The sequence below is a fragment of the Cupriavidus laharis genome (genome assembly GCF_914271435.1).
GTDB classification, from domain to species: domain Bacteria; phylum Pseudomonadota; class Gammaproteobacteria; order Burkholderiales; family Burkholderiaceae; genus Cupriavidus; species Cupriavidus laharis.
Genome location: NZ_CAJZAI010000002.1, coordinates 166432 through 622714, shown reverse-complemented (window position 1 = coordinate 622714; position 456283 = coordinate 166432). Strand labels below are relative to the sequence as shown.

Below are 456283 nucleotides of genomic sequence, written 5' to 3'. Positions count from 1 at the left end.
TGATTTTACGATAACGATGGCGCTTTCTACACTGCTCCGGATAACTTCGACATCCCCCGGAGAGAGACACCCATGAATGCCCCGCTGCCACAAGCTCTGCGTGAGGCCCTGGCCAACGCCAGCCTGGACGACAAGTACACCCTCGACAAAGGCCGTGTCTACCTGAGCGGCACGCAGGCGCTGGTCCGCCTGCCGATGCTGCAGAAGGCGCGCGACCGCGCCGCCGGCCTGAATACGGCGGGCTTCATTTCGGGCTACCGGGGCTCGCCGCTGGGTGGCGTCGACCAGGCGCTGTGGAAGGCCAAGCAGCACTTGGCCGCCAGCGACGTGGTGTTCCAGCCTGGTGTCAACGAGGATCTTGCCGCCACTGCCGTGTGGGGCAGCCAGCAGGTCAACCTGTTCCCCGGCGCCACGCGCGATGGCGTGTTCTCGATGTGGTATGGCAAGGGACCGGGCGTGGACCGCTCCATGGACGTGCTCAAGCACGCCAACTCGGCCGGTTCATCGCGCCATGGCGGCGTGCTGCTGCTGGCCGGCGACGACCATGCGGCCAAGTCTTCGACCGTGGCGCACCAGTCCGAGCACGTGCTTCTGTCCGCCGGCATTCCGGTGCTGTACCCGTCCAACGTGCAAGAATACCTGGACTACGGATTGCATGGCTGGGCCATGAGCCGTTATTCGGGCCTGTGGGTGTCGATGAAGTGCGTGACTGACGTGGTGGAATCGACGGCTTCGGTCGATATCGACCCGGAACGCGTGCAGATCGTCCTGCCGGACGATTTTGCGATGCCCGAAGGCGGTCTCAATATCCGCTGGCCCGATACGCCGCTGCAGCAGGAAGCCCGCCTGCTCGACCACAAGTGGTATGCCGCGCTCGCCTATGTGCGGGCCAATCGGCTCAACCGCGTCGTGCTCGACTCGCCGAACGCGCGCTTCGGGATCATGACCGCCGGCAAGGCCTACCTGGACGTGCGCCAGGCGCTGGCCGACCTCGGTCTCGATGACGATACCTGCCAGCGCATCGGCATCCGCGTCTACAAGGTCGGCTGCGTGTGGCCGCTGGAAGCGCACGGCGCGCGCGAGTTCGCGACCGGCCTGGAAGAGATCCTGGTCGTCGAAGAGAAGCGCCAGATCCTCGAATACGCGCTCAAGGAAGAGCTGTACAACTGGCGCGAGGACGTGCGGCCAAAGGTCTACGGCAAGTTCGACCAGCGCGGCAACGACGGCGGCGAGTGGTCGGTACCGCGCGGCAACTGGCTGCTGCCGGCGCACTACGAGCTGTCGCCGGCGCTGATCGCCAAAGCCATCGCCAGGCGCCTCGAACATTTTGACTTGCCCGAAGACGTCCGCGCGCGCATCGCCGCACGCGTGGCACTGATCGAAGCCAAGGAGCGCGAGGCGGCGCAACCGCGCATCGCGGTGGAACGCAAGCCGTGGTTCTGCTCCGGCTGTCCGCACAACACCTCCACGCGCGTGCCAGAAGGCTCGCGCGCGCTGGCCGGCATCGGCTGCCACTACATGACGTTGTGGATGGACCGCAATACCGACACCTTCAGCCAGATGGGCGGCGAAGGCGTGTCGTGGACGGGCCAGATGCACTTCACGAACGACAAGCATGTGTTCGCCAACCTGGGCGACGGCACGTATTTCCATTCGGGCCTGCTTGCCATTCGCGCGTCGATTGCCGCCAGCGCCAATATCACCTACAAGATCCTGTTCAATGACGCCGTGGCGATGACCGGCGGGCAGCCCATCGACGGCGTGCTGACTGTGCCGCAGATCGCCCATCAGGTCCTGGCCGAGGGCGCGAAGAAGCTCGTGGTCGTCACCGATGAGCCCGAGAAGTATGGCGATGGCGTGATGCTGCCGAGCGGCGTTACGGTGTTCCATCGCGACCAGCTCGACCAGGTCCAGATCGACCTGCGCGCTACGCCGGGCGTGACCATCCTGATCTACGACCAGACCTGCGCCACGGAAAAGCGCCGCCGCCGCAAGCGCGGCACCTATCCGGACCCGGCCCGGCGCGCGTTCATCAACGACGCGGTCTGCGAAGGCTGCGGCGATTGCTCGGCCAAGTCGAACTGCCTGTCGGTGGAGCCGCTGGAGACCGAACTGGGCACCAAGCGCAAGATCAACCAGTCGTCCTGCAACAAGGACTTCTCGTGCGTCAACGGCTTCTGCCCGAGCTTCGTCACCGCCGAGGGCGCGCAGGTGCGCAAGCCGGCCGCTGCGGGCGGCAAGGGCGTGGGCGCTGATTTCGACACGCTGCCGCTGCCCGGACTGCCGGCGCTGGAGCGTCCCTATGGCGTGCTGGTGACCGGCGTGGGCGGTACCGGCGTGGTGACCATCGGCGGCCTGCTCGGCATGGCTGCGCATCTCGAGCGCAAGGGCGTGACGGTGCTGGACATGGCAGGCCTGGCGCAGAAGGGCGGGGCGGTGATCAGCCACGTGCAGATCGCCCCGAGCCCGGCCGGGCTCCATGCGACCCGTATCGCTACCGGCGACGCGCGGCTCGTAATCGGCGGCGACGCGATCGTCTCGGCATCGGCCGAGGTGCTGTCCAAGGTCCGGCACGGCGTGACTGCGGCTGTCGTCAACAGTGCCAACACGCCGACCGCAGACTTCATCAAGAACCCGAAGTGGAAGTTCCCGGGCGCGAGCGCGGAACAGGACCTGCGCGCCAGCGCGGGCGACGCCTGCGCCTTCATCGACGCCAGCGCGTGGGCGGTTACGCTGCTGGCCGATGCCATCTACTCCAACCCGCTGCTGCTGGGCTTTGCGTGGCAGAAGGGCTGGATTCCGCTGCTGCGCGACAGCCTGCTGCGTGCCATCGAACTCAACGGCGTGTCGGTGGAAAAGAACCGCCTCGCCTTCGAGTGGGGGCGTTATCTCGCCCATCATGGCGAGGCGGCGGTCAGGGCGATGCTGCCGGCCGCGCCGCGCGAGCAGGTGGTCGCCATGCCGCAGACGCTCGACAACCTGATCCGGCAGCGTGAAGCCATGCTGACGGCTTACCAGAACGCCGCCTACGCGGGCCGCTACCGCGACGCGGTCGAGCGTATCCGCGCGGCTGAGCAGAAGCTCGGCGCCGGCCGCAAGCTGGCGCTGACCGAGGCCGTCGCGCGCAACCTCGCCAAGCTCATGGCGTACAAGGATGAGTACGAGGTTGCCCGTCTCTACACCGATCCTGCGTTCCTCGACAAGCTGCGCGGGCAGTTCGAAGGCGAGCCGGGGCGTGACTACCAGCTTAATTTCTGGCTGGCGCCGCCGCTGCTGGCGAAGAGCGATGACCAGGGGCGCCTGCTCAAGCGCCGCTTCGGTCCACGCACCATGACGGCGTTCCGCCTGTTGGCCCGGCTGAAGGGTTTGCGCGGCACTGCGCTTGACGTGTTCGGCAAGACCGCCGAGCGTCGCGCCGAGCGGCAACTGATTGCCGACTATCTGGCGATGGTCGACGAGTTTGCGCAATCGCTGAGTGTTGATCGGCTTGAGGCGGCCATTGCGCTGGCAACTTTGCCGGATGACATCCGAGGCTTTGGGCATGTGAAGGAGAGCAGCATGCATGCTGCGGCCGGCCGGCGCGATGCGTTGCTCGCGCGGTATCGGGAGGGGGCGCGGTTGGTTGCGTGATGGTGGCTTGTGGTGCTGGCGGGGTGGTGGCGATTGCGTTGTTGTGCTTGGCAGGCGTGGCTGTTTCGCCGGCGTAGCCGGCGAGTCACTTTTCCCCGAGCGGGAAAAGTAACCAAAAGCGCGTTACGTGGCTGACGAAGGGCCGACGTGCTGACGGTCCAGTGGCATAACCAGACTGCCTGCCGCGTAGATGATTAGGATGGGACAGGGCGTACGAGCGAACCCGGATTACGGAGTGGACCCTGCTAACAGCGATATCGCGTGGACGCCTACGGCTGCGCTGCGCGCGGTCAGTAGTCTGGGCGCGAAGGTCTAGCCCGAACCACGCCGTAGTAGCGAAGCCCTTGGCGCATGTGCCATGCGCGAAGTGAAAGAATGAGGAAGGGGGAAGCGCGAGCACCAGCGACGTTGATGATGCCCTCGCTCTGCCCAGGACGCCGCGCGCAGCGCAGCCGAAGGCGTCCACGCGATACCGGTGGTAGCAGGGGCCACGGACAGTTTCGGGGCTCGTTCAATCATTGCTTGAAAGCCTACCCACCCTCGTGCACCACGCGGCAGGCAGCCAGGCACACTCTGAAGCCCATCCCCGTACAACACCCTCAGCACACTACGATCAATATTCGCCCGTTAGGGCAAGCGACGCGCTTCTTGCCTACTTCTTGTCGCTCGGACAAGAAGTAGGTCGCCGGCTACGCCGGCGAAACAGCAGCACCTGCCAAGGGCGAGGACCCAATCATTCACCGCAGAACCCCGCCGGCTACGCCGGCGAAACAGCCACGCCTGCCAAGCACGACAACCCAATCATCCACCGCAAAACCCCGCCGGCCACACCGGCAAAACAGCAGCGCCCGCCAAGCGCACCGAGCCAGCTCAATCAAAAAATCTGAATCCGGAAAACCATACCAACCAAGCATGGGAATGCGATTTCCCAGTCACGGTGGACTAGAATTCCAAGCAGGCCCTTGCCGGCATTCCCCTCCTGTGTGAGGCCGAATCTTCTGACCGGATGCCAAATGGAAGACGACTCGATCCCCTTGCCGAGCACGCTGTCCCCGCTGGCTGATCGTGACACGCTGCAGGCGCCGGAAACGTCGTCCGCATCACCGAACGGCAACGCGTTGTTCGTCAATCGCGAGCTGAGCCAGCTCGAGTTCAACCGGCGCGTGCTGCTGCAGGCAGCCGATCCTGGCACGCCGTTGCTGGAGCGCTTGCGTTTCCTGTGCATCTTCAGCAGCAACCTGGACGAGTTCTATGAAATCAGGGTGGCCGGGCTGAAGGAGCAGTGCCTGGTCCAGTCGCCCGTGACCGGCCCCGATGGCCTTTCCCCGCAGGCGCTCTACGAGCTGGTGAATGCCAGGGTGCGCGAGCTGGTGACCTTGCAGTACCAGATGTTCAACGACGTACTGATCCCGGCCCTCGCCGCCGAGCAGGTCTGTTTCCTGCGGCGGCCGTCCTGGAGTCCGGCGCAGGCGGAGTGGATCCGCGAGTATTTCTTCAATGAACTGATGCCCGTGCTGACCCCGATCGGGCTGGATCCGGCACACCCGTTTCCGCGCGTGCTGAACAAGAGCCTGAACTTCGCGGTGGAGCTCGAAGGCAAGGATGCGTTCGGTCGCCGCTCGGGAAACGCCATTGTGCAGGCGCCGCGCGCGTTGCCGCGCGTCATTGCCTTGCCGCCGGAGGTGGCGGGTTGCCGGCACGGCTTTGTCTTCCTCTCATCCATCCTGCACGCGCATGTCTGCGAGTTGTTCAATGGCATGACGGTGCGTGGCTGTTACCAGTTCCGCGTGACGCGCAACAGCGAGCTCTTCGTGGATGAGGAAGAAATCAAGAACCTGCGCGACGCCCTGCAGGGCGAGCTCCCGCAGCGGCATTTCGGCGATGCTTTGCGGCTGGAGGTGGCCGACAACTGCCCGCCTGCCGTGACCCTCTTCCTGCAGCAGCAGTTCGGCTTGTCCGCAACGGAGGTGTTCTCGGTCAACGGGCCCGTCAACCTGGTGCGCCTGCTGCAGGTGCCGGAACAGGTCGACCGGCCTGATCTCAAGTACCCACCTTTCCGCCCCGGCTTGCCCAAGAGCCTTCAGCAGCAATCCGACATGTTCCGCGCTATCCGCGACGGCGACATCCTGTTGCATCACCCGTTCCAGTCGTTTGCCCCGGTGGTGGACTTTGTTCGCCAGGCTGCGCAGGATCCGGATGTGGTGGCCATCCGCCAGACCGTCTACCGGGCGGGGCATGATTCGGTGCTGCTGTCGGCGCTGACCGAAGCGGCGCGAAAGGGCAAGGAGGTCACGGCAGTCGTGGAACTGCTGGCGCGCTTTGATGAAGAAGCCAATATTGGCTGGGCGGCGCAGCTCGAAGAGGCCGGGGCACACGTTGTCTACGGTGTGGTCGGCTACAAGGCGCATGCCAAGATGGTGCTGGTCGTCAGGCGGGAAAGCGGCCGCCTGCGGCACTATGTGCACCTCGGCACCGGCAACTATCACAGCCAGACGACACGCTTCTATACCGATTTCGGGTTGATGACCTGCAATCCGGAGATTACCCAGGACATCGCGAATGTCTTCGGGCAACTGACCGGCCTGGGGCAGATCAGCAAGACGGCCCATGTCTGGCAGTCGCCGTTCACGCTGCACAAGTCGCTGCTGCAGGCCATCCGGCGCGAGGCCGAGCATGCCAGGGCGGGCCGCAAGGGCTGGATCATTGCCAAGATGAATGCGCTGCTCGAACCAGGCCTGATCCAGGCGCTCTATGACGCTTCGCGCGAAGGCGTGCGCGTCGACCTGATCGTGCGGGGGGCCTGTGCCTTGCGGCCGGGCGTGCCGGGACTGTCCGACAACATCACCGTGCGTTCCGTCATCGGTCGTTTCCTCGAGCATTCGCGGATCTTCTACTTCTACAACGACAAGGCCGAGGATGTGATGCTCTCCAGTGCGGACTGGATGGATCGCAACCTGTTCCGGCGTATAGAAGTCTGCTTTCCCGTCCTGGATCCGCGCCTGAAAAAGCGCGTGATCGGCGAAGGCCTGAAGCCCTACCTGCGCGACAAGCGCGATGCCTGGGAGATGGAGCCGAACGGAAGCTACCGGCGCAGGCGGTCCCGTCAGGGGGAATCCGCGCAGAGCATGTTGCTGGCAAGCCTGACCTGAGCTGGCGGGCGGGAACCGTCATGGATGGCGCGCTGCCTGCGCGGCATTGACATGCAGCTGTCACATCCAGCCCCGATACTTCGCGCCATGGTTGGATGGCGCGATCAGAGGGTGTGAATAATGCGCCGCATTTCCGATGCTGCCCCCGCCGGCAGTTGCTTCACGTGGGCCCCCAGAGACTACGGAAGCCGGTGCGGGGCTTTCAATCAAGTCGCGGGGGTAAGAGGCTGTCCTTGGGGACGGCCTCTATTTCTTTGCGGGCACGGTTGCTGACAGGTGACCCTCGGCTACGACCGAGAACCGTGCCATGCCGACCTTGGGCCGTCTACGCTCGGAACGGGAACGGCGACCACATCCTTCGGGGTTATTGGTGCATCACTCCCGCCGCAATGGTCCTGCACAGAATGCTGACACACCGCAAGGTGTCCCTAAGCGCCGATCCTAGAATGGCTGCCGGTCGTTGCCCCAACCTGGTGGATGACAGAACGCCGGACAGATTCCACGCGCTCGTCTCCGATTCCCTCGACGGCATGGTCCTACGCCAAGGCATCATGAGGCGGTCTTATCCCATCTTCGTCGCCTGAACGTGGTCGAGCCTGACGGGCTCTGGCCTTTCGGACGTCCTTCCTCTTCCAGAGCGAGCGGCTGCGGGTGTTCGCCCGGACTGCACCAGAATTGTCTGAAGAATCGAATTCCTTCTATAGCCGGCCGCGACGCGCCCGGCCTAGACTTTTCCTCACGTTGCCAAAACTCGTGCCGGCAGCAATATCTGCCGGCGCGTAAGAAAGGGACCCATACGGCCAGCGCCGAGTTCGCATAGAGACGATCCGGGAGGCATGCAGACGGCGCGTTGACACAACGCGGCCGGTGTATCGGCCGTCCCCAGGGCGAGGCGTGGCGCTGCCATCAGCGTGACACACGACGAATCGAGCAGGCCCTCTGCCCAATGCGGATTTTTGCCACCACGGACCATAAGAAAAGAAAGCCATGGAGACAGAGTGGAACCGATTGGGGTCGCATATCAGCCGCGCGCTGTTCGCCGGCGCGTTGTTCTTGTTCCTTGCCGGAGCGGCACAGGATATCGCTGTGCAGGGTGGCATGCCCATGCACGCGGTCCTCGCCGGGCACGGGCCGTGGCTGGCCGCGCTCCACGCTGCATGGCCGATCCTCTTGCCTGTCATGGCTGTCAGCCTGGCCCTGGCCATCGGCTATGTGCGCATGCGCAGGCTGATCGCTCAGCGCGTGAAGGCCGAGGCGAAGCTTGGCCACGAACTGGTGCTCAAGGAAGCGCTGCTGGCCTGCTTGCCGGAGCCCGTGGCGGCAAAGGGTCCGGACCTCCGGTACATGGAGCTCAATCCGGCGTTCGAGCGCTTCTTCGGCATCCGGAAGGCGGATGCCATCGGCAGGCATGCACTGGAAGTCGAGCACCTGAGGGAGCGGATGACCGGCGATCTCCTTGCGTTGCAGGACGAGGCAATCCGGACCATGGAACCGCGCCAGGCGCAGCTTTATATGAGCAATGCAGCGGGCCAGCCGCGGCGGGTGAACTTCTGGGCCCTGCCGTTCCGCAACCCGGATGGCACGCCGGGGGGCATCGTGACCGTGCATTTCGATGTCACCGATCTCCATCGCCACGCCGCTGCGCTGAATGAGGCAAAGGACGCAGCAGAATCGGCCCTGCGTGCCAAGGAGGGCTTCCTTGCCATGATGAGCCATGAGATCCGCACGCCGATGAACGGCATTCTCGGTCTTGTCGAACTGCTGCAGAACACGGCGCTGACGCCAGAGCAGCAACGCATGCTGGCCCTGGCGCGCGAGTCCGGCCAGGCGCTTGCGCAGGTCCTGGACGATATCCTGGACTACGCGAGGATAGAGGCCGGCCGCCTGGCGATCGTGCCGGCGCCGCTGGACCTGCGCGAGCTGTTCGACAGCGTCTCGTCATTGCTGTTGCCGCAGGCGCACGAGAAAGGCCTGCAGCTCCGCCTGCATGTCAGCCCGGACGTGCCTGCCACGGTACGGGCCGACGGCATCCGCGTGCGCCAGATCCTGTTCAATCTGCTCGGCAATGCCATCAAGTTCACCGACCGGGGCAGTGTGACGCTGCGCGCCACGGTCGAAGCTTGCGTGTCGGGTACGGCTACGGTACGCGTGGAAGTGCAGGATGCCGGTGTCGGCATATCCCGCGCGGATATGCACCGGCTCTTTACGCCGTTCGTGCAGAGCGAACGCAGTTCGACGCGCCGGTTCGGCGGTACAGGACTGGGTCTTGCCATCTCGCGGAACCTGGCGGCAATGATGGGAGGCAGCCTGACGCTGGCCAGCGAGGAGGGCGCCGGCACCACGGCGGCATTGCTGGTGCCGTGCTCGGTCCTGTGCCAGCGATATGACCTGCCGTTGCTGAAGCACCGGAAAGTGGCCATTGATGTTCGCGATCCGGAGGTCGAGCGATCGCTGCTGGCCCATGTGCAGACGGCCGGCATGCTGGCGGTGACGGGAGCGGAGGATGCACATCAAGCCGCCATCGTGTTCTCGGATAAGGAGCCACAGCCAGCGAACGGCGAGGACGAGCGCGTGGTCCGCGTGACAACGAAATGGAAGCCGCTCGGCTTCACGGCCGATGACGATGGCAGTGTGCGGCTGAGCGTCAATCCGCTGCGCTGGGTAGCGTTCATCGGCGCCGCGGAACGGGCGCTTGAACGGCAGTCGGCGACGCCAGGCGCCGGCAGCATGGCTTGCGCGTCGCAAGCGCCCGCAGCGCTGCAAGCGCCAGCGCGATGGCGGATCCTCGTGGCCGAGGACCACCGCATCAACCAGGAAGTCATCCGGCTGCAGCTGGTGCTGCTGGGCCATGTGCCTACGGTGGTCGACAACGGCAAGGCAGCGCTGGACGCGCTGTCCGCTGGTGCGTTCGACCTGGTGTTGACGGACTTCCACCTGCCCGTCATGGACGGCTTTGCGCTGACGTGTGCCATCCGCGCCAGCCAGGACCCCGCGATACGGAGGCTGCCTGTGGTGGGCATTACCGCGACCACGGTGCGGCAGGAGCATCAGCGCGGCTTCGCGGCCGGCATGCGCGCGTGCGTACTGAAGCCGACCACGCTGGCATCGTTGCAACAAGGGCTGGCGACAGCGATGCACGGGAGTGACAGCGATCCCGTACCGATAGGGTTCGGCCCGCCTCATGCCGGCGGAACGGGTGTGCCCGGCTTCGATGCCACGCTTGTCAGGCGCGAGGCCCTGTTGTCGGTGCTCGACCCGGGCTCCGGCGTAGCGGGGCTGCAAGCATGCTGCACGGCGCTTGCCAGGGACCGCGAGGCCCTGGTCGATTGCCTGGACAGGGAAGCCATGGATGAACTGAAGGCGTGGTGCCATCGCATGCGTGGCGCGCTTTCCGTATTCGGCCAGCCTCATGTGGACGACATCCTGGGCCGCTTCCAGCGGATCGTACAGGCGGGCGACCGCGACGAGATCCGCGACGCCAGTCTGCCGGTGCTGGATGTGATCGCCCACCTGATGCAGGTGCTCGGGCATGGACGGTAATCGTGGTGAAGACCTTCAATCCGGAGATGTGGAATAGCGATGGCAATCAGGGTAATTCTGGCGGATGACCATCCGCTGATCATCTTCGGGGTGCGGCAGACGCTTGCGGCGGCCACAGGTATCCGGGTGGTGGCGGACGCGCCCAATCCCAGGGCGCTGACCGAGTTGTTGCGCAACGTGCCGTGCGATGTGCTGGTCACCGATTTCTCCATGCCGTGCGCCGACGCGCCCGATGGCCTTGCGATGCTCACCGCCATCCGGTCCAGGTTCCCGCAGGTCCGCGTGGTGGTGCTGACCATGCTGGAGAACCCCGGCCTGATGGCCAGCATGCAGGATGTCGGCGTCCTGGGCATTGTGAACAAGCGCGATGACCTGTCGGAACTGCCGGCAGTGATTGCGGCGGCGTACCGGCGCGGGAAGCTGCTCGGTACCTCGGTACGGGAGGAAATGAAGCGCTGGGAGCACCAGATGTCGCGCAAGCATGCCTGCCGCAACCTGAGCCCGCGCGAAATGGAGGTGGTGCGCATGTATGTCAACGGCATGACGACAACCGAGATGGCGCGATACCTGCATCGCAGCGTCAATACGGTGAGCACGCAGAAGACCAATGCCATGCGCAAGCTGGGCGTTTCCAACGATGCCGAACTGTTCGACTATGCACTCGAACATGGGCTGAAGTCCTGACGCGCTCATTTCGGGACAGCGCGGTGGCGGGACAACGAGCCTACAGCAACCCGCGGCCGCGACGCGCAATGGGCACGTGGTGGCCGGCAGGCGCCGGAGCGGGGCCGCCCGGCCCCGCTCAGCATCATCAACGCTGGCTCGCCCGCCGCTTACCAGTGGAAGCCCGCCCCGACGGTGGCCCCCACATTGCCGCGGGTGTTGGTCGTCATGCCTCCCTTGAAGACCCACTTGCCGGAGTCCGAGAGCTTCGACACGCCCAGGGCGAGCGCGGACTGGCCGCTGTAGGTGCTGCCGGCCAGCGCGACCATGCCCTTGCCCGGCAGTACCGCCTGCGGCAGCCCCGCCAGGGCCATGGCCGATGCGGTGCCCGCGTTGGCGTCGCGCTGCACACCGTCAATCCGGTTGCTCAGGTTGTTGATGGCCTGGGTGTTGCCGCCGACCTGCTGGTTGAGGCTCGTAATGTCCTGCGTGTTCTCGTCCACCTTCTGGTTGGTGGCATACAGCTGCGAGCCGTTGACCGCGTCGGTGCTGTCGGCGCTGATGCGGCCGGCGGCCACGTTGGTCACGGTGCGCTCATTGCCGGCCGAGCCAACGCTGACCGTACTGGCCGGGCTGCCGCCGGCGAACTGATAGGTGGTGCCGCCTACCACGCCGCTGGCCGTGGCGACTGCGGCCGCTGTCACCGAACCGGAGCCCAGCGCCACGCTGTTGGCGTCCGATGCCACGGCGTTGCGGCCAAGCGCCAGCGCGCTGTCGCCGCTTGCCGTGGCGTCATAGCCCACCGCCGTGGCACCCTGGCCCTGCGCGTAGGCATCGGCCTGCGCCAGGCCCGCGTCGTTGGTGCGCACGTAGCGGATGCCACGGCCATTCTGGTCGGTGTACGTGGCTGACTGGTCGCCGGCAAAGTTATTGATGACGGCGTTGGTCTCGTTGAGCTGCGACATGTTCACTGCATCGCTGTCATCGACACCGCGCGCGACGTTGGTGATCCTTGTCCCGCCGGTCTTGGTGATCGAACTGTACGTGTCGCCGCCCATCGTCACGCTGTTGTAGTTGACCGTGCCGTCGGCATTCGTGTCGTACTTCACCGAGCCCTGGTCGAGGGTGGTGATATTCGAGGCAATCTGCTCGATGGCCTGGTTGGTCGCATAGAGCTGCGAGCCGTTGATGGCATCGGTGCTGTCGGCACTGATGCGGCCGGCGGCCACGTTGGTGATGGTGCGCTCGGCGCCAACGTCGCCGACGCTGACCGTGCTGGTCGGCGCGGTGCCCGCAAACGTGTAGTCCTTCCCGGCGATCGTCACGCCTGTCGTGGCCACCGCGGCGGCGGTCACAGAGCCCGACCCGAGCGCGACATCGCCCGCATTGGTCGCGACGCTGTTGTGGCCGATCGCCACGGCGTCCGTGCCTGATGCACTGCTGTCACGGCCCATGGCCACGGCACTGTCACCGGTCGCCTGCGCGTTGTAGCCGACAGCAGTCGATGCCTGCCCCCTGGCGTAGGCGTCGGCTTGCGGCAGGCCGGTGTCGTTGGTCCGGACGTAGCGGATGCCGCGGCCGTTCTCCTCCGTATAGGTTGTCGACTGGTCGCCGGCGAAGTTGTCGACCGTATTGGCGATGTTGGTCACGTCGTCCCTGACCTCATTCAGCTGCGAGACGTTCACCGCATCGCTGTCCGCCACGCCGCGCGCCACGTTGGTGATTCTCGTGCCGCCCGACCTGGTCACGGCGTTGTACGTATCGCCGCCCATCGTCACGCTGTTGTAGTTGACCGTGCCGTCCGCATTCCTGTCGTACTTGACCGCACCCTGATCCAGGACTTCGATGGCCTGGTTCGTCGCATAGAGCTGCGAGCCGTTGATGGCGTCCGTGCTGGTGGCACCGATACGGCCGGCGGCCACGTTGGTGATGGTGCGTTCGGCGCCCGCATCGCCCACGCTGACCGTGCTGGCCGGCGCAGTGCCCGCGAACGTGTAGTTCGTGCCGGCAATCGTCGTACCCGTCGTGGCAACGGCAGCTTGCGTCACCGAACCTGCGCCGAGTGCCACGTCGTTGTCGTTGCCCGCCACGGCATTGCGCCCAAGCGCCAGAGCGTTTGCGCCGGCGGCCACGGCGTTGTAGCCCAGCGCCGTGGCGCCGACGGCCTGCGCATAGGCGTCGTCCAGCGGCAGCCCGTTGTCATTGGTGCGCACATAGCGGATACCGCGCCCGTTCTGGTCGATATACGTGTCCGACTGGTCGCCCGCGAAGTTGTTGATGACGGCATTGGTCTCGTTGAGCTGCGACATGTTCACCGCGTCGCTGTCGTCGACGCCGCGCGCGACGTTGACGATCCTCGTGCCGCCGGTCTTCGTGACCGAGTTATAGGTGTCGCCACCCATCGTCACGCTGTTATGGGTGCTGTCGTCATACATGACCGCATTGGCCGTCGAAGCCTGGAGCTGGCTCACGTTGACGGCGTCGGTCGCGGCGGTGCCCGCGGTCACGCCGGTGATTTTGCCGGTGCCGCTGTCGTTGATGGTGACATTGCCGAATTTCGGCGCGTCGGCCATCTCGAGGTTGATCGCGCCCGATGCAGGGTCGGTCACCGTTCTCAGGTTGGCGCCCGAGTAGGTCCCCGTGGTGGTGGCGGTGCCCGTGATGGCCAGCGTGTCGCCGAGGTGCCGGTCGACGTTGCTGCCACTGTTGCCGCTGAAGCTGACCGGCTTGTCCAGTTCCTGGGACACCGCATACAGTTGCGAACCGTTGACGGCGTCGGTGCTCGTGGCACTGACCTGGCCGGCCGCAACGTTCTGGATCTGGCGAGGAGCCGCTGCGGAACCTACGCTCACCACGTCGCCTGCCGCAGGCGAACCGCCGGCGAAGGTGTGGGCGATGCCATTCACCGTCATGCCCGGCGTGGGCGTGGCAGCCGACACCGTCGAATTGTTGCCCAGCACCACGGCGCCATTCAGGCCGGCCGGCACGGACACGTTGTTGCCCACGACGAAGGCATTGTCGGCGTCGATGGTGTTGTCGTTGCCCAGCGCGTAGCTGCCAGTACCGGTGATGTTATTCGGATCGCCGAATGCGCCAGAGTGATCGCCCGTCACGACGTTGCGGGCGCCGACGCTGATGGATTGCACGCCAAGCGCCTGAGCTCCCTTGCCGATGGCAATGGCTTCGGTATTGCTTGACTTGGCCCCGTCACCGACGGCGACAGACGACGTGCCATCGGCGAAGGCGTAGTCGCCCAACGCAAGCGAGTCGTCACCGGCTGCTGTCGACAGTACGCCCACGGCGACAGACGAGGTATGCGAGGCGACTGCTCCACGACCGATCGCGACGCTGTAATCGCCAATGGCGAAAGCCGCGGTGCCAACGGCAGTACCGTCAAACGCTGCCGACGCATCTGCCCCAACGGCTACCGCGCCGTTACCAGAGGCACTCGTGTTGCTGCCGAACAAGGTCACACCGGCATTCTGATTGGCGTTGGCATTATTCCCGACAATGGCCGAGCCTGCTCCAGGCAGTGGATTTCCCCACGGATCCGTTGTCATGGTTGGGTAGAAATAGGAAGGAACGGTGATGCCTGCCGCGTTGTCGCCGATGACGAGATCGCTGGCGCTGCCGGTTGCATTGTTACCAATCGGCTTGAACGCAAGAGCGCTCTGCGTGGCAATGCCTGTCACGATGGCAACGATTGCGACCATTGTGCGGCGCGATGATTTTGCGCGTCCCTTGGCTGTCTCGGGCGCGGCTACCCATGTGCCGGTGGAAGCGTTGTAGACGCTGCGGTATGTCTTGTTCATGATGAGACTCCTGATTCCTTGAGACGGCGCGGCATGGGTTCGATGCCAGCCGCCTGGTCCGGGGCAGCTCACGGAAATCGGGCGTGAGTGCGCCCCTGCCGCATGCGCGGCATGTTCAAAAAAGCTACGTGAATGGAAGGGATCAGCCGGACGCGATCACGCCGGCATGGCGAAGCGCTACTTCACGCCGGCGGAGCGGATCTCCACGCGCCGGTCCGGCGCCAGGCATGCGATCAGGCGCCCGCGTGGCATGGCGCCGCAATGGCTGACCGGATCAGCCTTGCCACGGCCTTGCGCGGTCACCACGCGGCTGTCCACGCCCTGCGCGACCAGCAGGTTCTTCACGGTTTCAGCGCGCCGCTGCGACAGGCGCTGGTTGTAGGCGGCGGAGCCGAGGCGGTCGGTGTACGCGTACACATCGACATGCCTGAGCGATTTCATGGCGGCCAGCTCCCTGCCCAGTGCATCGACCTGTTGGCGGCCGTCCGGCAGCAGGTCGGCCGGCCCGGATCCGTTGAATGCGAAGAGGGCATCGGCACCGAGCGTCGTGGTTCGTTCGGTGACCGCGGGCATCACGACGGGCGCTGCCGGCGCGGGCGTATCGGGGTACTTCAGGAACGCTGCGCACGATTCGGGCGACCAGTAGTACGAGCGGGACCGCATGTCCGTGTCGAACAGCACCTTCATCTGGCACTGCACGACATCGTTGGGCGCGGGCCTGCCGGTGCGGAAGTTGAAGAGATAGTCCCACTCGCGCACATCGAACATGCCTTCTTTGAAGTGCGGGCGGCCGATCAGCGCATAGTGCTGGTCCTTGGTCATGCCCGGCCGCAGCAGCCGCAGGTTGTCGAGGTTCGCGAACGTGCCCTGCGCGGGCCAGGCGCTTGCCTTGTCGGGGAACACGACGTTGCCGGACGTGCCCTGGTCAGTCGGGTAGCTGGACGTCGTGGAACATCCGGCAAGAACGGCGGCGGCCATTGCCGCGGCAGCCGCGAGTGAAGAAGTAGTCAATCTCATAGTGATGCCTCGGTGTGATCGAAGAACTCCGATCCGCGGCAAACACCTGCCCTCGGCCAGGCGGGCTGTCCGGGAGATTGGCTTCAGTCGGGAATGTGGCCCGGGTCTCGTGCCACACCGATCACTCAGGTGAGCGGCGTGGCGTTGATGGAGGCCAGTGCTGAATGCTGCGGATCTTCGAGTCGTAGACTAGGGTCCCGAGGCAACGGAAACTATAGAAGGACTTCGAATCCGTGCAGATTTCTTGCGGCAGTGGCTGCCGCGTCTGCTGACGCGCTGTCCGTTCAGATGGCGCCTTGCGCCCGCAGTGCATCCACCTGCACGTCGCTGAATCCCAGCGCGCCAAGAATGTCGGCCGAATGTTCGCCGAGCGCCGGCACGCTGCCCATGCACGCCGGTGTGCGGGACAGCGTGGCAGGCGGCAGCAGGGCCTGCACCGGCCCGGCCGGCGTGGCGACCTCGCGCCAGCGGTTTCGCGCGGCAAACTGCGGATGCGCCCAGACCTCGTGCATGTCGTTCAACGGCGCATTGGCGATGCCGCCGCGGTCAAGGCGCTCGATCAGTTCAGGACGCGTCATGTGCGCCAGGCATGCACCGATTTCCGCATCGAGCGCCGCGCGGTTGGCCACGCGCTGCAGATTGGTCGCGAAGCGTTCGTCCGCGGCGAGTGCCGCGGCGCCGAGCACTTCGTGGCAGAAGCATTGCCACTCGCGGTCGTTCTGCAGGCCGAAGATCACGCTGCCGCCATCGCCGGCGCGATACTGGCCGTAGGGCGCGATGGCCGGGTGGGCAAGGCCGGTGCGCGCCGGCGGTGTGCCGCCGTAGTGCGCGAAGTTCAGCGGGTATGACATCCACTCGCTCAGTGCTTCGAGCATGGTGACCTCTACGCGCTGTCCCTTGCCGGTGCGCGCGCGGGCGAGCAGCGCGGACAGGATGCCCGAGTATGCATACATGCCGGCCGCGATATCGGCAATGGAAATGCCGGCGCGCGACGGCTCGGCTTCCGTGCCGGTCACGGAGATCAGGCCGGCCGCTGCCTGGATCAGCAAGTCGTAGGCCTTTTTTTCGCGGTATGGGCCCTGGTCGCCGTAGCCCGAGATGTCGCACACGATCAGGCTGGGGAAGTCGGCGTGCAGCGCGTCGTAATCCAGTCCCATGCGCTGCGCTGCGCCCGGCGCGAGGTTCTGGATCAGGACATCGGCCTGCGCCAGCAGTTGCCGCACGATTTCCCCCGCGCGCGGATGCTTCAGGTCCAGTGTCAGGCTCTCCTTGCCACGGTTGGCCCAAACGAAGAAGGACGACATGCCGTGCACGGTCTTGTCATATCCGCGCGCAAAGTCGCCAACGCCGGGGCGTTCGATCTTGATGACGCGGGCGCCGAGGTCGGCAAGCTGGCGGCTCGCGAACGGTGCGGCAACCGCGTGTTCCAGTGCGAGAACGGTGATGCCGTCGAGCGGCGGAGCGGTGGGGGACATGGCGGGTTCCTGGGATTCGAGTCGGCCGAGTATAGGAACCGCGCGGGTGCCGCGGCCAGTCGAGATTTCCTAAGCGGGGTTCGAGGGTGTCTAACGGTCGGCTTCTCCCCTTTCCCACTGGCGTGGGAGAGGGGAACGCAGTCGGCAATCTGATCAGGCCGTCAGCCAGTTTCCCCCGACTCCGCCACAAACCGGATGAACGCCCGCGCATAGCCCGGCAGATCCTCCTGGCTGCGCACGACAATGCGCTGCTCGCGCCGGGCCCACGGCTCATCCAGCGCCACGCCTTCCACCACCCCTTGCGCGATCGCCGGATCGGCAACCGAGCGCGGCACCAGCGAAATGCCCGCGCCTTCCTGCACGCAGCGGATGACCGCCGGGAAATTCGCCGCATGCACCCTGACGCGGGGCTCCATGCCCGCGCGCGTCGCCATCTCCTTCAGGAACAGGAAGTTGCTGCTGCGGCTGCCGATCGACACCAGGTCATACTGCAGCGCCTGCGTCAGCGACACGCGTTCGTGCATGCCAAGCGGATGCCGGGGTGGGGCCACGAACAGCAGCTCGTCTTCGCCGTAGCGGATCGATTCGAGTCCGCGCATGTCGATGGCGCCGGCCACCAGGCCGATATCGGCGCGCTGTTCCAGCACCGCGCGCACGCTTTCCTCGCTCAGGTGTTCCTCGAGATCGACGTTGACGTTAGGGTAGGCGGCCAGGAAGCGGCTGAGCGCAGCGGGCAGGCTGCTCATGGTGCTGCTGTTCGCATGCACGCGCACGTGGCCTTCGATGCCGTCGGTATGGCGCTTCATGTCGGCCTGCAGCCGTTCGACGTTGTCGAGGATGGTCCGCGCATGGCGCAACATGGTCTCGCCGGCAGCGGTGAGGGCCATGCCCTTCTGCGTGCGCCGGAACAAGGGCACGCCCACGGCCTGTTCGAGGTTTTTCAGGCGATAGCTCGCCGAGGGTGCGGTCAGGTGCACATCCGACGCGCCGGCGGTCAGGCTCTTGGCCTCTGCGATCGCCAGGAACACGCGCAGGTCTGTCAGTTCGAATCGCAAATCTGTCTCCGGTCAGTGGCGACTTTGCGGGCCAGGCGGCCCGCAAAGCCTTGCCGCACAGCGCATTTAGAATTCTTCTAAGGGACCCCCAGTACCTTTCGACTGGCCTGTCCGATGCTCCCGATTCTATATTTTCCGCTCGCACCGCCCGGGGATGCCCTTGCACACCTGCCATGCGAACGCCAGACAACAAGACGGAGACATCGACATGATTCCTTCCCTTTCCAGGTTCGCCACAGTGCTCGGCCTGGCCCTGCTGGGCGCGGTGGCGCCCGCAGCCGCGCAATCCGACTATCCTGCACGCCCGATCCGGCTGGTGGTGCCGTACGCTGCCGGGGGCCCCACCGACACATTCGCGCGGTCACTGGCGGCAAGCTGGAGCCGCCAGCTCAAGGCCCAGGTGGTGGTCGAGAACCGCACCGGCGCCGGCACCATCGTCGGCACCGAGTATGTGTCCAAGGCCGCGCCGGATGGCTACACGCTGTTGCTGACCACGGTGGCCCACGCGGTCAATCCGAGCATCCATGCCTCGCTGCCGTATCGCACGATCGAGGACTTCGCCCCGGTGGGCCTGGCCGCGCGCGCGCCGCTGGTGCTGGTGGTCAACAAGTCCGTTCCCGCGCAGACGCTGGGCGAGTTCATCGCCTACCTGAAGGCGCATCCGGGCAAGGTCAACTACAGTTCCGCCGGCGTTGGCAGTGCACCGCACCTGGGCGCGGAACTGCTGAACTACAAGGCCGGCACCAAGGCCGTCCATGTGCCGTACCGCGGCAGCGCGCCGGCCATGGCGGACCTGATCGGCGGCCATGTGGAATTCATGCTCGACAGCGCGCCGACGGGCCTCGCGCAGGTTCGCTCCGGCACGGTGCGGCTGCTGGCCACATCCATGTCAAAGCGCCTGCCGCAGACCGTCGACAGCCCGGCGATTGCCGAGGCGGTGCCCGGCTACGAGGCCTATACGTGGAACGCCGTGTTCGCCCCCGCGAAGATCTCGCCGGAGATCGTCCGGAAGCTGTCCGAGACGCTTGGCCAGACCTTGCATGAGCCCGCGCTGCAGGCGAAGGCCAATGAACTGGGGCTGATCCTCGAACCGAAGCCGACGCCGGAAGCCCTTGGACAGTTCCTCCGTGCGGAGATCGCCAAGTGGACGCCGGTCGCCACCGCGGCCAACATGAAGGCGGACTGAAGCCGACCAACAGACATCACGACAGACCGGAGCCATCACCAATGAACAAATACCAGCTATGCCCGCAGCGCTACTTCGAAGACTTCGAGGTCGGCGAGCGCATGAACCTGCCGTCCCGCACCATGACCGACGCGCTGTTCGCCGCGTTCCAGCTTGCCAGCGGCGACAACCATCCGGTGCACTATGACGTGGAGTACTGCCGTGCCCGCGGCATGCCGCACATGCTCGCACATGGCTACCAGGTGCTGATCCAGACGGCGGCAGGCGCTGGCCTGTTCCCGCACATGGTGGAAGAATCGCTGAAGGCCTTCATTGAACAGGGCAGCCGCTTCCTGGCGCCGGTCTACGTTGGCGATACGCTTTACAGCAGCCTGACCGTCAGCGAGCTGATCCCGGGACGTACCACCGGCGTGCTGGTGATGCGCACCGAAGTGCGCAACCAGAACGATGTCTGCGTGATGGAGGGCTGGCAGAAGTACCTGCTGCGCAAGCGCATGCCGGCGCAAGGCTGATCGTCCGCCGCGGCCATCGCCTTACCTGGCGTGGGCAGCCGGCTCCGCCGTCGACCCGCGCACGATCAGTTCCGGCGTCAGCTCGACCGTCACCGCATCGGCGTCCGGTTGGCTGATTTTCCTGAGCAGCAGCTTCGCCGCTTCCTCGCCCATCTCATGGACGGCAATGCGCACCGTGGTCAGCGGCGGCGTCAGCGCATCGACGAACGGCATGTCGTTGTGGCCGATCACCGAGATGTCCTCGGGGCAGCGCAGGCCGCTGGCGCGCAGGCAGTCATAGCAGCCCATGGCGATCAGGTCATTGCCGGCGGCGATGGCGGTCATGCCGGGGAAGTCGGCCAGCAGCTGCGCGCAGGCCTCCCGGCCGGCTTCGCGTGAATAGCTGGCGGCTTCGATCACCTGCCATTGCTCGCGCCGCAGGCGATGGCGCCGCACGGCCTGGACGAAGCCCTCGCGGCGCAGGAAGCCGGTCGACAGCGTGGACGGCCCCGCAATATGGCCGATGTGGCGGTGCCCGAGCCCGACCAGGTGGTCCACGGTCAGGCGCATGGCCAGCAGGCTGTCACTGACCACGCATGATGCGCGTCCGGTGTCTTCGCCGCGGTTCACCATGACCACGGGAATGCGCTGGGCGACGCAGTAGTCGAGGATGGGGTCGTCGCGCTCTGCGGTAGCCAGCACCAGGCCTTCGACCTGGCGCCCGAGCATCTGGTCGATGACGAAGCGCTGGCGCGCCTTGTCGGTGCCGGCATTGACCACGAGCGGGACGTAGCCCTGCTGGGCCAGTACCGCTTCAATGCCGGCGAGGATGGGCGGGAACACCGGGTTGGCGATATCGGGCAGCACCACGCCGACCAGGCCCGAGCGCTGCGTGCGCAAGCCTGCGGCGATGCGGTTGGGCCGGAAGCCGCGCTCGTCGGCCAGCGCAAGCACGCGTGCCGCCACGTCGTCCGCCACCAGGTGCCGCGTGGCCGGGTTCATCACGCGCGACACCGTCGAGTAATGCACATTGATCTCGGCGGCCAGGTCTTTGAGGGTCAGGCGTTTGCGCTCGGGCATGTCGGCGGAAAGCGGGGCGGCGGCGCCTGGGGCGCTGGGCGGATTGGGAATACGCCATTCTAAGGCACGGGGCCGCCGCCGCCCGCCGTGGCGCGCTACTGGCCGCCCTTGACGCCCGACTGCCTGACGATCGGTGCAAGCTTGCCGATCTCCGCCTGGATATAGCTGGCAAACTCCTGCGGCGTCGAGGTCCTGGGTTCGGCGCCCTGTACCGCCAGCTTTTCCCTGACGTCGGGCGCGGCCAGCGCCTTGCCGATCTCGGCATTGAGCGTGTCGACGATCTCCTTAGGCGTGCCGGCTGGCGCCAGGATGCCGAACCACGAATCGAAGGCATACCCCGGCAGCCCGGACTCCGCCACGGTGGGAATGTCGGGCAGCGAGCCGGTCCGCTTCGCCGTGGTCACGGCCAGGGCCCTGAGCTTGCCCTGCCGCACGAACGGCATGGCCGATACCGTCGGCGCGAACATCATGTCGCCGCGGCCGGCCATCACGTCGGTGAGCGCTTCGCCCGTGCCTTTGTACGGAATGTGGACGACGTCGATGCCGGCCTGCATCTTGAACATCTCGCCGCTCAGGTGCGTAGAGCTGCCCGAGCCGGCCGAGTCGAAGTTCATGGCGCCCGGGTTTGCCTTGGCCGCGGCGACGATGCCGCGCACGGAGTTGTATTTGCTGGCGGCATTCACCACCAGCACGTTCGGCACGCTCGCCACCAGCGACACCGGCGCAAAGTCCTTGACCGTGTCATAGGCAAGCTTCGGGTACAGCGTGGCGTTGATGGCATGCCCGACCGAGACCAGGATCAGCGTGTAGCCGTCTGGCGTGGCCTTGGCCACGCCGGTGGCGCCCACCGTGCCGCCGGCGCCGGGACGATTGTCGACGATGATCTGGTAGCCGGCGTTTTGTCCCATCTTTGTCCCGATGATGCGGGCCAGGATGTCGGTGGCGCTGCCGGCCGAGAACGGCACCACGAGGCGGATCGGCTTGGCCGGGTATTGCGGTTGCGCCATGGCAGGCGGGGCCGCGGCCAGCACGGCCAGTGCGGCGGCGGGCAGCGTGAACAGGGCGCGCAGGGTCTTGCGACGAAGGGGGCGGTGCATCGTAGGTCTCCTCACAGCCAGGGATTCAGAAGGAATGGCGCATGCCGAGCGCAAAGGTCTGCGGGTCGGCACCGGCGCTCACGCCGAGTTCGTTGATGGCGAAGTCGTAGATCGCGTTCTTCTTGTTGTTGATGCGGCTGTAGTAGGCGTACAGCGCGGTGCGCTTGGACAGCGGGTAGTCGTAGCCGACTGTGATCTGCGTGGCGCCGGTCTCGGAGCCGCTGCGGAAGAAGCCGACGGTCTCGGTGGCGCTGCCGGCGCCGTTGCTGGCCAGCGCGAAGCCCACCTTCACGCTGCCTGGCCCCAGCTTCTGCACGAGCGACGCGTAGTAGCCGTTGCGGGTCAGGTCGCCGGTCGCGGTGCGGTAGTGCAGGCGCTCGTACAGCAGCGCGACGGTGGTGCTCGGGAACCGGTACGAGAGGCCCGCCTTCATCGCGTCGTCGTTGCGGCCCGCGGTCTGGTAGTGCTGGTGGATCTCATAAGCCAGCGCGACATTGAGCGGGCCGTTGTCGTATGCAGCCGAGAACGAGTACAGGCCGGGATTGCGCGGCACCGTGAGCTTTTCTTCGTTGATGCCCCAGGCCGCGGCGCCGCTGAAGCCGGCCAGCGACGGCGTCTGGTAGACGATGAGGTTCTTCTGCCGCCGGTCGAACGAACTGGTGTCCTGGACGTTGTCGCTGCTGGAGGCGGAGCCGTTGCCGATCAGCGCCATGTAGCCGGCGGTGGTCGGGTAGTAGGGATCGTAGCCCTTCGTCGCTTCGGTGTACGGCGTTTGCCAGTGTCCCATGAAGAAGGTACCGGCCTTGCCCTGCAGTCCGATGCGATCGTTGCGTCCGGCGATCTGCCCCTGGCCCGTATCGAGCGAGACATTGCTTTCGATCTGCCAGATGGCCTTGAGCGTGCCGCCGAGCCCTTCTTCACCCCGCAGTCCGAACACCGAGCGGTTGTTGGTCAGCCTGCCGGCGCCGCCAAGGTGCGTGCCGTCGGTGGCGGTGGTGGCGTTGGAATACTCGAGCGCCGTGTTGATGCGGCCATAGACCGTGACCGACGACTGCGCCGCGGCCTCGCCGGCCAGGCAGCATGTGGCCACGACCAGGGCTGCACTGCGCATGGGAACGCGTTTCATGGGTTTGTCTCCCCTACCTGTGATGTTTGTTATGGAAGAGAATCCCCGCGATGCGCGGGGACGGCGCCATGCCATGGCGCCGGATACTGCGTACTGCCTGGTATGGCTGCCGGCTCAGGCCTTCGGGTAAGGCATGGCCAGCAGCAGCATTGCGGGGCGGTTGCCCGGGTTTGACACCTGCCGCGCTTCACACGGTGCAAGCCGCACCGAGTCGAACTGCTGCAGCGTCACGGACTCATCCGGCGTGCGGATGCAGACTTCGCCTTCAAGCACGACGTAGTACTTCTCGACGGCGGATGCATCCATGCTGGTATGTCCGCCGGGCAGCAGCACCGACACCCCCAGCCACAACGACTCGGACGGCCCGGCCTCATGGCCCTGCAGGCGCAGGCAATGCATGCCGTCGTGGTTGGGAGGAAAGTACGCCGGCGCCTGGGCGAAGCGGGTCGTATTCATGGCTTGAGCACCACGCGCTCGGTCGCGCCCTGCAGCACCGCGCGGTAGGCGTCGGCGGCATCGGCCAGCGCATAGGTGTACTCGGGCAGCACCGGGAAGGGCTTCAGCGCGCCGGAGGTGAACATCGGCGCAAGCTGGTCGAGGATGCCCGCGCACGCGCTGCTGTCCAGTGCCAGTGTGTCCACGCCCACGTAGGTGTGCTGGCCGCGGTAGAACGTGAAGATGTCGAACGGCACCGGGCGCTCGATGGTGGAGATGAAGATCTGGGCGGCACCGATCGCCATGGCCTGGTTGGCCTGCTCGAAGTACGGGCTGCCGACGGTGTTGTAGACGATGTCGGCGCCATGGCCGTCGGTCTCGTCGCGCACCACTGCGGCAATGGATTCGCTGCTGGCGTCGATCATGCGCACCGGTGCGCTGGCGTGGCCGCGGTAGGCCTCCGCGGTACGCTCCACGGCGAGCACGCGCGCGCCCAGCGCCGTGGCGATCTGGATGGTCGCCTGGCCGACCTTGCCGTTGCCGCCGCAGACCAGCACGATGCTGCCCGGCTTCGGCATGCCCGCACGGCGCAGGCCTTCATAGGCGGTGATGAACGGCACACCGACCGCGCCCGCTTCGAGCAGCGACAGCGTGGACGGCTTTTCGCGCACCGACTGCGCAGCCACCCGCAGGTACTTGCCGTGCGTGCCGTCGCGGCGGATGCCCAGCTCGCCGCCGCTGCCCCATACCTGCAGGCCGACCAGGCCGTTCGGGCCGTCGACCACCGTGCCCGCGTAGTCGCGACCGGGCGTGCGCGGCCACACCGCATGCGGCATCAGGCCGAGGGTGGCCTTGACATCGCTGGGGTTGACGCCGGCGCTGGCCACTTCGATCACGCACTGGCCGTCGACGGCTTCCGGGCGCGGTGCGCCCACCAGTTCCAGTTGCAGGCTGTCGATGCCTGCGGCCTTCTCGCTGACGCGAATCATGTTCATGGTGTCTTCCTTCTCAGTGTCTTGTGTTGTGCATGGTCGGTTTCAGGCCTCGCGCAGGCCGAGCACGCGGCGCGCTTCCTGCGGAGAGGCAATCTCGCCGCCGAGCGACCGGACGATGTCGCGTGCCTTGGCCACCAGCGCCGCATTGCTCGGGGCCAGCACGCCTTTTTCCAGGTAGATGTTGTCTTCCAGCCCCACGCGGACATGCCCGCCCGCGAGCCACGCCTGCGCGACGATCGGGAACTCCGCGCGGCCGATGCCGAAGGCCGACCAGTGCGCGCCGGGCGGCAGCATGTTGCGCGCATAGAAGATGGTTTCCGGCGTCGGAGCGAAGCCGTACTTCACGCCGAGCACGAAGGTCCACAGGCCGGGGCCGTCGAGCACGCCTTCGCGGATGAAGTCCAGCGCCATGTTGAGGTCGCCCGAGTCGAAGATCTCCAGTTCCGGCATGACCCCGGACGCGCGGATCACGGCCGCCATCTTGCGGACGTTGGCCGGCGTGTTGATGACCACGTCGCCGCCCGAGTTCATGGTGTTCAGGTCGAGCGAGCACACATCGGGACGCAGCGCGGCGATGTGCTCGACGCGCTTGGCCGGGTGCAGCAGCGTGGTGCCCGGCGCAGCCACGCGCGGCTCGTCTTCGCTTGGCACGAAGCGCCCGCCGGGGCCGGTGGTCAGGTTGATGATCAGCGTGCGGTTGCGCTTGCGGATGCGGTCGATGACATCGGCGTAGTAGTCGAGCAACATCGACGGGCGGCCGGTCTCGGGATCGCGCACATGGATGTGCGCCGCGGCAGCGCCGGCTTCGGCGGCTTCCAGCGCGGCATCGGCGATCTGCGCGGGCGTGACCGGCAGGTTGGGGTACTGCTCGGGCGTGACGATATTGCCGGTCACGGCGCAGGTGATGATGGTCTTGCGTGCGTGCATGGTTGCGTTGGCGAGAGAGTGGAAAGCAATCAGCCGAGCTGGCGTCCGCCGTCGACGACGATGGTGGTGCCCGTGGCAAAGCGCAGCGACGTAGCGCAGGCGACGATGGCATCGGCCACGTCTTCTGCCTGCCCGATGCGGCGCAGCGGCGTGGTCCTGGCCGCGCGCTCGTTGAAGGTGTCGTCGCGGCCGGGCACGAAGCCCGTATCCACCACGCCCGGCGAGACGTTCAGCACGCGGATGGCCGGCGCCAGCGCGCGGCCCAGCGACACGGCCATGACGTCCAGCCCGGCCTTGGCCGCGCAGTACGCCACGTTGCTGCCCTGGCCCGTGCGCGCCGCGATGGAGCCGACATTCACTACCAGCCCGTCGCCATTGGCGCGCAGGTGCGGCGCAAACGCGCGGATCGCCGCGAACTGGCCGCGCCAGTTGATGGCGAACAGTTCGTCGATCAGGTCATCGCTTAGCGCATCGAGGTCAGCGTGCGGAATCGCCCGGGTAAAGCCGGCGGTATTGACCAGGATGTCGACACGCCCGTAGTGGTGGCTGACTTCGGCGGCCAGCGCGTTCAGCGACGCGGTGTCGCCGATCTCGGCGACCACGCCCAGATGATTGCCGGACGGCAGCGATGCGGCCGCGCTGTCCACGCTGCCGCGGTTGCGCCCGGTCAGGACAACGCTGGTGCCAAGCTGTGCCAGCGCGTTGCCTGTTGCCAGGCCGATGCCGCCGGTGCCGCCTAGGATCACGGCAACCTTGCCGGAGAGGGATGAGAGGCTCATGGTGTTCAGTCGTGCTGCGTGGAAAACGTGAAAAACGTGAAAAACGTGAAAAACGTGGAAAGCGGTGCCGTCAGTCGATCGGCGGCTTCGGGAAGCACTGTTCGCCGGGTTCGAGCGTGAAGTCGAAGTCCAGCGTGTAGAACGGCGCGGGCAGGTTGCCCCACGGGCTGTGGCCGTGGTCGACCAGCTCGAGTTGCCCCACGAGCTGCTGGTGCACGCCGAACGTGACATCCGATTCCAGCGCCTGCGCCTCGTCCACGAACACCTGTGTCACCAGCGTGCGGTAGCCCGGGGCAGCCACGATGAAATGGATATGCGCAGGCCGGTACGGATGGCGTTGCTGGGCGTCCAGCAGCGTGCCGATCGGGCCGTTGGTCGGCACCGGATAGCCGGCCGGGCGCACGGTGCGGAAGTGGTAGGCACCCTGTCCATCGGTATGGAAGCAGCCGCGCAGGTTGCGGTCGGGCTGGCGCGGGTCCTGGTTGTCGTACAGGCCGACCGGCGATGCCTGCCAGATCTCCACGAGCGCGCCGGGCAGCGGCGTGCCATCGGTCGCGCGCACGGTGCCGCGCACGAACAGCGGCAGGCCCGGCGCGTCGTCCTGCACCACGCAGTCGCCGCAGGTGTAGCGCGGAGCCCTGGCGCGGTAGAACGGGCCCAGCAGCGCGCCGGGCGTGCGGCCGTCCTTCGTGTTGTTGTTCATCACCGTCACCAGCGTGGACAGGCCCAGCACGTCGGCGGCCAGCACCACCTCATTGTTGGTCGCATGGGTCGCGTGGCCCAGCGCGGCGATGAATTCCAGCGCCTGTTCGAACTCCTCGTCCGTGGGGCGGACCTCACGCAGGAAATCGTGCAAGTGCTGGACCAGCAGGCCCATGGCAAAGCGCAACCGCGGGCTGGCGGTCTGCGCCATGGCGGCCTGGACGATCTGGGTGACGGAATTCTCGTCCTCGATCAGGCGCGGGGGGTGGCCGGATTCGGCCTGTTCTTTGTATTGCGTGGTCTCCATCTTCTTGCTCCTTGCAAACGTTTGCAGCAAACGTTTGCAATTATGCGCGGAGAATGAATTTGGTCAAGGAAGTTTTTTGTGGATTGGAGGGGATGGTTAGATAAAGAGGAAGAAAACATAGTGAAAACAGGGGGATAGCTAGGGTTATTGGGCAAAACCCTAGGGCACGCAATAGCGTCCCCCAACTATCACCAGATCAACCAGACCTGCCCCCTTCCCCACCTCCTGCCCCAAGTGCACGCAGCGCTATACTGGCAAGCCAATGCCCCGCACTGGCGATCCCTTGCAGGAGACGACCCGCTTGCCCGACCCCGACCTCTCCAGGCTGAAAATCGACCGCGGCCCGCACGCCGCACCCCCGCGGCGCCGCCGGTGGCTTCCCTACATCGCCATCGCTGTCGTGCTGGCCGTGGCGGCCGCCATCATCTTCAAGCTGGCCGGCCCCACGGCAGTGGAAACCGTGACGGTCTCATCGGCCTATCCGTCCCAGAACTACACCCTCCTCAATGCCACCGGCTACGTCGTGCCCCAGCGCAAGGCGGCCGTCGCCTCCAAGGCACAGGGCCGGCTCGAATGGCTGGGCGTGCTGGAGGGATCGCGGGTGAAGAAGGACGAGATCATCGCCCGCATCGAAAGCCGCGACGTGGGCGCCACGCTGGCGCAGGCGACAGCACAGGTGAACGTTGCCCAAGCCAATCTGGCGCTGCAGCTCGCCGAACTCCGCGACGCGGAAGTGAACCTGCGCCGCTCCGAACAGCTGCTGGGCCCGAAGGCGATCTCGGTGCAGCAGTACGACGCCGATCTCGCTCGCTTCAGGAAAGCGCAAGCGTCGGTCGCCAATTCGCGCGCGGCGATCGTGTCGGCGCAGGCCAATGCCCAGGCCGCCCAGGTGGCGGTCGACCAGACCGTCATTCGCGCGCCGTTCGACGGCGTGGTGCTGGTCAAGCATGCCAATGTGGGCGACAACATCACGCCGTTTTCGTCGGCGTCCGACACCAAGGGCGCGGTGGTGACCATTGCCGACATGGACACGCTGGAAGTCGAAGCGGACGTCGCCGAATCCAATATCGCAAAGATCCGCGCGGACCAGCCGTGCCTGATGCAGCTCGATGCGCTGCCAGACGTCCGCTTCGCGGGCCAGGTGTCGCGCATCGTGCCAACGGTCGATCGCTCCAAGGCTACGGTGCTGGTCAAGGTGCGCTTTGTCGACCGCGACGCGCGCGTGCTGCCGGACATGAGCGCCAAGATCGCGTTCCTGTCCCGGCCGCTGGCCGAGCAGGACCGCAAGCCTGTGGTGGCGGTGCAGCCTGCCGCCATTGCCACGCGCGACGGGCGCAAGGTGGTGTTCGTGGTCCGCGACGGCAAGGCGCATGAAGCGGCGGTGACCACCGGCGAGCGCATCGGCGAACTGGTGGCGGTCAGCGGCGTGGCCGCCGGCGACACACTGGTGCTGGCTCCGGGCGACAAGCTGCGCGACGGCGCCAGTGTCACCGTGGCAAAGAAATAACGTGGAAGCCGCCCCGCTCGTACGCATCCGCCACGTCGCCAAGTCGTACCGGCGCGGCATGCAGACCGTGCCGGTGCTGACCGACATCACGCTCGATATCGCCGAGGGCGATTTCATCGCGCTGATGGGGCCGTCCGGTTCCGGCAAGAGCACGCTGCTCAACCTGATTGCAGGCATCGACCGGCCGGACAGCGGCGAACTGCTGGTGGCCGGGCAGGACATTACCCGGCTGGCGGAATCCGAACTGGCCGCCTGGCGTGCGGCCAACGTCGGCTTCATCTTCCAGTTCTACAACCTGATGCCCGTGCTCACGGCGTTCGAGAACGTAGAGCTGCCGCTGATGCTGACGCGCCTGTCGCGCGCGGAGCGCCGCGCGCGCGTGGAGATGGTGCTCGGCATGGTGAACCTGGCCGACCGCATGAGCCACTATCCGTCGGAGCTGTCCGGCGGGCAGCAGCAGCGGGTGGCCATTGCTCGCGCGCTGATCACCGACCCCATGCTGATCGTGGCCGACGAGCCCACCGGCGACCTCGACCGCAACGCCGCTGCGGATATCCTGGCGATGCTGCAGCGGCTCAACCGCGAGGCCGGCAAGACCATCATCATGGTCACGCATGACGCGCATGCCGCCAATGCGGCCCGATCGATGGTGCACCTGGAGAAGGGAGAGCTGACCCATGGCAACGGCCCCTGAACCGCACTGACCGCGCGCGCCATGTTCGTGCTGAAGCTGATCGCCCGCAACGCGCTGCGCCACAAGCTGCGCACCGTGCTGACCGTGACCGGGCTGGTGGTTGCGGTGCTGGCCTATGGCCTGCTGCAGACCGTGGTCGACGCCTGGTATGCGGGCGCGGCTGCGGCTTCCAGCGGGCGGCTGGTGACGCGCAACGCGATCTCGCTGGTGTTTCCGCTGCCGCTCAGCTATGAAAGCCGCATCCGCGGCGTGGACGGCGTGACGGTGGTGGCCCGCTCAAACTGGTTCGGCGGCGTTTACCGCGACCCGAAGAACTTCTTCGCGCAGTTTGCCGTCTCGGACAACTACCTCGACCTGTACCCCGAGTTCGTCGTCACGGCGCAGCAGCGCGCCGACTACCAGCGCGACCGCAAGGGCTGCCTGATCGGGCGGCAGCTCGCGGACCAGTACGGCTTCAAGGTGGGCGACGTCATTCCCATCAAGGGCACGATCTATCCGGGTACGTGGGATTTCATCGTGCGCGGCATCATGGAAGGGCGCGATGAAAGCACCATCACGCGCCACATGGTGTTCCACTGGGAGTACCTGAACGAGACCGTGCGCAAGCGCACGGCGCGGCAGGCCGACCAGGTCGGCGTGTACATCCTCGGCATCGACAACCCGGACAATGCCGCCGCCATTTCCCGCAGTGTGGATGGCGTGTTCCGCAATTCGCTGGCCGAGACGCTGACCGAAACCGAGCAGGCCTTCCAGCTTGGCTTCGTGGCCATGTCGAACCAGATCATCGCGGCCATCCGCGTGGTGTCGTACGTGGTGATCCTGATCATCATGGCCGTGATGGCCAACGCCATGGCCATGAGTGCGCGCGAACGCACCGTGGAGTACGCCACGCTCAAGGCACTCGGCTTCGGGCCGGGCTTCCTGGCACTGCTGATGTTCGGCGAATCGATGTTCATCTGCCTGGTGGGTGGCAGCATCGGCATGCTGGCGACGCCGCCCATGGCTGCCATGTTCAAGCAGGCCGTGGGCGGTGTATTCCCCGTGTTTTCCGTCTCGCACGAAACGATGTGGATGCAGGCGGCCTGCGCATTGGCCGTGGGGCTGGCCGCCGCCGTGGTGCCGGCGGTGCAGGCGGCGCGCGTGCGCATCGTGGAAGGCCTGCGGGCCATCGGTTAGGCGCTCGCATGGCGATCCCGCTCAGCTATATCGCGCGCAACCTCTGGGCCCGGCGCCTGACCACCGCGCTGACGGCAGGCGGACTCGCGCTGGTGGTATTCGTGTTCGCCACCATGCTGATGCTCGATGCGGGGCTCAAGCGCACGCTCGTCACCACCGGCGAGCAGGACAACGTGGTCTTGATCCGCAAGGGCGCGGAGACCGAGGTGCAGAGCGCCGTCAGCCGCGACCAGGCCAGCATCATGGAGATGCACCCGTCGGTGGCGATGGACGGCAACGGCCGGCCCATGGCGTCGAAGGAGGCGGTGGTGCTGATCTCGCTGACCAAGCGCGGTTCGGACACGCCTTCCAATGTCGTGATCCGGGGCGTGTCGCCGAAGGGTCTCGCGTTGCGGCCGCAGATCCGGCTGGTGGCGGGGCGCACGTTCCGGCCGGGCTCGTCGGAGATCATCGTCGGCAGCAGCGTGGCGCGGGGCTTCACGGGCGCGCAGCTCGGCGGGCGCCTGCGCTTCGCCCAGCGCGACTGGACCATCGTCGGCGTGTTCGACGCGGGCGGCAGCGGCTTTGATTCGGAGATCTGGGGCGATGCCGACCAGCTCATGCAGTCGTTTCGGCGCACAAGCTATTCGTCGATGGTGGTGCGCCTGTCGCGGCCGGAAGGGTTTGCACGCCTGCGCGCCGACATCGACGTCGACCCGCGCCTGACAGCGGAGGCAAAGCGTGAGCAGACTTTCTACAGCGACCAGTCCAAGGCGCTGTCGTCGTTCATCAATATCCTGGGCCTGACGCTGTCCACGATCTTCTCGATCGCGGCGATGATCGGCGCGATGATCACCATGTATGCGTCGGTGGCCAACCGGGTCGCGGAGATCGGCACGCTGCGCGCGCTGGGCTTCCGGCGCACCAACGTGCTCGCCGCGTTCCTGGTCGAGGCGCTGCTGCTCGGGCTGGCCGGCGGTGTGGCCGGACTTTGCTGTGCCGCGTTGATGCAGTTTGCATCGTTCTCCACGACCAATTTCCAGACCTTTGCGGACCTGTCGTTCCGCTTCATCCTGACGCCGGTCATCGTGGCAGAGACGCTGGGGTTTTCGATGGCGATGGGCCTGGTCGGTGGCTTCCTGCCGGCGCTGCGCGCGGCCCGCATGAACATCGTCGATGCGCTGCGGGCGCGCTGACGCAGGCGCCTGTCAGCTCGCGGCGAGTTCCTGCCGCGCATGGGCGCGCCGCGACAGCCCGAGTGTCAGCATGGTGCAGCCGGCCAGCACCGCGGGCACGCCGATCAGCGCGAACAACGAAGGCATGCCCAGTCCCATCGACAGCATGGTGGCACCGCCGACGGAGCCCACCACCGAACCGAGCCGGCCCACGCCGTTGGCCCAGCTTACGCCAGTGGCGCGGCAGTCGGTCGGATAGAAGCCTGCCGACAGCGCGTTGGCGCCGACCTGCGAACCGGAAATGCAGAAGCCTGCGAAGAACACCGCCGCACCGGCCAGCACGGGTGCATCCGCCAGGCTTCCGATCGCCGCGACGAACACGCCCGCCAGCGCGTAGCTGATGGCCAGCACGTAGTGCGGGTTGAAGCGGTCCATCAGCCAGCCCAGCGCGATGGCACCGAGCGTGCCGCCGACCTGGAACATGGTGGTGACCAGCGCCGCGGTGCGCAGCGACAGGCCGGTGCTGCGCAGCAGCGTCGGCAGCCAGCTCGAGAGCAGGTAGATCACCAGCAGGCTCATGAAGAACGTCAGCCAGAACAGCAGCGTGCCGCGCACCAGTTCGGGCTTGAACAGGTGGCGCACCGGCGAGCTGGTGCTGCGCGCCTCGGCCACGGTGAAGGTGGCGCCGCGCAGGTCAGCCTGTGGGGCGATGCGTTGCAGCGTGGCGGCGATACGTTCCGGTGCGCGGCCGGCCATCACGAGGTAGCGCACCGACTCCGGTAACAGGAGCGCCAGCAGCACTGCGAGCACGAGCGGCAGCACGCCGCCGACGACCAGCACCGAACGCCAGCCGTAGACTTCGATCAGCCCGGCCGAGGCCAGCCCGCCCAGCGCGGAGCCGAGCGTGAAGCCGCAGAACATGGTCGTGACCAGGAAGGAGCGGCGCTTCTCGGGACAGAACTCGGATGTCAGCGTGATGGTATTGGGCATGGCACCGCCCAGGCCAAGGCCGGTCAGGAAGCGCAGCGCGATCAGCGCCCACAGCTCGCCCGACCACGCCGAAGCCAGGCTGGCCACGCCGAAGAACAGCACCGAGAACACCAGCACGCTCTTGCGGCCGAAGCGGTCGGCCAGCGGGCCGAACAGGAAGGCGCCGGCCATCAGGCCGGCCAGGCCCGCGCCGAACAGCGGGGCGAGGTGCGCCGGTGTCAGTTGCCATTCGGCGCGGATGGCCGGGGCGATGAAACCGATGGCGGCGGTGTCGAAACCGTCGATGGCGACGATCAGGAAGCACAGCACCACGATCATGACCTGAAAGGGCGATAGCGGCTGGCGGTCGATGAACGCGGATACGTTGATGGTCTGGCTGGCAGGCATGGGTTGTCTCCTCCTCGTTGCCTGTTTCGGGACGAAATCGGGCCGGCGGCCGGGTCGGCCGCCAGTCACCGTAGTGGTCACTGCATGGTTTTCCTGAAGTTCAGAGCCAGGGCGTCGGGCTCAGGCAGCGTTCGGCGCGCCAGCCGTGCAGCCACTGCAGCGCGTCGTAGTACTGCGCCTGCGTGCGGCCGGTCCACAGCGTGTTGCGCACCATGCGGTCGACGCCCTTGGCGTGGTACACGCGGCCCATGTCGCGCGCGGCGTAAAGCACGCGTGCGGTGCGCGGGATGCGCGCCTGTTCGTACAGCTTGAACGCGGCTTCGAAGTCATGGCCGGCCGCTTCCACAGCGACGCCCAGCGTGACGGCATCTTCGAGCGCCTGGCAGGCGCCCTGCGCGACGTATTGCGTCATCGGGTGCGCGGCATCGCCGAGGATGGTGGCGCGGCCGAAGCTCCAGCGCTCCACCGGGTCGCGGTCGGCCGTGGCCCAGCGCTTCCATGAGGTGGGGCGGTCCAGCATCTGGTGCGGCAGCGCGTGGATGCCGTCGAAATACGACAGCACTTCCTCCTTGCTGCCTTCGCGCACGCCCCAGGTTTCCTGCTCGCGGCTGTGGAAGGTGACGACGAGGTTGTACTGCTGGCCGCCGCGCAGCGGGTAGTGCACGAGATGGCAGTTCGGGCCGGCCCATACCACGGGCGCGTTGACCTGCAGGTCCTTCGGCATGTTGTCGACCTCGACGACCGCGCGGTACACCACGTGGCCGGTCACGCGCGGCACGTCGCCAATCAGCGACTCGCGGATGGCGGACTTGACGCCGTCGCAGCCGACCACGGCATCGGCATGGTGGCGCTCGCCGCGCTGGTCGATGACGGTGACGCCGCGCTCGTCCTGCTCCAGCTTCTCGACGCGCGTCGCGGTGCGGAAGCTGATCAGCGGGTGGTCCTGCACCGCTTCCAGGATCGAAAGGTGGATGTCCGCGCGGTGGATCACCGCATATGGGTTGCCGAAGCGCTCGCGGTAGGGCGTGCCGACATCCACGCGCGCGATCTCGTGCGTGTCGATCGCGTCGCGCAGGCTGAGGTAGTCAGTGAAGACCGCGCGGCCGCGTGCGGCCTCGCCCACGCCCAGCGCGTCCATGGCCGCGAAGGCGTTGGCCGCGAGCTGGATGCCGGCGCCGATCTCGCCGATCTGGTCGGCCTGCTCCAGCAGTTCGATGCGGATGCCCTGTCGCGCCAGCGCCAGCGCCGCCGCCAGGCCGCCGATGCCGCCGCCGATGATCAGGACCTTGCGCCCCGTGTCTTGTGGTGTGTTCATGCTTGTCTCCTGGCCTGGGTCTGTCGATCAGGCCGTGTAGTCCGGTTGCTGCTTGGGCGCAGCCTTGGCGAAAGCGGGGTGCACACTGGCGTGCGCATAGACTGCCAGCGCGCGCGGGTAGGGCGACAGGTCGCAGCCCATGCGCTGGGCGTTGGCGATCTGCGGCACCAGCGTGACGTCGGCGAGAGTCGGGCTGTCGCCGAAGCACCACAGGCCCTTGCGGTGCAGCGCAAGCAGGCGTTCCACGCCGGCCATGCCTTCGTCGATCCAGTGGCGGTACCAGGCGTCCTTCTGTTCCGGCGTCACCTTCAGCACATCCTGCAGGTAGCGCAGCACGCGCAGGTTGTTGACCGGGTGGATGTCGCAGGCGATGAGACTGGTCAGTTCCAGTACGCGCGCGCGCCGTTCGGGCTCCTGCGGCAGCAGGCGCGGTTCGGGGTAGTGCGCATCGAGGTAGTCCATGATCGCGAGCGACTGTCCGAGCGTGAATTCGCCGTCCACCAGCGCGGGCACCGAAGCGGACGGGTTGATGCCCTGCACGTACTCCGCCTCGCGGTGCTGGCCGGTGCGGATGTTGACCGGCAGGTACTCGAAGGGCAGGCCCTTGAGCGCCAGCGCAATGCGCACGCGATAGGACGTGGAGCTGTTGAAGAAACTATAGAGCTGCATGATGGGCTTGCTGGTTGCTGCTTGCGGCATCCGGGTGTCAGACCACGCGGACCTTGAGTTCGCCCAGGCCTTCGACGCCAGTCACCATGGTGTCGCCGGCCTTGACCGCGCCCACGCCTTCCGGGGTGCCGGTGAAGATCACGTCGCCCGGTTCCAGGCGGAAGAACTGCGACAGGTAGGCCACCGTCTCCGCGACCGACCAGATCAGGTGCGTGACGTTGCTGCGCTGCTTGTCCTGGCCGTTGACGGTCAGCCAGATGGCGGCCTGCTGCGGGTGGCCGATATCGGCAGCGCGGTGGATCGGCGCAACCGGCGCGGACGCGTCGAAGGCCTTGCCGATTTCCCACGGGCGGCCCATCTCGCGCATCTTCATCTGCAGGTCGCGGCGGGTCATGTCCAGGCCCACGGCGTAGCCCCACACGTGCTCCAGCGCCTGCTCCACCGGAATGTCGGCGCCAGCCTTGCCGATCACGGCCACCAGTTCGGCTTCGTAGTGGTAGTTCTGCGTCTGCACGGGGTAGGGCAGCTCCAGCGTCTGGCCGTCGGCTACGGGCACGATGGCGTCGGCCGGCTTGCAGAAGAAGAAGGGCGGCTCGCGGTCGGGGTCGAAGCCCATTTCGCGCGCATGGGCGGCGTAGTTGCGGCCGACGCAGTAGACGCGGCGCACGGCGAACTGGTCGTCGGTGCCGGCAACGGGAATGGCGACGGTGGCGGGAGGCGTGAAGACGTAGGACATGGTCGGTTCGGTCAGTCAGAGGGTGTGCGGGGCCGGGGTGCCGCGCCATGCGCGCACCCGGGCATCGGGAAATCGGAATTCGTTAAGAGTTGAGCGGACCGCTCAGGTACGCGCTTCGCGCAGCAGGTTCAGCGCCGACAGCACCGGGCGGTCGGAGTAGCTGAACAGCACCGCGTCTTCCACCGCGCCAAGCTGCACCGGCGCCCAGGACGGCGCCACGAACACGTCGCGCGGCTCGAACTGGAACTGCGCGTCGCCGATGCGCACGGTGCCGCGGCCTTCCACCACGCTGTAGACGGTGGCGTCGGTGCTGCGGTAGGTCTTGCCCTGGAAGCCGGCCGGCAGGTACTGCATGAAGGTGGCGATGGTGGGCATCGGCCAGCCGCCGGTGGCCGGGTTGACGTAGCGCAGCTTCACGCCGTCCCAGGCATCGAGCTCGCCGTTGCGGTAGAGCTTGTCGAGCGCTTCGCGCGAACGTTCGTACGGATAGCTGAAGATCGGCGAGGTCGGGTCGGTGACCTTGTGGCGCACCGGCACCATGTTGTGGCCGAAGCGCGCAAAACTGTCGCCCTCGGCACGCGTGACGGGCTGCTGCGACTCGGGGTAGTTCTCGGCAAAGCCGGCGTCGAACTGCTGCACCAGCGGGATGTCCAGGCCGTCCAGCCACACCACCGGCTCGCCGCCGTCTTCGACGCTGGGGTTGCCGTGGTCGTGCCAGGTCCACGACGGCGTGATGATGAAGTCGCCCGGGTGCATGGTGGTGCGCTCGCCGTTGACGGCGGTCCAGGCACCCTTGCCTTCGACGATGAAGCGCAATGCGGACTGCGTATGGCGGTGGCTGGGTGCAATCTCGCCCGGCAGGATCAGCTGCAGGCCGGCGTAGAGCGTGGACGTAATGCTCGACTTGCCCGGCAGGCCCGGGTTCTCCAGGATCAGCACGCGGCGCACGGCCTCTTCGGCGCTGATGACCTCGCCGGCCTGCATGACCAGCGGGCGGATGGCGTCGTACTTCCAGATGGCCGGGACGATCTGCGGGCGCGGCTGCGGCGGCACCAGGCTGTGCAGCGACTCCCACAGCGGCGTCATGTGGCTGCAGCCGATGTGCTCGTAATAGGCGATGCGTGCGGGATCAGGCGTATGGTCTGACATGCTGTCTCCGTGGCTTTTGATGCGCTCCGGCTTGGATGCCGGTCTGTTGCTTGGAGTTATACGCGCCACGATATAAGATTTGAAATGAAAAAAACCTCTTATATATACGATCAATCGTATAGGTAAACCGGGCAATCAGACATGGACTGGACCCAGCGACTGCGCCTGCGCAACCTGCAGATGCTCCTCAGCCTGGCCGAGACCGGCAACATGAGCCAGTCGGCCGCGCTGCTCAATACCACCCAGCCGGGGCTTTCCAAGTGGCTCAAGGACCTGGAAGACGACATCGGCCTGCCGCTGTTCGAGCGCCAGGCGCGCGGGCTGCGGCCTACACCGTATGGCGAGTCACTGATCGAGCACGCGCGCCGCATTGCCGCGCAGCTCGACACCGCGCGCGACGACCTGGCGGCCATGCGCGAGGGCGGCAGCGGCCTGGTGGTGGTTGGCACGTCGGGGGCCTCGGCGGCCGATACGGTGCCGCTGGCGGTCCTGCGGCTGCTGCAGCGCATGCCGCGTGCGCAGGTGCGGTTGGTCGAAACGACCATGGACCGGCTCATGAACCAGCTTGCGCACAATGAACTCGATATCGTGGTCGGGCGGTCCGCGCCCGAACTTCAGGATGCGCAGACGCTTGGGGAATCGCTTTACCTGGAGCCGATCCACTTCGTGGCGCGGCCGCGCCACCCGCTGGCCACGCAGGACGCGGTGACGTGGGAGGCGCTGCAGGGCTACCGCTGGGTGGTGTGGCCACGCGGCACACCCATTCGCAATGCGCTGGAGGCCGCGCTGGCCACCGCCGGCCGGCCGTTGCCGTCGGACTGCGTGGAATCGAATTCCACGGTGCTCAACCTCACGCTGCTGAACAACAGCGACATGATCGGCCTGGCCTCGCACCGGACCGCGCGGCGGCTGGAAGAACTGGGCGCGCTGCGCATCGTGCCGCTGCGGCTGGCGGGGTTCGGCTCGGTGTCGATGTACTGGCGCGAGGACGCCATCAAGCGGTCGGCCGTGGCGGTCATGCTCGATTGCCTGCGGCGCGCGGCTGACCGCGAGGTGCCGGACGCGGTTGTCCCGGCACCCTGACCGGGCGCCTTGAGGGTCCGCGCTTTGGCGCCTACATTGGATGCTCCACGCCGGCGCCCCGGCGCGCCGCGTCTCGACCATGGAGGGCAACATGGAATTCCTGAATTCCGACAAGGTCCTGCCCGCAGGGCTGCCATTTTCCGAAGCGGTCCGCGTTGGGAACGTCTTGTACCTGTCCGGCCAGATGGGCATTGTGCCCGGCAGCACGCGGCTGGTCGGGGGCGGCATTCGCGAAGAAGCGAAGCAGGCGCTGATGAATATTCGCACGACGCTGGAGGCACATGGGCTGACGCTGCGCGATGTGGCCAAATGCACGATCATGCTGGCGGATATCAGTGAGTGGCAGGTGTTCAATGATGTCTACAAGGGTTTTTTTGAACCTCCCTATCCGGTGCGGACTGCTTTGGGGGCCAATGGGCTGGCGCTTGGGGCAAGGGTTGAGATTGAGTGTGTGGCGGTGGTGGGGGGGTAGTTTGGTCAATGAACAAATCCCCCCTTCACAAACCTAACCGGCTCCCCATCCATCCGCAGCAGCAAGGCCGTGAGCGCATCGGTGACCGGCGCTCCACGGCGCGCCTCAATAGGGGCCCCTGAGTTGCAGACCATATCCGCATCCGACCACCCCTTCCGCCCCGGCGTACCTCGCGCGCGCAGCCACCCGCCGCGGTCGGCCAGCAATTCCGTCCCACCCAGCCCGTCGGCGGGCACGCCGGCAATCTGCGCATACACCGCCCACGCATGCGAAGAGGCCGCAACGCAGTTGGCACGGAAGCGCGGCACGCCAGCAGGCACGGACCCATCACGCGTGACCAGCAAGGTCTGGAACCGCGGATCCCCGTCAAACGCCACCACGCGCACCCGCTGCCCACCACGCCACTGCGCAAGCGAACGCGGTGACGCATCATCACCGCATTGCACCAGCGTATCCGGCACCGGCAGCGGCACCGGCCAGCTTCCGTTGGCGACGGCCCCGCTGCCCGCGGCCAGCGTCTTCATGTAATCAAGCACAGCCCATGTGTCTGCGTCGCTCAACGCAGCACCGAACGCAGGCATGGTGACCTGGCCGCGAGAATCCCGCATCCCATCCACGACGTGCCAGAACAACTCACCATCCGCACGCCGCGCAGTGCTGCGCATAGACGGCTGCGCCGTGCGCGACAGCATCGATCGAGAATCGCGTTGGGCTGGTGTGGAAGCTCGTCGGTGCTGCAGCGCCGAGCAGTAGCGATGGCGATGGCCAGGGCACAAGCACGAGCGCCACGACGGCCACAGCAAGCAACGTGCCGCGGCGCCGGCGTCATGCCATCGCAATGGCCGCCAGCACCAGCGCAAACACCATCGCGCCTAGCGACCAGGCGAGCTGGCGTGCCAGACCAAGATCGATCAGCAGGGTTTCGCCGGCGATGCGCCGCGCCCACGGCCAGGCGGGCTGGCCGTGGGCATCACCGGTCAGCCCCAGCGCATGCCAGAGCCGCAGCAGCGTGAGCTGGGCATCCTGGAGCAGGACAAGCAGGGTATTGAGCCAGGCCTGCGCGGGCGGGCCGTTCATGGGCGCTCCGGCCCGTCAAGCCAGGCCATCATCACCAACTGGCATCCAGTCCCAGGTGGCGCAGCGCTTCGTGGCGCAGTTCGGTCAGGCGCGGGTCGCCGCGGTGGCGCGGGTAGGGCAGGTCCACGGTCAGCTCGGCACGGATCTTCGCCGGCCGGTCGCTGAAGATGATCACGCGCTGGGCCAGGAACAGCGCCTCTTCCACGTCATGCGTGACGAGCAGCGCCGAGAAGCCGGAGCGTTGCCACAGTTCGACGAGGTCGCTCTGCATGGCCAGGCGCGTGAGCGAATCTAGCTTGCCGAGCGGTTCATCGAGCACCAGCAGGCGCGGGTCGTTGACGAGCGCGCGTGCCAGGGCCACGCGCTGCGCCATGCCGCCGGAAAGCTGGTGCGGAAAGGCGCGGTCGAACGATTCGAGGCCTTGCGCGGGAACGTGCACCCGGCAGCCTTGGCGCGCCGCTGGCGACGCTGCCGCGCGTGCAGGAGGCGATCGGCGAGATCGCGGCGCTGCTGCATGCCAACCAGGCGCTACTCGACGATGCCGCCGCGCGTACCGACGCCGGTAAGCCGCCGACACCGACCGACAGCGGACTGTTAAAGTTTATGGTCACGGGCAATGCGATCCGTGCGGTGGAACTGGCGCTGCAGCTTTCGGGCAACCACGGCCTGAGCCGTAACAACCCACTGGAGCGCCACTACCGCGATGTGCTGTGCAGCCGCATCCATACGCCGCAGAACGATTCGGTCCTGGTCGCGGCTGGCCGTGTGGCGCTCGGACAATGACATATCAGGAGACATGGGATGAGTGAATCCCCCACCGCCGGCCGCGCTTCGCTCGCGCCGCTGCGCGAGTTCATCACCGGCCTGACGGCGCTGCTGGACGAGCAGCCCGACGAGCCGTGCATCCTGCGTGAGGGCGGTGCGTTGCTGGCCAGGCTGGTCGCGCGCGATGACTGGCTGCCCGATGCCTTCGCACAGCCGCACCCCGAGTACTACCAGCAGATGCTGCTGCACTGCGATTCGGCCGAGCGCTTTTCCGTCGTCAGCTTTGTCTGGGGGCCGGGCCAGCGCACGCCCATCCACGACCACACGGTGTGGGGTCTGATCGGCATGCTGCGCGGCGCCGAGTATTCGCAGCCATTCGTGCTTGATGCCTCGGGACGCCCCGTGGCGCACGGCGAACCGACGCGTCTGGAGCCGGGGCACGTGGAAGCGGTGTCGCCGACAGTGGGCGATATCCACCGGGTGCACAATGCGTACGACGACCGCGTCTCCATCAGTATCCACGTGTACGGTGCCAACATCGGCGGCGTGCGCCGCAGCGTCTATACCGAGGCTGGCGAACGCAAGCCGTTCATCTCCGGCTACTCCAACCCCTACCTGCCCAACCCGTGGGACCGCTCGAAGGATTCCGCCGCATCATGACCGCTTCCGCTGAACCGTTTCCCCTGATCACCAGCCAGGCCGTGCGCCAGGCACTGCTCGACCGCAAGGAGATCGCGCTGATCGACGTGCGCGAGGAAGATCCGTTCGCCCAGTCGCATCCGCTGTGGGCCGCCAATTTCCCATTGTCCAGGCTGGAGCTGGAAGCGTGGCCGCGCATTCCGCGCCGCGATACGCATATCGTGGTTTATGGCGAGCACGCCGGCGCTGACCTCGCGCCGCGCGCGGCGAGCGTGCTGCGCAAGCTTGGCTATACCGATGTGAACCTGCTCGACGGCGGGCTCGATGCGTGGATCGCCGCAGGCGGCGAAGTGTTCCGCGATGTCAACGTGCCGAGCAAGTCGTTCGGGGAAGTGGTGGAAGCCAGGCGGCACACGCCGTCGCTGTCCGCGCCGGAGGTCAAGGCGCTGATCGACAGCGGCGCAGACGTGGTTGTGGTGGACGCGCGGCGGTTCGACGAATACCAGACCATGAGCATTCCCACGGCCACCAGTGTGCCGGGGGGCGAACTGGTGTTGCGCGTGCGCGAACTCGCGCCGAACCCGTCGACGCAGGTCATCGTCAACTGTGCGGGACGCACGCGCAGCATCATCGGCACGCAGTCGCTGATCAACGCCGGTATTCCCAATCCGGTGGCGGCGCTGCGCAACGGCACCATCGGCTGGACACTGGCCGGGCAAACGCTGGACCACGGTGCGAGCCGCCGCGCTCCGCTGGAGATCGGCCAGGCGAACCGCGAACGGGCACGCCGGGGCGCACGCGATATCGCCGCGCGCGCGGGCGTTCAGCACATTGCCCATGACGCACTGGCGACGCTGGAAGCGCCGGGGCGCACGCTTTACCGTTTCGATGTGAGGACACCCGAGGAATACGCCGACGGCCACCTGCCCGGCTTCGTCAACGCACAGGGCGGACAACTCGTGCAGGAGACCGACCACAACGCCCCCGTGCGAGGCGCGCGCATCGTGCTGGCCGATGACGATGGCGTGCGCGCGGACATGAGCGCGTCATGGCTGGCGCAGATGGGCTGGGACGTATGGGTGGTGGATGCCGTCGATGCGGCGCTGCGCAGCGAAACCGGCGTGCCGCGCGCACCGGCGCCCGACGCGGCGCCCGTGGAGGCGGTGTCGCCCGCCACGCTGGCGGCATGGCTGGAAGCGCAGGACGGGCAGACGGTCGTGCTGGACTTCACAGCAAGTGCCAATTACGTGAAGCGCCACATTCCCGGCGCGTGGTTTGTCATTCGCGCGCAGCTTGCCCAGGCGCTGAAGGGCATTCCGGCCGCGCTCCGCTATGTACTGACGTGCGGCACGAGCCAGCTCGCGCGCTTCGCCGCTGCGGATTTGCGCGCGCTGACGCAGGCGGAGACCTACGTGCTGGAAGGCGGCACGCTGGCATGGCTCGCCGCCGGCTTGCCAGTGGAGAGCGGCGAGACGCACCTGGCCGTGCCGCGCACGGACCGCTATCGTCGTCCGTACGAAGGCACCGACAACGCGGCCGCCGCGATGCAGGCCTACCTGGACTGGGAGTTCGGCCTGATCGCCCAGCTCGACCGCGATGGCACGCATTTCTTCAACGTCGCCTGACACTGTCGTCAATGCCCGCGCTACCAGCCGTTGTACGGTTGCGCGGGCGCCGTGGCGAAGCGTTCGGCCAGGAAGTCGATAAACGCGCGCACCCTGGCGGACAGGTGGTCACGGCTCAGGTAGACCGCGAAGATATCAGCCGGTGCCGCGCTCCATTCCGGCAGCACCGGCTTGAGCCGGCCCGTGCGCAGCAGCGGCGCAACGTCCCACTCCGATCGCAGCAGGATGCCAAGCCCTTCCAGCGCCCACCCGACTGCGGTTTCGCCATCGTTGGTCGTGGCCGGGCCGCGTACCTTGACGGTCTCCTGCCGGACGCCCGCGTACAGCTGCCACGTACCGTAGGTGTCGTCGCTTTCGCGGATCACGATGCAGCGGTGCTGCGCCAGCTCGCGCGGCGACGCCGGCGTTCCGTGCGCGGACAGGTAGTGCGGCGACGCGCATAGCAGCCGGCGGTTGCCGGCCAGGCGCCGTGCGCTCAGCCGCGCATCGGGCAGCCCGCCGACGCGGACCCCCACATCGAAGCCTTGTTCGGCCAGGTTGAGTGCCCGGTCGGACAGTTCAAGCTGCACCTCCACCTGCGGATACGCGCGCAGGAATGCCGCCACCGCTGGCGCCAGGTGGCGCCGCCCGAAGCCCAGCGTGGCATTGACCCGCAGCAGCCCGCGCGGCGTGGCCCGGCTGCCTGCCAGCCCCTGCTCCAGCTCCTCCAGCTCGGCCAGGATGCGGCCACCCTGCGCCAGGTAGGCCTCGCCTTCCTGCGTCACGCTCAGCCGCCGCGTGGTGCGGTGGAGAAGACGCACACCCAGGCGGGCCTCCAGCGCGGCCAGCCGCTTGCTGGCCGCCGACGGCGTGACACCCATCTGCTGGGCCGCGCCGGCCAGGCTGCCGCGCTTGACCAGCAGCACGAAGAAGGCGAGGTCGGAAAATGCGTCCATTCGTGAATGGCGGGAACTAATGAAGGTCGTTGCTGGAAATTATAGCTATCGACTTCCTGATTACACTGCCGTCACCTTCAACGATCCGCTTTCGCAGGCAAATCCCATGGCTGGCCGCGCCCCTCGCACCCTTTACCGCAAGCTGGTCGATTCGCACACCGTGGCCGCGCTCGACGCCGACCACGTGCTGCTGTACGCCGACCTGCACATCATGAACGAGTACACGAGCCCGCAGGCCTTCGCGGGACTGTCCGCGCAAGGGCGCAGCGTGGCGGCGCCTGCGCAGAACCTCGCCGTGGTGGACCACATCATCCCGACCCACGCCGAGTCGCCGCGCGTGATCCGCGACCCGGCTTCAGCGCGGCAGGCGCGTAAGCTCGGGCGCAACTGCGAGCAGCACGGGATTCCGCTGTTCGACACCAACAATCCGCTGCAGGGCATCGAGCACGTGATCGCGCCCGAGCACGGCATGATCCGGCCCGGCATGGTGGTGCTCTGCGGCGACAGCCATACCACGACCTATGGCGCATTCGGCGCGCTCGGCTTCGGCATCGGCACCTCCGAGGTCGAGCATGTGCTTGCCACCCAGACGCTGGTCTACCGCGTGGCAGGAGAGATGCGCATCCGCGTGGACGGCACGCTGCCGGCGGGTACATCGGCCAAGGACCTGATCCTCCATATCATCGGCCGTATCAGTGCGCAGGGCGCGCGCGGGTATGTGGTCGAGTTCACCGGTGCGGCGATTGCCGCGCTGTCGATGGAGGCGCGCATGACCTTGTGCAACATGACAGTCGAAGCGGGCGCGCGCGGCGCGCTGATCGCGCCGGATGTCGCCGCCATCGACTATGTGCTGCAGCGCGCGGCGGATATCGACAATGCCATGGCGCAGCAGGCACGCGTGGCCTGGCAATTGCTGCATTCGGATGCCGATGCGCTGTTCACGCGGGATCTCGTATTCGATGCGAGCGCCGTTGCGCCCTACGTCACCTGGGGCACCAGCCCGGACCAGGCCGTGCCGATCGACGCGCGCGTGCCGCATCCGGACGAACTCGGCGACCTGCTCGCACGCGCCGCGGCGCAACGCGCGCTCGACTATATCGGCATCGAAGCCGGTGCTTCGCTGGCGGGCCTGCCGGTGCAGCGCGTGTTCATCGGGTCGTGCACCAACGGACGTATCGAGGACTTGCGCGCGGTGGCGGATGTGGTGCGCGGGCGCCGCGTCGCGCCCGGTGTCCGGGCCATGGTGGTGCCCGGGTCAGGCGCCGTGCGCCAGCAGGCGGAGGCGGAAGGGCTGGCCCGCGTGCTGATCGAAGCCGGCTTCGAATGGCGCCAGCCCGGCTGTTCGATGTGCCTGGCCATGAATGACGACATGCTCGCGCCCGGCGAGCGCTGCGCCTCCACCACCAACCGCAATTTCGAAGGCCGCCAGGGCCGTGCCGGCCGCACGCACCTGATGAGCCCTGCCATGGCCGCGGCCGCCGCACTGACCGGCTGCATCACCGACGTACGCCAACTGGAGCCGACCCATGCCTGACACCACGCTCGCGCGCATCGAGGCGACCGGCGCGCCGCTGCCGATGCCCAACCTCGACACCGACCAGATCATGCCCAAGCAGTTCCTGCGCATCATCGACAAGGCCGGGCTCGACCGGGGGCTGTTCCACGACCTGCGCTTCGACGAAGCCGGCCGGCCCCGACCTGACTTCGTGCTCAACCAGCCTGAGTACCGGGAAGCCGGTATCCTCGTGGCAGGACCGAACTTCGGCTGTGGCTCCAGCCGCGAGCACGCGGTCTGGGGTCTGCAGCAGTACGGCATCCGCGCGGTGATCGCAGCGAGCTTCGGCGAGATCTTCTATTCGAATGCGATCAACAACCGCCTGCTGCTGGTGATGCTGCCGCAGGCGGACGTGGACCGTCTGATGGCGGAGGTGTCATCCCGGGAACCGGCTCGCATCGTCATTGACGTGCAGGCCATGACTGTCAGTGCCGGCGCTGTCCGGACGGGCTTCGCCTTGGGCGAGCGGCATCGCCGCATGTTCCTGCAGGGCCTAGACGTGATCGGCCTCACGCTGACACAGCAGGCGCAGATTGACGCCTTCGCGCGCCGCCACCACAGCGCGCAGCCGTGGCTGCAGGATGTGGCGGGAAAGACCATGGCCCGGCTTGTGGCGCAACCATAGCCAACAAGCGTTTCACTGAAACCCGCGCTGCAGGAGAAACATGATGCTGGAAGGATTCAAGGGATTCGAACATCGCCACGTGCCATGCGCGGACGTCGGCATCCACGCCGTCGTGGGCGGCCAGGGCCCCGCGCTACTGCTGTTGCACGGCCATCCGCAGACATACGTGATCTGGCACAAGGTGGCCGCCGTCCTGGCACGCCACTTCACCGTGGTGGCAACCGACCTGCGCGGCTACGGCGACAGCGACAAGCCCGCCGGCATGCCCGACCACGCCAACTACAGCAAGCGCACGATGGCGCGCGACCAGGTCGAGCTGATGGCCGCGCTCGGCTTCGAACGCTTCCGCGTCATGGCGCACGACCGCGGCGCGCGCGTGGCGCATCGCATGGCGCTGGACCATGGCGAGCGCGTCGAGCGCCTGGTCACGCTGGACATCGCGCCAACGCTGGCGATGTACGAGCAGACCAGCCTGGCCTTTGCCCAGGCGTACTGGCACTGGTTCTTCCTGATCCGGCCCGCGCCGTTTCCCGAGACCCTGATCGAGGCCGACCCCGCGCTCTACCTGCGCGGCACCATGGGCGCACGCAGCGCCGGGCTGGCCCCGTTTACCGAGGCCGCGATGGCCGAGTACCTGCGCTGCCTGCAAAGCCCCGGCGCTGCGCACGGCCTGTGCGAGGACTATCGTGCGAGCGCAGGCATCGACCTGGAACACGACCGCGCCGACCTGGCCGCCGGGCGCATGGTCGAGTGCGAGATGCTGGCGCTGTGGGGAGAGCAGGGCGCGGTGGGCCAGTGTTTCCGGCCTCTGGAGGAATGGCGCAAGGTGGCGCGCCGGGTCAGCGGCCATGGCCTGCCGTGCGGCCACTACATTGCCGAGGAGGCGCCGGAGTTGCTGCTGGAGACGGTGTTGCCGTTTCTGCTGGAGTGAGGGATTTCCGGCAGGGTCGTTGGTCTGCCATCACTGCAGCAGTAGCGCCACGCCGCACAACGCCAGCGCTGCACTCCACACCAGGTCCAGATTGACCCATCCCGTGCGCAGGAACGCCACGCCAACGCGGTCATAGACCAGCAGCGCCACCGCGCAGATCGCCAGCAGCATCGCCCCGGTATGCAACCCGAGCGCCAGCACGGCGGGTGCCACCGCGCTGCCCCCACTGATCTGGCCCGACAGCGGCGACGCGCACAGCGGCATCAGCACCGGCACCAGCATCAGCCCGGCGCCGTGCACGCCCGCCATCAGGAACGACCAGCATGCGAGACCGGCCATGCCCGCCTGCATGCCCACGCGCGGCCGGCCGCGATGGCCGCGCAGCACGTGCCAGGCTGCCCAGCCGATCAGGACGAGCCCGCCGACGCGCGCGAACAGGCGCGCATCCACCACGCTGCCAAGCGTGAGCGCGGCCACCACGAACACCGCCACCGCCAGCGCATGGCCCAGCGCGATCGGCAGCAGCGACAGCACCACCACGCTGCGCTTGTGGCGGTGCAGGCCCAGAGCCACGGCGAACAGCCACCCCATGGCGGGGTTGATGCCGTGGAACAGGCCCAGCGCGGCAATGGCGACCCAGGGCCACCACGTCGCCCACTGTGCAGACGCGGTGGCGAGCGTGGCGGACGAGTCCATTACGGATAGCAATAAGAATCGGAAGAGCAATCTCCGCCCTGCAGCCTTACCTGGTGCGGGCGATGGCCCTTCGGCCATGCGATGAAGAACTTCGGGTCGACGGACAGGCCGCCTTCCGGCGCGGCATCGAGCTTTACCATCCAGCCGTCGATGCCCTCGGGATAGAACTGCGGATCCACGGCGCCGTAGAGCGAATTGGTGAAGTAGATGCGGCGTCCGTCGCGGCTGATCTCGACCATCTGCGGCCCGCCATTGAGCGCACCGTTCTTCGCACCCGGATGCGCGGCGCGCGAGACGATGCCGCCGAGGCGCACCTTGCCCGTCAGCTTCGGCGCGAACGGGTCCGACACATCGTATTGCAGCAGATCGCCCGTGCCCCAGCAGGACACGTAGAGGAAGCGGTCATCCATCGACAGGTCGATGTCGGTCACCAGCGGCGGTACCGCCTTGAAGCCCTTGAGCATGGGCGGCAACTGGTCGGGGTCGGCGGCCTCGGCTGGGATCTCGATGACCTTGCGCACGGCCCACCTGTCCTTGTCGCGGTACCAGGTCCAGATCGATGAGGACAGGTCCTTCAGGCTGATCACGCAGTTGACGAAGCCATAGGCCCTGGTCGGGTCGTGGGCCGGGCGCAGCTCGAAGACCAGCTGGTACTCCTCGCCGAAATCGATTTCCTGCAGGTGCCTGCGCCGCGTGAAGTCCCAGAAATGCAGGCGGCGCCCATAGCGCGCGCCGAGCAGGATGTCGGGCACCAGGCCGTCCTCGACCATGTCCGGCGTGCCCCATTCGCTGGTGACCAGCGTGTCGTAGCCCAGGTGCCACCAGCCGTCATAGGCGAAATACTGCGGGCCGCGCTCCACCTCCCAGCGGCCGAGCGGGTCGAAGCTCTGCGCATCGAGCATGGCGATGCCGCCGGGGCCCTTGCCCTCGGCATCGCCGAGCGCCGTCACATAGATGCCGCCCGGCCCGCAGTGCACGGTGTGTGGGCGGCTGTAGCCGGTGCGCTCGGCCAGCGTCTCGGGCTCGATCACCTTGGCCAGGAAAGGCTTGAGCGGATCAGGCTTGGTGTCGAGGATGTAGATGCGCGAAGAGCGCAGCCCCGGCACTACCAGGTAGCGCCGCTCCATGTGCGGATGCGGCGCGTTCGGGCACAGGCACGAGGAACAGGCGTTCCAGCCGAAGTGGTGCAGCTCGTCGCCGGCATGCGGCATGGCGACCTGGCCGACGATGCTGGCATAGTGCGGTGACGCCGGGTCCACGTCGACCACGGCGATGGCGTCGGGCTGCTTGCGCTCGGGGTCGAACATTGCCACGTAGGCAATGTTCTCCGGCGGGGCCTTGGCTGCCAGGCGGGGGGATGGGTAAAAGCTCGGATCCGGCTTCCAGGTGGCCATGGCGCGTCTCCTCGGGTCTGTTCCCACATACCGCAGGCTTACCAATATAGGACACAACGCCGGCCGCAGCATGGGGCCCCGGTCCTGGGAAACGGCCGCGCGTGCAGGCCACCGCCAGGCAGATTCGTCGCTTTGGACGAGTTGCCGGCAGGAGCCGCTTCGCGATACTCGTCGGCACCCTTTACTTCCACCGCGCCCCCACATGACGCCTGCCGCCCTGACGCCGTTTGAAGGCACCGATATCCGCAACCTCATCGATGAACAGGCCGCCCGGCGGGGCAGCCATCCATTCCTGGTCTGGGAGCCCTTTGAAGGCGAAGGCGCGACGTGGACCTACGCGCAGTTTGGCAACGCGGTCCGGCGCTTTGCCGCCGGCCTGCAGGCGCGCGGCGTGCGGCCCGGCGAGCGCGTGCTCGTGCACCTGGACAACTGCCCGGAATCTGTGATCGCGTGGCTTGGCTGCGCCTATGCAGGCGCCGTGCCTGTGACTACCAATACGCGTTCCAGCGCGGAAGAACTCGCTTACTTCGCAAGCCACAGCGGCGCCGTTGCGGGCATCACGCAGCCGCGCTTTGCGTCGATGGTGCGAAAGGCCGGGCCCGCGCTGGCGTGGGTGGCGGTCACGGCGACCGACAACGGCGCACCGCCGGAAGCGGACGTGGCCGGCTTCACGCCGTTTGCGGCCATTGACACCGATCCTGCCACGCTGGCCCCGAGGCCGCACGACCCGATGGCGCCGTTCGGCATCCAGTACACCTCAGGCACCACTTCGCGGCCGAAGGCCGTGCTGTGGAGCCATGCCAATGCGCTGTGGGGCGCGCAACTGTGCGCCCGGCATGAGGATTTGCGCGCGGACGATGTCCATCTCGTGCACCTGCCGTTGTTCCACACGAATGCGCAGGTCTACTCCGTGGCGGCGTCGTTGTGGGTGGGTGCCACCGTGGTGCTGCTGCCGAAGTTCTCGGTATCGCGCTTCTGGCCGGTGTCGCTGCGGCACGGTTGCACCTGGACCTCGATGGTGCCGTTCTGCGTCCGGGCGCTGATGGGCCAGCCCCGGCCCGAGCGGCACAGCTACCGCCACTGGGGCAGTGGCGTGTGCGAGCCGCCCACCGATGCCCACTTCGGCGTGAAGACCATCGGCTGGTGGGGCATGACCGAAACCATCTCGCACGGCACCGTGGGTTCCCCGCATCGCGCCAATGCGCCGATGTCGATGGGGCGGCCGTCGCCGGGCTATGAAATCCACGTGCTTGATGCGGCCGGCCGTCCCGTGGCGCCGGGCGAGACCGGGGACCTCCATGTACGCGGACAGCGCGGGGTGTCGCTGTTCCTGGAGTACTTCAACGATCCCGCCGCCACGGCCGCGGCCTTCCGCGAGGATGGTCTCTTCATCACCGGCGACCGCGTGCGGCTCGGGGACGATGGCGCGCTCTACTTCGCCGACCGGGCCAAGGACATGCTGAAGGTCGGCGGCGAAAACGTGGCGGCGTCGGAGATCGAGCGGGTCATCGCGCTGGTGCCCGGTGTGGCCGAAGCCGCCGTGGTGGCAAAGAAACACCCGATGCTCGATGAAGTGCCGGTGGCCTTCGTCATTCCCGGGCAGGGAGCCGGCGAAGACCTGGCGGCGCGGATTCTTGCCGCCTGCACGGCACAGCTTGCCGACTTCAAGCGCCCGCATGAGGTGCGGCTGGTGGACAGCCTGCCGCGGGCGACGCTCGAGAAAGTCGCCAAGGCCCGGTTGCGGGACATGCTGGCGCAGGCGTAGTGCTGCGCACACGGCCAGTGCCTCTGCGAACACAGGCGGTGCTGGCCGTGGGGCCTCCATTATTCCCTTCTAGCGCCAGCTTGCCCGTCTCGGGGCTTCCGCGCCGGACCGCAGGCACGTCCGCATCACTGGCGAGGGTCTCCAGTTTCTGACTGCGATTGGCAAGCCTCGTTGATCCGGACTCAGTAACACCGCACAAGGCATGCGGGCCGGTCTGGTCGGCGGACGGCACCGGTTGCCGGAGCAGGCCAGCGCCGACAGCAGTCATGTACGCAGCCACGCTGTCTGGCCGCCTGCATCCAGGCGCGAGCTGGGGTCCTATGGTAACGTTGGTAAGATGAATTCACGGACTTCAACTAATCGTGCATGGGCGGCACTTTTGTGCGGTTGGAGTGACGCAGCGTGAGCGATGCAGAACAAGACACCCGGCGTACGCTGCGGACCGAGAAAGTTTCGATCAGCAGGGCTTTGCGCCTGAGCGTGCCGCCTGAGGCCAGGCCCGCACCGGTCAACAGGAAAGACTGGCTGCGGCAGAGGAAAGAGCAATTGCAGGCTGCCCGTGCCGCTGCCAGGCAACGGCGTGATCTGCTGAAGGCCGAAATCTTGTCGGCCGCGCAAGATGTTGCCCGAGAGGAACGCATTGCTGCGCGGCTGGAAGCTGAACGCCTGAAGGCGGAAGCCAGGACCGCACAGGCCTACGCGAAGGAGGATGCACGCGCTGCCGCCAAGTTCGAGCGCGGCCAGCCAACCCACCCGGCGTCTAAACGAAAGACGCTTGCCAGCGAGAAACGCAAGCTGGTCTCCTACGCTGATCTGTTGCGGATGCGTGGGTGATCTAGTCCCCTGAGCCTTATATTGCTCTTTTAGGGCTAAGCTCGCATTGATGGCTCTTTAGCGCATCCTAAGCAATACGTCACGGCATGGAAAATAACATTTGACGTTATTTCCATGAAATTTACGCATGTATCGTCTGCGCAGCCAAGAGGTAGCGGTGAAAGATTGCGCGATTTTGCCAATCTGCTATGCCTGCCTGAGCATTGCCTTCAAATCCCGCAAGTTTTCCGCCGAACCAACCTGCGTACTGGCGTAATCCACCTTCTCCGGACCCACTCGCGACGATCCGGTGCGACGGGTTAACCCGGATTATTGCCCGCAATCTCCCGCACCTAAGATCGGTTCCTATAGAGAACCATGGTTCGCTATACGAACAAATGGCGGTTTTGCCTGCCCGGCAATCCACGCCGATTTCCAAAGTCAAACGGAGACAACCGTGCCCCAGTCCAACCCTTCGAAGGGCGGCGTCATTGACGTCCAGGCCCTGATCGACGAGCGGCCGTTTACCGGCTACCAGTGGCTGATCCTGATCCTCTGTTTCCTGATCGTCGCGATCGACGGTTTTGATACGGCAGCCATTGGGTATATCGCGCCGGCCCTGGTGCAGGACTGGGGAATCCAGAAATCCGAACTTGGCCCGGTCATGAGCGCGGCGCTGTTCGGCCTGGCCTTCGGTGCCATCTTCGCCGGGCCCATGGCTGATCGTGTCGGCCGCAAGCGTGTGCTGGTGCTTTCCGTCTTCTTCTTCGGTGTGTGCAGCCTGGCCACGGCCTTTGCGCCGAGCCTGGGCTGGCTGACGACGCTGCGCTTCCTGACCGGTCTTGGCCTGGGCGCTGCCATGCCGAACGCGGTGACGCTGACTTCCGAATTCGCGCCGCAGCGCCGCCGAGCGGTGCTGGTCAACACCATGTTCTGCGGCTTTCCGCTGGGCTCGGCCGTGGGCGGCTTCGTGGCGGCAGCGATGATCCCGCACTACGGCTGGCACAGCGTGCTGCTGCTCGGCGGCGTGCTGCCGGTCGTGCTGGCCGTGCTGCTGGTGCTCCTGCTGCCGGAATCGGTGCGCTACATGGTGCTGCGCAACTACCCCGCCGAACAGATCGGCAAGGTGCTGCAGCGGGTGACCGGCGGCGGAGCCTCGGCCGCAAGCTATGTCATTGGCGAGCAGGCGCCGGCCACCCGGTCGGCCATCGGCACGGTGCTGTCGCCGGGCTATCGGCTGGGCTCGGCCATGCTGTGGGGTACGTACTTCATGGGCCTGGTCATCTTCTACCTGCTGACAAGCTGGATGCCCACGCTGATGAAGGACGCGGGCTTCTCGATCCAGCGTGCCTCGTTCCTGACCGCGCTGTTCCCGCTCGGCGGAGGTATCGGCACCATCGCCGCCGGCTGGTTCATGGATCGCTTCAACCCGAACAAGGTTATCGCGTTGACCTATGCCGCTACCGGCGTGCTGATTTACGCGGTCGGGCAGGGCACTGGCAGCCAGGTGCTGCTGGGTGTGCTGATCTTCCTGGCGGGCACGGCGATGAACGGTGCCCAGTCCTCCATGCCTTCTCTGGCGGCGGCCTTCTACCCGACGCAGGGCCGTGCGACCGGCGTGGCATGGATGCTCGGCATCGGCCGCTTCGGGGGCATCACCGGCGCGCTGCTTGGCGCGGAACTGCTGCGCCTGCAGCTGGGCTTTGACACGATCTTCACGCTGCTCGCCGCGCCGGCCTTCCTGGCTGCCATTGCACTGATGGTGAAGCACTTCGGCGGCAGCCCGGCGCCGACAGCCGAGCCGGGCGCGCAGGCCGGCCGGCCCGTGGCGACTCACTGAGCCGGCTGGCCGCGACGCGGAGCATCGGGATGCGCCGCCGCCCGGATGCAGTCGGCCAGCGCCTCCGCCATCGGCGTCAGGGTGCGGTCCTTGTGCCGCAGCAGGCCAACAGGTTCCTCGGTGCCGAGGGTATCGATGGGCAGGGCCACCAGGCCGCCTTCGTCCATGGCGCGCCGCGTGGCCGACATCGGCGCGGCCCAGACGCAGTCGCTCTGTTGCGCCAGCAGGCGCCCGAGATAGGCGTCCGAGGTCTCCACGCAGCCATCCGGCAGGCGCAGGCCGTGGCGCGCCAGCAGGCTCTCGGTGTTGTGGCGTGGAATGGAACCCGCGGCGGCGATCACCAGCGGCCAGGCCAGGCAATCGAGCAGCGTGGGGCGGGAGGCCTTCGCCAGTGCATGGCCGGGGCGCACTGCCAGCACCAGCGAATCCGGCCCCAGCGACTCGAACCACAGGCTTTCCATGGCGACCGGATCGTCCATGCGGCCGATCACCAGGTCCAGCACATCGGCCTTGAGCTGGTCGATCAGGTTGCGGTTCATGCCGGTCCGGACGTCCAGGCCGACCTCGGGATAGGTGGCGCGAAAGCGCAGCACCGCATCGGTCAGCACGGCCGGCACCACGCTCGGCAGCGCACCGAGGCGGATACGTTCATGCGTCTGGGCCGCCTCGCCGGTGACGCTGCCGGCGGCGGCGTCGATATCGGCCAGGATGCGCAGCGCATGCTGCAGGAAGCGCGTGCCCGCCGTGGTCAGCTCGGTGCCGGCGCGCTGCCGCACCAGCAGCCGCGTGCCGGCCAGTTCCTCCAGCTCGCTCAGCGTCTTGGAAACGGCCGGCTGGGTCAGGCCGAGCCGGTCCGCGGCGCGCCCGAGGTGCTGGGTTTGCGACACCGCCACGAAGCAATAGAGATGCCGCAGCCGCACGCGGTTGCGGAACATGTCCTGGGCGGCCTGATCTTGCCGTTCCATATCAAAAATTCATCGTAATCGGTCAATAACTCAATTTACATGACTTTGGGTGTGTCTTAAAGTCATTCCACCCCCTACAACACGGAGACGAAGCATGCCCCGCCTCGCCCAGTACCGTCGCCCCTATTGGGACACCCAGCCCGAATACCGATTCGACCCCTATGCCTCCACCGTGCTGCGCTCGCCCGCGCAGCCGCTGGTGCGGATTCCGCAGTCGCTGTCCGAAGTGACAGGCCCCACTTTCGGCGCCGAGTTCGTGCGTGCCGGCGACAATGACCTGACCGTCGGCAATGGCGGCGAGCCGATCGGCGAGCGCATCCTGGTCACGGGCCGCGTGCTGGACGAGAACGGCCGCCCGGTGCCGAACGCGCTGATCGAGGTCTGGCAGGCCAACGCAGCAGGCCGCTATACGCACAAGCGCGACCAGCATGACGCGCCGCTCGACCCGCACTTCTCCGGCGAAGGCCGCATGGTGACCGACGCCAACGGCCGCTACCAGTTCAAGACCATCAAGCCCGGTGCCTACCCCTGGCGCAACCACCACAACGCCTGGCGGCCGCAGCATATCCACTTCTCGCTGTTCGGCAACGCGTATGCGACGCGCCTGGTCACGCAGATGTACTTCCCGGGCGACCCGCTGCTGCCGTACGACCCGATCTTCAATTGCGTGCCCGACGAGAAGGCCCGCAACCGGCTGATCTCAACCTTTGACTGGGAAACCACGCAGCCCGAATACGCGCTCGGTTACCGTTTCGATATCGTTCTGCGTGGCCGCGATGCCACGCCGATGGAGTAAGAGCATGCTGTACGCCACCGCTTCGCAGACTGTCGGCCCCTACCTGCATATCGGCCTGACCGGCCTGAACTGCGCCGACCTCACCGCTGACGCGCCGGAACTGGCCGGCGAGCGCATCATCATCGAAGGCCGCGTCATCGACGGTACCGGCGCGCCCGTGCCCGACGGCATGGTCGAGATCTGGCAGGCCAACCCGGCCGGCCGCTACCGCCATGCCGAAGACACGCGCGAGCTGCCGCTGGTGCCGGGCTTCACCGGCTTCGGCCGCGTGCCGACCGCCGAGGACGGGTCCTTCCGCTTCGTCACCGTGAAGCCGGGCGTGGTGCCCGGCGCGGACGGCAAGCCGCAGGCGCCGCACATCATGGTGTCGGTGTTCATGCGCGGGCTGGTCAAGCATGTGGCCACGCGTGTGTACTTCCCGGACGAGGCTGCTGCCAATGCCGCTGACGGCGTGCTGGCACTGGTGCCGGCCGAGCGGCGCGGCACGCTGATTGCGACTGCACAGGGCAACGGCGCGCTGCGCTGGGATGTGGTGCTGCAGGGGCCGGGTGAGACGGTGTTTTTTGATATCTGACGCTTCGCGCATAATCGTGCCGTCACCAATGTCGTGACGGCACACCTACTACGCCCCCAATGCCAAGCTCGTCCCGCCTCACCGATCCCATGTTCGGCAGCCCGGCCGTGCTGGAGATCTTTTCCGATACCGGCACCGTGCGCTGCATGCTCGCCGTCGAAGCCGCGCTGGCTCGTGCCGAGTCGCGTTGCGGCGTCATTCCCGTCGCAGCGGCGACGGCTATCTCCGAAGTCTGTGCGGACACGGCTGTCATCGACCTCGATGCGCTCGCGCAAGCTGCCGTTGCAGCCGGCAACCTGGCCATTCCCTTCGTCAGGCAACTCACCGCCGCCGTAGCCGCGCGCGATGCCGAGGCTGCGCGCTTCGTCCACTGGGGCGCCACCAGCCAGGACATCATCGATACCGCGCTGGTGCTGCAGCTGGGAGAGGCCTTGCCGAACCTGCAGGCAGACCTGCTGGCGCTCGGCAACGCGTGCGCCGGACTGGCGACGTCGCACCGCGACACGCCCATGGTCGGCCGCACCTGGCTGCAGCATGCCTTGCCAGCCACGTTCGGCCTGAAAGCCGCGGGCTGGCTCGATGCGCTGCGCCGTGACCTGTGCCGCGTCGATGCTACACGCACCCATGCCAATGCGCTGCAATTCGGCGGCGCGGCGGGCACGCTGGCGAGCCTCGGCACGTCCGCGCCAGCGGTGGCCCGCGAACTGGCCCGCGAACTGAAGCTGGAGTTGCCCGCGCTGCCCTGGCACGCGCATCGCGACCGGTTCGTCGAAGTGGCCGCCGCGCTTGGCATGCTTGCCGGCACGCTCGGCAAGATGGCGCGCGATATCTCGCTGATGATGCAGACCGAGGTGGCCGAAGTGGCCGAGCCGTCAGGCCCCGGCCGTGGCGGCTCCAGCACCATGCCGCACAAGCGCAACCCGGTCGGCTGCGCCGCCGTGCTGACTGCGGCCGTGCGCGTGCCGCCGCTGGTGGCGACGATGCTGTCGGGCATGGTGCAGGAACACGAGCGCGCGCTGGGCGGCTGGCAGGCCGAGTGGGACACGCTGCCGCAGATCGTCACGCTGGCCGCCGGCGCGCTGCGCCAGATGGGCGAGGTGGTGTCGGGCCTGCAGGTGGACGCCGCGCGCATGCGCGACAATCTTGACATCACGCATGGCCTGATCCTCGGCGAGGCGGCCATGCTCGAACTCGGCGGCCGTATCGGCCGGCTCGAAGCGCACCACGTGGTGGAGCACGCGTCGCGCCGCGCGGTGGCGCAAGGCACCACGCTGCGTGAAGCGCTGGCGCAGACGCTCGGCGAGAATCCCGCGCATGCAGGCCTGCTCGACGATGCCGCGCTCGACCGCCTGGCCGACCCGGCCAACTACGCCGGCCAGTCCACCGCCTTCGCGGATGCCGCCGTGCAGGCCTGGCACGCGGCGCTCGCGCAGCGCAAGGCCGGCTGACCGCAACACCACCCCGTACAAGTTTCCTGGAGACTGCATTGCCTTATCTCGACCACGCCGGCGCCCGGCTCTTCTACACCGTGGATGGCCCGGACAATGCGCCGGCCATCGTCTTCTCCAACTCGCTCGGCGCCGATCACACCATGTGGCAGCCGCAGGCCGATGCGCTGGCCGGACGCTTCCGCGTGGTGCGCTATGACACACGCGGCCAAGGACGTTCGACTGCGCCGGGCGATGCCTTCACCATCGACCAGCTGGGCGGCGACGTACTCGCCATCCTGGACGCGCTGGGCATCGCGCAGGCCGTGTTCTGCGGCGTGTCGATGGGCGGACTGACCGGCATGTGGCTGGGCGTGCATGCGCCGGAGCGCTTCGCGAAGATCGTGCTCGCCAACACTGCCGCGAAGATCGGCAATGCCGAGGGCTGGAACACGCGCATCGACAGCGTGCTGCGCGACGGCATGGGCATCATGGTCGAGCCGTCGATCCAGCGCTGGTTCACGCCGGGGTTTGCCGCCACGGCAGGCCGCGCGCTGGATCCGCTGCGCGCCGTGCTGGCCGCGCTCGATCCGCGTGGCTATGCAGCCAACTGTGCTGCGGTGCGCGATGCAGATTTCCGCGAGGCCGTGCGCACGATCCGCGTCCCGGTACTGGTGATCGCCGGCAGCAACGACCCGTCCACCACGGTGCAGGAGGGCCGCGACCTGGCCGCCGCCATTCCGGATGCACGCTTCGTCGAACTGCCTGCGGCGCACATCTCCAACTTCGAACAGCCGGGGCGCTTTACTGCCGCGCTGCTCGACTTCATCCTGGGCCGTCTTCCCGTTACCGATGATCACGCCCGTTACGATGCCGGCCTGTCGGTGCGGCGCGAAGTGCTGGGCAGCGCCCACGTGGACCGCTCGCTCGCGCACCTGACGCCGCTGAACGAGGAATTCCAGAACCTGATCACGCGCTACGCGTGGGGCGAGATCTGGACCCGTGAAGGCCTGCCGCGGCACACGCGCAGCCTGTTGACCATTGCGATGATGGTGGCGCTGAACCGATCGGACGAGCTGAAGCTGCACCTGCGCGCGGCCGCCAACAACGGCGTGACGCGTGACGAGATCAAGGAAGTGCTGCTGCAGACGGCCATCTACTGCGGTGTGCCGGCGGCCAACTCTGCATTCCACATGGCCGAGGAAGTCTTCGCCGCCATCGACGAGGCCAACCGCCGGCCGCAGGCCTGAGCCGTCCTATCGCGTCGCGAACGCCGGCAGCCGGGCACGCCCCGACTGCCGGAATTCGGTCGGCGTCTGCCCGACCTGCTTCGCGAAGAAGCGCGAGAAGTAGGCCGCATCGGCAAAGCCCAGCGACAGCGCGATGTGCTTGATCTCGAGGTCGCTGAACAACAGGTCGCGCTGTGCCTGCGCCAGCACCCTGGCGTGGATCATCTGCAGCGCTGACTGCCCCGCCATCTGCCTGCAGATGCGGTTGAGCTGCGTGGGCGTGATGCCTATCTCTCCGGCGTAGTCGCCGATCTCCCTTTGCTCGCGATAGCCCGATTCCAGCAATTGCTGGAACTGCTGGAAATGCCGGGCGGGCCGGCTATTGCTGCGCGCCGCGGCCGGCGCGGAGGCATCGGCCAGCCGCGCAATGCCGATCAGTACCACGGTCAGCAGCGCTGACAGCGCGGCGCCGCGCCAGGCGGACACGCTCTCCATCTCACCCCGGAACAACACCAGCGCATCGGCCAATGCATCATCGCGCTGCATGCGGTCGTGGCGCGGGCGCTCGAACAGCGCCATCGTGTCCGGCACGCCCGCCAGCAGCGTGCGCAGGTGGCTGTCCGTCATGGTCACGACGATGCCGTCCGTATCGGGCCGGAACAGGAAGCCGTGAATGTGCTGCGGCGGCACCATGACGAGCGAGCCGCTGCGCAGCGCTTCACGCCGTTCCTCCAGCAAGGCTTCGCCCCCTCCGGCGTGGATGTACAGAATTTGCAGGAAGCGCTCATGCCGGTGCGGCTGGATCTCCCAGCCATGCAGTTTGCTGCGCTGCGCAATCGATTCAAAATGCAGCTGGTCCAGCAGCGGCTCTGATGAACTCGTGCCGTACAGCGAATAGGTAGGAACGGGCTTCACGACGGATCGGTGTTTACCAGCAATGTTCGGATTGTCCTGTTCTTGGTTCGATCTGTCCATTCCGGAAAGCCCACCCGGCCGCTATCTTTCCTCCCATCAGAACAACGCATATGGAGACAAGCCATGCGCACCCAGGTTGCCATCATCGGTGCCGGCCCCGCCGGTCTTCTGCTCGGCCAGTTGCTCTCGCGCTCGGGCATCGACAACATCATCGTGGAACAGCGCAGTCCGGAATACGTGCTTGGCCGCATCCGCGCCGGCATCCTGGAAAGCGTGACGGTCGACGCGCTCGAGCGGGCGGGCGTCGCCGCGCGGCTGCATGACGAAGGCCTGCCGCACGACGGCATCGAACTGTCGTTCGACGGCCAGCGCCATCGCATCGACCTGCACGCGCTGACCGGCCGCAGGGTGACCGTGTACGGGCAGACCGAGGTCACGCGCGATCTCATGGCCGCGCGCCAGGCGGAGGGCACCACGACCATCTATGAGGCTTCGGACGTGAGCCTGCATGGCTTCGACGGCACGCGACCGCTCGTGCGCTACCGCAAGGACGGCGTCACACATGAAATCGAATGCGACTACATCGCGGGCTGCGACGGCTTCCACGGCGTCAGCCGTCAGAGCGTGCCGGCGGCATCGACGAAGCTGTTCGAGCGTGTCTATCCGTTCGGCTGGCTTGGCATTCTCTCTGACACGCCGCCGGTCGCCGACGAGCTGATCTATGCCAGCCACGAGCGCGGCTTCGCGCTGTGCAGCATGCGCTCGAAAACGCGCAGCCGCTACTATGTGCAGGTGCCGTCGAGCGAGCGCGTGGAGGACTGGTCGGACGAGCGCTTCTGGGATGCGTTGCGCAGCCGGCTGGATCCACAGGCTGCGGAGTCGCTGGTGACCGGACCATCCATCGAGAAGAGCATTGCGCCGCTGCGCAGCTTTGTGTGCGAGCCGCTGCGCTTCGGGCGCCTGTTCCTGGCCGGTGACGCCGCGCACATCGTCCCGCCGACCGGCGCCAAGGGCCTGAACCTGGCTGCGAGCGATGTGCTGTACCTGGCCGATGCGCTCGCCGCGCGCTATCAGCAGGACGATCCGCGCGAGCTCGACGGCTATTCCGAGAAATGCCTGCGCCGCATCTGGAAGGCCGAGCGCTTTTCGTGGTGGATGACGTCATTGCTGCACCGGTTCCCCGATGCCGATGCGTTCTCGTCGCGCATCCAGCAGGCGGAACTCGACTTTCTGGTCAGCTCGGAGGCCGCCTGCAAGGCACTGGCCGAGAACTATGTCGGGTTGCCGTACTGAGGCGCTTCAGCTTCCGGCAGCGGTGACGGGGCCGTTGCATCGGACAGTACCGCGCCGATCATGATCACTGCGGGGCTGGCCAGTCCCGCATCGAGCGCCTCGCCCAGCGTGGCGAGCGTGCCGGTCCAGTACCGCTGGCCGTCGCCGCCCGCATGCATGACCACTGCCGCGGGCATGCCGGGGCGCATGCCCGCCGCCAGCAGGGCATCGCGAATCGCCGCGAGCCGGCTCATGCCCATGTAGATCACCAGCGTCGTGCCACTGCTGGCCAATGCGCGCCAGTCGGGGCAACCGTGGTCGCTCGTATGCGCGGTCACGAAGCTCACGCCATGGCAGTGCGCGCGGTGCGTCAGCGCCACGCCAAGCGCCTGTGCAGCGGCCTGTCCGCTGCTGATGCCGTTGACGACCTCGACCGGCACGCCATGCGCACGCAGGAAGGCCGATTCCTCGCCGCCGCGCCCGAACAGCAGCGGGTCGCCGCCCTTGACGCGCGCCACTTCCTTGCCTGCCAGCGCATGCATCAGCGTGAGCTGCTGGATGCGGTCCTGGCTGACCGAGCAGCGCCCGCCGCGCTTGCCGACCCATTCGACATGCGTGCCCGGACTGGCGTGGCAGGCCATGTCCGGGGATACCAGGTCATCCACCAGCCATACCTGCGCCTGCGCGAGCACGCGTGCCGCGCGCACGGTGATCAGGTCCGGGCTGCCGGGGCCGACGCCGACCAGCCATACCTTGCCGGGCTTGAGGGGTGGGTTCATGACGAGTCCTTTCGTTGCGTGGGGCATCAACATCAATGGCTGGTGCCGGACGAGCGCGTGGTCTTGTTGAACACGTTGTACTTGCCGATGGGCTTGTCCATGGGGATGCGCCTGACCTCGCGCAGCGTGCGCGCGTCGTATACGACGATGGCGCCATCGCGCTCCATCAGGCTGACCAGCGCGTAGCGGCCGTCGCGGGTGAACTCCACATGTGCCGCCGTGCGGCCCGGGCTCGGCGTGACGCTGCCGACCACGGCCAACGTTTGCTTGTCGATGAGCTGCAGCGTGTCGCGCTTCGGGCTCATCATCGCGTCGGCCCACGCGTAAGGCGTGTTCTCGTGGCTGCGCAGGAAGAAGCCGGGGCCGTTGGTCGGCACCGTGGCGATGGTCTGCCAGCCCTGCATGTCGATCACGCTGATGCGGCCCTGCTTGAGGTTGGGCGAGGCCATGACCTCATGGCCGTTGCGCATCCATGTGATGCCGCTGCCCAGATGCGGCATGCCGGACAGCGCCAGGTCCGCCACCTTTCGTCCCTGCGCGAGATCAACCACCTGTCCGCCGCCATCGCGCGAGGCGCCCAGGATGTGCTGGTACGACTGGTCGAAGTAGAAATCGTCGAGTACGTCTTCCAGCACGATCTTCGTGGGCTCGGGAATGGTGCCGGACTTGAGGCCGGCGTACGGGATCTCCCAGACTTCAGGAATATCCTTGAGCGCCACGATGAAGCTGTGCCGCGGCGCCGCGTCATAGACGGCCGATACGCGCGAACCCTGACCATCGTGGCCTCTGACATCGAGCACCTTTGCCAGCGACAGGTCGTCGGCGCGCAGCAGCACCAGTGTCCGCGGCAAGGTGTTGCCGGCCAGCACCCACTTGCCGTCGTCGCTGACGGCCACATTGCGCGTGTTCAGGCCGACGCGGATCTCGGCCGTGAACGTGAGGTTCCAGAGGTCGTACTTGCTGACCCAGCCGTCGCGGCTGGCCATGAAGACGTAGCGGCCATCCTGGCTGAACTTGGGACCCCCGTGTAGCGCGAAGCGCGTGCGGAAGCGGTGGATTGGCTGCAGGAGGTCACCATCGAGCACGCTGATATGGTGGCTGCCGGCTTCGACGACCAGGAACAGGTTGGCCGGATCGGCATGGAACACAGGCCTGGCCGGGAGGCTACCCGAGGCGTGATACACGACATGGCTGCCGCGAATGTCGGCGTCGGTCCACTGCGGCGAGGTAGCGGGACCGGTACGCAGCCAATTCGCCAGGCCGGCCAGTTGTGCGTCATCCAGTTCGCCGGCGAAGCCTTGCATCTGCGTGGCCGCGCGACCCTCGCGCAGCACCGCGGCCAGCTCGGGCGGGTGCAGGCGTTCAAGGCTCTCGGGCAACAACGCGGGACCCATCGCACCAAGCCGGTCAGCACCGTGGCAAGCGGCACAATGCTGGCGATACAGCGCGGCCGCGCCGGCCACGTCTTCCGCGCCGAAGGCCAGCGTCTGGCACAGGCCGGCGAGCAGGCACGCGGCGAGCCATGGCAGCAGCCTGTTCATGCAACCACCTCCATGCCAAGCGGAAAGGCAAGCTCCTCATCCGTCAGATAGCACCCCGGGTCCGCCGCCCACGGGTTGCCGGTGATTGCCGCGGCGCGCACACGCGTATTGCCGTTGCAGATGCCGACCTGCGCGCAGGCCGCGCAACGGCCTTGCAGCGGGCGCGGCGATGCCGCCAGGCCGGCCATGAGCGGATCGCTGCGGTCGGCCCATATATCGCCGAACGCGCGTTCGCGCACATTGCCAAGCGTGAGGTGCCACCACATCGTGTCGGGGTGGACGTTGCCGAGGTTGTCGATGTTGGCGACACCGACTCCCGTCGCATTGCCGCCCCAGTTGACCAGCCGCTGGCGCATGTCGGCCAGCCGGTGCGGCTGGCGCTGCGCGATCCAATGCAGCAGGTAGACGCCGTCGGCATCGTTGTTGCCGGTGACGAAATCACCGGCGTGGCCTTGCCGCGCGCGTTCCCAGACGTGGTCGAACAGCCAGTCGAGCGCGGCGCGCGTGGCGGCGTGCCGCGCATCGTCGGCACGGTGGCTGCGCCCGCGCCCCGCATAGTTGAAGTGGGACAGGTAGAACTTGTCGATGCCTTCGCTTTCGGCCAGCGCTGCCAGGGCCGGCAGTTCGCGCGCATTCTGCTCCGTCAGGGTCATGCGCACACCCACGCGCAGCCCTGCGTTGCGCGCCGTGCGCAGGCCCCCGAGCGCCTGCTGGAAGGCATCGTCGCTGCGGCGGAAGCGGTCATGCGTGGCCGGCAGCCCGTCGAGGCTCACGCCGACATAGTCGAAGCCGCAGGCTGCGAGCCGCGCGGCGTGGCCGGCATTGAGCAGCGTGCCGTTCGATGACAGGGACAGGTGGAAGCCAAGCTCGCGCGCCCGGGCCGCGATGGTGTACAGGTCCGCGCGCAGCAGCGGCTCGCCGCCGGACAGGATCAGGGCAGGTACGTGCGCGGCCTTGAGCTGGCCAAGCACGTCCAGCGCTTCGGCCGTGCTCAGCTCGCCCTTGAAATCCGTGTCGGCGGAGGTCGAATAGCAGTGCTTGCAGTTGAGGTTGCAGCGCCGGATCAGGTTCCAGATGACGACCGGACCGGCGGGCTTGCGCGGCGCGGGAACGGGGCCGCCATCGCGCAGCGCTTCCATGAATCGGGACAGGCGGAACATGCTGACTCCCTATGACTCTGTATCGGCCGGCGGCAACCGCAGGCCAGTCTTCTTGAGGATGCGCGTGGACCACAGCACGTCCTGCGCGCGGCAGGCATCGCCCAGCACAGCGGCGATCCGGGCCACCAGCGGCTGTGCTTCCTCGCGCGTGTGGGCATGCACCATCGCGAACAGGTTGTACGGCCACAGCGGCAGGCGGCGCGGGCGCCGGTAGCAGTGGCTCACGAACGGCAGGGCGCCGACCTGCTCGCCGAGCGCGTCGACATACGCGTCGTCCACGTTCCAGACCGTCATGCCGTTGGCGCGCCAGCCCAGCGCATAGTGGTTGGGCACGGCGGCGATGCGGCGCAGCGTGCCGTTGGCCTGCATGGCGGCCAGACGGGCAATGACTTCGTCTTCGCCTATGCCCAGCAGCGCGCCCACTACCGCATAGGGCGCGCTGACGAGCGGCAGGCCGCCCTGCGTGGCGCGGATCAGCGCGAGATCGACAGCGTCGTGGGCAGACGGGTCCATGGCAGTTCAGGCCGGCAGGTAGAGGTTGACGAAGTATTCGCGCTCCTTCGGGAACGGCAGGATCTCCGCGCCCGCGTCGTGGCTGATGCGTTGCAAGGCGGGACCCACGTCTTCCGGACGTCGAACTGCCAGCACGAACCACAGGTTCAGGTGATGCGTGCGCGCGTAGTGGTGTGCGACTTCGGGATGGGCGTTGATGGCGGCGATCACGGCTTCCAGCCTGTCATCCGGTGCGTGGCACGCACACAGCACGAAGCGGCCGCCCGCACGTTCGATCTGGAACAGCGGGCCGAAGCGCGTCAGGATGCCGGCATCCAGCAAAGCTTGCAGGCGTGCAAGCAGGGTGGCCTCGTCAATGCCAAGCGCCAGGGCTGCATCGGCATAGGGCCGTGGTGTCAGCGTCACCCCGCGTTGCAGCGTGTTGATGATGCGGCGGTCGAGCGCATCGGGGACGAAGGTCATGCCGGCTCCTGCTGCAGCGCGTAGCGCGTGTTGCGCTGCTTGTAGCAGCGCGTGCCGACCAGCACCGCACCCGGCACCTGACCCAGCCCGACCTGCTCGTTGATGCGCCCCAATGCGTCGCGCAATGCCTGCGCGTCGCGCGCGTGGATCATGGCGAAAAGGTTGTATGGCCAGTCGGGAAGGCTGCGTGCGCGGCGGTAGCACAGTGTCACGCCGGGGATGCGCGCAAGCCGGACGCCAAGCGCGTCGGCGCGCGCCTGGGGCACGTCCCAGACGCACATGGCGTTGTGCCGGTAGCCGAAGTGTCCATGGTGCAGGACCACGCCCAGCCTGCGGATCACGCCGCTGTCGCACCACTGCGCCAGGCGCTCGAGGATGCGGTCCAGCGGAATGCGCGAACGCAGCGCAAGCGCGTGGAACGGCTGCGGCGCCAGCGGCAGGCCGGCTTCGAGCGCCGCAATCAGGCGCCAGTCGTCGGCGTCCGGCTGGACCGGCGCAGGTGCCTTCACCGTGCGGCGCAACCGGCGGACACCGCCGTCGCGCAGCGGGAAGCCGAGGTCGATGTGGTACTCGCGCTCCATGGGCAAGTCCAGTGGCTTCAGGCCGGTCCGCGCCGCGATGTCCGCGAGCACGACATCCAGGGCGTGTCGGTCCCGTGCGCCCGCTACAAACCAAAGGTTGTGCCGATGTCCTCGTCGCGCATAGTTGTGGCTCACCGCACTGCAGGTGCTGACGCATGCGGCGACACGGTCAAGCTGCCCGGGTTCGACCGCCAGCGCGCCAAGCGTGCTGACGCCGATCACATTGGGCGCGAATACCGCGCCGATGCGACTGATGCGCCCGGCGCCAAGATCGCGTGCGAGCAGGCTCAGCAGGTCGTGCTCGCACAGGCCCAGTTCGCCCGCCACCTGGCGGTAGGGGCGCGGGTGCAGCGGCAGGTCTCGCTGGAGCCGGTCATAGAGCAGGGTTTCGTCGTACATGGCGGTGGCGGGTTACATGCCGAAGCGCTGTGCGCGCACGGTGAAGAAGATGCCGCTCGGGTTGTCGGCCGGCAGCGTGGCCAGGCGCGAGAAGGTGGCGGTGTCGTAGACCTCCACGCGGTTGTCGTCACGGCACGAGAGCCACAGGGCTTCTCCCTTGGGCGTGAATTCCATGTGCAGCACGCCGCGGCATGGATGCATGGTGCGCACCACCTGCCGTGTCGCGGTGTCGATGACCTGCACGGTGTCGTTGTTCGGGAAGGCGAAGTTGACCCAGACCTGGCGGCCATCCGGGCGCGCCATGACGAAGACGGGCTGGCCGGCCAGCGCGACACGCGCGTTTTCGTTCCAGCCGCGCGCCGGGTCGGCGACGAGTACCTCGTGCCGCCCGATCGCCGGCAGCCATGCCATGCCCTGCGCCATGGCCCAGCCGCGCAGGTGCGGCATCTTGTAGACGGGCAGCGGCGCGGTGCCACGGCCATAGCCGGAGAGGATGCGCTGCGACGCGGGCGGCGATTGCCACAGGTCCACGAGCGCCAGTCCGTCCTCGCCGAACAGGCCGGCCAGGTACCAGCGGCCATCCGGCGTGACCAGGCCGTCGTACGGCTCGCGGCCCGCGCGCAGGCGCGTGACCTGCGGCTGGCGCGGGTCGTTGACGTCGATGATCCAGATCTCGCCCGACTCGAACAGGCTGGCTGCCAGCCGCTGGCCCGGCAGGTCGGCCAGGCCGACGACCTTCGACCGCTTGCCGTCTGCGCCGACGGCCGGGATATCCGCGAGCGGCTCCAGCGTCGCCGCATCGAACAGCCGGATGCCGCCCGGCGCATAGTTCTGCGCGGCGACTACGCGGCCGTCCTGCGTAATGGCGCCGCCGATGCTGTTGCCGGCCTGCATCAAGCGGTGTGTCACGCGTGCCTGCAACAGGTCCACACGCGACAGCCCGCCGTCGCGCCCGAAGATGTAAGCGAAGCGGCCGTCGCGCGAGAACACCACGCTGGCGTGCGACAGGTCGCCCAGGCCATCCACGGTCGCCAGCCGCGTCATGCCGGTGGTTTCCACGACCTGCATGCGGCCAGCGGCGCGTTCGATGACCACGCCGAGATCGCCGGTACCGCGCACCGGCGCGGCACAGCCCGCGAGCACGCCCGCAGTCAGCGCAAGCGGTGCGAGCCACTTCAGCGCCTGCCGTGCGGTGCGGGCTACCTGCCCGAAACGGCCGGTGCCTGTCCGGCCTGCAATCGATCGATCAGCCATAAGGCTTCGTCCTGCGTCATGAAGGGTTGCCAGGGCGGCATGGCGGTGCCGGGCCGGCCCTGCAGTACGGTGGCCACCAGGCCCTCGCGCGGCTTGCCCGCGAGCGCATCGGCGGTCAGCGGCGAGCCGAGCCCGCCCTGCAGCGTCATGCCGTGGCACGCGCCGCAGTCGTCGCGCAGCAGCCGCGCGAGTTCCGCCTGCCGCGCCGGCGCCGGCTCTGCCGCGACCACCGCCGTGGCGGCGAGCAGCATGCCGAGCGCGATGCCGGTTACAGCGTCAGCACCCATTTGGCGAGCGTGTCCGCTTCGGCGTCGGTGACACGGTTGGCCGGCATGGGGACGGGCCCCCACTTGCCGCTGCTGCCCTTGAGGATCGAACTGGCAAGCTGGGCGGCTGCGTCCTTGCTGCCCTTGTACTTCGCGGCGACGTCCTTGAAGGCTGGCCCGACGAGCTTCTTGTCGACGCTGTGGCAGGCCATGCAGGCCTTGCTGGCGGCGAGGTCGGGACTGGCATATGCCGCAGCAGGCAGCAGCGCACAAGCGGCTGCTGCGATGAGGATTCGGATGGATTGCATCTCTTGGCTCCGGTAGCGTGGCGGCGCGCAAGGCATGCCCTGCGCGCCGCACGCGCGATCAGTAGATGTCGTGCTGCGTGTTGTACGCGTTGAACTTGCCGGTAGGCGTGATCAGGCGCGGGTCCTTGATGACGGTCTTGAGCTTGCGCGTCTTGTCGTCGACCACCACCAGCGCCGACTCGCCGTCCTTGGTGCCCCATATGGAGAACCAGACTTCGTCGCCGGCCTTGTTGTATTCGGCCTGCACCACGCGCTTGGCGCCGTCGCCCTTCAGGTTGGCCCACTCGGCAACCGGCAGCACCTGGAAGCCCGCGTCGAGGTTGCGCGTATCGAACACGGCCACCGACTGGTTGAGCTTGGCGTCGGGGTTCAGCGGCGTATCGACCCACAGGTTGGACGACTTCGGGTGCGTCTTGATGAAGAGTGAACCACCACCCTGGCCCTTGACCGTCTGCACGACTTTCCATGCCTGCGCCTTGTGGCCCACGGGGTCGGTGCCAATCAGGCTGATGGTCTCGTCGCCGAGGTGGCTCGTGGCCCAGACCGGCCCGAACTTCGGATGCACGAAGTTGGCGCCGCGGCCCGGGTGAGGCGTCTTGCCCACGTCGATCAGCGCGGCGAGCTTGTCCTCTTTCGTGTCGACCACCGCGATCTTGTTCGACGCATTGGCAGCCACCAGGAAGTACCGCCCCGTCGCGTCGAAGCCACCGTCATGCAGGAACTTGGCGGAGTCGATCGTGGTGGTCTTGAGGTTGCCGAGGTCGGCGTAGTTGACCATCATGATCTTGCCGGTTTCCTTGGCGTTGATCACGAACTCGGGATGGAAGTGGCTTGCGACGATGGACGCCACGCGCGGCTCGGGGTGGTACTCGTTGTCCACCGTCATGCCGCGCGTCGACACGACCTTGAGCGGCTTGAGCGTGTCGCCTTCCATGATCACGTACTGCGGCGGCCAGTAGGAGCCCGCCACGGCGTACTTGTCCTCGTAGCCCTTGTACTTCGAGGTTTCCACCGAACGGGCTTCAAGGCCGATCTTCACCTCGGCGACGATGTCGGGCTTGGGCAGCCACAGGTCGATCAGGTCAAGGCGCGCATCGCGGCCGATCACGTACAGGTAGCGGCCCGAAGCGGACATGCGCGAGATGTGCACCGCGTAGCCCGTCTTCACGATGTTGATGATCTTTTTGCTGTCGCCGTCGATCAGCGCCACCTCGCCGGCATCGCGCAGCGTGACGGAGAACAGGTTGTCCAGGTTGTACTGGTTCATCTTGCGCGTGGGGCGCTTGGCCACGGGCACGATGTCCTTGCGGCTCTTCTCGATGTCCGCCAGGGAGAACTCCGGCGGCGTCGGCGGATCGAGCTGGATATAGCGGGCCATCAGGTCGACCTCGCTGTCGGACAGGTCGCCCGACGTGCCCCAGTTCGGCATGCCGGCGGGGCTGCCGTACTTGATGAAGGTCTTCAGGTATTCGCTGCCACGGGCCCGCGTGATGTCCGGCGTGAGCGGCTTGCCGGTTGCGCCCTTGCGCAGCACGCCGTGGCAGCCGGCGCAGCGCTCGAAGTAGATCTGCCGGGCATGGTCGAATTCAGCGGGTGTCAGGGTGGGTGCCGACGCTGTCGGCGGTGTGGCAGGCGCTGCTGCCGTTGTGTCCGCGCTGGCCTGGCTCAGCCAGAGGGAAAGCGGCAAGGCCGCAAGCGCAGTGAACCTCCAGGATTTCGCTTTCATAGTGCTGCTCTTCAGCGGTTGGGGAAAGCTGTTGTGCCGGCATTTGTCGTGCAGGTTGCTGCACCGGCTATCAGGGAGATCATCGTGAAGATTGCGTGGTGCCGGGTTGACTGCCGTCAACGAGGCGGACCGCTGCGGGAGATAGCCATACTGCCGTCGTGGTTGCTGTCGTGACTGTGGTCGCTATCGTTGCGTCGTGCAGCAACCTGTTCACTATTTCGCGGCAGAAATTTCCGCGAGCGCTTGCTGGACAATCTCCCACGTGGCGGCCTCTTCGGCTTCGGTGCAATCGCCATGCTGCCGCTTGGTTGCGCCAAGCCGGTTCAGTACGAGATGCCGGTCGGGCACGACATCAACGCCGGCAAGGCAAGCCTTCACGCACGCAAGCGGGCAGCCGTCCAAGGCGAGGATCGGCCGGCCGGAGCGCGCCACGCGTGTCAGCGCGGGCACGCCGCCCCCCACGCCGCTGATACAGGACATCTCCGCACGGCCGCTGCGGTCCAGGTGGATGGCGAAGGTATTGGCGAGCTGCGCGACACTGGAGCAACCCGAGCAGGCATAGACCAGCGGCAGGCTGGCCGGTGTGGAGTCGGACATGGTGAAGTCGGAAGGGTAGCGGCGTCAGGCGGTGGCGCTGGCAAGCTGCGCCGCCCGGCGCGGCTCCCGGCGGACGCCGCGGCTTGCGCGCAGCGCCAGGATGAACAGCACTACCGCCGTTGGATCATTCAGCGGCAGGCAAGGCAGCGTGGAATCCGCGCGAGCATCGGTGGCGAGCGCAATGATGGATGGATCGCGGGGATAGTAGGGCTCGCGGCCATGCGCGGGACGGAAGACCTCGATACGCGGTATCGCATCGCCGCGGAAGCCTTCCACCAGCGTCAGGTCGGCTGGCGACAGGCGCGCAAGCTGCTCCGCCAGCGTTGGTTCCTGCTCGCCATGCAGCTCGCGCACGATGGCATAGCGGTAAGGAGAAGCCACCATGACCTCGTTGGCGCCGGCCGCCCGAAAGCGCGCGCTGTCCTTGGTGGGTGGCTCCAGTTCGAGCGGGTGGTGGCTGTGCTTGACCACGTTGACGCTCAGGCCATGTGAACGGAACCAGGGCAGCATGGCGGTGATGAGCGTGGTCTTGCCGCTGCCCGATGAGCCGGCAATGCCGATGACGAATCCTTGCATGATCCTCAGTTCTTCGCGGATGAGTTTTCGCGCCCGAGCGGGCATACGAGTGGCAGGAAGCCGTCAGCCCGCTGCGAGTACGCGAGCAGGGCGCCGGCCTCCAGGTCAAAGTACCAGCCATGCAGCGTGAGCTGGCCGCGTTCCAGCTCGCGCCGCACGAAGGGAAATGTTTCGAGGTTGCGCAATGACACCAGGATGGCCGCCTGCTCGCACGCGCGCTGGCGTTGTGCGGCGCTGGCGCCAGCCAGGGTCTCGTCGACGTGCCTGCGCGCCGGGCTGGCAATACGCACCCACGGGCCGATGAAGTCCTTGCCGGCCGGCGCGTCGTCGTGCCCGGCATCGGCCGGCTGCGCCAGCAAGGCGCGGATGCCGCCGCATCCGGCATGGCCCATCACGATGATGCGTGCCACGCGCAGCTGTTCGACTGCAAACTGGATCGCAGCGGAGACCCCATGCAGGCTGCCTTCCTGGCTGCCCGTGCACGGCGGCACCAGGTTGCCGATATTGCGCACGGTGAACAGCTCGCCGGGGTCGCACCCAAGCAGCAGGGCCGGGTCGACGCGTGAATCGCTGCAGCCGATCAGCAGTGTCGGCGGACGTTGCCCGTCGCGCAGCGTGTCGAACAGCTCGGGCTTGTCCTCGAAGTAATACTGCTGGAAGCGTTCGAAGCCTTTCAGCAGCCGTTCGATCTCGTGCATGCCAGCGGGCTCCCGGGAATGGCGGCGCTACTGGACCAGCGGGCTGTCGGCGCCTTCGAGCTCGATGCCGGTAATGCTGGCCCGGCCGATCAGCAGGCTGGCGTACTGCTTCCACGCGCGGTCGCGCGCTGCGTCCGACAGCGCACGCGCGATGTCCGCGCGCACGACATCGAAAGGCAGGCGGGTGCCGTCGCAGCGGTCGAGCACGCGGACGATATGCAGCCCGAAGCGCGTCTCGACGAGTTGCGGCAGTACGCCTTGCACCTGCGTGGAGAAGACCGCACGCTCGAATTCCGGCGCGGTCTCGCCGCGGAACACGCGGCCAAGGCGGCCGCCGCCGGCGCCGCTCGGGCAGTTGGACAAGGCGCGCGCGTGGTCGGCAAAGGTCGACGGATCTCCCTTGATCAGCGCGAGGGTCTGTTGCGCGATCTCGCGCAGCGCGTCGAGCGGCACGCGCGGCGTGACCTGGAACAGGATGTGTTCGACCTCGACCCATTCGCCTTCGCGGAAGCGGTCGGGGCGGCTGTCGTAGTGGCGGCGGCAGCTGCTTTCGTCGGGGTCGGGCACCGGCGCTTCCTGCATGAGCAGGGCTTGCGCCAGGGCTTCGTCGTCCATGTCGCCGCGGGCGATGCCGAGGCGCTCGGCCTCGGTGCGCATCAGGCGGCGCAGGATGGCGGATACCGTCGCCATCTGCGCGGGGTTGCGCGCGTCGCGGTGGTGGTCCATTTCGCGTTCGATATCGTCGTCGGTGAGCTCTACGCCATTGACGGTGACGGGCATGGTGTTCTCCGGTTTCGATGCGCGCGGCTCAGCGGCTGCGCACAAGTTGCCAGGCGCGGCCGATGTAGCCCACCGAGGCGAAGCCGCTCCACACGTGGACCAGCCGCGTGAACGGGAAGATCACGAACAGCGACATTCCCATGAACAGGTGCGCCTTGAACAGCAGCGGGGCATCGGCCACGAAGCTCGCGGCATCGCCGCGCAGCGTGACGATGTGCTGCGCCCACGTCATCAGCAGCACCATCATGTGGCCGTCCATATGGCCGGCGGATTCGAAGATGGTGGACAGCCCGAGCAGCAGGGTGGCGAGCAGCCACAGCAGCAGCACCTTGTCGCCGGTGCGGGTCACGGCCGAGACGCGTGCGTTGGTCAGGCGGCGGTGCAGCAGGATCAGCAGGCCGGCCAGGCACATGCTGCCCATCACGCCGCCGGCGGTCATCGCCACGGCCTGCTTGAGGCCGTGCGACACACCCAGCGTGTCCCATACCGCCACCGGCGTGAGCAGACCGACCAGGTGGCCGAAGAACAAGCCCAGGACGCCGACGTGGAACAGGATGTTGCCGGTGCGCAGGTTGCCGCGGTATAGCACCTGGGAGCTGTCGGTCTTCCAGGTGTATTGTTCGCGCTCGAAGCGGGCCAGGCTGCCGAACAGGAAGATGGCCAGCGCGATATACGGGTAGATGCCGAAGAGGAATTGATGGATCAGGTTCATGGTCGTCACCTTGGCGTTCTCAGCAGACGGATGCCACCGGCGCGCGCTGCGCGGTGCCACGCGGGTAGAACTTCACGGCGTGTGCGCCGGTAGCGGGCCCGAGCAGCGGCTCGACGCCGTCCGCGCCGGGGCCGAAGGTTTCCAGCGCTTCGTCCATGTCGCGTACAGGCGGCTCCTGCTGGGGTTCGGGCTGCACGTCGGTCAGCGTGCGCAGCACCGAGAAGATGCCGGCATACGGGCTCTCGTTGCGCGCGAGCCGGTCGCCGACGGCGGCCAGCACATGGATGGCATCGCCAAGCAGCTGCTCGGCGCGTGCGTCCTTGTCGTCGGCGACGAGCGCGCCCAGGTATTCGAGGAACAGGGGCACGTAATCAGGCAGCTCGGCCGCCGTCGGCTCGAAGCCGTCGCGCCGGTATTCCTCGATCAGGTCGACCATGGCCTGGCCGCGGTCGCGGCTTTCGCCGTGGACGTGCTCGAACAGGTGCAGCGAATGCGCCGGGTTGCGGTCGAACGTGGCGACGTAGTTTTCCTGCAGCGCGATCAGTGTTTCGTCGCGCAGCAGGTGCATCAGCGGCGCGAGCATGACGCGCGCCTGCGGCCATTCGGCCAGGGCCGTGTCGATCTCGGGCAGGCTTTCGAGCAGGGCCTCGTCCGGGTAGCAGAGCAGGGCACTGAGGACTGGGTAGAGGGGCATTGGGGTTCTCCTGTCTGGTCAGCCGGCAAATGCCTTGCGCGAACGCGGCAGGGCGGCGTAGGCAATGGCCGGCTTCGGCTTCTTGCCGAACAGCGTGCCTTCGGACGTGCCGCCGGAGCAGCCATTGCCGAAGGTGAAGCCGCAGCTGGCCTTGTCGCTGAAGCTGTCCTCGACCATTTCCTTATGCGACGACGGGATGACGAAGCGGTCTTCATAGTTGGCGATGGCCATGGTCTGGTACATGTCTTCCACTTGCGCCGGCGTCAGCCCGACCTGCTCCAGCACGGCCAGGTCCTGCATGCCGTCCACGACCTGTGAGCGCTTGTACGCGCGCATTGCCAGCATGCGGTCGAGCGCGGAGAGCACCGGCATCACGTCGCCCGCGGTCAGCAGGTTGGCCAGGTACTTCACGGGGATGCGCAGGCTCTTCACGTCGGGGATCACGCCGTTCATGCCCATGTGGCCCGCCTCGGCGGCGGACTGGATCGGCGACAGCGGCGGGATGTACCAGACCATCGGCAGCGTGCGGTACTCGGGGTGCAGCGGGAAGGCGACCTTCCATTCGCACGCCATCTTGTAGACCGGCGACTTGCGCGCGGCATCGAGCCAGCTCTGTGGAATGCCCTGGCGGCGTGCCTCGGCCTGCACGGCCGGGTCGTGCGGGTCCAGGAACACGTCGAGCTGCGACTGGTACAGGTCGCGCTCGTCGGCTACCGATGCCGCCGCCTCGATGCGGTCGGCGTCATAGAGCATCACGCCCAGATAGCGGATGCGGCCGACGCAGGTTTCCGAGCACACCGTGGGCTGGCCGGCCTCGATGCGCGGATAGCAGAACAGGCACTTCTCCGCCTTGCCGCTCTGCCAGTTGAAGTAGATCTTCTTGTACGGGCAGCCCGAGATGCACATGCGCCAGCCGCGGCACTTGTCCTGGTCGACCAGCACGATGCCGTCGTCCTCGCGCTTGTAGATCGAGCCGGACGGGCACGACGCCACGCAGGCCGGGTTCAGGCAGTGCTCGCACAGGCGCGGCAGGTACATCATGAAGGTGTTCTCGAAGGTCGAGTACATCTCCTTCTGCACGTCGTCGAACAGCTTGTCGCGGCCACGCGAGCTGAATTCGCCGCCGAGGTCGTCTTCCCAGTTCGGACCCCATTCGATCTTTTCCATCTTGCGGCCGGTCAGCACGGACACCGGACGCGCGGTCGGCGGGGTCTGCACGAGCGGCGCCTTCTGCAGGTGTTCGTAGTCGTAGGTGAACGGCTCGTAGTAGTCGTCGATTTGCGGCAGGTTCGGGTTGGCGAACAGGTTCGCCAGGATCTTCAGCTTGCCGCCCTGGCGCGGTTCCAGGCTGCCGTCGGCATTGCGCTTCCAGCCGCCTTGCCACTTGTCCTGGTTCTCCCATTCCTTGGGGTAGCCGATGCCGGGCTTGGTTTCGACATTGTTGAACCAGGCGTATTCGATGCCATCACGGCTGGTCCACACGTTCTTGCAGGTGACGGAGCAGGTATGGCAGCCGATGCACTTGTCGAGGTTCAGCACCATGGCCACCTGGGCGCGGATCTTCATTCTCAGGCTCCTTCCTTCTCACTCAAATTCGCAGTCTTTTCCACGAGCGGCCCTTCCAGCCAGTCGACCTTTTTCATCTTGCGCAGGATCACGAACTCGTCGCGGTTGCTGCCCACGGTGCCGTAGTAGTTGAAGCCGTAGGCCAGCTGCGCGTAGCCGCCGATCATGTGCGTGGGCTTGGTCACCGCACGCGTGACCGAGTTATGGATGCCGCCGCGCATGCGGCTGGTCTCGGCACCCGGCACGTTCACGATCTTTTCCTGGGCGTGGTACATCAGGCACATACCCTGCGGAACGCGCTGCGACACCACCACGCGGGCGGTCAGCGTGCCGTTGACGTTGAACACTTCCACCCAGTCGTTGTCGCGGATGCCGTTGGCCTTGGCCTCGACCTCCGAGATCCACACGTGCGGCCCGCCGCGCGACAGCGTCAGCATGCGCAGGTTGTCCGAGTACGTGGAGTGGATGCCCCACTTCTGGTGCGGCGTGATCCAGTTCAGCACCAGCTCGGGGTTGCCGTTCGGCTTCTTGCCGAGCATCGGGCTGACCGTCTTGGTGTCGATGGCCGGCTTGTACACGCATGAGCCTTCGCCGAAGTCCAGCATCCAGCGGTGGTCCTGCCAGAACTGCTGGCGGCCGGTGAGCGTGCGCCATGGAATCAGCTCGTGCACGTTGGTGTAGCCGGCGTTGTAGCTGACTTCTTCCGACTCCAGCCCCGACCACGTCGGCGCGGAGATGATCTTGCGTGGCTGCGCCTGCACGTCGCGGAAGCGGATCTTGTCGTGCTCGCGGCCTTCGGCCAGGTGCGTGTGGTCGCGGCCGGTGATCTTCGACAGCGCGTCCCAGGCCTTCACGGCGACATGGCCGTTGGTCTCGGGCGCGAAGGTCAGGATCATCTCTGCGGCGTCGATCGCGGTTTCGAGCTTCGGCCGGCCGTGGCTCACGCCATGCTCGGTCACGGTCTTGCTCAGGTTGCCGATTTCCTTGACCTCGTGCTTCGTGTCCCAGTTGATGCCCTTGCCGCCGTTACCCATCTTGTCCAGCAGCGGGCCGATCGAGGTGAACTTCTTGTAGATGTCGGCGTAGTTGCGCTCGACCACCGTCATCGACGGCGCGGTCTTGCCGGGGATCAGGTCGCACTCGCCGTGCTTCCAGTCCTTCGGCTCGAACGGCTGGCCGAGTTCGCCCGGGGTGTCATGCAGCAGCGGCGTGCAGACGAGATCCTTGCGCGTGCCGAGGTACGGGCCGGCGATCTCGCTGAACTTCTTCGCGATGGCCTTGTAGATCTCCCAGTCGGTCTTGCTTTCCCACAGCGGCTGCACGGCTTCGGACAGCGGGTGGATGAACGGGTGCATGTCGGACGTGTTGAGGTCGTCCTTCTCGTACCAGGTCGCGGTAGGCAGCACGATGTCGCCGTACAGGCAGGTGGTGCTCATGCGGAAATCGAGCACCGTCAGCAGATCGAGCTTGCCTTCGGCGGCCGGGCGCACCTTCACTTCGCTCGGCTTGATCGCGTCGTCCTCGTCGCCGAACACGGCGTTCTGCGTGCCGAGCAGGTACTTCAGGAAGTATTCGTGGCCCTTGCCCGAGCTGCCCAGGATGTTCGAGCGCCATACGAACATATTGCGCGGGAAGTTGGCGGGGTTGTCGGGGTCGTCGCAGGCGAACTCCAGGTTTCCGGACTTCAGCTGCTCCACCGTGTACGCGACGGGATCCTTGCCGGCGCGCTCGGCCGCATCGACCACGTCGAGCGGGTTCGAGCCGAGCTGCGGTGCCGACGGCAGCCAGCCCATGCGTTCGGACTTGGCGTTCAGGTCCAGCAGGGACATCTTGCCGTACTTGTTCCTGTCGGCGGTCGGCGACAGGATCTCGTCGACGCCAAGCTTCTCGTGGCGCCACTGGCTGGTGTGGTTGTAGAAGAACGAGGTGCCGTTCATATGGCGCGGCGGGCGCGACCAGTCGAGCCCGAAGGCGAGCGGTGCCCAGCCGAACTGCGGGCGCAGCTTTTCCTGGCCGACGTAGTGGGCCCAGCCGCCGCCGCTCTTGCCGATGCAGCCGCACATCATCAGCAGGTTGATGATGCCGCGGTAGATCATGTCGTTGTGGTACCAGTGGTTCAGCGCCGCGCCGACGATGACCATGCTCTTGCCCTGCGTGCGGTCAGCGTTGTCGGCGAACTCGCGCGCCACCTGGATGACGAGCTTCCGCGGCACCGAGGTGTGCTTCTCCTGCCAGGCGGGCGTGTAGGGCACGTCGTCGTCATAGGACGCGGCCACGTTCGGGCCTCCCAGGCCCTGGTCGACACCATAGTTGGCAAGCTGCAGGTCATACACCGTGGCGACCAGCGCGGTGGTGCCGTCGGCCAGCGTCACGCGGCGGGCCGGCACGCGGCGGCGCAGCAGCGCGTCATGCTCGCCCCCGAAGTAGGCGAAGCCGACTTCGGCCACTTCATCGTGGCTGCCCAGCAGCGACAGGCGCGGATCGATATTGCGGCCACTGCCGCCGTCCTTCATCTCCAGGTTCCAGCGGCCGACCTTCTCGCCGCCGTTGTGAGCGGCCTCGCCCCAGCGGAAGCCGATGGAGCCGTTGGGCGCGACGATGTCGCCGGTCGTGTCGTCGACCAGCAGGGTCTTCCAGTCCGGATGATTGGCTTCGCCGAGGTTGTCGGCAAGGTGCGAGGCGCGCAGGAAGTGGTCGGGCACCAGCGTGCCGCCGTTGTCGCGCAGCAGCACCAGCATCGGCATGTCGGTGTACTGCTTGATGTAGTCGCGGAAGTAGGCGGACTTGCGGCTGACGTGGAATTCCTTGAGCACGACGTGGCCCATGGCCATGGCCAGCGCGGCATCGGTGCCTTGCTTCGGGGCCAGCCAGATGTCGCCGAACTTGACCATTTCGCCGAAGTCCGAAGACACCGCCACAGTCTTGGTGCCCTTGTAGCGCACCTCGGTGTAGAAGTGGGCGTCCGGCGTGCGCGTCTGAGGCACGTTGGAGCCCCACACCATCAGGTAGGTGGAGTTGTACCAGTCGGCGGACTCGGGCACGTCGGTCTGCTCGCCCCACACCTGTGGGCTGGCCGGCGGCAGGTCGCAGTACCAGTCGTAGAACGACAGGCAGGCACCGCCGAGCAGGCTCAGGTAGCGCGCGCCGGCGGCGTAGGACACCATCGACATCGCGGGAATCGGCGAGAAGCCAACCACGCGGTCCGGGCCGAACTTCTTGACGGTAAAGGCGTTGGCGGCCGCGATCATCTCCGTCGCGGTGTTCCAGTCGGCGCGCACGAAGCCGCCCTGGCCGCGCACGCTCTTGTAGTGCTTCGCCTTTTCGGGGTCCTGGCTGATCGATTCCCACGCGGCGATCGGGTCCATGGTCTTGCGGGCCTCGCGCCACATTTCCATCAGGCGGCCGCGGATCATCGGGTACTTCACACGCTGGGCCGAGTAGACGTACCAGCTGTACGAGGCGCCGCGCGGGCAGCCGCGCGGCTCATGGTTGGGCAGGTCTGGGCGAGTGCGCGGGTAGTCGGTCTGCTGGGTTTCCCAGGTGATCAGGCCGTTCTTCACATACACCTTCCACGAGCACGAGCCCGTGCAGTTCACGCCGTGTGTGGAGCGCACGATCTTGTCGTGCTGCCAGCGGCTGCGGTAGCCGTCTTCCCACTTGCGGTCTTCGTTCACCACCGCGCCGTGCCCGTCCGAGTACGTGGACTTGACGCGCGACATGAACTTCAGTCGATCCAGAAAGTGACTCATCTTTTGTTCTCCGCGAATGCTTGCTGCTGGCGGCATGCGGCCGTTGCAGGGACACTCGTAGCTTATGGGGGGAGGTATGTGCGCGCCAATTCGCTGGTGGAACAGGCTGCGCAGTGCGTTCGGGCTAGTCGGCGGGGGCCGGCCTAGTTCGGTCGAACTAGGCCGGCTGGCAGGACATCAGCAGGGCATGGCCGCATTGCGGCGTGCGTAGCACCACCAGGTCACCAGCACGCAGCTCACGTAGAAGGCAATGAAGCAGTACAGCGCGGCGTCAGCCGACCCGGTCAGTTCCAGCGAGGTGCCGAAGCTCTTGGGGATGAAGAAGCCGCCATAGGCGCCGATTGCGCCGGAGAAGCCGAGCACGGCGGCCGATTCCTTGCCGGCCTCCTGCAGCGCTTGCTTCTGCGCGGCGCCGCCCTTGCCGGCGGCAGCACGCTGGCGCTCCGTGAGGAAAATCACGGGAATCATGCGGAACGTGGAGCCGTTGCCGATGCCGGTCAGCGCGAACAGCGCGACGAAGGCCGCGAGGAAGGCCGGGAAGCTGCCCGCCACGCCGTCGTGCGGCAGCGCGGCCAGCACGGCGAGCACGGCGACAATCATGCCGACGAAGGTCCACAGCGTGACGCGCGCGCCACCGAGCTTGTCAGAGATCCAGCCGCCGACAGGGCGCGTCAGGGCTCCGACCAGCGGCCCGAGGAAGGCATAGGCGGTCGGGTTCACGCCGGGGAACTGCGACTTGGTCAGCAGCGCCAGGCCGGCCGAGAAGCCGATGAACGAACCGAACGTGCCCACGTACAGCCAGCACATCAGCCAGTTGTGCTTGCGCTTGAAGATGATGGCCTGGTCGGCGAAGGACGCCTTGGCGTCGGCGATGTCATGCATGCCGAACCACGCCGCCAGCGACGACACCACGATGAACGGCACCCAGATGAAGCCGGCGTTCTGCAGCCACAGGCTTTGCGTGGCGCCGCCGGCCTGGTATTGCTGGGCCTCGCCGCCGAGCGTACCGAACACGGCCACCGATACCACCAGCGGCGTGACGAACTGCACCACCGACACGCCCAGGTTGCCGATGCCGGCATTCAGGCCGGTGGCCAGCCCCTTCTTCTCCTTCGGGAAGAAGAAGCTGATGTTGGCCATCGACGAGCTGAAGTTGGCGCCGCCCAGCCCGCACAGCAGCGCGAGCGCGAGCAGCGTGGGATAGCTCGTGGACGGGTCGCGCAGCGCGAAGCCCATGCCGAGCGCCGGGATCAGCAGCAGCGCGGTGGAGATGGCGGTGAAGCGCCGCCCGCCGAACACCGGCACCAGGAACGAGTAGAAGATGCGCAGCGTGGCGCCGGACAACGCGGGCAGCGCGGTCAGCCAGAACAGCTGGTTCTTGGTGAACTGGAAGCCGGCGCGGTCAAGGTTGACCGCGACCACGCTCCACAGCATCCAGACCACGAAGGCCAGCATCAGTGCCGGGATCGAGATCCACAGGTTGCGGTAGGCGATGCGCTCGCCGGAGTCTTGCCAGAACGCCGCGTTCTCGGGCTCCCAGCGCGTCAGTACGGAAGTGGACATGACAGTGTGCTTGAGTTGAATGGGGTATCGGGGAGGGCGTCAGGCAGTCTGCGTGAGGCCGACGGCTTGTTCCTTGCGCCGGCGTTCGGCGCGGTGGCTGTAGTGCATCCAGACCAGGCTCACGCACACCGTGCCGTACATCAGCATGAAGCAGCTGCTGCGCACGCCCGTGAGGTCGGCCAGCGCGCCGAACAGGATCGGCAGCACGAAGCCGCCCAGCCCGCCAGCCAGGCCCACCACGCCGGAGACTGCGCCGATGTTGTGCGTGAAATCGTTCGAGATGAACTTGAAGACCGAGGCCTTGCCGATGGCGAAGGCGATGCCGACCACGAACAGCAGGAACGTGAACACTGCTGGCGTCAGCGCGATGCGGAAGCTCTGCGGACCCGTGGTGGTGTGGATCACGAAGTCGGTCTGCGGGTAGCTCAGCAGGAAGAAGCCGACCCAGCTCACCCACATCACCCACCACGTGGTGCGCTGCGCGCCGTAGCGATCGGAGATCCAGCCGCCGATCGCGCGCAGCACGCCGCCCGGCAGTGAGAAGCATGCGGCCAGGAAAGCGGCCACCTTCATGTCGAAGCCGTATTCGCCGATGTAGTACTTGGTCATCCACAGCGACAGGCCGACATAGCCGCCGAACACCACCGAGTAGTACTGCGAATAGCGCCACACGCGCGGGTCGCGCATCACGGCGAGCTGTTCGCGCCAGCCGACGCTGGACGACACCCGGTGGGCGGGGTTGCTGCGCGAGAACACCCAGAACACGATGGCCGTGACCAGCATGGCCACGGAATACACGCGCGGGACGATTTCCCAGGTGCCGGCAGCCAGGATCAGCGCGGGCGCGACGAACTTGGTCAGCGCGGCACCGGAGTTGCCGGCGCCGAAGATGCCCATGGCCAGCCCCTGGCGCGAACGCGGGAACCAGCGCGCCACGTACGGCGTGCCTACCGAGAACGAGCCGCCGGCCAGGCCGACGAACAGACCCAGTACCAGCAGTTGCCACAGGGTGTGCGCATACGAGATCAGCCAGATCGGAATGACCGTGGCCAGCATCAGCACGAAGAAGACGACGCGCCCGCCGTAGCGGTCGGTCCAGATGCCCAGCGGCACGCGGATGAGCGAGCCGCTCAGCACCGGCGTGGCGGCCAGCAGGCCGAACTCGGTTTCATTGAGCCCGAGTTCTTTCTTGAGCGGGATGCCGAGGACGGCAAACAGCATCCAGACGGCGAAGCAGATCGTGAAGGCGAAGGTGCTCGATGTCAGCGTCGTCCATGCCCCGGGAGGGACAGGGTCCGGCATGCGTGCCGGGCGGGTTGGGGTGGCCATGGCCATACTCCTGTGTCAACTTTGACGGTTGACGCCAGAGTAGGCACGGCCGCTACGGCTGACCATTCGCCGGGAGCACAGGCCGCCACGCCACGGAACCTGCTGGAGGAGCTAGTTCCATCGGCGGAGGACGGCGGCGGCATCAGGGTGTTATCGTCACAACAGCCCGCCTGGACACGGTACCAACCCGTGACAAGGATCAAACTTTTCGCACGCGCCCATCATGGAAACCATCCCTATCCTGCCCGCACGCGGTCCGCGCAAGTCGCCCGAAGCCGGTCCGCCACCCCGTGGTTTTGCGCTGTTTGCGCTCGGTTTCCGGCCCTTCTACCTGGGCGGCGCGGTCTTCGCGGCGATCGCCGTGGCCATATGGGCCGCCATGTTCGGCGGCGTGGTTGGCGCGGTGCAGCCTGGTGCCTTGCCGCCGATGCTGTGGCATGCCCATGAGATGGTGTTCGGCTTTGCCGCAGCCATCGTGGTGGGCTTCCTGTTCACGGCCGGGCGCGCGTGGACGGGGCAACCCACGCCAACCGGCGTGCTGCTGGCCTGCCTGTTCGTGCTGTGGCTGGCCGGACGGGGCGCAATGTGGTTCGGCGCCGGCGCGCCGGCTGCGTGGATCGACGGAGCGTTCCTGCCGCTGGCCGCGCTCGCGTTTACGCGCACGCTGGTCAGGGCCGGCAACCGCCGCAACTATCCGCTGGCGTTCGCGCTGTGGCTGCTGGCGCTGGCCAATGTGTCGAGCCTCTCGCTGCAGGCCACGGGCCACGCCGATGGGGCGCTGCGTGCCTGCCAGGCCGGCGTCGCGCTGATCACGCTGTTCGTGATCGTGATCGGCGGGCGCGTGATCCCGATGTTCACCACTAATGCGGTCCCCGGTTTCCGGCTGCGCCAGTACCCGAAGGTCGACCGCGCGGTTGTGCCGGCCGCGGTGCTGGGCCTGCTGGCCGGTCTCGCACCGTTGCCGGGCTGGCTTGCAGCCGTGCTGTCGTTGCTGGCCGCCGTGGTGCTCGGCATCCGCGTGGCGGGCTGGCGCGGCTATGCGGTGGGCAACCGGCCGCTGCTTTGGTCGCTGCACCTGGCCTACGGCTGGCTGCCGCTGGCCTTCGTGCTGCAGGCGGCTGCCGCGCTGGGGCTGGTGATGCCCGGCGTTGCCACGCATGCGTTCACGGTCGGCGTGCTGGGCGGCGCCATCATCGCGATGGTCACGCGCACGGCGCTGGGACATACCGGACGGATGCTGGCGGCGGGGCGCGCGGAAACTGCGGCCTACTGGCTGGTGGCAGTGGCCGCTGTGCTGCGTGTCATCGGGCCGCTGCTGTGGCCGGCCGGGTACCTGCATTGGATCTACGGCGCGGCGGCGTGCTGGGTAGCCGGGTTCGTGGTCTACGCGGTGGTCTACGCGCCGCGGCTGGCGCGGCCGCGGATCGATGGGAAGGCGGGGTGAGGCAAGGGGCCGTCTCCCACTCCTGGCCGATTGTCCGGTGGCCGAATCGGGCATTTACGCGGTGTAATGCCGTTCGCGGATTTCCTGGCCGAGCACTTGGGCGAGAACCCGCCATGGGCGTGCCCCGGCATGACATGTTGCACCGCAGTGCAACCGGGTGCCTAAAAAATGGGCGGTCCGGTGCGTTGGCGCACAGACTGGGCGTTTCGGGAGAGACGCGCGAGGATATCCACAGATTCTGTGGATATCCTTGCCGGATTTTCAACGTGGGTTTCCACCATCGACGCACCGCCCGCCTTGGGGGTATGCTGGACAGTCTGCCCCGGCTTGTTCGCTTGCCATTCGGCGACCCGGCATGCATTTCCTTCCTTCCACACACCATGCAAAATCCCGGGCCGACGGCAGTACCGATCCTGACGATGCTGGCTGCCGCCGCCATGGCGGCCGGCTGCGTGGCGCAGTACCGCGTGCCGTCCGGCGCGCCGGTGGCCAGCGTACGGCTGATGACCGATACCGATGACAACACCACCTTCACGGTGGTGGACCCCGCCAAATGCCCGGTCCCGGCCCGCCCACTGGTGCTGGCCGGAACTGGGAAGCAGCTTTCGGCGATCGGCAAGGACCGTGGGCTCGAAATGGCCGGGAGTTCGCCGGAGCCGCCCTCGCGCACGCGTGAGCGCCAGGTGGAGGCGGGCAGGCGGATCTATGTGGGCGTGAGTTCGACGGCCGCGCCGCCCCTGCCGGAACTGCGTTGCGCGGCGGGCGTGTCGTTCGTGCCCGAGGCGGGCGCGCAGTATGAAATCCGCTACAAGCGGGACGAGACCGCGAGCCAGTGCTCGGCCCAGGTGCTGCGCCTGCGCCCGTTGCCGTCAGGCGGCGCCCGGCCCCTCGTCGAACCGACGCAGCAGGGCTTTCGCGCGCTGAAGAAGGAATACGTCTGCCAGGCGTCCTGACGACGCCCGGACGGGCCGGCCCCTGACAGGGCGGCCGCAGGGAATTACGACTCGATCAGGAAACGTTCCGGGCGCTTGCCCAGCCATGCCGGGGCGCGGCCACGGCCCGACCACGTCTTGCCCGTCTTGGGATCCATGTATTTCGCCGGCAGCGGGGCGTGCTCCTTCTTGGTGCCCGAACCGGCCGGGCGGCCACGGCCGCGGCGCGGGGCGATGTCGTCTGCGGTCAGGCCGTATTCGGCCATCAGCGAGCGGATCTGGTCAATCACGCCGGCCACTTCCGTCGCCCTGACTTCATTGAGCTTGGCTTCGAGCGCTTCTTTTTCTGCGAGAAGTTGTTTGTATGTCGCCATCTATATTCCCCTTTTTCTGCAATTGGCCGCTGCATGGTACTGGAACTTCATGCGGATGTGACATTGTCATGCTGCGGTGGGTACAAAGAAATTTTACGAAATATAACGCAAATTGCACGGGGCTATTGTTACAGACTGTGCGATTGCCGAAAATAAGGGGCTGGTGGGTCAATGCCATTGCTGTGTTTTGGGGCTTTGGCAATTGCCAAAGGCAAAGAAGGGATTTGGATCCGGATGGACAGAATTGTTTTCCGGTCACGCATGCGTATATGCATTCCTGCCAGGCAAGCGGTCTGCGTGGAGATTCGTTATGTCTTCGCAGTCGTTATTGGGTTTCGCTCTGCATTCGCTGGTGCAGCCGTCGTCCGCACAGACGGCGGTCAGGACATTCCGGGCGCATCGAATTCTTGCCAGTCGACCGCGGCGGCATCGGTATCGCACGCGCATTCAACGAGGTGTCGATATGCTGGCAATGGCGGGCCCCAAGCGCGAAGCGGGGCAATATCCCAGGATGTGCCGGCGCACAATAAAAAAAATGCCCCGGGAAAGCAGGAATCCCGGGGCGTAAATCCACCGTTGTGGCGATGGAGGAGACATTGTTGAATTCACTCCGGACAACCGCGCCATGGGCAGCGGTCGCCCGATTGAAGCGTCTGTTTCAGATGGCCCAGCCTCCGGCATAGAACGCGGCCAGCGCAATGGCAATGGCCACGGTGCCGACATTGAGCTTGCGCCATTCGCCCGCGATGATGCGGCCGACCACCAGCGTGCAGAAGCCGAGCATGATGCCAGTGACGATATTGCAGGTCAGCACGATGAACACCGCGCAGACCAGGCCCGCCAGCGCATCGACCAGATCATCCATATGCAGGCGCGAGACGCTCGACAGCATCAGCAGGCCCACGTACATCAGCGCCGGCGCGGTGGCATACGACGGCACCAGGGCCGCCAGCGGCGAGAAGAACATCACGGCCAGGAACAGCAGGCCGACCACGACGGCGGTCAGGCCCGTCTTGGCGCCGGCGGCCACGCCGACGGTCGACTCGATATAAGCCGCGGCCGGGGCGCCGCCGAACATGGCGGAGACGATCGAGCTGACCGAGTCCGCGGTGAGCGCACGGCCGCCGTTGCGGATGTGCCCGCTGGCGTCGAGCTGGCCGGCCTGGCCCGCCACGGCGCGGATCGTGCCGGTGGCGTCGAACACGGCGGTCATCACCAGCGCCAGCACGCTTGGCAGCACGGCGGCGGACAGCGCACCGCGGATGTCCATGGCGCCGATCAGCGACTGGTGGCCGGGCGCGCTCAGCGACGGCAGCGCGAAGACGCCGGTGAACTTCACGGCCGGGTCGAAGATCAGTCCCAGCAACGAGATGGCGACGATCACCAGCAGGATGCCGCCCGGCACGCGGCGCCGCTCCAGGCCGAAGATGGCGGCCAGCCCCAGCACCGACATCACCACCGGGAAGGCGGTGATCTTGCCCAGCGTGACGGGCAGCCCGGCGCCGCTGTTCTTGACTACCAGGCCCACTTCGTTGGACGCGATCAGCAACAGGAACAGGCCGATGCCGATCCCGGCACCGTGCGCGACGCCGGCCGGCAGGTTGCGCAGGATCCAGGAGCGCACGCCGGTGACGGAGATCGCGGTGAACACCACGCCCATCAGGAATACCGCGCCAAGCGCCACGGCCGGCGACAGCCCTTGCCCCAGCACCAGGCCAAAGGCCATGAAGGCGGTCAGCGAAATGGCGCAGCCGATGGCGATCGGCAGCTTGGCCCATACGCCCATCAGCAGCGAGCCGAATGCCGTGGTGAGGCACACCGCTACGAACACCGCGCTGGTGTCGAAGCCGGCCTTGCCGAGCATGCCCGGCACGACAAAGACCGCGTAGACCATGGCCATGAAGGTGGTCACGCCCGCTACCAGTTCCTGCCGCTGCGTGCTGCCGCGTGCAGTGATCTGGAAATAGGCGTCGAGCTTGTTCTTGACTTCGGGGCGCGCGGAATCGACTTCCGTCACTGACGGATAGGGCTGTTCGATCATGATGATCTGTCTCCTTGCAGGGCGCTGCCGCGGCCGGCGGAAGGGCCGTGGACAGGCTTTGTCTCACGTGGTTCTAAGTATCGGCCGTGGCAATGCTCGCTGCCCGGCCGGTTTTATCGGTGTGCCTGCTGTCTGTCGCCTTCTGCATGGGCGTGATCTGGGCAAGGCTGAAGGCTAGGCTACGCGCGGCGACTCGTCATAACCCCGACAAAATGCGCGGTATGCCTGGAAGGGAATAGTGAATGTGATGCATTGCCGCCTTTGTGCGGATCGGCGGCGCTGTGGCGGGCCAGAGGCGCGCTGCCATTATCAGTTGATACGAATAGGGCCTATAGGGATTGACCCGGATGTCTTGCGGGCGACTTCTATATACTAGGGATAACCCTTGAGTCCGGCGGTGCGAGTCCTGCCTCCATGATGCAAGTGCGGCCGGACGCGCTTTTTATTGACTTCCTGTCTACCCTGAATCTTCTTATGCAAGTGCTTGCTGATACGCGCTATCGCCAGTCGCCGAGTCGCCGTCCGGCTGCCGCTTCCACCGACCTGTCCCGCGATGTTGCCTTGTACGCCCGCATGGGCAGCGGCCGTTCGCTGGTTGCGCGCGTGCGCGGCTACTTTGCGCGCGGCTGGTCGCTGCATCTTCGGAATGCCCGTGAGGCGGCGCCCATCACCTGGCTGTGAACCGGCGCTGACCCGGTCTGCACGCCGCCCGCAGCGGACTCAATACATCCCCGTCGCTTCCTTGAAGCGTTCCAGCGTCCAGCCATGCCCCAGCAGCACCATGCGGGTGTGCAGGTCATCCATCACAGCTGCGCTGACCTGTTCGCCGAGATAGGTGAGCGTCTTGTAGCGCAGGTCGACATAGCCGAGCGTGTAGCGGCTGCCCAGCGATTGCCATAGCGCATGCGCGCCCGCAGACTGCCGGGCGCCGCTCAGCAGGCATAGTCCGCCATCCAGCGCCCAGCGGTAGAGGCCCGACGCCAGGCCGCGGCGCTGGTAAGCCGGCGCAAACTTCGTATGGGGCGAACGCACCCATGGGTCGGTACGGCGACCAACCTCGATCAGCCGGTTGAACACCGTATAGCCGGCCAGCCGGCCGCTGGCCACATCTTCCACATACACGAAAATCTCGCCGTCGGCCTCGCGGTAGCGAAGGCGCAGCCCCGGCAGCCCGCTGGGCAGGTCCGGCATCGCATGCAGCCGGTCGCCGGGGCGGCGTATGCGGTCATGCAGCGCCCCCAGCTCGTCTTCCACTTCGGCATGGCTGTGGCTGACATCGATGCGCAGTTCCAGTGCGCGTGCCAGTACCCGCGCCGGGTGGCGCAATGCAAAGGTCATGATCATGGCGTACTCCGCTCAGGCGTTGAGGGCGAGGTACAGGATGACGAGCGCCGCCATGGCGCAAAGGGTGCGGCGGTAGATCGATGGCATGGCTTTCTCCTGGATGCACAATGGTTTGCGGCAGCCAACAGGGCAGCCGCATGCAAAGTGCCGTGCGGGAAAGCTCAGGTCGGGATGGAGGTCCGCCGAGCTGCCCGCACGGCCAGGAAAAGCACGGCACGATGGGCCGGGGTCGCCGGCAGGCCGATGCCGGTGGCCGCTTCCGGCGCGCACGCGGCCGCGCCATGCATGGCATGGCGAAGCGAGACGGTGGCAGCGCGGAGCGGGTGGAGCATCAGCAGATATGTGGGATGGGCCGGCATGGCGGGGCGCTGCCGGGCAACAGGTCTTATGCCACATTCTGCGTGGAATGTCCAACCATCATGCTGAGATCCGCCGTCTACGGCGTCTAACCGTGAAGACCGGCGCGAGACTGCGCGCTGGTGGGCAGTCAAATTCAGTCACAAGATTGCAATTGTGAACACTGTCTACATGTACTAGACTCCGAAGCATGTGCCCCGCAACGGGGCAGTTCCGCAGGAGCCATGATGACTGCTACCACGGCGCCGCATACTGAAACCCACCCGATGCCGCCCCCGGACTCCGGCCCGACGATGCTGCTGGTCGCTACAATCAAGGGCGCCTGGTTCCTGACCAGCGACGCGGCGCGGTGCGCCTGGGCACTGCGGGGGCCGGTGTTCCTGGGACATACCATCCACCACATCGTGCAGGATCCGCGCGAGCCTCGGCGCATGCTGATGGCCGCACGCACCGGCCACCTGGGCCCGACCGTATTCCGTTCCACCGATGGCGGCCAGAACTGGACCGAAGCCACGCGCCCGCCGGCCTTTGCCAAGGCGGCCGAAGGCGAGACGGGTCGCGTGGTCGACCACGTCTTCTGGCTGACACCCGGACACGCGACAGAATCCGGCACGTGGTATGCCGGCACGTCCCCGCAGGGCCTGTTCCGCAGTACCGACCATGGCGCAAGCTGGGAGCCCGTGGCCGGCTTCAACGACCATCCGATGCGGCGCAGCTGGACCGGCGGCGAACAGGACGGCACGCCGGACGGCCCCAAGCTGCATTCGATCCTGGTCGATCCGCGCGACCCCAGGCACCTGTACATCGGCATGTCGAGCGGTGGCGTGTTTGAAAGTACCGATGCCGGCGCGGACTGGAAGCCCCTGAACCGGGGCTGTGCCGCCGATTTCCTGCCGGACCCCGACGTCGAATACGGCCATGACCCGCACTGCGTGGTGCAGCATCCTGCCGCCCCCGACATCCTGTACCAGCAGAATCACTGCGGCATCTATCGCATGGACCGGCGCGAGGGGACCTGGAAGCGCATCGGCGATGCCATGCCGCGCGATGTCGGGGACATCGGCTTTCCCATCGTCGCGCACCAGCGCGATCCGCGCACCGTGTGGGTATTCCCGATGGATGGCAGCGACGTCTGGCCGCGCGTGAGCCCCGGCGGCAAGCCCGCGGTCTATGTCACGCGCGATGCCGGCGAAACCTGGCAGCGGCAGGACCGCGGCCTGCCGGCCGGGCAGGCCTGGCTCACGGTCAAGCGCCAGGCCATGACGGCGGATGCGCAGGCACCCGTGGGCGTCTACTTCGGCACCACCGGCGGCGAGATCTGGGCCAGCACCGATGAAGGCGGGCACTGGCAGTGCATTGTCAGCCACTTGCCGCATATCTACGCGGTGCAGTCCGCGCGGCCGGTCTGACCTGGCGGGGTAACCGCAATGCGTGTGCATATTGCCTCGCCGCTGCTTTCCTACACCGGCCAGCAGCCGGTGGTGGAAGCGCATGGCAGCAGCATCGGCCAGATGCTCGAGGACCTGGACCGGCAGTTCCCCGGCATGCGCTTTCGCATCGTCGACGAGCAGGACAAGCTCCGGCCCTATATCCGCGTCTTCGTCAATCGCGTGCAGCTGATGCGGCTCGATGCCCCGCTGCACGACGATGACGAAATCCACATCCTGCAGGCGCTCGCCGGCGGCTGAACCGCCGCGTCATGCCTCCCCGCGCCTTGATCTGGCGCGGGGGGCGCCTTAATAGCGCTTTAATAGCGCCTTAATCCCCGATCCCGGCTGCCGATATCCAGACATCGAACGTCTGCTGTCCGCCTGCCGCCAGGCCGCAGAACGCACAAACCGCAGCGGCAAATCAACTGGCCAGTCGGCATGCAAGGGGAGCATCACATGAGCAGTTCGATGAGGGACATCGACGAACGCACCAACCTGACCAACAACAACCAGTTCGAACTGCTGTTGTTCCGGCTGGGCGACGCCGAACAATCAGGCCAGTCCGAGCTGTTCGGCATCAATGTCTTCAAGGTCCGCGAAATCCTGGTGATGCCGCCGGTCACCACGGTGGTCGGGGCCGACCCGTCGATCCTGGGCATGGCCGACATCCGTGGCCAGGTGATTCCTGTGATCGACCTGCCGCGCCTGGTGGGCTGCAAGCCTGCCAACGGCCTGGGCATCCTGCTGGTGACCGAATACGCCCGTTCAACGCAAGGGTTTGCGGTGGAGGCGGTCGAGGAGATCGTGCGCCTCGAGTGGAACCAGGTGCATTCGGCCGAGGCCAGCGTGCAGACCGGCCATGTGACCAGCATCGCCAAGCTTGATGCCGGGACCGACCAGGCGCGCCTGGTGCAGGTGCTGGATGTCGAGCAGATCCTGCGCGACGTGCTGCCGTCGCGCCAGCCCGACGTGGTGCCGGATGCCGTCGGGCCGCAACTCACGCTGCCGCCGGGCACCAAGGTGATTGCCGCCGACGACTCGGCGCTTGCGCGCGGGCTGATCGAACAGAGCCTGAAGGCGCTCGGCGCGCCGGTGGTGATGACCAAGTCCGGCAAGGAAGCCTGGGACTTGCTCGACCGCATGGCGACCGAAGCGGCCAGCAATGGCCGCTCGATCCATGACGAGGTGGCGCTGGTGCTCACCGACCTGGAAATGCCGGAGATGGACGGCTTTACCCTGACCCGCAAGATCAAGGCGGACAGCCGCCTCAAATCGCTGCCGGTAGTGATTCATTCGTCGCTTTCCGGCGAGGCCAGCGAGGAGCATGTGCGCAAGGTCGGCGCCAATGCCTACGTTGCGAAGTTCGTCGCCAAGGAACTGGCTGACACCCTCCGCGATGTGCTGGTGCACTGATCGCGGCCACGTTGTATCGCATCAGGCACAGAACGGCCGCCGGCGCAACCATTTCCCCATGGTGGCCGGCTGCCTACAAATTAGGCAAGCCAGCCTTTTCCAATGCCGGCGCGCCTTGTGCGGTTGTCAATAGGCCGGATATCCACTGTTCCTGTGGATAGTTTTTCCGGTGTCCCGTCCGTCCCATACCAACGGATGAGGCGGCACCGGAATCTCCGGCCCTGCAGGCTGCCTTCTTCCTACTTTGGCTGGGCTACCACCCGGAGGTAGGGCTTCAGCGTCTTGAAGCCGTCCGGATACTTCTTCCTGGCGTCTTCGTCCGAGACCGAGGTCGGGATGATCACGTCGTCGCCCGGCTTCCAGTTGACCGGCGTTGCCACGGCATGCTTCGCGTTGAGCTGCAGCGAGTCCAGCAGCCGCAGGACTTCGTCGAAATTGCGGCCGGCGCTCATCGGATACGCGAGCATGGCCTTGATCTTCTTGTCCGGACCGATCCAGAACACCGATCGGATGGTCGCGTTGTCCACCGCCGTGCGCGGGCCGCCGCTCGCTTCGGGGTGGATCATGTCGTAGAGCTTCGCCACCTTCAGGTCGGCGTCGCCGATCATCGGATAGTTGACCGCATGGCCCTGCGTTTCCTCGATGTCCTGGGCCCAGCGAGAATGGTCGCCGACCGGGTCGATGCTCAGGCCGATGATCTTGGTGTTCCGCTTGTCGAATTCCGGCTTGAGACCGGCCATGTAGCCGAGTTCGGTCGTGCAGACGGGCGTGAAGTCCTTCGGGTGCGAGAACAGGATGGCCCAGCCGTTGCCGATCCACTCGTGGAAGTGGATCGTGCCTTGCGTGGTCTCGGCGGTGAAGTCAGGAGCTTCTTCGCCAATTCGAATCGCCATAATCGAACTCCTTGGTCTGGTGGTGAAGGTCAATGGATGGGCTGTCGCCCGCTTGCCAGGCCCCGTGTGGGAACCCTAGTGGAATACCAGCACGGGAATCGCGCTGTGCGTCAGGACCTTGTGTGTCTCGCTGCCGATCAGCATGGCCTGCAGGCCGCGCCGCCCGTGCGATGACATCACGATCAGGTCGCAATCTCGCTGCTGCGCCGTCTGCACGATGGCCTGCCACGGGTGGTCGTCCGTGGCGGTGACCGTGTCGCATGGCACGCCAGCCTGCGTGGCGGCACGGCTCAGGGCGGCCAGGAACTCGTCCGCGTGGCGCGCTGCCTCCGCGGCGAACGTCTCCCGGGTGTCCTGCAGGCTGGTCAGCCGGTAGGTCATCAGGTGGTACTGGGGAATCACATGCAACCCGGTGACGCGGGCGCCGAGGCGTCCGGCAAAGGTTACGGCGCGCGCAATCATCGCGTCGGCACGGGGAGAACCGTCTGTGGGAACCAGGAAGTGCTTGAACATCGTGTTCTCCCTTGCCAGTCCACTGGAAGCCGGCGCGATTCCGTCCGGCGCATGCCCCGGCTCGCGCAGCCACTCAAGTATAGGAATTGCCCGCTCGTCGCGACAGCCCCACAGTGCGGCTCCCGATGTCGTCGCGCAGCCCTCGGACGGGGGCGCGTGCCAGAAGCTCATGCGCCGGCGTGCTTGCGGCGCTGGGGGGAGGGGAATTAGCAGGGCACGCTGGGCGAAGCGACCGAGCGCTGCGCTCGGCTCGCGCAGCAGGTGTGATGGCGCGACCCGGGGCCCGGCTCAGGCCCTGTCGGTCAGCGCCCTGCGCACGGCCCCGCGGTCTACAGTTCTTCCTCGATCGGCAGCATCCGCAGCAGGCCCTGCCCAAGATGCTGCAGGGCGCCCATGCCCGGTTCGCTGTCATAGGTGCGCAGCAGGCCGTTCTCGCGTGTCAGCCATTCCAGGTGCGAGGCGTTGCCGTCGGTGCCGGGGGCCAGCACGACCTTGTAGGCGACGTCCAGCAGCGCCTGGTCCAGGTCCTTGCCGAGCGCCGCGCACAGCGGCGCGCTGTCGACGACCACGCCCATCTCCGTATTGAGCCGGGCCGAGCGCGGGTCCAGGTTGAGCGAGCCGACGAACAGGAGGTGCCGGTCCACCATGTAGCTCTTGGCATGCAGGCTTGCGCGGCTCTTGCTGATCATGCTGCGGTGCGCGTGCTTGCCTTCTCGTGCCATCTCGGCATAGGCGGAAGGCTTGAGCTCGTACAGTTCGACGCCGGCTTCGAGCAGGTCCTTGCGCCATGGTGAATAGCCCGCGTGCACGGCGCTGACGTCCGTGGCGGCGAAGGAATTGGTCAGGATGCGCACCGTCACGCCGCGCTTTGTCATCTGCGCAAGCCACTCAACCGACTTGCGGTCCGGCACGAAGTACGGCGATACCAGCGCCAGTTCCTGCTGCGCGCTGCCGAGCAGCTTTGCCAGCTTCGGGATGGCATGGCTGGAATCGTCCTCGGGCGGCAGCGTGACCTTCGCCGCCTTGTCGGCGATGACCGTGGCATGGCCCCAATACGCGGGAAGCTTGCCGCCTTCCAGTGCCTGTGCCAGCCCGGATGCCAGCAAGGTCTGCGAATACTCGCCGCCGCGGGCCTCGGCAACGTGCCGGTCGAGGTATTCGCGCACCGCCTGCAGCTGCGCTGCCGCGTCCTCGGGTGGTTTGGCCAGCGCGCTGACCGGATATGCGGCGGCGCCGTTCCAGTAGTCGTCGAATACAGCCGAAACTTCGGGTACCACGGGGCCGGCCAGCAGCAGGTCCAGGTCGGTGAAGTCGGAGCCCTTGTCGGCGGAGAAATACGCGTCGCCGATATTGCGGCCGCCGACGATGGTGAGCTGGTTGTCGGCCGTCATCGACTTGTTGTGCATGCGGCGGTTCAGCCGGCTGTAGTCGAAGGCCATCTCGGCCATGCGCAGGCTGCGCGCGGTGAACGGGTTGAACAGCCGCACCTCGATGTTCGGATGCTCGTCGAGTGCGGAGAGAATGCGGTCCTGGCCGGACATGTGCAGGTCATCAAGCAGCAGCCGCACGCGCACGCCGCGGTCGGCCGCGGCAATGATGTCGGCCAGCAGCGCCTTGCCCGTCAGGTCGCCGTCGTAGATGTAGTACTGCACGTCCAGCGTGCGCTGCGCGGCCCTGGCCAGCGCCAGCCGCGCGACCAGCGCGTCCGGGCCGCTGGCCAGCGGATAGAACGCTGACTGGCCCGGGTGCGCCGACAGCATCGGCGCCATGGTGCGGCCCAGCAGCGTGCCGGCCGTATCGGTGACCGTGTAGGAGGCGACGCGTCCGTCCTGCGGCGGCAGGCCGGCGCAGCCCGTCATCAACAGTGCGGCAGCCAGCAGGGACGCGAGGCGGTACAGCCAGCGGGACGTCGGGCTGGGGCGGTCATGGATCGCGGACATCGCTTCTCCTGGGCGGCGGCCAGCCTCCTGTGTAGCGCGTTTTGCACCCGCGCGCCAGTCCTTCGACTGCCTGCACTACTATCAAGACGTACCCGAACCGCCAGTCAGGAGACCGCCATGGATCAGGAAGCCTTCAACACGAGCATCCGCAAGTTCCTCAAGACCGTCGGTGTCAGTTCCCAGCGCGAGATCGAGCAGGCCGTGGCAGCCGCGCTGGCCAGCGGCGACCTGGCTGGCAATGAGATCCTGCCGGTGAAGATGACGCTGGAACTCGGCAGGCTGAAACTGAGCGCGACATTCGACGGCGAGATCCGCCTGGCCTGACGCCGCGGACTATTCCGGCAGCGCCAGGTCGGCGATCACCGCCGCGAGGAAGCGTGCTGCCTCGCCGCCGGTGACCACGCGGTGGTCGAAGGTCAGGCTCAGCGGCATCACGCGGTGCACCGCTGGCACGCCGCCGGCGGCCACCACTTCGTCGCGGATGTGGCCGGCGCCGAGGATCGCCACGGTTGGCGGCACCACGATGGGCGCGGCATAGCGGCCCGCGATCATGCCGAAGTTGGACAGCGTGATGGTGCTGCCGCGCATTTCCTCGGGCGCGATGGTGCGCGCGCGGATATCGGCGCGCATGCGGTCCAGACCCTTGCGCAGGTCGGCCGCATCGCGGTTGCCTACGTTGCGCAGCACCGGCACGAACAGGCCTTCGGGCAGGTCGGCGGCAATGCCGACGTCGATCTTCTGCATGACGTGGCGCTTGCCGGTCTGGCCCTCGTACCAGGCATTCAGGCCCGGCTCGGCGCGGCACCCGGCGACCAGCGCACGCACCAGGCGGATGGTCACGTCATGCGCGCCCTGCCAGGCATGGATATCCGCATCGTCCATCACGGTCGCGGCGGCCACCTCGCTCTGCGCGCGCGCCATGTTCTGCGCCATCGCGCGGCGCACGCCACGCAGCACCTCGCCCGGTCCGGTCTCGGCCAGCGTCGAGGCCACGCGCTCCACGTCCGCGGCCGTGACCACGCCATCCGGCCCGGACGGGTTTGCCATCGCCAGGTCCACGCCCAGGCGCCGTGCCAGCGCGCGCACCGCTGGGGTGGCCTTGATGCCGGCGCCGCCCGCGCCGGGTGCGAGCGGCGTGGCCGATTCCGCCACCACCTGCGAGCCGACCTTGACGGCACCGACCACGGTGCCCGCGTCGGCGTCGTCCCCCGCGCCCTCGAAGCCCGCGAGCGGCGCGCCCAGGTGGACGATGTCGCCCGCCTGGGCGAACAGCTTGCCAATCGTGCCGGCGTACGGCGATGGAATCTCCACGATCGCCTTGGCTGTCTCCACCGACAGCAGCGGCTGGTCGGTGGCTACGGTGTCCCCCACCTTGACGTGCCAGGTCACGATCTCGGCCTCCTGCAGGCCTTCGCCCAGGTCGGGCAGCTTGAACACTCTCATCGTTGCGTCCCCGGATTGTCAGGCCGCCAGCGCCTTGCGCACGGCATCGACGATGCGTGCCACGCTTGGCAGATACGTATGTTCGAGCCGCGAGAGCGGCACCACGGTGTCGAAGCCCGTCACGCGCTGCACCGGCGCGGCCAGCGAGTACAGGCCGGCATCGGCCAGCCCCGCCGCGATCTCCGCGCCGAAGCCCGCCGTGCGCGGCGCCTCATGCACGATCACGCAGCGGCTCGTGCGCGCCACCGATTCAAGGATGGTCTGCATGTCGAGCGGCTTGAGCGTGGCCACGTCGATCACGGCCGCGGACACGCCTTCCTCCGCGAGCTGGTCCGCCGCGGCCAGCGTTTCCTGCACCATCGCGCCCCAGCTCACCAGCGTGACATCGCTGCCGTCGCGCAGCGTGAAGCAGGCATCGAGCGGCAGCGCCGCGCCGTCATCGGCGACTTCCTGCCGGAACAGCCGGTACAGCCGTGTCGGCTCCAGGAAGATCACCGGGTCGGGATCGTTGATCGAAGCCAGCAGCAGGCCATAAGCGCGCGCCGGCGATGAGGGGATGACCACGCGGATGCCGGGCATGTGGGCGAACATCGCCTCGGGGCTTTCCGAATGATGCTCGGGCGCGTGGATGCCCGCGCCGAACGGCGAGCGCACCACCAGCGGGCAGGCCAAGCGGTTGCGCGTGCGGTGCCGCATCCGCCCGGCGTGGTTGATGATGTTGTCGATGGCCGGGTAGATGAAGCCCGTGAACTGGATCTCGGCCACCGGCTTCAGCCCCATCGCCGCCATGCCGATGGCGGCGCCGACGATGCCGGCTTCGGCCAGCGGAGTGTCCAGCACGCGCTGCGGGCCGAAGCGTGCCTGCAGGCCGGCCGTGGCGCGGAATACGCCGCCGTTCACGCCGATGTCCTCGCCCAGCAGCATGACGTCGGGGTCGTGTTCCAGCGCGTAGCCCAGCGCCTGGTTGACGGCCTCGACCAGAGTGATTTCAGCCATGGTGCGCTCGCCTCAGTTCGGGTTGGGCTGGCCATGCGGCGCCGCATAGCGCCGCGCCGTCGCCAGCTGTTCCTGCAACGCCGCCGGCATGGTGGCGAACAGACAGTCGAACATCGCGGCCGGGTCGGGCGGCGGCAGCGCCAGGTAGGCTTCCACGGCTTTGGCCACCTGCTGCGAGCATTCGCGCACCAGTGCCTCTTCGCGCCCCGCATCCCACGCGCCGAGTTTCACCAGGTGCTCGCGCAGCCTGAGCAGCGGCTCGGCCTGCCAGTGCGCCTTGACGGTAGCCTCGTCGCGGTAGCGCGAGGCATCGTCGGCCGTGGTGTGGTCGCCAAGCCGGTAGGTGACGGCCTCGATCAGCGCCGGCCCTTCGCCGGCCCGCGCGCGGTCGATGGCCTCGCCCACGCGGTGCCGCACCGCCACCACGTCGTTGCCGTCGATCTGCTCGCCCGGAATGCCCGCCGCGATCGCCTTCTGCGCGAGCGTATGCGCGGCTGTCTGGCGGCTGCGCGGCATGGAGATGGCCCACTGGTTGTTGTTCACGACGATCACCAGCGGCGCATGCCAGGCGCCGGCCATGTTCATGCCCTCGTAGAAGTCGCCTTTCGAGGTGCCGCCGTCGCCGAGCAGGCAGACTGCTACGCGCGCCTCGTTGCGCAACAGGAAGGCATAGGCCACGCCCGCGGCATGGCAGACCTGCGTGCCGATCGGCACGCAGTTGCCGAAGTCATGTGGCGCCGCCGCAAATCCGCTGCCGCGCTCGTCGCCGCCCCAGTACAGGAGGCTCTCGGTCATGGTGACGCCGCGCACAAACTGCGCGGCATGATCGCGGTAGGACGGCACCAGCACGTCCTCGGCGCGCATGGCGCTGGCCACGCCCACGCCGATTGCCTCTTGCCCGAGCGCCGACGCGAACGTGCCGATCTTGCCGGTACGCTGTAGCGCGATGGCCTTGAGGTCGAACTGTCGGGTCAGCACCATCGCGCGGTACAGCGGCAGCAGCGCGTCCGGGTCGGTGGCGAATGGAGGGGGAGGGGAAGAAGAAACCGGTGATGCGCCCGGCGGGTCCAGGTATCGTGTGTAGCCGATGTCAAAGCTCGCAACCGTGCCCATGTGGGAGGCCTCCGATGTGCGTGTCAGGGATCCCGTGCGTCCTTATGGGATCGTGGGATCGGGTCGGGTTGCTTTGAGTGTAGGGCATGGGCGCGCCGGCGGGGGATGGAAAGCGGCGCTTGTGTTACTCGGGGCGCAGAAGTGTGGAGGGGGCGGCCATGCCGTGGTGCAGCAAACGGACCGCATCGGCACGATGCCGAGCACCGGCCACAGAAAACAAGAAAGGCTCCCGACGGGAGCCTTTCGATTGGTGCGGTATCTGCCGTGGTGCTTACTTCTGGTAAGCCGGCGGCACGAAGCCTGCGAAGCGCTGTTGCGCCACTGCCTTGAACTCGGCGGACTGGTAGGCCTCGCGGATGTCCTTCACGAAGGGCTTGTTGAGGTCTGCCGTCTTCACGGCTACGAGGTTCATGTAGTAATCGGGGATCTTCTCCAGCGCCAGGGCCGAGGTCAGCTTCAGGCCGGCCGCCAGCGCGAAGTTGCCGTTGACGAAGGCATAGTCCACGTCATCGAGCGAGCGCGGCAGTTGTGCGGCTTCGAGCTGGATCAGCTTGAGCTTGTGGGGGTTGCTGTCGATGTCGCGCTCCGACGCGCGGATGCTGTCGGTGCCCGGCTTGAGCGTGACCCAGCCGATCTGCTGCAGGATGGTGATGGCGCGCGCCAGGTTGGTCGGATCGTTGGGCAGCGACACCGTGGCGCCGGGCTTCACTTCCGTCAGGGTCTTGTGCTTGTTGCTGTAGATGCCGATCGGCGCGGTGGGCACCTGGATGACTTCGGACAGCTGCAGCTTGCGGTCGGCCGAGAACTTCTTCAGGTAGGCCACGTGCTGGAACGCGTTGGCGTCGATCGCGCCATCGGCCAGCGCCAGGTTCGGCTGCACGTAGTCGCTGAACTCGACGATGGTGACCTTGTAGCCGCGCTTCTCCAGCACCGGCTTCACGCCGTAGCGGATCTGGTCTGCGTACGGGCCGGCCGTTGCGCCGAAGCGGATTTCCTTCTTGTCCGGATCGGCAGCGCCTGCTGCCTGCATCACGCCAATTGCCAGCACGGCTGCGAACAGCCGGATCCCCTTGCCGATCTTCATCAAAGCTCCCCGTGGTTTTCGGAATCGCGCAGCCTGGGGCTGCATGGTCGGGTCATTGTAGGGAGGGGCAGATAATGGGGGAACGAGTAATTTGTCATGCTCTTATGACGGGAGTGTATTTAGGGGGACATTGGTGATGATTGGGTTGTCGTGCTTGGCTGGTGCCGCTGTTTCGCCGGCGTAGCCGGCGACCTACTCTTTTGTCCGAGCGACAAAAGAGTAGGCAGAAAAGCGCGTCGCCTGGCGGCTGGCCATCAACGGTGCGCCTCTATGGTTCGAGCGGCTTTGGTCTCGCGATGCTTGGTTGCCCGTTCAAGCCTGCTACGCCATGTGAGTCAGAACCTCTGCCTGGCGTTAAGCGACTTTTGTACGATCCCCAAGTTGGACTCGGGTACAGCGTTCCAACAGCGTCATCGGTGGGACGCCTTCGGCTGCGCTGCGCGCGCATCCTAGTCTGGGTGCGATCTCATCAAGCTTGCTGGCGCTACGGGTCGGGATCTTCTTTACCCCGCGCATGGCACATGCGCCCAGCGCTTCGTCACTACGGCGCGGCTCGGGCCAGACCTTCGCGCCCCGACTACTGACTGCGCGCAGCGCAGCCGTAGGCGTCCCCGCGATATCGCTGTTAGTAGGGACCACTCCGTAATCCGGGTTCGTTCGTACGCCCTGTCCCATCCTATTGATGTTTCCAGAATTCATGACAACGCAAAATATTCGTCGTCCCCGCGCAGGCGGGGACCCAGTGACTTTTTGTCCCCCTTCGGGGGACTTGTAAGACGCTGGATTCCCGCCTTCGCGGGAATGACGGTGGTTGCTTTGATGTTGTCGTGAAATAGGGAAAGCTCAATAATCATCTACGCGGCAGGCAGTCTGGTTATGCCCCTGGACCGTCTTCACCTCGTCGAGCCGTTCGTCAACCACGAAAACGCGTTTTTGCCTACTTTTGCCGCTCGGGTAAAAGTAGGTCGCCGGCTACGCCGGCGAAACAGCCACGCATGCCAAGCACGACGTGCCAATCATTGCCAGACTCGCCAGAACACCCCCCACAAACAGGCAATAAACCTTCTCGCAGGGGGGGGCGCCCATCACTCAGGCCGCGGCCAGCGCGCGATCGAGGTCTTCGATCAAATCATCAATATGCTCGATGCCGATCGACAGCCGCACCATGTCTTCACTCACACCAGCGGCCTTGAGCTCGTCTGCATTGAGCTGGCGGTGCGTGGTGGAAGCCGGATGCGTGGCCAGCGACTTGGCTTCGCCGATATTGACCAGGCGCGTAAACAGCTGCAGCGCGTCGAGGAAGCGCGCGCCGCCTTCACGGCCGCCGGCCTTCAGGCCGAACGACAGGATGCCGGGCCTGCGCATGGTAGCAGCGCATGGTGCCCGAGGCCATGCGCGGCAAAGAACCATATTGCATTTGCTTATGCGCGGCCATGTCCCGGCTGTCGGCAAGCGAAGCATCTGCGCCCGCTATGCCCGAGTCGTCCTGTCATAATCGCGATCATGCAAGGGATGGCGGGCAGCACGACGTGAAGCCGCCATCGCGGACCAATCCGGATTTACAGCGGGAGCGTGGCAAAAATGAAAGTCGCAGTCATGGGCGCCGGGGCAGTCGGTTGCTACTACGGCGGGATGCTGGCGCGGGCCGGCCATGAGGTGGTGCTGATCGCCCGTCCGCAACACGTGCAGGCCGTCGAAGCACGCGGCCTGAGGCTGGAGACGCAGTCGTTCGACGAGCAGGTCAGGGTGTTCGCGAGCACGGACGCCAGCGCGGTGCAGGGCGCGGACCTGGTGCTGTTTTGCGTGAAGTCCACCGACACGCAGAGCGCGGCACTGGCCATGAAACCCTCGCTTGCGAAAGGTGCGCTGGTGCTGTCGCTGCAGAACGGCGTGGAAAATGCCGAGACGCTGCGCGGCCTGCTGGAGCAGGAAGTGGCTGCCGCAGTGGTCTATGTGGCCACCGAAATGGCGGGTCCGGGGCACGTCAGGCACCACGGCCGCGGCGAGCTGGTGATCGAGCCGACCAGCCAGGGCGCGAGCCTCGCCAGTACGCTGGCGGCGGCCGGCGTGCCGGTCGAGACCTCAGACAATGTGCGCGGCGCGCTGTGGGCCAAGCTGATCCTGAATTGCGCCTACAACGCGCTGTCGGCCATCACGCAATTGCCTTATGGGCGGCTGGTGCGAGGCGAAGGCGTCGAGGCCGTGATGCGCGATGTGGTGTCGGAATGCCTGGCGGTTGCGAGCGCGGACGGCGTGAATGTGCCCGGCGATATCGCGCTGGCGGTACGCCGCATTGCGGAGACCATGCCCGGACAGACCTCGTCGACGGCGCAGGACCTGGCACGCGGCAAGCGCAGCGAGATCGATCATCTCAATGGCCTGATCGTGCGTCGCGGCGAGGCGCTCGGCATCGCCGTGCCGGCCAACCGGCTGTTGCACTCGCTGGTGCGGCTGATCGAAGACAAGTAGCAGACAGGCTGATTGCCATCTCGATGGCGCGGGCGGCAAATGTCCAGACATGGGTATGCGCTGCCCGCATAAGACGCAGCGATATCGTTCGTTGACCGCGTCAGGCGGCGTTCCCTACAGTGGATGGCTCGTACCCGCCGCGCGCTGTGCCCATTGGCATGTGTCGCGGTGCTGGCTTCCCCCAGCGCATCACCGAGCCTGTCATGACTGCCAACCTCCATCGCGGCCAGCCGAGCCGACAGCCGTACGTACCGCATCCGCATGCGGACGCAGATCGTATCGAGATCCGTCCGTTCGACGCACCGCTAGGTGCGGAAGTGAGCGGGCTGGACCTGTCTCAGCCGCTGTCCGCCCAAGACTTCGCGCGCATCCATCGCGCGCACCTCGACTACCACGTGCTGGTGTTCCGCGACCAGCGCATCACGCCGGACCAGCAGGTCGCATTCAGCTGCCGCTTCGGCCCGCTGCAGATCCACGTGCTGCACCAGTTCCAGCTGCCCGGCCATCCGGAGATCCTGGTGGTGTCGAACGTGGTGGAGAACGGCAAGCCGATCGGCCTGGGCGATGCCGGCCACTTCTGGCATTCGGACCTGTCGTACAAGGAGAAGCCGAGCCTTGGATCGCTGCTGCACGCGCGTGAACTGCCCGCCGAAGGCGGCGACACGCTGTTCGCCAACATGCACCTGGCCTGGGACACGCTGCCGACTGCCTTGCAGCGCGCCGTCGACGGCCTGCAGGCCGAGCACACCTACCTGGCCCGCTATGCCGAGCTGCAGTCGCGCAGCCCGTGGCGGCCCGACCTCACGCCCGAGCAGGTTGCACAGGTGAAGCCGGTATTGCAGCCCGTGGTGCGCACGCACCCGGAAACCGGACGCAAGGCGATCTTCGTCAGCGAGCACTTCACCACGCGCATCGCCGGCCTGCCCGATGACGAGAGCCGCGACCTGCTCGACCAGCTCTTTGCGCACAGTACGCGTCCCGAGCATGTGTACCGCCACCAGTGGCAGGAGAACGACCTGGTGTTCTGGGACAACCGCTCGCTGCTGCACCTGGCCGCGGGCTGTCCGCCCGAACTGCGCCGCGTGATGTACCGCACCACCATCGAGGGCGACGTGCCGCGCTGAGCGGCGGTCCCCGAAACGCCCATTCCCCTATTCCGCTCAGGATTCCAGGAGTCATCTTCATGTTTTCATCGCGATTCACCGCGCGTGCCCGTCGCTGGCCGCGCAAACTGGCGTTGCTGGCACTCAGTGCCGGCCTGGCGATTTCCGGCGCCGCGCGTGCCGAAGGCAAGCTGCGCATTGCCGAGCAGTTCGGCGTGGTCTATCTGCTGCTCAACGTGGCGCGCGACCAGCAGCTCATCGAAAAGCACGGCAAGCAGCAAGGCGTCGATATCAAGGTCGAATGGACGCAGTTGTCCGGCGGCGCGGCGGTCAATGACGCGCTGCTGTCCGGCGCCATCGACATCGCCGGCGCAGGCGTCGGCCCGCTGCTGACGCTGTGGGACCGCACGCTTGGCAAGCAGAATGTGCGTGGGGTCGCGTCGCTCGGCAACTTCCCCTACTACCTCGTCAGCAACAACCCGAAGGTGAAGACGATTGCGGACTTCACCGACAAGGACCGCATCGCGTTGCCGGCGGTGACTGTGTCGGTGCAGTCGCGCGTGCTGCAGCTTGCCGCGGCGAAGCAATGGGGCGACAAGGAATACAACCGCCTCGACAAGTGGACCGTGGCTGTGCCGCACCCCGATGCCACGGCTGCGATCCTCTCCGGCGGCACCGAGATCACCGGGCATTTCGGCAACCCGCCGTTCCAGGACCAGGAACTGGCCGGCAACCCGAATGCACGCATCGTGCTGAATTCGTATGACGTGCTTGGCGGCCCCAGCTCGGCCACAGTGCTGTACGCCACCGAGAAGTTCCGCAACGAGAACCCGAAGACCTACCGCGCCTTTGTCGATGCGCTCGCCGAGGCGGCGAAGTTCGCTACCGCGAATCCGGAAGCGGCGGCGGACCTGTACATCCGCGTGAACAAGGCGAAGATCGATCGCGCGCTGCTGGTCAAAGTGTTGAAGAACCCGCAGGTGCAGTTCAAGGTGACGCCGCAGAACACATTCGCGCTGGCCGAGTTCATGCACCGCGTGGGCGCCATCCGCAACCAGCCGAAATCCTGGCAGGACTATTTCTTCCAGGATCCGGCTACCGCGCAGGGCAGCTGATATGGCGACGCATAACCTGCGCGTGGTGTCTGACTACGGCGCGGCGCGCGGCCCGCTGTTGCAGGTGGACGGTGTGTCGCTGGAGTACCGCACAGCCGAGCGCATCGTGCGCGCGACGCACCGCGTGAGCTTTGACGTGCACGCGGCCGACCGCTTTGTCCTGCTCGGCCCCTCGGGCTGCGGCAAGTCCACGCTGCTCAAGGCCGTGGCGGGCTTCGTGCCGCCCTGCGAGGGCGAGATCCGGCTGGACGGCGAGCGCGTGCAGGCACCGGGGCCGGACCGCATCGTCGTGTTCCAGGAATTCGACCAGTTGCCGCCGTGGAAGACGGTGCGCCAGAACGTGATGTTCCCGCTGCGGCAATCGCGTGGCATGTCGCGTGCCGAGGCCGACGAATGCGCGATGCATTGCCTCGGCAAGGTCGGCCTGGCCGCCTTTGCCGATGCGTATCCGCACACGCTCTCGGGCGGCATGAAGCAGCGCGTGGCGATTGCGCGCGCGCTGGCCATGCGGCCCAAGGTGCTGCTGATGGACGAGCCGTTTGCGGCGCTCGATGCGCTGACGCGGCGGCGCATGCAGGAGGAACTGCTGGCGCTGTGGGACGAAGCCGCATTCACGCTGCTCTTCGTCACACACTCGATCGAAGAAGCGCTGGTGGTGGGCAGCCGCATCCTGCTGCTGTCGCCACACCCGGGGCGCGTGCGCGCCGAACTCAACAGCCACCAGTTCAGCCTGTCCAGCCAGGGCAGCGCGGAATTCCAGGCCGCGGCCCAGCGCATCCACCAGATGCTGTTCGACGAGCCGGCAGCCGATACCACCGTGGCGCAGGCACTGCCCGAGCGCCCGGCGGCGCGGCAATACTGAAGGAATCATCATGATTGTCTCGACTGTTGCCGCGCCGCGTGGCGGCCTGCCCGAGGTACGCCCCGAGTATGTGCGCGAGCCCGAACCCTTTACCGCCATGCCGATCGCGCGCGTGCTGCCGTGGCCGCAGCGCTTGTGGCAGCAGGGCTGGCTGCGCAAGGCGGTGATCGTGCTGGCGCTCGCCGTACTGTGGGAGGTGGTGGCGCGCGTGCAGGACAACGACCTGCTGCTGCCATCGTTCCTGGCCACGGCCCGGGCCTTCTTTGCCGACATGGCGAATGGCGAGTTGCCCGGCAAGGCGGTGGTATCGCTGTCGGTGCTGCTGCGCGGCTATGCGGGCGGTGTGGCGCTGGCGTTCGTGCTGACCACGCTGGCGGTGTCGAGCCGCGTCGGCCGCGACCTGCTCGATACGCTGACTGCGATGTTCAACCCGCTGCCGGCGATTGCACTGCTGCCGCTGGCGCTGCTGTGGTTCGGCCTGGGGACGAAGAGCCTGATCTTCGTGCTGATCCACTCGGTGCTGTGGCCGCTGGCGCTGAACACCTATGCGGGCTTTCGCAGCGTGCCGGAGACACTGCGCATGGCGGGGCGCAACTACGGGCTGCGCGGCGTGCGCTACGTGGTGCTGATCCTGGTGCCGGCGGCGCTGCCCGCCATCCTGTCGGGCCTGAAGATCGGCTGGGCCTTTGCCTGGCGCACGCTGATTGCGGCCGAGCTGGTGTTTGGCGCGTCGTCGGGGCAGGGCGGGCTGGGCTGGTTCATCTTCCAGAACCGCAACGAACTCTACACCGACCGCGTGTTCGCGGGCCTGGCCACGGTGATCCTGATCGGCCTGCTGGTGGAAGGGCTGGTGTTTACGACGCTGGAGCGGCTGACGGTGCGGCGTTGGGGCATGCAGCACTGAGTCCCTTGCCCGCCACCTCCGGCGGGAGTAGTGTACGGCTCCGATATCCACAGCGAGACCGGAGCCCGTCATGACAGAGATCCACCACGCCGCCGCCGAAGGCTTTGCCGCCCAGGCCGCTACCTATGCCCGCGGGCGCCCGGAATACCCGGAAGGCATTGGCGGCTGGCTGCGCGGGACGCTTGGCATCGGCCCGGGCAAGACGGCCGTCGACCTTGGCGCAGGCACGGGCAAGTTCACGCGCCGGCTGGCCGCGACAGGAGCCAGCGTCATTGCAGTGGAACCCGTCGACGAGATGCGCGCGCAATTGTCCATTGCGTTGCCCGCGGTGCAAGCCGTGGCCGGCACGGCCGAAGCGATTCCATTGCCCGATGCGAGCGTCGACGCCGTCGTCTGCGCACAGGCCTTCCACTGGTTTGCCAACGACCGCGCGATGGCGGAGATCCGCCGCGTGCTGCGTCCGGGCGGCACGCTGGGGCTGGTCTGGAACGTGCGAGATGAAAGCGTGCCCTGGGTCGCCCGGCTGACTGCCATCATGACGCCGTTCGAGGGCGATGCGCCGCGCTTCTACAAGGGTGACTGGAAGCGGGTATTCCCCGCGCAGGGGTTCAGCCCGCTCGCGCTGGAAAGCCTGCCCTACATGCACGAAGGCCCGCCGCAGCAGGTCATTGCCGATCGCGTGATGTCGGTCAGCTTCATTGCCTCGCTGCCGCCAGAACAGCAAGCCGACGTACGCGCGCAGTTGCAGGCCGTGATCGACCAGGATCCGGCGCTGGCCGGCCACGCTCGGGTGGCGTTTCCGTACCGGACCGAGGCCTACAGCTGCACGCGCCTGTAACAGTACCGCGCTACATGGTGGCTTGGCGCACCCAGAATGCGACAGGGCCATACGGTGGCAGGAAGGATTCAGGGATGACCGGGTCGTGCGCAAGGCTGTCGAGAATGTCGCGCCACATCGCCAGCACGCGTTGCGCCTTGGGCAGCATGCGGATGGCCGCCGGCGTGGGCAGCCAGTGCGGGCTGCAGACGCGGAACAGTGCGGTGTCCAGTGCGGATTCCAGCCGGCGCAGCTGATAATGCAGCCGCTGTGGCTGGATGCCCAGTTCCGCGGCGGCGCGGCTGGTGTTCCGATGACGCATGAGCGCGACGAACGCACGCAGGGACAACAGGCTGACGCGCCGGTTCTTCTGGAGGTGTGCCATGCATGGAGCCATGCCGGCTTGCCGCCAGCATGCCGCTGGCTGGCGGTTCGCGCGGGGTGGCGCAGGGTAAAGCGCTGATCGTAGCGACCGGTGCGGCCGCCTTGACTCGGAAACTTCCGCAACGATGTCGCGATTCGTCGGAAGTTTCAGATGGCTTGCTTGGGCAGGGCCCATGCCCGCGTGGTGCTTAGTGGGCGGGCCGGGATGGGGAAGGTGGGCAGAACGTGAATCGCAGGGCGCCAGCGCGCCCCACGGGGTCTTAGTGCATCGGCAACTGGCCCAGGGCAGTCAGCGCGAGCACGACTTCGGGCGACAGGCGGCGCTCGCTGCACGGCACGCCGGCGGTTTCCAGCGTGGTCCAGAGGTCGGCATCGCCGGTAACGATCCGCTGCCGGAGGTGGGCCAGATAAGTGTGCTCGGACGGCGTCAGCGGGCGCGGTGCGCTGCTCAAGTCATCCAGGATGTCGCCAAGCGAGAGGTCGGGAACGGTCATACCAATGCGGAGAAATAAAGCTGCGGCGGGGAGTAACGCATGATTCTATCCATGCAATGCAGTAACGGCTTAACCAAAAGCAGGCAAGAATCCCTCTAATTCAGGCATGTGGCGCGTACGCGGCGCGCAAGTGGCGCATGATGCCGGGCTATGTGCCTTAAGGCGCCTTTGCATGCGCGGCGCGGCCGTTCGGGCCGCAAATGTTGTTGCGGAAAAACGCCATCCGCCGAGGCGCGCGCGAACCATCGACGAGAGCCGTCCGGGCCGCGAGCCGCAAAACGCAAGCGGCCGATGGCGTGCGCTCTTGAACATGTGCGCAGCCGGCGGCACCCACGCCGCACGGACTGCGGCCACTCTCCCACGCGCGCCGCCGTCCGCCTGCCGCTGCAGCGATGCCTGCCGGAATAAACCAGCGGCGCGGCGCGTATACGCCTATACAACAGGTATCAGGCGAGGTCGAAAGGCGGGCCGCCCTCTACGGCCCTCATGACTGCACAGGAGGTGATGGCCATGGACAGTGCTGCAGGACGAGCCGCGGCCTGGGTGGTCAGTTTCGCGCTTTGCGCCGGTGCGCCTGCACTGGCCGACGAGGTATGGAGCACGGGACCACCGTGCCAGCAGGTGGCGGGCCAGGTGGTAATCAACGGCCAGTGGCAGCAGGTGACCGGGCTGGCCTGCCTGCAGCCTGACGGCAGCTGGCAACTAGTGGACGGCAGCGGTGGCGAGTACTACCCGACGCCTTACTACTACGAGGACAGCTATCCCTGGTATTGGGCGCCCGTGGCCGTGGGCTACGGCGCGGCGTTCATCTTCGTGGACCGCCATCACCACGTACATCCGATGCACCACGTGTATTTCCGCCATGCCGGCGGCGCTGGCTGGGGCGGACGCGGCTTCAGGGCCATGCCGCCCGGCGGGTTCCGCGGCGGCATGGGTGGTGGAGCGGGTCGCGGGATGGGCAGTGGAATGGGCGGCGCACGCGGTGGTGGCTTCCACGGTGGCGGGCATCGCTGACAGCCTGGCCGGCACGCATTGACAAGGGCCGGCCCGTTCTATACGGTGGCTGCTCGTTCCGTCATGCCGGCGTGCACTGCACGCCGGTTTTCCTTTCCGCGCCAGCCCATGCCCCGCAAAGCCGCCCAGGTCTCCGAAGCCGACAAGCACGCCGCCGAAGGCGGCGCCGTTGCGGTGGACCGCGCGCTATTCGTGCTGTCCGCGTTCCGGCTTGGCGACACCTCGCTCGGACTAGTGGAACTGGCGCAGCGCTCCGGCTTGTACAAGAGCACGCTGCTGCGGCTGCTGGCGTCGCTGGAGCATGCGGCGCTGGTCCAGCGGCTGCCGGACGGGCGCTACGGCCTGGGGCCGGAGGTGGCGCGGCTCAATGCGGTCTATGCCGCGTCGTTCTCGCTGGAAGCCGTGGTCATGCCGGTGCTGCGCGAGCTGGTGCAGGCCACGCGCGAAAGCGCCGCGTTCCATGTCGAGCAGGGCGAGCACCGGCTGTGCCTGTACCGCGTGGATTCGCCGCAGCCGGTGCGCGACCACATCCGTGCCGGCGAACTGCTGCCGCGCGACCGCGGCGCCGGCGGACGCGTGCTGCGGGCCTTTGCCGGCGAGCCCGGCGAACTCTACGAGCGCATCCGCCGCCAGGGCGTGATCGCGCTGGTCGGCGACCGCAGTCCCGATATCGCGGGCGTTTCCGCACCGGTCTTCGGGCCGGACGGCAGCCTGGCCGGCGCGCTGACGCTGACCTGCCCGGCAAGCCGGTTCCGCGAAGACTTCCGTGACGATGTCCTGGGTGCGGCCCGCGCGCTGACCCAGGGGCTGGGCGGCACCTTCCCCGATTTCCCGGAGATGCCGGCCGCGGCCGCCTGACTCCAGTCGCCGGCAGGTGTTGCGGCGAGGCGACCCGGCTTGTCGGGGGTGCCCCGCCAGGGCCGCGGCGGGATATCATTCGCGGTCGCCCCCTTTAGCCGTGCCGCCATGTCGATTGGCGGCACGCCTCATGGCTTTGTCAAGGGATTTCCGTGCACCTGGACCAGCAGACCATTGCGGTCGTCATGATCGTGTTCTTTTCCAGCACGCTGGTCATTGCGGCTGGGCTGGTATTTGCGCTGCGTGCGATCGAGGCAGGGCGGCTCTGGGCGTTCGGCTATGTCGTTGGCTCCGGCGCCGGCCTCGCGCTGGCGGTCAGCGCGGCCGGCGGCGCCCCACACCTGGGCATGGCCGGCGCGGGCGCCTTCGTGGTGGGTTGGCTGCTGATCTATCGCGGCGTGCGCGTGTACTACGGCCTGCGCTCGCATGCCGGTCCGCTGGCGGCGGCCGGCGTGGCCGTGCTGGGGCTGACTGCCACTTCCTCCGGCCTGCCCGACGGGGCGCGGGTGCTGCAGGCAGCCGTTTGCGGCATCCTGGCCCTGATCTCGCTGGCGACGATCGGCACGCTGGTGCGTACCGGGCGCGGGCGGCGCAGCATCGGCGCACCGCTGGTGCTCGTGTCCACCCTGGTGCAGTTGGCGACCCAGCTCGTCGGTGCCAGCCAGGTCGGTGCCGACCATCATGACTTCACGCTGTTCTTTGCCGGCCCGGCGGGCTCCGTCTGGGCGCTGGCGCCGCTGATCGCGGGGCTGCTCGGGCTGTTCGGCTTCACAGTGATGGCGATGGAGCAGATCATCGCCAACAACGAAAGCGGCGCGCGCGTCGATGCGCTGACCGGCCTGCTCAACCGCGGCGCGCTCGACATGTCGGCGCTCGGCCTGGTGGCGCGCTGGCAGCGCGACGGCCAGCCGCTGTCGTGCCTGGTGATCGATATCGACCACTTCAAGCAGGTCAACGACACGTGCGGCCACCACGCCGGCGACGCCGTGCTGCGTGAAGTCGCCCAGGCGCTGGACAATTCGCGCCGTGCCTCCGACGTGGCCGGACGCTACGGCGGCGAGGAGTTCTGCATCCTCTGTCCGCACACCGATGAACACCAGGCCACCGCACTGGCCAACCGCATCCTGCGCAAGGTCCGCGCGATTGCGCTGCCGGGGCAGGAGTGCTTTGCCTCGGTGAGCATCGGCGTGGCGCAGCTGCGCGGCGCGGCCGGCAGCAAGGAACTGCTGTGGCGCACCCTGTTTGCCGATGCCGACCGCGCGCTCTACCGGGCCAAGCAGCAAGGCCGTGACCGCTACGTCGTGGCGTCTTCCACGCTGGACGGGGCGCCGGCGCCGTCGCTGGTCCGCGTGACCAGCCAGATCATGACGCCGGCGGCCTGAGGGGCATCAGGCTCGGGGCCCGGGCACGTCGCGCTGCGGCACACCGTCGTAGGTCCACAGGAACTGGCGCGGGATCGGCCCCTTGTTGCGGCCGCCCTGCTGTGTCTGTTCCCACGCATGCGCAAGGATGCCGACCGAGCGCGACAGGCAGAACAGCCCGCGCGCCAGCGGCGCCGGGAAGCCGAGTTCCGCATAGATGACCGCCGTGGCGCCGTCGATATTCATTGGCACCGGCTTGCTGCGGCCTTCACCGAGCGTGCGCTCCACGGCTCGCGCAATGGCGGCGTAGCGGCCATTCACCACGCCCTTCTCCGCGGCCTGGTCCACGAGCGCCAGCAGGCGCGGCGCGCGCGGATCCACAGGATGGAAGCGATGGCCGAAGCCCGACACGAACTTGCCATGCAGGTCGCGGTAGTGCTGCAGGCCGGCGCTGACCGCCTGGTCCGGTCCGGCGCCCGCATCGATACGCCGCGCGATGTCCTGGTATAGCTCAACCGCCTGCTCGCCGGCGCCGCCGTGCACGTCGCCGAGCACGTTGACCGCCGAGGCCATCGCGTTGTTCAGGCCAACGCCGCACGTGGCCGCCATGCGCGCAATGGCGATGCTGGGCGCCTGCGGTCCGTGATCCACGGCCGCCATCAGCGCCGCATCGAGCAGCTCGCCCTGCCCGGGGCCGGGCAGCTCGCCGCGCAGCATCAGCCAGATCATCTGCGCAAACGATACCTGGCCGATCAGCTGCTCGATCGGGTAGCCGCGGTAGCGGATCTCGCCGGGGCGCATGTCGATGATCCCGGTGCGCCACCAGTCCTGGGACAGTTGCTGGCCGGGGTCCATGGTCTGGCTCATCTCGCTCATACTGCGCGCTCCTGTCTGAGGGTGTCGATTTCAGCCTCGGTATAGCCCAGGCCGGCAAGGATCTGCTGCGTGTGCTCGCCAAGCTGCGGCGGCGGGGTATCTACCGACGGGGCTTCACGGTTCAGCTTGAAGCCGGTGCGCACCAGGCGGATATCGCGGCCCACCCCGGGCACGTCGGTGTACGTGCCGATCATGCCGCGGTCGCGCACCTGCGGCTGCGCCAGCGTCTGCGGCACGCCCAGCACCGGGCCGGCCGGGACGCCGGCCTCGTTGAGCAGGGCCCACCATTCGTCGGCGGCCTTCGTGGCCAGTTCGGCTTCCAGTGCCTGCGTCAGTGCGGCGCGATTTGCCAGGCGGTCCTGGCGCACGGCGAAGCGTTCGTCGGTGATCAGGTCCGGGCGGCCCACCACGCGGCATACGGCCTCGAACTGCTCCTGCTTGTTGGCGGCGATGTTCAGCAGGCCCGCGCCGGTGCGGAAGGTGCCGGACGGGCTGGCGGTGAAGTTTTCATTGCCCATCGGGGTCGGAGCCTTGCCGGCAATGAGGTGGTTCGACACGACCCAGCCCATCGTGGCGAGCGTGGCTTCGAGCATCGACACGTCGATGAAGTAGCTCTCGGTACGCTGATGATCCGCCAGCGACGCCGCAATGGCGAACGCCGCCGTGATGCCGCCAATGGTGTCCGATACCGGGTAGCCGACGCGGTATGGCGCCGTCTGCGCATCGCCGGTGATGCTCATCACGCCGGACATGCCCTGGATGATCTGGTCGTACGCGGGCAGGTCGGACAGCGGCCCGTCCTGGCCGAAACCGGAGATGGCGCAGTAGATCAGGCGGCGGTTGTCCTGCTTCAGCGTGTCGTAGCCCAGGCCCAGGCGGGCCATGACGCCAGGGCGGAAGTTCTCGACCACGACATCGGCACTCTGCACCAGCTTGCGGAACACTTCCTTGCCGCGCGCGTGCTTGAGGTTGAGGGTGATGGACTGCTTGCCCGGGTTCTGCGCGAGGAACGATACGCCCATCAGGCGCTGGTTCAGTTCAGCGTCCGCGCCAAGCTGGCGCGCCAGATCGCCGGTGCCCGGCGTTTCCACCTTGATGACCTCGGCGCCCATGTGCGCAAGCTGGTGGCAGCAGAAGGGGCCGGCCAGCACATTGGTCAGGTCGAGTACGCGCACATGGCGCAACGGCTTTTGCATGATGGGGATTCCTGCGGAATACGGGGCGGGGGGGAGATATGCCGGATGGGCCGCGACAGCGACGATTACTCTACGCGCGCGCCCGATTCCTTCACGATCGCGCCCCAGCGTGCGTTCTCGGCCTTGATGAAGGCCGCCAGGTCCTGGGCGCTGCCACCGCGCGGGTCGCTGCCTTCCTCGCGCAGCTTGCTGACGGTGTCGGGCTGTGCCAGTGCCTTGTTGACTTCGGTATTGAGGCGCTTCACCACTTCCGCCGAGGTGCCTGCCGGCGCCACCAGCGCCTTCCAGTCTTCGGCCTGGAAGCCGGCGTAGCCGGACTCGGCCACCGTCGGCACGGCGGATAGCAGGGGCAGGCGCTTGCCGGACGTGACAGCCAGCGCGCGGATCTTGCCGGCCTTGATCATCGGCATGGCAATCGGCGGCGTGGCGAAATAGAAGTCGGTCTGGCCGCCCAGCAGATCGGTCAGCGCCGGCGACGCGCCCTTGTACGGTACGTGCAGTACCTTGATGCCGGCGCGGCACGCGAACATCTCGCCGGTCAGGTGACCCACGGTGCCGGTACCGGCCGAGGCCATCGACAGCGGCTTCGCCCTGGCTCCCGCTACGAGGTCCGCCACCGTCTTGTACGGCGAATCGGCCCGCACGATCAGCACGACTGGCTGGGCGGACACGAGCACTACTGGCGTGAAGTCCTTCACCGAGTCATAGGGCATCCTGGGGTACAGCGTCGGATTGATCGCCAGGTTGGCGGTCTGCCCCATGCCAAGCGTGTAGCCGTCCGGCCTGGCCTTGGCGACGACGTCCAGGCCAATATTGCCGCCGGCGCCGGCGCGGTTTTCCACCACCACGTTCCAGTGCGTAGCCACACCCACCTTGTTGAATACCAGCCGCGACAGCACGTCGGTGCCGCCCGCCGGCGGGAACGGCACCACCAGGCGCACGGGCTGGCTCGGGTAGGTGTCAGCGCGGACCGGCGCCGCGGCTGCCATGAAGGCGGGGATGGCGAGGCAAAGCAGTGCGTGGACACACGGGTGAAGCTTGCGGCGGTGCGGGAAAGTCATATCGTCTCCTGGTATTTGTAATGTTCTATAAGACAGAACGTTAATCTTATAGAAAGAACGTACGCAGCATAGGAGGGGCCACCAAAGGTGTCAAGGTCCGAACTCGGTTGCCATCTGCCACTACAATGGCGCCCGGCCTGCTCCCGCCCGTTGGCTCGCGCAGGGGAATTGCAGTGGTTGTACGGAAAAATCGGAATTGATGATGTCAAACGCATGCGGCCTGGACTTCGGCACGTCCAACTCCACGGTGGGCTGGACCCGCCCCGGCCATCCGGCCGCGCTCTTGCCGCTGGAAGACGGCAAGCTCACGCTGCCTTCAGTGATCTTCTTCCATGCCGAAGACCCGCTGGTCAGCTATGGCCGCGCGGCGCTGGAGGACTACCTTGCCGGCTACGAAGGCCGGCTGATGCGCTCGCTCAAGAGCCTGCTCGGCACGTCGATGATGGAAGACAGCACCGAAGTGATGGGGCAGGCCATGCCCTTCCGCAAGCTGCTGGCGCACTTCATCAGCGAACTGAAAGGACGCGCGGAGCGCGCCGCGGGCACTACGTTCACGCGCGCGGTGCTGGGCCGTCCGGTGTTCTTCATCGACGAAGACCCGCAGGCTGACCGGGTGGCCGAGCAAACGCTTGCCGACATCGCGCGCGATGCCGGCTTCCGCGACATCGAGTTCCAGTACGAGCCGATCGCGGCCGCGTTCGACTACGAAGCCAGGATCCAGCAGGAAGAGCTCGTGATGGTTGCCGATATCGGCGGCGGCACGTCGGACTTCTCGCTGGTCCGGCTGTCGCCGGAGCGCGCCAGCCGGATCGACCGGCGCGAAGACATCCTGGCCAATGGCGGCGTGCACATCGGCGGCACCGACTTCGACCGCGCATTGAGCCTGGCCCGTGCCATGCCGCTGCTGGGCCTGGGCAGCAAGCTTCGCAACGGCAAGGAAATGCCGTCGGGGCAGTACTTCGACCTGGCGAGCTGGCACACCATCAACCTCGTCTACACGCGCAAGGCGTGGTCGATCGTGATGGACAACTACCGCGACGCGGCCGACACCGCGATGCTCGACCGGCTGATCCGCCTGATCCGCGAGCGTGCGGGCCACTGGCTGGCCATCCAGATGGAAGCAGCCAAGATCGCGCTCTCGGGGACGGACCGGACCGACGTGGACCTGCATCGCATCGAGCCCGAACTGATGCTCTCGATCACGCGTGAAGCGTTCGACCAGTCCATCGGCAAGCTCGTGGCCAAAACCGAAAAGACCGTGCAGGACATGCTGGCTTCGGCGGGCGTGAAGGCGGAGTCGGTCGACACCATCCTGTTCACGGGCGGTTCCAGCAGCGTGCCGCTGTTGCGGCAACGGCTTGGTGAACTGCTGCCGCAGGCGCGGCGGGTGGAAGGGGACCTGTTCGGGGGGATCGGGTCGGGGCTGGCGCTGGATGCGGCGCGGAAATTCGGGTGAGGCACCAGGAACGGAAGCCTTCGTCGGATTCAGCACCGGCGAACACTGGTCAGTCCTGTTGGCACGTAGCCCAGTTGCTGAGTGCAAAGTCCTGACCGACAGCCCGCCGAACCGCCAACAGACTCGCGCGTGCCGCAGCAGCATCGCGCCCGAGTCGCATCAGCGCCGGCAATTGCCACGGCGATTTCAGTAACCCGGCCATGACCGCGCCGACATCGGTGCGCCCGTCGCTTCCCATGCCTGCCAGCGCCAGCGGCGGGACTGCGCGCGTGGCCGGATCGATCACCACGCGGCAGGCCGCGAACGGCAGTCCGTGGCTGCGCGCGATGCGGGCGGCGATGTGAGACTCCATGTCGACGGCCAGTGCGCCGCTGGCGGCGTACAGGGCAGCCTTGTCGGCGAGCGTCGCCACAGCGGTGTCCGAGCCGGCGAGGGCGCCGGATACCGCCTGCGGCAGTGTCTGCATCAGCGTGCGTACCCAGGCCGGATCGGCCGGCGTGGACGCGCCGTTGGACTCGTCACGCACGCTCGTGGCAATGATGACCGCGCCCGGCACAAGCGCGGGATCGAGCCCGCCGGCCACGCCGAAGCTGAGGATGCCGGTGCATGCATCGGCTCGGCGCTCGATGGCCGCGCCCAGTGCCGCGCCGCGCAGGCCGTACACAACTTCGCAGCCCGGCCCCGCGGCGATGCGCGCTTCGAAATCCATGCCGCAGACAACGAGCACGCAGGGCCGGCTCAAGACACTCTCGTCCGGCGTGCCTGTCACAGTCCCCATGCCACCTGGCGCTTGCCGCTGCGCCGCAGGTTGCGGTAGCGCGCCAGCGCCCACAGCGGGAAGTAGCGGGCATAGCCGTGATAGCGCAGGTAGAACACGCGCGGGAAGCCTACTGCGGTGAAGCGCGGTTCGTGCCACAGGCCATCGGCCTGCTGCGTGCGCAGCAGGTAGCCGATACCGCGTGCCACGGCAGGATGCTCCGCCTGGCCGGCCGCCATCAGCCCAAGCAGCGCCCAGGCCGTTTGCGATGCCACGCTGGGCGCGCGTTCGTAGCCGCCGTATTCGAGCTTGTAGCTGTCGCCGTCCTCGCCCCAGCCGCCATCGGCGTTCTGGATGCCGGCCAGCCATTCGGCGGCGTGCCGCACCGGCGGCGCCTCTGGGCCCAGGCCTGCCGCGTTGAGCGCGCACAAGGCGCTCCAGGTGCCGTAGATGTAGTTGGTGCCCCAGCGCCCGAACCAGCTTCCGTCAGGCATCTGTTCGGCCAGCAGGTATTGCAGCGCGCGTGCGGCCGGTTCGCTCCTGTCGGGCGTGGCGCCGGTCTGGCACAGCATGGACAGGCAGCGTGCCGACACGTCGGCCGTGGGCGGGTCGAGCAACGCCCCATGGTCGGCAAACGGGATGTTGTTCAGGTAGAGATGTGTGTTCTCCGGCTCGAACGCGCCCCAGCCGCCGTTGCCGCTCTGCATGCCGACGATCCACTCGATCGCGCGCGCGACTGCTTCCGCGTTCGGGTCGGAGTTCGGGGCAGCGTGTTCCGCAAGCGCGGCGCGGTTCATCGCCGCAGCAACCGCCGCGGTGTCGTCCACGTCGGGGTAGTGTGGATTGGCGTACTGGAATGCCCAGCCGCCCGGCCGCACGCGTGAGCGGCGTACAGTCCAATCGCCGCGCACGTCGAGTACCTGCAGCGGGCGCAGCCAGTCCAGCGCGCGGCTGACCGCGGCGGTGGCGCGCGGCCCGCCGGTTTCCAGCAGCGCATGCGCGGCCAGCGCGGTATCCCAGACCGGCGACAGGCATGGCTGGCAGTAGGCTTCGTCGCCATGCACCACCAGCAGCTTCTCGATCGAGCGCCGCGCCACCGCGCGGTCCGGATCGTCGGGCGGAATACCGAGCACGTCGAACATCATCACCGAGTTCGCCATGGCCGGAAAGATCGCGCCAAGCCCGTCTTCGCCGTTGAGCCGCTCGCGCACGAACGCCTTCGCCGCGTCGATGGCGCGGCGGCGCAGGCCCCGCGGCATGACGGGCTCGGCGGTGCGCAGCAGTGCATCGGCACCACGGAACAGCGAGTACCAGCCGGCATGCTGGTGCGGAGCCTTATGCGGCAGCCGTACTGTTTCGCGGGATCCGGCGAACAACTCGTCGATGCCGACCTTGCGCGGGTTGCGCGCCCGCGGCCGCAGGCTGTTCAGCACCAGCAGCGGCACAATCACCGTGCGGGCCCAGTACGACACCTTGGACAGGTGGAACGGGAACCACTGCGGCAGCAGCATGATTTCCACCGGCATCATCGGCACCGCCTTCCAGGGCATCACGCCGTACAGCGCCAGCAGCGTGCGCGTGAAGACGTTGCTCGCTTCCGCACCGCCCATGGCCAGGATGGCAGCGCGCGCGCGCGCCATGTGCGGGGCCTGCGGATCGTCGCCGGCCATCTTCAGCGCAAAATAGGCCTTCACGCTGGCGCTGATGTCCGAGCGGCCCTCATGGAACAGCGGCCAGCCGCCGTCGGCATTCTGGATGCGCCGGAGGTAGCGCCCGATGCGGGCTTCCAGCGCCAGGTCAGGCGTCTCGCCCAGGTAGTGCACCATGAGCACGTATTCGGCCGGGATGGTGGCGTCGGCTTCCAGCTCGTAGACCCAATGCCCGTCCACATTCTGCTGGGCCAGCAGGGCATCGAGCGCATGGCCGATACCGGCTTCCAGGGCGTCCGGCACGGCCGGCGCGGCGGCCGCAATAGCGACTCGCGGTGCGGCAAGGACGGCCTCGTTCATCGACATGCAAACTCCTTGTTCGGCACGACGCATGCGTGCCTCGAAGATGGTGTTCAGGATGCCGCCGGGCGCCGTATGCCACGCAGCGGATCCCCTCGCAGCATCCTCAGACCATGGTGTGGCGCAGAACGATCCACAGCATCTGCGCGCGCGGCACACGCACGCGTGCGCGCGGTGCGCGCCAGCCCCGCGCACGCAGGCGCGTGAGCAGGCAGTGATAGACCCGGGACATGATCCGCGGCGAGCGCACCACGCGCGACGGGCAGCGCGCCATGACCGCGTCGGCCTGCTCGTAGTGGGCCTGTGCCTCGCGCGCAACGGCCGCGCAGGCCGCGTCGATGCCGGCATGGGCAACGATTTCCAGCGGCGTGGCATGTTCCAGCCCCTCTACGCCGGCAGCGGCCAGTGCGGGCGCCGGCAGGTAGAGACGCCCGATGGCGGCGTCTTCGTCGATATCGCGCAGGATATTGGTGAGCTGCAGCGCTCGCCCGAGGTGATGGGCCAGCGCCAGGCCAGGGGTCTCGTCCATGCCGAATACGCGCACGGCAAGCCGGCCCACCGCGCTCGCGACGCGGTCGCAGTAGAGATCCAGTGTGGCGGCATCGGGCGCACGGATATCGGCGACCACGTCCATGGTCATGCCGTCGATCACGTCCAGGAAGTCCTGCTGGCGCAGATGGAAAGCTTCAATCTGCTGGGCCAGCGACCTCTGTGCGGGAGGCGCCATGCCTGCATAGCACAGGCCGATGTCGCGCCGCCAGGCGTCAAGGCCGGCCAGGCGCTCGGCATGCGGCGCGTCGCAGTCCGCGATGTCGTCGACCGCGCGGCAGAAGGCATAGATCTCGAACATGGCCTGCCGCTGCGCCGCGGGCAGGATGCGCATGGCCGCGTGGAACGAACTGCCCGAGGATACGGCCGGGCTGGCCGAACCAGCGATGGGGGCGTCTGGCGTTGCGATTTGAGTACCGGCCACGTAGCTCCTCGACACGCTTTTTTTGCCGTCGGGTGGCATCGGCGGACCACTGTGCCGTGCCACGCTCACGGTGGATTGGGGGTCGGCCGATTATAGCAATAACCTCGTAACAGGCTCGCCGCGCCGGAGCGCCTCGGCGGCGTGATGTCCTGCCAGGCCGGCATGGGTCGCCAAATGCAGAGAGCCCCGCGTTGGCGGGGCTCTCTGGTGGCAGGCGCGTGCATCGGCACACGCCTGCGGTGTCCAAACCGGATCAGACCGCCTGGATCTTGGTGGCTTGTTCGCCCTTCTGGCCCATCGCCTTGACGTAGCGGACCTTCTGGCCTTCCTTCAACGACTTGAAGCCCGCGCCTTCAATCGCGGAGAAGTGCGCGAACAGATCGTTCCCGCCTGCGTCCGGGGTGATGAAGCCGAAGCCCTTGGCGTCGTTGAACCACTTAACGGTACCGGTTTCCATATCTTTTTCAACCTTGAATTTCAAATGAGCTTAATTGCCCGCTGTACATCGTGCTCAATGCCGGAACCGTGCATGGGTAGGTGAATGCCCAGTTCCACCGCGCATTGTTTATGCCTTCCAAATGTCGGTGGTATGACAAACGAAAAACACCACGGAACGACACATCGAAAGGCGCAGCACATGCGGGAAGCATTCTGACGAATTTTCCCGGCGTGTCAATCGGGCGAAGCGCCAAATCATGATGAGAGGTTCCGACACGAGATATTAGCGTTTTCTACATCGCCGTCGATTCAGTGAATTCCCTGAGATGGGCGCCCGGCGCTTCGCCACGGTATTGACTGAATTTCAGTTTATGCAGGCGCGCCGGCATGCGCAGTTTGCATTCGGGCATAATGACTGCCTTGCAATGCATTGTGTCGCCACGATTTTTACATTTGCTTACGCGCGCCGGACGTACCGCGTTCGGGGGATGCGGCAGCAGATTGAACGGTCTAAAAGAGCAGACTCAACAAAAAACGATATCGCGTGGAAATTGCCAGACGGCAGCCACGACGAGAACACCGCCGCCACGTGCAGGCGGATGTCATTGGCAGAACGGGGAAATACCATGATTCATTCGCAATAGGCGCGTCCGCGCAATCGCAACACGGACGTTGCCATCCAGAAGGGCCGGCCCCGGCTACCGGGTTGTCCTGCCGACCTGCCGCAGCAGATTCCGCATTGTGTCGTCACTGGCCGCGCGCCGGTGGGGCAGGCGTCGCCAATGCCATGATCAAGTATCAGTGTTGGCACAATTGTTGACAGTGCGTTTGCATTTGCTGACATAGCATCTTGTCTTCCTCAGGAACATGAGATTTTTCCGAACTGTGATGTCGGCCCGGCATAATGGCGGCTGAGCCACATCCTGTAATGTGACTATAAAAGCACAAAACACCGTCACGCACGAAGAATTGGGAATCGAGCCAGTGAAGCGAGCAGACGAATCACGTTGGAAGCGCCCGGCCACGCAGATGACCGGGGAGCCAGCGGCGACGGAGGAACCAATGTGGCGGCGCCGCTGGCGTTGCATCGCGTTGTGGTGCCTGACGGTGGTCGGCCTGGCCTGCAGTCCCGCCGGGGCCGCCTTTGCGCAGGCAATGCCCAGCATCGCGTTCCACTATGGCGACAGGCCGCCGGTCGACGCGCTTCAGGCCTTTGATATTGCCGTGGTGGAGCCCGACAGCGGGTTTGACCCCCGGCAGCTGTCCACCCCGGCCACTTCCTGGTTTGCCTACGTCAGCGTTGGCGAAGTCTTGCCGGGGCGTGCCTATTTCAAAGACATCCCCAAGGCGTGGCTCGCTGGCAACAACGATGCGTGGCAGGCCCGCGTGGTCGACCAGTCCGCGCAAGGCTGGCCGGCATTCTATGTCGACAAGGTCATCACGCCGCTGTGGCAGCGCGGTTTTCGTGGGTTTTTCCTGGATACGCTGGATTCCTATCAACTGGTGGCGAAAACCGACGCCGAGCGCGCGCGGCAGGAAGCCGGGATGGTGCGCGTCATCCAGGCCATCAAGGCGCGCTATCCGGATGCCCGGCTGATCTTCAACCGCGGCTTCGAAATCCTCCCCCAGGTTCACCAGCTTGCCGACGCGGTCGCTTTCGAATCGCTGTTCCGAGGCTGGGACCAGGGCAAGGGCCGGTATGTCGAGGTGAACGATGCCGACCGCGCATGGCTGCTTGGCCAGGCCCGCACGATCCGCGAGCAATATCGTTTGCCGGTCATCGCCATCGACTACTGCCCGCCCGCTGACCGTCGGTGCGCGCGTGAGACCGCCCGCCGCATCAAGGCGCTTGGCATGACGCCGTACGTCGCCGATCCGGGCCTGCAGACCGTCGGCATCGGCAGCGTGGAAGTGCTGCCGCGCCGCGTGCTGGTGGTGCAGGAACGGCGTCAGGGCTTGTCGATCGATGATTCCCCGGGCGTACGCTTCGTCTCCATGCCGCTGAACTACCTTGGCTACCGCGTGGAGTTCGCCGAAACCCGCGACCCGCTGCCCGATATCGGTCCCGACCGCTATGCCGGCGTGGTCGTGTACGTGGATGGGAACGTCACGGAGCAGCCCGGCCGTTTTGTCAGCTGGATCGAAAAGCAGATCGCGCAGGGCATGCCGGTGGTGTTCATGAACGATTTCGGCGCCAGCGTAACGGGTTCGTTGGCGCGCACGCTGGGCCTCAAGCCCGTGAAGGGCCGCGTATCCGGGCCCGTGGAGATCCTGGCCAGGGACCCGATGATGGGCTTCGAGATGCCGGTGGCGCCGGACCGTACCCAGGCCGAGGCGATCCAGGTGCCGGAGCGCGCGGGCTACCGTTCGCTGCTGCGCATGCGTTCGGGCACGCTGACCTATGATGCCGCGGCCATCACGCCGTGGGGCGGCTACGTGCTCGGCCCCTACGCGGTGCGCCAGAACAGCAGCAATGACCAGAGTCGCTGGGTGGTGCAGCCGCTCACCTTCCTGCGCGAGGCGCTGCGCCTGCCCGATATGCCGGTGCCGGATGTGACCACCGAAAACGGCCGGCGCCTGCTGACCATTCATATCGACGGCGACGGCTTTGCCTCGCGCGCAGAGATCCCGGGTGGCGGGTTTTCCGGAGAGGTGCTGTTCCGCGAGATCTTCGACCGCTACCGCCTGCCGATGACGATGTCGGTGATCCAGGGCGAACTGGCCAGCGACGGCATGTACCCGAAACTGACCGCGCAGCTGGAACCCATTGCACGCAAGATCTTCGCGCAACCGTATGTCGAGGTGGCCAGCCATACGTTCTCGCACCCCTTCGAGTGGGGCCGCACCGTGCCGGGCGAGCCCGCCAGCGAAGGCCGCAACGTGGAAGGCGACGAGGAGTTCCACCTGGCCATCCCCGGCTACACGATGGACCTGAACCGCGAGATCGGCGGGTCGATCGACTACATCAACCGCAGGCTGGCGCCGCCCGGCAAGCCGGTCAGCCTGCTGCTGTGGTCGGGCGATTGCCAGCCGCCGGCGCAGGCGCTCAAACTGACGGCACAGGCCGGCGTGCTCAACATGAACGGCGGCGACACGCTGATCACGCGCAGCAACCCGAGCTGGACGGCGATTGCCCCGCTGGGCATCAACAAGCCGGATGGCACCTTCCAGGTATTCGCGCCGAACCAGAACGAGAACGTCTACACCAACCTGTGGCATGGTCCGTTCTATGGCTTCGAGCGCGTCATCGAGACCTTCGAGCTTACCGACCGTCCGCTGCGCTTCAAGCCGGTCAACATCTACTACCACAGCTATTCGGGCACCAAGGCGGCATCGCTGAAGGCGCTGCGCAAGGTCTATGACTACGTGCTGACGCAGCCGCTGCTGCCGCTGCATGCCACTGACTACGTGCGCAAGGTGCTCGACTGGCAGGACATGGCGGTTGCACGTGAATTGCCGGCCGGCGATGGCGGCCAGGGAGGCGCGTGGATCGTGCGCGGTGACGGCAACCTGCGCAACCTGCGCTGGACCGGTAACGGCGTACCCGACGTGGCCAGTGCGCGCGGCGTGACCGGTACGTCGCCGGCGCCGGGCGGTGGCGTGTACCTATACCTGGACGGCGGCAACGCGCGTTTTGCCATCGGTGCCGCACCGGCTGCCGAACCGGCCGTGCAGCTTGCCGAAGCCAATGGCATCGTGCGCGACTGGCAGCGCCGCGACGGTGTCACGACCTTTGCCTTCAGCGGTTACTACAAGCCATTCTTCCGCCTCGCAGGCGCGGGCCAGTGCCGCGTCAGCGTGGACGGCAAGCCCGTCCAGGGCGTGCGCGAGCGCAATACGCTGCGTGTGGATACCGCTCCGATAACCGATCCGATCCATGTCAGGCAACGAGTCGAAGTCCACTGCGCCGGTTGAGCGCGAGCGGCTGCTGCCGCCAGCGCTGGTGCTGACCTTCACCGCGATGGTGGGGATCGGCCTGGCGCTGATGTTTCCGCGCGAAACGCTGCGCGAGCGCCTGCTGGGCCAGGGCCGCGCGGTCGACGGCCTGACGGTTGCCTACCTGGAGGCCTGGTGGCGCGTGGTGCCGGACGACACCGGCTTCATGAGCGTGCTGGCCGAGCAGTACGCGCGCAGCGGCCGCCTGGAAGATGCCGAGGCGATGCTGGCGCGCATGCAGGCGGTGCAGGGCGTGGACTTGTCCGGCCAGATCCTGCGCACGCAGATCGACATTGCCCAGCAGCGCGCCTATGCCGAGCCGCCCGAGTCGGCACAGCGCGAGCAATACCTGTCGCGCATGCGCGAGCTCATGGGCCAGGCGGTCACGCGGGACTGGCCGCTGGCGGACCTGCAGCAACTGGCGACGCAGGCGCGCCAGATCAACGCCGCGGACGCGGCCGCGCATTTCTACCGCAAGCTGGCCCAGGCCGACCGCGGCCATGCGGAATTCTGGAACCGCCAGCTGGCGGAGATTGCGCTCGCGGGCGGCGACTACCGCGCATCCGCGCGCGCGCTGTTCGAGCAGCAGGCACGCGCCACGTCGCTGGCAGACCAGCGCAGCCTGTTTCTCAAGGCGCTGCAGACGCTGCAGGCAGGCAACCTGCTGGACGAGGCACTGGCCGAAGCCGAGCGCCGCGGCGGCAAGCTGCTCGATGATCCCGAGACGCTGCGCTACCTGACGAAGCTGGCGCTGGCAGCCAATCGTCCCGACCTGGCCAGCCGCTATGTCGAGCGCCTGATGCGCCTGACCTCGCGCTTGCCGAACGCGCAGGCACTGGCTGCTCGCCAGGCCGCGGGCCACCCGTGGGCTGCGCGCGGCGTAGTCTTCCTGGATGGCCCGCGCGGCCTGGCACTGCGCCAGGCGCTGGCCGACGCGGGCGAGCTCGGTGTGCGCAAGGTGGCGGCCACGGCGCCGGCCGCCGGGGGGGCCAGCCAGGCGGAAGCAGCCCGGCCATTCAATGCCGAGGACCATGACCTGGCTTACCGGGTGTTCCTGGCTGCCGGCAAGCTGAACGAGGCGCAGCGCGTGGCCGAAACCGCGGTCCGCCGGATGCCGGACAGCGCCTTGTGGCGCGAGCGGCTGGCCCAGGTGGCCGAGTGGAACCAGCATCCGGAGGTCGCGCTGCAAAGCTGGCTGGCCTATGCGCGCGCAAGCGGCGACCAGCGCGCCTGGGACAACGTGATGCGGCTCGCCCCGGGCCTGTCGGACGACCGTGCCTACCTGGCGGCATTGCAGCACCGCGCGCGCAGCGGCGACCTTGAGACCGTGGACGAAGTCGTGGCCGCCTATGAACGTCTGGGTGAGCCCGAGGCGGCCATGGCTTTCCTGGCCGGGCTGAGCCACGGGCCGAACGCCAGGCAAATCATGGAGCGCCATGCGCAACTGGCCGAGCGCGCGGGCAGAGACGAGCGCGCCTTCCAGCTCTACACCGAACTGCAGCAGCGCTTCGGGCCGCGTCCGGCCTATGCGCTCAAGCTTGCCAACCTGCTGTACGTGCGCGGCAGGCTGGAACAGGCACTGGACGCCATGCTGCCCGCAAGGGCAAAGGCCGGTCCGGCTGACATCCTGTACTGGCGCACCTTTACCGAGCTGGCGCGGCTGAACCAGCGCGACGACCTGCTCGGCGAAGGCTACCGGCAACTGATGGTCGCCGTGGCGCAGAGCCGGGACGACCATTGCATGCAGATGCCGCCGGGCGCCGGCCGCAATGACTGCCTTGACGAGCAGCGCGATACCGAGGAGTCGGACTTCTCGAACCTGATCGCCTTCTACGACAAGGCGCCGATCGATGCCGGCCGCATTGCCGAGGCCAGCTGGCGCAAGACGGGCAAGCGCGATGCGCTGGAGCTGGCGCTCTACTACTACACGCGTGCCCATGCCTATGCGCGCATCCAGGCCCTGCTGCAGGGGCTGAGCGAGGAACAGCGGCAGGACGCGGAGCATTCCTCGCGCTTCCTGATGCACCGCGCGGAGTACTGGCGCCTGACCGGGCAACGGGAGCGCGCGCTGGCCGACCTGCGTCGCGCCGCAGGCCTGCCTGATGCCAACAGCGAGACGTTGGCGGCGCTGCTGTGGGCACTGATCGACCAGGGCACGGACACGGAGGTGCGGGCCCTCATGCGGCGCCTGCAGGACGAAGCCGAAGACAGTCCCGAGCTGTGGGGCGCGTATGCGGCGGGCCACATGCGCTTCCAGGACGGGCGTTCCGCGCTGCACTACCTGCGCAAGATGGCGCAGGGCAAGAGCGCCGACCCGCTCTGGCTGGGCCTGAACGCGGATGCCTTCGAGGCCATCGGGCAGACCGATACCGCCTGGCGTATCCGGCGGCAGGCCTGGATCGACCTGCACCATGACTGGTCCGAGCATGGCGTGCGGGGTGGCCTGGCACGTGAAGACCTCTTCGACGGCGACGACGGGCAGGAGAGCGAGCCCGATCTCCCGTCGCGTGGTGACCTGCGCCGCGAAGTGGTGGCGCTGGGCCGCATCTTCGCTTCGGCCGATGTTTCGCGCGCCATGGTCATGCAGATGCTGAGGGCCGATCGTGCCGCCGTGGCCGCGCGTGAACTGGCGCAGCCGGCCAACGGTGCGGCCTCGCAGCTTGGCGATGTAGCTGGCCTGCCGCCGTTGAACCCCGCCAAGGCTGCCACGGCTGCCAGGCGCGAGGCCGTGCTGTCTGCTGCCGCCCGCGAAACGGCGCTGGCCTGGGCGCTGTCTGGGGAGTCCAATGACCTCGCCCGTGCCTGGCTGGCCCGGCACTATGCGCGCCAGCTGCTGCGTCCGGCGTATGCCGACATCGCCATCGCGCTCGACCAGCAGGACCTGGATGCAGTGGACCGTATTCTCGAGCGGCAGGCCGGGCGTATTCCGGTGGCGAACAAGATCGAGGCCGATCTGCAGCTTGACCGCCTGGGTGCCGCGCAGACCCGCGCGTTCGAGACGCAGGACGTGGTCCGCACCGACGATACGCTGCAGGAGACGCTGCGCGAGAGCCTGCTCTTCAACACCCAGGCGATCGAGCCGCGCGCTGCCTTTTCGCACCAGAAGCCGCTGGAATACTACGATTACAGCCTTGCCGGCGGCATACGCCTGTGGAATGGCTATGACCTCAACCTGCGCGGCCAGTGGCGCGACCAGCGCAGCACCGATTCCGCGCAGCTGGTCAACGTGCCGTCGTCGGACCGGCGCGCCGACCTGTCGCTGGGCTACCGTGACACGAACAAGCGCTGGCGCGCAACGGCGGGCTACCGCGAGGGGCTGGACACCATGGCGACCGGCCGTTTCTTTGGCGAATGGAACCAGCAGGGCCGCCTGTCGTTCAGCACACTGGCGGGCCTGAACCAGCCGGCCGACGAATCGGCCGCGCTGCGCGTGGGCGGCGCCAAGGACGTGCTCGGCGTTGGCGTCACCTATCGCCTGGGGTTGCGAGAGTTCGTCGGTGCACGCGTCGAGTACAGCAGCTTCCGCGGGCAGGACCGCAGCGCGCTGGGGCATGGCATGGTGTATGACGTGGAGGCGGGCTACCGCATCCGCACGGCGTACCCGGACTACACGGTGCGGGTGGTCGGCACGCACGCCAGCTACAGCACCAATGGCGGCAGCCTGACGCCGCGCATGGCGTCGCTGGTGCCGGTGGACGAAGACGCCACGCCGGGCTTCTACATGCCGCAGGGATTTACGCAGGCTGGCGTGCTGTTCGGCTTCGGCACCGAGCTGATCGACGAATACACGCACAAGTGGCGGCCGTTCGGCGAGGTCGGGCTGCTGCACGACACGCGCGCGCGGCAGAACTTCCGCGTGCAGGGCGGCGTGGCCGGGTCGGTGTTTGGCAACGACCACCTGTCGCTGTACGTATCGCACGAAACCGCGGCGCGCAACGGTGGCGTACCGCTGACCGAAGTGGGGCTGCGCTACCGCTGGCTGTATTGAGGCGGCGCGGCACGCGGTCAGGCAATCACAGGCTCAGGGAAACAGGTTCAGAAGAGAAAAGGGGATGAACATGAACAAGCAGAACAGGCGCATGACCAGGTGGATGGCATGGTGCGGTGCACTGGGCGCCGCGTTGTGGCTGGCCGGCTGCGCGGTGACGGATGTCGGCAGGGCACCGCAAATTGCGCGCGGCGAGACGATGGCCGTGCTGCCGATCGCCAACTACACCGAAACGCCGCAGGCCGGGCTGCGTGCCGAGGCGATCGCGGAAAGCCTGCTCAAGACCGGCGGGGTGACCAACCTGAAGCGCTATCCTGCCAGCCTGAACCCGGAAACGCTGTTCGAACCGGCCGAGCGCGAGGCGGTCGCCAAGGCGCTGGAATGGGCACGGGGCGAGAAGGTCAGGTATGCGCTGACCGGCGCCGTGCAGGAATGGCGCTACAAGGTCGGCGTCGATGGCGAGCCGGCTGTCGGCATTTCGCTGCAGCTGATCGACGTGGCCAGCGGCGACGTAGTGTGGTCGGCCACCGGCAGCGACAGCGGCTGGAGCCGCGCGTCGCTGTCGGGGACTGCGCAGAAGCTGTTGCGCCGCCTGCTGGCGCCGCTGACGCAGGGCTGAATGCACGGGTCACACGGGCGCAACACGGAACGCGAGGGAGACAGGCGTGGCCAAGACGGCTGAACAAGCGAGGCAAGGGCAGGGTATTGGCCTGGGCGGCACATATGCGCGCTTGCTGGCGCCCGCGGTGAACGGACGGGCAGCGGCGGTGGAACTGGTGGTGTCCATGGCCCTGGCGATGGCGCTGGCCTGGCTGGTGTTCCCGCAGAACCCGCTGCTGCTCGGCCTGGGCTTCCCCTGGGCCTGGCTGCTGCCGATGGTGCTGGCCCTGCGCTATGGCACGCTGATCGGCGTGGGCAGCGTGCTGATGCTGCTTGGCGGCTGGTTCGTCTTTCACGGCATGGGCGCGCAGGACGGCGCCTTCCCGCGGATGTTCTTCCTTGGCGGCCTGCTGCTGGTGCTGCTGGCCGGGCAGTTCGGCGATGTCTGGGGCACGCGCCTGGCCCGGGCACGCGCCGTCAACCGCTACCTGGACGAACGCCTGTCGGCGCTGACCAAGAACCACTACCTGCTGCGCATCTCGCATGCGCGCCTGGAGAACGACCTGCTGGCGCGGCCGACGACGCTGCGCGACACGCTCTCGCAGCTGCGCGGCGTGACCCAGCAGGAGGCGGTGCAAGGCGAAGGCGGGCTGGCCGGCGCACGGTCCATGCTGCAGGTGGTGGCACAGGCCTGCCAGCTCGAAGCCGCGGCGCTGTACCCGTGCGACGGCGACGGCGTGGTGCCGGAAGCGGTGGCGCGCATCGGCGCGGAGTTCGCCCTCGATGCCGGCGACACGCTGGTGCGGCACTGCCTGGAAACCCGCCAGCTGGCGCACCTGCGCTCCGACGGGTTGCAGCATGATGCGCAGACCCGCTACGTGGCGGTGGCGCCGGTGCTGGCCGGTGCGGACAAGCTGATCGGTGTCCTGGTGGTGGAACGCATGCCGTTCCTGGCGCTGACCTACGAAAACCTGCAGATGTTGATGGTGCTGCTTGGCTACTACGCGGATGGCGTTGACCATGCGCGGGCGACGCAGGCCATCCAGTCGGCGCTGCCGGGTTGCCCATACCCGTTCGCGCTGGACTATGCCCGCCTGTCCCGGTTGCGCCGCGATACCGGTATCGAAAGCTCGGTCGTCGCGCTGGTGTTCGACCTGGACGAGGCCCGCGACGCACTGTACGAACAGGTCATACGCAGCCGCCGCGCGCTGGACGTGGCCTGGCCCGTTGCCAATCCGAGCCATCGCGCGCTGCTCACGCTGATGCCGCTGTCGGACGCGCAGGCCGTGTCGGCCTATCTGGTGCGGATCGAAGACATGCTGCGCGCGCAGTTCGGCACCGACTTCGAGGCGTCGAAGGTCGGCGTCTACACGCTGCCGGTGCCGGCCGCCGGCTCCGAAGATGCACTGGTGCGGCTGCTGCAGCGTAGCCAGGTCGATGGCGGCACGCCGCTGCAATCGGAAGCAAGCCATGGTTAAGCTCACTGTCGCCAGCGTTGCCGCCCAGCTTGCCGCCCTGGCACTGCTGGTGCGCGGTGATAGCACGGCGGTGCTCCTGGCTTTCCTGGGCATGCAGGCCATGGCCGCTGCCCTGACCGGGCTGGTGCTGTGGCGGCTTTTGCCACGGCGGTTCCGCGTGCCGTTCGTGTGGAGCTACGCCTACCTTTCGCTGTTCTGCTTCTTCGTGCCTCTGGGCGGCATGCTGGTGTGCCTGGGCAGCTATGTATTCTCGCGGCTCCTGCCGTCCCGCGCCGGCCTCAATGGCATCGGTTCGGTCGGCCTGCCTGAATTCGTTACCCACCTGGTGTCGCGCGTAACACATGGCGGCGGTGCGCGCCTGCGCGCGCAGTTGGGCAATGCACGGGCTCCGTTGCCGGAGCGGCTGACCGCGCTGGTGGCGATGCAGTCCATGCCGGCACGCACGGCCAGCCCGGTGCTGCGCGAACTGCTCGCCGACAGCGCCGACGATGTCCGCCTGCTGGCCTACGGCATGCTCGACGGCGCAGAAAAACAGCTGACCCAGCAGATCCTGGCCGAGCTGCCCCGGCTGGAAGCCGCGCAGACGCCAGCGGCCCGCGCCGAAGTGAACAAGCGCCTCGCCGACCTGTACTGGGAACTGATCTACCAGAACCTGGTGCAGGGCGACGTGTACCACTACACCGCCAGCCAGGTGGAGCGCCACGCTAGTGCAGCCCTGGAGGTTGACGACACCAATGCCTCGCTGTGGTACATGCGCGGGCGGCTGGCCCTGGTGCGCAACGAACCCGCGCAAGCCCGCGAGTGGCTGGTGCGGGCACAGGCGCTGGGCTTCGCGCGTGAGCGCGTATTGCCCCTGCTGGCCGAAGCGGCCTATCTCGAACGGGACTACGCCGCAGTCCGCAGCCTGATGGCGGAGTTCGACAGTCCATCGCCGCTACCGTTGATGCGGCCCCTGTTGCGTTACTGGCAATCATGAGCGAGATTCTGCGAAAGGGCGATCACGCCGACGTCATGCTGCTGCTGGAGGGCACGTTCCCCTACGTGAGCGGGGGCGTGTCGAGCTGGGTCAACCAGATGATCCGCGCCTTCCCGGAACTGCGCTTCGGCATCGTCTTCATCGGCAGCCGGCGCGAGGACTATGGCGACATGGCCTACGCGCTGCCGGACAACGTGGTGCACCTGGAAACACACTATCTCTATGATTTCCCGCCGCCGCCGATGGTGCACGGCACGCGGGGGGACGCCGACGCCTTCGCGGCGTCGGACCGCCTGCACGACATGCTGCGCGAACCCGGCCAGGAGGCCCGGGCCGGCGAACTGATCCGCGAGCTGATGCCTGCGCTGCGCGAGGGCGGGGCGCTCGGCGAAGACGCGTTCCTGTACAGCCAGCGCGCGTGGCAGACCATCACCGACCAGTACCGCCGCTTCTGCACCGATCCGTCGTTCACCGACTACTTCTGGACCGTGCGCATCATGCACAAGCCGCTGTGGCAGCTGGTGCGCATTGCCGACAACCTGATCCCGGCGCGCGTCTACCACACTGTCTCCACGGGCTATGCCGGTTTCCTGGGTGCGATGCTGCGCTACCGCAACCAGCGGCCGCTGCTGGTGTCCGAGCACGGCATCTACACCAAGGAACGCAAGATCGACTTGTTCCAGAGCCAGTGGATCCGCGACAACCGGAACATCTTCGAGCGGGATATCTCCCAGATCAGCTATTTCCGCGAGCTGTGGGTGCGCTTTTTCGAAACGCTGGGGCGCGTCTGCTATGACGCGGGCGACGATATCGTGGCGCTCTACGAAGGCAACCGCGTGCGCCAGGTGATCGACGGCGCGCCGGCCGAGCGCACGCGCAGCATCCCCAACGGCATCAACCTGCCGCGGCTGGCCGCGCTGCGCGACAGGCGCGCACCCGGCGTGCCGCCGGTGCTGTGCCTGATCGGCCGGGTGGTGCCGATCAAGGACATCAAGACCTTTATCCGCGCCATGCTGACGGTGGTGCGGCACTATCCCGACGCCGAAGGCTGGATTGCCGGCCCCGAGGACGAAGACCCGGAATACGCGCGCGAGTGCCGCAGCCTGGCCCAGAGCCTGGGCCTGGGCGACAAGCTCAAGTTCCTGGGCTTCCAGCGCATAGACGACTTGCTGCCGAAGGTAGGCGTGCTGGTGCTGAGCTCCATCAGCGAAGCGCTGCCGCTGGTAGTGCTGGAAGGCTATGCCGCAGGTGTGCCCTGCGTGACCACGGATGTCGGGTCGTGCAGCGAGCTGGTGTTCGGACTGCCCGGCGAGGACGCGGCGCTCGGCGCCTCCGGCGACGTGGTGCGCATCGCGGACCCGGCCGCGCTGGCCAGCGCCGCGTTGGGCCTGCTTCAGGATCCGCAGCGCTGGCACGCAGCGCAGGCCGCAGGCATCGCGCGTGTCGAGCGCTACTACACGCAGGACCGCATGGTGGGCAGCTACCGCGACCTGTATCAAAGGCTGATGGCGCAGCCAGACGGCCCGGGCCACGCTGGCCAGCCGCGTAGCGGCAACCCGGCCCGTTGCCCGGTGCACGGAGGAGGCTGAGATGGCAGGCATTGGATTCGAGCTGCGCAAGATGCTGCGGCGGGACAACCTGTCGGGCATGCTGGGTGCCTATGCCTACGCGGGCATCATCAGTTCCGGCCCGTGGGTGCTGTCGATTGTCGGCATCTTGCTGATCGGCGTGCTGAGCCTGCCGTTCGTCGTGCCCGGCTCGCTGATCACGCAGTTCCAGGTGTCGGTGACCTACCTGATAGCGGTCAGCCTGATACTGACCGGGCCGTTGCAGCTCTCGTTCACGCGCTTCACGTCCGACCGGCTGTTCGAGAAGCGCGACCACCTTGTACTCAGCAACTACCACGCCATTGCGTTGCTGGTCACGGCGCTTTCCGGCGGCATCGGCCTGGCGTGCGCGGTGTTCGCGTTCCCGCAGCAGTCGGTGCTGTACCGTCTGCTGATGATGGCCGGCTTCGTGGTGATGAGCAATATCTGGATCGCCGTCATCTTCCTGTCGGGGATGAAGCAGTACAAGGCGATCGTCTGGACGTTCCTGCTGGGCTACGCGATCTCGGTTGGTGCCGCGCTGGCGCTGCGCCGCCATGGGTTGGAAGGACTGCTGTCGGGTTTTGTCGCAGGCCAGTTGTGCCTGCTGACCGGCATGATCACGCTGATCTACCGCAACTACAGCAGCCAGCGCTTCATTTCCTTCGAGGTGTTCCAGCGGCGGCATGCGTATCCGAGCCTGGTGGCCATCGGCCTGCTCTACAACCTGGGCATCTGGCTGGACAAGTTCATGTTCTGGTACGCGCCATCCACGGGGCAGCCGGTGGTTGGTCCGCTGCATGCGTCGATCATCTACGACATCCCGGTGTTCCTGGCCTACCTGGCCATCATTCCCGGCATGGCGGTGTTCCTGGTGCGCATCGAGACCGACTTTGTCGAGTATTACGACGCGTTCTACAACGCGGTGCGCGGCGGCAGTTCGCTCGAGCATATCGAGGACATGCGCAATACCATGGTCCAGACCATCCGGCTTGGCCTGTACGAGATCGTCAAGGTGCAGGCGATCAGCGCGTTGCTGCTGTTCGTGGTGGGCACATGGGTGCTGAAGCTGCTGGGCATCTCGGAGCTGTACATGCCGCTGCTGTATGTCGACGTGATCGGCGCCAGCCTGCAGGTGGTGCTGCTGGGCGTGCTCAATATCTACTTCTACCTGGACCGGCGCCGCGAGGTGCTGCTGCTGACGGGGACGTTCGTCGTGCTCAACTGCTCCCTGACCGCGCTGACCTTGCGTCTGGGCCCGGCCTGGTATGGGTACGGCTTTGCCGTATCGCTGCTGCTGGTGGTGGCGCTGGCGCTGTACCTGCTGGACCGCAAGCTCGACCGGCTGGAGTACGAAACCTACATGCTGCAGTGAGGCGACGGCTTCGACGGAGCCTGGCGTCATTGGTTAACATGGTTAACATGCAGGGTGCGGCGGGCTTCGGCCAGGCTTGCCGCGTGCGATGGTGAATGGCCGTGCCCGACAGGGCTGATACAACGAAACGATCAATGCTGGCCGAGCGGTCGCCATCGTGGCAATTTGCAGTCGCAGCAGGCAGAAGGGTGTGAGGATGAGGATTGCCTCGGTGGAGGACGATCCGGACCAGGCCGAACTGATCCGGAAAATATTGGACGAGGCCGGATTCGAATGCGAGTCCTATGCCACGGGCGCGGCCTTGCTGCGCGCGTTGCGCGAGCAGGCCTTCGACCTGCTGTTGGTGGACTGGCAACTGCCGGACACGAGTGGCGTTGAACTGGTGAGCTGGGTGCGCCAGACGTCCGGCCCCATGCCCCCCATCCTGTTTCTGACCAGCCGTACCGCCGAAGAGGACATTGTTGCCGGCCTGAACGTGGGGGGCGACGATTACATGCTCAAGCCGATCCGGGCCGGCGAACTGCTGGCGCGCGTGCGCTCGCTGCAGCGGCGCGCCTACCCCGAGGCCACGCTGGAAACCGACGTCATCCGCCGCGGCAGCTACTGCCTGGATCCGCGCACGCGCGCCATCACGCTGGACGGCGAGCCCGTCGCGGTGTCGCCGCGCGAGTACGAGCTCGCGCTATTCCTGTTCCGCAACATGGGCCGCCTGCTGCCGCGCGACGTGGTGGAGCAGGCCGTGTGGGGCCGCACCATCGGCACCGGCTCGCGCACGATCGATACGCACATGTCGCGCCTGCGCGTCAAGCTGGCGCTGCGCCCCGAGAACGGCGTGCGGCTGACCTCCGTCTATTCGCATGGCTACCGTTTCGAGGAAACCGGCACGGGGGATGACGGACATGCGTAGGGCCGCAGCGGTGACCGGCATGGCCCTGGCCGTGTGGCTGGCGGCAACCGGACCGGCGCAGGCGGGGCCGGCCGGCGCCGAAGGCGCCGACTTCATCTACGTGGTCGAGCCTGGCGACAACCTGTCCAGTCTGGCCGGGCGCTACATGGCCAGCGCCGATGGCTGGCGCCTGCTCCAGGCGCGCAACGGCGTGGCGGATCCGTACCGGCTGGCGCCGGGCACGCGCCTGCGCATCCCGCTTGGCCAGATTCCGGAGCAGCCCGGCGCGGCGCGCGTGGTGTTCGTCAACGGGCCGGCGCAGGCCGACGGCGAGCCGCTGCATGCAGGCATGGCACTGCGCGAGGCAGCGCGCATTGTCACCGCCGCCGGCAGCACCGTCACGCTGGAACTGCCCGACCGCACGCGCGTGACGCTGCCGCCGGGCACCACCGTGGCAGTGCGGCGGCTGCGCACGTTCCGAAAGTCCGGCCTGACCGATACCGTGATCCGCATCGAACGCGGCCAGGCCGATACGCGCGTGGCGCCCGAGGGCGGCGGCGTGGGCCGCTTCGAACTGCATACGCCGATGATGGTGACCGGTGTGCGGGGCACGCGCTACCGCGTGGCCGCCGATGCCGCCGGCAGCCGCAGCGAGGTGCTGGAAGGCCAGGTCGGCGTCAGCCTTGCGCGTGCCGGCGCCGCATCCGCGACTGCGGTGCCGGCTGGCTACGGTATCGGCGTACCGGCGGGCGCAGGCTTGTCGCGGCCGGTCGCACTCTTGCCGGCACCGCAGTTGCAGCCGCTGCCGGACACGGTACTGGGCCCGGCGGTGGACGCGGCCTGGCAGCCGGTGCAGGGGGCCGTGGGTTATCGCGTCTCGGTCGCGCGCGACGTCGCGCATACCGAGCTGGTCTGGACCGGCGACACGGCCGACACGCATATCGGCCTCGATGGCCTCCCTGAAGGTTCGCTGTACCTGGCCGTGAGCGCCGTGGACGCGCAGCGCCTGGCCGGCAAGCCGGCATCGGGACCGTTTGCGGTGCGGCTCAATCCGCCGGCGCCGTTTACGCTACAGCCGGCCGCCGGGACGGTGCGCTATGGCGAGTCGGCCACGTTCGAATGGGCGGCAGTGGGTGCAGCGGCTTCGTATGAACTTGCCGTGTCCGCCGATGCCGGCTTTGCCGCGACGGCCGCCACGCTGCAGGCCAGATCCGAGCAGGCCGTGCAGAAGCTTGCGCCGGGGGCATGGTTCTGGCGCGTGCGCTCGCTGGACGCGGGCGGACGGCCCGGACCCTGGTCGGCAGCGGTGCCGTTCACGCTCGAGCCGGCGCCGCCCGTGCCGACACTGCAGGATGACGGCGACAGCCTGCGCATCGGCTGGCCCGCGGACGCCAGGGCCACGGCCGGCTATCGCGTGCAGCTGGCCGAGGATGCCGGGTTCACCCGCATGGTGGCGGACCAGCGCAGTGCCGACAACGAGGTGGCGCTGCCGCGGCCGCCGGCCGGTACATACTATGTGCGCGTAGCACGCGCCGCGGCGGACGGCCATGAGCCTGCGGCTGCCTTCTCCGCGCCGCAGCGCATCACCATCGTGGCGTACCTGCGCGACGGACAGGGCGGCGCGATCCGCCTGGGCGACGGTGCCCGCGACGAGGGCAACCATGGCACCGGCGTCCGCATCAGGTAAGCCCTGGCGGCGCGCGCCCGAGGCTGCCTTCGGGCGGCGCACGCTGGCCGAGTGGGCCTTGCTGCTGGCCGCCGTGCTGGCGCTGGTGGCGGTGGTGGCGCGCTACGGCTGGGCCGAGCGTGCCGACCTGGCCATCTACGACCTTTCCATCGGCGCGCAGCACCACGCCGCGCGCGACGACATCGTTATCGTCGCCATCGACGACGCCAGCATCACGGCCATCGGCCGCTGGCCCTGGCGCCGCACCGTCCTGGCGGAACTGGTGGACCGCATTGCCGCCGGCCGGCCGCGCGTGATCGGCGTGGACGTGATCCTGACCGAGCGCGACACGCGCTATCCGCAGGACGATGCCGTGCTCGCGCGCAGTCTGGCAGCCGCGGGCAATGTGGTACTGCCCGTGCTGGCCGAGCCCTCCGCGAGCGGCATGGTGGTGCGCTATCCGCTGGCCGGGCTGGACGCGGGGGTGGGGCACATCAACCTGACCGTGGACACCGACGGCGTGGCACGGCAGGTGTACCTGCTCGAAGGGCCGCAACCTGCACAACAGGCCGGGCTGCCCCATGTGGCGGCGGTGATGGCGTCATGGGGCGGGGCGCCGCGGCCCGTCGCAGGCTATCGCCATGAAGCGGCCGGCGTGGTCGATGCCTTCGGCTGGGAGCGCCGCTACCGGCTGCGGATTCCGTTCGCCGGCCCGCCGGGCACGTTTGCACGGGTTTCGGCACGCGATGTCCTGGAAGGACGCGCCGATCCGGCGATGTTCCGCGGCAAGGCCGTGTTGTTCGGCGCCATCGCCACCGGAATGGGCGACGTGCTGCCCACGCCGGTGGCGCGCGACGGGCGCGGCATGAGCGGCGTCGAAATCCTGGCCAATACGCTGCAGACGCTGCTGGAGAATGACGCCATTGTCGCGGTACCGCCGCCCTGCGAGCTGGCAGGCACCGTACTGGCCGTACTGGCGGCGGCGCTGGCGGCGCTGGTGCTGACGCCGCGCGGGGCACTGCTGGCGACGGGGCTGGTGATTGCGGTGCTGCTGGCCGGCCCGCCGCTCCTGCTGGCCGGCGCGCGCCTCTGGTTCGCGCCGGCTGCCGCGCTGCTTGGCTGCCTGATGTTCTACCCGCTGTGGAGCTGGCGCCGCCAGGAGGCGGCGCTGCGTTTCCTGGCGGACGAACTGGCGCGCCATGAGCGCGAGCCTGGCCTGCCGCCCGTACCCGCGGCCATTGGCGCCACGCTTGAAAGCCGCATGCGCGCGGTGTATCGCATGAGCTCGCGGCTGCATGACCTGCGCCGCTTCCTGGCCGACGGGCTGGAGAGCCTGCCCGAGGCGATGGTGATCTGCAACCTCGAAGGCGGCGTGCTGCTGGCGAACCGGCGCTGCGTGGCGCTGGTGCCCGGCGTGCTCGGCGCCACTGCTGGGAGCGACGCGCCGAACACGCCCGCCGACATCGGTAGCGCTGCCCGCGCCGATATCCGTGCCGTGATCGCCGTACTGTTCGCCGCGCCCGAGCCGGCGCTGGAGTACTGGCAGGCGCTGCATGCGCGCAGCGCGGATGCAGCCGGGCCCGATGACGGCATCGAGCTGGCCGCACGCGACGAGCGGCGCTACCTGATGCACGGCGCGCCGCTGCATGGCGAGCAGGGCGCCGTCGCGGGGCTGATCGTCAGCTTCATCGATATCACGGCCATCCGCCTGGCCGAGCGCCAGCGCGAGCAGATGCTGCGCTTCCTGTCGCATGACATGCGTTCGCCGCAGGCGTCCATCCTCGCGCTGATCGATCTGCACCGCGGCGCGGCCAAGGGACCATCCGCCGACCTGCTCGCGCGGATCGGCACGCATGCGCGGCGCACCATGTCCCTGGCCGACGACTTCATTCGCGTCGCGCGGGCGGAAACGCAGCCGCTGTCCCTGCGCGATGTCGACCTCGCGGGCCTGGTGCTCGACGCCACCGACGAGTTGTGGGCGCTGGCCAACGCGCGCGGCGTGCCGCTGAATGTGGACCTGCCCGACGATCCCGCCGTGATCCGCGCCGAGCCCGCACTGCTGGTGCGCGCCATTGGCAACCTGGTCAGCAATGCGGTGAAGTTCAGCCCGCGCGGCGGCGCGGTGACGGTGGCATTGCAGGCGGAGCCGGGCGGCTATGCCGTGTCGGTCACGGATCGGGGCCCCGGCATTCCGCTCGCGCAGCAGCAGCGCCTGTTCGAGCCGTTCGCGCGGCTGCATGAGCATGACCCGGATGCGCCTGCGGGCAGCGGGCTGGGGTTGCTCCTGGCGAAGACCGTGGTGGAACGCCATGGCGGCAGCATTTGCGTGGTGAGCGATGCGGGGGCCGGCGCCACGTTCACGCTGCACTTGCCAGCGCCACGCGGCTGACGGCTTCAGACACAATTGTTGGCAGTTGCCTTGGCCGTCATTGTTTACGATGTCGAAGCCGTGCGGCCCCGCATCGTACGGCTTGCAACGCCCGCCCAGCCCTCCCAGTAGTCTCCTGGCGCGGGCGTTCTTTTTGGTGATTCTCTGATGCGCTGACGGCGCATCATCCTGATAGCCAAGGCAGCAGTCCCGAACGCGCGCGCCAAGAACGACATCCCAGTCACCACCACAGGCAAATACTTCCCGCTGCATCTACATGTAAGCTACGTGCCATTGACCGGGATACCAGACATGACAAGCTATCGCTACGGAGTTGCATCACTGGCCGAAACCGCGGAGATGAGCGGTAAGGCCATCCTCGAGGCCATCATCGCCGGAAGGCTGCCGCAACCGCCAATTTCGCAAGCACTCGGCTTCTGGCTGGCGGAAGTAGGCGACGGGTTTGCCGTGTTCGAAGGCGACCCCGGCCCGCACTTGTTCAACCCGATGGGAACGGTGCACGGCGGCTGGGCGCTGACGCTGATCGACAGCGCCACGGGCTGCGCGGCCAATTCCGTGCTGCCTGCCGGCACCGGCTACACCACGGTCGAGACCAAGGGCAATTTCTCGAGGCCGATCAAGGCCGACACGGGCCGCGTGCGTGCGGAAGGGCGCGTGGTCAGCCAGGGCCGGCAGATCGTCACGGCCGAGGCGCGCGTGCTTGCCGCCGACGGCCGCATCCTGGCCCACGGCACATCGACGCTGCTGGTACTGGCGCCAGCGAAGCCGGCTCAGGAGAAATGAGGGCCAACCATCCCGATAGCCCCGATATTCCCGACGGCACCACGCCGGACGGTACGCAGGTGGGCGCCATGCTCAGGAGCAGGCAGGTGTTCTGAGCGGAGCCTGGCTGGCAGTCACCGTCAATGATCGTGCAAGATCTCCAGCAAGGCGGTCAGGCCGGCTTGCGCGTCAGCACCATCGCCAACTCCAGGGCCGTCGCGGCCACGGTGTCGACATCGGGCGCGTACCCATCGCGGATCCAGCGCAGCGCGATATGCACGACCCCGCCGGCGACGCCCGCCAGCAGCAACGGGGCCGCGGTCTGTCCGGGCGGCAGCAGCGTTTGTGCGAGCAAGCCGCCGAACGCGCGCAGCGACTCGTCGAGCGCTTCGTCCACGCGCTTGCTGACGCCGCGGATCTCCAACAGGAATACCCGTGCGGAGCGCGGCTCGCACTGCAGTGCGCCGAAGTACGCGCGCAGCATGGCCAGCGCGCGCTGCTGGCGCCCGCGCCCGGCGTCTTGCGCCGCATGCCCGATCGATTGCAGCAGCAGGTCGGTTACGGCGCGGAATGACGCCTCCAGCAGGGCTTCGCTGTTGGCGAAGGATTCGTAGAAGTAGCGTTCCGTCAGCCCGGCCGCCTCGCATACCGCCTTGACGGTGGAGTTCTGGTAGCCGCGCTCGCCGTAGACCTGGATGGCTGCGGCGATCAGCTGGCAACGGCGCTGGGTGCGCCGCTCGTCGGCTGCTGCACCGCGGTAGCGGCGGGCGGTGGAAGTTTCGGTCGGCTCGGTCGGCTCGGTCATCATGAGGCCATTATGACATTCCCTATTGTCAGATGGCATCTGACAACCTATGGTGTCAGAAGTGACTGCATCCGGGATACCCGCCATGACCGTTGCTGCACCCGAAGACACGCTGCTCGATGTCCTGATCGTGGGCGCCGGCCTTTCCGGCATCGGCGCCGCGCGGCAATTGCAGCAGCGCTGCCCCGGCAAGCGCTACGCCATCCTGGAAGCACGGCAGGCCATGGGGGGCACTTGGGACCTGTTCCGCTATCCGGGCATCCGGTCGGATTCGGACATGTACACGCTCGGCTACCGCTTCAAGCCGTGGAAGGGCGCGAAGGCCATCGCCGACGGCCCGTCGATCCTGTCCTATATCCGCGAGACCGCCGACGAAGCCGGCATTACCCGGCACATCCGCTTCGGCCACAAAGTGGTCAGCGCGGCGTGGCACAGCCATGAAGCGTGCTGGACGGTCACGGCGGAGCGTGCCGAGGACGGCAGCCGGCAGCAGTGGCGCGCGCGCTTGCTCTACGTGTGCGCAGGCTATTACCGCTATGCGGAGGGCCACCGGCCGGCCTTCCCCGGCGAGGAAACCTTCCGCGGCCGTATCGTGCATCCGCAGTTCTGGGACGCCTCGCTCGACTACGCCGGCAAGCGCGTGGTGGTGATCGGCAGCGGCGCCACGGCCGTCACGATGGTGCCGGCCATGGCCGCAACCGCTGCGCACGTGACCATGCTGCAGCGCTCGCCAAGCTACGTCGTGACCCGCCCCGGCGAGGACGCGATCGCCGCCAGGCTGCGGCGGCTGTTGCCGGAGAACATGGCCTATGCGGCGACGCGCTGGAAGAACGTGCTGCTCGGCATGTTCTTCTTCCAGCTCGCGCGCCGCCGGCCGGAGCGGGTCAGCGAGCGCATGGTCGGCATGGCCGCCGGGCAGCTCGGCCCCGGTTTCGATGTCGGCAAGCACTTTACGCCGCACTACAAGCCCTGGGATCAGCGCGTCTGCCTGGTGCCTGACGGCGACCTGTTCCGCGAGATCCGCGACGGCCGCGCGTCGGTCGTCACCGATACCATCGAGCGCTTTACCGAAGACGGCATCGTGCTGGCCTCGGGGCAGACCCTGCCGGCGGACATCATCGTGACGGCCACCGGCCTCAGGCTCAACATGCTCGGCGACATCGCCGTCAGCGTCGACGGCCAGGCCCGCGTTCCGGCCGAGCTGATGGCGTACAAGGGCATGATGCTCAATGACGTGCCGAACCTGGTGCTGGCCTTCGGCTATACCAATGCCTCATGGACGCTGAAGGCGGACCTGACTGCCGAATACGTGTGCCGGCTGCTGCGGTACATGGACCGCCACGGGCACCGCGTGGCCATGCCGCGGCGCGACCCGTCCGTGCAGCCGGTGCCGTTTCTCGACTTCACGTCCGGCTATGTGCAGCGCGCCGCCGGCGTGCTGCCCCGGCAGGGCAACCGCAGGCCGTGGCGCGTGTACCAGAACTACATCCTGGACATGCTCACCATCCGCCACGGCCGCATTGCCGATGGCGTGCTGCAGTTCGGCATGCCGCGCGCCGCGCCGACAAAGTGTGAAGCGCCGGCAAGCCTGTCCGGCGGCGAGGTGCAGCCATGACGATCCTGCTCTACGTGGTGCTGGCCGTGGCGGCGCTGTTCGCCGGCCTCTTTGTCTACACGGTGCGCAAGGTGCGGCGCATCGAGGCGGCGCTGCCGCCTACCGGCCGTTTTGTCGATGTGCCGGGCGCACGCCTGCACGTGGTCGAGCGCGACGAGGTGCTGGAGATCGTGTTCGGTCCCGATCCTGTGCCCGCGGACTTCGCCGTGCGCGGCGGCGGCATGCTGGCCTTGCGGCCCAGCCATTTCGTGGCGGCTTCGGAGGACCTGGTTGCCGGCGCGCCCAGCCTGGCGCCGCTGGTGGCGCGCTACGGGGAACTGCGCCTGCCTGTCAGCATTCTTTTCGGCCGTGAAGACCGCATCCTGGACCCCGCAGCCAATGGCGAGGCAATGGTGGCCAAGGTGCCGGGCGCGACGCTGGCGCTGGTGCCTGGCGGGCACATGCTGCCGATCATGGCCGCCGACACCTGCGTGGCTTTTGTGCGCGCGGCCGCGGCGCGGCTGCGCGAAGCCGAGGCGGTGACCGCATGAACGCGCCGCGCCGCACCGGGGCCAGGCGCGCGGCTTCAGTGGGCCGTGCCCGGTTTGCAGTCCTGCACCCAGCCGGCGACACGGCTCGGGCTCATCGTGGGGCGCCACTCACCGGAACTGCGGATTTCGACATCCGTTCCCTGCCGCGCCTGGCGCAGGCTGACTATGTAGAAGTAGCCCGTGTCGGCGCGCGTGGCGGAGCCGATGCGCACATCGACCTTGCCGGGCTCGGGGTAGGCGACGACGTTGGCTTCTTCCCTGAGCCGGCTTTTCAGGCAAAGCGTCAGGTCGCCGACGCTCGCGTCGGAGTGGATCTGCTTCGGCTCCTGCGCCTGGAGGTACTCCACGTTGGCGCCGCTGGCACAGGCGGCCAGCCATGGCACCGCCACGGCCGCGAGCAGGAGGATGCGGGTTGCGGACATGCATTTTCCCTTTGTGGATGCGACGCTGCATGCTACATGAGAATGTGTGGCGCAGGTCCGTCCGACCCTCACGCCGGGCCGGGACATGCCCGCCGGCCGTGCCGCTGAACCACTGCCCAAAGGAAGACGCCGATGGCTGCCGTGATTGCCCCTGATCCCTACAAGCGCGATTTCTCCACCGCCTTCAGCGCCATTCGCAAGCTGCTTGCCGACGGGCATGACACCACGCAGGTGTTCCTGATCATGCGCGCGCTGAACGGGCCGTCCATGCCAAAGAACTTCGCGCGCCTGCTGGGCACGCCTGAAGGCCGGCGGCTGGTCTACCAGCGCACCGAGCTGGCCGAGCGGCTCTCCGACCCGGCCTACGTGACGAGTTTTGCGCCCGGTACGGTGGGCGCGGCGTATCGGGATTTCCTGCGGAACACCGGCTACAGCGCCGATGGGCTGGCCGATGTCTCCAACCTCGGCCGCGAGCCGCTGGTCGAAGACGCCTACATGTGGTTTGGCCGCCGTACGCGCGATATCCACGACATCTGGCATGTGCTGACGGGCTACCGCGCGGACGAGAGCCTGGGCGAGGCGGCGCTGGTGGCCTTCAGCTATGCGCAGACCGGCGGCCTGGGCTGGGCATTCATCGCGGTGGCGGCGTCGCTGAAGAGCCTGCGCGTGAGCCGCAGCCTGGCTTTCGCGCGCGCGGTGCTGGAGGGCTACCGCCTTGGCCGCGCGGCGAACTGGCTGCTGGGAGAGGATTACGAGGCCCTGCTGCACGAGCCCCTTGGCGCCGCGCGTGCCCGCCTCGGCATCGGCGAGGCGCCGCGGTACATGAACTGCCATCCGCTGCAGGACTGGCACGCCTGAGCGAGGCGGATTCACGTTATCTGCCGCCCGCGCCGCATGATTGCGGCCAGCGTATCCACCCGCGTCCTGTCCGCGGCAATGACGATGCCATCGGAAAATACCGGCTGCGCCAGCCGCGTCAGTACATCGCCCGGTGGCGCTTCGACCACCACGCGCATGCCGGTGGCGTAGGCCAGTAGCATGGTCTCGTGCCAGCGCACCGGGATGGCCATGTTGCGGGCCAGGTCGTCCGTGATCCGCCGCGGGTCGCGCAGTTCGCGCGCGAGGCTTGCGCTGAAGTAGCGCACGCGCGGTGGCGACAGCGGGATGGCCGCCATGGCTTTCGCCAGTTCGGCGGCGGCGGCATCCAGCAGGGCGCAGTGAGAAGGCACATGGATGGCGACAGGTTTCGCCGCCTGTGCTCCCGCTGCCAGCGCCAGTGCCGATACCGCTTCCATGGCCGGGATGCTGCCAGCGATCACGATCTGCGTGGGCGCGTTGAAGTTCGCGAGGTAGACCGGGCTTTGCAGCGTGTGGACCTGCGCCACCAGCGGCTCGAGGCGTGTGCGGTCCAGCCCCAGAATTGCCGTCATGCCGTAGCCGTTCGGATAGGCCCGCTCCATGAGTTCGCCACGCAGTCTGACAACGCGCAACGCGTCGGCGAAGGACAGCACGCCCGCACTGACCGCGGCCGCATAAGCCCCGATCGAAAGCCCGGCGACGGCGTCGGGCGTGCCGCCTTCCTCCGCCAGGCAGCGTGCCATGGCCACACCCGCGGTCAGCAGGCAGAGCTGCACCCAGACCGTCGAGCGCAGGCGCGATGGCGTATCCATCTCGGCGGAGGGCAGTTGCAGCACATCAGCCGCTTCCGCGAGCACGGCCGTGACGGCCGGATGATCGGGAAGGTCCGCGAGCATCCCGGCCCGCAGCGAGCCCTGGCCAGGAAAGGTCAGCAGTACGCTCATGGCGCGGGCTGCCAAGGGGCGGCGCACATCCTCGGCCCAAGCGCTGTCTTCAGTAGCACCTTGCCGCGGTTGCGCCGCCATTCGAGGAATGAGAAGCCGCCCTGAGGTGTATCAACCTGGATGTCGATCCGTGCGGGTCCGGCGTCCTGCAGCGCGGCCAGCAGGTCGGCATCGGCTTGCGGCAGCGGATTGTCCGCGTAGACCAGCAGGTCCAGGTCGCTCTGTGCATGGAGAACATTGACGCCGCAGGCGAGCGTGAAGCCGGCGCTGCCGCCCACGCCCCAGCGGATATGCCGCGCGTCGAGCGCATCGGCGGCGGCATCGAGCGTGCGGATGGCCGCGAGCGTCAGCAGTTCAGGACGCCGCCACGCGCGCGAGGCCGCGATATCCGCGGGCGTGACCACGCGTGCCACATCGGCGGGATCGATCCACGTGCCGAAGCGCTCGGCACGCGATCGCCCGCGCAGCCCGACCGGAATGGCATCGGGGCGACACGCATCTCGCCGCACGACGACAGGCGTGGTGGCCAACGCTGCCAGCGATACCCAGTCCGGCAGCGCCACGCCGCCCAGGCTGCGCCGCGGATCGGCCAGCCAGAGCAGGTCGTGCGGTGCCGGGCGAGGCATGTTCAGGCTTGCCATTGCCGCAGCAGGCAGTCGCGCACCCGACGCGACGCCTGGCGGTTCTCGCCGTTGCGCCGGCCGGCGAGATCGCGCGCACCGTCGCGCCGGATATCCGCGAGCGTTGCCAGGATGGCGTCCCGGGCCATGTGGATGTCCGCTGGTTCCGGTGCATCGGCCGATGCCACGTCGATCAGCCGCCACAGGATGCCGAGCGTCGCGAAGTTGCCGATGTCATAGGCCATGGGCGGCACGGTGGCGGCCAGCGCCTCCAGGTCCTCGACCGTGCGCATGGTGATGCGGGCCGCGGCGTCCTTGCCCATGGCGTGCACGAGCACGCCGCTGTCGCGCAGCGCGATGATGCGGTTGGCCTGGTAGCCATGGGCCAGGAACGCGCCCGACATGGCTTTGCCGACGATCAGCGCCACGACCGGATGCCCGGCCAGGCGCGCTTGCGCATAAGCCGCCGCCGCCGCGGCAAGCGACTGGTGGATGCCCAGCGCTTCCTCGCGTCGGCCATAGGCCTGGCTGGGCGTATCCACTACCGCGACGATGGCGCGCTTGACCGCGGCATCGCGGTCCGCCTCCACCACTTCGCGCACGGCCTGGGCCAGCGACCAGCCCTCGATCAACCCGACCTCGCCGTTGCGCGCACGCGGGAAGCGGCTTTGCGCATCCGGGACCACGGCAATCCAGCGGACCAGCGTGCCGGCCAGTTCGCCGTCGGCAACTGCCACGGAGCGTGGGAAGCCTTCGCGGTACGACGCTGTTGGCGCCAGTGCGCGCAACCAGTGCGCGCCGCGGCTCGCGTCCTGGTCCGGCTGGGTTTGGACGGTGGCGTTCATGCGTCAGTCTCCCGATGGAAACGGCTAAAAAGGCGCTGCACCTCGGCCGGCGTCGGCTGGACGCCGGCGTCATACGCCTGCAGCACCGACAGGGCTTCACGGTAGCGTTCGCTGCGGTGCGTGGCGGATGCGGGGGCGCGCAATTGCCGGGCGACCGCGTCGCGCATGGCGGCGCAATCGTCGGCGGCATACGCGTCCGCGAAGCCGGTGGCAACCCGCTGTGCGCCGCCGGTGAAGCTCCAGATGAACGGTCGGTCGCGCGAATCGTATTCCGCGATGCCGGCCTCCTGTTCGATCACGGCGGGCCCGTTCAGGCCAAGGCGGCCTTCCTGTGTCATGACGAGTGACGTGCACAGGCCGGCGGCGATCGACATGCCGCCAAAGCATCCGACCTGTCCGGCAATCACCCCGACCACCGGCTGGTAGCGCCGCAGGTCGACAATGGCCGCATGGATGTCCGCGATCGCCGCCAGGCCCAGGTTGGCCTCCTGCAGCCGCACGCCGCCGGTTTCGAGCAGCAGGACGGCACGGGTCGGCACGCCGCGGCGGTTGTCGTCGGCGGCTAGCTCCAGCGCGCCGGCAATCTTCGCACCGCCGACCTCGCCGAGGCTGCCGCCCTGGAAGGCGCCTTCTATGCCCAGCACCACGACGGACTGCCTATCGATGTGTCCCTTCGCCACGATCACGCCGTCGTCGCTTTGCGGCACGATGCCCTGGCGCGCGAGCCACGGGGACTGCAGGCCATCGAACGGTCCGGCAAGCTCGCGGAAGGTACCGGCGTCCAGCAGGGCGTGGGCGCGTTCGCGCGCGCTCAGTTCGATGAAGCTGTTGCGGGCCAGCAAGGATGCAGTGCTCATGGGCGCTCCTGTTGTCCGTGCGCGCCCGGCGCCTTCAGCGCTTCGAAGGCCTCGGCCAGGCGCATGCCGACCACGCCCGGCGTGGCGCCGAAATCGTGGATGCGGATCTGCATGGATGCGCGCGGCTCCGCCGCGAACACGCGGGCGAGCTGCGCGTCCCAGACGCGCGCATAGCCGTTGACGGAAGTGGTGACATCCACGGTGGTCACGCCGCCGGTGCCGGGTTCGACCAGGACTTCGAGATCGCCCGATCCCACCACGCCCACGAGCACGCGGGCTGCGGCAGGCGATCCCGCCGGAAATTCAAAACGCAGTTGTTCCATGGAAGCCTCCTAGATTTGCCCTGTGGCGGTGTCGGGTAGCCGTGACAGCCGGTCGAGGAAGATCGTCGCGGCCAGCAGGTCCGCCGCGCCGCCCGGCGACGCGCGCCGGGCCAGCATGCCGGTGTCAAGCTCGCGCAGCAGGCGCCGTCCCGCGACCGTGCCGGCGCCGCCCGCTGCCAGCACGGCTTGCGCGCCGGCCTGCATATAGGCCAGGCCCGAACGGCCCGTCCGGGCCAGCACACAGGTATCGTCGAGTCCGCTCATCAACGCGAGCAGTGCATTCAACCGGGCAGCCGATTCGCTGTCGCCGCGCGCGCGGCTGTGTTGCAGGACCGGCAATGCGCGCCGCATGACATGCGGAAAGCCCGCGCGCGCCTGCGCCCTGGCACCGCCGACGCCATAGGCCAGGCAGGCCAGCTCGCCCTTGTTGCCGGTCACTGCCGGGCGGTGCCGGTCAGCCAGCCGCGCAATGGCGCCGGCCGCATGGCTGACTGTGCTTGCGCTGGCCTGTTCGCCGGCGGCGGCGAGTTGCGCTGCGGCGCCTACCAGCAGGCCGAGGCACCAGATGGCGCCGCGGTGCGTGTTCACGCCGCCGGTGGCCGCCAGCATGGCCGCTTCGGCCTCGCGCCCGAGTGCGCCGAGCCGCTCGCGCAGCGCATAGCCGACGCGTGCCGCGCGCTGGCCAGCCATTGCCATGTCGGCGAACGACGGGCCCAGCGCCTGCGCGGAGCGCAGCATCAGCGCCAGCGTCAGGTCGGCATGCGCGCCGCTGCCGCGGCTGTCGACCAGCCCGGGCTTGGGCGACAGCCGTGCTTCTTCGACGATGGCGTCGACCGCCAGATCGGCCAATGTCTGCGCTTGCGCGGACGCCGCGTCTGCGGCCCACAGGATTCTTGCCGCTGCGCTGCCCATCACCAGCTCCGGAAGCGGGCCGGCGGCGCGTACAGGCCACCGGACCATTCGACCAGGTCGGCCATGCTCTTGGCCGCGAGCAGGCTGCGCGTGGCCTGGCTGCGCTGCACGCCAAGGTCTTCAGGCAGCGCGATCAGGCCGTCGCTGCGCATGCGGCGCGTCTGTGCTGGGTCGTGCTTCAGGCCGATCGGCGTCACGCCGGCCACCGCGGCGATCATCCGGCGCCGCTCTTCGAGCGATTGCGCCTTGTAGAGGTAGGCAATGCCTTCCTCGGTCAGCACGTGCGTGACGTCGTCGCCGTAAATCATGACCGGCGCCAGCGGCATGCCGCTTTCGCGCGCGACGTCCACGGCGTCCATCGATTCGACGAAGGTCGGCTTGCCGCCCGCCTGGAAGGTCTCGACCATCTGCACCACGAGCTTGCGGCCGCGTGCGAGCGGGTCGTCCGTTTCGATCAGGTCCAGCCACGCCGGCGTGGGATGGCGGCGGCCGCCGGGGTTGTGGCCCATGTTGGGCGCGCCACCAAAGCCGGACAGCCGGCCGCGCGTCACGGTAGACGAGTGGCCGTCGCCGTCGATCTGCAGCGTGGAGCCGATGAACAGGTCCACTGCGTACTGGCCCGCAAGCTGGCAGAACGCGCGGTTCGAGCGCATCGAGCCGTCCGCGCCGGTAAAGAAGATGTCGGGCCGCGCAGCAACGTATGGCTCCATGCCAAGTTCGCTGCCGAAGCTGTGCACGCTTTCGACCCAGCCGGTCTCGATGGCGGGGATCAATGTCGGGTGCGGGTTCAGCGTCCAGTACTTGCAGATCTTGCCCTTCAGCCCCAGCGATTCGGCATAGGTCGGCAGGATCAGTTCGATCGCGGCCGTATTGAAACCGATGCCGTGGTTCAGCGACTGCACCTGGTGGCGTTCGTAGATGCCGCGGATCGCCATCATCGCCATCAGCACGTGCACGGGCTTGATCAGGCGCGGATCGCGCGTGAACAGCGGCTCGCAGAAGAACGGCTGATCGGCCTGCACTACATAGTCGACCCAGGAGCCCGGCACATCGACGCGCGGCAGGTCGGCCGGGTCATCGACGATCTCGTTGACCTGCGCGATCACCAGGCCGTCGCGGAAGGCCGCGGCTTCCACCAGCGCCGGCGTGTCTTCCGTGCTCGGGCCGGTGTACAGGTTGCCGTCGCGGTCTGCCTTGTAGCCCGCGATCAGCACGACGTTGGGAATCAGGTCCACATACAGGCGTGCGTAGAGTTCGATGTAGGTATGGATGGCGCCGACTTCGAGCAGGCCGTCCTCCAGGAACTGCGAGATCCGGATGCTCTGTGCGCCGGCATACGAGAAGTCGAGCTTGCGCGCGATACCGCGCTCGAACAGGTCCAGGTGCTCGACGCGGCTGACGCTCGGGATGATCATGTGCAGGCCGTTGATGCGGTCGGGGCTGACCTGGGCCAGCGAACGCGACAGGAAATCCGCCTGCTTCTGGTTATTGCCTTCGACCACCACGCGGTCGCCCGGGAGCAGCACGGCCTCCAGGAATGCCACGATATCGCCGGTCGGTATGCGCTTGCCCTGCGCGATGGCGGCGCCCTGTTGCTTGCGCCGCGCCTTGGCTTCTCTGCGGGTGTTCCACTGACGCCCCGGGGTGGTGCTGGTCATCGTGTCTCCGGCTTGGGTCTGTCTGATGGTGTCCACCATAAACAGCCGGAGACCACGGAACAATCACGCGGCAGGCAGGATTGTTACGCTCGGCGAAAGCAACGCCGGGCTACTGTCCCGCTTCGCGCATCGCCATGCGGCAGACCGCCGCCAGCGCCAGCAGGTTGGGGTCGCGTTCCCTGCGGCGCAGGAAGCTCAGGCCGATGGTCTGCCGGATGTTGTCGTAGTCGGCAGTAAGCGGCACGAATGCCACATTGCGCGAATACATGCCCTTCACGCGGCCCGGCAGCAGCGTGTAGCCGACGCCGCCGCCGACCAGGTTCGTCAGCGAGAAGATATCGCCGACCTTCATGACCAGGTTTGGCTGGAAATCCGCGATCCGGAATGCTTCCACGAAGCCGCGCGAGGTGGCGAATCCCTCGCTCAGCGATACGAAGGGCTCGTCCCGGCAGGTGCGCAGGTCCACGGCCTGCATCGACGCGTAGGGCGAGTCGGCCGGCGCGGCGAAGAAGATTTCGTCTTCGAACAGCGGGATGGATTCGATCTCGGGATCTGGCTCAGGCGTGGCCATCAACGTGGCATCGATCGAGCCTTGCTTGAGCATCTGCAGCAGGTCGGCGTTCGAGCCCAGTACGAGTTCGGTCTGCAGTTCCGGGCGCCTGGCCTTCAGGTCGATGACAATCCGCGGCACCGTGTGCGCCGTCAGCGAATACAGCGAGCCGATCTTGAGATGGTCGGCCGAATAGCCGGCGGCCTCGCGCGTGGCGCGGATGCCGTCGGCCATGGCCTTGAGCACTTCGCGTGCGGTGTCGGCGAGCACATAGGCCGCATCGGTCGGGATCAGGTTGCGTCCCTCATGCCGGAACAGCGCGCAGCTGGTGCCTTCCTCCAGCGAATGCAGCGCCCGGTGCACGCTGACCGTGCTGGTGTCCAGGATCTCCGCCGCCTTGGCCAGGTTGCCCGACTCCATGAACGCCAGCAGCGCTTCGAGCTTGCGGAAGGTGATCTCTTCGCCGATGCGGATTCTCATTGGGGTGGCCGTGGTGGGAGCGGGACCCCTTATCTTAGCCGCCTTGGCCGCATACGGCGGTCACAGTGGTCACAGCACGACAAAGACTAGCCAGAGCGCCACCGGGGCAATGATGGTAACGAGCATGCCGTAGACCATCAGCTTGCGGAAGAATGCCTGCCGGTCCACGCCCTGCGCATTGGCCAGCACCAGCGCGCCGTTGGTGGAGAACGGGCTGACATCGACGATGGTCGACGACACCGCCATGGCAGCGATGAAGCCGATGGCGCTGACGTCCGATCCCTGTTGCAGGAACGGCACCGCCAGTGGAATCAGCGAGCCGAGCACGGCGGTCGACGACGCGAACGCCGATACCACCGCACCGACGAAGCACAGCAGCAGCGCAGCCATCATCGGCGATGTCAGCCCCGCCACGCTGTGGCCGACGAAGTCGATGGTGCCCATCTTGTCCATCACGCCGACATAGGTGCTGACGCCGACGATCAGCATGATCTCGGGCCACGACACCTGGCTCAGCGCGCGCTTCTGCTGCTCCGGCGCCATCAGGGCGAGCGCCAGCGCAATGGTGAGCGAGACGAAGCCGATGTCGAGCTTGCAGTACAGCGTGAGTACCGCCAGTGCCGCCAGGCCTGCTACCGTCAGGTACTGGTAAAGGCCGCCGGGCGCGCCGGAGACGGCGGCACCGCCACTCTGGAGCAGTGCGTCGGGATCATGCGCGATGGTCTTCCGTTCTTCCCGTCCGGCCTCGGCCTCTGCATCGCCAAAGATCTGCGCCCCCTGGGCGACCGGAACGCCGGGGTTGAACGGATGGCCCATCGCCATGACGCCATTGGCCATGGCCTGCGGTGCGGCGGCCGGGCGCGCGGACTGGCGCATCAGCCGCAGTCCGCCGAACGCGACGAACAGGCCTGCGGCCACCGCCAGGTTGACGCCAAGGCTCGCGAATGCCGTGGCCATCTCGTTCAGCGGCAGGCCGGCCTTCTGCACGATCTTGTTGGTGATGCCGCCGTAGATGCTCATGGGCGAGAAGCCGCCGCCCTGCGCGCCGTGGATCACCATCAGCCCCATCAGCAGCGGGTTGATGCCGTAGCGCGCCGCAAAGCCGAGCGCGATCGGCGCGATGATGGCCACTGCGGCCGGGCTGACCGCGCCGACCGATGTCAGCAGCGCGGCGATCAGGAACATGATCCACGGGATGGCGGCGATCCGGCCGCCCACGGCCCGCACCGCCAGCCTGACCAGCCAGTCGATGGTGCCGTTGTTCTGCGCCACCGCGAACAGGTAGGTGATGCCGACCAGCGTCAGGAACAGGTCGGCGGGAAAGCCAGCCATGATGGCCTTGGCCGGCATGGCCGCGGCGAAGGTGCCGATCAGGAAGGCGCCGACAAAAGCCAGCACGCCCATATTGACCGGCAGGACCGTGGCGGTGACAAACATCAGTCCGAGGACAGAGATGGAAATCAGGTGTTGCGACATGGCGGGCTCCATGGCCGCAGGCACGAGTGCGCCCGCCGCCTGGTTGGAAGGCGAGAGTAACGATGAAACGGAAATCCCCGGGGGAAAAGGAACGCCGGGCGTGAGCGTCAGGCCGCTATGGCGTGGTGGGGGTGTCGGGCACGTCAGTCTCCTGTTGCTGGCGAACAGCCCGCAGGCGAGACAGGCGCGCCGGCCGCTGTTCCAGACTATTTGTTGTGGAACTGACAATAGGGAGTGGCGGGCAGCGCGTCAATTAAGCCGCTTCGCCAACGCTTACGCAAAGCGAAAACAGGGGGGAGGAGGTGCGCTTCGCGGGCCCATGACCCGCCATGCCTGCAGTGCAGGGAAAGCGGCGAGGAAGCCGGGCGCCGGAACCAGGCGCCCGGCGGGCACTTCAGGCGATACTGCCGTCGGTGTAGACGTCGAACGAGCGAGACGGCTCGGCGGATACGCCACGGCGGTCCATGCCGGCCAGTGCGCCGTCGGTGTAGACGTTGAACGAGCGCGACGGCTCGGCCGACACGCCACGGCGGTCCATGCCGGACAGCGAGCGCGAATTTTCGATGTCGCGCGTGGTGGGTGCGACTTCGCGAGCGCCATCGGTGTACGGGTCGTAGCGGCCCACGCGGGCGCCGTTGCCATAGACGTCGCGCGCGTCGGTGCGGAAGTTGTAGCCATACTTGTCACCGGGGAACGGGCTGTCGCGCGGGTCGCTGGCATGGGCGGTGCCCGCGATGAATGCGGCGGCGAGGGTGGCGGCGGTGACAATCGTAGTGGCCAGTTTGCGGGTCATGTTGGAACTCCTTGTCTTGAGAGGGAGAAGGGCAGAACGCAGAGGACGTTCTCTGGCTTATACGCACGCCGCATGCCAACGGATGTGACGGCAGAAAGTGGCCGCGCTGGCGCAAATCGGGCTGAAATTGCGGTCCTGGCGGGTATGGTGGTGGTTGTGAACCAACAGGCGGCGCCGGCGTCGCCTGCTGCGAACCAACACATTCCGCAGGCTGATCATGTGGCTTCGGAAGGCGGGACGGGAACGCCCGTGCCGGGCCCGTCGATCAAAGATCGATGATCTCGGCGCGGCGCTCGCGCGTGTCAGGGCTGCCGGCATTGCCGTGGAGTACGGTCCGGTGCGGGAGCCATGGGGCGTGCGGCGCTTCTACGTGCGCGACCCGTTCGGCAGGCTCGTCAACAACGTGCTTGCCCACTGCTGACGTGTTGCGCGCGCCAATGAAAAAAGGCTTGCCGAAGCAAGCCTTTTCCAAATCTTGGTGCCCAGGAGAGGACTCGAACCTCCACAGTGTTGCCACCGCTAGGACCTGAACCTAGTGCGTCTACCAATTCCGCCACCTGGGCAAGTGAGCTGCGCATTGTACCAGAGCATTCAGAGAATGCAAGCGGTGGCTTGAGCGGGCCGGCATCTGCGCTAAGGCTGGCTTTGCTGCAGGTACTCCTGTAGCCGGGAGAGTTCAAGCGCGATGCCGCCGGGAAAGCCCTGGCGGCCGCCTCGCTTGTCGATCAACAGGTCTTCGAGATAGACGCGGATCGCTGTGGGATGGCTCCACAACGCGGCGAGCTGGTTGCCGATGCGCGGATAGCGGCGGCACAGCTCCATGGGCCGGGCTTCAACCGGCAGCAATACCAGCCAACGCATGGCCGTGGGGGTCAGGGCCAGCGTTTCGGGCGGCACGGGCCGCCGCAGGCTGGGCCAGTCCGGCTGAGCTTGCGCGGGCGGCGCACCGTCCAGCACCTGTTTCGCCTCCTCGACGGAAACGAATTCGAATGAGAGGGGTTCCATGCCGGTCAGAAAATCGGGAAGGGGCAAATACAGGCCAGCGCCCGCTTCATACAGTTACGGTCTTTCCGGCAATTTCTTGATGCCGCGCATCCTGCGGCAACTCCACACTTTCCGCCCATTCATGCCGTCGCAGTATTCGGGTTTGTGCCAGCTTTTCCGAGAGAGGGCGTTGGAGTCTACTGGAAGCGCGCACAAGACGTGGCTGGATGGAAGATCGGGCTGCAGTGTTTTGGCCCATCGCTTTCCGGCCGGATATGGATTCCTACGGAGACTACACCATGGTGACCAAGCAGGAAGACGCCTTCATTGTGAAGAACCTGATCGCGCTGGCAGCAGTGGAAACAATCGGCGCAGCGATTGCGCTAGGCCTGGTCTTCAACGTACTTACCTGAGTCTCCGACCGGCCCGCGCGCTCCGCCCGCGGGCCATATTGCCGCATCGCTTGTCGATCGGAAGATTGACAAATCGCCCCGGGTCCGACAAGCTTTCGTCAATGGACCGCCGTCACAACGCCATCGCGCTGATTATTATCACCATTCCTGGAATGGTGGGTTAGCGCGCGTCCTCAGATCAGTTTCCGCAAAACCCGCTCCCGAGGCGGGTTTTTCGTTTCCGCCTCCTGGGCACGCATCCAGCACAGGAGTCCCGTCATGCCGGCACAAGCCGTCGAGCCCACCACCGAACATCGCGATGTCTGTCCGTCAGACGTTCCCGACCAGAACAGCTATCTCAAGCGCATCCTGAATGCCCGCGTCTACGACATTGCGCGCGAGACCGAGCTGGAGTTCGCGCGCAACCTGTCCGCGCGCACCGGCAACGCGATCTGGCTCAAGCGTGAGGACAACCAGCCGGTGTTCTCGTTCAAGATCCGCGGCGCGTACAACAAGATGGCCAATCTGGATCCGCAGGCGCTGCAGCGTGGCGTGATCACCGCATCGGCCGGCAACCATGCGCAAGGTGTCGCGCTGTCGGCGGCGCACCTGGGCGTGCGTGCGGTGATCGTGGTGCCGACCACGGCGCCGCAGGTCAAGGTCGATGCCGTGCGCGCGCATGGCGGCCCCACGGTCGAGGTGGTCCAGGCGGGCACCTCCTATACCGATGCGTGGCGCCATGCCATCCATCTGCAGCAGGAGCTGGGCCTGACCTTTATCCCGGCTTTCGACGATCCGGACGTGATTGCGGGCCAGGGCACCGTGGGCGCGGAGATCCTGGCGCGCCATCGCGGGCCGCTCGATGCCATCTTCGTACCGATCGGCGGCGGCAGCCTTGCCGCGGGCGTCGCCACCTACGTCAAGGCGGTGCGCCCGGAGGTCCGCGTGATCGGCGTGCAGACGCAGGACTCGTGCGCCATGGCGCAATCGCTGCGTGCGGGCCGGCGCGTGGAGCTCGACGATGTCGGCCTGTTTTCCGACGGCACCGCCGTGAAGCTGGTCGGCGAGGAAACCTTCCGCCTGTGCCGCCGGTATCTCGACGATGTCATGACCGTGAGTACGGATGCCGTGTGCGCGGCCATCAAGGATGTGTTCGAGGATACGCGCAGTGTGCTGGAACCCGCCGGCGCACTGGCGGTCGCCGCCGCCAAGCAATACGCGCAACAGCACGGCATGCAGGGCGGGACGCTGGTGGCCGTGACGTCCGGCGCCAATATGAACTTCGAGCGCATGCGTTTCGTTGCCGATCGCGCCGAGATCGGCGATGCGCGCGAGGCCGTATTCGCGGTGACGATGCCGGAGGCGCGCGGCAGCTTCCTGCGTTTCTGCGACCTCGCGGGCAGCCGCAGCATCACCGAGTTCAGCTACCGCATTGCCGATGCGCACACGGCGCATGTGTTCGTCGGCATGCGCATCCGGGATCGCGCCGAGTCCGCGCAGATCGCCGGTGCGTTCAGTGCGCAGGGCTTTGCCACGGTCAATCTCACCGGCGATGAACTGGCCAAGCAGCACCTGCGGCATATGGTGGGCGGCCGTTCCACGCTGGCGGGCGGCGAGCGCCTGTTCCGCTTTGCGTTCCCGGAGCGGCCCGGTGCGCTGATGGCCTTCCTGCGTGCCCTGCCGGAAGACTGGAACATCAGCCTCTTCCACTACCGCAACGATGGCGGCGATGCAGCATCGGTGCTGGTGGGCATCCAGGTGCCCGAGGCAGTGCGGCTCACCTGCGAGGCCGTGCTGGCCGGACTCGGCTATCGGCATTGGGACGAGAGCGCCAATCCGGCCTACCGGATGTTCCTGGCGTAGGCCGCGTAGGCCGGTAGCGCCAGCGAGCAAGGCACGGGCCGGTGCAGGAACCGGCTCCGACCCGCCTCTCCTCAATGCCTGGCAGCGGCCGCGCCGCAATCGTCGGCACGATGCATCAGGCGGCGCAGGCTCGGGTTCATCGGCTTGAGCGCCGCGCGCTCGGCGCACAGCGCCTGGGCCAGGCTCGCGCGGCCGGCGCGCAAGGCGGCCTCGATCAGCGTCAGGTTGATCACGTCGCGCTGTGCATGGCTGCCGCCAAAGCGGCTGGCGATCAGGCGCACCGGCATCAGCCGGTCGATGGTGGTGGCGTAGTCGCCCTGTTCGAAGGCGATCAGCGCATCCGCCACGGGCACGCCGACATCGCGCGCCATCATGGCGTTGGTGCCAGCGCCGGTCGCGGCGCCGAGCAGGGTCGCGCGCAATTCCGCCGCGGCCTCGGGCTGGCCGGCGCCGAGGCTGGCCATGATCGCGTGCACGTCGTTGAACGCGTAGTAGCCGGCGGCCCCGCGCGTCTGCCAGTCGCTCGCGAGCGGCTGCCAGCGCACCCCCGCATCCACGCCGCGCAGGTGCAGCCGCCACAGCAGCGCCGAGGCATCGACCAGGTCCAGCGCAATGGCCGGGGCCGGGCGGCTCACATGCGCGTCATAGAGCGCCAGTACCGCATTGGTATCGCCCTGCTCCAGTTCGAACAGCGCCAGGTGCCACCAGTTGTGCACGGCCAGCATGTTGTCCTCGGCCCAGTCCTCGCGGCGCGAGCCGAGCCAGCCGATGCCGTCGTCGAGCCGTCCCTGCATCTCCATGACATGCGCGACGGCGTGTATCGCCCAGGGGTCGCGCGGATTCAGGTCCAGCGCGCTGCGGCCGCGGTCTTCGGCGCGTTCGTAGAACTGGGTTTCCTCCAGGCCGAACGCGTGCATGCCAAGCAGGAAGCTGAACCCCGGCATCTCGGCGTCCCAGTGCGGCAGCACCTGGGCGATGCGGTCGCGCAGCATGCCGGACTGGCCGAGCAGGAAGTCGCCGATGTGCGCGACCTGCACCGCAAGCAGGTCGCGCGGATAGTCGATGGCGATATCGCCGTAGAGCTGGATGGCGCGCGCGAACGACCCGTCCAGCCACGCGCGCGCGGCGGCGATATGGCGGCGTTCGCGGTCATTGGCGCTCGCGTGCAGGGCCTCGCCGGCCTCGACGCTCTCGCGCAGCATCGGTTCCGCCGTGCCGTCGCCCGAGGTGACCATCAGCCCCGCGCGCAGGGCGTGGCCCATGGCAAAGTCCGGTGCCTCGGCCAGCGCTTCGTCGATGGCGGCGAGCGGGTCGCCGTAGTAGCCGTTGAGCAGGTGCAGCGCCGCATCGAACTGTTCCAGCGAGCGGGCATTGCCCGTCGAGACTTCCAGGCCCCGGGAATCGAGTGTTGCCATGGCATCCTCCATGCGTGTGGAACCATCCTAGGCCGGCATTCGCAGGATGCAACGTGCTGCAAGGGGAATGCAGCGTCAGCGGCGCATGCGCGGGCCGCCTGTGCGCCATGCGTCGCTGGTGTGGGTGTCGGTTACACTGCCCGCTCTTTCCACTACGCCGCTGCAACCGGATTCCCCATGAAACGAATCGCTCTGCTCCTCAGCGCCATGACCTTCGCCTGCGCCGCCGTGGCGGCCGCGCCGGGCGCCTCGGCACCGGCGGCTGCCGCAGCGCCGCAGACGCTGCCTTCCGGCATGACCATCCAGCACCTGGTCAAGGGCACGGGCCCGTCGCCGAAGGCCACCGACACGGTCCAGGTGCACTATCGCGGCACGCTGGCCGATGGGACGGAGTTCGACAGTTCGTACAAGCGCGGCCAGCCGATCTCGTTCCCGCTGAACCGGGTCATCCCGTGCTGGACCGAAGGCGTGCAGACCATGCAGGTGGGCGGCAAGGCGAAGCTGACCTGCCCGCCGGCCACCGCCTACGGTGCGCGCGGCGTGCCGGGGACCATTCCGCCGAACGCCACGCTGACCTTCGAGGTGGTGCTGCTGGGCATCGGCGGCTGAGTTCCCGAGTCTTACTGCTGCGGTGCCCCGGAGGCGGGCGCCGCAGGCACTGCCGGCGCAGTGGCCGGCGCCGATGCCGGTGCCGGTGCCTGCGATGGCATGGCGGCGCCATCCGCTTCATCGTCTTCGCCATAGTCGGGCAGTTTGCCGCCGCCACCCTCCAGCAGGTAGCGCCGGCGCTGCACGTAGGCGTCGCGCACGAACGCGTACTTGTCCAGCGCCGCCAGCGAGAGCAGGTCGGTCGCGCCGAGCAGGTTGGTCCGCACGTCCACCACGTTCATGCCGTACAGCGAATTGCGCACGGCCGGCTCCGCATACGTGGTCGGGTCGAACCAGAAATTCACATACAGGCCCACACCGTCACGGAACGAGCTGGGGCCGAACACCGGCAGCACCAGGTAGGGTCCCGATGGCACGCCCCACGTGCCCAGCGTCAGCCCGAAGTCCTGCGAATGCTTCTGCAGGCCGGCCGGCGTGGCGATGTCGATCAGCCCGCCGATCCCCAGCACGGAGTTGATCGCCACCCGCATCAGGCTCTCGGCGGCTTCCACGCCCTTGCCCTGCAGCAGGTTGTTGGCGAAGTTTCCCACGTCCGCAATGTTCGAATAGAAGTTGGTCACCGCGGTGCGCACCGGCTGCGGCGTGACTGCCTTGTAGCCCTTCGCGACGGGCTTGGCGACATACTCGTCGAGCTTGTCGTTGACCTTGAAGACCACGCGGTTCATCGGTTCGAGCGGGTCGTCAGGGTTGGCCTGCGGGCCGGTGGCGCAGCCGGCCGCGAGCAGCGGAACCAGTGCCAGGAAAGCCAGCCGTGCGGGCCGGTATGACAGACGGGGGAGCGACATGGTGCAGCGGTTGATTCGAGGTTGTTATCGTTATTCGGCGGGTGTTGCGGGGTGCCGCTGCGCGCGTTCGCGCGGGCGGCCCATCAGGATCGGCTGGAAGAACACGGCGCCCGCCAGCGTGCATGCCAGCGCCAGCGCCAGCAGCTTGCCCATGCTGGCCGTGCCGGGATGCTGCGACAGCCACAGGCTGCCGAACGCCGTGGCGGTGGTGGCGGCGCTGTAGAGCACGGCATGCGTGAGGCTGGACTGCAGCAGCTTGGTCTTGCCGTGACGCCATGCGATCACGTAGTAGATCTTGAAGGCCACGCCGATGCCCAGCAGCAGCGGCAGCGCGATCACGTTGGCGAAGTTCAGCGCAATGCCGAACGCCGCGCACAGCTCCAGCGTGACGATGGCCGACACGAGCAGCGGCACCAGCGTGCGCAGCACATCGCCAAAGCGGCGCAGGGCAATCCACAGCAGGATCGTGATGGACAGCACGGCCCAGCCGCCGGCCTGTGCAAACGCGCCCATGATCGTGTCGGCGGAGCCGCGGATGGCGATCGGGCCGCCAGTGGCATTCGGCTCCACGCGTAGCACGGCATCCATGAACAGGTTGAGCGCGGCTTCGCGTTCGATGCCGTCGTCTTGCGGCAGCCTGGGGGTGATGCTGGCCAGCGCGCGGCCATCCGGCGTCAGCCAGTCGCGCACGATTTCAGGCGGCAGGGTTTGCTGCGTAACCGGCTGCGGGTCGAGCATCTGGCGCAGGCGGCCCAGCGCCAGGCGCAGCGGCAGGGCAATGGCCTGCTCGGCGCGGTCGCGCGTGGCCGCATCGGCGTCCGCAAGCCGCTTCAGTGCCTTGGACAAGCGTGCCGCCTGGGCTGCGCCTGCTTCGGGGTGCTCGTCGGCGGCGATGGCAAGCTGGCGCGCGGCATTGCGCAACGCATTGACGCGCGCCATGTCGGTGGCCGGCGTGGCGGTCTGTTGCGTGAGCACGGGCAGCAGCGCGGTGCGTGCCGTGCCGATGGCTGCGAGCTTGGCCGGCTGGTCTTCGGGAATGAATGTCTGCAGCGTGACGACGCGTGCGACTTCGGGCAACTGCGACACCTTTGTCGCCATATCGCGCGCGGCAGCCAGCGAAGGCGCCAGCACGGTGACATCGTCGGTGCCCGCTTCCGGCGCATCCTTGAGCGCCAGCAGTGTCGCCATCGATTCCGAATGCGGGTCCTTCAGGTGCAGCGGGTCGAAGTCGAAGCGCAGGCGCAGCAGCAGCGGCGATCCCAGCAGGATCGCGGCGCAGGTGATCAGCAGCACCGGCTTGCGGTGGCGCTCGAAGAACGCATCGGCGGGGGCCAGCCAGTCAAAGCCCGGCGCCTCGGCCTCGCCGCGGGGCTTCAGGACCTGGATGAGCGCGGGCAGCATCGTGAACGTCGTCAGGAACGCCACCATCATGCCGACGCCGGCAATCTGGCCAAGCTCCGCAACGCCGCGGAAGTCGGTGGGGAGGAAGCAGAAGAATGCCGCCGCCGTGGCCGCCGCCGCCAGCGTGAGCGGCACCGCGGTCGCCTGCGCGGCATGTTCCAGCGCTTCGGAAATGTGGTCGCGGTCATGGCGCTCGGCACGATAGCGCACGCCGAACTGGATGCCGAAGTCGACGCCCAGGCCGACGAACAGCACCGCGAACGCGACCGAGATCATGTTCAGCGCGCCCACCATGGCCAGGCCAAGCGCCGCCGTGATCAGGAGGCCGGCGAACAGGCTGGCCAGCACCGCCAGGATCAGCCGGATGGAGCGCAATGCCATCCAGAGGATCAGCACCACCACCAGCACGGTCAGCAGGCCGTTGAGCGCGGCACCTTCACTGACCGAGGCGAACTCGTCGTCGGCCAGCGGCTGCGGGCCCGTCAGGCGCACGCTGGCCTGGTAGCGCTGCGCCAGCTTCAGTTCGGCGGCCGCGGCGCGGATGGCGTCGGCGGCGTCGGCGCCGGCCTGGAGGTCGCTGTAGTCGAGGACCGGGCTGACCGAGATGAAGCTGAATGCACGGCCTTCCTTGTCCGGCTTGAGGCTGTCGTCGAGCAGGCCGGCCCACGACATCGCGGCAGGCTTGCCGGCCAGTACCTGCTCCAGGGCGCCGGCGCTGGCGCCCAGCAGGCTGTCCATATCGGCCAGCTTGACCTGGGCCAGTGTCAGCGGCAGCCCCAGCATGGCCGAAAGCGTGTCCGACAGCCCACGCAGCGTCGGGTCGTGCGCCAACTGGTTGAGCAGCGGGCGCGCCTCGACGAGTTGCTGCGTGATCTGCTCGACTTCGGCGGTGCGCGCGAACAGCAGGCCGTTGCGGGCAAAGAATTCGCCCGCGCCGGGCTGGCTGACCGACCGGAATTGCTCCGGGCGCCGCCGCAGCGCTTCGGCGAGTTCGTTGGCTGCGGCATCGGCCAGTTCCGATGCCGGCGCCTGCACGACGGCCAGCGTCATCTGGCCGCGCTGCGGGAAGGCTTTGCCGATGGCCGCATCGCGCCTGGCCCACGGCGCGTCGGATTCGAGCAGGCGGTTGATATCCGTGTTGATGGCAAAGTGCCGCGCTACATAGAAGCCGCTGGCGGCGGTGAGCAGCAGGGCCGCCACGATCACCAGCCAGGCGCGGGTCGTGGCGAGCCTCACGAGGCGGGTCAGCAGCGAAGTCAGCATGGGGTGCTCGGGACAGGGCTCGAGCCGCGAGTATACCGGCTGGCGCCGGCTTGGCCCGGTGGCGTGGCGCATGCGGCGCAGCCGGCCGGGCAACTTTGTTCCGCTATACTGGCCCGGCAACCCGGGGCGCCAGGCGGGGCGGGCTCCCCGACCTTTATCAGAAGCGAATGGCAGTACACATCGGCATGAACAGATACGGTTTGATTTCCCTTGCGCCGGTTGCGGTGGTGGCCGTTGTGGCCCCGGTGCAGGCACAGACGGTGCAGCCCGGCGACCTCAAGGCCGCGCCGGACCGCCTGGTGCAGGCGGCAGTGGAAGGCGTGATCACGACGATCCAGTCCAACCCCGAAACCCGCAGCGGCGACATGGCGAAGATTACCGCCGTGGTCCAGAAGCAATTCCTGCCCTACACGGATTTCGGCCACACCACGCGGCTGGCGGTCGGCAGCGCATGGCGCAGCGCCACGCCGGAACAGCAGAAACAGCTCAACGAACAGTTCACGACGCTGCTGGTGCGCAGCTATGCGGTGTCCTTGTCGCAGCTACGCGAGCAGAACGTCAAGTTCCGCTTCAAGCCGGCGCAGCCTGCCGGCGGCTCGGGCGACGTGGTGGTGGAGTCGCGCGTGCTCAACAACGGCGACGAGATGCAGATCGACTACCGCCTGCAGCGCACGCCCGGCGGCTGGAAGATCTACGACATCAACATGATGGGCGCGTGGCTGATCGAGGTGTACCGCAAGCAGTTCGCCGATATCGTCGCGCGCGGCGGCGTCGACGGGCTGGTGAAGTACCTCATCAACCATAACGCGCGGCAGGCGGGATAGCGCTGAGGCTTCAGGGTCACTGCGTGGCGCCGCTGGCCGCCCCGCGCCGCCAGCGGCGCAGTTCCACCCATTGCCACGACAGCAGCGCCGGCACGCCGAACAGGATCTCCCGTGCGCGCTTGACCAGCGCCAGGGCCAGCGACACATGGGCGTCCATGCCCAGCGCCTGGCCCAGCAGCATCACCACGGCCTCCTGCACGCCGAGCCCGGCCGGCACGAAGAACGCCACGTGGCGCACGGCTTGCGTGAGCGCCTCGATCGCCATCGCCTGCCAGAACGGCACCGGGTGGCCCAGCAGCATCAGTGCGAACCAGATCTCGAGCGTCCCGCTGACCAGCCCCGCGAACTGCCAGCCTAGCGCCGCCACCAGTTCACCCCGGCGCCGGTTGAGCGCGCGGATCTGGGCATCGAGGCGCGCGCCGTCGATCATGGCAACAATGCGGTGGTCCTCGCCGAACAGCTTGCGCGCCGCGCCTTCCAGTTTCTCGAACAGTGCCGTGTGGCGCAGCGACAGCGCGAATGCGACCGGTACCGGCAGCGACAGCGCCAGCCCGGCCAGGATGATCCAGGCCTGGCCGCTGTCCTGCAGCGCGGCGATCAGCATCAGCACGCCGAGCGCCGAGAACAGGTACTGGGCGAACAGCGTGACCATGACTTCGACGACGATGGTGGCCGTGACGGCCGTGGTGTCGCGGATGCGCAGCCGGCTCAGCCGCACGCCGACCAGTTCGCCGCCCACGCTCATGGTCGGCAGCAGGCGGTTCACGGCCTCGCGCACGGTAGCCACCCACCACAGGAAGCCGAGGCCCGCTTTTTCTTCGGGGTCGGCCGATGTCAGCAGCACGCGCCAGCCCTGCGCGTCGAGCAGCAACGGCAGCGCGTGCAGCGGCACCAGCAACAACAGGAGCCAGCCGCCCTGCGCCATCACGGTGGCGATATCGCCGATGCCCTCGTGGATCACGAGAGCGGTGAGTGCGAGCAGGCCCAGCAGGCCGGTCAGGTAGGCAATGCGTTTCATGTGAGAGGAATCAGGCCGTGGCCAGCACGTCGGCAAAGCCGCCGCGCCGCACCCCGGCCGCATCGAGGGCCGCGCGCACGCGCGGCGACAGCAGCGCGGCCAGCTCGTCGGCGTGGCGGTAGGCGGCCATGGTCGGCGCGATGACAGCACCCGATGTGACAGCCGGATGCAGGTAGATTTCGCCGATGCCGTCGGGCAGCTTCGCGAGCGCGGCCAGCAGTACGGCTTCATCCATGGCGCCGCTGCGCGCGATGCCGACGACATAGTCGTTGTGCGCGATGCCGGCGCCCCGCAGCCGCCGGCGCAGCAGCGCCAGCCACGGGCGCAGCAGCAGCGGTGCGTCGGATTCCAGCGGCAGCCGCACGGCACGCAGGCCGAATTCACGGCCGATCGACAGGATCAGCGACAGCACGGTCGGGTGCAGATGAAAATGCTTGTGCGTGTTGACGTGATCGAGCGAAAGGCCAGTGGCCGCGAACGCCTCGAACTGCGCGCGGATCTCCGCGGCCAGTTGCCGGCGCACATGCGGCAGGAAGAAGAAGCGGCACCCGTCGCGCGCCATGGCCGAACCGAAGCGGCCTTGCGCATCGACGAGGTCGGGAATGGCCGCGCGCGGCAGCATGGCGGGGCCGTCGGCCAGCACCACGTGCAGGCCGACGCGCAGCGATGGCAGGCGGCGCGCGCGCGCCACCGCATCGGCCGCTTCGGGCGCGGACACCATCAGGCTGGCCGCGTTGAGCACGCCGTCGCGATGCGCGAGTTCCACCGCTTCGTTGACGGCGGTATGCAGGCCGAAGTCGTCGGCGGTGATGATCAGGCCGCGCGCGGGACGCGCGGCGGTGGCGGTGCTAGGCGACAGCAGGATCAGGCCTCGTGCGAACGCAGGAAGCGGAAGAACTCCACGCCTTCGCGCAGGCGCCGCTTCATCATGTCCCAGCTGCCCAGCATCTCGCGCACGATCTCCCAGATCTTGCCAGGGCGGAAGTAGAACTGCTTATAGAAGCGCTCCACGCCGTGGTAGATCTCCTCCTTCGACAGGTGCGGGTAACTGATCGCCGCGAGCTGCACGCCCTTGTCGTTGACGAGGTTGATGACCTTGTTCTCCTCAAGCCAGCCGTTATCCACCGCCTGCTGGTACAGCGTGGTGCCGGGGTAGGGCGCCGCCAGCGACACCTGGATGGTGTGCGGGTTGATTTCCTTGGCGTAGGCGATGGTCTTCTCGATCGTCTCCTGCGTCTCGCCGGGCAGGCCCAGGATGAAGGTGCCGTGGATCTGGATGCCCAGCTTGCGGCAATCTTCCGTGAAGCGGCGCGCGATGTCGGTGCGCAGGCCCTTCTTGATGTTCAGCAGGATCTGGTCGTCGCCCGACTCATAGCCGACCAGCAGCAGGCGCAGGCCGTTCTCCTTCATGATCTTGAGCGTGCTGTACGGCACGTTGGCCTTGGCATTGCACGACCACGTCACGCCAAGCTTGCCGAGCCCGCGCGCGATTTCCTCCACGCGCGGCTTGAAGTCGGTGAAGGTGTCGTCGTCGAACATGATCTCCTTCACTTCGGGCATGTTCTCCTTGATCCATTTCACCTCGGCAATCACGCTCTCGGCCGAGCGCGTGCGGTAGCGGTGCCCGCCGACCGTCTGCGGCCACAGGCAGAACGTGCAGCGCGAACGGCAGCCGCGCCCGGTGTAGATCGACACGTACGGGTGCTTCAGGTAGCCGATGAAGTAGTTCTCGATCTTCAGGTCGCGCTGGTAGACGGGTGCCACGAAGGGCAGCTCGTCCATGTTCTCGATCATCGGGCGCTGGCCGTTGTGCTCGAGCGAGCCATCGGGCAGCCGGTACGACAGCCCCAGGATGTCCTTGAGCGGCTTGCCGGCGGCGACGTCCTGGCAGGTGTAGTCGAATTCCTCGCGACAGACGAAGTCGATCGCGTCGCTGGCGCCGAGCGTGCCGCCCGGGTCGACCGCCGGCTTGGCGCCGACCATGCCGATCATCATGCCGGGTTTGCGCTTCTTGAGTTCTTCGGCGAACTTGGCGTCGGTCGGGAACGACGGCGTGCTGGTGTGGATGATGACCAGGTCGTAGTCGATGGCGATATCCAGCGTCTGCTGCGGCGTCAGTTCGTCGGCGGGCGCGTCGAGCACGCGGCTGCCGGGCACCAGCGCGGCGGGCTGGGCCAGCCAGGTCGGGTACCAGAACGACTTGATCTCGCGCTTGGCCTGGTAGCGCGAGCCGGCGCCGCCGTCAAAGCCGTCGAAGGAGGGGGCCTGGAGGAACAGGGTTTTTTTCATAGCGGCCTCGATGTTGTCAGGTCAGATCAGCTGCGGCTTGTTGGCATGGAGTGTATGTAGCTTTTTTGGGCTACGACCGTAGCCAAAAAAAGCTACATACGGGAGAGCGCCGCAGCCTTGTCTTGTCTTTGTCACAATGTGTCACTGTGTTATGCCGGGTCCTGCACGGACAGGACTTGTTGCCGCCATCGGACCCGCTGGCCACCGAGCGCCGCAGTCCAGCCGACAAGCAAAAGCATGTCCCGCATTGGTGCGCGTAACGTTGCGGCTGGCGTCCCCGCCAGCGCGCAGCGTGCGAGCGCGCCGGCTATCGCCACGGCCACCGTCCATTCAGCAGGCGACAACGCCACGCCCAGCGCCAGCATCGGCCAGGTGAAGGTAATGAAGGTAAAAGCAAAGCCCGCCGGGTTCAGCGAGCGGATGGTGCGCAGCCAGCGCAGCTCATGCGTCCAAAGCTCGGCCAGCCGCGTCTCGGTCACGTCGGTAGTGACCACCACATCGGACAGCACTGTGCGCAGCCCAGCCTGCCGGGTCAGTTCGCCGAGCCAGAAGTCGTCGGCGAGCCGGTCGGACAGCGATGCGAAGCCGCCGATCTGTGTCAGGGTGTCGCGGCGCAGCGCAATGGTGGCGCCGAAGGCAAAGCGGCGCGAACCGCCTGCGTGCGCGATGCGCACCGACGGCGCGAACCAGTCGTCGATGAACTGTGCGCCGAGTTTCGCCCAGAAGGCATCGACAGGGCGCCCCCGATACAGGCAGGTGACGATGCCGACGCCGGGGTCTGCCAGCGGCGCGGTGACGCGGGCCAGGTAGTCGGGCGGCACGGCGATGTCGCTGTCCGCCACGATCAGCAGGTCATGGCGCGCCTGCGCGGCCAGGTTGATCAGGTTGCTGACCTTCAGGTTGTTGCCATGGACGCGCGGGTCGATGACCAGCGTGATGTCCGTGCCGGGAAAGTCCTGCTGCAGGCGCCGCACGACGGCGATGGCGGGATCGTCCGGATCGCGCACGCCGCATACGAGCTGGTGGCCGGTGACGGATTGCCGGCACAGCGTGGCCAGGTTGTCGTACAGGCGCGGCTCGGCCCCGCACAGCGGCTTGAGCACGCTGGCGCGAATGTCGCCGCCTGCAGTGGGTGCCGCCGCGCGCACGCCGGCGCGCCGCGTCAGCACTGCGGCGGCCACGGCATAGCCCGCCGACACGCAGGTCAGCGCGCTGCCAAGCAGGGTCGCGGCCATGGCCGCAGCTTCCGCGGACATGGCGCTCAGTGGGCCGCCGTGGTCTCCGCCCTGGCCGGCCGCTCCTTGCGCGGCTGGGCCCGGCCGATCTCGGCCAGCTTGATCTCGACGTGGCGCGAGAACACGTAGTCGGCGGGGCGCTGGTTGTCGAGCGAGATGTCCGGGGCCATCGCGCCGTCGGTCTTCACGCCGCGCAGGCTCACGCCCAACGCCTTGAGCGGATGCGCAAATGTGTCGGCGACCGCGGTGGCCTCATAGCCGCTATGGACCATGCAGTCGGCGCACTTCTCGTAGTTGCCGGTGCCGTAGGCGTCCCAGTCGGTTTCTTCCATCAGTTCCCTGAAGGTCTGCACATAGCCTTCGCCGACAAGGTAGCAAGGCCGTTGCCAGCCGAACACCGTGCGCGCCGGGTTGCCCCAGGGCGTGCAGTGGTAGGTCTGGTTGCCGGCCAGGAAGTCGAGGAACATGGTCGACTGGCTGAACGACCACTTTTTGCCGCGGCCGCGGCTCAGGATGTCACGGAACAGCTGCTTGGTCTTGCCGCGGTTCAGGAAGTGCTGCTGGTCCGGCGCGCGCTCGTAGGCGTAGCCCGGCGAGACGGTAATGCCGTCCACGCCCATCGCCTTGACCGTGTCGAAGAACGCGGCCACGCGCTCGGGCTTTGCATCGTTGAACAGCGTGCAGTTGATGTTGACGCGGAAGCCGCGCGCCTTGGCGGCACGAATGGCTTCGACCGCGCGGTCATACACGCCTTCCTGGCTGACCGAGTGGTCGTGCATCTCACGGTCGCCATCCAGGTGCACGGACCAGACGAAGTAGGGGCTGGGCTGGTACTGGTCCAGCTTCTTCTCCATCAGCAATGCATTGGTGCACAGGTAGACGAACTTGCGCCGCGCGATGATGCCACGCACGATCTCGGGCATGTCCTTGTGCAGCAGCGGCTCGCCACCGGCGATCGACACCACGGGCGCGCCGCATTCGTCGACCGCGCCGAGGCATTCCTCGACGGACAGGCGCTGGTTCAGGATCGGGTCCGGGTAGTCGATCTTGCCGCAGCCATTGCAGGCAAGGTTGCAGCGGAACAGCGGCTCCAGCATGAGCGCGAGCGGATAGCGCTTCTGGCGCGCCAGATGCTTGCCGACGATGTAGGCGCCCACGCGGGCGACCTGCAGGAACGGAATAGGCAAGGGGACTTCCTTTTTTTATTGGTTCAGCCGGCGACCTTTTCGACAGGCTCGGGTGCGGCGGCCGCGGGCCGGACGTCGGCCAGCTCGGCGGGCAGCCGGAACTCGGCATGCTCCTCGCGGCCTTCCATGGTCGAGACGTCCACCGGGCCCAGGCGGCGCAGCGCGGCAATCACGTCCTCGACCATTTCTTCGGGCGCGGAGGCGCCGGCGGTAATGCCGACAATATTAGCGCCCGCGACCCAGGCCGGGTCGAGTTCGCTGCCGTCGGCGATCAGGTAACTCGGCACGCCGCTTTCAGTGCCGATCTCGCGCAGCCGGTTGGAATTGGAACTGTTGGTGGCGCCGATGACCAGGATGACATCGGCGAGTTTGCACAGGTCGCGCACGGCGCTCTGCCGGTTCTGCGTGGCATAACAGATGTCGCGCGTATCGGGGCCGACCATATTGCTGAAACGGCGGGCCAGCGCGGCAATGATATTGCGGGTGTCGTCCACGCTGAGCGTAGTCTGCGTGACATAGGCCACCGGGGTGTCGGCGGGCAGGTCCAGCTTCTCCACCTCGGCCTCGTTCTGGACCAGGATCACCTTGCCGGGGATCTGGCCCATGGTGCCCTCCACCTCGGGGTGGCCGGCATGGCCGATCAGGATCACGGTGCGCCCGCTGGCGGCATACTGCCGGCCCTGGTTATGCACCTTGATCACCAGCGGGCAGGTTGCGTCGATGGCGTGCAGCTGCCGCTGGCCGGCATCCGCCACGACCGCGCGTGAAACGCCGTGCGCGCTGAAGATGGTAACGGCGCCCGCGGGGACCTCATCGAGTTCTTCGACAAAGCGCGCGCCCTTGTTCTTCAACCCCTCCACGACATGCTTGTTGTGCACGATTTCGTGCCGCACGAACACCGGAGCCCCGTGCTTGACGAGCGCGCGGTCGACGATCTCGATCGCGCGCACTACGCCGGCACAGAAACCTCGGGGTTGAGCAAGAATCACCTGCATACGGTAGGTCCCCCGACCCTTCAACGGGTTTCAGTGGTTGGGAAGGTGTACAGAAATCACATTTCCGACACATGGTGGTTACTATATACCCGTCGCGCCGGAAATGTCTGGCAGCCATTTCCAGAACGCGGCGTTCCCATCTCATCGTGAAACGGGTTTATGACGGTAAACGATTACGTGCTGGTGACGGGTGCATCGGGTTTTCTCGGATCCGCCGTGCTGCGGCAGGCACTGGCGCGCGGTTGGCGCGCGCGCGCGCTGGTGCGCGCATCTAGCCCGCGCGCCAACCTGGCGGACCTGCCGGTGCAGGTCGTGCAGGGGGATATGCGCGACCCTGTGGCGGTGGCCGCGGCCATGCAGGGTGTGCGCTACCTGTTCCATGTGGCGGCCGATTATCGGCTGTGGGCGCCTGACCCCGAGGAAATCGTCCGCACCAACGTCGACGGCACGATAGCCGTGATGGAGGCGGCGCAGCAGGCCGGCGTGGAGCGCGTGGTCTATACCAGCAGCGTGGCCACGCTGCGCGTGGCGGGGGCTACGGCGCCCGTCGACGAGACGTCGGCGCTGGCTCCGCACGAGGCTATCGGCGCCTACAAGCGCAGCAAGGTGCTGGCGGAGCGCGTGGTCGAGCGCATGGTGGCCGAACGCGGGCTGCCGGCGGTGATCGTCAACCCATCCACGCCGATCGGCCCGCGCGACGTACGGCCCACGCCCACCGGCCGCATCATTGTCGAAGCCGCCACCGGCAAGATTCCCGCCTTTGTCGAGACCGGCCTCAACCTGGTCCACGTGGACGACGTTGCCGCGGGCCATTTCCAGGCGCTGGAGCGCGGCCGGACCGGCGAACGCTACATCCTGGGCGGCGACGACGTGATGCTGCAGCAGATGTTGCGTGATATCGCTGGCTTGTGCGGCCGGCGGCCGCCGACGGTGCAACTGCCGCGCTGGCCACTGTATCCGCTGGCCCATGCGGCCGAGGCCGTGGCGCGCCTGACGCGCAAGGAACCGTTCATTACCGTGGACGGGCTCAATATGTCGAAGTACCGGATGTTCTTCCGCTCCGACAAGGCCCGGCGTGAACTGGGCTACCAGCCGCGCCCCTATATAGAAGGCCTGCGCGATGCGCTGGACTGGTTCCGCGAGGCAGGGTACCTGCGCTGAAGCGTCAGGACCGCACTGGCGCCTGGCTGCGTCCTTTCCATTGTCCGCCCCGGCGCAGCCAGTAGCGCCGCGCCGAGTCCAGCGTGGCACCGAGGTAGAACAGCGCCGTCAGCGGCAGCAGCGGCGCCAGCCAGGCGGGCTGGCGGTATTCACGCAGCATCGGCAGGTAGGCCAGCGTCATGGCCGCCCAGGCCAGCCATGCCGGCCACAGCCTGGCTCCGCCGCCCAGCGCCAGCAACGGCGGGGCCAGGTAGGTCAGCGTCATGGCGGCGGCGGTGCCGGCCAGCAGTACGGGCGAGTAGCGTAGTTGCGTATAGGCGCTGCGGGCAATCATGTTCCACAGGCTGCGCCAGTCGTCATACGGGCGCAGCGACACGCTGTCGTCCGCGAGATCCAGGCAGATCGGGCCGCCCGGCTTGATTTTCGCCGCCAGGCTGCAATCGTCGATCAATTCGCCGCGTATGGCGGCGAATCCGCCGATGCGCGACAACGCGGCGCGGCTCGCCAGCATGCAGCCGCCCGCAGCGGCGGCCACTGCGCTGCGTGGGTCACGAACGCGCTCGAACGGGTAGAGTTTTGCAAAGAAGAAGACAAAAGCCGGCACGATAAGCCGTTCCCACGCCGACGCGCAGCGCAACCGCACCATCAGGGATACCAGGTCGCGCCGTTCATGCACGGCGCGGGCCACCAGCCCGGCCAGCACGCCGGGGCCGTGCCAGATATCGGCGTCGGTCAGCCAGACATAGGAGGCGTCCGGCGCCACGCGGTCGGCGGCCGCCAATCCTTCGGACTGCGCCCAGACCTTGCCGCTCCAGCCAGCCGGCAGGTCGCGGGCAGGCACCACGGCCAGGGCTTCGGGCCGGACAGTGCCGGCGGCGGCGCTCGTGGCCATCTCCGCTGTGCCGTCATGGCTGTGGTCGTCCACCACCACCAGCGACAGCTTCCCGGGGTACCGCTGGCCCAGCACGCCGGCCACGCAGCGTCCGATGACCTCGGCCTCGTTGCGGGCCGGGATGATGGCCACCACTTCGGGCCAGGTGCCCGGCGCTGGAGCCGGGGCCGGCTTGCGCACGCGCCAGAAACCCGCGCGGCCGAACAGCAGCACGCACCAGATCGCCAGCGATACCAGGGACAGCGCGAACGCGGCCGTCATGGTCACTTCAGGAAGCGGCGCGCCAGCCGTGCCAGGCGCGGCACGAAGTCGGGCCGCAACAGCCGTGCATCGTAGCCGGCCATGCGGCGGTCGTTCTCACTCAGGCACAAGTCGATCATGGTGCCTGGCGACAGCGAATCGCCGAGTGCTTCCGAGCCGTTCATCGTGAAATTGGCATCCTGCGCGGCGCCATCCGAGTCGATCCCGCGCGCAATGCCGATGCGCTCCCAAATGAGGAACGCCCACACTCGCGCGACCTTCCATGCATATAGCGGCCGGCGCCACCATGGCAGGTTGCGGCGATACCATGCGGCCCAGTTGACGAAGAAGAGGATGTGCCGCCCTTCCTCCTGGATCACGGGCTCGAAGGTGTCTACGAGCTCCGCCGGGAAGTAACCGGAGCGCTTGGCCATGGTGAACAGGCCAAAGGCAAAGAAGCTGTCGATGCACTCGCTGTAGCCGGTCACGAGCCAGCCCCACTCCGGGTCGTCCGGCGGCGGGTAATCGGGTTCGGGGGCCAGCGGAATGCCGTAGGCTTCCACCAGCTTGGACAGCACGACTTTGTGCCTCGCTTCCTCGCCGCCGTCCATGTCCAGCGCGCTGCGCAGCAGCGGGTCGGTGACCGTTTCGGCAAAGGTCTTCACGCGGATCGATGCGCGGCCCTCGGTCTGCACGGCGATGTCCCAGATCGGCAGGGAAGTGACGCGCTGCAAGGCGTCGGGCGACAGCTTCGGCCATTCGATCACGGCCGGCTTGTAGGGGTTGTGGGTCTGCAGCAGCATGTTGCAGAACATGCGCAGGTGCTGCGCCGAGCCGATGCGGACCGGGCCCGGCACCGGGTCGGTCCAGTGGCGCATGGCGTGGTCTGCCTGCTCGACCGCGGTACGCGCAATCGTGTCGGCCACGGCAGCGGCGCGCGCCACGGCATCCTCCGCCGAGTTGGCAGTGACGCCGGCGTGGCTGGCGTCTGGGTCGGCCGCCCCGTCATGGCGGGTTGGCGCGGCATAGAGTTCGGACATCTGGCCCCCTGGCAGTGGATTGCCCGGGGGCCATTGTAGCGGCGGGCGCCCGCTGGCGCACCCCGCTGCTGCGCTGCCGCGCCGGCAGCCGGCGCGTTACCGCTCCATGCCGGGCATCATGTTCGAGTTCAGGTGGAACATCACCCACAAGGTGCCGCTCAGCGTGATCACCACCAGCACCAGCGTGAACATCAGCGCGAGCATATTCCAGCCGCCCTCCGATTTCGCGTTCATGTGCAGGAAGTAGATCATGTGCACGACGATCTGCACGGCCCCGAGCGCCAGCAGCAGGATCGCGGTTGTGCTCGACTTCTCGAACACCTTGCCCATGACCAGCCAGAACGGAATCGTGGTCAGGATCACCGAGAGCACGAAGCCGGTCACATAGCCGCCCAGCGAGATGTGGATGTGGCTGTCGTCATGGCCATGCCCGTCGTGGCCGTCATGGCCATGGGCGAGCGTGTGGTCCTGTGCACTCATGGCAGCACTCCCATCAGGTAGACAAAGGTGAAGACGCCGATCCAGACCACGTCCAGGAAGTGCCAGAACATCGACAGGCACATCAGCCGGCGGCGGTTCTCGGGGATCAGCCCGTGCTTGCTCACCTGCACCATCAGCGTGATGAGCCAGATGGTGCCGAAAGTCACATGCAGCCCGTGCGTGCTGACCAGCGAGAAGAACGACGTCAGGAAGCCGCTGCGCCAGGGGCCGGCGCCTTCGCCGACCAGGTGAACGAACTCGTAGATTTCCACGGCGAGGAAGGCGGCGCCCAGCACGCCGGTAATGGCCAGCCACCCTTGCGTGCCGCCGACCCGGCCCTGCTGCATCTGCAGCATCGCAAAGCCATACGTGATCGACGACAGCAGCAGGAACGAGGTGTTCAGCGCCACCAGTGGCAGGTCGAACAGCTCGGCGCCGGTCGGCCCGCCCGCGTAGCTGCGGCCGAGCACGCCGTAGGCCGCGAACAGGCAGGCGAAGATGAGGCAGTCGCTCATCAGGTAGATCCAGAACCCCAGCAACGTGCCGTTGGGCACGTGGTATTCGCTGGTCATGTAGAAGCGCAGTTCGCCCTCCTGCATGCCATGGCCGGACTGCACGGCGTGCGGCGGGGCGGGCGGCGCGGCCTGCGCGCGGCCGGCGGGGAACGGGGCAGTGGTGTCAGGCATGGCGTGCCAGCAGCGCCGAGCGCGCCGCCTCCGTGTTGCCGACCGTATCGGCCGGGATGTAGTAGTCGCGCTTGTAGTTGAAGGTATGCACGATCGCGGAGATGATCAGGGCCGCGAACGACAGCACCACCAGCCACCAGATGTGCCAGATCAGCGCAAAGCCACACACCGTGCTGAACCCCGCCAGGATGATGCCCGCGCCCGTGTTCTTCGGCATGTGGATCGGTATGAAGCCCTGCATGGGCGGCTGGAAGCCATGCGCCTTCATCTGCCACCAGGCGTCGGTGTCATGGACGACGGGGGTGAAGGCGAAGTTGTAGGCGGGCGGCGGCGATGAGGTCGACCATTCCAGCGTGCGGCCATTCCATGGGTCGCCGGTGACGTCGCGCAGCGATTCGCGGCGCATGAAGCTCACCACGAGCTGGATCAGGAAGCAGCCGATGCCCAGCGCGATCAGCAATGCGCCGAACGCCGCGAGCAGGAACCAGATCTGAAGCGAGGGGTCCTCGAAATGGCTCATGCGGCGGGTCACGCCCTTCATGCCAAGCACGTACAGCGGCATGAACGCGAAGTAGAAGCCGACCAGCCAGAGCCAGAACGACCATTTGCCCCAGAACGGCTCCAGCCGGTAGCCGAAGGCCTTGGGGAACCAGTACGTGATGCCGGCCATCAGTCCGAACAGCACGCCGCCGATGATCACGTTGTGGAAGTGGGCGATCAGGAACAGGCTGTTGTGCAGCGAGAAGTCGGCGGGCGGCACGGCCAGCAGCACGCCGGTCATGCCCCCGATCACGAAGGTGACCATGAAGCCGACCGTCCACAGCATCGGCACCTCGAAGCGGATGCGGCCGTGGTACATGGTGAACAGCCAGTTGAACAGCTTCGCCCCGGTCGGGATCGAGATGATCATCGTGGTGATGCCGAAGAACGAGTTGACGCTGGCGCCGGATCCCATCGTGAAGAAGTGGTGCAGCCAGACCAGGTAGGACAGCACCGTGATCACGACCGTGGCGTAGACCATCGACGCATAACCGAACAGCCGCTTCTGGCAGAACGTGGCCACCACCTCGGAAAACACCCCGAACACGGGCAGCACCAGGATGTACACCTCGGGGTGTCCCCAGATCCAGATCAGGTTCACATACATCATGGCGCTGCCGCCCTGGTCGACGGTGAAGAAGTTCATGCCCAGGTAGCGGTCAAGCGCCAGCATGGCCAGCGCCGCAGTCAGCACGGGGAACGCGGCCACGATCAGTACGTTGGCGCACAGCGCGGTCCAGGTGAAGACCGGCATGCGCATCAGCGTCATGCCCGGCGCGCGCATCTTGATGATGGTGACCATCAGGTTGATGCCGGACAGGACCGTCCCCACCCCCGCCACCTGCAAGGACCAAAGGTAATAGTCCACGCCCACGTCAGGGCTTTGCAGGATGCCCGACAGCGGTGGATAGGCCAGCCAGCCGGTGCGCGCGAACTCGCCGACGAACAGCGACATCATCACCAGCACTGCGCCGCCGGTGGTCATCCAGAAACTGAAGTTGTTGAGGAAGGGGAAGGCCACGTCGCGCGCGCCGATCTGCAATGGCACCACGAAGTTCATCAGCCCGGTCACGAGCGGCATGGCCACGAAGAAGATCATGATCACGCCGTGCGCGGTGAAGATCTGGTCGTAGTGGTGTGGCGGCAGGTAGCCAAGGTTGTCGCCGAATGCCACGGACTGCTGGATGCGCATCATGACGGCATCGGCAAAGCCGCGCAGCAGCATGACGATGCCCAGGATCACGTACATGATGCCGATCTTCTTGTGGTCGATGCTCGTGAACCACTCGCGCCACAGGTAGCCCCACAGGCCGAAGTAGGTTACCGCGCCCAGCAGCACCAGGCCGCCGAGGACCACGACGATGAAGGTGCCCAGCAGGATCGGCTCGTGCAGCGGTATGGCCTCCCAACTCAGGCGGCCGAAGATGAGCGTGGCGAGTTCGGATCGCTCCTGCATGTTGTTCTCCAGGGCCAGGGTGAAGATCTCTCGGGGCGCTTGCCTCCCGGCTGCGCTACTACTGCAACGCCACGGCGCTGCGCTCGCTGTACAGGGCGACCGGGTCGAACGGCGTCTTCGGCGTATTGCTTGCGGTGCAGACGGCGCCCAGCACACCGCCCTGCTGGCGGCGTGCGTCCATGGCCATCATGTCCTTCTGGCACACCTGCCCGGCGCGCACGCAGCGGTTCAGGATGGCATCGAACAAATCGGGCGCGACGCTCGCGTAGTGGCGCACGGGATCGCGCTCGCTGGGCTGCTCCAGTTGCACGTAGCCGTCGCGCGACAGCGGGGTACCGCTGCGCTTTACGCGCTGGACCCAGCGGTCGAAGTCGTCATGGCTCAGGCTGTGGAACGTGAATCGCATGTGCGAGAAGCCCGCGCCGCTGTAGTTTGCGGAAAAGCCTTCATAGTCGCCCGGCTGGTTCATCACCGCATGCAGCTTGGTTTCCATGCCCGGCATGGCATAGACCTGGCCGGCCAGCGAGGGGATGAAGAAGGAATTCATCACGGTGGAGGCCGTAATGCGGAATCGGATGGGCCGGTCCACCGGCGCGGCGACTTCGTTGACGCTGGCAATGCCCTGCTCGGGGTAAAGGAAAAGCCACTTCCAGTCGAGTGCAACGACCTCGACCGTCAGCGGTTGCACGTCGGCGGGCACCGGCCGCTGCGCGTCCAGCCGCCCCAGCGGGCGGTACGGGTCAAGTTTGTGGGTGCTGACCCAGGTGACCGCGCCCAGCGCGATGATGATCAGCAGCGGTGCCGACCAGATCAGCAGCTCCAGCACCGTGGAGTGGTCCCAGTCGGGGTTGTAAGGCGCGTCGGTATTCGAGGACCGGTAGCGCCACGCGAACAGCAGGGTCAGCACGATCACCGGCACGATGATCAGCAGCATGAGTCCTGTCGAGATCAGGATCAGGTTGCGCTGCTGGACGGCCATATCGCCGCCCGGCGACATCAGCACAGCATTGCATCCACAAAGGGCAGCCGCTGCCGGAGCCAGCAGGATCCAGCGCGGCGCGCGCAGTACTGCCATTGTCGAACGGTCGGATCGCATAGGCTTGGGTCCTCTGTTGCCATCCTGTACGCTTAAGCGTACGTGACTTAGACTGTCCAGAGCAACTATGGCAGTTTAGGCGCTCAGGGGCTAATCGCCAGGGAGCAAATTCCTGACTAGCCCTGTTACTCCAGTGGAGGTATACGGATGACCAGCATGACCCATCAGCACCGTGCGTCTCCTTCTGCACCTCCGGCGCCAGAGGCCGCGCATGTCGCGCCGGCGGAAATCGCGACCGGCGTCGTGATCGGCAGGGCGTCCGAATACTTCGATTTCTTCGTCTACGGCATCGCGTCGGTGCTGGTCTTCCCGACGGTGTACTTCCCGTTCGCCGACCGGCTCGACGGGCTGCTTTACTCGTTCTCGATCTTCGCGCTGGCCTTTGTCGCGCGGCCGTTCGGCACGGCGCTGTTCATGCGCATCCAGCGGCGCTGGGGGCGCGGCATCAAGCTGACGGCGGCGCTGTTCCTGCTTGGCACGGCCACGGTGGGCATCGCCTTCCTGCCCGGCTATGCCACGCTGGGCCAGACCGCCATCGTGCTGCTGGCCGTGTTCCGCTCGCTGCAGGGCATCGCGTTCGGCGGCTCGTGGGACGGGCTGCCGTCGCTGCTCGCCCTCAACGCGCCGCCCGAACGGCGTGGCTGGTACGCGATGATGGGCCAGTTGGGCGCGCCCACGGGTTTCATCGTCGCCGGCTCGCTGTTCCTGTTCCTGAACCTGAGCCTGGACCATGGCGAGTTCCTGGAATGGGGCTGGCGCTATCCGTTCTACGTGGCCTTCGCCATCAACGTGGTGGCGCTGTTCGCGCGGCTGCGGCTGGTGGTGACGCATGAATACACCCAACTGCTGGACGAAGATGAACTCGAGCCGATCAGCACCATCGAGCTCATCAGCAAGCAGGACTACAACATCTTCCTTGGCGCCTTTGCCGCGCTGGCCAGCTTTGCGCTGTTCCACCTCGTCACGGTGTTCCCGCTGTCCTGGGTCGAGTTGCACCAGACACAGCCGATCACCGATGTGCTTAGCGTGCAGGTCGCGGGGGCGTTCATCGGCATCCTGGGCACCATTGCCTCCGGACGCATCGCCGACCGGATCGGGCGCCGCACCACGCTCGGGACGATGGCGGTGCTGATCGGCATCTACAGCCTGTTCGCGCCGCTGCTGATGGGCGGAGGGCCGATCGAGCAGGACCTGTTCATCCTGATCGGCTTCGGTCTGCTCGGCCTGTCCTACGGCCAGGCGGCGGGCGCGGTCACGTCCAACTTCGAACGCCGCTACCGCTATACCGGCGCCGCGCTGACCACGGATTTCGCGTGGCTGTTCGGCGCGGCCTTCGCGCCGCTGGTGGCGCTGGGGCTGTCGGTCAAGTTCGGGCTGATCGCGGTCAGTGCCTACCTGTTGTCCGGTGCGGTCTGCACGCTGCTCGCGCTGCGGATCAACCGGGCCCTGGCGTCGGAGGACTGAAGCCGCCCGCCGATGCGCGCCATGCTCCCGGTGGCTGGCCGAAGCGGCGCGTGAAGCTGCGTGTGAAGGTGGTCTGGTCGGGATAGCCCGAAGCCAGCGCCACGTCGACGAGCGGCAGGCCGGTGCCGGCCAGCAACTGCACCGCGCGGTCCAGCCGCAAACGCGTCTGGTAGCGGTGGGGCGTGTCGCCGAAGGCCTCGGCGAACAGCGTGTGGAAGCGCCGCACGCTCCAGCCGAAGTGCTCGGCCAGATGGCCCGCATGCAAGGCTGACGACAGGTTGGCCCGCAGGTAGGCATCAATGGCCATGACCGGGAACATGCTCGCGGCGTCATGCCTGTCCGATGCGCCCAGGGCGTCGGCAAGGTCGCCGGCCAGCGTCGCTGCCACGGTCCAGTTCAGATGCGCTGTGCAGGTGCTTGCGGGGTACAGCGCGGCCAGTGCCTGGACGCGCATGCCGAGCGCGCCGTCCAGCACGAACGCGCGCGGCCATTCCATCAGCCGCGCCGGCAGTGCGACCGACGCGCCGGGGAAATCCGCCACCACCTGCAGGTTGCCGGCCAGCCCCAGGAACTCGTGGTGGCTGCCGGCCGGCACGATCAGCCCGTTGTGGCGGTCGACCCGGTACAGGTGGCCGTCGATCTCCAGTTCAGTGGCGCCATCCAGCCCGAACAGCAGCTGGTGATGGTCATGCGCGTGCCCCGCGGGCCACGGCTGGTAGCGCCGGTGCTCCACCAGCGGGCTCGTGGCGCTGGCGGTGTTTGCGCGCGCCGGCTCAACGGGCTGCGGCATGCCTCGGCCTTTCCCGCGTCTGGCACAGCCAGACCCCCGCACCGGCGACGGCCATGCCCAGCCACTGCAGCGGGCCAAGGCGGTCGCCGAACAGCAGCCAGGCCTGCACCGCAGCCAGCGGCGGCGCCAGGAACATCAGTGCTGCGGCGCTGGCCGCCTGCCCGCGCCGCACGATGCCGAGCAGCAGCCAGGTGCCGGCGCCGGAGATCACCAGCGCCGCCCAGCCGAGCGATGCCCATAACACCGGCCCGGGCTGCCAGTGCGGCGCCGGCGATAGCCACACGGCCACGCCGGCCATCAGCATGGCGCCGACGTTCTGCCAGGCCGAGCTGGTGCGCAGGTCCGAGGCGGCAATCGACATTTTCTGCAGCAGGGTTCCCATGGTGATCGAGACAATGGCAAGCACGCCGGTCAGCACGACCCAGGGCGATACGGACTGGCCGGCGCCGGCCTGCATGGCCGGCACAACCACCAGCGCCACGCCGGCCGCGCCGGTCGCCAGGCCTTGCCAGGTGCGTCTGGAAGGTAGCTCCTTCAGCAGGGGAATGGCAAGCAGTGCCATCAGCAGTGGCTGCAACGCGCCCAGCAGTGCCATCACGGCAGGCGGCAAGCCGTGCGCCACCGCGCCGAAGGCGGCGCACAGGTACAGGCCCTGCATCAGCGCGCCGGCCAGCAGGTGGCGCGGCACCTCGCGCCACGCTGGCCAACTGGCGCGCGCGGCCATTGCGGCAATGCAGAACATCAGCGCCGCCACCGCAAAGCGCGCGAGCAGGAACAGGCTGGTGTCGGCCAGCGGCACGATGGCCTTGCCGACAATGAATCCGGTAGACCAGATCAGGACAAAGGCCAGGCCGGGCAGCCAGCCGCTGGACGCTTGGGGGCGAGACATAGGGTTCACGGCCCGCGGGCCGGTGTTGGTTCAAGAGGGGCCGGGCGAGACGGAAACCCGTGGTGCCGGCATGCGGCAGAAACTAACGCCTCGCCCGGACGGAAGTCTTGGCGATTTCGGCAATCGGCGTCGTCATCCGTATGCTTCAGGCGGCGCATGATATATCCGTGCGTCAGGTGCCGTGAAAGTTTTCGTAACGGGCGGCAGGTGCGGTTCTGTCAACCGGGACCGCACCCGCCACGTAAGATGGCCATGTCCCTGCATGGGAAGACAAGGAGCCTGGCATGATCCCTGGGCGGCAGACGTTCCCCGCCGGCGCCGGCATCCACGCCGTGCGGCGCGTGCTGGCCATGCTGCTGGCCGCTGCCTGCGTCCTGGCGCTGGCGTCCTGCGCGCAGCAGCCGCCGGCGGCTTCCGGCCCGCTCAGCGCGGCGGACCTGCATTGGCTCAATACCGTGAGCTTCGGTGCCGACCAGGCCAGCATCGCCCGGCTGCGCGAGCTGGGCCGCAAGCGTTTCCTCGAGGAGCAACTGCGCATGCCGGCGGCCGACCCGCCCGCCGTGGCAGCTGCTATTGCCGCATTGCCGAACCTGCAGGGCACCGCTGCGGACCGCGTCCGCGCGGCGCGTGACGAACGCCAGCGCATTGCCGGCTTGCCGGATGAGATGGCCAAACAGCAGGCCCGCCAAGCGCTGAACCGGCAGGGGCGTGAAACGATCGCCGACACCAGCCGGCGCCACCTGCTGCGCGCGCTGTATTCGCCGGCCCAGCTTCGCGAACAGATGACCTGGTTCTGGATGAACCACTTCAGCGTCTATGCGTACAAGGGCCAGGTGCGCTGGGCCTTGCCCGACTACGAGGAACACACCATCCGGCCGCGCGCGCTCGGCAAGTTCAGCGACCTGATGCTGGCCACGGTGACCGCACCGGCCATGCTGGAGTACCTGGACAACGCACAGAGCAGCGCCAACCGCGTCAACGAGAACTACGCGCGCGAGCTGATGGAGCTGCATACGCTCGGCGTGTCGGGCGGGCCCAGCGGTTCGCGCTATACGCAGCAGGACGTGCAGGAACTGGCGCGCGTGCTGACGGGCTTCGGCGTCAACCTGCGCGGCGAGCCGCCGCGGCTGGCCCCGGCGCGCGCGGCGCTGTACCGCAGCGATGGCCTGTTCGAGTTCAACCCGAACCGGCACGACTTCGGCGTCAAGACCCTGCTCGGCCAGCGCATCGAGCCGGCCGGCTTTGACGAAGCCGCGCGCGCCGTCGCAATCCTGGCGCGTGATCCGGCCACGGCCCGCTTCATCAGCGCGAAGCTCGCTGCCTACTTCGTTGCGGACAATCCGCCGGCCACGCTGGTCGACCGCATGGCCGCCACCTTCACGCGTACCGACGGGGATATCTCCGCCGTGCTGACCACGCTGTTCCTGTCGCCCGAGCTTGATCACGTGCTGGACGCGCCCGGCCGCAAGTTCCGGGACCCGATGGCCTTCGTGATGGCGTCGATGCGCCTGGCCTACGACGGCCGCACCGTCAGCAACCTGCGTCCGGTCATGAACTGGCTGAACCAGCTTGGCGAGCCGCTTTATGGGCATGTCACTCCGGACGGCTACCCGGCCGCGGAGAGCGCGTGGGCGAGTTCCGGGCAGATGGTCAAGCGCTTCGAGATCGCGCGCGCCATGGGCTCCGGCCCGGCAGGGCTGTTTGCCGGCGACGCCAATATTCCGCCGGGTTCCGCACGCTTTCCCGTGGTCGCCGGCAAGGCCTACTACGACACCATCGAGGCGACCCTGGGGCCGCAGACGCGCGCGTCGCTCGCGCAGGCGGAAACGCAGGCCGAATGGAATACGTTGCTGCTCAGTTCGCCCGAGTGGATGCAGCGCTGACCCGGCCACCGGCAACGCACGCAACGACGACGCAAGGACTTCGAGATGAAACGTCGGGAATGGCTCAAGACGATGGGCAGTGCCGGCCTGGCGCTGGCCTTGCCCGCGACCATGTCGCGCGTATATGCGCTGCCGGCGCAGGCAGACGCGCGCTTCCTGCTGGTGTTCCTGCGCGGCGCCTATGACGCTGCCAGCGTACTGGTGCCCGCCGGCAGCGATTTCTACCACGCCTCGCGGCCCAATATCGCCATCCGGCGCCCGGTACCTGCCGGTGCCGAGCCCGATCCCGCAGCGGCCGTCGCTCTGGCGCCGGCATTCGCGACAGACAGCGCCCGGCGCGGCATCGGCGACTGGGCGCTGCACCCGGCCCTGGCCGACACCATGCTGCCGCTGTGGAACCGGCAGCAGCTTGCCTTCGTGCCGTTTGCCGGTACCAACGACATGTCGCGCAGCCACTTCGAGACGCAGGACAGCATCGAAGCCGGCTCGTCAGGCACCGGCGATGACCACCATGACGCGGCGTCGCTGCGCGGCAGTGGCTTCCTGAACCGGCTCGCGCAGTCGATGGGCGGGCGCGCGGCGCCGGTGGCCTTCACCGACGGCTTGCCCATGGTGCTGTCCGGCAGCCAGGATGTTCCCAATGTGTCGCTCAAGGGCACGGGACGCACGCCGTTCGACGCCCGCCAGACGCGCGCGCTCGCACAGATGTACCGCGGCACGCGCTTCGAGTCGCTGATCGACGAGGGCTTCGAACTGCGCCAGACGGTTGCCGAGCAGGCGCAGGCGATGCAGGCCCGTACCGCCATGGCGGGCGGCATGGACACCATGGCCGCGCGCATGCAGGACATGCAGGCGGCCAACCGCCGTTCACTGAGCGCGCGCGGCTTCGAGGCCGAGGCCCGCCGCATGGCGGGACTGATGCGCGACAAGTTTAACCTCGGCTTCGTCGACGTGGGCGGGTGGGACACGCACGTCAACCAGGGCGCCGCGCAGGGGCAACTGGCGAACCTGCTCGACAACCTCGGGCGCGGGCTTGCCGGGTTTGTGCAGGAGATGGGACCGGCATGGCAGAAGACGACCGTGGTGGTCGTGTCGGAGTTCGGCCGCACGTTCCGCGAGAACGGCTCGCGCGGGACGGACCATGGCCACGGTACGGTCTACTGGGTAGCCGGCGGCGCCGTACGCGGCGGCCGCATCGCCGGCGAACAGCTGGCCGTGGAGCCGGGCACGCTCAACCAGAATCGGGACTACCCGGTGCGCAACGAATATCGCGCCATGCTCGGCGGTCTATTCCGGCGGCTGTACGGCCTGGACGATGCACGGCTGGCGCAGGTGTTTCCCGGGGCGAAATTCCAGGATCTCGGGCTCGTCTATTGAGCTTTCCATCATTCACGACAACGCCAAATATTCGTCGTCCCCGCGCAGGCGGGGACCCAGTGACTTTTTGTCCCCCTTCGGGGGACTTCAAAGACGCTGGATTCCCGCCTGTGCGGGAATGACAGTGGTCATTTTGATTTGTCGCGAAATAGGAAAAGCTCAATCGGGTGCCGGTGTTGGCCGCCTTGCCGTGGATACCTCCCGGGGCATCCGTTCAGGCCGCCGCCTCCGCTTGCCCGACTTCCCGCGCGAATTCCACTACTGAAGCTCCGCTCCGCAGGAACGCGTCGCCTACCGTCACCGTCCAGCCGGCCTCCGACCCATGCACGGCCCGCCATTCATGCAGGCGGCGAGTCAGCAGCTGCAAGTCGTATTCCTCGGTGATGCCGATCGCCCCGTGCAGGCCGTGCGCGGTGGCGGCGATGATCTGCGCGGCCTCGCTGCTGCGTGCCTTGGCAATGGCGGCCGACAGTTGTTTCGGCTGGTCGCCCGCGCCCGCGAACGCCATTTCCGCGGCGACTGTCGCGGCGGCAATGTGTTCGGTCATGACCGCGAGCTGGTGCTGGATTGCCTGGTACTTGCCGATGGCCTTGCCGAACTGCGAGCGGTCCTGGCAGTACTGCAGCGTCATCTCGCCGACGCGCGCTGCCGCACCGGCGATCAGGGCGGCGTGCAGGGAGGCGCCCCAGGCCTGGACGTCGACGGACGTGGCACCGGGAAGCGGCTCCGCCGCAAGGCCGGCAGGCCAGCGCAGCGTCGCGCATTGGCTGCCGTGGACACCGGTGCCGATGCGCTCGGCTGCGGAACAGTCGAGCAGCAGCAGGCCGTTCGGGGTGCCGGCCAGCACGTAGTCGGCGATGGTGCCGAACTGGGTCTGGGCGCAGACCAGCGCGCCGTCCGCTTCGCGGCGGCAGGACTGGGCCAGTGTGATCATGCCGGCGGGCGCCTGCACGCCGGTGCGGGCAAGCAGCGCGCGCGCGGCGATGCTCTGCGCGAGCGGCGCGGGCACGGCATGACGTCCGATCGTGATCAGGACCGGGAACAGGTCGGGCAGCGTCAGTCCCGCACCGCCGGCATCTTCGCCGGCAAGCAGTTCCAGGAATCCGGCCTCGGCCAGCGCGTTCCACGCGGGTCCGGGGTCACCGCCGGCCTCGATGGCACGGATGGCTGCCGGCGTGAACCGGTCCTGCAGGATGGCTTCAATGGCTTCTACAAACATGTCTGGTGTTCCTGGATTAGCGCAGGCCAAGGGCGCGCGCGATCATGCCGCGCAGGATTTCGCGCGTGCCGCCGCGCAGCGAGAAGGTCGGCGAGATCTGGCTGAGGTAAGCCACCGTGCGGTACAGCTCAGGGTCGATCGGCGTTTCCGGGTCGGCCGACATGGCGGCTTCGACATAGGCCGGGATGGCCTGCTCGATTTCCGTGCCGAGGTCTTTCACCAGTGCGGCTTCAACCACCGGGCTCTCGTGCCGCGCGAGCTTGGCCGTCACGGCCACCGACATATTGCGCAGCGTGGCGATGTGCGTGACGAAGCGGCCCAGCGCTGCCGACTGTTCCCGCGTCGCGCCCTGGCGGCGCAAGAGGTCCGCCCACAGGTCCAGCAGCACGATGCTCGAATAGATCCGCTCCGGACCGCTGCGCTCGAACGCCAGCTCGGCGTTGACCTGCTCCCAGCCGCTGCCTTCCGCGCCGACCAGCGCATCGTCGGACAGCTCGACATTGTCGAAGACGACTTCGGCGAAGTGCGCGTCGCCGGCCAGGTCGTGGATCGGGCGGACGGTCACGCCCGGCAGCGACAGGTCGACGATGAATTGGGACAGGCCTTTCTGCTTGTCCTCCGGCGCGCCCGACGTGCGCACCAGCGCGATCATGTACTGGCAGTGGTGGGCGTTGGTGGTCCAGATCTTCTGGCCGTTCAGGCGCCAGCCGTTCTCCGTGCGCGTTGCGCGGCTGCGTACGCTGGCGAGGTCCGAGCCGGAGTTCGGCTCGCTCATGCCGATGCAGAAGAACGCCTCGCCACGGCAGATGCGCGGCAGGTAGGTCTGCCTTTGCTGCTCGTTGCCGTAGCGCAGGATCAGCGGACCGCTCTGGCGGTCGGCGATCCAGTGCGCGGCAACGGGTGCGCCGGCGCTCAGCAGTTCTTCCACCAGCACGAAGCGGCGGAATGCGTCGAGGCCCGCGCCGCCATAGGCAGCGGGCAGCGTCAGGCCAACCCAGCCGCGCGCAGCCAGGCGGCGGCTGAAGTCGGCGTCGAAGCCCATCCACGAGCGTGCACGGCGCTCGGCGGGTGCCTTCGGCTGGTGCTCGGCAAGGAATTGCTTCACTTCGGCCCGGAAAGCCTCGGCTTCTGCGGGAAGCCGGGCGAGCCGGAAGGTGTCTAACAGGTGATTCAAGGCAAAGCTCCTTCTCGACCGGCCCGGGAGGATGGCCGGCGTGACGTTGTTGTGCGCGCCACGCGTCTCAGTCGCGCGCCGCGCTGAGCGGGGTCGCCATGGGAATCCGGCGTCTGGTCAGCTGCGTCCGGTCCGCACGGCATGGCCCGATCCCGGCTGCGCGCGATGGCGGTCCTTCAATTCGCGGCGCAGCAGTTTTCCGGTGGGGGTGCGGGGCAGCCGCTCGTTGAAGACGATGGTCCGCGGCAGCTTCAGCCGCCCCAGCTTGCCCTGGCAGAAGTCGACGATTTCCTGCGCCAGTTCGGGGCTGGAACGCATGCCGTCGCGCAGTTCGACCACGGCCTTGGGCACCTCGCCGAATTCCGCATCGGGCACGCCGATCACGGCTGCGTCGGCCACGGCCGGATGCTCCATCAGCACGCTTTCGATTTCCTGCGGATAGACGTTCACGCCGCCCGAGAGGATCAGGTCAGCGCGGCGGTCGCTCAGGAACAGGTAGCCTTCCTCGTTGACGTAGCCGAGATCGCCGTAGGTGGCCCAGCCCTTGTCGTTGTAGGCGGAGCGCGTCTTCTCGGGGTCGTTGTGGTATGCGAAGGTCGCCACGCCCGAGAAGTACACCATGCCGACTTCGTTGGGCGGCAATTCGGAGCCGTCCTCGTCGACGATATGGATTACCCCGGCCGAAGCGCGGCCCACCGAGCCCGGATACTTGCGCCATTCGAGCGGGCCGATGGCGGTGGACCCGGCACCCTCCGAGCCGGCGTAGTACTCGTACAGGATGTCGCCCCACCAGTCCAGCATGGCCTGCTTGATGTGAACCGGGCATGGTGCGGCTGCGTGGATGGCGATCTTCATCGACGACAGGTCGTAGCGCCGGCGCGCCTCGTCGGGCAGCTTGAGCAGGCGCACGAACATGGTCGGCACCCACTGGCTATGCGTGACGCGATAGTGCGCGATCGCGCGAAGGGCAGCTTCGCCGTCGTACTTCGCCATCACCACGCAGGTGCCGCCCACGTCGAGCGTTCGCATGATGTAGCGCAGCGGAGCGGCGTGGTAGAAGGGTGCGGTCGACAAGTAGACCGTGTTCTCGTCGAAGCCGAACGCGCGGCGCCAGGCTTCGATCTCCACCTCGGGCTTGTCGCGGTCCTCGTAGGGGGTAAGCGGACGGCGGATGCCTTTGGGGTGCCCGGTAGTGCCCGAGGAATACAGCATGTCGCGGCCGAGGGGACGCTGCGGCAGGTCGGCGTTCGCGCTGAAGGCGGCAATCGCGCTTTCGTAGTCGCCGAACCCTTCGGGCAACCGGGCGGCGCCGGCCAGCACGAACACAGGCAGCGTGCGGGCGTGGGCGTCGGCTGCCCGTACGGCCTCCACCAGCGGCAGCATCGCCGGCGATGCCACCAGCAGCTTCGCGCCGCAATCCTTCAGCACATAGGCGGCTTCGGCCGGCGCGAGATGCGTGTTGATCGCCGTGTAATACAGCCCGACACGGCGGGCGGCAGAGGCCAGCTCGATCAGCCCCGGGTGGTTTTCCACCAGCAGCGCGATGCCGTCGCCGGCATCCAGTCCGCGCGACACCAGCCATTGCGCGGCACGGGTGGCGCGCGCGTCGAGTTCGCCATAGGTAATGGTGTGGCCGGTCTCTGTCTGGATCAGCGCCGGCTTTTCCGGCTGTTGCGTTGCCCAGTCGTGCATCGTTGTCATGACGGGTCGTCTCCTCCTGATAAGTCTGAAATCTTCCTGGCCCTTCCTGCCCTTCATGCCATTACGCGCCCAGTGACGCTTCCACGTTGCGCACGAGCGTCAGCAGCCTGGGACCAAGGTCTTCGGCAAGACGTTTGCTCTGTGCGCTGAACACGGGCACGGCGGCACCGAACACCAGCGCTTCGCCGTCGCGGCGCTTGCGCATGGGTACGGCGATGGTCTCTATCTCTCGGTGCAGGTCGCTGTAGCCGCGGCAAAAGCCATGGGTGTCGAGGTCGCGCGCGGTGTCGGCCAGCCGGCCCGCAAGCCATTCGCGCTGCCCGGGTTTGCGGCGGGTGAAGTCGGAGAGCCAGGCGGCGTGCTCAGGTTCCGGCATCTGCAGAACGAAAGCCCGGCCCGACGCGGTCCGCGACAACGACAGCCGCGTACCGACTTCCGGCCGGAAGATCTGGCTGCCGGTGCCATGGACCACCTCCACATAGGTCAGCGTGTTGCCTACGCCGGCCAGCAGCTGCACCTGGCCGCCGATGTGGTTGGCCAGTTCTTCCATGAGCGGACGCGCGAGCTGGCGCACCGTCATGCGGGCCAGCGCCGGCACCGCGAGGTTGAGCAGGCCGATCCCGGGCACGTATTTCGACAGCCGCTCCGAATAGTGCAGCAGGCCCAGTTCGCACAACGTGTCGAGCATGCGGGTCAGCGTGGGTTTGGGCAGCCCGGTCATTTCCATCAGCGCCTTGCCGGACAGCTCCTGCACCGACGGCGAGAAGCAGCCGAGAACACCAATGCCGCGCGCGAGCGCGCTCACCAGGCGATTTTCCTGTTCGGTGTCCTGGCGGCTAGCAACAGGAGGTGGCTGAGCGATCACGTTGCGTGCTCCTTCTGTGCTTTAGCTGCTGTTTTTCGATGCGGTTGTCTCATAACCACCATTCTCGCTCTCGAAAAATGGACTAGTCAATGTAAATTATGAGTTGATATGATGCTGTTTTTGGGACATCCTAGTTATGGATCCGCACCGGATGGTGGCATTTCGAATCGGCTGTCTCATTTTTCATGCGGGAGCCGGGCCGACGTGGGAGGCAAGCGAGATGGCCGGTGCGGCACGGGCAGGCCTCGCCAGCCTGACGTTTGACTGATGGCGCGCCGAGCGTCACCGGTCATATCAAGACAAGACATATCAAGACTCAAGAAAGGACAAGCACCATGGTTACCAGTCAGATGCCCTGGATCTCGGGCGACCTGGAGACGTTCCAGGACGCCATCCGCAAATTCGTCGAGCGTGAACTGGCGCCGAACGAGGAGCGTTGGTGGAAGCAGCAGCACATCGACCGCGAGGTCTGGTACAAGGCCGGCGAAATGGGCATGCTCTGCGCCAGCATTCCCGAAGAGTACGGCGGTGGCGGCGGCACGTTCGCGCACGAGGCGATCCTCACGCTCGAACAGGCGCGTGCCGGTGTGAGCAGCCTTGGCACGAACGTCCACTGCGGCATCGTCGCGCACTACATCCTGCGCTATGGCACCGAGGCGCAGAAGCGCAAGTGGCTGCCGAAGATGGCGACTGGGGAGATGGTGGCGGCTATCGCCATGTCGGAGCCGGGCGCGGGTTCAGACCTGAAAAACGTCAAGACGCGCGCGCTGAAAGATGGCGACCATTACGTCATCAACGGTTCGAAGACCTTCATCACCAATGGCTATCACGCCAACCTGGTCCTGGTCGTCTGCAAGACCGATCCGGAGGCGGGTTCGCGCGGCGTGTCGATCGTGGTGGTCGAGACCGACGGCCAGCCGGGCTTCCGCCGCGGCCGCATCCTGGAGAAGATCGGACAGAAGGGCCAGGATACGGCCGAGCTGTTCTTCGACGACATGCGCGTGCCGCGCGAGAACCTGCTCGGTACCGAAGAGGGCAAGGGCTTCTACCAGCTGATGCAGCAACTGCCGCAGGAGCGCATGATCATCGCGCTCGGCGCGCTGGCGGCGATGGAACGCGCGATCGGCCTGACCGTCGAATACGTGCGCAACCGCAAGGTGTTCGGAGCATCGCTGCTCGACCTGCAGAACACGCGCTTCAAGCTGGCGGAGTGCCAGACCAATGCCACCATCGCGCGCAGCTTCGTCAACGACTGCATGGCCAAGGTCCTGCGCGGCGAACTCGACCCCGGCACTGCGGCCATGGCCAAATGGTGGTGCACGCAGCGCGCATGCGAGATCATCGACGAATGCCTGCAGCTGCATGGCGGCTATGGCTACATGATGGAGTATCCGATTGCGCGGATGTACGTGAATGCGCGCGTCAGCAAGATCTTCGGTGGATCGAACGAGATCATGAAGGAGCTGATCGCGCGCGAGCTGTAAGCCATATCCAGTGCCGCGCGCGCGGCCGTCAGAGGCCGGCGCCGCCACTGATGGGGCTCGAGGCCAGCGCAACAGTGCTTCCGAGCCGGCAGTTTGTCATCCTTCGTGGAAATCCGTCGCGCAACGCATCCGGCGGATTGTCGGATTGTCATCCGCACCACGCGGTTAGAAGCGGTGCCGCAGGCCGATCACCGCGCCGAACTGGTTGTCCCGGGCCCCGATCTGTTCGGTCGGGCCGGACAGCGCCGTCGCGTAGGGATTCAGTGACGGGCCGAAGCCCGTCAACCCCATGGCCGGGCCGTTGCGGCTCCTGGCGAATCCCAGCACGGTAAAGACATCAGTGCGCTTGGAATAGGCATAGGATCCGGTCAGCATGAAGCTGTACGGATCGCCCGAACCGTTGTGGGCATCGTTGTAGTAGGCCGCGCCGGCGACCTGGATCACGGGCGTGACCTGGTACTGCAGGCCGAGCCAGTACAGGTTGCTGCGCAGCGCGATCGTGTTGAAGTTGTCGTAGGACCAGCGGTAGCCGGCAATGGCCCTGGCCGGACCGAGCGCATAGGCCGCGCCGACGCTGGCGCGGCTTGCCTGGCTCAGGTTGCCGACGTCGGGATAGATGCCGTTCTCCGTCGCGACGAATGCTTTCAGGCCGGTGCCGGGCTCCTTGCCATCGCGCAGTCCCCAGCGCGCTGCGGAGAGGTCGGCGGAGTACTCGCGCATGACGTAGTGACGGCCCGTGCCGGCTGCGGGCACATTAGCCATGTGTTGCACACTGGCATCGAGGATGCCGTAGGGTGTGGCGTTGGTTTGCGCATGGACGGCGACAGGCAGCACCGACAGTGCGGCCAGGCAGGCTAGGCGGATCTTCATGTTCGGGCCCCCTCGTCATGTGGATCGCTCGCATCCCTGTAACGCCAGGGGTGCCGGGTGACCTCAATCGGGTCACAGGTGCTATGACGCAGAAGTTTGTCCGCGATGACCGTCTGTTTTCGCACATGGAAAGCGCGCCGCAGCATGCGCCCGCCGGATCCGTCACACAGCGCTTGCCGCGCGGGGCCAGTCAGCCAAGGCAGCCCATGCCGTACTGCAGCGCACGCAATGCATCGGCGTGTTCACGGTAGCGGTCGGCGTAGCTCCAGTATTCGGTGGTTTGCATGGCGCGCTCGGTCGCGCGCACACGGTAGTCGATGATGAGGCACTGGTTCCAGAATGCGTTCTGGAGGCGCAGGTCCATGTCCTCATCGCGTTCGCGCCAGGCCTGGCTCTGCGCAGCCGTTTGCGTGCGAAGGGCCGAGGCCGCCTGATCGGCCTTCCGGGTCTTCGCGGTGCCGGGAACCGTCATCACGTGCGACCGCATGGTGCTCGTGACGTTGCGGTAGCCCGCCGGGCAGGACGCCGACGTGTATAGCGTTTCGCCCCCGTTCTGGCATTTGGTGACAGCCTGCGCCACGCCGCTGGCCGCCAGCAGCACCATCATCACGGCAAGTTGTCTGGACATGGCCTTGCCCTCCCGCGAACACCGATGGAATCAATGTAGGCAGGGACCGGCGCTGTTGCCAGAAGTTGTCTGCGGCCTCCGGTTGGCCGGCGGGCGGCGGGCTATCTTTGAGTCACACCAGCGGAGAGCGCCGCCGGATGTCAGCCGGGCGTGTCGGACGCACCCGGCGTGGCAATCGCCGGAGCGTCGGAGGACTGGGCCGGCAAGGCGGACGGTGCGGGTGCCGTGCTGGCCGCGGCGGCGTCCGCGGCCGCCTGCTCTGGCGCCGCGATGACGGCTTCGCCGCGATCGAGCGCCATGCCGGCGGCGGCGTCGGAGGCTTCGGTGGCATTGGCCGCTTGCGCCGGGGGCTGCGGCGTGACATCGGCTTCCGGCGACGGCAACGCCGGGCGGCGCGGCGCGGGGCGCGTGGCAGGCGCTTCGGGCGTGCCCGTCCCGCCGAACAGTCGCGTGAACCATCCGTGTACCTGCGTGGCCAGCGCGCTGAAGGCGCCGGATTCCTCTTCCTCGGCAAACCGTGCCCTGCCATCGATGATGCGGCTGCGCAGCGAGCGCTGGTAAAAGTCCCCGACGATCGGCAATGCGCTGTGGGCGCCCTGTCCCCAGTAGTCGCTGCGCAGCGTGACGCGGCTGTCATTGAAGCCGACCCACGCACCAGCCACCAGTTGCGGGTGCATCAGGATGAACCAGCCGTCGGCATTGTCCTGCGTGGTGCCGGTCTTGCCGGCCACGTCGGCACGGATGCCGAAGCGCGAGCGGATGCTGGCCCCGGTGCCGCGGTCGATGACGTCGCGCATCACGTCGAGCAGCGTCTGCGTGGTGGCGGCGGACAGCGCACGCTCGGCGCGCGCCGGCTGGAATTCCTGCAGGACCTTTCCGTCCCGGTCCTCGATGCGCGTCACCATCGTCGGCGCGATGTATTCGCCTGCGTTGGAAATGGTGGCATAGGACGCCACCATTTCCTTGAGGGTGACCGGGCTCGTGCCCAGCGCCAGGGAAGGCACCGCGTCGAGCTTGCTGTCGCGCACGCCCATGGCGCGTGCGAGCCTGGCCACGCGCGTGGGCCCGACTTCCTGCATCAGCTGGGCCGTGATGGTGTTGCGCGAATAGACCAGCCCGTCGCGCAGCGTCATGGCACGGCCGCTCGGGCGGCCTTCGTCCGTGGGGCGCCAGACTTCGCCGCCGGCGAGCTGGATCTCGACTGGCTGGTCCACCAGCGTGTCGTCGGGCGTCTTGCCCTGCTGGAATGCGGCCCCGTAGACAAAGGGCTTGAACGTGGAGCCTGGCTGGCGGCGCGCGCTCTGCACATGGTCGAATGCATCCTGGGTGTAGTCGCGGCTGCCCACCCATGCGCGAATCTGCCCGGTGCGCGGATCGATGGCGATAAAGCCCGCCTGGATGCGTGTCTTCTGCTGGCGCAGCGCCTGCATGAAGGCTGTATCGGCAAGCAGGTGCCTGAGCGCCTCTTCGGGCGGCGTGCCCGCGGCCACGGCATTGTGGTACTGGGGCGTTTCGCGCACGAAGGCCTGGACCAGGTCCTTGCTGGCCGCCCAGCCGGCGCGCGGCGCCCATGCGGCATTGGCAATGGACTGCAGCCGGTTGCCTTGCGCCGTGACGGCTTGTGTGGCCAGCGCCTGCAGGCGGGCGTCGATGGTGGTGTGCACGACCAGGCCATCGGCATAGATGTCATAGCCGTTGCGATCGGCCCAGCCAATCAGCCACTTGCGCAACTGCAGGGCAAAGTGCGGCGCCGGGCCCGGCGGTTCGGTCTGGCGCTCGAAATCGATGCGCAGCGGCCGCTTCTTCAGTTGTTCGTACCGCGCCGCATCGAGCCGGCCGCGCTTGACCATCTGCGCCAGCACCGTGTTGCGCCGGTCCAGCGCGCGCTCCGGGTTCAGCACCGGGTTGTAGTAGCTGTTGCCCTTGAGCATGCCGATCAGCGTGGCGCTCTGCAGCACGTCCAGCGAGCGGGCCGACTTGTCATAGTACGTGCGCGCGGCCATCTCGATGCCGTACGCGTTGTACAGGAACGGCACCGTGTTCAGGTAGGTCTCGAGGATCTGGTCCTTGGTGTACAGCGCCTCGATCTTGAACGCGGTGATCGCCTCCTTGAGCTTGCGCGTCAGCGTGGGCGCGCGGCCGATCTCGTCCGGATACAGGTTGCGCGCGAGCTGCTGGGTGATGGTGGAGCCGCCCTGGCGGTCGCCGGAAAAGGTGTGCAGCGCCGCCGAGGCGGTGCGCCGCCAGTCCAGGCCATGGTGCTGGTAGAAGCGGTGGTCTTCGGTGGCGATCAGCGCATCGACCACATTGGGCGAGATCTCCGACAGCTTCACCCACTCGCGGTTGGCCCACTTGTAGACGGCCAGTTCCTTGCCGTCGGACGACAGCACCTGCGCCGGGCGTTCGAACCTGGCCTTGCGAATGTCGCTGATGCCCGGCGTGAACGGAATCAGCACCAGCACATAGAGCAGAAAGGCCGCAGGCACGGCGGCCACGGCGAGCAGCACCTGCCGGCGGGTCGGGCGCCGCAGTGGCCGCAGGGACCTGAGGCGCTGCACCGGTTGCAATTGTGCCCAGGCGTGGGCCAGCGGCGGGACGAGCAGGGACTTGATCTTGTCCAGCCTCATGACGCAACCACGATCATCACAAGGCGGGGGCACAGGACAGCGCAGGGCACTCGGAACACCGGTCTTCGAAAAGACTGAATCCTACCAAAACGACCCGGCTCGGATCGAGGAGTCTGACCAAGAAGAGGTTCATGATGCACTCAAAATTTTCAGATTGTGGTCATTGCGTCATAAAGCCTTCACATCCGTTCGCCAGAATGCGCAGGCCTCCGGGGGTGGCCGGGCATGCCACGCATCCCGGGCCGTTCCGGGCAGGTCTCTCCCGTAGAACGACAAGTTGGATAACACAGTGAAGAAAGCTCTCCTTGCAATGACGGTAGCCGCGGCCTCGGCGGCGCCCGGGTTGGTCAACGCGCAGACTGCATCGAATGTGACGCTGTATGGCATCGTCGATGCCGGCGTCGAAGTCATCAACAACGTAGCCGGCAGCGGCGGTGCCCAGGGCACCGTGACCCGCCTCAACTCCGGCAACCTGTCGGGTTCCCGCTGGGGCCTGCGCGGCACGGAAGACCTGGGGGGCGGCCTCAAGGGCATTTTCGTGCTGGAAAGCGGTTTCGATATCGACACCGGCCTTTCCGGACAAGGCAGCCGCCTGTTCGGCCGCCAGGCCTACGTTGGCCTGCAGGCTGACATCGGCGCCCTGACGCTGGGCCGCCAGCAGAACGCGCTGTATGACCTGTTCGGGGCCTATGACCCGATGGGCGTGGGCCCGCGCTACTCGCTGAACACCGTCGATTCGGCGTTCAACAACCGTGCCGACAATGCCATCAAGTACACCGGCAAGTTCGGCGGCCTGACCGCCACGGCCTTCTACAGCTTCGGCCGCGACAACAACGGTGAAGTGCCGGGCTCGCCCAAGGCGGGCCGCAACTTCGGCGGCGGCCTGGCGTACGCGGCAGGCGCCTTCTCGATCGGCGCAGCCTACGACCAGTACCAGGGCGGCACCGTCGCGCTCGAGGATCGCAGCGCCAGGCGCGCGGCCATCGGTACCGCGGTCACGATCGGCGATGGCAAGGTCTTCGCGGGCTACCGCTGGCTCAAGGATGACGGTACCGGCAGCGCTACTGCTGCCCCGGTGCGCAGCAACGTCTACTGGGCGGGCGCGCAGTACCGCTTCACGCCGGCCTTCCTGCTGACCGGCGCGGCGTATTACACCGACACGCACAACAGCGACGCGGACCCGTGGATGCTGGTTCTGTCGGCCGACTACTCGCTGTCCAAGCGCACCGATGTCTACCTGAATGTCGGTTTCGCGAAGAACAAGTCGGGCTCGTCGCTGGGCCTGAACGGTGTCGGCACCGTGGTGCCGGGCGAAAACCAGACCGGCGCCACCGTCGGCCTGCGTCACCGCTTCTAAGCAGTGCGGTCCGTCCGGCATGGGTCGGACGGATATCAGTCATATCGGCACTTGCGTTCTTGGCGCAGATGCATTTGGCCGGATTCCAATCCGGCCGCTTTTTTTGATTGCAGGGGCCTCAGGCCGGCGGCTCGTGCATTTCCACAGCCGCCTTGAGTTTCAGCAGGGCGCGGTCCCACTGCTGCGCGATGACCTCGAGCGAGCGGCGCGCCAGCTCAACTTGCGCGGGCTCGAATTGCCAGAGCCGTTCGCGTCCCACCTTGATATCGTGCACGAGGCCCGCATCGGCCAGCACCAGCAGATGCTTGGTGACGGCCTGCCGCGTCATGGCGCTGCCGGCCGTGAGCTGCGCAATGGACATCGCTCCGCCCGCGCACAGCGCCACGACCAGCCTCAGGCGGGTTTCATCGCCGAGTGCCGCAAATACCGAGGCGCGCACCCGCAGGTCGGGCAGGGCCTCATGCGGGGTTGCCGACATGGCTGGCGATGTTGCGCATCTGCTCGTCCCAGCCGCCGCTGTTCATGCGGAACGCTTCCAGGCGCCGCTGCGGCGGGATCTGGTCGAAGCCGGATTCCACGACAGTCAGCAGTGTGCCGTCCGCCACTGGCTTCAGTTCGAACACCACAAGCGTGGAGGGCTCATCCGAATAATCGCGGCCGGGCTCGACGGCCGCAGGGTGCCAGCGCCATGACAGCAGCCGCTGTGGCGCCATCTGTTCGATTTGCACGTCGAAGATGACGTGCTCGTATCCCGGATAGGTCACGTGGCCCTGCACGCGCAGGCCGGGCGCGAAGGCGACGTCACTGTCGAATTTCACGCCAAACCAGTTGCCGAAGCTTGCGGCATCGGAAAGCGCATGCCAGACGCGCGGGACAGCAGCCTTGAGCAGGACGCTGCGTTCGATACGGTCCGTGGATGAAGTCATGCCCGGTCTCCTAATATGCAACTACGTGGTTGCATATTAGGAGACCGGGCAACAAAGCGCAACCTTGAGGCTGCGCTTTGGGTTCAGGCTGCCTGCTTCAGCGTGGCGAGCGCGCGGCGGCCGGCGGCGAGTTGCCGTGCCACTTCAGCGACGCGTGCGCCCAGGTGCTCGGCGGTGCGCAGGTCTGCCAGCGGTGGCACGACCTCGGCGCTCTCGTCGGCGTTGGACTGTGCTGCGGCACCCAGGAAGAAGCCGTGGCGATTGAGCGAATCCTCGGTCGACTTGGAGTTGTTGTGCCCCGGGGGCAGGCCCAGGTTCACCCAGTGCATGCCATGCTGCGCGGCGAAGATGGCGATCTGCTGCAGCGTGGCGAGCTTGTCGCCCGAACGCGATGCCGCATTGGTAAAGCCGGCAGCCACCTTGTTCGCCCATTTGCCGCCCTTGGCGAAGACATTGCGCGAGGTCGCGTCCATGAAGCCCTTGAACTGGGCCGAGGCGCTGCCCATGTAGGTCGGCGCGCCGAAGATGATGCCGTCGACTTGTTCGAGCGTGTCCCAGTGCTGGTCGATCTCATCGACGCTGATCAGCAGGCTTTCCACGCCGTCCACGCTGCCGGCGCCGCGCGCGACGGCCTGGGCCTGCTTGGCGGTGTGGCCGTAGCCGCTGTGATAGACGATGGCGACGCGGGTCTGGTGGGTGTTCATGGTGTCTTGCCTCACTTAATAAGCAAATGGATTGAACCTGACTGGCTGGCGGCATCTGGTTTGTTGCCGCCGTTGAGAGAAGTCTAGGGGTACGATGGCGCCGCATGGTGAACAGTGCGGAAATGAGTCATTGAAATTTTTTGATTGTTTGTCACCATTAAGGGAAGGGGTTTTCCCGCAAGTCCGCCGCATGGCAAATCGGGTGCAGACCATATAAAGTTATCTCGCATCCACCCCAACCCGGCGCCGGATGGATTCCACGACCGCGCCAGCCCGCAACCGCTCTCCAACGATGACAACAGGCGGCAAGCAGATCCTGGCACTCCGGCACCTCGTCACGCGCCATACGGCGGCATCGACTTTTTGCGTGCTGGCCGGACTTGCAGCCAACGGCAAGGCGGTAGCCAGCGAGCCGGAAGCGACGCTGCCGGATGTGGTGGTCAGCGCATCGCGCAGCGAACAGCGCCGGTTCGATGCCCCTGCCGCGGTGGACAGCGTTCCGGTCGATCCGCTGCGCGCGACCTCGCCGCTCGTGAACGTGTCGGAAGTGCTGACTGGCGTGCCGGGCGTGGCGGTACGCGATCGCCAGAACTATTCACAGGACTTGCAGCTCTCCGTGCGCGGTTTCGGCACACGGTCGACATTCGGCGTGCGTGGCGTGCGCCTGTACGTGGATGGCATTCCCGCCACCATGCCCGACGGGCAGGGCCAGGCCGCAACCGCCGATCTTGCCAATGCCAGCCGCGTGGAGGTGCTGCGCGGCCCGTTCGCGCAGATGTATGGCAATGCCTCGGGCGGCGTGGTGCAGGTGTTCACGCCGGACCCGCCGAAGGACGGTTTTACCGGCCGCGCTTCAACCGGCTTCGGCTCCGACGGCCAGTGGCAGGCCGGCGTGGCGCTCGGCGGCGGCAACGACAAGCTGGGCGGCACGCTGGACGCGTGGACCTACCAGACCGACGGCTACCGCGACCACAGCGCCGCGCGCCGCTACCAGCTCAATGCCAAGGTCGTGGCCCAGCCGACCGACGCCACGCGCGTGACGGGCCAGTTCAACTATTTCAACCAGCCGCTGGCGCAGGACCCGCTGGGGCTGACGCGCGCGCAGGCCGATGCCAACCCGCGCCAGGCCGTTCCGGCCGCCACGCAGTTCGATACCGGCAAGACTGTCGAGCAGACCCAGGCCGGCGTGGTGGTGGACCACAAGCTGACAGCGGCTGACAGCCTGCAGGGGCGGCTTTATGTGGGTACACGCCAGCTCAACCAGCGGCTGGGCATGAGCGGCATTGCCGCGACCTCGTCCGGCGGCATCGTCGACCTTGACCGGACCTACGGCGGCGCGGCGCTGTCGTGGACGCGGCATACCACTGCCGGCGGCCTGCCGCTGCAATGGAGCGCCGGCGTGGAGGCCAACGGCATGCGCGACGGCCGCACCGGCTTCGTCAACAACAACGGCACCCAGGGCGCACTGCGCCGCGACGAAACCGACAAGGCCAGCGACCTTGGCGCCTTCGCGCAGTTCGACTGGAGCTTCCATCCGTCCTGGGAGCTGGTGGGCGGCGTGCGGGCAAGCCGGGTGAGGCTGAGCATCGACGATCATTTCATCACCGCCGCCAGCCCGGACGACAGCGGCTCCACCACGTACAACAATGTCAGCCCGGTGCTGGGCATGGTCTGGCATGCGCTCGACACGCTGAACGTCTACGCCAATCTCGGCCGCGGCTTCGAAACGCCCACGCTGACCGAGGTGGCTTACGGGCCGGGCGGCGCCGGCAGCAACCTGGGGCTGCAGGCCTCCACCAGCCGCCAGGGCGAGATCGGCGTCAAGTGGCAGCAGCAGCGCCAGCGGCTGGAGGCGGCGCTGTTCGATGCCGACAGCCATGACGAGGTGGTGCCCTTGTCGAACAACGCCGGCCGCACCGTCTACCAGAACGTCGATGGCGTGCGCCGGCGCGGCCTGGAGCTGGCGTGGCGCGGCGGCTTCGGCGCGCAGGTGGGCGCGTCGGCCGATGGCGTGGCAGGCAGCCGGTTCGAGACTGGCCTGGCCTACACCTATCTGTCCGCCTACTTCGGCGAATCGTTCCTCAACGCGCAGGGACAGACCGTCAATGCCGGCAACCGGCTGCCCGGCACGGCACGGCACAGCCTGAACCTGGACATCGCATGGCGGCCGCTGCCGCCGCTCGTGCTGGGCGCGGAAATGCACGTGGACAGCCGCATCTATGCCGACGACCTCAACACCCAGGCCGCGCCCGGCTATGCCACCTTCAACCTGCGTGCCGGCTACGAATTCCGCATCGGCAAGACACGGCTGTTCGCCTTCGGCCGCATCGACAACGTTACGGACCGCAAGTACATCGGCTCGGTGATCGTCAACGAAGCCAATGGCCGGTATTTCGAACCGGCGCCGGGCCGGCGCTTCTTCATTGGCCTGCGTGCGGCGATGTAAGCCACGCACGGACTTGCCACGCCACCCTCCGCCGGCCTAAGGTTGCGGCTTTGGCCGGCATGCCGGCCAGCACCGGAGTACGCAGCCATGACCACGCCCATGCCTGACGACCACACCCGCCGCATCATGCTGTGGGTCGTGGCGGTCGGCTTCTTCATGCAGACGCTCGATTCCACCATCGTCAACACCGCGCTGCCGTCCATGGCGCGCAGCCTCGGCGAAAGCCCGCTGCGCATGCAGTCGGTCGTGATCGCGTACTCGCTCACCATGGCCGTGATCATCCCGGCGTCGGGCTGGCTGGCCGACCGCTTCGGCACGCGCACCATCTTCCAGACCGCGATTGCGCTGTTCGTGCTCGGTTCGCTGCTGTGCGCGTATGCCGGCACGCTGCCCTTCCTGGTGGCCGCGCGCGTAGTGCAGGGCGTTGGCGGCGCCATGCTGCTGCCGGTAGGCAGGCTCTCGGTCCTGCGCACGTTCCCGCGCGACCAGTACCTGCAGGCGCTCAGCTTTGTCGCCATCCCGGGCATGATCGGCCCGCTGATCGGCCCGACGCTGGGCGGCTGGCTCACGCAGGCGCTGTCGTGGCACTGGATCTTCCTGATCAACGTCCCCGTCGGCATCCTGGGTGCGCTGGCGACGGTCCGCTACATGCCCAATGCGAGGCAGGCTGGCATCGGCCGTTTCGACATCACCGGCTATGTGCTGCTCGCCGTCGCGATGCTGGCGCTGTCGTTCTCGCTGGACGGGCTGGCCGACCTGGGCTTCCAGCATGCGACCGTGCTGATGCTGCTGATCGCCAGCATGGCCGCGCTGACGGCCTATGTGCTGCATGCGGGCCGCTGGCGCCAGCCGCTCTTCGCGCTGCGGCTGTTCCGCATCCATAGCTTCAGCGTGGGCTTGCTCGGCAACCTGTTCGCGCGCATCGGCAATGGCTCGATGCCCTTCCTGATCCCGCTGACCTTGCAGGTGAGCCTGGACTACTCACCGTTCGACGCCGGCCTGATGATGTTGCCCGTCACAGCGGCAGGCATGGCGTCCAAGCGCCTCGCCACCCGGCTGATCGAGCGCCACGGCTATCGCCGCGTGCTGGTCACCAACACCTTTGCGGTCGGCGTTGTGATGGCCGCGTTTGCGCTGATCACGCCGCAGCGGCCGCTGTGGATGGTCATCCCGCTGCTGGCGCTTTTCGGCATGGTCAACTCGATCCAGTTCACCGCAATGAACACCGTCACCCTCAAGGACCTGAGCGGCACCGGCGCCAGCAGCGGCAACAGCATGCTGTCGATGGTGCAGATGCTGTCGATGAGCCTGGCGGTTACATCGGCGGGAGCGCTGCTGACGACGTTCGAGCGGGGCTTCGGCAACCTGCCGTCAGGCGTGCTGCCGGCGTTTCATGCCACGTTCATTTGCATGGGGCTAATCACGTGCGCGTCGGCGTGGATCTTCATGCAGTTGTCGCCGCAGGAGGCGAAGGCCGTGGCGCATCGGACGGAGAGGGTGGAGGGATAATCTATGCCCTGTTGTGTCTCTTCCTGTGCATCTGGGCGAACCGTCGCCCGGCGGCAGCGAATCCGGACTGCAACCGACATCAACATGGAAATCACGGTTCACGTCGTGATCGGGAAATAGAAGCCGGCTCCCATGCCATCGTATCCTCTCGTTCTTTGCCTGACCATTGCCGTGGTGTGCAGTATTGGCATGGCCGTCGCGGCATGGCCGCGGCGTGATGATCCGACCATCCAGGCGTTCCTGGTGCTGGCCGGCGGCGTGGTGATCTGGAGCGGCGGGCGGCTGCTCGAGATCAGTTCGGCGGACCTGGCCGGGCGGATACTGTGGTCTGAGATCCAGTATTTCGGCATCGTGGCCGTGCCGATCGGCTGGCTGGTGGCGATGGTTCACCTGAGCCGGCCGCGCTATGTGGTGCCGTGGTCGTTGCTGTCGGTGCCGATACTGGTGGCCGTGCTGACCGTGGTGCTGGTCCTGACCAATTCGCATCACCACCTGGTCTGGACCAGGATCACACTGATGCCGCCGGGCGTGGCCCCGGGTGCCGTCTTCGAACACGGCATCGGCTATGGCGTCATTGCGGCCTGGTCATACCTGCTGCTTGCGCTGGGTTTCTATTTCCTTGTCACGGCCGAGGTCCCCAATGACGCCCTGTCGCGGCGCGGGCGCGCGGTGCTGGCGGGCAGCCTGGCGCTGCCGCTGCTGACCCATATCGCCTACCTGCTGCGCTGGACCGGGCCGCTTGGCGGCGACCTGATACCCGCCACGTTTTCGCTGATGGCTGTGCTGGTCTGGTTCTGCGGGTTGCGCAGGCACCTCGACGATATCGGCCACTACGCGCGCCTGCGCGTGTTCGACGCGCTGGGCGAGGGATGCGTGGTCCTCGGTGCCGACGGCAGGGTCGTCGAGTACAACCCGGCCGCCGCACGGCTGGTGCCGCAGCTGTGCCGCGGGCAGCCAGTGCCCGCCGGCTGGGAGGAGGTGTTCCTGGGCCCGCAGGGTGCAGGCAAGGAACGCGCCGTGCGCCCGTTCGTGCCGCCTGGCGCGCATTTCGAGCTCACTGCGGAAGCCGTGACCCGCATGGACGGCAAGCGCATCGGCACACTGGTCTTCCTGCTCGACATCAGCCGCTACCAGTCGCGCGAACTGGCGCTGACGGCCAGGCTCGGGCAGACCGAGGAACAACTGTCACGCGTGCAGGCGGACCTGGATATCGACGCCCTGACCGGCATCCCGAACCGCCGCTACTTCCAGCGCGAGGCGATGGCCGCCGTGATCCGCGCGTTTGAACGGCGCGAGGAGATGGGACTGCTGATCCTGGACGTGGACCTGTTCAAACAGTACAACGACCTGTATGGCCACCCTCGTGGCGACGAATGCCTGCGCCAGGTGGCTGCCGCGCTGACGCGGGTGCTGGCAGGCGCGCAGTTCTGTGCGCGCCTCGGCGGCGAAGAATTCGCGGTGGTACTGCCTGCGTCGACGCAGGAAGACACCCGAGCCGTGGCCCGGGCCATGGTCGCGGCGGTGCGCGATCTCGGCATACCGCATAACGGAACGCCCGTGCAGCCGTTTGTGACGATCAGCGTCGGTGCGGTCTGCGCGACGCCCGATGCGTCGCGACTCGAGCCGCTGCTGCATCGGGCCGACAGTGCGATGTACCAGGCCAAGCGGGCCGGGCGAAACCGCTTTGTGCTCGAGGGGCCGGCGGCCGATGTGCGGTCCGGCTGAGGTATTCAGAATTCAAGCCCGATCTGCGCGGCGATATTGGGCGAGTGGGTGCGGAAGAATTCCGGCTTCCTGACCGGCCAGCCGAGGGTGACTTCGTAGGTCAGGGCGGCGTAGCGGCTCGCCGCCCAGCGTCCTCTCGCCCCGATCACGGCGCCCATCAGTGTCAGGCCCACCAGGAACGCGGCGGACGGGCCGCTCACATGGCCCATGTCGAAGCCGATGAAGGCCTCCTGTCCGGAATTACCAAGCTGCCACGCGAGGTCGTTGCGCATCGTGACACCGTTCTCGGCGGCGAGCGTCAGCTGCTCATCGAAGCCACGCACCGAGTAGCGGTTGCCGATGGTGAAGTAGTCGGATGGCAGGACGCGTGTGCGCGCATACTGGGCTCGCACATTGCCCTGGTAGCGCAGGCGCTGCCCGCTGACCTGGAACGGCACCATCAGCCCGGCATTGGCCAGCAGGATCTCGGACTTGCCATCCCAGTTCGGCTCGCCCAGCACGAAGCCAGGCTCCTTCGAATGGCTGGGCAGCGAGGCGCGCCAGCCGACGCCCAGATCCAGCACGTTGGCGCCGAAATACTGGCGGTGGGCGGCACCGACCTCGTAGCCGACAAAATCCCGGGATTGCACCGGGATGTCCTGGCCGTTGATGGCGGTGTGCGCGGTCTTGCGGAACACCTTGCCATAGAGACTGGTCTTGCCCGACGCGTTGCGGAACGGCACGTAGCCGAGGCCCGCCTCGATCTGCGTATTGCGCCCGCCATACACGATGTCTTCCTCGAAGCCCGCCACCGTTTGCTTGTAGCGCGACTGGTTGGCGTTGAAGAACGCATTCCAGTAGCCGAAGGGGATGCTGTAGTTGATGGCCGACGAGCGCGTGCCGGCGGCACCGTTGCCGACGTTGGCATTGGTGTTGCCGGAGATCGTCAGGCTGTCGTAGAGGAAGAGCGGCGAGTCCACGGTGAGCGTGCCGCCCATCTGGTACTTGCCGGTGTTGTCCAGGCCGCCGTTGTCACCCGTGACGAGCGCGTGCCAGCGCTTGCCGGTGCCGGGCTTGATCACCAGGTCGGTGGCCCCGGGGGTCTCGCCGGGCACGAGGTCGATGCTGGCATCGGCCTGGCCCTGCAGGCGGCGGATGTTCTCCATGCCCTGGTCCACGTCACGCTGGTTCACCAGGCCGCCGGGGCCGGTCGGCAGGGCGGTGCGCCACCAGCCGGCGGTGCCCTCGGACTGGATGCCGGTGATGTGGCCGGCCACGACACGCAGGCGCAACTCGCCGCTGGCGAGGTGCTGGTCGGGGATCAGCACGCGCGTGGTCATGTAGCCTTGGCTGACCAGGCGGGCGGAGAAGTAGTCCTGGATCGCCTCCAGTCCCTGCTTGCCGACGCACTGGCCGACCAGGATGCCGACCTCGCTCTGCAGCCAGGGGAAATCTTCGGCGCCCTCCCATGTCACGGACCTGATCGGGAAGCAGGGCGCCTCGGTGGGGAGGAGCAGCGGGCCGGACGGCGCGGGCTCGGCGGCGGTGGGCGAGAGCACGTCCGGGCGGGCCATGGCGCGCTGCTTGGCGGCTTCTTGCTGCTGCTCCTGGCGGCGCTCGATGGCGTCGTTTGGCGTGACGTTCGGGAAGAACGGCAGGGCCTGGGCCACGGCCAGCGAGGGTAGCGACAGGAAAAATGGGACAAAAGGGGAGACACCGCGCGCCTTGCGGCGCGCGCTTGTGTGCTTAATCGGCATGTATTGCTACGTTTGGTCGACCGGGAAGTGGAACTTATGCAAGTAGCTTGTTATTTATCGTCCTTCTCTTTTTGATAGGTCTCTTTTGCCTTACGCCACTCTGACTTGCCAAATGGTTTAAGGCCAATCATTTTTGCGCGAGAACTAATTCCGCCAACGAAGATGGCGACTATCCCAAAAAGAAAGACGATAATTCCAAGCCAATTGGGGATGGCTTCGACTCCAAGTCCTCCGAATATGAGAATAGCTCCGATCACTATCAGAGCACCTCGTACGGTCGCCGTTAAATTTCCGTCTTCGATTAATTTCATTTATTTTTCAGTGGTGCGCTTGGTCCACTGCTCATTAATCCATGCTTTCACGGAATTCATCGTGTTTGTTGCCTTTATTGCCTCTCCAGCTTCATTGATTACTGGACCTGCCATTGGAAAGCGTTCGCCCAAGTAGTAGCCGCCCAATCCAAGGAGATTCTCCGCTGTATACTGTCCTACGTCCGGTCGTACTATTTGCTCGACCGCACCGGCAGCTAAGCCTGTCGTCGTCGCTGCGCCCGCTATAGCGCCGGCTGTAGCCGCCACTACAGGGTTTGGTGAACCTACTGCTATTGCTGCGGAGGTTGCACCAATCCGGCCAGCTTGAGTGCCAACGTAGCTAGCCATATCAGCTACATCAGTACGCCTCTGGGTAATTTCCTGTTGTGTATACCCTGCAGGCAAGCCAGCAGCGCAGTTCGCCTGCCCAGCCCCACACTTCGCAGTCGGCAAGGTTCCAGGCGAGTTGCTAGTTTTCGATACGTTGCCGAAGTCAAGCCGGCTCGTATAGGGCACATCACCTTGCATAGTCTTCTGTTGCGACTGGATGTAGGCAATGATCCCTGCATCCGGCTGCGCTTGTACTTCTCGGATCTGCGTTGTGCCGGCCACCGAAGTCCACGTTACACCGCCATCTGTTTGCTTTGTCGTTGCAGCGTTGATCTGGTCGGGCGTACCGTACTCCAGCACCTTTCCATTCATATCTACACGATCAGACAGCCGCATTTGCGCTTCGATCTGCTCTGTTGTGTACTTGCCACCGCTATTCGCAGCCATCTTCTTCGCAAGTTGCTTCTCATCCGGGTGCAACTGTCGATTGTAGCGGTCCACATTCGCCGCCATGGACGCACCGGATCCTCCGCCCACTACCGCCCCGATGCCCCCCGCCACGATGTTCGCGGCGATGTTGCCCAGGGTCTCGTTCAGTGCCGCGCTGCCGGTATCGGCACCGCTAGCCACGGCGTTGCTCAGCTCGCTCAGCTTCCCTCCCGACAGCGACGCTGCCCCAGCGCCAGCGGCTCCCGCTAACGCGTTGCCGCCACCAAGGCCAGCAATCAGTGCACCACCGGCAGTGTGCAGCGCGGCTCGGTAGCTGCCACCATCCTTCCAGCCTTCGATATCGGCCTGAGCCGCCTCCATGGCCGCTTGATTTTCGGCACTCGGATTGAGCTTGTTGGCTTCCGCCGCTGCGGTGTACCGCTTGTTGGCATCATCGAACTTGGACTTAGCAATATCCCCCACCGTCTTGGCCACGGCTTCACCCGCTGCCTGGGCCGCCGCCATCATGTCGGCCTGCTTGTTCAGCAGCTTCTCCAGGTCCGGGTTGTTGCCGACCTGGCTGTTGGTGCCCGTGGTGTCGCGCTTGAGCGTCGCCAAGTCCTGCTTCTGGTTGGCCTCGTCCTTGATCGTGATCGTGCCGTCAGCCACCGCCGCCTGCGCCACGCCGTCCTCGCTGCCGCTCTTGTGCTGCGGGATCATGGGGCTGATGCCGCCGGTGTTCTTGCCCGAGGTTGGCCCGCTGTTGTTCTGACTATTGGGAGTGCCCATGGTGCCGCCGCCCGAGATGCCCATCGAGGTGGCGCTGTAGTCCGAATGATTGGCGATATCGCTCCAGGTGAGCGTGCCCGTGGTCAGGCTGTTCTTGTCCTTGCTGGCCTCGCTGGCGATCACCGCGCCCTTCAGGTCGGTGTTGCCCTTGACGTTGAGGTCGAAGCCGCCCTCGCCAGCGTAGATGCCAGACTGTTCCGTCACGTTGGCATAGCTGCCATCGGCCTTGCCCTTGGATGCCGAGAAACTGGCCGAACCGCCGCCCTGGCTGATGCTGAAGCCACCGCCCATGCTTTGCTGGCGGGCGTGGGACTCTCCTGTGTCCTGGCGGCTGGCGAGGTTCAGGTTGCCGCCCACGTCGCCAACCACCTTGCCACCGCTGACCGTACCACCCAGGATGTTGGTATCGTTGCCCGACACAATGGTGACCGATTCCTTGCCGGTCACGTGGCTGTTGACCTGGGTCGTGCCCTGGCTGTCCGAGTTACCTTTTGCCATCGAGGCCGAAGCGGAGACACCGAAGCCCTGCGCGCCATAGGACACACCGACGCTGGCGCTGCTCGACTTGTTGGTACTGTGACTTTCGTCGCTATCGGTCGCCGAGACGACGTTCACGTCGTGCTTGGCACCTAGTGCGACCTTGTTGGCGTCGATGTTCGAGCCGATGATGTTCAGGTCACCAGCCGTCTTGTTGCCATTGGCATCGACGCCAGTCGCAATGAAGGCAGCGGTGCCGCCCGCCGACACAGTGGACCCGTTGTGGCTGGTGCTGTCCTCAGTGAGCGTCTGCTTGCTCTGGCTGGTACCCCAGGAGAGGGTGGCGGCAGCGCCGGCTAGCGGGTTGCCTCCGGCTTGCGCCAGTGCCGCGCCAGTATCGGCAACGTCACGCGCTGCCGCAATGCCCCACAAGGCGGAAGCACGGCCATCCTCGCTCTTGGACGCGGAACTGATCTTGCTGCCCGCATTGATCGCCGCGCCGATGGCGCCGCCGGACCCCCCCAGCGTGAAGCCGCTTTGCTTGACCTCGTGCGCCTCGTCGTGGTGCTGGCGGTTCTGCGCGGCCTCGATGGTCACGTCCGCACCGATGCCCGTGACATCCTGCTTGGCGATGAGGTCACTACCGGTAACCTTCAGGGTACTGCCCGCCGTCATGTGCACGCTGCCGTCCGTGGAACCGACCAGGCTGCCGACCTGCTGCGTACCCCTATCATTGGTCGTGTCCTTCTGGTCCCGGTTGCCGTACGACAGTCCCGAGCCGGTGGCTCCGAAGCCCGACTTCTTCTCTTCCTTGAAGCTGTAGGCCGACGAGGTAGTTTCGGCGGTGTCGATGGTCATATTGTTGCCGGCGCCGAGATTCACGTCGTGCGTGGCCGCCACCGTACTGCCCGTGATGGTCATATCGCGACCGGCATTCATATCTACCGTGTCGCCGGAGAACGTGCTGCCCAGCGCCTCTGTGTGGCTCTTGGCGTCGATGGTGTGGGTGGACGTCTTCGACATGAAGCCGCCGCTCTCGCGCGACTGCTCGTCGCGTACCGACACGCTGGCCTGGCCCGCCTTCACGTTGATGTCGCGTCCGGCTCCCACTGCCAGCGCGCCCTCGGCGTTGACGTAGGCGGCGGTGGCATTCACGTCGCGGCCCGCCGCGAGGGCGACGTCGCCGCCCGTGATCTGTGTGCCGATCTCGGTGCTACGCGCGACGCTGGTGCGGTTCTTCGCATCGGCGGCGGTATCGCGCTGCACGCCCACCTGTACCGTATCGAGATTGATATCCCGCCCGGCGCCCATGCCGAGGCTGCCGCTGGCCGTGACACTGGCGGCGGTGTTGTTGATGTCCCGTCCGGCCACCAGCACGGCATCGCCCACATCGAGGCTCGATATGCCACTGATGACCGTGCGGCTGGCGCTGGATTGCCCTTGCGTATTGCTGGCCGAAGCGGTGGTGGTGGTCAGGTTGATGTCGCGCCCAGCGGTTGCCGCGAGCTTGTCGGCGCTGATCTTGCCCGCCAGGTTGTCGATATCCTGCCTGGCATTCAGGCCCATGGCGCCGGCAGCCAGCGTGCCCCGGTCGTTGCGGATGTTGCCCGCATCGATCAGCATCACGTCGCGCGCCGCAATGGCGCCGCTGTTCTTCACATCTCCATCGGTCTGGATCGCCATGTTGCGCGCGGTGATGATCGTGCCGTCGCCCTTGAGGTCGGCCTCCCGCAACTTGAGGTACACCTGTGGCACCAGCACCTGCTGGGTGCTGCCGTCCGGCAGGGTGACGGTCTTCTCCACCAGCCACACGATATCGCTGGTCAACGCCTGCATCTGCTCGGGGGGGAGCGCCGTGCCGACGTGAAGCGAGAATTGCTTGCCGAATTCGATACCCGACTGCATCAGTGCCTTGTACTGCGCCTCATTGTCGGTGTAGTCGCCCACGAAGCGCTGGCCGGTCCCCAGCATGACCGCATCGGCCACCAGGCGGGCCTCATAGAAGCCGTCGCCGAGGCGCTTGAGCACGCGGCTGGGGTCCTGGCCCAGTTGGGTCAGCATATAGTCGCTGGACAGCCACTGGCGCTGGTCGGTGAAGCGCGGATCGGTTTCGATCAGGTACCGCGCGCCCGGTTCGGCGTGCACCTGGAACAGCGCATTGTTCGGTACCGCAAGCGACGGGGTGACCGTGCGGATCGCATCGCCGCCCAGGCGACCGCCTGCCGAGGCGCCTCCCGTGTTCAGCGATACCTGCGTCATGGTCGGCGCGTTGGCAATCGGCCCGACGCCAATCTTGCCCGCCACGGTGGTGCCGGTGCCGGTCACTGTCTGGTGCTCCAGCGCCGTGCCGGTCGCCAGGACCAGCGGCAGCGTCAGGTTGAGAGGCGGCAGCGTGCCGCTGTCACTGCGGCGGTCGGGGTCGTTGACGCCGTAGTTGATGTAGTTCCAGTCCTGCGTGCCCGTGATGCTCTCGATCCGGGTGCCGGTGTAGCCCCGGTCGTCCACCGCGCCCGGTACGGTGAGCGTGCCACCGACGGCGATCTCGCTCTTGTCGTTGATCACGTTGCCATTGAGCGCGGCGTTGCCGCCCACCAGGATGCGGGCCGGATCGGTGCTCTTGACCACCTCGTCGCGGGTGCGGGTCTGCTCGTTGACCGAATAGAAGTCCCTCACCACGCGCGAGTGAAAGTCCAGATTGAACGTCTTGATCTTGTCATTGAGCGCCTGATACTGGGCAAAATTGGCCTGGCGCCAGGTCTGGTACGCCTGGTATGCGGCCTGACACGATGCAGGCGCATCACTGGCGCAAGGCGCCTGGAATGCTGGCGGTGCCGAACTGGGGCGCTGTACACCCAGTTTGTCCCAGATGACATCGTCTGGCCGGTAGTAGAAGTGCTCGTCGGTCACCGCCACGACATTGCCAACGTTGTCCGTCTGTGAGAACTGGGCCAGCGCCAGGCCCACCGGGGTCCATTGCTCGGCGGGCAGAAAACTGTTGTCGCCTTCCACGGCGTCGTAGTAACCCCGGTTGGGGCCGGTGGTGCCATCCGGCAGGCGCGACCAATCAAAGGGCGGGCCGAACTGCGAGAACGGGTACTGCGTCGAGGGTAGGATCAGCCACCGATAAGCGCCACGCTCATTGCCGTCCTGGTACAGCCACCCAAGGTCGGTGGCTGGGTGCGCGTCATCGGGGGCGCCGCGCTTCCAGTCCCAGAAGATCGCGGTGCTGGGATCAATGTCCTGGTCGGAGCCCTTCAGGCGATAGGTGATGGTGTTCACCACACCGGTGTCATTCACCTGTGTCTCGAAGTGGCTGTTCTCGTTGCGGATGCTGGCGGCGTTGATGTTCGCATTGCCCGCCACGTCAATGGTGGCCGAGGCATTGGTGAGCGAGTTGGCCTGGCCGGTCGCCTTGCCCTCTGCGTCGAGCGCCCCGCCCACGTTCAGGTCCTGCGAAGAGAGGATCAGCGCGTGCTCGCGGTTCACGATGTCCGGCGCGCCCAGGTTCACGTCACCCACGCGCGAGGCGATCACCGCACCGTTACCGGTGGCCGGGTTGATGTCGTTCAGAATCTGCTGGCCCGCGCCGATGGAAACCGAGTCGCCATAGATGCGGTCGAGGTTCGTGACCGTGGTGCCGCCCTCGACGCGCACCGCGCCGCCATCGATCAGTCCCCGGTTAAGCACGGCCTGGTCGGCACGGATCGTGTTGGACGTCTGCCCGAGCAGTTCGCCATCGTTCGTGATGTTGCGCCCATGCAGGTTCAGCACACCGGCGCCAATTTTGCCGGTGTTGTTCACGTCGCCGCGGGTGTCGAGATCAAGCCGGCCGGCAGCGGCGAGCGTCTTCGTATTCGTAAAGTCACTTGTCAGCTTGAGGCCGAGATCGCCCTGGGACTGCACGATGCCGTCGCCGGTGAGGCGGTCTCCCTCGATGCCGAGCCGCGTATTGGCCGCCAGCAGGCCATCCGTGTTGGTGGTGGCGCCCACATTGAGCTGGGCCGTGCCGCCCGAGGTCGCTTCGCCACGCGTATTGTCGAGCGTCGCGGCGCCGACGGTCATGGCCGTGTCGGCCCGCAGGGCGCCGTCGATGTTCTCGATGGCATTGGCGGTGATCTGGACGCTGCCGCCCTCCATGCCCTTGGGCGCGGCGTCCGTGCCGCCCAGGGTGTTGCGGTTCACCACCGTGCTGGCCTGCGTATCGAGCAAACCGCCCGCGTGGGTGAAGCCCCCGGTATTGTCGAGCATCGCTGCAATCCGGAGTTTCGCATCACTGTTCGTGGCGAGATAGCCGTCAATGTTGGCCAGGCTGTCGGCGGTCACGTCCAGTGGCCCACCGGTGACGAACTTGCCCCCGGTGTTGTCGAAGGTAGTCGCTGTCACCTTGGCTGACTGCTGGGCGGAGACCGTCCCGGCGCGGTTGCTGAATACGCCCGTGGTGAGGGTCAACGGCCCGTTGGCGACCGTCAGGCCACCATTGCCGTTGTCATACAGCTGCCCGTGTGTGTCGACCATCAGCAGGCCCGTGGATTGCACCACGCCCGCACGGCTGTCGAACAGGCCCGTATCGGCCTGGACGCTGGCGCCCGCGATCACGCCGGACGTGTTGATGAGCGCCTGCCCGGCGGTGTCGGCCTTGAGCGCCTGGGTGGCCGATAGTTGCCCGTGGTCGTTGACGATGGCGCCACCACCAACGTTGAGGTCCTTGGCCGCCAGTGCCTTGCCCGAGGTGTTGTCGAGCGCCCCGGTCAGGGTCAGGCTGTCCTGCACCGAGCCCATGACGCCACTGCGGTTGACGATGGACGAGCCGGCCACCGTGGTCGCTCCGGTCCCGGCGAGCGTGCCGCCGGTGTTGTTTACCGCTTGCGTGCCGGCGACAGCCAGCGCACCGCCGCTGGTGATAGCGCCACCCTGGTTCAGGACGGTCGCGCCGTTAACTTGCGCGCCGCTCGTGCCCGCCACGATGGTGCCCCCCCCGATTGTCCACCGTGCCGCCGACCTGCACCTGCACGGCGTTGGCTTCGAGCCGTGCGTTCTGGTGAACGATGGCGCCCGATGCCGAGAGGTTTGCCGTGCCGTGTGCCACGGTCGTACCTTGGGACAGGTCCAGCGTTGGCGCCGAAAGGTTGGTATCGGCCCCGGTCAGAATCTTGCCGCTGGACTGGATCGACGTGCGCGCGGCGAGGTTGGCGGTCCCGGCGACGGTGACGTTGGCATCGACCCCGGCGCCGATAGTGCCACTGTTGGCAATGCGGTCGGCAAGGCCGAGCACGTCGGTGCCGGCGGCCACGGTACCAGTGTTGGTCAACTGGCCGGGTGTCGTGGCGGTGATCCCGCCGCGCGTGGTGATGGTCCCGGCGTTGTCAAGGTTAGCGCCAGTCATGGTCGCGTTGCCTTGCGACTGCAGGCGCCCGCTAGCCAGCACTCGCACATCGCCGTTATTGTCCACGGTGATATCGCCGCCGCGCGCGTCGGCAATGCCGCCCAGGTTGAAACCCACACCCTTCTCGGTACCGATCAGGCGGATGGCGCCGTTCGCGTACATAGAGCCGAGCGCGGAGGCATCCAGTGCGAACTGCGGCGCGGCGCCATTACCGGCCTGAGCGGTGGCATTGAGATTCTGGTAATCAACCTGGTTGGCACCGGTGATGACATTGATGTGCTTGGCCCAAAGCTCGGCATTGATTGAGATCGAACGGGCGAGCAGGTCCACTTGTGCCTGCGGGCTAGACAAGCCCTGGCCGTCGAGGGCGATATGCCCGTCCCGCACGTCAAAGCCGGCAAGGTTGCCGTCCGGGCCGTACAGTGCGCGGCCCATCGAGAGGGTAAAGCGATCCGCGTTGATCACGCCGCAGCCCGCGCAGGTAATTCCCGCCGGATTGGCCAAAATCACCGTCGCACGGTTGCCGGCCACCTCCTGCATGCCCATCAGCTGGGAGGGGTTCGGGGCCGTCACCTGGTTGACGATCACACCGGCGCTATTGTTGCCCAGCTGCATGTTCCCCTGGACCCAACCGGCAATCTGCGTCTGGCTATTCTGCCCTGAATTGTTCAGCACGACGCCGGAAGGCCCCACGTTATACCGGATGAAGTTGTTAACGCTGGTCCCGCCATTGCGGTTGGGAGCGGCGATATTGACGATGGCGACGCCATTGGCAGCCACCCCCACCACCGGACGCGCCCCCGGCGCGTTCTTGTCCACCTGGATCGGCAGGGTCTGAGCCTGCGCGGTTTGCGCCAGGATCACGGGCAAGCCCATCATCGATGCCGCGATGACCGTCAGCCACAGCACGGGATGGAACGTCGTGCCTTGTCCCTGGCGTTCGGCACAGCCCTGGCGCCCCTTGCCGCGTCCGACCGCATTTTCCTGGACTGCTACCAGCATGCCTCGCACGGCGTTGAAGACCAGGCGATGGATATTCTTGTTCATTTCGTGTTATCGCTGAAAGCGCTCCGGCGTAGATTTGCCAAAGCAAAGGAAGACCGCACCGGAGCCCAGTCCAGGATCACAAAAATGGCTTGGAAATAGCTGCGGAGAAGTCCGAGGGGCTCCGTGAATCCTCGGAATATTCGAGATTTAAATCAGAATTAAATTGCTTTTAAGGCTGGGCAGATTCTTCGATCGGACTATGAGGTGCGACAAAGAGGAAAGGAACAGGAAGCACCCGAATATCACACTTGTTTGCAGTGTGTTGGGTGCTAGCGACAGGCTGCCAACCTGGATTTCATGCTCGCGATGCGAGCGGCCGTCATCTCAGCGGAGGTGCTGCTGACGGCGTTCCGTCGGGCCGCAAGCCTTGGCGTTGCGGCCCGATCCTGCTTTCAGTCCGACTGGTACTTCGGAGAGCGCGGACCGTACAGGATGCCGCCAGGCTGGCCGGCCGACAGCAGGCGGTAACTCGTTGTCGCCGCGACCTTGTAGCTGGCGTCCGTGGAGTGGTTGATCGCCTGCGTGATCGCTGCATTGATCAGCATGCCAATCAGGCCGCCGCCACTGCTGGAGCTGTCGGTCGCCGCCGAGGCCGTGCCGTTCCACAGCACGTCGCCGGTCTTCAGGTCGACGAGCTTCGCACTGGCGGCCACGCGGGTCACGCTGCTGATGACTTGGTACTTCGAACCATACTCGGCCACCGTAACGTACAACGCGGCGTCGGCACCAAAGATCTGGCGCAGCTTGGCGACCGGCGTGGCATGAATGTCGCCGGGAACCGTCAGGCCGTTCTGGCGGAACGTCTCATCAACCAGTGCCACCGGCAATACGTAGTAGCCGGATTCGGCCAGCGGCGCGGTGGCTTGCGAGAGCATGCCGTAGGTCGCCTTGATGTCGGGCGACTCGTTCAGCGGCGGCAACACCAGGATGGAGCGCGGCCGGCTCGCCTTGAACGCGGCGTAGTCCACCTGCTTTGTCGGCACGGCACAGCCGGCGAAGAGCATGACGATGCCCAGGCTCGCGACATAGGTCAGAAGTCGGCGCATCATTTGCTGCTCCCTGCGGCGGTGTTGGTCTTGGCGTCCGCGGCGGTACTGACCTTGGTGTCGCTTCGGGTGTCGCTCTTGACGTTCCTCAGCAGGAAGTCCATGTACGGCGTCGCTTCGGGGAAGAGCGTCTTCTCGGTCTGGAACTCCTTGATCATCTGGTCGCCCTTGCCGATGTTCAGGTAGAGCATGCCAAGCTGGGCATGGTAGCCCGGCGGCACCGTGCCGCCCTTTGCCTTGATCTTCTGCAGGCCTTCTTCGAGGGCGGTGATCTGCGCCTCTTTGGATTCGCCCTTGAAATATTCGTAGACCTGGACCTGATAGCCCTCCCATTGGTACAAGGGCTGCGGACCCGCGCAGCCGGCAAGCAGGAGGCTGCCGGCAGCCGTCAAAAACGCCGCACTGCGCAGCGTGACCGTATTCATCATGATTGTTCTCGTTGTGGTACAGACGTCCTTGCTTACTGGGCCGGCTTCCAGGCACCGCTTTCGATGGCGGCCACGAGGTTATTGACGGCTTCGCGCATGGCCAGGTCCATGACCTTTCCATTCAGCGTCGAGTCATAGCTCGCCGTACCGCCAAAGCCGATCACTTCGCGATTCGACAGCTTGTATTCGCCGGCACCCTGCGTCGAATACACAACCTCGGAGGTGCTGATGTTGACGATGTTCAGGTTGACCTTGGCATAGGCCACCTGCTCACGGCCCCGGCCGAGAATGCCGAACAGCTGCACGTCGCCCACTTCCTTGCGGCCGAACTCCGTGATGTCGCCGGTGACAACGTAGTCCGCGCCCTTGAGGCGTTGCGCCTGGTTCTTGATTGACGCCTCGCGCCGGATCTCGTCGAGGTTTTCACGCTCGAGCACGTTGAAGCGGTTGGTCTGCTGGAGATGGGTGACCAGGCTCGTCTTTGCCTGGCCGCTCAGCCGGTCGATGCCGTCCGAGAAGACGCCGCGCATGTAGTTCGAGCGGTTGTCGAACTTGCCCACGGCCACCGGCGTGCGCACGCCGTTGTAGGGCCGGCTGGCGCTTTCGACCTTCTGCACGGGCAGCGCGGTGGAGGACTCCGTGGCGCAGCCGCCGAGCATCGCGAACAGCCCGGCCGCGGCAGCCAGGGATACGGCAGTCAGTTTCTTCATGTGATTTCCTTCGGTGGGTCAAAACAAGGTCCATGCCCCGGCTTCAACGGGAAAGCGACACCCGGCGAGGCTGGAGCCAGCCAGGACTCTAAGCCAACTTGCGCGAAGAGGTTCGGTGGAACTGGGCGGATTGTCGTCGCGTTCTTCGACGGGACAGCCGGCGGTGATCGCATGGATCAGCGCGCGGCCTGGTGGGAAGCGCTCGGGAAGGGAGGCATTTTCCGCCTCAGACGTGGGAAAACGTAGTTTTGAGGCGTTGATGTCGACGCAACCCTGCCTATCCGGTGCTGGACTTTATGACGTGGCGCAGGGGCAAAGCACAAGCCGGGCGTCAGATATCACAATTGCACACAATGCGTTGGAAAATCGCAACAGACGCAGGAGCCGAGCGGCGAGGGCCGCTCGGTCGGGGGAATCAGGCGGCCTCCGCCACCCGAACTTCCACCAGCAGCTTCTTCAACTCCGGCACGCAGGAGCCGCAGTTGCCGCCGGCCTTGACGCATGCCGTGATCTCGGCCGGGGTGGTCAGGCCATGCTTGCGCACTGCGTCGCAGATGGTATTGCGCCCCACGCCGAAGCATGAGCACACCGTGGGGCCGGCATCGGCGCCCTTCTGCATCGGTTGCCCCATCAGCAGGCCGATGCGGTCTGTGTCCTCCAGCCGTTCGCGCCCGAACAGCTCGGCCAGCCAGGAGCGCGAAGGCAGTTCGGGGCGGGTGGCAATGTAGACGCACGCTTCCAGCCTGTCGTTGACGACATAGCCCGCGTGATAGGTGCCGGCGCTGCGGTCCTCGTACTCGAGCCAGTCCGCATCCGGATCCGTCACGCCGAGCAGGTTGCGCGCCCATGCCGCACGATCGGCAATGCCTTCGCGCCCGGCGAATTCGTAGCGCTGGAACCGTTGCCCCTGCACACGCGTCCAGTAGGTGAGGGAGTCGGCGGGCAGTTCCTTGCGGCTCAGCACGAAGCCGTGCCAGTTGACGCCGAACGGCTCCACGCACACCGGCGTGTGCTTGAACTCGGGCTCGCCGGAAACCGGGTCGACCACCGGGTTGACGAGCGCGCCGACGCGCGCGTCGGAACTGAACTGTCCGTTCCAGTGGATCGGCACGAACACGCTGCCGCGCGGAATGCCGCCGCCGTGCCGCACGCGCGCCACCATGGCGCCCCAGCGCGTGGAAACACGCGCGAGCTTGCCTTCGCCTACGCCGCACAGCAATGCGTCCTGCGGGTGCATGTCGACGAAGGGTTCGGGCAGGTGGTCCGCAAGGCGGGCCGACTTGCCAGTGCGCGTCATGGTGTGCCACTGGTCGCGCACGCGTCCGGTGTTGAGGATCAGCGGGAAGTCATCGTCCGGCGCATGAGCCGGCGCGCGCGTCGGCGTGGCGACGAAGCGCGCCAGTCCGTCGGCATGGGCGTAGCGGCCGTCCTCGAACAGCCGGCGCGTCCCCGCGGGCGAACCCGCGACCACCGGCCATTGCACCGGTTCGAAATTGTCATAGCTGTCCTTGTCCATGCCGGCCATGCCGCCGATATCGAACGCGCGCGGGGCCTCGTCATGGCGCCACGCGCTCAGGCGGGCATGCTCGTCGAAGATCTCGTGCTGTCCGGCGTAGTCGAAGCCGGCAAAGCCCATGCGCCTGGCCACGTCGCACAGGATGCGCCAGTCGGCGCGCGCCTCGCCCGGCGCCGGCAGGAAGGCACGCTGGCGCGAGATGCGGCGTTCCGAGTTGGTGACGGTGCCGTCCTTCTCGCCCCAGCCCAGCGCCGGGAGCAGCACGTGCGCGGCGTCATTGGTGTCGGTGCGCTCGATGATGTCGGAACTGACCACCAGTTCGCACTTGGCCAGCGCGCGCCGCACCTGGTCGGCATCGGGCAGGCTGACCACGGGATTGGTGGCGATCACCCACACCGCCTTGACCCGGCCCTGCTCGATCGCATTGAACAGTTCCACCGCCTTGAGGCCCGCATGGTCGGCCATGACCGGCGATTGCCACAGGTCCTGCACGATGTCGCGATGCAGCGGATTGGCCAGTTCCATATGCGCGGCCAGCATATTGGCCAGGCCGCCGACTTCGCGGCCACCCATGGCGTTCGGCTGCCCGGTCAGCGAGAACGGACCCGTGCCCGCGCGCCCGATGCGGCCGGTCAGCAGGTGGCAGTTGATGATGCTGTTGACCTTGTCGGTGCCGGCGGACGACTGGTTGACGCCTTGCGAGAAAGCCGTAACGACTTTCTCTGTCTCGGCGAACAGGCGATAGAAAGCCAGCACGTCGTCGACGTCGAGCTTGCAGGCACGCGCGACGGCCTTGGGATCGTCGCAATCCACGGTGGCCTTCAGCGCATCGTCGAGTCCGGCGGTGCTGCCTGCCACGAATGTGGCGTCGGCCTTGCCTTCACGCGCGAGGTAGCTCAGCAAGCCATTGAAAAGCCAGACATCGGTGCCCGGGCGCACTGCCAGATGCAGGTCGGCCAGTTCGCAAGTGGCCGTGCGGCGCGGGTCGATGGCGACGATCTTCATCTCCGGCCGCGCTTCCTTGGCCTTCACAAGGCGCTGGAACACGATCGGATGGCACCAGGCGGTGTTGGACCCCACCAGCACCACCAGGTCGGCCAGTTCCAGGTCTTCGTAGTTGCCCGGCACCAGGTCTTCGCCGAACGCGCGCTTGTGGCCGGCCACGGCCGACGACATGCACAGGCGCGAGTTGGTATCGATGTTGGCCGTGCCGATGAAGCCTTTCATCAGCTTGTTGGCAACGTAGTAATCCTCCGTCAGCAACTGGCCGGATACATACAGCGCGACGGCGTCGGGTCCGTGTTCGCGGACGATGCGTGAGAAGCCTTGCGCGACGGTGTCGAGCGCATGGTCCCACGACACCTGTTCGAGCGCGCCGTCCGCGCGGCGCACCTTCGGGTGCAGCAGGCGGCCCTGCAGGTCTACGGTCTCGCCAAGGGCCGAGCCCTTGACACACAGCCGGCCTCGATTGGACGGGTGCTCCGCATCGCCGGCAATCTCGACCTGCCCATCCGCGCGCACCGTGGCGCGCACGCCGCAGCCGACGCCGCAGTAGGGGCAGGTAGTGGCCGTGGTAGTGGTCGGGGTGGCGGATACCACCGGGATGTCGGACAGATTCACGCTTTCTCCGTGGGGGCGATGTCGTTGTCAGCGGGTTGTCGGCGTTCAGGCTGCAAGCGCCTCGCACTGGGCCTTGCCGAACAGCAGGCGCTGGCGCAGCGCCGCGACCGGCGCGCGTTGCTGGATCAGGTCGAAGTACCACGGGCCGTCCTGCACGTCGCCGTACAGCACGGCGCCGACGAGGCGGCCGTCCTGCAGCACCAGCCGCTTGTAGACGCCGCGCCGGGCATCGCGCAGCACCAGGTCCTCGCTGCCTTCGCCGCCGATGAAGTCGCCGGCGGAGTACAGGTCCACGCCGGTCACCTTGAGTTTAGTCGCCGTGGACTGCTGGATATAGCGGCGATGCCCCGCACCGGCGAGGTGCGCTGCGCACACACGCGCCTGGTCCCAGATCGGCGCAACCAGGCCAAACGTGGCCTGGCGGTGCTGCACGCACTCGCCGACGGCATAGATGCGCGGGTCGTAGGTCTGCAGCGTGTCATCCACCACAATGGCGCGTTCGCAGTGCAGGCCGGCACCGGCCGCGAGTTCGATGTTCGGGCGCACGCCGGCGGTCATCACGACCAGGTCGGCCGGGATCTCGCTGCCGTCCTTGAAGCGCACGCCGGTCACGCGCGTGTCGCCGAGAATCTCCGCGGTCTGCGCGCCCAGCATGAAGCGCAGGCCCTTGCGTTCGAGCGCGCCCTTGAGCAGCGTGGCGGCCGGCTTGTCGAGCTGCCGCTCCATCAGGCTGTCGCAAAGGTGCACGACGGTCACGTCCATGCCCTGCCGCAGCAGGCCGTTGGCGGCTTCCAGCCCCAGCAGGCCGCCGCCGATCACCACGGCGTGGCGATGGTTGCGCGCCGCGTCCAGCATGGTCTCGACATCCTGGATGTCGCGAAAGGCGATCACGCCATCAAGCTGGTGGCCGGGCACCGGCAGGATGAAAGGCTTGGAGCCGGTGGCGAGCAGCAGGCGGTCATAGCGCACCTCGCGGCCCGACTGCGCGCGTACGGTGCGGCGCGGACGGTCGATCGCCACGACCGGGTCGCCGGCCAGCAATTCGATGCCGTTCTGCGCATACCATTCGCGCGTATTGAGCATGATGTCGTCCACGGTCTTCTCGCCCGCCAGCACCGGCGACAGCAGGATGCGGTTGTAGTTGCCGTGCGGCTCGGCGCCGAAGACGGTGATGTCGTACAGGTCGGGGGCCAGCTTGAGCAGTTCCTCGACCGTGCGCATGCCGGCCATGCCGTTGCCGACGACGACCAGCCGTGGCCGGGGCTGCGAGGGGGCGGATGGCGTCATGCGCAGGGTCTCCGTCAAAGACATAGTAGGGGGGTCAGGCTGCCAGTTCTTCCTCGACTTCGCGCAGGGCCACGTCGGCGGCCACCCAGACCTTGCCGTCATAGACGCGGGCCGGGTAGGCATTCACCGAGTGTTCCGGCGCCTCAAGGCATTCGCCGGTGCGCAGGTCGAAGTGCTGCTTGTAGATCGGCGAGGCCACTACCAGGCGCTCGCCCAGGTTGCCTACCAGGCCGCGGGACAGCACGGCCGCCTGCGAATTCGGGTCGAAATTCTCGATGGCGTAGACCTCTTCGCCGCGGCCGATGCGGAACACGGCCAGTTGCTGGTCGTCGACCAGGGCGCAGACACCAGTATTGGGCACGATATCGCGCAAGGTGCAGATCGCGGTCCAGGTTTCGGGATAGTGGGGATGGCTCATCACGTTCTCCTTCGCTTTCGTTGCATTCGGCTGCATTCAGGCTGCTTTTGCGGGCACTGCCACCACGGGAATGTGGCTCAGGCGGGAACGTTGCAATTTCCGTTCCTCCGGCGTGGCCGGGCGGATCTGCCCGCGCTCTTCGATAAAGACCAGGTTGTCGTCGCGGCGGTCGCTGTTGACGAAGTGGCGGAAGCGCTTGCGGGTCTCGGGGTCGGTGACGGCCTTCTTCCACTCGTCTTCGTAGGTGTCCACCACGTGCTGCATTTCCGTTTCCAGGTCGACGGCAATGCCCAGCTTGTCGTCGAGGACGACGGCCTTCAGGTAGTCCAGGCCGCCCTCCAGGTTGTCGCGCCACACGCTGGTGCGCTGGAGGCGGTCGGCGGTGCGCACGTAGAACATCAGGAAGCGGTCGATGTAGCGGATCAGCGTCTCGCGGTCCAGGTCGCCGGCCAGCAGCTCGGCGTGCCGCGGCTTCATGCCGCCATTGCCACACACATAGAGGTTCCAGCCCTTCTCGGTGGCGATCACGCCCACGTCCTTGCCTTGCGCTTCGGCGCATTCGCGCGTGCAGCCCGACACGCCGAACTTGATCTTGTGCGGGGCGCGCAGGCCCTTGTAGCGGTTTTCCAGTTCAATCGCGAGGCCGACCGAGTCGTCCACGCCATAGCGGCACCACGTGGAGCCGACGCACGACTTCACCGTGCGCAGTGCCTTGCCGTAGGCATGCCCCGATTCAAAGCCCGCTGCGATCAGTTCTTCCCAGATATAGGGCAGCTCTTCGGCGCGTGCACCAAACAGGTCCACGCGCTGGCCGCCGGTGATCTTGGTGTAGAGCCCATACTTCTTGGCGACCTGGCCGACGGCAATCAGCCCTTCGGGCGTGACTTCGCCGCCCGGCATGCGCGGCACCACGGAGTACGTGCCGTCCTTCTGGATGTTGGCGAGGTAGTAGTCGTTGGAGTCCTGCAGGCTGGCATGCTCTTCCTTCAGCACGAACTCGTTCCAGCACGAGGCCAGGATGCTGCCCACGGTCGGCTTGCAGATATCGCAGCCCAGGCCATTGCCATGTGCTTCCAGCAGCGCGTCGAAGGACTTGAACTTGCCCACGCGCACGAGGTGGTAGAGCTCCTGGCGCGAATACGGGAAGTGTTCGCAGAGATGGTTGTTGACGGCCATGCCCTGCTTCTTCATCTCGGCCTTCATGATCTGCGTGACCAGCGGCACGCAGCCGCCACACGCCGTGCCGGCCTTGGTGCAGGTCTTGAGCGCGCCGATGCTGGTGGCACCGTCGCATACGGCGCCACAGATCTCGCCCTTGGAGACGTTGTTGCACGAGCAGATCTGGGCGGTGTCGGGAAGCGCGTCGGCGCCCAGCGCCGGCCTGGCCTTGCCGCTGCTGTCGGGCAGGATCAGGAATTCCGGCGACTCGGGCAGTTCGATCTTGTTCAGCATCATCTGCAGCAGCGTGCCGTACTCGCTGGCATCGCCGATCAGCACGCCGCCCAGCAGGTATTTGCCGCAGTCCGAGACCACCAGCTTCTTGTAGACCTGCTTGCTGTCATCGCTGAACTGGTAAAGGCGGGCGCCCGGGACGGTGCCGTGCGGATCGCCGATGCTGGCGACGTCCACGCCCATCAGCTTGAGCTTGGTGCTCATGTCGGCGCCGCCGAACTCCACAGCTTCGCCGCGCAGGTGGCGTGCAGCCACGCGTGCCATGTCATAGCCCGGAGCCACCAGGCCGTAGATCTTGCCTTGCCACAGTGCGCATTCGCCGATGGCGTAGATGTCCGGGTCGGAGGTGCGGCAATTGTTGTCCACCGCGATGCCACCACGCTCGCCCACCGTCAGGCCGCTCGCACGGGCCAGTTCGTCGCGCGGGCGGATGCCGGCCGAGAACACGATCATGTCGGTGTCGAGGTGCGTGCCGTCGGCAAACACCATGCGGTGGGTGCCGTCCTCGCCGTCGACGATCTCGACGGTGTTCTTGCCGGTGTGGGCGGTCACGCCCAGGCCTTCGATCTTCTGGCGCAGCATGCGGCCGCCGCCTTCGTCGACCTGGACCGCCATCAGGCGCGGCGCGAACTCCACCACGTGGGTCTGCAGGTCCATGTCGCGCAGCGCCTTGGCGCATTCCAGGCCCAGCAGGCCACCGCCGATCACCACGCCGGTTTTGGAGCGTGCGCCGCATTCGCGCATCGCTTCCAGGTCTTCGATGGTGCGGTAGACGAAGCAGTCCTTGCGGTCCTTGCCCGGCACCGGTGGCACGAACGGGTAGGAACCGGTGGCGAGGATCAGCTTGTCATAGGACAGGGTCTCGCCGGTGGAGACCTTGACCGTGCGCGCGGCGCGGTCGATCTCCACGGCGCGCGCGTTCAGGCGCAGCAGCATGTTGTTGTGCTGCTCGAAGAAGCCGGCGGGCACCAGCGACAGGTCTTCGGCCGACTTGCCGGCGAAGAACTCGGACAGGTGCACGCGATCGTAGGCGGGACGCGGTTCTTCGCACAGGACAGTCACTTCCAGGTTCTGCGCGCCGGCTTCCGCCAGGCATTCCAGGAACTTGTGACCCACCATACCGTGGCCGACGATGATCAGTTTCATGATGCTTTCCTTGTCCGGAGTCAGTCTTTGCTGCTTGTTGTGCTGTGGGGCAATGCAGGGATTCAGTTGGCCAGTGCGCTGTCGTACAGGGCCTGTTCGCGGGCCTTGTGCTCGGCACTGAAGCGGATCGCGACGGCGCACAGGGCGGCAATGGTGGCGAGCACGCCCAGTACCGTCAGCGTCTGCTGCAGATCGCCCAGGCCCTTGAGCAGGAAGCCCGCGGCTACCGCGCCGACGTTGCCGCCCGCGCCGATGATCCCGGCCACGCCGCCCAGCGCCTTGCGGTCGATGAAAGGCACCAGCGCATAGGTCGCGCCGCAGGCCATGTGGGTGAACAGGCCGAACAGCAGCATCGCAACCACCGCCAGCGTCACGTTGCCGGCCTGCGCGAACCACAGCAGGCCCAGGCCTTCGCCCAGGATCAGCACGAACAGCAGCGTGGCGCGCGCATCCAGGCCGCGGCGGCGCGCCGCCTTGTCCGACAGCCAGCCGCCCAGCGCGCGGGCAAACAGCGCCAGCAGGCCGAAGCTGCCGGCCGCCAGGCCAGCGGCCTTCAGGCTCAGGCCGAAGCGGTCCACGTAGAACGTGGCAGCGATGTTGTGGATAAAGATCTCCACGCCGAAGCAGGCGCCGTAGGTGATGAACAGCAGCCACACGCGGTAGTTGGCGCTGGCGGCGCGGAAGCTCTCCCAGCCGCCGCCCTTGCCGCTGCCGGTGATAGCCTGGCCGCGGGCGCGCATGTCCGAGTAGTTGCCTTCCGGGCAATCCTGCGTGAAGCACCAGTAGATGACGGCCATCGCCAGCATCAGCACGCCCGGCACCAGCAGCGCCACGCGCCAGCCCATCGCGTGGTCCACGCCCAGCATCAGTACCGCGCCCAGCAGCAGCGGCATCAGCGCCTGCGCGGCGCCGCCGCCGGCGTTGCCCCAGCCAGCCGCAGCGGCGTTGGCGGTGCCCACCACGTTGGGCGCAAACATCACCGAGGTGTGGTACTGCGTGATGACGAAGCTGGCGCCGACCGCACCGATCAGCAGGCGGAACACCAGGAAAGTTTCATAGCTCTGCGCGAACGCCACGCCCAGCACCGGCAACGCACCGATCGCCATCAGTCCGGAGTAGGTCTTGCGCGGGCCGAAGCGGTCGCACATCGGGCCGATCACCAGCCGCACGAGGATGGTCACCGCCACCGCGGCGATATTGATATTGGCGATCTGTGCCGGCGTAAGGCCGAACTCGCCCTTGATCACCGGCATCAGCGGCGCGCAGGCAAACCACGCGAAGAAGCAGACGAAGAACGCCATCCACGTCAGGTGGAAGGCGCGCATCTGCGGCGTGCCGAGGCTCAGCAGGTGGATGCGGGTGGCTTTGCCAGTCATCGTTCTCGCTCCGAAAGGCGGCGCTTGTGCACCGCCCAAAACAAAAAGCGTCCCGCAAACCGGGAATGAAGCCGGTTCAGGGGACGCCGTTGTCCAGTCAGCGGCTACATGGCATAGCCGCCGCGCTTGTGGGGTGGGTGGATCGCCGTTGATCCGCTCGCGTCATATACGCAAGCGCCGTGCCAGGGGGAGAAGTGATGGGGAAGGGAATTTTTCCCGGGGAAGGGTGCAGCACCGGCATCGTCCGTGCGCTGCCATGGGGCGCGCGCACCGGCACGGCACAGTCATGGTGCGATGCAATGTATCGCTGCGGTGCCGGCTGTGGATCAGTCTTGTGGCGCGCCCGGCGGCGTGAGCTGTATGACGGCCATGTCGGATGGCGACACCGCCTGGCCGTCTTCATCCACCAGCGCCGCGCTGACGCGCTGGCCGTTGCGGCGCGAGCGGATTTCCACCGGGCCGGTGCCGTCGGCCGCCAGGTGGCGGTCGCCCCATTGCATCAGCCCGACCAGCACCGGCAGCAGTTCCACCGCGGCGCGGGTTGGCCGGTACTCGAAGCGCTCGCGCTCGCCCGGCTCCTTGTACCCGACCCGGCGCAGCAGGCCGGCCTCGGTCAGCATCTTCAGGCGGGCCGAGAGCACGGCTGGGGAGCATTCCAGCCGGCGCAGGAAGTCATCAAAGCGGCTGACGCCCTGGAAGATGTCGCGCAGGATCAGGATCGTCCACTTCTCGCCGATCAGCGAGAGGGTGGAGGCGATCGAACAGTCGCGAAGGTCAGGGGCCGTGGCTTTCATGATGCACTGAGCATAGCATGCTGACTTCATTTGCAAAAGTCAGCTGTTTGCCTATACTCTGACTACAAATAATGAAGTCAGGTGGCGGCGATGCATGGAACATGGTCAGGATTGGCGGGCGTCACGGCTGCTCGGCAATGAGAACTGGACGCTGCGGCGTGGTGAGCAGGTGACTTTGCGCGCGGCGCAAGCGGAGGATGGCGCGGCGGTACGCGGCATGGTCGAAGGCCTGTCGCGTGAGAGCCGCTACTTCCGCTTCCTGACGGGCGGCCGCGTGGCCGATGAGGTTGTCGAAGCGCTGGTTGCGCCCGGCGCGAGGGGCATGGCCCTGGTGGTGACGGCTCCAGCCGCCGATGGGGGTGCCGAAGCGGTGGTCGCCAACGGGCAGTTCGTGGTGACGGGCCACGGCACGGCGGAATTCGCCGTGGTCGTGGCCGATGCCTGGCAAGGCCAGGGCCTTGGCAGGCGCGTGATAGGCCGGCTGCTGCAACTGGCGCAGGCCGCCGGGATGCGCCGCATGCGCGGCGACGTGCTCAGCGAGAACCGCCGCATGCTGGCCATCCTGCGCGATCTGGGCTTCAGTTGCCGGCGCAATCCGGAAGACAGCTTCCTGCATGAGGCCACGCTCGCGTTCGGGACAGCCGGCGCGGACACCGTCACGCGGCTGCCGGCCGGTTGGTTCGGTGCCCGCTGAAGCTGGCGTGCTCAGCTCCCACTACTCGACGCGCGCGCCGGCTACCTTTACCACGTGTTCCAGCACCGGCATGGATGCCTGGTAGTCCTCGCGGAAACGGGCCGAGGTCGTGCCCATGGCTTCCAGCCCGGCCACCTGCAGGCGTGCCTTGACGGCCGTGGTATTGGCGGCCGCGATGGCTTCCTTCTCCAGCCGGGCGAGCACCGGCGCCGGCGTTGCCGCCGGCGCTATGAGCACGAGCCAGCCGACCGGCCGGAATTCCGGCTCGCTCAGCCCGGCCTGCTGGAACGTTGGCACGTCCGCGATGCCGCCGATACGCTTGTCGCCGGTCACGGCGAGCGCGCGCAGCTTGCCGGACTCCAGATAGGGCTTGATCGACATATACGATCCGATCGCCATCTGTACCTGTCCGCCGATCAGGTCCTGCAGCATGGGCGCCTCGCCCTTGTAGGCGATGTGGCTCATCTCCATGCCGCGGCTGTTGCTCATGAAGGCGCCCATCAGGTGCGCGGCCGAGCCCACGCCCCAGGAGCCGTAGTTGACCTTGCCCTTGTGCTGCTGCGCCCAGGCGACAAATTCCTTCACGCTCTTCGCCTGCACGGATGGGTGTACTGCCATGACCAGCTGGCCCGTGGCAACCTGCGAGATCAGCGCAAAGTCCTTGCGCGGATCGTAGGGCAGTTTCGCGTACACGAACTGGTTGGTCATGATCGGCAGCGTGGTGGTGAACATCACGGTGTACCCGTCGGCGGGCGCCTTGGCGACATAGCTGGCGCCCACGATGCCGCTGGCGCCGGCACGGTTCTCCACGACCACGGGCTGGCCCAGGCGCTTGCCCATTTCGTCGGCCATGGCGCGTCCCACGACATCGGCCGAACCGCCGGCGGGGAACGGCAGCACCATGGTGATGGGCTTGCCCGGCCACGTCTGCGCCGCGGCAATCGAACAGAGGCCGGTCATGAGTCCGAATGCTGCCAGTGCCACCTTGATGGTTTGCATGCTTTCTGTCTCCTGTATTTTTTTGAACGCTGGTATTTGTACCGCGCGGTCCAATTTGGAGCCCGGCCTGGGTTCAGTCAAGCGTGGAGCACAGAGGGAAAACCATGAATGGCCGGCCATCGTGGCTGAAGCGATCGGCCTGGCCCGCAGCGTGGATCAGGCGGCGGGCTTGCCGCGCGCGGTGGCCGTGCAACCAATCGAGGCCACGATGATGCTGGCGATCGCCAGCCACTGGATCATGCTGAGCTGCTCATGCAGGAACACCAGGCCGGCCAGCGCGCCCATGGCGGGCTCCATGCTGAGCAGGATGCCGAAGGTGCGCCGCGGCAGGCGCTTGAGCGCCACCATTTCCAGCGAGTAGGGAATGGCGCTGGACAGCACGCCCACGGCCAGCCCGGCGAGCAGCAGCGGCGGGCTGAACATGGCCGTGCCGGCGTGGGCCAGCCCGAACGGCAGCACCACCAGTGCCGCCATGGTCAGGCCGAGCGAGGTCGCCTGGCCGCCGTGCGCGTTGCCGGCGCGCTGGCCGAAGATGATGTAGAGCGCCCAGCCGACTCCCGCTGCCAGCGCAAAGCCGATGCCGACGGGGTCCAGATGGGTGGAGGCCTCGCCCAGCGGCAGCAGCAACAGCAGGCCAGTGACGGCGAACGCGATCCACAGGAAATCGATGGCGCGCCGCGACGACAGCACCGCCACGGTGAGCGGGCCGGTGAATTCAACGGCAATCGCCAGTCCGAGCGGAATGGTGCGCAGCGACATATAGAACAGCAGGTTGGTCGCGCCCAGCGCGGCGCCATACAGCGCGATGGCCCGGGCATTGGCCGCGGACAGCGGTATCCGCCATGGCCGCCACACGGCGAGCAGGATCAGCGCCGAAAAGCCCACGCGCAACGCCGTGGTGCCCTGCGCCCCCAGCGCGGAGAAAAGCGTCTTGGCAAACGAGGTGCCGATGCACAGGGAGGCCATCGAGCCGGTCAGCGCCACGACGGCGAGAAGGGTGGCGCTTTGCCGCAGGCGGGTCAGAGGCAATTGGAGATCCTGGTTGGGTGATGCAGCCGCATCTTGGCCCATGCGCGCGCCGGGCGCCATAGACGGGTGAATGGATTCCGCTCTGTACAGTTCGGACGACATCCGGATTTCCCTTTCCGCGCCGCCCGCCTATGGTGGAGTCAGTCCTTTGCTACAGGAGCGAGAAGATGGAAGCCGCCGTTCGTCATGTCGTGATCACCGGCGCCGCTGGCGCCCTGGGCCGCGCTGTGGCCAGCCGTTTCGCGGGAGAAGGCTGCCGCCTGGCCCTGATCGACCACAAGCTGCAGCATCTGCAGAGCGTCTTTGCCCACCCGGAGGCGGATGGGGACATGCTGCTGCGCGAAGCCGATGTCACGTCCGAGACCGCCATGGCCCGGGTCGGCGCGGAGATCCTGGGCAAGTTCGGCGCAGTGGATGTCGTGGTCCACGTGGCCGGCGGCTTTGAGATGGGAGAGGCCACGCACGACATCAGCCGCGAGTCATGGATGCGGATGATGGACCTGAACGCGTGGTCGTTCATTGCCGTCACGCGGCCGTTCATTCCTGGAATGCTGGCGCGCGGCAGTGGCAAGGTCGTCGCCGTGACGGCGCGCAGTGCGTCGGCAGGTGTCGCGTCCATGGGGGCTTACTGCGCGTCCAAGAGTGCGCTGCAGCGGCTTGTCGAAAGCCTGTCTCGCGAGGTGCGGGGGGCTGGGGTGAATGTCAACAGCATTGCGCCCGGGGTGCTGGATACGCCGGCTAACCGGCGGGATATGCCTGGGACGGATCCGTCCGTGTGGGTGTCGACGGGGGCGGCGGCGCGGATGATTGCCATGCTGGCGTCAGATGGGGCTGGGGTGGTGCATGGGCAGCATTGGGTGTTGGATGGATTGAGTTGAGGGTTTTGGGGCTGGGTTTCCTTAGGCTCCTCGTGCCTGGCGGGCGCGGCTGTTTCGCCGGCGTAGCCGGCGAGTCGCTTCCAATGCTTTTTTCGGGAATTCAAATTACCCCCAGTCGCTCTTTCAGTTGCCCCGCTCGCGAGCGACTGACTGGTACTGCGGTACGCTCACTGTCCGCCATGATCAGGTGTACCCCTTCATCGGCTTTCACCAGTTCGACAGCGTAGGGAAGATTGACGATATGGCTGCGATGGACGCGGAAGTACTGGCTGCCGTCCAGCCGCAGTTCCAGGTCAGTCAGCGAAAGATTCGAAAGGTAGCGAGCGTCCTGCGTGACGATGGTGGTGTAATGCCCATCCCCCTGGAAACGCACGATCTCTTTCAGGTCCACCAGCATCACCCGGTTCTGCCGGTACACCGGAATCTTGAACAGCCGCCGTGGCGCGGGCGTGGCGCCGGCCGGTTCGGTGGTGATGTCGGTCAGGTCGTAGAAGATCATGCAGGTCCCGCAGATTCCCTGCGCGCCTACCATCTTCGACACCTTGATCATCAGCACCCGGTCGGGGATGTTGATCATCATGGCGACCGGCGGCGGCGACTTGACGGGGCAGGTGCCGCCTTGCGCTGTCTCGAGCAGGAAGCGCAGCTTGTCGCGGCTCTTTTCGGGATGCAGGCGCAGGACGTCGATGCCGATCAGGTCGGTCTGCCGCACGCCCAGCGATTGCTCGGCCGCAGGCCCCAGAATCTGCAGGGCGACGTCGTTGAAGGCCGTCACGTGACCGTGGACGTCGAGCCAGACCATGCCCGGGTTGAACTGCTCCAGCTTGTGCTGGAACGTCTCATTGCGGCGGTTTTCGCCTGATACGACGAAGGAATCCAGTACGTCCACCGGATATCTCCTGTTCGGCATGGCGAGCGGGGTGGGGAGCGTCCTTTGTACGACTTTTCGACACCCCCTGCAAGGCCCGCTCCGTGCGCCGGCGAACGCCTCAGGCGCGCCGCAACCACGGCTGCGCGATGCGGTCTTAGGTACAGGCCAGTGCCACGTGCCGCGAAGCGCTTCGCAGCGCCACGGGTGATGTTCACGCACCGTTTCCCGCCGTTTGCGCGCCAATCCCGCCATTGAGGAAATGCGGTTTGAATTGCTGCGGCGCGTTATGAAATGCTGCGCACAGCGCTGGCGCAATACCGCAATACGACTCCGGTTGGCCTGACCGTACAAGGAGGCCAGATGATCCCCCGTCCGTTTGACTACCACCGTCCGGCCGACCTGCCGGAGGCGCTCAGGCTGCTCGGCCAGTACGGCGACGAGGCGCGCCTGCTCGCCGGCGGCCACAGTCTGCTGCCCATGATGAAGCTGCGCTTTGCCGCACCCGCGCACCTGATCGACATGGGATCGCTCGCGGAACTCAAGGGCATCAGCGAAGCAGGCACGGAGTTGCGCATCGGCGCCATGACGACCGAGCATGACCTGATCGCGTCGACGCTGCTGCAGCAGAAATGCCCGCTGCTGGTGGAAGGTGCGCGGCAGATCTCCGACCCCCAGGTGCGCTACCGCGGCACCATCGGCGGCGACATCTCGCACGCGGACCCGGGCAACGACCATCCCGCGCTGATGCTCGCGCTCGACGCGTCGTTCGTGCTGGCCGGGCCGCAGGGCGAACGCGTGGTGCCGGCTGACGGGTATTTCATTGGCACGTTCCAGACGTTGCTGGAACCGGGCGAAATCCTGCGCGAGATCCGCATCGCCGTTCCCGCGCCCGGCACCGGCTACTGCTACGCCAAGCTCAAGCGCAAGACCGGCGACTTTGCTACCGCCGCGGCTGCGGTGATGCTGCGCATGCAGACCGGAACCGTGGCGATGGTGCGCATCGCCATGACCAATGTCGCGCCGACGGCGTTCCGCGCCACGGCTGCGGAGCAGCACCTGCAGGGCAAGGCACTGGACGACGCCGCGATCAACGAGGCGGCACGCCTGGTCATGGACCAGTGCGAACCCGGCGAGGACCTGCGCGGAGACGAGGCGTACAAGCGCGCGATGGCCGGGGAGATGGTGCGGCGCGCGTTGCATACGGCGCTGTCGCGCGCGGCATGAGCGTGCAGGTCGACAACAGACGACAGGCGGAGGACAAGATGGGCGCAAAGGTCATGGTGTCATTCACGCTGAACGGCACGCCGGCGGACGTGGTGGTCGAGCCGCGCGAGCTGCTGATCCACACGCTGCGCGAGAAGTGCCAGCACACGGGTCCGCATATCGGCTGCGAGACGTCGCATTGCGGGGCCTGCACCGTCGACATGGACGGCATGTCGGTGAAGTCCTGCACGATCCTCACGGTGCAGGCGCAGGGTGCGCAGGTCATGACAGTGGAAGGCCTGGCGGCGGGCGGTGACCTGCATGCGCTGCAGGAAGCCTTCATGCAGGAGCACGCGCTGCAATGCGGCTTCTGCACGCCCGGCATGCTGATGCGCGCGTGGCGCCTGCTGCAGGAGAACCCCAACCCGAGCGAGGAGGAGATCCGCTACTGGATGGCCGGCAACCTGTGCCGCTGTACCGGCTACCAGAACATCGTCAAGGCCGTGCAGTACGCGGCCCGCAAGCTGCGGGGAGAAGCCGTCGAGACTTCGCATCCGCTGCTGGAACCAGCGCAGTGAGCGCGACGCGCATCACCAGACTGCCAAGGGGAGCGAGCGATGGGCAATATGGACACCAGTATGGAACGGCTGGCCGCGCTGGAAGGCATGGGGTGCTCGCGCAAGCGGCGCGAGGACCCGCGCTTCATCCAGGGCAAGGGCAGCTATGTCGACGATATCCGCATGCCGGGCATGCTGTTCGGCACGATGGTGCGCAGCCCGTTCGCGCATGCGCGCATCACCCGCATCGACACCTCGCGCGCACTCGCGTTGCCGGGCGTGCATGCGGTGCTGACTGCGGAGGACCTCAAGCCGCTCAAGCTGCACTGGATGCCGACGCTGGCCGGCGACGTGCAGGCCGTGCTGGCCGATGGCAAGGTCTCGTTCCAGAACCAGGAAGTGGCCTTCGTCGTGGCCGACGACCGCTATATTGCCGCTGATGCGGCGGAGCTGGTCGAGGTCGACTATGAAGAGCTGCCGGCGCTGGTGGACCCGCTGCACGCGCTAGACGCCGACGCCCCAGTCATCCGCGAAGACATCCGCGACAAAGCGGTCGGCGCGCACGGCGCGCGGCGGCACCCGAACCACATCTTCACGTGGCAGATGGGCGACAAGGACAAGACCGACCGGGCTTTCGACGCCGCGGAGGTCAGCGTAGCCCAGGACATCGTCTATCCGCGCGTGCATCCATGTCCGCTCGAAACCTGCGGCTGCGTGGCGTCGTTCGACAAGGTGCGCGGCGACCTGACGGTCTATATCACCTCGCAGGCGCCGCATGTCGTGCGCACGGTGGTGGGACTGCTGTCGTCGATCCCGGAGTCGAAGATCCGCATCATCTCGCCCGATATCGGCGGGGGCTTCGGCAACAAGGTCGGGGTGTATCCGGGCTATGTGACCTCGATCGTTGCATCGATCGTGCTGGGCCGGCCGGTGAAATGGATCGAATCGCGTTCGGAGAACCTCAGCGCCACCGCCTTTGCGCGCGACTACCACATGCATGGCGAGCTTGCCGCGACGCGCGACGGCGTGGTGAAGGCGCTGCGCGTGAACGTGGTGGCCGACCACGGCGCTTTCGATGCGTGCGCCGACCCGACCAAGTGGCCGGCTGGCATGTTCCACGTCTGCACGGGGTCCTACCAGATCCCCAATGCCTTCGTCAGCGTCGACGGCGTTTACACCAACAAGTTTCCGGGCGGCGTCGCCTACCGCTGCTCGTTCCGCGTGACCGAGGCGGTCTACCTGATCGAGCGCATGATGGACGTGCTCGCCCTGAAGCTCGGCATCGACAAGACCGAGCTGCGCCTGCGCAACTTCATCCGCCGGGAACAGTTTCCGTACACGACGCCGCTGGGCCTCGAATACGATTCCGGCGACTATGAGACCGCGTTGCGCAAGGTGCTGGCCGCCGTGGACTATCCGGCGCTGCTCGCCGAGCAGGCCGCGCGTCGTGCCGACCCGGACGCCGAATGGCTGATGGGCATCGGTGTGAGCACCTTCACCGAGATCGTCGGCGCGGGGCCGTCGAAGATGTGCGACATCCTGGGCGTGGGCATGTTCGATTCGTGCGAGATCCGCGTGCACCCGGACGGCTCGGCCATTGCGCGCATGGGCACCATCACGCAGGGCCAGGGGCACCAGACCACGTATGCGCAGATCATCGCGTCGGAGGCCGGCATCCCGGCATCGAAGATCCAGGTGGAGGAGGGCGACACGGCCACGGCGCCATACGGGCTGGGCACCTATGGCTCGCGCTCGACGCCGGTGGCAGGGGCTGCCGTCGCGCGTGCCGCGCGCAAGATCCGCGAGAAGGCGCGCCGCATTGCCGCGCACCTGCTCGAGGCGAGTCCCGATGACGTGGAGTTCGACCTCGACCGCTTCGTGCTCAAGGGCTCGCCGGACCAGTCGAAGTCCGTGAAGGAGGTGGCCTGGGCCGCGTACAACAACGTGCCTGAGGGCATGGAGATGGGCCTGGAGGCGGTGGACTACTACGATCCGCCCAACTTCACGTTCCCGTTCGGCGTCTACCTGTGCGTGCTCGACGTGAATCGCTACACCGGCGAGGTACGTGTGCGCCGCTTCTACGCGCTGGACGACTGCGGCACGCGCATCAACCCGATGATCATCGAAGGGCAGATCCACGGCGGACTGACCGAGGGCTTTGCGGTGGCGATGGGGCAGGAGATGCCGTACGACGAGTCGGGCAACCTGCTCGGCGCGACGCTGCTCGACTACTTCGTGCCGACCGCCGTGGAAACGCCGCACTGGGAGACCGACTACACCGTGACGCCGTCGCCGCACCACCCGATCGGCGCCAAGGGCGTGGCCGAGTCGCCGCACGTGGGCTCGATCCCGTGCTTCACGTCGGCGGTGGTGGATGCCTTCGGCCACCTCGGCGTCACGCATATGAACATGCCGCACAACGCATACCACGTCTGGCAGCAGTGCCGGGAACTGGGGCTGGCGAGGACCTGAGCCCGCGTGCCTGCCTGCGCGAAGGAATGTTGGAGTGTTCCGATGAAAGTCTCGCTCGAAAAGGTATTCCCGATGCCCGCCGACCCGGACGCCGCCTGGCGCTTGCTGCAGGATATCGAGGCCGTGGCCGGCTGCATGCCTGGTGCGCGCATCACCGAGAAGGTGGACCCGACCCACTACAAGGGCTCCATCGTCGTGCGCATCGGCCCGGCCAACCTGACGTTCAAGGGCGATATCGAGGTGCAGAGCCTCGATGCGGATACGCGCACGCTGCACCTGACCGGCAAGGGCGCCGATTCGAGCGGCACGTCGGCGGCGTCGATGGATCTCGAGGCCTCGGTGCGCGCCAGCGGTGCCGCGAGCGAGCTCGTGGGCCGCAGCGAGGCATCGGTCAGCGGCAAGGCCGCCACGTTCGGTGGCCGCATGATGAATTCGGTCGCGGAGCAGATCCTCAAGCAGTTCGCCGCCAATTTCGCCGCACGCCTGCAGGCGACGCCCCAGGCGCCTGCGGGCGTGGCCAACGGCGGAGTGCCGGACGCCGCGCAGGTGGTGCCGCAGCCCGCCGCCGCGCCCGTACCTGCGCCGGCCAGCGAACTGAACGGACTCGCCCTGGCCTGGGCGATCGTGCGCGACTGGTTGCGCGGGCTGTTCTCGCGCCACACGGCCTGATGTGCCGGGCGAGGATTGCGCCATGTTCGCCGACCGCATGCCGGACGTTGCCGATCTCCAGCGGCGGCTGGACGCGCACGGCTATATCGCCGAACGCAGCCTGGCCGCGACGCTGCTGCTGGCGCTGGAGATGCGCCGCCCGCTGCTGCTCGAAGGCGAGGCCGGCGTGGGCAAGACGGAGGTCGGCAAGGCGCTGGCGCGGCTGCTCGATGCGCGGCTGATCCGCCTGCAGTGCTATGAAGGGCTGGACGCGCACGCCGCCATGTACGAATGGAACTACCAGCGCCAGCTTCTCGCCATCAAGCTGCTGGAGCAGGACGCACGGCCGTTGCCGGAGAAGGAGCACGACATCTTCTCCGAGCGCTACCTGCTGCAGCGTCCGCTGCTGGAGGCCATCACCTGCGTACCGGCGGCGGTGCTGCTGATCGACGAGATCGACCGTACCGACGAAGCGTTCGAGGCCTACCTGCTCGAACTGCTGTCCGACTTCCAGATGTCGATTCCGGAACTCGGCGTGATCCGAGCGGCCGAGCGGCCGTATGTCGTGCTCACGTCCAACGGCACGCGCGAGATCTCCGACGCGCTGCGGCGGCGCTGCCTGTACCACTACATCGACTACCCGGACTTCGACAAGGAGCTGCGCATCGTGCGCGCGCAGGTGCCGGATGCCGCGGACGGTCTCGCGCGGCAGGTGGTGGAGTTCGTGCAGTCCGTGCGCAAGCTCGATCTGCAGAAAAAGCCTGGCGTCGCGGAGACGCTGGACTGGATCGCCGCGTTGTTGCGGCTCGGCGTGCGCGCGCTCGATGCGCAGGGCGTGGACGCGATCCTCGACACGCTGTCGGCGCTCGTGAAGACGCGGGAGGACCGCGCCGGGCTGACGCGTCCGGTCGTGGAAAGGCTGGCGGCATCATGCTGAACCCAGGCGCCAGTGCCATCGCGGCACCTGCCGAAGCCGGCCTCGATGCCATGCTGCTCGCACGCTATGCCGGGTTTGCCGGCTGGCTGCGCGAGAACGGCTTCCATGTCAGCAGTGCGGACGTCGCCGACGCGTTGCAGGTGGCGCTGCGCATGGGCCAGCTCGACAGCCGGCTGCTGTGCTGGAGCCTGCGCGCGCTGCTGTGTACGCGTGCGGAGGAATGGCGGCGTTTCGACGACCTGTTCGACAGCTACTTCCGCGTGCCCAACCGCCGCGCGATGGTGCAGTCGCGCGCGAGCGGCGCGGGACTTATCGAGTGTGATGCAAGCGCTGTGGCACCTCAGGACGGCGGCACGCCGCTGGGTCCGGCCGACAGCGCCAATGACGACAGCGTGGTCCCGCCGGGCGGCATGGCTGGCGAAGGCGCCACGCGGCACGCGTCGCCCGAGTACGCGGACCTGCGCCATCTCAACCGCGCCGACGACCTGGCGGCACTCGACGAGGCCGTGCGGCGTTTCGCGCAGCGCTTGCGCGCGATCCAGGTGCGCCGCGAGCGCAGCGCCGCGCAGGGGCGTATTGTCGACCTTGGCGCCACCATCCGGCGCAGCGTGTCGTCGGGCGGCATGCCGCTGGAACTGGCGTGGCGGCAGAAGCGGCGCGTGCAGCCAAGGCTGGTGTTGCTGCTGGACGTGAGCCGTTCGATGAGTCCGTACGCGTTCTTCTTCCTGCGGCTTGCGCGCGTGCTCGGCGCGCGCGTGGCCGATGTGCATGCCTTTGTGTTCCACACCCGGCTGGTCAATGTGGCGCAGGCGCTGCGCGACCCCGACCCGTGGCGTTCGCAGGAGCGGCTGGAGCTGCTGTCCGAAGGCTGGGCCGGCGGCACGCGCATCGGCGACAGCCTGGCCGATTTCAACCAGCGCCATGCGGCTGCGCTGCTGCATTCGCGCACGGCCGCGGTGATCGTCAGCGATGGCTATGATGCCGGCGACCCCACCGTGCTGCAGCAGGCGCTGGCACGCCTGCGCCGGCGCTGCCGGTGCCTGGTGTGGCTGAACCCGCTGGCCGGCCGCCCCGGCTATGCACCGACCAGCGCCGGCATGTCCGCGGCGCTGCCGTATCTCGACCTGTTCGCGGGCGTGCGTGACCTGGCGAGCCTCGAGCGGGTACTGCCGCAAATCCTGAGCGTACTGCAATGAACACCGATACCGACTTCCTGCTGCAACGCGAGCAATGGCTGATCCACGGCGCGCACCCGTTCGCCGTGGCCACGGTGATCCGCGCGCAGCCGCCCACTTCCGCATGGGTCGGCGCCCAGGCGCTGATCGAGGCGGACGGCACGCTGCATGGATGGATCGGCGGCGGCTGCTCGCGCGAGATCGTCATCCAGGCCGCGCTCGAATCGATCCGCAGCGGCAGCCCGCGCCTGGTGCGGATCAGCAACGCACCCACGCCGCAACCGCCCGATGTGGAGGATCACGCGATGCCCTGCGCCAGCAACGGCGCGCTGGAGCTGTTCGTCCAGCCCACGCTGCCGGCGCCGCTGGTACTGGTGATGGGGGCTACGCCGACCGCGCTGGAAGCTTGCGTGCTGGCCCAGCGCGTGGGACTGCGCGTGGCGGCTGCTGCACCGGCGAGCGTGCCGCTGCAGCCGCTTGGCCTCACGCGCGTGATCACGGGTTACGACAAGGCCGCGATCGCGGAGCTGGCGCCGCGGCTGGTGCTCGTCGCCACGCAGGGTGAGGGCGATGAGACCGCCCTGGAGGCCGCGCTGGCCAGCCCCGCAACTGCGGTGCTGCTGGTTGCCAGTGCGCGCAAAGCGGAAAAGCTGCGCGAAGCGATGCTGGCTTGCGGCGTGCCGCCCGCCCGGCTGGAAGCGCTGCATGCGCCGGCCGGCCCTGCGATCCACGCCCGCACACCCGAGGAGATCGCGCTGGGCGCGGTCGCCGGGCTGGTGGCGTTGCGGCGCAGCATGGAAGCCTCTGCCGGTGGCGCGCAGGCGGACACCGTGCCGCCGGTGCCGCCATGCGAAGCGCTGGGCGCGCCGCACAAGGACGCGGACAGCACGGACGGCGCGGGCGGCACCTACCTGAACCCGGTCTGCGGCATGGCGATCGCGCGCGCCGGGACGCGGCACGTGATCGAGTACGGCGGCGAGCGGCACTACTTCTGCTGCGACTGCTGCAAGGCCGAGTTTGAGCGCGATCCCGCAAAGTACATGGCCTTGCTGCATGCCCGCGGCGAGAAGGCGCTGACATGAGCGGACATGATGCTACGGCGGCAACGGCTGCGCCGCCCGTGTTTTCCGCCGTGCTGCTCGCGGCCGGCCTGTCCGCACGGATGGGCGGCCCGCACAAGCTGTTGATGGAGATCGGTGGCCAGCCCGTGGTGCGGCGCACTGCCATCGCGCTGCTCGATGCCGGTCCCGCCGAGGTAGTGGTGGTCACCGGCCACCACCGCGAGGCTGTGCAGGCCGCGCTGCACGGCCTGCCGCTCAGGTTCTGGTTCAACCCCCGCTACGCCGATGGCCAGATGACGTCGGTCGCGGCCGGCGTGGCATCGCTGGCGCAGCCGTGCGACGTGGTGCTGGTCTGCCTGGCGGACCAGGTGCTGTTGACGGCGGCCGACTACCTGGAGATCGTGCATGCGTTTGCCGGCCGGCCGCACGGCTCCATCGTGGTGCCGTGGCACGCGGGACAGCGCGGCAACCCGGTTGCCTTTGCCGCCTGGCATGCGCCGCAGGTGATCGGCGGCCAGGTCAATCCCGGCTGCCGTCACTTGATTGCGGACCATCCGGACGAGGTGTTCGTCCACCAGGCAGCGCATGCGCGCTTCACGACGGATCTCGATACGCCCGAAGATTTCGCACGCATCTCGGCCTTGTTCTCCGCCGCACCGGCCGCTTGCCATTCGGGTTGAGGATCGCCGGTCGCGGTGCCAGAATTCCAGCATTGCGCGATCGCGTGACTGCAATGAGGACCTGGCCCGCCGGCACGGATGGCGGACCGGCGTGCATATGGACCGAGAACCGCTTAACGAGGCGTCGCACGGGTCGGTAATGTTCGCCGATCTCAGCGGCAGCACGCGGCTGTACGAGGTAGCCGGCAATGCGGCGGCAATGGCCGCGGTCGGGCGATGCCTCGGCGTCATGCGGTCCTGCTCCGAGGATTGCGGCGGCCGCATCGTGAAGACGATCGGCGACGAGATCATGGTGCTGTTCCCCGCGGCGGAACGCGCACTGCAGGCCGCGCTCGACATGCAGCATGCGGTTTCCGAACTTCCGCCGGTGTCCGGAGTGCCGATGTCGATCCATATCGGCTTTCACCACGGCCCGGTGCTCTCCGACATCTCGGGCGATGTGTTCGGCGATACCGTCAACCTCGCTGCGCGGCTGTGCAAGCTCGCTTCGCGCGGCCAGATCATCACCAGCGCGGAATCCGTCGGCGGCCTGCCTGACTGGCTGCGCCGGACGACGCGCTACCTGTATCCGATACAGGTGCGCGGCCGGGAGCAGCCGGTCGAGCTGTTCGAGGCGATCTGGCAGCAGGCGACCGACCTGACGCTGGTCGACACCGAGAGCCCGCGCACCGCCTGTTCGGTGTTTCTCACGTTGCGGTACCGCTCAGCGCTGGTGGAAATGAGTCTTGCATCCGCGCCGGTCACCATCGGCCGTGACAACGCCATGACGATCGTGGTGGCGGACCGGCGCGCATCGCGGTTCCAGGCCACCGTGGAGGCGCGCGGAGGACGGTACGTGCTGGTCGACCGGAGTTCCAACGGCACGCACGTCACCATCGACGGGGAAGAGGGCTTCATCCTGCGCCGCGATGACGTCATGCTGCGCAGCCACGGCTGGATCACGTTCGGCCAGTCGATGGAAGGTGCGGACGAGGGCGTGGAGTTTTTCGTGCGCGTCGAGCGCGTGTGACGGCTAGAAGCCCGCGCGGCACGCCTCTACCAGTTCCCGGGATGAAGCGTCGCGCTCCGCCTGTCCCACGCCCATGGCCTCGTCCATGGCGGACGCAAGCGCTGCCACCGGCACAGCTGCGGGCGCGCCGGCCTCCCCCCACGTCGTGCTAAATGCGGCCTGCTTGCTGGCTGCGAGCGATTGCCCCGGGCGCAACAGGCCCACGCGCGGCAGCGCAAACGCGCCGGCCACAATGCTGCCGTGCAGGCTGCTGCCCGCATAGCCGCGGCTATGGGCGACCAGCGCGCAGATGTCCCACACGTCGAGCGAGCCGAACACGGCGACCTGCACCCGGCCCATGCGCGCGGCGAGCCGGCGGCAGACCTCGAGGTCGTCATGCCATGGTGCAGCGCCCGCGCGGAACAGCACGATGCCAAGATCCCATGCCCTGGCCATGTGTTCGAGCTGGCGCGCAAGCGCCGCCAGCGTCTCGTCATCGCCAAAGTCGGCGCTGCATTGCACCGCCAGGTATCCGTGCGGGAATGCGGACATCACGCCCGCCAGCTCGCCGTGGCTGGCATGCTGGCGGATGCTGCGCCCGAACATATCGGCGACCATCACCGCCGGGTCGGGCTCGAGACGGCACTGTACGCCAGACGCTTCCAGCATGGCGCGGGTTTGCTGGTCCCGCACGCTGACGGAAGTGGCGGCTTTCAGCTTGGCTACCGCTTCGGCGCGCATGGCCGGCTCGAGCCGGTCGAGGTCGATGCCGCCGACGGCCTGGTACCTCACGCTGGCGATATTGGCGAACAGGCCATCGGGCAACAGGTAGGGCGCAAGGTCGCGTAGCCCAAGCTGTTCTCTCGCCCAGGCAGCGCGCCGCGCCGGCTGGGCATCGAGCCGTGCGACGACCGCTGGCGCCTCGCTCGCGGGCAGCAGCATCACCGCGGCTTCCCACGCGCTGCAGGTCAGGATCTCTCCGCCAACATGGAGGATGTCGACCGCCGTATCGCCCATGCTTGCGGCCAGGTGCGCCAGCGACTGCACCTTGTGGCCGCCGTACGCCGACAGGTCGCGGTCCGCCAGGCCGCCGAAGTGCAGCGCACGGCCTTTCATCCGGTGCGCGGCGACGTGCGCAAGCAGCAGATCTCCGAAGTTGTGGCGGTCGAATGCGCCGAAGAGGATGGCAGGGCGTTGGTCCCGCACCTTGATAAGGCGTTCAGCTTGCCGCGGACGCCTGCCCGCGCCGCCAGGCCGGAATGCCGATCGCGACGAGCAGCGCGGTGGGAAGCAGCACGCACCAGACCGAAAGCCTGGCAAAGCCAAGCGCCCCGAGGATGGCGCCAAGCGCGAATGCGGCAAGGGCTGGCCCCATCTTGCGCAGCCGGCGGCGCAGCGCGTCCCGCTGCGGTCCGGAAGCGGACGGAAGGTCGACGAGATCGATGACGATCTGCGTCGTGTTGCCGGTCATGATCGTGGTCGGCCCGAGATCCAGCAGCGATGTCCGCGACAGCGCGTTCTGGATGCCCATGGCCATGACGGCCAGGATGCCGGCCACGATCGCGGCGGGCGCGGCCGGATCGGTGACGGGCGCGGCATGCAGGCTTGCAGCCACGAACAACGCGAGCAGCAGCGCTTCGGCCAGCAGCAGCGGCGCGACCGGGGAACGGCCTGTCCTGCCGAGGCGCACTTCGGCGACCCGGGTCGCCGCGACCGCCAGCACAAAGGCCGGCAGCGCGAGCAGCTTGGCAAGCAGCCCTGCCGAGTTGCCTGCGACATCGACGCCGATCATGATGAAGTTGCCCGTCACATGCGCCGTGAACAGGCCGAACAGCGAGATGAAGCCGACCACATCGACATAGCCCGCGACAAACGCCAGGACGCAGCCCGTGGCCGGCCCCGGTGCGGGCGCGGCAACGTCGGATGGCTGTGCGGTACTCACTCCGGTCTCCGGAGCGGTGCGAGGGATCCGTCAGAAGCTATGGCGCATGCCGAGCGCGAAGGTCTGCGGATCCGCGCCCGCGTGGACGCCGACGCTGTTGATGGCGAAGTCATAGATCGCGTTGCTGCGGTTGTTGATGCGGCTGTAGTAAGCATAGAGCGCGGTGCGCTTGGACAGCGGATAGTCGTACCCAACGGTCACCTGGAACGCCCCGGTCTGCGAACCGCTGCGCACCGAGCCGATGGTCTCGGTGGCACTGCCCGCGCCGTCGGAGGCAAAGGTGAAGCCGGCGCGCACGCTGCCGGTGCCAAGCTGCTGCACCAGCGCAACGTAGTAGCTGTTGCGGGTCAGGTCGCCGGTGGCGGTGCGGTAGTGCAGGCGCTCGTAGACGGCACTGATGCGCGTGGACGGAAACTGGTAGGACACGCCGGCCTTGATCGCGTCGTCGTTGCGGCCGCTGGTCTGGTAGGCGTGGTGGATCTCGTAGGCCAGGGTCACATTGAGCGGGCCGCGGTCATAAGCCGCCGCGAACGAATAGAGCGCGGGGTTGCGCGGCACGGTGTTCTTCTCTTCCGGCAGGCCCCAGGCAAAGGCGCCGCCCAGGCCATTCCATTTCGGGGTCTGGTAGTGCAGCGAATTCTTCTGGCGCCGGTCAAAGGAACTGGTGTTCTCGACGTTGTCGGAGGTGGCCGCGGCGCCATTGCCCATCAGCGCCATGTAGCCGGCCGTGGTGGGGTAATACGGGTCGTAGCCTTTGGTCGAGGTGGTGTAGGGCGTGTCCCAGTTGCCCATGAACAGCGCACCGAACGGCCCCTGCAGGCCCAGCCGGGTGTCGCGCGCAGCGATCTGGCCGGCACCGCTGTCGATCGACAGCGTGCTTTCGACCTGCCAGATCGCCTTGAGGCCGTAGCCGAGTTCCTCTTCGCCGCGCAGGCCGAATACCGAACGGTTGTTCGTGAGGCGCGACAGCCCGCCTGGCTTGGTGCCATCGGTGGCCCTGGTGACGGTCACATACTCGGCGGCCGTGTTGAGGCGGCCGTAGAGCGTCACGGAATTGTCGGCGAGCGCCGGTGCGGCGGCCGCGCCGCACAGCGCCGCCGCCAGGGTGGTCAGGGCGGTCAGGCGGCGGTGCCGCGCGCTGGCGCGGGCACTCATTGGCGCTGCCCGCGGCATCCCGGGCGGCACCGGGTCATTGCTCGCTTTCCTTGCCGCGCGCGGCCAGCGTGACCGGCTCGGTCGTGCCATCCGCCTTCGGCGGCGCGCCGGTGATCTTGGGCACGCATTCGCTGCGGAACCACGCGGCGGTGACCGGTTCGCCAGCCACCATCCGTTTCACCGTCGGCACGACCTGCTCGCCGATCAGCATGCCGAGCAGGCCGATCAGCGCGATGGCCGGCGGTGCCGGAGAGCGTACCTGCATCAGGGCGTAGATGATGCCGACGAGCACGCCGGCGGCGAGAGAGACGAGATAGACCTTCATCATTGGACTCCTGTTGGTCGGGTACCGCACCGGCGCTGCCACGGCAGCCCGGTGCGGCCGGCTGGCCGGCTGGCCGGTTTCGGGGCGGGCGTCAGAACGCCCAGCACGAGCAGCCGAGTGCGCCCCAGAACGTTCCTTCGTCCGAGACAGGCATGTTGGACGTCCACGCCCTGGCGTGCGCGTGGCCATGTACGCCGCAGGCACTGGCGCAACCGCATGCGGTGTTCAGCGCCAGCGTACGGGCCTGCGCCTGCGGTCGTGGCTGGTAGCGGCTGCCGTGGCGCGCCGGCGACCAGTCCGGCATGGGCGGCGGCAGGTCGGGCGAATGTTTGCCGAACTCGCCGTCGCCATAGACGACCTTGCCGCCGAGCACGGTCATCACGGCGGTGATGTCCTGGATCTCGTCGCCGGGGACGGTGAAGTAGTCATTCGACAGCACGGCAAGGTCCGCGAGCTGGCCGACGGCAATCTGCCCCTTCTTGCCTTCCTCGTTCGAGAACCACGTGTTGGCCTCGGTCCAGAGCCGCAGCGCGGTTTCGCGGTCGAGCACGTTGGCCTGCGGGTACATCGACAAGCCGCCCACGGTCTTGCCGGTAGTGAGCCAGTACAGCGATACCCACGGGTTATACGACGCGACGCGCGTGGCGTCGGTGCCCGCGCCGACCTTGACGCCGCGCTCCAGCATCTTCTTGATCGGCGGCGTCGCTTCAGCGGCCCTGGCGCCATAGCGCTCGACGAAGTATTCGCCCTGGTACGCCATGCGGTGCTGCACGGCAATGCCGCCGCCGAGTGCCGCGATGCGGTCGATGTTGCGGTCGCTGATGGTCTCGGCGTGGTCGAAGAACCAGTGCAGGTCGTTGAACGGCATGTCACGCGCCACCTTCTCGTACACGTCCAGCGCGCGCGAGATGGTTTCGTTATAGGTGGCATGCAGGCGCCACGGCCAGCGTTTTTCCACCAGCAGGCGGATCACGGGTTCCAGGTCGCCTTCCATCGACGGCGGCATTTCCGGCCGTTCGACGCGGAAGTCCTCGAAGTCCGCGGCGGTGTAGACCAGCATCTCGCCGGCGCCGTTGTGCCGGTACAGGTCGTCGCCCTGGCCGGGCTTGACCTTGCCCGCCCACGTGCGGAAGTCGCTCAGTTCTTCCTTCGGCTTCTGGGTGAACAGGTTGTACGCGAGCCGCACCGTGAGCTGGCCTTCCTTGTGCAGCTCTTCGATGATGCTGTAGTCCTCGGGGTAGTTCTGGTAGCCGCCGCCCGCGTCGATCACGCCGGTCACGCCGAGGCGGTTCACCTCGCGCATGAAGTGGCGCGTCGAGTTCTTCTGGTACTCGGGCGGCAGCTTCGGTCCCTTGGCCAGCGTGGCGTACAGGATGGTGGCATTGGGCTTGGCCAGCAGCAGCCCCGTGGGGTTGCCGCCCGCGTCGCGAATGATCTCGCCGCCGGGCGGGTTGGGCGTGTCCTTGGTGTAGCCGACGGCGCGCAGCGCGGCGCCGTTCAGGATGGCACGGTCATACAGGTGCAGGATGAACACGGGCGTGTCAGGCGCCGCCGCGTTCAGCTCGTCAATGGTCGGCAGGCGCTTTTCGGCGAACTGGTGTTCGGTGAACCCGCCGACTACGCGCACCCATTGCGGGGCGGGCGTGCGTGCCACCTGGTCGCGCAGCATGCGCATGGCATCGGCCAGCGAGCGCACGCCGTCCCAGCGCAGCTCCATGTTGTAGTTCAGGCCGCCGCGGATGATGTGCATGTGGCTGTCGATCAGCCCGGGAATGACACGGCGTCCGCCAAGGTCGATCACGCGGGTGTCGCCGGCGGCGCTCTGCATGATCTCCTGCTTCGTGCCGACGGCGGCAAACCGGCCATCCCTGATGGCGACGGCTTCGGCTTGCGGATTGGACCGGTCCAGCGTGGTGAACTTGCCATTGACGAGAATCAGGTCCGGGGCGGTCGAAGCATTCATGGCGAAACTCCTGGAGGCGGCCGCCGCGCCGAGCGCTGCGGCTCCGGCAATAAACTGGCGGCGGGTCATGGGCGGGACGGTGCGGTCCGTGCTGTCGTTCTCAGTGGGCATTCGGTCTGGCGGAAAACGGTAGGGGCTTGGCCGGCTGTTCGATCGCGGCATGCGCCCCGGCCATGCGGACGTCTGGGTGCGGAGTGGCAGCTTTCGGGGCGGGCGCCGCAGCTATCCTGCAGCGCCCGCATTCAGGCTGGTGCGTGCCTCAGCGCGCGGGAACCGCCGGAATGGCCTCGTGCTTCGTTGCCGTGCGTTGCGGTGCCTTGTGCACCATCGTGTAGGCATAGTCCACGCCCATGCCATAGGCACCGGAATGTTCCTTGACCAGCGCCATCACAGCATCATAGGTGTCGCGGTGCGCCCAGTCGCGCTGCCATTCGAGCAGGACCTGCTGCCACGTGACCGGTACGACGCCGGCCTGGATCATGCGCTGCATGGAGTAGTCGTGTGCGTCCTTCGAGGTGCCGCCCGACGCGTCGGCCACCATGTAGATCTCGTAGTCGGCGTCGTGCATCGCACTGAGCGCGAAAGTGTTGTTGCAGACCTCCGTCCACAGGCCGGATACCACGACCTTCTTGCGGCCCGCGGCCGCCAGCGCGTCCCGCACCTTCTGGTCGTCCCACGAGTTCATCGAGGTGCGTTCCAGCAGCTTGTGGTCGGGAAACACATCGAGCAGTTCGGGATACGTGAAGCCGGAGAAGCTTTCGGTTTCCACGGTGGTGATCGTCGTCGGAATATTGAAGATTTTCGCGGCCTTTGCCAGACCGACCACATTGTTCTTCAGGACTTGCCGGTCAATCGACTGCACGCCGAATGCCATTTGCGGTTGATGGTCGATGAAGATCAGCTGGCAGTTTTGCGGGGTGAGGACTTCAAGCTTCGGATTGCTCACGGTTTTCTCCTGGAACGGAAAGACGGCCATGCCTCCGGTTCAGCACGCGGCCTGCGCGGCGGCATGGCGGGGGACGAATCATCTGCGCGCCGACGGCAGCATGCGCGGCGGTAATGATGTCGGCACGACTGTCGTGCAACGGCACTCCGAATGAACAGTACGGGGCACTTCCCGGACTGTCCGCGTCGTGTGGCGAAAGTATATCGAGCCATCCCTGGCCGGCATAACGGATTGTTTCGAACAGACTATTCGAAGAAATGGATTGGCGATCGAATGGAAGAACGGCGAGGGCCCTGGCATTTTTGGATGCATCACGACGATAAGGGTAGTGAAAGAATGATGAAAAAATTAAACTCACGTATTAAGTTTTTTATTCAATCCGGGATGAATTAATATGACAGCGCTTGTGCGGGGCATCGCGGTCGCGCAGCCGGCGCAAGCGCTACGCGAACAGGGAGAGCCATTGATGATCGAGCACGGCCGTGTCACCTCGCCCGGGACGGAAACCCGGGCATCCCGATTCGCCACACCGGCCGTGCGCTGGGTGGCATTGCTGGGGCTGTGCGCCGCCTACCTGCAGGGTGGGCTGAACAAGGCGCTGGACTTTCCGGCCGCCATGGCGGAGATGCAGCATTTCGGCCTGGCACCGGCCGGGCCGCTGGCGGCCGCGACCATCGCGCTGGAACTGGGCGCCTCGGCCATGATCCTGGCGGGCTTCTACCGCTGGCTCGGCGCGCTCGGCCTGGCCGGCTTCACGCTGATGGCCACGTTCCTGGCCAATCGCTTCTGGGAAGTCTCCGGTGACGCGCGCTTCATGATGGAAAACGCGTTCTTCGAACACCTGGGGCTGGTGGGCGGATTCCTGCTGGTGGCCTGGCACGATCTCCGGGACAAGTAGCCCGCCGCGGCCCCGCCTAGTTGTCGGGTGGCGGGTCCCGGGCCGGACGTGATACCGTTGCTGGTCGATATTGGCACAACGCAGCGGCGGTGAACGTTTGCGTTTCATCCCTGAAACAGGCCCCGGACATGAGAAGCGAAGACCTGACCGTCGAGGTGCGGCACGCCCTGCTGCCGGCGCTCGAGCAGTCGATCATTGCCGCGGTGCTGATCGACGAGGCGGATCGCATCCTGTTTTTCAACCACGCGGCCGAACGGCTGTGGGGGATAGCGTGCGACGAGGTACTTGGCCAGGACGTGCGCACGCTCGTGCCGCAGGCAATCCGCGCCAGCCATGGCGGGTATATCCGCAAGCATCGCGAAAGCGGCACCGACCGGGTGGTTGGCATGAGCCGCGAGATCCTGGTCGAGCGCAAGGATGGCGGCACGCTGTTGGCGGTGTTTTCGCTTTCGAAGATCGACGTTGCCGGCAGGGTTCACTACCTGGCGCTTGCCCGCGATGTGTCGGACGAAGTGGCTCGGCGCGAGGAATCCGATGTCACCGAGGAGCGGAATATCCGCGATCTGCAGCGTGCCGTGCTGGAAGCCGTCGCCAGCGATATCCCGCTGCAGGACGTGGGCGATTTCCTGTGCCGCCGGGTCGAGGCCATTGCCCCAGGGGTGACGTCTTCCATCCTGCTGGTGGATGCCGCGCACCGGCTGCGCACCTGGGCCGGGCCGAGGCTGCCGCCGGAGTACAGCGCGGCGCTCGACGGCGTGGAAATCGGCGAAGGCGTCGGAAGCTGCGGGACCGCGGCGTTTCGCGGCGAAGCCGTGCTGGTGGCGGATATCGAGACCCATCCGCTATGGGCCCCCTACAAGCAACTTGCGCTGCCGCACGGGCTGCGTGCATGCTCGTCTTATCCGATCAAGCGGCGTGACGGCAGCGTGGCAGGCACCTTCGCGTTCTACTTCGGCGAGCCGCGCGGACCGGATGCGTTCCATGAGCGCATCGTCGATGCGTGCGTGCACCTGTGTATGCTGGCGATCGACCGTGAGGAAAGCCGGCAGCAGATCAACAAGCTCGCACAGTTCGATGGCTTGACCGGGTTGCCCAACCGCAGCCAGCTGCACCGGCATGTCGACTGCCTGCTGGCCGCCGCGCCGGTGGGGGAGATTGCCTTCTTCTGTATCGGACCGGACCGCTTCAAGGACGTCAACGATACCTTCGGTCACGCCGCGGGCGACCAGATGCTGGTCGAGGTGGCCAACCGCCTGCGCGCTCCACTGAGGCCCGACGAATTCCTCAGCCGCATTGAAGGGGACCTGTTTGTCGTCGTGGCGCCGGGCTGCGGCGTGGAGCGTGCCTCGCTGCTGGCACGCCAGCTCCAGCTTGCCGTCGGCGAGACCATCAGCGTGGCTGGCGTACCGCTGGGCATGTCCGTCAGCATCGGCATCAGCCATTGCCCGGAGGGCGGCAGCGACCGCGACGCGCTGCTCCAGAATGCGCGCAGCGCGATGTACCGCGCCAACGAAGCCGGTGGCGGCAACTGGCTGTTCTACAGTCCGGAAATGAACCAGATTGCGCGGGACCGGCTGCTGCTGGGCGCGGCGCTCAAGCACGCGATCGCCTCCGACCTGCTGCAACTGCACTACCAGCCGCAGGTGCGTCTGGACCGGGGCGGGATCAGCGGGGTGGAAGCACTGTTGCGGTGGACCGACCCGGAGCTGGGCGATGTCAGCCCGGAACGGTTCATCAGCCTGGCCGAGGAGATCGGCGAGATCGATGCCATCAGCCAGTGGACGCTGCGCGAGGCCTGCCGCCAGATGGCCCAATGGCGGGCCGCCGGCGTGCCGGTGCCGGTCATGTCGGTCAACCTCTCGCCCGCCAACCTCCGCTGCAGCGGCCTGCCGGAATTCATGGCTGGCCTGCTGCGCGAGTTCGGGCTGCCCGGTTCGTGCCTGACGATCGAGATCACCGAAAGCCTGATGCTCGACCTGACGCCGCAGACGCAGGACATCCTGGGCCGGATCCGTGCACTGGGGGCAGGGCTGTCGATCGATGATTTCGGCATGGGCTACTCCAGCCTTTCCAGCCTGGCGAGCCTGCCGGTGACCGAGATCAAGATCGACCGCAGCTTCGTCGCGGACTGTCTGGACGAAGACCCCGAGCGCCAGCGCCGCGCACGCGCGCTGGTCGGCGCGATGATCGGGATCGGCCACAGCCTCGGGCTGGCCATTGTCGCCGAAGGCGTGGAAGACCCGCGGCAGTGCGAACTGCTGGTGCACCTGCGCTGCCCGGTGGCGCAGGGCTACCTGTTTGCCCGGCCGGCACCGCCAGCGGCATTGCAGCGGTGGCTGGATGCCTGGCCCGCCGGTGCCGGTGTGTCAGGCTGAGGCCTGCAGCCCCAGGTACTGCCGCAGGGTTTCGGCCAGCGCGTCCTTCCGCTCGATCCACCAGCCGATCGCCCGGCCCGGATCCTTGCTGCGCCAGGCGATATGCAGCGTCTGTGGCGGGCGTTCCTCGCCCAGCCGCCGTGATACCAGCAACCCCTTGTCAAGGTACGGCTGTGCCGCGCAGGTCGGCAGGTAGCCGCATGCCAGGCCGGAAAGCAGGACCGACAGCTTGGCATCGAGTGTCGGCACGCTGATGTGCTTCTGCCCGTCCACGAGCGGCTGGATTGTGTCGGCCGCGCCTTCCTGCGGCAGGCTGACTTCCACGAACTGGTGTTGCCACAGCAAGGCACAGTCGATCGGCTCGTCGACTGCCGCAAGCGGATGCCCGGGCGCGACCACGAAGACGGATTTCATGCTGCCGGCGGGCACGGAGAACAGGCCCTGGACCGCGGGTGGATCGCCCACGGCGCCAATCAGCAGGTCGACGCTGTTCGATGCCAGCGCTTTCCAGTTATTGCCCAGCATTTCCTGCGAAAACAACAGGCGGGTATAGCTGTTTTCCGCCTGGAATGCCGAAATGAACGGCAGGACCGCATCGAACGGAACCAGTGCATCCGTGGCGATCTTGAGCTCCGCCTCCCAGCCGGCTTCCGCGCGCCTGACGCGCTCTTCCAGGTCGTTCGCGGCGCGCAGCAGCCGGCGGCCTTCATCGAGCAGGACCTCGCCGGCCGTGGTCAGCCGAACGCGGTGCGCGCTGCGGTCGAATACCGTGACGCCCAGGTCGCTTTCCAGTTTCTGCACGACATAGCTCAGCGAAGAAGGCGCCTTATGCAGCTCCTTGCCGGCAAGTCCGAACGTGCCGCAGCGCGCAATGGACTCGACAACCTGAAGCGCATCGAGTGTGATTTTCATCTTTGAATTTCTTGATCAGTCTGTTCGAAAAAATCATCAATATGAGTAGATGATTTTTATATTAACGCGTGAACTAATCGGGACCGTATTTTTGCTTTTCGCAAAGCACCGGGTCGAAGGTCGAAGTGCCAGTGTCAGTCCGGTCTGTTCCTCCAGTCACTTCCCAATGGCCGCGCCACGTCTTCGAGTGGCCGCCGCTCCGCATCCACGCCGTAGCGCAAGGCCAGCAGCCCGGCAATGATGACCAGCGCGGCCCCGAGTCCGTAGCCGGCCGCTACGGCTTCGCGGTTGCCAAGCTCGATCAGCGCGCCAAGCAATACCGGTGCGATGAAGCCACCCGTGCCCGTTCCCACCGCATAGAAGACCGAGATGGCCAGCGCACGCATTTCCAGGGGAAAGACTTCGCTGGCGGTCAGGTAGGCGGAGCTGGCCGCGGCGGAGGCCAGGAAGAACACGGCGGACCAGCACAATGCCTGGCCGGTGGCATCGAGCCAGCCTTGCGTGAAGGCCCATCCGGTTGCTGCCAGGCCGAGGCCTGAAAGCACATAGGTGATGGCGATCATCCGGCGCCGGCCAATCTCGTCGAAGAGCGGCCCCAGCACCAGCGGCCCGGCTGCGTTGCCGAGTGCAAACGGGAACAGGTAGAGCGCCACGCGGCTGTCCGGCACGCCGTAGAAGCGCGTGAGCACGAGCGCATACGTGAAGAAGATGGCGTTGTAGAAGAAGGCCTGCGCCAGCATCAACGCGAGGGTGATCAGGCTGCGCCGGCGATAGCGCAGCATCAGCAGCCGCAGCACTTCGCGTACGGTCGGCGGTACCGACGCATGGGGGGCTGCACCTGAGGGCGGGGTTGGCGCGAACGGTCGCGCCTGCTGCGCCGGGTGCACCTGCGCCTCGATATCGGCAACCACCCGCTCTGCCTCGGCATGCCGGCCATGCGTAGCCAGCCAGCGCGGACTTTCCGGCACGTGCCGGCGCACCAGCATGATGGCAACGGCCAGCACCGCGCCCAGCGCAAAGCACGCGCGCCAGCCCCATACCGGACCCAGCACGCGCGGGTCGAGCAGCAACAGGCTGAGCCCGGCACCGAGCGCCGCGCCCAGCCAGAAGCTGCCGTTGATGGCCAGGTTGACGCGGCCGCGCACGCGTGCGGGAATCAGTTCGTCGATGGCCGAGTTGATGGCCGCGTATTCGCCGCCAATGCCAAGGCCCGTGCAGAAGCGGCACACGGCGAACATGGCGAAACCCGATGAGAACGCCGTGGCCAGCGTTGCCACCATGTACACGAGCAGCGTCGCCAGGAACAGCCGCTTGCGGCCGAGGCGGTCGGCCATGCGGCCAAACACCAGCGCGCCGAGCACGGCGCCGCCGACGTACAGCGATCCCGTCCAGCCGACCTCGGTGGCGCTCAGTGCCAGGGTGTCACGCCGTTCAAGCACGGCACCCACCGAGCCGACCAGTGTGACCTCCAGGCCATCGAGCACCCAAGCGATGCCCAGCGCCAGCACCACGCGCCAGTGCCAGCGCGACCACGGCAGGCCGTCAAGCCGTACCGGGATGTCGGCCTGCGAGCGGCGCGGGGAAGAGTCGGGATTTCCTCTCGTCGAAATGTGGGGATCCGAAGCCAGGCCAGTACGCACCCGTGCGTGGGCCGATGCGGGTCAGTATAGGCGTTCGGTGATGTGATCCGGCGGCGCCGGATCACAAGGTCAGCGCCCGGGCGGGCGCTGGTTCATGGATGGGCGGGGTTGATCAACGCAAGCTGGCACGTGCCAGCTTGCTTGCCAGTAACCGGTGGTTGTCGTCCCCGCGCAGGCGGGGACCCAGTGGCTTTTTGTCCCCTTCAGGGACTTCAAAGACGCTGGATTTCCGCCTGCGCGGGAATGACGGTGGAACTTGATACTTCGGTGGTGCTAACAGAATCAACGGGTTAGCAACGGCTCCTGGGTAGTGGCTCAGCGGCCACAGCCCATGGCACGCAGCATCGAGTGGCCGTCGCTGGTCAGGCGCGGGCTTTGCCGCTGGCCGTGCAGGATCTCGAGCCGGACGAGTTCCTTGTCGACGAGTGCGTGGAGGTCGACAGGGTCGATCTGCCGGGAGTCAGTGGTATCGAGGGATTCAGGGCCGCCGCTGATGAGCAGCAGCGTGGCGAGTTCATGCGGGCTCAGCACGTTCGTCTCCTTGGATGCAGGGGGTCGCTTTGCTGGGACTGGCGCGGCAGCGTGCCGCGCGTTCGAAGCCACGGGATTACGCAAGACATATGCCTGCGTTATGCACCCATCCGGCGCGATGCTGCGGCGCGGCAGTGCGTTTCCGAGGACTAAGGCGTTTGACGCCGGGACAGCGGCCCGGTTCCGTGCGCAATGAACGTTCTGCGCTTGCCGTCCTTCTTGCCGCCATTAAGCCGGGTGCACTACAACCAATAGGGCGGTCGCCGTCGCCTTGCCGCCGTTGCGGATTGCGTGTGGCACGTCCGCCGCATAGCGTGCCGTTTCACCATGCCGCAACTTCCTTTCCTCCGCACCGGCCTGCACACACATGGCGCCGCTCAGCACCGAAAGATGCTCCTGCGTGCCGATTTCGTGCGCCTCCGACGCCAGCACGCCGCCTGCCTGGATCGTCAGTTCATACCATTCGAAGCGTCCGGCCAGTTCGATCGGGCCGAGGATCTTCAGTTCACAGTGCCCGTCGGGGCTCTTGAGCGAGGGGATGGCGTGCGGCTGCACCAGCGCGATGCCGCCGCCGGGGCGGCTTCCCGCATTGGCGGACAGGAGGTCCGCCAGGTTGACGCCCAGCGCGTTCGCCAGGCGCCACAGCACCGCGACGGTCGGGTTGGTCAGGTTGCGTTCGATCTGCGACAGCATCGACTTGGACACGCCGGCGCGTCGCGACAGGTCGTCGAGCGAAAGCTGTTGTTGCTGGCGCAGCGCCTGCAGTGCGGCGCCGACCGCGGGCGGCCCATCGGCCTGCGGCTTCTGGATGGGGGGTTGCGTCATGGCGTGCGGTTCGTTATATTGCACAAAACGTTCTTTATAACGAACGTGTTCGATTTATCGATCAGATCCTAGCATCGGGAGCCAAACCATGTCGAGTGCCGAGGCATTCTATGCATCCGTGCGTGCAGAGCTTGACGCCATCCGCCAGGCGGGGCTGTACAAGGAAGAGCGCGTCATCGCCACGCCGCAGGGCGCCCGTGTGCGCACCGCCGATGGCCGCGAGGTCATCAACCTGTGCGCCAACAACTACCTTGGCCTGTCCTCCCATCCGCGCGTCATCGAAGCCGCGCACGAAGCGCTGCGCACGCACGGCTTCGGCCTGAGTTCGGTGCGCTTCATCTGCGGCACGCAGGACTTGCACAAGACGCTGGAAGCCAGGCTTGCCGGCTTCCTCGGCACCGAGGACACCATCCTCTACGGCTCCGCGTTCGATGCCAACGGCGGACTGTTCGAAACCCTGCTGGGCGCGGAAGACGCGATCATCAGCGACGAACTCAACCACGCCTCCATCATCGACGGCATCCGCCTGAGCAAGGCACGCCGCTACCGCTACAGGCACAACGACATGGACGACCTGCGCGCGCAGCTGGCGCAGGCCGACGCGGACGGCGCGCGCTACAAGCTGGTTTTCACCGACGGCGTGTTTTCCATGGATGGCACCATCGCCCGGCTGGACGAGATGCGCACCCTCTGCGACGCGCATGGCGCGCTGCTCGGCATCGACGAATGCCATGCCACGGGTTTCCTGGGCCCGCGCGGACGCGGCACGCATGAGCTGCGCGGCCTGTTCGGCAAGATCGACATCATCACCGGCACGCTGGGCAAGGCGCTGGGCGGCGCTTCGGGCGGCTTTACCAGCGCGCGCAAGGAGGTGGTCGCGCTGCTGCGCCAGCGCTCGCGGCCGTACCTGTTCTCAAATACGGTCGCGCCGGCCATCGTGGGCGCGTCGATCACCGTGCTCGACATCCTGGAAGGCAGCACGGAACTGCGCGACCGGCTGGAGCGCAACACCGCATTCTTCCGCAAGGGCCTGACGACGCTCGGCTTCGACGTGAAGCCGGGCGAGCACCCGATTATCCCGATCATGGTCTATGACGCGGAAAAGGCCCAGAAGCTCGCGCAGCGGCTGCTGGAACTCGGGGTGTACGTGGTCGGCTTCTTCTATCCCGTGGTGCCGAAAGGCCAGGCGCGCATCCGCGTGCAGATGAGCGCGTTGCATGACCAAGCGGCGCTGCAGGCGGCGCTCGACGCATTCGGCCAGGCCGGCCGTGAACTGGGGCTGGTCCGATGAGCGACGCGGCACCGAGAATCCTGATCGTCGGCGCCAACGGGCAGATCGGCTCCGAGCTTGCCCTGGCGCTGGCAGAGCGCTATGGGAGGACCAACGTCATCACCTCCGACGTGGTGCCGACCGGGCGCCACGTGCACCTGACCCACGAAATGCTCAACGCCACCGATCGCGGCGAACTGGCGACGATCGTCGAGCGACATGGCATCACGCAGATCTACCTGCTGGCGGCGGCCCTGTCGGCCACGGGCGAGAAGGCACCGCAGTGGGCGTGGAACCTGAACATGACCAGCCTGCTGAACGTGCTGGAGCATGCGCGGCAGTTCGGCATCGAGCGGGTGTTCTGGCCGAGTTCCATCGCCGCCTTCGGCCCCACCACCCCGCGCGAGCACACGCCGCAGAAGACCGTGATGGAACCGACGACGGTCTATGGCATTTCCAAGCAGGCGGGCGAAGGCTGGTGCCGCTGGTATCACGACAACCACGGCGTGGACGTGCGCAGCATCCGCTATCCGGGGCTGATCTCGCACAAGACGCCGCCGGGCGGCGGCACCACAGACTATGCCGTGGACATCTTCCACTCGGCCGTGAAGGGCGAGCCCTATACCTGCTTCCTGCGCGAGGATGAGCGGCTGCCGATGATGTACATGCCCGACGCCATCCGCGCGACCATCGAGCTGATGGAGGCGCCGGCGGACAGCCTGACCGAGCGCGGTAGCTACAACATTGCGGGTATGAGCTTCACGCCGGCGGAAATCGCGGCTGCCATCCGGGGAGAGGTGCCGGGGTTTGAGGTGCGCTACGACCCCGACTACCGCCAGGCGATCGCCCAGGGCTGGCCGGACTCGATCGACGACTCGGTGGCGCGGCGCGACTGGGGCTGGGCGCCTCGGTACGGGCTGAACGAGATGGTGCGGGATATGCTGGAGAACCTGCGTCAGGCGTGATGCGTCAGCGCGGTCGGGCGAGGCCGTGTGTTTTCGGCGACGGCAGGCATGCCAGTATCCCGTTTCGGTATACTGTGCGGTAAGGACCGCTAACCCAGAACAGATGACACAGCCAGAAAAGAAAAGCATGGCCGGCGAGATCAAGGCCACGATCCAGCGAGAAATCGAGAATGGCGACATGCCGCCCGGTACGCCGCTGGACGAACGCATGCTGGCGGAGCGCTTCGGCGTTTCCCGCACGCCGGTGCGGGAGGCGCTGCAGCAGCTGTCCGTGCAGAACATGGTCCGCATCGTGCCGCGCGTCGGCGTGTTCGTGTCGCGCCTGTCGATCACGCAACTGCGCGAGACCCTGGAGCTGCTTGGCGAGCTGGAGGCCGTGGCGGCGAAGCTGGCCGCGCGCCGCATGGACGACGACCAGCGCGTTCGCCTGAAGGCCGCCCGCGCCGAATGCGAGCAGGCGCACGCCGAAGACGACGGCAAGCGCTTCGCCAAAGCCAACGCGGAGTTCCATGACACGGTCTATGCGGGTAGCCACAACGAATACCTGGTGGACCAGATCCAGGGCATGCGCCGGCTGATGCAGCGCTACCGCCCGCGCATCTTCCAGACGCCGGCGCGCCGGCAGCGCGTGCTGGAAGACCACCAGCGGCTGGCGGAAGCCATCCTCGGCGGCGATGAAGCCGCGGCACATGCGGCCATGCTCGAACACGCGCCGGTGGGTACTACCGGGTTCTCGGAATTCCTTTCCACTTTGCCGGCCAGCTACCTCGAGGGCGAGGGCGGCGGCGAGGCCGCGGCAGCCAGGAGCACCGCACCCCGCGGCGGCGCCCGGCGCGGCCGCAAGCCTGCCGCCTCGCGGGCGGCCTGATTCCGCAACTCAGAACTTGTGCCGCACGCCCATCGCCACGCCGAACTGGTTCTTCTCGTTCGGCGCGATCTGGTAGGCCGCCGTGGGGCCGTTCAGGCTTTCAAAGTTCAGCGACGCATTCTTGGTGTACGCCGTGCTGAGGTAGACGTCGGTGCGCTTGGACAGTGAGTAATCCGCGATGAACGTGACCTGCCACGGGTTGCTCGGATTGGTCTTGCCGGTTGCGATGTACTGCGACTTGACATTGTCGTAGTAGAACGCCCCCGTGAGCTGCAAGGCACCGGTTGCCTGGTAGTTCAGCGCAAGCCACCACAGGTCGTCGCGCGCAGACGTGTTGGTCACCCGCGTACCGTTGTTGTTGTACCGGTACGCGGCCTGCGCGAGCAGCGACGGCGTAATCTGGTAGCGCAGGCCCAGTGCTGCCTTCTGCGTGCGGGTGTAATCGGCGGTCTTGGCGCTGTTGATGCTGTCATAGGCACCGGCGACGCCGAACGGGCCGACGCGGTAGTCGAAGCCGCCGCCGAAGGCCGACGAACCCGCGACCGTACCGGGCTGCTCGCCAAAACTCCAGTGCGCTTCGGCCGTCAGCGGGCCCAGGTCGACGTGGTATTTCACCATGTTGTCTTCGCGCAGGTTCGCGCCGGCAATGCCGACAACCGGTTCATACGTGGTGGCATACGCCGTGGGCGAGTAGTTGGCCATCATCAGGAACAGCGACGTGTATTGCCGGCCCAGCGTCACCTGGTGCGCCCCGGCACGCATGCCGACCCATGCCTGGCGGCCGAACAGGCGTCCGCCTTGCGTCGAAACACCGTTATCCAGGCTGAAGCCGCTTTCCAGCGCGAAGATCGCCTTCTTTCCGCCCCCCAGGTCTTCCGTGCCGCGCAGGCCCCAGCGGCTGGGAGACAGGCCGCCCGAGTTCAGCGCGACCTTGGAATGCCCGTCCGGGCCCGTGCCCAGGTTGTTGTTGGTGTATTCGATGTTGGCATCGGCAACGCCATACAGCGTGACGCCCGACGTCTGCGCGGCCGCAGTTGCACTGGCGATGACGCAGGCAAGGCCGACCAGGTTTCTTTTCATGATTTTCTCCTCCATGTTTTTAGCGGTCATTCCCGTGGTTCGGGAAGTGGCACAACTATCGCTTACTGGTATATGAATGAAAAATAGTGGTATACGTTATGGCGTATTGGAAATGCAACGAACGCACGTCAGGATGGGCAGGAATCGGTGACGGCGGCCTCAGGCGTTCCCGCGCTGGTAGTCGGCGAAGGTCTTGCCCTCGCGCGCCAGACGGGCCAGCAGCGGGGCCGGTTCCCACCAGTAGCCGTGCTCCGCGTGGAAGCGCTCGATGTCGGCGTACACCTCGCGCAGCCCGATGCGGTCGGCGTAGTACATCGGGCCGCCATGGCGCGCGGGGAAGCCGTAGCCGGTCAGGTAGACGGTGTCGATGTCGCTGGGCCGCAGCGCCACGCCGGCTTCGAGCAGCTTCGCGCCTTCGTTGACCATGCTGTAGACGCAGCGCTTGATGATTTCCTCGGCGCTAATGGGGCGCCGTGCGATGCCGAGCCGCGCGGACTCCTGTTCGATGAAGGCCTCGACCTCGGGGTCGCGCAGCGGCTGGCGGCTGCCGGGTTCATAGCGGTACCAGCCTTTGCCGCTTTTCTGGCCCAGGCGGCCAAGCTCGGTCAGCTTCAGGATCAGGTCGTTCCAGCGCCGGTCCTGCGGCCGTGTGGCCATCTGCGCCTTGCGCGTCTGGTAGCCCACGTCGTTGCCGGCCATGTCGTGCACGGCGAAGATGCCCATGGCATAGCCGAAGCCGGTGAGCGCCTGGTCCACCTCGTGCGGCAGCGCGCCTTCCTCGACCAGGAAATGCGCTTCGCGCGTGTAGTTGCGGAACAGCGCATTGCCGATGAAGCCCGGGTAGACGCGCGCCAGCACGGCGGTCTTGCCCATGCGCCGTCCCAGGTCCATCAGCGTGGCGATCACGTCCGGCGCGGTCTCGCGCGCGCGCACCACTTCCAGCAGGCGCATCACGTGCGCCGGGCTGAAGAAGTGGGCGCCGACCACGTCCTGCGGGCGGCGCGTGACTGCCGCGATGGCATCGACGTCCAGCCCGGAGGTGTTGGTGGCCAGGATGGCGCAGGGCTTGCACAGCGCATCGAGTTCGCGGAACACCTGCTGCTTGAGCGACATGTCCTCGAAGACGGCTTCGATCACCATGTCGGCGGACGCGGCATCGGCCAGGTCAACGGAGCCTTTGATGAGCGACAGCCTGGCTTCCATGGCCGACGGTTCCAGCTTGCCGCGCGAGACGCTGCCGGCGTAGTTGTCGCGCACGCGGCGCAGGCCCGTATCCAGCCCTTGCTGGCTGCTGTCGATCAGCGTGACCGGAACGCCGATATTGGCCAGTGCCATCGCGATGCCGCCGCCCATGGTGCCGGCGCCCACCACGGCCACCTGGTTCACGGGCCGCAGCGGCAGGTCCTGCGGGAAGTCGGGGATGCGGGCCGCTTCGGCCTGGGCGAAGCGGACGTAGTCCGCCGTGGCCTGTGCTTGGGCGTCGGCGATGGATTGATTCGTGGTCGTCATGGCGTTCCTGGGTTCATTCGGATTTCGTGCCGGGGGCGGCAAGGGGTTTGGCACGGCCTTCGACGAAATCGCGCAGGCGTTCGGCCGCTTCCGGCGGGCGCGGGATGTTCGAGGTCAGGTACTCGACGAACAGGCCGTCGTCGTGCGACAGGTCGTTGATGCGCGGCAGCACGTTGGTGATGCGCCAGTTCGTGTCGGCGGTATTGCGCGCGACCAGCGCAGCGAGTTCGCGCGCCTTGGCCAGGGCCTGGCCCTGCGGCACCACGTAGCGCACGATGTGTTCGCGCTCGCCTTCCTGCGCGTTGAGCAGGCGCCCGGTCAGCATCATGTCGGCCATCACGGTGTAGCCGACCACGCGCTGGATGCGCACGGTGCCGCCGCCGCCGACAAAGATGCCGCGCTGACCTTCCGGCAGGCCGAAGATGGCCGATTCATCCGCCACGCGGATGTGCGCGGCCGTGGCCAGCTCCAGCCCGCCGCCGACCACCGCGCCGTGCAGCGCCGCGACGAACGGGATCGGCCCGCGCGCAATGCCGTCGAACACGGTGTGCCAGGAATGGCGCGTGCGCTTGCGCGGCCGGGGCTGCTCGCCCGAGGCGCGCGCCAGCGCTTCCTTCAGGTCCAGCCCCGCGCAGAAGTTGCTGCCGTGGCCGAACAGCACGCCGACATCGGCTTCCTCGCCGGCGCGCACCACGGCGTCGTGCAGGGCCCAGACCACCTCTTCGTTGATGGCATTGCGTTTCTCGGGGCGGTTCAGGCCGATCAGGGCGACGTTGCCGTCGAGTTCATAGGTCACCAGTGCGGTGCTCATCTCATGCTCCTTTCAGATTGCGTGGTTCCACGGTGCGGCGCCTACAGGTCGAGCACCAGCTTGCGGGTCTTCGCCCCCGAGCAGCACACCATCATCCGGTTGTTGGCGGCACGCTCGGCCGCGTTCAGGACAAGGTCGCGGTGGTCCGGCTCGCCGTCCAGCACGCGCACCTCGCAGGTTCCGCACACGCCTTCCTGGCAGGAGTACATGGGCTCCACGCCTTCGGCGATCAGGCATTCCAGAATGGTCCTGCCGGGCTGGATCTCGATGCTGCGGCCGCTGCGTGCCAGCTCCACGGTGAAGCCGCCCGCAGTGGCCGCGGCTTCGCGCGCGGCGAAGTACTCGCGATGCACGCGCTCGGGCGCCAGCGACGCCGTGGCCTGCTCGAAGGCCTCCAGCATCGGCACCGGTCCGCAGCAATAGATATGGGCGTCTTCCGGCAGGCTGGCCGCAATGGCTTCGATGTCCAGGCGATCGGCGCCGGCCTCGCGGTCGAACGTCAGGCATACTTCGCCGCCCGGCTCCATGCCCATGGCTTCGAGCGTTTCGACGAAGGCAGCCTGCTTGCGCGTGCGCGCGGCGTAGTGCAGCCGCCACGGACGGCCTTGCTCGCGCAGGCGATGGATCATGCCGAGGATCGGCGTGATGCCGATGCCGCCGGCCACCAGCACCGCGAGCGACGCGGAATCGTCGAGCGGGAAGTTGTTGCGCGGCGGGCTGATGGTCAGCACGTCGCCGGGGCGCAGGGTCTCGTGCATATAGCGCGAACCGCCGCGGCTCTGCGCGTCGCGGTTGACGCCGATCACGTAGCGGTGCGGCTCCTGCTGCGCGTTCAGCAGCGAGTAGCTGCGGATCAGGCCGTTGGGCAGGTGCAGGTCGATATGCGCGCCGGCGGTGAAGACGGGCAGCGTGCGCAGCGGCGGCTCCGGCCGCAGGTCGAAGGCCAGGATGCCTTCGGCTTCCCAGCTGATGGACTTGACCCTGACTTGCAGGGTATCGGTATTGCTCATGGATGTCTCCGGTCGAAGCAGGGGCGCAGGGGGAACGCCGGTACGGCCCGTCGGCGCACCTCAGGGCTGCATGGCGTGCATGGCCGCGATGTGTCTTGCCGCTTCTACAGTTCCGCGCGAAAGCCCGAGGCGCGGATGATGGGTCCCCACGTTTCCAGTTCGGCGCGCTGGCGGCGTGCCATCTGCTCGCCGTCGAGATAGTCGGGCACTACCGCGAGCTGGCTCATCAGGGCCTGGCGTGCCTGCGGTGCTGCCAGGATGGTCTTCAGCGCCGCCTGCACGCGGGCGATCTCGGCCTGCGGCGTGCGCACCGGCGCCCACATGGCCGTCCAGGCGTCGCCCAGGCGCACGGGGATGCCCTGTTCGGCCATGGTCGGGATGTCCGGCGCGAGCGGCGAGCGCTTGTCGCTGAAGATGCCCAGCAGGCGCATCTTGCCGGCGCGGTGGTGGCGCAGCAGGTCCTGCAGCAGCGTGACCGCCGACGGGATATGGCCGCCCAGCAGGTCGGTGATCATCGGCGGCGTGCCCTTGTACGGCGTGACGGACAGGGAAATGCCGGCCGCCTTGGCGAACTGCAGGCCCAGGAAGTGGTTCTGGCCGCCGAGCCCCGGCGTGCCGAAGCTGGCCTGCTGCGGATTGGTGCGCGCCCACCGCACGAACGCCTCCGCGCTGGACGCGCCGGTTGCCATCCCCGCAGCCATGCCGGTCGGGTAAGACACCAGTCCGGCCACCGGCGCGAAATCGCGCCACAAGTCCCACTTGAGCTGCTTGCCGAACACCAGGGTCTGGAACGTGGGCGTGGCGTTGGGCGCGATCATGTAGGTGAGGCCGTCCGGCTCCGCGGACTTGAGCACATCGGCGGCCAGACGGCCACCGGCGCCCACATGGTTTTCCACGATCACCGGCTGGCCCAGCAGCGCGGGAAGGGAATCGGAAAAATACCGCGCGATGGCGTCGGTGCCGCCGCCGGGCGGCAGGCCCACCAGGATGCGGATGGCGGGTTTGCCGCGCAACTGCGCGAACGAGGCCGCGGGCGCGGCGAGGCCGGCGCACGCCGCCAGCAGCAGCCGGCGGCGCGAGCGGAATTGGGGGCTGTTCATCTTTGTCTCCGTCTTCTTGTCAGTCTTGTGCTGGCTGGCTCAGGGCGCCGCGGTCAGCGAGCGCCAGTCCTCTCCGGCCGGCAGCACGCCGCCCACGGAAACGATCCGGCTGTAGTCGAGGTCCGGGTTATCGGCGAGCGTCGGGGTCTTGCCGCCCATGAACTCGCGTACCGATTTCAACAAGGCCTGGCGTACGCGCAGCACGGCGCCGTCGGCCGAGCACAGCTGCTCGGTCGTGCGGTCGGCAATCGGGCCCTGTCCGATGAACATGGCGAAGTCCTCGGTGCCGAGGTGCTGCGGAAACCCGGTGGCGTGGCCGCGGCGCATCAGGTCGCGGTTCTGGCCCCAGTTGTCGGCGGGCGTGCCCGGCGGCAGCGGCGGATAGTTCCACACGTCGGGCGTGGCCGACATGATGGTCATGCCGAGCGGGCGGTGCGGGTTGAAATGGACGAACCAGGCGCGGTGCGTGACATCGTCCACCGGCGTGGAGAAGAACACCGTGCTCGGGCCCTTTTCGTCGGGCGCGCAGATGATGCCGTACCACGGCATGACGAAGTTGTTCACGCGCGCATAGAACTGGTCGTCGGGCAGCGGCCGCAGCGCGGCGTAGCGGTAGCCGTAGGGCCGGTCCTCGAACTCCAGGCGCGGCGCGAGTGCCTTGGTCATGTGCATGCGCTGGTTGCCCGAACCCGCGGTGATCTGCGTGGTGGACTCGTGCAGCACGCCGACGTGGGAGGAATCCATTGACGCTTCCACACCCTGTACCCAGTTGGTCGGCACTTCCTGGCTGGTGACCGAACGCTGGTCTTCGGGCAGCGAGGTGAAGGGCAGGTCCGGGAACTTCGGCGGCTGTTCGCCCTTGCCGAGCCACACCCACACGATGCCGCCGCGCTCCTGCACGCCATAGCGGTTCACGCGCACGTGCTTGCAGAACTGGGCCTGGTCGCCGACATGGTTCGGCGCCTCGATGACCTCGCCGCTGGTGTCGAGCTTCCAGCCGTGGAAGATGCAGCGCAGGCCGTTGTCCTCGTTGCGGGCCATCAGCAGCGAGGTCTTGCGGTGCGGGCACAGCTCGTCGAGCACGCCCACCGCGCCGTCGGTGCGGCGGAACGCCACGTAGTTGCTGCCGAGCAGGCGCACGCGCACGGGCGCGCCGTCCGCCACCAGCCTGGCCGACGGCACGGCCGGCAGCCAGTAGTGCTGGCGGATCATCTCCCCCATCGGCGCACCGTTCTCGACGCGCGTGAGCAGGTCGTTGTCTTCGCGGGTCAGCGGCATCTCAGCACTCCTCGTCGGTGCGGAAGGCGCGCGAGTACAGGCGCCTGCAGTTGCATTCGAAAATGTTCTTGCGCTGCTCGTCCGTCAGCCACGAAATGCCTTCGATCACCGGCTTCATGTCGTCGTAGTCGCGGTCGGTCAGCGGGTCGCGCGCGCTGCCAGTGCCGGGCTTCTCGGTGCCGAACAGCACGTTGTCGGTGCCGGCCACCTTCAGCAGCAGGTCGATGGCTTCGGTGGAGTAGTTGCAGGTGTCGAAGTACAGCTTGCGCAGCTGCTCGTCGAACGTGACGGTCTCGCCCTTGCGCACCGACCAAGAACGGAAGCGGCCCATCTGGTAGGGAATTGCCCCGCCGCCATGCGCTACCACGATCTTCAGGTTCGGGAAGTCCTGGAACACCTTCGAGTTCAGCAGCGAGATGACGGCGATGCTTTCCTCGTTGATGAACTTGAGCGTGTACGACTCGCGTGCGCTGCAGCTGCCGGCAGAGTGGATCAGGCCCGGCACGTCCAGGCGCGTCATGGCCTCGTACAGCGGATACCAGAACGGATCGCCGAGGCCCGGCGGCGTCGGGCCTTCGCTTTCGGTCGGGTCCGGGTTGATCAGGCAGCCGACAAAGCCGAGCTCGTTCACGCAGCGTTCCAACTCCGGCACCGCGCGTTCGGCCGGGGATTCCAGCATGTGCTGCGGCAGGCCGGCCACGCCGCGGAAGCGGTCCGGGAACATCGCGACGAAGCGCGCAATGATGTCGTTGCAGTGGCGCGACCACAGCTCGGTCACGCGGCCCGGCTTGACCGAATGCATCTGCAGGTACGGGCGTGGCGAGATGAACTGCACGTCGGTGCCGACGGCGTCCATGCTGCGCACCAGCTCTTCAGCCGCCTTGCGTACGGATGCATCCGGAATCTTCGGCGTGGTGGACGGATTGGCGCGTCCGCCGATGAGCTCCGCCATATAGCGGAAGCTCTCCGGCGGCATGACGACGTGGGCGTGGGAATCGATGATCATGGTGTTCAGCCTTGGTTTGCGCCGGCCAGGACGGCCAGGCATTCGAGTTGCAGGAGCATGCCGTGCTGCAGGTCATGCACAACGATGTGCCGCGCGGGGCGGTCTTCGGGGTTGGGGAAGCACTGCAGCCATTCGGCATTGATGGCGTCGCGCACGCTGTTGTCCTTCACGTAGACAGTCAGCTTCACCACGTCCGCCACGCTGGCGCCGCCGGCCGCCAGCACGCTGGCGAGATTGCGGAACGCGTGCGCGGCCTGTGCGGCCGCGCCAGCGGGCAGTTCGCCTGTGGCCGCGTCCTTGCCCGAGATGGCGGAGGTGCAGATCACATTGCCCACGCGGGCGCCGGTGGGAATGGGGGCGTTGTGCGCAAGGCCGGGCACATCGAGCGAGCGGAGAGGTCTGGTCATGGGATGCCTCAGGTATCGGAGTTTTTGCGGTCAGGACGCGGCGGCATGGGCGCCGTCGAAGAAATGGGCCGGCACGGTCGCCAGGAATTCGGCGAAGCCGGTGGTGCCGGCGGGCACATGGAAGGCCATGGTGGCGGCGGCCTGCAGCTCGTCGCCGGCACGGATCGCATCGGCGATGCGCTGGTGCTCTTCCAGGGACTTCGCCACCTGCTGCCCGGTGGCGAAGTCGCGCATGCGGTAGCGCTGCAGGCACCGCCGTGCCGCGCGGATATGGCCAGCGAGGATTTCGTTGCGGCAGCCCTGGTAGATGGCTTCGTGGAAGGCCGCGTTCGCGGCGGCGTAGCCGACGGCGCCGGGCGTTGCCGCGACGCGCCGGCACAGCGACAGGCCCGCGTCGAGCGCCGCATGCAGCGCTTCGTCGCCGCGGCGGGCGGCCAACCGCGCCGCCAGGGATTCCAGTTCGCCCACGTACTCCAGCATCGCTCTCACCTTGCCGACGGACAGGCGCGTGACCACCGCGCCCTGGCGCGGGGCAATGCTCACCAGTTCGTGGGCGGCCAACTGCTGCAGTGCTTCGCGCACCGGCGTGCGTGATACGCCAAAGCGCTGCGCCAGTTCCCGCTCATCAAGCGGCGCGCCGGGACACAGCACGCCGGCCTCGATCTCGGCCTCCAGCGTGGCGCGGATGTCTTCGGCCCGGCTGGGGCGCCCGGCGGGGCGGGGTGGGTTCAGGGTGGGGTTGGTCGGTTGCATACGGTTTGACGCAAACAAGCATCTCGTTGTTGCGTAAAAATATACAACAAAAAAATACTGGTATGCAAAGATGGCTAAAAAAGATCGCGATCGTGGCGGGCAGGATTCCTCGGCATTCCTCTCCTATGCTGGGAGGAAGGTAGGCTCACACAGCAGCCGTTTGGCCCGGAACTTCCCGGAATGCCGCGCCATGATTGGCTTTCAACCTTGGAGGGCGTGACGCCATCAAGCTTCCCAAGAGCTTTGCGGTGGCGGCGTGGAAGACGTTCGTACCACCCGTCGGAGCCGTGGTTGCCCCGGCTGGATAAGGGAAACTCCCTAGTAATTTTCAAGAAATAAGGTTTTCTGGTGTATTGAAACGGCTAATCTGGTATGCCAGAATGCAATCAACACGAAGCAAACGCCCCCTTTCCTGGAAGACCCAACCCATGAAAACCTCAGACTTTCCCGGCGCGCAGGCCGGACAGCCCGAACCGGCGGCCGAAGCCGCGGTGGCTGCCGTGACCAGCGTCCTCCGTCCGGCTTCCATTGCCATCGTCGGCGCATCGGCGGACCCGCGCTCGTTCGGCGGCTTCGTGCTGGCGAACCTGGAGCGCTTCGGCTACGCCGGCGCCATTCACCTGGTGAGCCGCAGCAGCACCGAGATCAATGGCCGTGGCTGCGTGAAGACGGTGGATGAACTGCCGGCCGGCATCGACCTGGCCGTGCTGGCCATTCCCGAGGCCGGCGTGCTCGACGCCGTGCGCAGCCTGGCCGCGAAGGGCACTCGCGCGGCAGTCCTGTTCGCCTCCGGCTATGCGGAGACCGGCGAGGCCGGCCGCGAACGGCAGGACCAGCTGGCCGCCGCCGCGCGCGACGCCGGCATGCTGCTGCTCGGGCCGAACTGCATGGGCTTCACGAATTTCGAGGGCGACGTGCCCGTGACCTTCGAGGCTGTCCAGCCCTATCCGTGCGGCGGACGCCCGGGCATTGGCGTGGTGGCGCAAAGCGGCGCGATGGCCGCGAACATGCGCGACGCCTTCGTCGGGCGCGGCCTGCCGCTGACCGCCGTGGTGTCCACGGGGAATGAAGCGTCGCTCGGGGTCGAGGATTTCGTTGCCCACTACATCGACGACCCGCAGACCCGCGTGCTGGCCGTGTACGCCGAACAGGTGCGGCGCCCGCGCACATTCCTGGCGCTGGCGCGCAAGGCGCGCCAGGCCGGCAAGCCGATCGTGATGCTGATGCCGGGCCGCAGCGAACGGGCGCGCGAAGCGGCCCAGTCCCACACCGGTGCGCTGGCCGGCGATCACGCCACTGCCTGCGTGGCGCTGGCGCGCGAGGCGGTCGTGCTGGTCGATACCCCAGACGAGCTTGTCGACGCTGCAGCCATCCTGCTGCGTTTCCCGGTGCCGCCTGCTGGTGGCCCGGCTTTTATGACCGGTTCCGGCGCGATGAAGAATGTCGCGCTGGACTTCTGCGACGGGCTGGGCTTGTCGTTGCCACCTCTTGGCGAGGCGACGACGGCAAGCCTCAGGGCCATGCTGCCGGACTACGCGGTGGCCGAGAACCCGCTCGACTACACCACCATCGGCGTGCGCAACCCCGGCCTGGTGGGCGAAGTGCTGCTGACCATGCTGTCCGATCCGGCCGTGGGCAGCATTGTCCTCAGCATCCCCGCAGGGCCGGAAGTGGCGCAGCGCGACAAGGCCGAGCACATCGTCCCGGCACTGGCCCGCGCCGGCAAGCCGGCAGTGCTGGTCGTGACCGGCGACAGCGGCCCCATCGAGTCGTTCTTTGTCGATGCCATCCGCGCCAGCGGCGTGCCGTTCTTCCGCTCCCCCGACCGCGCGCTGCGCGCGCTTGCCCGGGTGTCGGCGTATGGCGAGGCCCTGCAGCGTGCCGATCGGGCCAGCCAGTCGGTTCCCGCGGCGGTGCCGCTGCCCGGCGCCGTTCCGCCTTCGGGCGTGTTCGCGGAATACCAGGGCAAGGCGTGGCTGGCCGCGGCCGGCCTGACGGTGCCCGACGGCGAGCTGGCGACCAGCGCCGATGAAGCGGCGGCGATTGCCGCGCGCATCGGCTACCCGGTGGTGATCAAGGCGCAGGCAAGTGAGCTGCCGCACAAGAGCGATGTGGGCGGCGTGATCGTCGGCCTGGCCGATGAAGCCGCGCTGCGTGCGGGCTGGAGCCGCCTGCAGCAGAACATCGCCACCCACCGCCCGGACCTCACGCTGGACGGCGTGCTGGTCGAGGCGATGGGGCCGCGCGGGCTGGAGCTGGTGGTCGGCGCGCGGCGCGACGCCGGCTGGGGGCCGGTGGTGCTGGTGGGCCTTGGCGGTGTTTGGATCGAGGCGCTGAAGGATGTGCGGCTGATCCCCGCCGATCTTGCCGAAGCCGACGTGGTACAGGAACTGGGCCGGCTCAAGGCCGCCTCCCTGCTGCGCGGCGTCCGTGGCGCGGCCGCGGTCGACGTGGCCGCCATTGCGCGCGCGGTGACGCTGATCGGTGCGCAGATGCGTGCCAACCCCGCGATCACCGAGATCGATGTCAATCCGCTGGTGGCATATCCCGACCGCGTGCTCGCGCTTGACGCACTGGTCGTCTGTGCCCCGCAGGCCTGAACCTACGGCACATACACCATGAAGCTGACTTTTTCCCCCGCCGACGAAGCGTTCCGCCAGGAGGTGCGCGCCTTCGTCAAGGCGAAGCTGCCCGCTGATATCCGGCGCAAGGTCGAACTCGGCCTGCGGCTGGAACATGCCGACTATGTGACGTGGTTCCGCATCCTCGAAGCGCGCGGCTGGCTGACGCCGGGCTGGCCCGTCGAACATGGCGGCCCGGGCTGGAACCACGTGCAGCGCTATATCTTCGACGAGGAAACCATGCTGGGCGGCGCGCCGCGCATCATCGCCAGCGGCATCCAGATGCTGGGCCCGGTGCTGATCGCGTTCGGCACGCCCGAGCAGAAGGCGAAGTACCTGCCCGACATCCGCCAGAGCAATACGTGGTGGGCGCAGGGCTTCTCCGAGCCGGGCGCCGGGTCCGACCTGGCGGCGGTGCGGACCACCGCGGTGCTGGAACCGGACGGCAAGCACTTCGTGGTCAATGGCCACAAGGTGTGGACCTCGTACGCGCACTGGTGCTCGATGATGTTCGCGCTGGTGCGCACCGACCCGAACGCGGCCAAGCCGCAGGAGGGCATCTCGTTCCTGCTGATCGACATGAACACCCCGGGCGTGGAAGTCCGGCCGATCCGCATGCTCGAAGGCGGCACCGACCTGAACGAGTGCTACCTCGACAACGTGCGGGTGCCGGTGGAGAACCTCGTGGGCGAGCTGCACAAGGGCTGGTCCTACGGCAAGTACCTGCTGGGCCACGAGCGCACCGGCATCGCAGGCATCGGCTCCTGCAAGCAGCAATTGCAGCGGGCCCGGGCGCTGGCGGCCCGCGAAGGGCTGGACGGCGATGCGGTGCTGCAGTCGCGCCTGGCGCAGTTCGAGATCGAGCTGCTGGCGCTGGAATTCACCGCGCTGCGCCTGCTCAGCGCCAACCAGCAGAGCCGGGTACCGGCGGTGGAAGCGTCGATGCTCAAGGTGCGCGGCACCGAGCTGCGCCAGGCCATCTATGAACTGCTGGTGGAAGTGGCGGGCCCGCATGCCGTGCCGTTCGAGGAGGCGGCACTGCGCGGCGAGCTGGACGACCCGGCCAGCCCGCTCGAACTGTCGGCGCTGGCCGCCAACTACCTTGATGCGCGCAAGCTGTCGATCTACGGCGGCGTCAACGAAGTGCAGCGCAACCTGATCAGCAAGGCCTTCCTCGCGGCCTGACACCGTACCGAGACCATGGATTTCTCTCTCAACGACGAACATATCGCGCTGCGCGATGCGGTGCGCCGCTTCTGCGACGGCGAGTACCCCGCGCATCGCCGCGGCGATGCCGAGACGGATGGCGAGGCCACGGCGCGCTGGGCCGCGATGGCGGACCTTGGCCTGCTCGGGCTGCCGCTGGCCGCCGACGTGGGCGGCAGCGAGCAGGGCCCGACGGAAATGATGCTGGTGGCCCAGGAGCTGGGCCGGGCGCTCGGCGGCGGTGCGTGGCTGTCGAGCGTGGTGCTGGCCGGGCAACTGCTCGACGAGGCCGGCACGCCCGCACAGCGGCAGCAGTGGCTGCCGGCACTGGCAGCGGGACGGGCCCGGCTGGCCCTGGCCATTGGCGAAGCGGACGCCCGCTATGACCTGTCGCGCGTCGGCACGCGGGCGCGCCCCGACGGCGACGGCTGGGTGCTCGATGGGGCCAAGACGCTGGTGCTCGATGGCGCGCAGGCCGATGCGTTCATCGTGGCGGCGCGCACCGCCGGAGATGCCGCCGACGAACAGGGCATCTCGCTCTTCCTCATTCCGGCCGGCACACCCGGACTGGCTGTGCGCGAGTTCCGCACGCTCGATGGCCGCAGCGCCGCGCACCTCACGCTGCGCGAAGTCAGGGCCGGTACCGATGCGGGTCTGGGCCAGGCAGGCGCAGCGCTGCCGGTGATCGTCGCCGCTGCCGATCGCGCCAGCGCCGTGCTGTGTGCGGAGGCCACCGGCGCGCTGGAAGCGCTGCTGGACCTCACTGCTGAGCAACTGAAGACGCGCAAGCAGTTCGGCTCGCTGCTGGCGAAGTTCCAGGTGCTGCAGCACCGCGTGGCGGACATGCTGATCGCGCTCGAACAGTGCAAATCGATGGCCTGCGTGGCCGCCATGGCGGTTGCCGACGGCGACCCGGCGCAGCGCCGCCGGCTGGTGTCCGCGGCCAAGACGGTGATCGGCCAGGCAGGCCGGCAGGTCGGGCAGTGGGCAATCCAGATGCACGGCGCCATGGGCATGACCGACGAGTGCCGCGTCGGCCATTACGCCAAGCGCCTGATGGTCATCAACCAGCTGTTCGGCGATGCCGGCCACCACCTGGCCTGTTTCGCCAGGCAGGACTGACCGGCGCTCGTCCGGTCCACACACAAAAACATACAGGAGACAAAGACATGGCCCTCATCCGTACCCTAAGGTCAGCCTGCGGCGCGCTGGCGCTCGGCCTGGCATTTGCCTGCGGCGCGCAGGCGCAGGAGAAGCAGCCGATCAAGTTCCTGGTCGGCTTCCCGCCCGGCGGCTCCACCGATACCGTGGCGCGCGTGCTGGCCGAGAAGCTGCAAGGTGAGCTCGGCCAGATCGTGATCGTCGACAACCGCCCCGGTGCCGGCGGCCGCCTGGCGACCGGCATGCTCAAGCACAGTGCTCCCGACGGACTGACCTACATGGTGGCGCCGAATGCCACCGCGATCTTCCCGACGCTGCTGTATCCGTCGGCCACGCTCAAGTACGACCTGCTGACCGACCTGGCCCCGGTCGCCGTGGTGATCTCGTATCCGCTGGCGCTGGTCGTGAGCAGCCAGACCGGCGTCACCGACGTGAAGGGCTTCGTGGAATGGGCGAAAGCGCACCCCGGCAAGGCCATGTTCGGCACCGCCGGCCTGGGTGGCCAGACACACTTCACCGGCCTGCAGTTCGGCAAGGCCATCGGCGTGCCGATGAGCGTCGTGCCGTACAAGGGCAACGGTCCGCTGGTCACCGACCTGCTCGGCGGGCAGCTCGCTGCAGCCGTGATGACGGCCGGCGACATCCTGCCGCACGCCAAGAGCGGCAAGGTCCGCATCCTGGCCGTGTTCGGCGCCGCGCGCTCGCCGCTGCTGCCGGGCGTGCCCACGGCGACGGAGCAGGGCGTGGCGGTCGACAGCGGCGAAGCCTGGGCCGGCATCTGGGCCCCGGCTCGCACGCCCAAGGCGGAACTGGACCGCATGCAGGCGGCGCTGGGCAAGGTGCTCGCCATGCCCGATGTGCGCGCCACGCTGCAGCAGCGGGCCACGCTGAATCCGGACTTCCGGCCGGCTGCCGACCTGGACCGTCTCCAGCGCAAGGAACTCGCTTACTGGGGCCCCGTCATCAAGGCCAGCGGCTTTACGCCTGAGCAGTGATGCCCTGCGCGACGCCAGCCATCTCTACCTATTTGATGTTTCCAGAATTCATGACAACGCAAAATATTCGTCGTCCCCGCGCAGGCGGGGACCCAGTGACTTTTTGTCCCCCTTCGGGGGACTTGCAAGACGCTGGATTCCCGCCTTCGCGGGAATGACGGTGGTTGCTTTGATGTTGTCGTGAAATAGGGAAAGCTCAATAGTTCCAGCAATTCATCATGACCCTGAACGGATCCGCCTACATCGTGGGAGCTTACGAGCACCCCACCCGCAAAGCTGACGACCTGTCGGTGGCGCGCCTGCATGCCGACGTGGCGCGCGGCGCGCTGGCCGATGCCGGCCTGACCGCCGCCGATGTCGACGGCTACTTCTGCGCCGGCGACGCGCCCGGCCTCGGGACCACCACGATCGTGGAATACCTTGGCCTGAAGCCGCGCCACGTGGACTCCACCGAATGCGGCGGCTCCGCGCCGATCCTGCATGTGGCGCACGCGGCCGAGGCCATCGCTGCGGGGCGCTGCAACGTCGCGCTGATCACGTTGGCGGGACGTCCGCGCGCAGCCGGTGCCGCGCTGGCGCTGCGCGCCCCGGACCCGGATGCGCCCGACGTGGCCTTCGAACTGCCGTTCGGCCCGGCCACGCAGAACCTCTACGGCGTGGTGGCCAAGCGCCATATGTACGAGTTCGGCACCACCAGCGAACAGCTCGCGTGGATCAAGGTGGCCGCGTCCCATCATGCGCAGCACAACCCGCACGCCATGCTGCGCAACGTGGTGACCGTCGAAGACGTCGTCAACTCGCCGATGGTCGCCGACCCGCTGCACCGCCTCGACTGCTGCGTGATGAGCGACGGCGGCGGCGCGCTGATCGTGGCGCGCCCCGAGATCGCCCGCCAGCTCAAGCGCCCGCTGGTGAAAGTGCGCGGCACCGGCGAAGCGCCCAAGCACGCGATGGGCGGCAACATCGACCTCACGTGGTCGGCCGCCGCGTGGTCGGGCCCGGCAGCGTTCGCGGAAGCCGGCGTCACGCCGGCCGACATCAAGTACGCGTCGCTGTACGACAGCTTCACCATCACTGTGCTGATGCAGCTCGAAGACCTGGGCTTCTGCAAGAAGGGCGAGGGCGGCAAGTTCGTCGCCGACGGCGGCCTGATTTCCGGCGTGGGACGCCTGCCGTTCAACACCGACGGCGGCGGCCTGTGCAACAACCATCCGGCCAACCGCGGCGGCGTCACCAAGGTGATCGAGGCGGTGCGCCAGCTGCGCGGCGAGGCGCATCCCGCGGTGCAGGTCCCCAACTGCGACCTGGCACTGGCCAGCGGCATCGGCGGCGCGCTGGCTTCGCGCCATACCGCGGCCACGCTGATTCTTGAGAGGGAATGAACACCATGAGCACACCTGCTACTCCGGCTACTCCCGCCAACGCTGCCAACCCGGCCGCCAAGGCGCCGCCCGCCGGTCCGCGCAAGATTCCCGCGCCGCGCACGCTGCCGGAAAGCCAGGCGTTCTGGGAAGCCGCGGACGCCGGCCGCCTGCTGCTGAAAGCGTGCCTGGACTGCCACGCGCCGCACTACTACCCGCGTGACATCTGCCCGCACTGCCAGTCCGACCGCACCGAATGGCGCGACGCCAGCGGCTTCGGCACGGTCTACTCGTTCAGCACCATGGGCAAGGGCGAGGCCGCCTGGACGCTTGCCTATGTCCGGCTGGACGAAGGCGTGACGATGATGACCAACCTGGTGGATTGCGACCCGCGCGAGGTCGAGATCGGCCAGCGCGTGAAGGTCGTGTTCAAGCCGAGCGATGGCGGCTACGCCGTGCCGATGTTCACCCCGGCATAAGGACCTGAGGCAACGACCATGGCTGATACCCGACACAACGAACACGGCACCGGCGAGCGCAAGGGCCCGCTGTCCCGCTTCACTATCCTCGACGCCTCGCGCGTGCGCGCCGGCCCTACCGCGGTGCGGCTGTTCGCCGACATGGGTGCGCGCGTGATCAAGCTGGAGATCCCGCCCGGCGCGCCGGGCGGCGACGACATGATCGGCGGACGCGACCACAACCGCGCCGACTACGAGAACCTGCACCGCAACAAGGAAAGCCTCACGCTCAACATGAAGACCCCGGAGGGCGTCAAGATCCTGCATGAGCTGGTCAGCCGCGCCGACGTCTTCATCGAGAACTACCGCCCCGACGTGAAGCACCGCCTCGGCATCGGCCCGGACGCGCTGCGCGCGATCAACCCGCGGCTGGTCTACGCGAGCATTTCAGGCTTCGGGCAGGACGGCCCCTACGCGGGCTGGCCCGGCTTCGACTCCATCGCGCAGGGCATGGGCGGACTGATGAGCGTGACCGGCAAGCCGGGCGAAGGCCCGATGCGCGTCGGCATTCCGCTCGCGGACCTGTGCGCGGGCCACTTCTGCGCGATGGGCATCCTCACGGCGCTGCTGGAGCGCGAAGCCTCGGGCGAAGGGCAGTGGGTGCAGACCTCGCTGCTCGAAGCGCAGATCGCCATGCTCGATTTCCAGGCCGCGCAGTGGCTGGTCGACCGCAAGATTCCGGAACAGACCGGCAACGAACATCCGCTGACCGTGCCCACGGGCGTGTTCGCCACCAGCGACGGCTACCTGAACATCGCCGCGATCGGCCAGACCATGTGGAAGCGCCTGTGCGAGGCGCTGGAAGTGCCCCACCTCGTCGACGAACCCGGCATGGGTTCCGATCCCGAGCGCGTGCGCAACCGCGACAAGGTCAATGCGGCGATCGAAGCCGCGCTGCGCACGCGCACCACCGCCGAATGGACCGAGCGGCTGCTCAAGGCCGGCGTGCCGTGCGGCCCCATCCACCGCATCGACCAGGTGTTTGCCGACCCGCAGGTGAAGCACCTCGGCGTGGCCTGGCCAATGCAGCACGCCGAGCTTGGCGATGTCGCGCTGGTCGGGCAGCCGATGCGCTTCTCGCGCTATCCGCGCGACCTGCCGCCGCAGCCCGCACCGCTACAGGGCGCCAACACTGACGACATCCTGCGCGAGCTGGGCTACAGCGCGGCGCAGGTGGACGAACTGCGCGCCGCCTACATCGTTTGACCGCGTTTGAACGCAAGGACACTCCCATGGCAAGACTCGTCGCCGCTTTCGGCTCCTCCCACAGCATCATGCTGGTGTGCCAGCGTGAAGACTGGCAGCACGGCTTCCGCCAGGTCGACCCGAAGAACCCGCACTATTTCGACCGGGCCGGCAACCCGACCACCTATGAGGCGCTGCTCGCCGTCGCCCCGGATGATGCCGAGGCCATGGTGACGCCCGAACGCATGGGCGAGCGCTACGACGAAGCCGAAGCCGCCATGGACGAGTTGCGCGAGCGCATCCGCGCGGCCCGGCTCGACGTACTGCTGGTGGTCGGCGACGACCAGACCGAGCTGTTCCGCACCACGAACAACCCGGCTTTTGCGATCTACTACGGCGACACCATCCGCAATGCGAAGCGCGATGAGAGCCAGTCGGACAGCTGGTACAAGAAGGCCCGCATGGCCCGACAGGAGCCCAACGCCGACCGCGACTACCCGGTCAACGCCGCCATGGGCCGCTGGATGATCCGCGAGCTGTGCGACCGCGACTTCGACATCACCGCCATGGACGGGCTCGAGCGCGGCCAGTTCGAAGGCCATGCGTTCTCGTTCATCCACCGGCGCTACCTGCAGGGGCTGGACTTGCCGGTGGTGCCCGTCATCGTCAACACCTTCGATCCGCCCAACCAGCCCACGCCGCGCCGCTGCATCCAGCTTGGCGCCGCGCTGCGCGAGCTGATCGCCGCCTATCCCGAAGATCTGCGCGTCGGTGTGCTGGCCTCGGGCGGCCTGAGCCACTTCGTGGTGGATGCCGAACTCGACAACGCGATCATCGATGCCATTCGCACGAAAGACACGGCTTTCCTCGCATCGCTGGATCCGCGCCAGCTCCAGGCGGGCAGCTCGGAGATCCGCAACTGGCTGATCGCCGTCGAGGCCGTGCGCGACCTTGACCTCGAATGGGTTTCCTATGTCCCGGGATACCGCACGCCTGCACTGACCGGCACCGGCCTGTGCTTCGCGGCCTGGCACACCCTGGATTGAACAACCGAACAAAAGCCATACCAACGACCATGAGTGAAACCGAATCCAACGTACAACGCCTGCGCCGGCTTGATTGCTGCGCGGTATCCGACGCGCTCGACAAGCTGCAGCTGCCGGGCACCGTGACGGGCCTGCCACAGCGCTCCGGCGCCGGGCGTATTGCCGGCCGCGCCATCACCGTCAAGCTCGGCACCGGCGCGCCGCCGCCGGGACCGACGCGCCATCTCGGCTGCACGGCGATCGAGCAGGCGGGCCCGGACAACATCATCGTCGTCGAGCAGCGCACCGGCGTGGAGGCGGGGAGCTGGGGCGGGCTGCTGTCGCTCGGGGCCAAGGTGCGCGGCGTCGCCGGCGTCGTGGCGGATGGCCCGGTGCGCGATATCGACGAGGCCCTTGATTTCGACTTCCCTGTCTTCAGTCGCGCGCTGACCGCATTCACCGCACGCAGCCGCGTGGTGGAGCAGGGCACCAATGTTCCGGTGCAGATCGGCAGCGTGACGGTGGAAGGGGGGGACTACGTGGTCGCGGACCGCAGCGCCGTGATCTTCATCGCCGCGCGCGACATCGCGCGCGTGCTGGAGACGGCCGAAGCCATCGTGCGCAAGGAGTCCGTGATGGCGAAAGCCATCCTGGGCGGCACGCCCATCGGGGAAGTCATGGGTGGCAACTACGAACACATGCTGAAGGGTTGAGAGAGATGAGCGAACAACAGGACATCAACGTCGCGCGCGCCGCGAAGCTGGACACGGCCACGCTGAGCGACGCGCTGGACAAGCACGGCATCGCAGGCCAGTGCTACCGCATCAAGGCCCGCGGCGAGGGCTTCGCCACGGCCGGCCGCGCCTACACGCTGCTGTACGGCCCGGCATCGAACCCGCCCGGCACCGTGGGCGACTACATTGACGACGTGCCGCCGGGCAGCATCCTCGTGCTCGACAACGGCGGCCGCGACAACGCCACGGTCTGGGGCGACATCCTCACGGAGATCGCGCACCGCCGCGGCATTGCCGGCACCGTCATCGACGGCGTGTGCCGTGACGTGGCCCTGTGCCGCCAGCTCGGCTACCCGGTGTTCAGCAAGGACCACTGGATGCGCACCGGCAAGGACCGCGTGCAGGTAGAAGCCACCAACGTGGTCGTCAATATCGGCGATGCGCGCGTGCAGCCCGGCGACATCCTGCGCGGCGATGCCGACGGCGTGGTGGTGATCCCGCGCGAGCACGAAGCCGCGGTGCTCGATACGGCCGAGCAGATCGAGCACGCCGAGAACGCCATCCGCGAAGCCGTGCGCGGCGGCATGCGCCTGGACGAGGCGCGCCGCCAGTTCCGCTACCACCAGCTGCAGACCAAGGGAGCCTGACCATGGCGGAACACGACGCAACCAGCACGACGATCCGCGAATTCGAGCGGGTCAGCGCCGATATCGTCAACGACGCGCGCGCATTGCCGACTGCCACGCTGCATGAGGCGGGCGGAAAGATCGGCGTGGTGTCGCCGGCCATCAAGCCCGTGGCACCGGAATTCCGCATCTGCGGCCCGGCGCTGACGGTCCATTCGCCCGGCGGCGACAACCTGTGGCTGCATCGCGCGCTGGACATCGCGCGGCCCGGCGACGTGCTGGTGGTGCATGTGAGCGGCGCCTACGAGCACGGCTACTGGGGCGAGATCATGACCACCGCCGCCAAGGTGAAGCACCTCGGCGGACTGGTGATCGACGGCTGCGTGCGCGATGGCGTGCTGCTCGAGGAGATCGGCTTCCCGGTGTTCGCGCGCGGCCTGTGCATCCGCGGCACCGGCAAGGACTATGGCGCGATCGGCTGGCTCAATGCGCCGGTGCTGATCGGCGGCGCCCGCGTGGAAGCCGGTGACCTGGTCGTGGGCGACCGTGATGGCGTGGTGGTGGTGCCGCGCACCCGCGCCGCGGAGGTCGTGGGCAAGGCACAGGACCGCGAAGCCACCGAAGCCGCCATTCTCAAGCGGGTGGAGGCGGGCGAGACCACCATGCGGATCTACGGCTTTCACTGAACGAGGCCCGATGCCATGAGCGAGACCCCGCAAGGACAGCCGCCCGAACTGGCCGTCGATGGCCATGTAGCCGTCATCACGCTGCGCCGCCCCGAGGTGGCGAACCGGCTGGAGCCGGAAGACCTTGACCTGTTGCGCCAGTACCTGGAGACCGTGAACGCGGACAGCCGGATACGCGTGCTGCGCCTTGAGGGGCAGGGCCGCCACTTCTGCAGCGGGTTCAATATCGGCCGCCTCGGCGGCGCCGATGTCGGGGCCCGCTTCGAAGCGCTGGCCAATGCGTTGGAACAGGCACGGCCCGTCACCATCGCCGTGCTGCATGGCGGCGTGTACGGCGGTGCCACCGACCTGGCGCTCGCGTGCGATTTTCGCTTTGGCGCGGCCGGCGCCGAGATGTCGGTACCGGCCGCACGCCTCGGGCTGCTGTTCTACCGCGGCGGCATGGAGCGCTATGTCACGCGGCTGGGCCTGGCCACGGCCAAGCGCATCCTGCTGATGGCCGACAGGTTCGACGCGGCCGGGATGCTGGCCTGCGGCTACCTGGACCGGCTGGAGGATAGTCCCGAGGCGCTGCGCGCGCTTGCGGCAAGGTGGAGCGAAGAACTCGCCGGCATGGCACCGCTGGCCCTGCTCGGCATGAAGAAGCACCTGAACTGCATCGCCCGCGGCGAGCTCGATATCGCCGGGCTGGCGCAAGATATCGCAGCGGCTGATGCTTCCGACGACCTGCGCGAAGGCGCGCTTGCATGGCGGGAAAAGCGCGCGCCGCGCTTTACCGGCCGTTGACCGGGGACCTACACACGATGGCCGAAGCCAACCTTTTCACGCGCATGCTGAACGGCCAGGCTCCGTTGCCGGCTGTCGCCAGCCTGCTGGGCGGCGTGGTTCGCGGAGTCGACCTGGAGGCCGGCGCGCTCGAATCCGACTACGTTGCCACCGGGGCATTCCTCAATCCGGCCGGCCAGGTGCAGGGCGGGATGCTGGGCGCCATGCTGGATGACGTGACCGCGATGCTCGTCACCGCGACGCTGGCCGACGGTGAATACTGCTCGACCCTGAACCTGAATCTCTCGTTCCTGCGGCCAGCCCAGGCCGGTCCGCTGCAAGGGCGCGCGCGCCTGGAACGGCGCGGCCGCAATGTCTGCAACGTGGTGGGAGAACTGCGCCAGGACGGCCAGTTGGTGGCGACCGCGACGGCCACCTGCATGGTCGTACGTCGGGCGTAGGCGCTGAACGCGCAGACGGTTGCTATGGTTTTACGGACGGCTGTCCGATGATGACCTGAACATCCTGCGCACCGAGCTGAATGGGCCCCGCCTGGCCTGTGAGGTCGCCCGCCTGCGGCGTCGCATTGCCGCTTGCCGAGATGCGCGCCTCCACCATGACCCGGGCCTGCCCCGACAGCTTGCGTTCCGGTGTCAACGCCAGCGAATCGTCCAGCGTGAAGCGCAGTGGCAGGTCCCGCACGGTCCGGCGCAGCACGGCCAGCGGCATGCGTGGACCGTCAAGGGCGCGCGCGTAAAGGAAGACGGTTTCATCGGGCGCCGGGGTCCTGGCGGCACCGGGAGCGAGCGCCAGCGTGCCACTGATGCCAGTTGCGGCAGGTGACTTGCCGGTGCCGCGAGCCGCCGCGAGATTGGCGGCCACCCGTGCCGCCGTCTGCGAGTCGGGCGGCAGCAGGCGGTACAGGTGTTCCCAGTAGGCAATGGCCTCGGCGGTCTCGCCCCGCTCGGCGGCCGCGCTGGCGGCCAGTGCCAGGCCCTTGGGATCATCGGGGTCGAGCGCCAGTGCGCGCTGGATCTGCTCCATCGCCGGACCCTCGAGCGAGCCGCCGTTCGTGCTCGCCAGTACGTCGGCATAGTCGGCGCGCAATGCTGCCACCTCCGGTGCGAGCGCCACGGCCCTGGCATAGGCTGCCGCGGCGTCGTCATAGCGCTGCAGCGCCGTGTAGGAGCGCGCGAGCATCGACCAACCCTCCGGATCATCGGGCTTGTCGCGCAGCCGCGTGGCAAGCTGGTTCACCATGCCCTCGACCTGCGCGACGCTCAGTTCGTGCTGGCTGTCTTCCGCTGCGTGCCTGTCGCCGGCGCCCCAGAGCGCCACCGGATTGCCCAGGTGCAGGTAGAGCAGGATGGCCGCGCTTGGCAGCAATGCCAGCAGCGCGGCGGCCAGAAGCGGGGAGGAACGGTGCTCGCGCTGCACGATGCCCGGCTGTCCGCTGTCGTCGAGCAGGCGGTGGGCGAGTTCATCGCGCGCTTCCGCGTGACGCGTCGGGCTCAGTGTGCCGGCGCGAAGGTCTGCGTCGAGTTCGCGCAACTGGTCGCGGTAGACGTCTCGCAGCGCGGGGGCAGGGCGGTCCGCCACGACCGCGCCCGAAGGGTGGCGCAACAATGGCCACAGCAGCCCGGCCATGGTCACGGCCATCAGCGCGGCGGCGAGGAACCAGAAGGTGGTCATGGTGGCGATAGCGGTGGCAACGGGTCGGCGGAACGTGGCGGTTCGTCGAGCAGTTCCGCGAGCCTGCGGCGTTCGGCGTCGTCGAGCGGGGCTGCAGGCGCGGCGCGGCGTGACCGGGCGCGCGACAGCCCCGCCAGTACAGCGATCAGCAATAGCAGGGGGCCGAACCACAGCAGCCAGGTAAGCGGCTTGAGCGGCGGCTTGTAGAGCACGAAGTCGCCGTAGCGCTGCACGAGATATTGCTTCACCGCTTCGTCGCTGGCGCCCTGGCGCAACTGTTCGCGGATCTGCCGGCGCAGGTCGACCGCGAGGTCGGCGTTGGAATCGGCCAGCGTCTGGTTCTGGCAGACGAGGCAGCGCAATTGCTCGGACAGGGTATGGACGCGGGCGTCGAGTTCGGCGTCGGCAGGAGGGGCGGCGACCGCATGCAGGGCGAATGTGAGCGCACAGCAGGCGAGTACGGCGCTACGCATGACCATCCCCCTTCTCCAGCGATTCCAGTAGCGGAATCAGCTTGCGCTCCAGCACCTCCCTTGTCACCGGCCCGACCTGCTTGTAGCGCACCACGCCGGCCTTGTCGATGACGAAGGTCTCGGGTACGCCATACACGCCGAAGTCGATGCCTACGCGCCCGTCGGCATCGACGAGCGAGGCTGCATACGGATTGCCCATGCGCTGCAGCCACTCGCGCGCGGCACCATTTTCGTCCTTGTAGTTGAGGCCGTAGAGCGGCACCCGCGAGCGTGCCGCGAAGTCGACCAGCACCGGATGTTCTGCACGGCACGCGGTGCACCACGAGGCCCAGACATTGAGCAGCCACACCTTGCCGCGCAGGTCGGCCACACCGAGCTTGCGGCCGTCCTGTTCGAGCACCGGCAGCACGAATGCCGGCGCCGGCTTGCCAACCAGCGGCGACGGCAGTTCGCGCGGATCGTGGCGCAGTCCGGCGGCCAGCGCCACCGCGAGCACCAGGAACACCGCGAGCGGCAGCAGGAAGCGCGTCATGCCTGCGTCTCCTCACGGCCGGCCAGTGCCAGCGCGGGCGCCTGGGGCTGGGCAGCGTCGGCGCCGGGCATGGCAACGCTCGCGGCCTGCCGGCGCAGCCGGTAGCGCCGATCGCTCGCGGCCAGCAGCCCGCCGATTGCCATCAGCACGCATCCGCCCCAGATCCAGTCGACGAACGGTTTGACGTGGATGCGCACCGCCCAGCGCCCGTCCCCGAGCGATTCGCCGAGCGCGACATAGAGATCGCGCGTGATGCCGGTGTCGATGGCGGCCTCTGTGGTCGGCATGTCCTGGCTGCGGTAGATGCGCCGCTCGGGCGTCAGCGTGGCCACTGTCTTGCCGTGGCGCGAGACGCTGAGGTCACCGCGCAGCGCTTCGTAGTTCGGCCCCGTGCCGGGCGCGACGCCCACGAAACGAAATTCATAGCCGCCGACCGCAATCACCTCGCCGGGCCGCATCGGCAGTTCGCGCAGGCTTTCCTGGCTGCTTACCAGCGTCACGCCGGCAATGAACACGCCGACGCCAAGGTGCGCCAGCAGCATGCCGTAGTAGCCGGCCGGCAACTGGCGCAGCGTGGCGAGCCGGCGGCCCTGTTGATTGCGCAGCCGCGTCGCAAGGCTGGCCACAGCACTTGCGGCGCACCAGGCTGAAAGCAGCAGGCCCAGCCCGGTCAGTGCCGAAACATTGCGCAGCACCAGCAGCAGGCCGACTCCGATGACTGCGCTGGCTCCTGCCGCCCAGCGCAGTCGGCGCGTCATGTCCGGCAACTCGCCATGCCGCCAGCGTGCCAGCGGCGCAGCGCCCATCAGCAGCACCGCGGGCGCCATCAGCGGTACGAAGACCTGTTCGAAATACGCGGGGCCCACCGAGATTTTGCCGAGTCCAAGCACGTCGAGGAGCAGCGGATAGAGCGTGCCGAGCAGCACGGTGGCCGCGGCTACGGCCAGCAGTACGTTGTTGGCGAGCAGGAAGGACTCGCGCGAGACCAGGCTGAAGTCCGCGCGCCGCGCCAGCCTTGGTGCGCGCCACGCGAACAGCGCCAGCGCCAGTCCGGTGACGAGCCCCAGCAGCGCCAGGATGAAGATGCCGCGCTTCGGGTCGACCGCAAAGGCATGGACCGAGGTCAGCACGCCGGAGCGGACCAGGAAAGTGCCCAGCAGGCTCAGCGAGAATGTGAAGATCGCGAGCAGCGCCGTCCAGGCGCGGAACGCGCCGCGCTTCTCGGTTACTGCGAGCGAATGCATCAGCGCCGTGCCGGCGAGCCAGGGCATGAAGGACGCGTTCTCCACGGGATCCCAGAACCACCAGCCGCCCCAGCCGAGCTCATAGTAGGCCCAGGCGCTGCCGAGCATGATGCCGAGCGTGAGGAACATCCATGCCACCGTGGTCCATGGCCGCGCCCAGCGTGCCCAGGCGGCATCCAGGCGTCCTTCGAGCAGCGCCGCCACGGCGAAGGCAAAGGTCACGGCAAAGCCGACGTATCCCATGTAGAGCATGGGCGGATGGAACACCATGCCGGGGTCTTGCAGCAGCGGGTTCAGGTCGCGCCCGGCCATGGCCGGCGGCAGCAGGCGGATGAACGGGTTGGATGCGAACAGCAGGAACAGCAGGAGGCCGCTGCTGATCGCACCCATCACGCCGAGCACGCGCGCGACCACCGGCAGCGGCAGGCGGCGGCTGAAGACGGAGACCGCCAGCGACCACAGCGCCAGCATCAGCGTCCACAGCAGCATGGAGCCTTCATGCCCACCCCACACCGCCGCAAGGCGGTAGGCGAGGGGAAGGTCGCTGTTCGAATTGGCGGCGACATAGCGCACGCTGAAATCGTTGCCCGCAAAGGCCAGTGTCAACGACAGGTAGGCCAGCACCACCAGCATGCACTGCACGCGCGCGGCGGGCCTCGCGACCGACATCCACGCCGCGTTACCGCGCGCGGCACCGGCCAGCGGCAGCGCAGCCTGCACCAAGGCGGCCAGCAGGGCCACGATCAGCGCGAAGTGACCGAGTTCCGGGTTCACCGCTGCGTCCCCCGTTCGCCTTCCGCGAGCTGGCTGGCCATGCGGCGGTTGACCTGCTCCGCCTGCTTCATGGCGTCGGCGGCTTCCGGCGGCATGTAGTTCTCGTCGTGCTTGGCCAGCACCTCGCTGGCGACGAAGGTGCCGCTGCCGTCGAGCGTGCCGCGCGCGACCACGCCCTTGCCTTCGCGGAACAGGTCCGGCAGCAGGCCACGGTAGATCACCGGCACCTCGCGCGCGTTGTCGGTGACGATGAAGCGGATGGTCATGCCATCGCCCTCGCGGCGGATGGAGCCGGGTGCCACCAGCCCGCCCAGGCGGAAGCTGCGCGCGGCTGGCGCCTCATGCGCAGCGACCTGGCTCGGGCTGAAGAAGAACACCAGGTTCGAGCGGAACGCATTGAGCACCAGCGCAAGCGCCACGCCCGCGCAGGCCAGCGCGGCCAGCAGCATGCCGAGGCGGCGCTGTCGTGGCGTCATCGCGATACGCGCCCGGCGTCGCTGGCGCGGCTGCGCCGGGCCAGCAGCACCAGTTCGATGCCGATCAGCGCGAACGCCATGCCGAACGCGCCGGCGATATAGCCGGCATGGCCGGCCAGCGAAGCAAGGCTGAATCCGTTCATGGTGCAGTCTCCCGAAGGTCAGCCGGCACGCTGCCGGCTTCGCCGCGCTCGCGCAGGATGCAGCGCACGCGCACCAGCGCCACCGCGATTGTGTACATCCAGCAGGCCAGCGTCATCACCAGCATGCCGGCCAGCATGGTCGCGGCCATCGAAGGCGCCGCGGTCAGGCTGACCGAGGCGCCCTGGTGCAGCGTGTTCCACCACTGCACGGAAAAGTAGATCACGGGGACGTTCGCCACGCCGACCAGCGCGAGCACGGCGCAGGCGCGCTCGGCACGCCGCGGCTCGTCGATGGCGGCCTCCAGCGCGATGAAGCCCAGGTACAGGAACAGCAGGATCAGCTCCGAAGTCAGCCGCGCATCCCACACCCACCACGTGCCCCAGGTCGGCTTGCCCCACAGCGCGCCGGTCCACAGCGCAATGGCCGTAAAGAGCGCGCCGGTCGGCGCCAGCGCGGAGGCCATCATCGACGACAGCCGCGTGCGCAGCACCAGCGCCAGCGCGCAGTAGCCGGCCATGACCAGGTAGATGAACATTGACATCCACGCTGCCGGCACGTGGATGAAGATGATGCGGTAGACCTCGCCCTGCTGCGCGTCGGTTGGCGCTACCGCGAAGCCCAGCCAGAGGCCGGCCACCAGCAACAGCGCAGCGGCGGCGAAGAACCACGGCGCAAGGCGCCCTGCGAGCGGATAGAAACGAACCGGCGCGGCAAAGGCGAGCCAACTCGATCGCCGGATCGGCTCGCGCTGGCCGGCCGCGTGGGTGGGGTGCAGCGGTTGGCTCATGCGCGCTACTCCATGGCAATACGAAGCCCCGCCGCAGTGGCGAGCGGGCACAGGAACAGCGACAGCGCCAGGCAGGCGCCCAGCAGCGAGAACTGCGGCACCACGTCCAGCCCGGCATCGGCTGCAGCGCCCGCGCTGGCGCCGAACACCAGCACCGGCACGCACAGCGGCAGCACCAGGATACACAGCAGCACGGCGCCGCCGCGCACGCCCAGCGTCAGCGCGGCGCCGACCGCGCCGATCAGGCTCAGCGCAGGCGTGCCAACCAGCAGCGAGGCGCAGAGCAGCAGCGCCGATCCGGCCGGCAGGCTGTACTGCTGCGCGAGCAGCGGCGTGAGCAGCAGCAGCGGCAGCCCGCTGGTGAGCCAGTGCGCGCAGATCTTCGCCAGCACCAGCAAGGCGAGCGGTTGCGGCGACAGCAGCAATTGGTCCAGGCTGCCGTCCGCGTACTCCTGTGCGAACAGCCGCGACAGCGACAGCATCGATGCCAGCAGCGCCGCCACCCACAGGATGCCGGGCGCGAGTGCGCGCAGCTGCTGCGGATCGGGGCCGATGGCGAGCGGGAACAGGCTCGCGGCGATCACGAAGAACACCACGCTGCCCAGCAGGCTGCCGCGCCGCCGCCAGGCGAGCGACAGGTCATGCAGCACGATGGCGCCGAGGGTGCCGAGGGTGCCCATCATGGCGGTTCAGCGCGAAGCAGGCGCTGTCGCGCCGAGTTCGAGGACTTCGCCGCCGCCGGGGAGCAGCCGGTGCGTGGCAATCACGGCCATGCCGCCGTCGCCAAGGTGCGCGTCCAGCAGGTCATGAAAGCGGCTCGCCGACTGGTCGTCGACCGAGGTCAGCGGCTCGTCGAGCAGCCACAGCGTGCGCCGGACCAGCGCCAGCCGGGCCAGCGCGACACGGCGGCGCTGGCCTTGCGAAAGCGTGCGCACCGGAACCTGCATCGCCCGCTCCATGCCAAGCCGGGCCAGTGCGGCGTGTACGGCGTGCGGCGGGGGCTGCAGGCCGGCCAGCCGCGCGGCGAAGCGCAGGTTCTCGGCGGCGCTGAGGTCGGTGTCGATGCCGTCGGCATGGCCGAGATAGGCCAGCGACTGCAGGTAGGCCGGGTCGCCGGCGCGTACCGTCCGGCCGTGCCAGCTGACGGTGCCTTCGGCGGGCGGCAGCAGCCCGCTCAGCACGCGCAGCAGCGTGGACTTGCCGCTGCCGTTCGGGCCCAGCACCTGCACCAGTCCGCCGGCACCCAGCGCAAGGCCGATGCCTGTGAAGACCGGGCGCCCTGCGCGCGAAAACGCCAGTTCGCTGGCCCGCAACGCCGGGCCGCCGGCAATGCCATCACAGGAGAGCCCGGAAGAACGGGTCGGCACGCGCTACTGTCCCTCGGCTTTCGACACGTCGGGCAGGTGGTGGGCGATGCCCTTGTGGCAGTCGATGCAGGTCTTTTCCTTGTTTTCCAGGTAGGTGGAGTGCATGGCCTGCGCGCGCGGACTCTGGCGCGTGAAATCCATCGACTGGTAATCGTGGCAGTTGCGGCATTCGAGCGAGTCGTTGGCCTTGAAGCGCGCCCATTCGTGCTGGGCCAGCTCCAGCCGGTGCGCCAGGAACTTCTCGCGCGTGTCGATGGTGCCGAAGATCTTGCCCCACACTTCCTTCGACGCCTGCATCTTGCGCGCCATCTTGGTGGTCCAGTTGTGAGGCACGTGGCAGTCCGAACACTTGGCGCGCACGCCGCTGCGGTTGGTGAAGTGGATGGTGCCCTGCAGTTCCTGGTAGACGTTGTCGCGCATCTCATGGCAGCCCGTGCAGAACTGCTCGGTATTGGTCAGCTCCAGCGCGGTGTTGAAGGCGCCCCAGAACATCACCCCGGCAATGAAGCCGCCCAGTGTCAGGAAGCCCAGGCTGAAGTAGGCGCTGGGCCGGTTGATGGTCCGCCAGTAGCGCTTGATGAGGTCCAGCATGGCGCGCACCTGTGTTGTTGTCTTGGTCTATTTGCCCGCGCTCTTGGCGCCGGGCTTGCGCTTGAGCATCGTTTCCACGTCGACGAAGCTGTTGCCGACCAGTGGCTTGGCGTCGGCCTGCGGGACATGGCACTGCGTGCAGAAGTAGCGCCGCGGCGAGACCTCGGCCAGCACGTTGTTGTTGCGGTCCATGTAGTGCGTGATGCTGACCGGGATCGCCTGCGTTTCCTCCGTGCGCGTGCGCGCATGGCAGAACATGCAGCGGTTGAAGTCCTTGTCGAGCTGGTAGCCGTCGATCTTGTGCGGAATGGTCGGCGGCTGCATGGTGTAGTTGCGCGTGCGCCGGATGTCCTTGTTCTCGGTGGGGTACAGGATCGGGGCCTTGCTCTCGTTGGCCACGGGCGTGGGACCGCGCATGGCGTCCACCAGGCCCTGCGCGCCAGCGGGCGCGGCCGCGAACATGGCGAACGCGGCCAGCAGCCACGTACATAAGGCCAGCAGGGGTGCCCAGGATCGGCTCGGCATCATGGCGTCTCCTTTTGTGGGTTGGCGTGGGCGGCTACACCTTGACGATCTTCACCGCGCACTTCTTGAAGTCGGTCTGCAGCGAGATCGGGCAAGTCGCATCGAGCGTGACCTTGTTGATAAGCTGGCTCGCATCGAACCACGGCACGAACACCAGCCCGCGCGGCGGCGCGTCACGCCCGCGCGTTTCCACGCGCGAACGCATGCGGCCGCGCCGCGACACCACCTCGACCTCGACGCCGCGCCGCAGTCCCAGTGCCTTGGCATCCTCCGGATGCATGAACACCACCGCGTTAGGGAAGGCGCGGTACAGCTCGGGCACGCGCCGCGTCATCGAGCCGGAGTGCCAGTGTTCCAGCACGCGGCCGGTGGCCAGCCAGAACGGGTACTCCTTGTCCGGCGACTCGGCCGGCGGCTCATAGGGCAGGGCGAAGATCACGGCCTTGCCGTCCGGGTTGCCGTAGAACTGGAAGCCGGCGCCGGCCTTGACATACGGGTCGCTGCCTTCGCGGTAGCGCCAGCGCGTTTCCTTGCCGTTGACCACCGGCCAGCGCAGGCCGCGCTCCTCGTGATACCTGTCGAACGGTGCCAGGTCGTGGCCGTGCCCGCGGCCGAAGCTCGCGTATTCCTCGAACAAGCCCTTCTGCACGTAGAAGCCGAACGCCTTGGACTCGGCATTGTGGTATTCGGCGTTGACTTCCTTGAGCGGGAACTTGTCGACCTGGCCGTTGCGGTAGAGCACGTCGAACAGCGTCTTGCCCTTGTACTCGGGCTTCTTGGCGACCAGCTCGGGCGGCCAGACTTCCTCCACCTTGAAGCGCTTGGAGAACTCCATCAGCTGCCACAGGTCCGAGCGTGATTCACCCGGGGCATCGACGAGCTGGTGCCAGAACTGCGTGCGGCGCTCGGCGTTGCCGTAGGCGCCTTCCTTTTCCACCCACATCGCGCTGGGCAGGACCAGGTCGGCCGACAGCGCCGTCACGGTCGGGTAGGCATCCGACACGACGATGAAGTTGGCGGGATTGCGGTAGCCCGGCAGGCCTTCCTCCATCAGGTTGGCGGCGGCCTGCATATTGTTGTTGACCTGCACCCAGTAGGCATTGAGCTTGCCGTCCTTGAGCATGCGGTTCTGCAGCACGGCGTGGTAGCCCGGCTTGTCGACGATGGTCCCCGGCGGCAGCTTCCAGATGCGCTCGGCTTCCTCGCGGTGCTTCGGATTGGTGACCACCATGTCGGCCGGCAGCCGGTGCGAGAACGTGCCGACCTCGCGTGCCGTGCCGCACGCGGATGGCTGCCCCGTCAGCGAGAACGGGCTGTTGCCCGGCGTGGCGATCTTGCCGGTCAGCAGGTGGACGTTGTAGACCATGTTGTTGACCCAGCTGCCGCGCGTATGCTGGTTGAACCCCATGGTCCACAACGACATCACCTTGACGTTCGGGTCCGCGTACAGCTCGGCGAGCTGGTTGAGCTTGTCCTTCGGCACCCCGGAAAGCTTGCTGACATAGTCGGCGTCGTATTTCGAGACGAATTTCGCGAAGTCGTCGAACGTGATGGGCTTCGAATCGCCCGGATTGGCCGCGTTCTTGGCGGCCTTCTGCAGCGGATGGTCGGGACGCAGGCCATAGCCGATATCCGTCACGCCTTCCTTGAAGACCGTGTGCTTGTTGACGAAGTCCTTGTTGACCTTGTTGTTGCGGATGATGTAGTTGGCGATGAAGTTCAGCATCGCCAGGTCGGTCTGCGGCGTGAAGATGATGGGGAGGTCCGCGAGATCGAACGAGCGGTGCGTGAAGGTCGACAGCACGGCCACGCGCGTCTTCGGATGGCTCAGGCGGCGGTCGGTGATGCGCGTCCACAGGATCGGGTGCATCTCCGCCATGTTCGAGCCCCACAGCACGAACGCGTCGGCGGCCTCGAAGTCGTCATAGCAGCCCATCGGCTCGTCCATGCCGAAGGTGCGCATGAAGCCCTGCACGGCCGATGCCATGCAATGGCGTGCGTTAGGGTCGATATTGTTGGAGCGGAATCCCGCCTTGAAGAGCTTGGATGCGGCGTAGCCCTCCCATACTGTCCACTGGCCCGAGCCGAACATGCCCACCGCGGTGGGACCCTTTTCCTTCAGCACGCGCTTGAACTGGCGCTCCATCTCGTCGAACGCCTGGTCCCAGGTGACGGGGGCGAATTCGCCGTTCTTGTCGTACTTGCCGTTCTTCATGCGCATGAGCGGCTTGGTGAGCCGGTCCTGCCCGTACATGATCTTGGACAGGAAGTAGCCTTTGACGCAGTTCAGGCCCTTGTTGACCTCGCACTGCGGGTCGCCCTGGGTGGCCACCACCTTGTTGTCGCGCACGGCCACGGTGACGCCGCAGCCGGTACCGCAGAAGCGGCAGGGCGCCTTCGACCATTTCAGCTTGGTGACCTCGCTGTCGGTGACGAAGTTGGCGGCATCGGCGGGCAGCGAGATGCCGGCCACCGACGCCGTCGCCGCGACGGCGGTCTGCTTAATGAATTCCCGACGAGAGATTTTCATCGGCGATCTCCTCGTTCATGGCTTCGGCATCTTCGTTGTGCTGGTAGACCAGCGTCGCGGACAGCACGCCTTCAAGCTGGTGAAGGCAGGTGAGCTGTGCGGCAATGGCGCGGGAGGTGGGGGCTTCGACGGTGACGACCATCTTGCCGGCGTCGCTGGCGGCATGGATTTCCACGCCCGTCATGGCTTCGACGGCGGTGCGGACGCTGTCGACGCTGTCAGGATGCGCGTACACCACGATCCCGGCGATATGCCACTCCTCGCCCGCCGGGACTGGCTGGATGGGGATGGAAGGTTTTGCAGCTGGCATGCGGTAACTCCAGCTAGAGGCCGTTTAGTTCTGTACTGCAGCCTTTTTCTTGTTGCCGTTACTGCGCTCTCTTGCAGGGGGCGGACTCAGTGCGAGGGCGGACCGCTGATCAGCTGGCTCATCCAGACAATAAAGCCGTAGCCGGCCACGACGACGACCGACAGCACCGGCACCATCACCGCGGTGAGGAACAGGAAACTGCGCAGTTCTTCCTTCTTGCGCTGCGGATCTTCAACGCTGCCCGGCTGCATCATGGGTTGATGTAATGGGTGGGGCCTCTCGTACGGCAGGCGTGATGTGTGTAACCCATTAAAGAAAGCGGACGCCAAGGTGTCAAGACTGCACTCGCGCGCAACCACCGGAAAGCGCCGCATCGGTGCCAGCCACCCGGACCGCTCTCAGGATCCGCTCAGCCAGGACGGTGGCGCGGTATCAATGGACGTCATGCACGGCGCCGCCACGCAGGGTCGGCACCGGCACGCGCTTGCCCTGTTCGGGTGACGCCGCCGGCCGCATTGCGGCCAGCGCCTCCAGGTCGATTTCCCCGAGCCTTGCATCAAGCCAGGCTGCGCCGTCCCAGCGCTGGAAGCGCAGTTCGGTCAGAGGCACCTGGGCCAGCACCCCGAGCCAGTCGGTCGGGGTGCCGCCCCGGCGCAGGCCGGCCGAGACCATGGCCATGGCTTCGGGAATGTCGATATCGGCCAGGCGTGTGACCGAAGGCCACGGCACCAGGCGGATGTCCGAGGCGGGCAGGCCGAAGCGGAACACGCCATCTTTTTCGGGGAACGCGGACCGGGCAGCCGGGTGGCGCTTCCAGCCGGTGCGGGCGGTGGACGGTTCCCACGTCTGTTGCCGTGAAAACCACAGGACGCCCAGCGATGCCGTGGCGTGCAGTGACCTGGCGGGAATCAGCAGGCCTGATTCCGCGATGGCAGGCAACCTCGTGCCGACCGTGTAGTGCCAGACGAAGTTGGTGGGTTGCATGATGATCCTCCTGTTCGAGCCCTTCCAGCTTGGGCGCGAATCCTTGCCTGGACAAGCAAGTTCATGGGGCATTGTGCAATGCGGAATAGTCAGGCTGACCTCGGACATTAAGCTTCTTGCAAACCATCAAAGTGCTTGCAAAACATTAATGCGCTTGCGAGATGTATCCGCGCCGCCCGGTTGCCGCCCTTTATGCGCAATCCAGCCGCCTGAGCCGCCTTCCTACGCACATCTATGGTGGGGCGCATCCGACCGTTAAGTTTTTGTGCGCGGTGACGCAAGGTGCTCGTCGTCAGCTACGAGGCCGGCTACGCCGGCGAAACAGCAGCGCAAGCCAAGAGCGAGGAGCAAGTCATCACCGAAGCCGTGCCGTCCGACTCTACATGCGATACACCATCCCCACCCATGCACTCCGCGGCGCCCCTGGCGCCACGAACAACGCCGTGGCCCCATCGCCAGGCGCGACATGCGGCTGCGCCAGCGTACCCCCGGGAAACACGTTGTTCGCGACCTGGCCGTAGGTCTCGTAGCGCCGGTCGAACAGATTGGCCACCCGGGCATAAACCTCGAAGTGCTTGCCGAACCGGTACACCGCCCGCAGGTTGACAGTGGCGTAGCCGGGCACGTGCCAATTGGCTGCCTTGGGCGCCTGCGCCGGCTGCGGATCGCTGCGCAGCCCGTCTTCATTGCCGCTGGCGGCGCTGTCGGACACGGCAACAAGGTCGGCGCCCAGCGTCAGCCCCGCCAGCGCCTGCCAGTCCGCCCCCAACTTGAATGTATGGCGCGGCAGGCCGGCGATGCGCATACCAGGGTGGACATCGATGGTGCGCTCGCCGACCGCAAGCTGACCGTTTGCCTGATAGGTCGCCTGCAGGTAGCTGTAGGCAACCCGCAGCGTCACATCGCCGACACGCTGGCTGGCAGTGAGGTCCAGTCCCTGGTTCCGGGTGCGATCGAAGTTGGCGAAGTAGCCCATCTGTGTATTGGGCGCGCGCAGGAACAGGATGTCGTCGTGGTTGTCGATGCGGTAGAGGGTCGCGGTGACGTCAGTGTCCTTGCCGGGGCGCCAGCGCACGCCAGTCTCATAGGCATGTGAGACTACCTGCTTCAGGTAAGGATCCGCCTGCAGCCCGGCAGGCAGGCGGCACGGCTGCGTCGGGTCGGCACAGCCGAGTTCGAGGACCGTGGGCACGCGGTTATTCTGCGCGTAGCCGCCAAACACCGAAACGCCGCCGCCCAGCTTCTGCACCAGCCCCAGCGCGGGATTGAGACGGCGGTAGGTAAAGCTCTCGCGCGCTTGTTCGCTACCATCGCTGTTTTGCAGGGTGTTGCTCACTGTGGCGAGATTCCATCGTGCCGATGCCGTCAGGAACGTGCTCGGCGTCAGGGTCCAGGTGTCTGACAGGTACATGCCGAACGTGCGGGCGTTGCCGCTGACGCCGGAGACCAGGTTATTGGGCGCATCGGGGTCGGCCGCCGCGCCGCGGTCTTCGGTGAACGTGCCCAACTGGGCGTACTGCGAATAGGTCAGCCGGCTTCGGTCCAGGCTGATGCCGGCGTTCAGCACATGGCGTTCCGTCTCCCTGGCCAGGCTGAACGCCACGCCGACCGTTTGCTGCCGCATATGGCTGGTGTTGACCACGGCGGGATGCAATGCCGCTCCCTCGGCACGGGTCACGCCGCAGCCATCGTCACGCGGACTGCCGTCGGCGTTGAAGCCGTCCTCGCAGGCCTCGACATAGCTCTCGTAGTCAGGGCTGACGTCGCCGCTGGTGGTGTCGCGCCGGCTGTTGCGCACATAGGCCAGGGCGGCGGCGCTGGTCTTGTCGTCGAACCAGTGGCGGCCATTGACGGCGACCTGCGTGACCTGGTTGCGGGTCTGGTCCGGATAGGTGTACACCGCGCGGCGATTCAGCTGGTAGATGTCCGGCTCGGTTGCATTGCCGCTCGCATGGTAGGCCGGTACCAGTCCATTGCCGGTCAGCGTGCTGCGGCCGTGGAGCAGCGACACATCCAGGCTGTCGGTATCGCCCGCATAGCCCGCCTTGGCAAACACGTTGCCGAGCTGCCCCGACGAATCGTCCCGCCAGCCGTGCTCCTGGAACAGCGTGCCGGCGGCGAAGGCGTGCCAGCCGCCTGCGCTGCGCACGCCGCCTGACAGGTCGGCGCGCTTGCGGTTGCCGCTGCCGTAGGACAGGTCGGCGGTGAAGCCAGGCGAGTCCAGGCCGGAGCGGGTGGTCATGGCCAGCGCGCCGCCCAGGCTGTTCAGGCCATAGGCCGGGTTGGCGCTGGATACCAGCGACACGCTTTTCAACGCGGCCTCGGGGATCATGTCCCAGCTGATTACATCGCCGAAGGGCTCGTTGACGCGGATGCCGTCGAGATAGACCGACAGGCCTTGTGGCACGCCCGCGATCGATGAAGCACGGTAGCCGCGGTAGGTGATGTCGCTCTGGAACGGGCTGCCCTGGATATCGTTGACGTTGACGCCGGCCAGGTTGCGGCCCAGGTAGTCGGCCAGGTTGCCGGCGCGCGTGCCGTTCAGGTCATCGCCGCGCACGGTCTGCACCGTGTAGGGCACCAGGCCGCTGTCCACGCCAATGCCGGGCAGCGGCGCGGCCGCCACCACCAGCACTTCCGGCAGGACGGTACTGTCCTGCTTTGGCGCAGCAGTGTCCCATTGCGCAACAGCGGGCCGCTGCACCAGCACGGCTATCGCCAGGGCGATGGCCGTGGCCGCGTGGCGGCAGCGCTTGCCGCGCCTCGGGCGGACGTGGTGGATTGCCTGCGATGGCGGTGCAGGGAAGGGGTTGGCTGGCATCTTGCATCTCCTCCGGAATCGGGGCGCGCTGCCTGCGTTGGGCAGCGACTGGACCTGAACAAGCTGAGGGGATGGGGAGCAGGTTTTGTACCCTGGGCATCGGGAAAATCTCCCGACCTGGGTCGGGCCGGACGCCAACCATCCTCCGGAGGAGCACTGCCATGACGATGTCGCGTTTCCTGGCCAGCCGAGCGCTGTGGCTGGCCTGCGTCTGCCTCGGCTCCGCGCTTCTGGCGACGATGTGGCTGGCGCAGCAGGCAATTGGGGAAGAGCGCAGCGGTGCTGCCGCCACGGCGCAACTCGTCGCGCGGCTGTCGGCGCTGCAGTCCGCCGGGCCGGCAGAGCGCGCGGCACACCTCGCCGCGCTGCGCGCCATCAATCAATCGACGCGAATGCGCCACCTGCGGCTGCACGTTGAGGACGCCGCAGGGCAGGCGCTCGTCGAAACAGCGCCGAAAGGGGAACTGGCGCACGCCGAAAGCCAATGGGACATCCGCGCACGCGATGGCACCGTCTACCATGCCGCGCTGCGCTGGAACCCGGACAGCGAACTGCGCGAAGCGCGACGCGACGTCGCCGGCAACGTGGCCATGCTGAGCGCGTACAGCGTGCTGTTGCTGTGCTGCCTGTCGTGGTTGCTGCGGCGAGCGTTCGCGCCTTTGCAGCGGATTCTCGATGCCATTGGCCACTACGAGCGCAAGGACTACAGCGTGCGCCTGCCCGCCATGCGCATCCGCGAACTGGACCAGGTGCGCTGCGCGCTGAATCAGATGGCCGGCGCATTGGCGCATCACCAGGCCGAGCGTCGCGCCCTGAGCCGCAGGCTGCTGGACGCGCAGGAATGCGAGCGTGCCAGGCTGGCGCGTGAATTGCACGACGAGTTCGGCCAGGTGCTGGCTGCCATGCGCGCCGATGCCACCTACCTGGTGCGCAAGAGCGCGCATGCGCCGATGCTGCAGATCGTGGCCAATGACCTGGCCGGGCATTGTGCGCGGATCCAGGACGAGGTGCGCCACCTGCTGCACCGGCTGCGCCCGCATGGCGCGCAGCCCGACGGGCGCGTCGCCTGCGTGGCGCGGCTGCTGCAGGACCTGGTCCGCAGCTGGAGTGGACAGCCGGGCCAGTCGGTGCGGCTGGATTGCGTAGTCGATCTTGGCGGCGCCGTGCTGGGTGCGGACCTGACCCTGACGCTCTACCGGATGACGCAGGAGGCGCTGACCAATGTCATGCGCCACGCCGGCGCCAGCCGGGCGTCGATCTGCATCGCCAGGAGCGGGGACCAGGTCTGCTGGTGCGTGGAGGACGATGGCGCCGGTATCGGCGACATCGACGCGGCGCTGCAGCGCAGCCATGGCCTGCGAGGCATGCACGAGCGCGCCTGGGCCCATTGCGCCACGCTGCTGGTCGGCGACGCCGAACGCACAGGCGATACGCGGGGTTGCCGGCTGAGCGCGAGCTTTCCGCTGTCCGCGCCGGAGGCGTCACAGATCCAGCCAGGGAGCCAGCCAGCATGAACACGATCGATGTGGTGATTGCCGACGATCACGCCGTGGTGCGCACGGGCTACCGGCGCCTGCTCGAACTGGACGAAGGCATGCGCGTGGTAGCCGAGTTCGGCGACGGCGATGCCGCCTATGACTGGCTGGTCCGTACGCGGGCCGACGTGCTGATCCTGGACCTGTCGATGCCAGGCCGCGGCGGCCTGGAGATGCTGCAGCGGCTGCGCGTGCGTGTTCCCGCGCTGCGCACGCTGGTGTTCAGCATGCACGACAGCGCCGCCGTCGTGATGCAGGCGATGCGCGCCGGCGCGGCGGGCTACCTGACCAAGAGCAGCGCGCCGGAGGCGCTGGTAGACGCGGTGCGCAAGATCGCGGCAGGGCAGCAAGTGCTGTCCGATGACATCGCCGGTCTGGCCGACATGGGCGCGCAGCCGCCGCACTTCGCGCTGTCGCCGCGGGAGTTCGACCTGTTCCGCCAGTTTGCACGCGGCACCGCAATCGAAGACGTCGCTGCGCGTTTCTGCCTCAGCACCAAGACCGTGGCCAACTACCAGACGCTGATCCGCAAGAAGATGGGGCTGGCCAACCGGGTCGAGATGCATCGCTATGCGGTGGCGCACGGCTTCGGCTGATTTCGCGGCCACCGCCGGTTGTTCAGTTCTGGAGCAGATGCAACGCAATGTTGCGTGCTGACACGGTGGCCACGGCGTCCTGCGGTGGCAACCGGCTGGTTGGCGCGCAAATCCGATTGGCATGGGAATTGCCAACTGCGTCGCTGGTTGCGGCGCAGTGGCGCACCGGTGGAAACGGAAAATAACGAGGAGAAGACAATGAGGACCTTACGAGTAGTGATGGCAGTCGCGGCTGCCGTGGCCACGCTGGCCGCTCAGGCGGCGGTGACCGATGCCATGATCGAGAACGATGCGAAGAGCCCCGGCGACGTGTTGTCATGGGGCATGGGGCCGCAAGGCCAGCGCTATTCCGGGCTGACCCGCATCAACACCAGGAATGTCGCCAACCTGGTGCCGGCGTGGTCGTTCTCGTTCGGTGGCGAGAAGCAGCGCGGACAGGAAGCGCAGCCGCTGATCCACGACGGCAAGATGTTTGTCACGGCGTCGTACTCGCGCATCTACGCGCTCGACCTGAAGACCGGCAGCAAGCTGTGGAAGTACGAGCACCGGTTGCCGGAAGGCATCATGCCGTGCTGCGACGTGGTCAACCGCGGCGCGTCGCTCTACGACAACCTGGTCATCTTCGGCACGCTCGATGCGCAACTGGTCGCGCTCGACCAGAAGACCGGCAAGGTGGTGTGGAAGGAAAAGCTGGCGGACTATGCCGCGGGCTATTCGTACACGGCGGCGCCGCTGATCGTCAAAGGCATGGTGCTCACCGGCATTTCGGGCGGCGAGTTCGGCGTGGTCGGCCGGGTCGAGGCGCGCGATGCCAAGACCGGGCAACTGGTGTGGTCGCGCCCGGTGGTCGAAGGCCACATGGGCTACAAGTACGACAAGGACGGCAACAAGACCGAGAACGGCGTGACCGGCACCGAGAACGCCAGCTGGCCCGGCGAGACCTGGAAGACCGGCGGCGCCGCCACCTGGCTCGGCGGCACCTATGATCCGTCCACGGGGCTGGTCTACTTCGGCACCGGCAACCCCGGCCCGTGGAACAGCCATATCCGCAAGGGCGATAACCTCTACTCGGCGTCGACGGTGGCCATCGATCCGGCCACCGGCAAGATCGTCTGGCACTACCAGAACACCCCGAACGACGGGTGGGACTTTGACGGCGTCAATGAGTTCGTGACCTTCGACCTGGACGGCAAGCGCATGGGCGGCAAGGCCGACCGCAACGGCTTCTTCTATGTCAACGACGCGACCAACGGCAAGCTGGTCAATGCCTTCCCGTTCGTGAAGAAGATCACCTGGGCCACCGGCATCGACCTGAAGACCGGCCGGCCCAACTACATCGACGAAGGCCGCCCCGGCGACCCGGCCAGCGGCACCGACCCGAAGAAGGGCAAGTCGGTGCTCGCCGCGCCCGGCTTCCTGGGCGGCAAGAACCAGCAGCCGATGGCCTACAGCCCGCAGACGGGCCTGTTCTACGTGCCGGCCAACGAGTGGGCGATGGATATCTGGAACGAGCCCGTCAGCTACAAGAAGGGCGCCGCCTACCTGGGCGCCGGCTTCACCATCCATCCGCTGAACGAGGACTACATCGGCGCGCTGCGCGCAATCAACCCCAAGACCGGCAAGATCGTCTGGGAGGTCAAGAACAACGCGCCGCTGTGGGGCGGGGTCATGACCACCGCCGGCGGCCTGGTGTTCTGGGGCACGCCCGAAGGCTACCTGAAGGCTGCCGACGCCAGGACCGGCAAGGAACTCTGGAAGTTCCAGACCGGCAGTGGCGTGGTGGCGCCGCCGGTCACCTGGGAGGACAACGGCGAGCAGTACGTGGCCGTGGTGTCGGGCTGGGGCGGGGCGGTGCCGCTGTGGGGCGGGGAAGTCGCCAAGCGCGTGAATTTCCTGGAGCAGGGCGGGTCGGTGTGGGTGTTCAAGCTGCACAAGAGCTGAATCCAGGGCGCTTGATGGCCAGACACGCGGGCGTCGCCACGGCGACGCCCGCTTACTTGCAACGCGACACAGCGGGGACGAAGTATGAAGAAGGAATGGATGGCATGCGTAGCGGCTTCGCTGCTGCTGCCTGGTGTGGTTCAGGCGGGCACGGCGGCCGATATGCAGCCTTTGGCGGACAAGAACGGATGCTTTGCCTGCCATGGCATGCAAACGAAGCTCGTAGGCCCTGGCTTTGCCGAGGTGGCGGCCCGGTACAAGGGGGACAGCGAGGCGGCCGAGCGGCTCGGCAAGAAGATCCGCGAAGGTGGCAAAGGTGTGTGGGGGCCGGTTCCCATGCCGGCGCACGGCAACCTGGGCGAGGCGGATGCCAGGAAACTGGCGGAGTGGGTGCTAAGCGTCGGGTAGATAAGCGGTAGCGTGGGTTCGTGGCACTACGTCCGTAGTGCCACCCCGGCAGCTGACCATCCCATCATTCGTTTCCGCGGCTCAGTCGCAGTGAATTGCCATCGCTGCGAAACACCATCGCTTGCACGTCGACGTTCGGCTGCAGCGTTGCGAGCCTGCCTTGCAACACAATTTCCCTGACCCTGCCATGCTTGCCGGAGCGCTCGCACACCGGATCCGTCGCGGCGGAGTCGCCGGTCAGCAACAGAGCCTGGCAGCGGCAGCCGCCATGGTCTTCCTCCCGATGGTCGCATGACCGGCAGGGCTCCTGCATCCATCCGGTGCCACGGAAGCGGCGGAACGCCTCGCTGTCGCGCCAGATCTCCCGCAGTCCGTGCGTGGTGACATTCGGCAATGACAGGTCGGGCAGCATCCGCGCCGCATGGCACGGCAGCGCAGTCCCATCGGGCGCCACGCCAAGAAAGGTCGTGCCCCAGCCATTCATGCACTTCTTGGGCTTGCCTTCGAAGTAGTCGGGCACCACGAACAGGATCTGGCACTGCCTGCCGATGCGCGCCCGGTATTGCCCGACGACGGACTCGGCTTCCAGCAATTGCTCCTGTGTCGGCATCAGCGCAAGGCGGTTACGCCAGGCCCAGCCGTAGTACTGCGTGTTGGCCAGTTCCAGGTACTCGGCGCCCATCTGCAGCGCCATTTCGATGATGGTGCCGACATGCGGCAGGTTGTGCCGATGCAGCACGCAGTTCATCACCATCGGATAGCCATGCGCCTTGATCAGCCGCGCCACGCGCTGCTTCAGGTCGAAGGTGCGGGTGCTGGACAGAAAGTCGTTAAGCTCGCGGGTGGAGTCCTGGAAGGACAGCTGGATATGGTCCAGGCCCGCGTCGCGCAGCGCGGCGAGCCGTGCGTCGGTCAGGCCCACGCCGGACGTGATGAGGTTCGTATAGAAGCCCAGCCCGTGCGCATGCCGCACCAGTTGTTCCAGGTCCTTGCGCAGCAGCGGCTCGCCGCCGGACAGGCCGAGCTGCACCGCGCCGAGCGCGCGGGCCTGGGTGAATACGTCGCACCATTGCGCGGTGTCGAGTTCAGCCGTGTGCCTGGCATAGTCGACCGGGTTGGAGCAGAACGCGCAGTGCAGCGGGCAGCGATAGGTCAGTTCGGCCAGCAGCCACAGCGGCGGGCCGGGCTGCGCGGCGGCAGGCCGATCAGACCAGCCAGCCGCGTTCGGTTGCATGTTTGACAAAGGCATGTACCTCCGGGGCGATGCCCTGCACGCCGAAAGCGGCCTGCAGGTCGTCGATCAGCATGTCCAGCGTATGGCCGCCGTCGCAGCGCTGCAGGATGGCGGCAGCGCTGTCGTTGAGGGTGACCATGCCTTCCGGATACAGCAGCACCCAGCTCTGCTGGGCCTCTTCCCATTGCAGGCGGAAGGTCCGGTGCAGGACGGGGCGGGCGAGTTCTGGCGGATGGGTGGTCATGGGTTGGCTAGCTGGATAGCGTCGAGCATCGACCAGAGTACGTCGAGCTTGAACTGCAGGATATCGAGGGCGCGTTGCTGTTGCTCCGGGGTGCGGAAGTAGCCCAGCGTCACGCGCAGGCCATGGTCGACATCGCGCTGCGCGAGCGGGATGCGCGAGCGGAAGTAGTCCAGCCCGGCGGCCTCGATCCACGGGTAATGCGTGGGCCAGCCAGCCAGCCGCTCCTTGTGGATCTTGGGCGCGAACATCTCGGTGAGCGAGGAGCACACGGCTTCCTGCCACGGCGCGCGCCGCGCGAAGTTGACATAGGCATCGACGGCGAAGCGCACGCCCGGCAGCACGTGCCGATGGTCGAGCAAGGCCTCGCGCTCCAGCCCCGTGGCCTGGCCCAGCCGCAGCCAGGCCTCGATACCGCCGGGCCGGGTGTCGGTGCCGTCGTGGTCGAGGATGCGCACCACCCACTCGCGGCGCGTGTCGCGGTCGGGGCAGTTGGCAAGGATGGCGGCGTCCTTCAGCGGAATGTTGGCCTGGTAGTAGAACCGGTTGGCGACCCAGGCGCGGATCTGTTCAGGCGAACACCGGCCGGCAGCCATGCGCTGGTTGAACGGGTGGTGAATGTGGTACCCGCTTTCCCTGGCGCGCAGCCGAGCTTCGAACTCAGTAGGGCTCAATGCAGTGGAAGATGTCATAGCGCGATTTCCATGCCGTCGTATGCCAGTTCGATGCCGTGCCGTGCCAGCACGGCGCGCTCCGGCGAGTGTTCCACCAGCACGGGGTTGGTATTGTTGATGTGGATAAGGATCTTGCGGCTAGCGGGCAGCCGGTCGAGGATCTCGATCATGCCGCCGGGGCCTGACAGGGGCAGGTGGCCCATGTCGGCGGCGGCCTTGGCGGAAAAGCCGAGCGCCTGCATCTCGTCTTCGCGCCAGAAGGTGCCATCGACCAGCACGACGTCCGCGCTATGCAGCTCGGCGAAGACGTGGTCGTCGATGGTGCCGAGGCCTGGCGCATAGAAGGCGCGGCGTCCGCTGCGGCGGTCTTCAATGCGCAGGCCGATGTTGTCCCCGACGCGCGGCGCGTGGCGGCCGGGCGAGTAGGGCGGGGCCTTGCTTTGCAGCGGCACGGCGGTGAGCATGATGTCGTCCAGCGGCGGCACGGAGAATGGCGTGCCGTCGCCGGGCAAGGTATGCGTCTGCAGGCCGCAGTAGTGCGAAAGCATGCGGATCAGGGGAAACGCGGTGCCCAGGTCGTCGAGCACCGCGGCCGTGGCATAGAGGGGCAAGGCCTGGCGGTGCTCGCGCAGCATCAGCAGGCCGGTGACGTGGTCGATCTGCGCATCCATCAGCAATACCGCCGCGATCGCCGTATCGCGCGGCGCGCGTGCCGGTTGCAGCGCGGGCGTCTGGCGCAACTGCTGCAGGATGTCCGGGGAAGCGTTGACCAGTATCGAATCGGGGCCGTCGCCGGACAGGGCGATCGATGACTGCGTGCGCGGCGTGGCCAGCACGGTGCCGCGGCGCACGCCATCGCAGTTGTGGCAATTGCAGTTCCACTGCGGAAAGCCGCCGCCGGCGGCCGATCCGAGTACGCGGATGGTTGTCATGGCGCGAGCGAGTTGGGGTGGATCATGGTCGCAAGGGGCAGGCATGCGGCCCGGCACGCCGGACCCGGTGCCTGCTCGTCTTCACGGGACTTGCGGTCCGCCTGCGTACCTTGCGCCTGCGATCGCGGCGGTGATGCTGGGACGTTGGCATGTCGCCGCGTGCAGGAAGCTTCAGCGGTTGGCGATATACATCGTGATTTCAAAGCCCAGCCGCAGCTCGGTATAGGCAGGCGTGGTCCAGGTCATGTCTCTCTCCTTTGGTATGGTTAGTGAATATCATGTTGGCGCGGCAGACTGGCTGCTGCATCCCCTTCAAGGCAACATCCATGCCCGACGTATCCCGGATATCCGATTGCTTCTACATGCGTACGTCTGACGCGCAGCGCGTGCATGTGCGGCTGGCCGGGCCCCCGGATGGCGAGCCCTGGCTGGTCCTGCACGGCGGCCCGGGCAGCGGTTGCTCGGCGGCGATGGCAGCATGGTTCGATCCGCAACGGCACCGGGTCGTGATGCCGGACCAGCGCGGTGCAGGCAAGTCCAGACCGGCGGGTTCGCTGCGCCGGAATTACGTGGGCGCACTGCTGGCCGACCTGGAACAGCTGCGCCAGACGCTGGGCATCGAACGCTGGGGTGTGGTCGGTGGCTCCTGGGGTGCGACGCTCGGGCTGGCCTATGCGGCCAAGTACCCGGATGCGGTGGCGGCGCTGGTGTTGCGCGGTGCGTTCCTGACCGGGCGCGACGACGTGGCCAATCTTTTTGCGCCGCGCTCCGGCGGCCGGCGCATGCTGCAAGGCATCAAGCCGCGCGGGGAGCGCGTGCCGGATGCACGGGCTGCCCTGCTCACTGTGTCACGAGTGTTGCAAAGTGGAACACCTGTCCAGAAACGGGACACTGCTGCGGCGTGGCGCGTGAGCGAGCTGGCCTTGCTGGGCCTGTCCGCCCGACAGCACTCGCGCCGCCAGTCCCTGCGCGTGCGGGAGTCAATGGTCGCCAAGTACCGCATCCAGGCGCACTACCTGCGCAACCGGGCCGGGCTGGGCAAGACGGGCCTGCTTCGGGCGGCGCGGACGATTGCCGCACATGGCCTGCCGGTGACACTGCTGCACGGCCGGGCAGATGCGGTCTGCCGGCCCGCCAATGCGTGGCGTCTGCAGGCCGTCATGCCTCAGGCGCGTCTGGAGTGGGTCGATGGCGGGCACCTTGCCACCGGTGCCCTGGGCAAGGCCCTGGCCGCCGCCATCGCCACAGCGCTACGGCAGCACTGAAATCGCCGGGATCAGCCCGGGGGCTGGGGTAGCCCGCGCGCCTCTTCCATCTTGCGGTAAACCGTATTGCGCGAGATGCCCAGCGCCTTGGCCGCCGCCGAGATATTGCCGTGGTGTGCCTTCACCGCGGCGACGATGGCCAGCGCCTCGACCTCGGCCAGCCGCGTCGGCTGTGCACCGGGCTGCCCGACGGGGAAAGCCGCGGATGGCTGGCTCCCCGGCGTCGCTGCATGCTCTTGCCGCTCGCGTAGGTCATCCAGGAAGTCGTCGGGCAGGTGGTCCTCGGTGATCTCGGCTTCGCCTTCGGCCATCAGGCGAGCCGTGCGCAGCAGGTTGCCGAGCTGGCGCATATTGCCCGGCCAGTGATAGCGGCGGAACAGTTCCATCACCGAGTCCCGGATGCGGGGCGGTTCCCCTGCGGCCTGGCCCTGGTCCTGGCGCAGCAGCTTGGCCGCCACCACATCGAGGTCGCTGCGCTCGCGCAGGGCCGGCAGTCGCACCACGAGCCCGTTCAGGCGGTAGTACAGATCTTCGCGGAACTGGCCGCCAGCGACCATCTCGCGCAGGTTGCGGTTGGTGGCGCACACCACCAGGACATCGACCTGGATCACCTTGCTGCTGCCCAGCGGCTGGACGGCGCGCTCCTGCAGCGCGCGCAGCAGCCGCCCCTGCAGGTGCAGCGGCATGTCGCCGATCTCATCCAGGAACAGGGTGCCGCCGTTGGCCAGGAGCATCTTGCCGATGCCGCCCTTCTTGCGGGCGCCGGTGAAGGCGCCTTCCTCGTAACCGAACAGCTCCGACTCGATCAGGTTCTCCGGGATCGACGCACAGTTCACCGCGATGAAGGGCCCTGCGTGCCGCGGGCTGTCGGCGTGGATGGCGCGTGCCATCAGTTCCTTGCCGGTGCCGGTCTCGCCCAGCACCATCACCGGGATGTCCTTGCCGATGACCTTGCGCAGCTTGCCGATCACGGTCCGAATCTGCGCGTCGCCGGTGTCCAGGTCGGCCAGCCCCTCGGGCCGGGCCGGCGCCGTGCAGAGGCGGCGCGGCGCGGCGATGGCATCCGGGGTGCCCGCAGGCGCGGCCACCGAACCGGGCATCGACGTGGCACTGGATTTCCACTCCACGCGCGCGCTGACCTTGACGCCGCTCGGCAGTTGCAACTGCACGATGCCGGCCGGCGCGCCGCGCACCGCATCGAAGAGCAGGGACATCGGCATGCCGAACAGTGAAGAAAAGGTATGCGCCTGCAGCGCCGTATTGGACATACCAAGCTGGAACTGTCCGCTGCGGTTTGACGACAGGAAGCGCCCGCCGGGCGTGAACGAGACGATCCCCTCCACCAGCGTGCCCAGGAACTCCGCGCGCGAATGGAAGCGGATGCACACCATGTCGCGGAACGCGTTGCCGAACAGCTGGTTCTCGATCATCTGCGCCGACATCCGCACCAGCGCCATGGTGTGCTTGTGGAAGCCACGCTGGTCGCCCGTCACATCCAGCGCGCCGACGGTCTTGCCGTAGGGGTCGAGAATGGTCATGCAAGAGCACGTCAGGAACTGGTTGGCCTCCAGGAAGTGGTCGGCGCCGTGGACCAGCGTGGCGCGGTTCTCGGCCAGGGCGGTGCCGATGGCATTGGTACCGCGGCTTGCCTCCGACCAGTCCGCGCCCGCGCGCAGCGCGACCTTGTCGGCCCGGGCGAGGAAATCATCGTCGCCCAGCGAGTGCAGGATCAGGCCGTCGGCGTCGGTCAGGATCACCATGCTCTGCGTGTTCACGATCTGGTCGTAGAGCGTTTCCATTACCGGCAGCGCGTAGGTGAACAGGGACTGGCTGCGTTCGATGCGCGTCTTCAGTTCGCTCTGCAGCACCGGGCAGAAGTCCGGAGATTCATAGGGGCGCAGGCCATACGAGGCGGAACGCTGGTGGGCCAGGGCAATCTGTTCGTCGCGCCCGGGCTGGGCGGCCATATCGCCCGCCATATCTGCGGCAGGGCGAGAGGGCTCCGCTGGGATGGTCATGTCTGAGTCTCCTGTGGATAGTCGCCCGCGATCTTTGCGCGGGTCGCAGTCGGCAACTTCATCGCCATGGCCTGGCGTGCGCTCGACAGTGTTGCGTCATGTAGCAAGACGCTTGCCAGTGTGTGGCATTCCGGGACACCGCCGTGGCAATGGTACCCGGCACATGCCCGGAGCAGGTGCCGGAAACCATGCCGAGTCGGTACGGCGCGTGATCCGCCGCGCTGGTATGGCTCTTGCGGAAATGGTCGCAAACAAAAACCCCATCCACCACTGTAGGAGACATTCATGAAAACGCAGCGCCGCCTGCTTGCCTTGCTTTCGCTCTGCGCCATGCTGGGCGCCGCCCCGGCCGGAACCGCGCTGGCCCACGGCGATGTCACGCCGCAAGCCGTCGACACCAAGTCCCTGCCGCAGCTTGGCGACGAGTGGCGTCCAGATAACCCCTATCGGGCCGGCGGCGAGCAACAGGAGGCCCAGCGGATCGGCAGTTCGGCCTACAACCAGAACTGCGCACGCTGCCACGGCCTGGAAGCGGTGTCCGGCGGCATCGCCCCCGACCTGCGTAAGCTCGACGGCGATTGCGTGTCGCTGGCCGATGCCAAGAAGAAGCAGGCCTGCATGACCGAGATCTCGCAGTACTTCACCACCACCGTGCGCAAGGGCCGCACCCGCGACGGCCGTGTCTACATGCCGCCGTTTGACGGCGTGCTGAGCCAGGAAGCGGTGTGGGCGATCAAGACCTACCTGGAATCGCGGCGCGAGTGAGGCTGCGCGATCGCCGCCAGCGAACCCCTTGCGAACCCCTTGCGAACACCTTTCCCAGATTCCTTGACCTTCAAGTTCAGGAGAGACCCCATGTCCCCAAGGCTTTGTCCGCCCCCTGCCGAACCGACCGACACGCGGCGCAGGCTGTGCGGCGCCATACTGGCGGCCGGCGCGCTGCTCTGCACCCCGCCGGCGCTGGCAGACCTGGCCCGGATCCGCCAGAACGGCACGCTGAAGGTGGCGGTCTATAAGGGTTTGCCACCGTTCTCGGCGGGCGCGGGCAGCCAGTACGCCGGCATCGACGTGGCGTTGGCCAGGGCCCTGGCCAACGAGCTGGGTTTGCAGGTCTCGCTGTTGCCGTTCGATGCCGGCGATGACATGGCGGACGACCTGCGCTCGATGGTATGGCGCGGCCATTACCTTGGTTACGGCCCGGCGGACGTGATGTTGCACGTGCCGGTCGACCGTGCCTTCATCCGTGCCAACGAACAGGCCCTGATCTTCGCACCCTACTACCGCGAGACCTTCGTGCTGGTGCGCGACCGCGAGCGCGTGCCGGACGTGCGCGGCCTGGAAGACCTGGCCGGCCAGGCCACCGGCGCAGCCGCCGGCTCGGCCGGCGCCAATGCCTTGTTGTCCGGTGCGGGCGGCGCCTTGCGTGACAAAGTGAAGATCTACCCCGAAGCCGACGACGCCCTGCGCGCGCTGTTTTCCGGTGACATCGCCGCTGCCATGGTGACCCGCGCGCAATACGAGAGCGCGTTGAAAACCGCAAACCAGTCCGCTTCGCGCTTTGCCACGGCAGACATCAGTTCGCCGCTGTTGCCGCCGCGCGGATGGGCCATCGGCATGGCCATCAAGGCTGGCGACAAGGCGCTCGCCGAATCGCTGGAGAATGCCATGGAGTCGCTGCGGCGCAAGGGCGAACTGGCCCGCATCTTCGCCAGCCATGGGGTGACCTTGCAGGAGCCATAGGGAGAGGGCGGCCCGAGCCGGTGCGGGGCTTCGGTGATGACTTGCTCGTCGCTCTTGGCGCCGGCGCTGCCAAGAGCGATAACCCAATCATCACCCCTGCATTCCGGCGAAGAACACAGGGCTATGCACCATGGGCAACGATGGCCCGCTTTTTGCTCGCAATGCAGCGACACGCGACACCAAGGTAGGCGCGTGGAGTGGGCTGTCGGCACGCAAGTCCGCCAGAATCTGCCAAAGAGAAAGAGAGCGAGACCGTGAATTTCCTGATCCGTTGCATCGGCATGGCGGCCTTGGCCTGCCTGAGCGTGGGACCGGCATGGCAGGCGCATGCTGCCGAAGGCGGGGTTGCCTATGTCACCAATCAAGGGGGCGGCGTGACCGTGCTGGACACGCGCACGGTCACGCCGGTCGCCGACATCGAGGTCGGACGCGATCCACGCGGGCTGGCGGTTTCACCCGACGGCCGCTGGCTACTCACCGCCAACCAGGGGAGTTCCGACGTGTCGGTGGTCGACACTGGCACACGCAAGGAAGTCAGGCGTATTGCCATCGGCAAGAACGTCGAGTTCATGCGGATCTCCCCTGACGGCCGCCGTGCATTCGTGACCTACGAGCCCTCGTCGCGCGGCGGACCCCAAGGCAGCGAGCGCAATACCGGGAAGGAGGAAGCGCAGGACGAAATCCTGGCCGAAGTGGCCGTCGTCGACCTCGGCCAATGGCGCATAGTCGGCCGCATCAAGGCATCCCGCGAAACGGAAGGCATCGAGTTCTCGCCGGACGGAAAACTGCTGGTAGTGGCCAATGAAGGCGACAATACGCTGGTCGCTTATGACCTGGCGACTTTTGAAAGAGTCAGGTCGGTCGACGTTTCGCCGTTTGGCAGCCGGCCGCGCGGCATCAAGATTGCGCCGGATGGCAAGACCTATGTGGTCACGATGGAAAACTCGGACAACCTGTTGCTGCTGGACACCGGCTTCAGGCTCATCAAGACGATACCGACCGAACGCGGCCCCTATGGCGTCGCGTTCGACCGCGAAGGCCGGTATCTCTGGGTCGCCGCCAGCCGCGCCGACCGCCTGCAGGTCTTCGACGCCCGAAGCCTGGCCCCGGTGGCGGTGGTGCCGGTTGGCAAGCGCTGCTGGCATTTCAGTTTCACCCCCGATGCGCAGAAGCTGCTGCTCGCCTGCGGGCGCTCGAACAGCCTGCAGGTGATCGATCCGAAGCGCTATGAGGTCGTCGACACGCTGCAGGGTTACAAGATGCCGTGGGGCGTGGTCACCTATCCCATCTCGGTCGGGAGCCTCGATGCGCCACGCTAACCCGGTAGGCGGCGCGCACAGCGACAGCCCTGCCACGGCGCTGCGCGCATATGCGGGCGTCCAGATCGCCCTGCATTGGGTGAATGCCCTGCTGCTGTTTGCCCTGTTTCCGCTGGGCTACTACATGACCAGTCTGGCGCGGGGGACGCCTGGAAAAGCCGAATGGGTGAATCTGCATAAGTCATTGGGGCTCACGGCCGCCCTCGTGATTGCATGGCGCATCACCGAGCGGATCCGGCGGCCCGTGCCGCCGCCAATGCCAGGGCTGCGCCGCTGGGAAGCGGAAGTGGCACGCATCACGCACTGCGTGCTCTACATGTGCATGGTCGTCATGCCGCTATCCGGCTATCTGGGATCGTCGTTCAACCAATACGGCACGCGCTTCTGGGGCTTGCCTCTGCCCCGTTGGGGCTGGGTCGACATGACGCTGCAACACCTGTTCTACACGGTGCATGCCACGACTTCATACCTTCTGCTCGGCCTGGTCGTCCTGCATGTGGCTGGCGTGATCAAGCACGAGCGGCTCGATGCGCTGGCCTGCACGCAACGCATGCTGCCCGGCAGGCGCGATTCTTCCAGATAGGCCGCGGGATGGTGAGGGCAGGCGTGTGGCAAGCATCGCAACACCTCACTTCGTGAGAACTCTTTGCCTGCAACCACGGGGTCGCGCGTCGCGCCCGCGAATAACGCCTCACTTACCCGATGGCAAGCCTCGTAAATGCCGGTTGCAAAATCGAACAGAATGTCAGGCGCCGCGCCGCTACAGTGATTACTCCCATGCCTGTAGGCTATTCCAGGAGGTAATCGAATGAAGCAACATCTGGCGAAATCCCTGTTGATGGCTGGCGCGATGCTCGCGTCCTACCCGCTGTTCGCGCAGCCGACCCAGCCGATGCCGGCGACCCAGCCGATGCAATCCATCCAGCCGGCGGCGCCTGCAGCCCAGCCGATGCAAGGCGCACAGGCAATCCAGGCCGCACCGGCGGCAACCAGCCCGGCAGCCGGGGCCATGCCCGCCGGCGGCAATACTTACGCACAGACCGCTGGACAGCCGAGCATGGCGCCCGTACCGGTCGACCCGACCGTGGCCGGCGGCGCGGGCCAGGGTATCGATCCGGCCAGCATGCGCCTGGCGCCCGATGCGCTCGGCACCCGCCTTGGCCAGCGCAGCCCGTTCCTCGACGGGGCTTGAGCGGGCCACGTTATTCATGCCCGCACGCATGCATCGCACGGAGCGGCCGAGCCACTGCGGCATATGCGCGGCCCGGCCTGCGCCGGGTCAGGGGATGAGCCCGCGGGCCCGGCCGATGGCGACAGCCTCGGTGCGGTTCTGCGCGCCAAGCTTGGCGTTGATCTTGCGCAGGTGTGACTTGACCGTCAGTTCGGACAGGAACAGTTTCTCCGCGATGACGCGGTTGCGCAGGCCTGCCGACAGCATCTGCAGCACCTCGAGCTCGCGCGCCGTCAGGCTGTCGGAGAGGCCGGCCACCAGGGCGGGCTCCGCATCGCTCGCGGCGGGCGCGCCCGGCAGCTTTGCCAGCAGGCGGGCGACAAACTGCGGCGCGATGCCGAGGCTTGCCGCCTGCGCCTGATGTGCCGCCGCCCAGGCGCGCACCAGCACGGCCACCCCGTCGCCTTCGTCGAGGAAAGTACGCAGGAAGCCCTCGTGGCTGGCCAGCCGCAAGGCTTCGGTGATCTCGTGCAGCGCGTCGTCGCGCTGCGCCAGGCCGTCCAGCGCGGCGGCGCGCAGGATGCGCAGCTTGATCAGGCGCCAGTAGCGCTGGTGCGCGGTGGCGGCGGCAATGGCCTCGTCCAGCGCGGCCAGCGCCTGCGCATGCTGCCCCTGGGCGATTTCCAGCCGGCGCCGCGCGATGGACGGACGGTCGATGTCGCTGGCGTGGCCTGCCGTATCGAGGGCTTCCCAGCCGCCATAGAGGTCGACCGCGCGCAACGCCTGCTCGGCGGCTTCGAGCCGGCCTTCCAGCGTGGCCACGCGGGCCCGCTCCAGCCAGGCCGAACACACCGAGCGTTCGGCGTTGACCTGCTGGCCCAGCTGCTCCAGCTCGGCCAGGACCCGCAGCCATTGCTCCTTGTCGCCGCGCAGCAGGGCCAGGCGCGCGCTGAGCACGTGGCAACCGATCACGGAATCGGGCGGCCCGTTGGCCTTGGTGTAAGGCAGCGCATCGACGAGCAGCCGGGCCATCTCGTCGAGCGCGTCATTCTCATACAGCGCCAGCGACCACGAGGTGTCGATGGCGGGCTTGCCACCGGCAATCTCGCCCGGCGTGTCTTCCCACGGGCGCATGGAGGCGGTGTGGAAGCGCGCCAGCGCGTTGCCCAGCCGGCCCTGCACCAGGTCGATGATGCCCTCCAGGCAATCGGCGATGCTGCGCATGAACACCGAGCGCTCATCGGCACCGCGCTGGATCGCGCGCGACAGCACGCTGCGCGCATCGTCGTAGCGATGCGTGCAGATCAGGCTGTAGGCGAGTGAATTGGCGAGGATGCAGTACTGGAACAGGTCGTCGGGCCCCAGCCGGTTGATGTGGCCCATGCTGGCCTGGCGGCAGGCATCGACCTGGTCGGTCATGACCAGCAACACGCAGCGGATGGTCTCGGCCTCAATGGCGAGCCGCTGGCTGTCGGCGCTGTCGTCAAGCTCCGCCTGGATCGATTCCACGGCCTGCAGCGCGTCGGGGTAGCGCCGGTTGAGCAGCAGTGCCCACGCGCGCGCCAGGCGCAGGCGCGGATAGCGCGCCAGTGCCTCGGGGCCGATCTGGTCCAGCCAGCGCACCAGCAGCCGCACGCGCCCGGCGCCGAGCAGCGCATCGGCCTGCCGCGCGATCTCTGGCAGCGCTTCGTCGTGCAGTCCGGCCTGGAGCAGGTGGTCCACCGCCGGCACGGGCCGGTGCTGTTCCAGGTACCAGCGCGCCGCCGCCCGATGCAGTGCCATGGCGCGGCCCGGTTGCTGCAGGTCCAGGCGGTGTTGCAGGAAGCTGGCGAAGAGCTGGTGGTAGCGATACCAGGTCCGGTCGCCGTCCAGCGGGAACAGCAGCAGGTTGGCGCGTTCCAGGTAATCGATCATCGCGCGGCTGTCCTGCCGCCCGGTGACGGCGTCGCACAGCGGCGCGCTGAGCTGGCCCAGCACGCTGGTTTCGAGCAGGAAGGACCGGCAGGCCTCGCTCTGTTGCGCCAGGATGTCCTCGGCGAGGTATTCGGCGAGTTCAAGGTTGGTGCCGGAGAACGAGGCCACGAAGGCCGCATGGTCCGTGCGCGTCTGCAGCGACAGCGTGGCCAGGTAGATCGCCGTGGCCCAGCCTTCGGTGCAGCGGTGCAGCGTGGCGATCTCGCTGTCGCGCAGCGGCAGGTGGCAGCGCTCCCGGATCAGCGCGGTGGCCTCTTCCAGCGTAAAGCGCAGCTGCGCAGGGTGGATCTCCTGCAGTTGCCCGCGTGCGCGGATGCGTCCCAGGCCGATTTCAGGCGTGACGCGCGAGGCGATCACCAGGGTGCCGCAGGGCGGGATGGCTTCGACCAGCTGCTGCACGAAGTTGAGGACCGAGGCGCTCTGCACGGCCTCGAAGTCGTCGAGCAGGATGCTGAACGGCAGGACGGCGCCCGCCACCTGTTCGATGATGCGGTGCGCCAGCCGAGGGCCGGCCTGGTCATCCATGGGCGCGGGTACGCGGGCGGCCTTGCGCTTGCCGTGCAGCGCCTGCAGGCCCGTGTCCAGGTGGACCAGGAACCGCCGCAGGTCATTGTCGCCGGTGTCCAGGCGCAGCCATACCATGCCGCGCTGGCGTACCGCGCACTGGGCGGCGTACTGCTGCATCAGGGTGGTCTTGCCAAAGCCGGCTGCCGCGCGGATCAGGACCAGCCGCGCCGCGCTGGCATCGAACATGCCCTGCACCAGCTGCGGCCGCGCCAGCGTCGCCGGTCCGCTGGCCGGCGGCACCAGCTTGGATGCCACCAGTCCCGGCAGGCCGTGTTCGCCGATGGTCCCGGACGGGAGAGGGTGGGCGTGCAAGGGGATCTCCTCTACTCCTGTTTGCATGGATTATCCGGCACATCTTTCAGCAATCTGTCCTGATTTGTGACCGTTGATACCCATTTTGGCGGCTGAAATCAGGAAAAACGCGATTGTTTCACGCCGGCATGCGCCTGTCGTAGTTCGTTCGGACGATTCGGTACCCGGCGGGATTTTCCTCCCTTCGACGGACGACAGGCGACCGGGCGGCTCCTAAAGTGGCCAACTACAGCGGGGCGCCATGTCCGCCCAGCCACCCTGCCGCGCCACCGCATTACCGGAGACTTCGTAGTATGTACCTCACCCAGGGGCTGCACCGCTGCCTGCAGCAAACACCCGACCGCACCGCAACCGTCTTCCGCACACGCCGCCAGACCTTCCGTCAACTGGGCGACCGCGTCGCCCGCCTGGCCGGCGCGCTGCGCCAGCTCGGCATGGCCGAGGGCGACCGCGTCAGCATGCTGGCGCTGAACTCGGACCGCTATATCGAATATATGCTGTCCGTCTGGTGGGGCGGCGGCGTGCTCAATCCCGTCAATACCCGCTGGAGCGTGCCGGAGATCGTCTACTCGCTGGACGACTGCGACACCGGCATCCTGATCGTCGACGATCATTTCCTGCCCATGGCGGCCGGCATCGTTGCCGGCGCTTGCCGCAAGCCGCTGCTGATCCATGCCGGCGACGGCCCCGCACCTGACGGCATGCTGTCCTACGAGCAACTGGTGGCCGATGCCACGCCTGTCGAAGATGCGCTGCGCGGCGGCGATGACCTTGCCGCCATCATGTACACGGGCGGCACCACGGGCAAGCCGAAGGGCGTGATGCAGTCGCACATGAACCTGTGGTCGTCGGCCATTTCACGCATGGCGCAGTACCCATGCCCGGAAGACACCATCACGCTGCACGCATGCCCGCTGTTCCATACCGCTGCGATGGCCAAGGCGGTGACGCTGTTCGTCGCCGGCGCCACGCACGCGCTGATTCCCGCCTTCGATGCCAGGGAGGTGCTGGAAACCATGGTGAGCGAGAAGGTCAACGAGATCCTGCTGGTGCCCACCATGCTGCAGGCGGTGTTGTCGCATCCGGACTTCGCGAGCCATGACCTGAGCGCCCTGCAGCGCATCAACTACGGTGCCTCGCCGATCAGCGCCGGCTTGCTGGACACGGCGCTGGCCGCGCTGCCGCAGGTGCAGTTCTATCACGCGTACGGATTGACCGAGGCCGCCCCGGTGGTCTCCGTCAACCCGCCCGCCAACCACGGCCCCGAAGGCCGTGCCAGCGGCCTGTACCGCTCGGCCGGCCGTCCCGGCTATGGCGTCACCGTGAAGATCGTCGACGAGCAGGGCGTCGAAGTGCCGCGCAACACCGTGGGCGAGATCGTCGTGCGCGGCCCGAACGTCATGCAGGGCTACTGGAACAAGCCTGCCGAGACCGCCGACACGCTGCGTGGCGGCTGGCTGCATACCGGCGACGGCGCCTACATGGACGAGAACGGCTACCTGTTCATCGTCGACCGACTCAAGGACATGATCGTCAGCGGCGGCGAGAACGTCTATTCGGCCGAGGTCGAGAACGTGCTCTCGCGCCATCCGGCGGTGGCATCGTGCGCCGTGATCGGCGTGCCCGATTCGCGCTGGGGCGAAGCCGTGCATGCCGTGGTCGTGCTCAAGCCGGGCGCGCAGGCGGACGAAGCCGGCCTGCGCGAGCACTGCCGCCAGTTCATTGCCGGCTACAAGTGCCCGAAGCGCATCGAATTCCGCGGGGAAATGCCGCTGTCCGCGGCCGGCAAGATCCTCAAGCGCGATCTGCGCTCCCCATACTGGAAAGACAACACCCGGCAGGTCAACTGAAGCGGCCGCCTCCTTCAACTCTCAGCAGGAAATCGACATGAGCAACAAAGTGGTAGTGGCCGGCGTCGGCATGATCCCGTTCACCAAGCCGGGCGCCAGCGATGACTACGGCGTGATGGGCGCCAACGCCGCCAAGGCCGCGCTGGCCGACGCGGGTATCGACTATGCGCTGGTCGAGCAGGCCTATGTGGGCTATGTGTTCGGCGATTCCACGTCCGGGCAGGCAGCCATCTACGGCGTCGGCCTGACCGGCATCCCGGTCATCAACGTCAACAACAACTGCGCCACCGGCTCGACCGCGCTGTTCCTGGCGCGCCAGGCGGTGGAGAGTGGTGCGATCGAATGCGCGATCGCGGTCGGCTTCGAGCAGATGGTGCCGGGCGCACTCAAGGGTGCCTATACCGACCGCCCGGGCCCGATGGAACGCTTCGCGAAGACCATGGCGCAAGTCCAGGGCTTCGACGAACAGGCGCCGCGCGCGGCCCAGTTCTTCGGCGGCGCCGGCCGCGCGTACATGAAGGAATACGGCATCCGCCCCGACACCTTTGCTCGCATCTCGGTCAAGGCACGCCAGCATGCCGCGCGCAACCCGTTCGCGGTGTTCCGCAACACCGTGACGCTGGAAGAGGTGATGGCGGCGCCGACCGTGTTCGACCCGCTTACGCGCCTGCAGTGCTGCCCGCCGACCTGCGGCGCGGCAGCCGCGATCCTGTGTTCGGAATCGTTCGCACGCAAGCATGGCCTGGACACCCGCGTGAAGATCGCCGCGCAGGCCATGACCACGGACCGCAACAGCACCTTCGATGAAGGCGACATGCGCAAGGTGGTGGGCTACGACATGACCGCCGCCGCCGCGAACGCGGTCTACGAAAAGGCCGGCGTCGCGCCGACTGATATCGACGTGGTGGAACTGCACGACTGCTTCACCGCCAATGAACTGATCACCTATGAGGGCCTGGGCCTGACCTCGGTCGGCACGGCCGAGAAGTTCATCGTCGACGGCGACAACACCTATGGCGGCCGCGTGGTCACCAACCCGTCGGGCGGCCTGCTGTCCAAGGGCCATCCGCTCGGTGCCACTGGCCTTGCGCAATGCGCCGAACTGGTCTGGCAACTGCGTGGCAAGGCCGGCGACCGCCAGGTCGAAGGCGCGCGCCTCGCACTGCAGCACAACCTCGGCCTCGGTGGCGCCTGTGTGGTGACGCTGTACGAACGCCAGCAGTAAGCGGCAAAGGAAGCAGCAAGATGATCGACAAGATGCATATCGGCGCGCTGATCTCGCGCCATTCCGTCGACGTGGAGGCCGGGCGCCTGCGCTTCTTCGCCAAGGCGACGGGCCAGGCCGATGCGCGCTATACCGACCTGGCCGCAGCCGAGGCTGCGGGCTATCCCGGCCTGCCGGTGCCGCCGACCTTCCTGTTCTGCCTGGAGATGGAGTCGCCCAATCCGCGCGCGATGATCGAGCGGCTGAACATCGACATCGGCAAGGTCCTGCACGGCCAGCAGCATTTCGAGTACCACCGCATGGCCTATGCGGGCGAACGCCTGACCTTCGAGACCCGTGTGGCTGACATCTACGACAAGAAGGGCGGCGCGCTGGAGTTCGTGGTGCGCGAGACCCGCGTGACCGACGCCAAGGGCGACCCGGTCGCCGACCTGCGCAGCACCATCGTCGTGCGCAACAGCTAAGGAGACAGCCATGCAGACCCTCCGGTTTGATGAGATCGCGGTCGGCACGGAGCTGCCGTCCTTCACTGCGCCGCCGCTGAACCGCCTCACGCTGGCGCTGTACGCCGGTGCCTCGGGCGACCACAACCCGATCCACGTCGACATCGACTTCGCGCGCAAGGCGGGTATGCCCGACGTGTTCGCGCACGGCATGCTGTCGATGGCCTACCTTGGCCGCCTGCTGACCAACTGGGTGCCGCAGCAGGCCATCCGCAACTTCTCGGTGCGCTTTGCCGCCATCACGCATGTTGGCGACGAGATCGTCTGCACCGGCAAGGTGGTGGAAAAGGACGACGCCGCGCGCACCGTGCGCGTGGCACTGGAGACCCGCAACCAGGCGGGCGAAATCAAGCTGTCGGGCGACGCACTGATCGCCCTTGCCGCCTGACGCGGCGCGGACAGCCAGGACATTTAACAGATCAGCAAAGGAGTACAGGAAAATGAGCAAGCTTGTCGACAAGGTCGCCATCGTTTCGGGTTCGGGCCGCGGCATCGGCCGCGAGATCGCGCTGAAGCTCGCCAGCGAAGGCGCGGCCGTGGTCATCAATGACCTGGACGCGGAACCGGCGCAGGCGGTGGTGCAGGAGATCGTCGCCGCCGGCGGCAAGGCCGTGGCCTGCGTGGGCAGCGTCACCGACGCCGATTTCGGCACGCGCTTCGTCGGCACCGCGCTGCAGACTTTCGGCCGTCTGGACATCATCGTCAACAACGCGGGCTACACCTGGGACAACGTGATCCAGAAGATGACCGACGAGCAGTGGTCGGCCATCATGGACGTACACGTGACCGCGCCGTTCCGCATCCTGCGCGCCGCCGCCGACTACTTCCGCGAAGCCGCCAAGAAGGAAGCCGAGGCCGGCCAGGAAGTGTTCCGCAAGGTGGTCAATATCTCGTCGGTCTCGGGCGTGATGGGCAACGCCGGCCAGGCCAACTACTCGGCCGGCAAGGCCGCCATCAACGGCCTGACCAAGGCGCTTGCCAAGGAATGGGGCCGCTACAAGGTCAACGTCAACAGCGTCGCCTTCGGCCTGATCAAGACCCGCCTGACGGAGGCCACGGCCGGCTCGGACAACACCTCGACGCTGAACATCGGCGGCAACGAGATCAAGGTCGGCGTGAATCCGCAGTTGATGAAGAACATCGAATCGATGATCCCGCTGGGCCGCGGCGGCACCCCGGTGGAAGCGGCCGGCTCGGTGTACCTGCTGTGCATTCCCGAGTCGAACTACATCACCGGCCAGGTGCTGATCTGCGGCGGCGGCCGTCCCTGATCGGGCAGGAGCGACATCATGGCATTCAACCAACGACCCTGGATCACGGATGACCTGGCGATGTTCCAGGACGCCATCCGCAAGTTCATCGAGCGCGAACTGGTTCCGCATGAAGACCGCTGGTGGAAGCAGCAGCACGTGGATCGCGAGATCTGGCGCAAGGCCGGCGAGATGGGCATGCTGTGCGCGAGCATCCCGGAAGAGTACGGCGGCGGCGGCGGCAACTTCGCGCATGAGGCGATCATCACGCTGGAGCAGTCTCGCGCTGGCGTTAGCAGCCTTGGCACCAACGTCCACAGCGGCATTGTCGCGCACTACATCCTGCGCTATGGCACCGAGGCGCAGAAGCGCCACTGGCTGCCGAAGATGGCCAGCGGCGAAATGGTGGCGGCGATCGCCATGTCGGAACCCGGCGCAGGCTCCGACCTCAAGAGCATCAAGGCCCGGGCCGTGCGCGACGGCGACCACTATGTGCTGAATGGGTCGAAGACCTTCATCACCAACGGCTACCTGGCCGACCTGATCCTGGTGGTCTGCAAGACCGATCCGGACAAGGGAGCCAAGGGCGTGTCGATCGTGGTGGTCGAGACGGAAAACCTGCCCGGCTTCCGCCGCGGCCGTATCCTCGAGAAGATCGGCCAGAAGGGACAGGACACCGCCGAGCTGTTCTTCGACGACGTGCGCGTGCCGTGCGCGAACCTGCTCGGCACGGAAGAAGGCAAGGGCTTCTACCAGCTCATGCAGCAGCTTCCGCAGGAGCGCATGATCATCGCGCTGGGCGCGTTGTCCGCCATGGAGCGCGCGGTGGAACTGACGGCCGACTACGTGCGCGAACGCAAGGTGTTCGGCGCCACGCTGCTCGATATGCAGAACACGCGCTTCAAGCTGGCCGAGTGCAAGACCAAGGCGGTCATCGCGGGTGCCTTCGTCGACGACTGCATGGCCAGGGTCCTGCGCGACGAGCTCGATCCCGAGACCGCCGCCATGGCCAAGTGGTGGGGCACGCAGACGAGCTGCGAAATCATCGACGAATGCCTGCAACTGCACGGCGGCTACGGCTACATGATGGAGTACCCGATCGCGCGCATGTACGTGAACGCGCGCGTGGGCAAGATCTACGGCGGCTCGAACGAGATCATGAAGGAGATCATCGCGCGCACGCTCTGACGTTAGCAGCATGCAGTACCGCGGCTGCATGACCAGGCCCGCCAGAGGCCGGCAGCAGCCGCGAATCAGCCAGGACCAATGACAATGTGGAGACAGCAAGATGCAGCAGCAAAGGCGGAAGGTTTTGCAGCAGTTGGGACTCGGGCTGGCCGGCGCGGCATTCGGGGGCATCGGCCTCAATGCCCGGGCGCAGGCCAATGGGACGGGGTATCCGTCGCGCGCGGTGCGCGTGGTGTACCCGTACCAGGCGGGCGGTACCGGCGATGTGGTCGCGCGGCAGATTGCCGAGGGCCTCGCCAAGGCCTGGGGCAAGCCGGTCATCGTTGACAACCGGCCGGGCGCCGGCGGCATGATCGGCGCCGACATGGTGGCCAAGGCCGATCCGGACGGCCATACCCTGCTGCTGACCCTGACGGGCATGGTGCAGGCACCGAGCCTGTACAGCAAGGCGTCGTACAACCCGGTGCGCGACTTCGCACCCGTTTCGGAACTGGCCACCTCGCACCTTGCGCTGGTGGTTCAGCCCTCGCTGGGCGTGACCAGCCTGAAGCAGCTCATCGACTATATCGGCAAGCAGGGCAAGCCGTTCGCCTACGGCTCGTATGGGCTGGGTTCGAGCGGCCACCTGCAGATGGAGATCTTCGGCCGCAACGCCAATGTCGCGCTCACGCACGTGCCCTACAAGGGCGAGGCGCCGATGATCAACGACCTGCTGGGCGGGCAGCTCCCGGCCGGCATGATTGCGGCAGTGAGCGCGCGCCAGCATGCCGCTGCCGGCAAGCTGCGCGTACTGGCGGTGGCCGGTTCAGGGCGCTCGCCGCTATTGCCCGACGTGCCGACGTTTGCCGAGGCCGGCGTGCGCGGGCTCGAACGGCAGGGATGGATCGGCATGTTCGCGCCGGCCGCGACGCCGCGCGCGATCGTGGAGAAGGTTTCCGCCGACGTCAACCGCACGCTTGCCAACCCGGATTTCCGCGCGCGCATGGTCGATCTTGGCATCGTCCTCAAGGGCAGCACGCCGTCCGCGTTCGCGGATGTCGTCAAGACCGAGCAGGCCTACTGGGCGGAAGCCATTCGCGCGTCCGACATTCGCCTGGACTGACGTGACCGACAAACCGACAGAGGAGACAACATGATCCACAGCAACGCAGCCACCCGCCTGAAAGAGGTATCCACCGATCCGGTGACCCTGGACTACCATGGCTTCACCGTTACGCGCTCCACCCCCACCATCGGCGCCGAGGTTGGCGGGATCGACCTGCGCGAGCCGCTGGACGACGCGACCCTGACCTCGCTGCGCCAGGCGCTGGTGCGCCACAAGGTGCTGTTTTTCCGCGACCAGGACATCACGCCGGCCCAGCACGTCCAGCTCGCGCGCCATTTCGGCGAACTCGAAGTCCACCCGGTGTTCCCGCATCACCCCGACCACCCGGAGCTGGTACTGCTGGGCGGCAACAAGGACATGCGCGGTCGCGAGAACATCTACCACTCCGACGTGTCCTGGCGCGAGGTGCCGTCGATGGCGTCGATGCTGCGCTGCGTGGAGTGCCCGGAGGCCGGCGGCGACACGATCTGGGTCGACATGGCGCGCGCCTACGCGGCACTGCCCGAGGCCGTCAAGGAGCGGATCGACGGTCTCTATGCCGTGCACGACATCATGCCCGGCTTCGGCGCGCGCATGACGCCCGTAGAGCGCGAGATCAACCGCAAGAAGTTCCCCGCCGTTACGCACCCGGTCGTGCGCACGCACCCGGAGGGCGGCGAGAAGATCCTCTACGTCAACGAAGGCTTCGTCACGCACCTGGCCAACTTCGGCGAGAAGGCGCAGTTCCGCGTGGGCTTCGACTTCCGCTATGGCGAGCTGGACCTGCTGCAATACCTGTTCCGCCAGGCCGCTGTCCCTGAATACCAGGTTCGCCTGAAGTGGCGGCCCAACACCATTGCGTTCTGGGACAACCGGTCCACGCAACACTACGCCGTACAGGACTATTTCCCGGCAGTACGCCGCATGATGCGCGCCACCATCATCGGCGACAAACCTTTCTGAAGCGCCCCCAAAATTTCAGGAGCTACGATCGATGCACAATCTCAATACGTTCTATATCGGGGGCGAGTGGGTAAAACCCGCCGATGGCTTCTCGCTGGCGGACATCGTCAACCCGGCGACGGAGGCAGTGATCGGCACGGTTGCCATGGGCGGCGCGGCCGATGTCGACCGCGCCGTGACGGCGGCACGCGACGCGTTCGCGTCATGGTCGAAGTCGAGCCGCGAGGAGCGGCTGGCGCTGCTGCGCCGCATCGCCGTCGGCTACAAGGCACGCATCGGCGAGATCGCGGAGGCCATCAGCACGGAAATCGGAGCGCCGCTGTGGCTGTGCCGCGAGTACCAGGCGCCGATGGGCCTGGTGCAGATCCAGTCGGCCATTGCCGCGTTGGAGGCCTTTGATTTTGTCACCGTCAGCGGCACAACGCAGGTGGTGCGCGAGCCGGTCGGCGTAGCGGCGCTGATCACCCCCTGGAACTGGCCGATCAACCAGATCGCCGCCAAGGTCGCCCCGGCGCTGGCGGCGGGCTGCACGGTGGTGCTCAAGCCTTCGGAGATCGCGCCGCTGGATGCACGCATCTTTGCCGAGATCGTGCACGATGCCGGCGCGCCGGCAGGCGTATTCAACATGCTGTTCGGCACCGGCCCGGCGGTGGGTGCCGCACTGTCGCGCCATCAGGGCGTGGACATGGTGTCCATCACGGGATCCACGCGTGCCGGCGTCGATGTGGCCATGCAGGCCGCGCCCACGGTCAAGCGCGTCGCGCAGGAACTCGGCGGCAAGTCGCCCAACGTGATCCTGGACGATGCCGACCTGAAGGCCGCCGTCTCCGCGGGCGTGGTGAGCTGCATGCTCAATTCGGGCCAGACCTGCACGGCGCCCACGCGCATGCTGGTGCCGCGCGCGCAGTACCAGGCGGCCATCGCCATTGCGCAAGCCACGGCGCAGGCGCTGACGGTGGGCGATCCCGCATCGCCGGACAGCAAGCTCGGCCCGAGCTCCAACCGCGCGCAGTACGAGCGCGTGCAGCGCATGATCGAAACCGGCATCCGCGAAGGCGCTCGCGTGGTGGCCGGCGGCCCGGGCCGGCCGGACGGGCTTGCGCAGGGTTTCTACAACCGCCCGACGGTGTTCGCCGATGTCAGCAACGACATGACGATCGCCCGCGAGGAGATCTTCGGGCCAGTGCTGTCGATGATTCCCTACGACGACGAGGCCGAGGCGATCCGCATTGCCAACGACACGCCGTACGGCCTGGCGGCCTATGTCTGGTCCGGCGACCCGGCGCGCGCACGCCGCGTCGCGGGGGACCTGCGCGCGGGCTCCGTGCAGATCAACGGCGCGAAGATGGACTTCACCGCGCCGTTCGGCGGCTACAAGGCGTCGGGCAACGGCCGTGAGTTCGGCGCCTATGGCCTGGCCGAGTTCCTGGAATACAAGTCGGTTGCCGGCTGTGCCGCAAGTGCATGAAGGAGTGACTGCACAAATGGAAGTGTTTGACTATCTGGTGGTGGGTGCGGGTTCGGCTGGCTGCGCCATCGCGGCGCGGCTCGCCGAGGATCCGGCCGTGACGGTGGCCCTGATCGAGGCTGGTCCCAGCGACCACCACGTCAGTGTGTGGATGCCGATTGGCCTGGCATCGACGGTGCCGAAGCCTGGGGTGCGCAACTATGGCTACCTGACCGAGCCGCAAGCCGGCTTCAACGGCCGACGGGGCTACCAGCCGCGCGGCAAATGCCTGGGCGGCAGTTCGTCGATCAACGGCATGGTCTATATCCGCGGCCACCGCAACGACTATGACGACTGGGCGCGTCTGGGCTGCACCGGCTGGAACTATGAGGACGTGCTGCCGTACTTCCGGCGCAGCGAACACCACGAGGACTACAGCGGCCGCGACGACAACCGCTGGCATGGTGGCTCAGGCCCGTTGCGTGTGAGCAACCTGCGCTCGCCCAACCCGTTCTCGAACCGCTTTGTCCAGGCGGCGATCCAGGCCGGCTACGCGGCGAACGGCGACTTCAACGGGGCGGAGCAGGATGGCGCAGGGCTGTACCACGTCACGCAACATCGGGGCGAGCGCTGGAACACGGCGCGGGCCTACCTGCACCAGGGCAATGCTGGCGACAAGACGCTGAGCGGCGGCCGACGCAACCTGTCGGTGCTGGTCGATACGCAGGTCCTGCGCATCGACTTTGATGGCACGCGCGCGGCAGGCCTGACCGTGGTGCGCGGCGGCGTGGAACAGAAACTCGCGGCACGGCGCGAAGTCATTGTCAGCGCCGGCGCCTTCAACTCGCCGCAGCTCCTGCTAGCATCGGGCGTGGGGCCGGCGCAGGAGCTGCGCGACCTGGGCATCCGTGTCGTGGCCGACGTGCCGGGCGTGGGCAAGAACCTGCAGGATCATCCGGACGTCATCCTCAACAAGCGGGTGCGTTCGCTTGACCTGTTCGGTCATTCGCTGCCGGGCTTTGCCAAGCTTTCCATGGAGCTGCTGCGCTATCGCCGCAAGCGCACCGGCATGCCGAGCAGCAACTTTGCCGAAGCGGGTGCGTTCATCCGGAGCCGGCAGGGTCTGGCGGCTCCCGACATCCAGCTGCACTTCGTCCCGGCGTTGCTCAACCATGGCGGCGACAGGAAGAAGCTGGGCCACGGCTATTCCTGCCACGCCTGCGTGCTGCGGCCGAGGAGCCGCGGGGAAGTGCGCCTGCGTTCGGCGGACATGCGAGAGGCGCCGCTGATCGATCCGCGCTTCCTCAGCGACGAAGAGGACATGGCCGGCATGGTGGCCGGCGTGCGCGCGATCCGTCGGATCTTTGCACAGCAGGCGCTGGCCAGCGCCGGCGGCCGGGAATTGTTCACCGATGATTTCGGCCCAGGCGAGGGCAATCAGCAGGTCATCGAGGCCTTCGTGCGCGAGCGGACCGACAGCGTCTACCACCCGGTCGGTACCTGCAAGATGGGCGTGGACGACATGGCCGTCGTGGATCCGGCGCTGCGCGTGCGCGGCGTGCAGGGGCTGCGCGTGGTCGATGCATCCATCATGCCCACGCTGGTGGCTGGCAACACCAACGCGCCGGCGATCATGATCGCCGAGAAAGCTGCGGACCTGATCCGGGCCGGCCGCTAGCCGGCTGGCGCCGCAATCGCCTCGCCGCTCCGATTGGGGGCGAGGCGATTCTCCGAAGGTTGTTCTAGAGGTAGGTGGCCACGACGACGTAGGCCCTGGTGGCGCCACGGCGACCGAGCGGCTCCAGCCTCAGCTGGGCGGCACCGACCCTGGCGCTGACGGACTTGCCGATGCCCGCCACGCTGAGAGCCTTGCTGACAGGCCGCCCCGCGGGCGTCAGGCATGTCGCGTTGACGCCCAGGGCTTCCGGCTCGAACCCGCATGAGGGCTCGGTGATCGCACCGCGGAACGCAATGGTGCCGGACTGTGCGGCCGCGGTTGCGGCGATGCCGGCAGCAAGCCACAACGATAGTCCGACCCGCCTTGCCCAGGCTAGCACGCGCCTTTCTCTTCCGTCCATATCGACTCCCTCCATGGTGGATGCCACCTGGCCGCTGCCGTGTGGCGCCGAGCGCGACTGCGTGTCGGACGCTCCTGTCGCGGATAGCGGCGCGCCGGAGCGGGGCTTTAGTAATTCCCCTAAAAATATTGCAGCTTGTTGACTTCCGGTGTGGTTTGGCGGCGTTGTCGCCGAATCTATTCCAGAGCCGAGAGCCTATGGCCGGGAAGAATGGAGACTCATCCGGGCCCATTCTTGATTGGTTGCAGCGGGTTCCGTCAGCAAAGCCGAAGATGCGCACAGATCTTCAGAAGAGAGGTCTCATCCGCGGCCGGTTCACAGGCGATGCATGCGCCCGACCACGGATATCGTGGGACAGGGATGGCTAGAGAGCGGAGCTGGACTTACCGGACCAGCAGGCGCGAACGGACGAATCCCGCGTGCGTGCGCAGTGCCGCCATCAGCGCGTCGGACGGCACGCGGTCGAGGTCCGTGACGACGTAGCCGGTATGGCCGCGTGTCTGCAGGTGCTGGCCGTTGATGTTGACGCCGTCCTGGGCCAGCAGCGTGTTCAGCGCGGCCAGCGCGCCTGGCGCGTTGCTGTGGATGTTGAGCAGGCGTGCCGGCGCGTGCAGCGGGCCGGGATCGACTTCGGGAAAGTTGACGGCGCCGATGGTGCCGCCGGTATTCAGGAAATTCAGCAGCTTGGCCGCTACCTCGGTGCCGATGTTCTCCTGCGCCTCTTCGGTGCTGCCGCCGATGTGCGGGGTCAGCAGGACATTGGGAAGCTGCTGCAGCGGGCTGGCGAACGGGTCGTTGTTGGTCTTGGGCTCTTCCGGGAATACGTCGATCGCGGCGCCGCCCAGGCGCTTCTCGCGCAGCGCTGCCGCGAGCGCTTCGATGTCCACCACCGTGCCGCGCGAAGCATTGATCAGGATCGCGCCGGGCTTGAAGCGGGCGAGCACATGCGCGTCGATCATGTTGTGCGTGCGCGCGGTGGCAGGCACGTGCAGCGTGACCACGTCCGCGTGCGACACCGCTTCTTCGAGCGTGCCGGCGGCACGTGCCGAACCGAGCGACAGCCGGGCGAGCACGTCGTAGTACACCACGCGCATGCCCATCGACTCGGCCAGCACGCCGACCTGCGAGCCGATATTGCCGTAGCCGACGATGGCAATGGTCTTGCCGCGCGCCTCGAACGCGCCGCTCGCGCCCTTGGCCCACTTGCCGGCATGGGCAAGCGCGTTCTTTTCCGGAATCCTGCGCAGCAGCATCACGGCCTCGGACACGACCAGCTCCGCCACCGACCGCGTGTTGGAAAACGGTGCGTTGAATACCGGGATGCCTGCCGCTGTCGCGGCTTCCAGATCGACCTGCGAGGTGCCGATGCAGAAGCAGCCGATGCTGAGCAGGTCCGGCGCGCTGCGGATGTCGTCGGCGCGCAGGTGCGTGGCGGAGCGGATGCCAACCAGGTCATGGCTGGACAGCACCTGGCGCAGTTCGTCGCCGGCCAGCGCGCCGCTGCGGCGTTCGACCGTCAGGCCGGCCTCGCCAAGGCGCGCCGTGGCGCTTGCATGGATGTTTTCGAGCAGGATCGCAGTAGTCACGTTCAGGTTCCGCGCAAGAGGGGAGCAAGGGCACCGCGCGGGCAGTCTCTGCTGCGGCGCGGCAAGTTCTATTCTGCGCGAAAAAAGCCCCCGCGGTCCCGGTGCCCCTTCCGCCAACGTTGGCTCCCGCGACCGGGAGGGATCAGCGCGAACGTCCGCGCCGGTCGCCGCCGAGCGGGTCGACGATGATCATGGTCTGCTGCAGCACGCCGTTGTCGTCGAAATAGCAGCTGAAATGCGCGGTCTGATAGCCGTCCTGGTACATCCGGTAAGACCACGCCTCGCGTTTCATCAACGGGTAGTATTGGATGGGCTCGCGCGGCTTGCCGAAGCGCTCGAGCACGTCGCGCTTGGTCCAGACGCCGACCTGGGCACGATAGATTTCGGCTTCCGTCAGCATTTGGCGATAGCTGACGAGCTTACCGGTTGCGTCAAAGTCGGCCGCATAGACGGCATGGCCCATGGGCTGCTCCGAATAGAGCCAGCGCGACGTGCCGTTCGGAAACTTGAAGGCATCGGTGGGCTCGCCGAATGTACTGCGGACGGCACCCTGGTCGCTGCCGATCAGCCGCTGGCCGGTCTGTTCCGGTTGCAGCGTCGAGCAGGCGCCCAGGGTCAGGGCTGCCACGCAAGCCAGGGAGGCCAGGGTTGCCAGGCGGATTCGCATCTTTGGCTCCGGCGGGTGGATCCCGCATGCCGGAATTGTCCGGCCAGCGGGCCAGGGTGCGCAATAGTCCTGGTGGAGCAGTCGCGCGCCGCCGTGCGGGTCAGTGGCCTACGCGCAGGACTGCCGCACCGGCCAGCCGGCCGCTGCGCAGGTCGGCCAGCGCCTGGTTGGCGGCCTCGAGCGGGTAGCCGGTGGTATGGGTGCGCAGCGGCGTGCGGGCCGCGATCGCCATCAGTGCCTCGCCATCGGTGCGGGTCAGGTTCGCCACCGAGACCACGCGCCGTTCTTCCCACAGCAACCGGTAGGGAAACGTGGGGATATCGCTCATGTGGATGCCGCCGCAGACGACTGTGCCGCCCTTGTCGACGGCCTGCAGCGCCTGCGGCACCAGTGCGCCGACCGGCGCGAAGATCAGCGCCGCATCCAGCGTGTCAGGCGGCGCTTCCTCACTGGCACCGGTCCAGCAGGCGCCAGTATCGCGGGCGAGTTGCTGGGCGCCGGTATCGCCGGCCCGGGTGAAGGCGTAAACCTGTCGGCCCTCGGCGACAGCAATCTGTGCGACCAGGTGCGCGGCGGCGCCAAAGCCGTAGATGCCGACCCGTCGGGCGTCGCCAGCCATGCGCAAGGTGCGCAGGCCGATCAGGCCGGCGCATAGCAGCGGTGCCGCGTGCTCGTCGTCATAGCCGTCCGGTACATGGAAACAATAGCGGCTGTCGGCGATGGTGTATTCGGCGTAGCCGCCGTCGCGCGTGTAGCCGGTGAAGGCCGGCGTGTCGCACAGGTTCTCGCGGTGGGCCAGGCAATACCGGCAGTGCCCGCAGGTATGGCCAAGCCACGGTACGCCCACGCGCTCGCCCACCGTGAATCCGTCGACGCCCGCGCCGCAGGCGTCGATGCGGCCGACAATCTCGTGGCCGGGGATCAGGGCGGGCTTGGGGTGCGCCAGCTCGCCATCAGCAATATGCAGGTCGGTACGGCAGACGCCGCACGCGCTGACGGCAATACGGACTTCGCCGGGGCCCGGCTCCGGCACGGGCACGGTGCGCAGTTGCAGCGGCTGGCCGGCCCGCTCCAGGACCATCGCGCGCATGGTGTCAGGCATGGGAACTCCCCCCGGCGCCGCAGATTGGGTCAGCCTTCGACCTCGCTGCGGATCAGCAGCACCGGGCGGTTGGTCTTGCCGACCACGCCTTCCGAGACGCTGCCCATCAGCAGGCGCCGTACGCCGCGCCGGCCGTGGGTGCCGAGCACGATCAGGTCGGCGTCCCAGGCGTCGGCCTGGGCCACGATGGTCGAAGAGATCTGGCCGGGGGCCACCGGCTTCTCGACGAGCTGGGTCGTATGCCTGACGCCGGCCGCCTCCAGCTTGCCTGCAGCCTCCGCCAGTGCCTTGCGGCCGAAGGCGAGGATGCCCTCCATCAAGGCCTTGGTATCAAAGTAGGTCACCTCGAAGAAGGCGTCGCTGTCGTCGGCAACAAACAGCGCCTTGACCTCTGCGCCAGTGGCCTTCGCGACGATGGTGGCCTGGCTCAGTGCCAGGTCGGAAGACTGGCTGCCGTCTACGGCTAGCAGGATGCGCTGGTACATGGCGGATCTCCCAAGAGTGGATGGAATAACGCAAATTGGATGGATGCGACCGCTCTATCGGGCCCATGCACTCCAGCGTAGTCGCCATGGGCGGCCGTCGCTTGACTTGTATCAAGGCTTACATCAACCGGCGGGAACTCCGACAGAGGCGAAATAAGGTCTGACAACATTTGAAGTGATTAATGGGGCTCTTATAAGGTGGAAAAGTGGTGCCAAAGCCCGAAGCGCCCGTGCCGCATTGATGCCCATCAAGCCCTGGGGTGCGAGAATGCCTAGACTGATCCACGTCTCAGACGCCCGCCCCCCGCCATTGCCGCTCCGTTCAGCGTGAGGGCGCCGCCACACCGCCTGCCCGCCGGAGGACTTCATGCAACTGCAGTTCCTTGGTGCGACCGATACCGTGACAGGATCGCGCGATGTACTGGATACCGGCCGCAGCCGCGTCATGGTCGATTGCGGCCTGTTCCAGGGCTACAAGACACTGCGCCTGCGCAGATCGAGAACCTGTCCGCGCATGCGGACGCCGATGAGCTGATGACATGGCTCGGCGGGTTTGCGCAGGCGCCGCGCCGCACCTTTGTCGTCCACGGCGAGCCGCAGGCGAGCGATGCCATGCGCCAGCGCATCGAACGCGGCCTGCGGTGGCCCGTCACCATGCCGGAATACCGGCAGAGCTATCGGCTCCACTGATACCACGCCTGATGTCAGGCCTGACACCACGCATTTGCACGGAGCAATGAACGGATGGACTACAAGACGATCCTTGTCGCGCTGGGCGACGATCCCGCACGCGCGCCACGCCTGGAAGCCGCGCTGGCGCTGTGCCGGCGTTTTGGCGCCGGGCTGGTAGGGCTGACCGCTACCGGCACGCAGCTGGAGCCGTTCCGCGGTGCCGACGAGGAGGCCGGGAAATACGCCGAACAGGCGGCCGCCAGGCTGCAGCGCGCCGTCGACCAAGACCTGGCGGTACTGCAGGCCGCGCTGGCGCCATCGGGCGCCGGCGTTGCGTACCGCCATGTCGTGGTCGAGGCCGAGGCGGGCTGGGCGCTGGCCACGGAAGGCCGCTTTGCGGACCTGATCCTGCCGCCGCCGCTGCAGGAAGGCGACAGCACGCCGCCACTCATGGCCAAGGAAGCCGAGTATGCCCTGCTCAATGCGGGGCGTCCGGTGCTGCTGGTGCCCGCCGGCGGCACGCTGGCACCGGGCGGACATGCGCTGGTGGGCTGGGATGGCAGCCGGCCGGCGGCACGCGCCGTGAGCGATGCGCTGCCGTTGCTGGCACAGGCTTCTGCCGTGACGGTGGCGGTGGTGGCCGAAGAAGGCGGGGGCGGTGGAGAAGCCGAGCCCGAGGCCGGTGGCGAACGCCTGCTGCAGTGGCTGGCCACGCATGGGGTGACGGCCCGGCTGCGTGTCGAGCACGGCGGCCCGCCGGCGGAAGTGCTGCTGAGGCTGGCGCAGGAACTGGATGCCGGCCTGCTGGTCGCAGGCGGCTACGGCCGCGGCCGCCTGCGCGAACGCGTGCTTGGCGGCACCACGCGCACGCTGGTGCAGCGTGCCGGCGTGCCGCTCTTCCTGTCACATTGAATGGGAATGCCGCATGAAAGCACGCGCTGGCATCGGCAGCCAGCGCGCGCCGGCGCCGTCAGGCGGGCAGGAAACCTTCGACCGTCAGGTAACGCTCACCGGTGTCATAGTTGAAGCCCAGCACCCGTGCGCCGGCGGGAAGCTCGGGCAGCTTGCTGGCAATGGCGGCCAGTGTCGCACCGGACGAAATGCCGACCAGGATGCCTTCTTCGCGCGCGCAGCGCCGCGCCATTTCTCGGGCCGGTTCGGCATCCACCTGAATCACGCCATCGAGCAGGCCGGTCTTCAGGTTGGCCGGGATAAAGCCGGCGCCGATACCCTGGATCGGATGCGGAGCGGGTGCGCCGCCGGAAATCACCGGCGAAGCCGTGGGCTCGACGGCGAACACCTTGAGCTGCGGCCACTTCTGTTTGAGCACCTGCGCGCATCCTGAAATATGGCCACCCGTGCCGACGCCGGTGACCAGCGCATCGAGGCCTTCGGGGAAGTCCGCCAGGATTTCCTCTGCGGTGGTGCGCGCATGGACTTCGATATTGGCCGGATTCTCGAACTGCTGGGGCATCCAGGCGCCCGGAATCGTGGCAATCAGTTCCTCGGCGCGGGCAATCGCCCCCTTCATGCCTTTCTCGCGCGGGGTCAGGTCGAAGGTGGCGCCATAGGCGAGCATCAGCCGGCGGCGCTCGATGGACATGCTGTCCGGCATCACCAGGATCAGCCTGTAGCCCTTGACCGCCGCCACCATCGCCAGGCCGATGCCAGTATTGCCCGAAGTCGGTTCGACAATGGTCCCGCCCGGCTTGAGTATGCCGCGGCGTTCGGCGTCTTCCACCATCGACAGCGCAATGCGGTCCTTGATCGAGCCGCCCGGGTTGGAGCGCTCCGACTTGATCCAGACTTCGGGGCTGACGCCGAACAGGCGATTAATGCGGATATGCGGCGTATTGCCGATGGTTTGCAGAATGTTGTCGGCCTTCATGTTTTCTCCGGAGGGTTGCGCAGGGCGCGGCGTGCCGCGGCGCGTATGCTTGCCAGCCGGGATTTTATTGAAATTTCCACGGCTTATCCGGCAGCGTCACGCCATCCGGCCCGCGGCATGGCCTTCGGCGTGAACCTGCGGACCCGGTGCAAAGCGCTCCAGCACATGGGCGGTCATGCCCTTGGCCAGTTCCTCTTCACCGTAGAAGACCGTGCCGATCGCTTCCTTGCGCAACATGACGGACTCGTCCTCGTTGTGCGTGCGCAGAACGATCTCGATCGACGGATTGAGCGTGCGCGCGATATCGGCCATCTGGCGGACATCGAGCGGGTCGGCAATGGCCACCACCAGCATTGCAGCCTGCGCGATATGGGCCTGGATCAGGACCGCAGGATCGGCGGCATTGCCGGAGACCGCCGCGATGTTGCCGTTGCGCAGGCTTTCCACCAGTTCCCGGTTCTGCTCCGCGACCACGAACGGAATGCCACGCGACTGCAGCGCACTGGCAATACGCCGGCCCACCCGGCCGTAGCCAACCAGCACCACCTGGCCTTCCAGGTACTTGCGTTCGGTGCTCATCGGCAGTTCGGCATAGGGGTCTCCCCGCTGCTCGAGATGCCTGGCCAGTGCCGAGCGCTTGAGGATCCAGCGCCGGAACGGCTCGTTGACGGCGAACAGCACCGGGTTCAGCGCGATCGAGATCAGCGCGCCGGCCAGCACCAGGCTCATGCCTTCGGTGGGCAGCAGCCCAAGCGAAAGGCCTAGCCCGGCCAGGATGAACGAGAATTCGCCGATCTGCGCCAGGCTGGCCGACACCGTCAGCGCGGTGTTGAGCGGATAGCGGAACGCCAGCACCAGCGCGAAGGCCGCGACCGCCTTGCCCAGGATGATGATCGCCACGGTACCCAGCACATGCGCGGGCTGCTCGAGCAGGATGGCGGGCTTGAACAGCATGCCCACCGAGACGAAGAACAGCACCGAGAACGCGTCGCGCAGCGGCAGCGATTCCTGCGCCGCACGGTGGCTGAACTCCGACTCGCGCATGACCATGCCGGCGAAGAAGGCGCCCAGCGCGAACGAGACGCTGAACAGCTGGGCAGCGCCATAGGCAATGCCGATGGCCGAGGCAATGACCGACAGCGTGAACAGCTCGCGCGAGCCGGTGCGCGCGACCAGCCACAGGAACCACGGCAGCACCCGGCGGCCCGCCACCAGCATCAGCGCGATGAAGGCACCGACCTGCAGCAGCGTCAGCGCGATCGTGGTCCACAGCGGCCTGGTTTCCGTCGCTTCGGCGCCTGTCGATCCGCCGAGAATTCCTGCCAGCGGCGGCAGCAAGACCAGCACCAGCACCGTGGCCAGGTCCTCGACGACCAGCCAGCCCACCGCGATCCGGCCATTCATGCTTTCCAGCACGCCGCGCGTTTCCAGCGCCTTGAGCAACACCACCGTACTGGCACACGATAGCGAGAGCCCGAAGATCAGCCCGCTGCCCCAATGCCAGTCCCACAGCCACGCCACCCCTGCGCCCAGCGCCGTAGCCAGTGCCATCTGCACCACGGCGCCAGGCACGGCGATGCGCTTGACCGCCAGCAGGTCCTTCAGCGAAAAATGCAGCCCCACGCCGAACATCAGCAGCATCACGCCGATCTCGGAAAGCTGGGAGGCCAGGTGCACGTCGGCGACAAAGCCCGGGGTGCCCGGCCCGATGATGATGCCGGCGACCAGGTAGCCGACCAGCGCCGGCACCTTGATGCGCTCGGCCAGGAAGCCGAGGACCAGGGCGATGCCGAAGCCGGCCGCAAGCGTGGTGATAAGGGGAATGTTGTGTTCCATGCAGGACGAATGGGAGCGGCGGATTGAAAACGGGTGGTCCTGCTGCGGGGCCCGGCAGCCGGTTGCCGATCTGGCAACGATGGGTCTGCCGTGCGCCGGCAGACATACCAGGCTCTGATAATGATAACGGCATCTGCGGGAGGATCTGTCGGAAGGGAAATATTGGCGGGGGAGTTCAAGCCGGTTCCAGCCGACTCCATCGCCGCTGGCCACGGCGGGTGAGGCCAGCGGCCCGGCATGTGGCGCAGGCAAACGGTGCGTTCGGGAATTGCAGATGGTGCGCGGCCGGGTTAGCGGCGATGATCCTCTCCGACACCGACTGTTTTCCGATCCACCATGCGCGTCCACTTGCAGTCCTACTCGCACGTCAGCCTGCACCGACTGTTCCTGGCCTTTCCGCTGACCATTGCACCCACGCAAGGCCGGTCGGTCATCAGGCGGCGCGGCCATGAGCGGCTGCTCGTGCCCGGGCAGCAGGTCACTGTCGAGCCGTTCGAGGCCGTCGACATGTATCTGGACGGCAGCAGCGCACAGCCGTCGGCCTGTACCTTCGAAATTCCGCGCCGCGCGCCGGGTGCACCTGGAGACGCGCTGCATCACCGCATCTCCAGGCGCGTCTTTCTCCAGCCGCAGTACGCCTGGAGCGCCGGCTTTATCGCGGAAAGGCTGGACATGCCGGCATCCCAGCTGCGCCGCCTGCTGTTTTCGCAGGGCACGGCGCTGACGGAACTTTGCCGCACGCAGCGGCTGATGCGGCTGCTGTTCGAGGCCATGGCGGGAGACGTCGCAATGAACGACCTGCAGCGCTTTGTGGGGTGGCCGCCCAACAGTGATGCCGAGTCCGCTTTTTATGATCGATTTGGCGTTTCGATGCGGACGGTGAGGCGGCTGGCCAGCCATCAGGGGACAGAGCTGCGCCGGTCCATTGCCTGAGCGGCGCATCGCCGCGGGTGGCGGCCCAGTTGAAAGAGGGGGCAGGGAACACTGCCGCTACGCCTCCCTGGGGCCGGCCTCCCGGAGCCCACCTAAGCAAGAGGCAGGCGCGGTACCCGCCCGGGGACGGATGCCGCTGTTCGGATCGCACTGACGCTTCGCGCGGCTGTTGGCCGCCGCCCACCAGATTCGCCCCGTACAAGGCTGTAGCGTGCACTTGGTGACGCGCGCAGTCAGTGGCACGGCATCTGCATAGTCACGAGCGAACGTCGTTTCCGCCGTTCGCTTTCCATGACTACAGGAGATTCCCATGTCCACGCTACTGATCGAGAACCTGCCGCGCATCCGCGAACTGGACCTGGCTGCGCGCGCCGCCATCCGCGGCGGCAATGCCGATATGCCGTCCATTGCCGTGGGTGAATACAACCCCAACGGGCCAATGCCGCCGATGCCCTCGATGCCGCCATTGCCATCGTTCCCCCCGATGCCGGCGATGCCGAAGCTGCCCGAGTTTCCGCCGGGATTCCCGTTCCACCCGAAGGTCGTGCCGATGTAGCCGACGACGGGCGCCAACGTGCCCGGGACATCGTCAGCAGCGCCGGACCGTACTGGCACGGCGCATTGGCGATGTCTGTCCAATACCAATACCCGGGCGCCGTCGGGCATCCTCTACGGTGCGCCTTCGCTCATGCGGCCATTGCCCGCGGCGACGTACCGGTGTAGAACCCGCTGAGGCACTGGATGTCGAGCGCGCGGATCTGCTCCGTCATGAAATCGATGAAAACGCGGATACGCGTCGGCAGGTGCTGCCGGCTCAGGTAGCAGAGGTAATGCCCGCGGTCATCGGGCGCATATCTTGCCAGCGCCATGACGAGTTCATTGGCCGCGAGATGGTCGCTGACCTGGTAGCCGGCCATCTGCGCGATGCCGTGCCCCTGCAGCACTGCCTGCAGGACGAGGTCGGCATCGTTGAACGTCAGGCGGGCGGTCGGCTGGTACTTCCGCATGTTCGAACCACTCTACACAACCACAGTCACGGTGTCGGGCGGCGAGACAGGGCACGGCCGCGCTTCCGGGAGGGCCTGTTCCGACGATGGCAACCTCAATGTCGACCTGCGCCTGCCCGTGGCGCCTGCGCTTCGGCTTTCCTAGGTGTGCTACTTCTGTCCCGTGGCGGTGCGCCAGCGGGTGACGAATTCGCGATAGGCTGCGATGTCGAGGTGACGCGTCAGGTCCGGGTCGTTCAGGATAGGCCGCATACTGGCGCCCAGCTGCGTCACCAGCCGGGCGGCGGTGGTGTCGCCGCCGACGTCGCTGCGCACGGCGTACAGCCCGGCGCGCTGCGCCATCAAGGTCTGCCCGCGCCGCGAAAGCGTGTAGTCGACCCACAGGCGGGCTGCGTTCGGGTGGCTCGCGCGCTGGCTGATCAGCTGGATGCGCGACAGCACCAGCGTGTAGTCGGTCAGGAAGGCGACACCGATGCCGGCATGCTTCTGCGCCTGGGCCATCGCGTAGGCGCCGAGCACGTTGTAGGCGATCGTCATGCTGCCATTTGCGACCTGGCGCAGCATGGCGGCGGTTGTCGTCGCATACCGGGCGTCGAGCTTGCCCAGTTCCGCGGCGATGTCCCAGAAGGCCGGACCGGACCTCGCATCCTGGGTGGCCAGCAGGAACCCGAGGCCGGACTTCTCGATGTCGTAGGTGATGACCTTGCGGCGCAACTGGCTACCCTGCGCCGCCAGCAGCTTCGCCAGGTCGGCGTGCGTGTGCGGCACCTGGGCGGCGCGCAGCAGCTTCCGGTTGTAGGCGATCGCCACCGGGTCGATGCTGGTGGCCCAGGCGTTCTCCTGCCAGCGGGCCCAGGCGGGCAGGCCGGATGCTTCGGGCGAGGCGTAGGTCATGGCATAGCCGCGCCTGACGAGGCTGGCCTGCAGGTCCATCGCCGAACTCCACAGCACGTCGGCAGACTCGGTACCAAGCTGTGTCTCGGCCAGGTAGCGATGATAAAGCTCGGTACTGGTCAGGTCGTCGTACTCGACCCTGACACGCGGGTACATCGACTGGAAGTCGGCAAGCAGTGGCTTGGCCAGATCTGCGTCCGTGGTGGCGTAGATCACCAGGCGGCCTTCATCTTCGGCCGCGCGGACGATGCTGGCATAAGCCGGCGCGTAGCCGGGCGGCGCCTTTGCTCGTGGCGCGTAGTCCAGCAGTTCATTGGCTTCCTGCGCGGACGAAACCAGGGGCCATCCCAGCGCCAGCCCAAGCAGGGCGCGTCGCCGGGCGAGAAACGGCGTGCGGTGATTGCGCATGGGAATGCCTCAGGTTTGGCCCATGATCGGGATGACGCCAAAGAGAATGCACGCGGCCAGCATCACCACCGCCGCCGAAAGCGCCCACAGCAGCGTATAGCGTTGATGGTCGCCGAACTCGACCTCGGCCAGGCCGACCAGCAGGTAGGTCGACGCCACCAGCGGGCTGAGCAGGTGGACCTGCTGGCCGATCAGCGAAGCGCGTCCCAGCTCCGCCGCGGTAATGCCGTGCACGGCGCCGGCCTTGGCAAGGATCGGCAGGATGCCGAAGTAGAAGGCGTCGTTGGAGATGAAGAACGTGAACGGCACGCTCAGCACCGCGGTCACGACCGCGAGGTACGGCTCCAGCCAGTTGGGCAGGCCGGCAATCACGCTGGCGGCGATGGCATCCACCATCTTGGTGCCCGACAGGATGCCCACGAAAATGCCGGCGGCGAAGATCAGGGAAACGACAGGCACGATATTGACGGCATGCGAGGCCAGCCGTTCCTTCTGGTCCTGCATATTGGGGTAGTTGACCATCAGCGCGATCGCTGATGCGACCATGAACAGCACCTGCAGCGGAATCGCGCCATGAATGAGCAGTGCCATCAGGGCCACCGTCAGCGCGAGGTTGAACCACAGCAGCCGGGGCCGTGCTGTCGTCGGATCGCTGGCCGTGACCGCCGGGGCGCCGTCGGCCGGCGCGCCCGCCTGCTGCAACGTAATTGCCCCGAGCCGCTTCTTCTCCCGGCGCCCCAGCAGGCCAGCGACGAAGATGCCCCAGATACCGGTGACGATCATCGGCAGGATCATCGGCACGAACAACTGGCCCACGTCCACGCCCAGCGAACTCGCCGCACGCGCCGTCGGGCCGCCCCACGGCAGGATGTTCATGAGGCCGCCGGCCATCATGATGACGCAGGCCAGCACCAGTCGGCTCAGGCCGAGGCGCTTGTACAACGGCAGCATGGCCGCGCAGGTGATCATGTAGGTGGTAGAGCCGTCGCCGTCGAGCGATACCACGGTCGCCAGCACGAAGGTGCCGATCACGATCCGGGTCGGGTCGTTGCCAACGAGCCTGAGGATGACCCGCACCGCCGGGTCGAACAGGCCGGCATCGATCATGATCCCGAAGTACAGGATCGCGAACATCAGCATCACGCCGGTGGGTGCCAGCTTCTTGATGCCATCCAGCATCATCGGGCCCAGATTGAGCCCGAAGCCCGCGAGCAGCCCGAAGACGATGGGCACCAGGATCAGCGCAACCATCGCCGAGAGGCGCTTGGTCATGATCAGCGCCATGAAGACGATGATCATCGTATAGGCGATGGCTGTCAGCATGGTCGAACCTCCGGCGGTGCTCAGGCTACGAACCGGCAGGCCAGGGCCGCCGCGCGCGTATCCATGTTGCGCCCACGGTTCAGGCGGTCGCCGGCCTGGCTGGCGGCCAGTGGTTTCCACAGCATCCCGGGCTGCGACGCCGCGATCACTGCGTCGATACTGACGCAGTATATGTTGCGCGAGAGGCCTGCGTGAAACAGCGCTCTGTTCTCTTCCGCACGCGCTCCGGTTCCGGTGGCTTCCATCGCGGGAAGGCCGGCGAACCCGATCCGCTGTGATTCGTGAAGCATGCCGGGGATTTGCATGACAGGTGTCTCCTTGACGTAGCTGTGCCCACCCGAAGGTCTGGAAGGGGCATGCTAGAGACCGAAGCTGTCATTTTGCCGTCACAGATACCTAGGGCAACTACGGATGCCGTGGCGATGGCGCGCCTCCCTGCGGATCAATATCTCTGCGGCGCCGATGCCTGGATTGGCTCCGGGCTGATGAGCACGGCATCGGCGTCGCAATAGACCCACTCGCCCGGTGTGAACGTCACTCCCCCGAAGGTCACCGGGACGTCATCTTCGGCGCCGGGTTGTTCGACCGCATTGCGCAATGCCGTCGTACCCAGAAGCCTCAGGCAGGCCATCGTGAGCGGCGACGCCGACAAATTCGCGCGTCTGATCCGCGAGCATCTCCAGCGCGCCAGCGACTTCGTGGATCGCGTGCCGGCAGATACGTTCAGGTCCTGAGTGGAAACCTGACTGGCAGCGCCGAGCAGCCTCTACGAGAACCAGGATCCGCGCAGGAAGACATGAACCTGCGGGCTTGCTTCGAGTCCGACGCGCAAGGCCGCTTCTGGTTCGAAACCGTCAGGCCTTCGGGCTATGGCGTGCCGACCGATGGACTATGCTCAGACATGCCCGAGAAGCTGCCACCAAAGCGGTCCGACGACCAACCACACAAACATGTAGATCAGGCTCATCAGGAACCCTGCCTTCCACCATTCCCCCTGGGTAACGTAGCCGGCGCCAAACATGACCGGCCCGGAGCCGATGCCGTACTGGGTCAGGCAACCGTTGATGTTGCTCAGGATGCCGAGGGCAACCGCTGCTGTGAACGGCGGGATGCCGGCTGCGACCATCAGTGCCATGGACAGAGGGAAGAGCGCGCTGATATGGGCCGTGGCGCTGGCGAAGAAATAGTGGATGTAGCAGTAGATCGCCGCTACCACCATATAGACGGCCAGCCTGTGGAAGCCCTCCAGATGGGCCCCGAACTCCTTGCCGAACCAGGAAACCATGCCGTACTCGTTTAGTTTCGAGGCCAGCATGATCAGCAAGCCGATCCAGATCATGGTGTCCCAGGCGGCCTTCTCGTTCAGGGCGTCCTGCCAGGTCAGCACCCTGCAGATGAACAACAACGACACGCCGAGGGCGGCCGCCAGCGTCGCGCTGATCTTCAGGTCCTCACCAAAGATCCAGAGTACCAGCAAGCCCAGGAAAATCGCCGCCATGATGATTTCCTTGGCGGATATGGGGCCCATCGTCGCGAGTTCCCTCTGTGCCAGGGCCGTTGCATCGGGTGTTTCGCGAATCTGCGGCGGGGCGATCCACAGCATGGCCAGTGGAATGATGGCAAGGCACAGCAGACCCGGGACGGATGCCGCTACCGCCCAGTCGAGCCAACTGATCGAGACACCCTGGTCCGCGGCCAGCTTGACCGCAAGGGGATTGCCTGCCATCGCCGTGATGAACATGCCCGCCGAGATGATGTTCGCATGGAAGGCGCAGAGGATCAGATACCGACCCACCTTGCCACGGGATTCCGGGTCGTCGGCATGGCTGCCGAGGACTTCCGCAATCGCCCGGGTAATCGGCAACATCACACCGCCGGCGCGGGCGGTGATGCTCGGCATGGCGGGCGAGATCATGAGCTCGGTCAGCGCCAGCCCGTAACCCAGTCCCACGGTTCGCTTGCCCAGCAGGCGCATGAACAACAGTGCGATGCGGCGCCCCAGGCCGGTCTTGATGACGCCGCGGGAGATGAAGAAAGCCAGCATCACCAGCCAGACGAGGTCCGTGCCCGTGGATTTGGTCACGTCGGCAAAGGACAAGACGCCAACGAGCACGCCCACCGTGGCGCCCACGATGGCCACCGCCGACATCGGCAGAGGTGCGGTCATGATGCCGGCGATCGTGGCGACGAAGACGGCGAACATGTGCCACGCCTTGATCGCAAGGCCCGCTGGCGCAGGCACGAACCAAAGGATGACGCCGATTCCAAGCGGAACAAGGAACTTCCAGACATCATGGAAATGCCTTGGCGTCGGCTTCGACTCGGACGGGCTTGCGGGTGGCGAAGCCTTGACGGATGCGGTCATGATGGACCTCCTTAGGCCGGAGTAGCCGGCGCTGGCCAGCGCTGGTGCAAAAGCTTCTACCGGGCGTGGAGCACGCTGTCGGTTGCCTCTTTGATGATGCGTGCACTGCGCTGCAGGGCAGCACGCTCGGTAGCATTGAGCTCCGGATAGGCCAGCAAGCGGGCGCCGTCGCCATTGACCACCATCGGCAACGACAGGCACACATCCGGCACACCCTCGACTTCGGAATGCACGCTCGCGACCGTGAGAATCAGATCGGTGTTGTGCACGATGGCCTCGCATATTCGCCCGATCGCGCCGGCGATCCCATAATGGGTGGCACCTTTGCCTTCCTTGATGAGCTTGGCGGCTTCGTGGACGGAGCGCAGGATCAGGTCACGGCTGGCCGGACCCAACTCCTTGCCGCTCCTGGCAAGGAACAGCTCAAGGGGCATGCCGGACACCGCCGCGCCGGACCAGTGGATCACCGCGGATTCACCGTGCTCCCCAAGAACGTGGGCGTGGATCGCGGGTGCCACGACGCCCAGCCGCTCGGAGAGAAGCGAGCGCAATCGCCCGGTGTCGAGGGACGTTCCGGTGCTGATGACGCGCTCCCGTGCACAACGCAGATGATCAAGCACGACCCCGGCCAACACATCGCAGGGATTGGAGGCGATGAGGTAGATCGCGTCGGGGGCCAGAGGGGCGGTCTGGTTGACAATCTCAAGTGCGATGTCGGCGTTGGTCCTGGCGAGATCCAGGCGCGTCTGCCCAGGCTTCACGCCGACGCCAGCCGTGATCACGATGAGGTCTGCGTCCTTCGCGCTCTGGTAGTCCCCGGCATGGAAGCGGTTATGCCCCCAGATTGCCGCTGCGTGGGCGAGGTCCAATACCTGCCCTTCGGCCCGCACGCGCGCGACATCGATGATGACGATCTCAGCGCTTGGGATGGCCACGGCCGCGAACAGGGCGGCTGATCCGCCAACCAGCCCGGCGCCGACAATGACGATCTTGGGTTGCCGCATGGCTTGCCCCATTAACTTGAGAAAGCGGACATCCGAACCCGGCGCCAGCCAAAATCCGATGGAGACTCCGAGTACGCCTGGGCAGCGTGCGTGCCGCACCGCACTTCATTCTAGTTATCTGGATTGCCGCCGCCCAAAGGTCTGTTGACTTCCGAACGGAATAATTCCGCAGAGGCGGAAGCCCGCAAGCCGGATCCTGACGACGAGGGCCAACAACGCCGATCATCGGGACCACGGATCCCGGCGACGGCTGGCCCAGGTATAGCCTGGCCAGGGTTCCTGGTAATTCGCACTACACTTTCTTCACGAAGACGGGCCCGGACGGACACAAATGGAGCGTCGTCCTGGCTATGTGCGGGAAAGCACACAGCAGTCTTACCGGTGGATTGCATTCCGAGGAGCGATTTATGCGTGGTATTAAGCACTCGGCGGGCGTGGGGGGCGGCGCGTGATCAGACTGTGGCTCCACGGGCTTTGTCTCGCTGTGCTGATGTCTCCGGGCTCGGTGGCGGGAATGGAATTCAAAATCTACTATCAACCCCAACTTGATCTGAAAATGATCATCGGCGAAGGGAAGATCCAGGACGGTGACGCAGAGAAGTTCCTCGCGGTCGCCAGGATGGCAGACCGTGATCGCGAAGGACTCGTGACCCTTGTCCTGAACAGTGCAGGAGGCAACGTTGAAGCCGCGTTCCGGATCGTCGATGCCATGGACAAGGTCCGCGTCTATACAACAGTTCCGGATAACGCCAGGTGCGCGTCCGCTTGCGCTTCAATCCTGTTTGCATCCGGCGAGCGCCGGAGCGTCCTTGGTACGGGGCTGCTTGGCTTTCACAGTTGCTACCGGCGTGATGGGCGAACCTATTCGGAGGATTCGTTCTGCAACGAGATCATCGCGGCAAACGCCATGCAAAGGGGGGTAAGCCACGCCGGCATCAATCGATTCGTCAAGCAATATGGTGCGAAGGACATGGCATGGGTCGGACGCAATGTCGCCTGCAAATTTCTGCAAGGGCTGTGCAAGCCGGGGCTGCTGGAATCTCAAGGCGAGACAAAGGCAGCGTTGATGCGCAGTCTTGACTGCAGCCGGCTTATTTCTATTCAGGCCCAGCTGATATGCGGCGATGCGGAATTGACCCTCGCCGATAAAACATTGGCAGGAATTTTCGAGCTGAAGCTGAAAACATCAGCGAACAGGGCGCGGCTACGCGAGGATCAACGGGCGTGGCTTCGTAACTCTCGCAATCGGTGTGGCGACAAGGCTTGTCTACTACGAAGCTATCGCCTTCGCATTGATGAACTGAAGAAGATGCGGTCGTGATGACGCTGACCGAGATCCGCGACCGCACGATCGGCATCCTGATTGGCTTCACCGTGTCGATCGGGCATTCAGATGCGGTGCCCGTTGTGAATCGGTCCTGTGCGGAGCCCGCCGTGCACTTCGACGCGTTGGGCCCCGTATGCGACGTCAGCCGCCGAACTCGGCCAGCAGCCGGTCACGGTCCTGATCCAGCGAAGGCGGGTTGCGCACCCCAGACAGCGCTTCAGTGCTTCCAAACTTGACCGGGTTGCCCGCCACCTGCAACGCCTTGCCGTCGCCGATTCCGATTTCGAGGATCATCCCGCGCGCCCGGACATGCGGATTGCTGACCAACTGTGGAACTGTGTTCATCGGCCCATGCGGGACACCTGCTGCCTCCAGGATCGCCTCCCATTCGGCAGTCGTCGCATCCGCCAGCCGCGACTCCAGACAAGCTTTCAGCGCGACATGGTGTTCGTTGCGCGCGGGCACGGTGGCAAACCGGTCCTCCTGTGCCCATTCGCTGCGGCCCAGTGCGTCGCAGAGCTTGCCGAACAGGGCATCGTTGCCGACCGCGATGACAATGAAGCCATCTTGGGTGGCGAACATGTCGAACGGCGTGATCGACGGATGGCGGGTGCCGAGCGGCTGGGGCACGCCACCGGTCGCCGAGTAGCGGGCGATCGGGTTCTCCAGCAGCGCCACCTGACAATCGAGCATGGAAATGTCGACGCGTTCCCCAAGCCCCGTCTGCACGCGCTTGAGCAGCGCCGACTGGATGCCGATCGTGGCGTACAGCCCCGCGCCGATATCCCCGATCGACACCCCGACCCGCGCCGGATTGCCGCCCGCCTCGCCGGTCACGCTCATCAGCCCGCCCATGGCCTGGACCACCATATCGTAGGCCGGGCGGGCGCGATACGGGCCGGTCTGGCCGAAGCCGGAGATCGACGCATACACGAGCCTTGGGTAGCGGGCGTGCAGGTCCTCCCAAGTGAAGCCCAGCTTCTCCATGACGCCTGCACGGAAGTTCTCCACCAGCACGTCGGCGGTCGCGAGCATGCGCTCCAGCACCTGGCGGTCACCGGCATCCTTGAGGTCCAGCGCGATCGATTCCTTGTTGCGGTTGATAGACGCGAAGTAAGCCGATTCACCATCGACAAACGGACCGACCTGGCGCGAATCGTCGCCGCCGTCCGGGTTCTCGATCTTGATGACCCGGGCGCCCATGTCGGCAAGCATCATCGTGCAGTACGGTCCCGAGAGCACCCGGGTCAGGTCTACCACCGTGATGCCTGCCAGCGGCAATTGCGCACATTCCATGCTCATGACGTTCTTTGCTCCACTCAGTCGATTTTTGCGCCGCTTGTGACCGCCAGGTCGACGCCTATCTTGCCTTCACGCGCGGCGTACTCCTGGAACTCGGCGACCGAGCCCGAAACCGAGACCTCGTCGCCTTGCAGCAGGAACTTTTTCTTCAGTTCCGGGTTGGCCATCACCTTCGCCGTGGCCGCGTACAGCTTGTCGATGATTTCCGGCGGCGTCTTGGCTGGCGCGAACAGCCCATACCACGCCGACAGGTCATAGCCCTTTACGCCGCCTTCGGCAATGGTCGGCAGTTGCGGATGCGCCGCCGAACGCTGCCCGGATGTGACGGCGATGGGGACGATCTTGCCGGTGTCGATCATTGGCTTGACCGAAGGGGCCGTGCCAAAGGTGAGTTGCACGTCGCCGGCGGCCACTGCCTGCGCCGATGGCGCACCGCCCTTGAAAGGGACGTGTGTCATCTGCACGCCGGCCAGCTTGGTGAAATAGACGCCGGCCAGATGCGTGATTACGCCGTTGCCGGAGGAGGAATAGTTGAGCGCGCCCGGATGTGCCTTGGCCTGCGCCACCAGATCGGCCACGCTCCGGATGCCGGTGTCCCTGTTGACCGCCAGGATCATCGGCGCGGCCACCAACCGGGTAATCGGCATGAAGTCGGAGGGCTGGTACTTGATGTTCCTGTAGAGCACCTTGTCGCCGCCCATCAGGCTGGCCGTGGCGATATAGAGCGTATAGCCATCGGCCGGCGCCTTCGCCACGAATTCCGCGGCGATCGTGGTGCCAGCGCCGGGCCTGTTATCGACGATCACCGGTTGCCCCAGTTCGTGGCTCAGCGCGTCGCCGTACAAGCGCGCCGTGTTGTCGGCCCCGCCGCCGGCTGGAAACCCGATCACCAGCCGGATTGGCTTGGTGGGGTAACCGGTCGGCGCGGCATGGGTCGACCAGGACAATACCGATGCGGCAAGCGCCGCCAGATGAAATGCAGTCTGCTTCATTGCGGTGTCTCCTCCGTAGCTGTCTCGCTACCTGCCTGTGAATTGCGGCTTTCGCTTCTCCTTCCACGCAGCCGCTCCCTCTCGGAGATCCGCGGAGGTCTCCGAGCGATGCATGTCCCGCTCCAATGCCTTTTCATCCAGCACGCCGCGGGCGATGGCGTTCAGGTGCGCCTTCATGCCGAGCAGCGCGATCGGTGCCATGCCGGCCAGTTGTTGCGAGAGTTCGTCGACGCGGGACTGCAGCGCTGGCGCGTCGACGATTTCCGTCAGGAAGCCGATGTGCAGCATTTCCTGTGCGTCGATCTTGTCCGTAGTCAGGAACAAACGCTTGGCGGCATTCAGCCCCAACCGGGACACGTACCGTTCCATGCCGCCGCGATAGAAGTGCAGGCCCAGGCGGGCGGCCGGCATGAACATGTCGCAGGCAGGCACACCTATGCGGAAGTCGCAGGCCAGGCACAGGTCGGTGGCGCCGCCGTACGCCCCGCCATTGATGGCGGCGATCGTGACGGGGCGCGCGGCTTCGATTGCGTCCATGACTTCCCCGAAATTCAGCGCGCCCTCGTTCGCCTTGCCCGCCAGTGAGCCAATGTCATAGCCGCTGCAGAAGTATTTGCCGGAACTGACGAAGCGCAGCACGAGCACGCGTTCCATCTCGTTGACGGCATCGAGATGGTCGCGTAGCGCCCGGAGGTCGCCCGGAGCGAGGCGGTTGGCGACTTCAGGGCGGCGCAGGCGGATCGTTGCCACGGAACCGTCCACAGTCAGCAAGGGCGCGTTATCATCCATCCAGTTATATCTCCATAGCCAATTGATATACTAATGAAGGCTACAGATATTTTTGATCCGATACCAATGAGGGTATTCCCGATGCAGTCGCTACAAGATCAAATCCGGGAACATGTCGTTTCCGATATCCAGTCCGGGGCCTTGCGCCCGGGCGCCCAGATCGACGAAAAGGCACTTGCCGATGCCTTCGAGAGTTCCCGAACCCCGGTACGCGAAGCCTTGCTGATGCTCGCGGCGCAGGGTCTCGTCACCATCGTGCCGCGAGCCGGCATGTTCGTATACAAGCCGGGCGCGGCCGAACTGGTTGCCATGTTCGAGACGCTGGCGGAAATGGAGGGCGTGGTGGCAAGGCTGGCGACGCAGCGGATCACGGAGGCGGGAAGGAAAGTCCTCGCGCAGGCGCACGCGGCCGCGGGCCGGTTCGTGGAGCAAGGCGATACGTCCGGCTATATCGAGGCCAACCGCCGGTTCCACGAGGTGTTGTACCAGGCCGCAGCCAACCCTTTTCTGAGCGAGCAGATCGTGCAGCTACGGCGTCGGCTCGCGATCTACTGGCAGCAGAAGGGCCTGATCAACGATGCGCGGGTGCCGAGCTCATACCGGGAGCATGGCCAGGTCGTGGAGGCCGTGCTGGCTGGCAATCCGGATGGTGCGGCGGAGGCGATGCGCATGCACGTCTCCGCAGGCGGGAAGGCGATTGCGGATCTTGTGCTGCTGGCAGGAGTTGAGACGCCATGAGCAAAGCGGGAGCGCTTCCGGCCAAGTTCGGCCTAGGCTCGCACGCCTTCTCGACAGACTTATTTCTGCAACGAACTTCCAACACAGGACCCTAGTCCACTGCGCCAGAGAAAACGCACCCGAGCGGCCTTGAGGCGCAGTCGATCGGCGGTGCTTTTCGATTGACGCCGTGGACTAGGAACGCGGCCGCCGTTTCACCTTGCCTTCGGCTTTCGCCGCGCGGCTCTCGGACATGACGACCGGCAGTTCTTCCGCTGCAGCTGCCGTCTCCAGATGCGCCACCAGCAACTGCGCTGCGGGTGACAGCAGCGAGAATTCCCGGAAACAGATGGCGAATCGACGCCGGGCCCAATGGTTGCGCAGAGGGATCACGCGGACGTTCAACGCCGATGCGATGGGCCGGGCGATTTCCGCCGGGAGAATGGCGATACCGAGGTTGGCACGCACGCAGCGCAACGCGGCATCGAAGGTCGATACCACGGCGCGATAGACGATCTGGCGATTCAGGATGGCTGCGTGACGCACCAGCATGGTCTGCACGGCTGTCTGCGCCGGCATGCCAATGTGGTCGAATTCCAGTGTCTCCTCGAAACCACATGACTCTGCATCGGCAAGCGGGTGTGAGACCTGCACGACCGCGGCCAGGTGATCGCTTCGATATGGCCGCGTATCGAAACCTTCCAGGTCGGCCGCATCCCAACAGATGCCGAGCGGCGCGGACCCTTCGCGCAGGGAACGCACGATCTCCGTGCTCAGCCCCTCCTCAATGCTGACGCCAACATCCCGATGCTCCGGCATCTGCAGGAACGCAGCAATGTCGTCGGGCAGGTACTCGGCCATCGAGGAGACAGTGGCCAGAAGACGAACCTGGCCGCGTATGCCCGAACCGTAGTCCGCCATGTCGCGCGCGACCCGGTCGGCGGCAGCCAGCATGGCGCGCGCATGGGCCAGAACAATCTCTCCTGCAGCGGTAGGGATGACACCGCGCCGCCGCCGCTCCAGCAGCGTGGCCCCTACCGTTTCCTCAAGTTGAGCCAGGCGCTTGCTGATGGCCGATGCAACGATGTTCTCCTGCTCGCCAGCGCGGGCCATGTTCTGCGTTTCGCAGACAGCGGCGAAAAGGCGGAGGGTGGTCAGATCGAGATCTCGCATTTGGCGGCGCCGACATTTTCCAAGTCGGAATCTTAATCCCATTATTTGGGTGGAATAGCGAATTTTCGGAATGCTTACAGACTTTCCATTTTGGAACGATGGCGTGAACGAATGAGCGCTGTTCTTTGGTGGTGGGAAACCATAAAGTTGTGCCGTCGCCCGCGAACTGCGCGGCCCCCGTCTCGCATTTCTTCAGTCCTTTTGCCATGACAGCCAACTATCCCACCCGCGCCGTGATCCGCGAAGTCGGCCTCCGTGACGGCCTGCAAAGCATCCAGACCATTCTGACAACGGAGCAGAAAAAGACCTGGATCCGCGATGCCCATGCCGCTGGCCAGCGCGAGATTGAAGTCGGTTCCTTCGTCCCGGCGCGCTTGCTGCCGCAGTTGGCTGACACCGCCGAACTGGTGGCATTCGCCAAGGACTTGCCGGACCTGTTTGTTTCCGTGCTGGTGCCGAACCTGCGTGGTGCCGAAAACGCCATCGCGAGCGGCGCCGACCTGCTGATCATCCCGCTGTCCGCCAGCCGTGCACACAGCGTGGCCAACCTGCGCAAGACCCCCGACGAAGTGGTCGCGGAGGTGGCACGTGTCCGCGCCGCGCGCGACGCCGCCGGCGCGAAGACCCTGATAGAAGGCGGCGTGGGCACCGCGTTCGGTTGCACGCTCCAGGGCCAGGTCGACCCGGACGAGGTGCTACGCCTGATGCAGGCCCTGCTCGACGCCGGCGCCGACCGCGTCAGCCTGGCCGACACCGTTGGCTATGCCAACCCGGCCATGGTGACTGACCTTTTTTCACGTGCCATCGCCATCGCCGGCGATCGCTTCTGGTGCGGCCATTTCCACGACACGCGCGGCCTCGGCCTTGCCAACGTTTTTGCCGCGCTGCAATCGGGCGTCACCCGCTTCGACACCTGCCTCGCTGGCATCGGTGGCTGCCCGCACGCGCCCGGTGCCAGCGGCAATGTGGCGAGCGAAGACCTCGCTTACATGCTCGGCAGCATGGGAATCGACACCAGCATCGACATCGGCAAGTTGCTGACCCTGCGCGAACGGGTAGCCGGCTGGCTAGCGGGAGAGACGCTGCACGGCACGCTGTGGCGTGCCGGCCTGCCCAAGACATACGCAGCCGCGGCTGTTCTCGCTGCTGCCTGAAGGAAGGAGACAAAAGACATGCAATACGACACAGCAGTCCAGCAAGACGCGGATCGCCTGCCGCTCACCGGCATCCGCGTGGTCGAATTCACGCATATGGTGATGGGCCCGACCTGCGGGATGATACTCGCCGACCTCGGCGCCGAAGTCATCAAGGTCGAGCCGCCGGGTGGCGACAAGACGCGCAATCTGCCGGGCCTCGGCATCGGATTCTTCCGTGCCTTCAACCGCAACAAGAAGAGCGTGCTGCTAGATATCACCACGGAAGAAGGCCGCGTCGCCGCGGCCGAACTCGCCGGCCAGTGCGACGTACTGCTGGAGAACTTCCGCCCGGGCCTGATGCAGAAGCTCGGCCTCGACTACGAGACGCTGTCCGACAAATACCCGCACCTGATCTACGTCTCGCACAAAGGCTTCCTGCCCGGGCCGTACGAGAACCGCCTCGCGCTTGACGAAGTTGTGCAGATGATGGGTGGCCTGTCGTACATGACCGGCCCGAAGGGGCGTCCGTTGCGCGCCGGCACCTCGGTCAACGACATCATGGGCGGCATGTTTGGCGCTATCGGCGTGCTGGCCGCGCTACGCGAACGTGATACCACGGGCAAGGGCCAGGAGATCCAGAGTGCATTGTTCGAGAACTGCGTGTTCCTTTCCTCGCAGCACATGCAGCAGTACGACATGACCGGCGAGGTGCCACCGCCTATGCCGTCGCGAGTGTCCGCCTGGAGCGTGTATGACGTCTTCACTTTGGCCGGTGGCGAACAGCTTTTCATTGGCGCAGTGAGCGACAAGCAGTTCGTCACGCTGTGCAAGGTACTCGAGCACCCGGAACTGGCAGCCCGGACTGAGTACGCGGACAACGCGTCGCGCGTGACTGTGCGGCCGAAATTGCTGGAAGAACTTGGTGCCATCCTGCAGCACCACGACCCTGCGGAGTTGGCGCCAAAGCTTGAAGCGGCGGGCATTCCGTACGCGCCGATCGTGCGTCCCGATCAACTGCTCGACGACCCGCACCTGACGGCCAGCGGCGGCCTGGTGCCGATGCAGGTGGACGATGGCTCCATTGCACCGACGGTGCTGTTGCCGTTGATGATGGGCGGGCGTCGTCCCGGCGTGCGCCGGCCGCTGCCCAAGGCGGGCGAGCACAACGAGGAGGTTCTTGGCGCGCTGGGAAACAAGGCGTCCCGGGGCTGAGCAAGCAGGCTTTCGGCAAGACAGAACGACACAAAAGGAGACAACGATGTACAGCACCCCCAACCTCATGCGGCGCACCATGCTCCGTTTGCTTACCGTGGCTGCCGCGTCGGCGAGCCTGACCAGCACGTTTGCCATGGCGCAGAGCGGCAAGCCGGTGCGGCTGATTCTGCCGATCAGCGCCGGGTCCGGCGTTGACACCATCGCCCGTGCCGCAGCCCCGGCGCTCGGCAAGGCACTGGGCCAGCCCGTGGTCATCGAGAACCTGCCCGGCGCGGGCGGCATCTCGGGGGCATCGGCCGTCGTCAAGGCGTCGCCCGATGGCACCACGCTCGGCCTGGTGTCCAACAACCACGTGATCAATCCAAGCGTCTTCAAGTCGACGCCGTTTGACGCCATCAAGGACGTGACGCCGATCAGCGTCCTTGGCGCCACGCCGCTGGTCCTGGTCGTGAATTCGAAAATTCCGGCGAAAAACGTCAAGGAACTGGTGGCGCTGATGAAGGCGAAGCCGGATAGCTTCAACCTCGCTTCGTCCGGCAACGGCACCATCATCCACCTCGCGGGGGAAATGTTCCTGAGCGAGGCCGGCGTCAAGGCACATCATGTTCCTTACAAGGGTACCGGCCCGATGATTACCGACCTGCTCGGCGGACAAGTCGACCTGGGCGTGGTCGCGCTGAACGCCGTGCAGCCCTACCTGAAGTCCGGCCAATTGCGCGCCATCGGTCTCGGTGGTGATGTCCGGTCGCCGGCGGCGCCCGATATCCCGACCATCGCCGAGCAGGGCCTGCCGCGCTACAACGTCGAGGGCTGGTTCGCCGTGATCGGTCCGGCCGGCATGAAGCCGGCCGATGTGAAGCGCGTGCACGACGCCTTCGCCACCGCCTTTACCAGCCCCGAAGTGGTCGAGGCCATGAAGCAGCAGGCGACCAGCGTCAAGCCCAGCACGCCGGAGGAAGCGGCGAAGTACTTCCGCAGCGAGGCCGACCGCTATGCCCGGCTCGTCAAGAAGGCGAACGTCAGCCTTGAGTAAAGGCGATCGCTTGGCCTGGAGCTGACGGACAAGGAGTGGCCAATCTGCGTGCCAATGCGGAGGGCTACGTCCGGCGTGCCGGACTCTACAAGAAGTCTCTGGCCAAAATCGGCTGAGACAACAAGCGGTGATAGTCCGGACGGACGGCACCACATTCGAGAGGAGGAGAAGGGATGAGGTTGAAATATGGAGCCGTCGCGGCAGCCCTGATGCCGGGCGGTGCCCACGCACAGGCAGGGTTCGGCGTCACGCTACGGCGCGTCGTATCCCAAGTGGGTACTGGAAACTGCTACGAGACGTTCGGACTGGCAGTCCGTCTTCCGTCGCATCCATGACGTTGGTCCACCGGTGGCACAGGAGGCGGCACCGATGGAATATCTCGCGAGGGAAAGAAGGCTCTGCCGCTTGCCAGCTGTATGACGTGAGCCTGCATTGCGAGGACGTCCCGCGGCCTCTGCAATGCCAGCAACTGTCTGGTGCAGTCATAGTAGCCAGGAACGGCGCCATGGAACCATTGAAGGTTCCATGCCATCAGCGTTTCGAACTGCGAGAACGCCTTCTCGGAAAAACTGAGTGCAGCTGCCACACCCCTGAGGACTTCAAGATTGACTTGCTGGGCCGCTGAAACCTCGGCAAAGGGCAATGGGGTCATGATCACGCTCCTGCAGGTGCGCGCCATAGCCACTGGACCGCAGTATGGCGCTCCGAGCGAAAACGCTCCGGTAGGGCTTCGTAGAGCTCTGCTCGAAAAGTATGAATAGAGTCCGCCCCGTGCATGTCCCGACATGAGAATGCATCCTGGCCACGATCAAACATCGCCATGGCTTCAAAACGCGGAAGCATGCAATCCCAACGAGGAAAAGCGGGGGAGGAAGCGCTATCTGAGGGGATTTCCGGAGCCGCCAGGCGCGTTAGTGCGCCCCTGGCCGGCTCCGGATTAATAGAGGCAGGCGAGACCTACGCCATTGAGTGGCCGCTCGCTGTCGAGTCGGCGCGGAATCGTCATTGCAGCGTCAAGTTGCGACGTCGCGGCCGCAACTTGGGAAAACGGTCGCGCAGGCATGCTCTGTGAGCACAATTTCTCGAAAGCGCGCGCCGTGGTGTCCATCGTTCAGGTCCTCTGAAGAAGATTGGAAACGAGGTTCAGGCCATCATATCCACTTCGCAAGAAAAGGGCAAACCACCTGCGATTCTCTTCGGCGAAGGTTGGGTCGCGCAGCAGCAACCAGTGGCGACTGCGGGCTTGCCGGGCTGTGAAGCTAGTTGACGCTGAAAGAGGAGGCTTCCTGCGCGGCCTTGCCCAGGAAGCCGACCTCGACCGGGAATTTCGCGTAGAAAACGTTCACGTTCTCCGAAGCCAGGCGGTCGAACAGCTCCGGCAGCACTGCCGTTTTCAGTCTACGTCGGCCGGCGATCGTTGCATTCGACTCGCCGCAGCGATGAATATGGGAATGGCAAGGACCTGGGTCAGGACGCAGAAGAGCACCGTCCAGGCAACATGCCTGTCATAAGCCCAGCCGATGACCATGCTGCCAAGGAACCAGCAGATTCCATAGCCGGCGGTGAACAGGCCATAGGCGAAAGCGCGGCGTCTGCGGTCCACCAGGGGCGCAACGGCTGCCGGAATGACCGACTCGTGCACACCGATGCCAATGCCCCACAACACGGCGCCAACGACGGCCGCCTGAACGCCCCCAAGCCACACCAGCGGCGCGTATAGCCAGGTCAGCGCGGCCAGCCATACGATGACGCGGAAGCCGTAGCGGTCGAACAGTCGCCCGAAGAGCAGCGATGCGCCACCACTGCTCGCCATGGCAATCACATATAGCATCGGCACCCAGTGCGGCGTCAGCAGGCCAGTCTGGGCGAAGTGGAAGGCAATGAGCGGGTAGTCCGCGAAGCCGGCAGCCACCAGCCCGGCAGCCGCGAGATACAGCCAGAACGCCAGCGGCAGCCGCCCCTGAGCAGGCGCCGGAGCCGCGGATTCCGCAAAGCGCTCCGGGTTCGGATAGGTAATGCGTGCGAACAGGACGCACACCAGGTTGACCGCGGCTGGGATGGCGAGCGTGGCAAAGGCCAGCCGATAGTCATTGTGTGCTGCCAGGACAATGGCCATTACCATGGGCCCAAACATCGCGCCAAACTGGTCCAGGGCTTCGTGGATTCCGAACGCCCATCCATAACCGCCGAGCTGCTCGCCGGCATGGGAAAGCATGACGTCACGCGGTGGATTGCGGATCGCCTTGCCAACGCGCTCCAGGACGATCAGGAACGCTGCGGAGCGCCATTCGTGCGTGAGCGCCAGCAGAGGCACCGCGCACATCTGCACGGTATAGCCAACAATCGTCGTAGGCCAAAGCCAGCCTGTGGCGTCGGCAAAGCGTCCCGAAACCACGCGCAGTCCGTAGCCCAGTAACTCGCCGAGTCCAACGATTACGCCCAGTAGTGTTGCGCCAACACCAAGGGACGCCAGGTATGGACCGGCAATGCTGCGCGAACCTTCGTAGGTGAAGTCGGCAAAGAAGCTCAGTACTCCCACCAGCAGCACGAAGCGCAGCGCACCTCGCCGCGGTAACATTCCTGTCTGATAGTCAGATGATGTGGTCGTCCTCATCGACAACTCCAGCTTGTCGTTGGCCTTCATGCGCGCAAGGTCGCCAGCAGGCGCTCCGGATACAAGAGCAGATCCAGCGCAGTGTGGATATGAGGCACGACGATGTCCGCTGCGCTGAACAGTTCGCCGGCCATGCCCTCGGTGCCAAGTACCGCGATCGACAGCCGGGCGGCACGCAGCATGTACAGGTCGTTCCGGCCATTGCCGACGGCCACGACACTATCCCGGGGCAGGGAGGCGAGGAACGCGCGCTTGGCTTCCACCTGCCCGGCCTTTGGCAGCGTCTCGATGTCGCATCTCACGGCGCTCAACTCGGCCCGCGCTGTACCATAGGTGTCACCGGTAATCACATGGACGCGCAGGCTGTCAGCCAGCTTGTTGATCCGCTCGGCAACTCCGCTGATCAACCGTCCGTCCTGTGCCAGCGTGCCATTGAAGTCCAGCGCAAGCGCCGAGGCAGTCAGTAAGCCGAATCCGGGGATATCCAACTCGATCATGTCCGGTCTCCTGTGGGGCGAGAAAAACTATCTGACGACGAGGACAGGGCAGTTCGCATGGTCAATGACGGCCCGGGCCACCGAACCCACCAGCCAGCGCTCGATCGGGCTGCGGCCGCGATGCCCCATCACGATGACCTCGGCGGCCACCTTGTCGGCGTACTCCACGATCATCTCGGCAGGATGTCCCACACGTACATGGAAATCGGGCGCGATGCCGTGCGCCTTGCCCCGTCGCCCAAGCGCGGCGAAGTGGCTTGAGTAGTAGCTTCGCGCGTGCTCGAGCTCGGCCTCCGTGCCCACGTCCTCGGCAATCTCGGGGGGACGCGCCACAGACAGGACATGCAGGATCGCATCCTTCTCCTTTCCTGCCAGTAGCCTGAGCGCCATCTCGAAGGCCTTGTCGGCGGTCGGCGACGCATCGTATGGAACGAGAATCCTGGAGAACATGGCATACCTCCATCAGTCACCCGCAGGGGCCTCGGCCGCTTGCTGCGAGACGTGTTTCCCTTCCCGCTGTATCAGGTGCCGTGGCAGGAAGAAGGCATTGGCGACCAGGGTTGGCACGACTGCGCTGCCGATTACCGTGGCAACGAGATACGAATACTCGGCTTGGTCAATGACGCCATGCGTCAGGCCGAAGAGCGCCGAGATGCTGCCGAATGTCAGCCCGGTCGACATCAGCAAGGTGGTGTACAGCGATTCCCGGGTGCCTGAGCCATAGAACCGTGCGGCGGGATAGACCCCCACGAACTTGGTACTGACCTTGGCGCCAAGGAGGATGACAAATGCGAGCGGCGCCGTGAGGAGAACATCGACCGAGACGAAGGAACCCGCACGGATGAAGTAAAAGGGCGTCAACAGCCCAAAAGTAAGCGTACGCAGGCGCCGGATCAGGGCATGGTCCTTGCCAACCGTACCGGCCAGCACCATGCCAACGAGGTAGGCCGGCAGGACGGCTTCACTGCCTGCCCAGGTCGCCAGCGCACCGAGCGCGAACAGCACCAGCAGCAGGTACTTGGCTTCAAGTTCCGATGGCCGGCCGCCATACCAGCGGAAGAAGCGTGGTGTCAGCCAGGGCAGGATGACAAACGCTACCAGGCCAACGCAGAAGAACGCTGCCGTGCGCCATGTGAAGGGCGAAAAGATGAAGCCCAGCGCCAGCACGGTACCCAGGTCATTGACGAAGCATGCTGCCAGCAGCGTCTTGCCGTAGTCGGTCTTGTTCAGGCCGAACTCGAGCATGACCGCATAAACGACTGCCACGGACGTGGTTGACAGCGCCACCCCTGCCAGCCAGCTCGCCGGCGTGGACCAGCCCAGGAGAAACTTCGCGGCGGCGAAGCAGCCCAGGAATGGGATCAGGAAGCCAATCAGCCCGACGCCGGAGGCCTCGCGCCAGCGCAGGCGGAAGACGGCGGGGTCCAGCTCCGCACCAGCCAGGAACGTCAGCACGATGGCGCCCGTACCGGACAAGAACTGTATCCAGGAAGCGTCGGTCTGCAGGAGGCTGCGTCCAATCAAGGCGCCAATCACCAGTTGAGCAACCGTGCCGACCACGATTTCCGAGAGCGCGGTGGCGACGCGCAGCCAGATCGACAGCAGTGTGGCGATAAGCGCCAGGCCCAGCCAGAGCGCGGCAACCGGCCAGATGGATTCCATGATCGGCCCCTAGCGCTTGCCGTTCCGGGTTGCCGGACGTGGCGTACACGTTGCGTGCTGTGCAAAGGTGAATGCGATGCCCCCGCAGACGACGAGCGGGTCGCAGAGGAGCAGGATGGGGATGAGGAGTGTGGCCATGGCGCATGTCCCCTTCTTGTTCACGAAGGGCATGCACCGGCCCGGAGGCGTCTAAAAGCGTCTGCATGCCCAATGGTGGGCGAGGCAGACATCATTAGCCTGGCGGCGGTTCAAGGAGGATGTCATCTCCTGCTTGAAGGATAGGAGCCGGTACATCGGCGCGCAAGCGAATCGCCGGCGCTCAAGGGCCACTTGCAACCTCATTCGCGCCACCTGCGTTGCCGAACTCGACAGGCGTGCGTGCGTAGAACAGAGCGAGGCCTTCCTCTTCGTTCAGCCGCCCTAACACGCGCTCGCAATCCGTCTCGCTGACCACCATGCTGACTTCGACCGGCTGGTCCTGTAGCGATAGGAAATGGTAAGTGTGGAGCTGATGATGATGCCCAACGCCTTCGGCGCATACCATCAAGGTGGCGCCTTGAATTCCCATGCCTTTCAACGTGTCGAGCAGCCACTCCGCTAGCGGCTTTTCACCGTGCTTGCGGTCGTGCTGCGTAAAGAATGTGACTTGATAACCGCGTTCCATGATGCCTCCTGCTGCGCCCCACTGGCGTCCGCACGAGCAGGCGCCTGATCAGTGTGGACTCAGTCGAGTGATGTCCTGAGCCAGCCTTGCACGAAGCTTGTCCCGGTAGCGGAGCAGCGCATGAGAGCGGCCAGAGGGCTCTTCGCATTGAAATGATGGAAATAAAGCCTGAGCGACATGATCTTGCCCATCGTCAACGGATACCTTCTTCAGTGGGGACGGTCAGCGCGGCTTGCTGCTGGCGCTGCTGGAATGCGGGGACGTCGGACAGCCTCAGCCCTTCCGGAACGCGCAGGCGTTTGGCGTGCCCGACGCGCTGCGCGTGGTAGATGCCGGTGTGGCCCGAGAACAGGTAGCTCACGACGCAGGCGATGCCGGCGAACGTGCCGACCTCCGGCCCGAACAGTTCGATTGCCATGATGGTCGAGGCGATCGGCGTATTGGCCGCGCCGGCGAACACGGCCACGAAGCCCAGCCCCGCCAGCAGCGGGAACGGCAGCGGCAGGACGTAGCCGAGTGCATTGCCGAGCGTGGCGCCGATGTAGAACAGCGGGGTGACTTCGCCCCCCTTGAAGCCGGAAGCGAGCGTCATCACGGTGAAGGCGGCCTTGCCCGCGAAGTCGTAGGCCGGCAGTGGCTGCCGGAATGCATCGACGATGGTCGGGATGCCCAGGCCGAGATACTTGTCCGTGCCGAGCAGCAGGGCGGCGCCGGCCACCACACACCCACCGAGGAACGGACGCAGCGGCCCGAACGCGATCCTGCGCTTCAGCACGCGGGACAGCCGATGCGTGCCTTCCGCGAACGCCATGCCGGCGACACCAAAGGCAATTCCGGCAATGACGGCAGCGCCCAGCGTCAATGGCCCGAGCTGCGGAACGAAGGGGATGGCGTAGTGCGTGTGGTGAACCCCAAGCAGCGGCGGTACCAGGTCGCCGATGATGGCGGCCACGAAGCACGGCAGGATGGCGTCATAGCGCAGCCTGCCAATGGCCAGCACCTCGAGCCCGAAGACCGCGCCGGCCAGCGGTGTGCCGAAGACCGAGGCAAAGCCGGCGCTGATGCCGGACATCAGCAGGATGCGGCGCTCGTCCCTGTCGAGGCGGAACAGCCGCGTCAGGTAGTCGGCAAAGCTGCCCCCCATCTGCACGGCGGTGCCTTCGCGCCCGGCGGAGCCGCCGAACAGGTGCGTGATGACGGTGCCGAGCAGGATCATCGGCGCCATGCGCTTCGGGACGATGCGCTTGGGGTCGTGGATCTCGTCGATCAGCAGGTTGTTGCCGCCTTCGACCGACTGTCCCATGTAGTGATAGATCAGGCCGACTGACAGGCCGGCCAGCGGCAGCAGCCAGAGCAGCCACGGGTGTGCATGGCGTGTATCGGTCGCCCAGTCGAGGGCGAGCAGCAGCGCGGCCGAATCGGCGCCGGACAGAATGCCGACAAGCGCGCCCAGAAACAGCCAGCGGCCGAGGTACGGCAGCATGGCCAGTTGCTCCGGTGGAGCGTATTTTTTCTTCATGATGACCAGATTCGAAGAACTCAAACCTGGACGGCAGGACGCCGTATGGACGTGTGCCTACAACTTCCCTGTCCAGGAACTTGTAGGCATCATCAGCCGGCCGGCGCGTGAGAGGTACGTGCGAACCGGGCGGCGGTTAAGGGAGGAATGCCATCTCCGCAAGCGCGCCATTGTGCCCGACTCGCGCATTTCGGACAAGTCTCAGTGACAGGTGCTTGTTAGGGCATATCAGTGCAGAGCGCCTCCATGTACGGGAAAGGCCGATCTCCCCGGATGGATGGCATCGTGCCCCCAGTTCGCGCTCGATGCGCATGAGCCGGTTGTATTTCTCCACCCGTTCGCCGCGCGCCGGTGCGCCTGATTTGATCTGCCCTGTGCCTAGTGCAACGGCAAGGTCCGCGATCAGCGCATCCTCGGTCTCCCCCGAGCGGTGTGAGACCAGACAGGTATAACCTGCGCGGCTGGCCAGCCGTACCGTCTCGAAAGTCTCGGTCAGCGTGCCGATCTGGTTCGGCTTGATCAGGATGCTGTTGCAGCAGTGTTCGCGGATGCCACGGGCGAGCCTGCGCGAATCGGTCACGAACAGGTCGTCGCCGACAATCTGCACGCTATCGCCAAGCGCTGCGGTAATGGCTGCGAAGCCCAGCCAGTCGTCCTCGGCCAGCGGGTCTTCCAGGGAGATAAGCGGGTACCTGCCGAGCCAGTCTTTCCAGTAGGCAATCATCTCCGGCGTCGACAGCGTCAGGTTGTCGCGCGTCAGCCGGTAGGCATCGTCATGATGGAAGCTCGTTGCTGCCGGATCAAGCCCGATGAAGATATCCTCGCCCGGCCGGTATCCGGCCCGCTCGATGGCCAGCATGATGACGTCCATGGCCGCGGCGTTGGCAGGCAAGCCGGGAGCATAGCCGCCTTCATCGGCAACGTTGGTGGGCAGGTTACGGTCCTTCAGGATCTCGCCCAGGGCGTGATAGGTTTCCACCGCGTACCGGACCGCCTCCCGAAAGGACGGCGCACCGGCCGGCACGAGTTTGAACTCCTGGATATCGGTACCCTGCGAGGCATGCTTGCCGCCATTCAGCACGTTGAACATGGGAACGGGAAGTACGCGTGCCCCGGCACCGCCGAGATACCGGTAGAGCGGAAGTCCGTGCAGGCTGGCCGCCGCCCGCGCGCAGGCAACCGAGACACCCAGGGTCGCGTTGGCGCCCAGTCGTGCCTTGGTGCCGGTCCCATCGAGCTCGATCATCGTGCGGTCAATGGCGGCCTGGTTGTCGACAGGCATGCCGAGCAGGGCCGTGCAGATTTCCCCTTTTACGTGCTCCACCGCCTTGAGTACACCCTGCCCGCCAAAGCGGGCGGCATCGCCATCACGCAACTCGACGGCCTCGAATCGTCCGGTCGAGCGGCCAGACGGCACCATCGCCGATCCCGCCGTGCCACCGCGCGATACCACGGTAACCTCAAGCGTCGGCAGGCCTCTTGAATCCAGCAGTTCGTCGGCCGTGATGGTGGAAATGCGGTTGAGATCCATCTTGCATCTCCCGGGCGCGGTTGTCCCCCCGCGCGGCATGCACCGTACGGTTCCTCGGGGAAATCACTGCTGGCCGGCGACAGGGCAATGGCGCGGACGGCAATGATCGCGTGATAGGTCAAGCCAGACGCACAGGGACGTCTGCTAGCTGGGGACTTCTTTCATGATGGAGACAACCAGATCCAGAACCGGCAGGCCTGGGCGGCGGATTGCCGCAAGATCGTGACCCCACGGCGCTCCCGGACCAGGAACTCGCAGGCATCATCAGCCGAATGGTGATGGACTCGGCGGTTGGGGGAGGAATGCCATCTCCCTATTGATACCATTCTGGACTACGCCTTCCGATTTTGGCAAGGCTGCATCATTCGGCGGGGGGACTCCGGGAACCCGTTTCATGCGTGAAGTGGGTCGTCGATAGGCCAGCATGGCGCGGTTGTCCTGTGTTCCGGGTCGAGGCCTGTGTGTTTTCTATACTGGCCACAGGGCACCCATATGGCAGCCAGGACGTAGCCATGAAGGATTCAAGATCGCTTGCGGCCGCTGACTTCTCCGGTGTTGCGCAGGCTGCGGCAGCGTACCTTGCCAGCAGGCAATCGGCCAGCGGCGGCTTCTGCTTCTATCGCACCCCGTTCCTGGATCAGCCCAACCTTGCCGACACCTATTGCGCAGTGCGTGGGCTGATGCTGCAGGGAGAATCGGTCCCGCACCGGCAACAGGTGCTCAGCTTCCTCGAGTCCTTTGACAATGTCACACAGCCGTCGCAGTGCTACTGCCGCGCACTGGCCTGGCGCTGCCTGGAACCCGGCTGGAAGCCGGACCCCATGACACTGGACAGCATCGATGCGTTGACAATCTCGCCGGCACCGCTAGCGGGTACCCCGAGGCTTGCCGGCTGGCTCACCCGAACCCGCGCGATTGCCCGCCTGAAGCACGCTTTCGCGCGATTTCCAGACGCAGCGGCCGTACGGGCACAGGTGCTTTCCACCTGCTTCGAGGGCGCCTATGGCGTACGCCCCAATCTCTGGGATACGTGGCTGGCCCTCGACATCCTGCATTGTTGCGGCAAGGAGCGGGCTTCGGACGCAACGCGCGATTTCGTCGATCGCTTGCAAGTTGCCTCCTACGGCTTCACCGGTGTCGCGGGCAGCATCTTGCTCAACCTCGACGCGGTCTTCGCCGGCGTGCGTTGTTGCAAGTTGCTGGACACGCCGGTCCGGTACCCGCGCCAGGCCTTGGTCTATGTGCTTGCATGCCAGACGGGGAAGGGAGGATTCGCGCGCGCTCCGGGGGCGTTGCCTGATATGGAGCTGACCTATCGTGCGGTCTGGATCCTTTGCCGCCTGCAAGGCGGTTGGGATGAGGAAGCGTTGGCGTTGCGAGACGCCTGACTTGCCGATCTGACAACGACTGGAAGCTGGTGGCGCCGCGCCGTCTGCGCACGGTGCCGGGCGGGACACCTCGTGGCTTGCCGCGACCTGGCGTTCGTCATATATTGCAAAGAGGAGAAGGCATCCTCCCGCTCGACGAACCGCCGCCCCGGCTGATGATGCCTGCACAACCTGAGTCCAGGTGTGTAGGCGTAGTCGAGGCAAGTGCCTTCCTGCCCTCCTGTCGCGGCCATCCGGTATGACGCGGCTGACATCTGGACGTTACGTTCGGAGTTCAGCGTCATGCGTTTTCGGCCGCCACCGCTTTCATCGTCCCATACCTTCTTGCCCGATCGGGAACGCGACGCTTGCGTCGCGCGCACACGCGTATTTTGTGGTGAAGCATCGTGCTCGGCGCCCATGCCGCCATCGATGACCGTATGGGAGATCATCGATGTGGCGTGACAACCTTGATGCGGCGGACGACGGCGGCCGCCCAATGCCGTCAGAAGAGGGGCCGCCGGCCAACGTCAGGAATGGACAGGCGCCGCATTTCGAAAGCGTGCTTTGCACGAATCCCCGCAATGCGGTCGGGCCGGAGCCGCGGGAAGCGCCCACGCATTTTCCAGACCTGTTGCTGGATCGCATCGTCAAGGCGATTGCGGCGGAGTGCCAGGACTTCGATCTGACGCCGTACTTCCACGTTCCGTTGCGCGATGCCGGCGACATCGCCTATCGGCAGGAAATCATGCGTGACCTGGAAGCCAGGGCCACCATGCAGGCCATCACCGCCTTCTGCCAGAGCATGCACACTGTGCGCGAGCAGCGGCAGTTGGCGCAAAAGCTGTACTACCAATGGGAGAAGGCCTGGTGGCTTCTGGAGGCCGTCGATACCTATGGCCGGTCCGTCCTGCGCTTGTCGGAAACCTTGCTGCAGCTGGCGCCAAGGTCGCGCGGACTGCGGGCGGCCGGCGCCTGGCTTGCCGGCCACGTCCGGTCAGATGCCTTCCAGGCACTGGTCTCGGGGGTGGACAGGCTCAAGGGCGATCTGTCGGCCGTCCGGTACTGTCTTCTGATCCATGGCAACAGTATCACCGTGCGCCGATATGACGGCGAAATCGACTACAGCGCCGCAGTGGAAGCCACCTTTGACAAGTTCCGGCGCCGCGCCGTCAAAGACTACCGCGTGCGGTTTCCGAGTCCCGGTGGCATGGGCCACATAGAGGCACAGATCGCGGATCGTGTCGCACTGCTGTTTCCCGAAGTCTTCAGTGCGCTCCAGGACTTTTGCGCGGCGCATGCGGATTTCGTGGACCCGCAGATCGCACGCTTTGACCGCGAGATACAGTTCTACGTGGCCTATCTGCGCTACCTTGCGCGGTTCAGGCAAGCCGGACTGCCGTTCTGCTATCCGTCGCTGCTGACCGAATCCAAGGAAATCCGGTGCATGCGCGGGTTCGACCTGGCACTGGCGGACAAACTCGTCGGCGCCGGCCAGCCGATCGTCCCCAACGATTTCTGCCTGCACGAGCCGGAGCGCATCTTTGTGGTTTCGGGGCCCAACCAGGGCGGCAAGACGACCTTCGCCCGCATGGTGGGCCAGTTGCACTACCTGGCCTGCCTGGGCTGTCCCGTGCCCGGCGAAGACGCACGGCTGTTCCTGTTCGACGCCATCTACACGCACTTCGAGCGCGAGGAGGACATCACCAGCCTGCGTGGCAAGCTGCAGGACGACCTGGTCCGCATACGGCGCATCCTGCAGGCCGCGACGCCGGACAGCCTCATCATCATGAACGAGATCTTTTCGTCCACGACACTGAAGGATGCGGTCTTCCTTGGCAGGAGGGTCCTGGAACAGGTCTCCGCGCTTGACGTGCTCGGTGTCTGCGTGACCTTTCTCAGCGAACTCGCAACGCTGAACGGGAAGATGGCCAGCTTCGTGAGCGCGGTGGATCCCGCGGATCCGGCCGTGCGTACCTACAAGGTTGAGCGGCGGCCGGCGGACGGCCTGGCTTATGCCATGGCGCTTGCCGAAAAGTACCGGGTGACTTGCCAGCAGATCGGGGAGCGGATCCAGCCATGAAAGCCTGCCTGATGCACCATGACCGCGACTTCGAACTGCTCCCTGCACTGGCGCCATACCAGTCGGACGTGAGAGGCGACCTGGAACTCGATACGCTGCTGGACGCCATGGCGGGTGACGACGAACTCATCTGCAACGTGGCGCTGTCCGCCCTGATGGACAGCCTCGGCAATGATGGCGGCACGATCCTGTATCGACAGGCCATTCTCCGGGATGCGATGCGGAATCCCGCGGTAACGAGAGACTTGTACCGGCTCGCGGGCGTCGCGCTCGAAGGAAAGCGCAAGCACTACTTCGGCGTGTTCATGAACTACCCGTCAGGCATCCTGCACGGCTCCATGGAGCTGATGCAGATGCTGCTTGAGGTACTGAAGGCAGTGCGGCAGATCGCGGACCTGCACCTCGGCGCGTTCTCATCGGCCGGATTTTCTTCGCTGCTGGCGATGCTGCAGGCGGAGTTTGGCGATGCGTACTTCGACGAGATCGAGCACCACCTGTCCGTGCTCAAACTGAAGAGCGGCGTGCTCGAGAGTGCCCGCCTCGGACAGGGCAACGACGGCACCGGCTACGTGCTTCGCCTGCCCAGGGACACCCGCCCGGCCTGGCTGGCCAGGCTGCTGCGCAGGGGACCACCGGCTTACACGTTCCGAATTGCGGATCGTGACGAAACCGGGGCGAGGGCGCTTTCACAGTTGCGGGACCAGGGGCTCAATCTGGTCGCCAACGCGCTGGCGCAGTCGACCGAACACATACTCAACTTCTTCGAAATGCTGCGCACGGAGCTGGCGTTCTACGTCGGCTGCCTGAATCTGCGGGAACGCCTTGCTGCGCTTGGCGCGCCGCTGGCCTTTCCCGTGCCGGGCGAGGCCGGCCGCCATGCGCAACGCTTCGATGGCCTGTACGATCCGTGCCTGGCGTTGCAGATGGGGCGGTCTGTCGTGGGCAATACCGTTGATGTCGGCAGCCGCGCGCTGGTCATGATCACCGGCGCCAACCAGGGCGGGAAGTCCAGCTTCCTGCGCAGCATCGGGCTGGCGCAACTGATGATGCAGAGCGGCATGTTCGTTGCCGCGAATGCCTTCACCGCGGATCTTTGCTCGAGCGTTTTCACGCACTACAAGCGCGAAGAGGACAACACCATGACAAGCGGCAAGTTCGACGAGGAGCTGAGACGGATGAGCCGAATCGTCGATGCAATCCGGCCCAACGCGATGGTGCTCTTCAATGAGTCCTTTGCTTCGACGAATGAGCGCGAGGGTTCCGAAGTCGCGCGTCAAGTCGTCAAGGCGCTGCTGAGTCACGACATCAAGGTGTATTTCGTCACGCATCTGTATGACTTCGCGCACGGGATTGCGACCAGCCTGTCGGACGCGGCGCTCTTTCTCCGGGCGGAGCGCAGACCCGATGGTTCGCGTACCTTCAGGCTGGTACTGGCCGAACCGCTGGATACGAGCTACGGCGAGGATCTGTACCGGGAAGTCTTTTTGGTGGATGGCGTCAACAGTGGGCAGGGCTAGTTTGTCTGCCGCGAGTGAAGATGAACCTTAGGGACTACGAACGTGTGAAGTTCGACCTCGCCGAGCTGCTCCGTGCGCTCGCCGTCGAGGCGGAGAAGTCGGCACCCGGCAGCCAGGATCATGTGCGGGAACTGTTTGCGCGGCTGGCGGAGGACCGCTTCAACCTGGTGGTGGTCGGCCGCTTCAGCCGTGGCAAGACGTCGCTGATGAACGCGATGCTCGGCACGGAGCGCTTGCCGGTCGGCATCCTCCCGCTAACATCGGTCATCACGACCGTCGCCTACGGCAGCCCGGAGCGCGCCATCGTCAGCTATCAGGAAGCGCGGCGACCGCCATTGGAGATCGCGCTCGATGCGCTGGCGGAATATGTCACGCAGCAACGCAATCCCGGCAATGCCAAACGCATCCGTACCGCGGAGATCCGGCTCAATGCCGAACTGCTCCGGCGTGGCTTCCATTTCATCGACACGCCTGGCCTCGGCTCGCCGGTCTGGGAAAACACGCGCACCACCGAGGACTTCCTGCCGGAAGCCGATGCCTTCCTGCTCGTCACGAGCTACGACAGTCCGCTCTCCGCCGAGGAGCTTCGCATCGCCCGCATGGCCAGGTCGGCGGCGAAGCGCATCTTCGTCGCGCTGAACAAGCAGGACGTGGTGTGCGAGGCCGACCGTCACGAAGCACTGCGCTACGTGCAGGACCAGCTCCGTGTCGAGGCCGGTATGGAGGAACCTCATGTGCTTTCGATCTCGGCGCGCGATGCCATGGCAGCCTGTCTTGCGCACGATGCCGGCGGCCTGCAAGCCAGCGGACTGCCGGAACTGCAAGCCGCGCTGGTCCGGTTCCTCGTCGACGAGAAGCGTGACGAATTCCTGCTGCGCTTCTGCGACCGCATCGAGGATGCCGCTGGCGAACTGTTGCCCGCGACGGCTGCCAGCCGGCTGCGGGAGCAGCTTTATGCGCTGTCGCAGCGGATCGCGGATGAGCAGCCGGCGGGCGCTCGCCGCTCGGCAATTGCAGAGTCCGAAGCGCAACCGCCGGGGTCCGCACGCGCGCCGGCGCCTTGCGAGGTTTGCGCACATGTCGGCAAGCAGTGCTTCGACTACCTGTGCAGGTTCCAGTACGAGCTGCTCACCGACGCGGCCGTGCGGCAGCGGCACGCCGAACAGGGCGGCTTCTGCGATCTGCATACATGGCAGTACTGGGGGCTCGCGTCGCCGCGCGGCACGTGCATCGCCTATTCGCCTTTGCTGGAGAGGCTCTCGGAGCGGCTGCTGGAAACAGTACCGGTTTCCAGCCAGACGGACCCGGACTCCCGCCCTCCGATGACCGGCCGTGCCTGCATGCTGTGCACGGTACGCGCGCGCGCCGAACACCACGCGATCGATGCGGTTGTCCGACGCCTGCAAGCCGATCCCGATCGAACGATCGACACGCTTTCGGCGATCTGCCTGTCGCATCATCGCCTGCTGCTTGCCGCGATCGCGGACCCCGCGCTGCGTCGAAGGGTGCTCTCGCGTGAGGCCGCGCTGCTGTACCGGCTGGCGGAGGACATGCGCCGCTATGCCACCAAGTTCGATGCGCTGCACCGCGGCCTCGCAAGCGACGAAGAGACGCGCGCTGCCCAGTCCGCGATCGCGGTGCTTGCCGGACAGCGCAACATGCGCATGTCCGGAATGGATGAAGAGTCGCTCTGAGCGGGAGGTTCCGTGTACGCGTCTTGTCATCGAGCTGGTTTGGGCGCCGTGCTGTGCGACTGCGATCCGGTGATGCCGGATGCGGGCTGCCATCTCTGCCTCGCCGCTTCGCAGGCCGGTGGCGACTATTTCCGGCGTGCGTTTCATGGTCAGGCGCAGATGCTGGGCACCGGCGAAGCCATCGCGGATTCGCTCGGCTATTGCGCGCGACACGCGGCGCGGTTGTCGCGGATTCCGTCACTAGCGTCGCCGGTTGCCACAGTGTTTGGCCGCGGCGTCGTGCTGGTTCAACGGCTGCTCGACGAAGCGTTCTTCCATGAAGACATATTCCAGCGGATGGTGTTCGGCGCTGGCACTGCTTGCCCGGCTTGCCGGTACGAGCGGCAGAGAGTGGCACGCGAATTCACGAAGATGGGAGGCGATGCGGCGTTGGCGAGCGCGGCGAGTCACGATGGCATGTGCTTCCATCATCAGTTGGCGATAGGGCGGACCATGACGCCGCACGCGCAAACGGATTGGCTGGCCGGGTGCGGGCGCTGGCTGGGCCGGGAGGCGGACCGGCTGACTCTCGTTCTTGGCACCGAGACGGCTCCTGCGGGTAGCAGCCCGTGCCGCAGCCTCGTGTCAAGACTGGTGGGCGATCAGGTTCGCCGCATGCGCTGCGACGACGCCGGGCGAGGCACCATTTCCCCGGTGGGCGAGGCGATGTCCAGCGCGGGAATGGCTGACCTGATCGGCCATCCGGACGCCTGTCCGCTCTGCCGTTGGCAGGATGCGGCAACGCGCCGGTGGTTGGACGATGTCACCCTTGCCCTGCGATTTGGCGAGGGTGGGTGGCTGGTGTTCCCGACCTGCGCCGTGCATATGGCTCTTGTCCTCGAGTTGGAGATGCCTGGACTCGAGATGGCAATGGCAAGGCATGCGCTCGACGCGTCGGGCGTGCGGCTGCAGCAGGACATCGACTCGGTGGAGAGCTGCCTCGCGCCGCCAGCGGCCTCCGCGCGCCGGCGCCTGCCGCGTGCACGCTGGTTGCCCAGGCAGGCGGCCCCACGGCGCAAGGGCGACGCGAAGCCCGCGCGGTGCCCCGGCTGCGAACGCGGCGCGGTGGCGTTGGACCGCGCCGCGAGCACATTGCTCGCGCTGTTGCAGGAGTCCCGGTGGAGGCAGGTTTTCGCGGCCGGCCATGGCTTGTGCATGAAGCACTTCGCATTTGTGTTTCCGTTGGCCGCCGACGGCGTCGTCAGGACGTGGCTGGCGGCCGACCAGCGCGCGCGGCTGGACCGGCTTCGCGAGGAACTGGATGCGGCGCCAGTGCAGGCCTGGCGCGCCGCAGTGCATCGCTTTTCCGGAGACCGGTGTCTGGGCTAGGCTGAGAGCGCCAGGGAGGCTCCAGACCAAGCGGCAGGCCGGCGGAACCCGGATTTTCAAGCAGGCAAAGACTGGCAAAGCCGTGCCTCCGGCGGTGAGAGCGGCTACCCATCGCGCTAGCCGCTCAGAGAATCGTGGAGCGAGTGGGGTGCGGCAGGTCGAGATAGTATCGGGCGGCAGGCTCCAGGCGCTCATCGAGGTGATAGACCAGTGGGATGCCATTGGGCACGTCCAGGCGAGCGATCTCCGCATCGGAGATGCCATCGAGGCGCTTGATCAGCGCTCGCAGGCTGTTGCCGTGGCCGCTGACAAGGATGCGCTTGCCTGCGCGGAGCGCGGGCACCAGGACGGCGTCCCACAAGGCCTCGACGCGCACGGCAGTGTCTCGTAGTGATTCGGCCAATGGCAATGCTTGCCACGGGAGATGGCAGTAGCGGGGATCATGACGTGGAGCGCGCGGGTCGTCCACCGCAAGGGCTGGCGGAGGAACATCGAAGCTGCGGCGCCAGGCCTCTACTGCGAGGGGGCCAAAGCGTTGCTCGGCATCGGCCCTGAGCAGTCCTGTCAGTGCCCCGTAATGCCGCTCGTTCAGGCGCCAGTCGAAGATGGCAGGGATCCACATGGCATCCAGCGCATCAAGAACCAGCCACTGAGACCGGATCGCCCGTTTGAGCAGCGAGGTGACGGCCAGATCAAACTGGATGCCAGCCTCGGCGAGGGCGCGCCCGGCGCGATGCATTTGCGCGATGCCAGCCGGTGTCAGATCGACATCGGTCCATCCGGTAAAGCGGCCCTCATGATTCCACCGGGACTCCCCATGCCGGATCAATACCAGGTGCAGTGGCGCGCTGCCGGTTTGCGAATCGCTCATCAATGTTCTCCGCTCAGGGGAGGCTGGCGAGCCAGCGCCACGTCAGGCACCCCGCGAGAATCCAGAGGCAGCCGACGAGTGCGGCACCAGCGCCTCATCGCATCCCACACCGGCATCGAAGATTGCATCATGGAGATACCATTCCAATCAGTGGCGCCCCAGGCGGCCCAGCATCAAGGTGCCAACAGTCATCAAAGCTGCCGCGAGTCCGAACGCTGCAACCGGGGACAGTGCGGTCCAGAGCAGGCCCACTCCAGCGCTGGAGACAAATTTAGAGATGCCGTTGACGGTGCCTAATGCACCGATGCTCGTCGCCAGGGTATCGGCGGACACCATTTCGGCGGTCACAGTCGACTCCAGGGCTTCCTGCACAGCAATATAGAGGCCTGCAATGAAGAAAATTCCTGCCAGCATGGCGATGCTGCCGGCACGGAACCAGAACGCAAGCGCCATGAGTACAGCAGTGGCGGCCCCCAATATGTAGCCGGCTATCAATACGGGCAATGCGCCAAGCCGGTCTGCCAGCACACCCACGGGGAACGATACGGTGACCTGTACGACGTTACGCCAGACGTAAAGCATGCCAGCGACCTGGGCGGCGTGCATGACGCCGAGGGAAGCAGTGAGTAGTTGCGTGGCAGCCAGGATCAGCAAGCTATGGGAGAAGTCTCCCATGCCGAAGAGCCCGACGGCGCCAAGATAGCGCTTGAATCGCGCGGGTAGCCCGCGCAAGGCGCGCAAGAGCTTCAGTTCGGGATTGGGCGAGTGCTCCGGGTCCTTGACCAGTGTGAGGAAGGCCAGGACGGCGAGAACACCAGGGATGATGCTCAGGGCCAGTACGAAGCGGAATGGGCCGGCGGAATCCTGCCAGGTCCAGTGTTGCGCCCAACCGAGCAGTGCGACGCCGAGCAGCGGACCGAGCACCGCGCCGAGCGTGTCCATCGCGCGATGAAAGCCGAAGGCGCGGCCGCGCATTTGCGGTTGGATGGCCTGGATCACGATGGCATCCCTCAACGGTCCTCTCAGGCCCTTTCCAAACCAGGAAATGACCCGGCCCGCCAACAGTAGCGGCCAGCCAGCCGCCAGCGCAATGAGTGCCTGTCCTGCCGGCGTCAGTCCATAACCAAGCAAGACCAGCAGCTTCCGGTGGCCGAGCTTGTCAGCAATAAAGCCGGAAACCATCTTGGTAAAGCTCGCCACCGCGTCCGCGATGCCTTCGACCGTTCCCAGGACTGCGGCGGGAATGCCCAGGACAGCCAGGAAGCCAGGGAGGATGACGGTCGTCGTTTCATAGCAGAAATCACCGAGCGCGCTGGTGATGCCGGCACCCGCCACCGTGCGATTGAGCCATCGCTCCGGCTTTGCTGCCGGCGCGTCCTGGCCATGGATGGCCGGTTCAACGCTGGCGGATGACTCCGCGGAATCTTGCATGTCACCACCCCTTCCGTGGGCAAGTTGTGGGCCGTAAAGCCGGTTGGCCTGCTTCCCTACTTGTTTTCGTCGTGAGCTTCAAAGACGCGCTGGGCATAGCTTTCCAGCAGTGCCTCGCAGTCCTTCAGGCGCTGTTCCGCGTCAGTTGCCAGCGTTGCGCCGTAGAAGTCCAGCTTGCGGATCTTCTCCAGCCAGCTCTGCAGCTTCTTGAGATCGACATCGTTCTCTTCGAGCTCGGCGTAGGTGTAGTGACTGGCAGCGATTTCCTTGGCGATTTCCGCTTCGAAGTCCTTGCACTTGTCGAGGAACTCTTTGTATTCCTCGTCGCGGTCAGCCTTGAAGCGCACCATTACCTTGTCCTCTTGGGAACGATCCAGGGCGACCGTTTCAAGCAGCAGCGACTCGCCAGCGATCTCCGAGATGTCGTTCTCCAGAATTTTCAGCCGGCGAACGTGGTCGTCGCTCTTGGGAAGCAGGCAGACGCCGCTTTGGAGGTAGACCGCGCCCATGCTTTTGAGCTTGCGCCAGAGCGCCACGCGGTGCTTGGCCGGCTCGGGGGGGACCTTGTAGGTCAGTAGTAACCAAGATTGTGTTTTCATGGAACCATAGTAATGTAACGATGGTAACAAATAAAGTGAGGCGAACAAGTTAGCTTATGCGGGCAGTGTTGAGGTGATGTGTGTGAGTAATTGAGCACTAACTTGGCGGCGTTGCTGGATATCGAAGTGAACTGCCGGGGGATCTGGTCCCTCGGCCGCCTTGTTGGGGCAGGGATGCAAGGCCTATGATCAGCGGACTGTCGTGGCCATGGCCAGATAGCAGGCACGGGGGAAGCCATCGCGGATTCGCTCGGCTATTGCACAGATCATGTAGCAAGGCTCTTGGGCATGCCCTCGCTGGCATTGCCGATTGCCGACGCCTTCAACCACGGCATCAGCCTAGTCCAAAGATTGCTCGACGAAGCGTTCTTCAAAAATGGCGATGGTCGTTGCATTCCGAGCGCGAGCGGCGGCTTGATCGGCCTTGACTCCAGAATCCCGGCAAGCTCGTCATCTCGTGCTACGATCCGCGCAAATGAAAAAGCCCATCTACTACACCTGCCAGAACCAATCCTGCGGAACCCGCTGGGAGTCCACCGAAGTGGTCGTCGTCAACGAGGGCCAGGGCCCACTGTTCCGCTGCCCGATCTGCGGCGCGCGCAATGCGCTGGCCGCGCGCGAAGAGGACGGCGTGACCGTCTATCGTCAACGTCGGACGACCGGCTCCTGACGCGACTCCTGAACCTTGGCCTGAGCCAGCCGCCGGGCGCATAAGCAGAACGGGGACCGGCTGTTGTTGCAGCCAGCCGGTGTGGTTGGCTCAGTGGCTTTTACGTTGTCGAACAGCATGAAACAGGTGCTGCTCGGCGCCCTGCACGCTGATCGACCAGGCGCCGCCTGGCGCAGGTCAAACACCTGGTCACCAATGGCAACGCCAATGCGCCAGCCTTCCCCGCCACTCGTGCGAAAGCGCCCAAAGGGCAGGTTCTGGATGAGGAAATCACTGCCAACGTCGTTGGCCGATGCCACCCAACTCGTCAGTTGCGGATCGAGGGTGGCGTTCAATGTGCTCATTGCTTGAACTCCCGTGCGTGCAGGAAGGCGGCATGCCTGGGGGCGCGCCTGGTCTTGGACCATTCTTCGAGCATGTCCCACTTCACGGCGTCGAGCTTGCGGAGCATTTCCTCTTCCTCGGGGTCCGGGCAAGCCAGTTCCACGCGGTGGCCGTTGGGGTCGTAGAAGTAGATCGAGTGGAAGGCGCCATGGTCGGTCACGCCTAGCACTTCGACGCCATTGGCCTGCAAGTGGTCCTTGAATGCCAGCAGTTCCGCCCGGTCCTTGACGCGGTAGGCGATGTGCTGCACCCATTCCGGCGTGTTGGGGTCGCGGCCCATCGGCGGCTTGGTGGGCAGTTCGAAGAAGGCCAGCACGTTGCCGTTGCCCGCGTCAAGGAACACGTGCATGTACGGATCGGGCTCTTTGGTGGACGGCACCTGGTCCTCGGCGATGGCCAGCACGAAGTCCATCTTCAGCATCTTGTTGTACCAGAGCACCGTTTCCTTGGCGTCCTTGCAGCGGTACGCGACGTGATGAATGCGGTCGATTTTCATTGGCTTGTCTCCTTGAAAAAATCGGCAATGGGTTGGAATCAATGTGCGGCGGCACCCTTGACCATCGGGCCGGTCTTGCCGGCCACCAGGACCATCACCAGCAGCACCAGGGCCGAGAGCGCGGCGGGAATGGCCACCGCCAGGAACAGATCGGCGTTGGACCAGTTGCCCCGGATCAGCTCGCCGCCGAGCACGGGGCCGACGATGGAGCCGATGCGGCCCACGCCCAGGCTCCAGCCAAGGATGAAGATCAGGATCTGAAAGCGGCCGACCTTGCTGCCGTCAATCAGGCGCGGAATCTCCACCGGGGGCACAGACCATGCCATGAGCGTGTCTCCCACTTGCCTTGGTACTGACATTGGAGACCTTTCGAACCTATCATTCAAACGGTTTTTCTTGATGGATTTATAAGACGATCCGATGAATGTCACGCTGCGGCAATTGCGCGCCTTCCAGGCGCTGGCCCGCACCGGCAGCTTCACGCTGGCGGCCGAGAGCCTGTATATCACCCAGTCGGCCCTCTCCGGCCTCATCAAAGAGCTGGAGCAGACACTGGGCACGCGCCTGGTCGATCGCAGCACGCGGCGCGTGTTCCTGACCAGCGCCGGCGAGCGCCTGTACCCGCTGCTGGACGGCGTGCTATATGACCTGGACAGCGCGCTCAAGCATGTGGCCGACCACCGGGACATGAAGACCGGGCAGGTGCGCATCGCTGCCTCGCAGTTGCTGGCCTCCACCCTGATGCCGGAGCTGATCGCCGCCTACCAGGCCGAGCACCCGCTGATCGAGGTGCGGCTGGCCGATACGCCGGTGGAAACCGTCATGGCCCGCGTGCTGGCTGGCGAGGCGGAACTGGGAATTGGCCCCGAGCGGGAGCCCAACTCTGACATCGCCTCTACCCGGCTGTTCGACGGCCCGTTCATGGCCGTATTCCCGCCCGACCATGCGCTGGATGACGGCAGCCGGGGTCAGCAACTGTGCTGGGCCGATCTGCTGGCCCACCCCGTCATCACCTTGCAAGGCCAGTTCACCGAAATGCTGACGCGCGACTTGCGCGCCGCTTCCCCGGAGCTGGCACTGACGCCTGCCGCCGAAGTGGCCTATATGTCCACGGCCTTGTCCATGGTCAAGGCCGGACTGGGCGTGGCGCTGTGCATTCCGTATGCGGCCTCGCTGATCGAGGTCTATGGCCTGCGCATGCGGCCGCTGGTCAGTCCCGAGGTGTGCCGCAGCTTCGAGGTGTTCACGCGCCGGGGGCGCACGCTTTCGCCCGCCGCGCAGAGTTTCCTTGACTTTATCGGGCCGAAGATCAGGGCGATGCCCTATTTAGAGTGATTTTTAAAGCACTTGTTGCTTCCCCGCATACGTACTTTCACCTAATGCTGCAACGCGACAAATCCTTTGCTACAATCAGGGAAAACCCCATAAGGGTAATCCCTGTAAGGAAGGACGCCATGAACACCCAATCCGATATCAAGCTGACCGACCAACTGGAACGCGACCTCATCGAGCGTGAGCTGGGCTACCGTGGCCTGGGCATTTCGAACGACGTGAAGCGCGCCATTGCCTTTGTGCAATCGGTGGTGAGCCGTCTGCAGACGCAGGCCCGCAATGCCAAGGTGAGCTACGCCAACGGTTGAGCGTCCGGCGCTCTCTGAATGTGCTGGTCCCCGAGCGGGGACCCGAAGAAGCCGGCCGAAGCCGCCCGCAAGGGTGCGCGAGGCCGGTTTTCCGTTTACGGCGTTTCGAATAGGCGGGTGACGCTCCAGTCGCTTGTGAGCTTATCTCACAAGTCTTGCCAGACCTTTTCGTTTGGTTCCGGCATGGCGCAAGGCTATCTTTGAGCCTTCCCGCAGTTCCTCAATACGCCATGCCGCCGCTCGTCCTGTGTTGCCTGCTGATCACCTATGTGGTCTGGGGCACGACTTACCTTGCCATCCGCTTCACGCTGGAGAGTTTTCCGCCCTTGCTGATGATGGGCTCGCGCTTTCTGTGCGCGGGCCTGTTGCTGACTGCATGGCTGGCCTGGCGACGCACACCGATGCCGGGCTGGCGCCAGCTGCGCAATTGCGCGATTCCGGCGGTGTTCCTGCTGGTGGGAGGGATGGGCCTGACCGCCATCGCGGAGCAGACCATTTCTTCCGGCGCGACCACGGTGATGATCGGATCGATGCCGATCTTTGGCCTGTTCTGGAGCGCCTGCTTTGGTACGCGGCCGCGCTGGTATGAAGGTTTGGCGATCGCCATCGGCAGCATCGGCATCCTGGTGCTGACCGCTGGCGCCGAGTTTCGTGTGAGTACCACGGGCGTGGTTGCGCTGCTGCTCGCTGTGGCAAGCTGGTCGTTCGGTTCCCAGCTTGCGCGCCGGCTGGAACTACCGGACGGTGCGGCCGCGTTTGCCGCGGAGATGCTGATCGGCGGGGTCATCCTGATGGCCTTGTCGGCGCTGCGGCAGGAGCCGTGGCCGGGCGTTGTCAGCGCGCAGGCCTGGTGGGCCTGGGGTTATCTGGTGGTGATAGGTTCGCTGGTGGCGTTTTCCGCCTATATGTACCTGGTCGCGAACGTCAGCCAGACGCTCGCGACCAGCTATGTCTACGTTAATCCGCCGGTGGCGCTGGCCGTCGGCGCGTGGCTGGGCGGGGAGCGGGTCGCCCCGCAGACGCTCGGTGCGATTGTGCTGATCCTTGCTGCGCTGGCTGTGCTGAGCATCGGCAGCCTGCGCACCGCACGCGCCGAAGCGGCGGCCTGAGCCGCGCCAACCCGGTCAGGACGACGACTGTTCTTCGATCCAGAGCGACAAACGCACCTTGTAGGCCTGCTGGATATGGCGGCGCGTGATCTGCTCCGCCAGCGCAGGGTCGCGTTTTTCCAGCGCTTCGACAAGGGCGACGTGTTCTTCGTACGAGCTGCGGGCACGGCCCGGGACCGACAGCGTGGTACGGCCGAGCAGCACCATGGACTCATGCAGCGAACGCAGCGTCTTGAGCAGGTAGCGGTTGTGCGCGCAGCGATGCAGGGTTTCGTGGAACAGCCGGTTGTTGGCGGCCAGCCGGTCGGGGTCGTCGGCCATGGACAGGTCGCGCTCGACGATGTCGCGCAGCAGCGAGATCTCGACGTCCGTGGCGTGGCGGGCAGCCAGCGCGGCCGCCGTGCCTTCCAGCACTTCGCGCATGACATAGAGTTCGCTGACCATGCTGGCGTCGAGCTGCGTGACCATCATGCCGCGGTTGGGCTCGTTGACGACGAGGCCTTCGGATTCCAGCCGCGACAGCGCTTCGCGTACCGGCGTGCGCGACAGGCCCAGAGATTCCGCCAGCTCAACCTCGCGCAGGCGCGTCCCCGGGGAAAGCTGTCCGGCCTGGATGGCCGCACGCAATTGCTGGTAGGCGCGCTCGGAACGCGGCAGGGACGAAGCCTGGCCGGCATCGGCGCCGCCGGCAAATTCGGTGGAGATCATGTGAAGCTGGCTGGTTGACCCATGTAAGCGGTCATCATACCCGCTCGCAAGCCGTTGACATCACTGCGACGCAATAGTGTGCAACGTGGGCGGGGCCTTGCCCGCTACCGCTGGCGCGCCCTGCGGCGCGAAGACGCATCACGTGCCATAGCCGGCCGGCGACTGGAACGGGTGGTACTGGTAGAGCCAGGTCTCCGACAATGGCTTGCCGTCCAGCCGCAGGAACAGCCGCATGTCGACCGGCTCCTTCCCGTCGGCGGCCAGGTCGAACTGGGCGCGCCAGTGGCCCGGCACGCCGTTGGGCACGGCCTCGGTGAAGACATAGGAGAACTTGCCGCGCGATGCGGTCAGCACCGCGTCCGGCTTGACGCCGAAAGGCAGCTTTTCCAGCGCGGCGCCCTTGAATTCCACCATGAACTTGCGCACCCCCTTCGGGCGCGGCTGCCCCGGTTGTCCGCCGTTGCCCATGCGTGTGGCGACGCAGCGTGCCAGCGGGCTCGGGAAGGGCTCGTCGGCGAGCCAGTGCAGGCGGTAGCGCAGCCGATAGGTGTTGCCCGCGCGCGCTGGCGCCTTGGGCACCCACATGGCCACGATGTTGTCGTGGATCTCGTCGTCGGTGCGGATCTCGACGAGCTGTACTGCACCCGCACCCCAGCCGTCGCGCGGCTCCACCCACAGGCTGGGCCGGCGCTCGTAGTTGACGCCGTCCTGATAGTGGTCGAACAGGCGGTCGCGCTGCAGCAGGCCGAAGCCGCGCGGGTTGTCGTCGGCGAAGGCCGAAGCCATGGTCTGCGGCGGGTTGTTGAGCGGGCGCCAGATATGCTCGCCGGCGCCGTTCCAGATGGCCAGGCCGTCCGAGTCGTGGACTTCGGGGCGCCAGTCCACCGCGGTGCCCTTCATGGTCTCGGAGAACCAGTACATCGACGTGAGCGGCGCCAGCCCCAGCCGGGCCACATCCTTGCGCAGGAACAGCGCGCATTCCACGTCCATCACCACGGCCTTGCCGCGCTGCATGACGAACTTGTAGGCACCGGTGATACTGGGGCCGTCGAGCAGTGCATAGACCGTGACCGTGTCGCCCTTGCCCTCCGGCGGCTCGAAATAGAAATGGGTGAAGTTCGGGAACTCCTCCGCCTTGCCTGCCTCGGCCACGTCGATGGCGATGCCGCGCGCGGACAGGCCGTACTGGTACAGTTCGCCGATCGCGCGGAAATATGACGCCCCCAGGAAGGCAACCCAGTCGTTCTTCTTCCAGTCGCGCACCTTCTGGTCGCCCAGGCGGCTTTCCTGGAAGCGGAAGCCCGCGAAGCCGCTGCCGCGCGGCAGCTTGTGCGCGGGGCTGTCGGCGGGCATGTCGAAATAGCTTTCTTCGTAGACGATCTCGCGCGCATTGCCCTTGCCGCCACGACCCCGGTCGATCACATGCATGCGTACCGGCGTGCGGAAGTAGGTGCCCAGGTGGAAGAAGGTCACCGGGAACTGGCCCGGGCCATCGGCGAACAACGCGTTGTCCGGACGGAAGCGGATCTTGCCGTGGGCGTCGTAGTCGATGCGATCGAGGATCTCGGGCGGCGGCGCCGCGGGCGCTGCGTAGGGTTTGCCGGCCAGCGTGCGGGCCTGGTCGATGAGGGCGTCGAAGCTGAATGGACGTGGGTCGCCCAGCTTGATCCCGCTGGCGGCCAATGCCGATGGCGTGATGCCCAGTGCGGCAAGGGCAGCGGAGGCGGTGGCGGAAACCAGCAGGGTGCGGCGGTTCATCATGTGGCGTCAGCGTCCTTTTTCTCGTCTTCGGTCAGTGCAGAACTGTAAGAGACGCCGTTGCCCGGCGAAAGTTCGGACACCGACTGTTACAGCGGGCGGCTGGCAGGTCACTTGCCGGCGCGTGCGCGGCGCTGCGCACGCCGCTTCCTGGAGATCATGTTCAGCCCCTCCACCGAGGCCGAGAATGCCATCGCCGTATAGATATAGCCCTTGGGCACATGGGTGCCGAGACCCTCGGCGATCAGCGTCATGCCGATCATCATCAGGAACGCCAGCGCCAGCATCACGATGGTGGGGTTGCGGTTGATGAAGTTGGCCAGCGGCGTGGCGGCAAACATCATTGCCGTGACCGCGGCGATCACCGCGATGAACATGATCTCGACATGTTCGGTCATGCCCACGGCCGTGATGATGCTGTCGATCGAGAACACGAGGTCCAGCACCAGGATCTGGCCGATGGCGCTGGCAAAGCTCTGGGACGCGCTGGCCTTGCCGCTGTCGTCGCCTTCGGCTTCACCTGACACGTGATGATGGATTTCACGCGTCGCCTTCCACATGAGGAACGCGCCGCCGGCGATCAGGATCAGGCCGCGCCAGGATATGCCGCGCCCGAGCACGGTGAAAAGCGGCTCGGTCAGCGTGACGATGAACGCAATCGTGGCCAGCAGCGCCAGCCGCAGGATCAAGGCCAGGCCGATGCCGGTGCGCCGCGCTTTCTCGCGCATGGCCTCCGGCAGCTTGTTGGTAAGGATGGAGATGAAGATCAGGTTGTCGATGCCAAGCACGATCTCCATGGCCACCAGCGTGGCCAGCGCGGCCCAGGCGGCGGGATCCTGCAGCAGTGCGAGGGACGATTCCATGTCAACTCCGGTCGAGAGTGGGGGCCGGGCCGCTGGCCCGCAAGCGCAGTGTTGCCGACATGTTAGCAAGTGCCGCGTGACGGAGGAAATCGTGCCGACGCAGATTAGGGTTGTCGTTCGCCTTTATGGAATATAGTATGTGATATATCACAACATACCATCGAGCCATCAAGGAGACAGGCAATGAAAGTGTGCATCTATGGGGCAGGCGCCATCGGCGGCTATGTCGGCGCCCAGCTGGCGCGCGCGGGGGCAGAGGTCAGCTTCGTGGCGCGCGGCCCGCACCTGGCCGCCATGCAGGCGAACGGCGTCCGGTTGCTGATCGACGGCGAGGAGCGCGTGGCCAAGGTCAACTGCACCAGCGACCCGCGCGATCTCGGGCCGCAGGACTATGTGTTCATTACCCTAAAGGCGCATTCCGTGCCCGGCGTGGTGGACTTGATGCAGCCGCTGCTGGGGCCGCAGACCGCCGTGGTCACGGGCGTCAACGGCATTCCGTACTGGTACTTCTACAAGCATGGCGGCAAGCTGGCTGGCTCGACGCTGGAAAGCGTGGACCCTGGCGGCCGGCAGTGGCGGGGCTTCGGGCCGGAGCGCGCGATCGGCTGCGTGGTCTATCCCGCCGCGGAAATCATCGAGCCCGGCGTGATCAAGCATGTGTATGGCAAGAAGTTTCCGCTAGGCGAGCCTGACGGCAGCCATTCAGACCGCGTGACGCGGCTCAGCGAAATGATGATGGCCGCCGACCTGGAAGCGCCGGTGCGCGACAACATCCGCGACGAGATCTGGCTCAAGTTGTGGGGCAACCTGTGCTTCAACCCGATCAGTGCGCTGACCCATGCGACGCTCGACGTGATCACCGCCAACCCGGCCACGCGTGCGCTGTCGCGCCAGATGATGCTGGAGGCCCAGAGCATTGCCGAGTCCTTCGGGGTGAAGTTCCGTGTCGATGTGGAGCGGCGCATCAATGGCGCAGGCGCGGTGGGCGCCCACAAGACGTCGATGCTCCAGGATCTGGAAGCCGGCCGTGCGATGGAAATCGATCCGCTGCTGACCGTGGTGCAGGAGATGGGCCGGCTCGTCGGCCAGCCCACGCCGATGTGCGACGCGGTGCTGGGCCTGATCAAGCAGCGCGACGAAATGGCGCGTCTGGCAGCCTGACCCGGATGGGCGGTCCCAGCCGCCCGGTCTTCGGCCCCGCATGGACCGGGTGGCGCTTTCTGCCGCTAAGTGGGCGGGGAAAGTCACGTTTTCGTGGCTTCGCCATCCGGAATGGATATCCATTGTGATATACCATATACGACAGACCGGGCGCCGGGCGGATGCCGCCATCGAATCCTTATCGGGGTTTGATGCGATCCGGGAATGAATCCAGGCGATTTTGCTAAGCTGTGCAGGAATGCGGCGGGCAGCCATTGTGGCGGCCGCGCCACCGGTCTCACACGAGCTATTCATGTCTGCGCAAAGCCAACCTATCGTCCAGCCTGCCGCGCTGGCCTTGTCCGTGCAACCGATCAATGCAGGCGCAAGCCTGCGTGACCAGGCCTATGCCATGCTGCGCCAGGCCATTGCGGATGCGGATATCTATCAGTCGCGCGACGAGATCCGGCTCGATGAGCGCGTGCTGAGCGAAGCCATGGGCGTGAGCCGCACGCCGATCCGCGAAGCCATGACGCTGCTCGAGCAGGAGGGCTTCCTGCGCACGGTGCCCCGGCGCGGCATCTACATCATGCGCAAGACCAAGCGCGAGATCGTCGAGATGATCCAGATGTGGGCCGCACTGGAAAGCATGGCGGCGCGACTTGCCACGCTGCATGCCACGGATGCCGAGATCGCCCAGTTGCGGCGCATGTTCGACAGCTTCCGCGATTCGACGCCGGCCGAGCATATCGAAGAGTATTCGGACGCCAACATCGTGTTCCACCAGGCGATCGTGCAGCTGTCGAAGTCGCAGATCATCATGGACACGATCCGCAATATCTTCATCCACGTGCGGGCGATCCGGAAGATGACCATCTCGCAAAGCGACCGGGCGGCACGCTCGATCGTCGACCACCTGCGTATCATCGAGGCGTTGGAAAAGCGCGACACCGAGCTGGCCGAGCGGCTGGTGCGGCAGCACTCGCTGGACCTGGCCGACTACGTCGAGAAGCACTGCGATTTTCTCGACTGAGCTACCGTAAGAGGGCAGTTGCTACCAATCGTAACGGCGGACTTTGTCCGCCGTTCTTGTTTTGGCTTCCGCGTGAATTCCTTGCATTTTGGTATGTGATATATCAGTGCATCAGGCGCAATATCCTCGCGAATTTGCCTCTTTCTTCACTCTGATGTCGCCTTGCACCAGCTAGCCACGGCCACACAAGGCATACGCCCGAACGCGGCGTGACCTCCCTTTGCTGGTATTGCTGCGTCGCAGCGACGAAAGTTGGCTGTTGAACAGGAAAATTGCTTGCTGTTCTCTGATATATCACATACCGTATGTCATCAAGACACTAATCAGAGCAGAGGAGACATCGCCATGGAAAGAAAAGCACTGGATGGCATCCGTGTCCTGGACATGACGCACGTCCAGGCAGGCCCTTCCGCCACGCAGCTGATGGCATGGATGGGTGCCGACGTCATCAAGGTGGAAATGCCGGGCCGCGGCGACATTACGCGCAGCCAGCTGCGTGACGTGCCCAACGCCGACAGCCTGTACTTCACCATGCTCAACAGCAACAAGCGCAGCCTGACGCTAAACATGAAGACGCCCGAAGGCAAGGCGCTGCTGGAAGACCTTGTCCAGCGCAGCGACGTGCTGATCGAGAACTTCGGCCCCGGCGTGCTGGCGCGCGCCGGCTTCGACTGGGACCACCTGCAGGACCTGAACCCGCGCCTCGTCTACGCGTCGATCAAGGGCTTCGGCCCTGGCCCGTACCAGGACTGCAAGGCGTATGAGAACGTGGCCCAGTGCATGGGCGGCTCTGCCTCCACCACCGGCGACGCCGCTGGCGTGCCGACCGTGACCGGCGCACAGATCGGCGACTCGGGCACCGGTGTGCACTGCGTGGTCGGCATCCTGGCCGCGCTGCTGCAGCGCGAGCATTCGGGGCGCGGCCAGCGCGTGGAAGTGGCCATGCAGGACGCGGTGCTGAACCTGTGCCGCGTGAAGCTGCGCGACCAGCAGCGGCTCGATGCCGGCCCGCTGCGCGAGTACCCCAACGAGCAGTTCGACGACCACGTGCCGCGCGCCGGCAATGCGTCGGGCGGCGGCCAGCCGGGCGCCGCGCTGCGCTGCTCGCCGGGTGGCCCCAACGACTACGTCTACGTCATCATCCAGCCGCAGGGCTGGGAGCCGCTGATGCGCCTGTGCGGCCGCGAGGAACTGATCACCGACCCCGAGTTCGCCACGCCCGAGGTGCGCCTGAAGAAGCTCGGGGAATGCTTCGGCATCATCGAGCAGTGGACCATGGGCCTGACGAAGTTCGAGGTGATGAACGCGCTCAATGAAGTCGATGTGCCGTGCGGTCCGATCCTGTCGATGAAGGACCTGATCGAGGACCAGTCGATGTACGAGCGTGGCTACCTGGTGGAGCTGGAGCATCCGACGCGCGGCAAGTACGTGCAACTGGGCTCGCCCATCGCGCTGTCCGATTCACCGGTGAAGGTGGAGCGCGCCCCGCTGCTGGGCGAGCACACCGAGGAAATCCTGGAGTGGCTGGGCCGCACGCCGGCCCAGATCGACGCGATGAAGCTGGCCGGCGCGATCTGAGCATCCGCCTTCCTTTCCTCTTCCTCTGTTTCTCACACCGAGCGGGCACGCCTTGCGCGTGCCCGCCGGAGGAGTTCGTGCTGTGCAATCCTGGATTCGTTTTCGCCGTGCCGACGGCAGCGTTGGTTATGGCCTCACAGAAGGCGATGGCAATGACCGCGTCGTCGAATACGATGGTCCTGGCTATACCGGTCCGCAGCCCACCGGCGCCGTCCACAAGCTGAGCGAACTGCACCTGTTCGCCCCGTGCGAACCCGGCAAGGTCGTGGCGTTGTGGAACAACTTCCATGCGCTGGCGCGCAAGCTGGAAAAACCGGTGCCGACCCATCCGCTGTTCCTGATCAAGCCGGCGACTTCGCTGGCGGGTTCTGGCGATGCCGTGGAACGGCCGCGCAGCTATGACGGCAAGATCGTCTACGAAGGCGAGCTTGGCATCGTGATCGGCAAGAAGGCGCGCAATGTGTCGGTGGCCGAAGCAGCGTCGCACATCTTTGGCTACACGATTGTCAATGACGTGACCGCGGCCGAACTGATCGCTGCCGACCCGAATTTCCCGCAGTGGACGCGCGCCAAGGGCTTCGACACCTTCGGCTGCATTGGTCCGGCCATCGTGCCTGGCTTCAACTGGCGTGCCGCCAGCGTGAAGACGCGGCTCGACGGCGTGGAGCGCCAGAACTATCCGCTCTCGGACATGATCTTCTCGCCCGAGGAGCAGGTCAGCCGCATCTCGCAGGACCTGACGCTGATGCCGGGCGATGTGATCGCCGTCGGCACGTCGCTGGGCGTGGGCTCGATGAAGGATGGCGCGGTGGTGGAGGTGAGCATCGAAGGCATCGGCTCGCTGGTGAACCACGTGCGCGGGTGATCGCCCAACTATCAAAGCGCCCAACAATCAAAGGGAAAGCCATGCCAATGACAATTGGTGTCCCCCGGGAGGTCCATCCCGGGGAGCGGCGCGTTGCCGCGACGCCCGATTCGGTCAGGGAACTGACCAAGCTCGGTTACGAGGTGGCGGTGGAATCCGGTGCCGGCCAGCAGGCCTCGTTCTCGGACGAAGCGTATCGGGCCGCCGGTGCTGCCATCGTGGATGCCGCCAGCTTGTGGGCGTCGGTCGACGTAGTCATCAAGGTGCGCCCGCCGCAGGTGCATCCGAGCCTGGGCGTGGAAGAAGCGGCGCTGCTCAAGAAGCACGCCGCGCTGATCAGCTTTGTCTGGCCCGCGCAGCAGATGGCGCTGCTGGAGCGGCTGTCGCAGCGCGGCGCTACGGTGCTGGCGATGGACTGCGTGCCGCGCATCTCGCGCGCACAGAAGCTCGATGCGCTCAGCTCGATGGCCAATATGGCGGGCTATCGCGCGGTGATTGAAGCCGCGCATGCATTCGGTCGTCCCTTCGCCGGCCAGATCACGGCGGCGGGCAAGATCCCGCCCGCGCGCGTGCTGGTGATCGGCGCAGGCGTTGCAGGGCTGGCTGCCATCGGCGCGGCGCGCAGCCTGGGTGCCGTGGTGCGTGCGTTCGACACGCGGCCCGTGGTGCGCCAGCAGATCGAAAGCCTGGGCGCCGAATTCCTGACCGTGGAAATCGAGGAGGACGGCAGCGGCAGCGGCGGCTATGCCAAGGAGATGAGCCCGGCATTCATCGAAGCCGAGATGAAGCTCTTCGCCGAGCAGGCGCGCGAGGTGGACATCATCATCACCACCGCGCTGATTCCCGGCAAGCCTGCACCACGCCTGCTGGAAGCCGACACGGTGGCGCTGATGCGTCCCGGCAGCGTGGTGGTGGATCTCGCTGCGGAGCAGGGCGGCAATTGCGTGCTGACCGTGCCCGGTGAATCGGTGACGCACCAGGGGGTAACGGTGGTTGGCTACACCGACCTGCCCAGCCGCATGGCGGCGCAGTCCAGCCAGCTCTATGCCACCAATATCCGGCACCTGCTGACGGAGCTGACGCCCGGCAAGGACGGCCAGCTTGTCGTCGACATGGATGACGAGATGATCCGTGGCGCCACGGTGCTGCACCAGGGCGACGTGACCTGGCCGCCGCCGCCGCTCAAGACCTTGCCGCCTCCGGCGCCTGCGGCCGAGGCACCGGTGCAGGCCGAGCCCGCCGAGCCGCCCAGCCGCACTGGCACGACGCTTGTTGCACTGGCCATCGCCGTGATGGCGCTGCTGGCGCTTGGTGCCGTGGCACCACCGGCCTTCATGGCCCACTTCACGGTGTTCGTGCTGGCCATCTTCGTCGGCTATCAGGTCGTATGGAACGTGACTGCTGCACTGCATACGCCGTTGATGAGCGTGACCAACGCAATCAGCGGGATCATCGTGGTCGGCGCGCTCGTGCAGCTCGGCAAGCCGTCACTGGCCACCGCCATCATCGCCGGCGCGGCGGTGCTGATCGCCACTATCAACATCGCGGGCGGCTTCCTGGTGACGCAGCGCATGCTGAAGATGTTCCAGCGCGACTGAGGAGACAGACATGCCTTCGGGAATCAGCAATATTGCTTACCTGGGCGCCAGCGCGCTCTTCATCCTCAGCCTGAGTGGGCTGAGCCATCCGGCCACCGCGAAACGCGGCAACCTGCTGGGCATCGCCGGCATGGCCATCGCCATCCTGACCACGGTGCTGGCGGGCAGCCCCGACGGGGTGCCCATCATCATCGGCGCGATGGTGCTTGGCGCAGCAGCCGGCGCGGTGCTGGCCCGTCGCGTCGAGATGACGCAGATGCCGGAGCTGGTGGCCGTGCTGCACAGCTTCGTCGGCCTGGCCGCGGTGCTGGTGGGCTATGCGAACTACCTCGATTCGCATGCACTCGCGGGCGCCGAGAAAGCGATCCACGAAGTGGAGACCTACCTCGGCATCCTGATCGGCGCAGTGACCTTCACGGGGTCGGTGATCGCCTTCCTGAAGCTGCGCGGCACGCTCGGCGGCAAGCCGACGCTGCTGCCGGGCCGCCACGTGCTCAACGCGCTGGCGCTCGCGGCGTGCGTGGTGCTGGGCTACCAGTTCCTCAACGCGCCGACGGTGCAGGACGGGCTGGTGCCGCTGGGCGTGATGACGGTGATCGCGCTGCTGGTGGGCGCGCACCTGGTCGCGGCCATCGGCGGCGCAGACATGCCAGTAGTGGTGTCGATGCTGAACAGCTACTCGGGCTGGGCCGCGGCGGCAACCGGCTTCATGCTCGGCAACGACCTGCTCATCATCACGGGGGCGCTCGTGGGCTCGAGCGGCGCCATCCTCAGCTACATCATGTGCAAGGCCATGAACCGCAAGTTCCTGTCGGTGATCCTGGGCGGGTTCGGCGCCGCGCAGGCCAAGGGCGCGGCGGCGGAGCAGGGCGAAGTGCTGCCGGTGTCGAGCGAGGAGGTGAGCGCGCTGCTCAAGGACGCGAACGAGGTCATCATCGTGCCCGGCTACGGCATGGCGGTGGCGCAGGCGCAGGGCACCATCAGCGAGATCGCGCGGCGGCTGAAGGCGCAGGGCGTCAATGTGCGCTTCGGCATCCATCCGGTGGCGGGCCGCCTGCCCGGGCATATGAACGTACTGCTGGCCGAGGCGCGTGTGCCGTATGACATCGTGCTCGAGATGGAGGAGATCAACGACGATTTCGAGCATGCCGATGTCGTCCTGGTGGTTGGCGCCAACGATATCGTTAACCCGGGGGCGCTCGAAGACCCCGCCAGCCCCATCGCCGGCATGCCGGTACTCGAAGTCTGGAAGGCGCGCACCGTGGTGGTGTCCAAGCGCAGCATGGCCGCCGGCTATGCGGGCGTCGACAACCCCTTGTTTTACAAGGAGAACACGCGGATGTGGTTCGGCGATGCCAAGGGCAGTGTGGACGCACTGCTGCGCCAGCTCGAGGAGGTTCCTGCCTGATTGAGCGCTTCCGTCCGCCGCGGTGCTTGACGATGACTTATGTATCAGCTTGCAGTCATGCGGCGGATGGGCTCGCGATTGATGCGGATTTCGCAATATATAAACGATCGTGAATAGATACGATAAAAAAGTTTAAGCCCGACGAAATTAAGCATCGGGTAGCATCAATCCCCAGAATTACGTGCCGCAATGTCAGGCGCCGATCTAGTTGTGAAGAAGGGCTCCGAAGAGAAAGCCCCCAGCCGTCCCGACGAGGACGCATGAATAAGCACTAGGAGACACGTAGATGGCGCATCAAGAAGCGGGAGCCGCGACCGGCAATGGACGCGGCCTGCAGAATCGTTGGTTCCAACTGGCCGTAGGTGTGGTTTGCATGGGTTTGGTTGCAAACCTGCAGTATGGCTGGACTCTCTTTGTGTCACCGATGGACGCCAGGCATCACTGGGGCACGTCCGCGATCCAGGTGGCGTTTTCCATATTCATCGTGACGGAAACCTGGCTGGTGCCGCTGGAAGGCTGGCTGGTGGACAAGTTCGGGCCGCGGCCGGTGGTGGCGGGTGGCGCGCTTTGCGCGGGCCTGGCGTGGGTGATGAATGCGTACGCGACGACGCTGCCGGAGCTGTATGCGGCGGCGGTGATCGCGGGCATTGGCGCGGGTGGTGTGTACGGGACCTGCGTGGGCAATGCGCTGAAGTGGTTCCCGGACAAGCGCGGCCTGGCGGCAGGGCTGACGGCCGCCGGCTTCGGCGCGGGCGCAGCGATCACGGTGATCCCGATCGCGAACATGATCCAGAGCGCCGGGTATGAGAAGGCCTTCCTGTTCTTCGGCATCCTGCAAGGCGTGGCGATCTTCGCGCTGGCGCTGCTGCTGGTGAAGCCGCGGGCACCCAAGGGGCTGGTGGCGGCGAAGGCGGTGCTGACGAACCCGGTGGAGTTCACACCCGGCCAGATGGTGAAGACCCCGGTGTTCTGGCTGATCTACGTGAGCTTCGTGGCGGTGGCCGCGGGCGGGATCATGGCGACGGCGCAACTTGGCCCGATTGCGAAGGACTATGGCTTTGCCTCGATGCCGGTGACGCTGCTGGGGATGACGCTGCCGCTGCTGACGATGACGTTGTCGATCGACAACCTGTGCAACGGCTTCACGAGACCGCTGTGCGGCTTTCTGTCAGACCGGTTCGGCCGGGAGAACACGATGTTCGTGATCTTTATCGGCGAAGGCCTGTCCCTGCTCGGGCTCATGCAATTTGGCCAGAATCCCTACGCGTTCATGTTCTTCGCGGCACTGACGTTCCTGTTCTGGGGCGAGATTTTCTCGATCTTCCCGGCGCTGTGCGCGGATACGTTCGGCAGCAAGTTTGCGGCGGCAAACGCGGGCACCTTGTACACGGCGAAGGGGACGGCGGCGATGCTGGTGCCGCTGGCCTCGATCCTGTCGGCGCGCGGTGGCTGGGATGCGGTGTTCACGGTGGCGGCGGTGGTGACGATCGCAGCAGGCCTGTCGGCGAAGCTGGTGCTGGCGCCCATGCGCAAACGGTTCATCACGGGCCATTCGGAGGCAACCATGCCGGTGTCGGACGTGGGCTTTTTTGCGAGTGCGTCGGCCCGGCGCGGCGAATAGGCTGGGCATCACCGTATCTGTAGTGATGCATTGAAGTTCTTGGAGGCCTGGCGCTTGCGCCAGGCCGTCAGGCGCAAGCGCCTGGAGCAGGGCAGGCATGAGAAGTTGAGGACCTCGCAAGGCATTTCAGAGGGCCTCAAAGTGCCTGCAACCGTGGTATGTAATATATCTATTGTCTAGAATTCGCAGTGCGGCTGGCTTGCGGTTGAACTCCTGCATTTGTGCAAATGGGGAATGAATGGCACAGATTAAGGAGTTGTGCTGATTTAGGCGAAGATACTGGCTGATTTGCTGCGGTGCACTGACGAAAGTTCGTCGCAGAGTAGGAAAATAGCTTGCTGTTATCTGATATATCACATACCGTATGTCATCAAGACCGGTCGAACAGACCGGCAGAGGTTGAAGCAAGGGGACAGCCCCGCGCACCACGAACACGAGTCAAACGAGGAGACCAAAGCATGTCCGAAGTCATAGCGAAGCGGCCCGAGAACACCACCGCGGAAGACACCCTGAACTAGAAGAATTCCAACCCCAGTCAATTTGCATAGAAGGAAGCAACCATGGCAGAAGTCGGAAACGAGCTGCAGCGTCACGCCGCGGAAGAGCATCAGGCACAAACCGATGGTTTTCATCTGGTCATCGACGCGCTGAAGCTGAACGGCATCGAAAACATCTACGGCCTGCCCGGCATTCCGGTCACCGATCTGGCGCGTCTGGCGCAGGCCAACGGCATGCGCGTCATCAGTTTTCGTCACGAGCAGAACGCGGGCAACGCAGCAGCGATTGCCGGCTTTATCTCGCAAAAGCCGGGCGTTTGCCTGACCGTGTCGGCGCCTGGCTTCCTGAACGGCCTGACGGCGCTGGCGCATGCCACCACCAACTGCTTCCCGATGATCCTGATCAGCGGCTCGAGCGAGCGCGAGATCGTCGATCTGCAGCAAGGTGACTACGAAGAGATGGACCAGCTGGCCATCGCCCGACCGCACGCCAAGGCCGCCTTCCGCGTGCTGCACGCCGAAGACATTGGTGTCGGTATCGCCCGCGCCATCCGTGCCGCGGTCTCAGGCCGTCCGGGCGGTGTCTACCTGGACCTGCCGGCCAAGCTGCTGGGCCAGTCGCTCGAAGCCGAGAAGGGCCGCAAGTCGCTGATCAAGGTCGTGGATCCGGCCCCGCGCCAACTGCCGGCACCGGACTCGGTTGACCGTGCTGTCGCGCTGCTGAAGGGCGCCAAGCGTCCGCTGATCCTGCTGGGCAAGGGCGCCGCCTACGCCCGTGCCGACGAAGATATCCGCGCACTGGTCGAGAAGACCGGCATTCCGTACCTGCCGATGTCGATGGCCAAGGGCCTGCTGCCCGACACGCATCCGCAATCGGCCTCGGCGGCACGCTCGTATGTGCTGGCCGAAGCCGACGTGGTGCTGCTGGTTGGCGCCCGCCTGAACTGGCTGCTGGCGCACGGCAAGGGCAAGACCTGGGGCGGCCCGAAGCAGTTCATCCAGATCGACATCTCGCCGACCGAGATGGACAGCAACGTCGCCATTGCCGCGCCGGTGGTGGGTGATATCGGTTCGTGCGTCTCGGCCATCCTCGGCAAGGTCGGCAACGACTTCGCCAAGCCGCCCGCTGACTGGCTGAATGCCGTGTACGAGCGCAAGGACAAGAACCTGGCGAAGATGGGCGAGATGCTGAACAAGGAAGTCTCGCCGATGAACTTCCACACCGCACTGCGCGTGCTGAAGGACGTCATCAAGGCCAATCCGGGCATCTCGTTCGTCAACGAAGGCGCCAACACGCTGGACTACGCCCGCGCCGTGATCGACATGTACGAGCCGCGCAAGCGTCTGGACGTCGGCACCTGGGGCGTGATGGGCGTGGGCATGGGCTACGCGGTCGCCGCGGCGGTCGAAACCAAGAAGCCGGTGCTGGCCCTGTGCGGTGACAGCGCGTTCGGGTTCTCGGGCATGGAAGTCGAGACGATCTGCCGCTACAACCTGCCGGTCTGCATCGTCATCTTCAACAACAACGGCATCTACAAGGGCATCGACAAGAACCCGACCGGTGGCGCGGATCCGGCTGTCACGACGTTCGTCCCGGGCGCGCGCTACGACAAGATGATGGAAGCGTTCGGCGGTGTCGGCGCCAACGTCACCACGACGGCGGAACTCGAAGCCGCGGTGAACGAAGCCCTGCGCTCGGGCAAGCCCACGCTGGTCAATGCCGTCATCGACCCGTCGGCAGGTACCGAAAGCGGCCGTCTGACCAACCTGAATCCGCAAAGCTCGGCCAAGAAGTAATTCACCAGAATTTCACCCTCGAATTTCATCCCTCCCATTCGATAGGAGAACGAAAATGAGCCTCCCACTCCAAGGCATCAAGATCATCGACTTCACGCATGTCCAGGCCGGCCCCGCCTGCACGCAGCTTCTCGCGTGGTTCGGTGCGGACGTCATCAAGGTGGAGCGCCCCGGTTCCGGCGATGTCACGCGTACGCAGCTGCGCGACATCCCGGATGTCGATGCGCTGTACTTCACCATGCTCAACAGCAACAAGCGTTCGCTCACGCTGGATACGAAGACGCCCGACGGCAAGAAGATCCTGGAACAGCTGATCCGCGAGTCGGATGTGCTGGTCGAGAACTTCGGCCCGGGCGCGCTGGACCGCATGGGTTTCTCGTGGGAACGCATCAACGAACTGAACCCGAAGATGATCGTCGCGTCGGTCAAGGGCTTCAGCGACGGCCACCACTATGAAGACCTGAAGGTGTATGAGAACGTGGCGCAGTGTGCGGGCGGTGCGGCATCGACCACGGGATTCTGGGATGGTCCCCCGACCGTTTCCGCTGCGGCACTGGGCGACTCCAACACCGGCATGCACCTGGCCATCGGCATCCTGACCGCGCTGATCGGCCGCGACAAGACCGGCAAGGGCCAGAAGGTGGCCGTGTCGATGCAGGATGCCGTGCTGAACCTGTGCCGCGTGAAGCTGCGCGACCAGCAGCGGCTGGATCGCCTGGGCTTCCTGGAAGAGTATCCGCAGTACCCGCATGGCGAGTTCAGCGACGTGGTGCCCCGCGGTGGCAACGCTGGCGGCGGCGGCCAGCCGGGCTGGGTGCTGAAGTGCAAGGGCTGGGAAACCGACCCGAACGCCTACATCTACTTCACTATCCAGGGCCACGCGTGGGAGCCGATCTGCAAGGCGCTCGGCAAGCCGGAATGGATCAGCGATCCCAACTACAGCACGGCCAAGGCACGCCAGCCGCATATCTTCGACATCTTCAAGACCATCGAGGACTGGCTGGCCGACAAGACCAAGTACGAAGCGGTGGATATCCTGCGCAAGTTCGATATTCCCTGCTCGCCGGTGTTGTCGATGAAGGAGATTGCCGCCGATCCGTCGCTGCGCGCCAGTGGCTCGATCACCGAAGTCCCGCACAAGGAGCGCGGCACCTACCTGACGGTGGGCAGCCCGATCAAGTTCTCGGACCTCAAGCCGGAAATCACCGCATCGCCGCTGCTGGGCGAGCACAGTGAAGAAGTGCTGGCCGGGCTGGGCTATGGTCCGGAAGACATCAAGCGCCTGCGCGAGAGCGCGGTGATCTGACGCAACGCGCTCCGGCCCTGAACAGGTTTGACGGGGCCGGGCGGGACTGAGCGCCGGAGCGCCGCGCAAGCGGTCTCCGGCGTTTTTACTGGAGAGGGCAGCTGTGCCAAACTGTATGGCGGCATGCTGCCGCACTGCTGCCAACCAACCTATATACCCTGCCGCAATGTCCGGCAAAGAGGGAATCCCCATGCCAGCCAGCATCGACTACGAGCAACTGGTGTCCGCCATCGGCGACGCCATCATCATCTCCGACGCCAAGGGTGCCATCACGCTCTGGAACCCGGCGGCCGAGCGCATGTTCGGCTATACGCAAGCCGAAGCCATGGGCCAGTCGCTGGACCTGATCATCCCGGAACGGCTGCGCGGGCGACACTGGGAAGGCTACGACAAGACCATGGCCACCGGCATCACGCGCTATGGACATGACTTGCTGAAGGTGCCCGCGGTGGACAAGGACGGCAAGGCCATGTCGATCGCATTCACGGTGGCGCTTCTGCGAGATGCCGATGGATCGATTTCGGGCATCGTCGCGGTCATCCGCGATGAGACCGTGCGCTTCCAGGAAGAGCGCGCGCTGCGCAAGCGGATTACGGAACTGGAGGCGCAGGCGAAGGTCAGCGCCTGAGACCGGTTTGCGTTCTGGCGCGTCACCACAAGCAGCGCGCGCCGGAGCGGTTCCACAGCGCCAAAGAATATGGGAAGCCCCTGACGAAGCGCCCTCGTGCGGCCCTGCCGTCACAGCCGGCTTGTGTGCGATCAAATAGTAATGATTCTTGTTTGTATCTCGCGTCGCTTTTCCCCTACAATCGTTGGTCGACCGGAGCCTCGTCCTTCCTTTCTGGTGATGCCGAGCATCCCGGCATAACGACAGTTCCATTCACAGATCCCCGATCCCGAAGGTAGGCTCAAGCCATGATGCTGCAGATTCCGGACGTCCTGTCCAAGGCCCAGGTAGCGCAATGCCGGCAACTGATGGATGCCGCGGACTGGGCCGATGGCAACATGACGTCCGGCCACCAGTCGGCGCTGGCCAAACGCAATATGCAGTTGCCGGAGGGCTCGCCGGTGGCGCGGCAGGTCGGCGACCTGATCCAGGACGCACTGGGCGCCAACGCAACGTTCTTCTCGGCAGCGCTGCCGCTGAAGGTATTTCCGCCGCTGTTCAACCGCTATGAAGGCGGCCAGGCATTCGACAACCATGTCGACAACGCCATCCGCTATCTGCGCGGCACCGGTTTCCGCGTGCGCAGCGACTTGTCCGCGACGCTGTTCCTCACGGAGCCGGAAGACTACGACGGCGGTGAACTTGTGGTCGAGGACACCTACGGCCAGCACCGCGTCAAACTGCCGGCGGGTCATATGGTCCTGTATCCGGCCACCAGCCTGCACCACGTCACGCCGGTCACGCGCGGCGCACGCGTGTCGTCGTTCTTCTGGATCCAGAGCATGGTGCGCGACGAAGGGCAGCGCGCGCTGCTGTTCGAACTCGATACGCGGATCCAGCAGGTTGCGCAGGCGATGGGGCAGAAGGATTCCGGTGTGGTGGGATTGACTGGCGTCTACCACAATCTGCTGCGCCGCTGGGCCGACGCCTGACGGCGCTTGTACCCCGTAGGCGGATACCGGGCGATCCATCCCGCCGCCTGCCATCCCCGGGCGCGTCGCGCCAGCGCGCTTTCCCTTGCGTATTTCTGCCCCCTGGTTTCTGCTCGCCTGTTTCAGGCTCGAGGCGGCGACGATTCGACCCCCGTGAATTTCATAATTGAAATTACGATTTTCGACGCTGAAATCACGGTTTCTGGTGGCGTCAGAAATATCAATAAAAATCAATAAGTTATCTGCAATCCATGATCTTGGCCCGCTTCTTGCGCTATCCACGCGCTTGTGGGTCAGGGTCATCACGCCCAGACCCATCTAACGTGGATTTCGCCATCGAGTGGCGTCAAGGGTTGTCAAGAGGAGTGCACGGTGACGTACAACGGACAAAACGAAGCAGGGCCGGAACGCGGGCCTGCCAGTGAGGGGGACAAGCTGCATGCGGGTCAGGTACTGAGCGAACTGGGCAAACGCGCTGCGTTGGCTCCCAGGCGTTCACATTGGGCATGGGCTGTCGCAAAGGGAAGCCATGACTGGATGGATTCCCATAGTCCATTCGCCCATCACGATTAGCACGCCGTCCGCTTTCGCGCGCTGACGCGCGTGCGACTGCGCCGGTGCTGGCATCGCCCTGCCAGTGGCACAAGGCCTTCTCCTGCTGCGTGCCGGAACCCGCGCCTTGCCGACCCCTGACCACGCCGCGCTTCAGGCGTATGGCCGATTCGTTTTCCTTGTACCCATGAACTACACCCCCATCAAATCCCTGCTGATTGCCAACCGTTCCGAGATCGCGATCCGCGTGATGCGCGCCGCGGCCGAGATGAATATCCGGACGGTGGCGATCTATTCGAAGGAAGACCGCCTCGCGCTCCATCGCTTCAAGGCCGACGAAAGCTACCTGGTTGGCGACGGCAAGAAGCCGCTGGCGGCCTACCTCGACATCGATGACATCCTGCGCATCGCGCGGAAGGCCAAGGTCGACGCGATCCACCCAGGCTATGGCTTCCTGTCCGAAAACCCGGATTTCGCGCAAGCCGTGATGGACGCCGGCATCCGCTGGATCGGCCCGTCGCCGGACGTCATGCGCAAGCTGGGGAACAAGGTGGCGGCCCGCAATGCGGCGATCGAGGCGGGCGTGCCGGTGATGCCCGCGACCGATCCGTTGCCGCGCGAACTGGACGAGTGCAAGCGCCTCGCCGCTGGCATCGGCTACCCGCTGATGCTCAAGGCAAGCTGGGGCGGTGGCGGGCGTGGCATGCGCATGCTGGAGAACGAACAGGATCTTGAGACCGCGCTGCCGGCTGCGCGGCGCGAGGCGCTGGCCGCATTCGGCAACGACGAGGTCTATGTCGAGAAACTGGTGCGAAATGCGCGCCACGTAGAAGTGCAGGCGTTGGGCGATACGCACGGCAACCTCGTGCACCTGTACGAACGCGACTGCACCGTGCAGCGCCGCAACCAGAAGGTGGTGGAGCGCGCGCCGGCGCCGTACCTGGACGACGCAGGCCGGGCCGCACTGTGCGACGCGGCCATGCGGCTGATGCGCGCGGTCGGGTACACGCATGCGGGCACGATCGAATTCCTGATGGATGCCGACTCCGGCCAGTTCTACTTCATCGAAGTCAACCCGCGCATCCAGGTCGAGCACACCGTTACGGAGATGGTCACCGGCGTCGATATCGTCAAGGCGCAGATCCGCATCACCGAAGGTGGCCATATCGGCATGACCGAGAACACGCGCGATGCCGACGGCAAGATCGTCGTGCGCGCTGCGGGCGTGCCGGAGCAATCGGGGATCGCGCTGAACGGGCATGCGCTGCAATGCCGGATCACAACCGAGGACCCTGAGAACGGCTTCCTCCCGGACTATGGCAGGCTTTCCGCCTACCGCAGTGCGGCGGGCTTCGGTGTGCGCCTGGACGCCGGTACGGCATACGGCGGTGCCGTGATCACGCCGTACTACGATTCGCTGCTGGTCAAGGTCACCACCTGGGCGCCGACGGCCCCCGAGTCGATCCGGCGCATGGACCGTGCACTGCGCGAGTTCCGCATTCGCGGCGTCGCGTCCAACCTGCAGTTCCTTGAGAACGTCATCAACCACCAGGCCTTCCGGTCCGGCGATGTCACCACGCGCTTTATCGACAGGACCCCGGAGCTGCTGGCCTTCACCAAGCGGCAGGACCGTGCGACCAAGCTGCTGCGCTATCTCGGCGATGTGTGCGTCAATGGGCATCCGGAAATCAACGGCCGCTCGCTGCCGCCGCTGCCATTGCCGAGCCCGGTGCTGCCTGTGGTGGATACCGCCACTCCGCTTCCGACCGGCACGCGCGACCTGTTGCGTGAGCTCGGTGCGGAGAAGTTCTCGCGCTGGATGCTCGAGCAGAAGCGGGTGCTGCTGACCGACACGACCATGCGCGACGCGCACCAGTCGTTGTTCGCCACGCGCATGCGCACTGCGGACATGCTGCCGATCGCGCCGTTCTACGCGCACGAACTGCCGGAGCTGTTCTCGATGGAGTGCTGGGGCGGGGCGACGTTCGACGTGGCGCTGCGTTTCCTGAAGGAAGACCCGTGGCAGCGCCTTGAGCAATTGCGCGAGAGGGTGCCCAACATCCTGTTCCAGATGCTGCTGCGCGGCTCGAATGCGGTTGGCTACACGAACTATGCGGACAACGTGGTGAAGTTCTTTGTCCGCCAGGCCGCCAGCGCCGGCGTGGACGTGTTCCGCGTGTTCGATTCGCTGAACTGGGTGCGCAATATGCGCGTGGCGATCGATGCCGTGGGTGACAGCGGCGCGCTGTGCGAAGGCGCAATCTGCTACACGGGTGACATCTTCGATGGCTCCCGCCCCAAGTACGATCTCAAGTATTACGTCGGCATCGCGCGCGAATTGCAGCAGGCCGGCGTGCATGTGTTGGGTATCAAGGACATGGCCGGGATCTGCCGTCCGCAGGCGGCCGCGGCGCTGGTCAAGGCGCTCAAGGAAGAAACCGGGCTGCCCGTGCATTTCCATACGCACGACACCAGCGGCATCTCGGCCGCATCGGCACTGGCTGCCATCGAAGCCGGCTGCGATGCGGTGGATGGCGCGCTCGATGCAATGAGCGGGCTGACCTCGCAGCCGAACCTGTCGAGCATCGCCGCGGCACTGGCCGGCAGCGAGCGCGATCCTGGGCTTAGCCTGGAGCGCCTGCACGAAGCGTCGATGTACTGGGAAGGGGTGCGCCGCTACTACGCACCATTCGAATCGGAGATCCGGGCCGGTACGGCCGATGTCTATCGCCACGAAATGCCGGGCGGCCAGTACACGAACCTGCGCGAGCAGGCCCGTTCGCTCGGTATCGAGCATCGCTGGACCGAGGTGTCGCGCGCGTACGCCGACGTCAACAAGATGTTCGGCGACATCGTGAAGGTGACGCCGACCTCCAAGGTGGTCGGCGACATGGCGCTGATGATGGTGGCCAACGACATGAGCGCCGCCGATGTCTGCGATCCGGCCCGCGAGATTGCGTTTCCCGAATCGGTGGTTTCCCTGTTCAAGGGCGAACTGGGCTTCCCGCCTGACGGATTCCCCGCGGAGCTCTCGCGCAAGGTCCTGCGCGGCGAGCCGCCAGCACCCTACCGCCCGGGTGACCAGATTCCGGCGGTTGACCTCGATGCGGCCCGTGCCGAGGGCGAGTCGGCCTGCGAGCAGCCGCTTGATGACCGCCAGCTGGCGTCTTATCTGATGTACCCCAAGCAGGCAATCGCCTACCACGCGCACGTGCGGACCTACAGCGATACCTCCGTGGTGCCGACGTCGGCCTTCCTGTATGGCCTGCAGCCGCAGGAAGAGGTGGCCATCGATATCGCCGCGGGCAAGACTCTGCTCGTGTCGCTGCAGGGAACGCATCCGGATGCCGAGGAGGGCAACATCAAGGTCCAGTTCGAGCTGAACGGGCAGTCACGCACGGCGCTGATCGAGCAGCGCAGCACCGCGCAAGCAGGCCCGACACGTCAGGGCCGGACCGTTGCCGATCCCGGCAATCCGCTGCATGTTGCCGCGCCGATGCCGGGCTCCATCGTGACGGTGGCGGTCCAGCCTGGGCAAAGGGTCGCGGCAGGCACGACGCTGCTTGCACTGGAGGCGATGAAGATGGAAACTCACATCGCCGCCGACCGCGACTGCGAGATCGCCGCCGTGCACGTGAAACAGGGAGACCGTGTGGCAGCGAAGGATCTGCTGATCGAGCTGAAGGGAACGGATTGACCCTGGGTCAATCGCAGGCAGGGAAATGGACGTCCCCACGGCGGCAACATCAATGTGCCGGAGCAGGAAGTATCACCATCTGCTCGAACCTGAGGGGCGTCCACGATGCAAACCGGACGGGAGACATCGTCCTGGTCGGGAATGCATGTCGGATTCCCGGCTCAGGCTACAAAAAACCGCGAGGCCCGGCATGAAGCCGACCCCCGCGGTTGCTCGCAATGGCTATATCAGCCAGCTGTCCGGGAAACTCAGAACCTGAAGTTCGCCGTCAGCATGCCGAAGCGACCCGGCGCCATGGCACCGTAGTGCGTGTGGGCCTTGGTGTAGTAGGTCTTGTCGAACAGGTTCTGGATATTCAACTGCAGCGACAGGTGCTTGTTCACGCGATACGCGCCCATCAGGTCGAAGCGCCAGTATGCCGGCACGTACAGCGAGTTGGCCGGGTTGGCGTAGACCTTGTCGACGTAGTAGGCACCCGCGCCGAGCGTCAGCGCCGGCAGCACCTGGTAGGTGCTCCACAGGCTGAAGCTGTTCTGCGGCGTGTTGGGGAACTGGTTGCCGTTGTTGGCGGCATTCGCGGATTGCGGTCCGTTGTCGACCAGTTTGCTGTCCAGGTAGGTGTAGCCACCGAACACGCCCCACTTGTCGGTCAGGTTGCCGGCAAAGCCCAGTTCGAAGCCCTTCACGCGCTGCTTGCCCGCGTTGACGGTGGTATTGGCATCGACGGCCACGCGCGCATTGTTCTTCTCGATCTGGAAGATCGCGGCGGTCAGCGACAGGCGGCGGGCCAGCAGGTCCCACTTGGTGCCGATTTCGAAGGAGCGCGCGGTTTCCGGCTCAAGGTTGCGCTGCGCCGCGGTGATGTTGTCGGCGCCGTCGCCGTTGGTTGAGCCCGGCGGCGTCGACGACGTGCCGTACGACACGTAGATGCTGCCGTACTCCACCGGCTTGTACACCACGCCGGCCTGGTAGTTGAAGAAGTGCGACTTGTTGCGGATGTCCACCTGCGCCACGGCCGCGCCGGTGTTCGGGTTCGTATAGGCGTTGGTGAAGGCGTGCGTGTCGTAGTTGTCGTAGCGGATGCCGCCGTTGATCATCCACTGCCTGGTGATCTCGACCGTGTCGAACAGGTAGACCGACTGCGTGTTCGTCGTCGTGGTCTGGGTGTACGGCATCTTGGTGATGCTGCCACGCCACGGGTCGTTCGGGTTCGGGTTGGCGAGCGGGGCGCAGTCGAAGCTGGCCAGCAGCGATGCGTTGCAGGTGCCTCCCGACGCGGCCGCGTTGGCCGAAACCACGTTGTAAGGGTTGTTGTCCGTGTCGTCGCGGCTGAACTCGAAGCCGAACAGCATGTTGTGCTTGAGGCTGCCGGTATGGAATTCGGCCGTCAGGTCGGTCTGGTTGGTCAGCGTTTCGGTGGCTGAATCACGGTTTTTAGTGTTGCGCCAGACAAAGCCGCGCGGCACGTTGCCGCGGCTGTCGTCGGGGTTCGTGACGACGTAGTCATTCGTGGCACGGCCCCAGCGTGTCGTGTTGCGGAACACCAGCCCGTTGCGGAAGTCATGCTGGACGGAAGCGGTGGCGATGTCGGACTGCGTGCGCTGGAAGTCGCGGTCGGTCAGGCCGTAGAAGTTGTCGCGGTTGACGCTGGCCGGCGCCGACGGATTGGCCTTGGTCGACTGGCTGGACGGGCGCGCGTACGGAATGCTGTAGTCCGGCATGCCGTCGCCCTGCAGGTGGTAGTACGACAGCGTGACCTGAGTCGGCGAATTCAGCCCGAACGTCACGGACGGCGCGAAGCCCCACGAATGCTGGTCGACTTCGTTGCGGCCAGGCACGTCAAAGGTCTGGCCCATGGCATTCAGGCGCACCGCAGTGTTGTCATTGAGCACGTAGTTGCCGTCGGCCGTGGCGCGGAAATACGAGTCCGTGCCCACCCCGACCGAGCCTTGTACGAAGTTCTCGGACGTCGGCAGCTTCGACACCATGTTGATCATGCCGCCGGCCGAACCCTTGCCGCCGAAGGCCGAGCTCGGGCCCTTGATGACTTCGATGCGGTCGATGTTGAAGGTGTCGCGCGTTTGCGAGGCCGTGTCGCGCACGCCGTCGACGAAGATGCTCGACATCGAATCGAAACCGCGGATGAAAGGACGATCGCCGATCGGGTTGCCGCCTTCGCCGGCGCCGAACGTGATGCCCGGCGTGGTGCGCAGCGCGTCCTGCAGCGAGTTGGAGCCGGTCTGCTGCAACACTTCAGCCGGCACCACGGTGACGGACTTCGGCGTGTCGAGCAGCGGGGCGGTGAACTTGGACGACTGCGCTTCGTCGACCTTGTAGCCATCGTCCTTCGTGCTCGTCACCGTCACGCTCTGCAGCGTCACTGGCTTCGGATCGGCCGCAGCCTCGGCGGCAGGCTTGCTTTCCTGCGCGACCGCACCTTGCATGGCAAAAGCTGCCACGGCACCGGCCAGCGCGGAGGCGAGCGGATTCAGCCGAAATGTGTCCTGTTGTCCTTTCACGGTTCTACCTTCCCTTTGTAGTTCTTGACGGTCAATGCATGGTCATGAAGACAAGTTCAGGCGTGGTTAAGGCCTTTCATACAAGTCATCCATAACGGACGCCGGCGATTATAAGGTGGTAGAAATAAAAATACAAATACGAATCATTCTTATTTGATTGAAAAAATGTGGCGTGTCTGACGGACAAAGGTGTCAAGAAAGCCGATTTTGGCACTGAATATGCACTTTGCACGACATGCTGAGCAGAGACCCTCGACGCAAGTCTTCACCAGTTGCCGCGGTCATACACTGTGCCTGGGAGGCACGGCCATGAAGTTCGGCCGTCGTCTTTGACTACCAAACAAAAAAGCGAGGGCGCCGTAAGCGCACTCGCTTCAAGTGGAGATCGGGCGTCTCAGTTGAGATGGCCGACCGCTCGCAGGTACTCGTTCTTCTTGTCGAAGATCAGCTGGCTCAGGAAGGCCGCGTCGTAAGCCTTGAGCAGGTGGGTGTGGTGTTCCTCGATGTAGCGGGCCACGCGTTCCTTCTCGCATTCGATGCCGCACAGCCATTCGTACATGGCCTCGTCCCAGCGGAAGCGCAGGCCCAGTTCGATGAATGCTGCGTTGTAGGCTGCCAGCTGGGTGGCGCGCGAAAGAGGTTGGTTGTCGCGGCCAACGGTGGCGGCCGGCTGGCTTTCGATCTGGACTTGGTTCATGGTCTGCCTCCTGTCTTCTCTCTGGCGGTGGGGTTGAGGGAAGCATAGGCCTGGCCATGGATTTACGATAATTAAAGTTTCATCGACTAATCATAATCTATTGTTTATGTATCGGTCGTGACGAATCAGCCCCTCCACGCCAGTAATGCGCTGGATCAGGCTCGCGCCTTCCTCCATCAGGAACTGCTTGAATGCCAGCGCCACCGGCGGCAGCCGCTTGTTCTTGCGGTGCACCACATACCAGTTGAGCATGACCGGGAAGCCTTCGATATCGAGCACGGCAAGCTTGCCGGCCTGAAGCTCCAGCCCTACGGTATGAGCAGAAAGAAAGGCGATGCCCATGTTGGCGATGACTGCCTGCTTGATGGTTTCGGTGCTCTTGATCTCCATGGCGATACGCATGTTCGACAGGCGGCCGGCAAAGCCTTCCTGCATGGAGTTCCAGGTGTCGGAGCCCTTCTCGCGCGAGACGAAGGCCTCGTCGGTCAGCGCGGACAGCGGGATATTGCGTTGTCCGACGAGCGGGTGGCTCGGCGCCGCCACGATCACGTAAGGGTGTGGTGCGAACGACTCGTTGATCGTATCCATGCCTTCGGGCGGGCGCACCATCACGGCGAGGTCGGTGAGGTTGCCGGCCAGCTGGTGCAATAGTTCCTCGCGATTGTGCACCGCAAGATTCAACGTCACGCCATCGTGCCGCTCCATGAACTCGGCCAGCAGCCGCGGGAAGAAGTAGTCGCCCGCGCTGATCACGGCAACGTTCAGCCGCCCGCCCGAAATACCCTTGAGCTGCGACATGGCGTCTTCGGCTTCGCGGAATTGCTGGATGATGCTGCGGCTGTAGTGCAGCATCTCGTGTCCGGCGGGCGTGAGATAAATCTTCTTGCCCAATTGCTCGAACAGCGGCAGGCCGACGTGGTTTTCCAGCTGCCTGACCTGGGTAGAGACGGCTGGCTGGGTGAGGTGCAGTTCCTCGGCGGCGCGTGAAAAGCTCATGTGCCGGGCAACGGTTTCAAAGACTTTGAGCTGGCGCAGCGTGGCGTTCTTCATCAGTTGTTCCGTGCAATATATAAACGGTCGTCAATGCATATGATAAAAAACTTTAAGCGGTCTGAATCTTAGATTGAAGTAGCATCAATCCCACAGATTTGCATGCCGCAATGTCAGGCGCCGATCTAGTCGTGTAGGGCCCATCCCACAGAGGCCCGAAGAGCGTCCCGCCAGGGACGCATCAGACAAGCACTAGGAGACAGTAGATGGCGCAACATCAAGCGGCAGCCACGACCGGCAATGGGCGTGGACTGCAGAATCGTTGGTTCCAACTGGCCGTAGGCGTGGTTTGCATGGGGCTGGTGGCAAACCTGCAGTATGGCTGGACTCTCTTTGTGTCACCGATGGACGCCAGGCATCACTGGGGCACGTCCGCGATCCAGGTGGCGTTTTCCATATTCATCGTGACGGAAACCTGGCTGGTTCCGCTGGAAGGCTGGCTGGTGGACAAGTTCGGGCCGCGGCCGGTGGTGGCGGGTGGCGCGCTTTGCGCGGGCCTGGCGTGGGTGATGAATGCGTACGCGACGACGCTGCCGGAGCTGTATGCGGCGGCGGTGATCGCGGGCATTGGCGCGGGTGGTGTGTACGGGACCTGCGTGGGCAATGCGCTGAAGTGGTTCCCGGACAAGCGCGGCCTGGCGGCAGGGCTGACGGCCGCCGGCTTCGGCGCGGGCTCGGCGATCACGGTGATTCCGATCGCGAACATGATCCAGAGCGCGGGCTATGAGAAGGCGTTCCTGTTCTTCGGCATCCTGCAAGGCGTGGCGATCTTCGCGCTGGCGCTGCTGCTGGTGAAGCCGCGGGCACCCAAGGGGCTGGTGGCGGCGAAGGCGGTGCTGACGAACCCTGTGGAGTTCTCGCCCGGGCAGATGGTGAAGACGCCGGTGTTCTGGGTGATCTACGTGAGCTTCGTGGCGGTGGCCGCGGGGGGGATCATGGCGACGGCGCAACTAGGTCCGATCGCGAAGGACTTTGGCTTTGCCTCGATGCCGGTGACGCTGCTGGGGATGACGCTGCCGCTGCTGACGATGACGCTGTCGATCGACAACCTGTGCAACGGCTTCACGAGACCGCTGTGCGGCTTTCTGTCAGACCGGTTCGGCCGGGAGAACACGATGTTCGTGATCTTCATCGGCGAGGGGCTGTCGCTGCTCGGACTGATGCATTTTGGCCACAACCCGTACGCATTCATGTTCTTCGCGGCGCTGACGTTCCTGTTCTGGGGCGAGATTTTCTCGATCTTCCCGGCGCTGTGCGCGGACACGTTTGGCAGCAAGTTCGCGGCGGCGAATGCGGGGACCTTGTACACGGCGAAGGGGACGGCAGCGATGCTGGTGCCGCTGGCCTCGATCCTGTCGGCGCGCGGTGGCTGGGATGCGGTGTTCACCGTAGCCGCTGTGGTAACGATCGCAGCGGGCCTGTCGGCGAAGCTGGTGCTGGCGCCCATGCGCAAACGGTTCATCACGGGCCATTCGGATGCGGTGCCGGTTTCGGATGCCGCGTTCATGGTGCGCGCCCAGAGGGAAGGCGAATAAGACCAGGCAGGGGAGAGACTGGGCGTACCCGGACATCGCATCCGGACCCCAAACGTCCCGGGCAAGCGGTCTGCGCATGGCGCAGGCCGCTTGCCATGTGGGCCACGGAGACAACAACGCATAGCAGGCGGCCAGGCCGCCAGGGAGACAGCCGTGAAGACAGCCGTGAGCAGACTGCAACCATCCACGCTTGCCGCAGGACATTCCGCTGCACGGCATCGCAGCCTTGCGATGCCGTCGTCCCAATGGAAACAGGACGGAGGAGGGCGGCCATGAATATCTCGCTTCCCCAACTGAAGGCGTTCGCTGCTGTCGCGCGGCACAAGAGCTTCACGCGCGCTGCCGCCGAACTGGGCCTGACGCAGTCGGCCGTGAGCCGCAGTGTGCGCGAGCTGGAAGAGGAGATCGACCAGCGCCTGTTCGACCGCACCACACGGCAAGTGGAACTGACCGATGCGGGCCAGCACCTGTCGCAGCGGATCTGTCACCTGATCGAAGAGGTCGAGCAGACCCTGCGCGAAAGCCAGGGCGCCGCGCGGCCGTCGCAAGGCATGGTGCAGATCGCGACGGACCCCGTGCTGAGCTCGATGTCCGTGCCGGCGTGGCTGGCCGGCTGCCGCAAGGCCTGGCCCGCGATCGCGATCCACCTGAAGGACCGTTCGCAGGAATCCGTGCTGCAGAGCGTGCGCAGCGGCGAAGTGGACTTCGGCATTGCCACCGATCCGCAATCGGGCGACGACCTCTATTGCGAGCCCTTGTGCATCGATCCGTATCACGCTGTGCTGCCGGCAGAGCATCCGCTAGCCTCACGCGATGCGATTGCGTGGGGCGACCTGTGCAATGCCAACGTGCTCACGCTGGACCAGCAATGCGGCGTGCAACCCGTCGTGGAAAAGGCGCTCAGCAACCATCATGTGCGCGCGGGCTCGTTGCAGCTGCTGGGGCATTTCGCTGCGGTGTTCGGCATGGTGGCGCTTGGCCTGGGGATCGGGGTGGTGCCATCGCGTGCGCAGGCGGGCGGCATCCATTCCGCCGCCGTCATGCGGCCGCTGCGGCCGCAGGTGACATCCACGGTGATGTTGGTGCGCCGCAAGAGCCGGTCGCTGAAGCCGAATGCCGCGGCGATCTGGGATGCGCTGCGCGGGCTCGAGTACAAGGACGCTGCCGAGCCTGGCCGACAACCCCCGATCGTGCATGAGATCTAGACCACAAAGGCAGGGCAGAGGCCTGTTGACTGCTGTTGCATTGGAGCAAACCTTCTACTGATATATTACATACAGGATATTTACACATAGTGCAGCGCAGCATATAATGAAAACTCCTAACCACAACGCAATCGGAGTTTTCAAATGGAAGTCGCTCTTCTCTTCGTGCTCGGCCTTGGCCTGATCGCTGTCGGCGTCGGCATGACGACCTTGCTGGCTACGCGCCTGCCGATGGATGTGCTCGTGACCGCGCAGGCACACGGTCGCTTCGCAGGTCTGGGTTCCAACCAGGAAAACGATGGCGCCGGGCGCGCTCGCCCGGCGCGCACGGTGGCTGCCGCCGGCGAACTGGCGTACGCCTGATGCCTGCATCCGGCGCCGTCCTGACTGAACGGCGCACCTGACAAGGGCTGTAGCGGCCGGCAACCCTTGGCGCAGTACCCGCATCCTGCAATCCCACAAGCTGGCCCTGGCATCCGGCGCAAGGCCACGGACGGGGAGCAGGCATCAAACGGATCTTCGGCCGCCATCCCTCCGGTGGAGCGCACCCGTTGCGCATGCCGCTGCCACGCTCCGGCGCCTCGCCGGCACCTCCATTCGCTGTGACCCGTTGTCCATACAGCCGGGTAATGTCTTGCTTGTATCCATCTAGGGACTTTCCCCAGCCTGGTCGTTTTTCCCGATTTCCGGTGACGCGAATCCCGTCATGCTGATCGCTGTCCTGACTCGCCGGATTGATGCGGCAAGTGAAGACAACTGCTTGATTTCCAAAGACTCCGGAAGCTGCAGGCAGCACCGTTGATGCGCGCTGCGCACCAGTCGCGCGACTGCGGCGCGGCACGGCAATTTTTCGCGGGAAAGTCATGCTGCAGAGCCGCGAAGAATACGCTTGACTTGCGTGATATATCACATACCGTATAGCACTAGAACGGCTCAGCTGTTCGGGAAAGCGCGGTAAGCGAGAGGCGTCAGCAGGCGCCCATATCTTCCACCACAGGCTGCTCCGACCGGACTGCCAAGAAGGAGACATCATGGAACTGCAGCAGAGGGAATCCACGTCGCGATTTGCGTCGCCGTGGGTACAGCTGGTTTTCGGCGTCATTTGTATGGCGATGATTGCCAACATGCAGTACGGATGGACGCTGTTCGTCAATCCGATCGATGACAAGTACCACTGGGGCCGTACCGCGATCCAGGTCGCGTTCACCATCTTCGTCGTGACCGAGACGTGGCTCGTGCCGATTGAAGGCTACCTGGTCGACAAGTATGGCCCGCGCCCTGTGGTCGTGGGTGGCGGTCTGCTCTGTGCGATTGCCTGGGCGCTGAACTCGGTGGCATCGTCGCTGCCGATGCTGTACTTCGCGGCGGCCATCGGCGGTATCGGTGCGGGCGCGGTGTATGGCACCTGCGTGGGCAATGCGCTGAAGTGGTTCCCGAACCGGCGCGGACTTGCCGCGGGCATTACCGCGGCGGGCTTCGGCGCGGGTTCCGCCATGACGGTGGTGCCCATCGCCAACATGATCAAGTCCTCGGGCTACGAAGCTACGTTCCTGTGGTTCGGCCTGGGCCAGGGCCTGGTCGTGTTCTTCCTGGGCATGGCCCTGTACCCGCCGTCGGCCAAGATCCTGAGCGAGGTCAAGTCCACCCTCAAGGCTGCCGCTACGTACAACGCTACGCCGCGCCAGGTGCTGAAGTCGCCGATCTTCTGGGTCATGTATGCGATGTTCGTGATGATGGCCGCCGGCGGCCTGATGGCCACCGCGCAGCTGGGCCCGATCGCCAAGGACTTCGGCCTGCATGACGCGCCGGTATCTATCCTCGGCCTGACGCTGCCCGCACTGACCTTCGCGCTGACCATCGACCGCGTGCTTAACGGCCTGACCCGCCCGTTCTTCGGCTGGATTTCGGACCATATCGGCCGCGAGCGCACCATGTTCTTCGCCTTCGCGGTGGAGGCGGTGGGCATCCTGCTGCTGTCCAAGTACGGCCATAACCCGGTGGCGTTCGTGGTGCTGACCGGCATCGTGTTCTTCGCCTGGGGCGAGATCTACAGCCTGTTCCCGGCCACCTGCGGTGACACCTTCGGCCCGAAGTTCGCCGCCACCAATGCCGGTATGCTGTACACGGCCAAGGGCACGGCAGCCCTGCTGGTGCCGTTCTCGAGCGTGATCACCGCAGCAACCGGCGACTGGCATGCGGTCTTCGTGCTGGCCTCGGCCATGGCGGGCCTGACCGCACTGCTTGCGCTCTTTGTCCTCAAGCCGATGCGTGAAGCGCATGCCCGCAAATATGTGCACGCCAATGCCACCAGCCCGATGGGATACCGGGCCGTGCCGGAGGACCTGACCTGATGAAGAAAGCCGTGCGGCGTGCCGCTGCCATCACCGTACACAGGCGGCGCAGCCGGTAGCACAATACGAGGAAGGAAAAGAGAAAGAGCGACAGGAAGGCTGCCCGCAAGGGCGCCTTCCTGAACGCCTTCATAGCGCCCGCAGGAGACAGACGTTCCATGAACCAAGTTGTTGTTCCAGTCGATGCAACCGGGCTTGGACGGCTGCGCAAGCGCCGACAGCCCAAGGGCCGGCAGGTCGACGCCGCCGCGCTGGCGGAAGTCCGGGCCGTGCTCGGCGACATGCCGCGCCGCCGCGACCTGCTGATCGAACACCTGCACGCCATCCAGGACCGTTACGGCCAACTGGCCATGCCGCACCTGGTCGCGCTGGCGCAGGAGCTGGGACTGGCCATGACCGAGGTGTACGAGGTGGCCACGTTCTACCACCACTTCGACGTGGTGCGTGAGGACGCCGACGGGCACATCGCACCGCCGCCGGTGCTGACGGTGCGTGTCTGCGAAGGCATCGCCTGCGAGATGGCCGGTGCGCGGACGCTGCTCGACAAGCTTCCCACGTTGCTCGGTACGGATGTGCGCGTGGTGGCGGCGCCATGCATCGGCCGGTGCGAGAAGGCACCGGCTGCACTGGTGGGGCAGAAGCCGGTGGATGGCGCCACGGTTGCCGCCGTCGAGGCCTGCGTAGCCGCCGGCGCCGTTCGCGACGAGACGGTGGCGCAGACCGGCTATGCCGCCTACCGTGCGGGCGGCGGCTACGCGCTGCTCGACGCGCTTGCGCAAGGCAGTCTTGATCCGGCTGCCGTGCTTTGCACGATGGAGGACTCCGGGCTGCGCGGCCTGGGCGGGGCGGGCTTCCCGACCGGCCGCAAATGGCGCATCGTGGGAAAGGAGCCGGCGCCGCGGCTCATGGCCGTGAATATCGACGAAGGCGAGCCCGGCACGTTCAAGGACCGCGTCTACCTGGAGCGCGATCCGCACCGCTTCCTGGAAGGCATGCTGATCGCCGCCGCCGTCGTGCAGGTGTCCGCCATCTACATCTACCTGCGCGACGAATACGCGGGTTGCCGGGCCATCCTCACGCAGGCGCTGCAGGACCTGCGCGACGATCCGCCAATAGCGGGTGCCGGCCTGCCGCAGATCGAGCTGCGCCGCGGCGCGGGCGCCTATATCTGCGGCGAGGAATCGGCCATGATCGAATCGATCGAAGGCAAGCGCGGCATGCCGCGCCTGCGCCCGCCGTATGTGGCGCAGGTGGGTTTGTTCGGCCGGCCGACGCTCGAGCACAACTTCGAAACGCTCTACTGGGTGCGAGAGATCCTGGAGAACGGCGCCGAATGGTTCGCGTCGCAGGGCCGGCATGGCCGCAAGGGGCTGCGCTCGTTCTCCGTATCCGGCCGCGTGCGCCGGCCCGGCGTGCACCTGGCGCCGGCCGGCATCACGGTGCGCGAGCTGATCGACGAGTACTGCGGCGGCATGCTGGACGGGCACGCGTTCTACGCCTACCTGCCCGGCGGCGCGTCGGGCGGCATCCTGCCCGCGTCGATGGGCAACATCCCGCTGGACTTCGACACGCTGCAGCCGCACGGCTGCTTCATCGGCTCGGCGGCGGTCGTGGTGCTGTCCGACCACGACAGCGCTGTCGGCGCCGCTCGCAACCTGATGCATTTCTTCAGGCATGAGTCCTGCGGGCAATGCACGCCGTGCCGCGTGGGCACCGCCAAGGCGCTCGACCTGATCCGCCAGCCGCAATGGGACCTGCCCGCGCTGGAGGACCTGTCCGCCGTGATGCGCGATGCGTCGATCTGCGGGCTCGGGCAGGCCGCGCCGAACCCCGTGGATTGCGTGATCCGCTACTTTCCGCATGAACTGCAGGCGGCGGCAGACCGCACGGAGGCACAGGCATGAATGCGCTGACACGCGCCGAACGCGCGCTGGTCGAATCCACCGAGCCTTCCGTCACGTTCATGCTGAATGGCCGTGAAGTCAGCGCTCAACCCGGCGAAAGCCTGCTGAAGGTGGCGCAGCGCGAGGGCTTTGACGTGCCTCACCTCTGCTACAAGGAAGGACTCGAGCCGGCCGGAAACTGCCGCGCCTGCATGGTCGAAATCAACGGGGAACGCGTACTGGCGCCGTCGTGCTGCCGCTATCCGTCGCCGGGCATGACGGTGCAGACGGATTCCGAGCGCGCGCGCCGCGCCCAGCGCATGGTGCTGGAGCTGCTGCAGTCCGACATGCCGGAAGCCGGATACACGCGGCACAACGAACTGGACCAGTGGTCCGCGCGCCTGGAAGTCGGCAAGCCGCGCTTTGCGCCGCGCGAGCGCTTGGCGGCGGATCTGTCGCATCCCGCCATTGCCGTCAACCTGGACGCGTGCATTCAATGCACGCGCTGCGTGCGCGCGTGCCGCGACGAGCAGGTCAACGACGTGATCGGCCTGGCGCTGCGCGGCGACGCCGCCCGCATCGTCTTCGACATGGACGACCCCATGGGCGCGTCCACTTGCGTGGCCTGCGGCGAATGCGTGCAGGCCTGCCCGACCGGTGCGCTGATGCCCGCGCGCGACGCGGCGCTGGCGGTGCCGGACAAGCAGGTGGAATCGGTTTGCCCTTACTGCGGCGTGGGCTGCCAGCTTACCTACAACATCAAGGACAACCGCATCCTCTACGTCGAGGGACGGGACGGACCGGCCAACCACAAGCGCCTGTGTGTGAAGGGTCGCTACGGCTTCGACTACGTGCAGCATCCGCAGCGCCTGACCGTGCCGCTGATCCGGCGCGAAGGCGTGCCCAAGCGCGGCGACTTCGTCATGGACCCGGACCACGTGATGGACGTCTTCCGCGAAGCAACCTGGGAAGAAGCGCTGGCGCTGGCCAGCGGCAGGCTGGCGCGGATCCGCGACACGCAGGGCAAGCGCGCGCTGGCCGGCTTCGGCTCGGCCAAGGGCAGCAATGAAGAGGCCTACCTGTTCCAGAAGCTGGTGCGCACCGGCTTTGGCAGCAACAACGTCGATCACTGCACGCGGCTGTGCCACGCCTCGTCGGTGGCGGCGCTGCTCGAAGGCATCGGTTCCGGCGCGGTATCGAACCCGGTGATGGATGTGGACCGGGCCGAGGTGGTGATCGTGATCGGCGCCAATCCGACCGTGAACCACCCCGTGGCGGCAAGCTGGATCAAGAACGCGGTGAAGAACGGCACGAAGCTCGTCGTGGCCGATCCGCGCCGCTCGGACCTCGCGCGCTTTGCCTGGCGATTCCTGCAGTTCACGCCGGACGCGGATGTCGCGCTGCTCAATGCGATGATGCACGTGATCGTCACCGAGGGACTGGTCAACCAGGACTTCATCGACAGCCGCACCATCGGCTTCGACGCGCTGCAGCGCAACGTGGCCGCATTCAGCCCGGAACTGATGGCGCCGATCTGCGGCATCGATGCGCAGACCATCCGTGAAGTCGCGCGCGCCTATGCCACGTCGAAGGCCTCGATGATCCTGTGGGGCATGGGGATATCGCAGCATGTGCATGGCACCGACAACGCGCGCTGCCTGATCGCGCTGGCGCTGATGACGGGCCAGATCGGCCGCCCCGGCACCGGTCTGCACCCGCTGCGCGGCCAGAACAATGTGCAGGGCGCATCCGATGCGGGCCTGATCCCGATGATGTACCCGGACTACCGCCGCGTGGACGACCCTGACGCCATTGCCAGCTTCGAGAAGCTGTGGGGCGTGCCGCTGGACCGCCAGCCGGGCCTGACCGTGGTGGAGATCATGGACGCGATCGGGCGCGGCGAGGTGCGCGGCATGTACATCATGGGCGAGAACCCCGCCATGTCCGACCCGGATGCCCAGCATGCGCGCGAGGCACTGGCCGCGCTGGACCACCTCGTGGTGCAGGACATCTTCCTGACCGAGACCGCCTACCTGGCCGACGTGGTGCTGCCGGCCTCGGCCTTTCCGGAAAAGACCGGCACCTTCACCAACACGGACCGCACCGTCCAGCTCGGGCGCCAGGCGCTGTTGCCGCCGGGGCTGGCCAGGCAGGACCTGTGGATCATCCAGCAGATGGCGCAGGGCCTGGGCCTGGACTGGCACTACGGCAGCGTGGCGGACGTCTTCGACGAGATGCGTCACGCCATGCCGAGCATCGGCGGCGTGACATGGGATCGGTTGCAGCAGGAGGGTGCCGTCACCTATCCATGCCGGGCGGAAGGCGACGCCGGCGAGCCGGTGATCTTCACGGAGCGGTTCCCGACCGCCACCGGACGCGGCCGCTTCGTCCCGGCGGACATCATTCCCGCGGACGAACGGCCCGACGCGGACTATCCGATGGTGCTGATCACCGGGCGCCAGCTTGAGCACTGGCACACCGGCAGCATGACGCGGCGCGCGGGCGTGCTCGATGCAATCGAGCCGGATCCGGTGGCGCTGGTGCATCCGCTCGACCTGGCCACCCTTGGCGGCCAGCCCGGCGACGTCATCACGCTGACCTCGCGGCGCGGAGAGGTATCGCTGTACGCGCGCGCCGATGCCGGCACGCCGCGCGGCGCCGTGTTCGTGCCGTTCTGCTATTACGAGGCGGCCATCAACAAGCTCACCAACCCGGCGCTGGACCCGTTCGGCAAGATTCCCGAGTTCAAGTACTGCGCGATCCGGATGATCCTGGGCGGGGCAGCGCCCACGCAGTCGAGCTACGGCGGGGGCAAGGTGCTGGAGGCCTGACAGCCGCCGGCTCAGTACTTGATGTCGCGGGCCGTCTGCCGGCCTTCCTGCTTGGTATGCCGCTTATCCTGGCGGCAACCCGCGTTGCTTTTCTGGTCGGCTGCCCGGCAATCCTGCTTGGTCTGCCGCGAGTCCTGGCGCGTATCCTGCCGGACGTCGCGCGCGGCGCGGCGTTGCTGCGCCTGCTCGGTCGCCCACGGCATGCCTGACCATGCCGTCAGCGCCATCGCCACCGCCAGGGCGGTGAATCCGGGTTTCCATGCGTGCATGATGCGTCCTCCTTTGAAAGTCATTCGCGAGCCCGCATCCAATTTAGTGGATACAGACGGTCCGTGGGCCGGATTCGCGCTGGATTCCCGGGCCACGGCCCGCGCGCTTGGCGCGAACGGGCAGCCAATGTCATGATGGCGGGGTGGGCGCCGCCTGCGGCGGCGCTCCGACCGGCGTAAGCGGCACGCCGGCCCAGGCAAAACCCCGGGAGAGACATGAATATGCAGAGCAGGGAAACGCAGGGGATGTCCCGCGAGCGTCTTGCGCGCGTTGAACGTTTTATCAACGAATCCTATGTCGCGACCGGCAAGTTGCCCGGCGCCCTGATTCAGGTATGGCGGCGCGGCGAACTGGCGCTGAACTCGGTGCTCGGCCTTGCCGACCGCGAGCGGCAAGTGCCGCTGGCGCAGGATTCGATCTTCCGCATCTACTCGATGACCAAGCCCGTGACCTCCGTGGCGGTCATGATGCTGGTCGAGGAATGCAAGATCGCGCTCGACGACCCGGTCAGCAAGTACATCCCCGCGTGGGAGAACCTTGGTGTCCACGTCGGCGGTTTCATGGAGAGCTTCCAGACGCGGCCGGCGGCGCGGCCGATGCTGGTGGTCGACCTGCTGCGGCACACCTCGGGCCTGACCTACGGCTTCCAGCAGAACACCAACGTCGACGCGGCTTACCGCAAGCTGAAACTCGGCGAGCTTGCCACCGAAGGCACGCTGGACGAGATGATCGAAAAGCTCGCCACGCTGCCGCTCGAATTCTCGCCGGGCGAGGCCTGGAACTACTCGGTATCCACCGATGTGCTCGGTTACCTGGTCGGCAAGGTCAGCGGCATGCCGTTCGAGACCTTCCTGAAAGAGCGCATCTTCGATCCGCTCGGCATGGTGGATACTGCCTTCCATGTTCCGGAGGACAAGGCATCGCGCTTCTGCGCGTGCTACGCCGTGGGCGCGCTCGGTTCGAAGGTGATATCGGAAAGGGGGCCGATGCTGCAGGACGACCCCCGCACCAGTCCCTACCTGAAGCCGCCGAGCTTCATTTCGGGCGGCGGGGGCCTGGTGTCGACCGCCGCGGACTACATGCGCTTCGCGCGCATGCTGCTGCAAGGCGGCGAACTCGATGGCGTGCGCCTGCTGGGGCCGAAGACGCTGAAGCTGATGACCGCCAACCACTTGCCGGGCGGGGTGGACCTGCCGCGCCTGTCGCGCTCAATGTTCAGCGAGGCCACGTATGACGGCGTGGGGTTCGGGCTGGGCTTTGCCACGACGGTGACACCGGCGACCACGCTGATTCCCGGCAGCGCGGGCGATTTTTTCTGGGGTGGAGCGGCCAGCACTTTCTTCTGGGTAGACCCGCAGGAGGACCTGATCGGCCTCTTTCTGACCCAGCTTCTGCCGTCTTCAGCCTATCCCGTGCGGCGCCAGCTGCGCACGCTGGTCTACAGCGCCATCACCGAACCGGGGGCCGCGGCGCGCTGAGCGCCGGGCATTCGGGGCCGAGGCTAAAATATCACTATGTGGCACCGGCCGGGACGGCTGGTGCCAGGGCCTTGATAGGACAGATTCGGATACGTTGGCATGAGGAAGGCAAAGACCCTGATGATCGCAATCACGCTTGCTGCGGCGAGCCCGCTTGCGCAGGCGAGCCTGTCCTCGGATGCCCACGCCTTCAAGGACAACGTCAAGGCGGCAGGCAAGCAGGGCGGCCATGCCGTGCGCGATGCCACCTTCGCGATAGGCCGTGGCGCGAAGGCCGCCGGACACGCGGTGGCGGACGCGACGAAGCAGGGCTTTCACGCGACCAAGCGCGCGATCAAGGGCCACGACTAGTCCACTGCGGGCTGATTCTGTCGCGTAGCGACAACAGTCCGGTGTAATTCAGTTGATTCAATCCCCATACATTTCATAATTTTTCAAAACAGGAATTGTTATCATTTACATTCATGCCTTTCGTCAGTTGCTTGATGCAAGGAAGAGAAAGTCATGAAGTCCAGCCGTCGCGGCAGCGCGCCTGCCGCACCCCAGATCGTATTGAGCGCAACGGCGCTCGCTGTTTCGCTGCTATGCATGGCGCCAGCGTCCGCCCAGCAGGCGATGGCGCAATCGGGGCAGGGGCAGGCCGGCAATGCCGAGCAAGTGCTCGATACCGTGCAGGTCACCGGCAACTGGCTGGGCACCGGACTGCAGAACAGCGTGAAAACCTTCGCTGGCGCCCGCACGGTGGTCGGCGAAGAGCAGATCGAGCAAAGTGGCGCGTCCAGTATCAGTGACGTCATGCGCCGCATTCCGGGCGTGCAGTCGACCGACAACTCCGGCACCGCCGGCAGTGCCATCTCCCTCAATATCGGCGTGCGCGGCCTGACGGGCCGGTACTCGCCGCGCTCGACGGTCTTGCTCGACGGCATTCCGATGGCGGTGGCGCCGTATGGACAGCCGCAGCTGTCCTTTGCGCCGGTCAGCCTCGGCAATATCGAATCGATCGACGTGGTGCGCAGCGGCGGCGCCGTGCGGTATGGCCCGCAGAACGTCGGCGGCATCGTCAACTTCAACACCAAGCCGATTCCCGGTGGCGCGGGCATGACCGGCGATGCGTCGATCCGCGAGAACATCTATACCGAGGGCGGCGGCAGCAACACGCAGTACAACGCGTTCGTGGGGACCACGCTCGAGAACGGGCTGGGACTGGCGCTGCTGTACTCGGGCATGACCGGCCGCGAATGGCGCAAGGGCAGCGACGACGACGTCAATGACCTGGCCGTGAAGTTCGCCTACGACATCACCAGCACGTCGCAGGTGTACGGCAAGGTTTCCTACTATGACGTGCGCTCGCGCACGCCGGGTGGCCTGACGGTGGCGCAATACAATGCCGACCCGTTCCAGAACACGCGGCCGAACGACTACTGGAGCGGCAACCGCACGGGCTTCGACCTTGGCTATGTGAACACGATCTCGGCCAACCAGGAGTTCGAGATCCGCACCTTCTTCAACGAGAGCTATCGCCAGAGCACGCTGCAGCAGAGCGCCACCGCGATCGCGCACCAGCCGCGCAACTACACTACGTTCGGCATCGAGCCGCGCTACACGCAGCGCGTTGCGCTGGGGCCGACGACGCATGACATCACCGTTGGCTACCGGTATATCCGCGAGCGTGGCGACGACAATGCCTTCAACCAGAACCCCCGGACCGGCGTGACCGGCCCGACCACCACGTACGACAACGCCACCGATGCGCACGCCGTCTATATCGACGACCGCATCGCCGTCGGGAACTGGCGCATCGTGCCGGGCGTGCGCTTCGAGCATATCGATACCACGCGCCAGCAGCGGGGCACGGCGACGCAGTTCGACAGCATGAACAACAAGGCGCTGCCCTCGGTCAACGTTTCCTACCTCGTGAACAATGCGTGGACGGTGTTCGCCGACTACAGCACGTCGTTCGGGCCGGTGCAGAACACCCAGCTCAATTCGCAGACGCCGAACAACCCGCTGCAGCCGGAAGTCGCGCGTACGTTCGAACTCGGCACGCGCTGGACCGACAACCGGATCAAGGCCGAACTGACCGCGTTCAAGATCAAGTTCGACAACCAGATCCAGCAGGTGCCCGGCCTGTTCCCGGCCACGTTCCAGAATATCGGCGCGACCGACCACGATGGCGTTGAAACCGCGATCGACTACACGTTCGATCGCGCGAGCCTGCTCGGTGGGCTGAACGTCTACGCCAACTACACCTACACGCGCGCGATCCAGAAATCGGGTGCCACGGCCGGCCTGGACGTGCCGTTCTACTCGCGCAATACCGATACGATCGGCGCGCGCTACGACTGGCGCAACTGGACCTTCAACGTGTCGACCACGCACCAGAGCGCGCAGTATTCCGATCTCGCCAATACCGTTGCCGAGTCGCCGGATGGCAGCGTGGGCCGCATCCCGGGCTTCCGCACCTGGAACCTGCAGGCGATGTTCACGGTCCCGCAGTGGAAGCGCACCGACATCACGATCGGCGTGAACAACGTGTTCGACAAGCGCTACTACACGCGTACGACCGACAGCAATGCCGGCCGCCTGGTCGGCGCGCCGCGCATGGTCTATATCCAGGCGCGGGCCGGGTTCTGATATCGGGCGGGGCGGCCATGGCCGAAGCCTGGCGAAGGCCGATGGGCCGTCTCGAAGCGTCTGGGCCACCGCGGCGCGTAACGGGTGCGATGGTGGTCGCGGTGGTGGCGGACGATATCGATCTGGCGGCACTGTCCAATTGAAAACCGGGATTGAAGCGCGGGCAGATGGTTCTGACAGCCGTCTGACAGCCGTCCGGTCATGTTCGACTGATATCCTGACGGAAGCTACCGACCGAAACCTTCCGAGAGACCTTCGAATATGGACCACGCCCTGCGCGCAAGCCTTGCCAGTGAACTGCACGCAAGACCTTTCCTGCGGTTGTCAGGCTCCGTCGCCCTTGCTCATCTGGCGATCTATGCGGGGGACGATACCGCCGTGCACGAGCAGTTGCTGCGTGCGTTGTGCGATCTCACGGGCATGCCGCCGCCGGAGCCGGGCAGCACGCACTATGCCGCGCAATGGAATGGCGAGCGCCAGTTGAAGTGGGAGCGCCACACGGAATTCTCCACCTACACGTTCGTGGCCAGACGGCACGACACCGACTACTTTTCGGGCCTGGCCACCGAGCACGTGCCACAGGCCTGGTTCGAGCAGATTGCGGGCATGCGTTTCGTTGCCACGCGCATGGAACTGGTGTCAGGCGGGAATGCCCCTGTGGTGCGTGATGGTTACCGGCAGTGGATCGACGGCCCGATCAAGGTTGGCAGCCGCGTGCTGGGCAACGGCGAAGTCTATTGCGACTGGACCATCAAGCCCGATGGCTTCTCGCGGTTCCTGGTGATCGACGAGGGCTTCCGTGAAGCGCAGGGCGGGCGTCTGCTGCAACGGCTGTACGAGATCGAGACCTATCGCATGATGGCCCTGCTGGCGCTGCCCGCTGCGCGCGAACTGGGCCGTTCGCTCGATGTCCTGCAGCGCTCGCTGGCCGGCCTGATGCACCGCATGGACTCCGCGCCGGACGACAAGGTGGACGCGGATCTGCTGCAGGAACTCACGCACCTCGCCGTGCGCGGCGAGGCGCTGGCGGAGGCCGGCCACCGCTTCAGCGCCAGCCGCGCCTATGAGCGGCTGGTGATGGCCCGCATCCAGGAACTGCGCGAGGAGCGCATCGAGGGCATTCCGACCATCGCCGAATTCATGGAGCGCCGCTTCACGCCGGCCATGGACACATGCCGGGCGAACTGGAGCCGCCTCGAGCAATTCACGACGCGCGTGGCGCGCGCGGTGGACCTGCTGCGCACGCGGGTCAGCCTGGCACAGGAAGGCAACACGATGCGGCTGCTGGCCGGCATGGATCGCACCGCCCGCACCCAGCTTCACCTGCAGCACGCGGTCGAGGGGCTGTCGGTGGCGGCGATTTCGTACTACGTGCTCTCGCTGACGGCGGTTGGCCTGCGTTCGCTGCACGCGCTGCATCTGGGCATGGACCCGGAGCTGGTCGAGGGGCTGCTGATCGCTCCGGTCGTGTTGCTGGTGTTCCTGGTGATCCGGCGCACCAAGCGGTCGGACAAGTCGGCGAAGGGCGGGGCGAGCGCAGGCTGAACACACCGCCGCCGCCGCCGACCTGGAATGGTAGTGCGCGCACACGCTGGCAACCGCTGACGGCACGCTTCTACTCGACCTTGATCCCCAGGTCCCGGATCAGCTTTGCGTATCGCGTCGTATCCTGGCGCGACGACGTGCGGGCCGAATTGCACCTGGTGTGGCGCGATGCGAACCACAATCCGGCGTGCCCGGTGTTCGCGGATTTTGCGGCGACGTACCTTGCGGTCACCGGATGAGGGGATAATCGCACCCCTCTCATCCCGCCGACCGGCAAACGAAAAAGCGAAACCAGGTGTCATGCAGAGCAAGCGTAAAGCCACCCTGATCGGGCTCATTGCGATCGTATTGTGGAGTTCCATCGTCGGCCTGATCCGCGGCGTCAGCGAAAGCCTCGGCGCGACCGGCGGTGCCGCCATGATTTACACCGTCGCCTCGGTCCTGCTCTGGCTGACGGTCGGCTTTGGCAGGCTCAGGGAATTTCCCCGGCGTTATCTCGTCTGGGGCAGCCTCCTGTTCGTGTCCTACGAGCTGTGCCTGTCCCTGTCGATCGGCTACGCGAACAGCGGCAGGCAAGCGATCGAGGTGGGGATGGTCAACTACCTGTGGCCGACCTTTACCATGCTGTCGGCCATTGCCTTCAACAAGCAGAAGGCGAACTTCCTGATCGTTCCGGGCTTCCTGGTGGCCATTGTCGGGATCTGCCTGGTGCTGGGCGGCGAAAAGGGGCTGGATTTCGCCGGCATGGCCGCCAATGTCAGGGACAACCCGCTCAGCTATGGCCTGGCCTTCTCGGGCGCCTTGATCTGGGCTGCGTACTGCACGGTCACGAGCAGGATCGCTGGCGGCAAGAACGGCATCACGCTGTTCTTCATGCTCACCGCGCTGGCACTGTGGTCCAAGTACTTCACCACGGAGCACACGGCGATGTCGTTCAGCCTCCCGGCAATCCTCTACCTGGCAATGGCCGCGTCGGCGATGGGTTTTGGCTATGCGGCCTGGAACGTAGGCATCCTGCATGGGAACGTCACGGTCCTTGCCGGGGCGTCCTACTTCATTCCGGTCTTCTCCGCCGTGCTGGCGGGCATGCTGCTGAACACGCCCCTTTCGCTTGCCTTCTGGAAAGGCGCGTCCATGGTGTGTGCAGGCTCGATCCTGTGCTGGCTGGCCACACGCGGGCAGCAATCGAAAGCGGCTTCGGCGCCGGGGCCATCGCAGGACCGTGCCCGGCAGTCATAGATCGGCTCAGCGCAGTTCGTACCAGCGTTGCGAGCGGTTGACCACGCCCACGACGAAGAGCATCACCGGCACCTCGATCAGCACGCCTACGACGGTCGCCAGCGCTGCGCCGGATTGCAAGCCGAAGAGGCTGATGGCAGTGGCGACCGCCAGCTCGAAGAAGTTGCTTGCGCCGATGAGCGCGGAGGGGCCGGCAACGCAGTGGGCGACGCCGAGCCTGCGGTTCAGGAAGTAGGCCAGGCCCGAGTTCAGCAATACCTGGACCAGGATCGGTACTGCCAATAGCAGGATGACCAGGGGTTGTTCGACGATCGCATTCCCCTGGAAGCCGAACAGCAGCACGAGCGTGGCCAGCAGTGCCGTGATCGACCAGGGCCCCAATGCGCTCACGACGCCTTTGTATGTCGCTTCACCGCGGGCCAGCAATGCCTTGCGGATGACCTGTGCGATCAGCACGGGCATGACGATATAAAGCCCGACGGAAGCCATGAGCGTTTCCCACGGTACAGTGATTGACGACAGGCCCAGCAGCAGGCCGACGACGGGCGCGAAGGCCACGACCATGATGGTGTCGTTGAGTGCGACTTGCGTCAGCGTGAAATACGGGTCCCCCTTGCAGAGCTGCGACCAGACGAACACCATCGCGGTACAGGGCGCGGCGGCCAGCAGGATCAGTCCTGCGACGTAGCTGTCGAGCTGGTCGGCAGGCAGCCATGCCGAGAACAGGTGCCGCACAAAGATCCACCCCAGAAGCGCCATCGAGAATGGCTTGACGAGCCAGTTCACGAACAGCGTCACGCCGATGCCGCGCCAGTGGCCTGCGACCTGTCCCATCGCGCCGAAGTTGATCCGGATCAGCATCGGAATGATCATGACCCAGACCAGCAGGCCCACCGGCAGGTTCACCTGCGCCACTTCCATGGCGCCGACGGCGCGAAACACCGCGGGCAGCCATTGGCCAAGCAGAATGCCTGCGATGATGCACAGCGCTACCCAGACGGTCAGGTAGCGCTCGAAGAAGCCGATGGCGCTGGTTGCCGTCGACGAGAGGGCCGGCTGTGCCGTGTTCATTCCCCGGACTCCACGGGTTGCTCGCCGATGGCGCGCATCTCCTTCTGGATGGCATTGCGGTCCAGCACATGCAACGGCAGGTTCACGAACTGGCTCACACGATTCAGGATCTGCCGGAACACCTGGTCGAACACCTTGCGCTTCTGGTCATCGGATCCCTGTACGGCCGCCGGATCCATGAATCCCCAGTGCGCAGTGACGGGCGTGCCCGGCCAGACCGGACAGATCTCGCCGGCGGCCTGGTCGCAAACGGTGATAACGAAGTCCATCCTGGGCGCGCCGGGCATCGCGAACTCGTCCCAGCTCTTGCTGCGCAGGCCCGAGGTGTCGTAGCCGATCGACTGGCAACGCTCGACGGCAAAGGGGTTCACGGTGCCGGACGGATGGCTGCCGGCGCTGTACGCGCGAAAGCGCCCCTTGCCGAGAACATTGAAGAGCGCCTCGGCCATGACGCTGCGCGCAGAGTTGCCGGTGCACAGCACCAGGATATTGAAGATATTGTCGGACATGGTGGTCGTTGGGGCGAAGGCGAGCCTCCTCGTCCGAGGATCGGTAGCGGAGGCGTGTTAGTGAATGCCTGGCGAATGCTCAGCAGCAGCCGGATTCCGGCGTGCAGCAGGCGCTCCTGGCAGCTTGCTTCGGTGCGGTGTTCAACCGGGCCGGCACGCAACAGGCGGCGGCTTCCGCGCCGCGGTCGCGCGATTCGCCATAAGTCGGTGCACTGCCGAGTGAATGGAAGGTTTCCCACGCGATGCCCTGCGGATCCACGGACCAGTGCTTGTTCGAAGTCGCGTAGCAGCAGTTCGTGGCGGACTGGGATTGGATCGGCAGGTCGGCGTTGGCGAGCCGCCCCTGCATTTCCGCGAGCTCCGCGTCGGTCTCCACCTGGATGCCCAGATGATCAACGCCGGGTTGCTCCATGCGATTGGAGATGGCGAAGTTCACGCGGGGGTCATCCAGTGCCCACTTTGCGTAGTCGTCCCTGACGACGGTCGGTTCCGCGTTGAACAGCGCGGTGTAGTAGCGGATGCTGGCGGGCAGGTCGGCCACGCTGACGTGGACGTGGAAGCGCTTCATGTTCAGGACTCCGTGGTGGCGGAACAGGACGAGACCGGAGAGCACGGCGCGCCGCCGCAGCAGTTCTCCGTGAGGTAGCCGATCAGGGAATTCATGGCTTCGAAGCGTGCCATGTAGAGGATGGAGCGGCCTTCCTGGCGGCTGGCCAGCAGGCCCGCGCGATGCAGTTCCTTCAGGTGGAAGGAAAGCGATGAGGCCGGCATCTCCATCAGCTCGGCAATGCGGCCGGCGGGCAGGCCTTCGGGGCCGGCCTGGACGAGCAGCCGGAATACGGCCAGGCGGATGGCGTGCGCAAGTGCTGCAAGCGCTTCGAGTGCGTTATCGGTTTCCATGTTTCGAATATAGTCGAAATATGGAAACCGGGCAATCTCTTCTTTCCGGATCTCCGGGTACGGGAGAGTCAACCCCCTCGTGTCGAGTGGGGGACTTCCGCGGCGCGGGCCGGGACACTGCGTGAATGCATCGCCGTGGCTGTGCCCGGCGAGCTTGCGCAAGCAAGCACGTTCCCACCATCGAAGGAAGAACCATGGACCCGAGGCTGTCGCTGCCGCGCCATGCCGTGCTTGCCATTGTGAGTGGCATTGCCGGTGGCAGCGGTTTCATGCCTGACGGCCCACGGCTCGGGACTGAGCGAGATCTCCACGTCGCGGCCTGCCCGGCCGCGGCTTCCTGTGCTCCGGCCATGCGCCGGAGCCCTTTCTATGCAAGCCGCCGCACGCCGTTCGATGTCCCTTGGCGTGCAGGGCGGCGTAGCACCTCAGGGCTGTCTGGAAACGGCACGCACACCCCGAGGTCAGCTTCCGTCCACGCATGTCCTATGAGGTGCATGCGTGCGGAAATCACCTCACCTGTCTGCGGCGCCGAAGGTGCTGCGAAGGTGATGCCAAAAATCATATGGAGAAGAGGAGCAAATGAGGAAATCGCTAATCGCGCTGGCAGCACTGAGCGCAGTTTCCGGCGCGGCCCACGCCCAGACCAGCGTGACGTTGTACGGCGTCATCGACACTGGCATCGAATACATCAACCGCGTGGCCACGGCACCCACGGTGCTGCCGCCCGGGGCAACCGGCCCGAGCCAGGGGGTGGCCCCCGTCGGTCCGCGAGTCGGCATGATCAACCAAAGCGGCCTGTCGGCGTCGCGCTGGGGCTTGCGCGGCGTCGAGGATCTGGGCGGCGGCCTGAAGGCGTCATTCGTGCTGGAAAGCGGGTTCAACTCGGATACCGGCATCTTTACGGGCAACAGTGCAATCTTCAACCGCCAGGCGTACATCGCCCTCAGCAACCAGTACGGCAAGATTGGCTTCGGCAAACAGTTCTCGTCGATGACGGACGCCATCGTGAACTTCATGCCGACGCGCTTTTCGCCTGCGTATGAACCGGGCATCTGGCTGGCGGGCATCGACTACAAGCCGAACAACACCATCAAATACTCCGGCCAGTTCGGCAGTGTCTACGCGTCCGCTCACTATTCGTTTGGTGCCGGCCTGCCCGTGACCTCGCTCAGCATGGGCGGTGCCGGTGTGCAGCTGACCAATGGCGGTAACGGCGAAATCCCCGGAAGCCCGCGCGACGATACCGCCTGGGGTGGATCGGTGACGTATCTTGGTCAGACGTTCGGGGCGAGCATCGCCTATGACCAGTGGAATCCCTCGGCTGTGGTGGGTGCCACCGCGAAGATCCGCAAGGCGTACGTGGGCGGCAGCTATACAACCGGCCCGGTCAAGCTGATGGCCGGCTACCGCTGGGGGGATCAGACCTATGCCAACGGTAACGTGGCGCTGCGCGACGATTTCTGGTTCGCGGGCGTCAACTACAAGGTCACGCCTGCGCTCGATATGGAGCTTGGCTATTACTACTCGAACATCAAGCGGATGAACCTGAACGGGGCGACCGGCACCGCGATCAACCCGGCCAACCCGCAGCAGGTCAGCCTCGTGCTCGACTATGCACTGAGCAAGCGTACCGACATCTACCTGTCGACCGCCTGGGCGCATAACGGCAGCCTCGGCAACGACGGTGCGTTCACGCTGTACCTGTTCAACTACGCACTGCCGCCGGGCGGCAAGAACATGGTCGGCGTAGCGACGGGGATTCGCCACATCTTCTGAGGGGCGGCCTGACAAAACGGGGCATGGCGACGAGATCGGCATGCCCCGTTTTGTCGTTGGCGGCAGCGGCAAAGCTGCAAACCGCTGCCGCCACGTCGCGCGACCTATGCCGCCTGCCAATCCCGCAACACCGACTCCGAATGTTGCCCGCGGCGCGGAATCGCGCCTGGCTTGCCGGCTGGCGTTGCGGAAAAGCGCGGTGCGGGATTGGCCTGCAGCATGCCGGCTTCACGGCTGTAGACGCCGCGTGCCTGCATGTGCGGATGGCTGGCCGCCTCGTCCGGCGTCAGCACGGGCGCGAAGCAGGCGTCGGTGCCTTCCAGCAGGGCGCACCACTCGGCGCGGCTGCGCTGGGAGAAGAGGGCGCTGAGGCGATCGCGCAGTTGCGGCCAGTGGCATGCGTCGTAGCCCTTGTCAAACTCTGGATCGGCCTGCAGGCCAAGGCGTTCGCGCAACTCACGGTAGAACTTCGGTTCGAGCGAACCGACCGAGATGAAGTGACCATCGGCGCAACGGTAGGTGTTGTACCAGTGCGGTCCGTCGAGCAGGCTCTGGCCGCGTCTGGCCTGCATCTGTCCGGCTGCCTGCAGCGCCAGCAGCAGCGTCGTCATATGGGCGCTGCCGTCGACGATGGCGGCATCCACGACCTGGCCGCGGCCGGTGGTGCGGGCGTGCATGACGCCCGCAAGCAAGCCGACGGCAAGATACATCGAGCCGCCACCGACATCGCCGACCAGGCTGGGCGGCACCAGCGGCGGCTGGCCGGGCTGGCCCGCATACCAGAGCGCCCCGGACAGCGCCACGTAGTTCAGGTCATGGCCGGCCGCATGCGCCATCGGGCCGCTCTGCCCCCAGCCCGTCATGCGCCCGTAGACCAGCCGCGGGTTGCGTTGCAGGCAGACGTCCGGCCCAAGCCCCAGGCGTTCCATGACGCCGGGGCGCATGCCTTCGATCAGCGCGTCGGCGCTTTCGACGAGCTTCAGCACAGTCTCCACGCCTTCGGCCGTCTTGAGGTCCACCGCAATCGAGCGTTTCCCCCGGTTGGAGATGGCGTACGGTCCCAGGTCGATGTCGTCGGCACCGGCCTGCAGGCGGTCCACCACGACCACGTCGGCACCCAGGTCCGCCAGCAGCATGCCGCAGAACGGCCCCGGACCGATGCCGGCGATCTCCAGAACTTTTAGCCCGCCCAAGGGGCCTTTCTTGTCGCTTTCCATTACTTTTCCCCGGCACATTGCCTTGTCAGTCAAAGGAGCCATGATGGAAGTGCGGGGCAGGGAATCGGCACCCCTATTTTCGAGGGGGGCGCGGGGGGCGGATCGCACCTTATGCTCGCGCCGCGCTGTCTCGTCTGCGACCAGGCGCGCGACAACTACAACAGTGACCCAAAGGAGACTCCAGCGTGGCACCGCGTGACAGCATCGACATTCGCCAGACCTCGCACGACACACCGCCCACCCTCCTGCATTGCCTGCTGAAGTGGGAGCGCGAGCGGCCGGATGCGGTCTACCTCACCCAGCCGCTTGCCGACGGCACGGTGGCCGACTACACCTGGCGCGAGGTGGCCGACCAGGCGCGCCGCATGGCCGCGTACCTGCGTGGCAGGAACTACCCGCCCGGTTCGTCCATTGCCATCCTGGGCAAGAACAGCGCGCACTGGATGATTGCGGACCTTGCGATCTGGATGGCGGGCCATGTCAGCGTGCCCGTCTACAGCACGGCGAATGCCGAGACCGTCTCCTACGTCCTTGACCACAGCGAGGCAAAGCTCATGTTCGTCGGCCGGCTGGACGGCGACGAGAAGGGGTGGCTAGCGGTGGCGTCGGGCGTTGCCTCCGGATTTCCGTTGATCAACCTGCCGCTGTCGGCGCGCCGCGAGGGAGAGCAATGGGATGCCATCGTCGCCGCCACGCCGCCGCTGGACAATGTCGCCATGCCCGATCCCGCGGCACTGGCCACCATCATCTATACATCCGGCAGCACCGGCACGCCAAAAGGCGTGATGCACAGCTTCCGCACCATGTGCGAGGTGCCTCGCCTTGCCGCGGTGATCATCAACAACGGACGCGGCGCTTCGCATGATGACCGCATGCTGTCCTACTTGCCGCTGGCCCACTGCGCCGAGCGACAGGGCGTGGAATCGCTGTCGCTCTGCTACGGCTTTCGCGTCTATTTCAGCCATGACCTGACGACGTTTGCCGCGGACCTGCACCGGGCGCGGCCGACCATCTTCCTGTCGGTGCCGCGGCTGTGGATCAAGTTCTACCAGGCTGTGGCGCAGAAGATCTCTCCACGCAAGCAGCGTATGGCATTCCGCTTGCCGCTGGTGTCTGGCCTGCTGAAGAAGAAGCTGCTGGCCGCGCTCGGACTGGACCAGGTGGCCACGGCCTTTACCGGCTCCGCGGCGCTGCCAACTGAAGTCATTACCTGGTACCGCAACCTTGGGCTGGAACTGCTCGACGGCTACGGCATGACGGAGAACTACGCCTACTCGCACTTCAACCGGCCAGGGGGAAGCGCGCGCATCGGCTATGTCGGTCCGTGCCTGCCCGGCGTCGAAGCGCGGCTGTCCGAAGAGGGTGAGATCCTGGTCAAGAGCCCTGGCCTGATGATGGGCTACTACAAGGCATCGGACGATACCGCAGATTGCTTTACGCCGGACGGCTTCCTTCGCACCGGTGACCGGGGCCAGATCGATGACCAGGGATACCTGCGCATCATCGGCCGCGTGAAGGACCAGTTCAAGACCGCGAAAGGCAAGTACGTGGCGCCGGTGCCCATCGAGGCGAAGCTCGGCGAGCATCCGCGTATGGAGTCGGTCTGCGTCACCGGGCCGGGCCGGTCGCAGCCGTTCGTGCTTGCGACGCTTAACGAGGAAACACGGCGCGAGCTTGCGCAAGGTGCCGACCGCGATGCGCTGGCCGGCGAGCTGGAGCAACTGCTCGATGAGGTCAACGCCCGGCTCGAGCCCCACGAGCGCCTCGACAGGATCGTCGTGTTGCGCGATGCGTGGACCATCGAACGTGGCCAGATGACACCCACCATGAAGATCCGACGCGCGGTGATCGAGAATGACTTCCTGTGGAAGTCGCACCAGTGGGACGCTGTGTCCGAGCGGGTGGTCTTCGACCAGTGATGCGGCCGCCCGGCGAGGCCTGCGCTTGCGGGCCATCGCCGGCAGCCTGGCAGCGGCGCAATGGCGTGTGCCGGACTATCCTTGCTCCTTGAGCATCACGGGCAGGGATGGCAGGTGGAAGCCCGAGAATGCGCGGCTGCGATCATGCGCCACAAGCCGCTGCCCGCCCGGCGCATTGATCGCGCCGCCATCCACTCTGAGGCAAGTGCCCGTCACATATGCCGCAGCTGGCGAGAGCAGGTAGACGACCGCCGCGGACACCTCCGATACATCGCCATAGCGTTGCAGCGGAATGCCGCCGATATGGGCGCGAATGGCTGCCGCGCCGGCTTCACTGTAGTTGTCGAATCCGCTCGAAGCAATCATGCCCGGCGCCACGGCATTGACGCGCACGCCGGATGGCGCCCATTCGACGGCTGCGGTCTCCGTGAGATTCAGCATGCCGTTGCGCGCGGCGCCGGAATGCGCAAAGCCGGGAAGGCCGTTGGCGACGGCGGCGATCATGTTGACGATCGCGCCGCCGTTGCGCTCCATCCACCGCGCATAGACCTCTCGCATGAAGATGAAGCCGCCCGTCAGGTTGGTGCGCACCACCGCATCGAAGCCCTTGGTGGAGAAGTCCTTCATGGGGCCGTAGTACTGGCCGCCGGCATTGTTGACGAGTGCATCGATACGTCCGCGTGCCGCCAGCACGGCCTCGATGACCGCGACGACAGCGTCGTCGTCCCGGATGTCGCAGCTGTGCACCGAGGCGCCGTGACCGTCGGCCGCGATCTCGTGCTGCACGGCGCGCAGCTTGCCGGCATTGCGGCCGACCAGCGCCACATGGGCGCCCAGCGCAGCCAGCTCGTGCGCGATGCAGCGGCCGATGCCGCTGCCGCCGCCGGTGACGATGATGGTTTGCCCGGTGAACAGCCCGGGCCGGAATATGGAGCGGTAGGACATAGGCGACGGGTCTGGGGTGATCTGGGTTGAAGTCTGCGCAACCCCGGCATTGCGGTTTCCCCGGGGAATGGCTGGCCGGCAGTCGCGTTCGCGACAGTAGAGCCGGATGCGGGCTTTCACGCCCCCTCGGAACGAGGGGGCAAAGCCCAGGCCGGCAAGACCTACACTCTGCCGGGACGGCGTTCCAGTCCCCGGGTGGCATGTGGCCCGGCAAAGGAAAACACTCCAACCACAACGAGGAGGCAAGACCATGAATCGGATATTGCGCAGGCTTGGACTCATGCTGGCCGGGGCCTGCATCGTCCCGCTGGTTTCGGCAGCGGAACCCGGCGATGCGTCACAGGCCCTGTCCGTGCAGGAGGTGCGCGCCATCGCAAAAGAGGCTTACACCTTCGGCTTTCCGCTGGTGGACAACTACCGCATCCTTTACTCGTACTTCGAGAACCGCGCCGACCCCGAGTACAAGGGCCCGTGGAACACCATCCAGAGCGTCGGCCGCGTGTACACGCCGGAAGACAAGGCCATCCAGACGCCGAACTCCGACACGCCATATTCCTTCCTCGGTGCCGACCTGCGCACGGAGCCGCTCGTCCTGACGATGCCGGCCGTGAAGGACGGCCGCTATATCTCCGCGCAGTTCATCGACCTCTACACCTTCAACTTTGCCTACGCGGGGACCCGCGCCACCGGCAACGACGGTGGCCGCTACATGCTGGTGGGGCCGGCCTGGCATGGTGAAACGCCGCCCGGCATCGACAAGGTCTTCCGTTCCGAGACGGAGCTCGCGTTGGTGCTCTACCGTACCCAGCTCTTCAATCCCGGTGACCTGGACGCCGTGAAGCAGGTGCAGGCAGGCTACAAGGTGCAGACTCTGTCGCAATACCTGGGCAAGCCTGCCCCCGCGGCCGCGCCGCCGATCTCGTTCCGCCGGCCGCTGACGGCGCAGCAGCAGCGCACCTCGCTGGAGTTCTTCGACGAGCTCAATTTCGTGCTGCGCTTCTGCCCGCCGCATCCGTCCGAGCGGGCGCTGCTGGCGCGGCTGGCAAAGCTGGGCATCGAGGCCGGGAAGCCGTTTGACGCCGGCAAGCTGACACCGGAGATGCGCCAGGCGGTCGAGCAGGGTATCGCCGAGGCCTGGCGGGCCGTGGCCGAGGTGCGCAAGCAGTACAACGTGACCGTGAAAGTCGCGGACATCGTCGGCTCGCGCGAGCACCTGAAGAACAACTACACCTACCGGATGACGGCGGCATCGGGCGGCATCTATGGCAACTCCGTGGAGGAGGCCTACTACCACGCCTACTACCTGGACCCGGCCGGGCAGCAGTTCAATACCGGCAAGCACCGCTATGTGCTGCATTTCGCGCCCGGGCAATTGCCGCCCGTCAATGCGTTCTGGTCCCTGACGCCCTATGAAATGCCGTCGCAGTTGCTGGTGGCGAACCCGCTTCACCGCTACCTGATCAACTCGGCGATGGTGCCGGCGCTGCAGCGCGATGCCGATGGCGGCATCACGATCTATGTCCAGCATGACTCGCCGGGTCCCGGCAAGGAATCCAACTGGCTGCCTGCACCGAACGGCCCCTTCAAGCTGGCGATGCGGCTCTACATGCCGAAGGCCGAGGTGCTGAGCGGCGCGTGGAAGCCGCCGGTGCTGCAGGCGCAGTAAGTCAGAATCAGTCCCTCTCTATCGTTACGCCGGTCGCCGGGCAGTGTGCCGTATGGCGGCTGGCGTACGTCCGTAGATCGCCGGCATCTCGGCGGCGCCAGGGGGCTCGGTGTACGGCGCATCGAAGCATGGCGTGATCGGCCTGACCCGCAGCTCGGCTCGGGGACGATGAGGACCTGAAGGGCGCGGCAGTGCTGTTCGCCTCGGCAGCCGGCAAGCACATCACCGGACAGATCCTGGCCGTGGATGGCGGCGTGACTGCCGTCCTGTAATGTTGGCGGGCCGCAGCCTGCGGCGTGCCGGCCCGCACCACCGTCCAGGTCGAAGGCGTTTCAAAGCAGGCTGCGCGCAATGATCAGCTTCTGGATATGGCTGGTGCCTTCGTAGATCTTGCAGACACGGACGTCGCGGCAGAAGCGTTCCACGGGGAAGTCCGAGAGATAGCCGTAGCCGCCGTGGATCTGCAGCGCATCCGAGCAGACCTTTTCGGCGATTTCGCTGGCGAAGAGCTTGGCGACCGAGGCTTCCTTGCTGCACTCTGCGCCGGCGTCGCACAGCCGTGCGGCATGCAGCGCGTATTGGAACGCGATCTCGACCTGTGCGGCCATGTCGGCCAGGTCGAAGCTGACGGCCTGGAGCTGGATGATGGGCTTGCCATAGGCCTCGCGTTCCTTGGCGTACTGCACCGCGGCGTCGAGCGCGCCGCTGGCGGCACCGGCCGCAATGAAGGCAATGCCGATACGGCCGTCGGACAGCCCGCCGAGGATGGCGCCATAGCCGTCGCCTTCCTTGCCTAGCAGGTTCTCCACCGGCACGCGGCAGCCTTCCAGCGCGATCTGCGCCGTGTGCGCGGTGTGCTGGCCGAGCTTGCTCTCGATGCGGGTCACCGCGTAGCCGGGCGCTTTCGGGTCGATGATCAGCAGGCTCGCGCCGCGCTTGCCGGCCGACTTGTCGGTGATGGCGAAGACCACGCCCACGCCGGCCTCGCTGCCATTGGAGATGAACTGCTTGGTGCCGTCGAGGACGTAGTGGTCGCCTTCGCGGCGCGCGGTGGTACGCATGGCGGCGGTGTCCGAGCCGGCATGCGGCTCGGAGATCAGCGATGCGGCGATGCATTCGCCGCGCGCCATGGCCGGCAGGTAGCGCTGCTTCTGTGCCTCGTTGCCGAAGCGTGCGATCAGCGACGCCGTGAAGTTGTGGACATGGACGATGGTGGCCAGACCGGCATCGGCGGTGGCGAATGCGTGCTGCGCCAGGCACAGCTCGGTGACGCCCAGGCCCATGCCGCCGTATGCCTCCGGAACCAGCATGCCAAGGTAGCCCAGTTCGGCGAGCGCCTTCAGTTCATTGCGCGGCCAGGCCGAGTTTCGATCCCGCTCGGCGGCTGTCGGGGCGATGACGTCGGCGGTGATGCGGTGCGCGGCGTCGCGGATCATCACCTGCTGTTCGGTCAGGAAGAGGGTGGAGGTATCGGCCATGTGTGTTCCTTGCACGGGCGGCACGCGGCGTGCCGCCGCCATTTGATTTCGGACCCCAATTAGGCATTGCAGCCGATTTGCGCCGCACCCCCTCAAGATGAGGGGGCGAGCCATTGCGCCAGGTCGGGCGACCATTCGAGCGGGGCCGGCGTGCCGGCACTCATCCCTCAGCTATGGCAAACATGACCGGCCTGCCACGACAGGCCGGCTACATCAGGAGACCCACCGATGCGTCTGGCCGACTATTTCGATGCGGCAGCCTCGCTGCATCCGCGCAATATCGCCTTCGTCGACGGCGAGCAGCGGATCGGCTTTGCCGAAGCGCAGCGCCTGGTGCACGGCACCGCGCATGCGCTGGTGGCCGAAGAAGGCCTGCGGCCGGGTGCTCACATCGCCATCTACGCCCCCAACGACCACCGCGTGAGCCTGCTCCAGATCGCGGCGAACCGCGCCGGCATGGTGTGGGTTTCGGTGCACACGCGCAATACCGTCGAGACCAATACCGCGGTCATGGCCTACGCGGACTGCGACGCGGTGTTCTTCCACAGCGACTACGCCGGCCTGGTACCTGCGATGAAGGCCGGATTGCCGCGCGTGCGCCGCTTCATCTGCATTGATGCGCCGTCCGAATACGGCCCTTGCCTGGCCGACTGGGTCGCGGCGTGGCCGCAGCCGTTTGTGGCGCCGCCGGAGCAGCCGGCAATGCCGGCCTTGCTGCAGCCAACCGGCGGCACCACGGGGCCGTCGAAGGGGGCGTTGCACACCAACCGTTCGCTGGAGATGGCGCTGATCTCGGTGTTCGAGACACTGCGCTTCGACGCGCAATCGCGTGTATTGGCCGTGGCGCCGCTGACGCACGCCGCCTGCATGCTGACGCTTGCCTGCGCCGCGCGCGGCGGCCGGACGGTGGTGCTGAACGGATTCGAATCCGGCGCCGTGCTCGAGACCATCGAGCGCGAAGGCATCACGCACATGTTCCTGCCGCCTACGCTGGTCTATGCGCTGCTGAACGATCCGCGCCTCGATTCGACGGACGTCTCTTCACTGAGATCCGTCGCCGTGGGCGCCGCACCGATTGCACCGGAAAAGCTCAAGGAAGCGGTGCGCCGCCTCGGTCCGGTCATCTACGAGGTGTTCGGTCAGAGCGAGTGCCTGTTCCCGGTCGTCGCCAAGCGCCCGGAGGACTACCTGCTGCCCGACGGCAGCTTCGACGAGGTAGCGCTCGCATCGGCGGGGCGCGCGGTGCCGTTCGCCCGCGTGGAGATCATGGACGAGCACGGGAAGCTGGCCGGCCCCGGCGAGAAGGGGGAGATCGTGGTGCAGTCCACCATGGTCATGCAAGGCTACTACCGCAAGCCAGAGGAAACGGCCGAGGTCTCCGCGGGCGGCTGGCACCACACGACCGACGTCGGCGTCAAGGACGAGCGCGGCTTCATCACCATTGTCGACCGCAAGAAGGACATGATCGTCAGCGGTGGCTTCAACGTCTTCCCGAGCGAAATCGAAGCGGTGATCCTGTCGCATCCGGCCGTGCTCGATTGCGCCGTGATCGGCGTGCCTGACCCGAAATGGGGCGAGGCCGTCAAGGCCGTGGTGCAGCTCAAGCCAGGCTGTGGCGAAGCTCGTGATGCGATGGGCGCGGCGCTGACGCAACTGTGCAAGGACGCGCTCGGCAGCGTGAAGGCACCCAAGTCCGTCGAATTCTGGCCGGACCTGCCGCGCAGCGCGGTCGGGAAGGTACTCAAGCGCGACATCCGCGCGCGCTTCTGGGAAGGCCAGTGGCGGGCCATCTGACATCGGTGAACATCATCAACAGGAAAGGTAGGTACGAAATGGATCTGCAGGACAAGGTTGCCGTCGTCACGGGCGCGGCGTCGGGGCTGGGCCTCGCCACTTGCAAGGCGCTTGCCGCCGCGGGCGCGAAGGTAGTGGGCTTCGACCTGGATGCGGGCCGGCTGGCCGAAGCGATGGGAGCGGACATGACGGGCGTCGCGGTCGACGTGGCGGACGAGGCCAGCGTCAAGGCCGGTATTGATGCGGTGCTGGCCAGGCATGGCGCGCTGCATGTATCGGTCAATTGCGCAGGCGTGCTGGGGCCGTGCAAAACGCTGTCGAAGGGCCAGCTCTTTCCCACCGATCTGTGGAACCGCGTGATCGGCGTGAACCTGACCGGCACCTTCAACATGATCCGCTACGCGGCGCTGGCGATGTCGGCCAATGAAGCGGGCCCCACGGGCGAGCGCGGTGTGATCATCAGCACCGCCTCCGGAGCGGCCAAGGCTGGCCAGATGGGGCAGGCGGCGTACAGTGCGACCAAGGCCGGCGTGATCGGCATGATGCTGCCGGTCGCGCGCGATCTCGCCGAGCATGGCATTCGCGTCATGGCGATTTCGCCGGGCCTGTTCGAGACCGGCATGTCGGCGGGCATGCCGCAGAAGGTGTCCGACGGCCTGATCGACAAGATGCTGTTCCCGCGCCGCATGGGCCAGGCGGACGAATTTGCCGCGCTGGTGCGCCACATCGTCGAGAACCCTTACCTCAACGCCAACAACATCGATATCGACTGCGGCACCCGCTAGCCCCCGGGGACGGCCGCACGAGCAAACCACTGGAAGGAGAGTCTGCATGATCTGCAAGCTGCAACGACATGCCGTGGCGCTGTGCGCCGTGGCCAGCCTCATGGTGCACGGCGCGGCCGCTTCGGCGGCCACGGTGCCCGTCACCGCCGACAACTACATCCGCGCGGAGACCGATACCTACTTTTCCGCGGTGGTGAAGCGTGGCGCCTTCGGCCGCTTCGTCCACCGGCGCGCGATGGCAGAGCTCGACAAGCAGGGCGTCGTACGCCCCAACCGCGACACGCTCTACTCGACCGCCATCTTCGACCTGCAGGCAGGTCCCGTGACCGTGACGCTGCCCGATGCGGGCGGCCGCTACCTGTCGCTGCAGGCGATCGACCAGGATCATTTCACGCGCACGGTCATCTATGCGCCGGGGCCGCATACGTTTACGCGCGAGCAGATGGGAACGCGCTACGTGATGATTGCCGTGCGCATCCTGGCCAACCCGGAAGATGCGGCCGACATGGACGCGGCACGGGCGCTGCAGGACCGGATCCAGGTCAGCACGAAGGGGGCGGGCAGCTTTGACGTGCCGGACTGGGACCCGGCGGGGCGGAACAAGATCCGCGAAGCCCTGCTGGCGATGAACACCACGCTGTCGGACACGCACCGGATGTTCGGCACCCGCGAGCAGGTGGACCCGGTGCGGCACATGATCGGCACCGCCATGGGCTGGGGCGGCATTCCGGAGAGGGATACGTTCTACCTGCCTATCACCCCGGCCCGCAACGACGGCAAGACTGTCTACCGCATGACGGTGGGGAAGGTGCCTGTGGACGGCTTCTGGTCCATCAGCGTCTACAACGCCAGGGGCTACTTCGAGCCGAACAGCCTGCATGCCTATTCGCTGAACAACCTGACGGCGAAACGCAATGCAGACGGCACGGTGACCGTCCAGTTCGGCGACTGCAACGGGCAGATACCCAATTGCCTGCCGACCATGGCGGGCTGGAACTACCTGGTGCGGCTCTACCGCGCGCGGCCCGATGTGCTGAGCGGAGCGTGGTCCTTCCCGCAGGCTCAGGCGGTGAACTGAACCGCGAGTATCTGCCGGACTGCAGCGCCGGACTTCAGGAAATCAGGGCCTGCTCCCGCGCCCACACCATGGCGTGGTAGCGGCTCGATACGCCCAGCTTGGCGAAGATGTTGCGCAGGTTCCATTTCACGGTTTCGACCGTGATGTTGAGGGTCAGCGCGATCCGCTTGTTCGACATCGCCTGCGCGACCAGCGCCAGGATTTCCAGTTCCCGCTGGGTCAGGGCGACATTCGCCTTCGGGCCGCCGCGGCGCCGGGCGGCGGATGCCTCCTCGCTCTCCGGCATGCGGCCGAGCAGGTCGCGCGCATAGCGCAGCAGCGGTTCGTCGGCCTTGCGCGTGCCGATGAAGCGTGTCAGCAGCGCGGCAACCGGCGCGCCTTCGTCGATGAAGGTGCGTATCAGACCGCGTCGTTCGCCGTCGCCGAGCGCTCGTACAAAGGTCTCCAGCGCCTCGTCGGCGCGCCCCAGTTGATCGAGCATCGTGGCGGCCAGCAGGTCGGCTAGCGCCAGCTGCCGCCCCCGGTTGCAGGCCATGCCGTGGGCGCGCGTGACTTCCAGCGCGTCCAGCGCCTGCTCCGGCGCGGTGGCACGCAGCAGGTACCCGCGCGCCAGTGCCGCCAGGGCCGGAATATTGGCCAGGTAGCCCTGGCTTGTGCCGAAGGTCCGGGCCATCTCGTCGAGCGAGGCTGACAGTTCCGCGGCCCGGTCAGCCTGGCCGCGCCGCAGATGGAGCTTGACCTGCTCGACCAGCATATGCGCCACGGCGCGATGCTGCCCCAGGCTGCGCAGGTGCGCCGTCTGCTGTTCCATGAACGTCAGCGCCGTGTCGGGACCTTCCTGCAGCAGGTCGAGCCGCGCGCGGGTAAGCGAGGCGCGAACCATGACGTCCGGCGCGGAGGCATGAAGCAGGCCGAGCCGGTTCGCGAGCGTTTCACGCGCATCGTCGATGCGGTCGAGTTCATAGTACGCATCGGCCAGCAGCGAAGCGCAGAGATTGGCGCTGATCGAATGCGGCCCGTTTGCCTTGATCGCGCGGGCCAGTACCGGCGTGCCGAATTTGCCTGCCTCGCGCACATCGCCCGCGAGCAGCTGGCACTGGATTCGGGTGGCCTCGGCCACCAGCGCCATGTCGTTGTTGCGGTCCGAGGCCTGGATCGGGTGGTTGTCTAGCAGGCGGCGGGCGTCGGCATAGCGACCGGCCGCGGCGTAGCCGGAAGCCAGTTCGGCCTGCAGCACATAGCGCTGGAACGGATTTTCGAGAGAATCGCCCAAGCGCGGCTCCAGCAGTTCGATGATCCGGCCGGTGTCGTCCTCCTGGTGGGCAATGGCCGCTTCGATCAGCGCGGGCATGGCGGCAATGGCGGGCTCGGCGTGCGCACCGCTTGCGTGAAGGTGCGTGAGCAACCGGCGCGCACGTGCCGGCTGCGCGGTCAGGGCCACCGTCAGGCAGGCCAGGTAGAACAGCCGCTGGTGCTTCACGAGCGCCTCTTCGGGCAAGCGCTCCAGCAGATGCAGGACCGGGCTCAGGTAGGCCAGGTTCCATGTGGCCGGCGCGGCCTGCTCGATCACCTGCGCAGCGAACTCCACGTCACCGCCCAGTGCGGCGTGGCGCACGGCTTCGGCCAGCAGCCCGTTGTCGGCGAACCAGCGGCTGCCGCGCCGGTGCAGCTCGGCCACGGCGGCCTTGCCACGCTTGCGCAGCCGTGTCGCGAGGTATTCGCCGAACAGCGGATGGAAGCGGTACCAGGGCGTGCGGTCGTCGGACTCGATGCGCACGATCAGCAGGTTCTCGCTTTCCATGCGGCGCAGCAGTTCGGCCGCCTGCGCGTCGCCGGTCACGGCCTCGGCCAGCTCGGCATTGAACCGCCGGAAGACCGACAGCGCCTCGGAAAACTGCGCCAGTTCCGGCGGCAGCTGGGCCATGACTTCTTCGCTGAGGTAGGCCTGCAGGTCGACCGACTGCCAGACCAGGTCGCGCAGCCGCTCGCGCGACTCGGGCCGGTTCTTCAGCATGATGGTGATGAGCTGCAGGCACGACGGCCAGCCACCGGCCAGCTCGTCGATCAGGTGCAATTCGTCCGCATTGAGCTTGTCTCGGCCGAGGTTGCTGTCGAGAAAGGCTCGCGTCTCGGCCAGGCTGAAGGGCAGTTCGGCGGCGTCGATCTCGACGATCTGGTTCATCACGCGCAGCCGGCTCAGCCCCAGCGGCGGCGCCACGCGCGAGGCGATGACCACGTGCAGGTTGTCGGGGCAGTGGTCCAGCAGCTTCTGCAGGAACTTGTGCGCCCACGGGTTCTCGACGTGGTGGTAGTCGTCAAGGATCACGTAGGTTTCCTCGGCCTGTTCGGCCGTGCGGTCGACGATCGACGCCACGGCGGCGTCGGTCATCCGGGCATTGCTGCCTTCCGGGGCGATATCGATATCCACGGCGATGCCGACCCGCTCGATGGCGGCCAGGAAGGCCTGGCAGAACTCGGCAAATCCCTTCTCGTCCGGCGTCAGCGACAACCACGCCACGTTGGCCCCGGCCGATTGCAGCTTCTGCCGCCACTGCGCCAGCAGGGTCGTCTTCCCATAGCCTGCGCTGCCCGTGACCAGCGTCAGCCTGCTCTGCTGTGCCTGCTCCAGCAATGCCAGCAGCCGCGTGCGCGGCACGTACTTCGCGCCGATGCGGGGCGGTGTGAAACGGGTGGAGGCCAGCAGATGGGTGAAATTTGTCGTCAAGGCAGCACCTGTGAAAACCGTGTGGTCGCCCGCGGTGGCGAGGCCCGGGCGGAGCCCGTCCGTGCATATGTCACAAGCCACGGGTCCTGTCAATCAGGGGGGCGCCCTCGCGATGAGGGGTGATTGGCAGCGGCGTGGCGACTAACTTTACACGACGCAATGCATCACGAACATCCGTCGAAATCAGGAGGAAACAGATGAGCTATACCCATGCAGTGGCCGGCGCAGTCGGCTGGCTGACGATGGATCGGCCGGCAGCGATGAACAGCCTGAACAGTGAAATGGTTGCCGGCATCGCCGCAAAGCTCGGCGAATGGCGCGACGACCCCGCCATCCGCGTGGTGGTGATTACCGGCAGCGGCCGCGCATTCTGCGCCGGCGCCGACCTGAAGGAATCGCAGGCTGACCAGCAGGTGCCCGGCGAGAAGGACTTCCTGGACCGCATCGTCGACTTCTTCGACACGGTGCGTGCGTTCCCCAAGCCGCTGATCGCCGCCGTGAACGGCCTGGCGCTGGCCGGCGGGCTGGAAGTGGTGATGGCATGCGACCTTGTGCTGGCCGCCGAATCGGCCCGCCTCGGCGATGCCCACTCGAACTTCGGCGTGTTCCCGGGCGCGGGTGGCGCCGCCATCCTGCCGCGCAAGGTGCCGGTCAACGTGGCCCGCTACCTGCTGTTCACGGGCGACGCACTGAGCGCGGCGGAAATGAAGCAGTACGGGCTCGTCAACGAAGTGCTGCCGGACGCCGAACTGCGCGACCGCGCGCAGGCGCTGGCCGAGAAGCTGGCCAAGAAAAGCCCGCTGGTACTGGCGCGCATGAAACGCGTGGCCAACGAGGCCGCCGACAAGACCGCTGCCGACGCGCTGCGCCATGAGCTGTTCGAGCTGCGCAACCACCAGCGCTCGTACGACGTGAAGGAAGGCCTGGCCGCCTTCGTCGAAAAGCGCGAGCCGCAGTTCAAGGGCTACTGATCTCCAGGGCCGATCTCAGGACCGACATCAACCAGAACCAGCATGGAAAACATCTATATCGTCGGCGTCGGCATGACGCCGTTCGGCCGCCACGCCGACAAGACCGTCAAGCAGCTCACCGCCTGGGCGGTGGAAGACGCCCTGAAAGACGCGGCCTGCGACCGCAAGTGGGTGCAGGTTGCGTTCTTCGGCAACTGCACACAGGGGCACTTCGACGGCCAGCACATGATCCGTGGCCAGGTGGCGCTGCTGCCGCTGGGCTTCGACAGCATTCCCATCTTCAATATCGAAGGCGCCTGCGCATCGTCGAGCCACGCGTTCAACCTGGCCGTGACGCAGCTGCGTGCGGGCGCTGCGGATGTGGCGATCGCCGTGGGCGCGGAGAAGATGTTCTACAGCGACAAGGCCAAGATGTTCTCGGCCTTCGAGTCCGCCTGGGACATCGAGACCTTCGAGGAGAACAAGAACTACCTGGCCGCCATGGGCCAGAGCATCGTGCCGCCGTCCGGGTCCCAGTCACCGAAGCCCTACAGCCCGTTCATGGACGTGTATGCGGCGCTGGGCCGCGGCGGCCTGATGGAGCGCTTCGGCATTACGCAGCGCCAGCTTGCTGCGGTGTCGTCGAAGAACCACGGGCATTCGGTGCACAACGAGCGTTCGCAGTACCGCAACGCCATGAGCATCGAGGAAGTGCTGGCCGCGCCGCCAATCACGTACCCGATCACGCTGCCGATGTGCTCGCCGATCTCGGATGGCGCCTCCGCGGCCATCCTCTGCACGGAGTCGGCGCTGAAGAAGTACGGCTTCGACCGCAAGCGCGCCATCCGCGTGATGGCGAGCGTGGTGCGATCCGCCTCCGCGCGCGAGGCCGACGCCCATGACCTGGGCTGTACCCGCCAGGCGGGCAAGGTTGCCTTCGAGCAGGCCGGCATCGGCCCGCAGGACATCAACGTGGCGGAAGTGCACGATGCCACCGCGATCGGCGAACTGCTGTGCGTCGAGGCGCTGGGCCTGTGCGAGCCCGGCGACAGCGGCGCCATGGCCGAACGCGGCGAGACCACGCTGGGCGGCAGGCTGCCGATCAATCCGTCGGGCGGCCTGGAATCGAAGGGCCACCCGATCGGCGCGACCGGCATCGGCCAGATCTTCGAACTGGTGGAGCAACTGCGCGGCAACTGCGGCAAGCGCCAGGTGGAAGGCGCACGTTTTGCCATCCAGGGCAACGGCGGCGGCCTGTGGCGCGTGGAAGAAGCCACCGAACACATTGCGATCCTTGGCCGCGACTGAGCGCGGCCAGGCAACTGATTCCGAGAGACAACGAATGCCATACCAACTGCCTACCGAAGACCAGACCCTTGCGGTCGAGAGCTTTCGCAAGTTCCTGCAGTCCGAGATCAAGCCCGTGGCGCGTGAATACCGCGACCGCTTCATCCCCAAGGAGAAGATGCGGGAACTGACCCAGCGCATCGCCGAGTTCGGCCTGCCGGGCTGTTCGATTCCCGCCGAACTGGGCGGCATGGGACTGACCTTCACCATGCAAGGCATGCTGTTCGAAGAACTGGTGGCCTGCTCGTGCGACATCGCGCTGGCCGTGATGATCAATCTCGGCCTGCCTCTCCTGCTGACCGGCGCGTCGCAGGAACTGCGCGACAAGTACATGGCGGATGCACTGGCCGGCAAGATTTTCAGCTCGGTGGCCATCAGCGAGCCCGACGTCGGTTCCAACGTCGCGGAACTCAAGACCCGCGCCGTGCGTGATGGCGACCACTACATCATCAATGGCGAGAAGACCTGGATCTCGAACGGGGAGTACTCCGATGTGGTCGTGGTGACGTGCCGCACGGAGAGTGGCCTGTCCCACATCCTGGTGGACCGCAAGGAGCATGGCTACGAGTCGCGCAATATCGACAAGATCGCGCTCGGCTCGCAATCGACCGCGCAGCTGTTCTTCCAGGATGTACGCGTACCGGTGACCAATCTGATCGGCAAGGAAGGCGAGGGCCTGAAGAATACAATGAAGCTGTTCGAAGTGGCGCGAGGCCACGTCGGCACGCTGTCGATCGGGCTGATGCGGGCGTCGCTGGAAGAGTCGATTGCCTATGCGAAGGATCGCAAGCAGTTCGGCAAGCCCATCGCCGCGCACCAGCTCGTGGCGGCCAAGATTGCCAACATGGCGATGCTGCTGGATGCGTCGCGGCTGATGTGCCATCGCGTGTTCGGTCTCATCGACGCCGGCATCCGTTGCGACATGGAGGCATCGATGGCGAAGGCCTTCGCCACGGAAGCCGCGGTCCGTGCTTGCCGCGATGCCGTACAACTGCATGGCGGGAACGGCATTACGAAGGAGTTCAACGTCGAGCGCTACCTGCGCGAGGCGATCATCATCCCGATTCCGGATGGCACGACGGAGATCCAGCAACTGGCGATTTCGCGGGCGCTGACGGGTATCTCGGCTTTTGCATAACGCCAGGACGTCAATACTGTGAGTGTTGGCTCCCCTCTCCCATTTATGGGAGAGGGGAGCAAGCCGGCAGTATGGAGCCGGCCCCGGGGTAATCAGGACACGCGCCGCGTCTGGCCCGTCCAATACTTGTCCCGCACCTGCCGTCGCAGGACTTTCCCCACTGCGCTGACCGGCAGCGCATCGACAAAGGCTACCGTCTTCGGCGCCTTGTAACGCCCCAGCATGCCCTTGACGTGGTCGATCAGCTCGGCGGCGGTTGCCTGCTCGCCAGCCTTGAGTACGACCTCGGCATGCACGGCCTCGCCCCATTCCTCATGCGGAACGCCGACCACGGTTGAATTGGAAACCGCCGGATGGGCGTTCAGTGCCGCCTCGACCTCGATCGCATAGACATTGAACCCGCCCGTGATGATCATGTCCTTCTTCCGGTCGACAATGTAGAGGAACCCCTGTTCGTCGACGTAGCCGAGATCACCCGATTTCCAGAAGCCGTTGGTGAACTCGGCCGCCGTGCCCTCGGGATTGCGGAAGTAGCCGGAGATGGTGGCCCGCGACCGGATCCAGACCTCGCCCGTGGCACCCGGCGGCAGGCGCTGGCCGTCTTCGCCGGCCACGATCACTTCGGCGGTGGATGCCAGGCGTCCGGCGGACGCGAGGTGGCCTGCCCCGACGATATGGTCTTTCTTCGGCAGCAGCGCCACGGGCTGCAGGCATTCCGTCGAGCCGTAGATCTGCAGGAAGATGTTGCCGAAGCGCGCCTGCAGGCGTTCCAGCTTCGCAGGGCTGATGGGGGCCGCGCCGTAGTAGATGGTCTGGAGCGAAGACAGGTCGTGATCGGACGCCTCCGGCAGGTCCAGGAGCCAGTAGAGCACCGTTGGCACCAGCGCGCCCACGGTGGCCTTTTCCGCTTCCACATTGCGGCACCATGCTTTCAGGTCGGGGAGGTTCTGGGTGATCGTGCAGCCGCCGCGGAACAGCGTCGGCAGGAAGTACAGGCCCGAGCCGTGGCTGACCGGCGCCATGTGCAGTACCCGGGCGTCGGGATTGATCGCATGCTCGGCCTCGGCGAAGAAGGCATCGCGGCACGCCAGCCAGTTGTCCATCGTGTAGGCGGCGCACTTGCTCCTGCCGGTGGTGCCGCCGGTGAAGCGGTACAGCAGGGGATCGGCGTGGATGTCGCTCTCGACGCCGGGGTCGTCCCCGGAAACATCCTCGAGCAGGTCCCAAAAGCCGTACAGGCCGTCGGCATGGGCGAACTCGGTGGGTACCGGGTCCATGCAGACGACGGTCACGCCGGACTCGCGCAGCATGGGGTAGTAGCGCGCCAGCAAGTCGTTTTCCAGGAACACCACCTTCGGCCGCAGGAAGTCCACCTGCCATCGGTGCTCGTCGATGGAATCGCGCAGGTTGGTGAATGCCGCGGCCGCATCGCCCTTGAGCACGGTCCAGGTGTGCAGCAGCGACAGGTTGTCGTTGTCGAGGATGCAGAGGTAGCTGTCGCCGCGGCGCAGTGCCAGCCTGTCTCGCATCATGTTGACGATGCGATTGGTCAGCGCATGCAGTTCCCGGTAGCTGTAGCGGCGGTTGCGCTCGATATTGACCAGGGCCTCGCGATCGGCCCATCGCACGGCCGCGTGCTCCATCAGGCGCGCGAAATTGATTTTCATGCTGTCTCCTGTATCGGTAAATGCCGGTCCGGTCCCTTCCGGGGATCTTCTGCGGCGCGTGCAATATAGGACTGGCGCGCGGCGGACCAGTCCCCCTCGAAACGAGGGGGAGCTTGCCGGGAGCCCCACTACCTATCATCGGTTCCGTGCCGATTCGATCGAACGGCTGACAACAGATACCGAGGAAGACTTATGGCTCGCAAAGTCGTCGTGGCCGGCGTGGGGATGGTCCCCTTCACCAAACCGGGCGCCAGTGAAACCTATGACCTGATGGGCGCCGCCGCCGCCCGGCTGGCGCTGCAGGACGCCCGCGTGGATTACAAGGCGATTCAGCAGGCCTATACCGCCTTCGTCTACGGCGACTCGTGCGCCGGGCAGCGCGCCCTCTATCACGTCGGCATGACCGGCATCCCGATTATCAACGTCAACAACAACTGCGCCACCGGTTCGACCGGGCTGTTCCTCGCGCGGCAGGCCATCGAGGCTGGCGCGCTCGATGTGGCGCTCGTCGTCGGCTTCGAGCAGATGAACCCAGGCGCCCTGGGCAGCTACTTCAACGACCGACCGCTGCCGGCCGACCTGTTCCTGCAGCGTTGCGACGCACTGATGGGCACGCAGGAAATCCCGCCCGCGCTGCGCATCTTTGGCGGAGCGGGCCTGGACCACATGCAGCGCTTCGGCACGCCGGTGGAGACGTTCGCGAAGATCCGCGCCAAGGCCAGCCGCCACGCCGCCAACAACCCGCTCGCGGTATTCCGCAAGGTGATTACGCCCGAAGACGTCATGGCGGACCAGCCGGTATGGCCCGGTGTCATGACCCGCCTGATGGCCTGCCCGCCAACCTGCGGCGCCGCCGCCGCCGTGCTGTGCAGCGAAGAGTACGCGCGCAAGCATGACATCGACGCGCGCGTCTGGATCGCGGCCCAGGCCATGAGCACCGATTTCGCGGACACGTTCGAGACCGACATGCGCTACGTCGCCGGTTTCGGCATGGCCAGGGCCGCTTCGCAACAGGTCTACGAAGCGTCCGGCATCGGTGCCGACGACGTGGACGTGGTCGAACTGCATGACTGCTTCGCCCACAACGAACTGATTACCTATGAAGGCCTGGGCCTGTGCCCGGAGGGCGGCGCGGCGAAGTTTGTCGACGACGGCGACAACACGTACGGCGGCAAGTACGTGGTCAACCCGTCGGGCGGCCTGCTGTCGAAGGGCCACCCGCTTGGGGCGACCGGCCTTGCGCAATGCACGGAACTCGTCCAGCAATTGCGCGGCACCGCCGAAAAGCGGCAGGTGGAAGGAGCCCGCGTGGCGCTCCAGCACAACGTGGGGATCGGCGGCGCCTGCGTCGTCACGATGTACCGTATCTGACGCGGAGCCTGCCATGGACTTTCAACCCGACGCCGGGCTCGACACCTTCCGGCAGGATGTGCGCGAATTCGTGCGCGCCGGCTTGCCGGCCGAACTGGCCGGCAAGCCGCGCGGCAGCGTGCGTTCGCAGCGTGCAGAAGTGGAGCGCTGGCAGCGTGTGCTCAACGAAAAGGGATGGGGCGCGCCCTACTGGGCGCAGAAGGATGGCGGCACCGGCTGGAGCGTGCTGCAGCAACTCATCTTCGACGAAGAGTGCGTGGCTGCGGGCACGCCCACCCAGGACGGCTTTGCGCAGAAGCTGCTTGGCCCCGTGCTGAACGCGTTTGCCAGCCCGGAGCAGAAGGCTGAGCACCTGCCGCACATCTTCAGCGGCACGCGCCTGTGGTGCCAGGGCTTCTCGGAACCGGGCTCGGGCTCCGACCTCGCTTCGCTGCGCACGCGTGCGGACCGCGACGGCGACCACTACGTGGTCAACGGCCAGAAGATCTGGACCAGCTACGCGCATGAGGCGGACTGGATCTTCCTCCTGGTCCGCACCGACCAGGAGGCCAGGAAGCAGGCCGGCATCACCTTCCTGCTGGTGGACATGAAGACGCCTGGCATCACGGTGCGCCCGATCCGCAGCATCGACGACTGCCATCACCTGAACGAGACCTTCTTCGACAACGTCCGTGTCCCGGTCGCCAACCGCATCGGCGCAGAAGGGGACGGCTGGAAGATCACCAAGTTCCTGCTCAACAACGAACACGCGACGGCGGCCGACCTGCCCATCCTCAAGCGCTACCTGATGGAGATCCGCAAGCTGGCGGCAAGCCAGAAGGCGGGCAGAAATTCGCTCATCGCGCGCCATGAGTTCGCGCTGCGCCTGGCGCGCTTCGACGCGGAGGTCAATGCCATCGCCATGATGGTGAAGCGCGTGGCCGCGATGGAGCAGGACCACAGCCCCGCGGCGCACGCCATGGGGTCGATGCTGAAGATCCGCGGCACCGAACTGCAGCAGCGCATGAGCGAGTTCCTGGTGGAATCGCTGGGCGACTACGGCGCGGTGGCCTACCCTGAGCCGCATGCCGAGGGTGCGGAACCGCCGCTGCCGATGCAGGGGATGGGCCGTGGCATTGCGAACGAAATGTTCTTCCGCCGCGCATCCACGATCTACGGGGGTACCAGCGAAGTGCAGCGCGGCATCATCGCGAAGGCGGTGTTTCAACTCTGAAAGGCGCATGAATCATGGATTTCAAGCTGGATGACACGCAGCAGATGCTGCAGGACAGCGTGCGCCGCTATGTCGACAAGGACTACAGCTTCGAGCGCCGTACCGCACTGCTCAAGGCGCGTTCGAGCTGCAGTGCGGCGGACTGGGCGGCGTTTGCCGGGAACGGCTGGCTCGCGGCAGCACTGCCGGAGTCCGATGGCGGGCTTGGCGGCAGCGTCGTCGACACGGTGCTGATCGCGCAGGAATTCGGCCGCGGGCTGGTGGTGGAGCCGTTCCTCGGCTGTGCCGTGCTGGCGGCCCAGACGCTGGTGGCGGGGGCGTCGCCGGTGCAGCGCGAGGCATTGGTGCCGGCGCTGGCCGACGGCTCGCGCAAGCTGGCGCTGGCTTACAGCGAAGCGGAATCACGGGGATTTCCAGACACCGTCGCGTGTCGTGCGAATACGGTGGATGGCGGCTACGTGCTGCGTGGCGTAAAGACGCTGGTGCTGGGCGGTGTGGATGCCGATGCGTTCATCGTGTCGGCCCGCATCGGCGATGGCGAAGGCCTCTCGCTTTTCTTGGTGGATGCTACCAGTCGGGGCCTGTCGCGCCAGCCACTGCCGCTGCATGACGGCTCATGGGCCGCGCAGGTGACGCTCGACGGCGTGAAGGTCGATGCCGGCAGTCTTCTCGGCCAGGCCGGGCAAGGGCTGGCCGCGCTGCGCCATGGCCTGGCGCATGGCACCGCCGCGCTGTGCGCAGAGCTGGTCGGCGCCATGGAGAAGGCCATCGAGATCTGTGCCGAGTACCTGAAGGTGCGCAAGCAGTTCGGCGTGTCCATCGGCTCGTTCCAGGCCTTGCAGCACCGCATGGCCGACATGGTCGCGGAGCTGGAGCTGGCGCGTTCGATGCTGTACCACCTGCTGGCCTCCATGGCCAATGACGATGCGGCGACCGTGCAGCGTAGCGTCTCCCAGGCCAAGGCCCTGATCGGCCGCGCCGCGCGCGTGGTCTGCGGCCAGGCGATCCAGCTGCACGGCGGCATCGGCATGACCGAAGAGTATGCCGTCGGGCACTACTTCAAGCGCGCCATCGTCGCCGATGCACTGTTCGGCCGCGCCGACCACCATGAGGCTGCCTGCGCAGAGGCACTGCAGGCCACACTGATTCAAGCTGAAGGACAAGCATGAAGACTTTCGAGAAGATCGCCGATCTCAAGCCGATGGTTGGCGAGAGCATCGGCACCAGCGAGTGGATGACGATCGACCAGGTTCGCGTGAATCAGTTTGCCGACGCCACGGGCGACCATCAATGGATCCATGTCGACGTGGAACGCGCGAAGCAGGGGCCGTTCGGCGGGCCGATCGCGCACGGCTTCCTGACGCTGAGCCTGCTGCCGGCATTCTTTGCCACGGCCTTCCAGATCCGCGAGACCCGCGCTGGCGTGAACTATGGTCTGGACAAGGTGCGTTTCATGTCGCCGGTGCCGGTCGGCAAGCGCCTGCGCGCGCATTTCACGCTGATGTCGTGGGACGCGCTGGAAGGCGGTGGCGCACAGCTGAAAATCGAAATGAAAGTGGAATGCGAAGGCATCTCCAAGCCGGCATGCGTGGCCGAGTCGATCACGCGCCTGTTTCCCTGAATGTCGCGGCTTCGCGAACAGAACCACCAATATTGAGGAGTACAAGATGACGATTCGCTTTGACGGCAAGGTTGCCATTGTCACCGGCGCGGGCGCCGGTCTGGGCCGCTCGCACGCGCTGGCGCTCGCCGCGCGCGGCGCGAAGGTGGTGGTGAATGACTTCGGCGGTGCCCGTGACGGCACCGGCGGCTCGTCCGAGGCCGCGCTCGCCGTGGTGGACGAGATTCGCAAGGCCGGCGGCACCGCCATTGCCAACGGCGCCAACGTGGCCGACTTCGAGCAGGTCCAGGCCATGGTGAAGCAGGTCATGGACGAGTTCGGCCGCGTCGATATCCTGGTGAACAACGCCGGCATCCTGCGCGACAAGACCTTCTCCAAGCTCGAGATGGCCGACATCAAGGCCGTGATCGACGTTCACCTGATGGGTTCCATCCACTGCACCAAGGCCGTGTGGGACATCATGCGCGAGCAGAACTTTGGCCGCATCGTGATGACCACGTCTTCCTCCGGTATGTATGGAAACTTCGGCCAGTCGAACTACGCTGCGGCCAAGATGGCGCTTGTGGGTCTGATGAACGCACTGACCCCTGAAGGCCGCAAGAACAACATCCGTGTCAACACGGTGGCGCCCGTGGCCGCCACGCGCATGACCGCGGATGTCCTGCCCGAGGAATTGCTCAAGCGCATCCAGCCCGAGCGCGTGACCCCCGCGGTGCTTTATCTCTGCAGCGACGATTCGCCCTCGAAGACGATCATTTCCGCCGGCGGTGGCGTCTTTGCCGCGGCGACGATGATGGAAACCGCACCGGTCAGGCTGGACGATGCCGAGTTGTCTCCGGAGCAGGTTGCCGCGCGCTTTGGCGAGATCGCCAACTGGAGCAGCGCACGCCCGTATGAGGAATCGTTCGCTGAAGTGCAGGCATTCCTGACGCTGGCGGCGGCGTAATGGGCTGGCTTCTGGCCGGGATCCAATACGCCGCATAACGACTCGCAGCACGCGCGCGCTACATCGTGAATGGTGGTGCGGCGCGGCTTGCCGCTGCGATCGGAAGAAGGGCGGGTATCGGAATCGGACATGCCATTTCTGGAAACAATGCCGGGAGGATAGAACAGCGCGAGGTGCCGGTGACCGTGCCGGGACTGCCCTAGTCCACTGCGTCAGTCGAAAATGCCGGATACGCCTAACACTTGCTTGCGGAATGTTCCATACTTCAGGCCGTGTACCGTGGCCGGACGCGCAATCCCCCAATGGAGGAACGTTGCCATGAAGCTGATTCGCATTGCAGTGCTGGCGTCCTTGCTCGCGGGATGCGCCATGAACCAGGGTACGCCGGGCAGCGCGCAGGCGTCACGCACGGAAAGCTGCAAGGCGGCATCGGAGCAGGAGATCGCGGCGCTGTTCGATCGATGGAATCAGTCTCTGCAGACAGGCGATCCGCGCAAGGTGGCGGCCAACTATGCGGAGCGGTCGATTCTGCTGCCGACGGTCTCCAACAAGCCTCGCGTGACGGTTGCGGAGAGAGAGGACTACTTCCAGCATTTCCTGCATGACCGGCCTTCGGGGAAGATCGACTTCCGCCAAATCCAGATCGGATGCAATTCCGCGGTGGATGCGGGACTCTATACATTCACCTTCGCGCGCACGGGCGCTGTCGTCAAGGCCCGTTATAGCTACACCTATCGCTGGGATGGATCGCAATGGCTGATCACCAGCCATCATTCGTCGGCGATGCCGGAGAAATGACCGGGGCTGTGCTGCGAAGGGAAAGGGCGAGCACTGCCGATCGGACGGGGAACCCGTACCCCATCTGGCTTCCTCCTGGCTTTTGCCGCTCGGGCAAAAGACTCGCCGGCTAAGCCGGCGAAACAGCCACGCTTGCCAGGCACGCCAACCCAATCCCCCCTCACGGCCCCCGCAATTCGGCGAGGAACCTTTTTTGCGCAGTTGCGTCAGCCCATGCCTGCACCCACACAGCGTCCCACATAAACGCTGACGAAATCGGGCGGGGAATTATCTGCCGGCGGACATCGGCCGGTTCCTCCATCGCAGTCCGGCTCGATCACATTCCGCTTTCCCCCTTGCGCTGCCTCGAATACTGTATAAACATACAGTATTCGTAAAAACACCATTCGCCACCCCAGCGAGACTCAACATCCACATGACCGCACCCGCCGCCCCCGCCGCGGAGGCTCTTGCTTTCCCTTCGCCTGACCAGCCCCTCCCGCCGAGCCGGGAGGAGGCCGTGGCCGCGCTCGAGCAGCGCTACCCCAGCCTGTGGCGCGCCGGCCAGCTTGGCCGCGCCGGCAGCCAGCCGGTGTGGCCGGCCGGCTATGCCGGGCTGGCGGCTGAACTGCCCGGCGGCGGCTGGCCGGTCGGCGGGGTGACGGAGCTGCTGACCACGCAGGGCGGGGCGGGCGAACTGCGCCTGCTGCTGCCGGCGCTGCGGGCGCTGGCGGCGGCGGGGCGGCGCATCGGGCTGGTGGGGCCGCCTTGCCTGCCCAATGCGATGGGACTGGCCGCGGCGGGTTTGCCGGCGCGCCAGCTCTACTGGGTGCGCCCGGCCCCCGGTGCCGGCAAGGTCGCGCAGCAGGCCGATGTGCTGTGGGCGGCCGAGCAGATGCTGCGCAGCCAGGCGTTCGGCGCGGTGCTGGTGTGGCTGCCGGCCGCGCGGCCGGAGGCGATGCGCCGCCTGCAGGTGCTGGCGCAGGCCGGCGACACCGCGGTGTGGGCCATGCGCCCGGCCACGGCGCTGCGCGAGTCGTCGCCGGCGGTGCTGCGGCTGCTGCTGTCGCCGTTGCCGGGCAATGCACTGTCCATCGTCTTCCACAAGCGGCGCGGGCCGGTGCGCGAGGCGCCGCTGCGGCTGCGGCTGGATGGCATGGAGGGCGCCAGGCGCAGCGCCGGCCACGCCGCGCCTGCCCCGGCTGTTTCACCTGTTGTTTCGGGCGTTGTTGCGGGAGATTCTGCCCATGTCGTACTGGATCGCGGTGCATCTGCCGCGCCTGTCGCTGGACGCGCTGCAGCCGAACTGGCCTGAGCCGGACACGGCGTCCTCCTCCCCGCTTTCCTCCGCCATCGGCACGCTGCACCATGCCGTGCCAGTGGTGGTGATGGAGCGCGAGCGGGTGATGCTGGCCAACGCTCCGGCCATGGCGCTGGGCGTGCGTTTCGGCATGCGGCGCGGCGGCGTGCAGGCGCTGTCGGCCGACGTGGTGCAGCTGGAGCGCGATCCGGTCGCCGAAGCGGCGCTGCTGCACGCGGCGGCGCTGGCGCTGCTGCGTTTCACGCCGCTGGTGACGCTCGATGAAGACCCGGAGGCAGCCACGCTGATGCTCGACGTCACGGCCAGCCTGCGCCTGTTCGGCGGCCACCGCGCGCTGTGCCGGGCGGTGCGCGCATGCGTGCGGCAACTCGGAACGTTTGCCCAGGTCGGCAGCGGGGCCACGGCCCATGGTGCGGCGTGGCTGGCGCGCCAGCCCCTGCGGCGCACCCGCCGCGGCATCGTGCGGCCGGCGCGGCGGGCGGTGCAGCCCGGGCGCATGGGCCGGCTGCTGGACCGCCTGCCGGTCGAGGTGCTGCACCTGCTGGCGGACCCGGGCTGGCTCGATGGCATTGGCTGCCGCACGCTGGGCGAGGTGCGGCGCCTGCCGCGCGCGGGGCTGTCACGCCGGCTGGGCCCGGCACTGCTGGCCCGGCTGGACCAGGCCTATGGCGAGGCGCTGGCCAGCTTCACCTGGTTTGCCGCGCCGCCCGCGTTCGCGCAGCGCATGGACCTGCCGGGACGCATCGAATCGGCCGAAGGCGTGCTGGCCGGCGCCCAGCGCCTGCTGCTGGCGCTGGCCGGCTGGCTGGCGGTGCAACAGGCCGGCGTCACGCGTTGCGTGCTGGTGCTCGAGCATGAGCGCTACCGGCTCGGCATCGATACTGTGGGTACGCCCGTGACGGTGGGCCTGGCCCAGCCCAGCCGCGATCCGGCGCACCTGTCGCGCCTGCTGCGCGAGAAGCTGGACAAGCTGAATTTCCACGCCCCCGTGACCGGCCTGGCGCTGCGCGTGGAAGCCATGGCCGAACACATGCCGCAGAGCGACGCGCTGTTCCCCGAGCCCGGCGGCACGCCGGCCGAGCTGGGCCGCGTGCTCGACACGCTGGTCGCCCGCCTGGGGCGCGACAACGTGCTGCAACCGCAGCCGCTGGCCGACCACCGGCCCGAACGCGCCAATCGCTGGTGCCCGGTGGATGAGGCGGCATCCGGCAAGGCGGCCGGCGCGCCGCTGCCGCCGCTGCCCGAGCGCCCGCTGTGGCTGCTGGCGCAGCCGCTGCCCCTGCCGGTGCGCAACCACCGCCCTGACCACGGCGGCCCGCTGGGCATGCTGACCCGGCCCGAACGCATCGAAGCCGGCTGGTGGGACGGCGCGTTGGCCACGCGCGATTACTTCATCGCCGAGCGTGCCGACGGCCTGCGCTGCTGGGTCTATCGCGAGCGCCCCGGCCATCCGGGGCGCGACGGGCAGGATGACGGCGGTGAGTACCGCTGGTTCCTGCATGGGTTGTTCGCATGAGCGCGCCGGATTTGCCCGCGTGGCTGCCCACGCTGCCCGACTACGCGGAGCTGCACTGCATCTCCAACTTCACGTTCCTGACCGGCGCGTCGCATCCGGTCGAGCTGATCGAGCGTGCCTTCCAGCTTGGCTACCGCGGCATCGCGCTGACCGACGAATGCTCGGTGGCCGGCACCGCGCGCGCGCACGACGCCATCAAGACGCTGCGCGCGCGGCTGAAGGATGCCGTGGAACGCTGCGAGGCGGCCGCGGGCGATGCGCAGGACGACGGCGAACTCAATGCGCTGAAGGAGCACGCCGAAGCCGCCAAGGCGTTCAAGTTGCTGATCGGCAGCCGCTTCAGCCTGACCGCGCCATGCGGCGCGGACGAACGGCCGCCGCTGCGGCTGATCCTGATCGCGCAGCACCGCGAAGGCTTCGGCAACCTGTGCGAGCTGATCACGCTGGGCCGCATGCGCGCGCAGAAGGGCAGCTACCGGCTGCACCCCGAAGACCTGTCCGCGCCCGGGAAAGAGCTGGAGCACCTGCGCGGCATGCCGGGCTGCCTGGCGCTGCTGCTGCCCGATTACTGCTCCGACCCGTCGCAGTTGCTGGAGCAGGCGCAATGGTGTCGCGAAGTCTTTGGCGAACGCGCGTGGATCGCACTGGAGCAACTGCAAGGCCATGCCGATGCTCTGCACCGCAGTCGGCTCGAAACCGTATCGGCGCAGGCCGGCGTGCCGCTGGCGGCATCGGGCGCGGTGACCATGCACGTGCGCTCGCGCAAGCCGCTGTCCGACGTGCTGACCGCGATCCGGCTGGGCAAGCCGCTGCCCGAATGCGGCATGGCGCTGGCGCCCAATGCCGAGCAGCACCTGCGCATGCGCCAGGTGCTGTCGCGCCTGTATCCGCGCGAGGCGCTGGCGCAGACGCTGAGGATTGCCGGGCTGTGCGATTTCTCGCTCGATATGCTGCGCTATGAGTATCCCGAGGAACTGGTGCCCAAGGGCGAGACGCCGATCAGCTACCTGCGCAAGGAAGTGGAGGCAGGCCAGAGGGTGCGTTTTCCCGACGGCATGAAACCGGAATGGGAGAAGCAGCTTCGTGAGGAGCTGGAACTGATCGAGGAGAAGCAATACGAGCACTTCTTCCTGACCGTGCATGACATCGTTCGCGAGGCACGCAAGCGAGGCATCCTGTGCCAGGGCCGCGGCTCCGCGGCCAATTCGCTGGTGTGCTACTGCCTGTACATCACCGAGGTCAATCCTGGCGAAGCCAACCTGCTGTTCGGCCGCTTCCTCTCGCGCGAGCGCGACGAGGCCCCCGATATCGATGTGGATTTCGAGCACCAGCGGCGCGAGGAAATCATCCAGTACATCTACGGCAAGTACGGCCGCGACCGCACCGCGCTGGCCGCATCGCTGATCAGCTACCGCTCGCGCAGCGCGCTGCGCGATGTGGGGCGCGCGCTGGGCATCGATGCCAGCGTGGTGGAACAGGTGGTCAAGGGCCAGGCGTGGTGGGAAAGCGGACAGAGTTTCCTGGATCGCATCAGCCGCTATGGGCTGGACCGCGAATCGCCGGCGGTGCAGCAATGGGCCAGCCTGACCGAGCAGTTGCGCGGTTTCCCGCGCCACCTGTCGCAGCACGTGGGCGGCTTCGTGATGGCGCGCGGCAAGCTGTCGCGGCTGGTGCCGATCGAGAACGCGGCGATGGCCGAGCGCAGCGTGATCCAGTGGGACAAGGATGACCTCGAATCGCTCGGCCTGCTCAAGGTCGACGTGCTGGCGCTGGGCATGCTGTCGGCCATCCGCCGCGCGCTGGAGATGATCCCCAACCTGAATGAAGATCTGGCTCGTGCCGGTGTGCCCGCGAGGATGGGAGATATCCCCTCCGGTAACAACGAGACCTACGACATGATCTGCAAGGCCGACACCATCGGCGTGTTCCAGATCGAGTCGCGCGCGCAGCAGTCGATGCTGCCGCGCCTGCAGCCGCGCAACTATTACGACCTCGTGGTGGAAGTGGCTATCGTGCGGCCCGGCCCGATCCAGGGCGGCATGGTTCATCCCTACCTGAAACGGCGCGAAGCCTTCCGTCGTACGCAGAAGCCACCGGCCTACTATGACGCGGTGATCGAAAAAGTACTGGGCCGCACGCTGGGCATACCGATCTTCCAGGAACAGGTGATGCAGCTGGCCATCGACGGGGCCGATTTCACGCCGGGGCAGGCCGACCAGCTGCGCCGCTCGATGGCGGCTTGGCGCCGCCGGGGCGATCTGCGCCAGCACCAGGAGGCGCTGATCCGGGGGCTGACCGAGCACGGGTATCCGAAATCCTTCGCGCTGGGTATCTGCAAGCAGATCGAAGGGTTTGGCGAATATGGCTTTCCGGAAAGCCATGCGGCCAGCTTTGCCAAGCTGGTCTATGTCAGCGCCTGGCTCAAGTGCCACCATCCCTCGGCATTCCTGTGCGCGCTGCTGAACAGCCAGCCGATGGGCTTCTATTCGCCTTCGCAACTGGTGCAAGACGCGCGGCGCCATGGCGTGGTGGCACTGCCGGTCGATGTGACGGTCAGCAACTGGGACAGCACGCTGGAACCTGGGCCCGGGCAGACCGGCGCCGGCAAGCCGCCCGTGCGCCTGGGGCTGGGCCGCGTCAAGGGCATGCGCGAGGAAGCCGCGCTGCGCATCGAGGCCGCGCGCGCGCAGCGTCCCTTCGGCAGCGTAGAGGACCTGGCCCTGCGCGCCGGCCTGGACCGGCACGACATCGACGTGCTGGCCGCGTCCGACGCACTGGCGGCACTCGCCGGCAACCGGCGCCAGGCCCGCTGGCAGGCCAGCGCCGCCGCGCTGCAGGTCGCGCACCGCGACCTGCTCCATGAAGCGCCGCTCATCGAACGCCAGTTGTCACTGCCGGCGCCGCGCCTCGGCGAAGAGGTGGCGGCCGACTACGCCAGCACGGGGCTGTCGCTCAAGTCCCATCCGCTCGCGCTGCTGCGCGCGAAGCTCGATGCCATGGAGTACGCCACGGCGGAGCAGCTTTCCCACTGCCGCAATGGCCGGCGCGTGCGCGCCTGCGGCATCGTCACCGTACGGCAGCGGCCCGCCACGGCCAGCGGCACCATTTTCGCCACCATCGAGGACGAGACCGGCACCGTCAACCTGATCTACTGGCCCGACCTGATCGAGCGGCAGCGCAAGGAAGTGCTCGGCGCGACGCTGCTGGGCGTGGTCGGCATGTGGCAGCGGCAGGGGGAGGTGCGCCACCTGGTGGCGCAGGAGTTGATCGACCTGAGCCCGCTGCTGGGGCGGCTGATGGTGGAGAGCCGCGATTTCCACTGACCCACCGGCCCAGGCCCGATGCACTAAGCTGAAGTCAGCCCGGGACCGCCGGCCAGGCTCGGGCTATCAACGGACGGCTCCTGTCCGATCGCGCATGCATTGCGTATCTTCCCGGCTGTGTTTTCTGCGCTGGAGGCGTGCTGCCATGTCCCGGTACACCCTTTCCGCCCTTGCCATGCTGGCACTGGGCCTACCCATGGCCGCCGCCGCCGCGCCTGGCACGTTGTCCGTGACCTTCGTACATCCGGAGTCCTACACCGACGCCTCGTACCATGACAACTATGGCAGCGACCGCCAGGTGCTGGACGAAATCAGCCGGCACCTGGAAAAGCTTGCCGCGCGGCAATTGCCCGAGGGCTACACGCTGAGCATCGAGGTGCTCGACATCGACCTGGCCGGCTATGTCGACTGGCGGCTGCCGTCGCGCGTGCGCATCGTGCGGGACGCCACCTGGCCCAGGATGACGCTGCACTATGTGCTGCGCCACGGCGACCAGGTAGTGGCCGATTCGCAGGACCGGCTGTCCAACATGAACTTCCACTGGGGCGTGAACCTGTATGACGGCTCCGACCGGCTGCGGTATGAGAAAGCCATGCTGGATGACTGGTTTGACCGCACGATTGGGAAGCGGGTTGGGTGAGTTCTGGCGGTTGCTGGGACGTTGTGTTTTCCGCTACGTAAAACACGTACAGATCGCTGGATTTTGCGAGAGAGGCCGTTTGTTCGTCTCGATAGAAATACAATGTATAGATTGTATTTAATAAATACAACTTATCTTGAGTATTCCAAAAAAACAGCCTAGCATACGTAAATCAGAAATACAGTCTGACACGTGTATGCGTGATTTCACTGTCCGTACGCCAGAGCAACTCCCGGCCATGCTGAAGGGGTTCCGGAAGCAGGCCGGCCTGACCCAGGCCGAAGTCGCGGCTCGCATGGGTGTGAGCCAGCAAACGCTGTCCGCCCTTGAGCGCAACGCGGAGGCGGTCAGCGCTGGGCGCCTGATGCGGCTGCTGGCCGTGCTTGGCGTCGAGCTCGTGCTGCGCAAGCCGGATTCTCCCGTTCAGGCGGAGCCGGCGTCCGACAAGCCGCTCTGGTGAAGCATGGGCCGTCGTTCGCATACGCGTGCGCTCGGGCTGTGGATGAACGGCATCCATGTCGGGCGCTGGGAACTGCAGCCGCAGCTAGGCGACGTGCTCAGGTATGCGGATACCTGGGTCGCGGCTCCGCAGGGGCGTCCGCTGTCGTTGTCGTTGCCTTTCACGCCGGATAATGCCCCGCACAAAGGCGACACCGTCCGCGCGTACTTCGAGAACCTGCTGCCTGACAGCCGTGAGATCCGCGAACGCATTGCGCGCAGGTTCCGGGCAAGTTCGACGGATGCCTTCGACTTGCTCGCACAGATCGGTCGAGATTGCGCAGGCGCCTTGCAACTGCTGCCTGACGATGCCATGCCGGGGGATATCAAAGCCATTGATGCGGAGCCGCTGACCGAAGCGGACATCGCCCGGATCCTGCGCGAAACGGTAGTGCCCCCGCCCATGGGAGCTGCCGACGAGGAAGAACATTTCCGCATTTCCATTGCCGGTGCCCAGGAAAAGACCGCATTCCTGAGGTTCGAAAATCGCTGGTGCCTGCCAAAGGGCTCCACGCCGACCACCCACATATTCAAGTTGCCGATGGGACTGGTCGGGAACATGAGGCTGGACCTGCGGGAATCGGTGGAGAACGAGTGGCTATGCTCGCTTGTGCTAAAAGGCTATGGGTTGCCCGTGGCCGATTGCCAGCCGCTGACCTTTGAGGAACAGAAAGTGCTCAGCATCGAGCGCTTTGACCGCATGTGGTGGCATAGCGATGGTGCGTGGCTGGTTCGCCTGCCACAGGAAGACATGTGCCAGGCCACGGCAACGCCGCCCTACCTGAAGTACGAAGCCGACGGTGGCCCCGGCATCGACCGCATCATGGATCTGCTCAACGGCTCCATGCAGCGCGAGTCGGACCGCCTCACCTTCTTCCAGGCACAGGTTCTGTTCTGGATGCTGTGCGCGCCGGATGGCCATGCCAAGAACTTCAGTCTCGCGCTGCGCCCAGGTGGCGCTTATGCGCTGACGCCGCTCTATGACGTGATGTCTGCTTATCCGCTGCTGGGAGAGGACCCCGGCAAGATATCACCGCACCGGGTACGGTTGGCAATGGCTGTCAGGTCACGCAACGCGCATTGGAAGATGCTGGACATCCGGCGTCGTCACTGGCTGGAACTGGGCCGGCGATATGGCGTTGTTACGGTCGATGGCCGCGATGCCGAATCCGTCGTCGACGATCTCATATCGCGTACGCCCGAGGTGGTCCGCGCCGTCCGTGCCAGGCTGCCGGAAGACTTTCCGATCACGCTGGCCGACGCCATCCTGGGTGGTTTGCAGACCGCTGCAGACAAGCTCGCGGGATAGGAAGGCAACGCGCACTACGGCGGTTGTCGGATTGGCAGCGGGGCACAGGACTACACTGAAGCCTCCCCACCGATTCCTCCCGCGCCACATTGCCCGCCAAGTCCCGCTCCCCACTCGACATCCTCCTCAACGACATCACCGGCTGCCGCGCATGCGACCTGCCGTACGGCCCGCGGCCCGTGGTGCGGGCCGCCGCCAGCGCGCGCCTGCTGATCGTCGGCCAGGCGCCCGGCCGGCGCGTGCATGAAACCGGCATCCCATGGAACGACCCGTCCGGCGACCAGTTGCGCACGTGGCTGGACATGACACGTGACGAGTTCTACGACACCAGCCGGGTGGCGATCGTCCCGATGGGCTTCTGCTATCCCGGCAAGGGCGCCAGCGGCGACCTGCCGCCCCGGTCCGAGTGCGCGCCGCTGTGGCATGCGCAGTTGCTGGCGACCATGCCGCACATCCGCCTGACGCTCCTGATCGGTCGCTACGCGCAGGCGTACTACCTCGGGGACAGGGCCAGGCCGACCCTCACCGACACGGTTGCCGCCTATGCGGACTACCTGCCGCATTTCCTGCCGCTGCCGCACCCGAGCCCGCGCAACCGGCTCTGGCTGCGCCGCAACCCGTGGTTCGCGGCCGATGTGGTGCCGCTGCTGCGCCAGCAGGTGGCAATGGCGCTGGCTGACTGAGCGCCGTATCCGACACCAGCGTAAACCCGGAATCCGCCTCGCCGGCCTTGCCTTAAAAATTCATGATGATAAACTTAAATTCACAGACATGAATTAGAGAGCCTGCTGGCCGTACGAGACATGCCGAAATCCCCCGTCTACTTCGTTTCCACCGAGGACACACCGGGCTACCACCCGGCCAACCACACCGGCACCCTCAACCGGCGGCTGATTTCCCCCGAGACTGTCGGCGCGCGCCATCTTGAAGTCCTGCACGGCACCATCGAAAAGGGCAAGGGCGCGCTGCCGCACGCGCATCCGGGCATCGAGCAGGTCTGCTATGTGCTCGAAGGCCGTGCGATTGCCGAGGTCGGCGGACAGAGCAAGGAACTGGGGCCCGGCGACTGCTGCTATTTCCCGCCGGACACCATGCACGTGTTCACCGTCGTGAGCGACGAGCCGGCCAAGATCCTCGTCATCTATTCCCCGCCTTACGAAGAATCCCCGGAGCGCGTCGTGCGGCCGGCGTAGCGCCGCTACACAGCTTCCGATTTCCCCCGTCCGATAGCCGGCGTCACAGACCGGCACTGACACGCTGAAACAGGAGACCAGCATCGTGAAGTTCGCAAAGCAGGCTTTGCTCACCCTGGCGGTGAGCTGTGGGGCCGTGATGGCCATGATTTCCCCGGCAGGTGCGGCGGATCCGTATCCGTCCAAGCCGATCCGGCTGGTGGTGCCGTTTGCCGCCGGCAGCGGCACGGATGCCGTGGCGCGCCTGACGGCCAAGTACCTCGGAGAATCGCTCAAGCAGTCGGTCGTGGTGGACAACCGGCCCGGTGCCAACGGCACCATTGCGGCCGAATTCGTGGCCAAGGCGCCAGCCGACGGCTACACGCTGTTCATGACCACCAACACCACGCATTCGGCCAACCCGTCGCTGATGAAGCAGCTGCGCTACGACCCGGTGAAGGATTTCACGCCGGTCTCGCGCATGGGCAACCTGCCGTTCATGCTGGTGGTCAGCCCGTCGCTGCCGGTCAAGACGCTGCCGGAGTTCGTCGCCTATGCCAAGGCGCACCCGGGCATGTCCTACGCGAGCGGCAACAGCACCGGCATCGTGGCCGGCGCGACGATGTCGAAAATGGCCGGTCTCAAGATGCTGCACGTGCCCTACAAGAGCACGCCACCGGCCATGACCGACGTGATCGGCGGCCAGGTGCAAGTGATGTTCGTCGACTTCGCCGCGGGCATCGCCAACGTCAAGGCCGGCAAGCTGCGCGCGCTGGCCGTGACCACCGCCCAGCGCAGCGCGCTGCTGCCGGACCTGCCGCCGCTGGCGAGCGAGCCTGAATTCAAGGGCTTCGACATTACCTCCTGGAATGGCGTGTTCGCGCCGGCAGGCACGCCCGCGCCGGTGGTCGAGCGCCTGAACCATGAACTGGTTGCGATTGCCTCCAACAAGCAATACGCGCCGCAATTCCACGCTTTCGGCTTCGAGCCGTTCGGCAGCACGCCGGCCGAGCTTGGCCAGTTCGTCCTGGCGGAACTGCAGAAGTGGTCGCGGCTGGTGAAGGACGCGGGCATCCAGGCCGAATAAAGAAAGTACAAGGAACACCGACATGAATTTCGATCTCTCCGCCGAACAGCAGTCGATCGTCGAGGCCGTGCAGCAGGTCTGCACGCAATTCGACATGGAATACTGGAACAAGCTGGACGTCTCTCATACCTACCCGCACGAGTTCTACAAGACCCTGTGCGAAGGCGGCTGGCTGGGCGTGGCCATGCCGGAGCAGTTCGGCGGCGCCGGGCTTGGCATCCTGGAGGCGGCACTGGTCATGCAGACCATCTCGCAGTCGGGCGCGGGCATGAGCGGCGCTTCGGCCGTGCACATGAACGTGTTCGGCCTGAACCCTGTGGTGGTGTTCGGCACCGACGAGCAGAAGGCGCGTTTCCTGCCGCCGCTGATCGCCGGCAAGGAGAAGGCCTGCTTCGGCGTGACCGAGCCTGATGCGGGCCTGGATACCACCAAGCTCAAGACCTTCGCGCGCAAGGTCGAGGGCGGCTATTCTGTGACGGGCCGCAAGATCTGGATCTCGACCGCGCAGGTGGCCGACCGCATGCTGCTGCTGGCGCGCACCACGCCGCTGGAATCGGTGAAGAAGCCGACCGAAGGCCTGTCGCTGTTCTACACGAAGGTGGACCGCAGCAAGATCGAGATCCGCGAGATCGACAAGATGGGCCGTTCGGCCGTCGATACCAACATGCTGTTCATCGACGATCTGTTCATCCCGGAAGAGGACCGCATTGGCGAGGAAGGGCGCGGCTTCGAGTACATCCTGCACGGCCTGAACCCCGAGCGCATCCTGATCGCCGCCGAGGCCATTGGCCTGGGCCGCGCGGCGCTGGCCATCGCCACGCAGTATGCGAAGGAGCGTGTGGTGTTCGGCCGGCCCATCGGCATGAACCAGGGCGTGCAGCATCCGCTCGCGCAGGCCTGGATGCAGCTCGAAGCGGCCAATCTGATGATGCTCAAGGCCGCCGCGCGCTACGACGCGGGCGAGTCCTGCGGCGCCGAGGCCAATACCGCGAAGTACCTCGCGGCCGAAGCGGGCCACAACGCGTGCCAGACCGCCATCCTGACACTGGGCGGCATGGGCTACTCGCGCGAGTACCGCGTCGAGCGGCTGCTGCGCGAGTCGTATATCCCGCGCATCGCGCCGGTAAGCCCGCAGCTCATCATGTGCTTCATTGCCGAGCGTGTGCTGGGCCTGCCCAAGTCGTACTGAGCGGGAGGCAACGGTGACGATGCAGAACGCGGGAGCGACGAACAAGGCCACCGGGCCGCTGGCAGGCGTGCGGGTGGTGGACATGACTTCGGTCGGCATGGGGCCGTATGCCACGCAGATCCTTGCCGACATGGGCGCCGAGGTGATCAAGGTGGAGGCGCCTGCCGGCGATGTCTTCCGCCATGCCGAGCCCGCGCTGCACCCGGGCATGGGCGCGACTTTCCTGAACCTGAACCGCAACAAGCAGTTCATGGTGCTCGACGTGAAACGCGCGGAAGACCTGGCCCGGCTCAAGGACCTGATCGCCGGCGCCGACGTGTTCATCTCCAACGTGCGCCCGCAATCTTTGCGCAAGCTGGGGCTGGACTATGAATCGCTGCGCGCATCGAATCCGCGCCTGATCTACTGCGGCGCCTACGGTTACTCGGAAACGGGGCCATACGCCGGCATGCCCGCGTTCGACGACATCATCCAGGCACGCAGCGGCCTGGCGCAGTTCCAGGGCGCCAACAGCGCCGAGGGGCCGCAATACGTCAACACCATCCTGGCCGACAAGGTCGCCGGCCTGACGG

At 66.5% G+C, this 456283-nt stretch carries 390 protein-coding genes, 1 tRNA gene, 14 pseudogenes and 4 riboswitches (1 of these 409 cut by a window edge); of the genes and pseudogenes, 191 read left to right on the top strand and 214 right to left on the bottom strand.

Going from position 1 to position 456283, the window contains the following annotated elements:
- Positions 1 to 72: 72 nt before the first annotated feature.
- From LDO29_RS06620 to LDO29_RS06605, 4 genes are all read left to right on the top strand, one after another.
- Complete coding sequence (locus LDO29_RS06620; protein ID WP_224078979.1) at positions 73 to 3630, top strand: indolepyruvate ferredoxin oxidoreductase family protein; 3558 nt, start codon at positions 73 to 75, stop codon at positions 3628 to 3630.
- A 1013-nt stretch (positions 3631 to 4643) separates the two neighbouring features.
- A complete protein-coding gene (gene ppk1, locus LDO29_RS06615) occupies positions 4644 to 6779 on the top strand; it encodes a polyphosphate kinase 1 (RefSeq protein WP_224078978.1) in 2136 nt (711 codons plus the stop codon).
- A 987-nt stretch (positions 6780 to 7766) separates the two neighbouring features.
- A complete protein-coding gene (locus LDO29_RS06610) occupies positions 7767 to 10319 on the top strand; it encodes a PAS domain-containing hybrid sensor histidine kinase/response regulator (protein WP_224078977.1) in 2553 nt (850 codons plus the stop codon).
- 39 nt (positions 10320 to 10358) lie between these two features.
- Positions 10359 to 11003 carry a response regulator transcription factor gene (locus LDO29_RS06605; protein WP_224078976.1) on the top strand — a complete coding sequence of 215 codons (645 nt, stop codon included), beginning with the start codon at positions 10359 to 10361 and terminating at the stop codon, positions 11001 to 11003.
- 149 nt (positions 11004 to 11152) lie between these two features.
- Here the strand turns inward: LDO29_RS06605 and LDO29_RS06600 are convergent, their stop codons facing one another.
- The 5 genes and pseudogenes from LDO29_RS06600 to LDO29_RS06585 form a co-directional block, all read right to left on the bottom strand.
- Positions 11153 to 14095 carry a YadA family autotransporter adhesin gene (locus LDO29_RS06600; RefSeq protein ID WP_449720079.1) on the bottom strand — a complete coding sequence of 981 codons (2943 nt, stop codon included), beginning with the start codon at positions 14093 to 14095 and terminating at the stop codon, positions 11153 to 11155.
- A 57-nt stretch (positions 14096 to 14152) separates the two neighbouring features.
- Positions 14153 to 14794 (bottom strand): annotated as a pseudogene (locus LDO29_RS28415) (ESPR-type extended signal peptide-containing protein); the annotation flags it as partial.
- Between the two features lie 177 nt (positions 14795 to 14971).
- Positions 14972 to 15811: an outer membrane protein assembly factor BamE domain-containing protein gene (gene bamE, locus LDO29_RS06595; RefSeq protein WP_224078974.1), complete on the bottom strand. Its 840-nt coding sequence runs from the start codon at positions 15809 to 15811 to the stop codon at positions 14972 to 14974.
- Positions 15812 to 16095: 284 nt separating this feature from the next.
- A complete protein-coding gene (locus LDO29_RS06590; protein ID WP_224078973.1) occupies positions 16096 to 17286 on the bottom strand; it encodes a CaiB/BaiF CoA transferase family protein in 1191 nt (396 codons plus the stop codon).
- Positions 17287 to 17447: 161 nt separating this feature from the next.
- Positions 17448 to 18341: a LysR family transcriptional regulator gene (locus LDO29_RS06585; protein ID WP_224078972.1), complete on the bottom strand. Its 894-nt coding sequence runs from the start codon at positions 18339 to 18341 to the stop codon at positions 17448 to 17450.
- A 208-nt stretch (positions 18342 to 18549) separates the two neighbouring features.
- On the opposite strand from LDO29_RS06585, the gene LDO29_RS06580 reads away from it, so the two are divergent.
- Positions 18550 to 19527, top strand: a complete 978-nt coding sequence (locus LDO29_RS06580) for a Bug family tripartite tricarboxylate transporter substrate binding protein (RefSeq protein ID WP_224078971.1) — start codon at positions 18550 to 18552, stop codon at positions 19525 to 19527.
- Positions 19528 to 19568: 41 nt separating this feature from the next.
- The gene (locus LDO29_RS06575) at positions 19569 to 20039 is read left to right on the top strand and encodes a MaoC family dehydratase (RefSeq protein WP_224078970.1); all 471 of its coding nucleotides are present in this window, start codon (positions 19569 to 19571) and stop codon (positions 20037 to 20039) included.
- Positions 20040 to 20060: 21 nt separating this feature from the next.
- Here the strand turns inward: LDO29_RS06575 and LDO29_RS06570 are convergent, their stop codons facing one another.
- The 8 genes from LDO29_RS06570 to LDO29_RS06535 form a co-directional block, all read right to left on the bottom strand.
- Positions 20061 to 21098 carry a LacI family DNA-binding transcriptional regulator gene (locus LDO29_RS06570; protein ID WP_224078969.1) on the bottom strand — a complete coding sequence of 346 codons (1038 nt, stop codon included), beginning with the start codon at positions 21096 to 21098 and terminating at the stop codon, positions 20061 to 20063.
- Positions 21099 to 21193: 95 nt separating this feature from the next.
- Positions 21194 to 22195, bottom strand: coding sequence for a tripartite tricarboxylate transporter substrate binding protein (locus tag LDO29_RS06565; RefSeq protein ID WP_224078968.1), 1002 nt, complete (start codon positions 22193 to 22195; stop codon positions 21194 to 21196).
- A 25-nt stretch (positions 22196 to 22220) separates the two neighbouring features.
- A complete protein-coding gene (locus LDO29_RS06560) occupies positions 22221 to 23321 on the bottom strand; it encodes a porin (RefSeq protein WP_224078967.1) in 1101 nt (366 codons plus the stop codon).
- 114 nt (positions 23322 to 23435) lie between these two features.
- Positions 23436 to 23777: a cupin domain-containing protein gene (locus tag LDO29_RS06555; RefSeq protein WP_224078966.1), complete on the bottom strand. Its 342-nt coding sequence runs from the start codon at positions 23775 to 23777 to the stop codon at positions 23436 to 23438.
- On the bottom strand, positions 23774 to 24751 hold the full coding sequence (locus LDO29_RS06550; protein ID WP_224078965.1) for a quinone oxidoreductase family protein: 978 nt from the start codon (positions 24749 to 24751) through the stop codon (positions 23774 to 23776). Before LDO29_RS06550 ends, LDO29_RS06555 begins: the two co-directional genes overlap by 4 nt.
- A gap of 42 nt (positions 24752 to 24793) precedes the next feature.
- Entirely contained in the window at positions 24794 to 25678 is an 885-nt protein-coding gene (locus LDO29_RS06545) for a BKACE family enzyme (RefSeq protein ID WP_224078964.1), read from the bottom strand.
- A gap of 29 nt (positions 25679 to 25707) precedes the next feature.
- Positions 25708 to 26457: an SDR family NAD(P)-dependent oxidoreductase gene (locus LDO29_RS06540; RefSeq protein WP_224078963.1), complete on the bottom strand. Its 750-nt coding sequence runs from the start codon at positions 26455 to 26457 to the stop codon at positions 25708 to 25710.
- Positions 26458 to 26527: 70 nt separating this feature from the next.
- Entirely contained in the window at positions 26528 to 27466 is a 939-nt protein-coding gene (locus LDO29_RS06535) for a dioxygenase family protein (protein ID WP_224078962.1), read from the bottom strand.
- A gap of 301 nt (positions 27467 to 27767) precedes the next feature.
- On the opposite strand from LDO29_RS06535, the gene LDO29_RS06530 reads away from it, so the two are divergent.
- Genes LDO29_RS06530 through LDO29_RS06515 form a run of 4 tightly spaced genes read left to right on the top strand, consistent with a single transcriptional unit; the run spans position 27768 to position 32018 of the window.
- Entirely contained in the window at positions 27768 to 28973 is a 1206-nt protein-coding gene (locus LDO29_RS06530) for an efflux RND transporter periplasmic adaptor subunit (protein WP_224078961.1), read from the top strand.
- 1 nt (position 28974) lies between these two features.
- Complete coding sequence (locus tag LDO29_RS06525) at positions 28975 to 29667, top strand: ABC transporter ATP-binding protein (protein ID WP_224078960.1); 693 nt, start codon at positions 28975 to 28977, stop codon at positions 29665 to 29667.
- A gap of 21 nt (positions 29668 to 29688) precedes the next feature.
- The gene (locus tag LDO29_RS06520; protein ID WP_224078959.1) at positions 29689 to 30843 is read left to right on the top strand and encodes an ABC transporter permease; all 1155 of its coding nucleotides are present in this window, start codon (positions 29689 to 29691) and stop codon (positions 30841 to 30843) included.
- 8 nt (positions 30844 to 30851) lie between these two features.
- Positions 30852 to 32018, top strand: coding sequence for an ABC transporter permease (locus tag LDO29_RS06515; protein WP_224078958.1), 1167 nt, complete (start codon positions 30852 to 30854; stop codon positions 32016 to 32018).
- Between the two features lie 12 nt (positions 32019 to 32030).
- On the opposite strand, the gene LDO29_RS06510 is transcribed toward LDO29_RS06515, so the two are convergent.
- The 5 genes from LDO29_RS06510 to gtdA all read right to left on the bottom strand — a co-directional run bounded on the left by LDO29_RS06510 (position 32031) and on the right by gtdA (position 37243).
- Positions 32031 to 33374: an MFS transporter gene (locus tag LDO29_RS06510; protein ID WP_224078957.1), complete on the bottom strand. Its 1344-nt coding sequence runs from the start codon at positions 33372 to 33374 to the stop codon at positions 32031 to 32033.
- A gap of 100 nt (positions 33375 to 33474) precedes the next feature.
- Positions 33475 to 34689: a 3-hydroxybenzoate 6-monooxygenase gene (locus tag LDO29_RS06505; protein WP_224078956.1), complete on the bottom strand. Its 1215-nt coding sequence runs from the start codon at positions 34687 to 34689 to the stop codon at positions 33475 to 33477.
- A 27-nt stretch (positions 34690 to 34716) separates the two neighbouring features.
- The gene (gene maiA, locus LDO29_RS06500; RefSeq protein WP_224078955.1) at positions 34717 to 35358 is read right to left on the bottom strand and encodes a maleylacetoacetate isomerase; all 642 of its coding nucleotides are present in this window, start codon (positions 35356 to 35358) and stop codon (positions 34717 to 34719) included.
- A 37-nt stretch (positions 35359 to 35395) separates the two neighbouring features.
- Positions 35396 to 36094 carry a fumarylacetoacetate hydrolase family protein gene (locus tag LDO29_RS06495; protein WP_224078954.1) on the bottom strand — a complete coding sequence of 233 codons (699 nt, stop codon included), beginning with the start codon at positions 36092 to 36094 and terminating at the stop codon, positions 35396 to 35398.
- 102 nt (positions 36095 to 36196) lie between these two features.
- Positions 36197 to 37243, bottom strand: coding sequence for a gentisate 1,2-dioxygenase (gtdA, locus tag LDO29_RS06490; protein ID WP_224078953.1), 1047 nt, complete (start codon positions 37241 to 37243; stop codon positions 36197 to 36199).
- 141 nt (positions 37244 to 37384) lie between these two features.
- Here gtdA and LDO29_RS06485 point away from each other — a divergent pair, with 141 nt between their 5' ends.
- On the top strand, positions 37385 to 38326 hold the full coding sequence (locus tag LDO29_RS06485) for a LysR family transcriptional regulator (RefSeq protein ID WP_224078952.1): 942 nt from the start codon (positions 37385 to 37387) through the stop codon (positions 38324 to 38326).
- A 91-nt stretch (positions 38327 to 38417) separates the two neighbouring features.
- Positions 38418 to 38798 carry a RidA family protein gene (locus LDO29_RS06480; protein ID WP_224078951.1) on the top strand — a complete coding sequence of 127 codons (381 nt, stop codon included), beginning with the start codon at positions 38418 to 38420 and terminating at the stop codon, positions 38796 to 38798.
- 5 nt (positions 38799 to 38803) lie between these two features.
- Here the strand turns inward: LDO29_RS06480 and LDO29_RS06475 are convergent.
- A pseudogene (locus LDO29_RS06475) lies at positions 38804 to 39875 on the bottom strand (c-type cytochrome).
- Positions 39876 to 39906: 31 nt separating this feature from the next.
- Positions 39907 to 40296: pseudogene (locus tag LDO29_RS06470) on the bottom strand (ATP-binding cassette domain-containing protein); the annotation flags it as partial.
- Here LDO29_RS06470 and LDO29_RS06465 point away from each other — a divergent pair.
- From LDO29_RS06465 to LDO29_RS06455, 3 genes and pseudogenes are all read left to right on the top strand, one after another.
- Positions 40287 to 40658, top strand: a pseudogene (locus LDO29_RS06465) (acyl-CoA dehydrogenase family protein); the annotation flags it as partial. The pseudogenes LDO29_RS06470 and LDO29_RS06465 overlap by 10 nt on opposite strands.
- Before the next feature lie 18 nt (positions 40659 to 40676).
- A complete protein-coding gene (locus LDO29_RS06460) occupies positions 40677 to 41300 on the top strand; it encodes a cysteine dioxygenase family protein (protein WP_224078950.1) in 624 nt (207 codons plus the stop codon).
- Complete coding sequence (locus tag LDO29_RS06455) at positions 41297 to 42904, top strand: rhodanese-related sulfurtransferase (RefSeq protein WP_224078949.1); 1608 nt, start codon at positions 41297 to 41299, stop codon at positions 42902 to 42904. The genes LDO29_RS06460 and LDO29_RS06455 overlap by 4 nt, the downstream gene beginning before the upstream one ends.
- 20 nt (positions 42905 to 42924) lie before the next feature.
- On the opposite strand, the gene LDO29_RS06450 is transcribed toward LDO29_RS06455, so the two are convergent.
- Positions 42925 to 43839: a LysR family transcriptional regulator gene (locus LDO29_RS06450; protein ID WP_224078948.1), complete on the bottom strand. Its 915-nt coding sequence runs from the start codon at positions 43837 to 43839 to the stop codon at positions 42925 to 42927.
- Positions 43840 to 43945: 106 nt separating this feature from the next.
- Between LDO29_RS06450 and leuC the strand changes: the two genes are divergently transcribed.
- Genes leuC through LDO29_RS06435 form a run of 3 tightly spaced genes read left to right on the top strand, consistent with a single transcriptional unit; the run spans position 43946 to position 46950 of the window.
- Positions 43946 to 45373, top strand: coding sequence for a 3-isopropylmalate dehydratase large subunit (leuC, locus tag LDO29_RS06445; RefSeq protein ID WP_224078947.1), 1428 nt, complete (start codon positions 43946 to 43948; stop codon positions 45371 to 45373).
- Positions 45366 to 46019 carry a 3-isopropylmalate dehydratase small subunit gene (gene leuD, locus LDO29_RS06440; RefSeq protein ID WP_224078946.1) on the top strand — a complete coding sequence of 218 codons (654 nt, stop codon included), beginning with the start codon at positions 45366 to 45368 and terminating at the stop codon, positions 46017 to 46019. The genes leuC and leuD overlap by 8 nt, the downstream gene beginning before the upstream one ends.
- A 40-nt stretch (positions 46020 to 46059) precedes the next feature.
- On the top strand, positions 46060 to 46950 hold the full coding sequence (locus LDO29_RS06435; RefSeq protein ID WP_224078945.1) for an alpha/beta fold hydrolase: 891 nt from the start codon (positions 46060 to 46062) through the stop codon (positions 46948 to 46950).
- Positions 46951 to 46980: 30 nt separating this feature from the next.
- On the opposite strand, the gene LDO29_RS06430 is transcribed toward LDO29_RS06435, so the two are convergent.
- Positions 46981 to 47646 carry a hypothetical protein gene (locus LDO29_RS06430; RefSeq protein WP_224078944.1) on the bottom strand — a complete coding sequence of 222 codons (666 nt, stop codon included), beginning with the start codon at positions 47644 to 47646 and terminating at the stop codon, positions 46981 to 46983.
- Positions 47646 to 49040, bottom strand: coding sequence for a selenium-binding family protein (locus tag LDO29_RS06425; RefSeq protein WP_224078943.1), 1395 nt, complete (start codon positions 49038 to 49040; stop codon positions 47646 to 47648). The genes LDO29_RS06430 and LDO29_RS06425 overlap by 1 nt, the downstream gene beginning before the upstream one ends.
- Positions 49041 to 49242: 202 nt before the next feature.
- Here LDO29_RS06425 and LDO29_RS06420 point away from each other — a divergent pair, with 202 nt between their 5' ends.
- From LDO29_RS06420 to LDO29_RS06410, 3 genes are all read left to right on the top strand, one after another.
- The gene (locus LDO29_RS06420) at positions 49243 to 50805 is read left to right on the top strand and encodes an AMP-binding protein (protein WP_224078942.1); all 1563 of its coding nucleotides are present in this window, start codon (positions 49243 to 49245) and stop codon (positions 50803 to 50805) included.
- Between the two features lie 402 nt (positions 50806 to 51207).
- On the top strand, positions 51208 to 51639 hold the full coding sequence (locus LDO29_RS06415; RefSeq protein WP_224078941.1) for a hypothetical protein: 432 nt from the start codon (positions 51208 to 51210) through the stop codon (positions 51637 to 51639).
- A gap of 436 nt (positions 51640 to 52075) precedes the next feature.
- On the top strand, positions 52076 to 53458 hold the full coding sequence (locus tag LDO29_RS06410) for an MFS transporter (protein WP_224078940.1): 1383 nt from the start codon (positions 52076 to 52078) through the stop codon (positions 53456 to 53458).
- Here the strand turns inward: LDO29_RS06410 and LDO29_RS06405 are convergent.
- Positions 53452 to 54423 carry a LysR substrate-binding domain-containing protein gene (locus LDO29_RS06405; protein ID WP_224078939.1) on the bottom strand — a complete coding sequence of 324 codons (972 nt, stop codon included), beginning with the start codon at positions 54421 to 54423 and terminating at the stop codon, positions 53452 to 53454. The genes LDO29_RS06410 and LDO29_RS06405 overlap by 7 nt on opposite strands.
- Before the next feature lie 94 nt (positions 54424 to 54517).
- Between LDO29_RS06405 and pcaH the strand changes: the two genes are divergently transcribed.
- The 4 genes from pcaH to pcaDC are packed head-to-tail and all read left to right on the top strand — an operon-like array spanning position 54518 to position 58470.
- A complete protein-coding gene (gene pcaH / locus LDO29_RS06400; protein ID WP_224078938.1) occupies positions 54518 to 55219 on the top strand; it encodes a protocatechuate 3,4-dioxygenase subunit beta in 702 nt (233 codons plus the stop codon).
- A 4-nt stretch (positions 55220 to 55223) separates the two neighbouring features.
- Positions 55224 to 55793: a protocatechuate 3,4-dioxygenase subunit alpha gene (gene pcaG, locus LDO29_RS06395; protein ID WP_224078937.1), complete on the top strand. Its 570-nt coding sequence runs from the start codon at positions 55224 to 55226 to the stop codon at positions 55791 to 55793.
- A 59-nt stretch (positions 55794 to 55852) separates the two neighbouring features.
- A complete protein-coding gene (locus LDO29_RS06390; RefSeq protein WP_224078936.1) occupies positions 55853 to 57241 on the top strand; it encodes a 3-carboxy-cis,cis-muconate cycloisomerase in 1389 nt (462 codons plus the stop codon).
- A gap of 38 nt (positions 57242 to 57279) precedes the next feature.
- A complete protein-coding gene (gene pcaDC / locus LDO29_RS06385; RefSeq protein WP_224078935.1) occupies positions 57280 to 58470 on the top strand; it encodes a bifunctional 3-oxoadipate enol-lactonase/4-carboxymuconolactone decarboxylase PcaDC in 1191 nt (396 codons plus the stop codon).
- A 6-nt stretch (positions 58471 to 58476) separates the two neighbouring features.
- Here the strand turns inward: pcaDC and LDO29_RS06380 are convergent, their stop codons facing one another.
- Positions 58477 to 59364 (bottom strand): helix-turn-helix domain-containing protein, encoded by an 888-nt coding sequence (locus tag LDO29_RS06380; RefSeq protein ID WP_224078934.1) that lies wholly within the window; start codon positions 59362 to 59364, stop codon positions 58477 to 58479.
- Positions 59365 to 59487: 123 nt separating this feature from the next.
- Between LDO29_RS06380 and pobA the strand changes: the two genes are divergently transcribed.
- A complete protein-coding gene (gene pobA / locus LDO29_RS06375; protein WP_224078933.1) occupies positions 59488 to 60657 on the top strand; it encodes a 4-hydroxybenzoate 3-monooxygenase in 1170 nt (389 codons plus the stop codon).
- Here pobA and cobA read toward each other — a convergent pair.
- The 20 genes from cobA to LDO29_RS06275 all read right to left on the bottom strand — a co-directional run bounded on the left by cobA (position 60636) and on the right by LDO29_RS06275 (position 81889).
- Positions 60636 to 61415, bottom strand: coding sequence for a uroporphyrinogen-III C-methyltransferase (gene cobA, locus LDO29_RS06370; protein WP_224078932.1), 780 nt, complete (start codon positions 61413 to 61415; stop codon positions 60636 to 60638). The genes pobA and cobA overlap by 22 nt on opposite strands.
- Before the next feature lie 32 nt (positions 61416 to 61447).
- A complete protein-coding gene (locus LDO29_RS06365) occupies positions 61448 to 62956 on the bottom strand; it encodes a cytochrome D1 domain-containing protein (RefSeq protein ID WP_224078931.1) in 1509 nt (502 codons plus the stop codon).
- Positions 62953 to 64116, bottom strand: coding sequence for a heme d1 biosynthesis radical SAM protein NirJ (gene nirJ, locus LDO29_RS06360; protein WP_224078930.1), 1164 nt, complete (start codon positions 64114 to 64116; stop codon positions 62953 to 62955). Before nirJ ends, LDO29_RS06365 begins: the two co-directional genes overlap by 4 nt.
- A 9-nt stretch (positions 64117 to 64125) precedes the next feature.
- Complete coding sequence (ahbB, locus tag LDO29_RS06355; RefSeq protein ID WP_224078929.1) at positions 64126 to 64629, bottom strand: siroheme decarboxylase subunit beta; 504 nt, start codon at positions 64627 to 64629, stop codon at positions 64126 to 64128.
- Positions 64630 to 64635: 6 nt separating this feature from the next.
- Positions 64636 to 65091, bottom strand: a complete 456-nt coding sequence (locus LDO29_RS06350) for an Lrp/AsnC family transcriptional regulator (protein WP_224078928.1) — start codon at positions 65089 to 65091, stop codon at positions 64636 to 64638.
- Complete coding sequence (gene ahbB, locus LDO29_RS06345; RefSeq protein WP_224078927.1) at positions 65088 to 66071, bottom strand: siroheme decarboxylase subunit beta; 984 nt, start codon at positions 66069 to 66071, stop codon at positions 65088 to 65090. The genes LDO29_RS06350 and ahbB (LDO29_RS06345) overlap by 4 nt, the downstream gene beginning before the upstream one ends.
- Positions 66072 to 66083: 12 nt before the next feature.
- Entirely contained in the window at positions 66084 to 67325 is a 1242-nt protein-coding gene (locus LDO29_RS06340) for a cytochrome D1 domain-containing protein (protein WP_224078926.1), read from the bottom strand.
- A complete protein-coding gene (locus tag LDO29_RS06335; RefSeq protein ID WP_224079127.1) occupies positions 67271 to 67576 on the bottom strand; it encodes a c-type cytochrome in 306 nt (101 codons plus the stop codon). The genes LDO29_RS06340 and LDO29_RS06335 overlap by 55 nt, the downstream gene beginning before the upstream one ends.
- Positions 67577 to 67593: 17 nt before the next feature.
- On the bottom strand, positions 67594 to 67899 hold the full coding sequence (locus LDO29_RS06330; protein WP_224078925.1) for a c-type cytochrome: 306 nt from the start codon (positions 67897 to 67899) through the stop codon (positions 67594 to 67596).
- 58 nt (positions 67900 to 67957) lie between these two features.
- On the bottom strand, positions 67958 to 69625 hold the full coding sequence (locus tag LDO29_RS06325; protein ID WP_224078924.1) for a nitrite reductase: 1668 nt from the start codon (positions 69623 to 69625) through the stop codon (positions 67958 to 67960).
- 213 nt (positions 69626 to 69838) lie between these two features.
- Positions 69839 to 70222: a putative zinc-binding protein gene (locus tag LDO29_RS06320; RefSeq protein WP_224078923.1), complete on the bottom strand. Its 384-nt coding sequence runs from the start codon at positions 70220 to 70222 to the stop codon at positions 69839 to 69841.
- A gap of 24 nt (positions 70223 to 70246) precedes the next feature.
- Positions 70247 to 70798 carry a molybdopterin-guanine dinucleotide biosynthesis protein B gene (mobB, locus tag LDO29_RS06315; protein WP_224078922.1) on the bottom strand — a complete coding sequence of 184 codons (552 nt, stop codon included), beginning with the start codon at positions 70796 to 70798 and terminating at the stop codon, positions 70247 to 70249.
- Positions 70799 to 70803: 5 nt separating this feature from the next.
- Positions 70804 to 71496, bottom strand: coding sequence for a carbonic anhydrase (locus LDO29_RS06310; RefSeq protein WP_224078921.1), 693 nt, complete (start codon positions 71494 to 71496; stop codon positions 70804 to 70806).
- 27 nt (positions 71497 to 71523) lie between these two features.
- A complete protein-coding gene (locus LDO29_RS06305; protein WP_224078920.1) occupies positions 71524 to 72276 on the bottom strand; it encodes a peptidylprolyl isomerase in 753 nt (250 codons plus the stop codon).
- Positions 72277 to 72304: 28 nt separating this feature from the next.
- Positions 72305 to 72988 (bottom strand): respiratory nitrate reductase subunit gamma, encoded by a 684-nt coding sequence (narI, locus tag LDO29_RS06300; RefSeq protein ID WP_224078919.1) that lies wholly within the window; start codon positions 72986 to 72988, stop codon positions 72305 to 72307.
- Between the two features lie 19 nt (positions 72989 to 73007).
- Positions 73008 to 73682 (bottom strand): nitrate reductase molybdenum cofactor assembly chaperone, encoded by a 675-nt coding sequence (gene narJ, locus LDO29_RS06295; RefSeq protein WP_224078918.1) that lies wholly within the window; start codon positions 73680 to 73682, stop codon positions 73008 to 73010.
- Between the two features lie 18 nt (positions 73683 to 73700).
- On the bottom strand, positions 73701 to 75248 hold the full coding sequence (narH, locus tag LDO29_RS06290) for a nitrate reductase subunit beta (RefSeq protein WP_224078917.1): 1548 nt from the start codon (positions 75246 to 75248) through the stop codon (positions 73701 to 73703).
- 2 nt (positions 75249 to 75250) lie between these two features.
- Positions 75251 to 78997 carry a nitrate reductase subunit alpha gene (locus tag LDO29_RS06285; protein ID WP_224078916.1) on the bottom strand — a complete coding sequence of 1249 codons (3747 nt, stop codon included), beginning with the start codon at positions 78995 to 78997 and terminating at the stop codon, positions 75251 to 75253.
- 177 nt (positions 78998 to 79174) lie between these two features.
- Positions 79175 to 80560, bottom strand: a complete 1386-nt coding sequence (locus tag LDO29_RS06280) for a NarK family nitrate/nitrite MFS transporter (RefSeq protein ID WP_224078915.1) — start codon at positions 80558 to 80560, stop codon at positions 79175 to 79177.
- Positions 80561 to 80599: 39 nt separating this feature from the next.
- Positions 80600 to 81889: an MFS transporter gene (locus LDO29_RS06275; RefSeq protein WP_396022634.1), complete on the bottom strand. Its 1290-nt coding sequence runs from the start codon at positions 81887 to 81889 to the stop codon at positions 80600 to 80602.
- Positions 81890 to 82112: 223 nt separating this feature from the next.
- Between LDO29_RS06275 and LDO29_RS06270 the strand changes: the two genes are divergently transcribed.
- Both LDO29_RS06270 and LDO29_RS06265 read left to right on the top strand, forming a co-directional pair.
- Positions 82113 to 83333: an NnrS family protein gene (locus LDO29_RS06270; protein ID WP_224078914.1), complete on the top strand. Its 1221-nt coding sequence runs from the start codon at positions 82113 to 82115 to the stop codon at positions 83331 to 83333.
- A 380-nt stretch (positions 83334 to 83713) separates the two neighbouring features.
- Complete coding sequence (locus LDO29_RS06265; protein ID WP_224078913.1) at positions 83714 to 84286, top strand: hypothetical protein; 573 nt, start codon at positions 83714 to 83716, stop codon at positions 84284 to 84286.
- Between the two features lie 44 nt (positions 84287 to 84330).
- On the opposite strand, the gene LDO29_RS06260 is transcribed toward LDO29_RS06265, so the two are convergent.
- Both LDO29_RS06260 and LDO29_RS06255 read right to left on the bottom strand, forming a co-directional pair.
- Positions 84331 to 84639 (bottom strand): H-NS histone family protein, encoded by a 309-nt coding sequence (locus LDO29_RS06260; RefSeq protein ID WP_224078912.1) that lies wholly within the window; start codon positions 84637 to 84639, stop codon positions 84331 to 84333.
- A gap of 658 nt (positions 84640 to 85297) precedes the next feature.
- Positions 85298 to 86680: an NCS2 family permease gene (locus LDO29_RS06255; protein ID WP_224078911.1), complete on the bottom strand. Its 1383-nt coding sequence runs from the start codon at positions 86678 to 86680 to the stop codon at positions 85298 to 85300.
- A 474-nt stretch (positions 86681 to 87154) separates the two neighbouring features.
- On the opposite strand from LDO29_RS06255, the gene LDO29_RS06250 reads away from it, so the two are divergent.
- The gene (locus LDO29_RS06250) at positions 87155 to 87361 is read left to right on the top strand and encodes a hypothetical protein (RefSeq protein WP_224078910.1); all 207 of its coding nucleotides are present in this window, start codon (positions 87155 to 87157) and stop codon (positions 87359 to 87361) included.
- Positions 87362 to 87400: 39 nt separating this feature from the next.
- Here the strand turns inward: LDO29_RS06250 and LDO29_RS06245 are convergent, their stop codons facing one another.
- Both LDO29_RS06245 and LDO29_RS06240 read right to left on the bottom strand, forming a co-directional pair.
- A complete protein-coding gene (locus LDO29_RS06245) occupies positions 87401 to 88024 on the bottom strand; it encodes an N-acetyltransferase (protein ID WP_224078909.1) in 624 nt (207 codons plus the stop codon).
- A gap of 161 nt (positions 88025 to 88185) precedes the next feature.
- Entirely contained in the window at positions 88186 to 88356 is a 171-nt protein-coding gene (locus tag LDO29_RS06240) for a hypothetical protein (protein ID WP_224078908.1), read from the bottom strand.
- A 249-nt stretch (positions 88357 to 88605) separates the two neighbouring features.
- Here LDO29_RS06240 and LDO29_RS06235 point away from each other — a divergent pair, with 249 nt between their 5' ends.
- From LDO29_RS06235 to LDO29_RS06225, 3 genes are all read left to right on the top strand, one after another.
- Positions 88606 to 89790 carry a beta propeller repeat protein gene (locus LDO29_RS06235; RefSeq protein WP_224078907.1) on the top strand — a complete coding sequence of 395 codons (1185 nt, stop codon included), beginning with the start codon at positions 88606 to 88608 and terminating at the stop codon, positions 89788 to 89790.
- Positions 89791 to 89808: 18 nt separating this feature from the next.
- Positions 89809 to 90069, top strand: a complete 261-nt coding sequence (locus tag LDO29_RS06230; protein ID WP_224078906.1) for a MoaD/ThiS family protein — start codon at positions 89809 to 89811, stop codon at positions 90067 to 90069.
- A 198-nt stretch (positions 90070 to 90267) separates the two neighbouring features.
- Positions 90268 to 91224, top strand: a complete 957-nt coding sequence (locus LDO29_RS06225) for a chemotaxis protein (RefSeq protein ID WP_224078905.1) — start codon at positions 90268 to 90270, stop codon at positions 91222 to 91224.
- A 239-nt stretch (positions 91225 to 91463) separates the two neighbouring features.
- Here the strand turns inward: LDO29_RS06225 and LDO29_RS06220 are convergent, their stop codons facing one another.
- From LDO29_RS06220 to LDO29_RS06210, 3 genes are all read right to left on the bottom strand, one after another.
- On the bottom strand, positions 91464 to 92117 hold the full coding sequence (locus LDO29_RS06220; RefSeq protein ID WP_224078904.1) for a peroxiredoxin: 654 nt from the start codon (positions 92115 to 92117) through the stop codon (positions 91464 to 91466).
- 75 nt (positions 92118 to 92192) lie between these two features.
- On the bottom strand, positions 92193 to 92630 hold the full coding sequence (locus LDO29_RS06215; protein ID WP_224078903.1) for a universal stress protein: 438 nt from the start codon (positions 92628 to 92630) through the stop codon (positions 92193 to 92195).
- 329 nt (positions 92631 to 92959) lie between these two features.
- Positions 92960 to 94570, bottom strand: coding sequence for a phospholipase D family protein (locus LDO29_RS06210; RefSeq protein ID WP_224078902.1), 1611 nt, complete (start codon positions 94568 to 94570; stop codon positions 92960 to 92962).
- Between the two features lie 117 nt (positions 94571 to 94687).
- Between LDO29_RS06210 and LDO29_RS06205 the strand changes: the two genes are divergently transcribed.
- Positions 94688 to 94894, top strand: a complete 207-nt coding sequence (locus tag LDO29_RS06205) for a DUF6494 family protein (protein ID WP_224078901.1) — start codon at positions 94688 to 94690, stop codon at positions 94892 to 94894.
- Positions 94895 to 94903: 9 nt separating this feature from the next.
- On the opposite strand, the gene LDO29_RS06200 is transcribed toward LDO29_RS06205, so the two are convergent.
- The 5 genes and pseudogenes from LDO29_RS06200 to LDO29_RS06180 all read right to left on the bottom strand — a co-directional run.
- Complete coding sequence (locus tag LDO29_RS06200) at positions 94904 to 96013, bottom strand: dihydrolipoamide acetyltransferase family protein (RefSeq protein ID WP_224078900.1); 1110 nt, start codon at positions 96011 to 96013, stop codon at positions 94904 to 94906.
- Between the two features lie 18 nt (positions 96014 to 96031).
- A complete protein-coding gene (locus tag LDO29_RS06195) occupies positions 96032 to 97009 on the bottom strand; it encodes an alpha-ketoacid dehydrogenase subunit beta (protein WP_224078899.1) in 978 nt (325 codons plus the stop codon).
- A 12-nt stretch (positions 97010 to 97021) separates the two neighbouring features.
- Positions 97022 to 98122: a pyruvate dehydrogenase (acetyl-transferring) E1 component subunit alpha gene (pdhA, locus tag LDO29_RS06190; RefSeq protein ID WP_224078898.1), complete on the bottom strand. Its 1101-nt coding sequence runs from the start codon at positions 98120 to 98122 to the stop codon at positions 97022 to 97024.
- A 271-nt stretch (positions 98123 to 98393) separates the two neighbouring features.
- The gene (locus LDO29_RS06185) at positions 98394 to 99206 is read right to left on the bottom strand and encodes a MetQ/NlpA family ABC transporter substrate-binding protein (RefSeq protein WP_224078897.1); all 813 of its coding nucleotides are present in this window, start codon (positions 99204 to 99206) and stop codon (positions 98394 to 98396) included.
- Positions 99207 to 100295: 1089 nt separating this feature from the next.
- Positions 100296 to 100568 (bottom strand): annotated as a pseudogene (locus LDO29_RS06180) (PLP-dependent transferase); the annotation flags it as partial.
- A gap of 219 nt (positions 100569 to 100787) precedes the next feature.
- On the opposite strand from LDO29_RS06180, the gene LDO29_RS06175 reads away from it, so the two are divergent.
- The 6 genes from LDO29_RS06175 to LDO29_RS06150 all read left to right on the top strand — a co-directional run bounded on the left by LDO29_RS06175 (position 100788) and on the right by LDO29_RS06150 (position 106497).
- Positions 100788 to 101675, top strand: a complete 888-nt coding sequence (locus tag LDO29_RS06175) for a ketopantoate reductase family protein (RefSeq protein ID WP_224078896.1) — start codon at positions 100788 to 100790, stop codon at positions 101673 to 101675.
- 203 nt (positions 101676 to 101878) lie between these two features.
- Complete coding sequence (locus tag LDO29_RS06170) at positions 101879 to 102799, top strand: TauD/TfdA dioxygenase family protein (protein ID WP_224078895.1); 921 nt, start codon at positions 101879 to 101881, stop codon at positions 102797 to 102799.
- Positions 102800 to 102858: 59 nt separating this feature from the next.
- Positions 102859 to 103893, top strand: a complete 1035-nt coding sequence (locus LDO29_RS06165; RefSeq protein WP_224078894.1) for an ABC transporter substrate-binding protein — start codon at positions 102859 to 102861, stop codon at positions 103891 to 103893.
- 1 nt (position 103894) lies between these two features.
- On the top strand, positions 103895 to 104755 hold the full coding sequence (locus LDO29_RS06160; RefSeq protein WP_224078893.1) for an ABC transporter ATP-binding protein: 861 nt from the start codon (positions 103895 to 103897) through the stop codon (positions 104753 to 104755).
- 10 nt (positions 104756 to 104765) lie between these two features.
- Positions 104766 to 105659, top strand: coding sequence for an ABC transporter permease (locus LDO29_RS06155; RefSeq protein WP_224078892.1), 894 nt, complete (start codon positions 104766 to 104768; stop codon positions 105657 to 105659).
- Between the two features lie 70 nt (positions 105660 to 105729).
- Positions 105730 to 106497: a class I SAM-dependent methyltransferase gene (locus tag LDO29_RS06150; protein WP_224078891.1), complete on the top strand. Its 768-nt coding sequence runs from the start codon at positions 105730 to 105732 to the stop codon at positions 106495 to 106497.
- Positions 106498 to 106507: 10 nt separating this feature from the next.
- On the opposite strand, the gene LDO29_RS06145 is transcribed toward LDO29_RS06150, so the two are convergent.
- Together LDO29_RS06145 and LDO29_RS06140 are read right to left on the bottom strand one after the other, a co-directional pair.
- Positions 106508 to 106861, bottom strand: coding sequence for a LysR family transcriptional regulator (locus LDO29_RS06145; RefSeq protein ID WP_224078890.1), 354 nt, complete (start codon positions 106859 to 106861; stop codon positions 106508 to 106510).
- A 259-nt stretch (positions 106862 to 107120) separates the two neighbouring features.
- Positions 107121 to 107354 (bottom strand): IclR family transcriptional regulator, encoded by a 234-nt coding sequence (locus tag LDO29_RS06140; protein WP_224078889.1) that lies wholly within the window; start codon positions 107352 to 107354, stop codon positions 107121 to 107123.
- Positions 107355 to 107864: 510 nt separating this feature from the next.
- Between LDO29_RS06140 and LDO29_RS06135 the strand changes: the two genes are divergently transcribed.
- From LDO29_RS06135 to LDO29_RS06125, 3 genes are all read left to right on the top strand, one after another.
- Positions 107865 to 108368: a hypothetical protein gene (locus LDO29_RS06135; RefSeq protein WP_224078888.1), complete on the top strand. Its 504-nt coding sequence runs from the start codon at positions 107865 to 107867 to the stop codon at positions 108366 to 108368.
- A 108-nt stretch (positions 108369 to 108476) separates the two neighbouring features.
- The gene (locus LDO29_RS06130; protein ID WP_224078887.1) at positions 108477 to 109226 is read left to right on the top strand and encodes an IclR family transcriptional regulator; all 750 of its coding nucleotides are present in this window, start codon (positions 108477 to 108479) and stop codon (positions 109224 to 109226) included.
- Between the two features lie 152 nt (positions 109227 to 109378).
- Positions 109379 to 110608 (top strand): GGDEF domain-containing protein, encoded by a 1230-nt coding sequence (locus tag LDO29_RS06125; RefSeq protein ID WP_224078886.1) that lies wholly within the window; start codon positions 109379 to 109381, stop codon positions 110606 to 110608.
- A gap of 6 nt (positions 110609 to 110614) precedes the next feature.
- Here the strand turns inward: LDO29_RS06125 and LDO29_RS06120 are convergent, their stop codons facing one another.
- The 3 genes from LDO29_RS06120 to LDO29_RS06110 form a co-directional block, all read right to left on the bottom strand.
- The gene (locus tag LDO29_RS06120) at positions 110615 to 111463 is read right to left on the bottom strand and encodes a citryl-CoA lyase (RefSeq protein WP_224078885.1); all 849 of its coding nucleotides are present in this window, start codon (positions 111461 to 111463) and stop codon (positions 110615 to 110617) included.
- Positions 111460 to 112659: a CaiB/BaiF CoA transferase family protein gene (locus tag LDO29_RS06115; RefSeq protein WP_224078884.1), complete on the bottom strand. Its 1200-nt coding sequence runs from the start codon at positions 112657 to 112659 to the stop codon at positions 111460 to 111462. Before LDO29_RS06115 ends, LDO29_RS06120 begins: the two co-directional genes overlap by 4 nt.
- Positions 112660 to 112724: 65 nt before the next feature.
- Positions 112725 to 113720 (bottom strand): Bug family tripartite tricarboxylate transporter substrate binding protein, encoded by a 996-nt coding sequence (locus LDO29_RS06110; RefSeq protein ID WP_224078883.1) that lies wholly within the window; start codon positions 113718 to 113720, stop codon positions 112725 to 112727.
- Positions 113721 to 113919: 199 nt separating this feature from the next.
- Here LDO29_RS06110 and LDO29_RS06105 point away from each other — a divergent pair, with 199 nt between their 5' ends.
- Positions 113920 to 115176, top strand: a complete 1257-nt coding sequence (locus tag LDO29_RS06105; protein ID WP_224078882.1) for an Hsp70 family protein — start codon at positions 113920 to 113922, stop codon at positions 115174 to 115176.
- A 49-nt stretch (positions 115177 to 115225) separates the two neighbouring features.
- Here LDO29_RS06105 and LDO29_RS06100 read toward each other — a convergent pair whose 3' ends face one another.
- From LDO29_RS06100 to LDO29_RS06085, 4 genes are all read right to left on the bottom strand, one after another.
- The gene (locus tag LDO29_RS06100) at positions 115226 to 115918 is read right to left on the bottom strand and encodes a phosphorylase (RefSeq protein ID WP_224078881.1); all 693 of its coding nucleotides are present in this window, start codon (positions 115916 to 115918) and stop codon (positions 115226 to 115228) included.
- A gap of 23 nt (positions 115919 to 115941) precedes the next feature.
- Positions 115942 to 117948: a squalene--hopene cyclase gene (gene shc, locus LDO29_RS06095; RefSeq protein ID WP_224078880.1), complete on the bottom strand. Its 2007-nt coding sequence runs from the start codon at positions 117946 to 117948 to the stop codon at positions 115942 to 115944.
- A 100-nt stretch (positions 117949 to 118048) separates the two neighbouring features.
- Entirely contained in the window at positions 118049 to 118915 is an 867-nt protein-coding gene (hpnD, locus tag LDO29_RS06090; RefSeq protein WP_224078879.1) for a presqualene diphosphate synthase HpnD, read from the bottom strand.
- Between the two features lie 253 nt (positions 118916 to 119168).
- A complete protein-coding gene (locus LDO29_RS06085; RefSeq protein ID WP_011301065.1) occupies positions 119169 to 119372 on the bottom strand; it encodes a cold-shock protein in 204 nt (67 codons plus the stop codon).
- Between the two features lie 1043 nt (positions 119373 to 120415).
- On the opposite strand from LDO29_RS06085, the gene LDO29_RS06080 reads away from it, so the two are divergent.
- From LDO29_RS06080 to LDO29_RS06030, 11 genes are all read left to right on the top strand, one after another.
- On the top strand, positions 120416 to 123268 hold the full coding sequence (locus tag LDO29_RS06080; RefSeq protein ID WP_396022633.1) for a bifunctional glycoside hydrolase 114/ polysaccharide deacetylase family protein: 2853 nt from the start codon (positions 120416 to 120418) through the stop codon (positions 123266 to 123268).
- Complete coding sequence (locus tag LDO29_RS06075; protein ID WP_224078878.1) at positions 123231 to 127277, top strand: tetratricopeptide repeat protein; 4047 nt, start codon at positions 123231 to 123233, stop codon at positions 127275 to 127277. Before LDO29_RS06080 ends, LDO29_RS06075 begins: the two co-directional genes overlap by 38 nt.
- A 64-nt stretch (positions 127278 to 127341) precedes the next feature.
- Complete coding sequence (locus tag LDO29_RS06070; RefSeq protein WP_396022632.1) at positions 127342 to 127896, top strand: penicillin-binding protein activator LpoB; 555 nt, start codon at positions 127342 to 127344, stop codon at positions 127894 to 127896.
- A gap of 46 nt (positions 127897 to 127942) precedes the next feature.
- Positions 127943 to 129355: a PelD GGDEF domain-containing protein gene (locus tag LDO29_RS06065; RefSeq protein ID WP_224078876.1), complete on the top strand. Its 1413-nt coding sequence runs from the start codon at positions 127943 to 127945 to the stop codon at positions 129353 to 129355.
- Positions 129348 to 130331, top strand: a complete 984-nt coding sequence (locus LDO29_RS06060; protein WP_224078875.1) for a lipopolysaccharide N-acetylglucosaminyl transferase — start codon at positions 129348 to 129350, stop codon at positions 130329 to 130331. Before LDO29_RS06065 ends, LDO29_RS06060 begins: the two co-directional genes overlap by 8 nt.
- Entirely contained in the window at positions 130328 to 131920 is a 1593-nt protein-coding gene (gene pelF / locus LDO29_RS06055) for a GT4 family glycosyltransferase PelF (protein ID WP_224078874.1), read from the top strand. Before LDO29_RS06060 ends, pelF begins: the two co-directional genes overlap by 4 nt.
- 1 nt (position 131921) lies before the next feature.
- Positions 131922 to 133292, top strand: a complete 1371-nt coding sequence (gene pelG / locus LDO29_RS06050) for an exopolysaccharide Pel transporter PelG (protein WP_224078873.1) — start codon at positions 131922 to 131924, stop codon at positions 133290 to 133292.
- A 196-nt stretch (positions 133293 to 133488) separates the two neighbouring features.
- Positions 133489 to 134199 (top strand): response regulator transcription factor, encoded by a 711-nt coding sequence (locus LDO29_RS06045; RefSeq protein ID WP_224078872.1) that lies wholly within the window; start codon positions 133489 to 133491, stop codon positions 134197 to 134199.
- Complete coding sequence (locus LDO29_RS06040) at positions 134192 to 135865, top strand: FecR domain-containing protein (protein ID WP_224078871.1); 1674 nt, start codon at positions 134192 to 134194, stop codon at positions 135863 to 135865. Before LDO29_RS06045 ends, LDO29_RS06040 begins: the two co-directional genes overlap by 8 nt.
- Entirely contained in the window at positions 135840 to 138233 is a 2394-nt protein-coding gene (locus LDO29_RS06035; protein ID WP_224078870.1) for a CHASE2 and HATPase_c domain-containing protein, read from the top strand. The genes LDO29_RS06040 and LDO29_RS06035 overlap by 26 nt, the downstream gene beginning before the upstream one ends.
- A 291-nt stretch (positions 138234 to 138524) precedes the next feature.
- Positions 138525 to 139016 (top strand): PaaI family thioesterase, encoded by a 492-nt coding sequence (locus tag LDO29_RS06030; RefSeq protein ID WP_224078869.1) that lies wholly within the window; start codon positions 138525 to 138527, stop codon positions 139014 to 139016.
- Between the two features lie 151 nt (positions 139017 to 139167).
- On the opposite strand, the gene LDO29_RS06025 is transcribed toward LDO29_RS06030, so the two are convergent.
- A complete protein-coding gene (locus LDO29_RS06025) occupies positions 139168 to 139803 on the bottom strand; it encodes a TetR/AcrR family transcriptional regulator (RefSeq protein WP_224078868.1) in 636 nt (211 codons plus the stop codon).
- 82 nt (positions 139804 to 139885) lie between these two features.
- Between LDO29_RS06025 and LDO29_RS06020 the strand changes: the two genes are divergently transcribed.
- Both LDO29_RS06020 and LDO29_RS06015 read left to right on the top strand, forming a co-directional pair.
- Positions 139886 to 141415 carry a flavin-containing monooxygenase gene (locus LDO29_RS06020; RefSeq protein WP_224078867.1) on the top strand — a complete coding sequence of 510 codons (1530 nt, stop codon included), beginning with the start codon at positions 139886 to 139888 and terminating at the stop codon, positions 141413 to 141415.
- Entirely contained in the window at positions 141412 to 141945 is a 534-nt protein-coding gene (locus LDO29_RS06015) for an alpha/beta fold hydrolase (RefSeq protein WP_224078866.1), read from the top strand. The genes LDO29_RS06020 and LDO29_RS06015 overlap by 4 nt, the downstream gene beginning before the upstream one ends.
- Before the next feature lie 35 nt (positions 141946 to 141980).
- On the opposite strand, the gene LDO29_RS06010 is transcribed toward LDO29_RS06015, so the two are convergent.
- A complete protein-coding gene (locus tag LDO29_RS06010) occupies positions 141981 to 142367 on the bottom strand; it encodes a hypothetical protein (RefSeq protein ID WP_224078865.1) in 387 nt (128 codons plus the stop codon).
- Between the two features lie 132 nt (positions 142368 to 142499).
- Between LDO29_RS06010 and LDO29_RS06005 the strand changes: the two genes are divergently transcribed.
- A complete protein-coding gene (locus tag LDO29_RS06005) occupies positions 142500 to 143225 on the top strand; it encodes a ubiquinone biosynthesis protein COQ4 (RefSeq protein WP_224078864.1) in 726 nt (241 codons plus the stop codon).
- Between the two features lie 11 nt (positions 143226 to 143236).
- Here LDO29_RS06005 and mdcH read toward each other — a convergent pair whose 3' ends face one another.
- The 10 genes from mdcH to LDO29_RS05955 all read right to left on the bottom strand — a co-directional run bounded on the left by mdcH (position 143237) and on the right by LDO29_RS05955 (position 152683).
- Positions 143237 to 144169 carry a malonate decarboxylase subunit epsilon gene (mdcH, locus tag LDO29_RS06000; protein WP_224078863.1) on the bottom strand — a complete coding sequence of 311 codons (933 nt, stop codon included), beginning with the start codon at positions 144167 to 144169 and terminating at the stop codon, positions 143237 to 143239.
- Entirely contained in the window at positions 144166 to 144795 is a 630-nt protein-coding gene (locus LDO29_RS05995) for a malonate decarboxylase holo-ACP synthase (RefSeq protein WP_224078862.1), read from the bottom strand. Before LDO29_RS05995 ends, mdcH begins: the two co-directional genes overlap by 4 nt.
- A 2-nt stretch (positions 144796 to 144797) precedes the next feature.
- Complete coding sequence (mdcE, locus tag LDO29_RS05990; RefSeq protein WP_224078861.1) at positions 144798 to 145634, bottom strand: biotin-independent malonate decarboxylase subunit gamma; 837 nt, start codon at positions 145632 to 145634, stop codon at positions 144798 to 144800.
- On the bottom strand, positions 145631 to 146491 hold the full coding sequence (locus tag LDO29_RS05985) for a biotin-independent malonate decarboxylase subunit beta (RefSeq protein ID WP_224078860.1): 861 nt from the start codon (positions 146489 to 146491) through the stop codon (positions 145631 to 145633). Before LDO29_RS05985 ends, mdcE begins: the two co-directional genes overlap by 4 nt.
- Positions 146488 to 146814, bottom strand: a complete 327-nt coding sequence (locus LDO29_RS05980) for a malonate decarboxylase subunit delta (protein WP_224078859.1) — start codon at positions 146812 to 146814, stop codon at positions 146488 to 146490. The genes LDO29_RS05985 and LDO29_RS05980 overlap by 4 nt, the downstream gene beginning before the upstream one ends.
- A gap of 9 nt (positions 146815 to 146823) precedes the next feature.
- A complete protein-coding gene (locus LDO29_RS05975; protein ID WP_224078858.1) occupies positions 146824 to 147726 on the bottom strand; it encodes a triphosphoribosyl-dephospho-CoA synthase in 903 nt (300 codons plus the stop codon).
- On the bottom strand, positions 147726 to 149384 hold the full coding sequence (gene mdcA / locus LDO29_RS05970; protein ID WP_224078857.1) for a malonate decarboxylase subunit alpha: 1659 nt from the start codon (positions 149382 to 149384) through the stop codon (positions 147726 to 147728). The genes LDO29_RS05975 and mdcA overlap by 1 nt, the downstream gene beginning before the upstream one ends.
- A 109-nt stretch (positions 149385 to 149493) precedes the next feature.
- Positions 149494 to 150414, bottom strand: coding sequence for a LysR family transcriptional regulator (locus tag LDO29_RS05965; RefSeq protein ID WP_224078856.1), 921 nt, complete (start codon positions 150412 to 150414; stop codon positions 149494 to 149496).
- A 69-nt stretch (positions 150415 to 150483) separates the two neighbouring features.
- Positions 150484 to 151890 (bottom strand): SLC13 family permease, encoded by a 1407-nt coding sequence (locus LDO29_RS05960; protein WP_224078855.1) that lies wholly within the window; start codon positions 151888 to 151890, stop codon positions 150484 to 150486.
- 394 nt (positions 151891 to 152284) lie between these two features.
- On the bottom strand, positions 152285 to 152683 hold the full coding sequence (locus LDO29_RS05955; protein ID WP_224078854.1) for a hypothetical protein: 399 nt from the start codon (positions 152681 to 152683) through the stop codon (positions 152285 to 152287).
- 222 nt (positions 152684 to 152905) lie between these two features.
- Between LDO29_RS05955 and LDO29_RS05950 the strand changes: the two are divergent.
- Positions 152906 to 153104, top strand: a pseudogene (locus LDO29_RS05950) (VOC family protein); the annotation flags it as partial.
- A gap of 55 nt (positions 153105 to 153159) precedes the next feature.
- Here LDO29_RS05950 and LDO29_RS05945 read toward each other — a convergent pair.
- Both LDO29_RS05945 and LDO29_RS05940 read right to left on the bottom strand, forming a co-directional pair.
- A tRNA-Leu gene (locus tag LDO29_RS05945) sits at positions 153160 to 153246 on the bottom strand.
- A 70-nt stretch (positions 153247 to 153316) separates the two neighbouring features.
- Entirely contained in the window at positions 153317 to 153688 is a 372-nt protein-coding gene (locus LDO29_RS05940; RefSeq protein WP_224078853.1) for a hypothetical protein, read from the bottom strand.
- Positions 153689 to 154338: 650 nt separating this feature from the next.
- Between LDO29_RS05940 and ilvA the strand changes: the two genes are divergently transcribed.
- Entirely contained in the window at positions 154339 to 155922 is a 1584-nt protein-coding gene (gene ilvA / locus LDO29_RS05935) for a threonine ammonia-lyase, biosynthetic (protein WP_224078852.1), read from the top strand.
- A gap of 71 nt (positions 155923 to 155993) precedes the next feature.
- Here the strand turns inward: ilvA and LDO29_RS05930 are convergent, their stop codons facing one another.
- Positions 155994 to 157337: a tetratricopeptide repeat protein gene (locus tag LDO29_RS05930; RefSeq protein WP_224078851.1), complete on the bottom strand. Its 1344-nt coding sequence runs from the start codon at positions 157335 to 157337 to the stop codon at positions 155994 to 155996.
- 177 nt (positions 157338 to 157514) lie between these two features.
- Here LDO29_RS05930 and LDO29_RS05925 point away from each other — a divergent pair, with 177 nt between their 5' ends.
- Entirely contained in the window at positions 157515 to 157946 is a 432-nt protein-coding gene (locus LDO29_RS05925) for an FKBP-type peptidyl-prolyl cis-trans isomerase (protein ID WP_224078850.1), read from the top strand.
- An 11-nt stretch (positions 157947 to 157957) separates the two neighbouring features.
- Here the strand turns inward: LDO29_RS05925 and LDO29_RS05920 are convergent, their stop codons facing one another.
- Both LDO29_RS05920 and hpnN read right to left on the bottom strand, forming a co-directional pair.
- The gene (locus LDO29_RS05920; RefSeq protein ID WP_224078849.1) at positions 157958 to 158791 is read right to left on the bottom strand and encodes an MlaA family lipoprotein; all 834 of its coding nucleotides are present in this window, start codon (positions 158789 to 158791) and stop codon (positions 157958 to 157960) included.
- Positions 158792 to 158821: 30 nt separating this feature from the next.
- Complete coding sequence (hpnN, locus tag LDO29_RS05915) at positions 158822 to 161455, bottom strand: hopanoid transporter HpnN (RefSeq protein WP_224078848.1); 2634 nt, start codon at positions 161453 to 161455, stop codon at positions 158822 to 158824.
- Positions 161456 to 161640: 185 nt separating this feature from the next.
- Between hpnN and LDO29_RS05910 the strand changes: the two genes are divergently transcribed.
- Positions 161641 to 162279, top strand: a complete 639-nt coding sequence (locus LDO29_RS05910) for an MlaC/ttg2D family ABC transporter substrate-binding protein (protein ID WP_224079124.1) — start codon at positions 161641 to 161643, stop codon at positions 162277 to 162279.
- 16 nt (positions 162280 to 162295) lie between these two features.
- Here the strand turns inward: LDO29_RS05910 and LDO29_RS05905 are convergent, their stop codons facing one another.
- From LDO29_RS05905 to ispH, 6 genes are all read right to left on the bottom strand, one after another.
- Complete coding sequence (locus LDO29_RS05905; RefSeq protein WP_224078847.1) at positions 162296 to 163297, bottom strand: HpnL family protein; 1002 nt, start codon at positions 163295 to 163297, stop codon at positions 162296 to 162298.
- Positions 163298 to 163307: 10 nt separating this feature from the next.
- Entirely contained in the window at positions 163308 to 164114 is an 807-nt protein-coding gene (gene hpnK / locus LDO29_RS05900) for a hopanoid biosynthesis-associated protein HpnK (RefSeq protein ID WP_224079123.1), read from the bottom strand.
- A 47-nt stretch (positions 164115 to 164161) separates the two neighbouring features.
- On the bottom strand, positions 164162 to 165586 hold the full coding sequence (gene hpnJ, locus LDO29_RS05895; protein WP_224078846.1) for a hopanoid biosynthesis associated radical SAM protein HpnJ: 1425 nt from the start codon (positions 165584 to 165586) through the stop codon (positions 164162 to 164164).
- A gap of 149 nt (positions 165587 to 165735) precedes the next feature.
- Positions 165736 to 166842 carry a bacteriohopanetetrol glucosamine biosynthesis glycosyltransferase HpnI gene (gene hpnI, locus LDO29_RS05890; protein ID WP_396022631.1) on the bottom strand — a complete coding sequence of 369 codons (1107 nt, stop codon included), beginning with the start codon at positions 166840 to 166842 and terminating at the stop codon, positions 165736 to 165738.
- A 5-nt stretch (positions 166843 to 166847) separates the two neighbouring features.
- Positions 166848 to 168008 carry an adenosyl-hopene transferase HpnH gene (gene hpnH, locus LDO29_RS05885; protein WP_224078844.1) on the bottom strand — a complete coding sequence of 387 codons (1161 nt, stop codon included), beginning with the start codon at positions 168006 to 168008 and terminating at the stop codon, positions 166848 to 166850.
- A gap of 23 nt (positions 168009 to 168031) precedes the next feature.
- On the bottom strand, positions 168032 to 169003 hold the full coding sequence (ispH, locus tag LDO29_RS05880) for a 4-hydroxy-3-methylbut-2-enyl diphosphate reductase (RefSeq protein WP_224078843.1): 972 nt from the start codon (positions 169001 to 169003) through the stop codon (positions 168032 to 168034).
- Between the two features lie 159 nt (positions 169004 to 169162).
- On the opposite strand from ispH, the gene hpnA reads away from it, so the two are divergent.
- Entirely contained in the window at positions 169163 to 170164 is a 1002-nt protein-coding gene (gene hpnA, locus LDO29_RS05875; RefSeq protein ID WP_224078842.1) for a hopanoid-associated sugar epimerase, read from the top strand.
- Between the two features lie 4 nt (positions 170165 to 170168).
- Here hpnA and LDO29_RS05870 read toward each other — a convergent pair whose 3' ends face one another.
- From LDO29_RS05870 to cyoA, 6 genes are all read right to left on the bottom strand, one after another.
- Positions 170169 to 171317 (bottom strand): glycosyltransferase, encoded by a 1149-nt coding sequence (locus LDO29_RS05870; RefSeq protein ID WP_224078841.1) that lies wholly within the window; start codon positions 171315 to 171317, stop codon positions 170169 to 170171.
- A 2-nt stretch (positions 171318 to 171319) separates the two neighbouring features.
- Positions 171320 to 172174: a ferritin-like domain-containing protein gene (locus LDO29_RS05865; RefSeq protein WP_224079122.1), complete on the bottom strand. Its 855-nt coding sequence runs from the start codon at positions 172172 to 172174 to the stop codon at positions 171320 to 171322.
- 258 nt (positions 172175 to 172432) lie between these two features.
- Entirely contained in the window at positions 172433 to 172816 is a 384-nt protein-coding gene (gene cyoD, locus LDO29_RS05860; RefSeq protein ID WP_224078840.1) for a cytochrome o ubiquinol oxidase subunit IV, read from the bottom strand.
- On the bottom strand, positions 172813 to 173502 hold the full coding sequence (gene cyoC, locus LDO29_RS05855; RefSeq protein WP_396022630.1) for a cytochrome o ubiquinol oxidase subunit III: 690 nt from the start codon (positions 173500 to 173502) through the stop codon (positions 172813 to 172815). Before cyoC ends, cyoD begins: the two co-directional genes overlap by 4 nt.
- Complete coding sequence (cyoB, locus tag LDO29_RS05850) at positions 173495 to 175498, bottom strand: cytochrome o ubiquinol oxidase subunit I (protein ID WP_224078839.1); 2004 nt, start codon at positions 175496 to 175498, stop codon at positions 173495 to 173497. Before cyoB ends, cyoC begins: the two co-directional genes overlap by 8 nt.
- 58 nt (positions 175499 to 175556) lie before the next feature.
- Positions 175557 to 176573: a ubiquinol oxidase subunit II gene (cyoA, locus tag LDO29_RS05845; RefSeq protein WP_224078838.1), complete on the bottom strand. Its 1017-nt coding sequence runs from the start codon at positions 176571 to 176573 to the stop codon at positions 175557 to 175559.
- A 168-nt stretch (positions 176574 to 176741) separates the two neighbouring features.
- Here cyoA and LDO29_RS05840 point away from each other — a divergent pair, with 168 nt between their 5' ends.
- A complete protein-coding gene (locus LDO29_RS05840) occupies positions 176742 to 178058 on the top strand; it encodes an MFS transporter (protein WP_224078837.1) in 1317 nt (438 codons plus the stop codon).
- Here the strand turns inward: LDO29_RS05840 and LDO29_RS05835 are convergent.
- Together LDO29_RS05835 and LDO29_RS05830 are read right to left on the bottom strand one after the other, a co-directional pair.
- Positions 178030 to 178848 carry a helix-turn-helix transcriptional regulator gene (locus tag LDO29_RS05835; RefSeq protein WP_224078836.1) on the bottom strand — a complete coding sequence of 273 codons (819 nt, stop codon included), beginning with the start codon at positions 178846 to 178848 and terminating at the stop codon, positions 178030 to 178032. The genes LDO29_RS05840 and LDO29_RS05835 overlap by 29 nt on opposite strands.
- Entirely contained in the window at positions 178832 to 179737 is a 906-nt protein-coding gene (locus LDO29_RS05830; RefSeq protein WP_224078835.1) for a DMT family transporter, read from the bottom strand. Before LDO29_RS05830 ends, LDO29_RS05835 begins: the two co-directional genes overlap by 17 nt.
- Positions 179738 to 180021: 284 nt before the next feature.
- Between LDO29_RS05830 and LDO29_RS05825 the strand changes: the two genes are divergently transcribed.
- On the top strand, positions 180022 to 181620 hold the full coding sequence (locus LDO29_RS05825) for a DUF1800 domain-containing protein (RefSeq protein ID WP_396022629.1): 1599 nt from the start codon (positions 180022 to 180024) through the stop codon (positions 181618 to 181620).
- A gap of 45 nt (positions 181621 to 181665) precedes the next feature.
- Positions 181666 to 182997, top strand: coding sequence for a DUF1501 domain-containing protein (locus LDO29_RS05820; RefSeq protein WP_224078834.1), 1332 nt, complete (start codon positions 181666 to 181668; stop codon positions 182995 to 182997).
- 214 nt (positions 182998 to 183211) lie between these two features.
- Here the strand turns inward: LDO29_RS05820 and LDO29_RS05815 are convergent, their stop codons facing one another.
- The 4 genes from LDO29_RS05815 to LDO29_RS05800 form a co-directional block, all read right to left on the bottom strand.
- On the bottom strand, positions 183212 to 184216 hold the full coding sequence (locus LDO29_RS05815) for an acyl-CoA dehydrogenase (protein WP_224078833.1): 1005 nt from the start codon (positions 184214 to 184216) through the stop codon (positions 183212 to 183214).
- Between the two features lie 16 nt (positions 184217 to 184232).
- Positions 184233 to 185390: an acyl-CoA dehydrogenase family protein gene (locus LDO29_RS05810; RefSeq protein WP_224078832.1), complete on the bottom strand. Its 1158-nt coding sequence runs from the start codon at positions 185388 to 185390 to the stop codon at positions 184233 to 184235.
- A 117-nt stretch (positions 185391 to 185507) separates the two neighbouring features.
- A complete protein-coding gene (locus LDO29_RS05805; protein WP_224078831.1) occupies positions 185508 to 187091 on the bottom strand; it encodes an acyl-CoA synthetase in 1584 nt (527 codons plus the stop codon).
- Between the two features lie 61 nt (positions 187092 to 187152).
- Positions 187153 to 187956: an IclR family transcriptional regulator gene (locus LDO29_RS05800; RefSeq protein WP_224078830.1), complete on the bottom strand. Its 804-nt coding sequence runs from the start codon at positions 187954 to 187956 to the stop codon at positions 187153 to 187155.
- A 335-nt stretch (positions 187957 to 188291) separates the two neighbouring features.
- Between LDO29_RS05800 and LDO29_RS05795 the strand changes: the two genes are divergently transcribed.
- The gene (locus tag LDO29_RS05795; RefSeq protein ID WP_224078829.1) at positions 188292 to 189440 is read left to right on the top strand and encodes an acyl-CoA dehydrogenase family protein; all 1149 of its coding nucleotides are present in this window, start codon (positions 188292 to 188294) and stop codon (positions 189438 to 189440) included.
- 165 nt (positions 189441 to 189605) lie between these two features.
- Here the strand turns inward: LDO29_RS05795 and LDO29_RS05790 are convergent, their stop codons facing one another.
- The 3 genes from LDO29_RS05790 to LDO29_RS05780 form a co-directional block, all read right to left on the bottom strand.
- Positions 189606 to 190310, bottom strand: coding sequence for a porin (locus LDO29_RS05790; protein ID WP_224078828.1), 705 nt, complete (start codon positions 190308 to 190310; stop codon positions 189606 to 189608).
- 190 nt (positions 190311 to 190500) lie between these two features.
- On the bottom strand, positions 190501 to 190938 hold the full coding sequence (locus LDO29_RS05785) for a hypothetical protein (protein WP_224078827.1): 438 nt from the start codon (positions 190936 to 190938) through the stop codon (positions 190501 to 190503).
- 140 nt (positions 190939 to 191078) lie between these two features.
- Positions 191079 to 193565, bottom strand: coding sequence for a penicillin-binding protein 1A (locus tag LDO29_RS05780; RefSeq protein ID WP_224078826.1), 2487 nt, complete (start codon positions 193563 to 193565; stop codon positions 191079 to 191081).
- Between the two features lie 289 nt (positions 193566 to 193854).
- Here LDO29_RS05780 and LDO29_RS05775 point away from each other — a divergent pair, with 289 nt between their 5' ends.
- Entirely contained in the window at positions 193855 to 194922 is a 1068-nt protein-coding gene (locus LDO29_RS05775) for a porin (RefSeq protein ID WP_224078825.1), read from the top strand.
- Between the two features lie 118 nt (positions 194923 to 195040).
- On the opposite strand, the gene LDO29_RS05770 is transcribed toward LDO29_RS05775, so the two are convergent.
- The 3 genes from LDO29_RS05770 to LDO29_RS05760 form a co-directional block, all read right to left on the bottom strand.
- Positions 195041 to 195400 carry an ArsR/SmtB family transcription factor gene (locus LDO29_RS05770; RefSeq protein ID WP_224078824.1) on the bottom strand — a complete coding sequence of 120 codons (360 nt, stop codon included), beginning with the start codon at positions 195398 to 195400 and terminating at the stop codon, positions 195041 to 195043.
- Positions 195381 to 195848: an SRPBCC family protein gene (locus tag LDO29_RS05765; RefSeq protein WP_224078823.1), complete on the bottom strand. Its 468-nt coding sequence runs from the start codon at positions 195846 to 195848 to the stop codon at positions 195381 to 195383. The genes LDO29_RS05770 and LDO29_RS05765 overlap by 20 nt, the downstream gene beginning before the upstream one ends.
- 83 nt (positions 195849 to 195931) lie before the next feature.
- Entirely contained in the window at positions 195932 to 196552 is a 621-nt protein-coding gene (locus LDO29_RS05760) for a flavodoxin family protein (protein WP_224078822.1), read from the bottom strand.
- A gap of 250 nt (positions 196553 to 196802) precedes the next feature.
- Between LDO29_RS05760 and LDO29_RS05755 the strand changes: the two genes are divergently transcribed.
- The 3 genes from LDO29_RS05755 (at position 196803) to LDO29_RS05745 (ending at position 202232) form a co-directional block, all read left to right on the top strand.
- Positions 196803 to 198998, top strand: a complete 2196-nt coding sequence (locus tag LDO29_RS05755) for a TonB-dependent receptor family protein (RefSeq protein ID WP_396022628.1) — start codon at positions 196803 to 196805, stop codon at positions 198996 to 198998.
- 87 nt (positions 198999 to 199085) lie between these two features.
- On the top strand, positions 199086 to 200507 hold the full coding sequence (gene mdtD / locus LDO29_RS05750) for a multidrug transporter subunit MdtD (RefSeq protein ID WP_224078821.1): 1422 nt from the start codon (positions 199086 to 199088) through the stop codon (positions 200505 to 200507).
- 132 nt (positions 200508 to 200639) lie between these two features.
- Positions 200640 to 202232 (top strand): diguanylate cyclase domain-containing protein, encoded by a 1593-nt coding sequence (locus LDO29_RS05745; protein ID WP_224078820.1) that lies wholly within the window; start codon positions 200640 to 200642, stop codon positions 202230 to 202232.
- A 5-nt stretch (positions 202233 to 202237) separates the two neighbouring features.
- On the opposite strand, the gene LDO29_RS05740 is transcribed toward LDO29_RS05745, so the two are convergent.
- The 4 genes from LDO29_RS05740 to LDO29_RS05725 are packed head-to-tail and all read right to left on the bottom strand — an operon-like array spanning position 202238 to position 212689.
- Complete coding sequence (locus LDO29_RS05740) at positions 202238 to 203968, bottom strand: ShlB/FhaC/HecB family hemolysin secretion/activation protein (protein WP_224078819.1); 1731 nt, start codon at positions 203966 to 203968, stop codon at positions 202238 to 202240.
- A gap of 50 nt (positions 203969 to 204018) precedes the next feature.
- Positions 204019 to 204279 carry a DUF4231 domain-containing protein gene (locus tag LDO29_RS05735; RefSeq protein WP_224078818.1) on the bottom strand — a complete coding sequence of 87 codons (261 nt, stop codon included), beginning with the start codon at positions 204277 to 204279 and terminating at the stop codon, positions 204019 to 204021.
- Positions 204280 to 211266 (bottom strand): hemagglutinin repeat-containing protein, encoded by a 6987-nt coding sequence (locus LDO29_RS05730; protein WP_224078817.1) that lies wholly within the window; start codon positions 211264 to 211266, stop codon positions 204280 to 204282. It lies immediately after the preceding gene.
- Entirely contained in the window at positions 211238 to 212689 is a 1452-nt protein-coding gene (locus tag LDO29_RS05725; RefSeq protein ID WP_253074108.1) for a filamentous hemagglutinin N-terminal domain-containing protein, read from the bottom strand. The genes LDO29_RS05730 and LDO29_RS05725 overlap by 29 nt, the downstream gene beginning before the upstream one ends.
- Here LDO29_RS05725 and LDO29_RS05720 point away from each other — a divergent pair.
- Positions 212600 to 212833 carry a hypothetical protein gene (locus LDO29_RS05720; RefSeq protein WP_224079134.1) on the top strand — a complete coding sequence of 78 codons (234 nt, stop codon included), beginning with the start codon at positions 212600 to 212602 and terminating at the stop codon, positions 212831 to 212833. The two genes, LDO29_RS05725 and LDO29_RS05720, sit on opposite strands and share 90 nt — an antisense overlap.
- A gap of 293 nt (positions 212834 to 213126) precedes the next feature.
- Here LDO29_RS05720 and LDO29_RS05715 read toward each other — a convergent pair whose 3' ends face one another.
- The 9 genes from LDO29_RS05715 to LDO29_RS05675 all read right to left on the bottom strand — a co-directional run bounded on the left by LDO29_RS05715 (position 213127) and on the right by LDO29_RS05675 (position 224557).
- Positions 213127 to 213783 (bottom strand): DUF799 domain-containing protein, encoded by a 657-nt coding sequence (locus LDO29_RS05715; protein ID WP_224078816.1) that lies wholly within the window; start codon positions 213781 to 213783, stop codon positions 213127 to 213129.
- Positions 213780 to 214208, bottom strand: coding sequence for a DUF4810 domain-containing protein (locus LDO29_RS05710; protein WP_224078815.1), 429 nt, complete (start codon positions 214206 to 214208; stop codon positions 213780 to 213782). The genes LDO29_RS05715 and LDO29_RS05710 overlap by 4 nt, the downstream gene beginning before the upstream one ends.
- A 32-nt stretch (positions 214209 to 214240) precedes the next feature.
- Positions 214241 to 214918, bottom strand: coding sequence for a CsgG/HfaB family protein (locus tag LDO29_RS05705; protein ID WP_224078814.1), 678 nt, complete (start codon positions 214916 to 214918; stop codon positions 214241 to 214243).
- 415 nt (positions 214919 to 215333) lie between these two features.
- The gene (locus tag LDO29_RS05700; RefSeq protein ID WP_224078813.1) at positions 215334 to 218054 is read right to left on the bottom strand and encodes a nitrate reductase; all 2721 of its coding nucleotides are present in this window, start codon (positions 218052 to 218054) and stop codon (positions 215334 to 215336) included.
- Positions 218055 to 218099: 45 nt separating this feature from the next.
- A complete protein-coding gene (locus LDO29_RS05695; protein ID WP_224078812.1) occupies positions 218100 to 219341 on the bottom strand; it encodes an NAD(P)/FAD-dependent oxidoreductase in 1242 nt (413 codons plus the stop codon).
- 34 nt (positions 219342 to 219375) lie between these two features.
- On the bottom strand, positions 219376 to 219759 hold the full coding sequence (gene nirD, locus LDO29_RS05690; RefSeq protein WP_224078811.1) for a nitrite reductase small subunit NirD: 384 nt from the start codon (positions 219757 to 219759) through the stop codon (positions 219376 to 219378).
- A 36-nt stretch (positions 219760 to 219795) separates the two neighbouring features.
- Positions 219796 to 222357, bottom strand: a complete 2562-nt coding sequence (gene nirB, locus LDO29_RS05685) for a nitrite reductase large subunit NirB (protein ID WP_224078810.1) — start codon at positions 222355 to 222357, stop codon at positions 219796 to 219798.
- A 62-nt stretch (positions 222358 to 222419) separates the two neighbouring features.
- Positions 222420 to 223733 carry an MFS transporter gene (locus LDO29_RS05680; RefSeq protein ID WP_224078809.1) on the bottom strand — a complete coding sequence of 438 codons (1314 nt, stop codon included), beginning with the start codon at positions 223731 to 223733 and terminating at the stop codon, positions 222420 to 222422.
- Positions 223734 to 224059: 326 nt separating this feature from the next.
- A complete protein-coding gene (locus LDO29_RS05675; protein WP_396022627.1) occupies positions 224060 to 224557 on the bottom strand; it encodes a winged helix-turn-helix transcriptional regulator in 498 nt (165 codons plus the stop codon).
- 64 nt (positions 224558 to 224621) lie between these two features.
- On the opposite strand from LDO29_RS05675, the gene LDO29_RS05670 reads away from it, so the two are divergent.
- Positions 224622 to 225221, top strand: coding sequence for a GNAT family N-acetyltransferase (locus tag LDO29_RS05670; RefSeq protein ID WP_224078807.1), 600 nt, complete (start codon positions 224622 to 224624; stop codon positions 225219 to 225221).
- Positions 225222 to 225242: 21 nt separating this feature from the next.
- Here the strand turns inward: LDO29_RS05670 and LDO29_RS05665 are convergent, their stop codons facing one another.
- Entirely contained in the window at positions 225243 to 226220 is a 978-nt protein-coding gene (locus LDO29_RS05665; RefSeq protein WP_224078806.1) for a Bug family tripartite tricarboxylate transporter substrate binding protein, read from the bottom strand.
- A gap of 156 nt (positions 226221 to 226376) precedes the next feature.
- Positions 226377 to 227249 carry an EamA family transporter gene (locus tag LDO29_RS05660; RefSeq protein WP_224078805.1) on the bottom strand — a complete coding sequence of 291 codons (873 nt, stop codon included), beginning with the start codon at positions 227247 to 227249 and terminating at the stop codon, positions 226377 to 226379.
- Positions 227250 to 227416: 167 nt separating this feature from the next.
- Between LDO29_RS05660 and LDO29_RS05655 the strand changes: the two genes are divergently transcribed.
- A complete protein-coding gene (locus LDO29_RS05655; protein WP_224078804.1) occupies positions 227417 to 228127 on the top strand; it encodes an SDR family oxidoreductase in 711 nt (236 codons plus the stop codon).
- Positions 228128 to 228227: 100 nt separating this feature from the next.
- Here LDO29_RS05655 and LDO29_RS05650 read toward each other — a convergent pair whose 3' ends face one another.
- Complete coding sequence (locus LDO29_RS05650) at positions 228228 to 229016, bottom strand: LytTR family DNA-binding domain-containing protein (RefSeq protein WP_224078803.1); 789 nt, start codon at positions 229014 to 229016, stop codon at positions 228228 to 228230.
- A gap of 342 nt (positions 229017 to 229358) precedes the next feature.
- Here LDO29_RS05650 and LDO29_RS05645 point away from each other — a divergent pair, with 342 nt between their 5' ends.
- The 9 genes from LDO29_RS05645 (at position 229359) to LDO29_RS05605 (ending at position 238740) form a co-directional block, all read left to right on the top strand.
- Positions 229359 to 230222: an FAD binding domain-containing protein gene (locus LDO29_RS05645; protein ID WP_224078802.1), complete on the top strand. Its 864-nt coding sequence runs from the start codon at positions 229359 to 229361 to the stop codon at positions 230220 to 230222.
- Positions 230223 to 230260: 38 nt separating this feature from the next.
- On the top strand, positions 230261 to 230779 hold the full coding sequence (locus tag LDO29_RS05640) for a (2Fe-2S)-binding protein (protein WP_224079117.1): 519 nt from the start codon (positions 230261 to 230263) through the stop codon (positions 230777 to 230779).
- A 48-nt stretch (positions 230780 to 230827) separates the two neighbouring features.
- Complete coding sequence (locus tag LDO29_RS05635) at positions 230828 to 233230, top strand: aerobic carbon-monoxide dehydrogenase large subunit (RefSeq protein ID WP_224078801.1); 2403 nt, start codon at positions 230828 to 230830, stop codon at positions 233228 to 233230.
- Between the two features lie 42 nt (positions 233231 to 233272).
- Positions 233273 to 233899, top strand: a complete 627-nt coding sequence (locus LDO29_RS05630; RefSeq protein ID WP_224078800.1) for an SRPBCC family protein — start codon at positions 233273 to 233275, stop codon at positions 233897 to 233899.
- 22 nt (positions 233900 to 233921) lie between these two features.
- Positions 233922 to 234815, top strand: coding sequence for an AAA family ATPase (locus LDO29_RS05625; RefSeq protein ID WP_224078799.1), 894 nt, complete (start codon positions 233922 to 233924; stop codon positions 234813 to 234815).
- The gene (locus LDO29_RS05620; RefSeq protein WP_224078798.1) at positions 234809 to 236011 is read left to right on the top strand and encodes a vWA domain-containing protein; all 1203 of its coding nucleotides are present in this window, start codon (positions 234809 to 234811) and stop codon (positions 236009 to 236011) included. The genes LDO29_RS05625 and LDO29_RS05620 overlap by 7 nt, the downstream gene beginning before the upstream one ends.
- Positions 236008 to 237072, top strand: a complete 1065-nt coding sequence (locus LDO29_RS05615; protein ID WP_224078797.1) for an XdhC family protein — start codon at positions 236008 to 236010, stop codon at positions 237070 to 237072. Before LDO29_RS05620 ends, LDO29_RS05615 begins: the two co-directional genes overlap by 4 nt.
- Positions 237069 to 237731, top strand: coding sequence for a nucleotidyltransferase family protein (locus LDO29_RS05610; RefSeq protein WP_224078796.1), 663 nt, complete (start codon positions 237069 to 237071; stop codon positions 237729 to 237731). The genes LDO29_RS05615 and LDO29_RS05610 overlap by 4 nt, the downstream gene beginning before the upstream one ends.
- Before the next feature lie 139 nt (positions 237732 to 237870).
- The gene (locus LDO29_RS05605) at positions 237871 to 238740 is read left to right on the top strand and encodes an adenylate/guanylate cyclase domain-containing protein (protein WP_253074106.1); all 870 of its coding nucleotides are present in this window, start codon (positions 237871 to 237873) and stop codon (positions 238738 to 238740) included.
- Positions 238741 to 238743: 3 nt separating this feature from the next.
- Here LDO29_RS05605 and LDO29_RS05600 read toward each other — a convergent pair whose 3' ends face one another.
- From LDO29_RS05600 to LDO29_RS05575, 6 genes are all read right to left on the bottom strand, one after another.
- Positions 238744 to 239925, bottom strand: coding sequence for a polysaccharide pyruvyl transferase family protein (locus LDO29_RS05600; protein ID WP_224078794.1), 1182 nt, complete (start codon positions 239923 to 239925; stop codon positions 238744 to 238746).
- Positions 239926 to 239938: 13 nt separating this feature from the next.
- Positions 239939 to 240661, bottom strand: a complete 723-nt coding sequence (locus LDO29_RS05595) for a YoaK family protein (protein ID WP_224078793.1) — start codon at positions 240659 to 240661, stop codon at positions 239939 to 239941.
- A gap of 30 nt (positions 240662 to 240691) precedes the next feature.
- A complete protein-coding gene (locus LDO29_RS05590; protein WP_224078792.1) occupies positions 240692 to 241816 on the bottom strand; it encodes a porin in 1125 nt (374 codons plus the stop codon).
- Positions 241817 to 241850: 34 nt separating this feature from the next.
- The gene (locus tag LDO29_RS05585) at positions 241851 to 242141 is read right to left on the bottom strand and encodes a XapX domain-containing protein (protein WP_224079116.1); all 291 of its coding nucleotides are present in this window, start codon (positions 242139 to 242141) and stop codon (positions 241851 to 241853) included.
- 91 nt (positions 242142 to 242232) lie between these two features.
- Entirely contained in the window at positions 242233 to 244104 is a 1872-nt protein-coding gene (locus LDO29_RS05580; RefSeq protein ID WP_224078791.1) for an amidohydrolase, read from the bottom strand.
- A gap of 259 nt (positions 244105 to 244363) precedes the next feature.
- Positions 244364 to 245050 (bottom strand): hydrolase, encoded by a 687-nt coding sequence (locus LDO29_RS05575; protein WP_224078790.1) that lies wholly within the window; start codon positions 245048 to 245050, stop codon positions 244364 to 244366.
- 466 nt (positions 245051 to 245516) lie between these two features.
- Here LDO29_RS05575 and LDO29_RS05570 point away from each other — a divergent pair, with 466 nt between their 5' ends.
- Together LDO29_RS05570 and LDO29_RS05565 are read left to right on the top strand one after the other, a co-directional pair.
- Positions 245517 to 245948 carry a DoxX family protein gene (locus tag LDO29_RS05570; protein ID WP_224079115.1) on the top strand — a complete coding sequence of 144 codons (432 nt, stop codon included), beginning with the start codon at positions 245517 to 245519 and terminating at the stop codon, positions 245946 to 245948.
- Between the two features lie 128 nt (positions 245949 to 246076).
- Positions 246077 to 248323: an EAL domain-containing protein gene (locus LDO29_RS05565; protein WP_224078789.1), complete on the top strand. Its 2247-nt coding sequence runs from the start codon at positions 246077 to 246079 to the stop codon at positions 248321 to 248323.
- On the opposite strand, the gene LDO29_RS05560 is transcribed toward LDO29_RS05565, so the two are convergent.
- From LDO29_RS05560 to LDO29_RS05545, 4 genes are all read right to left on the bottom strand, one after another.
- Entirely contained in the window at positions 248315 to 249235 is a 921-nt protein-coding gene (locus LDO29_RS05560) for a LysR family transcriptional regulator (RefSeq protein ID WP_224078788.1), read from the bottom strand. The genes LDO29_RS05565 and LDO29_RS05560 overlap by 9 nt on opposite strands.
- A 134-nt stretch (positions 249236 to 249369) precedes the next feature.
- A complete protein-coding gene (locus LDO29_RS05555) occupies positions 249370 to 250845 on the bottom strand; it encodes an MFS transporter (RefSeq protein ID WP_224079114.1) in 1476 nt (491 codons plus the stop codon).
- 345 nt (positions 250846 to 251190) lie between these two features.
- Complete coding sequence (locus tag LDO29_RS05550) at positions 251191 to 251406, bottom strand: hypothetical protein (RefSeq protein ID WP_224078787.1); 216 nt, start codon at positions 251404 to 251406, stop codon at positions 251191 to 251193.
- 228 nt (positions 251407 to 251634) lie between these two features.
- The gene (locus tag LDO29_RS05545) at positions 251635 to 252231 is read right to left on the bottom strand and encodes a helix-turn-helix domain-containing protein (RefSeq protein WP_224078786.1); all 597 of its coding nucleotides are present in this window, start codon (positions 252229 to 252231) and stop codon (positions 251635 to 251637) included.
- Positions 252232 to 252319: 88 nt separating this feature from the next.
- On the opposite strand from LDO29_RS05545, the gene kbl reads away from it, so the two are divergent.
- The 3 genes from kbl to LDO29_RS05530 all read left to right on the top strand — a co-directional run bounded on the left by kbl (position 252320) and on the right by LDO29_RS05530 (position 255334).
- Positions 252320 to 253522 carry a glycine C-acetyltransferase gene (gene kbl / locus LDO29_RS05540; RefSeq protein WP_224078785.1) on the top strand — a complete coding sequence of 401 codons (1203 nt, stop codon included), beginning with the start codon at positions 252320 to 252322 and terminating at the stop codon, positions 253520 to 253522.
- Positions 253519 to 254466: an L-threonine 3-dehydrogenase gene (locus tag LDO29_RS05535; RefSeq protein WP_224078784.1), complete on the top strand. Its 948-nt coding sequence runs from the start codon at positions 253519 to 253521 to the stop codon at positions 254464 to 254466. Before kbl ends, LDO29_RS05535 begins: the two co-directional genes overlap by 4 nt.
- 103 nt (positions 254467 to 254569) lie before the next feature.
- Positions 254570 to 255334 (top strand): GntR family transcriptional regulator, encoded by a 765-nt coding sequence (locus LDO29_RS05530; RefSeq protein WP_224078783.1) that lies wholly within the window; start codon positions 254570 to 254572, stop codon positions 255332 to 255334.
- Positions 255335 to 255343: 9 nt separating this feature from the next.
- On the opposite strand, the gene LDO29_RS05525 is transcribed toward LDO29_RS05530, so the two are convergent.
- From LDO29_RS05525 to LDO29_RS05485, 9 genes are all read right to left on the bottom strand, one after another.
- Entirely contained in the window at positions 255344 to 256414 is a 1071-nt protein-coding gene (locus tag LDO29_RS05525; protein WP_224078782.1) for a porin, read from the bottom strand.
- A gap of 159 nt (positions 256415 to 256573) precedes the next feature.
- Entirely contained in the window at positions 256574 to 257923 is a 1350-nt protein-coding gene (locus LDO29_RS05520; RefSeq protein ID WP_224078781.1) for a 3-hydroxyacyl-CoA dehydrogenase, read from the bottom strand.
- Positions 257924 to 257936: 13 nt separating this feature from the next.
- Positions 257937 to 258734: a crotonase/enoyl-CoA hydratase family protein gene (locus tag LDO29_RS05515; protein ID WP_224078780.1), complete on the bottom strand. Its 798-nt coding sequence runs from the start codon at positions 258732 to 258734 to the stop codon at positions 257937 to 257939.
- A gap of 41 nt (positions 258735 to 258775) precedes the next feature.
- Entirely contained in the window at positions 258776 to 259744 is a 969-nt protein-coding gene (locus LDO29_RS05510) for a PDR/VanB family oxidoreductase (RefSeq protein ID WP_224078779.1), read from the bottom strand.
- Positions 259745 to 259848: 104 nt separating this feature from the next.
- Positions 259849 to 260844: a tripartite tricarboxylate transporter substrate-binding protein gene (locus LDO29_RS05505; protein ID WP_224078778.1), complete on the bottom strand. Its 996-nt coding sequence runs from the start codon at positions 260842 to 260844 to the stop codon at positions 259849 to 259851.
- 39 nt (positions 260845 to 260883) lie between these two features.
- Entirely contained in the window at positions 260884 to 262122 is a 1239-nt protein-coding gene (locus tag LDO29_RS05500) for a Rieske 2Fe-2S domain-containing protein (RefSeq protein WP_224078777.1), read from the bottom strand.
- Between the two features lies 1 nt (position 262123).
- Complete coding sequence (locus LDO29_RS05495) at positions 262124 to 263128, bottom strand: amidohydrolase family protein (RefSeq protein WP_224078776.1); 1005 nt, start codon at positions 263126 to 263128, stop codon at positions 262124 to 262126.
- Positions 263129 to 263133: 5 nt separating this feature from the next.
- On the bottom strand, positions 263134 to 263535 hold the full coding sequence (locus LDO29_RS05490; protein WP_224078775.1) for a RidA family protein: 402 nt from the start codon (positions 263533 to 263535) through the stop codon (positions 263134 to 263136).
- 30 nt (positions 263536 to 263565) lie between these two features.
- The gene (locus LDO29_RS05485; protein WP_224078774.1) at positions 263566 to 264288 is read right to left on the bottom strand and encodes a GntR family transcriptional regulator; all 723 of its coding nucleotides are present in this window, start codon (positions 264286 to 264288) and stop codon (positions 263566 to 263568) included.
- 428 nt (positions 264289 to 264716) lie between these two features.
- Here LDO29_RS05485 and LDO29_RS05480 point away from each other — a divergent pair, with 428 nt between their 5' ends.
- The 13 genes from LDO29_RS05480 (at position 264717) to LDO29_RS05420 (ending at position 277632) form a co-directional block, all read left to right on the top strand.
- Entirely contained in the window at positions 264717 to 266888 is a 2172-nt protein-coding gene (locus LDO29_RS05480) for an acetate--CoA ligase family protein (RefSeq protein WP_224078773.1), read from the top strand.
- Between the two features lie 18 nt (positions 266889 to 266906).
- Positions 266907 to 268094: an acyl-CoA dehydrogenase family protein gene (locus LDO29_RS05475; RefSeq protein WP_224078772.1), complete on the top strand. Its 1188-nt coding sequence runs from the start codon at positions 266907 to 266909 to the stop codon at positions 268092 to 268094.
- A gap of 15 nt (positions 268095 to 268109) precedes the next feature.
- Positions 268110 to 269237: an acyl-CoA dehydrogenase family protein gene (locus LDO29_RS05470; protein WP_224078771.1), complete on the top strand. Its 1128-nt coding sequence runs from the start codon at positions 268110 to 268112 to the stop codon at positions 269235 to 269237.
- A 47-nt stretch (positions 269238 to 269284) separates the two neighbouring features.
- The gene (locus tag LDO29_RS05465) at positions 269285 to 270271 is read left to right on the top strand and encodes a Bug family tripartite tricarboxylate transporter substrate binding protein (protein ID WP_224078770.1); all 987 of its coding nucleotides are present in this window, start codon (positions 269285 to 269287) and stop codon (positions 270269 to 270271) included.
- A 218-nt stretch (positions 270272 to 270489) separates the two neighbouring features.
- Positions 270490 to 271653 carry a thiolase domain-containing protein gene (locus tag LDO29_RS05460; RefSeq protein WP_224078769.1) on the top strand — a complete coding sequence of 388 codons (1164 nt, stop codon included), beginning with the start codon at positions 270490 to 270492 and terminating at the stop codon, positions 271651 to 271653.
- Complete coding sequence (locus LDO29_RS05455) at positions 271650 to 272111, top strand: Zn-ribbon domain-containing OB-fold protein (RefSeq protein ID WP_224078768.1); 462 nt, start codon at positions 271650 to 271652, stop codon at positions 272109 to 272111. Before LDO29_RS05460 ends, LDO29_RS05455 begins: the two co-directional genes overlap by 4 nt.
- 18 nt (positions 272112 to 272129) lie before the next feature.
- Complete coding sequence (locus LDO29_RS05450; protein ID WP_224078767.1) at positions 272130 to 273356, top strand: CaiB/BaiF CoA transferase family protein; 1227 nt, start codon at positions 272130 to 272132, stop codon at positions 273354 to 273356.
- Between the two features lie 26 nt (positions 273357 to 273382).
- Complete coding sequence (locus tag LDO29_RS05445; protein ID WP_224078766.1) at positions 273383 to 274381, top strand: DODA-type extradiol aromatic ring-opening family dioxygenase; 999 nt, start codon at positions 273383 to 273385, stop codon at positions 274379 to 274381.
- A gap of 29 nt (positions 274382 to 274410) precedes the next feature.
- Entirely contained in the window at positions 274411 to 275073 is a 663-nt protein-coding gene (locus tag LDO29_RS05440; RefSeq protein WP_224078765.1) for an RraA family protein, read from the top strand.
- A 5-nt stretch (positions 275074 to 275078) separates the two neighbouring features.
- On the top strand, positions 275079 to 275741 hold the full coding sequence (locus tag LDO29_RS05435) for an RraA family protein (protein WP_224078764.1): 663 nt from the start codon (positions 275079 to 275081) through the stop codon (positions 275739 to 275741).
- A 2-nt stretch (positions 275742 to 275743) separates the two neighbouring features.
- On the top strand, positions 275744 to 276406 hold the full coding sequence (locus LDO29_RS05430) for a 4-carboxy-4-hydroxy-2-oxoadipate aldolase/oxaloacetate decarboxylase (RefSeq protein WP_224078763.1): 663 nt from the start codon (positions 275744 to 275746) through the stop codon (positions 276404 to 276406).
- Positions 276407 to 276421: 15 nt separating this feature from the next.
- Positions 276422 to 277192 carry an enoyl-CoA hydratase/isomerase family protein gene (locus LDO29_RS05425; RefSeq protein WP_224078762.1) on the top strand — a complete coding sequence of 257 codons (771 nt, stop codon included), beginning with the start codon at positions 276422 to 276424 and terminating at the stop codon, positions 277190 to 277192.
- A 17-nt stretch (positions 277193 to 277209) separates the two neighbouring features.
- Positions 277210 to 277632, top strand: coding sequence for a PaaI family thioesterase (locus LDO29_RS05420; protein WP_224078761.1), 423 nt, complete (start codon positions 277210 to 277212; stop codon positions 277630 to 277632).
- Positions 277633 to 277654: 22 nt separating this feature from the next.
- Here the strand turns inward: LDO29_RS05420 and ccmI are convergent, their stop codons facing one another.
- The 16 genes from ccmI to LDO29_RS05340 all read right to left on the bottom strand — a co-directional run bounded on the left by ccmI (position 277655) and on the right by LDO29_RS05340 (position 292421).
- Positions 277655 to 278863: a c-type cytochrome biogenesis protein CcmI gene (gene ccmI, locus LDO29_RS05415; RefSeq protein WP_224078760.1), complete on the bottom strand. Its 1209-nt coding sequence runs from the start codon at positions 278861 to 278863 to the stop codon at positions 277655 to 277657.
- Positions 278860 to 279336, bottom strand: a complete 477-nt coding sequence (locus tag LDO29_RS05410; RefSeq protein WP_224078759.1) for a cytochrome c-type biogenesis protein — start codon at positions 279334 to 279336, stop codon at positions 278860 to 278862. Before LDO29_RS05410 ends, ccmI begins: the two co-directional genes overlap by 4 nt.
- Positions 279329 to 279868, bottom strand: a complete 540-nt coding sequence (locus LDO29_RS05405; protein WP_224078758.1) for a DsbE family thiol:disulfide interchange protein — start codon at positions 279866 to 279868, stop codon at positions 279329 to 279331. The genes LDO29_RS05410 and LDO29_RS05405 overlap by 8 nt, the downstream gene beginning before the upstream one ends.
- Positions 279865 to 281886: a heme lyase CcmF/NrfE family subunit gene (locus LDO29_RS05400; RefSeq protein ID WP_224078757.1), complete on the bottom strand. Its 2022-nt coding sequence runs from the start codon at positions 281884 to 281886 to the stop codon at positions 279865 to 279867. Before LDO29_RS05400 ends, LDO29_RS05405 begins: the two co-directional genes overlap by 4 nt.
- Entirely contained in the window at positions 281883 to 282362 is a 480-nt protein-coding gene (gene ccmE / locus LDO29_RS05395; RefSeq protein ID WP_224078756.1) for a cytochrome c maturation protein CcmE, read from the bottom strand. The genes LDO29_RS05400 and ccmE overlap by 4 nt, the downstream gene beginning before the upstream one ends.
- Complete coding sequence (locus tag LDO29_RS05390; protein ID WP_224078755.1) at positions 282359 to 282505, bottom strand: heme exporter protein CcmD; 147 nt, start codon at positions 282503 to 282505, stop codon at positions 282359 to 282361. Before LDO29_RS05390 ends, ccmE begins: the two co-directional genes overlap by 4 nt.
- Positions 282502 to 283293 carry a heme ABC transporter permease gene (locus LDO29_RS05385; RefSeq protein ID WP_224078754.1) on the bottom strand — a complete coding sequence of 264 codons (792 nt, stop codon included), beginning with the start codon at positions 283291 to 283293 and terminating at the stop codon, positions 282502 to 282504. Before LDO29_RS05385 ends, LDO29_RS05390 begins: the two co-directional genes overlap by 4 nt.
- Before the next feature lie 5 nt (positions 283294 to 283298).
- Positions 283299 to 283976 (bottom strand): heme exporter protein CcmB, encoded by a 678-nt coding sequence (gene ccmB, locus LDO29_RS05380; protein ID WP_396022625.1) that lies wholly within the window; start codon positions 283974 to 283976, stop codon positions 283299 to 283301.
- Between the two features lie 6 nt (positions 283977 to 283982).
- On the bottom strand, positions 283983 to 284660 hold the full coding sequence (gene ccmA, locus LDO29_RS05375) for a cytochrome c biogenesis heme-transporting ATPase CcmA (RefSeq protein WP_396022624.1): 678 nt from the start codon (positions 284658 to 284660) through the stop codon (positions 283983 to 283985).
- Positions 284661 to 284663: 3 nt separating this feature from the next.
- Complete coding sequence (locus LDO29_RS05370) at positions 284664 to 285251, bottom strand: cytochrome c3 family protein (protein WP_224078753.1); 588 nt, start codon at positions 285249 to 285251, stop codon at positions 284664 to 284666.
- 27 nt (positions 285252 to 285278) lie between these two features.
- Positions 285279 to 285779, bottom strand: coding sequence for a nitrate reductase cytochrome c-type subunit (locus LDO29_RS05365; protein WP_224078752.1), 501 nt, complete (start codon positions 285777 to 285779; stop codon positions 285279 to 285281).
- Positions 285780 to 285810: 31 nt separating this feature from the next.
- Positions 285811 to 288306, bottom strand: coding sequence for a periplasmic nitrate reductase subunit alpha (napA, locus tag LDO29_RS05360; protein WP_224078751.1), 2496 nt, complete (start codon positions 288304 to 288306; stop codon positions 285811 to 285813).
- Positions 288278 to 288616, bottom strand: coding sequence for a chaperone NapD (locus tag LDO29_RS05355; RefSeq protein WP_224078750.1), 339 nt, complete (start codon positions 288614 to 288616; stop codon positions 288278 to 288280). The genes napA and LDO29_RS05355 overlap by 29 nt, the downstream gene beginning before the upstream one ends.
- Positions 288617 to 288702: 86 nt before the next feature.
- Positions 288703 to 288867 carry a periplasmic nitrate reductase, NapE protein gene (napE, locus tag LDO29_RS05350; protein WP_224079111.1) on the bottom strand — a complete coding sequence of 55 codons (165 nt, stop codon included), beginning with the start codon at positions 288865 to 288867 and terminating at the stop codon, positions 288703 to 288705.
- Positions 288868 to 289048: 181 nt separating this feature from the next.
- Positions 289049 to 289600: a hypothetical protein gene (locus LDO29_RS05345; RefSeq protein ID WP_224078749.1), complete on the bottom strand. Its 552-nt coding sequence runs from the start codon at positions 289598 to 289600 to the stop codon at positions 289049 to 289051.
- Positions 289601 to 289979: 379 nt separating this feature from the next.
- Entirely contained in the window at positions 289980 to 292421 is a 2442-nt protein-coding gene (locus LDO29_RS05340) for a TonB-dependent receptor (protein ID WP_224078748.1), read from the bottom strand.
- A gap of 161 nt (positions 292422 to 292582) precedes the next feature.
- Between LDO29_RS05340 and LDO29_RS05335 the strand changes: the two genes are divergently transcribed.
- The 4 genes from LDO29_RS05335 to LDO29_RS05320 all read left to right on the top strand — a co-directional run bounded on the left by LDO29_RS05335 (position 292583) and on the right by LDO29_RS05320 (position 296901).
- Positions 292583 to 293935 (top strand): sensor histidine kinase, encoded by a 1353-nt coding sequence (locus LDO29_RS05335; protein ID WP_224078747.1) that lies wholly within the window; start codon positions 292583 to 292585, stop codon positions 293933 to 293935.
- Positions 293932 to 294552, top strand: a complete 621-nt coding sequence (locus LDO29_RS05330; RefSeq protein WP_224078746.1) for a response regulator transcription factor — start codon at positions 293932 to 293934, stop codon at positions 294550 to 294552. The genes LDO29_RS05335 and LDO29_RS05330 overlap by 4 nt, the downstream gene beginning before the upstream one ends.
- Before the next feature lie 198 nt (positions 294553 to 294750).
- A complete protein-coding gene (locus LDO29_RS05325; RefSeq protein ID WP_224078745.1) occupies positions 294751 to 296493 on the top strand; it encodes a PQQ-dependent methanol/ethanol family dehydrogenase in 1743 nt (580 codons plus the stop codon).
- A gap of 84 nt (positions 296494 to 296577) precedes the next feature.
- Entirely contained in the window at positions 296578 to 296901 is a 324-nt protein-coding gene (locus tag LDO29_RS05320; protein ID WP_224078744.1) for a c-type cytochrome, read from the top strand.
- Between the two features lie 64 nt (positions 296902 to 296965).
- Here LDO29_RS05320 and pqqE read toward each other — a convergent pair whose 3' ends face one another.
- The 5 genes from pqqE to pqqA form a co-directional block, all read right to left on the bottom strand.
- Complete coding sequence (pqqE, locus tag LDO29_RS05315) at positions 296966 to 298135, bottom strand: pyrroloquinoline quinone biosynthesis protein PqqE (RefSeq protein WP_224078743.1); 1170 nt, start codon at positions 298133 to 298135, stop codon at positions 296966 to 296968.
- Positions 298107 to 298379: a pyrroloquinoline quinone biosynthesis peptide chaperone PqqD gene (pqqD, locus tag LDO29_RS05310; RefSeq protein ID WP_224078742.1), complete on the bottom strand. Its 273-nt coding sequence runs from the start codon at positions 298377 to 298379 to the stop codon at positions 298107 to 298109. Before pqqD ends, pqqE begins: the two co-directional genes overlap by 29 nt.
- Entirely contained in the window at positions 298376 to 299068 is a 693-nt protein-coding gene (pqqC, locus tag LDO29_RS05305) for a pyrroloquinoline-quinone synthase PqqC (RefSeq protein ID WP_224078741.1), read from the bottom strand. Before pqqC ends, pqqD begins: the two co-directional genes overlap by 4 nt.
- On the bottom strand, positions 299065 to 299982 hold the full coding sequence (pqqB, locus tag LDO29_RS05300; protein ID WP_224078740.1) for a pyrroloquinoline quinone biosynthesis protein PqqB: 918 nt from the start codon (positions 299980 to 299982) through the stop codon (positions 299065 to 299067). The genes pqqC and pqqB overlap by 4 nt, the downstream gene beginning before the upstream one ends.
- Positions 299983 to 300153: 171 nt before the next feature.
- Positions 300154 to 300228, bottom strand: coding sequence for a pyrroloquinoline quinone precursor peptide PqqA (gene pqqA / locus LDO29_RS05295; RefSeq protein ID WP_012355514.1), 75 nt, complete (start codon positions 300226 to 300228; stop codon positions 300154 to 300156).
- Positions 300229 to 300344: 116 nt separating this feature from the next.
- Here pqqA and LDO29_RS05290 point away from each other — a divergent pair, with 116 nt between their 5' ends.
- A complete protein-coding gene (locus LDO29_RS05290; RefSeq protein ID WP_224078739.1) occupies positions 300345 to 301247 on the top strand; it encodes an alpha/beta fold hydrolase in 903 nt (300 codons plus the stop codon).
- Between the two features lie 11 nt (positions 301248 to 301258).
- On the opposite strand, the gene LDO29_RS05285 is transcribed toward LDO29_RS05290, so the two are convergent.
- Entirely contained in the window at positions 301259 to 303265 is a 2007-nt protein-coding gene (locus LDO29_RS05285; RefSeq protein WP_224078738.1) for a sigma-54-dependent Fis family transcriptional regulator, read from the bottom strand.
- Between the two features lie 285 nt (positions 303266 to 303550).
- On the opposite strand from LDO29_RS05285, the gene pedF reads away from it, so the two are divergent.
- From pedF to LDO29_RS05260, 5 genes are all read left to right on the top strand, one after another.
- On the top strand, positions 303551 to 304030 hold the full coding sequence (gene pedF / locus LDO29_RS05280) for a cytochrome c-550 PedF (protein ID WP_224078737.1): 480 nt from the start codon (positions 303551 to 303553) through the stop codon (positions 304028 to 304030).
- Between the two features lie 90 nt (positions 304031 to 304120).
- Entirely contained in the window at positions 304121 to 305005 is an 885-nt protein-coding gene (locus LDO29_RS05275; RefSeq protein WP_224078736.1) for a substrate-binding periplasmic protein, read from the top strand.
- Between the two features lie 254 nt (positions 305006 to 305259).
- Complete coding sequence (locus LDO29_RS05270; RefSeq protein WP_224078735.1) at positions 305260 to 306324, top strand: cytochrome D1 domain-containing protein; 1065 nt, start codon at positions 305260 to 305262, stop codon at positions 306322 to 306324.
- Positions 306311 to 306907 (top strand): cytochrome b, encoded by a 597-nt coding sequence (locus tag LDO29_RS05265; RefSeq protein WP_224078734.1) that lies wholly within the window; start codon positions 306311 to 306313, stop codon positions 306905 to 306907. The genes LDO29_RS05270 and LDO29_RS05265 overlap by 14 nt, the downstream gene beginning before the upstream one ends.
- A 225-nt stretch (positions 306908 to 307132) precedes the next feature.
- A complete protein-coding gene (locus tag LDO29_RS05260; RefSeq protein WP_224078733.1) occupies positions 307133 to 307516 on the top strand; it encodes a hypothetical protein in 384 nt (127 codons plus the stop codon).
- 87 nt (positions 307517 to 307603) lie between these two features.
- Here LDO29_RS05260 and LDO29_RS05255 read toward each other — a convergent pair whose 3' ends face one another.
- Complete coding sequence (locus LDO29_RS05255) at positions 307604 to 310348, bottom strand: LuxR C-terminal-related transcriptional regulator (RefSeq protein WP_224078732.1); 2745 nt, start codon at positions 310346 to 310348, stop codon at positions 307604 to 307606.
- Positions 310349 to 310641: 293 nt separating this feature from the next.
- Here LDO29_RS05255 and LDO29_RS05250 point away from each other — a divergent pair, with 293 nt between their 5' ends.
- The 10 genes from LDO29_RS05250 to LDO29_RS05205 all read left to right on the top strand — a co-directional run bounded on the left by LDO29_RS05250 (position 310642) and on the right by LDO29_RS05205 (position 321536).
- A complete protein-coding gene (locus LDO29_RS05250; protein WP_224078731.1) occupies positions 310642 to 312198 on the top strand; it encodes a long-chain-fatty-acid--CoA ligase in 1557 nt (518 codons plus the stop codon).
- Positions 312199 to 312235: 37 nt separating this feature from the next.
- Entirely contained in the window at positions 312236 to 313423 is a 1188-nt protein-coding gene (locus tag LDO29_RS05245; protein ID WP_224078730.1) for a lipid-transfer protein, read from the top strand.
- Positions 313424 to 313443: 20 nt separating this feature from the next.
- Positions 313444 to 313887 carry a MaoC family dehydratase N-terminal domain-containing protein gene (locus LDO29_RS05240; protein WP_224078729.1) on the top strand — a complete coding sequence of 148 codons (444 nt, stop codon included), beginning with the start codon at positions 313444 to 313446 and terminating at the stop codon, positions 313885 to 313887.
- Between the two features lie 10 nt (positions 313888 to 313897).
- Positions 313898 to 314314, top strand: a complete 417-nt coding sequence (locus LDO29_RS05235; protein ID WP_224078728.1) for a MaoC family dehydratase — start codon at positions 313898 to 313900, stop codon at positions 314312 to 314314.
- Positions 314315 to 314366: 52 nt separating this feature from the next.
- A complete protein-coding gene (locus LDO29_RS05230; RefSeq protein WP_224078727.1) occupies positions 314367 to 315197 on the top strand; it encodes an SDR family NAD(P)-dependent oxidoreductase in 831 nt (276 codons plus the stop codon).
- Between the two features lie 18 nt (positions 315198 to 315215).
- The gene (locus LDO29_RS05225) at positions 315216 to 316364 is read left to right on the top strand and encodes an acyl-CoA dehydrogenase family protein (RefSeq protein ID WP_224078726.1); all 1149 of its coding nucleotides are present in this window, start codon (positions 315216 to 315218) and stop codon (positions 316362 to 316364) included.
- Positions 316365 to 316464: 100 nt separating this feature from the next.
- Positions 316465 to 317466, top strand: a complete 1002-nt coding sequence (locus LDO29_RS05220) for a Bug family tripartite tricarboxylate transporter substrate binding protein (RefSeq protein WP_224078725.1) — start codon at positions 316465 to 316467, stop codon at positions 317464 to 317466.
- Positions 317467 to 317496: 30 nt separating this feature from the next.
- Positions 317497 to 318411 (top strand): TauD/TfdA dioxygenase family protein, encoded by a 915-nt coding sequence (locus LDO29_RS05215; RefSeq protein WP_224078724.1) that lies wholly within the window; start codon positions 317497 to 317499, stop codon positions 318409 to 318411.
- A gap of 31 nt (positions 318412 to 318442) precedes the next feature.
- Complete coding sequence (locus LDO29_RS05210) at positions 318443 to 319879, top strand: aldehyde dehydrogenase family protein (protein WP_224078723.1); 1437 nt, start codon at positions 318443 to 318445, stop codon at positions 319877 to 319879.
- A 16-nt stretch (positions 319880 to 319895) separates the two neighbouring features.
- The gene (locus LDO29_RS05205) at positions 319896 to 321536 is read left to right on the top strand and encodes a GMC family oxidoreductase (RefSeq protein WP_224078722.1); all 1641 of its coding nucleotides are present in this window, start codon (positions 319896 to 319898) and stop codon (positions 321534 to 321536) included.
- Positions 321537 to 321600: 64 nt separating this feature from the next.
- Here LDO29_RS05205 and LDO29_RS05200 read toward each other — a convergent pair whose 3' ends face one another.
- The 5 genes from LDO29_RS05200 to LDO29_RS05180 all read right to left on the bottom strand — a co-directional run bounded on the left by LDO29_RS05200 (position 321601) and on the right by LDO29_RS05180 (position 325776).
- Positions 321601 to 321882, bottom strand: a complete 282-nt coding sequence (locus LDO29_RS05200) for a hypothetical protein (protein WP_224078721.1) — start codon at positions 321880 to 321882, stop codon at positions 321601 to 321603.
- Positions 321883 to 322319: 437 nt separating this feature from the next.
- Positions 322320 to 323567, bottom strand: a complete 1248-nt coding sequence (gene serA / locus LDO29_RS05195; protein WP_224079110.1) for a phosphoglycerate dehydrogenase — start codon at positions 323565 to 323567, stop codon at positions 322320 to 322322.
- A 97-nt stretch (positions 323568 to 323664) separates the two neighbouring features.
- Positions 323665 to 324189 (bottom strand): hypothetical protein, encoded by a 525-nt coding sequence (locus tag LDO29_RS05190; protein ID WP_224078720.1) that lies wholly within the window; start codon positions 324187 to 324189, stop codon positions 323665 to 323667.
- 100 nt (positions 324190 to 324289) lie between these two features.
- Complete coding sequence (locus LDO29_RS05185; RefSeq protein WP_224078719.1) at positions 324290 to 325291, bottom strand: zinc-dependent alcohol dehydrogenase family protein; 1002 nt, start codon at positions 325289 to 325291, stop codon at positions 324290 to 324292.
- A 29-nt stretch (positions 325292 to 325320) separates the two neighbouring features.
- Positions 325321 to 325776: a universal stress protein gene (locus LDO29_RS05180; RefSeq protein WP_224078718.1), complete on the bottom strand. Its 456-nt coding sequence runs from the start codon at positions 325774 to 325776 to the stop codon at positions 325321 to 325323.
- A 367-nt stretch (positions 325777 to 326143) separates the two neighbouring features.
- Between LDO29_RS05180 and LDO29_RS05175 the strand changes: the two are divergent.
- From LDO29_RS05175 to LDO29_RS05165, 3 genes and pseudogenes are all read left to right on the top strand, one after another.
- Positions 326144 to 326287, top strand: a pseudogene (locus LDO29_RS05175) (MBL fold metallo-hydrolase); the annotation flags it as partial.
- Positions 326269 to 326466 (top strand): annotated as a pseudogene (locus LDO29_RS05170) (MBL fold metallo-hydrolase RNA specificity domain-containing protein); the annotation flags it as partial. The pseudogenes LDO29_RS05175 and LDO29_RS05170, both read left to right, overlap by 19 nt.
- Before the next feature lie 54 nt (positions 326467 to 326520).
- A complete protein-coding gene (locus LDO29_RS05165; RefSeq protein ID WP_224078717.1) occupies positions 326521 to 327360 on the top strand; it encodes a universal stress protein in 840 nt (279 codons plus the stop codon).
- 58 nt (positions 327361 to 327418) lie between these two features.
- Here the strand turns inward: LDO29_RS05165 and cysK are convergent, their stop codons facing one another.
- Positions 327419 to 328336 carry a cysteine synthase A gene (cysK, locus tag LDO29_RS05160; RefSeq protein WP_224078716.1) on the bottom strand — a complete coding sequence of 306 codons (918 nt, stop codon included), beginning with the start codon at positions 328334 to 328336 and terminating at the stop codon, positions 327419 to 327421.
- A gap of 96 nt (positions 328337 to 328432) precedes the next feature.
- Positions 328433 to 330172: a YbaL family putative K(+) efflux transporter gene (gene ybaL, locus LDO29_RS05155; protein WP_224078715.1), complete on the bottom strand. Its 1740-nt coding sequence runs from the start codon at positions 330170 to 330172 to the stop codon at positions 328433 to 328435.
- Positions 330173 to 330508: 336 nt separating this feature from the next.
- Between ybaL and LDO29_RS05150 the strand changes: the two genes are divergently transcribed.
- The gene (locus LDO29_RS05150; RefSeq protein ID WP_224078714.1) at positions 330509 to 331105 is read left to right on the top strand and encodes an AraC family transcriptional regulator; all 597 of its coding nucleotides are present in this window, start codon (positions 330509 to 330511) and stop codon (positions 331103 to 331105) included.
- A gap of 310 nt (positions 331106 to 331415) precedes the next feature.
- Positions 331416 to 331661, top strand: a complete 246-nt coding sequence (locus LDO29_RS05145; protein WP_224078713.1) for a hypothetical protein — start codon at positions 331416 to 331418, stop codon at positions 331659 to 331661.
- A 130-nt stretch (positions 331662 to 331791) separates the two neighbouring features.
- On the opposite strand, the pseudogene LDO29_RS05140 reads toward LDO29_RS05145, so the two are convergent.
- A pseudogene (locus tag LDO29_RS05140) lies at positions 331792 to 332112 on the bottom strand (LysR substrate-binding domain-containing protein); the annotation flags it as partial.
- Here LDO29_RS05140 and LDO29_RS05135 point away from each other — a divergent pair.
- A pseudogene (locus LDO29_RS05135) lies at positions 332111 to 332230 on the top strand (peroxiredoxin); the annotation flags it as partial. The pseudogenes LDO29_RS05140 and LDO29_RS05135 overlap by 2 nt on opposite strands.
- 32 nt (positions 332231 to 332262) lie before the next feature.
- Here the strand turns inward: LDO29_RS05135 and LDO29_RS05130 are convergent.
- From LDO29_RS05130 to LDO29_RS05115, 4 genes are all read right to left on the bottom strand, one after another.
- Positions 332263 to 333414 (bottom strand): ABC transporter substrate-binding protein, encoded by a 1152-nt coding sequence (locus LDO29_RS05130; protein ID WP_224078712.1) that lies wholly within the window; start codon positions 333412 to 333414, stop codon positions 332263 to 332265.
- Positions 333415 to 333423: 9 nt separating this feature from the next.
- Complete coding sequence (locus tag LDO29_RS05125; protein WP_224078711.1) at positions 333424 to 334737, bottom strand: CitMHS family transporter; 1314 nt, start codon at positions 334735 to 334737, stop codon at positions 333424 to 333426.
- Between the two features lie 20 nt (positions 334738 to 334757).
- Positions 334758 to 335042 (bottom strand): hypothetical protein, encoded by a 285-nt coding sequence (locus LDO29_RS05120; RefSeq protein ID WP_224078710.1) that lies wholly within the window; start codon positions 335040 to 335042, stop codon positions 334758 to 334760.
- 137 nt (positions 335043 to 335179) lie between these two features.
- The gene (locus LDO29_RS05115) at positions 335180 to 335368 is read right to left on the bottom strand and encodes an RraA family protein (RefSeq protein WP_224078709.1); all 189 of its coding nucleotides are present in this window, start codon (positions 335366 to 335368) and stop codon (positions 335180 to 335182) included.
- A 165-nt stretch (positions 335369 to 335533) separates the two neighbouring features.
- On the opposite strand from LDO29_RS05115, the pseudogene LDO29_RS28410 reads away from it, so the two are divergent.
- Positions 335534 to 335593, top strand: a pseudogene (locus tag LDO29_RS28410) (hypothetical protein); the annotation flags it as partial.
- A gap of 39 nt (positions 335594 to 335632) precedes the next feature.
- Here LDO29_RS28410 and LDO29_RS05105 read toward each other — a convergent pair.
- Both LDO29_RS05105 and LDO29_RS05100 read right to left on the bottom strand, forming a co-directional pair.
- Entirely contained in the window at positions 335633 to 337102 is a 1470-nt protein-coding gene (locus LDO29_RS05105; protein WP_224078708.1) for an anion permease, read from the bottom strand.
- 56 nt (positions 337103 to 337158) lie between these two features.
- On the bottom strand, positions 337159 to 338106 hold the full coding sequence (locus LDO29_RS05100; protein WP_224078707.1) for a lactate/malate family dehydrogenase: 948 nt from the start codon (positions 338104 to 338106) through the stop codon (positions 337159 to 337161).
- A gap of 514 nt (positions 338107 to 338620) precedes the next feature.
- On the opposite strand from LDO29_RS05100, the gene LDO29_RS05095 reads away from it, so the two are divergent.
- Positions 338621 to 339427, top strand: coding sequence for an ATP-dependent Clp protease proteolytic subunit (locus tag LDO29_RS05095; RefSeq protein ID WP_224078706.1), 807 nt, complete (start codon positions 338621 to 338623; stop codon positions 339425 to 339427).
- Between the two features lie 147 nt (positions 339428 to 339574).
- On the opposite strand, the gene LDO29_RS05090 is transcribed toward LDO29_RS05095, so the two are convergent.
- Genes LDO29_RS05090 through LDO29_RS05080 form a run of 3 tightly spaced genes read right to left on the bottom strand, consistent with a single transcriptional unit; the run spans position 339575 to position 342516 of the window.
- Positions 339575 to 340735 (bottom strand): CaiB/BaiF CoA transferase family protein, encoded by a 1161-nt coding sequence (locus tag LDO29_RS05090; protein WP_224078705.1) that lies wholly within the window; start codon positions 340733 to 340735, stop codon positions 339575 to 339577.
- A 17-nt stretch (positions 340736 to 340752) separates the two neighbouring features.
- Positions 340753 to 341727: a tripartite tricarboxylate transporter substrate binding protein gene (locus LDO29_RS05085; RefSeq protein ID WP_224078704.1), complete on the bottom strand. Its 975-nt coding sequence runs from the start codon at positions 341725 to 341727 to the stop codon at positions 340753 to 340755.
- Positions 341728 to 341754: 27 nt separating this feature from the next.
- The gene (locus LDO29_RS05080; protein ID WP_224078703.1) at positions 341755 to 342516 is read right to left on the bottom strand and encodes an enoyl-CoA hydratase/isomerase family protein; all 762 of its coding nucleotides are present in this window, start codon (positions 342514 to 342516) and stop codon (positions 341755 to 341757) included.
- Positions 342517 to 342549: 33 nt separating this feature from the next.
- Here LDO29_RS05080 and LDO29_RS05075 point away from each other — a divergent pair, with 33 nt between their 5' ends.
- Positions 342550 to 343254, top strand: coding sequence for a GntR family transcriptional regulator (locus LDO29_RS05075; protein ID WP_224078702.1), 705 nt, complete (start codon positions 342550 to 342552; stop codon positions 343252 to 343254).
- A gap of 174 nt (positions 343255 to 343428) precedes the next feature.
- Here the strand turns inward: LDO29_RS05075 and LDO29_RS05070 are convergent, their stop codons facing one another.
- Complete coding sequence (locus LDO29_RS05070; protein ID WP_224078701.1) at positions 343429 to 344406, bottom strand: LysR family transcriptional regulator; 978 nt, start codon at positions 344404 to 344406, stop codon at positions 343429 to 343431.
- 206 nt (positions 344407 to 344612) lie between these two features.
- Between LDO29_RS05070 and LDO29_RS05065 the strand changes: the two genes are divergently transcribed.
- Genes LDO29_RS05065 through LDO29_RS05055 form a run of 3 tightly spaced genes read left to right on the top strand, consistent with a single transcriptional unit; the run spans position 344613 to position 347790 of the window.
- Complete coding sequence (locus LDO29_RS05065; RefSeq protein WP_224078700.1) at positions 344613 to 345560, top strand: hydroxymethylglutaryl-CoA lyase; 948 nt, start codon at positions 344613 to 344615, stop codon at positions 345558 to 345560.
- 18 nt (positions 345561 to 345578) lie between these two features.
- Positions 345579 to 346754: a CaiB/BaiF CoA transferase family protein gene (locus LDO29_RS05060; RefSeq protein WP_224078699.1), complete on the top strand. Its 1176-nt coding sequence runs from the start codon at positions 345579 to 345581 to the stop codon at positions 346752 to 346754.
- A 46-nt stretch (positions 346755 to 346800) separates the two neighbouring features.
- Positions 346801 to 347790 (top strand): Bug family tripartite tricarboxylate transporter substrate binding protein, encoded by a 990-nt coding sequence (locus LDO29_RS05055; RefSeq protein WP_224078698.1) that lies wholly within the window; start codon positions 346801 to 346803, stop codon positions 347788 to 347790.
- A 289-nt stretch (positions 347791 to 348079) separates the two neighbouring features.
- Here LDO29_RS05055 and LDO29_RS05050 read toward each other — a convergent pair whose 3' ends face one another.
- The 9 genes and pseudogenes from LDO29_RS05050 to eno form a co-directional block, all read right to left on the bottom strand.
- Positions 348080 to 348442 carry a hypothetical protein gene (locus LDO29_RS05050; protein ID WP_224078697.1) on the bottom strand — a complete coding sequence of 121 codons (363 nt, stop codon included), beginning with the start codon at positions 348440 to 348442 and terminating at the stop codon, positions 348080 to 348082.
- Between the two features lie 607 nt (positions 348443 to 349049).
- A complete protein-coding gene (locus LDO29_RS28180; RefSeq protein ID WP_290369519.1) occupies positions 349050 to 349175 on the bottom strand; it encodes a hypothetical protein in 126 nt (41 codons plus the stop codon).
- Positions 349176 to 349183: 8 nt separating this feature from the next.
- Positions 349184 to 350368 carry an MFS transporter gene (locus LDO29_RS05045; protein ID WP_224078696.1) on the bottom strand — a complete coding sequence of 395 codons (1185 nt, stop codon included), beginning with the start codon at positions 350366 to 350368 and terminating at the stop codon, positions 349184 to 349186.
- Positions 350369 to 350430: 62 nt separating this feature from the next.
- The gene (locus tag LDO29_RS05040) at positions 350431 to 350901 is read right to left on the bottom strand and encodes an HAD family hydrolase (RefSeq protein WP_224078695.1); all 471 of its coding nucleotides are present in this window, start codon (positions 350899 to 350901) and stop codon (positions 350431 to 350433) included.
- Between the two features lie 27 nt (positions 350902 to 350928).
- Positions 350929 to 351351 (bottom strand): universal stress protein, encoded by a 423-nt coding sequence (locus LDO29_RS05035; protein ID WP_224078694.1) that lies wholly within the window; start codon positions 351349 to 351351, stop codon positions 350929 to 350931.
- Positions 351352 to 351363: 12 nt separating this feature from the next.
- Entirely contained in the window at positions 351364 to 352563 is a 1200-nt protein-coding gene (locus tag LDO29_RS05030; protein ID WP_224078693.1) for a cation:proton antiporter, read from the bottom strand.
- 216 nt (positions 352564 to 352779) lie between these two features.
- Positions 352780 to 352840, bottom strand: a riboswitch (Fluoride riboswitch).
- A gap of 42 nt (positions 352841 to 352882) precedes the next feature.
- Positions 352883 to 353227, bottom strand: a complete 345-nt coding sequence (locus LDO29_RS05025) for a DUF190 domain-containing protein (RefSeq protein ID WP_224078692.1) — start codon at positions 353225 to 353227, stop codon at positions 352883 to 352885.
- A gap of 193 nt (positions 353228 to 353420) precedes the next feature.
- Positions 353421 to 354746 (bottom strand): voltage-gated chloride channel family protein, encoded by a 1326-nt coding sequence (locus LDO29_RS05020; protein ID WP_224078691.1) that lies wholly within the window; start codon positions 354744 to 354746, stop codon positions 353421 to 353423.
- 76 nt (positions 354747 to 354822) lie between these two features.
- A riboswitch (Fluoride riboswitch) is annotated at positions 354823 to 354913 on the bottom strand.
- A 61-nt stretch (positions 354914 to 354974) separates the two neighbouring features.
- Positions 354975 to 356277: pseudogene (eno, locus tag LDO29_RS05015) on the bottom strand (phosphopyruvate hydratase).
- Positions 356278 to 356525: 248 nt separating this feature from the next.
- Positions 356526 to 356599: riboswitch (Fluoride riboswitch) on the bottom strand.
- Positions 356600 to 356789: 190 nt separating this feature from the next.
- Here eno and LDO29_RS05010 point away from each other — a divergent pair.
- From LDO29_RS05010 to LDO29_RS04990, 5 genes are all read left to right on the top strand, one after another.
- On the top strand, positions 356790 to 357665 hold the full coding sequence (locus LDO29_RS05010) for a prenyltransferase/squalene oxidase repeat-containing protein (protein ID WP_224078689.1): 876 nt from the start codon (positions 356790 to 356792) through the stop codon (positions 357663 to 357665).
- A 104-nt stretch (positions 357666 to 357769) separates the two neighbouring features.
- Positions 357770 to 357837, top strand: a riboswitch (Fluoride riboswitch).
- Between the two features lie 261 nt (positions 357838 to 358098).
- A complete protein-coding gene (locus LDO29_RS05005; protein WP_224078688.1) occupies positions 358099 to 359727 on the top strand; it encodes a MutS-related protein in 1629 nt (542 codons plus the stop codon).
- A complete protein-coding gene (locus LDO29_RS05000) occupies positions 359724 to 361244 on the top strand; it encodes a MutS-related protein (protein WP_224078687.1) in 1521 nt (506 codons plus the stop codon). Before LDO29_RS05005 ends, LDO29_RS05000 begins: the two co-directional genes overlap by 4 nt.
- A gap of 20 nt (positions 361245 to 361264) precedes the next feature.
- Positions 361265 to 362938 carry a dynamin family protein gene (locus tag LDO29_RS04995; protein WP_224078686.1) on the top strand — a complete coding sequence of 558 codons (1674 nt, stop codon included), beginning with the start codon at positions 361265 to 361267 and terminating at the stop codon, positions 362936 to 362938.
- A 39-nt stretch (positions 362939 to 362977) separates the two neighbouring features.
- Complete coding sequence (locus tag LDO29_RS04990) at positions 362978 to 364306, top strand: hypothetical protein (RefSeq protein ID WP_224078685.1); 1329 nt, start codon at positions 362978 to 362980, stop codon at positions 364304 to 364306.
- A 124-nt stretch (positions 364307 to 364430) separates the two neighbouring features.
- Here the strand turns inward: LDO29_RS04990 and gpmA are convergent, their stop codons facing one another.
- The 3 genes from gpmA to LDO29_RS04975 form a co-directional block, all read right to left on the bottom strand.
- Positions 364431 to 365177: a 2,3-diphosphoglycerate-dependent phosphoglycerate mutase gene (gpmA, locus tag LDO29_RS04985; RefSeq protein WP_224078684.1), complete on the bottom strand. Its 747-nt coding sequence runs from the start codon at positions 365175 to 365177 to the stop codon at positions 364431 to 364433.
- Positions 365178 to 365324: 147 nt separating this feature from the next.
- On the bottom strand, positions 365325 to 366608 hold the full coding sequence (locus tag LDO29_RS04980) for an MFS transporter (protein WP_224078683.1): 1284 nt from the start codon (positions 366606 to 366608) through the stop codon (positions 365325 to 365327).
- Positions 366609 to 366664: 56 nt separating this feature from the next.
- Complete coding sequence (locus LDO29_RS04975; RefSeq protein ID WP_224078682.1) at positions 366665 to 367207, bottom strand: Chromate resistance protein ChrB; 543 nt, start codon at positions 367205 to 367207, stop codon at positions 366665 to 366667.
- Positions 367208 to 367682: 475 nt separating this feature from the next.
- Here LDO29_RS04975 and LDO29_RS04970 point away from each other — a divergent pair, with 475 nt between their 5' ends.
- Complete coding sequence (locus LDO29_RS04970) at positions 367683 to 367877, top strand: hypothetical protein (protein ID WP_071013074.1); 195 nt, start codon at positions 367683 to 367685, stop codon at positions 367875 to 367877.
- 164 nt (positions 367878 to 368041) lie between these two features.
- On the opposite strand, the pseudogene LDO29_RS04965 reads toward LDO29_RS04970, so the two are convergent.
- The 3 genes and pseudogenes from LDO29_RS04965 to LDO29_RS04955 form a co-directional block, all read right to left on the bottom strand.
- Positions 368042 to 368221: pseudogene (locus LDO29_RS04965) on the bottom strand (fumarylacetoacetase); the annotation flags it as partial.
- On the bottom strand, positions 368218 to 368757 hold the full coding sequence (locus LDO29_RS04960; protein ID WP_224078681.1) for a VOC family protein: 540 nt from the start codon (positions 368755 to 368757) through the stop codon (positions 368218 to 368220). The pseudogene LDO29_RS04965 and the gene LDO29_RS04960, both read right to left, overlap by 4 nt.
- A gap of 38 nt (positions 368758 to 368795) precedes the next feature.
- The gene (locus tag LDO29_RS04955) at positions 368796 to 369083 is read right to left on the bottom strand and encodes a hypothetical protein (RefSeq protein WP_396022623.1); all 288 of its coding nucleotides are present in this window, start codon (positions 369081 to 369083) and stop codon (positions 368796 to 368798) included.
- Positions 369084 to 369177: 94 nt separating this feature from the next.
- Between LDO29_RS04955 and LDO29_RS04950 the strand changes: the two genes are divergently transcribed.
- The 3 genes from LDO29_RS04950 to yedA all read left to right on the top strand — a co-directional run bounded on the left by LDO29_RS04950 (position 369178) and on the right by yedA (position 371506).
- Positions 369178 to 370092 carry a LysR family transcriptional regulator gene (locus LDO29_RS04950; RefSeq protein WP_224078680.1) on the top strand — a complete coding sequence of 305 codons (915 nt, stop codon included), beginning with the start codon at positions 369178 to 369180 and terminating at the stop codon, positions 370090 to 370092.
- A 119-nt stretch (positions 370093 to 370211) separates the two neighbouring features.
- On the top strand, positions 370212 to 370397 hold the full coding sequence (locus LDO29_RS04945; RefSeq protein WP_224078679.1) for a hypothetical protein: 186 nt from the start codon (positions 370212 to 370214) through the stop codon (positions 370395 to 370397).
- 230 nt (positions 370398 to 370627) lie between these two features.
- Entirely contained in the window at positions 370628 to 371506 is an 879-nt protein-coding gene (gene yedA, locus LDO29_RS04940) for a drug/metabolite exporter YedA (RefSeq protein WP_224078678.1), read from the top strand.
- A gap of 15 nt (positions 371507 to 371521) precedes the next feature.
- On the opposite strand, the gene LDO29_RS04935 is transcribed toward yedA, so the two are convergent.
- From LDO29_RS04935 to LDO29_RS04925, 3 genes are all read right to left on the bottom strand, one after another.
- Positions 371522 to 372214, bottom strand: coding sequence for a GntR family transcriptional regulator (locus LDO29_RS04935; RefSeq protein ID WP_224078677.1), 693 nt, complete (start codon positions 372212 to 372214; stop codon positions 371522 to 371524).
- A 138-nt stretch (positions 372215 to 372352) separates the two neighbouring features.
- The gene (locus LDO29_RS04930; RefSeq protein ID WP_224078676.1) at positions 372353 to 373975 is read right to left on the bottom strand and encodes a glucan biosynthesis protein; all 1623 of its coding nucleotides are present in this window, start codon (positions 373973 to 373975) and stop codon (positions 372353 to 372355) included.
- Between the two features lie 107 nt (positions 373976 to 374082).
- Positions 374083 to 374835 (bottom strand): TerC family protein, encoded by a 753-nt coding sequence (locus LDO29_RS04925; protein WP_224078675.1) that lies wholly within the window; start codon positions 374833 to 374835, stop codon positions 374083 to 374085.
- Between the two features lie 183 nt (positions 374836 to 375018).
- On the opposite strand from LDO29_RS04925, the gene LDO29_RS04920 reads away from it, so the two are divergent.
- The 12 genes from LDO29_RS04920 to LDO29_RS04865 all read left to right on the top strand — a co-directional run bounded on the left by LDO29_RS04920 (position 375019) and on the right by LDO29_RS04865 (position 393526).
- Positions 375019 to 375996, top strand: coding sequence for a 2-dehydropantoate 2-reductase (locus LDO29_RS04920; protein WP_224078674.1), 978 nt, complete (start codon positions 375019 to 375021; stop codon positions 375994 to 375996).
- A 292-nt stretch (positions 375997 to 376288) separates the two neighbouring features.
- A complete protein-coding gene (locus tag LDO29_RS04915; RefSeq protein ID WP_224078673.1) occupies positions 376289 to 377008 on the top strand; it encodes a GntR family transcriptional regulator in 720 nt (239 codons plus the stop codon).
- A 345-nt stretch (positions 377009 to 377353) separates the two neighbouring features.
- Positions 377354 to 378586 carry a formyl-CoA transferase gene (gene frc, locus LDO29_RS04910; protein ID WP_224078672.1) on the top strand — a complete coding sequence of 411 codons (1233 nt, stop codon included), beginning with the start codon at positions 377354 to 377356 and terminating at the stop codon, positions 378584 to 378586.
- Positions 378587 to 378668: 82 nt separating this feature from the next.
- Positions 378669 to 379451 (top strand): fumarylacetoacetate hydrolase family protein, encoded by a 783-nt coding sequence (locus tag LDO29_RS04905; protein ID WP_224078671.1) that lies wholly within the window; start codon positions 378669 to 378671, stop codon positions 379449 to 379451.
- A 41-nt stretch (positions 379452 to 379492) separates the two neighbouring features.
- Positions 379493 to 381049, top strand: a complete 1557-nt coding sequence (locus LDO29_RS04900; RefSeq protein WP_224078670.1) for a Re/Si-specific NAD(P)(+) transhydrogenase subunit alpha — start codon at positions 379493 to 379495, stop codon at positions 381047 to 381049.
- A 10-nt stretch (positions 381050 to 381059) separates the two neighbouring features.
- On the top strand, positions 381060 to 382457 hold the full coding sequence (gene pntB / locus LDO29_RS04895) for a Re/Si-specific NAD(P)(+) transhydrogenase subunit beta (RefSeq protein ID WP_224078669.1): 1398 nt from the start codon (positions 381060 to 381062) through the stop codon (positions 382455 to 382457).
- 286 nt (positions 382458 to 382743) lie between these two features.
- Positions 382744 to 384078 carry an oxalate/formate MFS antiporter gene (oxlT, locus tag LDO29_RS04890; protein WP_224078668.1) on the top strand — a complete coding sequence of 445 codons (1335 nt, stop codon included), beginning with the start codon at positions 382744 to 382746 and terminating at the stop codon, positions 384076 to 384078.
- Between the two features lie 560 nt (positions 384079 to 384638).
- Positions 384639 to 386372: an oxalyl-CoA decarboxylase gene (oxc, locus tag LDO29_RS04885; RefSeq protein ID WP_224078667.1), complete on the top strand. Its 1734-nt coding sequence runs from the start codon at positions 384639 to 384641 to the stop codon at positions 386370 to 386372.
- A 55-nt stretch (positions 386373 to 386427) separates the two neighbouring features.
- Complete coding sequence (gene frc, locus LDO29_RS04880; RefSeq protein WP_224078666.1) at positions 386428 to 387678, top strand: formyl-CoA transferase; 1251 nt, start codon at positions 386428 to 386430, stop codon at positions 387676 to 387678.
- 190 nt (positions 387679 to 387868) lie between these two features.
- On the top strand, positions 387869 to 388306 hold the full coding sequence (locus LDO29_RS04875; protein ID WP_224078665.1) for a PAS domain-containing protein: 438 nt from the start codon (positions 387869 to 387871) through the stop codon (positions 388304 to 388306).
- Positions 388307 to 388593: 287 nt separating this feature from the next.
- The gene (locus LDO29_RS04870; protein WP_224078664.1) at positions 388594 to 389277 is read left to right on the top strand and encodes a Fe2+-dependent dioxygenase; all 684 of its coding nucleotides are present in this window, start codon (positions 388594 to 388596) and stop codon (positions 389275 to 389277) included.
- A gap of 739 nt (positions 389278 to 390016) precedes the next feature.
- On the top strand, positions 390017 to 393526 hold the full coding sequence (locus tag LDO29_RS04865) for a pyruvate carboxylase (RefSeq protein WP_224078663.1): 3510 nt from the start codon (positions 390017 to 390019) through the stop codon (positions 393524 to 393526).
- Between the two features lie 248 nt (positions 393527 to 393774).
- Here the strand turns inward: LDO29_RS04865 and LDO29_RS04860 are convergent, their stop codons facing one another.
- The 3 genes from LDO29_RS04860 to LDO29_RS04850 form a co-directional block, all read right to left on the bottom strand.
- Entirely contained in the window at positions 393775 to 396045 is a 2271-nt protein-coding gene (locus tag LDO29_RS04860; protein WP_290369518.1) for a TonB-dependent receptor, read from the bottom strand.
- Between the two features lie 394 nt (positions 396046 to 396439).
- Positions 396440 to 396742 (bottom strand): HAD family hydrolase, encoded by a 303-nt coding sequence (locus LDO29_RS04855; protein ID WP_224078662.1) that lies wholly within the window; start codon positions 396740 to 396742, stop codon positions 396440 to 396442.
- Between the two features lie 90 nt (positions 396743 to 396832).
- Entirely contained in the window at positions 396833 to 397792 is a 960-nt protein-coding gene (locus tag LDO29_RS04850; RefSeq protein WP_224078661.1) for a LysR family transcriptional regulator, read from the bottom strand.
- A 206-nt stretch (positions 397793 to 397998) separates the two neighbouring features.
- Between LDO29_RS04850 and oxlT (LDO29_RS04845) the strand changes: the two genes are divergently transcribed.
- The 6 genes from oxlT (LDO29_RS04845) to fdhF all read left to right on the top strand — a co-directional run bounded on the left by oxlT (LDO29_RS04845) (position 397999) and on the right by fdhF (position 407597).
- Complete coding sequence (gene oxlT, locus LDO29_RS04845) at positions 397999 to 399327, top strand: oxalate/formate MFS antiporter (RefSeq protein ID WP_224078660.1); 1329 nt, start codon at positions 397999 to 398001, stop codon at positions 399325 to 399327.
- A 272-nt stretch (positions 399328 to 399599) separates the two neighbouring features.
- On the top strand, positions 399600 to 400532 hold the full coding sequence (locus tag LDO29_RS04840) for a LysR family transcriptional regulator (RefSeq protein WP_224078659.1): 933 nt from the start codon (positions 399600 to 399602) through the stop codon (positions 400530 to 400532).
- 144 nt (positions 400533 to 400676) lie between these two features.
- Positions 400677 to 400895: a hypothetical protein gene (locus tag LDO29_RS04835; RefSeq protein ID WP_224078658.1), complete on the top strand. Its 219-nt coding sequence runs from the start codon at positions 400677 to 400679 to the stop codon at positions 400893 to 400895.
- Between the two features lie 668 nt (positions 400896 to 401563).
- Positions 401564 to 402883 (top strand): oxalate/formate MFS antiporter, encoded by a 1320-nt coding sequence (oxlT, locus tag LDO29_RS04830; RefSeq protein ID WP_224078657.1) that lies wholly within the window; start codon positions 401564 to 401566, stop codon positions 402881 to 402883.
- Positions 402884 to 403041: 158 nt separating this feature from the next.
- The gene (locus tag LDO29_RS04825) at positions 403042 to 404787 is read left to right on the top strand and encodes an NADH-ubiquinone oxidoreductase-F iron-sulfur binding region domain-containing protein (protein WP_224078656.1); all 1746 of its coding nucleotides are present in this window, start codon (positions 403042 to 403044) and stop codon (positions 404785 to 404787) included.
- Positions 404784 to 407597, top strand: coding sequence for a formate dehydrogenase subunit alpha (gene fdhF, locus LDO29_RS04820; RefSeq protein WP_224078655.1), 2814 nt, complete (start codon positions 404784 to 404786; stop codon positions 407595 to 407597). The genes LDO29_RS04825 and fdhF overlap by 4 nt, the downstream gene beginning before the upstream one ends.
- 11 nt (positions 407598 to 407608) lie before the next feature.
- Here fdhF and LDO29_RS04815 read toward each other — a convergent pair whose 3' ends face one another.
- The gene (locus tag LDO29_RS04815; RefSeq protein ID WP_224079108.1) at positions 407609 to 407824 is read right to left on the bottom strand and encodes a hypothetical protein; all 216 of its coding nucleotides are present in this window, start codon (positions 407822 to 407824) and stop codon (positions 407609 to 407611) included.
- 258 nt (positions 407825 to 408082) lie between these two features.
- Between LDO29_RS04815 and LDO29_RS04810 the strand changes: the two genes are divergently transcribed.
- The 5 genes from LDO29_RS04810 to yddG all read left to right on the top strand — a co-directional run bounded on the left by LDO29_RS04810 (position 408083) and on the right by yddG (position 414763).
- On the top strand, positions 408083 to 409345 hold the full coding sequence (locus LDO29_RS04810; RefSeq protein WP_224078654.1) for a serine hydrolase domain-containing protein: 1263 nt from the start codon (positions 408083 to 408085) through the stop codon (positions 409343 to 409345).
- A 99-nt stretch (positions 409346 to 409444) separates the two neighbouring features.
- Positions 409445 to 409696, top strand: a complete 252-nt coding sequence (locus LDO29_RS04805) for a hypothetical protein (RefSeq protein ID WP_224078653.1) — start codon at positions 409445 to 409447, stop codon at positions 409694 to 409696.
- Between the two features lie 153 nt (positions 409697 to 409849).
- Complete coding sequence (locus LDO29_RS04800; RefSeq protein ID WP_224078652.1) at positions 409850 to 411979, top strand: TonB-dependent receptor family protein; 2130 nt, start codon at positions 409850 to 409852, stop codon at positions 411977 to 411979.
- 261 nt (positions 411980 to 412240) lie between these two features.
- Complete coding sequence (locus LDO29_RS04795; RefSeq protein WP_224078651.1) at positions 412241 to 413524, top strand: DUF3422 family protein; 1284 nt, start codon at positions 412241 to 412243, stop codon at positions 413522 to 413524.
- A 300-nt stretch (positions 413525 to 413824) separates the two neighbouring features.
- Positions 413825 to 414763, top strand: a complete 939-nt coding sequence (gene yddG, locus LDO29_RS04790) for an aromatic amino acid DMT transporter YddG (RefSeq protein WP_224078650.1) — start codon at positions 413825 to 413827, stop codon at positions 414761 to 414763.
- A 6-nt stretch (positions 414764 to 414769) separates the two neighbouring features.
- Here yddG and arsB read toward each other — a convergent pair whose 3' ends face one another.
- The 4 genes from arsB to LDO29_RS04770 form a co-directional block, all read right to left on the bottom strand.
- On the bottom strand, positions 414770 to 415834 hold the full coding sequence (arsB, locus tag LDO29_RS04785; RefSeq protein WP_224078649.1) for an ACR3 family arsenite efflux transporter: 1065 nt from the start codon (positions 415832 to 415834) through the stop codon (positions 414770 to 414772).
- Positions 415831 to 416343 carry an arsenate reductase ArsC gene (locus LDO29_RS04780; RefSeq protein WP_224078648.1) on the bottom strand — a complete coding sequence of 171 codons (513 nt, stop codon included), beginning with the start codon at positions 416341 to 416343 and terminating at the stop codon, positions 415831 to 415833. Before LDO29_RS04780 ends, arsB begins: the two co-directional genes overlap by 4 nt.
- A 79-nt stretch (positions 416344 to 416422) precedes the next feature.
- Positions 416423 to 416911, bottom strand: coding sequence for an ArsI/CadI family heavy metal resistance metalloenzyme (locus tag LDO29_RS04775; protein WP_224078647.1), 489 nt, complete (start codon positions 416909 to 416911; stop codon positions 416423 to 416425).
- Between the two features lie 2 nt (positions 416912 to 416913).
- Positions 416914 to 417243 (bottom strand): ArsR/SmtB family transcription factor, encoded by a 330-nt coding sequence (locus LDO29_RS04770; RefSeq protein ID WP_224078646.1) that lies wholly within the window; start codon positions 417241 to 417243, stop codon positions 416914 to 416916.
- 579 nt (positions 417244 to 417822) lie between these two features.
- Here LDO29_RS04770 and LDO29_RS04765 point away from each other — a divergent pair.
- On the top strand, positions 417823 to 419019 hold the full coding sequence (locus tag LDO29_RS04765; protein ID WP_224078645.1) for a porin: 1197 nt from the start codon (positions 417823 to 417825) through the stop codon (positions 419017 to 419019).
- Positions 419020 to 419123: 104 nt separating this feature from the next.
- On the opposite strand, the gene LDO29_RS04760 is transcribed toward LDO29_RS04765, so the two are convergent.
- Positions 419124 to 420236 (bottom strand): CaiB/BaiF CoA transferase family protein, encoded by a 1113-nt coding sequence (locus tag LDO29_RS04760; RefSeq protein WP_224078644.1) that lies wholly within the window; start codon positions 420234 to 420236, stop codon positions 419124 to 419126.
- Between the two features lie 185 nt (positions 420237 to 420421).
- Here LDO29_RS04760 and LDO29_RS04755 point away from each other — a divergent pair, with 185 nt between their 5' ends.
- The gene (locus LDO29_RS04755; RefSeq protein ID WP_224078643.1) at positions 420422 to 422155 is read left to right on the top strand and encodes an AMP-binding protein; all 1734 of its coding nucleotides are present in this window, start codon (positions 420422 to 420424) and stop codon (positions 422153 to 422155) included.
- Positions 422156 to 422230: 75 nt separating this feature from the next.
- Here the strand turns inward: LDO29_RS04755 and LDO29_RS04750 are convergent, their stop codons facing one another.
- Entirely contained in the window at positions 422231 to 423100 is an 870-nt protein-coding gene (locus tag LDO29_RS04750; RefSeq protein WP_224078642.1) for an SDR family oxidoreductase, read from the bottom strand.
- A 250-nt stretch (positions 423101 to 423350) separates the two neighbouring features.
- Here LDO29_RS04750 and LDO29_RS04745 point away from each other — a divergent pair, with 250 nt between their 5' ends.
- The gene (locus tag LDO29_RS04745) at positions 423351 to 424766 is read left to right on the top strand and encodes a DUF1254 domain-containing protein (RefSeq protein ID WP_224078641.1); all 1416 of its coding nucleotides are present in this window, start codon (positions 423351 to 423353) and stop codon (positions 424764 to 424766) included.
- A 146-nt stretch (positions 424767 to 424912) separates the two neighbouring features.
- Positions 424913 to 425038: pseudogene (locus tag LDO29_RS04740) on the top strand (SDR family oxidoreductase); the annotation flags it as partial.
- 60 nt (positions 425039 to 425098) lie between these two features.
- On the opposite strand, the gene LDO29_RS04735 reads toward LDO29_RS04740, so the two are convergent.
- Entirely contained in the window at positions 425099 to 426244 is a 1146-nt protein-coding gene (locus LDO29_RS04735; RefSeq protein ID WP_290369517.1) for an acyl-CoA dehydrogenase family protein, read from the bottom strand.
- 228 nt (positions 426245 to 426472) lie between these two features.
- Here LDO29_RS04735 and LDO29_RS04730 point away from each other — a divergent pair, with 228 nt between their 5' ends.
- From LDO29_RS04730 to LDO29_RS04720, 3 genes are read left to right on the top strand one after another with little or no spacing between them, the layout of a single operon-like run.
- On the top strand, positions 426473 to 428038 hold the full coding sequence (locus tag LDO29_RS04730) for a class I adenylate-forming enzyme family protein (RefSeq protein WP_224078640.1): 1566 nt from the start codon (positions 426473 to 426475) through the stop codon (positions 428036 to 428038).
- Positions 428039 to 428076: 38 nt separating this feature from the next.
- The gene (locus tag LDO29_RS04725; protein ID WP_224078639.1) at positions 428077 to 428823 is read left to right on the top strand and encodes an SDR family NAD(P)-dependent oxidoreductase; all 747 of its coding nucleotides are present in this window, start codon (positions 428077 to 428079) and stop codon (positions 428821 to 428823) included.
- A 46-nt stretch (positions 428824 to 428869) separates the two neighbouring features.
- Positions 428870 to 429901 carry a DUF1254 domain-containing protein gene (locus tag LDO29_RS04720; protein ID WP_224078638.1) on the top strand — a complete coding sequence of 344 codons (1032 nt, stop codon included), beginning with the start codon at positions 428870 to 428872 and terminating at the stop codon, positions 429899 to 429901.
- 34 nt (positions 429902 to 429935) lie between these two features.
- On the opposite strand, the gene LDO29_RS04715 is transcribed toward LDO29_RS04720, so the two are convergent.
- Complete coding sequence (locus LDO29_RS04715) at positions 429936 to 432626, bottom strand: LuxR C-terminal-related transcriptional regulator (protein WP_224078637.1); 2691 nt, start codon at positions 432624 to 432626, stop codon at positions 429936 to 429938.
- A gap of 197 nt (positions 432627 to 432823) precedes the next feature.
- On the opposite strand from LDO29_RS04715, the gene LDO29_RS04710 reads away from it, so the two are divergent.
- From LDO29_RS04710 to LDO29_RS04700, 3 genes are read left to right on the top strand one after another with little or no spacing between them, the layout of a single operon-like run.
- Positions 432824 to 433597 (top strand): enoyl-CoA hydratase/isomerase family protein, encoded by a 774-nt coding sequence (locus LDO29_RS04710; RefSeq protein WP_224078636.1) that lies wholly within the window; start codon positions 432824 to 432826, stop codon positions 433595 to 433597.
- Positions 433598 to 433639: 42 nt separating this feature from the next.
- Positions 433640 to 434884 carry a thiolase family protein gene (locus LDO29_RS04705; RefSeq protein ID WP_224078635.1) on the top strand — a complete coding sequence of 415 codons (1245 nt, stop codon included), beginning with the start codon at positions 433640 to 433642 and terminating at the stop codon, positions 434882 to 434884.
- A gap of 34 nt (positions 434885 to 434918) precedes the next feature.
- Entirely contained in the window at positions 434919 to 436061 is a 1143-nt protein-coding gene (locus LDO29_RS04700) for an acyl-CoA dehydrogenase family protein (RefSeq protein ID WP_224078634.1), read from the top strand.
- A 92-nt stretch (positions 436062 to 436153) separates the two neighbouring features.
- On the opposite strand, the gene LDO29_RS04695 is transcribed toward LDO29_RS04700, so the two are convergent.
- Complete coding sequence (locus tag LDO29_RS04695) at positions 436154 to 437728, bottom strand: class I adenylate-forming enzyme family protein (protein WP_224078633.1); 1575 nt, start codon at positions 437726 to 437728, stop codon at positions 436154 to 436156.
- Between the two features lie 192 nt (positions 437729 to 437920).
- On the opposite strand from LDO29_RS04695, the gene LDO29_RS04690 reads away from it, so the two are divergent.
- The 17 genes from LDO29_RS04690 to LDO29_RS04610 form a co-directional block, all read left to right on the top strand.
- Positions 437921 to 439099, top strand: a complete 1179-nt coding sequence (locus tag LDO29_RS04690; protein ID WP_224078632.1) for a lipid-transfer protein — start codon at positions 437921 to 437923, stop codon at positions 439097 to 439099.
- A gap of 13 nt (positions 439100 to 439112) precedes the next feature.
- On the top strand, positions 439113 to 440312 hold the full coding sequence (locus tag LDO29_RS04685) for an acyl-CoA dehydrogenase family protein (RefSeq protein WP_224078631.1): 1200 nt from the start codon (positions 439113 to 439115) through the stop codon (positions 440310 to 440312).
- A gap of 14 nt (positions 440313 to 440326) precedes the next feature.
- Positions 440327 to 441481: an acyl-CoA dehydrogenase family protein gene (locus tag LDO29_RS04680; RefSeq protein ID WP_224078630.1), complete on the top strand. Its 1155-nt coding sequence runs from the start codon at positions 440327 to 440329 to the stop codon at positions 441479 to 441481.
- A complete protein-coding gene (locus LDO29_RS04675) occupies positions 441478 to 441933 on the top strand; it encodes a MaoC family dehydratase (RefSeq protein WP_224078629.1) in 456 nt (151 codons plus the stop codon). Before LDO29_RS04680 ends, LDO29_RS04675 begins: the two co-directional genes overlap by 4 nt.
- Before the next feature lie 46 nt (positions 441934 to 441979).
- Entirely contained in the window at positions 441980 to 442879 is a 900-nt protein-coding gene (locus LDO29_RS04670) for an SDR family oxidoreductase (RefSeq protein WP_224078628.1), read from the top strand.
- A 318-nt stretch (positions 442880 to 443197) separates the two neighbouring features.
- Positions 443198 to 443677: an SgcJ/EcaC family oxidoreductase gene (locus tag LDO29_RS04665; RefSeq protein ID WP_224078627.1), complete on the top strand. Its 480-nt coding sequence runs from the start codon at positions 443198 to 443200 to the stop codon at positions 443675 to 443677.
- A 415-nt stretch (positions 443678 to 444092) separates the two neighbouring features.
- Positions 444093 to 444971, top strand: coding sequence for a translesion DNA synthesis-associated protein ImuA (imuA, locus tag LDO29_RS04660; RefSeq protein ID WP_224078626.1), 879 nt, complete (start codon positions 444093 to 444095; stop codon positions 444969 to 444971).
- Positions 444904 to 446493 (top strand): Y-family DNA polymerase, encoded by a 1590-nt coding sequence (locus LDO29_RS04655; RefSeq protein ID WP_224078625.1) that lies wholly within the window; start codon positions 444904 to 444906, stop codon positions 446491 to 446493. Before imuA ends, LDO29_RS04655 begins: the two co-directional genes overlap by 68 nt.
- On the top strand, positions 446490 to 449816 hold the full coding sequence (locus tag LDO29_RS04650; RefSeq protein WP_224078624.1) for an error-prone DNA polymerase: 3327 nt from the start codon (positions 446490 to 446492) through the stop codon (positions 449814 to 449816). The genes LDO29_RS04655 and LDO29_RS04650 overlap by 4 nt, the downstream gene beginning before the upstream one ends.
- 145 nt (positions 449817 to 449961) lie before the next feature.
- Positions 449962 to 450456, top strand: a complete 495-nt coding sequence (locus tag LDO29_RS04645; RefSeq protein WP_224078623.1) for a DUF3016 domain-containing protein — start codon at positions 449962 to 449964, stop codon at positions 450454 to 450456.
- Between the two features lie 196 nt (positions 450457 to 450652).
- Entirely contained in the window at positions 450653 to 450916 is a 264-nt protein-coding gene (locus tag LDO29_RS04640) for a helix-turn-helix domain-containing protein (protein WP_224078622.1), read from the top strand.
- A 3-nt stretch (positions 450917 to 450919) separates the two neighbouring features.
- Entirely contained in the window at positions 450920 to 452263 is a 1344-nt protein-coding gene (locus tag LDO29_RS04635; RefSeq protein ID WP_224078621.1) for a type II toxin-antitoxin system HipA family toxin, read from the top strand.
- Between the two features lie 89 nt (positions 452264 to 452352).
- Positions 452353 to 452946: a uracil-DNA glycosylase family protein gene (locus LDO29_RS04630; protein WP_224078620.1), complete on the top strand. Its 594-nt coding sequence runs from the start codon at positions 452353 to 452355 to the stop codon at positions 452944 to 452946.
- 120 nt (positions 452947 to 453066) lie between these two features.
- Positions 453067 to 453456, top strand: a complete 390-nt coding sequence (locus LDO29_RS04625) for a cupin domain-containing protein (protein ID WP_224078619.1) — start codon at positions 453067 to 453069, stop codon at positions 453454 to 453456.
- An 85-nt stretch (positions 453457 to 453541) separates the two neighbouring features.
- Positions 453542 to 454522 (top strand): Bug family tripartite tricarboxylate transporter substrate binding protein, encoded by a 981-nt coding sequence (locus tag LDO29_RS04620; RefSeq protein WP_224078618.1) that lies wholly within the window; start codon positions 453542 to 453544, stop codon positions 454520 to 454522.
- A 22-nt stretch (positions 454523 to 454544) separates the two neighbouring features.
- Complete coding sequence (locus tag LDO29_RS04615; protein WP_224078617.1) at positions 454545 to 455711, top strand: acyl-CoA dehydrogenase family protein; 1167 nt, start codon at positions 454545 to 454547, stop codon at positions 455709 to 455711.
- Positions 455712 to 455730: 19 nt separating this feature from the next.
- Positions 455731 to 456283, top strand: partial view of a CaiB/BaiF CoA transferase family protein gene (locus LDO29_RS04610; protein ID WP_224079106.1) — the beginning only. It continues 599 nt past the right edge of the window; 553 of the gene's 1152 nt are visible here — the first part of the coding sequence; its start codon is at positions 455731 to 455733; its stop codon lies beyond the right edge, outside the window.

Excerpts from the sequence above, each read along its gene's own strand:
- ahbB (WP_224078927.1), bottom strand. The coding sequence starts at position 66,071 with ATGTACGACGAAACCCTGCTCTATGACCGGCTCCAGCGAGACCTGCCG.
- LDO29_RS05670 (WP_224078807.1), top strand. The coding sequence starts at position 224,622 with ATGGAACATGGTCAGGATTGGCGGGCGTCACGGCTGCTCGGCAATGAG.
- LDO29_RS05745 (WP_224078820.1), top strand. The coding sequence starts at position 200,640 with ATGCCATCGTATCCTCTCGTTCTTTGCCTGACCATTGCCGTGGTGTGC.
- LDO29_RS05920 (WP_224078849.1), bottom strand. The coding sequence starts at position 158,791 with ATGTCGCTCCCCCGTCTGTCATACCGGCCCGCACGGCTGGCTTTCCTG.
- LDO29_RS05460 (WP_224078769.1), top strand. The coding sequence starts at position 270,490 with ATGACCCTGAACGGATCCGCCTACATCGTGGGAGCTTACGAGCACCCC.
- LDO29_RS05470 (WP_224078771.1), top strand. The coding sequence starts at position 268,110 with ATGGATTTCTCTCTCAACGACGAACATATCGCGCTGCGCGATGCGGTG.
- LDO29_RS06155 (WP_224078892.1), top strand. The coding sequence starts at position 104,766 with ATGATTGTCTCGACTGTTGCCGCGCCGCGTGGCGGCCTGCCCGAGGTA.
- LDO29_RS04765 (WP_224078645.1), top strand. The coding sequence starts at position 417,823 with ATGAGGAAATCGCTAATCGCGCTGGCAGCACTGAGCGCAGTTTCCGGC.
- LDO29_RS05770 (WP_224078824.1), bottom strand. The coding sequence starts at position 195,400 with ATGTCGGCAACCCCGCATGAGGCCCTGCCCGACCTGCGGGTGCGCGCC.
- LDO29_RS06240 (WP_224078908.1), bottom strand. The coding sequence starts at position 88,356 with ATGCTCCACCCGCTCCGCGCTGCCACCGTCTCGCTTCGCCATGCCATG.
- hpnN (WP_224078848.1), bottom strand. The coding sequence starts at position 161,455 with ATGCTGACTTCGCTGCTGACCCGCCTCGTGAGGCTCGCCACGACCCGC.
- narJ (WP_224078918.1), bottom strand. The coding sequence starts at position 73,682 with ATGCCCCTCTACCCAGTCCTCAGTGCCCTGCTCTGCTACCCGGACGAG.
- mobB (WP_224078922.1), bottom strand. The coding sequence starts at position 70,798 with ATGCAAGGATTCGTCATCGGCATTGCCGGCTCATCGGGCAGCGGCAAG.
- LDO29_RS05025 (WP_224078692.1), bottom strand. The coding sequence starts at position 353,227 with ATGGAACGCGGTTATCAAGTCACATTCTTTACGCAGCACGACCGCAAG.
- LDO29_RS05865 (WP_224079122.1), bottom strand. The coding sequence starts at position 172,174 with ATGCGCCACTGGACCGACCCGGTGCCGGGCCCGGTCCGCATCGGCTCG.
- LDO29_RS06010 (WP_224078865.1), bottom strand. The coding sequence starts at position 142,367 with ATGTCCGCAACCCGCATCCTCCTGCTCGCGGCCGTGGCGGTGCCATGG.
- oxlT (WP_224078657.1), top strand. The coding sequence starts at position 401,564 with ATGGAACTGCAGCAGAGGGAATCCACGTCGCGATTTGCGTCGCCGTGG.
- LDO29_RS06195 (WP_224078899.1), bottom strand. The coding sequence starts at position 97,009 with ATGGCTGAAATCACTCTGGTCGAGGCCGTCAACCAGGCGCTGGGCTAC.
- LDO29_RS05030 (WP_224078693.1), bottom strand. The coding sequence starts at position 352,563 with ATGGAATCCATCTGGCCGGTTGCCGCGCTCTGGCTGGGCCTGGCGCTT.
- LDO29_RS05560 (WP_224078788.1), bottom strand. The coding sequence starts at position 249,235 with ATGAAAATCACACTCGATGCGCTTCAGGTTGTCGAGTCCATTGCGCGC.
- LDO29_RS05115 (WP_224078709.1), bottom strand. The coding sequence starts at position 335,368 with ATGGCCTGCCTGAGGCTTCTGGGTACGACGGCATTGCGCAATGCGGTC.
- LDO29_RS05000 (WP_224078687.1), top strand. The coding sequence starts at position 359,724 with ATGAAAGCCTGCCTGATGCACCATGACCGCGACTTCGAACTGCTCCCT.
- LDO29_RS05675 (WP_396022627.1), bottom strand. The coding sequence starts at position 224,557 with ATGAAGTCAGCATGCTATGCTCAGTGCATCATGAAAGCCACGGCCCCT.
- LDO29_RS06080 (WP_396022633.1), top strand. The coding sequence starts at position 120,416 with ATGTGGCGGCGCCGCTGGCGTTGCATCGCGTTGTGGTGCCTGACGGTG.
- LDO29_RS06310 (WP_224078921.1), bottom strand. The coding sequence starts at position 71,496 with ATGCACGAGATCGAACGGCTGCTGAAAGGCTTCGAACGCTTCCAGCAG.
- LDO29_RS04935 (WP_224078677.1), bottom strand. The coding sequence starts at position 372,214 with ATGATCTCCACCGAATTTGCCGGCGGCGCCGATGCCGGCCAGGCTTCG.
- LDO29_RS05490 (WP_224078775.1), bottom strand. The coding sequence starts at position 263,535 with ATGACCAGACCTCTCCGCTCGCTCGATGTGCCCGGCCTTGCGCACAAC.
- LDO29_RS06405 (WP_224078939.1), bottom strand. The coding sequence starts at position 54,423 with ATGGAACGGCAAGATCAGGCCGCCCAGGACATGTTCCGCAACCGCGTG.
- mdcE (WP_224078861.1), bottom strand. The coding sequence starts at position 145,634 with ATGAACGCCACCGTCCAAACCCAGCCGGACCAGGACGCGAGCCGCGGC.
- LDO29_RS06610 (WP_224078977.1), top strand. The coding sequence starts at position 7,767 with ATGGAGACAGAGTGGAACCGATTGGGGTCGCATATCAGCCGCGCGCTG.
- LDO29_RS05040 (WP_224078695.1), bottom strand. The coding sequence starts at position 350,901 with ATGATCGAGTTGGATATCCCCGGATTCGGCTTACTGACTGCCTCGGCG.
- LDO29_RS04900 (WP_224078670.1), top strand. The coding sequence starts at position 379,493 with ATGCCAATGACAATTGGTGTCCCCCGGGAGGTCCATCCCGGGGAGCGG.
- LDO29_RS05420 (WP_224078761.1), top strand. The coding sequence starts at position 277,210 with ATGGCCGAAGCCAACCTTTTCACGCGCATGCTGAACGGCCAGGCTCCG.
- ppk1 (WP_224078978.1), top strand. The coding sequence starts at position 4,644 with ATGGAAGACGACTCGATCCCCTTGCCGAGCACGCTGTCCCCGCTGGCT.
- LDO29_RS04720 (WP_224078638.1), top strand. The coding sequence starts at position 428,870 with ATGATCTGCAAGCTGCAACGACATGCCGTGGCGCTGTGCGCCGTGGCC.
- LDO29_RS05480 (WP_224078773.1), top strand. The coding sequence starts at position 264,717 with ATGAAAACCTCAGACTTTCCCGGCGCGCAGGCCGGACAGCCCGAACCG.
- gpmA (WP_224078684.1), bottom strand. The coding sequence starts at position 365,177 with ATGAGCGATTCGCAAACCGGCAGCGCGCCACTGCACCTGGTATTGATC.
- LDO29_RS06575 (WP_224078970.1), top strand. The coding sequence starts at position 19,569 with ATGAACAAATACCAGCTATGCCCGCAGCGCTACTTCGAAGACTTCGAG.
- LDO29_RS06140 (WP_224078889.1), bottom strand. The coding sequence starts at position 107,354 with ATGACCGTTCCCGACCTCTCGCTTGGCGACATCCTGGATGACTTGAGC.
- LDO29_RS05330 (WP_224078746.1), top strand. The coding sequence starts at position 293,932 with ATGAACACGATCGATGTGGTGATTGCCGACGATCACGCCGTGGTGCGC.
- LDO29_RS04840 (WP_224078659.1), top strand. The coding sequence starts at position 399,600 with ATGAATATCTCGCTTCCCCAACTGAAGGCGTTCGCTGCTGTCGCGCGG.
- LDO29_RS05180 (WP_224078718.1), bottom strand. The coding sequence starts at position 325,776 with ATGTACCAGCGCATCCTGCTAGCCGTAGACGGCAGCCAGTCTTCCGAC.
- LDO29_RS05765 (WP_224078823.1), bottom strand. The coding sequence starts at position 195,848 with ATGACTTCATCCACGGACCGTATCGAACGCAGCGTCCTGCTCAAGGCT.
- LDO29_RS04685 (WP_224078631.1), top strand. The coding sequence starts at position 439,113 with ATGGACTTTCAACCCGACGCCGGGCTCGACACCTTCCGGCAGGATGTG.
- LDO29_RS06170 (WP_224078895.1), top strand. The coding sequence starts at position 101,879 with ATGACTGCCAACCTCCATCGCGGCCAGCCGAGCCGACAGCCGTACGTA.
- LDO29_RS06555 (WP_224078966.1), bottom strand. The coding sequence starts at position 23,777 with ATGAATACGACCCGCTTCGCCCAGGCGCCGGCGTACTTTCCTCCCAAC.
- mdcA (WP_224078857.1), bottom strand. The coding sequence starts at position 149,384 with ATGACCAGCACCACCCCGGGGCGTCAGTGGAACACCCGCAGAGAAGCC.
- LDO29_RS06450 (WP_224078948.1), bottom strand. The coding sequence starts at position 43,839 with ATGGACGCATTTTCCGACCTCGCCTTCTTCGTGCTGCTGGTCAAGCGC.
- LDO29_RS05230 (WP_224078727.1), top strand. The coding sequence starts at position 314,367 with ATGAGCAAGCTTGTCGACAAGGTCGCCATCGTTTCGGGTTCGGGCCGC.
- LDO29_RS05755 (WP_396022628.1), top strand. The coding sequence starts at position 196,803 with ATGGATTCCACGACCGCGCCAGCCCGCAACCGCTCTCCAACGATGACA.
- LDO29_RS06245 (WP_224078909.1), bottom strand. The coding sequence starts at position 88,024 with ATGATCATGACCTTTGCATTGCGCCACCCGGCGCGGGTACTGGCACGC.
- LDO29_RS06130 (WP_224078887.1), top strand. The coding sequence starts at position 108,477 with ATGCCCCGCAAAGCCGCCCAGGTCTCCGAAGCCGACAAGCACGCCGCC.
- LDO29_RS06250 (WP_224078910.1), top strand. The coding sequence starts at position 87,155 with ATGCAAGTGCTTGCTGATACGCGCTATCGCCAGTCGCCGAGTCGCCGT.
- LDO29_RS06070 (WP_396022632.1), top strand. The coding sequence starts at position 127,342 with ATGAACATGAACAAGCAGAACAGGCGCATGACCAGGTGGATGGCATGG.
- LDO29_RS05240 (WP_224078729.1), top strand. The coding sequence starts at position 313,444 with ATGATCGACAAGATGCATATCGGCGCGCTGATCTCGCGCCATTCCGTC.
- cyoA (WP_224078838.1), bottom strand. The coding sequence starts at position 176,573 with ATGGCAGTACTGCGCGCGCCGCGCTGGATCCTGCTGGCTCCGGCAGCG.
- ccmI (WP_224078760.1), bottom strand. The coding sequence starts at position 278,863 with ATGACCACCTTCTGGTTCCTCGCCGCCGCGCTGATGGCCGTGACCATG.
- LDO29_RS05635 (WP_224078801.1), top strand. The coding sequence starts at position 230,828 with ATGGACACCAGTATGGAACGGCTGGCCGCGCTGGAAGGCATGGGGTGC.
- LDO29_RS05440 (WP_224078765.1), top strand. The coding sequence starts at position 274,411 with ATGAGTGAAACCGAATCCAACGTACAACGCCTGCGCCGGCTTGATTGC.
- yddG (WP_224078650.1), top strand. The coding sequence starts at position 413,825 with ATGCAGAGCAAGCGTAAAGCCACCCTGATCGGGCTCATTGCGATCGTA.
- LDO29_RS05975 (WP_224078858.1), bottom strand. The coding sequence starts at position 147,726 with ATGGGCAGCGCAGCGGCAAGAATCCTGTGGGCCGCAGACGCGGCGTCC.
- LDO29_RS05835 (WP_224078836.1), bottom strand. The coding sequence starts at position 178,848 with ATGCCGCAGCCCGTTGAGCCGGCGCGCGCAAACACCGCCAGCGCCACG.
- LDO29_RS05050 (WP_224078697.1), bottom strand. The coding sequence starts at position 348,442 with ATGACCCCATTGCCCTTTGCCGAGGTTTCAGCGGCCCAGCAAGTCAAT.
- LDO29_RS04955 (WP_396022623.1), bottom strand. The coding sequence starts at position 369,083 with ATGGCATGGTCTGTGCCCCCGGTGGAGATTCCGCGCCTGATTGACGGC.
- LDO29_RS05090 (WP_224078705.1), bottom strand. The coding sequence starts at position 340,735 with ATGAGCATGGAATGTGCGCAATTGCCGCTGGCAGGCATCACGGTGGTA.
- bamE (WP_224078974.1), bottom strand. The coding sequence starts at position 15,811 with ATGAGATTGACTACTTCTTCACTCGCGGCTGCCGCGGCAATGGCCGCC.
- LDO29_RS06460 (WP_224078950.1), top strand. The coding sequence starts at position 40,677 with ATGAGTGAATCCCCCACCGCCGGCCGCGCTTCGCTCGCGCCGCTGCGC.
- LDO29_RS05125 (WP_224078711.1), bottom strand. The coding sequence starts at position 334,737 with ATGCTGACAGCCATCGCCTATACGATGATCATCGTCTTCATGGCGCTG.
- LDO29_RS06515 (WP_224078958.1), top strand. The coding sequence starts at position 30,852 with ATGGCGATCCCGCTCAGCTATATCGCGCGCAACCTCTGGGCCCGGCGC.
- LDO29_RS06255 (WP_224078911.1), bottom strand. The coding sequence starts at position 86,680 with ATGATCGAACAGCCCTATCCGTCAGTGACGGAAGTCGATTCCGCGCGC.
- LDO29_RS06485 (WP_224078952.1), top strand. The coding sequence starts at position 37,385 with ATGGACTGGACCCAGCGACTGCGCCTGCGCAACCTGCAGATGCTCCTC.
- LDO29_RS05245 (WP_224078730.1), top strand. The coding sequence starts at position 312,236 with ATGAGCAACAAAGTGGTAGTGGCCGGCGTCGGCATGATCCCGTTCACC.
- LDO29_RS04795 (WP_224078651.1), top strand. The coding sequence starts at position 412,241 with ATGGACCACGCCCTGCGCGCAAGCCTTGCCAGTGAACTGCACGCAAGA.
- LDO29_RS05870 (WP_224078841.1), bottom strand. The coding sequence starts at position 171,317 with ATGACGGCCGCGTTCGCGCTGTCCCTGGTATCGCTGGCGATCTGGTGC.
- LDO29_RS05340 (WP_224078748.1), bottom strand. The coding sequence starts at position 292,421 with ATGCCAGCCAACCCCTTCCCTGCACCGCCATCGCAGGCAATCCACCAC.
- pelG (WP_224078873.1), top strand. The coding sequence starts at position 131,922 with ATGGCAGGCATTGGATTCGAGCTGCGCAAGATGCTGCGGCGGGACAAC.
- oxlT (WP_224078660.1), top strand. The coding sequence starts at position 397,999 with ATGGCGCAACATCAAGCGGCAGCCACGACCGGCAATGGGCGTGGACTG.
- pdhA (WP_224078898.1), bottom strand. The coding sequence starts at position 98,122 with ATGGGCACGGTTGCGAGCTTTGACATCGGCTACACACGATACCTGGAC.
- LDO29_RS05815 (WP_224078833.1), bottom strand. The coding sequence starts at position 184,216 with ATGTTTGTAGAAGCCATTGAAGCCATCCTGCAGGACCGGTTCACGCCG.
- LDO29_RS06040 (WP_224078871.1), top strand. The coding sequence starts at position 134,192 with ATGCGTAGGGCCGCAGCGGTGACCGGCATGGCCCTGGCCGTGTGGCTG.
- LDO29_RS05825 (WP_396022629.1), top strand. The coding sequence starts at position 180,022 with ATGATCCCTGGGCGGCAGACGTTCCCCGCCGGCGCCGGCATCCACGCC.
- LDO29_RS05585 (WP_224079116.1), bottom strand. The coding sequence starts at position 242,141 with ATGAAGGTCTATCTCGTCTCTCTCGCCGCCGGCGTGCTCGTCGGCATC.
- LDO29_RS04710 (WP_224078636.1), top strand. The coding sequence starts at position 432,824 with ATGAGCTATACCCATGCAGTGGCCGGCGCAGTCGGCTGGCTGACGATG.
- LDO29_RS05120 (WP_224078710.1), bottom strand. The coding sequence starts at position 335,042 with ATGCAAATCCCCGGCATGCTTCACGAATCACAGCGGATCGGGTTCGCC.
- cyoB (WP_224078839.1), bottom strand. The coding sequence starts at position 175,498 with ATGCAGGAGCGATCCGAACTCGCCACGCTCATCTTCGGCCGCCTGAGT.
- LDO29_RS06495 (WP_224078954.1), bottom strand. The coding sequence starts at position 36,094 with ATGTCCTACGTCTTCACGCCTCCCGCCACCGTCGCCATTCCCGTTGCC.
- LDO29_RS05215 (WP_224078724.1), top strand. The coding sequence starts at position 317,497 with ATGATCCACAGCAACGCAGCCACCCGCCTGAAAGAGGTATCCACCGAT.
- LDO29_RS05795 (WP_224078829.1), top strand. The coding sequence starts at position 188,292 with ATGGTTACCAGTCAGATGCCCTGGATCTCGGGCGACCTGGAGACGTTC.
- LDO29_RS06580 (WP_224078971.1), top strand. The coding sequence starts at position 18,550 with ATGATTCCTTCCCTTTCCAGGTTCGCCACAGTGCTCGGCCTGGCCCTG.
- LDO29_RS05150 (WP_224078714.1), top strand. The coding sequence starts at position 330,509 with ATGCGCGTCCACTTGCAGTCCTACTCGCACGTCAGCCTGCACCGACTG.
- LDO29_RS05630 (WP_224078800.1), top strand. The coding sequence starts at position 233,273 with ATGAAAGTCTCGCTCGAAAAGGTATTCCCGATGCCCGCCGACCCGGAC.
- LDO29_RS04665 (WP_224078627.1), top strand. The coding sequence starts at position 443,198 with ATGAAGCTGATTCGCATTGCAGTGCTGGCGTCCTTGCTCGCGGGATGC.
- LDO29_RS05075 (WP_224078702.1), top strand. The coding sequence starts at position 342,550 with ATGAAGGCTACAGATATTTTTGATCCGATACCAATGAGGGTATTCCCG.
- LDO29_RS05210 (WP_224078723.1), top strand. The coding sequence starts at position 318,443 with ATGCACAATCTCAATACGTTCTATATCGGGGGCGAGTGGGTAAAACCC.
- narI (WP_224078919.1), bottom strand. The coding sequence starts at position 72,988 with ATGAACCTGATCCATCAATTCCTCTTCGGCATCTACCCGTATATCGCG.
- LDO29_RS06435 (WP_224078945.1), top strand. The coding sequence starts at position 46,060 with ATGATGCTGGAAGGATTCAAGGGATTCGAACATCGCCACGTGCCATGC.
- leuC (WP_224078947.1), top strand. The coding sequence starts at position 43,946 with ATGGCTGGCCGCGCCCCTCGCACCCTTTACCGCAAGCTGGTCGATTCG.
- LDO29_RS05605 (WP_253074106.1), top strand. The coding sequence starts at position 237,871 with ATGTTCGCCGATCTCAGCGGCAGCACGCGGCTGTACGAGGTAGCCGGC.
- LDO29_RS04690 (WP_224078632.1), top strand. The coding sequence starts at position 437,921 with ATGGCTCGCAAAGTCGTCGTGGCCGGCGTGGGGATGGTCCCCTTCACC.
- LDO29_RS06320 (WP_224078923.1), bottom strand. The coding sequence starts at position 70,222 with ATGTCCGACTCCACACCGGCCAGCCTGCCGCTGGTCTATGCCTGCTCG.
- LDO29_RS06330 (WP_224078925.1), bottom strand. The coding sequence starts at position 67,899 with ATGCAATCCATCCGAATCCTCATCGCAGCAGCCGCTTGTGCGCTGCTG.
- LDO29_RS05925 (WP_224078850.1), top strand. The coding sequence starts at position 157,515 with ATGAAACGAATCGCTCTGCTCCTCAGCGCCATGACCTTCGCCTGCGCC.
- LDO29_RS05495 (WP_224078776.1), bottom strand. The coding sequence starts at position 263,128 with ATGATCATCGATTCCCACGCCCACGTCGTCATGCCGCCGGAGAGCTTC.
- LDO29_RS05805 (WP_224078831.1), bottom strand. The coding sequence starts at position 187,091 with ATGACAACGATGCACGACTGGGCAACGCAACAGCCGGAAAAGCCGGCG.
- LDO29_RS05425 (WP_224078762.1), top strand. The coding sequence starts at position 276,422 with ATGAGCGAGACCCCGCAAGGACAGCCGCCCGAACTGGCCGTCGATGGC.
- pqqE (WP_224078743.1), bottom strand. The coding sequence starts at position 298,135 with ATGCAACCGAACGCGGCTGGCTGGTCTGATCGGCCTGCCGCCGCGCAG.
- LDO29_RS06280 (WP_224078915.1), bottom strand. The coding sequence starts at position 80,560 with ATGTCCACTTCCGTACTGACGCGCTGGGAGCCCGAGAACGCGGCGTTC.
- LDO29_RS06325 (WP_224078924.1), bottom strand. The coding sequence starts at position 69,625 with ATGAAAGCGAAATCCTGGAGGTTCACTGCGCTTGCGGCCTTGCCGCTT.
- LDO29_RS06110 (WP_224078883.1), bottom strand. The coding sequence starts at position 113,720 with ATGACTTTCCCGCACCGCCGCAAGCTTCACCCGTGTGTCCACGCACTG.
- oxc (WP_224078667.1), top strand. The coding sequence starts at position 384,639 with ATGGCAGAAGTCGGAAACGAGCTGCAGCGTCACGCCGCGGAAGAGCAT.
- LDO29_RS05515 (WP_224078780.1), bottom strand. The coding sequence starts at position 258,734 with ATGAGCACCGCACTGGTGACCTATGAACTCGACGGCAACGTCGCCCTG.
- LDO29_RS04655 (WP_224078625.1), top strand. The coding sequence starts at position 444,904 with ATGTCGTACTGGATCGCGGTGCATCTGCCGCGCCTGTCGCTGGACGCG.
- pqqC (WP_224078741.1), bottom strand. The coding sequence starts at position 299,068 with ATGACATCTTCCACTGCATTGAGCCCTACTGAGTTCGAAGCTCGGCTG.
- LDO29_RS06390 (WP_224078936.1), top strand. The coding sequence starts at position 55,853 with ATGCCAAGCTCGTCCCGCCTCACCGATCCCATGTTCGGCAGCCCGGCC.
- LDO29_RS05665 (WP_224078806.1), bottom strand. The coding sequence starts at position 226,220 with ATGCAAACCATCAAGGTGGCACTGGCAGCATTCGGACTCATGACCGGC.
- LDO29_RS04635 (WP_224078621.1), top strand. The coding sequence starts at position 450,920 with ATGGGCCGTCGTTCGCATACGCGTGCGCTCGGGCTGTGGATGAACGGC.
- LDO29_RS05020 (WP_224078691.1), bottom strand. The coding sequence starts at position 354,746 with ATGAAGAAAAAATACGCTCCACCGGAGCAACTGGCCATGCTGCCGTAC.
- LDO29_RS05525 (WP_224078782.1), bottom strand. The coding sequence starts at position 256,414 with ATGAAAAGAAACCTGGTCGGCCTTGCCTGCGTCATCGCCAGTGCAACT.
- LDO29_RS05910 (WP_224079124.1), top strand. The coding sequence starts at position 161,641 with ATGAACAGATACGGTTTGATTTCCCTTGCGCCGGTTGCGGTGGTGGCC.
- LDO29_RS06035 (WP_224078870.1), top strand. The coding sequence starts at position 135,840 with ATGGCACCGGCGTCCGCATCAGGTAAGCCCTGGCGGCGCGCGCCCGAG.
- LDO29_RS06150 (WP_224078891.1), top strand. The coding sequence starts at position 105,730 with ATGACAGAGATCCACCACGCCGCCGCCGAAGGCTTTGCCGCCCAGGCC.
- LDO29_RS06455 (WP_224078949.1), top strand. The coding sequence starts at position 41,297 with ATGACCGCTTCCGCTGAACCGTTTCCCCTGATCACCAGCCAGGCCGTG.
- LDO29_RS04680 (WP_224078630.1), top strand. The coding sequence starts at position 440,327 with ATGGATTTCAAGCTGGATGACACGCAGCAGATGCTGCAGGACAGCGTG.
- LDO29_RS04960 (WP_224078681.1), bottom strand. The coding sequence starts at position 368,757 with ATGAAAATCGACCGCATTCATCACGTCGCGTACCGCTGCAAGGACGCC.
- LDO29_RS05145 (WP_224078713.1), top strand. The coding sequence starts at position 331,416 with ATGTCCACGCTACTGATCGAGAACCTGCCGCGCATCCGCGAACTGGAC.
- LDO29_RS04945 (WP_224078679.1), top strand. The coding sequence starts at position 370,212 with ATGAACACCCAATCCGATATCAAGCTGACCGACCAACTGGAACGCGAC.
- LDO29_RS04825 (WP_224078656.1), top strand. The coding sequence starts at position 403,042 with ATGAACCAAGTTGTTGTTCCAGTCGATGCAACCGGGCTTGGACGGCTG.
- LDO29_RS06175 (WP_224078896.1), top strand. The coding sequence starts at position 100,788 with ATGAAAGTCGCAGTCATGGGCGCCGGGGCAGTCGGTTGCTACTACGGC.
- ccmB (WP_396022625.1), bottom strand. The coding sequence starts at position 283,976 with ATGATGGGCACCCTCGGCACCCTCGGCGCCATCGTGCTGCATGACCTG.
- LDO29_RS05500 (WP_224078777.1), bottom strand. The coding sequence starts at position 262,122 with ATGCCGCTGACCCGCGAAGACAACGACCTGCTCACGCGCGTCGAGAAC.
- LDO29_RS05410 (WP_224078759.1), bottom strand. The coding sequence starts at position 279,336 with ATGCGTAGCGCCGTACTCGCCTGCTGTGCGCTCACATTCGCCCTGCAT.
- ahbB (WP_224078929.1), bottom strand. The coding sequence starts at position 64,629 with ATGGACCCGTCTGCCCACGACGCTGTCGATCTCGCGCTGATCCGCGCC.
- LDO29_RS06260 (WP_224078912.1), bottom strand. The coding sequence starts at position 84,639 with ATGGCGACATACAAACAACTTCTCGCAGAAAAAGAAGCGCTCGAAGCC.
- LDO29_RS06505 (WP_224078956.1), bottom strand. The coding sequence starts at position 34,689 with ATGAACACACCACAAGACACGGGGCGCAAGGTCCTGATCATCGGCGGC.
- LDO29_RS05345 (WP_224078749.1), bottom strand. The coding sequence starts at position 289,600 with ATGCAACCCACCAACTTCGTCTGGCACTACACGGTCGGCACGAGGTTG.
- LDO29_RS05465 (WP_224078770.1), top strand. The coding sequence starts at position 269,285 with ATGGCCCTCATCCGTACCCTAAGGTCAGCCTGCGGCGCGCTGGCGCTC.
- LDO29_RS05085 (WP_224078704.1), bottom strand. The coding sequence starts at position 341,727 with ATGAAGCAGACTGCATTTCATCTGGCGGCGCTTGCCGCATCGGTATTG.
- mdtD (WP_224078821.1), top strand. The coding sequence starts at position 199,086 with ATGACCACGCCCATGCCTGACGACCACACCCGCCGCATCATGCTGTGG.
- LDO29_RS06560 (WP_224078967.1), bottom strand. The coding sequence starts at position 23,321 with ATGAAACGCGTTCCCATGCGCAGTGCAGCCCTGGTCGTGGCCACATGC.
- LDO29_RS05620 (WP_224078798.1), top strand. The coding sequence starts at position 234,809 with ATGCTGAACCCAGGCGCCAGTGCCATCGCGGCACCTGCCGAAGCCGGC.
- LDO29_RS05385 (WP_224078754.1), bottom strand. The coding sequence starts at position 283,293 with ATGAGCCAACCGCTGCACCCCACCCACGCGGCCGGCCAGCGCGAGCCG.
- LDO29_RS06075 (WP_224078878.1), top strand. The coding sequence starts at position 123,231 with ATGTCAGGCAACGAGTCGAAGTCCACTGCGCCGGTTGAGCGCGAGCGG.
- LDO29_RS06215 (WP_224078903.1), bottom strand. The coding sequence starts at position 92,630 with ATGTTCAAGCACTTCCTGGTTCCCACAGACGGTTCTCCCCGTGCCGAC.
- arsB (WP_224078649.1), bottom strand. The coding sequence starts at position 415,834 with ATGAACACGGCACAGCCGGCCCTCTCGTCGACGGCAACCAGCGCCATC.
- LDO29_RS04980 (WP_224078683.1), bottom strand. The coding sequence starts at position 366,608 with ATGCAAGATTCCGCGGAGTCATCCGCCAGCGTTGAACCGGCCATCCAT.
- LDO29_RS06535 (WP_224078962.1), bottom strand. The coding sequence starts at position 27,466 with ATGGAGACCACGCAATACAAAGAACAGGCCGAATCCGGCCACCCCCCG.
- LDO29_RS06305 (WP_224078920.1), bottom strand. The coding sequence starts at position 72,276 with ATGCCCGTCACCGTCAATGGCGTAGAGCTCACCGACGACGATATCGAA.
- LDO29_RS05220 (WP_224078725.1), top strand. The coding sequence starts at position 316,465 with ATGCAGCAGCAAAGGCGGAAGGTTTTGCAGCAGTTGGGACTCGGGCTG.
- napE (WP_224079111.1), bottom strand. The coding sequence starts at position 288,867 with ATGCAGCCGGGCAGCGTTGAAGATCCGCAGCGCAAGAAGGAAGAACTG.
- LDO29_RS05725 (WP_253074108.1), bottom strand. The coding sequence starts at position 212,689 with ATGCTGGTAGCAGTCCAGGAAAATGCGGTCGGACGCGGCAAGGGGCGC.
- LDO29_RS05055 (WP_224078698.1), top strand. The coding sequence starts at position 346,801 with ATGTACAGCACCCCCAACCTCATGCGGCGCACCATGCTCCGTTTGCTT.
- LDO29_RS04700 (WP_224078634.1), top strand. The coding sequence starts at position 434,919 with ATGCCATACCAACTGCCTACCGAAGACCAGACCCTTGCGGTCGAGAGC.
- LDO29_RS06120 (WP_224078885.1), bottom strand. The coding sequence starts at position 111,463 with ATGAGCGAGATGAGCCAGACCATGGACCCCGGCCAGCAACTGTCCCAG.
- LDO29_RS04925 (WP_224078675.1), bottom strand. The coding sequence starts at position 374,835 with ATGGAATCGTCCCTCGCACTGCTGCAGGATCCCGCCGCCTGGGCCGCG.
- LDO29_RS06510 (WP_224078957.1), bottom strand. The coding sequence starts at position 33,374 with ATGCCTGCCAGCCAGACCATCAACGTATCCGCGTTCATCGACCGCCAG.
- LDO29_RS05100 (WP_224078707.1), bottom strand. The coding sequence starts at position 338,106 with ATGCGGCAACCCAAGATCGTCATTGTCGGCGCCGGGCTGGTTGGCGGA.
- LDO29_RS05405 (WP_224078758.1), bottom strand. The coding sequence starts at position 279,868 with ATGACGCGCTTCCTGCTGCCGCTCGCGGTGTTCCTGGTGCTCGCGGTG.
- LDO29_RS05695 (WP_224078812.1), bottom strand. The coding sequence starts at position 219,341 with ATGACGCCATCCGCCCCCTCGCAGCCCCGGCCACGGCTGGTCGTCGTC.
- LDO29_RS05710 (WP_224078815.1), bottom strand. The coding sequence starts at position 214,208 with ATGATGAATACGGTCACGCTGCGCAGTGCGGCGTTTTTGACGGCTGCC.
- LDO29_RS06105 (WP_224078882.1), top strand. The coding sequence starts at position 113,920 with ATGATGTCAAACGCATGCGGCCTGGACTTCGGCACGTCCAACTCCACG.
- LDO29_RS06230 (WP_224078906.1), top strand. The coding sequence starts at position 89,809 with ATGCGTGTGCATATTGCCTCGCCGCTGCTTTCCTACACCGGCCAGCAG.
- cyoC (WP_396022630.1), bottom strand. The coding sequence starts at position 173,502 with ATGCCTGACACCACTGCCCCGTTCCCCGCCGGCCGCGCGCAGGCCGCG.
- LDO29_RS05435 (WP_224078764.1), top strand. The coding sequence starts at position 275,079 with ATGAGCGAACAACAGGACATCAACGTCGCGCGCGCCGCGAAGCTGGAC.
- LDO29_RS06540 (WP_224078963.1), bottom strand. The coding sequence starts at position 26,457 with ATGAGCCTCTCATCCCTCTCCGGCAAGGTTGCCGTGATCCTAGGCGGC.
- frc (WP_224078672.1), top strand. The coding sequence starts at position 377,354 with ATGGAAAGAAAAGCACTGGATGGCATCCGTGTCCTGGACATGACGCAC.
- LDO29_RS05190 (WP_224078720.1), bottom strand. The coding sequence starts at position 324,189 with ATGCGAATCCGCCTGGCAACCCTGGCCTCCCTGGCTTGCGTGGCAGCC.
- LDO29_RS05610 (WP_224078796.1), top strand. The coding sequence starts at position 237,069 with ATGAGCGGACATGATGCTACGGCGGCAACGGCTGCGCCGCCCGTGTTT.
- LDO29_RS05510 (WP_224078779.1), bottom strand. The coding sequence starts at position 259,744 with ATGAGCAATACCGATACCCTGCAAGTCAGGGTCAAGTCCATCAGCTGG.
- LDO29_RS05715 (WP_224078816.1), bottom strand. The coding sequence starts at position 213,783 with ATGATGCGCCGACTTCTGACCTATGTCGCGAGCCTGGGCATCGTCATG.
- nirB (WP_224078810.1), bottom strand. The coding sequence starts at position 222,357 with ATGAAACTGATCATCGTCGGCCACGGTATGGTGGGTCACAAGTTCCTG.
- LDO29_RS06045 (WP_224078872.1), top strand. The coding sequence starts at position 133,489 with ATGAGGATTGCCTCGGTGGAGGACGATCCGGACCAGGCCGAACTGATC.
- LDO29_RS04775 (WP_224078647.1), bottom strand. The coding sequence starts at position 416,911 with ATGAAGCGCTTCCACGTCCACGTCAGCGTGGCCGACCTGCCCGCCAGC.
- LDO29_RS05070 (WP_224078701.1), bottom strand. The coding sequence starts at position 344,406 with ATGCGAGATCTCGATCTGACCACCCTCCGCCTTTTCGCCGCTGTCTGC.
- frc (WP_224078666.1), top strand. The coding sequence starts at position 386,428 with ATGAGCCTCCCACTCCAAGGCATCAAGATCATCGACTTCACGCATGTC.
- LDO29_RS04870 (WP_224078664.1), top strand. The coding sequence starts at position 388,594 with ATGATGCTGCAGATTCCGGACGTCCTGTCCAAGGCCCAGGTAGCGCAA.
- LDO29_RS05390 (WP_224078755.1), bottom strand. The coding sequence starts at position 282,505 with ATGAACGGATTCAGCCTTGCTTCGCTGGCCGGCCATGCCGGCTATATC.
- LDO29_RS05225 (WP_224078726.1), top strand. The coding sequence starts at position 315,216 with ATGGCATTCAACCAACGACCCTGGATCACGGATGACCTGGCGATGTTC.
- LDO29_RS05995 (WP_224078862.1), bottom strand. The coding sequence starts at position 144,795 with ATGCCTCGCCCGGCACCGCACGACCTGCTCTGGCTGGCCGATCCGCGG.
- kbl (WP_224078785.1), top strand. The coding sequence starts at position 252,320 with ATGTCGAGTGCCGAGGCATTCTATGCATCCGTGCGTGCAGAGCTTGAC.
- LDO29_RS06335 (WP_224079127.1), bottom strand. The coding sequence starts at position 67,576 with ATGCTGCTCGCCGCCACGGCGGTGGTCGCGGCAGAGCCGGCGCCGGCG.
- pcaG (WP_224078937.1), top strand. The coding sequence starts at position 55,224 with ATGCTGTACGCCACCGCTTCGCAGACTGTCGGCCCCTACCTGCATATC.
- hpnA (WP_224078842.1), top strand. The coding sequence starts at position 169,163 with ATGACGGTAAACGATTACGTGCTGGTGACGGGTGCATCGGGTTTTCTC.
- nirD (WP_224078811.1), bottom strand. The coding sequence starts at position 219,759 with ATGAGCCATCCCCACTATCCCGAAACCTGGACCGCGATCTGCACCTTG.
- hpnJ (WP_224078846.1), bottom strand. The coding sequence starts at position 165,586 with ATGAAAAAAACCCTGTTCCTCCAGGCCCCCTCCTTCGACGGCTTTGAC.
- LDO29_RS04745 (WP_224078641.1), top strand. The coding sequence starts at position 423,351 with ATGAATCGGATATTGCGCAGGCTTGGACTCATGCTGGCCGGGGCCTGC.
- LDO29_RS06165 (WP_224078894.1), top strand. The coding sequence starts at position 102,859 with ATGTTTTCATCGCGATTCACCGCGCGTGCCCGTCGCTGGCCGCGCAAA.
- LDO29_RS05655 (WP_224078804.1), top strand. The coding sequence starts at position 227,417 with ATGGAAGCCGCCGTTCGTCATGTCGTGATCACCGGCGCCGCTGGCGCC.
- LDO29_RS05275 (WP_224078736.1), top strand. The coding sequence starts at position 304,121 with ATGTCCCCAAGGCTTTGTCCGCCCCCTGCCGAACCGACCGACACGCGG.
- LDO29_RS05645 (WP_224078802.1), top strand. The coding sequence starts at position 229,359 with ATGATCCCCCGTCCGTTTGACTACCACCGTCCGGCCGACCTGCCGGAG.
- LDO29_RS05285 (WP_224078738.1), bottom strand. The coding sequence starts at position 303,265 with ATGACCATCCCAGCGGAGCCCTCTCGCCCTGCCGCAGATATGGCGGGC.
- LDO29_RS06350 (WP_224078928.1), bottom strand. The coding sequence starts at position 65,091 with ATGACCTTCGTCCCCGATGCGCTCGACCGCCGCATCATCAACACGCTG.
- LDO29_RS06085 (WP_011301065.1), bottom strand. The coding sequence starts at position 119,372 with ATGGAAACCGGTACCGTTAAGTGGTTCAACGACGCCAAGGGCTTCGGC.
- LDO29_RS04675 (WP_224078629.1), top strand. The coding sequence starts at position 441,478 with ATGAAGACTTTCGAGAAGATCGCCGATCTCAAGCCGATGGTTGGCGAG.
- LDO29_RS05980 (WP_224078859.1), bottom strand. The coding sequence starts at position 146,814 with ATGGAACAACTGCGTTTTGAATTTCCGGCGGGATCGCCTGCCGCAGCC.
- LDO29_RS05735 (WP_224078818.1), bottom strand. The coding sequence starts at position 204,279 with ATGAAATTAATCGAAGACGGAAATTTAACGGCGACCGTACGAGGTGCT.
- LDO29_RS05265 (WP_224078734.1), top strand. The coding sequence starts at position 306,311 with ATGCGCCACGCTAACCCGGTAGGCGGCGCGCACAGCGACAGCCCTGCC.
- LDO29_RS04615 (WP_224078617.1), top strand. The coding sequence starts at position 454,545 with ATGAATTTCGATCTCTCCGCCGAACAGCAGTCGATCGTCGAGGCCGTG.
- LDO29_RS05830 (WP_224078835.1), bottom strand. The coding sequence starts at position 179,737 with ATGTCTCGCCCCCAAGCGTCCAGCGGCTGGCTGCCCGGCCTGGCCTTT.
- LDO29_RS04920 (WP_224078674.1), top strand. The coding sequence starts at position 375,019 with ATGAAAGTGTGCATCTATGGGGCAGGCGCCATCGGCGGCTATGTCGGC.
- LDO29_RS04815 (WP_224079108.1), bottom strand. The coding sequence starts at position 407,824 with ATGGCGCTGACGGCATGGTCAGGCATGCCGTGGGCGACCGAGCAGGCG.
- napA (WP_224078751.1), bottom strand. The coding sequence starts at position 288,306 with ATGAAAATCTCTCGTCGGGAATTCATTAAGCAGACCGCCGTCGCGGCG.
- nirJ (WP_224078930.1), bottom strand. The coding sequence starts at position 64,116 with ATGTTCCGCCTGTCCCGATTCATGGAAGCGCTGCGCGATGGCGGCCCC.
- LDO29_RS04780 (WP_224078648.1), bottom strand. The coding sequence starts at position 416,343 with ATGTCCGACAATATCTTCAATATCCTGGTGCTGTGCACCGGCAACTCT.
- LDO29_RS05790 (WP_224078828.1), bottom strand. The coding sequence starts at position 190,310 with ATGAAGATCCGCCTAGCCTGCCTGGCCGCACTGTCGGTGCTGCCTGTC.
- pedF (WP_224078737.1), top strand. The coding sequence starts at position 303,551 with ATGAAAACGCAGCGCCGCCTGCTTGCCTTGCTTTCGCTCTGCGCCATG.
- yedA (WP_224078678.1), top strand. The coding sequence starts at position 370,628 with ATGCCGCCGCTCGTCCTGTGTTGCCTGCTGATCACCTATGTGGTCTGG.
- LDO29_RS05045 (WP_224078696.1), bottom strand. The coding sequence starts at position 350,368 with ATGTTACCGCGGCGAGGTGCGCTGCGCTTCGTGCTGCTGGTGGGAGTA.
- LDO29_RS05185 (WP_224078719.1), bottom strand. The coding sequence starts at position 325,291 with ATGCCTGACACCATGCGCGCGATGGTCCTGGAGCGGGCCGGCCAGCCG.
- LDO29_RS04915 (WP_224078673.1), top strand. The coding sequence starts at position 376,289 with ATGTCTGCGCAAAGCCAACCTATCGTCCAGCCTGCCGCGCTGGCCTTG.
- LDO29_RS04670 (WP_224078628.1), top strand. The coding sequence starts at position 441,980 with ATGACGATTCGCTTTGACGGCAAGGTTGCCATTGTCACCGGCGCGGGC.
- LDO29_RS05430 (WP_224078763.1), top strand. The coding sequence starts at position 275,744 with ATGGCGGAACACGACGCAACCAGCACGACGATCCGCGAATTCGAGCGG.
- LDO29_RS05335 (WP_224078747.1), top strand. The coding sequence starts at position 292,583 with ATGACGATGTCGCGTTTCCTGGCCAGCCGAGCGCTGTGGCTGGCCTGC.
- LDO29_RS06570 (WP_224078969.1), bottom strand. The coding sequence starts at position 21,098 with ATGCCCGAGCGCAAACGCCTGACCCTCAAAGACCTGGCCGCCGAGATC.
- LDO29_RS05010 (WP_224078689.1), top strand. The coding sequence starts at position 356,790 with ATGAAGGATTCAAGATCGCTTGCGGCCGCTGACTTCTCCGGTGTTGCG.
- LDO29_RS05485 (WP_224078774.1), bottom strand. The coding sequence starts at position 264,288 with ATGCAACCGACCAACCCCACCCTGAACCCACCCCGCCCCGCCGGGCGC.
- LDO29_RS06030 (WP_224078869.1), top strand. The coding sequence starts at position 138,525 with ATGACAAGCTATCGCTACGGAGTTGCATCACTGGCCGAAACCGCGGAG.
- LDO29_RS05060 (WP_224078699.1), top strand. The coding sequence starts at position 345,579 with ATGCAATACGACACAGCAGTCCAGCAAGACGCGGATCGCCTGCCGCTC.
- LDO29_RS05705 (WP_224078814.1), bottom strand. The coding sequence starts at position 214,918 with ATGAAGAAACTGACTGCCGTATCCCTGGCTGCCGCGGCCGGGCTGTTC.
- LDO29_RS04810 (WP_224078654.1), top strand. The coding sequence starts at position 408,083 with ATGAATATGCAGAGCAGGGAAACGCAGGGGATGTCCCGCGAGCGTCTT.
- LDO29_RS05640 (WP_224079117.1), top strand. The coding sequence starts at position 230,261 with ATGGGCGCAAAGGTCATGGTGTCATTCACGCTGAACGGCACGCCGGCG.
- LDO29_RS05625 (WP_224078799.1), top strand. The coding sequence starts at position 233,922 with ATGTTCGCCGACCGCATGCCGGACGTTGCCGATCTCCAGCGGCGGCTG.
- pntB (WP_224078669.1), top strand. The coding sequence starts at position 381,060 with ATGCCTTCGGGAATCAGCAATATTGCTTACCTGGGCGCCAGCGCGCTC.
- leuD (WP_224078946.1), top strand. The coding sequence starts at position 45,366 with ATGCCTGACACCACGCTCGCGCGCATCGAGGCGACCGGCGCGCCGCTG.
- LDO29_RS06020 (WP_224078867.1), top strand. The coding sequence starts at position 139,886 with ATGACCGTTGCTGCACCCGAAGACACGCTGCTCGATGTCCTGATCGTG.
- LDO29_RS06225 (WP_224078905.1), top strand. The coding sequence starts at position 90,268 with ATGAGCAGTTCGATGAGGGACATCGACGAACGCACCAACCTGACCAAC.
- LDO29_RS05325 (WP_224078745.1), top strand. The coding sequence starts at position 294,751 with ATGAGGACCTTACGAGTAGTGATGGCAGTCGCGGCTGCCGTGGCCACG.
- LDO29_RS05105 (WP_224078708.1), bottom strand. The coding sequence starts at position 337,102 with ATGACCGCATCCGTCAAGGCTTCGCCACCCGCAAGCCCGTCCGAGTCG.
- LDO29_RS06620 (WP_224078979.1), top strand. The coding sequence starts at position 73 with ATGAATGCCCCGCTGCCACAAGCTCTGCGTGAGGCCCTGGCCAACGCC.
- LDO29_RS04770 (WP_224078646.1), bottom strand. The coding sequence starts at position 417,243 with ATGGAAACCGATAACGCACTCGAAGCGCTTGCAGCACTTGCGCACGCC.
- LDO29_RS06025 (WP_224078868.1), bottom strand. The coding sequence starts at position 139,803 with ATGATGACCGAGCCGACCGAGCCGACCGAAACTTCCACCGCCCGCCGC.
- LDO29_RS04835 (WP_224078658.1), top strand. The coding sequence starts at position 400,677 with ATGGAAGTCGCTCTTCTCTTCGTGCTCGGCCTTGGCCTGATCGCTGTC.
- LDO29_RS06115 (WP_224078884.1), bottom strand. The coding sequence starts at position 112,659 with ATGCAAAAGCCGTTGCGCCATGTGCGCGTACTCGACCTGACCAATGTG.
- LDO29_RS05570 (WP_224079115.1), top strand. The coding sequence starts at position 245,517 with ATGATCGAGCACGGCCGTGTCACCTCGCCCGGGACGGAAACCCGGGCA.
- LDO29_RS05035 (WP_224078694.1), bottom strand. The coding sequence starts at position 351,351 with ATGTTCTCCAGGATTCTCGTTCCATACGATGCGTCGCCGACCGCCGAC.
- LDO29_RS05445 (WP_224078766.1), top strand. The coding sequence starts at position 273,383 with ATGGCAAGACTCGTCGCCGCTTTCGGCTCCTCCCACAGCATCATGCTG.
- LDO29_RS05785 (WP_224078827.1), bottom strand. The coding sequence starts at position 190,938 with ATGTCCAGACAACTTGCCGTGATGATGGTGCTGCTGGCGGCCAGCGGC.
- LDO29_RS05260 (WP_224078733.1), top strand. The coding sequence starts at position 307,133 with ATGAAGCAACATCTGGCGAAATCCCTGTTGATGGCTGGCGCGATGCTC.
- LDO29_RS04970 (WP_071013074.1), top strand. The coding sequence starts at position 367,683 with ATGAAAAAGCCCATCTACTACACCTGCCAGAACCAATCCTGCGGAACC.
- LDO29_RS04640 (WP_224078622.1), top strand. The coding sequence starts at position 450,653 with ATGCGTGATTTCACTGTCCGTACGCCAGAGCAACTCCCGGCCATGCTG.
- mdcH (WP_224078863.1), bottom strand. The coding sequence starts at position 144,169 with ATGAGCGTACTGCTGACCTTTCCTGGCCAGGGCTCGCTGCGGGCCGGG.
- LDO29_RS04800 (WP_224078652.1), top strand. The coding sequence starts at position 409,850 with ATGAAGTCCAGCCGTCGCGGCAGCGCGCCTGCCGCACCCCAGATCGTA.
- LDO29_RS06565 (WP_224078968.1), bottom strand. The coding sequence starts at position 22,195 with ATGCACCGCCCCCTTCGTCGCAAGACCCTGCGCGCCCTGTTCACGCTG.
- LDO29_RS04855 (WP_224078662.1), bottom strand. The coding sequence starts at position 396,742 with ATGAACCAAGTCCAGATCGAAAGCCAGCCGGCCGCCACCGTTGGCCGC.
- ispH (WP_224078843.1), bottom strand. The coding sequence starts at position 169,003 with ATGCAGGTGATTCTTGCTCAACCCCGAGGTTTCTGTGCCGGCGTAGTG.
- LDO29_RS05840 (WP_224078837.1), top strand. The coding sequence starts at position 176,742 with ATGACCAGCATGACCCATCAGCACCGTGCGTCTCCTTCTGCACCTCCG.
- LDO29_RS04875 (WP_224078665.1), top strand. The coding sequence starts at position 387,869 with ATGCCAGCCAGCATCGACTACGAGCAACTGGTGTCCGCCATCGGCGAC.
- LDO29_RS06265 (WP_224078913.1), top strand. The coding sequence starts at position 83,714 with ATGCAAAATCCCGGGCCGACGGCAGTACCGATCCTGACGATGCTGGCT.
- shc (WP_224078880.1), bottom strand. The coding sequence starts at position 117,948 with ATGTCGATGAACGAGGCCGTCCTTGCCGCACCGCGAGTCGCTATTGCG.
- LDO29_RS04650 (WP_224078624.1), top strand. The coding sequence starts at position 446,490 with ATGAGCGCGCCGGATTTGCCCGCGTGGCTGCCCACGCTGCCCGACTAC.
- LDO29_RS05095 (WP_224078706.1), top strand. The coding sequence starts at position 338,621 with ATGGAATTCAAAATCTACTATCAACCCCAACTTGATCTGAAAATGATC.
- LDO29_RS06205 (WP_224078901.1), top strand. The coding sequence starts at position 94,688 with ATGGATCAGGAAGCCTTCAACACGAGCATCCGCAAGTTCCTCAAGACC.
- LDO29_RS04695 (WP_224078633.1), bottom strand. The coding sequence starts at position 437,728 with ATGAAAATCAATTTCGCGCGCCTGATGGAGCACGCGGCCGTGCGATGG.
- LDO29_RS05205 (WP_224078722.1), top strand. The coding sequence starts at position 319,896 with ATGGAAGTGTTTGACTATCTGGTGGTGGGTGCGGGTTCGGCTGGCTGC.
- LDO29_RS05235 (WP_224078728.1), top strand. The coding sequence starts at position 313,898 with ATGCAGACCCTCCGGTTTGATGAGATCGCGGTCGGCACGGAGCTGCCG.
- cobA (WP_224078932.1), bottom strand. The coding sequence starts at position 61,415 with ATGAACCCACCCCTCAAGCCCGGCAAGGTATGGCTGGTCGGCGTCGGC.
- LDO29_RS05520 (WP_224078781.1), bottom strand. The coding sequence starts at position 257,923 with ATGACGACCACGAATCAATCCATCGCCGACGCCCAAGCACAGGCCACG.
- LDO29_RS05985 (WP_224078860.1), bottom strand. The coding sequence starts at position 146,491 with ATGAGCACTGCATCCTTGCTGGCCCGCAACAGCTTCATCGAACTGAGC.
- gtdA (WP_224078953.1), bottom strand. The coding sequence starts at position 37,243 with ATGTCAGACCATACGCCTGATCCCGCACGCATCGCCTATTACGAGCAC.
- LDO29_RS05365 (WP_224078752.1), bottom strand. The coding sequence starts at position 285,779 with ATGATGCCGAGCCGATCCTGGGCACCCCTGCTGGCCTTATGTACGTGG.
- LDO29_RS06210 (WP_224078902.1), bottom strand. The coding sequence starts at position 94,570 with ATGTCCGCGATCCATGACCGCCCCAGCCCGACGTCCCGCTGGCTGTAC.
- LDO29_RS06430 (WP_224078944.1), bottom strand. The coding sequence starts at position 47,646 with ATGGACTCGTCCGCCACGCTCGCCACCGCGTCTGCACAGTGGGCGACG.
- LDO29_RS05505 (WP_224078778.1), bottom strand. The coding sequence starts at position 260,844 with ATGAACAGCCCCCAATTCCGCTCGCGCCGCCGGCTGCTGCTGGCGGCG.
- LDO29_RS05450 (WP_224078767.1), top strand. The coding sequence starts at position 272,130 with ATGGCTGATACCCGACACAACGAACACGGCACCGGCGAGCGCAAGGGC.
- LDO29_RS06160 (WP_224078893.1), top strand. The coding sequence starts at position 103,895 with ATGGCGACGCATAACCTGCGCGTGGTGTCTGACTACGGCGCGGCGCGC.
- LDO29_RS05720 (WP_224079134.1), top strand. The coding sequence starts at position 212,600 with ATGGAACGTCGTGCCTTGTCCCTGGCGTTCGGCACAGCCCTGGCGCCC.
- LDO29_RS04645 (WP_224078623.1), top strand. The coding sequence starts at position 449,962 with ATGTCCCGGTACACCCTTTCCGCCCTTGCCATGCTGGCACTGGGCCTA.
- LDO29_RS06285 (WP_224078916.1), bottom strand. The coding sequence starts at position 78,997 with ATGAGTCACTTTCTGGATCGACTGAAGTTCATGTCGCGCGTCAAGTCC.
- LDO29_RS05615 (WP_224078797.1), top strand. The coding sequence starts at position 236,008 with ATGAACACCGATACCGACTTCCTGCTGCAACGCGAGCAATGGCTGATC.
- ilvA (WP_224078852.1), top strand. The coding sequence starts at position 154,339 with ATGCCGGCACAAGCCGTCGAGCCCACCACCGAACATCGCGATGTCTGT.
- fdhF (WP_224078655.1), top strand. The coding sequence starts at position 404,784 with ATGAATGCGCTGACACGCGCCGAACGCGCGCTGGTCGAATCCACCGAG.
- LDO29_RS04865 (WP_224078663.1), top strand. The coding sequence starts at position 390,017 with ATGAACTACACCCCCATCAAATCCCTGCTGATTGCCAACCGTTCCGAG.
- maiA (WP_224078955.1), bottom strand. The coding sequence starts at position 35,358 with ATGCAGCTCTATAGTTTCTTCAACAGCTCCACGTCCTATCGCGTGCGC.
- LDO29_RS05905 (WP_224078847.1), bottom strand. The coding sequence starts at position 163,297 with ATGAAACGCATTGCCTACCTGACCGGCCTGCTGGGCCTGCTCGCACTC.
- LDO29_RS05130 (WP_224078712.1), bottom strand. The coding sequence starts at position 333,414 with ATGCGCAATCACCGCACGCCGTTTCTCGCCCGGCGACGCGCCCTGCTT.
- narH (WP_224078917.1), bottom strand. The coding sequence starts at position 75,248 with ATGAAGATCCGCGCCCAGGTGGCCATGGTGCTGAACCTCGACAAGTGC.
- LDO29_RS06220 (WP_224078904.1), bottom strand. The coding sequence starts at position 92,117 with ATGGCGATTCGAATTGGCGAAGAAGCTCCTGACTTCACCGCCGAGACC.
- pqqD (WP_224078742.1), bottom strand. The coding sequence starts at position 298,379 with ATGACCACCCATCCGCCAGAACTCGCCCGCCCCGTCCTGCACCGGACC.
- ybaL (WP_224078715.1), bottom strand. The coding sequence starts at position 330,172 with ATGGAACACAACATTCCCCTTATCACCACGCTTGCGGCCGGCTTCGGC.
- LDO29_RS06520 (WP_224078959.1), top strand. The coding sequence starts at position 29,689 with ATGTTCGTGCTGAAGCTGATCGCCCGCAACGCGCTGCGCCACAAGCTG.
- LDO29_RS05065 (WP_224078700.1), top strand. The coding sequence starts at position 344,613 with ATGACAGCCAACTATCCCACCCGCGCCGTGATCCGCGAAGTCGGCCTC.
- imuA (WP_224078626.1), top strand. The coding sequence starts at position 444,093 with ATGACCGCACCCGCCGCCCCCGCCGCGGAGGCTCTTGCTTTCCCTTCG.
- LDO29_RS04625 (WP_224078619.1), top strand. The coding sequence starts at position 453,067 with ATGCCGAAATCCCCCGTCTACTTCGTTTCCACCGAGGACACACCGGGC.
- cysK (WP_224078716.1), bottom strand. The coding sequence starts at position 328,336 with ATGAAGGCCGACAACATTCTGCAAACCATCGGCAATACGCCGCATATC.
- LDO29_RS06420 (WP_224078942.1), top strand. The coding sequence starts at position 49,243 with ATGACGCCTGCCGCCCTGACGCCGTTTGAAGGCACCGATATCCGCAAC.
- LDO29_RS05965 (WP_224078856.1), bottom strand. The coding sequence starts at position 150,414 with ATGAGAATCCGCATCGGCGAAGAGATCACCTTCCGCAAGCTCGAAGCG.
- LDO29_RS04850 (WP_224078661.1), bottom strand. The coding sequence starts at position 397,792 with ATGAAGAACGCCACGCTGCGCCAGCTCAAAGTCTTTGAAACCGTTGCC.
- LDO29_RS05535 (WP_224078784.1), top strand. The coding sequence starts at position 253,519 with ATGAGCGACGCGGCACCGAGAATCCTGATCGTCGGCGCCAACGGGCAG.
- pcaH (WP_224078938.1), top strand. The coding sequence starts at position 54,518 with ATGCCCCGCCTCGCCCAGTACCGTCGCCCCTATTGGGACACCCAGCCC.
- LDO29_RS05930 (WP_224078851.1), bottom strand. The coding sequence starts at position 157,337 with ATGGCAACACTCGATTCCCGGGGCCTGGAAGTCTCGACGGGCAATGCC.
- LDO29_RS04930 (WP_224078676.1), bottom strand. The coding sequence starts at position 373,975 with ATGATGAACCGCCGCACCCTGCTGGTTTCCGCCACCGCCTCCGCTGCC.
- LDO29_RS04730 (WP_224078640.1), top strand. The coding sequence starts at position 426,473 with ATGCGTCTGGCCGACTATTTCGATGCGGCAGCCTCGCTGCATCCGCGC.
- LDO29_RS06340 (WP_224078926.1), bottom strand. The coding sequence starts at position 67,325 with ATGGCTGATCGATCGATTGCAGGCCGGACAGGCACCGGCCGTTTCGGG.
- LDO29_RS06235 (WP_224078907.1), top strand. The coding sequence starts at position 88,606 with ATGATGACTGCTACCACGGCGCCGCATACTGAAACCCACCCGATGCCG.
- cyoD (WP_224078840.1), bottom strand. The coding sequence starts at position 172,816 with ATGAGTGCACAGGACCACACGCTCGCCCATGGCCATGACGGCCACGAC.
- LDO29_RS05320 (WP_224078744.1), top strand. The coding sequence starts at position 296,578 with ATGAAGAAGGAATGGATGGCATGCGTAGCGGCTTCGCTGCTGCTGCCT.
- pqqB (WP_224078740.1), bottom strand. The coding sequence starts at position 299,982 with ATGACAACCATCCGCGTACTCGGATCGGCCGCCGGCGGCGGCTTTCCG.
- pelF (WP_224078874.1), top strand. The coding sequence starts at position 130,328 with ATGAGCGAGATTCTGCGAAAGGGCGATCACGCCGACGTCATGCTGCTG.
- LDO29_RS04805 (WP_224078653.1), top strand. The coding sequence starts at position 409,445 with ATGAGGAAGGCAAAGACCCTGATGATCGCAATCACGCTTGCTGCGGCG.
- oxlT (WP_224078668.1), top strand. The coding sequence starts at position 382,744 with ATGGCGCATCAAGAAGCGGGAGCCGCGACCGGCAATGGACGCGGCCTG.
- LDO29_RS06185 (WP_224078897.1), bottom strand. The coding sequence starts at position 99,206 with ATGAAGATCGGCAAGGGGATCCGGCTGTTCGCAGCCGTGCTGGCAATT.
- LDO29_RS06550 (WP_224078965.1), bottom strand. The coding sequence starts at position 24,751 with ATGAACATGATTCGCGTCAGCGAGAAGGCCGCAGGCATCGACAGCCTG.
- LDO29_RS05760 (WP_224078822.1), bottom strand. The coding sequence starts at position 196,552 with ATGAACACCCACCAGACCCGCGTCGCCATCGTCTATCACAGCGGCTAC.
- LDO29_RS04995 (WP_224078686.1), top strand. The coding sequence starts at position 361,265 with ATGAACCTTAGGGACTACGAACGTGTGAAGTTCGACCTCGCCGAGCTG.
- LDO29_RS05780 (WP_224078826.1), bottom strand. The coding sequence starts at position 193,565 with ATGAGGCTGGACAAGATCAAGTCCCTGCTCGTCCCGCCGCTGGCCCAC.
- LDO29_RS05475 (WP_224078772.1), top strand. The coding sequence starts at position 266,907 with ATGAAGCTGACTTTTTCCCCCGCCGACGAAGCGTTCCGCCAGGAGGTG.
- LDO29_RS05680 (WP_224078809.1), bottom strand. The coding sequence starts at position 223,733 with ATGACTGGCAAAGCCACCCGCATCCACCTGCTGAGCCTCGGCACGCCG.
- LDO29_RS06135 (WP_224078888.1), top strand. The coding sequence starts at position 107,865 with ATGGACAGTGCTGCAGGACGAGCCGCGGCCTGGGTGGTCAGTTTCGCG.
- LDO29_RS05580 (WP_224078791.1), bottom strand. The coding sequence starts at position 244,104 with ATGAATGCTTCGACCGCCCCGGACCTGATTCTCGTCAATGGCAAGTTC.
- LDO29_RS04705 (WP_224078635.1), top strand. The coding sequence starts at position 433,640 with ATGGAAAACATCTATATCGTCGGCGTCGGCATGACGCCGTTCGGCCGC.
- LDO29_RS06275 (WP_396022634.1), bottom strand. The coding sequence starts at position 81,889 with ATGGCCACCCCAACCCGCCCGGCACGCATGCCGGACCCTGTCCCTCCC.
- LDO29_RS06270 (WP_224078914.1), top strand. The coding sequence starts at position 82,113 with ATGGAAACCATCCCTATCCTGCCCGCACGCGGTCCGCGCAAGTCGCCC.
- LDO29_RS05165 (WP_224078717.1), top strand. The coding sequence starts at position 326,521 with ATGGACTACAAGACGATCCTTGTCGCGCTGGGCGACGATCCCGCACGC.
- LDO29_RS06200 (WP_224078900.1), bottom strand. The coding sequence starts at position 96,013 with ATGAGAGTGTTCAAGCTGCCCGACCTGGGCGAAGGCCTGCAGGAGGCC.
- LDO29_RS05740 (WP_224078819.1), bottom strand. The coding sequence starts at position 203,968 with ATGCCGATTAAGCACACAAGCGCGCGCCGCAAGGCGCGCGGTGTCTCC.
- LDO29_RS04735 (WP_290369517.1), bottom strand. The coding sequence starts at position 426,244 with ATGGCCGATACCTCCACCCTCTTCCTGACCGAACAGCAGGTGATGATC.
- LDO29_RS05355 (WP_224078750.1), bottom strand. The coding sequence starts at position 288,616 with ATGCCAGCTGCAAAACCTTCCATCCCCATCCAGCCAGTCCCGGCGGGC.
- LDO29_RS06605 (WP_224078976.1), top strand. The coding sequence starts at position 10,359 with ATGGCAATCAGGGTAATTCTGGCGGATGACCATCCGCTGATCATCTTC.
- LDO29_RS06060 (WP_224078875.1), top strand. The coding sequence starts at position 129,348 with ATGGTTAAGCTCACTGTCGCCAGCGTTGCCGCCCAGCTTGCCGCCCTG.
- LDO29_RS05955 (WP_224078854.1), bottom strand. The coding sequence starts at position 152,683 with ATGACCCGCAAACTGGCCACTACGATTGTCACCGCCGCCACCCTCGCC.
- LDO29_RS05250 (WP_224078731.1), top strand. The coding sequence starts at position 310,642 with ATGTACCTCACCCAGGGGCTGCACCGCTGCCTGCAGCAAACACCCGAC.
- LDO29_RS05530 (WP_224078783.1), top strand. The coding sequence starts at position 254,570 with ATGACACAGCCAGAAAAGAAAAGCATGGCCGGCGAGATCAAGGCCACG.
- LDO29_RS05545 (WP_224078786.1), bottom strand. The coding sequence starts at position 252,231 with ATGACGCAACCCCCCATCCAGAAGCCGCAGGCCGATGGGCCGCCCGCG.
- LDO29_RS05590 (WP_224078792.1), bottom strand. The coding sequence starts at position 241,816 with ATGAGTGCCCGCGCCAGCGCGCGGCACCGCCGCCTGACCGCCCTGACC.
- ccmE (WP_224078756.1), bottom strand. The coding sequence starts at position 282,362 with ATGACGCCACGACAGCGCCGCCTCGGCATGCTGCTGGCCGCGCTGGCC.
- LDO29_RS05565 (WP_224078789.1), top strand. The coding sequence starts at position 246,077 with ATGAGAAGCGAAGACCTGACCGTCGAGGTGCGGCACGCCCTGCTGCCG.
- LDO29_RS06590 (WP_224078973.1), bottom strand. The coding sequence starts at position 17,286 with ATGTCCCCCACCGCTCCGCCGCTCGACGGCATCACCGTTCTCGCACTG.
- pobA (WP_224078933.1), top strand. The coding sequence starts at position 59,488 with ATGCGCACCCAGGTTGCCATCATCGGTGCCGGCCCCGCCGGTCTTCTG.
- LDO29_RS05940 (WP_224078853.1), bottom strand. The coding sequence starts at position 153,688 with ATGGAACCCCTCTCATTCGAATTCGTTTCCGTCGAGGAGGCGAAACAG.
- LDO29_RS06480 (WP_224078951.1), top strand. The coding sequence starts at position 38,418 with ATGGAATTCCTGAATTCCGACAAGGTCCTGCCCGCAGGGCTGCCATTT.
- LDO29_RS04760 (WP_224078644.1), bottom strand. The coding sequence starts at position 420,236 with ATGGAAAGCGACAAGAAAGGCCCCTTGGGCGGGCTAAAAGTTCTGGAG.
- LDO29_RS05080 (WP_224078703.1), bottom strand. The coding sequence starts at position 342,516 with ATGGATGATAACGCGCCCTTGCTGACTGTGGACGGTTCCGTGGCAACG.
- LDO29_RS05820 (WP_224078834.1), top strand. The coding sequence starts at position 181,666 with ATGAAACGTCGGGAATGGCTCAAGACGATGGGCAGTGCCGGCCTGGCG.
- LDO29_RS05960 (WP_224078855.1), bottom strand. The coding sequence starts at position 151,890 with ATGTCGCAACACCTGATTTCCATCTCTGTCCTCGGACTGATGTTTGTC.
- LDO29_RS06425 (WP_224078943.1), bottom strand. The coding sequence starts at position 49,040 with ATGGCCACCTGGAAGCCGGATCCGAGCTTTTACCCATCCCCCCGCCTG.
- LDO29_RS04975 (WP_224078682.1), bottom strand. The coding sequence starts at position 367,207 with ATGAAAACACAATCTTGGTTACTACTGACCTACAAGGTCCCCCCCGAG.
- LDO29_RS04950 (WP_224078680.1), top strand. The coding sequence starts at position 369,178 with ATGAATGTCACGCTGCGGCAATTGCGCGCCTTCCAGGCGCTGGCCCGC.
- LDO29_RS05290 (WP_224078739.1), top strand. The coding sequence starts at position 300,345 with ATGCGTACGTCTGACGCGCAGCGCGTGCATGTGCGGCTGGCCGGGCCC.
- LDO29_RS05370 (WP_224078753.1), bottom strand. The coding sequence starts at position 285,251 with ATGCTGGACCTCATCAAGCGCTACTGGCGGACCATCAACCGGCCCAGC.
- LDO29_RS06145 (WP_224078890.1), bottom strand. The coding sequence starts at position 106,861 with ATGGCACACCTCCAGAAGAACCGGCGCGTCAGCCTGTTGTCCCTGCGT.
- LDO29_RS05005 (WP_224078688.1), top strand. The coding sequence starts at position 358,099 with ATGTGGCGTGACAACCTTGATGCGGCGGACGACGGCGGCCGCCCAATG.
- LDO29_RS06015 (WP_224078866.1), top strand. The coding sequence starts at position 141,412 with ATGACGATCCTGCTCTACGTGGTGCTGGCCGTGGCGGCGCTGTTCGCC.
- LDO29_RS05455 (WP_224078768.1), top strand. The coding sequence starts at position 271,650 with ATGAACACCATGAGCACACCTGCTACTCCGGCTACTCCCGCCAACGCT.
- LDO29_RS04750 (WP_224078642.1), bottom strand. The coding sequence starts at position 423,100 with ATGTCCTACCGCTCCATATTCCGGCCCGGGCTGTTCACCGGGCAAACC.
- LDO29_RS04725 (WP_224078639.1), top strand. The coding sequence starts at position 428,077 with ATGGATCTGCAGGACAAGGTTGCCGTCGTCACGGGCGCGGCGTCGGGG.
- hpnI (WP_396022631.1), bottom strand. The coding sequence starts at position 166,842 with ATGTCCGCGGAAGCTGCGGCCATGGCCGCGACCCTGCTTGGCAGCGCG.
- LDO29_RS06545 (WP_224078964.1), bottom strand. The coding sequence starts at position 25,678 with ATGCACGCACGCAAGACCATCATCACCTGCGCCGTGACCGGCAATATC.
- LDO29_RS06005 (WP_224078864.1), top strand. The coding sequence starts at position 142,500 with ATGGCTGCCGTGATTGCCCCTGATCCCTACAAGCGCGATTTCTCCACC.
- LDO29_RS06365 (WP_224078931.1), bottom strand. The coding sequence starts at position 62,956 with ATGAACAGGCTGCTGCCATGGCTCGCCGCGTGCCTGCTCGCCGGCCTG.